Genomic DNA, 461,373 nt, shown 5'->3' with positions numbered 1-461,373 from the left:
TCCGGGCGGACGAACAGGACTCGCCGGCCCGGTCCCGCAGACTGGCCCGGCTCGCGGAGCATCTCACCGGACGCGGCCTCGCCGAGCGCTACATCCTGGGACTGCGCGCCTGGGACGCCATGGTGCGCGGCGAGTCGGCAGCCACGGCACTCCACTACGCGGAGGAGGCCCTCGGTGACGGCCTCAGCTGGACGGACGAGCAGTGGGGGTTCGAGGTCCCGGTCCTCGTCGCCCTCACGTTCATGTACTGCGACCAGCCGGGACGCGCCGAGGAGCTCTTCAACAAGGGCATCGCGGAGTGCGAGACCAAGGGGTGGCGCGGCGCCCACCTCTCCTTCGGATTCACCCTCCTCGGCTACATCCGCTACCGCCGCGGGCGCCTCGACGAGGCCGAGACCCTGGTCCGCGCCGGGCTGCGGATCGCGGACCGCGTCGGGCACATGGTCCCCGCCCAGTACTTCGCGATCGGCATCCTCATCGAGATCCTGATCGCCCGCGGCCGAACCGGTGACGCCCGGGACCTCGCGGCCCGCTACAGCTACGGCGACGTGGTGCCCAGCGCCGTCGTGTACCCCGACTCCCAGACCGTCCACAGCGAGCTGCTGCTCGCCCTCGGCAGGCGACGGGAGGCCGAGCAGCAGCTCGACCTGGTCGGCCTGCGGCTCGAACCGCGCGGCATGCGCAACCCCGCGTGGTGCCCCTGGCGGCTGCACCTGGCACAGGCGACGGACGACCCGCAGCGGGCCGTCGCCCTGGCCGACGAAGGCCTCGAGATGGCCCGCCGGTTCGGCACCCAGTCCGCCGTCGGACAGGCGCTGCGCGCCAAGGCCCTGGTGAGCGACGGCGCGCAGCGGCTTGCCCTGCTGGCCGAGTCCGTGGCCCACCTCGAACGCTCGCCCGCCGGCTACGAGCTCGCATGCGCCCTGGTGGACCACGGCGTCGAGCTGCGCCGCGCCGGGCTCCGTCAAGAGGCCGGGGAGCGGCTGCACCGCGGACTGGAGGGCGCCGTGCAGTGCGGAGCGGACGGCCTGGCGGCACAGGCCCGGGAAGAGCTGGACGCGGCCGGTCTGTGGCCGCTGCAACTGCGCTCCGCGGCCACGGAGTCGCTCACCGCGCAGGAGCAGACGGTGGCCGAATGGGCGGCGGACGGCTGGTCGAGCGAGCGCATAGCGGAGGAGCTGGGAGCGCAGACCCCGGTGGTGACACGTCTGCTGTCGGACATCTACCGCAAGGTCGGCTCCGACCGCGCGGGCCTGGGCCGGCTCATCGGGAGATCGGGCGGGGCGGACGCGGGCGCCGGCGCGGGCCCGGCCGGGTGACGGCTGCGCGGGGGCGGGTGACCGGCCCTTGGTGGAGCACCCTGGCGGCGCGGGTGGTCCTGCGCCGGCGGAGCGCGTGACCGGTCCTTGGTGGCGCGGGGCCGGTCCCTGGCGGCGCGGGTGGTCCTGCGCCGGCGGGACGCGGGGCTGCGGACGAGCGCGGGACGCGGGCCAGGGGCCGCGGACAAGCGCGGGACGCGGGCCAGGGGCCGCGCGTGACTGCGGGCGACGGCGATCGAGGGCCGGGTGGCCGCGGACGAGCGAGGGGCGAGAGGCGCGGGCGTGGCCAGATGCCGCGGACGACCGCCGGGCGACGGCGAGCGTGGGCGAGGCGCCGCGGAACAGCGAAGGGCGCGTGACCGGTCCCTGCCTGACGGTCACGCGCCCTGCGCCTCTTGGGGGAGGTGCCCTCATGTACGCACAGAAGGCACGCGGCGTTCAGCCGGCCCCGCCCGCTCTGCTCAGCGGGTCCAGCGCGTGACCGCCAGGGAGGCGGCCGCCACACCCGCGGCAGCCGTGAAGACGGCCGGCCAGGCGCCCATCTTCTTGGCGAGCGGATGCGATCCGGCGAACGCGGCGACATACGCGGCGCTCAGCCCCACGGCTGCCTTCGTCCCCGCGTCCTGCTGCCACTGACGTGCGGCGACGGCCCCGGCCGCGGCGAGCACGACCCCGCCGAGGGGACGCTTCTTGGTGAAGCGGGCGAGGGAGTACCCGCCCACGAGTCCGCCTGCCGCCACCGCTGCCGCGGGAACCTTGACCATGTGCTGCTGCCCTTCACTGCAGAATGCTGTCGTCACCGCAGTGCCTTCACTGCCGTACTTCGAGAGTAGAACGCCCCCGTCCGGGGCCTGCGACCGGCGGCCCGTAGGCCCGCGGCCGCCACTCGGAGCCGCCGTCCGAGCCGCCCGCAGCGCCGCGCCCGCAGGCGTACCGCCGCCGCCTCTCAAGGGCTCCCGCCCACCGCCCCTCAGCGGAAGAGCTGACCGCGCACGGCCCCGTCCGGGAACTTCTGCGTGTGGATGTTGGAGTAGAAGGCCCGCGGATTGTGCTTGATCTCCTTCAGCAGCCCCTTGTGCTGGTGCGTGAGCCGCCCCGAGACGGCGAAGATCCCCTCGGGGACGGCCGTGTTCAGCAGCCCGAGCACCACGTCGCCGTTCTTGCCGAACCCGCCCTTGTGGACGTGCGCCGCCTGGGGCGCCTGGATGTCGACCCAGGCGAGGGAGAAATCGATGTCCCGGCCGTCGGGGTGGAGGAAGGTCACGGCATACCCGTCGTCGTCACCCACCTTGTGCGCGTCGGTCACCGGGACCTCCTGCTCGCCGTTGGCCAGCGCCCGCAGCTTGCCGCCCTTGATGATGTGCAGCGGGTTGATGTTCTTCTTCAACCGCTTCAGCTGGCCCCGTACGGCTCCGCCCGGGAACTCCTTGCTGTGCAGGTTCACGTAGAACCCGGACGGGTGCTCGCGGATGCTGTCGGCGAGCCCGGCGTCGGTGATCTCCGTGTGCCCGGCCGCCGAGTGCACGGTGTCCGGCATGGCGGTGCCGAACAGCGGGACCTTCACCTCGCCGTTCTGCCCGGCGGCGCCCTTGTGGATGTGCCCCAGGCTCGGCACGAAGCCCTTCCACTGCATGGCGAAGACGACCCGGTCGCCCTTCACCTTGACGAGGGCGACGGCCTCCCCGTCGGGGTCGTTCACCGCCGCCCCCTTCGCGTCGGGCACCTCGTTCGCACCGCTGAGGACGGCGGCGAAGGTGACGGCCTTGCCGCGGCTGGGTTTGCTGAACGTCGCCGCGGATTCTCCCGACGAACTCCCCTTGGCCGCAGCGTGGTTGTCGTGGGCGGATGCCGGTACGGCGCCCGCCGCGGCGGCGAGCACGATTGCGGCCGACACGGAGAGATGGCGGGCATGACGCTTGTGCATGGCGGATGTACCTCTCATGGGGAGCCGACCCGGTCGCGGTCGTTTGCGGTCGGTCGCGGTCAAGTACGGGCTTTTCCGGCGCCCTGTTCAAGGGAAACTTCTGCGAATTTGCTTGAACGGCCGGTCAGTTGGAGCCGTACCTACCGCCGAACGCACCACCGCTCCCACATTCGGAACCGAGGGATTTCACCATGCGCGGCACCCGCACCACAGCCCGGGCCAGGACGCTGCTCGCGGCCCCGCTGATCTCGCTGGCGCTGCTCACCCTGACGGCGTGCGGGAGCTCCGACGGCTCCGGATCCGGCAAGGGTGAGGCCGCTGCGCCGAGCTCGGAACAGCCCGCCGGTCAACAGCAGCCGGACTCGCAGCCGGACTCCGACGGCAAGGCTCCCCCCGAGGATCCTGCGAAGACCGCGGACCCGGGGGACGAGGCGGACTCGGACCCCTCGTCGGCTTCTCCGAACGTCTCGGTCCGCACCGCCGATTCGGACCTGGGCACGATTCTGGTCGACGGCAAGGGGCGCACCCTCTACGGCTTCACCAAGGACAAGCCGGGACAGGCCAACTGCGACGCGAACTGCATCGCGGTCTGGCCGGCCCTCACCTCCGCGAAGGACATCGAGGCGGGCCCGGGCACACAGGCGTCGCTGCTGACGGAGTCGAAGCTGAGCGAGGGCACGGAGCAGGCGGTGTACGGCGACTGGCCGCTCTACTACTACGTGGGCGACACGGTGCCGGGAGACGTCAACGGCCAGGGCCTGGACGGCGAATGGTTCGTCATCGCGGCGGACGGCAAGCTGATCAGGACGGACTCGGAGTCGGTGGTCTGAACGCCGGGGCGCCCACGCCCCGGAGGAAGTCCGCGACCACCGAGGCGAACCCTGCGGGGTCCGACTCGTGGACCGTGTGACCCGTCGGAAGCGTGACCAGCCGCGTGTTGCCACGCCGGTCGGCCATCGCCGCTGCATGCCCGGCATCGAGGACGTCGCTGCGTTCGCCGTGGATCACGAGCGCCGGGCAGCTGCTCGCCGACCAGTCGTCCCAGTGGTCGCCGTTCAGCTGCCGCTGCGAGGTGACCATGTCCTCCGGTTCGAAGGCCAGGCCCCAGCCGTCGGGATGCTCCCGTATCGCATCGGTCAGGTAGCGGGCGGAGTCCCCGAGCCCTGCCACCAGAGCAGCCCGGGTCGGAGCCCGGCGCGGCCAGGACAGACAGAACGACAGATCGTCGTCGCCCTCGGCACCGATGTCCTCGATGACGAGCCCACCGACGAGGTGCGGATGCCGCGCCGCGAGCTGATACGCGTTGACGCCGCCGAGCGAGTGCCCGAGCACCACGACATCGCTGAGTCCGAGGTGGTCGAGCAGGGCCACCGCGTCCTGTACGTAGCCCTCCCGCGAGAAGTCCCCCGGCCGGTCCGACCGGCCGTGCCCACGCTGGTCGAGGGCGATGACCCGCCAGTCGGGCGCGAGCTCCGCCGCCAGGGCCGCGAACGTACGGGCCTCGCCGAAGTGCCCGTGAAGCGCGAGCAAGGGCCGCCCGGGCCCGCCGAAGTCGAGATACGACAGGTTGAGCCCACCCGTTTCGTAGGCTCCTCGCACCGGCTCACCCCCGCCCGCCGCCGGAACCCCGCCGATCCGCGCGGCGACCCGGCTGCGCAGCAGCTCGTACGCCTCGGCCCGCCGCCGCGGCCGGCCCGGTGGTCTGTGGACGACGCGCCCCGCGGTGACGGTCTGTCCCGGCCGGAACTGGTCGCGCGTGAGGTCCACCTCGACGCCGGCCGGCAGCCTGTTCCACCAGTGGTAGCCCTCCTGCCCGCCGTCGCGGTGCACCTCGCCGACCATGAGGTCGCCGCCGAGCAGGTCGTGCACGACCAGGGCGGTGACATCGCACTGGCCCAACGCCGGGTTGTCACCGCTCCACCCGGTGCGCGCCAAGTCGTCCGGCGAACAGGTGTCGGCGGCCCAACTGGCGCGCAGCGCGTTCTCGATGTCGGTGAGCGTGATCATGTCCAGCAGCATGCACCTGGCCACTGACAGTCGGCCCCGGGCCGTCACTCCGCTCCGCGTCCCGGAACACCGCCCGCCCGATACCGAAGGCCCGGGTCGCCGTCACGGCGACCACCAGATGGAGCACGGGTTCACGCAAGACGAGCATCCGACGGCTCACGTGGACGCCCGTCCTGCCGTCGTTGCGCGCGCGGCACGGTCACTCGCAGCCGTCGCCGTCCCGGTCGAGGAGGCGTCCGTGTCATGCCCCCGGTCGGTCGTCGCGCGAGCGCTCGTAGGATCGGACTCCACTGAACACAGGGGGAGTTGTGCGAGCGCGCACGAGTGGAAGTGCCGGACGGCGCGCCCTGGCGGTGGCGGGGGTGGTCCTGGCGGGCTCCGTCCTGCTCGCCGCGATGGTGTGGTTCCTGCCAGGAGTCGTCGTGGACCACGACCTCGCGGGCGCGACCGTCGAGCCGAAGGACCGGCTGACCGCGGTGAACAACGTCCGGACGACGCTGCTGCAGGCCGTGGGCGGCCTCGCCATCCTCGTCGGCGCGTACGTCACATGGCGTCAGATGCAGCTCGGACAGGAGGGTTTGAAAGCGACCCGTGAGGGTCAGATCACCGATCGCTTCGGCCTTGCGGTCGACCAGACGGGCAGCGACAAACTCGACGTACGCATCGGCGGGCTCTACGCCCTGTGGCGGGTCGCCGAGCACTCAGACCGTGATCGCGAGGCGGTCATCGCCATCATGGCGGCGTTCCTGCGGATCCACCTGCCATGGCCGGGCACGCCCCAGGACGCGACCGCACCGCACCCACCCATCAACTCCGTCCCTCCGCTGGAGACCCGGGCCCCCGACGCCCAGGTGGCGCTGACCTGCCTGGGGGTGCTGGGAGAGGGGCGTCGCCCGGAGTGGCTCAACCTCATCGCCACCGACCTGCGGCGGGCCGACTGCGACGGCCTGCACCTGCAAGGGGTCATCCTCGACCGGGCGTGCATGGAGGCGGCGAGCGTGTTTCGCGTCGACCTGACCCGTGCCTCGCTCGCGGGCGCCGTTCTGCGCCATGCCGAGCTGGCGACGTCGATCCTGCGCTCGGCGCACTGCACGAACGCCGATCTGCGCGGCGCCCGCCTGGTCGAAACGGACCTGACGGACGCGGACTTCACGGACGCGGATCTCCGCGAGGCGAACCTGTCCGCCGCCCGCGCCACCGGAACGGTGTTCCGCCGCGCGGACCTGCGCATGGCGGACGTGCGCGGCACCGACCTGAGCACGGCCGACCTGCACGAGGCCCGCCTGGAGGAGGCCCGCGCGGACGCAGCGACGCGCTGGCCCGCGGGCTTCGACGCGGCGGCCGCCGGCGTCCTCGTGACCCCGAACACGGAGGACGGGCCGACCGCGTCGTACGTATCGGGCTTCACACTCCGCACGGATCTGCCGCAGCTGCGCTCGTACCCGTAGGCCGTGTACGCCGATTCCGCCCGGTCCCGAATCGGGGTGCACGAACGGAGTGCGCGCGGTGTGACGACCGGGCCGAGCAGGGCAGAGAACGATCATGTCCACTCGTGCCCACGCTTCCCCCACTCCTGCTCGATGACCCTCTCCATAGGCCCCACCATCGCCGCAGGCCTTGCCGCGACCGGAGCAGTCCTCATCCGGAAGGTCTTGGTGCCGCTCATCGTGCTGCCACTCATCACCGCGCGAGGCCATCGCACACGCTGCTGACGCGGTGACGATGCCCGGCATCGGTCCGCCGGACGGAATCGTGGCGTCGCTGATCACAGATGAAGACGCCGTGAGGCGGGCCCTCCCGGGGGTCCACCTCACGGCGTCTCCGATGCTGTGGCGCTGCGCCCAGGCTCAGCCGACCGGCACGAGCTCGCGGTCCGCCACCCGGAACAGCGCGGCGGCCTCGCCGATGTTCACCTCGTCGATCGCGGCCTCAAACCTCAACTCCAGGTACGGACCAATGTCCTCCAACCCGTTTGGCGAGAAACGAGCGGTAAGGAGCTCGCCAGAGACCGCGCCGCGGGTCGCCATGCGCAGACCGGCCCAGCCGAGGTCGCCGCGTTCCCATGTCTCCACATGGTGAGGTACGGCCTCCGCCCCCTGTATCTCCAGGCTCGATACGTGAAGGTCCGCACCCCGGCAGCTGCACCGGCTGAAGCGGCGGCGCTGGTGGGGCCGACTGTGCCGGTGGGCACGCACCGCAAGCACTATGTTCGGCACCCGCCGGCGCTCAGCGACCTCGCATCGCAGCCGCACCTCCGCCGCGGCAGGCGTCGCCGATGTGTGCATCCATAACTCGTGCCCCGCAGCGCTCGACAAGATCAGCACGGCTCACCAGACTCCTTCGAAGAGTTGACCAGGACGGGGGCCGAGCTGATCGCCCCCATACCAGGAAACCCCACGACAGGCAGCAACTTGGCTGCGCCAAACGTGAGTTGTCCGATTCTGGCCTGCTGAGCACCTCGCGAAGGCTGCGGGCGCCCTGAGGTCTACCGGGTGCTGAAGACCAGGGTCATCGGGGCGTCGACGGTGTCCAGGTTGAACTGTCCACGGCGGTGGAGGAAGAGGCGCCCCTCGGCGTAGTGCAGCGGATCCTCGAGTTCCGCTGTGATCATGTCGCTGTCCGGCAGGTCGAGCGAAAAGCCCACAGGGTCGGGGGTCGTCATCAGCGTGGTGGCACTGCCGTCCTGGGCATCCACGTGCAGCACTCGGCTCCCGTGACGGGAGGGGAACATGTAGAGGATCAGCCCCTTCTCGTCGGCCCGGACGGGCACGACCACGTCCGGATCCTCGACGTCCGGTGTGTACGTCCACTTCTTCTTGCCGGTGACGGGATCGAACGCCTCGATCTCGTTCGGGTCCCCCAGTCCCCGTTGGGTGGCGAGGTAGAGGGTGTCCTCGGTGGCGAAGACTCCGCCACAGCCACGGTCTTGCCCGCAGCCGGTGGCGTAATCGGGGCCGAGCCCGTTCACTTCTCCGATCTTCCATGAGGCCTGGACGCGGCCCTGGTCCGAGACGGAAACGAGCTGGTTGGGGTAGTACTGGCCGTCCGTACCGTCCTGGATGGCGACGATCAGCGGGTCGGCGGAGGCGATCCAGGCATCCGCGGTGAAGGTGCTGTAGCTCCAGGTGGCCTTGCCGGTGGCCGGGTCGCGGTGTCCGACCTTGTGGGTGCCGCCCTTGAAGTCCCCGCCGCACAGGCCATGGGTGGTCAGGACCTTCCCGCCGACGTGCTCCTCGGAGGTGCAGCCCGGTGCGGGCCTGTCCCACACTGTCTTGCCGGTGCCCAGCTCGAAGGCGTACGACCCTCCGGCAGCCGACGCATTGCTGCCGAACTCGGGCCAGCCGACCGCGGCGACCTTCTCACTGACCGCCACGGTCATGCCCAGCCCGAGCGACGACCTGTTCTCCGGCAGCGACTTGCGCCACAGGACCTTGCCCCGGTTGAGGTCGATGACGGCAACCTCGGAGCACCGGCTTTTCTGCTTCTTCGCCTTGGTGTGGGCGACCGCGATGTAGCCGTGGCTGCTCTGGGTGCGGGAGGCCGCGCAGATGTCGCCGCTGAGCGGGATGGACCACTTCTCGGTGCCGCTGTCCGGGTCGTATCCGGTCACGCCGTCGGACACACCGGTCACGAAAGCCGATTTGGTCAGCCAGGTGCCGGGGGCGGACACGGTCCGCTCGTCCCTGCCGGCGACGGGGGCGGCAACCTGCCAGGCCTCCTTGCCCTCCGTGCTGTTCCTGGTCGGCGACGCCGAAGGCTTGCCGTCGGCACGGTCCTGGGCGGGCTTGTCCGGCTGCGAGGCGACCCACACCGCGCCGCCGGCGACCAGTGCCAGAGCACTCACCGCCGCGCCGACCAGCAAGGCCACCCGGCCCCGTCCACGTCGCGGGCCGGTCGGCTGCGGCGGATATGACGGCTGCGGCGGCCCGTATCCGAAGCCTGTGGTTGGCGCGGTGTACGGGGCCGGCTGCTGGGGCGGCCCGAACGCACCGTGCGACGGCGGAGGTTCTTGCGGTATCGGTGGCGGCTGTGACACGACGGGCCACGGCTCCTTATAGGGGGACGGAGGAAAATCAGCAGCATATCCAGCGCTGCGGCGGCCTGGCCGAGCAGGATCGAGTGCACCGCCAGCTCTGATTTGGCCGCTTGTGGGTGAGGCCCTTACCTGTGATGACCGCGTGGGATGAGACGAGCACCAAGTGAACATCAGCTCGGGGAGAGCCTCCCAGAAGGGCGCCGTATACCTGACCAAGGGGAAACCCGGTTTCCCCTTGGTGGCGCGTTCTCCAGGCACGAGGGGAACTTCTGCCGCACCTGTGCCGGATCCATCCTGCGGACGTCCACGACGCGGACCCTGGTCCTCGGCTGGTGGGGGCCGCTTTCACTGGTGATCCTCGACCCGTTCACGCTCGTCTGGAATGCGATTTGCCCCGACCACCCGGGCGCCGTCACGAGCGGGGCCCGCGTCTTCTACGAGAGCCTGGGCTTCGCCCCGGCGGAGGGGACCGACCCGGGGCGGAGAGCGGGTCCCGGCAGGTCTTCCGTATGCCGGTCGTCTGACCGCCGGCCCCGCACAACTGGCACCACTGCCACCACTGTCACGACTGAAAGGATCACGGCATGGCACGAGTGAACGCAGGAAAGCCGACCACCTCACCGGACGGATGCATCGTCGCCGTCACGGCAGCGCGGCCCACAGGTCGCGAGGTGAGCGACCGATGACCGTGCGCCGTGTCGTGCCCAACATCCGGTCGGAAGCGAGCGAGGAGAACGCGGCGTTCTACGGGCTGCTCGGCCTGGAGGAGGTGATGAACCACGGCTGGATCGTGACGCTCGCCTCCCCGGCCACCCCATCGGCCCAGGTCAGCATCATGACCGAGGACAAGACGGCACCGGTCACCCCGGACATGAGCATCGAGGTGGACGATGTGGACGCGGCGTACGAGATCATGCGCGAGCGGGGCGCGGAGATCGTGCACCCGTTGCAGGACGAGGAGTGGGGCGTGCGCCGGTTCTTCGTACGAGACCCCGACGGGCGGGTGGTCAATGTGCTGACCCACATCCGCTGACCCCGAGGACCGGCCCTGCAGGGTCGGCCGCCCAAGTCGCCTGCGTGATACAGCTGACCCTGTGAAGCTGCCGCTCGGCCGCCCCAGCTTGCGGCCCTACGTGCCCTACGAACAGCGCCCCTCGGCGGGCGACCACGGCCTGACTGCCCACTTTCTGGGCACCAGTTCACTGCTGCTGAGCGACGGGGACACCGTCGTACTCAGCGACGGATTCGTCACCCGCCCGGGCTTGCTCCGGGTCGGGCTGGGCCGGATCGCCCCCGACCGTGCCCGGGTCCGGAAGGCGATCGACCGGCTGGGGGCGGACTCGCTCGCGGCGGTGCTGTGCGCGCACTCCCACTACGACCACGCGCTCGACGCCCCGGTGTGGGCGCAGGAGACCGGAGCCGAACTGGTCGGCTCCGAGTCCACCGCCAACATCGGGCGGGGGATGGGTCTTTCCGAGTCGTCGCTGCGCGTGGTGCGGGACGGCGAGACGGTCACGTACGGCCGGTTCGAGGTGACGTTCCTCGACTCCGTCCACAGTCCGGGCGACCACTATCCCGGGACGATCGACGCTCCGCTGGTCCCGCCCGCCAAGGCCGGGGCGTGGAAGACCGGCACGGCGTACTCGATGCTCATCGCCCACCCCCGCGGCACCGTGCTGCTGCACGCGAGCGCCAACTACCGGCCGGGTGCGCTGCGCGGTCACCTCGCCGACGCCGTGTACCTGGGCATCGGCAATCTGGGCAAGCAGCCGCCGGAGTTCCTCGACACGTACTGGGACGAGGTCGTGCGGACAACGGGCGCAGGCCGGGTGATCCTCGTGCACTGGGACGACTTCTTCACCGGCCTGGACCGGCCGCTGCGCCCGATGCCGTACTTCCTCGACGACCTCGACACGACGATGCGCCGCCTGCTGCCGCTGGCACGACAGGAGGGCGTGGAGGTGGTGATGCCGGTGGCGTGGCAGGCGAGCGATCCGTTCGCGGGCCTTGCGTGAGTGTCACCGGTGTTTGGCAGTCTTGGCCCGTGCTGATCAAGGGCTACGAGGAAGAACCGCTGGTCGCCGGTGAGGAGCTGCTCTCCGAACCGGGTCTCTGGGCCACCCACCTGATGGGGCTCTACGAGACGGACGACGAGCACGCCGAACCGACCCCGGAGTGGTTCGGCGCGGACACGGCCGACGCGGACGCGGCGTACGAGAAACTCATGGACGAGGCGCGCTGGCCCGCGTTCCGGATCCCGTTCGCCGACGGCCACACCGTGGTCGTCGTCTACCGCAACGTCCCCGGCGATTGGGGCACCGAGTACGTCGTCACCCACCCCGACTGGGACCGACAGGGCCACCTCGCCACCCTCGACGGCCACCAGGCGGGCCCGGGCCTCGCCTGGCGCGAACTGCTCCACATCGCCCGCACGCCGGATCCGGCGGCCCCCGGGATCCAGGACCCCCATGCCAGACTGCTCCTCCTACTGCCCGCGTTGGGGGACGAGGACCTGCCCGCGGATGCGCAGGACGTGGTCACCGCGGCGCTGTTCCACGTCGGCGCCCCGGCGGCCGACGCACCACGTGCGGCGAGAGCGCTGCTGCACGACCACCCGTTGTGGGACCCGGCCCAGTGGACGCTGCTGCCGCCCGCCTCACCTCTCAGCGGCGCCGAGGAGCCCTTCGCCGGCATCCTGTGCTGCGACGAGCCGATGAGCCCGCGCTGCGGGGTACGTCTCGCACAGGGCATCACCCGCGCCCAGAACGACCGTCTGGCACGGGCGTTGGGGACGTGGGCGGGGTAGGCCACTGCCCCGACTGCTACTCGCGCGAGTCCGCGCTGCGGATCGCGGGCGCGCGCAGACGCCGAATGTCCCGGACGAGCGTGACGGTGGCGCTGAGCAAGATGAGGGCCCCCGAGCCCGACCCACCAGATGGAGTCGCCTGCCTGGTACCAACGGATAGCGCCGATGAGGAGCAAGGCGGAGATGAGGGCGCTGATGCGGTTAGCCACGGGGCTATCCTCGCTGACGTCCTCGTACTCGGCGCAGAACCCTTGATGTCAGGCAGGAGCCAGCGGCCGAGCCCGCTCGTACAGTTCGCGCGCGTATCGATTTCGCAGGTGGGGGCGGATCGCCGACATCATGGAGCGAAACCGGTCGTCGCAGCGGCCTGACTGCACATGCTGGTAGTCGTCCAGCATCCGGTGCCAATCGCTGCAGGCCTCTTCTAGCCGACCGAGTTGCAGTTTCCGCTCTGCGAGCGTCGCCCCGTGGCGGGCACGGGCTCTCCGGTACAAGGGTTCACGTAGCCGGTTCGACTCCTCCAGCGACTCGACTGAGCCAGCGGTGTCGCCCAGTTCATAACGAACCTGCCCTATGTGGTAGTTCAGCGCGGCAGGGTCGTACGAGCCGAAGGCCTTGGCCCGTGACTCGGCACGGTCCATCGCCGCCTCCGCCTCGTGCATCCGCCGGAGAGCAATCTGTCGATCACCCAACTGTGCCGCCGCATGAGCCTGCTGGCCTACCAGGAACGCCATCATCCTCGGCCCGGCTTGAGGGGAAGCCGCGGCAGCGGCATCAGCAAGCTCAAGTGCCTTCACGCCGTGCCCGAGGTCCACTGCTTGCACGCTCATGCCCCGCAAGGTGGTGCAGTAGGTCAGGTGGTCCTCCGCTCCGCCCGCAAGCTCGAGCGCCTTCACGTAGTAGCGCTGAGCGAGCCCGTCAGCACGCTCATCCATGGCCATGTACCCGGTCAAATAGCAATGATCAGCGGCGGCCGAAAGCATCGCCTTGCGGACCGTCTCCGACCCTTCGGCCTTCAGGTACGGACCGATGGTGTTCACCAAGAAGGCTGCCGCCATGGGCCGGGCATGGCGGCCACCGAACATGTCGTCGACCTCGCTGATCCGCTCGGACACGGCTACGACGGCGTCGACTTCGCCCTGCCCGATCTTCATGTGTGGGTTTCGACGGTGGGCATCGAACCGACCCGCCACATCCGGGAAACCGGGAATGAGCGCCGCGACCGAGTAGAGGCCAGCGCTGCCAAGTACGGCTCTGCGGGATGGATCCATGTCCACGCTCCCCAGTTCGACCAGTCCCGTCACGGTATCCGGGACGGCGGTCGAGGGGTCTGCGGCTGCGGCGAAACCGACTTCTCTTGGCGTAACTGGCCTCGACAGGCGGCGGGAGAACGCCTCAAGGATCGCCGGATGTACGCGCGTACGTGGTGTGGTTCCGGATAGCCAGTGACACACAGCCGAGTCGTCATACCGCAGCGATAACCCCATCTCCCCGCCCACCTTGTTGACCGCGCGAGCGACCTCACTGTTGGTCCAACGGGCTTCGGCGATGAGGGCAGCGAGTGACGGGTTTGGTGTCCGGGCGCTCATGCAGTGGCCTCCCTGAAATTCAGGACTTTCAATCCTCCATCCCGACAGAGCCATACCCACGTGGAGTGCCGGTCAGTTCACTAAACGTTAGCGTGCCTGGGGGCTGCGACGGCTCCAGTGAGCGTCTGGGCGCCACTCGGTGCAGTGAGTGTTGACCGCCGGAAGGGTTGAGGTTAGTGAATGCTTGCCGGAGCGAAGTTCTGCGAAAGCCATGGGAGTTGCCGTTCCTGGCAGAGGGACGAGAACTCGCCGCCCTGCGACGTATCCTGCGGCTGCACTTGACTCACTGGGGCCTGCCCAACGTGATCAACGCTGCCCAGGTCTGTACGACGGAACTTGTCGGCAACGTGATCAAGCATGTCGGTGACCAGACGCCCACCACGCTGACCGTTTCGATGAACGATACGTACCTGCGCATTGAGGTGAAGGACCCGGATACGAGCGTGCTGCCCACTCTGATGTCGGCCCAGGCTGACGATGAGGCCGGCCGCGGTGTGGCCTTGGTGGATGCCACGGCTGCCCGCTGGGGCGTCATTCTCCGTGCAGACTCGAAGGTCACATGGTGCGAACTAGCGACAGGACTCACAGCAGCCAACGGGCATGTAGGCAGTCCGGGAGTTACTCGTGCTGAGGCTCTGATTGGCCTCTATGGCGCTGTTCGCCAGCCGCAGGCCACTGAGAGCAGCCGCTTGAGCGTGACGGTTGCGCAGGAGGCGGCGATCGACGTGATCGCCGACCTTCTCCAATGGCTTCGTGCCCATGGGTGCGACCCGGACGAGGCCCTGGACCGTGCCCAGATGCACCTTGAGATGGAGGTGGCGTAGAGAGGATCGGCCTGCGTGCGCGGGTCGGGAGTGGCGACCTGAAGGCTGAGAACTAGTCCAGTGTCGATCAATTTTGGCCAACGGGCATCGCCGTATTGCCAACTTTACTCATCGGCAGCTTTGGGGTATCGAGCGGCAGGGCTAGCTGGCTATGGCTGAGTAGGTCAACACATCCGCCGGGATCTCATGTTGTAGGTCCCACGTGATCCCCATCGGCTTGCTGCCCTTGTGCTCGACGTACTCGGCGGGGCCCAGAAGCATCCACGGCTGAGGCCCACCGATGTCCGTCTTCTTGAATCGGCGGACGAACATGAGGACGTGTGAACCCCGGCTTTTGTGTGTCTGGTAACGGATTCCAGTGGGAGAGCTCTCCGATGTCTGGTTCTGGGACTCCCAGTGAAAACGAAAATTACTCATGGCGTAGTCGCGATACCGGGTCTGCGGCGAGAAGTCCTTCTCATCCTTCTCCAGCGTGATGAGTAGCGCGTCCGTCTGTATGTCGTCGCACCACTTCACGCCCTCCCGGAAGTGGCCAGGCATGAAGCCACCGATCGCGGACTGCCCCAGGGCAGGGAGGATCTCCTCACGGCTATACGAGGCGTGGACGGTGAGCGGCAGGCCGGCCAGTTCATCATGCAGCGGGACTGGGACGTGGTCTGTGCGATCAAGGTTGTAAGCCAGGACCTGTCGCAGCTCGTCCCGGAAGGGCTCGTGTTGGCGAAGCGAGTTGAGCGCTTCCTGGTAGGTAGAGAAACCGCCAAGAGGCCAGAGTGAGAAGTACAGCATGCGTGCGTATGCCTGCTCATGCTCACTGAGTTCTGCGTAGCTAGGGGCGTCGTCTTCCAGAAGCTTCGCGTACGTGGAGACTCGTTCCGGGTCATCAACATGAAGGAATGCTGAAACTCGCTTGAGGAGCGCGTCCTCTCCGTCAGGAACGGGAGAGGTCAGGAGTCGTGCCCTGCGTAGAAGCCCGGTCCAGGAGTTGCCCGTGCCTCGGTAGAGCTCCTTCAATTCGCGCCCGCTCTCGCGGAGGTAGGCGGCGAGGCGGCGCTCGCCGAAGTGGCCAACCTCCCGCGTCAGCTGCGTGACGTTGACGCCGATCTGGCTGCGGATGTTGTCGATGATCAGGTCCTTGGCCTTGGGCTCAAGGATGATCTGGCAACCGGACGGCAGCTGGGGGAAATCATGCTCCATGCTGACAAGCAGGCGGTTGCGGGTCAGATTGGTCAGCGCCCGGAACTGCTCCTCGAAGCGGAACTCCTTACGGTGCTGGCCGATGAAGTCCAGAACCGTAAGGACTGCCTTGCTCTCGCTCCGCCTCAGCCCGCGGCCCAGCTGCTGAAGGAATACGGTGGCACTCGATGTCGGGCGCAAAAGGAGGAGTGTGTCGACGTCCGGGACGTCCAAGCCCTCGTTGAAGAGGTCGACAGAGAAGATCACCTGAAGCTCGCCGGATCTCAGCGAATCCAACGCCCCCTTGCGCTGCTCCCGCGGTGTCTCGCCGGACAGGGCCGTGGCATTGAAGCCCGCCCTTTGGAAGAAGTCGGCCATGAACTTGGCGTGGGCTACAGACACACAGAACCCGAGGGCGCGCATGGTGCCAGGATCGGTGACCTTGTCGAGGACGGCCCGCACTACAAGGCGAGCGCGGGCATCGTTACCGGTGAAGAGGTTGCTGAGCAACGAGGAGTCGTATGCGCCGCGCTTCCATGCGATGGCGCTCATATCGGTATTGTCGGTGACCCCGAAGTAGTGGAAAGGGCTGAGTAGTTCGTTCTCCAGCGCCTCCCACAGACGCATCTCAGCGGCAATGCGCCCATCGAAGAATTCGTCCTGAACGTTGCGGCCATCCATCCGCTCGGGGGTCGCCGTCAAGCCCAGCAGCTCAACAGGCTCGAAGTGATCGATGATCCGACGGTAGGTCGGCGACACCCCATGGTGGAACTCGTCAATGACGACAACATCAAAGTGATTGGGTGCGAAGCGCTCCAGCGAACGGGAGCTGCTGAGCGACTGAACGCTCGCAAAGACATGCGTCCACTCCTCAGGAACGATGCCGCTGTGGAACTCCCTGCCGAAGTTGGCATCGACAAGAACGTCTTGGTACGTGCTGAGCGACTGCCGGAGGATCTCCTGGCGGTGGGCGACGAACAACAAGCGCAGGGCGCGGCCGTGTTGCTGGCGAAGGCGCTTGTAGTCGAGAGCGGCCATGACCGTTTTCCCCGTGCCTGTGGCAGCGACCAGCAGGTTGCGGTGGCGATCGTGCACAGTGCGCTCGACCTCGAGTCGCTCGAGCATGTCGCGCTGGTGCGGATACGGACGCACTTCCAGCCCGGACAGTGAGATGCGGCGTCCTTCGGCGCTACTGGTTCCGCGCCCTGCCAGCTGCAGCGCTTCGTCCAGGCGCTGGAAGTCGCGATCAGGGTCGTAGAGCTCAAAGGCTGACTCGCTCCAGTAGGAGTCAAAGGTCGCCTCAAACTTCCGGAGCACATCGGGGGTCGCGATGGAGGAGAGACGGACGTTCCACTCCAGGCCATCGAGAAGCGCGGCTTTTGAGAGGTTGGAGCTGCCGACATACGCCGTGTCGTAGCCGCTGTTGCGTCGGAAGAGCCACGCCTTGGCGTGAAGGCGCGTGGAGCGCAGCTCGTAGTTGACCTTCACTTCGGCGTTGAACTTTTGGACCAACTTGTCCAAGGCTCGACGCTCCGTGGCACCTATGTAAGTGGTGGTGATGACGCGTATGGGAACCCCGCGAGCGTGAGCTGCTTCGAGGGACTGCTCGATGACACGAAGTCCGTGCCACTTTACGAAGGCACAGAGCAGGTCTACGCGATCTGCGGTGGCTAGCTCAGCGCGCAGCTCAAAGCCGAGGCTTGGGTCTTCGGGGGAGTTGGTGATGAGTGCTGTTTCGGAAAGAGGTGTCGCGGGCCTGATCGCGTAGACGCCCTTCGCCTCCTGCTCAGCGATGGCGAGAAGCTGCCGAGGACCATCAGCGACCAGGTCCACCCACTCGCGAGCCCCCTCGATGGTGTTCATCGACTCAAGGATGTGATTGGCCGCATGTACGCGCTCGGTTGCTGGTAGACGCTCAAGCACCCGCCGCATCGTTTCGGCTACATGCCGGGCGATCACGTGAGACGAAGACTCGGGCCCCACCGTGCCGTCGATAGCGTGCCAGTCGTCGTCGCTGAGGGTCTTCAGCTGACTCTCAAGCCGCAAAGTGATCAGCTGCTCGTATAGACCGGCGATCGGCCGGTTGGCATCAATGGGACCCGGCATCCGCATTCCCTCCCCGTTCGGATCTGTCAGTGATACCAGGCATCACTGACAGTCCGGACGAGGGCCTACCCCCCGTGACAATCCCTGTACGCCCGCCCCGACCCGCACCAGCACCCCGCGCCCTTCGCCGGGGGCCAGGCTGCCGCCTTGCCCCGCGCCGCCAGGGTCGTTGCGTACTGCGGGAGCAGGTCCGTGTTCGACGGGGAGGACTGTTCCGAGGCCGCGAACGCCTCGTAGGACGGGACCGTGCCCGTCACAATGCCCAGGTTCTCCGTGCCCGTTGCCGCGAGGTCGCGCAGGGCCGTCTCGATCGACGTCAGGTGGGACTCGTGGGTCGGGTACTCCGACGCGAGGTCCGGGTACTCCGCGAGCAGTTCGGCGAGTTCCGCCTCCGGCCAGTGCAGCACCGCCACCGGGAACGGGCGGGACAGGGCAGAGCGGTAGGAGCCCAGTTCCGAGCGGAGGCGGGCGATTTCCGCCTTCAGCTCGGCCGGGTTGTCGGAGCCCAGCGCCCACAGGCGCTTCGGGTCGTGGAGCTCGTCCAGGGTGAAGTCCGGGGTGTGGGTCGTGTGGACCCGGTCCGCGAGGGCGTCGTGGTCGTCGTGGGGGAGCGCCAGCAGGCGGCGGACGCGGTGGCGGCCGGCCAGCAGGGACTGGGTCGCGTAGGGGACCTCGTCGTCGTCGGGCAGCAGCAGGGCGAGGGCCTGGGTGAAGCACTCGAGGGAGGCCTCGAGCTCGTCGTGGGACTCCAGCGTCTCGGCGATGATCTCCCACGGCGCCGCTTCCGTCGGCGCCGCGATACGGATGCCGGCGATCAGGGCACGGGCCTCTGCTTCGTGGCCGTACTCCCAGAGGTTGGCCGCCTGGAGGGCCTTGATCAGCTGCGGGTGCTCGGGCTCGGCGAGCAGCAGGCGGTCGTAGAGGCTGGAAGCCCGGCCGCGGTCACCGGCCAGCTCCAGATGGGCGGCAGCCTGGAGCAGCAGCTGTTCGTCGTCCTCCGGATACTGCGCTGCGGTACGCAGCAGGCGCTCGGCTTCGGCGGTGTGGTCAGCAGGCGTGTCGGGGCGCATGCAGCACACCGTACTGCTGTACGGGGTACGAGCGGGGAGACCCCGATCACGGCGAATGGTGCCGAGGGCTGCGCGACGCTGGTGAGTTGACGGCCCCGGCCCTACCCTGCGCCCGTGCGGAACGGGCAGTGGATGCGGCAATGGCACCGGTGGAGGCAGCGGCGTGCGCGGGCGGCCCTCGCCCGCGGGCTGTGGGCTGCGGCCGAGATCACCGTCACCCTTGGGGCCGTCGTCCTCCTCCTCGTGGTCCACCAGCTGTGGTGGACCAACCGGCAGGCCCAGCAGGGCGCCGAGCGCCAGGTGCGGGCCCTGGAGCAGGAATGGGAGCACGAGTGGGAGGGGGAGACGGGGGAGGAGGCCGGGGCAACAGCCCCTGAGACGCCCACCCCGGGCGCGGAGGAAACGGCGCAGGCAGCGGAGGGGAGCGCCGGCCGGAGCAGCCGGCCGGCCGGACCGCCCCGCTGGGACCAGGCGTACGCCGTCCTGCGCATTCCGCGGCTCGGCGTCGTCGCCCCCGTCGCGCAGGGCATCGGCAAGCGGGGCGTGCTGGACAAGGGGTACGTCGGGCACTACCCGCAGACCGCGCAGCCCGGCCGCGCCGGGAACTACGCCGTCGCCGGGCACCGCAACACCCACGGGGAGCCGTTCCGGTACATCAACCGGCTCCGCAGCGGCGACACCGTCGAGGTCGAGACCCGCGAGGGGGTTTTCGTCTATGCCGTGGACAAGACCGTGCCGCGGACGACTCCCCGGGACACCGGCGTGATCAACCCCGTGCCGCGCAGCCTTGTGCGGGCCTCGCTCGGGTACGCCGAACCCGGCTACTACCTGACCATGACGACCTGCACCCCCGAGTACAGCTCGACGTACCGGCTCGTGGTGTGGGCGAAGCTCAGGTCGGTCCAGCCCCGCGCTGGGTGACGACGCTCGTGAGTACGGCCCGGGCCGGCGCGCCGTCGGGGGCGGCCGGCCCGTCCGTCACTTCAGGCCGAGCTCGGCGCAGTCCTCCGCGTACTCGGCGGTGCAGATGTCCTTCACCGTGAAGACACCGTCCTTGACGACCGTGTCCTTGATGTTGTCCTTGGTCACGGGGATGACCGGGACCAGTACGGACGGGATGGCCTTCTGCGTGGGGCTGTCGACATCGGTCTGCGCCACGGTGTTGAGCGACATGCCCCGGGCGAGCAGGACCGCCATCTCGGCGGCGGCCGCGGCCTCCGGACGATTCGGCTTGTAGACGCTCATGTACTGCTCGCCCGCGACGATCCGCTGCACCGCGGCGAGTTCCGCGTCCTGGCCGGTGACCGGCGGGATCGGGAACAGCCCGGCCTCCTTCAGCGCGGAGATGACGCCGCCCGCCATGCCGTCGTTCGCGGAGTAGACGCCGACGACGTTGCCCTTGCCGAGGGAGTCGAGCGCGTTCTCCATGTTGGCCTTGGCGTTCTCCGGCTTCCACTCCTTGGTGTCGTACTCCTCGCCGATGGTCACCTTGGCGCCGAGCGCCGCCTTGGCGCCGCGCTTGAACATGGCCGCGTTCGGGTCGGTGAGCGCGCCGTTCATCATCACGATCTGGCCGGTCTTGGCCTTGCCGCCCAGCGCCTCCAGCAGGGCCTGGCCCTGGACGTGGCCGACCTGCTCGTTGTCGAAGGAGGTGTAACCGTCGATCGGGCCCTCGGCGAGACGGTCGAAGGCGATGACGGGTATGCCCGCCTCCTTTGCCTTGGTGATGCTGCGGGCGATCGCCTTGGAGTCCACTGCGTCCACGATCACCGCGTCGACTTCGCCGATCATGTTCTCCAACTGGCGGGCCTGGAGAGCGGCGTCCTGGTTGGCGTTGGCGTACTCGACCCTGCCCTCGCCGAGTGTCAGCTGTCCGACCTTGTCCTCGATGACTGGTTTGTCGAACTTCTCGTAACGCGCTGCCTCGCGCTCCGGGAGGAGGAGACCGATGACGATGTCGTTGCTCAGCCTCACGCCCGATCCTTCGTCGCTGATGCAGCCGGTGAGCGAAAAGGCGAGTGCGGAGGCGGCAGCGGCACCAGCGGCGCGACGCAGACGAGCGTTCATGTGCGGAAATCAACCTCCGGGGGAGGGCCGCGCATTTACGGCCGGGGTGGCGCAAAGCCAACTCTGTGCCGACATGGGCGTCAAGAGGTGCACGGTTAACGTGATGGCAACGGTGTTGCATGTTGGACAAGTGACGGGAAACCCGACGAGCGGGAACCTCCGTGTACCGTCGCTCGTCTATAGACGCGATTCGCTCCTGCGCGGCAGGAGCGGCGCGAAGGCCACCGCGGGGGACTCGCGGAAGTGCACGAGAGCGGGAGAGGGGGAGGGCGCATGCTGGGTCGCACCACACGGCTGCTCCGCCCCGCCGCGCTGCTGTTCTTCCTCCTCGTCGAGGTCCTCCTCGTCGACGGCGACGGCATCACCGCCGCCGTGGCGCTCGCCGCGACCGCCACTGCCGCCGCCGGTTCCGCCCTCGTCGTCTGCGCCGTCATCAGCGCGCGCTGCGCGCCCGCCGTGCCGCGCACCCGGGTCCGCACCGCCCTGCGCGACAGGGAGCAGCGCACCGCCTTCCTCCCGCAACGCGATCCCGATGCCCGGGGTCGCACGCGTCCCCGAGCCCCCGGCCGCCTCCTTCCGGCGGCCCTGTAGGGACTTCACCCCACTCGGGAGATCTTCCCGGTGGGACCTCCCCGGCAGGGGCTCCCTGCTCGGGGGACATCTCCCCCGCTGGGGACACCCAGCCCTCGGGCCGTCATGCCGCCATGACCTCGTTCCGGCACGACGAGACCCCCGGAGGGCTCACCCATGTCCGTTTTCGCCACCCTGGTCGAGCAGCTCGCCGACCTTCTCCAGCCGTTGTTCGCCGCGTCCGCCACGGCCGCCGCCATCGTCGTCTTCACCGCGCTCGTGCGGCTCGCCGTCCATCCACTGTCCCGGGCCGCCGCCCGCGGCCAGAAGGCCCGCACCCGGCTCGCACCGCAGCTGGCCGAACTCCGCACGAAGCACGGCAAGAACCCCGAGCGGCTGCAGAAGGCCACGATGGAGCTGTACGCGAAGGAGAAGGTGTCGCCGTTCGCCGGCTGCCTGCCGTCGCTGCTCCAGCTGCCCGCGTTCTTCCTGATGTACCACCTGTTCTCCAGCGCGCGGATCGGCGGTGAGCCGAACGGACTGCTGGGGCACACCCTCTTCGACGCCCCGCTCGGCGGGCGGTGGACGGGCGCGCTGGCCGACGGCGGGGTCTTCGGCGGGGCCGGGCTCGTCTATCTGGCGCTCTTCGTGATCGTCGCCGCCGTCGCCACCTTCAACTACCGCCGCACCAAGCGGCAGATGGCGGCCGCGCCCTCCGCGGCGGAGCAGATGCCGGGCATGGGCGCGATGGTGAAGGTCATGCCGCTGATGTCGTTCGCCACCCTGATCACCGTCGCCGTCGTGCCGCTGGCTGCAGCGCTGTACGTGGTCACCACCACGACCTGGTCGGCGGTCGAGCGGGTGTTCCTGTACCGGGACATGCCGGTCGCCGGAGCGCTTGCTACCGCCGCGTAAAGGTCCAGGTTGTGAACAGGGTCTTGCAGAGTGGTCGGATGTCTTGGAGGATCAGCCAACCCTACGATCCTCCGACGGCCGCACCTGTCGGGCCGGGTCCGCACTCGACCAGGGGAGACGAACATGAAGCTGCTGCGTGTCGGTACGGCTGGCGCCGAGCGCCCCGCTCTGCTCGACGAGGACGGCGTGACCCTGCGTGACCTGTCCGGTCTCGTCCAGGACATCGACGGGCCGCTGCTCGAGGACGCCGCCGCCCTCGACCGGATCCGGGCCGCCGCCGACGCCGGTGACCTGCCCGTACTGGACGCGGCCGGCCTCCGGACCGGGCCGCCGCTCGCCCGTGTCGGCAAGGTCGTGTGCATCGGGCTGAACTACCACGACCACGCCGCCGAGACCGGGGCGCAGCCCCCGGCCGAGCCGGTCGTCTTCTTCAAGGCGGCGGACACGGTCGTCGGTCCGAACGACACCGTGCTCGTGCCGCGTGGCAGCCGCAAGACCGACTGGGAGGTCGAACTCGCGGTCGTGATCGGACGTACGGCGCGCTACATCGCCGACGACGAGGACCCGCTGTCGTACGTCGCCGGGTACGCGGTCGCCCACGACGTCTCCGAGCGCGAGTTCCAGATCGAACGCGGCGGTACCTGGGACAAGGGCAAGAACTGCGAGACGTTCAACCCGCTCGGGCCGTGGCTGGTGACCGCCGACGAGGTACCCGACCCGCAGGCCCTGCCGCTCAAGCTGTGGGTCAACGGGGAACTGAAGCAGAACGGCTCCACCGCCGACCAGATCTTCCCGGTGGCCGAGGTCGTCCGGTACGTCAGCCAGTTCATGACCCTGTACCCGGGCGACGTCATCAACACGGGTACGCCGGCGGGCGTGGCGCTGGGGCAGCCGGAGCCGAAGCCGTTCCTGCGCGCCGGTGACGTGGTGGAGCTCGAGGTCGAGGGACTCGGGCGGCAGCGCCAGGAGCTCAAGGACGCGTAGGCGGGGCGGGCCGGGCGGTCTCCGGGGCGGTTCCCTGGCCGCTGCGACCTCTCCGCGCCGGCCGCAGGGGCAAATGTGTACGGGGATTCCGGTCTCGCCGGAATCCCCGTACACGGTCACTTGCTCACACGTTCACGCGCCGCGAGCGTCCCGGCCCGTCAGGACGGCGGGCCCGCCGTGCCGCTCGACCCGTCCGCGTGCGCGGCGAACCGCTCCAGCGCCTCGACCACCATCGCGTGGTCCTCGGCCTGCGGCAGGCCCGACACCGTGACCGAGCCGATGACGCCGACGCCCTCGACCGCGATCGGGAACGAGCCGCCGTGGGCCGCGTACACATCGGGGTCCAGCCGCGAGGACTGCTCGAACGTCGTGCCCTTGGCGCGGTGGCGGGCGCCGACCAGGTACGAACTCTCGCCGTACCGCTCGACGACCCGGCGCTTGCGGTCGATCCACGCGTCGTTGTCCGGGCTGGAACCCGGCAGGGCGCAGTGGAACAGCTGCTGCGCCCCCCGGCGGATGTCGATCGCGACCGGCGCGTCGCGCAGATGGGCCATCTCGACGAGCAGACTGCCCAGCTTCCAGGCGTCTCCGTAGGTGAAGCGGCGCAGCGTCAGCCGCCGCTCCTGCTCGCTGATCTCGTCGACGGTGAGGTGCTCGGTGGCGCTGCTGCTCATGCGGTGATCTCCACGGTGACGCCGTCGCGGGCGGAGCGACGGGCGGCTTCCAGGACGTCGAGGGCGGCGGCCGCCTGGAGAGCGGTCACCGGCGCGGGACCCTTGTCGAGGGCGGCGGCGGCGACCGCCGCGTAGAACGCGGGGTAGTCGCCCGGAAGGGTCTCGACCGGGCTGCCTCCGCCCGTGACCGGGGACTCCCCGTCGCCGAGGCGGCCCCACATCGACTCGGGCTCCACGCCCCAGGGCTCGCCGGCGGCCGGGCGCTTCCCATCACGCAGATCGGCCTCCTGCGGGTCCAGTCCGTACTTCACGTACCCGGCCTTCGAGCCGAGAACCCGGAAACGGGGTCCGAGCTGGGCGGTGGTGGCACTCACGTACAGATGCGAGCGGACTCCGCCGGCGTGCGTGATCGCGATGAAGGTGTCGTCGTCGGTCTCGGCGCCGGGGCGGCGCACGTCGGCCTCCGCGTAGACCCGCACGGCCGGGCCGAACAGGGTCAGCGCCTGGTCGACGACATGGCTGCCCAGGTCGTACAGCAGGCCGCCGATCTCCGCCGGGTCGCCCGACTCGCGCCAGCCGCCCTTGAGCTGCGGCCGCCAGCGCTCGAAGCGGGACTCGAAGCGCTGGACGTCGCCGAGCTCGCCGTCGGCGATCAGCTGCTGGAGGGTGAGGAAGTCGTTGTCCCAGCGGCGGTTCTGGAAGACCGAGAGCAGCAGTCCGCGCTCCTCGGCGAGGGCCGCGAGCTCACGGGCCTCGGCGGCGGTGCCGGCCAGCGGCTTGTCCACGACGACGGCGAGACCGGCCTCGAGGGCGGCGGTCGCGATCGGGACATGCGTCTTGTTCGGCGAGGCGATGACGATCAGGTCGAGCTCGTCCGCCCGCGCCCACAGCTCGTCGGGGGACGCGGCGAAGCGCACCGCGTCGCCATACGCGGCACGGGCCTCCTTCCGCCGCTCCTCGTTCGACGTGACGATCGTGTCGAGGACCAGACCCTCGGTGGTGGCGATCAGCGGGGCGTGGAAAACGGAGCCCGCCAGGCCGTAGCCGACGAGTCCGACGCGGAGGGGAGTGCCGGTACCAGTCATGAGTCCACTTAAGCAACGGTGTTGCCAAAGTGCAAGCGCTGCGGACAATGGGAGGGTGACGACCGTGAACGCGAGCGCGAACAATGGCCTTCCCGCGGCAGGGGCCGGGGTCAACCTCCCTGCCCTGCGCAGCCACAACGCTGCCTTGGTCCTCGACCTGCTGCGCACGGCGGGCGAGGCCGGGATCAGCCGGATCGAGCTCGCGGAGGGCACGGGCCTGACGCCGCAGGCCGTCAGCAAGATTGTCGGTCGTCTGCGGACCGAGGGCCTGGCGGAGGAGGCGGGACGCCGCGCCTCCACGGGCGGCAAGCCGCGTACGGTGCTTCGCCTGGTGCCGTCGGCGGGCCACGCGGTGGGCCTCCACCTGGACCGCGACGAACTGACCGCGGTCCTGCTCGACCTCTCCGGCACCCGGGTCGCGACCCGGACGACTCCGCTCGACCTGGGTGCGGGCGCGGACCCCGTCCTCGCGGAAGCGGCACGGGAGGTGCGGGAGCTGCTGTCGACGGTGCGGGCCGAGACTCCCGCGCCCGGCGCGACGGGTCCGGGCGCGGGCGCCGGAACGCCCCGCGTGCTCGGCGTCGGCGTCGCCATGCCCGGGCCGCTCGACCATCTCACCGGGGTTCCGCAGCGTGTGACCGGGTTCCCCCAATGGGACGGGTATCCGCTGCGCGACGCGCTCGCCGCACGGCTCGGGCTTCCCGTCGTGCTCGACAAGGACACCAACGCCGCCGCCCTCGGACTGGCCCTGCGCGGTCCCGGCGACTCCTTCGCGTACCTCCACCTCGGGACGGGGCTGGGCGCCGGGCTCGTGCTCGGCGGTGCCCTTTACCGCGGCGCCCGCACCGGTGCCGGCGAGTTCGGGCATCAGGTCGTCCAGCTCGACGGCCCCGCCTGCGACTGCGGCAACCACGGCTGCATCGAGGCCCTGTGCCTGGCTGCCGTCGCCCGCGGTGACATCGCCGGCGCGGCCAGGGTGCTCGGCACCGGTGCCGCCAACCTCGTCGAACTGCTCGACATCGACCGCGTCCTGCTCGGCGGCCGTGCGGTCGCCGCCGCCGAGGAGGACTTCGTGCGCGGGGTCGGGGAGGTTCTCGCGGCGCGCAGCCGGGTGCCGGTCGCGCCCGCCGGGGGCGGCGGGTACACGGTCGCCGACGGCGCGGCCCAGCTCGTTCTCGCGCCGGTGTTCGGCCGTGCCCCGGTTGCCTTCGCAGCCAACCGGATCGGATGAAAATACGCTGACAGGAGGGGCGTTGCACCGCTGATCGGCGGTACGGGACCTGCCGCCGCGGGCGGGCCGGGCAACGATGGCAGGGTCCCGGGCCACGGCCCGGGTTTCCCCGGCAGTACGCGAGCAAGCAAAGGTCATTCATGCGACTGCGCAGCGCCCTCGCCCTCACAGCCGGCACCGCGGTGATCACGCCCGCGGTGCTGTTCGGTCCGGCCGCCGTGGCCGAAGCCCACGACGGCGTCCATCGAGGTGTCCGTGCGCCGGACGCGCGTCCCGCCGTTCCCGCGGGGACCGCGGCCGCGACGCCCGCCCCCGGCACCGCCGTCGGGCCGGACGACGACCGCCCCGAGGAACAACCCGCCGACCAGCAGCCCACCTGCGGCAAGGCCGCCGATCCCGACTTCCCCATCCGGACGCGGATCCACGGCGGCCCCGGCACCGTGCACCCGGGCGCAGGTTTCCAGGGCTGGGAGCTGGACCTCACCAACACCACCCGGGAGCTGTGCCACCACATCCACCCGGTGGTGATCCTCACCGGCCGCGATCCGGGGCTCTCGGCCGACCGGGTCGACGTCCAGTTCCACGACGAGGACGCCGGGCGCTGGCGCCCCGTGCCCCTGGAGCGGACCAGCGCGGACGAGATCGTCGGCGTGTTCGACGACGGCTTCCGCGGCTTCGTCGTACCGGCCGGGAAGACGGTCACCGTCAAGGTCCGGCTGTCCCTCGCCACGGGCACCGCGCCGAACGCCGTCACCGTCAACGCCGCCGTCGTCCAGCGCAAGGGCAGTGACGGGGACTGGGTCGGCGCGTCCGGGGACTACCGCTTCGCCGTCACCGAGGCACCCAAGGAATCGCCTTCGGCACGGTCCCCCGAGCAACTCGCCACCACCGGCTCCGGGTCCGTCGCCCGCCTCGTCGCCGCGGCGGCCACGATCGCGCTCGGCACCGGGGTGCTGGTGCTCGTGACCCGGCGCTTCGGGGCGCGCCGGCGCTGAGCGGCCCCGTCGCGCCCACGCCCACCCGTGCTCCGGGCAGCGGGTGTTCACAGTGGCCTGACCCCGGATGTTCACCGGCGGCTGCAAGCATCGCCACAGTGCTGTCGCGGCGCCGCCGGCACGCCCCTTCAGACGAGGTCGACGAGGTCCGCGATCGAGTCGACGACCTCGGTCGGCCGGTACGGGTAGCGCTCGATGTCCTTGGCCGTGGTCAGCCCGGTGAGCACGAGGAACGTCTGCATACCTGCCTCCAGACCCGCGAGCACGTCCGTGTCCATCCGGTCACCGATCATGGCGGAGGTCTCGGAATGCGCTCCGATGCGGTTCAGCCCGGTCCGCATCATCAGCGGGTTCGGCTTGCCCACGAAGTACGGCTCCTTGCCCGTCGCCTTCGTGATCAGCGCGGCGACGGAGCCGGTTGCGGGAAGCGCGCCCTGGGGGGACGGGCCCGTGTTGTCCGGGTTGGTGGCGATGAACCGGGCGCCGTTGTCGATCAGCCGGATCGCTTTCGTCAGCGCCTCGAACGAGTAGGTCCGCGTTTCGCCCAGGATCACGAAGTCGGGTTCGAGGTCGGTCATCACATAGCCCACGTCGTGCAGCGCCGTGGTCAGGCCGGCCTCGCCGATGACATAGGCCGTTCCGCCGGGATGCTGGCTGTCCAGGAAACTGGCCGTCGCCAGGGCCGAGGTCCAGATGTTCTCCACCGGCACCTCGAGACCGATCCGGTTCAGCCGGGCGTGGAGATCGCGCGCCGTGTAGATCGAGTTGTTCGTGAGAACCAGGAACGGCTGGCCCGACTCGCGGAGCTTCTTGATGAACGCATCGGCTCCGGGGATGGGCACGCCCTCGTGCATGAGCACCCCGTCCATGTCCGTCAGCCACGAGGCGATGGGCTTGCGATCTGTCATGGGTGCGGGCTCCTGACGTACGCGGACTCGAGGAGTGACCATGCTATTCATTCGGCGCCACCAGGGCTCAGTCGTCTCGGAGCCCGGACCCGACGACAGCGCGGCGGCACCTGAGCGACCCGCATCCGGGCAGGTCAGCGGCCCGACCGTGCCCCAGCGGATGCGGAATCCGCCCGCGCACGTGAGTCTTGCCGTATCAGGAGGTTCACGATGCGTGCAGGTTCCATTGCTCTCCGTTCCGCAGGGGTGGCTGCCGTACTTGTCCTGGCCCCGGCCACGGCCGCTGTCGCCGACGACTCCGCGAGAGTGTCGCTCGATCCTTCCGTGACCACGGCCGGCGGCGACATCGCCGTCACGGTCACCGGCTGCGAGGCCGGCAGCGCCACCGCGACGTCCGATGCGTTCGTCACCGACGCCGAGCTGGCGGTCGGACGGGACGGCTCCCTGACCGGCGAGGCGCACACGAAGTCCGCGGCGGAGCCGGGCACGTACGACGTCCGCGTCGACTGCGCCGGCCACGACCGCCCCGCCTCCGCCCGTGTCCAGGTCGACGGTCCGCTGCCGGAGCCGTCCGAGCCGTCGGCGCGGACGCACGAGTCACCCGTCGCGCCCGTCCGCGCGGGCGGCGGCGGCACCGTCGCCATCGGTGCGCCCGTCGCCTCCGTCGACAACGAGGAGGCCGGGCCCAGCACCGCGCAGACCGTGGTCGGGCTGGTGCTGGCCGGTGTGGCCGCCGTCGTGGTCGCGGTCCGCAGTACGCGCCGCCGCCGCACGGGCTCCGACTGAGATGTCCGGCATACGCGCCCACCGGATCGGGCGAGCAGGCATCGGCGTCATCTGGGCGTTCCTCGTGCTCGTCCTGTGGCTGTGGGGCGGCAGCGCCCCCGGCGGCACCACGGGCAGCTCGGCGCTCACCACCGGCGACATGGCGGCCGTCGGCCGCCCGCCCGGTGTGCTGCTCCCCGCCGCACACTCACCGCTCGACGTCTCGGAACCGCGGCACATCGAGATGCCCTCTCTCGGGCTGGCCGCCCCCGTCGTGGTCCGCGGCCTCGACGACCGGGGCGCGATCGACCCGCCGCCGTACGCGTCACCGGACACGGTCGGCTGGTACGGGGGCGGTGCACGGCCGGGCGAGCGGGGTGCGGCCCTGTTCGTCGGTCATGTGGACACCGAGAAGCAGCCCGCGGTCTTCTACGGACTGAGTGCGGCCAGACCCGGCGAGAAGATCCGGGTCACAGGAGTGGACGGGGACGTCGCCGAGTTCACCGTCGACGACGTGCGGGTCTTCGGCCGGGAACGGTTCGACCCGCGGGACGTCTACGGTCCGCGCCTGGACGGCCGGGCCGAGCTGCGGTTGATCACCTGCGGCGGCACCTTCGACAGGACGACCGGCACCTACACCGCGAACGTCGTCGTCTCCGCGTATCTGACCGGCGTCCGGTGACCGCGGCGAGGGCCGCGTCACAGGATGCCCACGAAGACCTGACGGGCAGCGTGGGCCCCGCGGCGGGTGTGCCAGGATGGTTCGACCGGTCTTGTCCGGGGGAGTCCGGGGGGCCGGTTTCATGCATGGTGCACCAAGGGGGAGTGGATGTACGGCAGTTCGGTCGGTCGGCGTGTCCGGGCGGGTACGACTGCGATCGCGGCGGGGACGGTGCTGCTGCTCGCGGGCTGTTCCGGCGACGGTGACGCCGGCGCACAGCCGGCCGTGAGCCAGCAGCCCAAGGGCGACGACCCGTACTGGGTCAACCCCGACGGCAAGGCGGCCCGGCAGGTCTCCGCGTACCGCGACGGCGGCGACAGCAAGAACGCGGACCTGATCAGGAGGATCGCCGAGCAGCCGGTCGGCGAGTGGATCGGTCCGGACAACCCGGAGGCCGAGGCCAAGGGCTTCACGGAGGCGGCGGCGAAGGCGGACCGGGACGCCCTGCTGGTGCTCTACAACATCCCCCACCGCGACTGCGACCAGTTCTCCAGGGGCGGCGCGGCCGACGGCAACGCCTACCGCGCGTGGATCGACAACGTGGCCAAGGGCATCGGCGACCGGCGCGCGACGGTGATCCTGGAACCGGACGCGGTGCTGCACCTGGTGGACGGCTGCACGCCGGACGAGTACCACGAGGAGCGCTACGACCTGCTGAAGGGCGCGATCGAGCGGCTGAAGCAGCAGCCGTCGACCAAGGTCTACCTGGACGCGGGCAACGCGGGCTGGTCGCAGCCCGATTCACTGTTCGAGCCGCTGAAGTGGGCGGGCATCGAGAAGGCCGACGGCTTCTCGGTCAACGTCTCCAACTTCCAGACCACCGTGGCGAGCAAGGAGTTCGGACGCAAGCTCTCGGCGAAGGTCGGCGGCAAGCCCTTCGTGATCGACACCAGCCGCAACGGGAACGGCCCGTACACCGGGGGCGACCCGAAGGAGAACTGGTGCAATCCGCCGGGCCGGGCGCTCGGCGAGCCGCCGACGACGAAGACGGGTGACCCGCTGGTCGACGGCTATCTGTGGATCAAGCGCCCGGGCGAGTCGGACGGCGACTGCAAGGGCGGCCCGAAGGCCGGCGACTGGTACCCGCAGTACGCACTCGAACTGGCCCGCAACACCAAGTAGGACATGGCGAAGGGGTGTTCCCGTGACCGGGAACACCCCTTCGCCATGTCCGTGCCGGCGGGCACGACCGAGGGCTACGGCACCTCGACCCACACACCCTCGGACGGCGTGCCGTCCTCGTCCGTCACGAAGAGCATGTACCAGCCCGACGGCACCAGCGCCTGGTTCTTCGGCACCGTGACCTCGATGCCGTCCGCGGTCTTCTTCATGTCCAGCGCGATCGACCGCTGGTCGACGTCCGTCACATGCGTGACCGCGCTCGGCCGCATCAGCTTCGCGGTCTTCACACCCTTGGTGCTCCTGACCTCGAACGTTCCCTTGCCGCCGCGCGCGACCTTCTTCGGTCCGCCCGCGATCTCCGGCTTGGTGTCGCGGTAGAGGTAGGGCGGGGTGTAGATCTCGATGCGCTGCTCGAAGACACCCGGCTTGGTGTTGGCCGCGTCTTCGAACAGCGAGTCCGAGCCGAAGATCATGACGCGCCCGTCGGGCAGGAGCACCGAGCCCGAGTGGTAGTTGCGCCCCACCTGCGGATCGGCGACCCGCTTGTACGTCCCCGACACGGGGTCGTACGTACGGGCCTGGAGCACGTTGCTGCCGCCGCGGCCGCGGTAGTCCTCGGAGCCGCCGGTGACGAGTACGGAGTCGTCGGGCAGGAGCGAGGCGCTCGGGTAGCGGGTGCCCTTGTCGAGCGACGCGCCGTCCTTGAAACGGGGCCGGGACTCGTTGAGGTCGACCAGCCGGGACTTCTTGCTGGACTTCTCGGACTCGCCGACGCCCCCGCCCCCGATGACCATGAACTTCTGGTCCTGCGCGGGCGGCAGCATGACCGTCGCGGAGGTCTCCATCCGGTCCGGGTCCGACAGACCGGGGATCTTGCTGAACTTGTTGGTCTCCAGGTCCCAGACACCGGGGTCGCGGCCGACGTCGGCGGGTCCGTAGCCGGCGTTGGAACCGGAGTAGAAGAGCTTGCCGTTGTCCATCAGGAAGATCGCCGGGTAGGTGGGGAACTTCCTGATGATCCCGGTGTACTCCCAGGACTTGGTCTCGGGGTCGTAGATCTCGTCCTTGCCGGGGACGATCTGTCCGATCTCGTCGAGGCCGGACAGGGACAGGACCTTGCCGTCCTTCAGCGTGGTCAGCGTCGGGTACCAGCGGGCCTCGTTCATCGGGTCGACGGTGATGTACTTCTCCGCGACCGGGTCGAACTCGTAGGCCTCCTTGATGCCCTGGAAGTCCTTCTTGTCGAGGGCGAGCTTCTGGGCGATGCCGTAGACGTTGCGGGCGTCCGCGCCGCCGAGGCCCTGCACCCGGTAGTTGTCCTCGGTGCCCGTCTCGTACTGCTTGCCGGACTCCTCGGCCTCGACGTAGATCCGGCCGAGCCCGGGGTCGTTGCGCAGGAACTTGCCCGTGGCCGGGTCGAAGACCTTCTTGGCCTTCTCCACCAGGACGGGGTCCTTCGAGACGAACGTCTTGCCGTTCTCCTTGCCGGTGAACTTCGTACCGGCGGGCAGGGTCTTGGGCGCGTCCGGGTCCTCGTTGTGGACGATCATCAGGCCACCGGCCTTGGAGACGTCGCCCTGGAGCTTCTCGTAGCGCTTGGTGCCGCCCGCGACGAGCAGCTTTCCGTCGGGCAGCTGGGTGTGCCCGGCGCAGAACATGTCCTTGGGGGTGGGGATCATCTTGAAGGAGTTGTCCTTCGGGTCCCACAGCACGGACTCGAACTTCTTGGCGTCGAAGTTCTTCTGGTTGTTCCCGGAGCCGGCGATCAGCAGCACCTTGCCGGTGTGCAGGAGGGCGGCGTGGATCGAGTTGATCCGGTGGTCGGCCGGGACGTCGAGGAAGTCCCAGTGGCCGTTCGCCGCCTTGTACTCCGGCTTGTTGATCTTGTAGTCGTGGTACTGGTCGGAGCCGAAACGCCACATGGCGGGCCCGTTGAACCCGGCCACCACCGCGATGACCGCCGCGCCGATGGCTATGCGGCGGGCGCGGTTCCTGCGGTGGTTCTGCCGCGCGGGCATCGTGCTCATTTCTTACGTCCCCCAAGGGCGATCTGCATGGTCTGGTCGGTGACTGCGTCCGTGTCTGCCGGTGCGCCCGGCGCGGGGGCCGCGGAGCGGGGCCGCTGCTGCGGCACATGCGGGCCGGTGCCGCCGTCCCCCGGGGGCCGCTCGGCCCCCGCGTGCCGCCTGCGGCGCTTCTTCTTCTCGTCGCGGACCCCGTGCCGCCAGGCGAAGATGGGCGCCGCCGTGATCAGCAGGGCGAGACCGGCCCAGGTGATCATCGCCGGATGGTCGTGCCCGAACCAGAACGAGGAGGCGAGGGAGCCGCCGAAGACGGCGATGAAGAACAGATGGATGCGGAAGGTGCCGAAGAGGGTGTCCGGGCTGGACGAGTCGCCCTTGGGGGTCACCACGAACGAGCTCTTGCGGCGCAGTATGGCGTCCATCAGCGAGCGCGCGTAGATGGGCGCGGAGAGCGCGGACATCACCATGCCGGCCAGACCGCCCGAGCCCTCGGGCTCGTGCGGCGAGACGTTGTGCCGGCGGTTCCAGATGTAGAGGCCGATCTGCAGCGCCGAGGCGTTGCCGTAGAGCATCATCCAGATCGCCGGGTCGATCTGCACACCCGAGGCGCCCATGCCGAGGAACAACGCGCAGCTCAGCGCCGCGAGGATCCAGTTGAGCGCGGACATCGGGTAGAAGATGATCATCATCGTGTAGTTGAAGAGCTTGCCGAACGGCAGCGTGCCGAAGCCCTTCCAGTACTGCTTGAGGATCGTCTCGTACGTGCCCCGGGACCAGCGCAGCTGCTGGGTGAAGAAGTCGGTCCAGGCCGTGGGTCCCTCACCGACGGCGAGCACGTCGGGGGTGTAGACGGAGCGCCACTTGTTGCCGGTGGCCGGGTTCTTGGCGCGGTGCATCTCGAAGCCCGTCGCCATGTCCTCGGTGATCGAGTCGTACAGACCGCCGATCTGCTTGATCGCCCGGATGCGCACGGCGTTGGAGGTGCCGACGAACATCGGTGCGCCGTAGCGGTTGCCCGCGCGCTGGATCAGGGCGTGGAAGAGGAACTGCTGTGACTCGGCGGCCTTGGTGACGAACGTGTCGTAGTTGCCGTAGACCTGGGGGCCGATGACGAAGCCGACATCCGGGTCGCGGAAGTAGCCGAGCATCCGCTCCAGATAGTTGGGCAGCGGGACGTGGTCGGTGTCGACGGAGGCGAAGAAGTCGTAGTCGCCGCCGTGCGCCTCGAGCCAGGCGTTGTAGTTGCCGTGCTTGGTCTTCGCGCGGTGGGCGCCCTTGGCCTGGTTCCACTTCGCGATGCCCTTGCGGGAGAAGTGGTGGACGCCGAGGCGGGCGCAGACCTCCTTGACCGCGGGGTCGTCGCCCTCGTCGAGCAGCCAGACGTGCATCAGCCCCCGGTGGCGGATCCGCACGGCCGCCTCCAGGGTCTTCGTCACCATCTCCAGGGGCTCCTTGCCCGGGACGAAGGAGGTGAGGAAGGCGACGCGGGTGCCGGACTCGGGCACGACGGGGACGGGGTCGCGGGCGACGAGGGTGGCGTGCGCGTTGGAGAGGACGTTCATCGTCCGGAACAGCTCGATCAGGCCGATCGAGACCAGCATGACGATGTCGAGGACGAGGAGGGTGTCGTTCTTCAGGTTCGGGTCGCGCTCGGTCCAGTGCTGGGGCTGCATCAGCCACACGAACAGGCCGAGCGAGAGCAGGGGGGCGGCACCGAGGAGCAGCGCCGCGCGTATGCGGTGCGGCTCCTGCGAGAGCAGTGAGCGGTACTGGACCTTGTAGGGCCGGGTCGGGTCGGGCTGGGTGAGGGGTCCTGCGAGCCGGCTGTAGTGCTCGTAGTCGTACCGCGGCAGGGCCTTCTTGGGGCGCAGCCGCGCGCCGGCCGCGCGCAGATGGGCGGGCACCCTCAGCTGCGTGGTTCGCGACGAGTCGTCGCGTTGCCGGGCGCCGTCTGGCGTCGACGTCATGAGTCATCCCCCCGCGCGCAGCATCACTGCGCGCATGGTCGGTCGTGGTCGTCCGGGCCGCAGGGTCCCCTCGGCCGGCACCCCGGACATATCAGTTGCTGGCCACCGTCCTTGGAGACATGAAACGGTCACCTTTCGGTTGCATGATGCCGGTCGCGTGATGGACCCGTGAATGGGCCCCGGTCGGCGCTCCTGCACCAGGGGCGTCCCCTCCGTATCGCCCCCAAATACGCAAACCAGACGCCCGCTTGGGGCGTCTGCTTCAGGATAGGTTGTCCGAGCCCCGTCATGATCGCAAGGGTGAAACGGGACGTTAACCGGTCATACGAGCGAATTGTGAACCCTTGTGCATGGGTTGTCGGCCGTTGTTGATGTGGCCGAAAACGGTCGCCGGTGCGTAAGTCAGGGAACGACCGAGGCCCCCTCACCGCAGTGAGGGGGCCTCGGTTTCGCGTGCGCCGCCAGGGACTCGAACCCCGGACCCGCTGATTAAGAGTCAGCTGCTCTAACCAACTGAGCTAGCGGCGCCTGCTGACCTGGAGAACTCTACCGGACTCCGGAGGGTGCTCCGATCCGGGACCCGCCACCGGGCCGCCGCGCCCAAGGTTCGCGGGTCATCGTTTTTACCCTTTGATACGTCAAAATGCGTTTTGTCCGGACGGTTGGCACACTGGCGCCCGTGAAACACCGTCAGAAGATCTTGCCCAGTGCACAGCGGAGGGGACGCGCATGACGACCGTGCCGGTCTTCGAGGAGTACGAGCCCGCCCACGACTGCGACTGCGCCGGATGCGTGGCGCACCGCCGCTCGCTCGCCGCCGGGGCCCACCCGGCGGCGCACGGCTGCCGCCGGGCGCTGGTCCTGGCCACCGCCGCCGGTGTCGTGCTGGGCGGCGGGGGAGCGGGGACCGCGTCCGCCGCCGGACCGATCGCCGGACCGATCGCCGGACCGATCGCCGGACCGATCGCCGGACCGGCCGCCGGAGCCGGGGCCGCACGGGCCGCGTCGGTCTCCGACCCCGCGCCCGACACCGAGCAGGGCACCGCCGGACCCCTCCACGGGCCGTCCGGGAAACCGGCGACCGGGGCACCGCTGCGCGCGTCGACCCGCGCCGACATCATCGACCGCGCCAAGAAGTGGGTCACCGCCAAGGTGCCGTACAGCATGTCCAAGTACTGGTCCGACGGCTATCGGCAGGACTGCTCCGGCTATGTGTCGATGGCCTGGAACCTTGCGGGCAACGAGTGGACCGGCAGCCTGGCCAAGTTCGGCGACCGCATCAGCCGCGAGGACCTGCAGGCCGGAGACATCCTTCTCTTCCACAACCCCGCCGACCCCACCAAGGGCTCGCACGTCACGATCTTCGGCGGCTGGACCGACATCACCCACAGCCATTACGTCGCGTACGAGCAGACCAAGCCCCACACCCGCAGGCAGTCCACGCCCATGGCGTACTGGAACAACTCCGCGCACTACGTCGCGTACCGCTACAAGGGTGTCGTCAGTGCCGCGGCCGGCAGCGAGAACACCGCCGCTCCCTTTCCGGGGACCTCCGCCTTCGGTCCGGGCGCGAACAACAGGTCCGTCACCCGGCTCGGCGAGCTGCTGGTCGCACGCGGCGGCAAGCGCTTCTACGTCAAGGGGCCCGGACCGCGCTGGTCCGAGGCCGACCGGCGCGCCACCCGGACGTTCCAGATCGCCCAGGGCTGGCGCGGCGCGGATGCGGACGGGCTGCCCGGCCCCGAGACCTGGCGGCTGCTGGTGACCGCGAAGGGCAAGAACGTCCCGGTCGCGCCGACCGGCGGTTCCACCGCCCAGCCGCCCGCCTTCCCCGGGCACGGGCACTTCCGCCCCGGCAGGTCCGGCGCCCACGTCACCCAGCTCGGCAATCAGCTGGTGAAGCGCGGCTACGGCAAGCACTACACGACGGGCCCCTCACCGCGGTGGGGCGAGGCGGACCGGCGCAACGTCCAGGCGTTCCAGCGGGCGCAGGGCTGGAGCGGCAGCGCGGCCGACGGCTACCCGGGTCCCCGGACCTGGCGGCTGCTCTTCGCGCCGCGCTGACCGACAACACCTGGCAGTCACAAGGCAACCGACCACGAACAGAGCGAAAGCCGAGGCGGCATGAACACCACGATGTCGGACCCGGACGACGGCATGCCGTCCGACGGCCCGCGGCGGAATCCGGTCATCGCGAGCGAGACGACGGCCGAGATCCCGGTACATCTGCTCTTCCGTGACGACAGCGGGCCGCCGATGCTGCCCCCCGGGCTGCGGCCCGCGATCATCTCCCGGCGGCGGGGCACGGGCGAACAGCCGAAGATCGACCCGTCGGCCCCGCCGCCGTGGGCCGCACCCGGCGGCCGGTCCCGGCAGCCGAAGCCCGCCGGGGCGCTCCCCCGGCCCGCCCCGCCCGTCGACCCGGCGCTCGTCGAACGGCCCGGTCCCGTGCTGCCCGGCTGGATCGGGCTCGTCGCCGGCTCCTGCTCGCTCGCCGGGATCGGTGCGTTGCTGTGGGGCACCGGTGCGGTGCCGGACCTGGTCGGGAGGGTGTTCGGCGTGACACCTCCCCCGTTCCGGGGCATCGGCATCGGGCTGTGGTGCCTGCTCGCGTTCGGGGTGCTGCTGGCTCTCTTCGGGCTCGGCGGTCTCGGCCGCGGCCGCGTCGGGCATGCCTGGGTCCTCACCCTCTGCGGCGACTACCGGGGCAGCGTGCGGCGTACGGGGTTGGTGTGGGTGAGCCCGCTGGTGCTGCGCCGCCGTGTGGACGTACGGCTGCGGCACTGGCGCAGCGAGCCGATGGAGGTGTTCGATGCCGACGGCACCGCGCTGCGCGTGGTGGTGCTCGTTGTGTGGCGGGTCAAGGACACGGCGCGTGCCGTGCTCGGCATCGCGGACCACGAGACGTATCTGGCCCGGCAGGTCGAGTCGGCGACGGCGCGGGTGCTCTCGCAGCTGCCGGCCGACGGCCCCTCCGCCTTCGACGCCGAGATCTCCCTCGGCGACGGGGGTCCGACGCTGCGCAACGCGGAGTCCGTCGGTGACACGCTGATGAAGACGCTCGCGGCGGAGTGCGCGCCCGCGGGTATCGAGATCTTCACCGCTCAGCCGACGTCGCTCGACTACGCGCCCGGGGTGGCCGAGGCCATCCAGCGCCGGCGGATCGCGGCGATCGACGCCCGGCACCGCGACAGTGTGCTCACCTGTGTGGTCGACGCTGTGGAAGACGCGGTGGGCCGGCTGACCGAGCGGGGACTCGTCGACCCGGACGACTACGAGCGCAAGGTGCTGGTGAAGGACCTCACCATCGCCTTCTACACGGGCCGAGCCGGGGCCGTGGAGGCTTCGTGAGGGCCAAGAGCCGGTCAACAATTGGTCTGGACATGGTGAACGCCCGTCAATACATTGGAACTTGGTCTAGACCGCAGTAGGCAGTATCGCACGCGTGCAGCACGTCCCGAGAACACCCCCACGTTCTTCCTGGAGCCAGCATGCGAAAGAAGATAGGTGCGGCCGTGGTGGGCCTCGCCGTGACGGGCGCGACATTGCTCGCCACCGGCAGCGCCAGCAGCCACGGCTACACCGAGTCGCCCATCAGCCGCCAGAAGCTCTGCGCCAACAAGACGGTGAGCAACTGCGGCCAGATCCAGTGGGAACCGCAGAGCGTCGAGGGCCCCAAGGGCTTCCCGGCCGCGGGTCCCGCCGACGGCAGGATCTGTTCCGCCGGCCTCGGCCAGTTCGCCGAGCTCGACGATCCCCGCGGCGGAGCCTGGCCGACCACCAAGGTCAGCTCGGGCCAGAACTACACCTTCAGCTGGCGGTTCACCGCCCGCCACCGCACCACCGACTTCAAGTACTTCATCACCAAGAGCGGCTGGAACCCCAACCAGCCCCTGACCCGCGCTGCCCTGGAGTCGCAGCCGTTCCTGACCGTCCCCTACGGCGGCAACCAGCCGCCCGAGACGCTGTCCCACTCCGGCAACCTGCCCCAGAGGTCGGGCCGCCATCTGATCCTGGCGGTGTGGACCGTCCACGACACGGCCAACGCGTTCTACGCCTGCTCCGACGTGCAGTTCTGACAGGCAGTCCGGCCGGGCGTCCGTGACACCGGAGCGTCCGGCCGGCGGAACCAGGTCGCCGCGCACACGCCATCCCCTACCCGACGGCCCCCAACCGCCGCCGGGGCAACGGCGCGTGCCGCGGTCGCCGGAGCCGACCACTCCCGGGCCCCCGCCGGACCGGGCGGTGGTCGGCTCCGTCGGCGCCACCTCCGGGGAGGTCTCCCTTCCGGATCACGCCGCAGCAGACGGACGTGCGGGGCGAGCCACGGTAGGGCCGGCCCTACCCCCCGGCCACCCCCTGGGCCCCTCGCCCGCCCCGGGCACCGCCGCATAGCGTGACGGCATGGACGCCCCGCGAAATCCCTGGCAGGCCCTCACCCGGCGGGACTTCCTGCGGACGCGATGGCCCTGGCGGGCGGTCGCGTATCTGGCGAGCAGCGCCGTCACCGGAGTTGTCGCCCTCGTCGGGCTGCTCGTGCTCGGCGCCTTCTCGCTCGTCCTCGTCGGGCTGCCGCTGCTCGTCCTCGGCGGCATCGCGCTCGCCGCCGCCGAGCGGCGCAGGCTCCGGCTCGTCGAACCCGGGCCGGCGCCCGCACCGCACCGCACCCCCGAAGCCCCCGGCCTCTCGGCATGGCTGCGGGTGCGGTTCGCGGAGCAGTCGACCTGGCGGGAGTTCGCGTACGGGCTGCTGCACGCGCTCGTGCTGTGGCCGCTCGACCTGGCGGCCGTCGCCGTCGCGATCGGGCTGCCCGCCGGGCTGATGGCCGTGCCCGTCCAGCTGGCGCTGGACGGCGAGGAGGCCCGCGTGGTGAAGACGGTCCTGGTCACCACCTGTCCGCAGGCGTTCGCCGCCGCGGCACTCGGCCTGCTCCTCCTGCCCGCGCTGCTGTATCCGCTCACCGCACTGGCCGGGGCGCGCGCCCAGCTCACGCGTCTGCTGCTCGCGCCGCGCGAGCGTGAACTGCGGGACCGGTTGGCCGAGGTGACCCGTTCCCGGGCTCGGCTCGTCACCGCCTTCGAGGCCGAACGGCGGCGCATAGAACGGGATTTGCACGACGGTGCCCAGCAGCGGCTCGTCGCACTCACGATGACCCTCGGGCTGGCCCGGCTGGACGCCCCGGACGGACCGCTCGCCGACCGTCTCGCCGCGGCGCACGACGAGGCGGGCCGGGTCCTGACCGAACTGCGCGAACTGATCCACGGCATCCACCCCCAGGTCCTCGTGGACTACGGCCTGGGCGCGGCGATCGAGGACGCCGCGGACCGCTCGGCCGTGCCCGTGGGCACCGACATCGCACTGCCCCGGCTCGACCGGTCGGTCGAGACCGCTGCGTACTTCGCCGTCTGCGAGGCGCTCGCCAACGTCGCCAAGCACAGCGGTGCGCGACAGGCACGTGTCATCGCCCGGCACACGGGTGCGCGGCTCACTGTCGAGATCGGCGACGACGGACGCGGCGGTGCCGACCCTGCGCACGGCTCCGGGCTGACCGGGCTCGGCGACCGGCTCGCCGTCCTCGATGGCACACTGACGGTCGACAGCCCGACGGGCGGGCCGACCCTGCTGCGAGTGGAGATCCCGTGCCGAGCGCTCTGCGGGTAGTCCTGGCCGAGGACAGTGTGCTGCTGCGCGAGGGGCTGATCGGCCTGATCACCCGTTTCGGCCACGAGGTCGTCGCCGCGGTGGGCGACGCCGCCGCACTGCGCGACGCGGTCACCGATCACGCCCCGGACATCGTCGTCACCGACGTCAGGATGCCGCCGGGCTTCCACGACGAGGGGCTGCGCGCCGCGGTCGAACTGCGCGCCGGGCAGCCCTCGTTGCCGGTGCTGGTGCTCAGCCAGTACGTGCAGCGGGAGTACGCCGCCGAACTTCTCGACAGCGGCGACGGGTCGGGCGTCGGTTATCTGCTCAAGGACCGGGTGGGCCAGGTGGAGGAGTTCGTCTCGGCCCTCACGAGGGTCGCCGCCGGCGGCACGGTCGTCGACCCCGAGGTCGTACGGCAGCTGCTGCGCAGGCGCCGTGATCCGCTCGCCGCGCTCACCCCGCGCGAACGGGAGGTGCTCGCTCTGGTCGCGGAGGGCAGGTCGAACGCCGCGATCGCCCGGGAGCTCGTGGTCACCGAGGCCGCCGTCGGCAAGCACATCGGCAACATCCTCGCCAAGCTGGATCTGCCCCCGCCGAGGACACCCACCGCCGCGTGCTCGCGGTGCTCGCCTTCCTCCGCTGAGCCTGCCCCCGCCGCAACGTCCCCGGTGGCAACGGGCGTCACTGCCGTGTCAGGGTGCCGTCCGGTCGGGCAAAGTTCACTCTCCGATCGGCGCGCGAATGCTGTGCAGGACGCGCGTCGAGCGGGACTCTGGAGCTGCCGTGGCCAGGCCACGTGCGTGCACCAACTCCCGCTCGCCGCCCGGAGGTTCTGCATGCGTCGCCGACTTGCCCTCCCCCTCGCCGCAGCCGCTCTCGCACTGCCCGCCGTGCTCGTCACGGCGGGCACCGCGGCGGCCGCCCCCGCCGACAAGCCCCAGGTCCTCAGCTCCTGGACGCAGACCAGCGCATCCAGCTACAACGCCTGGGCCGCGGCCCGGGCGAACCAGGGCGCCTGGAGCGCCTACGGCTTCGACTGGTCCACGGACTACTGCTCCTCCTCGCCGGACAACCCGTTCGGCTTTCCTTTCAAGATGTCATGCGCGCGTCATGACTTCGGCTATCGGAACTACAAGGCGGCCGGCACGTTCGGTGCGAACAAGGCGCGCCTGGACTCGGCGTTCTACGAGGATCTGAAGCGGGTGTGCGCCGGGTACTCGGGCGCCACGCGCACCTCGTGCAACTCGACGGCCTGGACGTACTACCAGGCGGTCTCCGTCTTCGGGGTGTCCGCCCCGACCGAGGAGCCCGCGGTCTGAGCACGGCAAAGGCCCCTCACCGAGGTGAGGGGCCTTGTGCTGTCTGTGCGCCGCCAGGGACTCGAACCCCGGACCCGCTGATTAAGAGTCAGCTGCTCTAACCAACTGAGCTAGCGGCGCCTGCTGACCCGTAAATAGTACCTGGTCCGAGGGGGTGCTCCGGACCACCCCGGCCGCCGCCCCGGGCGACGCCGGTCGGCATGGCTGGACCATGCCTCCCCCACGCCCTGCGGGCGTGGGGGAGGCACATGCCGATCCGGCCTGATCTGAACGGAAGACCCTAGATCGCCAGCGACAGCACCACCGGTGCGGCCCTGCGGTTCAGCGTGTCCGCCGCCGCGCGCAGCCGGTGCGCGTGCTCGATCGGCAGCGACAGCGCCAGGCAGCCCACGGACGAGCCCGCCGTCAGCGGAACCGCGGCGCAGACCGTGCCCACCGCGTACTCCTGGAGGTCGAGGACGGGGACCGTCGGCGGCTGGGCGTCCAGCTTGGAGAACAGCAGCTGCTCGCTGGTGATCGTCCGCGAGGTGAGCCGGGCGATCTTGTGGCGCGAGAGATGGTCGCGGCGGCCGTTCACGTCGAGCTGGGTGAGCAGGCACTTGCCGACCGCGCTGGCGTGGGCGGCCGAGCGGAAGTCCACCCACTCGTTCACCTTCGGCGTGCGCGGCCCGTCGGCGAACTGGGTGATCTTGACCTCGCCGTCGATGTAGCGACTGATGTAGACGGCCGCGCCCACCGAGTCGCGGAGCTCCGTCAGGGTGTCCTGGAGTTTCGCCTCCAGGGCCTCCTTGCGGGTGGCGCCCGAGCCGAGCAGGACGAGTGAGTCACCGATGACATAAGCACCGTCGGCGACCTGCTCCACGTAACCCTCGCGGCGGAGCATGGCAAGCATGGGAGCGAGATGGCCCGTCGGCAGGCCGGTCTCGCGTGCGATCTGGACGTCGGTGACCCCGCCACCGTGCTTGGAGACCGTCTCCAGGACACGCAAGACGTATCGCACCGAGTGGAACGGCGCGGTCGGCTCGGGCTTCAGCGCCACGGTTTCCCCCTAGCAGGTTGTGACCGCAAGCTTCCGTACCACGATAGCGGCCAAGACCCGTTTCAGGGGCGGCTGTTGGCGGAAATGATGCGGCGCCCCAGCGTCATACGCTGGGGCGCCTGACCTTGGCATATGCCAGGGTCACACCTACTCGATGGAGTGAATGGTCAGAGCACCGCACTGAGAAACTCGCGAGTACGTTCGTGCTCAGGATCCGAGAAGATTTTTTCCGGCGGACCCGATTCGATGACCTTGCCGGAATCGAACATCAGCACATCATCGGAGATGTCCCGCGCGAAGCTCATCTCGTGCGTGACGCACACCATCGTGATGTCCGTGGTGCGCGCGATGTCGCGCAGCAGATCCAGCACGCCGGCCACCAGCTCCGGGTCGAGTGCCGAGGTCACCTCGTCGAGCAGCAGCACCTGCGGCCGCATCGCCAGCGCGCGGGCGATCGCCACCCGCTGCTGCTGGCCGCCGGAGAGCTGCGTCGGCTTCGCGTCCGCCCTGTCGCCGAGGCCCACCATGTCCAGCAGCTCCCTGGCCCGGGCATCCGCCTCGTCCTTGGACAGGCCGAGCACCCGCACCGGCGCCTCGGTGATGTTGCGCAGCACGGTCATGTTGGGGAACAGGTTGAACTGCTGGAAGACCATGCCGATCTTCTTGCGCGCCTCGCGGCGCTCCTTCTCGGCGGCCGGGAACAGCTTGTTCCCGCCAACCGTGATCGTGCCCTCCTCCGGGCTCTCCAGCGTCATCAGCAGCCGCAGGATCGTCGTCTTGCCGGAGCCGGACGGCCCGATGAGGGTCACGTGCTTACCGGAATTCACCGAGAAGCACAGGTCGTCGAGGACCGTGTTGTCGCCGAATCTCTTGGTGACGTTGTCGAACCGGATCAGCTCGTCGGCGGCGTCACGGGGGGTCGGGGTCGTGGTGTCAGCTGACAAGGCGGCGCTCCAGGGCTCGTACGAGAAGAGAAGCCGGATAGGCGATGAGGATGAAGGCGATGCCCACCACGGTCAGCGGCTCGGTGTACTGGAAGGTCTGCGCGCCCTCCAGCCGCGACTGGTTGAGCATCTCCAGCACGCCGATCGCGAGCAGGATCGGGGTGTCCTTCAGCATCGCGATGACGTAGTTGCCGAGTGCGGGCGTGATCCGGCGGATCGCCTGCGGCAGGATGACCGCGGTCCAGGTGCGGTGGACGGGCAGGCTCAGGGCCGTCGCCGCCTCCCACTGGCCGGGCGGCACGGCTTCGATGCCGGCCCGGTAGACCTGCGCGGTGTACGTCGAGTAGTGCAGTCCGATCGCGATCGTGCCGGTGGTCAGGGCGGAGAACTGCACCCCCCACTCCGGCAGCACGAAGTACAGGAAGAACAACTGCACCAGCAGCGGAGTGGTGCGGACGAACTCGGTGAAGAGGTTCACCGGCCACCGGATGAACCGGGTCGGCGCCCGGAAGGCGATCGCCCAGACCAGGCCGAGCGTGAACGAGATCAACGAGCCGAGCACCAGCACCTGCAGCGTGACCAGCACGCCGTCCCAGAAGCGCGGCATGAAGTCCGCGACCGCGGACCAGTCCCATGTCACTTCGACACACCCCCCGTGACCTGACTGCCGGCCACGTTCGCCGCGGCGCGCTTGGCGAACATGCCGCCGAGTACACCGGGCTCGGGCTCGATGCCGATGTTGCGCTTCGTCCTGCGCTCCAGGCCCTTCATCGAGCGCGTCAGGACGAAGGCGAGGACGAAGTAGATCACCAGGCTGATGCCGTAGATCTGCGCGCTCTCCTGGGTCGCCAAGCGCACCAGGTACGCGGCGAAGGAGACGTCACCGACGCCGAGCAGCGACACCAGGGCCGTGCCCTTGAGCAGCTCGATCAGCAGGTTGCAGAACGGCGGCACCATCTCGGGCACCGCCTGCGGCAGCAGGATCAGCCGCATCCGCTGCCAGGGGGTGAGGCTGAGCGCGATACCCGCCTCGCGCTGCGCCGGGGCCACGGCGTTCAGCGCACCGCGCACGATCTCGGCGCCGTACGCGCCGTAGGACAGACCGAGCGCGAGGACCGCGGCCCACATGGGAACCAACTGCCAGCCCAGCAGCGGTGGCACCACGAAGAACAGCCAGAACATCAGCACCAACGCTGAGGTCCCGCGGAAGATCTCGGTGTAGAAGCCCGCCAGGAAGCGGACGAAGCGCGAATGATGGGTGCGGGCAATACCGATGCCGAAGGCGACGACGGCGGCCAGCACCGCGCTGTAGACCAGCAGTTGAATGGTGATCCAGATGCCCGGGAGTACCCAGTTCTGCCAGAGTCCGGCTGTCATTTCTTGCACAGCTCCTTGGCAGTAAGGGTGGTCATCTCGCTCTCCGTGAAGCCGAAGGGCTTCAGGATGCGGAACAACTCGCCGCTCTTCTTCATCTTGTGGATCTCGACGTTGAACGCGTCACGCAGTTCGGTGTCGGTGGGGCGGAAGGCGAAACCGCCGCCGTCGATCTGCTTCTTGCCCTCGACCACCGCCGCGAACGGCTCGGTCGCCTCGGCCTTCGCGCTCTTCCTCACCACCTCGCGGGTGGTCAGCGCCGTGCCCGCGAAGACGTCGACCCGCCCGGACTCGACGGCGTTCAGACCCGCCACCTGGTCCTGGAGAATCACGATCTCCTTCTCGGGGATGCCCGCGGCCACCGCGTAGCCGATCTCGGCGTAGCCCGTGCCCGTCGCCATCTTCGCCTTGGCCCGTACGACGTCCTCGTAGGTGCGCAGGTTCTTCGGATTGCCCTTGCGCACGATGAACGAGTCGAGCATCTGGTACTCGGGGTCCGAGAAGATGACCTGCGCGCACCGCTCCTTGTTGATGTACATCCCGGCCGAGACCACGTCGAACTGCTGCGAGTTCAGCCCGGGGATGAGGGAGGCGAAGTCCGTGGCGACCGGCTGCACCGATGCGACGCCCAGTCGCTGGAATATGACCCGGGCCAGCTCGGGCGCCTCGCCCGTGAACTCGCCCCGGTCGTCGACATAGCCGTACGGCACCTCCCCGGCGATACCGAGGCGCACCGTGCCCTGGGACTTCAGCCGGGCCAGTGCGTCACCGGACGGCACCCTGCTGCAGCCCGCGGCCCCGGCGACGGTGAGCGCGCCGGCGGCCGCGGTACCGAGCAACACAGTGCGTCTGCTCATCGATCCTGGTTGTCTAGTACGAGCCATGGCCGCGCGGCTACCCGGGACTCTCCGGGGTATGCGTAGGCAATGGCCGACCGATACCTGACCGTGTCCCTCGACAAGCGCGGCGCCCGGTGCACCGCCCGGCTGCTGACCGACAAGGCGCCTTTGACCTGCGCGGCAGTGTGGGAAGCACTCCCGCTGTCGGGCGACGTGTACCACGCGAAGTACGCGCGCAACGAGATCTACGCCCTGTTCCCGGCGTTCGCGCCGGAAGAACCGCCGCTGGAGAATCCGACGGTGACCCCCATCCCGGGCGACCTGTGCTACTTCACGTTCACGGACGTGCAGCTGGGCACGGCGTCGTACGGCTACGAACGCCGGGCGCCGATCCGCCCGGTGACCGTGGACCTCGCGCTGTTCTACGAACGGAACAACCTCCTGATCAACGGCGACGCGGGATGGGTGCCGGGGATCGTGTGGGGGACCGTGGTGGAGGGCCTGGACGAGATGGCCGCGGCCTGCCAGGACCTGTGGCGCGCGGGTGCGGTGGGGGAGACGCTGAGCTTCCGGCGGGCGTGACGTCCCCCTCCCCGCCCTCTCCCGAAACCGGGGCAAGCCCCGGACCCGCAACGGGGCTCCGCCCCGGCCCGGCAGCGCTGCGCGCGGTGTCGTCAATCTCCGCCCACGGCCTGACGGCCGTGGGCGGGGGTATCCCCGGACGGATCTTGGGGGTGCACCCACCCCGAACCCGCGCTCGGCCGGGGCCCGCACCGCGCTAGGTGCCGGGCAATCTTCCGTCACGGCCCGGCGGCCGTGGCGGGGGTATCCCCGGATGGATCTGGAGTGCCCCCCAAACCGCGCTGCGCCCGGGCCTGCACCGCGCTCCGCCCCGGCCGGGCTCCGCGCTGCGTGCGGTGTCGTCAATCTCCGCCCACGGCTTGGCGGCCGTGGGCGGGGGTGCCCCTGGACGGATCTGGGGGAGTGCCCCACCCGAAACCGCGTTCGGCCCGCGCTCGGCCCGGGCCCGCGCCGCGCTCCGTCCAGACCCGCAACCAGGCTCCGCCCGGCCCGGTAACCAGGCTCCACCCGGGCCAGAAACAGGGCTCCGCCTTGGCCCGGCGGCGCGCTGGGCGCGGTGTCGTCAATCTCCGCCTACGGCCTTGGCGGCCGTGGGAGCGGGTGCCCCCGGGCGGGCTGATTTCGCTCCGCGAAAACGCAGCCCCGCCGGCGATTGAGGCGCGGGGGCCCGGGGGCGGAGCCCCCGAGACACCGCGCGAAGCGCGGTACGGGGTCCGGGGCTTGCACCGGTTTCGGGAAAGGGGCGGGGAGGGGAACAGCCCGCCGCCGGCGCCCCCGCTAGCCCTCGCGCCCCGTCACGCCCGCCTCGTACAGCGCGTGCGCCGCCCGCAGTACCAGCGCGTCGCCGTGCCGCGGGCCGATCAGCTGCACCCCGATCGGCAGCCCGTCGCCGTCCACCCCGCACGGCACCGTCGCCGCCGGCTGCTGCGTCATGTTGAACGGGTACGTGAACGGGGTCCACCCCGTCCACCGGTGGTGGCCCGAGCCCGCCGGGACCTCCGCGCCCGCCTCGAAGGCGGTGATCGGCATCGTCGGCGTCACCAGCAGGTCGTACGTCGTGTGGAAGCGTGCCATCCGCCTGCCCAGATCCATCCGGACGTCGACCGCCGCCAGGTATTCCATCGCGCTGAAGCGGGCGCCGGCCGCGACGACCTCCCGCAGGCCCGGATCCAGCAGCTCCCGCTGGTGCGGGCTCAGATGCTGCACCAGCCGTGCCGCGCCCGCGAACCACAGCGTGTGGAAGGCGTCGACCGGGTCGGTGAGGTCGGGGTCGGTCTCCTCGATGTAGGCGCCGCTCCCGGCGAGCGCGCCGACCGCACGCCGCACCGCCGCGGCGACCGCGGGGTCGACCGCGACCTGCCCGCCGAGGGAGGGGGAGTACGCGATCCGCAGGCCCTTCACGCCCTCCTCCAGACCGCCCCGCACCTGGCGCGCCGGCCCCAGGTGCGACCAGTCCCGCCAGTCCTCGCCGCTCATCACGTCGAGCATCAGCGCCGCGTCGGCCGCGTCCCTCGTCATCGGCCCCGCGTGCGACAGCGTCCCGAAGGGGCTCGACGGGTACATCGGCACCCGCCCGTACGTCGGCTTCAGCGCGAAGATCCCGCAGAACGACGCGGGGATGCGGACCGATCCGCCGCCGTCGGTACCGATCGACAGCGCCCCGGCGCCCAGCGCCACGGCCGCCGCGCTGCCGCCGCTCGACCCTCCGCTCGTCCGTGACGGGTCGTGGGGATTGCGCGTCACCCCCTGCAGCGGCGAGTCCGTGACGCCCTTCCAGCCGAACTCGGGCGTCGTCGTCCGGCCGAGGAAGACCGCGCCGTGTTCGCGCAGCCGCGCGACCGACGGAGCGTCCTCGGTCCATGCACCCTCCGCACGGACGGTCCGGGAGCCGCGAAGCGTGGGGACGCCGCGCTGCAGCAGGAGGTCCTTGACCGTGACGGGCACCCCGTCGAGGAGCCCCTGCGGCTCCCCGCGGTGCCATCGCCCGGCCGAGGCCTCCGCCTCGGCGAGCGCCGAGGCGGAGTCGATCCGGACGAAGGCGTTGACGAGCGCCTGCGCGCTCTCGGCCCGGTCCAGCGCCTCGCGGGTCGCGTCGACGGGGGAGAAGTCGCCCTGTGCGTAGCCGGCCAGCAATTGACGTGCGGTGAGGTCAGTCAGGCGAGTGGTCATGCATGGGGACGTACCCACGTTTCTTGTCGACAACGTTCGGCAGCGGCTTTCCGGCCGCCCACAGTTCGTACATGCCGACGAACTGTTCGCCCAGTCGGTCCCGCCAGCCGACCGTGTCACCGCTCATGTGCGGCGAGACGATCAGGCCGGGCACGTCCCACAGCTCGCTGTCCGGCGTGAGCGGCTCGTGCTCGAAGACGTCGAGGGCCGCGCCCGCGAGCCACCGGTTGCGCAGTGCGTCGACCAGTTCGGCCTCCACGACCAGTTGTCCCCGGCCGATGTTGATGAACCGTGCCGACGGCTGCATCAGTCCGAAGCGGCGCATGTCGAACATCGCGCGGGTCGCGTCCGTCAGCGGCGCCGCGCACACCACCCAGTCGGCGCGGGCGAGCAGCCGGTCGAGGTCCTCTTCGCCGTGGATGCCGGGCCGGGCACTGCGGCCGACGACCGCCGTCGTGATTCCGAGCGCGTGCAGCGTGCCGGCGACGGCGCGGCCGATGGGCCCGGCGCCGACCACGACCGCGCGGGTGCCGGCCACGGACAGCGCTTCGCGATGCCGCCACTGGTGCTGTCGCTGCAGCTCCAGGGTCGCGGGCAGGTCCTTCGCCATGGCGAGCACGAGACCTGCGACGTATTCGGCGATCGGCTGTTCGAAGATGCCGCGGGCGTTGGTGACGACCGTGTCGGATTCGGCCAGTTCCGGGCAGAGCAGCCGGTCCACCCCGGCGCTCGGGGTGTGCACCCAACGCGGTCTCGGGCCCTCGCCGGGCCAGGCGCGGCGGACCGCGTCGGAGGTGAAGTCCCAGGCCAACAGGACATCTGCGTAAGGCAGTTGTACTCCGAGGGAGTCCTCGTCGGCGTACGTGACGTGGACCCGTCCGGTGAGGCTGCCGAGTCGCGGCGGGGGGTCCGCCGCCAGCACGAGAAGAGTGGGTTCGGACATCAGGCGGGAACCATTTCGAAACGTCTGACATGTATGGATTGACCCACGCTCGCACCCGAACCTACCGTCGTCAACAAGACGCCAAAGGGGGCCAGGGCTATGGAAGTCTCCTTTCTCGGCGGACCACAGCCGCAGCATGGTGTCGGCGTGGTCGCCCCTTTCGATTTCGCTCTGGACCGAGAGCTGTGGCGCTGGGTCCCCGACGATGTCTCGCTGCGGCTCACGCGAACCCCTTTTGTGCCCGTCGGGGTCTCCCTCGACCTCGCGCGGCTGGTGAGTGAGCACGAGACCCTGCGTGACGCGGTGCGCGCCCTCTGCGCATCGGAGCCGGAGGTGGTCGCCTATGCCTGCACGTCGGGCAGTTTTGTGGGCGGCCTCGCCGGGGAACGCGCCATGTGCGAGGTGATGAGCTCGGCCGGCGACGTACCGTCGCTGACCACGTCCGGCGCCCTGCTCGAAGCACTCGACGAGCTGGGCGCCCGTCGTATAGCCCTGCTCACGCCGTACACGGAATCGGTGACCAGGTCGCTGGAGGACTATCTGGGAGAAGCGGGAGTGACGGTGACGGGCCGGGCCTTTCTCGGGCTGACCCGCCACATCTGGAAAGTGCCGTACCGCTCGGTGGTGGACATGGCACGGCAGGTGGCGGTGGGCGCGGCGGACGCGCTCTTCATCAGCTGCACCAATCTGCCCACGTACGACGTGATTCCGCAGCTGGAGGCCGAGCTGAGGATGCCGGTCGTCTCCGCCAACCAGGTCACGATGTGGTCGGCCCTGCGCGCCATCGGCGCCCGGGCGGTCGGTCCCTATCAGGCTCTGCTGATGGACGCGGCGACGACGACGGCCGAGCCCGAAGGACAGGAGGGCGTGACATGACGACGGTGGGACTGCTGTACCCCGGACACTCCGCGGAGGACGACTACCCCCGGATCGAGGCACTGCTGACCGGAGTGAATGTGCCGGTCGTCCACACCGACATCGGCGAGGACGCGCACCGCGTCGAGGCGCTGCTGGAGATGGGCTCCGCGGACCGGCTCGCCGCCGGGGTCGAGGAGCTGAGGCTCTCGGGCGCGGAGTCCGTGGTGTGGGCGTGCACGAGCGGTTCCTTCGTGTACGGGTGGGACGGCGCCCATGAGCAGACCCGTGCCCTGGCGCTGGCGGCAGGGCTTCCGGCGTCGAGCACGTCGTTCGCGTTCGCCCATGCCGTACGGGAAGTGGGTGCGAAACGGGTCGCGGTCGCGGCCACCTACCCCGAGGACGTGATGGAGCTGTTCGCCCGGTTCCTCGGCGCGGCCGGGACCGAGGTGGTGGCCGCACGGGCGAGCGGGATCATCACGGCCGCCGAGGTGGGGACCTGGGGGCGCGAGCAGGTGCTGGCGCTGGTGCGCGACGCGGACGACCCGCGGGCCGACGCGGTGCTGGTGCCGGACACGGCACTGCACACGGTGGCCCATCTGCCCGAGCTGGAGGAGGCGGTGGGCAAGCCGGTGCTCACGGCCAACCAGGTGACGGTGTGGGAGGGACTGCGGCTGGCGGAGCGCAGGGGAGCGTGGTCGGACGAGCTGGGCACGCTGTTCGCCCGCAAGGACTGACCGCGACGGATCCCTGAGGGGTGCGGGGGCGGACGGGGAATAAAACGGAGATGGCCTCCTGTTGTGCGTCGGCGTACGTACGACTCACGCAGGAGGGCCCCACCAGTGAACGCAGTGGACGAGATCCGAGGCACGGCGGCAGGTACCGCCCCCGTCCCCCTGTCCGTGCTCGACCTGGTCACGGTCGGCAGCGGCCGTACGGCCTCGGACGCCCTGCGTACCAGCGTGGCCATCGCCCGTCTCGCCGAGAGTCGCGGCTATCACCGCCACTGGGTCGCCGAGCACCACTCCATGCCCGGTGTCGCCTCGTCCTCCCCGGCCGTGATCCTCGCCCATCTCGCCGCCCACACGGAGCGCATCCGCCTCGGCTCCGGCGGCGTCATGCTGCCCAACCACGCTCCCCTCGTGATCGCCGAGCAGTTCGGCACCCTGGAGGCGCTCGCCCCTGGCCGGATCGACCTCGGCCTCGGCCGCGCACCCGGCACGGACGGCGCCACGGCGGCCGCCCTCCGGCGCGGCGACCAGATGCACGAGGGCGCCGACGACTTCCCGCAGCAACTCGCCGAGCTGACCCGCTTCCTCGACGACGACTTCCCCGACGGGCACCCGTACGCCCGCATCCATGCCGTGCCCGGCCCCGTGCAGGCCACCTCGCCCGGTGGCGTCCAGTCCCCTTCCCGGCCGCCCGTCTGGCTGCTCGGGTCCTCCGGCTTCAGTGCCCGGCTGGCCGGTGTGCTCGGGCTGCCGTTCGCCTTCGCCCACCACTTCTCGGCACAGAACACGGTCCCGGCGCTGGAGCTGTACCGCGAGAGCTTCCGCCCCTCGGCCGTGCTGGACGCGCCGTACGCGGTGATCGGCGTCGCGGCCCTGGCCGCCGACGACGAGCGGGAGGCGCGCCGCCAGGTGCTGACGGGGGCGCTGTCGATGGTCCGGCTGCGCACCGGCCGGCCGGGCCTGATCCCCACGCCGAAGGAGGCGGAGGAGTACGCGTTCACGCCCATGGAGCGTGAGTTCGTAGACGGCTGGCTGAAGAACATCGTGCACGGCACCCCCGACGCTGTCCGTGCGGGACTGGACGACCTGCAGGAGCGGACGGGCGCGGACGAATTGATGATCACGGCCAATGCGCACGGTGGCGATGTCCGGCTGCGCAGCTACGAGTTGATCGCGGATGCGTACGGATTGCCGGACGCGCTGGTTCGCCCTTGAACCTTCTGCCCCTGGCTCATTAAGGAGGGCTTAAACCGCTCGTCACCCATGGTGGCGAGCGGTTTTTCGCAACGGGTGCACGCCTCTGACAAGCGGTTTCGGGCTTGAATTGGTCTAGTCCTCATTTGGTTCGGACCATTGACGCGGCCTTCGCGCGAGGGCTATCACTGCTCCAACTCCCATGCCACGCACCCCCTTCGGAGGCCGCACCGTGCACGTCCGCAGACCCTTGCTCGCCGCGCTCACCAGCGTGGCGCTCGCCGCCGGAGCGGTGGCGGCCGTAGGAGGCCTCGGCTCCGCCCAGGCCGTCGACACCGCGCCCGCCGCCGCGTCCACCGGCGGAGTCAAGATCGCGTACTACGACCAGTGGAGCGTGTACGGAAACGCCTTCTACCCCAAGCACCTGGACACCCGGGGTATCGCGGGCAAGCTCGACGTACTCAACTACTCCTTCGGCAACATCCACCCCACGGAGCTGACCTGCTTCGAGGCGAACAAGGCCGCCGGGGACGACGCCAACCCCAACGCCGGTGACGGCGCGGGCGATTCGTACGCCGACTACCAGCGCTCGTTCGCCGCCGCCGACAGCGTGGACGGGGTCGCGGACACGTGGAACCAGCCGATCGTGGGCGTCTTCAACCAGTTCAAGGAGCTGAAGGCCAAGTACCCCAAGCTGAAGATCAACATTTCGCTGGGCGGCTGGACCTACTCCAAGTACTTCCACGACGCGGCGAAGACGGACGCGAGCCGCAAGAAGTTCGTCGCCTCGTGCGTCAAGCAGTACATCGCCGGTGACCTGCCGGTCGAGGGCGGATACGGCGGCCCCGGCACCGCCGCCGGGATCTTCGACGGCATCGACATCGACTGGGAGTACCCGGGCTCGGAGGGTGGCCACCTCGGCAACCACTACGGCCCCGAGGACAAGCAGAACTTCACCCTCCTGCTCGCCGAGTTCCGCAAGCAGCTCGACGAGTACGGCGCCGCACACGGCGGCAAGAAGTACCTGCTGACCTCCGCGCTGCCGGCCGGCCAGGACAAGATCAAGCACATCGAGACGGACAAGATCGGCGCGTACCTCGACTACGCGAACATCATGACGTACGACATGCACGGCGCCTGGGACGCCGACGGGCCGGCGTACCACCAGTCGCCGCTGTACTCCCCGGCATCCGACCCGACCGACCCGATCGCACCGGGCACGCAGAAGTACTCGATCGACAACGCCATCGACTCCTGGATCGACGGCAACGCGGCCTACGGCATCAGCGGCGGGTTCCCCGCGAACAAGCTCACGCTCGGGTACGAGTTCTACTACCGCGGCTGGAAGGGCGTCCCGGCCGGCGCGAAGAACGGCCTCGGCGGCAGCGCCACCGGAGCGTCGGCCGCCCGGCCGGTCAGCCAGCAGGCGGGCATCGCGCACTACAAGGAGCTCGGCGGCATCGTCGACAACGCGGCGACCACGTTCTGGGACGACGAGGCGAAGGCCGCGTACTTCTACAAGAACGGCGAGTTCTTCACCGGCCTCGACAAGAGGGCGATCCAGGCACGCGCCGACTACGCGCACGACCGCGGCCTCGCCGGCGCGATGATGTACTCGCTGCTGGGGCTGGACGCGAACGCCACGCTGTTCAACGACGTCGTGACGGCGGTCGGTTCGTCCCCTTCCGGCCCGGACCCGACGCCGTCGCCGTCCGACCCGACGGGCCCCACCCCGTCGCCGTCACCGTCCGACCCGACACCGGGCTGCACGGCTCCGGCATGGTCCGCGACCCCGTCGTACACCGGCAACACACAGGTCTCCCACAAGGGCCATGTGTGGCGCGCCAAGTGGTGGACGCAGGGCGAGGAGCCCGGAACGACGGGAGAGTGGGGAGTCTGGGAGGACCTCGGCGCCTGCTGATGGTGTGTGGGCGGCGTGTTCTTCCCCGCTCCGCCCACCCCTGCGCCCGGCGGCCCCCACGGCCGCCGGGCGTAGCGGTGTGGCAGGGGCGGAGCCCGGTTCAGCCCGAGGCCGCCCTCGCCGGCCACGACAGCGGCCCCCGCGTCACCAGCATCTCGGTGATCCGCTCCGGCGCCACCGCTCGCGAGTACAGCCAGCCCTGCCCCGTGTCGCAGCCGATCCGCCGCAGCCGGGACGCCTGGCCCGACGTCTCCACGCACTCCGCAGTGACCGTCAGGCCGAGCCGGTGGGCGAGTTCGACCAGTGCCTCGACGATCGTCTCGTCCGCCGGATTCGCATGCGCCTCGTCCTGGAAGCCGCGGACAAACGTTCCGTCGAGCTTCAGTGCGGATACCGGCAGCCGGCTCAGGTACGCCAGGTTCGAATAGCCCGTTCCGAAATCGTCGATCGCGATCTGCACACCCATGTCGCTGAGCGCCTGCAGTGCCTGCAGCGGCCGGCCGGCCGAGCCCATGACCGCGGACTCGGTCAGCTCCAACTGCAGCAGCTGCGGCGGCAGTCCGGTCTCCGCCAGGATCTCGGCGACATCGGCCACCAGATCCGAGTCCCACACCTGCCGTACGGCTACGTTGACGGACACGAACAGCGGTTCCATGTCCGGGTGGTCCAACTGCCAGCGGCGCGCCTGCCGGCACGCGGTGCGCAGCACCCACCGACCGAGCTGCACGATCGAGCCGTCCTCCTCGGCGATCCCGACGAACCGATTCGGCGTCAGCGTGCCGAACTGCGGATGGTTCCAGCGCACCAGCGCCTCGACCCCGCGGGTCACCCCGTCCGCGAGCCCGACGAGCGGCTGGTACTCCAGCGCGAACTCGCCGCGTTCCACGGCCGGTCGAAGCGTGGAGGAGAGTGCCTGCCGGGTCATCCGGTGGGCGTTGCGCTCGGGGTCGAACAGGGTCCAGCGGGCACGGCCGTCCTCCTTCGCCCAGTACAGCGTGGTGTCCGCGGCCTGCATCAGCGCCGTCGCGCTCGTCCCGGCCGCCGCGCGCTCCACCACGCCGATCGACGCGGACACCGAAAGCCGGTGGCCGGGCAGGTCGAAGGGCTGCTGCAACGCGGCCAGTACGCCCCGGGCGAGATCGGCGAGCTGCTCCGTACCGGTGGAGTCCTCGACCAGGATGGCGAACTCGTCGCCGCCGAGCCGTGCGACCAGGTGCCCGCAGCCGCGCACGCCGCCGCTGTTGTCGGCGCACTCGGTCAGCCGGGTGGCCACGGCGGCGAGCAGCCGGTCGCCGACCCGGTGTCCGAGGGTGTCGTTGACTGCCTTGAACCCGTCGAGGTCCAGGTAGCAGAGCCCGATCCGGCCGGTGGATCCGTCGTCGTACGACGACGATTCCAGCACCGCGGTCAGCCGCTCGAAGAACAGCGTGCGGTTGGGCAGCCGGGTCACCGGGTCGTGGAGCTGCAGATGGCGCAGCCGGGCGTGGAGTTCGCGCCGGTCGCTGATGTCCGCCACCGACAGCAGCACATCGCGCGTGCCGGGCACCGGGGCGACGGTCACCTCCGCCCACAGGGCGCGCCCGTCGGGGTGCTTGAGCCGGCGGGTGCAGCGGAAACGGGAGCGGCGGCCGCGGAGCACCTCGCGGTAGGCGTGCCAGGTGCGGGCATCGGAGGTGAGGTCGATGAGATCGGCGGCGCAGCGGTCGCGCAGCTCCGCGGTACGGGTGCCCAGCAGGACGGCGAGCGCTTCGTTGGCGCCGACGACGAGGCCTTCGTGGTCGATGACGGCCATCGCCAGCTGGGCGGCTTGGAACGCGGCCCGGTAGTCGCGCAGTTCGGTGGGACTCGGGCCCGCGTCGTTACGCTCGGTGACGGACGCACGGAGGGTTCCGGGGACTGCGACGCCCGCGGGCCCTTGTCCTTCGGAGGTTCCGCTCACCGCTCACTCCCGCATGCAGCGTGTCGTACAGGCTCGTACAAATGTGGTCGGGGGATGCCCACCCGAGACAGTCGGCGAAGAAATCCGCAAGAACTCGGGGAAAGTGTGCCGATCATAGAGGCTGGCGCGGCGGCCCTTCCAGCGTCACCGGCCCGGGGCGGGGCGCCCGGGTGCCACGGCCGATCGTTTCTGCGCGGGTGGTGACAGGGGTCTGCTCCCGACTGACCGAATGTGACGTTCCGTGAGCCATCGGAGTGTCGCTGCATCTCGGGTCGGCATCGGGCCGGTGTCGACCCGGTCACCCGAGTGGGGCACCGGAACAGGGCGAACCACCGCAAAACGTCACAGGGTGGGTGAGGCATCCAGCATTCCGGAGCCGGAGGTCCACGTGGAGGGTCAGCAGTCGCCCGAGGGAACACCCGGGAGAGTGGACGGAGTACGTCTGCGCAGCGCGGCAGCGGCGCTCACCTCTCTCATGGCGTTCACGGCAACCTCCCTCGTGGCGGGTCCTGCCGTTGCCGGTTCCTCCGCGGGCCCCTGCGCCCTGCCCCGCACCGATGCCCACCACTCCCTCGGCCTGGACACCTGGAACGCCGCGTACCCACGGCCCGCCACCCGGCTCGACGCGGTCGTGATCTTCCTGTCGTTCCCGGACTCCGTACCGCTGAGCACCCCGCGGGAGCTCGCCGCCGACCACTTCCCCGCCACCAGCGACTTCTTCCGGCGCGCCTCCTACGGCAAGTTCGACCTGCGGGCGCATGCGCAGACCGAATGGCTCCGGATGCCCAAGGCGTCGGTCGTCTACGACATAAGGCGTGACTGGGATCCCGAGCGGCGCACCGCCTACCTGGAGGACGCGATCGACGCAGCGGACGACGACGTCGACTTCTCCCGCTACGACGTCGTCTACCTCGTCGCCGATCCGGACGCCCCCGGCGTCGACTCCGACGCCACCAAGGTCGTCAACTTCGACCGGCCTGTGAGCGCGGACGGCACCGAGATCCGGCGCGTCGTCACCGTCTTCGAACGCCACCCGCCCGACCGCAACGTCCTCGCCCACGAGACCGGCCATGTCTTCGACCTGCCCGACCTCTACCACCGGCCGGAGGACGGCAACGGCGACTGGGACACCTACGTCGGCGACTGGGACGTGATGGGCAGCCAGTTCGGGCTCGCCCCGGACCTGTTCGGCTGGCACAAGTGGAAGCTCGGCTGGCTCGGCAGGGCCGAGGTCCGGTGCGTGAACGGCCCCGAGCCGCCCACGGTGTCGGCGGGACCGCCGGGCAGTCGGGACGTCATCACCCTGGAACCGCTCGGCGCCGCGCCCGTCCGCGGCAGCAGCGTCGGTACGCGGCTCGCGGTCGTGCGGACCGGACCGGACAGCGCCCTCGCGATCGAGGCCCGGGGAGCGGCCGGCAACGACCGGTACACGTGCACCGAGGGTGTCCTGCTCTACCTCGTGGAGAGCGAGGCGGAGTCCGGCGGTGGTCCGATCGAGGTGGTGGACACCCATCCGGAGACCGAGGCGTGCGGTGACCAGTCCGTCTACCCCCCACTGGCGGACGCGCCGCTGCGGGTGGGGGAGACGTACACGATGCCGGGCCCGCCGGGCGCGCGGACCCGGGTCGAGGTGGCGGACCGTACGCCCTCCGGGGCATGGACCGTCAAGATCACGACGGCATGACGAGAAGGCCCCTCGCTCTCGCGAGGGGCCTTCTCCGTCTGTGCGCCGCCAGGGACTCGAACCCCGGACCCGCTGATTAAGAGTCAGCTGCTCTAACCAACTGAGCTAGCGGCGCCTGCTGACGTCGTAGACCTTAGCATCCTGATCGGCGGGAGGAAAAATCGATATTCGGGTGGCGGAGCGTGCCGCGCGGACGCAGGCCCACAGCAGGACCTCGGGGCCGGGAAGCCACGGGTGCCGGGTGTCCGGGGCCACCAGCCAGCGAGGCGCCGAGGGGGTGTCTGCGGGGGTCAGTGGCGGCACGGTGACCGCGTCGCCGGCCCCGTGGCAGATGAGCGGCGGTACCGCGTCGCCCCACTCCTCCCAGTCGAGCAGCGACGGCAGCCGCTGGGCGGTGCCGGGGGCGGCGAACAGCATCATGCGCCCACGGTGCATGGCCACGGGCCCCGAGCCGGGCCCCTCGCCCCACAGCCGGTCGAGCATGCGGCGCCCGAAGATCGTGGGCACGTTCACGACGTCGAAGACGGTGCCGCAGGGCAGCACGGCGGGCGCGGCGGGCCGGTCCTCCCACCGGGCGAGCGCCGACCGTGGGTACGCCTCGGAGGAGACGAGCCACCCGGCGCCGGGCGGGGTGACCTCGGCGACGTGATCGCGGCTCTCCTCGCGCAGGAGGGCGAAGATGTCCGTGGTGTGGTCTCGGTCCCGCAGCCATGCGCTCATGTCCCAAGGTCTACCGGGGGTAACGATCCGGTTTCCCAGAGTTGGCGGAAACGGGGACAAGGGAGTGAGGAGGGGAGTATCTTGCGCCTGGCCACGTTCGGGTGGCATATGTCGGTGGCGTTTGGGTGGGCGCCGGGTTGCCCGTTGGGCGTGGCCCGGGCCGGGTGGTTCGGCGTCCGCGCACCCCCTCCGGAGGCCCCGTCGCCCGCACCCACGCAAGCCGTGAGCGTCAGCGAACCCCGCGCTGGAGGTCGCGACCGAAGTCGATCATTTTCTTCGCGTAGTCCTCGGTCCACCCCGCCCGCTCACCGATGTCCGCCGGCGTCAGCCGGTCGAAGCGGCGCGGGTCCGCGAGCTGCGCCGCGGCCACGGCCTGGAACTCCACCGCGCGGTCCGTCGCTGCGCGGAACGCCAGGGTCAGTTCCGTCGCACGCGCCAGCAGCTCCTGCGGGTCCTCCATGGACTCCAGGTCGAAGAAGTGCTCGGGGTCGGCGGCAGCCTCCGACGGCTCGAAGAGCAGCGGGGCCGGCCGCATCCTGCGCTCGGTCGTCCGCTCGGGTTCTGCCATGTCCGTTCTCCTCCTCGCACCTGGGCCCAGGGCCCCTGACCGCCATCCATTGTCCCGCGTACCGCAAGAGGGCCTCATCGGCATCACGGCCGCCACGTGACGCGGTGCTCCGCCAGATGGGCCAGGACCGCGTGGTTCGCCTCCCAGCCGTCCGGGAACTTGACCGTGACGCCCAGCTGGACCGGCTCCGTGGACGGGTGCTCGTCCAGCAGGTCGCCCACTCCCGCGCGGCACACCACGATGCACGCGTGGCGGTGGCGCGAGGCCAGCACGCACAGGCGGCCCGTCTCCAGATGGAACGCGGTCGCGTCGGGGCGGCCCGACAGCGGGTGCAGCACGACCGTGACGTCGTACTCCCTGCCCTGCAGGCGGTTCGCCGTGTCGACGGTGACCCCCGTGACGCCGAGGTCCGCGAGCGCCGCCCGTACCGCAGCCGCCTGGTCGCGGTGGGCGGTGCCGACCGCGACGCGGTCGGCGGTCAGCGGCGCGGCCTCCGGCGACCGCTCCGAGAGCGTCGCCCCGCCCCGGTCCAGGAGTCGCCGCACCACCAGCGCCACCGCGCCCACAGCCTCGGGGTCCGTACGGGGGGTGTGGCGGGCGGGCAGTTCCAGCAGGCCCCAGCCCGACGCGGCCGCCTCGTCGAGGACCCGGTCCGGGCCCGACCCGTCGGACGGGACGCCGAACGAGAGCCGCCGGTCGCCGGGACCGGTGCCGCTGCGGAAGGGGGTGTACGGGTAGAACGCGTCGGAAACCAGCTGCGCCGCCGACGCCGGCAGCCGCCAGGACACCGGCAGCCGGTGCTGCGGCAGTTGTGGATTGTGCGCGAGGAGCGTGGAGACCGCGCTCGCGGAGGGGTCGTACGACAGCCCTGCCCACTGTTCGGAACCGACGATGGAGAACGGGTCGAGCTGGCCCGGGTCGCCGACGAACAGCGCCCGTTCGAAGAGCCCCGCCACGGCGAGCAGCGCGTCCGAGCGCATCTGGTACGCCTCGTCCACGATCGCGTGCCGCCAGGGCTCGGCGCCCTGGACGTGGGCCCATTTCGCGGCCGTGGAGATGACGACGTCCAGGCCGGCGAGGTCACCGGCCTTTGCCGACTTGCGCACGTTGGCAAGGTCGTCGAGCGCCTTGTCGTACGGGTCGGAGTCGTTGGAGTGGAGCCGGCCGACGGGCAGTTCGGGCTCCTTCTCGGCGAGCCGGAGCACCAGGTCGTCGACCTGTGCGTTGGTCTGTGCGACGACCATCAACGGCCGCCCGGCCGCGGCAAGTTCGAGTGCGGCGCGCACCACGAGCGTCGACTTGCCCGCGCCGGGCGGTGAGTCGACGACGACGCCCCGGGAGTCTCCGTGCAAGGTGTCGTGAAGGATGTCCGCGGTGGCACGGCCCGCCTCCGCGGAGGGATCGAACGTCACAGCAGGTCCTCCGGGGTGACGGTGTCGGGGCTCTCGGCCGTGTCGGAACTGGGGGTCCCCCCGGCGAAGCCAGGGGGAGGGCCGCCGTGCGTCCACGGGGTCTCCTCCGGGTCGGGCAGCTTCGGCCCGCCCCGCTGGTCGTGCTCGAACAGGGTCCAGGCCATCCGGTCGCCCTTGACCGGTACGGACCCCTCCGCCGGCTCCTTCGCGCGGCCCATGCGGTCGGTGAGGCGCAGCACCAGGACGCCGTCGCCTTCGTACCGGACGAACTCGGCCGTCTGCGGCTTGCCTTCGAGCGAGCGGTACACCTTCGCCCTCCCCCAGGCTTCGCCCGGGGGGACCCCCACGCCCAGATGCGGCTTGTCGTCGGTGCGCACGGTGAGCAGCGGTCGGGGGCTCGGGCGCTTCGTCCGGGTCCAGGTCATCTCCACGTCGAGCACCTCCGCGGTGAACGCCTGGCCCGCCAGCCGGAAGCCTGCCAGCACCAGCGGATCGTCCAACGCCTCCTGGGCGTCGAGCTGGGCCTGCGCCGTCTCGCGCGCTGCGAGCTTCTGGGCGGCGGTCACGGCGTCGTCACGCCGTGGCTGCGGTGGCTCTCCGGCACGCACCCGGTCGCGGTGTGCGGTGAACGACCAGCGGTCGCGGGTCCAGCGGCCGGCGACCCGGGAGCCCTCGGGCAGTTCCCGCATCAGCTCGACGGTCCGCCACACCGCCTGCCATGTGGGCCGCAGTTGGCCCACGATCAGCCGCCGGATCTCCCGCTCCGCCCGGTGCAGTTCGCCCAGGCGCTCGTCCGCGCTCTCGCCGTCCTCGGCAGCGGCCAGCAGCTGACGCGCCCGGTCGAAGCGTTCCATCGCGGGCGCGAGCAGCTTGTTGTCGAACGCGGGGTCGGTCGCCGGTCCGGCCGGCGGGCACACCAGCTGCCCGTCCCGGTCCCGCGCGAGCTCCGCCCGCAGGGCGGCCTCGGCGCCCGAGGCTCCCTCGGCCGCGTCGATCCAGGCCAGCAGGGCGCCCAGATGCTGGTCCTCCAGCGACGACTGGCCGGTCGCCCAGTGCCGGTTCAGCAGATCGGTCGCCGACAGCAGCAGCGAGGAGCCGGGGACACGGGAACGCTCCGCGTAGTGCGTGAACCAGCGGCCCAGCAGCGGGACCCGCGGCGGCGCGGGATACGGCGTGTCCGGGTCCTGCTCGGCCGTCCGCCGGAACCTCATGGAGCGGCCCAGGAGTCGCACGTACTCGATGCCCGCCCGGCTCGGCACGATCAACTGCGGGGCGTCCGCGCACAGTTCGACCTCGACCTTGACCTTCTTGCCCGTCTCCGGGTCGGTCTCGGACCGCTCGGCGGGCTCGACGTCGTCCGCGTACCCGTCGAGATGGGGGAGCACCGTCTCGGCGAGGTCGGAGAGGAACAGCGAGCGCAGATCGCGGTCGCGCGGCTGCGCGACGACCAGCAGCCGCGGCTCCTCGGGGTCCGTGCCGACCAGCGCGCCGAGCGGCGCGCCGGCCTCGCCCGCGGTGGTCAGCGGAACGCACACCAGGGGCCGGTCCGACAGATGGCGGTGGCGGACCGTCGCGAGCGGCCGGGCGCGCCCCGACTCGACGGCCTCCAGCCGGGCGAGGGTGGTGATCAGTGACATGCCGCGTCCTCCCGGGTCCCGGCCTCCCGTGCCGCCGGGACGTGCGCCGCGCGAAGCGCCTCGGCCCGGAGCGCCGCGGCGCGGCGCAGGGCGTCCACTGCCGGGTCGTCGGGGTCGCCGGCCTCGCCGCGGGCCGCGGCCAGCACGTCGCCGATCGTCGTCAGACCGCCCAGCTCGCTGCGCACCGACCGGCCCAGCGCCTCCACGGCGCCGGCGAGCCTGGCCCGGTCACGGCAGTGGAACGCCAGCTCGCAGGCCGACAGGCACTCGGGGGCGTAGGCGTGCGGGACCTGCTCGACCGCGTCCGTCAACTGCTCGGCCGAGCACGACCGGACGTCGAAGGTGACACCCTCGGGCAGCGCCGCCGCGATGTCTTCGACACGGGTGAGCCGCGCCAGCTGGCGGCGGGTGACCGACAGCTGCTTGCGCACGTCCACGACGGACGCGGTGGGCAGGTTGGTGAAGTCCTTCGGGCAGACGAGCAGCACGCTGTGTGCCACGGCCGCTCTCTCGGTCCGGGCGGCGACCCGCTCCAGGGCCAGCACGTACACAGCGGCCTGCCGGGCAGCCGCGCCGACCTTTGCGGCATCCGCCGATGCGTCGATCATCGGGAACGACTTGATCTCGACGACCGTCCAGCGCCCGTCGGGATGGACGACCACCGCGTCCGGCTCCAGATACGCGGGGGAGCCCGCGACGTCGAGCGCGAGCATCGGGTGGTCGAGCAGGGTGTACACACCGGCCGCCGCGGCCTCGCGCAGGGCGAGGGCGGTGCGGGCGGCGCGGCCTTCGGGCCCGGTGGCCGCGAGCTCGGGGACCCGGACGTCGCCCGTCTCGTCCAGGCCCAGCAGCCGCATCAGCTCCTTGCCGCCGTCGGCCTTGACCTTCGCCTCGAAGGCGTTGCCCCGCATGAACGCGAACTGCGACTGCCCGAAACCCGACGGGGCGCCGAGAGCCTCGGCCAGCGCGGCCTTGTCCACACCGGCGCCGTCGAGCAGGGCGCGGCGCTTGCAGCCGGGGTTGGCGGCGAGGGCCGCGAGCGCGCGGGCGTCCAGCGGATGGGGCTGCGCGGCGGGGCCGCGCAGCTCAGCGAGCCGCTGCCTGAGGGCTGTCTTCGGCGCCTGCGGAGGAGGTGCGCTGTCCGGGGATTCGCTCACCCGCGAGAGTCTCGCATCCGGCACCGACAACGGGGGGCGGTGCGGGCGCGGTGCGGGCCCGGACCCGGTCGGCGAGCCGCATCGCGTGCGGTGCCAGCAGCAGACCGGCGCCCATCACGGCGGCCCCGGCGACGGCGTCGAGGAAGTAGTGGTTGGCGGTGCCCATCACCACGATCGTGGTGAGCAGCGGGTAGGCGACGCCGAGGGCCTTCAGCAGCGGCGTACGGCCGTACTGCCACAGCATCACCCCGCACCACAGGGCCCAGCCGACATGGAGGCTGGGCATCGCCGCGTACTGGTTCGTCATTCCGCCCAGACCGCGCGGCGCGCTCGCCTCGGCGCCCCACCAGCCGTAATCGCTGTACTGCGCCATGGTGTCGACGAAGCCGTGGCCCGCGTGCAGCAGCCGGGGCGGGCAGGTCGGCATCAGCGTGAAGCCGACCAGGCCGAGCAGCGTGGAGGCCATCAGCCAGGTGCGCGCGGCGCGGTAGTGGGCGGGGCGGCGGCGGAAGAGCCAGACGAGGACGGCCGGTGTGACGAGGTAGTGCAGGGAGGCGTAGACGAAGTCGGCGGGTATGCCGATCGCGGGGGTGTCCGTGAAGAGCCGGTTCAGCGGATGCTCGGCGTTGAGGAACAGGGCCTTCTCGGCGCGCAGGATCGCCAGTCCGTGGTCCACGGCCGTCGTCACCTCGCCACGGGCGAGGAGCCGTCCGCCCGAATACGCCGCGTACACGACGGCGATCAGCATCAGCTCGGTCCACCAGCGCGGCCGATGGTGCTGCGCGAGCTGCGGCATCCGGTCGGTCTCCGTCTTCTGTTCGAGGGATCACCCATACGGGAAAGGGGACGCGGAGATCGTCCCGGAGGTTGCCTGCGGACGTGGTGCGGGATGATGGAACGACACGACATCGTGAACATCAGGGAGAGCTCCCCATGGCACCGCGGATCCTGCTCGCACGGCACGGCCAGACCGAATGGTCACTGAGTGGCCGGCACACCGGCAGGACGGACATCCCGCTGCTGGAGGAGGGCCGGCGCGGCGCGAAGCTGCTGGGAGAGCGGTTGCACCGGGCACCGTGGTCGGGCCTCGAGGGCGTCGAGGTGCGCACCAGCCCGCTCGTGCGCGCGAGCGAGACCTGTGCACTCGCCGGGTTCGGGGACCGGGCGCAGCCGTGGGACGCCCTGATGGAGTACGACTACGGCGCGTACGAGGGCCTGACCCCGCCGGAGATCCATGCCAGGCAGCCGGGCTGGGTGCTGTGGCACGACGGCGTTCCCGAGGGGGAGACGCTCGCCGGCGTGTCCGCCCGCGCGGACGAGGTCGTCGATTGGGCGCGCTCGGCCGACCGTGATGTGCTCGTCTTCGCGCACGGCCACATCCTGCGCGCGATCGGGGCGCGCTGGCTGGGCCAGGACATCTCCTTCGGCGCGCGCATCCGTCTCGACCCGACGAGTCTGTCGGTGCTCTCCTGGGCGTACGGCGAACCGGCGGTGGAGCGGTGGAACGACACGGGGCACCTGGAGGCCTGACTCCGGCCCGGCCCCGCTCCCCGGCTCAGGGCGTGCGGCCCGCGACGCCCGCGTAGCGGGCCAGGAAACCGGCGACTCCGTTCACACTGCGGTGCGGGCGCAGCACCCGCGCCGTGTCCGCCAGCATCGTCTTGATACGGGACGACTGGACGGCCCCCAGCAGATCGAGCACCTGCTCGCCCGCCGCGGCCGCCTCGTCAGGGGCGCCCGCCCGTGCCAGATCGGCGGCGAGCTCCGCGCGGTAGAGCGCCAGATTGCGCGTGAAGCGGTGGTCCTGGAGGGTCGCGGCGCGCCGTGCGTGACGGGCGGCGCGGGCGAACTCGCCCAGCGCCGACCAGCACTGTGCCTCCAGCGCCGCCAGCTCCGGCTCGGCGAAGAACGACATCCACTCCGGATCGTCCGCCGCCGCCCCGCGCGCGAAGTACCCGTGCGCGCGGGCGAGCGACTGCTCGCAGCCCGTACGGTCCCCGAGCCCTGCCCAGCCGCCCGCTTCCCGCAGCGCGAGCAGCGCCAGCAGCCGCGGCGACGCCACCTGGCGGGCGGCGCGCTGGCCCGCCTGCGCGGTGCGGACCGCCTCCCGGTGCCGGCCGGCGTCCCTCGCCAGGAAGGACGTGTTGCAGAACGCGTGCGCCTCCAACGCCGGGTCGCCCGCCACCCGTGCGGTGGCCAGCGCCTCCGCGTAGTGGGAGCGGGCGTCGTCGAAACGGCCCGAGTCATGGGCCAGCCAGCCGACGGAGATGGCCAGTTCGCCCGCGCCCGCGTGCAGCCGGTCCGCTGTCGACCGGCGGGCCGAGGTCCCCGCGTCGAGCAGCGCGTACGCCGCACGCAGCGGATGGGCGGCCCTCTTGTACAGCCCGTCGGCGCCGTGCCGGTCGTCGAGCAGCCGGATCCGTCGTACGGCCTCCTCGACGGCGTTGACCTCGGACTCGCCGACCCGGCGCTGGGCGGGCACGGAACCGAGTCCGAACCCGAGGGAGGCGGCCGCCAGCGTGGTGGGGCCGCTCGTCATGAATGCGCGACGCAGCACGTCGCTCTCCTCGTCGCTGTCGCTGCTGTGCCCGTCGCCCTCGAAGGGGCAGCAGGGTGGGAACGGGGCCGCCGGCCCCTCCGGCACCGGGGGTACCGGTGCGGCGGGGCGGCTTCTGCCGCGCACACTCTCCCGGGCGGTGAAGCCCAGATCGGTCAGCGTGAGACCGGGGAACATGTGCAGGAACACCCGCTCGTACGCGTAGTTGGGGCAGCGGATCTCGCCGGCCTCGACGCGGCCGATGTAGCGGGCGTCGCAGGAGACCTGCTCGCCGATCTCGCGGGCGGCCCTGCGTACGGCCGTCGCGAACTCGCCCGGCGAGCGTGTTCCGCGGAGCCTGCGGAAAGCCAGGTTGGGACGTGGGGTGTGCGCGGGGTGCGCCCGCGGTGTCTGTCCCGGTGTCTGTCTCGATGCCTGTGACGACGACGCCATGGCCGAGCCCTCTCTTGGTGCAGCCGTGTTCCGGCGGGGCAAGAACGTACCTGCTGTGACAGCGGGCACACACAGGGTTTACCTACAAAAGGGACATCTCGTCGGCAATCTGCCATGAACTGCCATCCTTTGCGGCGGCGTGCCGCCGTAGCCCTTGACGAGGACGGGCGTTGAACCGTAGGGAGGCGCGCTACCTGTCTCCCTACGGGACGCGGCGAGGAGGGGATCCCCTTGTTGGAGGTCGGCATGGAGACCGGTGCGACGCCCTCGACCACGGTGGGCCATCGGCCCACCCCGGACAGCAGCAAGCCCCCCGCCCGGCCGTGCGACCTGGTGACGGTTCCCGCGCGCCAGGGTCTGGAGGCCGTCGACATCCTGCGGCGCGCGGCAGCGGCGCCGGTCGTGGGGCCGGTGCTGCACGACGGGACGTGCGACACGCTCGGCTTCCTGGTGCCGCCGGGCACGGCGGACGCGTGGGACGTGCCCGGCAGCGCGTGTACACAGACCTCCGGGAGAGGTCTGCGGATCCCGGCGGAGCTTCCGGTGACGGGCGCGGGCTGGCTGCTGCCGCCGGACGACGGGGAGTCGGTGACGGACCCGGCGGTGCTGAGGGAAGCGCTGGGTGAGGCGGCGCGTCTGATCGAGGCGGCGGACAACTGCCGCTGAGGCTCGCGGCGCGAGGGCGTGTGCGGCCGCAGGGCCGCTGTGCGTCCGTGATGGATGCCCGGCGATAATGGGGGCGTGGGCAGGCGCAGGCGGGAGCGGGGGAACGACGAGGGGCAGCCCCTCGTCGAAAAGGTGGACGGCGGCGTCGCCGAGCTCGTCGGGGACCGGGAGCGGCCCCGTGGCTGGACCCTCCTCATCGACGGTGCGCCGCAGTCGCACGTCGACCTCGACGACCCGGCCCATCTCTCCTTCGAGTACCAGCGCCGCCTCGGGCACATCGTCGATCTCGTCGCCCCGCCCGCCCGGCCGCTCCAGGTCGTGCACCTCGGCGGTGGCGCCTTCACCCTGGCCCGCTATGTCGCCGCGACCCGGCCGCGCTCCACCCAGCAGGTCGTCGAGGTGGACGCGGCGCTCGTCCAACTGGTGCGCACCCGGCTTCCGCTGGACCCCACCGCCCGGATAAGGGTCCGGTCCGTCGACGCCCGCGCGGGACTCGGCAAGGTGCCGGACGGGTGGGCGGACCTCGTCATCGCCGATGTGTTCAGCGGGGCCCGCACCCCCGCACATCTCACCAGCACGGAGTTCCTCACCGAGGTGAAACGGGCGCTGCGGCCCGGTGCGTACTACGCCGCCAACCTGGCCGACGGCCCCCCGCTGGCCCATCTGCGTGCACAGGTGGCGACCGCCGCCGCCGTCTTCCCCGAACTCGCGCTCGCCGCCGACCCGACCGTGCTGCGCGGGCGCCGCTTCGGCAACGCCGTGCTGCTGGCGTCGGACACGGAGCTGCCGGTCGGCGAACTGACCCGGCGCGTCGCGAGCGATCCGTTCGCCGGACGGGTCGAACACGGTCGTGCGCTCGCCGACTTCACCGGCGGCGCCGCACCTGTCACCGACGCGAGCGCCAGGCCCTCGCCCGCACCGCCGCCCGACGCGTTCAAGGACTGAGCCCCGGCTCCGGAAGCCGGCTGCCGTGCCTGTCGGACTTCCCGGGTCAGCGCTCGTCGAACTGGACCATCGGCGGATGGCCGTTCCACGTGCAGAACACCGACGACTCGCGGCCGTCCTGCGTGAACGTCACCCGGATCCACGTCGGTTGCGTCCACACCTGCATCTGCCAGCCCGCCGCCGGGGTCGCCGAGACCAGTTCGGCCGAGCTGCTGCCGATGTCGAACACGACGCGGCCGCCCTTGACCGTGTACCCCTTCACGTCCCCCGACGACGCCGGGGCGGAGGAGGAGGCGGGTGGGGTGGCCGCGGGCGGCTTCGGCTCGGACGGCTTGGACGACGGCGTCCGCGACGGCTCCTCACGGGAGGGCGAGGGCTTCGAACTCGGCGGCCGGTCCGTCGACGACGCCTGTGGCTCCACGACGGGCGAGGTCGTCGTCTGTGCCGTGATCGGCAGGGCCCGCGGACGGTCGTACGCGGTCCCGGCCATGACCGTATGGACGCCCCACCAGGACAGCGTCACCGCCGCGCCGGTGGACAGCGACCACGCCATGGCATGTACGAGTCCTCTGCTCATCGGGGCCATAGTGCACCACGCACCCCACGCCTGTCCCGTGCTCCCCTCCGGCCCTGAAGTCCCGGCCCTTTCGGGACCGGGCTGCTCCGGATGGCGTACGGTGCCGCCCATGGCAAGTGTGCTCGTGGTCGAGGACGACCAGTTCGTGCGCTCCGCTCTCATCAGGCACTTGACCGAGGCCTCCCACACGGTACGGAGCGTCGGCACGGCCCTGGAAGCGCTGCGCGAGGTGGCCCATTTCCGGTTCGATGTGGTCATCCTGGACCTCGGTCTGCCCGATCTGGACGGTGCCGAGGCGCTGAAGATGCTCCGCGGCATCACCGACGTACCGGTGATCATCGCCACCGCCCGCGACGACGAGACCGAGATCGTGCGGCTGCTCAACGACGGCGCGGACGACTACCTCACCAAGCCGTTCTCGGTCGAGCACCTGTCGGCGCGCATGTCAGCCGTGCTGCGCCGGGCACGGGCGAGCGCCGAGGAGGCGCCGCCCAGCCGGGGCATCCAGGTCGGGGGTCTGTCCATCGACCCGCTGCGCAGGCAGGCCGAACTCGACGGACGCTCGCTCGACCTCACCCGCCGTGAGTTCGACCTGCTGGCCTTCCTCGCCGGCCGGCCCGGAGTGGTCGTCGCGCGCAAGGAACTGCTCGCCGAGGTGTGGCAGCAGAGCTACGGCGACGACCAGACCATCGACGTCCACCTGAGCTGGCTGCGCCGCAAGCTCGGCGAGACGGCGGCACGGCCCCGCTATCTGCACACACTGCGGGGAGTCGGAGTGAAGCTGGAGCCACCCCACGGCAGATCGGACGGACTGCAGGCATGAGATGGGCTCTCGTCAAGGTCTCCCTCGCCGTCACGGTGATGGTCGTGCTGGCCTTCGCGCTGCCGCTGGGCCTCGTCATCAAGGAGATGGCCCGTGACCGGGCCTTCTCCAACGCCGAGCGCCAGGCGGCGACCATCGGTCCCACACTGACCGTCACCACCGAACGCCGCCCGCTGGAGCGGGCGGTGCAGACCACGCCCGCCGGTGCGGCCGGGAAGATGGCCGTGCACATCCCGGCGTCCGGCGAACTGGGCAGTGTGCCGCTGGCGATCGGCACGCGGCGCGCGGCCGCCGCGGACCTCGCCACCGTGCAGCGGATCGGCCGGGCGTCGATCACCGAGGTGTCCGGCGGTTCGGCACTGCTGCAGCCCACGGCCATCGGCACCGGTCAGATCGCCGTCGTCGAGATCTTCGTGCCGGACGCCGAGGTCTCCAACGGCGTCGACACCGCATGGCTGGTGCTCGCGGGCGTCGGCATCGCGCTGATCGTCGGTTCCGTCGCGGTCGCCGACCGGCTGGGCGTTCGCATGGTGCAGCCCGCCCAACGGCTCGCGGGCGCCGCCCACGAGCTGGGCGAGGGCAGGCTCGGCGCCCGGGTCCCGGAGGAAGGACCGCCCGAACTGCGCTCCGCCGCCATCGCGTTCAACTCGATGGCCGACCAGGTGGTACAGCTCCTCGCCAATGAGCGTGAGCTCGCCGCCGATCTCTCGCACCGTCTGCGCACCCCGCTGACAGTGCTGCGCCTGAACGCGGCGTCGCTCGGCGAGAGCGCCGCCGCCGACCAGACCAGGGCGGCCGTGGCCCAGCTGGAACGCGAGGTGGACACCATCATCCGTACCGCGCGCGAGGCCAAGCCCCAGACCGCGGCGACCGGGCCCGGCGCGGGCTGTGACGCCTCCGAAGTGGTGCGCGAACGCATGGGGTTCTGGTCCGCGCTCGCGGAGGACGAGGGCCGCAAGGTGCGGCTCGCAGGCGTGGACCGTCCCGTACGGATCCCGGTGGCCCGCCCCGAACTCGCCGCCGCGCTCGATGCCCTGCTCGGCAATGTCTTCCGGCACACCCCGGAGGGCACCGCGTTCTCCGTCGATGTCCACAACAGCGACGAAGCGGTCATCGTGCTGGTCTCGGACGCCGGTCCGGGCATCGCCGACCCGGCCGCCGCACTGGCCCGCGGCAACAGCGGGGCGAGGGACGGCTCGACGGGACTGGGCCTGGACATCGTGCGCCGGGTCGCCGAGTCGACGGGCGGGGACGTACGGATCGGCAGCTCGGTCCTCGGCGGCACCGAGGTCCGCATCTGGATCGGACTGGACCCGCGCGAAGCCGCCCGCGCAGAGCGCCGGAAGGGGCATCGCGGCCGGGTGCAGCGCCGCCGCAGGGCCACTGCCTGAGAGCGCTCCCGGTGACCGCGGCGCCGCTCTGCGTGGCGTCGGGCACGGGCAGAGGTCTCGACCATTAATCCGTTCCGATGCCCTCCTTAAGCGCGCCCTAAGGAACTCAACCCCGGTCCCCGATCGGGTTTTTGTCCGTTTCGAGATCGCTAGCGTGCAGTCGCACCCCCACTTCCGCAACGCAGAGGCAGGCACGCGATGGGCAGCAGTACGCACCGGCGCAGGGCGAGCGTCAGGACCAAGGCGGTCGGCGCAGTCGTCGTCACCGCGGTGATCGGCGGCGCGGCGGTCGTCCTCACCGGCACCGCGCAGGCCGCGGCGGTCGGCGCCGCGTACACCAGGACCAGTGCCTGGGACGGCGGTTACACCGGTCAGTACGTGATCACCAACGAGACCGACAAGGCCCAGTCGGGCTGGACGCTCGAGTTCGACCTGCCCGCCGGCACGACGATCGGTTCGCTCTGGAACGGTGAGCACACGGCCGACGGCCGGCACATCACCGTGAAGCCCGCGAGCTGGAACAAGGCGCTCGCGCCCGGCGCGTCGGTGACCGTCGGCTTCGTCACCTCCGCGACCGGTAAGGCCGCCGACCCGACGTCCTGTCTGATCAACGAGGCCGCGTGCTCCGCCGACGGCGGCGCCACACCGCAGCCGAGCGGTCGTCCCACCGAGCAGCCCACGACCGCCCCGACACCCACCGCCTCGGAGAAGCCGACCGAGCAGCCGTCGGAGCCCGCCCCCACCCCGACCCCGACGGCGACGAAGACCGAGGACCCGAAGCCCGCCGCCGCCGCCCGCTACGCGCCGTACATCGACACCTCGCTCTACCCGGCGTACGACATGGTGGACACCGCGACGAAGACCGGGGTGAAGGAGTTCAACCTCGCCTTCATCACCTCGGGCGGCGCCTGCGCCCCCCTGTGGGGTGGCGTCACGGGCCTCGGCGACGACAAGGTCGCGGCCCAGATCGGGGACCTGCGGGCCAAGGGTGGTGACGTCCGTGTCTCGTTCGGTGGCGCGGCAGGTCACGAGCTGGCCCTGAACTGTTCGTCGGCGGACGAGCTGGCCAAGGCGTACGGCAAGGTCATCGACACCTTCGAGCTCACCAAGGTCGACTTCGACATCGAGGGCGCCGCACTGCCCGACACCGCCGCCAACTCGCGCCGCTCGCAGGCCATCGCACAGCTCCAGAAGTCCCACCCGGACCTGAACGTCTCCTTCACCCTGCCCGTCATGCCCGAGGGGCTCACCCAGCCCGGCGTCGACCTGATAGCCGACGCCAAGAAGAACGGAGTGCGCGTGGACGCCGTCAACATCATGGCGATGGACTACGGCCCGGCGTACAGCGGTGACATGGGCGAGTACGCGATCCAGGCCGCGACCGCCACGCAGGCGCAGATCAAGGGCGTGCTCGGCCTGTCGGACGCGGCGGCCTGGAAGGCCGTGGCCGTCACGCCGATGATCGGCGTCAACGACGTGGTCACCGAGATCTTCAAGGTCGACGACGCCACGCAGCTCGTGAAGTTCGCCGAGTCGAAGAACCTGGGCTGGCTGTCGATGTGGTCCTCGACGCGTGACAAGCAGTGCGCGGGCGGGGAGAAGCCCTCGGCGGACGCGACATGCAGCTCGATCCTGCAGGAGCCGCTGGCCTTCACGAAGGCGTTCGCCGCGTTCAAGTAGTCCGTCCAGGACTTCGCCCCCGCGCCCCGGCCGGCCCCCCACCCGGCCGGGTCGTCGGGGGCTCCGCGGTGTCAGCGGCCGTCCAGCACCCGCAGCGCGCGGTCGAACGCCGAGTCCCGGTCCGCCGCGAACTCCTCGTCCGTGAACACGGGCTCCGCCAGCACCGGTGGAATCCCGGGACCGTCGAACGTACGGCCCGACCGTGTCAGGAACTCCTCGTTCGGCAGCCACACCTGCCAGCCGCCGCGCCCCGGCAGATCCCGTTGCATGACGTCGGAGAACACGCCCTGCGTGTGCTCACCGATCCGGACCGTGCGCCCGGGGCGTTCCATCAGCGCCTGGGTGAACGACTCCCCGGCGCTGATCGTCATCCCGCCCGTCAGCACGGCCACCGGCCCGGTGAAACGGGGACCGTCGTGCGGCCGCACGTACTGCGGCTGGGGACGGGTGAAGCGGCTCGCGTCCGCCGGGTCGTTGCGGGCCCGCTTGGCATAGGCGAAGTGGGGGCGGTCGGTCAGCCGGCCGGCGAGGTCGAGGCCGAGCTGATCGGAGCCGCCGCCGTTGATCCGCAGATCGATGATCAGCCCGCGCAGCCGGGACGTCGTCTCCTCGGTGAGGATCGCGTCCAGTGCGTCGTCCATCGCGGCCCGTTGGGCGGCATAGCTGCCCTTCTCGGCGTAGCCGCCGAAGCCGGTGATACGCAGATATCCCTGCCCGCCCGGGAGTTCGGCGTACGCGATCCGGCCGCGCGCGTACTCCCGCAGCTTCGTGCCGCCCAGATCGCGCCGCTCGATGAACGCCTTGACCTTCGCGTCCAGTTTGTCGTCGGGCATCGTGGTGCCCGGCCGTGCCTGGGTGAAGCGGCCGGTCTCCCCGGCGAGCACCGCCACATGCGCGTCGTGCAGCGGCGCGACCATCTCCCGGAACACCGCGAAGAGTTCGGCGTCCGTCGTGTCCGTGTGCACACGCGGACGGTAGCGGTCGCGTACGGTGTGCCAGTCGACGCCCTTCGCCCCGAAGAACGGGTAGTTTTCCTCGAACGTCTGCCAGAACACGTCGAACGACGCCACCGGACCCGCGGGCGCGGGCTGTCGGCACCGGTCGGGGAGCGCGGCGATGCGGTGCAGTCCGCGGTCGCCCGGTGAGCCGCCGATGTGCAGCCACGCCCGGTCCCGGTGGTGCGCGGGCCGCACGGTGAGCAGTTCGCCGTCCTTGTCCAGGTAGCGCCCCGGGGCGCCGTCCCGCACTGCCGTCGGGCCTTTCACGCAGCTCACGCCCGTGACCTGGTACTGCTGCAGACGTCCGGCGTCCAGCGTCAGAACGGTGCCGTAGCCGTCCGTCCGCCACACCCCGCCGCTCCCCTGCGCCGACGGGCCGGCGGCGGACGCCGTGGCCGACGGCACCGCCGTGCCCGCCGTCATGGCCAGCAGCACGGCCGCTGCGACCGTCCTTGCCCTGCCGCGTCCGCCACTCCGGAACTGCATGATCGTCCCCGTTCCTCGTCCGTTCCCGGGCGTGCCCGGCCGTCCTGGTACGGACATGATCGGTGCGCCGGGGGAGCGGGGGACATCCCGCTGTCAGGTCACTGCGGGGTGGGGGAAACCCCCGTCGGCTCGGGCAGTACACCGGTGCGGGCCAGCCGGCCGTACCAGTGGGCACTGGACTTGGGGACGCGCGCCTGCGTCGCGTAGTCGACGTACACCGCGCCGAAGCGCTTGCTGTAGCCGTAGGACCATTCGAAGTTGTCGAGCAGGGACCAAAGGAAATAGCCGCGCACATCGGCGCCGTCGGAGATCGCCCGGTGCACGGCCGTCACGTGGGTGTGCAGATAGCGGATGCGGTCGGGGTCGTGGACGCTGCCGTCCGCGGCCGGTTCGTCGTGGTAGGCCGCGCCGTTCTCGGTGACCACCAGGGGCAGGCCGGGGGCCTCTCGGCTGTAGCGCATCAGCAGGTCGTACAGCCCGCTCGGATCCACGCTCCAGCCCATCTCGGTCCGTTCGCCGGGCACCCGGTGGAAGGCGACGGCGTCGGCGGCGGGCCATGGGGAGTGCGTGCTCTCGGCGTGGCCGTCGTCCCGTCCTGAGGGGCGGGCCGTGTCGGCGGCGGACACGAGCGCCGGCGAGTAGTAGTTGACCCCCAGCCAGTCGAGTGTGCCGCGGACGGCCTCGGGGTCGCCGTCCTGCACGAAGGCCCAGTCGGTGAGCGCCGACGTGTCCGCGATCAGGTCGCGCGGGTAACTGCCCCGCAGCAGCGGATCGGTGAAGATCCGGTTCGCGAGCGCGTCGATGCGCCGCTGCGCGTCCAGATCCTCCGGGCTCTGTGTACGCGCCCTGACCGCGCTCGGGTTGAGGCTGATCCCGATCCGGGCGCTCGCCGGCAGGGCCTGGCGCATCGCCGCGACGGCGAGACCGTGCCCCAGATTGAGGTGGTGCGCGGCGCGCAGGGCGGCGACCGGATCGGTGCGCCCCGGCGCGTGCACTCCGGAGCCGTACCCCAGAAAGGCGCTGCACCAGGGCTCGTTGAGGGTGGTCCACAGTTCCACCCTGTCGCCGAGCGCGTCGGCGACGATCCGGGCGTACTCGGCGAAGCGATGGGCGGTGTCCCGCTGCGGCCAGCCGCCCGCCGCCTCCAGGTCCTGCGGCAGGTCCCAGTGGTAGAGGGTCAGTACGGGCCGGATGCCGTGCGCCAGGAGATCGTCGACGAGCCCGCGGTAGAAGTCGAGACCGCGCTGGACGGCCGGCCCGCGCCCGGTCGGCTGCACGCGCGGCCACGACACCGAGAAGCGGTACGCGCTCACCCCGAGGTCCGCCATGAGCCGGACGTCCTCGGCCCGTCGGTGGAAGTGGTCGGCGGCCGTGTCACCGGTGTCGCCGCCGAGCACCTTGCCGGGGGTGTGGCTGAAGGTGTCCCAGATGGACGGCGTGCGGCCGCCCTCCCGTGCCGCACCCTCGATCTGGTAGGCGGCGGTGGCGGTGCCCCAAAGGAAGTCGTGCGGAAAGCTGATGGACATGTCGGAACTCCCCTGTGTGCGACGGAATGTAGACGAATGTCAGCCCTTGACCGCGCCCTGCATGATGCCGCCGACGATTTGCTTGCCGAAGACCACGAAGGCGAGCAGGAGCGGCAGGGTGCCCAGCAGCGCGCCGGCCATGATCACCGACTGGTCGGGGATGTAGCCGCGTCCCAGACCGGTCAGCGCGACCTGCACGGTCGGATTGCCGGTCTGGGTGAGGGCGAGGATCGGCCAGAAGAAGTCGTTCCAGGCCATCACGAAGGTCAGCATCCCGAGGACGGCCATCGCGGGTCGGGCGGCCGGGAAGACGATGTGCCACACGACGCGCCAGCTGTTCGCGCCGTCGACGCGTGCGGCCTCGATCAGTTCGCCGGGCAGCGCCTCCATCAGGTACTGGCGCATGAAGAACACGCCGAACGCGCTGACCAGCGTGGGCAGGATGACGGACTGCAGCTGGTCGGTCCAGGACAGTTCGGCGATGAGCATGTACAGCGGAACGACGCTGAGCTGCGGAGGGACCATCATCGTGCCGATCACCAGGACCAGCAGCAGGTTCTTCATACGGAAGCGCAGTTTGGCGAACGCGAACCCGGCGAGCGTGGCGAAGAGCACGGTGCCCGCCGCGATCGATCCGGCGACGATCGTGGTGTTGAGCAGCGCGGCCCCCATGTTGGCGTCGGTCCAGGCGATCTCCAGATTCCTGAGGAGATTGCCGCCGAACCAGAAGGGCGGGGGAGTCTGCGCGAGCCGGGTGCTGGTGCGGGAGGCGGCGACCGCGGTCCACACCAGCGGGAAGAGGGACCCGATCGTGAACACGATCAGGATCGCGTAGGCGATCCTTCCGCCGTGCAGGTGCCCGCCTGCCCGTTTTGCCTTCGGCATCATGTGTCCCCCTGCGCGCTCTTGCTCAGACGACGGGCGATCAGCCAGTTCACCGCGCCGATGATCAGCAGGATCAGGAACATCGCCCAGGCGATCGCGGACGCGCGGCCCAGATGGAGGTTCACCCAGCCCTGCTCGTACAGATACAGACCGAGCGTCTGGTACTGGTGGTCCGCGCCGCCCGTCGCGCCCGCGCCGCCGTTGAACAGCAGCGGTTCACCGAAGAGCTGGGTCGCGCCGATCGTGGAGACCACGCAGGTGAACAGGATGGTGTGGCGCAGCGAGGGGACCGTGACGTGGATGAACTGCTGCCATCGGGAGGCGCCGTCCAGCGCCGCCGACTCGTACAGCTCGTTCGGGACGGCCTGCATGGCGGCGAGGTAGATGAGCGCGTTGTAGCCGGTCCAGCGCCAGATGACGATCGTGGAGACCGCGAGCTGCGAGGTCCACTGCCCGTTCTGCCAGTCGACCGTGTCGATGCCGGCCAGTCCGAGTGCCCAGTTGATCATTCCGTAGTCGCGCCCGAAGAGCAGCACGAAGACGAGCGTCGCGGCAGCGACCGACGTCGCGTACGGGGTGAGGACGGCGACACGGAAGAACATCGAGCCGCGCAGCCGGTAGTTGAGCAGATGCGCGATGCCGAGCGCGACGACCAGCTGCGGCACGGTGGACAGCAGGCCGATGGTCACGGTGTTCTGCAGCGCGTTCCAGAAGAACTCGTCCTCGAGCAGCCGCGCGAAGTTGCGCAGCCCCACCCACTCCATGTCGGTGGGCGCGGTCAGCTCCACCCGGTGCAGCGACGCCCAGCCGGTGTAGAGGAGGGGGAAGAGACCGAAGGCCAGGAAGAAGAGGAAGAACGGTGCGACGAAGGCGTACGGGCTCCACTTCACATCGCGCCTGTAGCGGCGCGAGCGCCGGGCCCGGCGGCGCTCGTCGACGGTGTCGTTCGTACCGGGGGCCGCGCCCTCCGCGGAGTGATCCTCCTCGGCGGGCGCGGCCGGAAGTCCGGATGCCGTGTGCGACACAGGTCACTGATCCAGCGCGTTGTCGATGGCCTTGACCGCCGCGTCCCAGCCCTGCTCCGAGGAGCGGCCCTTCTGGTCGACCTGCAGCATGCCGACGTCCACCAGGTTCTGCGCGATGATCAGGTCCTTCGGGCCGACGATCTGGACCGGCACACCCTCGGCGGCCCGGGAGAATATCTCGCCGATCGGCGCACCGCCGAAGTAGTCGTGCTTCGCGCCGGAGACGGCGGGCAGTGAGTACGCCGCCTTGGCGCTCGGGAAGCTGCCGCGCTCGGTGAACAGCTTCGCCTGCTGTTCGGGGGCGGTCAGCCACGCCACGAGCTCGGCGGCGGCCTTCTTGTTCTTGCCGGCCTCCGGGACGATCAGGAAGGAGCCGCCCCAGTTGCTGGGCTTGGGCGCCGGTGCCACGTCCCACTTGTCCTTGCCGGCCTCGCCGGCCTTGTCCTGGATGTAGCCGAGCATCCATGCCGGGCAGGAGACGGTCGCGAACGTGCCGTTGGCGAAGGCCTGGTCCCATGCGGGGGTGAACTGCTGGAGCTTGCCGGTCAGTCCCTCGGTCGCGAACGCGGCGGCGATGCCCCAGGCGTGCCTGACGCCCGGGCTGGTCTTGTAGACGACCTTGCCGTCCTCGTCGTAGAACCGCTGCTCGTTGCTGCCGGTGATGGCGTTCAGCACGCCCGATGCCGAGTCGACGAACGCCGTGCCCTTGGGGGCCTTGGCCTTGAACTGCTTGCCCTGGTACAGGTACTGGTTCCAGTCCCCGGCCCACAGTTCGCCGACGGCCTCGCGGTCGGTGGGCAGGCCGGCCTTCTTGAACAGGTCCTTCCGGTAGCAGATGCCCTGCGGGCCGATGTCCGTGCCGAGGCCGACGGTTCGCCCGTCCTTGCCGGTGGCCTGCGCCCACTTCCAGTCCAGGAACGCGTCCTTGCTGACCCCCTCGACCTTGCCCAGGTCGACGAGCTTGGCCGACTGTGTCGCGGTGATCTCGGCGATGTTGTTGACCTCGACGGCCTGGATGTCGGCGAGACCGCTGCCGCTGCCGAGGTGGGTGAGCAACTGCGGGTAGTAGTTCTCGTTCCGCTCGATCGAGGTCTGCTCGATCGTTATCTCGGGGTGGAGCTTCATGTACTCGTCGTAGAGCCCGGCCTCCTTCAGGCCGAAGGCGCCGAAGACCCCGACCGTGATCGTCGTCTTCCCCTTGCCACCGCCGCCGTTCGTGGCACTGCCGGCGGGTTCGTCGCTGTCCTCGGCGCAGCCGGCCAGCAGCCCGGCTCCGAGCGCGGCGACGACCGCGAGGATGACTGTCCTGCGCATTGCGGCCTCCAAGTGCCCTGTTGTGCCCTGATGTGCGCCTGCCGCTCCCGAACTGACCTGCGGCGTCGTGGCATTGACAGCGCGGGGCGGCGACGGGGAGCGTGCGGGGGGTGCGGGAAAGTGCGGACGGGAGTGGGAGCGCTCCCATTCGTGTTGTGTCGAGGTTCGCCGCTCCCTGTTGGAGTGTCAAGGCACCCGGCACGTTATGTTCGCGGCCTGGGAACCCTGGGGGAGGACGGAAATGATGTCTCGGACAATCCGTACGGGGAACACGGGGCGCGCCACCGGCAGGCCCACGCTCGAACAGGTGGCGGCCCGCGCCGGCGTGGGGCGGGGCACCGTCTCCCGAGTGATCAACGGCTCGCCGCGGGTGAGCGAGGAGACCCGCGCTCTTGTGGAGGCGGCGGTCGCCGAGCTCGGATACGTACCCAACCGCGCGGCCCGTGCGCTGGCCGCCAACCGCACGGACGCCGTCGCGCTGGTCGTCCCCGAGTCCGAGGACCGCTTCTTCGCCGAGCCGTACTTCTCCGCCATCGTGCGCGGCGCCGGAGCCGAACTGGCGGCCACGGGCAAACAGTTGCTGCTCACCCTGGCGCCGGGTGACCGTGAACGGGACACGCTCGCCCACTATCTGGCCGCCCATCGCGTGGACGGCGTGCTGCTCGTCTCCGTCCATGCCGGTGACCAGTTGCCGGACCTGCTGGCGGACCTGTCGATCCCGGTGGTGATCAGCGGACGCCGCTCGGCCGCGGAGACGCTCGCCGCGGTCGACTCGGACAACGTCGAGGGTGCGCGGCAGGCGGTCGCGCATCTCGCGGGCCGCGGTCGGCGCGCGGTCGCGACGATCACGGGCCCGCCGGACGTGTACGGTGCCCGCTGCCGGCTGGACGGCTACCGCTCGGCGGTCGCCGACGCCGGCCTGGACGCCGACCCGCGGTTGACGGCGACGGCCGACTTCAGCGAGGAGGGCGGCCGCCGCGCGATGGAGGCCCTGCTCGCCGACCGCCCGGACGTCGACGCGGTCTTCGCGGCCTCCGACGTGATGGCGGCGGGGGCGAGGGGCGTGCTGCGGGCGTCGGGCCGCCGGATACCGGACGACGTCGCCCTGATCGGCTTCGACGACTCGGCGGTGGCCCGCCACATGGACCCGGCGCTGACGAGCGTGCGCCAGCCGATCGAGGAGATGGGCCGCACCATGGCCCGCCTGCTGCTGGACGAGATCGTGGCGCCGTCCCCACCCGGCGAGCGACCGCAGATCGTGCTGCCGACACGGCTCGTGGTACGGGACTCGTCGTAGGGCCTTTGTCCGGGCCGCGTCGGGCGGTTCTGCCCGGCGCCTCGTCGCCACCGGCCACCTGGCAGTCTTGAACACCCGTGACGCGAGAGGAATCGCATGACCATCGCTCCCCAGATGTGGGCCCTCCCCGCCCACCAGCTCACGTCGGCGCATGTGGGCAAGCCGTTCACGTACGACGGCGGCTCGGGCAAGATCATGCATGCGCGCATCGCTGCCGTGGAGGTCAGCCACTCCAAGGTGAGGGTCTTTCTCGACGGGCTGGTCCACGGGGGCCGCACGGACGTGGTGCACTTCAACCCGGGTGACCTGCTCTACTTCCCGCCCGAGGGGTGACGGGGCGACGCGGTGCACGAGGGCGAGCGCACGTCGCGGGCCGTTCCACGGCGCTCGCCCTGGGCACAGGACGTGACCGGTCCGGGGGATCTGTGGGTCCGGTCGTGTTCCCGAAGGTCCGGGTATGACGAAGGGCTGACCTGTGAAACAGGTCAGCCCTTGATCATTCAGGGTGAGTAACGGGACTCGAACCCGCGACATCCTGGACCACAACCAGGTGCTCTACCAGCTGAGCTATACCCACCACGACCGGTCTTCTTCCCGACCGGCCGAGAAAAAGTGTACAGGGTCCCGGAGGGTGCTCGCGCCAGGGTTTACCCGAGGGGCGAGGGGCCGCCGTCAGGCTGTTTCGCGGGCTCCGGGCGCAGTACGTGCTTGGCCGCGATCGTCCGTGCCCTGTCCGAGTCGGGCCCGGGCTGCGGGACGAAGACCGCCTCGCGGTAGTACCGCAGCTCCGCGATGGATTCGCGGATGTCGGCGAGCGCCCGGTGGTTGCCGCTCTTCTCCGGACTGTTGAAGTACGCCCTCGGGTACCAGCGGCGGGCCAGTTCCTTGATCGAGGAGACATCGACGATCCGGTAGTGGAGGTGGCCCTCCAGCGTCGGCATGTCGCGGGAGAGGAAGCCACGGTCGGTGCCGACCGAGTTTCCGCACAGCGGGGCCTTGCCGGGCTCCTTGACGTGCTCACGGATGTACGCGATGACCTGCGCCTCCGCGTCGGCGAGCGTGGTGCCGCCGGCGAGCTCGTCGAGCAGGCCCGAACTCGTGTGCATCTGGCGCACGATCTCGGGCATGGTCTCCAGGGCTGCGTCGGGCGGGCGGATCACGATGTCCACACCGTCGCCGAGCACGTTCAGTTCCGAGTCGGTGACCAGCGCGGCCACCTCGATGAGTGCGTCGTCCGTCAGCGAGAGCCCGGTCATCTCGCAGTCGATCCACACCATGCGATCGTTCATGCGTCCTACCTTATGGGGCTCCGCGCCGATCCTGTCCGGCTCGGACGCGGCTGCCCGAACAGCGCCGGCCGCCGGGACGGCCCCGGAACGTGCCGAAGGGGCCGGGACCGGGTGCATTCCACCCGGTCCCGGCCCCTTCCGCTCACGGCCTCAGCTCACGCCCGCTGGCCCGGCAGGCTCGGACGTGCGTGGCCCGCCGCGTACATCTCGGCGCCGGACCTGACGGACTCCGGTGGCGAACCCGGCATGCCCGCGGTGGCGCGGCGCGCCCCCGCTGTGGCCTGGGCCGGCACGACGGCTTCCACCATCGACGCATGGCCCGGGTCGCCCTGCGGCCGGCGGGCGCGGTAGGCCGCCCGGTAGGCGGCCGGGGAGGACCCCAGCTGGCGCCGGAAGTGGCCGCGCAGCGCCACCGGGGAGCGGAAGCCGCAGCGGCCCGCGACCTCGTCGACCGAGTAGTCGGAGGTCTCGAGCAGCCGCTGCGCCTGCAGCACCCGCTGGGTGATCAGCCACTGGAGCGGCGCCGAACCGGTCAGCGAACGGAACCGGCGGTCGAACGTCCGGCGGCTCATGTACGCCCGCGCGGCCAGCGTCTCCACGTCGAACTGCTCGTGGAGGTGCTCCAGCGCCCAGGAAACGACCTCGGCCAGCGGGTCGGAGCCGATTTCCTCTGGTAAAGACCTGTCGAGATAGCGCTCCTGACCGCCGCTGCGACGCGGTGGGACGACCAGTCTGCGGGCGAGCGCTCCGGCTGCCTCCGTGCCGTGGTCGGTGCGCACTATGTGGAGGCAGAGGTCGATTCCGGCCGCTGTGCCCGCCGACGTGAGCACGTCCCCGTCGTCGACGAACAGTTCGCGTGGATCCACATGGACGGACGGATAACGCTTGGCCAGCGTCGGCGCGTACATCCAGTGGGTGGTCGCGGGGCGGCCGTCGAGCAGACCGGCCGCTGCGAGGACGAACGCCCCGGTGCACAGTCCGACGATGCGGGCGCCCTCCTCATGTGCCCGGCGCAGCGCATCGAGCGCTTCGGGCGGTGGCGGGGAGGTGATCGAGCGCCAGGCGGGCACGACGACGGTGCCCGCTCTGCTGATCGCCTCCAGGCCGTACGGCGTGGTCAGTTCCAGACCGCCGGTGGTGCGCAGCGGTCCCTCCTCACCACCGCACACAAGCAGGCGGTAGCGGGGAACTCCGGCGTCCTGACGGTCAATTCCGAACACCGAGAGTGGGATGGAACTTTCGAAAATAGGGCCGCCGCTGAACAGCAGCACCGCGACGACTTCCCGGCGCCGGCGGCCGGAAAGTTTCCGTGCTGCCTCCGGTGCGGCGGAGTCCTGACTCATGACGCTAAGCCCCCCTCGGTGTTCGCGTCTCCCCGTTCTTTTCGGGCCTTTCGCTCCTGCACGTTTCCCCTCGGTTTTGCACGAGTCCCGAGTCTTCGATACTCATGATCGAATCTACTGCGTCCCGTGGCGCCGACGTGACAAGTTCGGCATGCCCCGCTATGTCGACTTGGCAACTTGGCGCGATGCATTCGATCACGAAGCGTTCCACTCGACGGGCCCGCAGGGAAGGCCCCGTGGCGGGCATGGCCCGTCCCCGTAGGGTGCGGGCGCGCCGCTCGGTCCATTCCTGCCTGGTGGCAAGGGGGTTGGCAGGCCATTTCGGCAAGCCGACGCCGGTGGGGTGAAGTTGGCCGAAAACCGATGGGTGCGAGTGTGCGAACTCGTCATTCGCCGGCTGTGCTCCGTCGTCCGCGGTGCGTGCTCCGGCGCATGCTCTCCGGCGCGTGGGAGCGCCGGGCGCCCCCCGCTCCGACCGACCCTGCGCGGGCGCGCGCCGCTGACCGTTCCGACTGGCGCAGCAGCACGCGACAGGCGGTCGTCACGGCGGCGAGCCCGAGGGTCGCGGCGGCGGCCCCGCCGACCGACGTCCCGTACACGACCAGGACCACCGGGACGAGCAGGCAGGTGAACGCCGCCCAGCGCACCACGTCGCTCGCCGAATCCGACGAGAGGTCCGTCCGCACCGGAGCGGGTCCGGGTCCGGCGGGAGCGCCGGGGGGTGCAGGAGGGGCGGCAGGGCGCGTGGCCCGGCGCCGTCCGCGCCGCCGGGCCGGTGTGTGCGCGGGTGCAGGGGCGGACGGACGTGCGGGCACTCGGAACTCCTGGGGCGAGGCGGGGGGACGACTGGCCAACGAGAAGCGCAGTCATTCGGTCACTGCCCGCAGTGGCAGACGGCTGTAGAGGCCAACCGGCATTGCCATCCGGGGGCGGCCTCGGGCATGCTCCCTGGAATGCCGCGCATGCCGCGGCCGGGCCTGGGCAGGAGAGGAGTGGCGCCGTACCCTTGGGGGTATGGGGTTGGGAAGATGATTCCCGGACACCTCACCTGAGCCAAGCCAACCGACGCACCTTCTCAGACTCCCTCCCAAGAGGACGTTCCTCGCCGAGACATCGATGGCCGGTCACGAAATCCCCGAACCCGCGGACCGCAAGCAGGTAGCCGACCCCCTGTCGGACCTGCGGGCGGCCGAAGAAGCGTGCCATTCCTGCGATCCCGCGTTCCGGCACGGAGTCGTCGTCGGATTCGACGGATCGACGTCGAGTGAGCGCGCCCTCGCCTATGCCATCGGAATGGCGCGCAGGCTGGGTGCGGGACTGATCATCGTCCATGTCGCCAACCGGCTGCCCACCACGGTCTGGGCCGGCTGCGAGCCGCCCGTCTTCGTGGACGTCCCCGACCACCGCACCGAGGTGCTCGGGCTGGAGCTCGCCTGCGCCGACTATCTGACCGAGGTCCCCTGGATCCTGGTCGAGCGCGGCGGCGACATCTGTCACGAACTGGAAGAGGTCGGCCGGGAGTACTCGGCGGACGCGATCGTCGTCGGCTCCACGCACGGCCTCGTCGGCCGGATCTTCGGCTCGGTCGCGGGCCGTCTCGCGCGCCGCGCGCAGCGCCCCGTGATCGTCATCCCGTAGAGCCCGCCCCAGGCGTCGCTCCGGCCTCTTTGGACTCTCTGTCTCCGCAGATGAGGCAGCGTCAACTCGCCGTGCACGTACGGAAATCTACCCACCCGTAGCAGGTGGATTGTGCGCTTGTGAAGGGTACATAACGGTCGCTGGGATTGCAGCACGGAGCAGGACAACTGCACAGACAGGAAGGGAGCCCGCCGTGGACAACGGAGTCTCTGCGGGAAGCGCTGGTTCTACGTCGACCCTCGGTCATCTCGCCCTCGGGCTGACGCTGTTGGCGTTCGGCGTCGGCAGCACGGGAGTGATCGACAATGTCGCCGCGGCGGACGCCGCGGCTCTCGCGACCTGGGTGGGCGGGGTCGCGCTCTTCGTCCTCGGACTGCTCGAGTTCCGCGCGGGCAACGGCGGCACGGGCACCGCGTTCGCCGGTCTCGGCGCGTTCTGGTTCACCTGGGGCACGGGTGTCGGCACCGAGGTGTCGGCCGAGGCCTCGGGCCTGTTCCTGCTGCTGTGGGCGCTGCTCGCGCTGACGCTGACGGCCGCCGCCTCCGGCAGCGGCGTGTTGGGCCAGGGCGTGTACGGGCTGCTGTGCCTGTCGCTGCTCCTCGGCGGCATAGCCGCCTTCGCCGGCAACGACGGGCTCGCCAAGGCGGGCGGCTGGGTCGGCGCGGTCGCCGGACTGGTCGCCTGGTACGGCGCGACGGCGGCACTCGCCAAGTGGCCCACGTTCTCCGGGCGCGCTGCCGGCCGGGGGGTGACGGCCACCGGTTGAGGCCCGCGGGCCTGACGGCAGCTCTGGAGGCCGGCGCGAAGGGTTGCGCGCCGGCCGGCAAAAGGAACGCCCCCTGTGTGCTGGTGGCACGCACAGGGGGCGTTCTCGTGTCGCGGCAGCGGCGGGCTGCTACTCCACCGTGACCGACTTGGCGAGGTTGCGCGGCTTGTCGATGTCCCGGCCGAGCGCCAACGCCGTGTGGTAGGCGAGGAGTTGCAGCGGGATGCCCATCAGGATCGGGTCCAGCTCGTCCTCGTTCTTCGGCACCACGATGGTGTGGTCGGCCTTCTCCTGCTCGCGGTGGGCGACGGCGAGTATCCGGCCGGAGCGGGCCTTGATCTCCTCCAGCGCGGCGCGGTTCTTCTCCAGCAGCTCGTCGTCGGGGACGATCGCCACCGTCGGCAGTGCGGGCTCGATCAGCGCGAGCGGGCCGTGCTTCAGCTCGGAGGCCGGGTAGGCCTCGGCGTGGATGTAGGAGATCTCCTTGAGCTTCAGGGAGGCCTCCAGCGCCACCGGGTAGCCGCGCACCCGGCCGATGAACATCATCGACTTGGCGTCCGCGTACTGCTCGGCCAGCTTCTTGATCTCGCCCTCGGACTCGAGGATCTCGCTGATCTGCGCGGGCAGCTTGCGCAGGCCCTCGATGATCCGCTTGCCCTCGGCGACGGACAGGTCGCGGATGCGGCCCAGGTGCAGGGCGATCAGTGCGAAGGCGACGACCGTGTTGGTGAAGCACTTCGTGGAGACGACGCAGACCTCGGGGCCGGCGTGGACGTAGGTGCCGCCGTCCGCCTCGCGGGCGATCGCCGAGCCGACGACGTTGACGACGCCGAGGACACGGCCGCCCTTGCGCTTGAGCTCCTGGACGGCGGCGAGCACGTCGTAGGTCTCACCGGACTGCGAGACGGCGATGTAGAGGGTGTCCGGGTCGACGACCGGGTTGCGGTAGCGGAACTCGGAGGCCGGCTCTGCGTCCGCGGGGATGCGGGCCAGGGACTCGATGAGCCCTGCGCCGATCAGACCCGCGTGGTACGAGGTGCCGCAGCCGAGGATCTTCACGCGGCGGATGCCACGCGCCTCGCGGGCGTCCAGGTTCAGTCCGCCCAGGTGCACGGTGTTGAACCGGTCGTCGATCCGGCCGCGCAGCACACGGTCGACCGCGTCGGGCTGCTCGCTGATCTCCTTGTGCATGTACGTGTCGTGGCCGCCCATGTCGTACGACTCGGCCTCCCACTCCACGGTGGTCGGCGTCGCCGTCGTGGTCGAGCCCTCGGTGGTGTACGTGCGGAAGTCGTCGGCCTTGAGGGTGGCCATCTCGCCGTCGTCGAGGGTGACGACCTGGCGGGTGTGGGTGACCAGCGCGGCGACGTCGGAGGCGACGAACATCTCCTTCTCGCCGATGCCGAGGACGACGGGGGAGCCGTTGCGGGCCACAACGATGCGGTCGGGGAAGTCGGCGTGCATGACGGCGATGCCGTACGTGCCCTCGATCAGCTTGAGCGCCTGGCGGACCTTCTCCTCCAGGCTCTCGGCCTGGGAGCGGGCGACGAGGTGGGTGAGCACCTCGGTGTCGGTCTCGGAGGCGAAGACGACGCCGTCGGCCTCGAGCTTGGCGCGCAGCTCGGAGGCGTTGTCGATGATGCCGTTGTGGACGACGGCGACCTGGTTGTCGGGGGACAGGTGCGGATGGGCGTTCTCGTCGCTCGGGGCGCCGTGGGTGGCCCAGCGGGTGTGGGCGATGCCGGTGGTGCCGGCGAAGCGCTTGGGGACGCGGGCCTCCAGCTCGCGGACACGGCCCTTGGCCTTGACCATCTTCAGGGCGGCCGACTTGGGGCTGTTGATCACCACGCCCGCCGAGTCGTAACCCCGGTACTCCAACCGCTGCAGGCCTTCCAGCAGCAGCGGAGCCACATCACGCTTGCCGATGTATCCGACAATTCCGCACATAAAGTCTCTGCCCCTCCGTAGTTCAGGTGTGTGCTCGGTCCCGACGGCCGGCTGGTCAGCCGTAGACGATCCGGCGCAGCTGGCGGAGCGAGAGCTCCGGCGGTGCAACGGCGCGGTGCGGCAACTCGGCCGCGATCCGCTCGAAGATCGTGGCGTTCACCGCACCGCCGGACTGCAGCTCGCGATGGCGGCGCCGGACGTACTCCTCGGTCGTCTCGTCGAAGTACGCCAGAACGTCCAGCACCACCCGGGCCGCTTCACCGCGCTGGAGCGCGGTGCTGCGCACCAGATGGTCCACGAGGTCGTCGTGTGACGACGGGCGTTGTCCGAGCACCAGTAGATACTGGAGGGCGACCTCCCGGCTTTGCAAGAATCCTGCCCGATTCCGGGCAGGACATCGGTCACACTGGCCGGCGCGCGTCCTCGCCGGGAAACAGGGGAGTGGTCTACACCTTGACCGCGGTTGGGGCGCGCGGTACGCATGGTGACGGCACGGATGCTCAGCGCGCGGACGAGACCCCGGCGAAGGGACCCCCTGTGAGTCAGCCCGCACCGATTCCCCGACTGCTCGGATCGTTGTTGCTCCTGGCGGCGGCCACTTTGTCCGGCGCCTCGGCCTCCGGCCTCGCGGCCGCCCCCGCCGGGGCAGCGCCCGCCCCCGAGCCGGCGGTCCGGCCCCTGGGGCAGATCGTCCCCGTGCCCGCCTCCGTACGGCCCGGCGGCTCGCCCTTCACCCTCACGCCGACGACCTCTATCCGTACCGACGGCTCCCGCGAGGCGCGGGCCGTCGGCGAGCAGCTCGCCCGGGTGCTCCGCCCCTCCACCGGCTACGCACTGCCCGTCACGGCCCGTGGGCCGGCCGGTGCCATCCGGCTGCGGCTGGAGGGCGACGAGCGTGCCCTGGGTGACGAGGGCTACCGGCTGGAGTCCTCCCGCGGCGGGCTGACCATCACCGCGCGGCGGGCCGCCGGTCTCTTCCACGGTGTGCAGACGCTCCGCCAGCTGCTGCCGTCCCGCGTGGAGAAGGACAGCCGCCAGCCCGGCCCCTGGAAGGTCGCGGGCGGCACGATCACGGACACCCCGCGCTACGCGCACCGCGGCACCATGCTCGACGTCTCGCGCCACTTCCTGACCGTCGGCCAGGTCAAGCGCTACATCGACAACATCTCCCTCTACAAGATCAACAAGCTGCATCTGCATCTCTCCGACGACCAGGGCTGGCGCATCGCCATCGACTCCTGGCCGCGGCTCGCGACCTACGGCGGCTCCACGCAGGTCGGCGGCGGACCGGGCGGCCACTACACCAAGGCGCAGTACAAGGACATCCTCCGCTACGCGGCCGACCACCATGTGGAGGTCGTCCCGGAGATCGACATGCCCGGCCACACCAACGCGGCTCTCGCCTCGTACGCCGAGCTGAACTGCGACGGCGTCGCCCCTCCGCTCTACACGGGCACCTCCGTCGGCTTCAGCTCCCTGTGCGTGCCCAAGGAGGTGACGTACGACTTCGTGGACGACGTGATCCGCGAGCTCGCCGCGCTCACCCCCGGCAAGTACCTCCACATCGGCGGCGACGAGGCGCACTCCACCAGCCATGAGGACTATGTGGCGTTCATGGACCGGGTGCAGCCGGTCGTCGCCGAGTACGGCAAGTCCGTGGTCGGCTGGCACCAGCTGACCGGTGCCACCCCGGCCAAGGGCGCGATCGCCCAGTACTGGGGACTCGACAGCACCAGTCAGGCGGAGAAGGAGCAGGTCACGAAGGCCGCGCAGAACGGCACCCGGCTGGTCCTGTCGCCCGCCGACCGGGTCTACCTCGACATGAAGTACAACAAGGACACCGTGCTGGGTCTGGCCTGGGCCGGCTATGTCGAGGTGCAGCGCTCCTACGACTGGGACCCGGGCAGCTATCTGCCGGGCGTGCCCGCGGACGCGATCGCGGGGGTCGAGGCGCCGCTGTGGACGGAGACGATCTCCACGGACGCGCACATCGACCACATGGCGTTCCCGCGGCTGCCCGGCGTCGCCGAGCTCGGCTGGTCCCCGGCGGACACGCACGACTGGAACGACTACAAGGTCCGGCTCGCGGCGCAGGGGCCGCGGATGGAGGCGCTCGGTATCGACTTCTACCGCCCGTCGCAGGTTCCCTGGCCGTCGGCGGAGCAGTGACCTGAAGACGGGCGCCCGGGAGGGACCGTGTCCCGGGCGCCCGCCTGCTCAGTGGGCGAACCGCGCGATCGGGTTCTTCAGGGTGCCGACGAACTGCAGCGCCCCGGACGGGTCCGCCAGGTCCACCATCTGCTCGTTGTTGCGCAGCTGGAGCCGGTTCAGGCACGACAGCGTGAACTCGTCCGCGAACATGTCGTACTGGGCGAACTTGTCCGCCAGTTCCGGCACCGACTCCTGGTAGGCGTGCACGCACTCGGCGACCGTGCGCCAGAAGTCGTCCTCGTCCAGCACGCCCTCGGCGGCGAGGGTCGCGCCCAGGAACCGCAGGAAGCAGTCGAAGACGTCCGTGAAGATGGAAAGGATCTTCGTGTCCTCGGGCACCTCCACCCGGATGCGCTCGACGGTCGGCGGCAGGACCGCGTCGACGTCCATGACCGCGATCTCCTCGGCGATGTCCTTGAAGATCGCCCGCTCGACCGCGCCGTTCTCGCCGAGGACGAGGACGACGTTCTCGCCGTGCGGCATGAAGACCAGGTCGTACGCGTAGAAGCTGTGCAGCACCGGCAGCAGATAGGCGTCGAGGTAGCGGCGCAGCCAGACGGCGGGTGCGAGGCCCGACTCGGCGACGAGCGCGCCCGCGAACGACGCGCCCTCGTGGTCGACGTGCAGCAGCGAGGCCATGGTGGCGAGCCGCTGCCCCTCCTCCAGCGTGGGCACCGGGCTCTCCCGCCACAGGGCGGCGAGCATCTTGCGGTACGGGGAGTACCGGTCGGTCGCGGCCTCGTACTCGAGGTGCCGGTAGCCGACCGCCGCACGTTCGCGGATGATCGAGAAGCGGGCCGCCTTCAGCACGTCGTCGCCGTCGATCAGGTTCGCCAGCCAGTCGTTGATGGCCGGGGTCGCCTCCATGTACGCGGCGGACAGGCCGCGCATGAAGCCCATGTTGAGGACGGACATCGCCGTCTTCACATAGTGCTTGGCCGGGTCGGCGGTGTTGAAGAAGGTCCGGATCGACTGCTGCGCGAGGTAGGTGTCGTCGCCCGTGCCGAGGAACACCAGGCGCTCCTGGGCGATCTCGGCGGCGAAGGTGACCGACAGTTTGTTCCACCACTGCCAGGGGTGGGCGGGCATCAGCAGATAGTCGGCGAGGTCCAGGCCGCGGTCGGCGAGGATCTTGGCGAAGCCGTCGACCGCCGCGTCGCCCAGTTCGGCGCGTATGAACGTCTCGTACTCGATGTCCGCGCCCGCCGTGAACGTGGTGCGGTCGCGGCGGGCGGCCAGCCACACCAGATGGATGCCGGTCGCCGCCTCGGGGGCGTACGCGTGGTACTCGTCGATACCGAAGCCGAGCCGGCCGTTGTTGGCGACGAAGCAGGGGTGGCCCTCGGTCATGCCGGTCTCGATCGCCTGGAAGTCCGCCTTCGCGAGCTCGGCCGCCGGGATCTGCGGTTTGGCCGACTTGTAGGCCGTGCCGGACAGGGTGGAGGAGATCTCCTCCAGATACACCGGCAGGATCGCGTCGCTCAGCCCGAGTGAGCCGCGCATCTCGATGATGAACTGCAGGGCGTCCAGCGGCAGTTGCTCGCCGTCACGATGGCGGGTGAGCGAATCGGCGTACACCTGCCAGTGGTCGAGGGCGAACCGGTCGGCGGTGAAGCGGTACTCGGTCGCGGCGTCGTCGCTCAGGACGAGGTAACGGCCGTCCCCGAGCGCCTCGGGGGTCAGCAGCCGCTCGTGCGTGAACTCGGCGAGCGCCTTGCGCACCAGGAGCCGGTTGGCGAGGGCCCAGCGGTCGGGGGTGAGGTGGGCGACGGGGTTCATGCGGTGCCCTCCGTGGCGGCGAGGAACTGTGCGCGGGTGCAGAAGCTCAGCAGTGCTTCCTTCTCCGGCTTGACGATCTTCTCGACCGGGACGAATCCGACGGCCTCGTTGAGCGCGTGCACGGCCGTGTTGCCGACGTCGGGCTCGACGACGACCCGCTCCGTGGCCGGGTCGGCGAACAGCTCCCGCATCACGGCGGTGATGACGGCGCGGGTGAAGCCGTGCACCGGGGTGTCGGTCGGCGCGACGAGGAAGTGCATGCCGACGTCGCCGGGTTCGGGTTCGTAGAGCCCCACCAGCTCCACGTACCGGGGGTCGTAGCTCTCCATCAGGAACGCGGGCTCGCCGTCGCGGAGTCCGATGAACGCGTGGTGGTGCTCGTGCGCCGCTATGCGCATGTACTCGCGCTCGACGTCCTCGAGTCTGGCGTCCTGCATCATCCAGAAGGCGGCCTTGGGGTGGGTGACCCAGCCGTGCAGCAGCCCGGCGTCCCCGAGGGGGTCGAGCGGCCGGACGGTGAGGGTGCCGACGGAGGTGGTGCTCATACGGAAAACTCCTGGAACGCGATGGACTTCTCTACGGCGTAGTACTCGCTGCCCAGCAGCTCGCCGATGATGTAGGCGTTGCGGTAGGCGCCCATGCCCAGGTCGGGCGAGGTGATCGAGTGCGTGTGGACGCCCGCGTTCTGCAGGAAGATCTCCCGGCCCGCGGTGTCGATCGAGTAGTTGCGGGCGACGTCGAAGCGGCCGTGGCCGTCGAGGCGGATCCGGTCGGCGACCGGCTTGAGGAAGTCCGGGGTGACGTACTTGTAGCCGGTGGCGAGGATCAGACCCTCGGTGTGCAGCTCGTAGTCCTTGCCCTGCTCCTCCTGGCGCAGGCCCAGCGTGTACGTACCGTTCTCGTACGACGCCGTGTGCAGCGCGGAGTTGCTGAGCAGACGGGTGGGGACCGGGCCGGCCAGGTTCTTCTGGTAGAGCAGATCGAAGATCGCGTCGATCAGCTCCGAGTCGATGCCCTTGAACAGGCCCTTCTGCTGGGACTCGAGTCTGTAGCGGGTCGCCTCCGGCAGCGCGTGGAAGTAGTCGATGTACTCCGGGGACGTCATCTCGAGCGTGAGTTTGGTGTACTCCAGCGGGAAGAAGCGCGGGGAGCGGGTGACCCAGTTCAGGCGGTAGCCGTGGACGTCGATCTCGGAGAGCAGGTCGTAGTAGATCTCCGCCGCGCTCTGGCCGCTGCCGACGAGGGTGATCGACTCTTTCTTCTGCAGCGCCTCCTTGTGCTCCATGTACCGCGAGTTGTGCAGCAGGTCGCCGCCGAGGTCCCGGCAGGACTCGGGGAGGTACGGCGGGGTGCCGGTGCCGAGCACGATGCGGCGGGCCGTGAATACGTCGTCGGCGGTGCGCACCACGTACACCTCGCCCTCTTCGTCGTACGACACCGAGGTGACGGTGGTGTTGAAGCGGACGCTGCGCAGCTTGGCGGCGGCCCAGCGGCAGTAGTCGTTGTACTCGGTCCGCAGCGGATAGAAGTTCTCGCGGATGTAGAACGAGTACAGCCGGCCCTTCTCCTTCAGGTAGTTGAGGAAGGAGTACGGCGAGGTGGGGTCGGCCAGGGTGACCAGGTCGGACATGAACGGCGTCTGCAGGTGCGCGCCGTCGAGGAACATGCCCGAGTGCCACTCGAAGTCAGGCTTGGACTCGAGGAACAGCCCGTCGAGCTCGTCGATCGGATCGGTCAGGCAGGCGAGGCCGAGGTTGAACGGACCCAGTCCGATACCGATGAAATCAAGAGGCGTGGACAAGGTTCTCTCCAAGGAACTTCTCGGCGTGGCCGGCGATCAGGTCGAGTACGGCGGCGATGTCGTCCGTCGTCGTCTCGGGGTTGAGCAGGGTGAACTTCAGGTACTGGCGTCCGGCGACCTTCGTGCCCGCGACCACGGCCTCGCCGGAGGCGAACAGTGCCTTGCGGGCGTGCAGGTTGGCCCGGTCGATGAGCGCGGGGCTGGTGACGGACTCCGGGATGTAGCGGTAGACGAGGGTGGAGAGCTGCGGCTGCACGACCACGTCGTAGCGCGGGTCGGCGGCGAGCAGTTCCCAGCCGGCCGAGGCGAGGTCGCACACCTCGTCGAAGAGCTGCCCGATGCCGTCGGCGCCCATCACCCGCAGCGTCATCCACAGCTTGAGCGCGTCGAAGCGGCGGGTGGTCTGCAGGGACTTGTCGACCTGGTTGGGGATCCTCTCCTCGATCGTGCGCCGGGGGTTGAGGTAGTCCGCGTGGTAGGTGGCGTGGCGGAGGGTGGCCGCGTCACGCACCAGCACGGCGGACGAACTCACCGGCTGGAAGAAGGACTTGTGGTAGTCGACCGTGACGGAGTCCGCGTGCTCGATGCCTTCGAGGAGGTGACGGCGGGTGGGGGAGGCGAGCAGCCCGCAGCCGTACGCGGCGTCCACGTGCATCCAGGTGCCGTACTGCTCCGCCAGTTTCGCGATCTCGGGCATCGGGTCGATGGAGCCGAAGTCGGTGGTGCCGGCGGTCGCGACGATCGCCATGGGGACCAGGCCCTCGCTGACGCAGCCCATCAGCTCCGTCTCCAGCGCCACGGTCTGCATGCGCTTGGTGCGGTCGACGGGGATCGAGACGACCGCGTCGGGGCCGAGACCGAGCAGCGTGGCGGACTTCTGGACGCTGAAGTGGCTGCACTCGGAGGTGAAGATGCGCAGCTTCGCCAGGTCGGTCGTCTTGGCCTCCTGGCGGGCGAGCAGCAGCGCCTGGAGGTTGGACTGTGTGCCCCCGGAGGTGAACACGCCGTCGGCGGCCGGGCCGAGGCCGATCCGCTGCGTGGTCCAGTCGATCAGCTTGCGCTCGATGAGCGTGCCGCCCGCGCTCTGGTCCCAGGTGTCCAGCGAGGAGTTGACCGCGGACAGGACCGCTTCGCCGAGTACGGCGGGTATGACGACCGGGCAGTTGAGATGGGCGAGGTAGCGCGGGCTGTGGAAGTAGACCGCGTCGCGCAGGTACACGTCCTCCAACTCGTCGAGGGCGGCCGAGGCATCGCCGAGCGGCCGGTCGAGGTCGACCGCGGAGATCACCGGTGCCAGCTGGTCGGGGGTGATTCCCGTGAACGGCCGCCGGGTGGTGGCGAGTCGGTTCGCCATCCGCTCGACTCCTTCGGTCACGGAGCGCCGGTAGAGCTCGGCCGTCGTGTCGTTCAGCAGATGCGCGCGCATGCAATGTCCTCCCGGGGGCGGGGACTTGGTCGCTTCCTCAGGGGACAGGGAAGAGGCGAGGAACGACGTCTTAGTAAGGTTAGCCTAACCTAACTTTGACCTTGAACCTCGCCCCTCCCGGGGTGCGACGTGTGCTGTTGTTCACACGGGCCGGCGCCCGCCTGCGGGTCAGTCGGACTCGGGCTGCTCGCGCAGACCGTCCTCACTCAGCCCCCGCTTCCAGTAGCCGACGAACGTGACCCTGCGGCGGTCGATCCCGCGGTCGTTCACCAGATGCCGGCGCAGCGCCTTGACGCTGCCCGACTCGCCCGCGATCCATGCGTACGGCGTACCTTCGGGCAACTCGGCGGCGGCCACTGCCTCCAGCGCGGACGGGGCGTTCTCGTCCCGCACCAGCCAGGTGATCTCCGCGTCCGCGTCCGTGCTCAGGGGCAGCCGGTCGCCCGCGTGGGGAACCTCCAGCCACACCTTGGCCCGTGTGCCCTTCGGCAGCCACTCCAGGATCGCCGACGCGGCCGGCAGCGCGGTGTCGTCCGCCCAGATCAGCACCCAGTCGGTGTCCTCGGGCGGCCGGCAGCGCACCCCGGTGTTGTCGGCGACGGCCGGACCGAGCACCGTCACGCGGCGGCCCGGCTCGGCGGCGAGCGCCCAGCGGCACGCAGGTCCGCCGTCCTCGTGCACGGCGAAGTCGATGTCGACCTCGCCGTCCTCCGTGCGCTGCTCCCGCACGGTGTACGAACGCATCACGGCCCGTACGTCGTCGGGCAGCGCACGCCACGCGCCGAGGATCGCGTACATGTCGCCCGCGTCCAGGGGCAGGACGGGAGCGTCCTGGCCCGGGTGCGGAAGGAAGAGCGAGAGCGACTGGTCGCGGCCGCCGGCCGCGAAGCCGTCGAGGCTGCCGTCGACCCCGGTGAAGGTGACCCGCACGAGCGACGGGCCGAGCCGCCTCGTCCGGGCGACCTGGAGGTCGAAGAAACGGAACGGGGCGGGCTCGGCCTGTGTCGTCATCGTCAGGCGGCCTTCTTGGCGTTCTCGATGGCCTTGGCCAGGTCCTCGAGGATCGGCGCGCACTTGTCGTACGAGTAGATCGGCTCGGTGACGCGCGGGAAGACCTGCCCGGCCTTGACGGCGGGGAGCTTCGCCCAGGTCGGCTTGGCCTTCAGGGCGTCGGCCTGCAGGGTGCCGGTGCGGTTGTCCAGGATGATGATGTCGGCGTCGTACTTGCCGGCGTTCTCCCAGCTGAGCTCCTCGAAGAAGCCCTGGGCGTTCGGCTTCGGCTCGACGAACTTCACGCCCAGCTCCTGGAAGTAGAGCGTGTCCGCGGACATCTTCGGGACCGAGACGTAGAAGAGGTCCTGGCTGCCGGAGCCGATGAGCACCTTGATCTCCGGCTTGGACTTGGCGGCCTGGCGCAGCCGCTCGGCGGCCTTCTCGAAGCGGGCCTTGGCGTCCGTGGCCTTCTTGGACTTCAGGTCGCCGCCGAGGGACTCCGCCAGCTCCGCGTGTCGCTGCAGCGCCTTGGCCATCGTGGTCTCGGCCGCCCACAGCAGCACGCTGGGCGCGACCTTCATGATCTTGTCCTTGGACTGCGGCGGGACGTACCACGGGTCGTCCTTGGCCCACATGTTGGTGATGAGCAGCTCGGGGCCGAGCGCCGCGTACTTCTCGATCTTGAACTCGCCGTAGACGTTGCCGATGATCTCGACCTTGTTCACGTCGAGGTCGCCGGCCTGGACGTCGGGCTTCCCGTCCGGGGTCTTGGTCGGACCGAAGACGCCCTTGACCTTGACGCCGTAGTCGTGGAGGGCGGCGGCCGTGCCGGTGAAGGCGACGATGTTCTTCGGCGCGGACTTCAGTTCCACCTTGGTGCCGCGGTCGTCCGTGAAGGACCACGGTCCCGACTTCGCGGTGTCCTTGCCCGAGTCCTTGGCGTCGTCCTTGCCGCAGGCGGCGAGTGCGACGCCGAGCCCGAGGGCGCCGCCGGCGGCGATGAGGCCGCGGCGAGTGAGGTGGGTAGCTCGGGCGTTGGGCATGATGATGTCCGCTTCCGTACGTGCCGATTCGGCCACTGGCCAGGTTCGAAGGTAGGTTAGCCTAACCTCAGAAGTTGTCCAGAGGCGGCCTGCCGCAATGGTGTCCGGCAGGACGTGATCTTGGACACGCGGCGGACGTACGGGTGCGCGCGACCCGCCTCTCGGCAGGTCGCGCGCACCGGGCCCGGTCCGGCGGGAGGGTCAGCCGGTGAGGCCCAACTCCCGGGCGACCAGCATCCTTTGGACCTCGCTCGTGCCTTCGCCGATCTCCAGGATCTTGGAGTCGCGCCACATTCGGGCCACGGGGTACTCGTTCATGAAGCCGTAGCCGCCGTGGATCTGCGTCGCCTCCCGGGCGTTGTCCACGGCCACCGTCGAGGAGTACAGCTTCGCGAGCGCGGCCTCCTTCTTGAACGGCTCGCCCAGCACCAGCCGGGACGCCGCGTCACGCCAGCCGACGCGCGCCATGTGCGCCCGCATCTCCATGTCCGCGATCTTGAACTGGATGGCCTGGTTGTCACCGATCGGCCGCCCGAACGCGTGCCGCTCGTGGGCGTACTTCACGGACTCGTCCACACAGCCCTGGGCAAGTCCGGTCGCCAGCGCCGAGATCGCGATCCGGCCCTCGTCGAGGATCCGCAGGAACTGGGCGTAGCCACGGCCCTCCTCGCCCAGCAGGTTCGCGACCGGTACGCGGACGTCGGCGAAGGACAGCTCGCGGGTGTCCGAGGCGTTCCACCCCACCTTGGAGTACGGGGCGGCCACCGTGAATCCCGGCGTCCCGGACGGGACGATGATCGAGGAGATCTCCGGGCGGCCGTCGGCCTTGCGGCCCGTGACCGCGGTGACCGTGACCAGGCCGGTGATGTCCGTGCCCGAGTTGGTGATGAAGCACTTCGAGCCGTTGATGACCCACTCGTCGCCGTCCCGGACGGCCGTCGTCCTCGTGCCGCCCGCGTCGGAGCCCGCGCCCGGCTCGGTCAGACCGAAGGCGCCCAGCAGTTCGCCCGAGCACAGCCGCGGCAGCCACTCCCGCTTCTGCTCCTCGGTGCCGAAGCGATAGACGGGCATGGCGCCCAGGGAGACGCCCGCCTCCAGAGTGATCGCCACGGACGAGTCGACACGTGCCAGCTCCTCCAGGGCGATGCCGAGGGCGAGATAGTCGCCGCCCATGCCGCCGTACTCCTCGGGGAACGGCAGACCGAACAGGCCCATGCGGCCCATCTCGCGGACGATCTCGTAGGGGAACTCGTGGCGCTCGTAGAAGTCGCCGATCTTCGGCGCGATCACATCATGGGCGAACTGCTCGACCGTACGGCGGAGTTCCTCGTGTTCGGCGGAGAGCCGGTGATCCAGGGACATCGGGACGTCACTCCTTGTGGGAGAGGGCACGGACGGTACGGGACGGGCTGGGACGGCCCAGTTGTTCGGCCATCCACACGCTGGTGGCGGTGAGCCGGCCGAGATCGACCCCGGTTTCCACACCGAGGCCGTCGAGCATCCACACGAGGTCTTCGGTGGCGAGGTTTCCGGTGGCGCTCTTGGCGTACGGGCAGCCGCCGAGGCCGCCCGCGGAGGCGTCCACAGTGGTCACGCCGTGCTGGAGCGCGGCGAGGGTGTTGGCGAGCGCCTGGCCGTAGGTGTCGTGGAAGTGGACCGCGAGCTTTCCGGTGGCCACCCCGGCGTCGTTCAGCGCGGTGAGCAGGGCTCCCACATGTCCGGCCGTGGCCACGCCGATCGTGTCGCCGAGGCTCAGCTCGTCGCAGCCCATGTCGATCAGTCGCCGGCACACGTTCACGACCTGCCCGACAGGGACGGCCCCCTCCCACGGGTCGCCGAAGCACATCGACAGATAGCCGCGCACCCGCAGTCCGTGCTCGACGGCCCGGGTGACGACCGGCTCGAACATGGCGAGCGCCTCGTCCACCGTGCGGTTGAGATTGGCCTTGGCGAACGACTCCGTGGCGCTGGCGAACACGGCGATCTCACGGGCGCCGAGGCCCAGCGCCCGGTCGAGACCGCGGTCGTTGGGCACCAGGACCGGCAGACGCACCCCGGCGAGACTGCTGACCAGGGGGAACAGCCGCTCGGCATCCGCCAGTTGGGGCACCCACTTGGGGTGGACGAAGCTGGTTGCCTCCACGGTGGTGAGCCCTGAGCCGGCCAGCCTGCGGATGAACTCGGCCTTGACGTCCGTCGACACCGCCGACTTCTCGTTCTGCAGGCCGTCGCGGGGGCCCACCTCATGGATGCGCACCCGCGGGGGGAGGCCCGGAGCCCGCACGACCATGGGCAGTCCTTCGGTGCCGGTCATGCCCGGTCCCCCTCGCCCGTCTCGGCCGGCTCGTCAGGGGTGACCACCGCGAGCACCTGATCCATCGCAACGGTCGAGCCCGCGGTCACATCGAGCTCGGTGACGGTCCCGGCGTGCGGGGCGGAGATGACGTGCTCCATCTTCATCGCCTCCACGACCAGCAGGCTCTGCCCGGCCTCCACGGTGTCGCCGACGGCCACCTTGACGACGGTGACGGTGCCCGGCATCGGGGCGGCCAGCGTGTCGGCACCGCTGTGCGCGGCGCCGCTGAGGGCCGCCTCGACCGGGTCGTGGTCCATGACGTGCCAGGAGTCGCCGTCGCGCCCGAGCCAGTCGCCGGCCCGGTGGAAGGTGTGCGTGACGCCGTTCACCTCGACGGCGACCGCGTGCTCCTCGACCCGGGGCGCCGCCTGTGCGGGCACGGTGTGGGTGACCGGTTCCTGTCCCGGAACACGCAACGGGAAGGCGAGCGGGGCCGGCCGGCCTCCCATCCGCCAGCCGCTGGGCACCGAGAACGGGTCGGTCCAGCCCTGGCCCGGGCCGGGCACGAGCGCCTGCGCGCGCACGGCGGCAGCCGCCTCGTACACCTCGTCCGGCACACCCTCCGGGACCAGCGCGTCCGCCTCACGCTCCACCAGGCCCGTGTCCAGCTCGCCCGCCACGACGGCCGGGTGCGCCAGCAACCGGCGCAGGAACCCGGCGTTCGTCGGGACGCCCAGCGTCACCGTGTCCGCGAGCGCGGCGCGCAGCTTGCGCAGAGCAGTGGCGCGGTCGGGCCCGTACGCGATGACCTTCGACAGCATCGGGTCGTACAGGCTGCCGACCTCCGAGCCCTCGGTCAGGCCCGAGTCGGTGCGCACGCCGTCGCCCTGCGGCTCGTGGAGCCGCAGGACCGTGCCGCCCGAGGGCAGGAACCCCCGGGACGGATCCTCGGCGCAGACGCGTGCCTCGACCGCGTGACCCGTGAGCGTGATGTCGTCCTGGGTGAACGGCAGTTGTTCACCGGCCGCCACCCGCAGCTGCCACTCCACCAGGTCGAGACCGGTGATCAGCTCGGTGACCGGGTGCTCGACCTGGAGACGGGTGTTCATTTCCATGAAGTAGTACGCGGACGGGTCGGTGCCCGGGACGATGAACTCGACCGTGCCCGCGCCGCGGTAGCCGCAGGAGCGGGCCGCCTGCACGGCCGCCTCGCCCATCGCGGCGCGCGTCGCCTCGTCGAGCAGGACGCTGGGCGCCTCCTCGATGATCTTCTGATGGCGGCGCTGCAGCGAGCACTCGCGCTCGCCGAGGTGGACCACATTGCCGTGACCGTCCGCCAGTACCTGGATCTCGATATGGCGCGGGCGGTCGATCCAGCGCTCCACCAGCAGGGTGTCGTCGCCGAAGGAGGCACGGGCCTCGCGCCGCGCCGCCGCGATCTCCTCCCGCAGTGCCGACTCGACCCGTGTGAGGCGCATGCCCTTGCCGCCGCCGCCCGCCGAGGGCTTGAGCAGCACCGGCATGCCGATCTCCCGGGCGGCATCGGCCAGTTCGTCGTCGGTCAGCCCGCTGCCCGAGGAGCCGGGAACGACGGGGACGCCGGCCGCCTGCACGGTCTCCTTGGCGCGGATCTTGTCGCCCATGAGGGAGATGGCGGAGGCGGGCGGGCCGATGAAGACCAGACCGGCCTCCGCGCATGCCTGGGCGAAGCCCGCGTTCTCCGCGAGGAAACCGTAGCCCGGGTGGACGGCCTGGGCGCCGGTGCGGGTCGCCGCGTCCAGCAGCCGGTCGATCGAGAGGTAGCTCTCGGCGGCCGGCGCCGGACCGATACGGACGGCCGTGTCCGCCTCGCGCACATGGCGGGCACCGGCGTCGGCGTCGCTGAAGACGGCCACGGAGCGCACGCCGAGGGACCGCAGGGTGCGGATGACCCGTACGGCGATCTCGCCCCTGTTGGCCACCAGAACGGTGTCGAACATCGTCATCGTGGAAGGTCCCTCACATCCGGAAGACGCCGAAGCCGGCGTCCCCCAACGGGGCGTTGGCACACGCGGTCAGGGCGAGACCCAGCACCTGCCGGGTCTCCATCGGGTCGATCACGCCGTCGTCCCACAGCCGGGCCGTCGCGTAGTAGGCGTTGCCCTGCTGTTCGTACTGTGCGCGGATCGGGTCCTTGAAGGCCTCTTCCTCCTGCACGGACCACTGCTCGCCGCGGCCCTCCAGCTGGTCCCGCTTGACCGTGGCCAGAACGGAGGCGGCCTGCTCGCCGCCCATGACCGAGATCTTGGCGTTCGGCCACATCCACAGGAAGCGGGGGCCGTAGGCGCGGCCGCACATCGAGTAGTTGCCCGCGCCGTACGAACCGCCGACGACGACCGTCAGCTTCGGCACGCGCGTGCAGGCGACGGCCGTGACCATCTTGGCGCCGTGCTTGGCGATGCCGCCCGCCTCGTAGTCCCTGCCGACCATGAATCCCGAGATGTTCTGCAGGAACAGCAGGGGGATGCCGCGCTGGTCGCACAGCTCGATGAAGTGGGCGCCCTTCTGGGCGGATTCGGCGAACAGGATGCCGTTGTTCGCGACGATGCCGACCGGGTGCCCGTGGATCCGGGCGAAGCCGGTGATCAGGGTCTGGCCGAACTCCGACTTGAACTCCGCGAACCGGGAGCCGTCCGTGATCCGCGCGATCACCTCACGGACGTCGTACGGGGTGCGGGAGTCCACCGGCACCGCGCCGTACAGCCCGGCCGGGTCGGCCTTGGGCTCCTCGGACGGCTCGACCGACCAGGGGAGCGGGCCTCGCGCGGGGAGCGTCGCGACGATGTTCCGCACGATGCGCAGCGCGTGGGCGTCGTCCTCGGCGAGATGGTCGGTGACGCCCGAGACCCGCGAGTGCACCTCGCCGCCGCCGAGCTCCTCGGCCGTGACCACCTCGCCGGTGGCGGCCTTCACCAGCGGCGGACCGCCGAGGAAGATCGTGCCCTGGTTGCGCACGATCACGGCCTCGTCGCTCATCGCCGGGACGTACGCCCCGCCGGCCGTGCACGAGCCCAGCACCGCGGCGATCTGGGGGATGCCCGCGCCGGACATGCGGGCCTGGTTGTAGAAGATCCGCCCGAAGTGCTCGCGGTCGGGGAAGACCTCGTCCTGCATCGGCAGGAACGCGCCGCCCGAGTCGACGAGATACACGCAGGGCAGGCGGTTCTCCAGCGCCACCTCCTGGGCGCGCAGATGCTTCTTGACCGTCATCGGGTAGTACGTGCCGCCCTTGACGGTGGCGTCGTTGGCGACCACCACGACCTCGCGGCCGCTGACCCGCCCGATGCCGGCGATCACTCCGGCGGCGGGCGCCTGCCCGTCGTACATCCCCTCGGCGGCCAGCGGCGCGAGCTCGAGGAAGGGTGAACCGGGGTCGAGGAGGGTGTCGACCCTGTCCCGCGGCAGCAGCTTCCCGCGCGCGGTATGGCGGGCGCGCGCCTTCTCGCCGCCGCCGAGGCGGGCCGCCGCGAGGCGGGACCGCAGACCGTCGGCGAGCTCTTGATGGGCCGCCTCATTGGCCTGCCAGGCCTCGGACGCCGGATCGGCGGCGCTCGCCAGCACTGGTGCCTGCTGCATTGATCGAGCTCCCTTGCTCGGTTAATGAGCGTTAACGTGTTGCGTCCAGGTTAACGACCGCTAACCGCTCTGTCTAGAATGAATGTTCATGAGCACCAGGACCTCGGCCCCGACGCGCCGCGAGCAGATCCTCAAGGAGGCCGCGCGCCTCTTCGCCGAGCGCGGCTTCCACGGCGTCGGCGTCGACGAAATAGGCGCCGCGGTGGGTATCAGCGGCCCCGGCCTGTACCGGCACTTCGCCGGCAAGGACGCGATGCTCGCGGAGCTGCTGGTGGGCATCAGCGAACGGCTGCTGAGCGGTGGCCGCCGCCGGGTGGAGGAATCGGACGGCGACCCCGAGGAACTGCTCGCCGCGCTCATCGACGGGCACATCGACTTCGCGCTCAACGACCGCTCGCTCATCACCCTGCACGACCGCGAGCTGGACCGCCTGCGGGACAGCGATCGCAAGCTGGTGCGCCAGCTGCAGCGGCAGTACGTGGAGCTGTGGGTGCAGGCCGTCCGCGAGGTGTACCCCGACCTGCCCGAGACCGAAGCCCGTGCGTCGGTCCACGCGGTCTTCGGCCTGCTCAACTCCACCCCGCACCTCGGCCCGTCCCGCGCACCCGCCGGACTGCTCCACCGCCTCGCCCGCGGGGCCTTCGCGGCGGCGGACAGGACCTAGTGGAGTCCTGGCCGTCCAGCGTTCAAGATGGTGGGCACGCTCCGCGCAGGCCACGGCACAATGGGCTCATGCCGATACCCAGCCGCGCCGCTCTCGTCGACCATCTCGTCCGCTCACGTATCGCCGGAGACGTCGCCACACCCCGCGACAACAATCTCTCCCACTACCGCAAGCTCGCCAACGGCGACCGGCACTTCTGGCTGGGTCTCGAACTGGGCGACCGCTGGACGGACGAGCAGGACGTGCTGGCCGTCATGGCCGAGCGGTGCGGAGTCAACGACGACCCCGGGCACCGGGCGGGGCAGGACACCATCGACCCCGAGCTGACCGTCGACGCCCTGGAACGGATGGCCGCGCGGCTGCGCAAGGCCGCCGCCGGGCACGAGCGGGTGCTGTTCGCGACCGGGCACCCCGGCGGGCTGCTGGACGTGCACCGGCAGACCGCCGCCGCACTGCGCGCCGCGGGCTGCGAGATCGTGCGGATCCCCGGCGGGCTGACCGCCGACGAGGGCATGGTCTTCCAGTTCGCCGACGTCGCCGTGCTGGAGCGTGGCGCGACCCTGTGGCACACCCACTCGCCCGCCCCGATGGCCGCGATCCTCGACGGCCTGGAGCGCGACGGCAGGCCGCAGCCCGATCTGGTCGTCGCGGACCACGGCTGGGCGGGATGTGCGGGCCAACGCGGTATCGACGCCGTCGGCTACGCGGACTCCAACGACCCCGCCCTCTTCATCGGCGAGGCGGAAGGCACGCTCCAGGTGACCGTCCCGCTCGACGACCATGTGACCGACCCGCGGTTCTACGACCCGATGACGGCGTACCTGCTGGACGCGGCGGGGCTGACGGTTCCCGAGTGAGCCGTACGGGACGTCGGTCCGGCAGGCCCTCGCAGCCGGGTCCGGACCGGCGTCACTCGCGCCAGCTGCCGCGCACCACGCAATACGTGCCGGCCAGCAGCGCCAGGAAGAGACCGCCGCGCAGCGCGAGCCCCATGGCGTAACGGACGCCCGTGGTGAAGCCCGCCGCCCAGTCGCGGGCGAAGACGAGCAGGACGACGGAGCCGAGAATCAGCACGGCCCCGCCGACGATCCACAGCGTCCGCTCCCCGGCCGACGCCGCCGCCCAGGTACCGGTGCCGGCCGCGCCGTACGACGACTCGTCGTCGTACGGCGGTTCCTCCTCGGCCGTCGGCTTTGCGCTCACTGCGTCCCGTTCCCTTCGACGGTCCGGCGCGCTGCCTGGGCAGGCATGGGTCCCGGGGGTTGGTCCACCCCCGGGGATCCGCACGGGCGCTTGTGGCGTCCGTAGTCGTGTCCGCGAAATCCCGCCCCGTGCGTGTGGGGCGCGCGGGGATGTCTTTCGGACACTCCCTAGGATCTGCAACCAGGCTCTCAGCAGCCGCCGCCGCATCGCTCCGACCACAGGACGACCTTTGCTCTACGACTTGAGGCCGGTGCGCGTGCTCATCGTCGACGACGAGGAACTCGTACGCACCGCACTACGGCAGATCCTCGCCGAGGCCGACGGGGTGACGGTCGCCGGGACCTGCGACGGCCCCGACGCCGTCGACGCGGTACACGAACTCGCACCCGACCTGGTGCTCCTGGACATCGACATGCCCGGTGCACACGGCCTCGACGTGCTGCGCGTGCTGCGGGCCCTGCCCGGCCCGCCTGCGGTCGCGATGCTGACCGCCCTCGACACGGCCGACCACGTCGAGCGCGCGCTGCGCGAGGGCGCGTCCGGCTTTCTGCTCAAGACCACCGAGCCGCGGCTGTTCGTGGACGCCGTGCGGCTGCTCGCCGCGGGCGGAGTGATCTGCACGCCGCCGGGCAGCGCCGCCGCGCTCGCCGGGTACGCGGCGGCCTCCGCCCCGGCAGCGGTCCCTGCCAAGGTGCCCGAGGGGCTCGACCACCTCACGGACCGCGAACGGGACGTCCTCGCCCTGATCGCCGCCGGACTCGCGAACACCGACATCGCCGCGCACCTGGGCATCGGCGTGACGACGGTCAAGACCCATATCGGCGCGCTGAAGCGGAAGCTCGGTGTCGGCAGCCGGGTCGGCCTCGCCACCGTCGTTCACCGGTCGGCCGCGCCATGAGGCCCCCGACAAGGCTCAGGCTGCCCGCCCGGCCCGGGACATGGGCCGTCGAGTGCCTGCTCCTGGTCGTCTGTGTGGCCGAGGCGCTGGCCACCCGGGCCGCGCTCACCGGCTGGGCGTTCCCGGTTGCGCTGGCGGTCGCCGTCCTGCTGCCCCTGCGACGGCGCTTCCCCCGCATCCTCATGCTCCTCGCGTTGCCGACCCTGGCCACCGGTGTGCTGTGGATCCCGGCGATGGCCGCGCTCCACGCCCTGGCCGCGTCCCCGCGGCGCCGTATCGAGGTGGTCGCCTCGGCGCTGGCCGTCGCCGTCGTGTCGTTCGTGCCGTGGCAGTACCTCGACGAGTACCCGTGGTCCGCGCCCGACATCACCCTCGGCATCCTGCTCTCGGGGCTGCTCGCCGTCGCGCCCGCCGCGCTGGGCCTGCTCGGCCGCGCACGCGGCGAACTGGCCGCCCGCCTCGCCGAGTTGGCGCTGTCACGGGAGCGGGAGCGCAGGTACGCGGCCGAGCAGGCGACGCTGCGGGAACGCGAACGCCTCGCCCGCGACGTGCACGACACGGCCGCCCACCACCTGAGCCTGATCAGCCTGCGCTGCTCGGCGCTGGCGACGACGGCCGGCTCCGGGTACTACCAGGAGGAGGCCGCGGCCCTGGGCGAACTGAGCCGCCGCGCCGCGGCCGACCTGCGCAAGGCCATCCGTCACGACGGACCCGGCCTGGAGCAACTTCCGGAACTCTTCGAGGCCGCGGGCGACTTCGTGGACTCGGTGCAGCTGGATCCCGGTGAGTGCCCCCCGGTGGTCCAGCACACCGCGTACCGCATCGTCCAGGAGGCCCTGACGAACATCCGCCGCCACGCCCCCGGGGCCTCGGCGGAGGTCTCGGTCCGCCGCATCGGCGACGGACTGCGCATCACCGTCCACAACACCCCGCCCACCGGACCCCGGCCGCGGCCGGACGGCGGCGGCCAGGGGCTGCCGGGCCTGCGTGCCCGTGCGGCGGCCATGGGCGGCACGCTGACCGCGGCCCCGGCGGCCGACGGTGGCTACGAGGTCCGCGCCTTCCTGCCGTTGCCGCGCCAGGCCGGTCCTGCTGCCGTGGCGGCTACGGGCGCCTGAGGAAGGGGCGCCGCGTTGCCCCTGCCGCGTCCGCGGAAGAGGTGTCAGCCGCGGGGAACGCGGACGACGCCCTCCTGGATGACAGAGATCGCCAGTCGCCCGTCCTGCGTGTAGATGCGGGCCTGGCCCAGACCCCGGCCGCCCGAAGCGGACGGCGACTCCTGGTCGTACAGCAGCCATTCGTCCGCGCGGAACGGCCGGTGGAACCACATCGCGTGGTCCAGCGAGGCGCCCACCACGTCGCCGACCGCCCAGCCGCCGCGCCCGTGGGCCAGCAGGACCGAGTCGAGCAGCGTCATGTCGGAGACGTACGTCGCGAGGCAGACGTGCAGCAGCGGGTCGTCGGCGAGCTTGCCGTTGGCGCGGAACCACACCTGGGAACGGGGCTCGCGCGCCTCGCCGACCGTTCCGTACGGCGGGGCGTCGACGTAGCGCAGGTCCACCGCGGCCCGCGCCTCCAGGAAACGGTCCACGACGCCGGGGTCGATGAAGCGGTCCGCGTAGCGCGGCAGCATCTCGGCCGCCGTCGGCAGACCTTCCGGGTCCGGTGCGGCCGGCATGTCCGCCTGGTGCTCCAGCCCCTCCTCGTACGTCTGGAAGGACGCGGAGAGGTGGAAGATCGGCTGCCCGTGCTGGACCGCGACGACCCGGCGGGTCGTGAACGAGCGGCCGTCGCGGATGCGGTCGACCGTGTAGACGATCGGCGCACCGGGGTCGCCCATGCGCAGGAAGTACGAGTGCAGGGAGTGGGCCGTGCGGTCGTCCGGGACGGTGCGGCCCGCGGCGACGAGCGCCTGGGCCGCGACCTGCCCGCCGAACACACGCGGGACCACAGCGGACCGCGAGCGGCCGCGGAAGATGTTCTGCTCGATCTGCTCCAGGTCGAGCAGATCGAGCAGTTCGTCGAGCGCTTGGGTCACAGGGGGAACCTACAGCCCCATGTCCTTGGCGATGATCATCTTCATGACCTCGCTGGTGCCGCCGTAGATGCGGTTGACGCGGTTGTCCGCGTACAGGCGGGCGATCGGGTACTCGTTCATGAAGCCGTAGCCGCCGTGCAGCTGGAGGCACCGGTCGATGACGCGGTGCGCGACCTCGGTGCAGAACAGCTTCGCGGAAGCGGCCTCGGCGGCCGTCAGCTCGCCCGCGTCCAGGGCCTCCGTGGCGCGGTCGGCGACGGCCTCGGCGGCGTCCACCTCGGCCTGGCAGGCGGCCAGCTCGAACTTGGTGTTCTGGAACGACGCGACCGTCTTGCCGAAGACCGTGCGGTCCTGCACGTACTCCTTGGCGAACCGGACGGCGGCCTTGGCCTGCGCGTACGCGCCGAACGCGATGCCCCAGCGCTCGGAGGGCAGGTTCTGGCCGAGGTAGTAGAAGCCCTTGTTCTCCTCGCCGAGCAGGTCCTCGACGGGGACCTTGACGTCGACGAAGGCCAGCTCGGCGGTGTCGGACGTCTTCAGGCCGAGCTTGTCCAGCTTGCGGCCGACGGAGTAGCCCTCGGACTTGGTGTCGACGGCGAAGAGGGAGATGCCGTGGCGGCGGTCCTCGGCGGTCGGCGCGGCGGTGCGGGCGCACACGATCACGCGGTCGGCGTGCACGCCGCCGGTGATGAAGGTCTTGGCGCCGTTGAGGACGTAGTGGGTGCCGTCCTCGGAGAGCTTGGCGGTGGTCTTCATGCCCGCGAGGTCGGAGCCGGTGCCCGGCTCGGTCATCGCCAGCGCCCACATCTCCTCGCCGGAGACGAACTTCGGCAGGAAGCGCTTCTTCTGCTCGTCGTCGGCGAGCATCTTGATGTACGGCAGGGCGAGCAGCACGTGCACGCCGGAGCCGCCGAAGTTCACACCCGCACGCGCGGTCTCCTCGTAGAGCACGGCCTCGAACTTGTGCGTGTCCAGGCCCGCGCCGCCGAACTCCTCGGGGACGTTGATGCCGAAGATGCCCAGCTCGCCGAGCTTGTAGTAGAAGTCGCGCGGCGCCTGGCCCGCAGCGAACCACTCGTCGTAGACGGGGACGACCTCGGCCTCGATGAAGGCGCGGACGGTCTCGCGGAACGCCTCGTGGTCCTCGTTGAAAACGGTACGGCGCACGGACGCCTCCTCGTGACTGTGTGGGTACGCTGCAATGTCTAAGCGCTTGCTCAGCCCAAGTTACCCGGCGGTTGTGGAAAGTGTCCAGAGTGATGCTGGGCACGTCGGTGCCCAGGCGTGTTTGCGCAGGGGTGCGTATGCCCGGCGCCGGGCCGGCCGCCGCGGCCGTCGTGCGCCGGTCCACGATGTCGCCATGGAGTCGAACAATCGCGTGATCGTCGCCCTGGACGTCGACAGCCGGCGGGCGGCCGAAGAGGTGGTGGACCGGCTCGGCGACGAGTGCCGCTTCTGCAAGGTCGGACTGGAACTGCTCACCTCGGCCGGTCCCGACGTGGTCGGACACCTCGTCGCACGCGGGCACGAGGTGTTCCTCGACCTCAAACTCTTCGAGATCCCGAACTCCGTGGCCGGCGCGGTCCGTGCCGCAGGTGCCCTGGGTGCGTCGATGGTTACCGTGCACAGCATGGGCGGCACCGGCATCATGGCCGCCGCCGTCGACGCGGCACGCGACTTCCCCCGGCTCCGCGTCCTGGCCCTGACCGTCGTCACCAGCATGACCGACGCGGACCTCGCGGCTGTCGAGGTCGACGCCCCGGCGAAGGAGCAGGTCCTGCGCCTGGCCCGGCTCGCGCGGGACGCCGGATGCGACGGAGTGATCGCCTCGCCGCGGGAGGTGGCGCCGCTCCGGGGCCTGCTGGGGCCGGAGCCGTTGATCGTGACGCCGGGAGTCACGCTCCCCGGCGCGTCCGGCGACGAGCCCGCCCGCGCCGGCACCCCGGAAGCGGCTTTCGCGGCCGGTGCGTCACACGTCGTCGTCGGCCGCGGGGTCACGCGGGCTGCGGACCCGGTGGCCGCGCTGCGGCGGATCCGGGCGGATCCGGACGCGGTCAGCCGATGATCGCCGCAGGCGGCGGGCCCGGTGGGTGGTCCTCGCCCTCGTAGGCCGCGAGCGCCGCCTGGCGGTACTCCAGCAGTTCGGCGAGGTCCTCCGGGGTCAGGCGCTCCTGCGCGAGCTTCACCGACGCTCTGCCTTCAACGGCGGCCCACGCGTGCCGTGCGCGCTTGTTGGCCTTGCAGCGGGTGTCGCTGCGCAGGAAGCCCGCCCCGGCCGCGAACCCGGCGGACGCCAGCGCGATCAGCGCTGCCGGGATGCGGGCGTCCGCCGAGGCCAGGCCCGCGGCCCCGGACGTGCCGGCGAGCAGCGCGGCAGGGAAGCCGAGCAGGATGTTCGCCTTGTTCCACAACTCGGCCCGCCGGTGGGCCAGTTCCTTCTGGCGCATCGCCTCTTCCCGCAGCCGCCCGGCTTCGGTACGCAGCCGGCGCGCGGGCCCGTCGGGGTCCAGGAGCATGCTTCCGTCAGCTGGGGTTGCCATGAGGAAATTCCAACACAGCTGAGATGAAAGGGACTTGGGTTTTCACGACAGACTTCGGGCAGGCCGTTCGTCGGCTCCCCACGGAATCGTGGACGTCCTGCGATGTGGGCCTCATCCCTGCCGCAGCGCGAACCACAGCTCCATCCGCACGTCCACGTCGTCCAGGTCCTCGTCCAGCAGCGTCGCGCAGCGGCCGATGCGCTGGCGCACCGTGTTGCGGTGCACCTCCAGGGCCGCTGCCGTGCGGTCCCAGCTGCCGTGGAGGGACAGCCAGGTGCGCAGCGTCTCGACAAGGGCGGGGGCCTCCGCGAGCGGGGCGAGGCGCTGCCGGGCCTCGTCGCCGGAGAGCATGCCGGGTGGGGACTCCCGGTGGCGGACCAGATCCTTGCGGGCCGCGGCCGCGCGGCGTACCGCGCGTGCCGCCTGGGCGTCGGCCGCGGCGAGGTCCGTGGCGGAGGCCGGGGCGCTCACCCCCATCGCCCAGCCGGGCTGCTCGGTCACCTCGCGTTCCGCAGGGAGCAGGATCCGTACCGAGCCGTCCGCGTCCGGGTCGACCAGCGCGCTGCCGAGGGCCGCGCCGAGCGCGCCGGCCGCGAACGCGGTGCCCCGCCCGCCGCGCGCGTGGACCACCGTCCAGGGGCCCGGCCCCAGCAGTGTCGCCGTGTCCGCGGGGCTCGCGCCGAGCAGCAGCCGGACGAGTGCCGTGCTGCGGCTCGTCGCGTCGGCGCCCTGATGGGGGGCCGTGAGAAGCGAGAGCAGGACGACCGCGACCCCGGCGACCGTGTGGTCCCCGGCCTCGCGGGCGGGCGCGACCAGCCCGAGGACGAGGTCCTGGTTGCCGCCGAGGGCGTACGCGGACAGGTGGCTGTCGGCGAGCCGGTCCGTCGCCGATGCCGGTGCCGGCCGCGGCGAGGCGCCCGGGCTGACCACCCGCGCGAGGCGGGTCACCCCTGCCACCGCCTCCGGGGCCGGTTCGCGGCCCGATGCGTGCAGCCGGGTGCCGTCGGGACCCAGCAGGACGGCCCAGCCCTCCAGCCGCGCCGCCAGCTGGTGCAGCACCGCCGGCACCGGGTCCGGGCGGGCCGCCGCCGCGGCCAGCCCCTGCTGCGCCTGTGTCACCCGGCGCAGCTCGCGGTGGCGCGCCTCCGCCAGCAGCCGCCAGACCGCGCGTACGACCGCCGTGAACGTCGTGCGGGGCGGGACCTCCAGCAGCGGCAGCCCGCGCCGGTCGCACGCCTCGACGAGTTCGGCGGGCACCGTGTCGTGCACCGGGGCCACGCCGAAACCGAGCGCCGCAGCGCCCGCAGCGACGATGCGCTCCACGTAGTGGTCGGGATCCTCCAGCAGGACGCCCGCGCTCAGCAGCAGCTCGCCGCCCTGCAGATACGGATACGGGTCCGCCATCTCCGAGGTGTGCACCATGTGGACGACCGTGCCGTCGGCCGCGGGCGGCCCGGCGAGCTGCCGCAGCCCCAGTTCCTCGTCGTCGAGCAGTGAGGCCAGCGCGATCGACGGGGTGGGTGGGACTGCTGAGGGCTCGGGCATGGACAGTCCATCCATCAGAGTCGCGAAGAATAGATAAAACGTACACTTCAACGACTCTTTCCGGCCACCTACCGTCGAATCTCACAAGCGCGCGACCAAGGACCGTTACCGGGGGACGAGACGGAAGGAAAGCCGATGGCTGTCGACTACGCAGTGATCGTCGTCTATCTGGCCGGCATGCTCGGCATGGGCTGGTGGGGCATGCGCCGCGCCAAGTCCAAGAGTGAGTTCCTGGTCGCGGGCCGCCGCCTCGGCCCCTGGATGTACTCCGGGACCATGGCCGCGATCGTCCTCGGCGGCGCGTCCACCATCGGCGGCGTCGGCCTCGGCTACAAGTACGGTCTCTCGGGCGCCTGGATGGTCTTCACCATCGGCCTCGGCCTGCTCGCCCTGAGCGTCTTCTTCTCCGCGCGCATCGCCCGGCTGAAGGTCTACACCGTCTCCGAGATGCTCGACCTGCGCTACGGCGGCAAGGCGGGCGTCATCTCCGGCATCGTGATGTGGGCGTACACGCTCATGCTCGCGGTCACCTCGACCATCGCGTACGCCACGATCTTCGACGTGCTGTTCGACCTCAACCGCACCGCCTCGATCGTCCTCGGCGGCGCGATCGTCGTCGCGTACTCGACCCTCGGCGGCATGTGGTCGATCACCCTCACCGACATGGTGCAGTTCGTCGTCAAGACGATCGGTGTGCTGCTCCTCCTGCTGCCCATCGCGGTGGTCAAGGCGGGCGGCTTCAGTGAGATGAAGGCCGCGCTGCCCACCGAGTACTTCGCCCCGCTCGGCATCGGCGGCGAGACGATCTTCACGTACGTCCTGATCTACACCTTCGGCATGCTGATCGGACAGGACATCTGGCAGCGGGTGTTCACCGCCCGCAGCGACAAGGTCGCACGCTACGGCGGCACCGTCGCCGGTACGTACTGTCTCGCCTACGCCCTCGCCGGCGCCGTCATCGGCACCGCCGCCAAGGTCCTCTACCCGAACCTGGCCAACGCCGACGACGCCTTCGCGACCATCGTCAAGGACGAACTCCCCATGGGCGTGCGGGGTCTGGTGCTCGCCGCCGCGCTCGCCGCCGTCATGTCCACCTCGTCCGGCGCGCTCATCGCCTGCGCCACCGTCGCCAACAACGACATCTGGGCGAAGCTGCGCGGTCTCGCCTCCAAGGGCGGCAACGACCACGACGAGGTGAAGGGCAACCGCGCCTTCATCCTGATCATGGGCATCGCGGTCATCTGCATCGCCATCGCACTCAACAACGTCGTCGAAGCGCTGACCGTGGCCTACAACCTGCTCGTCGGCGGACTGCTCGTGCCGATCCTCGGCGGACTGCTGTGGAAGCGCGGCACGGTCCAGGGTGCACTCGCCTCGGTGATCGTCGGTGGCCTCTCGGTCATCGGGCTCATGGCGACCTACGGCATCCTTGCCAACCAGCCCATCTACTACGGCCTGTTGCTCTCACTCGCCGCCTACGTGATCGTCAGCCTGATCACGCGTCCCACGGACGAGGCGATCCTGGCGCACTGGCGCGAGCGGCTCGCGGGCCGCGGCGGCGACGAGGCGGGGGCGGAGGCGGAGCCCCCGGCGGCCGAGCCCGCCGCCGTGCACAGCTGAAGTCGTGCACAGTTAAAGTCGCACAAACGCACCAAAAGCATTGATGCGCAATGAAGCGCGAGAAGGAAGGCATTCCCCATGAGCAGCAACGAGCAGCCGCGCGGTCCGATCGACTCGTCCCGCATCCCGCGGTACGCCGGACCCGCCACGTTCGCCCGGCTGCCCCGGCTCGACGAGGTCGGCACCGCCGATGTCGCCGTCGTCGGTGTCCCCTTCGACTCCGGGGTCTCCTACCGCCCCGGCGCGCGCTTCGGCGGTAACGCCATCCGTGAGGCGTCGAGGCTCCTGCGCCCCTACAACCCGGCGCAGGACGCCTCGCCCTTCGCGCTCGCCCAGGTCGCCGACGCCGGCGACATCGCGGCCAACCCGTTCAACATCAACGAGGCCGTCGAGACGGTCGAGGCCGCGGCCGACGACCTGCTCGCCACCGGCGCCCGCATGATGACGCTCGGCGGCGACCACACCATCGCGCTGCCGCTGCTGCGTTCGGTCGCCAAGAAGCACGGCCCGGTCGCGCTGCTCCACTTCGACGCCCACCTCGACACCTGGGACACGTACTTCGGCGCCGAGTACACCCACGGCACGCCGTTCCGCCGGGCGGTCGAGGAAGGCATCCTCGACACCGAGGCGCTCTCCCACGTCGGCACCCGCGGTCCGCTGTACGGCAAGCAGGACCTCACCGACGACGAGAAGATGGGCTTCGGCATCGTCACCTCCGCCGACATCTACCGCCGCGGCGCGGACGAGGTCGCCGACCAGCTGCGCCAGCGCATCGGTGACCGTCCGCTGTACATCTCCATCGACATCGACTGCCTCGACCCCGCGCACGCGCCCGGCACCGGTACCCCCGAGGCCGGCGGCATGACCTCCCGCGAACTCCTGGAGATCCTGCGCGGCCTGTCGTCCTGCAACCTGGTCTCCGCCGACGTCGTCGAGGTCGCCCCCGCGTACGACCACGCGGAGATCACGGCCGTCGCCGCCTCCCACACGGCGTACGAGCTGACCACGATCATGTCCCGCCAGATCGCGGCGAACCGGGAGGCCGGTACCAAGTGACGCACGACCACGACCTCGTACTGCGGCCCACGGCCGCCCAGACCGAGGCCGCGCTGAACCCGCCCACCGGGCGCAACGGTGGAGACCTCGTCGTCGAGACCCTCCAGGGGCTCGGTGCCACCACCGTCTTCGGGCTGCCCGGCCAGCACGCGCTCGGCATGTTCGACGCGCTCCGCCGTTCGGCCCTGACGTACGTGGGACTGCGCGTCGAGAACAACGCGGGCTTCGCCGCCGACGCCTACGGCCGCGTCACCGGCGAGGCGGCTCCGCTGCTCCTGTCCACCGGGCCCGGCGCGCTCATGTCGCTCGCCGCGCTCCAGGAGGCGGCCGCGGCCTCGGCCCCCGTGCTCGCCATCGGCAGCCAGATCCCGGCGGCCGGCCTCGGCGGCGGACGTCACGGCTACCTGCACGAACTGCGCGACCAGCAGGCGTCGTTCCGCGACATCGTGAAGTCCGTGCACATCGTGCGCACGGCCTCGCAGATCCCGTCCGCGATCGCCGCGGCGTGGGAGTCCGCGCTGACCGCGCCGCACGGACCGGTCTGGGTCGAGATCCCGCAGGACGTTCTCCTCGCCGAGACGATCCTGCCGGTGGTCACGGCGATGGACGCGACGCCCGAGGAGGTCGTGCCGCGCCCCGAACTGACGGCAGTGGCGGCCCACTTGCTGTCCACCGCGAAGCGCCCGGTGATCATCGCGGGCGGCGGAGTCGTACGCTCCGACGCCTCCGGCAAACTGCTCGCGCTCGCCGAGCGGATCGACGCCCCGGTCGTCACCACGTTCGGCGGCAAGGGTGCCTTCCCCTGGGAGCACCCGCTGTCACTCCAGTCCTGGCTGGAGGACCGCCACACCACCGACTACCTAGAAGCGGCCGACGTCCTGCTCGTCGTCGGCTCCGGCCTCGGCGAACTGTCCTCGAACTACCACACGTTCGCCCCCCGCGGCCGGGTGATCCAGATCGAGGCCGACCTCGGCAAGCTCGAGTCCAACCACGCGGGCCTGGGCATCCACGCGGACGCCCGTCTCGCGCTGTCCGCACTGCTGGAGACGGTCGTTCCGCGGCAGGACCCGTCGGCCGCCGAGTCCGTACGCGAGGTGCTCGCCGCGGTCCGCGACCGGATCGACGCCCAGGAACTCACCCTGGAGCAGCAGCTCCTCGCCTCCGTGCGCGAGGCCCTGCCGGACGACTCGCCCAGCTTCTGGGACATGACCATCCTGGCGTACTGGGCGTGGTCCGCCTTCGACGCCCGCCGGCCGAACACGATGCACTCCGCGCAGGGCGCGGGCGGACTGGGCTACGGCTTCCCCGCTGCGCTCGGCGCGGCGGCCGCGGACCCGTCGCGGCCCGTCCTCGCCGTCTCCGGCGACGGCGGCGCGATGTACTCGATCGCGGAACTGGCGACCGCCAGGCAGTACGACCTGCCGGTCACCTGGCTGATCGTGGACGACGGCGGCTACGGCATCCTGCGCGAGTACATGACGGACGCGTTCGGCGAGGCGACGGCGACGGAACTGGCCCGCCCCGACTTCGTGGCCCTCGCCGAGTCCTTCGGCGTCCCGGCGGTCCGCACGACGGCGGAAACGCTGTCCGAGGACCTGGCCAAGTCCTTTGCCCAGCCGGGACCTTCGGTGGTCGTGCTGCCGGCGGTGCTGAAGATGTTCGCCCCCACGCACCTCTGACCGCACCCGGCTCGGCTGACCGCACCCGGCTCCGCCAGCAGCACCTGGCTCCGCCGACCGCACCTGGCTCCGCCGACCGCACCTGGCTCCGCGCCTCCTGGCCCCGCCACCCGCACTCCCCGGGTCGGTGGGGGCCAGGCTCGTGTCAGGACTCCGCGGCGTCGGTGTCGGCGAAGGAATGGTGCTCGTGCGCGACGACCCAGCGCCCCTGCTCCTTGCGCAGCCCGACGGTGAGCCGAAGGCGGGTCTCCGGGTGGTCCGCGAGTTCCTCGGGCGTGCCGCAGCGCAGCAGGGCATGGGCGAAGGCGACGGAGTCCCCGGCGGTGACGTCGAGCTCCAGGAGCTCGAAGGAGGCACCCTTCGCCTGCCACACGAAGAACGGCGGCCAGGTCTCGCGGTAGGCGTCCATGCCCCGGACTCCGTCGTGCGGGGGTGGCACATCGAACATGACGATGTCGTCGGCGTGATCCTTCAGCACGCCGTTCAGATCGCCGCGGTGGACGGCGGCCGTCCACTCCTCGATCAGGGCCTGGATCTGTTCCTTGTCACCGGTCATGGCTCTGCTCCTGGTTCTCGTGTCGTCACAAAGGAGACTCCACCGACCCGCCGGAATTCATCGCGCCATGCCGTCCGCCCCCGCCAGTACACCCCGCAGCCGGGCCAGACCCTCCCGCCAGGCGGGTCCGTCGGCGGACTCGTCCCACAGCTCCATCAGCTCCGAAGGCTTCGTCAGCGTGCGGTCGAGCGCGCGGACCGCCAGGCCTGGCAGGTCCGCGGGCAGGCCAGGGATGGGCTCGTCGGGGCCGTAGACCGTCGTCACCGGGTCACCCCCGGGGCACTGCGCCGCTATCAGCGCGGCCGCGGCCACCGCCTCGACGGCCACGTCGCTGTCGAGGTGGTCGGTGGTGCCGACCGTGCGCAGGAGGGCCTGCCGAATCAGGCACGCACGCTCACTCTCCGCGGCATCGTCCAGATCACCCGCGAAGTCCGCAGCCGTGTCGTTGTCGAAGTGCCCCGTGTCCCAGGTGCCCATGCCATCCCCCTTGTGCCGCGCTTCGTGCTGTCGGTGCCGGGCGTGCTGTTCGTGCCGGTCCGCCTGACAGCGCTCTGCTGTGTGCGATCCCCTGCATCGTGGCACCGGGCACTGACAACCGGACTGGCGCGCGTGGCGGGGCCGCGCAGGGGGGAGGGGAACGACGTCTCACACGGGAGGCTGCAGGACCGGCGGACGGCCTTGTGTCCACACCACCCGCAGGCCCGTGGCTGCGATGCGCCAGCCGTCGGCGGTCCTGACCAGTTCGGTGCTGGTGCGTGCTGCGGAGACGAACAGCTCTCCGTCCCCGGAGCCGTCCGCGAGGATGTGCGTGCTCAGCTGGGCGCCGCGGGCGGTGGCCCGGTCGCCGTCGACCTCGATGACGGCGTTGGTTCCCATGTGCACGGTCCGGTCGAACGGCGCCATCCCGCGCCGGACGGCCCCGAGCACGGCGTTCTGGCCGCGGACCGTTCCGACGGGCCACTCGACCATGACGTCCTCGGTGTGGAAGGCCCGCGCCCATTCCTCGTCGAAGCCGTCGGGATCGAGCACACCCTCGTCGAGGGAGAGCAGATAGCGGTCCAGCAGGTCGGTGATCTCGGCACGGTCGGCCAGGGCGCGCAGCTCGCGCTGCATCTCTTCGATGTCCATGAGGGAAGCCTCGTAGCTCAAGTGCGCTTGAGGTCAAGTCCCTTCTGCTGAGCACCCCCTGCCGGGCCGGGCGACCCCGCACGTCGCCGCCGGACCGCGCGCTACGCGCGGGCCGTGGGGCGGCGTTCGCCCGGCATGAGCACCCTTGGAAGATGTGCAGAGTCGGTCCAGAGGCAGGACGACTGCAGAACCGGAACCGGGGGCGGAACCAGTGCGTGATCACGTGGAAGTCGGGGCGGGGCTGGTTCTGAGGCCGTGGCGGAGTGACGACGCCCCCGCCGTGCTCGCGGCGTTCGCCGACCCCCTGATGCGAGGGCAGGCCGCCGTCGCCGTCGGCACCGAGGACGCCGCGGCGCGGTGGATCGCGGACCGGGGGGAGCAGCGGGACGCCGGGACCGCCTTCGCCTTCGCGGTGGCGGACGGTTCGGGGGAGGTGCTGGGGAACGTCTCGGTCGGGCCCGTGGACCGGCGGCACTCCGTCGGCTGGGTGTCGTACTGGACGACGGCCGCGGCCCGCGGGCGGGGTGTGGCGAGCGGCGCGTGCCGCGCGCTGGCGCGGTGGTCGTTCGCCGATGCGGGACTGTTCCGGCTGGAGCTGGGGCATCGGCTGAACAATCCCGCGTCGTGCCGGGTGGCCCGTGCCGCCGGGTTCGTCGTCGAGGGGCGGCAGCGGCAGAAGCTCGAGTACGACGGCGTCCGCCACGACGTCGAACTGCACGCCCGGCTCGCCACGGACGCGGAGCCGGCCGACACGGCCTGAGCCCGCTCAGCCCGTGCCGGCCGGCTGCCTCCCGTTCGCGACGAACCCGAGGTCCACCGGCTCCGTGTCCGGGTCGTCGCGGAGCCGGTCCAGCAGGGCCGGCAGCTGCGGTGGCCACAGCGCCTCGGACGGCGCGGCCAGCTCCTCCCGGGTCCACCAGCGCCAGTGCACGATCCTGTCCTCCGCGCGGGCGGCGGACGCCTCGTCCGCGGGATCGCGGCGCGGGCCTCTCGCCACGTAGATGTGCTCGTGCTGGCGCACGGGGACGCCCGCACGGGTGAAGTCGTGCTCCCACGTGCACAGCAGCCGGCCGGGGGCCACGTCCGTCCAGCCCGTCTCCTCGCGGACCTCCCGCAGCGCGCCCTCGCGCGGGCTCTCGCCCGGGTCCAGGCCGCCGCCGGGCATCGCCCAGTGCACGCCGACCTCCTCGTTGTCGTACCGGAAGAGGAATACCGAGCCGTCGGGGTCCAGGACGGCGACGCGTGCCGCTTGGCGGGGGATTCGCATCCCGACACCCAAGCACGGTCCCGGGGCCGGCGACCGTGAATTGTTGCGGAGGGATGAAATCCGCTCTCCGCCGCGTTGGTGCCTTCCGGAAGATCAGGTCCGCAGGGCCGGTTCGGGATCAACGGGGAGGCACCACGTGACGGCGGCACCAGAAGCGCAAGGATGGGCACGGCGGCTCGCCGGCTACGCCTGGCGGTACCGCCTCAACGTCATGCTCGCGCTCGGGTCCTCGCTCGGCGGCATGGCCGTCATGGCGCTCGTGCCGCTCATCATCAAGGTCGTCATCGACGACGTCGTCGGCGCGCAGAGACGGTCGCTCGCCGTATGGACCGGGCTGCTGATCGCCGCCGCCGTCGCCGTCTACGTCCTCACCTACATCCGCCGCTACTACGGCGGACGGCTCGCCCTCGACGTCCAGCACGACCTGCGCACCGGCATGTTCGGGACGATCACCCGGCTCGACGGGCGGCGACAGGACGAGCTGTCCACCGGGCAGGTCGTCGGCCGCGCCACCAGCGACCTGCAGCTCATCCAGGGGCTGCTCTTCATGTTGCCGATGACCATCGGCAACATCCTGCTCTTCCTGATCTCCCTCGTCGTCATGGCCTGGCTGTCGCTGCCGCTGACCCTGGTCGCGCTGGCCGTCGCCCCCGCCCTGTGGGTCATCGCCAAGCGCAGTCGCACCCGGCTGCACCCCGCCACCTGGTACGCGCAGAGTCAGGCCGCGGCTGTCGCCGGCGTGGTCGACGGGGCCGTGACCGGTGTACGCGTGGTCAAGGGCTTCGGGCAGGAGGAGCAGGAGACCGGGAAGCTCCGAGAGGTCAGCCGCAGGCTGTTCGCCGGGCGGCTGCGGACCATCCGGCTGAACGCGAAGTACACACCGGCCCTGCAGGCCGTGCCCGCCTTCGGCCAGGTCGCCATGCTCGCGCTCGGTGGCTGGCTGGCGACCAAGGGCGAGATCACGCTCGGTACCTTCGTCGCCTTCTCCGCCTACCTCGCCCAGCTCGTCGGACCCGTCCGCATGCTCGCCATGGTGCTCACCGTGGGGCAGCAGGCCCGCGCCGGTGCGGAGCGCGTGCTGGAGCTCATCGACACCGAGCCGACCATGAAGGAGGGGACGAAGGAGCTGCCGGCGGACGCCGAGGCGAGCGTCGAGTTCGACGACGTCAGCTTCTCGTACGCGGATGGCAGGCCGGTCCTGGACGGTTTCTCGCTCGAGATCCGGCCCGGCGAGACCGTTGCCGTCGTCGGAGCGTCCGGCAGCGGCAAGTCCACCGTCTCGCTCCTGCTCCCGCGTTTCTACGACGCCACGCACGGCGCCGTCCTCGTCGGTGGCCACGACGTGCGCGAGCTGACCTTCGACTCGCTGCGCGCCGCGATCGGGATGGTGCCCGAGGACAGCTTCCTGTTCTCCGACACCGTCCGCGCCAACATCGCCTACGGGAAGCCCGGCGCCACCCAGGAGGAGATCGAGCGCGCCGCGCGCGCCGCACAGGCGGACCGTTTCATCGCCGACCTGCCCGCCGGCTACGAGACCACGGTCGGCGAGCACGGGCTCACTCTCTCCGGCGGCCAGCGCCAGCGCATCGCACTCGCCCGCGCCATCCTCACCGACCCCCGCCTGCTGCTGCTCGACGACGCCACGTCCGCCGTCGACGCCCGGGTCGAGCACGAGATCCACGAAGCCCTGAAGCAGGTGATGGCCGGGCGCACGACCCTGCTGATCGCCCACCGCCGGTCCACCCTCGGCCTCGCCGACCGCATCGCCGTGCTGGATGCGGGCCGGCTCGCCGACATCGGCACCCACGAGGAGTTGCAGGCCCGTTCCGCGCTGTACCGGCGGCTGCTGACCGATCCGGACGAGCTGGGCGGTGTGTCACCGGGCCACATCCTTCGGCAGTCCGTGCGGGAACCGGACGAGGACCGCACCGTACGGGACGAGCTGGACGCCGAGTTCGACGCCGAACGCGGCATCACCCGCCGTCTGTGGGTCCGCGACGAACGGTCCGAGGAGGCGCGGGCGGCGAAGGAGGACCCGGGTGCCACTCCCGAACTGCGCGCCCAGGTCGAGGCGTTGCCCCCGGCCATCGACACCCCGGACATCGACGAGGCGCGGGCCGTGCGCCGTGAGCCGGCCGACACGCGCGCCGGTGAGGGCGGCCGGCTGCGCGCGATCCTGCGCGGCTTCGGTCCGCCCCTGCTGGTCAGTTTGTTGCTCGTCGCCATCGACGCGGGCATGGGTCTGCTGCTGCCCATTCTGATCCGGCACGGCATCGACGACGGGGTGGAGAAGGTCGCGCTCGGCGCGGTGTGGGCCGCCTCGTTCCTCGCGCTCGGCACGGTCGTCGTGCAGTGGGTGGCGCAGATCGGTGAGACCCGGATGACGGGCCGCACCGGCGAACGGGTCCTGTACTCGCTGCGCCTGAAGATCTTCGCCCAGCTCCAGCGGCTGGGTCTCGACTACTACGAGCGCGAACTGACCGGCCGGATCATGACCCGGATGACGACGGACGTGGACGCCTTGTCGACGTTCCTCCAGACGGGCCTCGTCACCGCGTTCGTCTCGGTCGTCACCTTCTTCGGCATCATGGTCGCCCTCGTGGTGATCGACGTGGAGCTGGCGCTGGTGGTCTTCGCGACCCTCCCGGTCCTGATCGTCGGCACGTACTTCTTCCGCAGGAAGAGCGTGCAGGCGTACGAGCTGGCCCGCGAGCGCATCAGCGTCGTCAACGCCGACCTCCAGGAGTCCGTGTCCGGTCTGCGGATCGTGCAGGCGTTCCGTCGCGAGGGCGACGGCGTGGCCGCCTTCTCGGCCCGCAGCGACAGCTACCGGCAGGCCCGTGTCCGCGGCCAGTGGCTGATCTCGGTCTACTTCCCCTTCGTCCAGCTGCTGTCGTCGGTGGCCGCCGCGGCCGTGCTGATCGTCGGCGCGGGCCGGGTGGACGCGGGCACGCTCACCACGGGCGCGCTGGTCGCCTACCTGCTCTACATCGACCTGTTCTTCGCGCCCGTGCAGCAGCTCTCGCAGGTCTTCGACGGCTACCAGCAGGCCGCGGTCTCGCTGGGCCGCGTGCAGGAGCTGCTGCGCGAGCCGACCTCGACGGCCACGGTCGATCGGCCGCGTGAGGTGCGGGCACTGCGCGGCGACATCGCCTTCGAGAACGTCTCCTTCGCCTACGGCGACGAGGAGGAGGCACTGAGCGGCATCGATCTGCGCATCCCGGCCGGCCAGACGGTCGCGTTCGTCGGAGAGACCGGCGCGGGCAAGTCGACCCTCGTCAAGCTGGTCGCGCGCTTCTACGACCCCACGAGCGGCCGTGTCACGGTCACCCTGGCCGACGACCCCCGGGGCGACGGCTCCGACCGCTCCGACGGCGCCCACCGCTCCGACGGCTCCGGGGGCGCCCACCGCTCCGACGGCTCCGGGGGCGGCGCGGATCTGCGCGATCTCGATCTGACCGCCTACCGGCACCGCCTCGGAGTCGTCCCCCAGGAGGCGTACCTCTTCGCCGGAACGGTCCGCGACGCCATCGCCTACGGGCGTCCCGGTGCGAGCGACGCCGAGGTGGAGGCCGCGGCCCGGGCGGTCGGCGCTCACGACATGATCGCCACGCTCGACGGCGGCTACCTCCACGAGGTCTCCGAACGCGGCCGCAACCTGTCCGCCGGACAGCGCCAGCTCATCGCGCTCGCCCGCGCCGAACTCGTCGACCCCGACGTGCTGCTGCTCGACGAGGCGACAGCCGCACTGGACCTCGCCACCGAGGCGCAGGTCAACCAGGCCACCGACCGGCTGACCGGCCGCCGCACCACGCTCGTGGTCGCCCACCGGCTCACCACCGCGGCCCGCGCCGACCGGGTGGTGGTGATGGACCACGGCAGGGTCGCCGAGGACGGCACACACGACGAACTGCTGGCGCGCGGCGGGCACTACGCCGCGCTGTGGCGGACGTTCATAGGGATAGGGGAGGACGAACCGGCGGCTGTGTGACGGCCGGTGGCGGGCCTACAACCTTTCGGTTCCGAGGGTTGTCTCGTGTAGGGAAAGCGCGTTCATCGGCGTTTTCCCGTCCGTTTTCCCGGTGCACCCTGGGGGCCTTCATGTCTGCTCGTCCTGCCCGTCGGCGTTCCCTCGGTGGCGCGCCCGTTCTCCGCTCCGTCATCGGCGCGGCCGGCGCCGCTGCACTGGTCGCTCTCGGCACCGGGCCCGCCGCCGCAGAGGGCGCCGACGACGGCCTTGCCCTGGAAACGCTCGCGTCCGTCGACGGGTTGAAGCCGGGCAGCAGCTTCGAGGTGCCGGTCACGGTGAAGAACAAGACGAACGAGGCGCTCCCCAAGGTCTGGCTCTCGTACTCCGTCAGCCTGGGGCTTGCCCACACCGAGTTGCCGTCCAACTGCCTTCGCTACGACGTGCCGCCCTACGACGAGATGCAGCCTCGCTCCGTCGCCGTGTGCGAGTACGAGCAGCCCGTCGAGCCCGGCGTGGTGTACGCCCCCGAGAAGCCGCTGACGATCGACGCGAAGGACAGTGCGCTGCAGGACCGGCTCGGCGTGTCGGTCGGGAACTACGACCTCGCACCCAGCGACAGCGGTGCGGTGCCCGTGCGCGGCACGGGCCCGGCGCAGAAGCTGGTCGAGCAGGCCGCGACAGCGCGAGCGGCGGACTTCATGTGGGACTCCGTCACCGTGCCGGTGACCGCGGACAGCACCGCCGACTTCCAGGTGAGCGGCGCGCGGCTGAAGGCCCGCGCCGGCGACACGGTGACCGCCGACCTGTCGTTCACCAACGCGGGACCGGGCTGGGTCGGGCACGAGGCGGGCACGCCCGCGCACCAGATCATCGTCACGCTCCCGGCCGGCACGAAGGCGGTGAAGATCCCCGGGCTGTGCAAGGCCACGGACAAGCCGGGGCGCTACGAGTGCGGCAGTTGGCAGTCGTGGGTGAACGCGAACTACAAGGCCGCCCTCCCGTTCAAGCTGAAGGTCGACAAGGTGGCGCCGGGCGCCAAGGGCACGATCGCGCTCGTCGGTGAGCCGCGTCCCTTCGACAAGAACCCGGAGAACGACAAGGCCGCGATCGTGATCGAGGCGAAGGGCGGCGGTTCGTCCACGGGCGGCTCCGGTGGTTCGGGTTCGGCCACCGGCGGCTCCACCGGCGGTTCGACGACCACCGGCGGTTCGGATTCGTCCGCGTCGGGCGGCTCGTCGACGGGTGGTTCGTCGAGCGGCGGATCGTCCTCGTCCACGGCGGGCGGCACCGGCACCGCGACGACCGGCGGCAACCTGGCGTCCACCGGCTCCGGCTCGGCCCTTCCCCTCGCGGGCGCCGCGGCGGCGGCAGTCGCGGCGGGCGGCGGCATCGTTCTCCTGCGACACCGCCGGCGGCACGGACAGTAGTCGCAACCAATCGCACCCCGTACGCGTCGTACGCATGTACGGAGCAGTGGCAGTGGGGAGCGAACGTGTTCGACAAGGTGGGGTACATGGGCGGTCGACGTCCGGTCCGGGCGCTCGCCCGTGCCCTCGCGGTGCTCGTCGCCGCGGCCTCGTTCACGGTCGCAGGGCCGGGGATCCAGCGCGCGGACGCGGCGGCGCCGTGCGCGGGGCGCCTCGCCAAGTCGGTCTCGTTCTCCACCGGTGAGCTGCGCGTCTACCAGAGCCGCCAGCAGATCTGCGCCGTCACGCTCGCCAGGAATCCCGGCACCCGGCGGTCCATGTCCGTCTCCCTCCAGGCGCGCGGCGGCCGTGCGGACACGGCCACGGGCAGGTTCACGCGCCATGCGGGACCGGTGACCGTGCAGTCGAGGGGGCGCTGCGTCCGGGCCACCGGTTCCGTGTCCGGTACCTCCCGTTCGACCGGCTGGATCCTGTGCTGAGGGAGCCTCCTGAGCCGGAGCGCAGTCAACCGGGGGTGGCGGTCGGAGCGTTGACGCCACTAGGTTCACCCGCGACCACTTGATCTCAAGGGGAGATCTCCAGGGGAGGGTGAATGCGCAAGACGCTCAGATGGCTGCTGTCGCTCGTGGTGCTCATAGGCACCGTGGGCGCCGCCGGCGCCACGGCAGGTGCGGCCACCGCCGCCGAGCCGACGGCCGGCACGGACATCAAGGACCGGATCCTGGCGATTCCGGGCATGAGTCTCATAGAGGAGAAGCCGTACCCGGGTTACCGGTTCTTCGTCCTCAACTACACACAGCCGGTCGACCACCGGCACCCGGGCAAGGGCACGTTCAAGCAGCGGATCACCCTGCTGCACAAGGACACCAACCGCCCCACCGTCTTCTTCACCTCCGGCTACAACGTGTCCACCACGCCCCGCCGCAGTGAGCCGACGACGATCATCGACGGCAACCAGGTCTCCCTGGAGTACCGCTACTTCACGCCGTCGCGGCCCGCCCCGGCCGACTGGTCCAAGCTGGACATCTGGCAGGCCGCCAGCGACCAGCACCGGGTCTTCTCGGCGCTGAAGAAGATCTACGACCGCAAGTGGCTCTCCACCGGCGGCTCCAAGGGCGGCATGACGGCCACGTACTACGAGCGCCACTATCCGCGTGACATGGACGGAGTCGTCGCGTACGTCGCGCCCAACGACGTCGTCAACAACGAGGACAAGGCGTACGACCGCTTCTTCGAGAAGGTCGGCACCAAGGAGTGCCGCGACAAGCTGAACGCGGTCCAGCGCGAGGCCCTGGTGCGCCGTGAGCCGCTGGAGGCGATCTACGAGAAGTACGCGGCGGACGGCGGCTACACGTTCGACACCGTCGGCAGCCTCGACCGCGCCTTCGAGGCGGTCGTCCTGGACTACACGTGGGCGTTCTGGCAGTACAGCCTGCTGGCCGACTGCGCTGCGATCCCGGCCGCGGCGACCGCCTCCGACCAGGAGATCTTCGACAGCATCGACGGGATCTCCGGCTTCTCCGCCTACGCGGACCAGGGGCTGTCGACCTACACGCCGTACTACTACCAGGCAGGCACCGAGCTCGGTTCGCCGGACATCAAGCAGCCGCACCTCGACGGCCTGAGCCGCTACGGCTACCAGCCGCCGCGGAACTTCGTGCCGCGTGACATCCCGATGCGCTTCAAGCCGTGGGTCATGAACGACGTCGACACATGGGTGCGGCACAACGCCACCCGGATGATGTTCGTCTACGGCGAGAACGACCCGTGGGGCGCCGAGCCGTTCCGCGTCGGCAAGGGCGCACGTGACTCCTACGTCTACACCGCGCCGGGTGCCAATCACGGTGCGAACGTCGCCGGGCTGGTCGCGGACCAGAAGGCGAAGGCCACCGCGGCGATCCTGAAGTGGGCGGGCGTCGCCCCGGCCGCCGTGCAGGCCGACCCGGCGAAGGCCAGGCCGCTGGCGAAGGCCGACGCGAAGCTCGACAAGCGGGACACGGAGCGCACACTGCGTCCGTGACACCTGCTCAGCAGTGAGGGCTGTGTCCGCGGTACGGCGGACACAGCCCTTGTGCATTTGCCGGTCGGTGCGGGTCAGTCGTACGACAGCCCGTGCCCGACCGGGAACAGCACCTGCGCCGGGTCGTCCGCACGCTGCACCGGTACCGGCAGCTGGCCCTCGGGATCGGCCCGGCCCGCGATCACCCGGGCCGCGGCGCGCAGTTCGACATCCGTCCACGAGTAGCTCGCGACGGCCGCCCCGACACCGTTCAGCTGCGCGATGTCGTACGGATTGCGGATGGCGAGCGCCACCACCGGCACCCCGGTCGCGACCAGCCGGTCCACGAGCGTGCGCTGCGAACTGGCCGCCGTGACGTTGTACGTGGCGACCACGATCACGTCCTTGCCCTCGGCCGCGGCGACCGCCTCTGCGATCTTCGCGCTGGTGGGCGCCGTACCGGTGGACAGCGCGCCCGCGCGGAAGCCCAACTCGGTGAAGGCGTTCGCCAGCACCGTCGTGGGCGGGCCGGTCGTACCGCTGGGGGAGGCCGGATCGGCGCCCACGACCAGCAGGTTCGGCCGTGCGCGTCTGCTCAGTGGCAGCAGTCCGTCCGGGTTCGTCAGCAGTGTGGTCGTCTCCTCGGCGATCCGGTCGGCGGCGGCCAGATGCTGCCGGACGCCCACCGTCCGGTCCACGCCCCGGTGGGTGACGAACGGGTCGCGGAACAGCCCGAGCTTCTCCTTCAGGAGCAGGATGCGAAGGATCGATTCCTCGATGCGGGCGACACTGAGCTCGCCGCTCCTGACCGCGTCCAGCACGCCGTTCCAGGCAACTGCCAGGTCCGGCGGGTTGAGCAGCTGGTCCACGCCCGCGAGCAGCGCGAGCACCGGCACCCGGTGGTCGCCGTACTTGTCCCGCACGCCCTGCATGTTGAGCGCGTCGGTCACCACCACTCCCTCGTAGCCCAGCTCCTCGCGCAGGATGCCGGTGAGGATGGGGCGGGAGAGTGTCGCCGGGTCGTTGCTCGCGTCCAGCGCAGGGAACTGGATGTGCGCCGTCATGATCGAGTCGATCCCGGCCGCGATCGCCGCCCTGAACGGCGGCGCGTCGATCCGTTCCCACTCCTCGCGGGTGTGGGTGATGACGGGAATGCCGGTGTGACTGTCGACGGTGGTGTCGCCATGGCCCGGGAAGTGCTTGCTCGTCGCGGCGATGCCCGCGCTCTGGTACCCCTTGACCTGCGCCGTGACCATACGGGCGACCGCGGCCGGGTCCGACCCGAAGGACCGTACGCCGATGACGGGGTTGGCCGGGTTCACGTTCACATCGGCAACGGGCGCGTAGTTCTGCACGATGCCCACGGCGGCGAGCTCGGTCCCGGCGATCCGCGCCGCCGTACGGGCGGAGGAGTGCGAACCGCCCGCGCCGAGCGCCATCGCACCGGGAACCAGCGTGGCGGGCTTGCCGACCCGGGCGACTATGCCGTGTTCCTGGTCGGTGGAGATCAGCAGCGGCAACGGCGTGGGCCCGGCGAGACCCGCGCGCTGGATGCCGTTGGACAGGTCGGCGATCTGGTGCGGATCGCGGGTGTTGTGCGCCCAGACGAAGTAGATGATGCCGCCGACGTGGTAGCGCTCGATCAGCTCGGCGGCCGTGCGGACGCCGATCTCCTGGAGGTTGGCGTCGATGTCGGTCTGATCGGGAGCGGTGGCGGAGTGGCCGTAGACCCGCATCACGAAGAGCTGGCCGACCTTCTCCTCCAGACTCATCCGGGCGATGAGCCGTTTCAGACGGTCGCGCTGCGCGGGGTGGGCCGCGGCGGGGGACGCGGTGGCGATGGCTCCGGCGGCGACAGCGGTCGCCGTGAGAAGGGTGCGTCTGGAGAGGATCCGGTCGTGCACTGGTGCTCCTTCCGGCCTTGCTCGACAGGGGAGTTGCACAAGGGAGTTGAAAGAAACTTCCAAGGAGTCACGGATATCCGGAAACTAACTGCCAGGTCAAGGGTGCGGCGGAGAATTGGCAGCGCGCCACGCAAAACTCACCGGTCCGGCGGGCGCCGCGACCGTTACGGGCAGGCCCGCCGGGGGCTCAGGGGCTTTCGTTTGGATCAGGCCGGATCCAAACGAAAGCCCCTAACGCCAACCGGTCACGTCCGTGAGCGTGCCCGCCGCGAGGTCGGGCCGGCCCTGGAAGTCGCCCACCTGCGTCGTGACCACCACGACCGGACGGCCCGCACCGTCCAGGTGCGCCGTGTAGAACCCGAACACCCAGACCGGCTCGGCCACCAGCCCCCGAGGCGGCGTCAACCGCACCCTCTCGGTGCCGTCCGCGTCGTACACCACGGCGTTGTCCGTCGCCGTGAAGGGCGTGTAGTCGAGCGCCTCGACGACCAGCACATGGCCGTCCCAGGCCACGGCGGCGAGCGGAGCCGCGGCGTACTCCTTCTCCACCGTCTGCCCGCCGTGCTGCCAGCGCACGGTCCGCTCGCCGTGGCTCCACCGGACGTCGATCGTTTCGCTCACTGGGGGATCTCCACCGGATCGCCGACCGGGATGAGCCGTTGGCGGTCCGCTCGGTTGATGATTTCGAGCTGTGTGCCGCCGCCCGGCAGTTCACGGCCGAGCACCGGGTCGTGCTGAGGACCGATGATCGACTCCTGGATCCGGATCGGCTCGCCGTCCTCCGGGAACTTGTACCGCTGCAGCAGCGACACGTCGTCCTTCCAGTCGGAGCGGATTGCCAGCTGGTCGCGGACGAACTGCTGGTTCGGCACGTCGTCGAAGGTACCGAAACCGCCCGGGGAGTGCGGCGACTGGCCGCGCGAGATGACCATGTTGAACTCCTCGCCCGGCCGGGCGAGACGGGACAGGATGTCCGGGCCCGGGAGGTTCGGCGGGGTTCCCGAGCCCGGCGGCAGGGCGAGCGGTTCCTTCTTGCCCGCCGTGCAGGGGGCGAGGCCCAGCGGGTCGGTGAACGACAGCGGGTTGGAGACGTAGGCGACCGGGTTCGGCGCCGGCATCAGACCCAGCGGGTCCGGGGTGAGATAACGCGCGCTCTGCGGGTCGTAGTGCCGGTGCACGTTGTAGTGCAGGCCGGTCTCCGGGTCGAAGTACTGGCCGGGGAAGCGCAGCGGTGTGTAGGCCGCGGCGTCCGCGTTCCACGCCGTGGTGCCCCACAGCGTGGCGCGGGTGCGCCAGGCGATCGTGCCCTGCTCGTCGACGAGTTCGGTGGGTGTGCCGACGAGGTCGGTGACGATCGCGAAGAATCGCTCGTCGACCTGTTCCTGCGACGCGTCCGTGATCCGCTCGGACTGGACGAGCGGATGCCCGCCGTCGTGGTCCCAGGTGAGCGTGGCCCGCAGCGGGAACGCGTCCGCGCTCGTGGTCTGTTCGCACAGGGTGGCGCCGTCCCAGGTGAAGTCGGTCCGCTCCACCACCCGGTCCGAACCGTCGGCCGCCAGACGCTCCTTGGCGGTGCGCCGACCGAGTGGGTCGTAGTGGTAACGCCAGCGGGTGCCGTCGGGGGTGGTGACGCCGGTGAGCCGGTCCTCGGCGTCCCACGCGTAGCGCCAGGTGTCGGGCTTGCGGGACAGCCGCGTCTTCTGCCGCAGCACGGTGCGGCCCAGCTCGTCGTACTCGTAGCGGACCTGCCCGGCGCGCCGGAGGCGCGTGCCGGTGTACTCGCGCGCACCCATGGCCTCCTGGCCCGGGTGTGCGGCAGGCCAGGACGCCTCGGTCTGGTTGCCGGCCTCGTCGTAGACGTACCGCTCGCTCCAGCCCTCGGCGCTCACCGCGGTGACCCGGCCGGCCGCGTCCAGTTCGTAACTGCGCGCACCCAGCAGCGGGTCGTCGACGGCGGTGACGCCGCCGTCCGCGCGGTAGGACCAGGAGCGCTGCTGGACGATGCGGTCGCCCGCGGTGAGGTGCTGGCCCTTCATCCGGCCGAGCTCGTCGAACTCGTGGGCCAGGGTCAGCGCGTCACCGAAACGGACGGACGTCTCGCGGCCCGCCGCGTCGTGGTCGAACGAGACGGCGTGCCCGGCCGCGTCGAGCGCCACGGGCCGGCCGGCCCTGTCGTACGTCCACGTGGACGTGGCGCCGCTCGGCGTCGTCCGGCTCGTGCGCCGCCCCGACGCGTCGTACGTGTACGTGAGGGTGCGGCCGTCGACCGTCTCGGCCGTGATCCGCCCCGCCCTGTCGTAGGTGTACGACACCTCGGAATCGGCCGAGACCATCCGGGTGATCCGTCCGGCGCGGTCGTGCGTGTAGAGCGTGACGGCGCCGTCGGCGTCCTTGGAGACGACCCGTCCGAGCGTGTCGTGCGTGTAGCGCACGGTGCGCCCGGTGCCATCGGTGCGCGAGACCAGCCGGCCCGCCGCGTCGTGCTCGTAGCGGACGGTGCGGCCGTCGAAGTCGGTCTCGGTGAGCGGCCGCCCGGCCTCGTCGTACGCGTAGCTCCACGTCAGACCAAGAGGGTTGGTGACCCCGGTGAGCCGCAGGTTCGTGTCGTGCGTGAACTCGTGGCGCACCCCGTCGGGACCGGTGCGGGCCGCCAGCAGGTCGAAGTGCGTGTACTCGAAGCGGGTCACGCCCCCGCTCGCGTCCGTGTGCGAGGTGCAGTTGCCCTCGCCGTCGTACGTCCACGACTCGGCGGAACCGTCCGGCGCGGTCCGCCGGGTGATCCGGCCGTCGGCCGTCCACTCCAGCCGGGTCACGGCCCCCAGGGGGTCGGTGACGGCAACCGGTCGGCCGAACGCGTCGCGCTCGTAGCGGGTGGTCGCCCCCATCGGGTCGATGACCTCGACGGGCAGACCGGCCGGGTCGCAGCGCACAGTCGTCGTCGCGCCGAGCGCGTCGGTGACGGAGGTGAGCCGGCCCGCCTCGTCGTACCCGTAGCGGGTGACGGAGCCGTCCGGGGCGGTGACCGAGACACGGTTGCCCCGCGCGTCGTACTCCTGCCGCCACAGCGCCCCGTCCGCGGTCGTCACCGCCGTCGGCTGCCCCAGCGCGTTGTACGCGGCGGCCTGCCCGAGCCCGTCCGGGCGGGTCACGGTGGCGAGCGCGCCGGTGGCGTCGTAGGCGTAACGCGTGGTGTGGCCCAGCGCGTCGGTAGTGGCGACCAGCCGGTTCCAGCGGTCCCGCTCGGTGCGCACCGTGTGGCCGAGCGGGTCGGTCTCGGCGGTGATCTGCAGCGCCTCGTTGACCGTGTAGCGCGTGGTGCGGCCCAGCGAATCGGTGACGAGGGTCAGACCCTCGCGGTACTCGATCCGCGCCGCGAGATGCCCCTCGGTGCCGCCCTCGGCGAGGCAGCGGTCCTGCTCGTCGTAGGTGTAGTCGTAGCGCCGGCCGTTGGTGTCGGTCCAGGAGGTGATCCGGCCACCGGTGTCGTAGGCGAAGCGGGTCGGCGCCGTCGAGGACGCGGGGGTGACCTCGGTCAGGTCGCCGTCCGTGTAACCGTAACGGGCGATCTCCCCGCCGCCCTTGAGCGCGAGGGCCGTGATCCTGCCCTCGGCGCAGGTCAGCAGGAGCTCGTGGCCGGCGCTGTGTGTGATCGTGGCGGGGGTGCCCTGCTCGTCGTGGCCGAACGTGATCCAGTTGCCGTTGCGGTCGTCGATCTGCCGGAGCGTGCCGTCCTCGTCGAAGTGCCGCACCTGCCCGGTCGCCGGATCGGTGAGCAGATACCCGCCGTCGCTCTCCCGCTCCAGCGGCCAGCCGGGGCCGTGCGCGGGCACGGTGGGCAGACCCGGCGCCGGATGCGGATAGGCGAGCAGCAGCCCGTCCTCACGGACGAACACCACACCCGCGGTGTCCACTTCGAGCCGCTGGTCCGCGGTGGACGACCACGAAGGGCCGAACCAGCGGCCGTAGCGGTAGCCGGACTCCGCGCGCCGGGTGAACGAGAGCGGCAGCACGCCCGGCAGCGTCACATCCGTCTGCGGCAGGTACATCCGGCCCGTCGCCAGGTCGACCGGGTCGGTGTGCCCCGACTCGACACCGTCCGGGACACGGCTGTGTGTGCTCGGGCCGTCGTCGACGGCCTTGCGGACGGCGTTCTCCGCGGCCTCCTCCATGCCCTCCCTGGCGGCGACACGGACACCGCCGCGCAGGGTGCCGAGGCCCTTGGTGCCGATCAGTTCGGGCAGCAGCCGGCCCAGGCCCTCGCTCGGGTCCTTCTTGAAACTGTCGATCAGCGCGCCCGGGATGCGCTCGGGGTGCGCGGCGGTGGAGACCAGACCGGCGAGCGTCATGTTGACGTTCTGCATGTACTCGGCCGGGTGCGTCAGGTTGTAGACGTCCATCGGGTTGAGCCCGCGGGCGAAGTTCACGATGCCCGCGGTGCCCTTGACGACACCGCCGACGACATGGGCCGTCTCGATGTTCAGCGCGCCGTAGCCGTCGAGCACCAGTGCCCCGGCGCGGTCCAGCGGCGGCGGCTCCTGCGGCGCGTGCGCCATGGCGGCGTCGACGGCCGTCTGCGCGGTGGAAGCCGCCTCGTTGCGCTGTCGGCGCGCCTCGTCGAGGATCTCCTGCGCCCGGTCGCGCTGCGCCTTGCCCGGGTCCTTGAACGGCTCGGGTTTCGGACCGGGGTCCTGTCCCGCGTTGACCTTGGCGTTGTAGTCGTCGACCTTGGAGTTGTACGTGTCGACGGCCTTGTCCGAGGCGTCCTTGCCCTTCTTGTACAGGTCGATGGCGTCCTGCGCCTGCCCCTGCGCCCAGGTGACGGTGGTGGCGTACGTCTCCAGGGCCTTGCCCGCGGACTCGCAGGCGTCGGCGGCGTGCAGCCACTTCGCCGGGTGCATCGCGAACTTCTCCCGGAACGCGTTGCCCGCCTCGCCCTTCCAGTGCGAGGCGTCCAGCTTGCGCATGCCCTCACCGACGTTGTCGAACGCGGCCTGGAAGTCCTTGAGATGCTTCGCGCTCTCGCGGATCTTGTCGGGCTTGCCGTGGACCAGTTCGTTGGCCTCCTCGGTCTCGCCGAGCCGCTGCTCGCCGACGCTCGCGCCGAGATCCGAGGCGACCTCGTCGCCCCAGTCCTCGACCGTGTCGGCCAGGCCCTCGGCGCCGACGTACTCCAGCCCGTCGCCGATCCGGTCCGTGGTCCAGTCGACGCCTTCGCCGACCGCCTTCTTCCCGGCCTCCCAGCCGTCCTCGAGCGCGCCGAGACCATCGTTGACGAGATCCCCGAGCCCCATGTCTACCTGCCCTCTTCCGGCGGCGGCCCGAGGGTCTCGCGCATCTGCTCGTTCACGTCGTCGCGCAGTCCGGCCGCGTCGATGACCTGGTTGGGGAGGGACACCTTGGAGGTGGAGACGTCCCAGGCGGTGTTCTTCCAGGCCTGAAGACTGTTCTCGCCCGCCCGCTCGAAGGACTCGGCGCTGTAGTCCGCGTCGCGGATCTGGGTGTACGCGTTGTTCGACAGGACCTCGTCCCAGTCCTTGCCCGCGATCTCCTCCTCGGAGGCGTACGGATTGCCGATCGCCGAATTGGTGAGGATCTTGAAGCTGTCGCCGATGTACTGCTCGGTCTCATGGACGACGCCCGCGGACAGCCCGACGCCCTGCGCGAAGCTGTTGCCCTCCTGCACGAGGGCGCGCACCCCCCACTCCCAGCGCTCGCAATAGGACTTGAGCGTGGCGGTGAGTCCGTCGTGCCCGGTCTCCATGCCGGAGAGCTGAAGGTCGCTGAAGCCGCGGCCCATGCTCGCCTCGCCGACCATGCCGAGCTCCTTGAGCTCGCCGAGTGCACCGTTGATGCCCTTGGTGATCCGGGCGAGGGCCTGCTGGGAAGCAGCGAGATCGGGATCGGTCATGCCACGGCCGCCTCGTCCGGGACGATGCCGGTCACGGGCGGAAACAGCGTGCCGTCCGCACTGCCGGGGTCGAGCGCGACGCCGCAGGGGACGCCCGCGCGCGGGACCGCGACATCGAGGAGACGGGCGCCGAGGACCGTGCGGTAGTCCCAGGCCCGGCCGGTCTCGCCGCGGGCGGTGGCGTAACGGGCGAGCGCGCTCTCGTCCGAGAAGGCGAGGATCCAGCGGATGCCGCCCAACTCCGCGGCCATCACGTCCTGTCGGTCGTCCAGCGGAACGAGGACGGCGGTTCGCCTGAACTCGCCCAGCAAAGCAGCAAACTCACGCTTGGCGCGACGGATGCGGTCCGCTTCCGCGTCTCCGTCGGCCGGACCGGCGACCGACGGTCCATGATCATGAACCCCATGATCCACTTGCTTCGGCGGGTGGAGCCGTCCCGGCTCCTCGTCCCGGCGCACACTGTCCCCGTTGCTGACCATGCGCGGCATCCAAGCACGGCCGACTTTCCGATCGCAATCCGCGTAACCAGGTGTGTGCGTGCTGTTGGCCGGGCCGGACGCGGGGGTTCGCCCGAGACGTCCACTACGTCTCGGGGGTTCGCCCGAGTCGTCCACTACGTTTCCCGGTTCTGACCGGCGCCCTGTCCTCAGATGCGGCCCGGTCTCCCATGACCCCGTTCTGCGCGGACCCGCCCCGCGTGGCTCGCCCGGCGCGGCCTGTTCTCAGGCCTGGCCGGCGACCTGCGGCCACAAGTCCTGGAGCGTGCGAACCGTTTCCGTGATCGCGGGCCGCCGCGCCGCCCCCGTACGCCACAGCGCACTCAGTCTCCGCATCGGCACCGGCCTCAGGCGCACCGCCGCGACCTGCGGCGGCAGCGGGCCGCGGCCCAGCCGGGGGACCAGTGCGACGCCGAGGCCGGCCGCGACGAGCGCGACATGGGTGTGGTTCTCCTCGGCCTGGTGCGCGATCAGCGGCTCGCAGCCCGCCGCCCGCAACGTGCGCATCAGCCAGTCGTGGCAGACCGTGCCGGGCGGCTGGGTGATCCACCGCTCGTCCTTCAGGTCTTCACGTTGCACGGATTCCTCCGCGGCCAGCGGATGGCCGGCCGGAACGAGCACATCGCACAGGTCGTCGCCGATCAGGGCCTGCTCCACGCCGGGCGGGGCAGCCATCGGGGCGATGTCCCAGTCGTGCGCCACCGCCAGGTCGATCACGCCACGGGCGACGAGGTCCACCGACAGATGCGGATCGACCTCGTGCAGCCGGGCGTCGAGGGAGGGGTGGCGGCGGGCGAGGTCGGCGAGCGCGAAGGGCATCAGGCCGCGGGCGGCGCTGGCGAAGCAGCCGATCGCGAGCCGCCCTGAAGGGACGCCGCGCTGCTCCTCCAGACGTACTTCCGCCTCCTCGACAAGGGACAGCAACTGCTGTGCGGTTTGCGCCAGTTGCTGCGCCTCGACGGTGAGCCGGACCCCCCGGCCCTGACGCTCCAGCAGTGTCGTACGGGTCTCCCGCTCCAGCTTGGCGATCTGCTGGGACACGGCGGACGGTGTGTACCCGAGCGCGGCGGCCGCGGCACCGACCGTGCCATGGACGGAGACGGCGTGCAGAGCACGCAGTCGGCCGAGATCGAGCACGACCACATCCTTTCATCAGCAGCGCTACATCCCATCATGAAGGAATCCGCGCTGGTGCTACATGGTCGCGCGGGCCGATGCTCGATGACATGCGTCCCGCTCATGCCATGCCACCGGCACACATCGCCCTCGCCGCCCTGGTCGCCGCCGTATGGGGCGTCAACTTCGTCGTCATCGAGATCGGGCTCGACCACTTCCCGCCGCTGCTCTTCTCCGCCCTGCGCTTCCTCGCCGCGGCCCTGCCCGCGGTGTTCCTCGTCGGCCGCCCGAAGGTCGCCTGGAAGTGGATCATCGGCGTGGGACTGGTGCTGGGCGTCGCCAAGTTCGGCCTGCTGTTCACGGGGATGGACCAGGGCGCACCGGCCGGCCTGTCCTCGCTGATCCTCCAGGTCCAGGCCGTCTTCACGGCCCTGTTCGCCTTCGTGGCCCTCGGCGAACGCCCCGGCCGCGTACGGGCAGCGGGCATGGTCGTCGCCCTGTCCGGCATCGCGGTCGCCGCGATCGACGAGGGCACGTCCGGGCCGCTGCTCGGCTTCCTGCTGTGCATCGCCGCCGCGGCCTGCTGGGGAGTCTCCAACGTCATGACCCGCAAGGCGTCCCCGCCGGACGCCCTGAACTTCATGGTGTGGGTCAGCACCGTCCCGATCGTTCCGCTGGTCGGCCTCTCCCTCCTCACGGAGGGCGCGGACCGCGACCTCGAGGCGCTGCGGTCACTGGACTGGACGGGCGTCGGAGTCATCGTCTACGTCGCCTGGATCACCACGATCTTCGGCTTCGGCGCCTGGGGCTTCCTGATGCGTCACCACCCGGCGTCGTCGGTGGCCCCGTTCTCCTTGCTGGTTCCGGTGTTCGGCATGTCCTCGGCGGCCCTGTTCCTCGATGAGTCGATCAGCCCTCTTCGCTGGTGCGCGGCGGCACTGCTGGTGGGCGGTGTGGCACTGACGTCGCTGGCGGGTGGCGGACGCAGGGGCGGGGAGCCGACGGGGCCTGCCGCGTCGAGCGGGCCGTCTCGGGCGGAGGTGGCCCCGGTGGTGCGGACGTGACGTCCGGTCCCGGCGTCCGTCGCCTTCAGAGCGACTGCAGGTGCTCCCGTCCCGCCGCCAGCAGCCCCGGCAGCTCGGGCACCTGCTCGTACCAGCGCTTCTCGTACTCCCAGCACACCCAGCCGTCCGGGTCCACGAGCGACAGGCACTCCGCGAGCGGCAACAGCCCCGCCCCCAGGGGCAGCGGTGTCAGGTCGTCCCGTGACGCGATGTCCTTGACCTGTACGTAGCCGAGGAACGGGCTCAGCGAGGCGTGCGTGACCCGCGGCGGCTCGCCGCCGAGCCACGGGTGCATCACGTCCCACAGCGCGCCCGCGTGCTTGTGCCCGACGGTGCCGAGGATGCGTGAGACATCGGCGCCCGTGCGGTGCGAGTCGTGCGTCTCCAGCAGGATCCGTACGCCGACGCTCGCCGCGGTCTCCGCGGCCGCGCCCAGCCGGCGGGCCGCTGCGGCGTCCGCATCGGCGGGGTCCTGGTCCCCGCCGCCCGGGAAGACGCGCACGAAGGATGCGCCGAGGTCTCCGGCCAGGCGCACCAACTGGTCGAGTTCCTGGAGGACCGGGCCGTCGTCGCCCGCCGCCGCGATCCGCGCGTACCCGGCGACCGTCAGGAGCTCGACCCCGGCGCGTGAGAATTCCTCTGCCGCTGCGAGCCGTTCGGGTGTGCTCAGTCCGAGGTGCACGGGCTCCTCGGGGTGGGTGCGCAGCTCCACGCCCTGATACCCGGTGGAGGCGGCGAGCGCGGCGACGTCGGCGAGGGGCATGCCCGGTACGCCGAGCGTCGAGAAGGCGAACTTCATGGGGTCGGTCCTTCCTGGAGGGGCAGCCGCCGGTCCTGGCCGACCGGACCCGCTCCGTACGAGCGAGGGGGCGTCTCGGCGACGCGTGAACCCGGCCCGCAGATGGATCCGGCGGGCCCCGCCAGCACGTCGTTCGTCCACAACACCATGTCCTGGTACCCCGCCCGGCGCGCGAAATCCACGGCCGTGCGCCCCAGCCGGTCACCCGGGCCGGGTCCGCGCACTCGTCGTTCACCCGTACTCGGCGGCGCACAGCGCGTCGTGGCGCTGCACGATCCCCAGGTCACCCCGCCCGGGCTCGCGGGGGCAACCCGCCTCGCGGCGCCCGGCCGGGTGCCGGCCGGCACCCGGCGGACGGTGCCCCTCGCCTCGCCTCGGCGAGCTGTCCGCGGTCGGGCTTTGCCCGTCCCGCGGCACCCGACGGATCGCCGAGACCGCCCGTGCACAACGCTGCGGCCTCGCGTCCCCGCGCCGTACCGGAGGAGCCGGGGACCGGGCCCCCTGTGGCATCCGTCCGGCCGCGCGGGCCGGATCCGATCCCGGCCGCGCAGGCCAGGATCGGATCCCTTCAGAGCGCTCTGAAGGAGCGTCTGCCGATGCTGAGGAAAGGTCAGTTGCAGGAGCCGACGGTCCTGAGGGCGTCCACGACCACGGTGCTGCCCTGCTTCATGTAGGAGTAGACGGTGCCGCAGTAGCCCTTGTTCTGGTAGACCGGCCCGGCGTAGGTGGTGTACGTGCCGAAGTCCTGGGTGGCGGGCGTGGCCGTGTAGTTGTCGTTGAGGCGAATGCCCATGTAGCGGGCGGAGCCCGTCTCGTTGTGCAGCACGCCGCAGGTGGGTCGGTCGTAGTAGCTCGAGCCGGTCGTCTTGCCGTTCGTGTAGACGTACACGGTGGCGTAGCGACGGGCGTCGGGCAGACGCTCGGCCTCGATGATCTGGGTGTACCCGGCACCGCAGACGGTGGACGCGGCCGCTGCCGCCTTGGTGTTCGCGGCGACGATCTGCTTCGTCTCCGCCGAGGCGCCGGACGCGACGGTGAACTTGGCCTGCGGCGTATCGGCAACGGCCGTCTGCGGAGCTGCGAGGCCGAGCGTGGTCAGGGCGGTGGCGGCGAGGGCCACCCGAAATGCGGTCTGCATGGCCATGGGAAACACACTCCTGTTGGGATTCAAAGCGAATGAACAATGTGCTGGCGGTCAACGGGTGGAGTGCCGTTACTGATGAGAGAAATCCACCATTGCCCGATTGCGATCGGGGCCTACCGGCGTGAAGCCGCGGCAGTCGTCGGCGGCGACGGCGCCGACGAAGGCCCTCCGTGCAACGGACCGTGCAGAAAGATTCACAGGACCCCCCTCCTTGTTCGTGATCTTAAAGGCGGGTGGCTCGGCTTCCGCAAAGTTTATTGATCCCCGATGGCTCGAAATCGCATGAAGGCTTCGGGCCGTGCCGGTGCGGAGATGCGGCCCCGACCTGCCTTGTTGATCTTTAGGTCCGAGTTGTTCACGCGAAAATCGATGGCCATGGCATATCCGGACTGGCCTGTTCTGCGCCCTGGCTGCGCTCGCGACCACGCGAGCCGGCACGTGGTGCGTCGCCCCTGTCGACGTCCAGTCGTCCGGGGCCGTTCCGCACCCGACAGGCGGCCCCGGGACCCGTGTGCATTCGACCCCGACCTCCGATACGAGGCCGCCCGGGGCCCTTCCGCACCTGACCGCTGACCGCTGACGGCCGCCACCCTGTGCCCGGGACCCGTGTGCACCTGACCCCTGACACCATGTCGCCCGGGGCCGTTCCGCACCCGACCCGCGGCCGCCCGGGGCCCGTGTGCACCCGACCGCCGACCGCCGACCGCCAGCCGCCGACCGCCCCCGCCACCGCTGCCGCCCGGGCCCGTTCCGCACCCGAGCGGCCGCACCCCGCTGCGCGCGTCAGCGCGCCGGCGGCGCCGTCGAGTCCCGCGCCATCAGCTCCGCCCCGATCGAGGCGATACCCCCCGGCGGCGGCGCTTCGTTGCCCATCGCCAGCCGCCCCGCCCGTGCGCCCGCCTCGAACAGTGGCAGCCGTACCGTCGTCAGCGCAGGCATCGCGTCCACCGAGAACGGCAGGTCGTCGAAGCCCGCCACCGAGATGTCGTCCGGGATGCGCAGTCCTTGGTCGCGCAGCGCCGCGCACGCGCCCAGCGCGACCGTGTCGTTGGCCGCCACGATCGCCGTCAGCGACGGGTCCCTGCGCAGCAGTTCGAGCGTGGCGTCGTAGCCCGAACGGCGGTCGTACGGCCCGTGCACGGTGAGCCGGTCCTGCTCGGCGGCGGAGCCGGACAGGCCCGCCGCGGCCAGCGCCGCCCGGTGTCCCTCCAGCCGGTGCCGGGTCGTGGTGCGCTCCAGGGGCCCGGCGACGTACCCGATCCGGCGGTGGCCGAGGGCGATCAGGTGCTCGGTCAGCCGCCGCCCGCCGCCGCGGTTGTCGAAGGCGAGCGAGGCGACGACCGCGTCGCTGCCGGGCAGCGGCGGCCGCCCGCACAGCACGACCCTCGTCCCGGCGTCCGCGAGCTTCGTGAGTTTCGCGCTCATCGCCGCGATGTGGTCGGGGTCCTCGAGCGCTCCGCCGGTCAGGATGACGGCGGCGGCCCGCTGGCGCTGGAGCAGGGTCAGGTAGGTCAGTTCGCGTTCGGGGGAGCCCCCGGTGTTGCAGACGACGGCGAGCTTCTCGCCGCCGGCCCGCCCGGACCCCTCTTGGCCGCTGATCTCGGTCTGGGCTGCCCCGGCCATGATGCCGAAGAAGGGGTCGGCGATGTCGTTGACGAGGATGCCGACCAGGTCGGAGGTCGCGGCGGCGAGCGAGCTCGCCGGGCCGTTGAGTACGTAGTCGAGCTCGTCGACCGCGCGCAGCACGCGGTCGCGCGTCGATGCGGCGACCGGGTAGTTGCCGTTCAACACGCGGGAGACGGTGGCCGGGGACACCCGGGCGCGCGCCGCCACATCCGCCAGGGTGACTGTCATCGCTTTCCTCCGCGGGAGATGGAACCGGCCCCTTGTCCGGGCCGCTGTCGGCAGGCTAGCTTCATACCGCGTAGAAAGCGCTTGCTACGCTCATAACGAGGGAACTCGGGAAAACCGAGTGGAACTTGTTCGAAGTCGTTGAACAACTCGAACATGGAGGCAACTTTCGTGACACGCAGGACAGTGCGGATCGCCATGAACGGCGTCACCGGACGGATGGGCCACCGTCAGCACCTGGTCCGTTCACTCCTCGCGATCCGCGAACAGGGCGGCCTCGACCTCGGCGACGGCGATCTGCTCTGGCCCGAGCCCGTGCTCGTCGGCCGGCGCGAGCACGCGCTGCGGGAGCTCGCCGACCGCCATGGCCTCACCGAGTTCTCGACCGATCTCGACGCCGTCCTCGCCGACGACACCGTCGACATCTACTTCGACGCGCAGGTCACCTCCGCGCGCGTGGAGGCGCTGAAGAAGGCCATCGCCGCGGGCAAGCACATCTACACGGAGAAGCCGACGGCCACCGACCTCGCGGGCGCCCTCGACCTGGCCCGTCTCGCCGCGGCCGCCGGCATCAAGCACGGCGTCGTCCAGGACAAGATCTTCCTGCCGGGCCTGCTCAAGCTGAAGCGTCTGATCGACGGAGGCTTCTTCGGGCAGATCCTGTCCGTGCGCGGCGAGTTCGGCTACTGGGTGTTCGAGGGCGACTGGCAGGACGCGCAGCGGCCGAGCTGGAACTACCGCACCGAGGACGGCGGCGGCATCACGGTCGACATGTTCCCGCACTGGGAGTACGTGCTGCACGAGCTGTTCGGCCGCGTCACCTCGGTGTCCGCGCACATCACGACGCACATCCCACGCCGCTGGGACGAGAACGGAAAGCCGTACGAGGCGACCGCCGACGACGCCGCGTACGGCATCTTCGAGCTGGAGGGCGGCGCGGTCGCCCAGATCAACTCCTCGTGGACGGTGCGCGTCAACCGCGACGAACTCGTCGAGTTCCAGGTCGACGGCACCCACGGCTCGGCGGTCGCGGGCCTGCGCAACTGCCGCGTCCAGCACCGTTCGGCCACCCCGAAGCCGGTGTGGAACCCGGACCTGCCGGTCACCGAGTCCTTCCGCGACCAGTGGCAGGAGATCCCGGACAACCGCGACTTCGACAACGGCTTCAAGGCGCAGTGGGAGCTGTTCCTGCGCCATGTCGCGCAGGACGCGCCGTACCACTGGGACCTGCTGGCGGGCGCGCGCGGAGTGCAGCTCGCCGAGCTGGGGCTGCGCTCGTCGGCGGAGGGCCGGCGGCTGGACGTGCCGGAGCTGACGCTGTGACGATGCGACTCCCGCGCGCGGACGGTTCGACGACGGCGTATGTGCCGAGGACCGAGCCGTTGCGCTTCACACCGGGCGCCCCGTTGGCCTCCCGCACGGTCTTCTCGGCCGCGCACGTGGTGGCCGACCCGTACGCGGACACCACCCCCGAGTCTCCCGCGGCCGTCGACTGGGACGCCACGCTCGCCTTCCGCCGCCATCTGTGGTCGCACGGCCTGGGCGTGGCGGAGGCCATGGACACGGCGCAGCGGGGGATGGGCCTGGACTGGGCGGGCGCGGCGGAACTGATCCGCCGCTCTGCGGCCGAGGCGAAGGCGGTGGGCGGCGCGATCGCGTGCGGGGTGGGGACCGACCAGCTGACGGGCCCCGCCACTGTGGCGTCGGTCCGAGCGGCGTACGAGGAACAGCTCGCGGTCGTCGAGGCGTCGCGCGCGCAGGCGATCCTGATGGCGTCCCGCGCCCTGGCCGCGGCGGCCTCGTCACCGGACGACTACCTGGACGTCTACGGCCATCTCCTGCGCCAGGCCTCGGAACCGGTGATCCTGCACTGGCTGGGCCCGATGTTCGACCCGGCGCTGGAGGGCTACTGGGGCTCCACGGACCTGGACGCCGCGACCTCCATCTTCCTCGACGTCATCGCGGCGCACCCCGACAAGGTCGACGGCATCAAGGTCTCGCTGCTGGACGCGGGGCGGGAGGTGGACCTGCGCCGCCGACTGCCGCAGGGCGTGCGCTGCTACACGGGCGACGATTTCCACTACCCGGAACTGATCGCGGGCGACGAAAGCGGCTTCAGCCATGCGCTGCTCGGCATCTTCGACCCGCTGGGCCCGCTGGCGGCGGAGGCCGTGCGGGTCCTGGACACGGGCGACGTGGGCGGCTTCCGCAAGCTCCTCGACCCGACGGTCGCCCTGTCCCGTCACCTCTTCGAGCCACCGACCCGTTTCTACAAGACGGGTGTGGTGTTCCTGGCATGGCTGGCGGGCCACCAGTCGCACTTCGCGATGGTGGGCGGCCTGCAGTCGGCGCGCTCGCTGCCGCATCTGGCGCGGGCATACGAACTGGCCGACGGCCTGGGCCTGTTCCCGGACCCGGCGATGGCGGAGTCCCGCATGAAGTCCCTGCTCGGCGTCTACGGAGTTCCGCAATGAACGATTCTCTCTCCCGCTTCAGCATCAATCAGATGACGGTCAAGCAGCTGTCCCTGCCGGCGCTGGCCGACGCATGCGCGACCCTCGGCGTCCCGGCGGTGGGCCTGTGGCGCGAACCGGTCGCGGAGTACGGCCTGGAGGCGACGGCGAAGCTGATCCGGGACGCGGGGCTGACGGTCACGTCGCTGTGCCGCGGCGGCTTCCTCACGGCTCTGGACGTGGACGAGCGGGCCCGCGCGCTGGACGACAACCGCGCGGCGATCGACGAGGCGGCGACGCTGGGCACGGACACGCTGGTCCTGGTCTCGGGCGGCCTCCCGGCAGGCAGCCGCGACCTGGCGGCGGCCCGCGAACGCATCGCGGACGCGCTGGCTGTCCTGGCTCCCTACGCGGGGGAGCGCGGCGTCCGCCTGGCGATCGAACCGCTGCACCCGATGTTCGCGTCGGACCGCTGCGTGGTCTCGACGCTGACGCAGGCGGTGGAGCTGGCGGAACGCTTCCCGGCGGAGGAGGTGGGCGTGGTGGTGGACACGTACCACATCTGGTGGGACGACACGGCTCCGTCGGCGGTGGCTCGTGCGGGGGAGCAGGGCCGCATCCACTCGTTCCAACTGGCGGACTGGGTGACGCCGTTGCCGGCGGGAGTGCTGAACGGGCGTGGCCAGTTGGGGGACGGCGCCGTGGACCTGCCCGCGTGGCGGGAGATGGTCGAGGCTACGGGGTGGACGGGCTTCATCGAGGTGGAGCTGTTCAACGACGGGTTGTGGGGGAGGGAGGGGGAGGAGGTGCTGGAGGAGACGGCGGGGCGGTTTGTGACGGAGGTGTTTTGATCATTTTTCTTTTAGGGGCACGCCCTGGATGAAGGCGGTTCGTCAGGCCTTTCCCTGCCGGTTTCTGGCCAATTCACCTGATGTTGGCGTTCGGAAACTCAGCCAAAGCTGCCAAGCATGCCCCCCCTCCCTTGTCTCTCCATCTCCCCCTGGAGGTGAGCTCTAATGGCTGGCGATAGGCGCCTGAGGGTGTCGCTGTCGATCGATTGGGCGCGAATCCAGAATTCGCTCAACGAAATACTGATCTCGTAATCCGCAATTTCCGCGAGCTCTTCATCTGTAGCGGCATGTGCTACTGCCTTGTAGGCGGTTGCGTCAGACCAATTTGGCAGATCTAGGAGGGCGTTCACGCGCCAACCCAGGTCCGACTCTGAGTCGGCCAGAAGGTCGACCAATGTCTGGGCACGGCCATCCCAGGGCAAGTCGCCAGCAGGGGAAAGGGAATTGGTGAAATCGTGAGGGGGTGCATAGTGGTGCTTGATCATGTAGTGCCCGAGCATTGTTGGCGCGGAATAGACGAGACCCTGCTTTCCGTAGAAGTGGATCTCGCCATTTCCTTCAATCTTTGTGCCGTTTGGGCAGAACTCACACTCGTGCGTCCCGAGGGATAGGCTTCGAGTCTTCCTAGTTTCATGCTTGAGGGTTGCCAGGAAGGCCGCTGTGGGTTCAGATTGACGTGTGTCTATTCCATGCCTGAGGCCCAGCCATCCGATATTTCTCATTGGTATCGGGCAGTCGCTGTAGGTGTAGTTGGACAAGTCTCGGTACTCAGCCATTTCCGAACCCTGGTCTCCGACAGGCCACCCAGTGGCATACGCCCATATTTGGTTCGAGTATATCACCGAGGAGTGTTGGTTCGTCCACGATGATTGACCCTTCTCGGTACTTCATTGGGAGTCCATTATGTGGATGCCACCCGAGCGGAGATAGGGTGTAATTAGGCATGGTGTCGCCGGGACCAAAAGTCTCCACAGGGGGCACGCGGTGACCACCTGGCCCTGCGATCCTGAGTCCTACATGTGCATCGAGGCGCTTGCCGTCGTCGACGTACATGTGTAGCCAAGTCCCGTCGGGAACCTGGATGACACCGTCACCTCGGTATCCTCCGTGGCCGTGAATTACGGTTGTGCCATCCTGTCTGATATTGCCGATAGGCTGAGCGACGCCGGCCCGGGGGTCGTCAAGATATGTAGGCTCTCCGGGGCAAGGTGAAAGCCCCAGTGGATCCGACCAGGCATGCGGGTTCTCGACGTATGTCGCAGGGTTGGGTGCTGGTGCAAGCCCCAACGCATCTGGCGACAGGTATCGCCCTGTTTCAGGATCGTAATTTCTGTGCAGGTTGTGATGGAGGCCCGTCTCGTGATCAAAGTATTGTCCAGGGAAGCGAAGGGGCGTATGGGCGGTCGCGTCCACGTTCCACGCCGTGCTGCCCCAGAGAGTGGCCCGTGTGTGCCATGAAATTTCCCCCTGCTCTCCGATGAGCGCAGTCGGCGTGCCGATCAGATCGGTAATTATGCTGAAGAATCTCTCGTCGATCTCCCCTTGGCCTGAGTTCGCAACCGAGATGCGTTCCGTTTGGGCGACTGGGTGTAGACCTGAGTGGTCCCATGTGAGAGTGACAATGTTCGTCTGATTGGCTGCTGTGTCGGTCTGCTCGCAAAGCGTATTGCCGTCCCAGACGAAAGAGATTTGGTCTAGCACAGTCAGGCCGTCGTCGGCGATCCGTCGCTTGGCGATTCGGCGACCGAAAGGATCGTACTGATATTGCCACCGGGTGCCATCGGGCGTGGTGACGGCGGCGATTCGGTCTTCCGTATCCCATTCGTATCGCCAGGTATCCGGCTTACGTGACAAGCGCGTCTTTTGGCGTAGTGTTATGCGGCCGAGTCTGTCGTGTTCGTAGCGGACATTGCCTGCGCGCGTGATCGTGGTGCCGGAGTACACGCGGGAGCCGACTGCTTCCTGGCCCGGATGTGCCGCTGGCCAGGACGCCTCCGTCTGATTGCCCGCTTCGTCGTAGGCATAGCGCTCCGTCCAGCCCGCTGCGTTGATGGCCGTGACGCGGCCGACCGCGTCGAGGTCGAAGGTCTTGGTGCCCGCGAGTTGGTCGTCGATGCCGATCAGGTTGCCGTCGGCGCGGTAGGTGTAGTCGCGGCGTTGGATGCTTCGGCCCGCGCCTGTGACTTGCTGGGTGGTGAGGCGACCCATCGCGTCGTGTTGGGAGGCCAGAGTGACGGTATCCCCGATATGGCGCGTGATCTCCTGGCCGGCTGCGTCCCGTTCGAAGGTGAGCGTGCGGCCCGAGGTGGTGAGCGAGGTGCGGCGGCCTGCTGCGTCGTAGGTCCAGGTGCTGACCGCTCCGGTCGGGGTGGTGCGGCTGGTGCGGCGGCCGAGTTGGTCGTACTCGTACGACATGGTGCGGCCGTTGACGGTCTCGGACTTGAGGCGTCCGTACCGGTCGCGCAGGTATGTAATGGTGGCGTCCGCGTTGACGGCTTCCGCGAGCCGGTCGGAGAAGTCGTATGCGAAGGTCGTGATGGCCCCAGCGGCGTCCTTGCGGAGGAGGCGGTCGAGGTCGTCGCGCTCGTAACGGATCGTCTGACCGAGGGCGTCGGTCCGGGCGGCGAGTCGGCCTACTGCGTCGCGTTCGTAGGTGAGGGTTCGGTTGTCGAAGTCGGTCTCGGATATGAGTCGACCGGCCGGGTCGTACGAGTAGGTCCAGGTCAGGCCCTGGGGGTTGAGGACCTGGGTGAGGCGTAGTTCGTGGTCGTGACTGAACTCGTACCGCACCCCGTCCGGACCGGTCCGTGCGGCCATGAGGTCGAAGTGGGTGTACTCGAAGCGGGTGATCCCACCCATCGCGTCCGTGTGGGTGAGGCAGTTACCCTCACCGTCGTACGTCCATGATTGCTCCGTGCCGTCGGCGCCTGTGCGGCGAGCGAGTTTGCCTTCCGGTGTCCATTCCAGGCGGGTGGTGGCGCACAGCGGATCGGTGACCTCGACGGGGCGGCCGAAGGCGTCCCGGTTGATGCGGGTGGTCGCGCGGAGCGGGTTGGTGACCTCGACGGGCAGGCCGGCCGCGTTGCTGCGGATGCATGTGGTGTTGTCGAGGGCGTCCGTGACGGTGGTGAGGTGACCGGCTTCGCTGTGGACGTAGCGGGTGGTGGTCCCGCCGGGGTCGGTGACGCTGGTGCGGTTGCCGCGCTCGTCGTATTCCTGGCGGATGGTCGTCCGGTCCGGGTTGACCACGCGTGTCGGGAGTCCGAGCGCGTTGTACTCCGCCTTGGCCTCGCGGCCGTCGGGCCGGACGACGGTGGTCAGGTGACCGGCTTCGTCGTACTCGAATTTGACGGTGCGGCCGAGCGGGTCGGTCGTGCTCAGGAGCCGGTTGTAGCGGTCGCGTTCGTACCGGGTGACGGCGCCGAGTGGGTTGATCTCCTTGACGATCTGATGGGTGTCGTTGATGACGTACTGGCGTACGGCTCCGCCGCTGGTCGTCGCGGTTGTGACGCGCATGCCGGTTTCGGGGTCGGTGCCGTCGTAGTCGAGCCGCAGCGAGAAGTGGCCCCCGACGCCGCCCTCGGCGATGCACCGGTCCTGATCGTCGTACGTGTAGTCGTACCGGCTGCCGTTCGTGTCGGTCCACGACGTGATCCGAGCGCGCTCGTCGTAGGCGAACTGAAGGGGCAGGCCAGAGGAGTTGGTGACGGCGGTGAGGTGGCCGTCGGTGTAGCCGTAGCGCAGGATCTCCTGGTCCGTGCCATCGAGAGCCGCGCCCGCGAGGTGCAGTGCGGTGATGCGCCCGTCGCTGGTGGTGAGCTTCAGGTGGTAGCCGCCGTGGTGGACGATCGACGTCGGTGTGCCGGCCTCGTCGTACTCGAACGTGATCCAGTTGCCGTTGCGGTCGTCGATCTGAACGAGCAGCGCCAGATCGTCGTGGCGCGTGACGAAGTGCCACACGCAGCCCGTGTCCGGGTCGGTGATCGTGTAGTCGCCGTCCACGTCCCGGTCGAGCGGCCAGCGCGGGCCGTGGCTGGGCATGACCGGGACGCCGGGTGCCGGGTGGGGGTAGGCGAGCAGCAGGCCGTCCTCGCCCACGAACACGATGCCCTCGGAGTCGATCTCCAGGCGCTGGTCCGCGGTGGAGGCCCAGGACGGGCCGAACCAGCCGCCGGCCCGGTAGTCCGACGCGACACGGCGGCGGAAGATCAGTGGGAGTGTGCCGGGCAGGACGATGTCCGTCTGCGGCAGATACATCGCGCCGGTCGCGAGGTCGATCGGGTCCGTGGGGTCGTCGTCGGCCCTGCGCTCCGTCCGGGACGGATCCGCAGGGTCTTCAACCCCCTTGCGCCCAGGGCCCGGGGGATCCGCATCCACGCCGTGCTTGACGGAGTTGCGGATGACGGTGCGGATGCCGCCTGCGCCTTTGGTGCCGAGGAGTTCGGGGATGAGGCGGCCGATGAATTCGGAGGGGTCGCCCTTGGCGGCGTCCCAGGCGTTCTTCAGGGCGCGGTCGGGGTTGGCGGCGGTGGAGGCGAGGCCGGCGAGCGTCATGTTGACGCCCTTGTAGTACTCGGCGGGGTGGGTCAGGTTGTAGACGTCGAGCGGGTTGACCGAGCGGACGAAGTTGACGATGCCGGCGACGCCCTTGGTGACGCCTCCGGCCAGGTGCAGGACTTCCACGCCCTGCGCCATCTGGAAGTCCTGGAACTCGAGTTTGAGTTTCTCCCGGCCGGTGGGCTCCTTCGGCGCATGCGCCATCGCCGCGGTGACCGCGCTCTTGGCGAGGTCACCGGCGTCGTTACGGGCACGCCGGGCGTCGCTGAGGATCTCCCGCGCACGAGCCCGTTTCGCCTTGCCCGGGTCGGAGAACGTGCCCGGGTCCGGCAGCGGACTGTCGCCGGTGAGGGACTTGTTGTAGGCGTCGACCTTCTTGTTGTACGCGTCGGCCGCCGTCTTCGACTCCTTGTCGCCCTCCTTGTAGAGGGCGATCGCCTCACGGGCCTTGCCCTGCGCGCTGGTGATCGCCTTCGAATAGGTCTCCAGCGCCTTGGCGGCGTCCTCGAACGCGTCCGCGGCGCGCAGCCAGTCCGTGGGGAGAGTCTCGAACTTGTCGCGGAAGGTGGTGGCCGCCTCGCCCTTCCAGTGGCTGGAGTCGAGCTTCTTCATCCCGCCGCCGACGAGATCGAACGCCTTCTGGAAGTCCCGCAGGTTCTTCACCGTCGCCGCGATCTTCGACGGGTTGCCGTGGATCAGCTCGTTCGCCTCTTCGGTCTGCCCGAGCTGCTGCTCACCGATCTCCGCGCCGAGCGACGACGCGGTCTCGTCGCCCCAGTCTGTTACGGCGTCGGCGGCCTTGTCATAGCCGTAGTGCTCCAGGCCTTCGCCGATCTTGTCGGTGGCCTTGTCGATGCCCTCACCGACAATTTCCTTGCCCTTGTCGATCCCCGCATCGACCGTGTCGACGACCTTGTCGGTCGCCTTCCCGGCCAGATCACCGACGATCCCCCAGTCCCCCATCAGCGACTCTCCCCCCACCGCGGCTGCTCGGCCTGATCGATCGTCGCCTGATCCGGATCGAGGGTCTCCTTCAACTCCTCATCCATCGCCTCCCGCAGCTGCGGATCCAGCGCCCCCGACCGCTCCATCGAGTCCAGCAGCGCGTCCTCCACGTCATAGGCGGTGTTCTGCCAGGTCTGCTTCACCTCGCCATGCGCCTGGGAGAACGACTCAGGACTCCAGTCCGCGTTGTCCCACGCATGCTGGTCACGGATCGTGTCCCAGCGCATCTGCTTGACCTCGTCCTCGGACAGATGCGGATTCCCGTTGAGCGAGTTCACCCCGATCTTGATCAAGTCCTTGACGTACCGTTCCTGCTCCGCGATCGCGCCGGCCGACAGGCCCACACCCTGCGCAAACGCGTTCCCGCGCAGCGTCAGCGCCCGCACGCCCCACTCCCACCGCTCGCAGAACGTGCCGAACTCCGATGTGAGTGCGCCGTGCCCCAACTCCAGCCCCGACAACGCCAGATCCGCGAACCCCCGCCCCGTCGACGCCTCCCCGATCATGCCGAGGTCCTTCAGCTCCGCATGCGCCAGATCGATGCCCTTCGCGATCTCCACCAACGCCGACGGCGGTGCCTGCAGCACCGGCTCGCTCCCACTCACTGCATCCCCCCGAGATCAACCGCCACCGCATCCGGCACGATCCCCGCCACCGGCGGGAGCAACACCCCGTCCTCACTGCCCGCATCCAGCGCCACCCCGGCCGGACCCGGCAGCATCGGCACCATCACATCCAAGAGCCGCGCACCCAGAACTCTCTGGTACTCCCACTCCCGGCCCGCATCACCCTGCGCACCAGCAAACCGGGCCAACGCCTCCTCGTCGGAGAACGCACAGATCCACCGCACCCCACCCTGATCCGCCGACCACAAACACCCCGACGCATCCAACGGCACCAGCACAGCCGAACGCCGAAACTCACCCAGCAAACGAGCAAACCGACGCCGCGCCCTGGCCGGCTCGTCGACCGGCGGCGTCGGCGAGGCGGTCGTCGGCGCCGGTGGTCCTTCCGGCGCCGACATCTCGGCCAAGTCAGCGAGCCGCGAGGGTCGTTGCGGTCTCGCTATGTCATCCCCGTTGTCACTCACCCGCCGAATGCTGTCACGGCCGACTTCCCGACAGCAACGAAGAACATCGGACACGATGGCGCAAAGCCCGCCGTTGTGTCCGGTCTCTCAGGCGGACAGGTCGCCGCTCCTGATCGCGGTGACGAACGTCGACCAGCCCTCCGCGGAGAAGACGACCGCAGGCCCCGCCGCGTCCTTGCTGTCCCGGACGGGGACGGCGGCGTGGCCGCGGGCGACTTCCAGGCACTCGCCCTGGTCGCCGCCGCTGTGGCTGGACTTGAACCACCCGGTCACGGTCGACGAGTCGCGGACGGTGGGCTCACTGCGGGGCATGTTCGTATTCCTCTGCTGCCGCCCTCACCAGGGCAAGTGACTCCTGCTGCGACAAGGCGTCGCTCAGCGCAAGAGCGTAGGCCGTCTGGCTGGCGCTCACCAGGGCAGGTTCGTCCATCAGGTGGCCGGTGAAAAGCCCTTCCACGTAGGCGATCGGTGCCGAATCCTCGAAGCTCATGAGGGTGAGCAGACTCTGTTGCAATGCGTGCGCGCCGACGCTGAACGGCAGCACATGAAGCCGCAGTCTCCCCACCGCGGCCATGTCGGCGATCTTGCCCAACTGCTCCGCCATCACCTGTGGACCGCCGACGCTTCGTCGCAGAACTGCCTCGTCCAGCAGCGTCCACATGACGGGTGTCAACGGCTCGTCCAGGATTCGGGCACGTTCCGTTCGAATGACAACGGCTCTGTCAAGTTCCTCAGGCTGGTGGTTCGGCCGATACGCGCGAAACAGCTCGCGCGCGTAGCTGTCCGTCTGGAGCAGTCCGGGAACGAGGGAAAGGGCGAACTGCTGGATCAGCCGCGCCTGCAGCTCCAGTTGGGCCACTGCCGCGAAGTGATCCACGTACTTCGTGTCCAGGTCCTCCAGCCACCGCGCGAAGAACCCGTCCGTCCCCAGCGCCCGGTCGATACGCGCGGCGTCGTCCGGGCCGGGTAGCCGCCGGCCCGCCTCGAAGTGGCTGATCAGCGTCGGTGAGCACACGACCTGTTCGCCCAGTGCCTCCTGGGTGAGCTCGGTCGCTATCCGCCGCAGCCTCCTCCTCCCCGTACTTCTCGCGCGGAGTGCGCGGCGTTCGTGCCCTACGGCTCTGCTCCATACGCGACCAACTCCCCAACCTGACGGGCGTGCTGTCAAGCTCTCGGTACTGGCAGCGTAGCCAGCGACGACCCCACTCTGTGAGCAGCTCGCGACAGAACGCAGTCGCGCTGACCCGGAGAGCAGGTCGCCCCCATGACCCGATTCCTCAAACGTCTCGCCGCACGGCTGTTGCCCAGGACGCTGACGCCGCCCCCGCCGCCGTACTCCCGCCCTCACATCCCCGGCCCCACCACACGACGCACGGGCGGGAGCCCGCTGCGCGGCGAGGACAGTGCGCTGGTGCGTCCCTATCTCATCGAGTACGAACGCCAACAGCGCGCCCGGCGAGGCGCGTTGTGGCTAGCCGGGCACGGCGTGGACGTCGGCCCACACCCGATCCGCGGGGTCGAGGTGACCGGGTGAGCGGGACGTCGCCGTACGAGTGGGCCCGGCTCCTGCCGTGGACCGGGCCGGAGGGGAGGCCCTGTTACGTCCTGGGTGACGGCACCGGCCCGGTGTCGCGCGTCGCGGACGGGGTCGAGAGTGTCCAGCTCGGCATGGCGGGCGAGCTGCTCGACCACGCCGAGGAACTGCTGGCGGACCGATGCGTGACGCACGCAGAGCTGCACTACCTTGCCTGCCGTCTGACCGAGTCGTTGCGGGACGTCAAGCGGGTCGCCGAGAGTCGCTTGCGCGGGAGGGCGCGTTAGAGGGGTGGGGTGTCGGGTTGTCCACAGGCGCCCCCGCCCCTGTCCGACCCCGGCGATAACGTCGTCTCATGTCCACTCCGGCAACCGGCCGCCCGGCGGCCACACCCGGCTTCACCCCCGCCGTCCTCGAAGGCGTTCTCGAGCGGATCACGTACGCCAATGAGGAGAACGGCTACACCGTCGCGCGCGTGGACACCGGCCGCGGCGCGGGTGATCTGCTCACCGTCGTCGGATCGCTGCTCGGCGCGCAGGTCGGTGAGTCGCTGCGGATGGAGGGGCGTTGGGGTTCGCATCCGCAGTACGGCAAGCAGTTCACCGTGGAGAACTACACCACCGTCCTGCCGGCCACGATCCAGGGCATACGGCGCTATCTCGGCTCCGGGCTGATCAAGGGGATCGGGCCGCGTATCGCCGAGCGGATCGTCGACCACTTCGGTACCGACACCCTCGACGTGATCGAGCAGGAGCCGAAGCGTCTCGTCGAGGTGCCCGGGCTCGGGCCCAAGCGGACCAGGCTGATCGGGGCCGCCTGGGAGGAGCAGAAGGCCATCAAGGAAGTGATGGTCTTCCTCCAGGGGGTCGGGGTGTCGACGTCGATCGCCGTGCGCATCTACAAGAAGTACGAGGACGCGTCGATCTCGGTCGTCAAGAACCAGCCGTACCGCCTCGCCGCCGACGTGTGGGGCATCGGGTTCCTGACCGCCGACAGGATCGCCCAGGCCGTGGGCATTCCGCACGACAGCCCCGACCGGGTCAAGGCCGGGCTGCAGTACGCCCTCTCCCAGTCCACCGACCGGGGGCACTGCTTCCTGCCCGAGGAGCAGTTGATCGCGGACTCCGTGAAGCTGCTCCAGGTCGACACGGGCCTTGTCATCGAGTGCCTCGCCGAGCTCGCGGCCGACGAGGAGGGGGTCGTACGGGAGCAGGTGCCCGGCCCGGACGGCGGGGAGCCGGTCACCGCGGTGTATCTGGTGCCGTTCCATCGCGCGGAGCTGTCGCTCGCAGGCCAGCTGCGGCGGCTGCTGCGGGCGGACGAGGACCGGATGCCGGCGTTCCAGGACGTGGCCTGGGACAAGGCGCTGGCGTGGCTCGCGGAGCGTACGGGGGCGAAGCTGGCGCCCGAGCAGGAGGCCGCGGTCAGGCTGGCGCTGACCAGCAAGGTGGCGGTGCTGACCGGCGGGCCCGGCTGCGGCAAGTCGTTCACCGTCCGGTCCATCGTGGAGCTGGCGCGGGCGAAGAAGGCGAAGGTGGTGCTCGCGGCACCCACAGGCCGGGCGGCGAAGCGGCTGGCGGAGCTGACGGGGGCCGAGGCGTCCACAGTGCACCGGCTGCTGGAGCTCAAGCCGGGCGGGGACGCGGCGTACGACCGGGACCGGCCGCTGGACGCGGATCTCGTGGTCGTGGACGAGGCGTCGATGCTCGACCTGCTGCTCGCCAACAAGTTGATCAAGGCGGTGGCGATGGGCGCCCATCTGCTGCTCGTCGGGGACGTGGACCAGCTGCCGAGCGTCGGCGCGGGCGAGGTGCTGAGAGATCTGCTCGCGGACGGCGGGCCGGTGCCGGTCGTCCGGCTGACCCGCATCTTCCGGCAGGCCCAGCAGTCCGGTGTCGTGACGAATGCGCACCGGATCAACTCCGGTGTGCAGCCCATCACTTCGGGGCTGAGCGATTTCTTCCTCTTCGTGGAGGAGGAGACGGAGGACGCGGGCCGGCTCACGGTGGACGTGGCGGCGCGTCGTATCCCGGAGAGGTTCGGGCTCGATCCGCGGCGCGATGTGCAGGTCCTCGCGCCGATGCACCGGGGCCCCGCCGGTGCGGGCACGTTGAACGGGCTGCTCCAGCAGGCGATCACCCCTGCCCGGCCGGATCTGCCGGAGAAGCGGTTCGGCGGCCGGGTGTTCCGTGTCGGCGACAAGGTCACCCAGATTCGTAACAACTATGACAAAGGGCGTAATGGCGTCTTCAACGGCACCGTCGGGGTCGTCACCGCGCTGAACGCGGACGATCAGCGCCTCACCGTGCTCACGGACGAGGACGAGGAAGTCCCGTACGACTTCGACGAGCTGGACGAGCTGGCCCATGCGTACGCGGTCACGATCCACCGCTCCCAGGGCAGTGAGTATCCGGCGGTCGTGATCCCGGTCACCACCGGGGCCTGGATGATGCTCCAGCGCAATCTGCTCTACACGGCCGTCACCCGCGCCAAGAAGCTCGTCGTACTGGTGGGCTCGCGCAAGGCGATAGGCCAGGCGGTGCGCACGGTGTCCGCCGGCAGACGCTTCACCGCTCTCGATCACCGGCTGGTCGGCGGGCCTGCGGCCGGGTGAGCCGTGCGGGGGCGGTTCGGCCGCCCCGCAGGGTGGGAAACACCACCCCGACCCCGCCTTGGCTTTCACAACCAGGGTGGAGGGGGCAAGATGAGCAGGTTGGCGGCACTGAGTGCCGCCGATGGGCCCAATGGTCGACCCCGAGTGCACTCTCCTGAGCCAAATGGGGGATGGTAGAGACAGTCAGGGCACCTCGAAGTTAGAGGCACTACGTCGGTGAGGGATGACGTGAGCGACAACTCTGTAGTACTGCGGTACGCGGACGGTGAATACACCTACCCGGTGGTCGAGAGCACCGTCGGCGACAAGGGCTTCGACATCGGGAAGCTCCGAGCCCAGACCGGTCTGGTGACCCTGGACAGTGGATACGGCAACACCGCCGCCTATAAATCCGCGATCACCTACCTCGACGGCGAGCGGGGCATTCTGCGCTACCGCGGATACCCCATCGAGCAGCTGGCCGAGCGGTCCACCTTCCTCGAGGTGGCGTCCCTGCTGATCAACGGCGAGCTTCCGACCGTGGACGAGCTCTCCACGTTCAAGAACGAGATCACGCAGCACACGCTGCTGCACGAGGACGTCAAGCGTTTCTTCCAGGGTTTCCCCCGTGACGCCCACCCGATGGCCATGCTGTCCTCCGTGGTCAGCGCGCTGTCCACCTTCTACCAGGACAGCCACAACCCGTTCGACGAGAAGCAGCGCCACCTCTCGACGATCCGGCTGCTCGCCAAGCTTCCGACCATCGCGGCCTACGCGTACAAGAAGTCGATCGGCCACCCCTTCGTCTACCCGCGCAACGACCTCGGGTACGTGGAGAACTTCCTGCGCATGACCTTCTCGGTCCCGGCGCAGGAGTACGAGCTCGACCCGGTCGTCGTCTCCGCGCTCGACAAGCTGCTGATCCTGCACGCGGACCACGAGCAGAACTGCTCCACCTCCACCGTGCGCCTGGTCGGTTCCTCGCAGGCGAACATGTTCGCCTCGATCTCCGCCGGCATCAGCGCCCTGTGGGGCCCGCTGCACGGTGGCGCCAACCAGTCGGTGCTGGAGATGCTCGAGGGCATCCAGGCCAACGGCGGCGATGTCGACTCCTTCATCCGCAAGGTGAAGAACAAGGAGGACGGCGTCCGCCTGATGGGCTTCGGCCACCGGGTCTACAAGAGCTTCGACCCCCGGGCGAAGATCATCAAGGCTGCGGCGCACGACGTCCTCTCGGCCCTCGGCAAGTCCGACGAGCTGCTGGACATCGCGCTGAAGCTGGAGGAGCACGCGCTCTCCGACGACTACTTCGTCTCGCGCAACCTCTACCCCAACGTGGACTTCTACACGGGCCTGATCTACCGCGCGATGGGCTTCCCGACCGAGATGTTCACCGTGCTGTTCGCCCTCGGCCGCCTGCCGGGCTGGATCGCCCAGTGGCACGAGATGATCAAGGAGCCCGGGTCCCGTATCGGCCGCCCGCGCCAGATCTACACGGGCGAGGTCCTGCGCGACTTCGTGCCGGTCGAGGCCCGCTAGGCCCGGACAGGGCCTAGTCGCGGACGCGCGCGGAGCAGTAACGCGGAAAGCGCCCCGCTGCCGATCCCCCCACGGGTCGGCGGGCGGGGCGCTTCCCATATCCCCGGAGCGGATTCCCCCCACGGGATCCGGCCGGGCGTCTGCTGGGATGCAGTCGCTCCCTCTGCGGTCTGCCGGGGTACGTACGCACGGGAGGGCCGCTCAAAGCTCCCCGGGCACGTGCCCCGGCCAACGCTTGCCTGGAACGTCCCCCAAGACATTCCATGAACGTCCCCCAAGACGTTCTCGGCATCGCCCACTAAGACTCGCGAGGAGCCTCAATGGTTACCCCTCAATATCTGTGATCTAGGTCTCCTTGTGAAGGTCTTGTGACCTGTTTGTAGTCACGAGAAGGAGCGCAAGCGGAGACTGTTGGACACGACAAATACGGACGAAAAGGCCATGGCGAAGCCCGCGATCATGGGGTTGAGCAGGCCAAATGCCGCCAGAGGCAGTGCCGCCACGTTGTAGCCGAAGGCCCAGTAAAGATTCCCTTTGATCGTGGCCAGAGTCCGACGTGCGAGACGGATCGCGTCCGCCGCCACGCGCAGATCGCCACGTACCAGGGTCAGGTCGCCCGCCTCGATGGCCGCGTCCGTGCCGGTGCCCATCGCCAGGCCCAGGTCCGCCGTGGCGAGCGCGGCGGCGTCGTTCACCCCGTCGCCCACCATCGCGACGGTGCGGCCCTCGGCACGCAGCCTTTCGATGATCTTCACCTTCTCCTCGGGCAGGACCTCGGCGTAGACCTCGTCCACGCCGACCTCGGCCGCCATCGCCTCCGCCACCGCCCTGCCGTCGCCGGTGAGCAGTACCGGGGTCAGCCCGAGGGCCTTGAGGTCGCGCACCGCCTCGGCGCTGGTCTCCTTGACCGCGTCGGCGACCGTCAGCACGCCGAGCGCCTTGCCGTCGCGTGCGGCGTACACGGCCGTACGGCCGGGGGTGGCGGCCGCGGCCGCCACCAGTTCGTCCGGCACCTCCACGCCCGCGCTGCGCAGCAGAGCCGCCCGCCCGACGACCACCTCGTGGCCCTCGACGGTGCCCCGGACGCCGAGGCCGGGCACGTTGGTGAAGTGCCCGGTGGCGGGCAGCGGGCCGGTGCGCGCCTCGGCGCCGGCGGCGACGGCCCGCGCGATGGGGTGCTCCGAGGAGTGCTCAAGGGCGCCGGCGAAACGCAGCAGCTCGGCCTCGTCGGATGTGCCGGCCGGGTGGACGCCCAGCAGGGTCATCCTGCCTGTGGTGACCGTTCCCGTCTTGTCCAGCACGACCGTGTCGACCCTGCGCGTCGACTCCAGGACCTCGGGCCCCTTGATCAGGATGCCGAGCTGAGCACCGCGTCCGGTGCCGACCATGAGCGCGGTCGGCGTCGCGAGGCCGAGCGCGCACGGGCAGGCGATGATCAGGACCGCTACGGCCGCGGTGAACGAAGCCGTCGCATCACCGGTCGTCAGCAGCCAGCCGACGAGCGTCACGAGTGAGATCAGCAGTACGACGGGTACGAAGACGGCCGAAACGCGGTCTGCCAGGCGCTGGACCTCCGCCTTGCCGTTCTGCGCGTTCTCCACGAGCTCGGCCATCCGGGCCAGACGGGTGTCCGCCCCGACGTGGCCGGCTTCGACGACGAGCCGGCCCGCGGTGTTGAGCGTCGCGCCGGTGACCGGTTCGCCCACCGTCACGTCCACCGGCACGGACTCGCCGGTCAGCATCGACATGTCGACGGCCGACGTGCCCTCGACGACCGTGCCGTCGGTGGCGATCTTTTCCCCGGGGCGTACGACGAAACGATCGCCCACGGCGAGATCGTCGACCGGAATGCGTACCTCCCTGCCGCCGCGCAGGACTGCCACGTCCTTGGCGCCCAGTTCCATCAACGCCCGCAGCGCAGCGCCCGCCCGGCGCTTGGAACGTGCCTCCAGCCAGCGTCCGAGCAGGATGAACACGACCACCCCGGCGGCCACTTCGAGATAGATCGTCGCGGTGCCGTCGGTGCGTGCCACGGTGGGCTCGAAGGCGTGCCGCATCCCGGGCATCCCCGCCGTACCGAAGAACAGGGCCCACAGCGACCAGCCGAAGGCGGCCAGCGTCCCCGTCGACACCAGGGTGTCCATCGTGGCGGCGCCGTGCCGCAGATTCGTCCAGGCCGCCCGGTGGAAGGGCAGCCCGCCCCAGACGACGACGGGGGCGGCGAGAGTGAGCGAAAGCCAGTGCCAGTTGTCGAACTGCAGGGGCCGGATCATGGACATGAGGACGACGGGTGCGGCGAGGACGGCGGAGACGACGAGCCGCTGCCGGAGGGTGTCCTGGTCGTGCGACGGCGCGGCGGCCGAGTCATCAGTGTCCGTATCCGTATCCGGCACGGGTGCCGGAGGCGGCGGTTCCTCGGCGGTGTAGCCGGTCTTCACCACGGTGGCGATGAGGTCGGCGACCGGCATGTCCCGCGGGTAGCTGACGCGTGCCTTCTCGGTCGCGTAGTTGACGGTGGCGCTGACGCCCTCCATGCGGTTCAGCTTCTTCTCCACGCGGGCCGCGCAGGAGGCGCAGGTCATGCCGCCGATGGTGAGATCGACCTGGGCTGTTTCCACTGTCGGGACTCCACATGTGCAGGGGCCGGGCCGTACGGGACCAGTATCCGACCGGTCGCGTACGGCCCGGCCCCGGGGGGCGGGAGGACCGGGCGGCGGCCGTCCGGTCCGAGGGAGTCCGGTGGTGGTCAGACCTGGCCGACCAACTCGTAGCCCGCCTCGTCCACGGCGTCGCGCACTGCGGCCTGGTCGAGGGGAGCGTCCGAGACGACGGTCACGCGTCCCGTGGCCGCGACGGCCTGCACCGAGGTGACGCCGGCGATCTCGGAGATCTCACTGCTGACGGCACCCTCGCAGTGGCCGCAGGTCATGCCGGAGACCTCGTAGGCGGTGGTGATGCCGCCGGTCTGTGCGTCCGCCGAGGTGTCGTGGCAGGTGCCGTCGGCCGAGCAGCAGGAGCCGGTGCTCTGCGCGGTCGCGATCTCGATCTTCGTCTCGACGGTCATGGCGTTCTCCTCATCAGCGGAACGGGCGTGCGCGTTGCGGGTGCCGGGTGCGTGCCCGGGGGCGGCCGAGGCGACCCGACTCTGCCGAGTTTATACCCCTAGGGGGTATCAACGCGAGCAGGCGCGGGAAGAGTCGCCGAGCAACGGCTCGAGATAACGGAACATGACCGCTTTCAGTTCATCGATGTACGCCACGCGCTCCGTGCCCTCGTGGGCCAGGATCAGGTCCAGCCCCGCCTTGAAGACGGCGAAGGACATGGTGGCGATGCGCGTGATCTCGTCCTCCGGAGTGCCGGGCAGATAGCCCGCGATGACTTCCTGGATCCGGGTGAGCAGGCCGTCGTGGACGTTCTCGAACTCCTGGGTGACGCGGCCGGGGATGTCGGGGCCGTGCATCAGGACGGCGAACGCCGGGTTCTCGTGGTTGAAGGCGATGAGCGGGTCGAGGACCGCGTCGAGCAGCTGGTCGAGGGGCAGGTCGAGCGTGGCGGCGGCGAGTGCGGTGCCGTGCGACTCGCGCCACTGGTGCATGAGGCGGTCGCCGAGCTCGAAGGCCATGGCCTCCTTGTTCGGGAAGAACTGGTAGAGCGTGCCCGGCGAGACGCCCGCCTCGCGGGCGATGGCGTTGGTGCTCGCGGCGGCGTAGCCCGTTGAGCAGAAGACGCTGGCTGCGGCGTCCAGCAACTGTGCGATGCGGCGCTCGCCCCGGGCCTGGCGGCGCCGCGGCTTGGCGCTGCCTGCGGCGGCTGTGCCGCCTGCCGTGTCCGAGGGAGGCGTTGTCCCGGGGGCCTCGTGCGGGTCGCCCGTCCGGGCGTGCGTGGTGGGTGTGGCGACCGCGTGCCTTCGCGCGGCGCCCCGGTTCGTCGGCTCCGGTTCTGCGGGCTCCGCCTTGGTGGGCTCCGGCACGTCAAATCCCCAGCTTCCTGACCCTGTTGACAAACGCGAGTGGTCGCTCGCATTCTTGAGTAATGCGAGCGATGGCTCGTGTTTGCCAGTCTATGGCAACGGTCGACCCATGCTGCCTGCCTGGAAGCCTGCGCACGGGTCACGGTGAAGGGGACACCGCACCATGTCCGAAGTCAACAGCCCGCCCCACGCGGCGGGTCCGTCCCCGGTGAAGGGTGCGCCGCGCCTCGGGGGGTGGACCCGTTTCGTCATGGCGCGGCCCCGGCTCGCACTGATGGCGGCCCTTCTCCTCACCGCGCTCGCGGTCCTCGCGGGCAGCGGGGTCGCCGACAGGATGGGCAGCGGCGGCTGGGAGGACCCGGGGGCGGAGTCGACGTACGCAACCGAGGCTGTGGAGCGGGCCTTCCCCGCCTCGCAGCCCAATCTGCTCCTGCTGGTGGACAGCGGTGCGAAGAGCGTCGACGACCCGGCGGTGGCCGCCGAGGCGACGCGTCTGGCCCAGCGGCTCGCCGCCGAGGACGGCGTCACCGGCGTCGGCTCGTACTGGGGGACCAAGTCTCCGGCCCTGCGTGCGGATGACGGGCGGCAGGCCCTGATAGCGGCCCGTATCGAAGGCGACGAGAAGACCGCGGCCGAGGTCCTGGAGCGGATCGCGCCCGACTTCCGGGGGCAGCACGGCCCCGTCGAGGTCACGCTGGGCGGCCCGGTGCCGGTTCAGCACGAGATGACGACGATCATCCAGGAGGACCTGCTGCGGGCGGAGCTGATCGCCCTGCCCATCACGCTGGTGCTGCTGGTCATGGTGTTCGGCAGCGCCGTCGCGGCCCTGCTGCCCCTGCTCGTCGGCATCGTCGCCATCCTCGGGACGAACGCGGTGCTGCGCGGTATCACCGAGTTCGCCGATGTCTCGGTCTTCGCACAGAACCTGACCACGGCCCTGGGGCTCGGACTCGCCATCGACTACGCCCTGTTCATCGTGCGCCGCTTCAGGGAGGAGCTGGCGGCAGGAGCCGAGGTGCGCGAAGCGGTGGGCGCCACATTGCGCACGGCCGGCCGCACCGTCCTGTTCTCGGCACTGACGGTGGCCGTGTCGCTCGCGGCGATGCTGGTCTTCCCTCAGTACTTCCTGCGCTCGTTCGCCTACGCCGGCATCGCGGTCGTGCTCCTTGCCGCAGCCGCGGCGCTGATCCTGCTCCCCGCCGCGCTGATGCTGCTGGGCCACCGGGTCAACGCCCTCGATCTGCGCAGGCTGTTCCGGCGCGGGCGGCAACGCGGCGGTGATGCCGGGGAAGGCAGCCCGGAAGGATCGGACGGAGCCGAGTCCGGTGCCGGCTGGGGGCGGTTCGCCGACCTCGTGATGCGTCGCGCCCCCCTCTTCGCCTTCGCCACCGTCGCGGCACTGGTGCTGCTCGGACTGCCCTTCCTGGGCGTGAAGTTCGGTACGCCCGATGACCGTCAGCTGCCGGCAGGCGCCGAATCCCATGTGGTGCAGCAGCAGATACGGGACGGCTTCGCGGGCAGTCCCACCGGAGGGCTGGAGGTGTTCGCCGAGCCCGCCCGTTCCGGAGCACCCGCTCCGACGCCCGCCGAGTACGCGGCGTACCGCGACCGCATCGCCTCCCTGCCCGGGGTGCTCCGGGTCGACGGACCGGCCACCGCCGGCGACCTCGCCTACTTCACCGTGCTGCCGGAGGGGGAGGCGGTGGGGGAGCAGGCGCAGCGACTCGTGCAGGAACTGCGCGATGTGCCCGCCCCGTTCGAGACATCCGTGACGGGCAGGGCCGCGGTGCTGGAGGATTCCAAGGCGGCGATCGCGGACAAGCTGCCGCTCGCCCTGGGCATCATCATCGTGGTGACTTTGCTGCTCGTCTTCCTGCTCACCGGCAGTGTGCTGATCCCCGTCCAGGCGGTCCTGCTCAACGGTCTGAGCCTGACCGCGATGTTCGGAGCCGTCGTCTGGGTCTTCCAGGACGGGAATCTGTCGGGGCTGCTGTCCTTCACCTCGACCGGGGACATCGAGACGACGCTGCCTGTGCTGATGTTCTGCATCGCCTTCGGACTCTCCATGGACTACGGCGTGTTCCTGCTCTCCCGGATCAAGGAGGAGCACGACCGCAGCGGCAACCACGAACAGGCCGTGCGGTTCGGCCTGCAGCGCACGGGCGGGCTGATCACCGCCGCGGCCGTGATCCTGGCCGTGGTGATGGTGGGAATCGGCACCTCACGGGTGACGAACACCAAAATGCTGGGCCTCGGAATCGCCCTGGCGGTTCTGATGGACGCCATGGTGGTGCGCAGCCTGCTGGTCCCTTCGGTGATGAAGCTGATGGGCGCCCCCACATGGTGGGCGCCGGGGCCGCTGCGTCGCTTCCAGGAGCGGTTCGGCCTCAGCGAGGGGGAGCAGATACCGAAGGCCGGGGCCGTCGCCGCGGTGCGTGATGTGCCTGCGGAGGCGGATTCCGGCGGGGCGCCGTCACCGAGCCGGGACACGGCCGGGGTCTGACGGCACGGGAAGGCCCCGCACCCATGGGGTGCGGGGCCGTTGCCTCACTTGGCCGGGTGGTCCCGTGCCCAGGGCCTCGTGTCCCCGACGGAGCTCACTCCCTGCGGCCCCTGTTTCCGGGCCGGTTGGCCACCCACACGCGGATGGTGTCTGCGTACCAGTAAGGCTTCCCGGCTTCCACATGGTCGGGAGGCGGAAGGAGGCCGTGCTTGCGATACGAGCGGACCGTGTCCGGCTGCACCTTGATATGTGCGGCAATGTCCTTGTAGGACCAGAGTCTTCTGTCCGTCATGTGTGGTACCTCCCTGCGCGCGCAGCAGCGGCGGGCGGGATGCCTTCGGGGGAGCTGCCGCGCGGACGCTGGCGATCACTGAGCCTGTGCCCCGTGAACGACGGCGGGCCGGGGCTGGATCAGGGCTGTCGATCTCCTGTGACGGAAGACCCGCGTAATGGAGACATGCGTGATGAGGTGGGGACAACGGTGACAGACGTGATGCAGGTGGTTCAGACGCCGCAAGAGCGCAGGAATCCGCGTGTGCGTTCGGCGATGGGGAACGGCTTGTCGGGTGGGCAGGGGTACATGTCCTGCTCGACGATGGCGAAGAGGTCGATGTCGAGCGCCGAGGCCGCGGCCAGTACCGGCTCCAGCGCGGGGACGCCGGCCGGTGGCTCGCACATCACACCGCGGGCGACCGCCGGACCGAACGGCACCTCGTCCGCGACGACTTCGCCGAGGATCCGGGGGTCGACCTGCTTGAGATGGAGGTAGCCGAGCCGTTCCCCGTAGGTCTCGATGAGCTTGACGCTGTCGCCACCGCAGTACGCGTAATGACCGGTGTCCAGACAGAGGGAGACGAGGCCGGGGTCGGTGGCGTCGAGGAAGCGACTGACGTTCTCCTCGGTGTCGATATGGGTGTCCGCGTGCGGATGGACGACGATCCGGAGTCCGTAGCGCTCGCGGACCTCATGGCCCAGGCGTTCGCTCAGGGTGGTGAGGTCGCGCCACTGTGCGGGCGTGAGGGTGCGGCCCTCCAGCACCCGGCCCGTCTTGTCGTCGCGCCAGAAGGACGGGATGACCACGAGATGCTCCGCGCCCATGGCCCGGGTCAGCGCGGCGATGTCCGACACATGGGCCCAGGTCTCGTCCCAGACGCCGGGGCCGTGGTGCAGTCCGGTGAAGACGGTGCCGGCCGAGACCTTCAGTCCGCGGCTCGCGGTCTCCTCGGTGAGGCGGGCGGGGTCGTTCGGGAGATAGCCGTAAGGGCCGAGCTCGATCCACTCGTATCCGGCCTGCGCCACCTCGTCGAGGAAGCGCTGCCAGGGGACCTGCTCGGGATCGTCGGGGAACCACACCCCCCAGGAATCGGGGGCCGAGCCGACCCGGATGCGGTTCAGGGCGGGGGCGGATGAGGTCATGCCGGTCAGCTTTCCGGCCGCCGGAGAAAGGTGTCAAGGGTTCGTCCGAATGTCCGGACAAAATGTTGACAGGGTTCATCGGGGAGGGCTAGACCTGGGGGCACTTCCTGACCGAAGGGAAACGCATGCCTCAGGCGTACGACCCTCAGCCACCTCAGCCGTACGACGTGATCACGATGGGCCGGATCGGGGTGGACCTCTATCCGCTGCGCACCGGGGTCCCGTTGGCGCAGGTCGACACGTTCGGGAAGTTCCTGGGCGGTTCGCCGGCGAACGTCGCGGTCGCGGCGGCCAGGCTGGGCAGACGGACGGCCGTCATCACCCGCACCGGGCAGGACCCCTTCGGCGAATATCTGCACGGCGCCCTGCGGGACTTCGGCGTGGACGACCGCTGGGTGACATCCGTCGCCGCGTACCCGACACCGGTCACCTTCTGCGAGATCTTCCCGCCGGACGACTTCCCCCTCTACTTCTACCGGCAGCCCAAGGCGCCCGATCTCGAGATCAGGGAAGACGAGTTGGAGCCGGAGCCGATCAGGGCGGCGGGGGTCTTCTGGACGACCGGCACGGGCCTGTGTGCCGAACCGAGCCGTACGGCGACGCTCGCCGCGCTCGACCACCGGGCGAAGGCGGGGATCACCGTCTTCGACATGGACTGGCGACCCATGTTCTGGGCGGACCCGGATACCGCGCGATCGCACTACGCGCGGGCGCTCGCCGGGGCGACCGTCGCCGTCGGCAATCTGGAGGAGTGCGGGATCGCGACGGGTGAGCGCGAACCGGCCGCGGCCGCCGAGGCGCTGCTGGCCGCGGGGGTCGAGCTGGCCGTCGTCAAGCAGGGCCCCAAGGGCGTGCTCGCGGTGCACCGCGACGGCACCCGGGCCGAGGTCCCGCCCGTGCCGGTGGACGTGGTCAACGGCCTCGGCGCCGGGGACGCGTTCGGCGGGGCACTGTGCCACGGGCTGCTCGCGGGCTGGGAGTTGGAGCGCGTGATGCGCTTCGCGAACGCTGCGGGAGCGGTGGTCGCGGCGCGCCTCGCCTGCTCGACGGCCATGCCTTACGAGGCGGAGGTGACCCAGGTCCTCGCGGGCGGCCCGGTCCCCCCGGACCCGAGCCGTACGGCCGCCGATGACTCCGGTGCGGCCGGGGGCCGGGCCGATGCCTCCGGCCCCGTGGCCGACGACGGCCCGTACCAGGAGGCAGGTCGGGGCGGCGCGCCCGGCAGTGGGCAGCGCAACGGTCCCGCTCCCCGGGCGGAGGCCGCCGGCCCGCGGCCCGGCACCCCACCCGAGAGCCACCTGCGCCCCGGCCCCGCGCCTTCCGGCCCGTCCGCCGGCCGGGCCGGGACCGAGTCGCGCGCGCCGCGCGGGGGCGCGTCATGACTCGCGTCGACATCGGGGAGCTCGTCGGTATCCGCACCCGGCACCCCGAAGCCGTCGCCGAAGCCGCCGGGCGGCGGCGCAGGCGGTCGCGGCTCCTCGACGACAGCGGTCACGGGCGGCTGATGATCGTCGCCGCCGACCACCCCGCCCGCGGAGCGTTCGCCGTCGGCGACCGCCCGCTCGCCATGGCCAACCGGCTCGATCTGCTGGAGCGGCTGTGTCTCGCGCTGTCCCGTCCCGGCGTCGACGGCGTCCTCGCCACCGCCGACATCCTCGACGACCTGCTGCTCCTCGGTGCCCTCGACGGCAAGGTCGTGATGGGCTCCATGAACCGCGGCGGTCTCGCAGGTGCGGCGTTCGAGCTGGACGACCGCTTCACCGGGTACCGCGCGGACGACCTCGTGCGGCGAGGCTTCGACGCGGGCAAGCTGCTGCTCCGCATCGACTACGACGACCCGGCCTCCCTGGACACCCTCACCTCCGCCTCCCTCGCCATCTCAGAGATGGCCGAGCGTCAGCTTCCCGTCTTCGTGGAGCCGTTCATCTGTCACCGGATCGACGGCCGGCTGCGCAACGATCTCGGGGCCGAGGCCGTGGCCCGTTCCCTCGCCATCGCGTCCGGTCTGGCCGGCACGTCCGCCTACACCTGGCTGAAGGTTCCGGTGACCGACGATCCCGACGACATGCGGGCCGTGATGGAGACCTCAACCCTTCCCGCGGTGCTGCTCGGCGGGGACATAGGGAAGGACCAGGACGGCACGTACGAGAAATGGCGCGGCGCGCTGCAACTGCCCACGGTGCAGGGACTCGTGGTGGGACGCTCGCTGCTCTATCCGGCCCGCGGCGACGTGGCGGGCGCGGTCGATACGGCCGTCGGCCTGCTGTAGGGGGTACGAAGCAGACATGAGCGACGACAGCAAACTGCACGGACTCCACCTCCCGGCGGGCAGCGCGGCGAGCGGTGAGTACGCCCTGAGCATCAGCCCCGAGCGGGCGGGCTGGGGGTATGCGAGCCTGCGCGTGCTGGAGCTGGAGGCGGGTGGATCGCATCTGCTGACGACCGGCGACAGCGAGTGGATCGTGCTGCCGCTCAGCGGCGGTTGCACCGTGCACACGCAAGGCGAGATGTTTGAACTGCAGGGGCGGGACGGCGTGTTCGGCGGAGTGAGCGACTTCGCCTATGTGCCGAGGGACGCCCATGCCCAGATCGCCTCCGGCGTGGGAGGCCGCTTCGCCCTGGCAGGAGCGAGGTGCGAGCGCCGACTCCCCGCTCGCTACGGCCCCGCGCCGGAGGTACCCGTCGAAGCCCGCGGCAGCGGCAACCAGGCCCGCGAAGTGCACAACTTCGGGGCCGCCGGGGTCTTCGAGTGCGACCGGCTGATCGCCGTGGAGGTCATCACCCCCGGCGGGAACTGGTCCTCCTACCCGCCGCACAAGCACGACGAGCACCGCCCCGGCGAGGAGAGCGAGCTGGAGGAGATCTACTACTTCGAGATCGACCGCGGCGGCGTCGGCTACCAGCGGGTGTCCCCGTCGCGCCCCGGCGGTGCCGATGTGCTGGCCGAGGTCCGCGGCGGCGACGCCGTGCTCGTCCCCGACGGCTGGCACGGCCCGTCCATCGCGGAGCCGGGCCACACCATGTACTACCTCAATGTGATGGCGGGACCGGGCGCCGAGCGCGAGTGGCTGATCCGCTTCCACCCCGACCACACGGAGGGCTACCGATGACCCGGCTGACCACGGCCCAGGCCCTGGTGCGTTTCCTCGCCCAGCAGTACACCGAGCGCGACGGCCGACGGCAGCGGCTGATCGCCGCGACCTGGGGCATCTTCGGGCACGGCAACGTCGCCGGCATCGGTCAGGCGCTGCTGGAATCCGCGCAGGACATGCCGTACGTCCAGGGCCGCAACGAGCAGGCCATGGTGCACGCGGCCGTCGGCTTCGCCCGCCAGTCCCGCCGCCTGTCGGCGCACGCCGTCACTACCTCCATCGGCCCGGGCGCCACCAACCTGGTCACCGGCGCCGCGCTCGCCACGATCAACCACCTGCCGGTGCTGCTGCTCCCCGGCGACACGTTCGCCACCCGCCCCGCCGACCCCGTCCTCCAACAGCTCGAAGTGCCCTACGCCGGGGACGTGTCGGTGAACGACTGTCTGCGGCCCGTCTCGCGCTACTTCGACCGGATCGGCCGTCCCGAGGCGCTGATCCCGGCCGCACTCCAGGCCATGCGCGTCCTCACCGACCCCGCACAGACCGGCGCCGTCACCCTTGCCCTGCCGCAGGACGTGCAGGCGGAGGCGTACGACTGGCCGGAGGAGTTCTTCGCCGAGCGCATCTGGCGGATCAGTGCCCCGCAGCCGGATCCCGACGAGTGGGCCGAGGCGGTACGCGCTGTGGAGGCCGCCCGGCGGCCGCTGGTCGTCGCGGGCGGCGGGGTCCACCACAGCGCGGCCGAGACCACGCTCGGGATTTTCGCCGAGTCGACCGGCATCCCCGTCGCCTCCACCCAGGCGGGCAAGGGCTCGCTGCGCTACGACCACCCGGCCGACGTCGGCGGCCTCGGCCACACCGGCACCGCCACCGCCAACGACCTCGCCCGTACCGCCGACCTGATCATCGGCGTCGGCACCCGCTACACCGACTTCACCACCGCTTCCGGCACCCTCTTCCAGAACCCGGACGTACGGTTCCTCAACATCAACATCACCGGCTTCGACGCCCACAAGATGTCCGGCCGGACGCTGGTCGCCGACGCACGGGCAACACTCCGTGCGCTCGTCGCCCAGCTGCACGACCACCGGGTCGACGCCGCGTACGAGGCGGAGTACGGACAGGCGAAGGCGGACTGGGAGAAGCGGGTGACCGCGGCCTTCACCGCCCCCGACCCCGACGCGCCGCCCACCCAGTCCCAGGTCCTCGGCGTCCTCGACGAGCTGGTCACCGACGACGACATCCTGATCAACGCCGCCGGATCCCTCCCCGGCGACCTGCACAAACTGTGGCGCGCCCGGTCCGCCGACCAGTACCACGTCGAGTACGGCTACTCCTGCATGGGCTACGAGATCCCTGCCGCGATCGGCGTCGCGATGGCCGCACCCGGCCGCCCCGTGTGGGCCCTCGTCGGCGACGGCACCTATCTGATGAACCCCACCGAGATCGTCACCGCCGTGCAGGAGGGCGTCCCGATCAAGATGGTCATCCTGCAGAACCACGGGTACGCGTCCATCGGCGGCCTGTCCGAGGCGGTCGGCGCCGAGCGCTTCGGCACCGCCTACCGGCACCGGACCGGCCCCGACCGGGCCTACACCGGCGCACCGCTGCCCATCGATCTCGCGGCCAACGCCGCCTCGCTCGGTATCCGCGTGATCCGTGCCCGCAGCGTGCGTGACCTGCACGAAGCCCTGTCCGATGCGCGTGCGGCGGACGGTCCCACATGTGTCTACGTCGAGACCGGAACGCCCGACACTGTGTCGGGCCCGCCCACAGCGCAGGCGTGGTGGGATGTTCCTGTGGCCGAGACCGCCACCCGACCATCGGCGGTCAAGGCCCGGGAGGAGTACGACCGGAACGTCGCATCCCGCCGCCGCCATCTGTGAAGGAGCAATTCGCCATGACGAAGACCGTCAACCACTGGATCGGTGGCAGGACCGTCGAAGGCGCGTCCGGCAACTGGGGACCGGTCACCGACCCGGCGACCGGTGAGGTCACCACCCAGGTCGCCCTGGCCTCCGTGGCCGAGGTCGACGCGGCCGTCTCCGCGGCGAAGGATGCGTACGCCGCCTGGGGCACCTCGTCCCTCGCGCAGCGCACCGCGATCCTGTTCCGTTACCGCGCCCTGCTCGACGCCCGCCGCGACGACATCGCCGCCCTGATCACCGCCGAGCACGGCAAGGTGCACTCCGACGCGCTGGGCGAGGTCGCCCGCGGCCTGGAGATCGTGGAGCTGGCCTGCGGTATCACCACCCAGCTCAAGGGCGAGCTGTCCACCCAGGTCTCCAGCCGGGTCGACGTCTCCTCCATCCGGCAGCCGCTCGGCGTGGTCGCCGGCATCACCCCGTTCAACTTCCCGGCGATGGTCCCGATGTGGATGTTCCCGCTGGCCGTCGCCTGCGGAAACACCTTCATCCTCAAGCCGAGCGAGAAGGACCCCTCCGCGGCGAACCTGCTCGCCGAACTGGCCACCGAGGCGGGCCTGCCCGACGGCGTGCTGAACGTGGTCCACGGTGACAAGGTCGCGGTCGACGCGCTCCTCGAGCACCCGGACGTCGCCGCCGTCTCCTTCGTCGGCTCGACCCCGATCGCCCGCTACATCCACACCACCGCCTCCGCCAACGGCAAGCGCGTCCAGGCGCTCGGCGGTGCGAAGAACCACATGCTGGTCCTGCCCGACGCGGACCTCGACGCGGCTGCCGACGCTGCGGTGTCGGCGGCGTACGGCTCGGCCGGCGAGCGCTGCATGGCGATCTCCGCGGTCGTCGCGGTCGGCGCGATCGGCGACGAGCTGGTGGACAAGATCCGTGAGCGCGCCGAGAAGATCAAGATCGGCCCCGGCAACGACCCGACGTCGGAGATGGGCCCCCTGATCACCGCCGCCCACCGCGACAAGGTGGCCTCGTACGTGACGGGCGCCGGCGCCCAGGGCGCCGACGTCGTCCTCGACGGCACCGGCTACACCGTCGGCGGCCACGAGAACGGCCACTGGATCGGCCTCTCCCTCCTGGACAACGTGTCCACGGAGTCCGACGCGTACCGCGACGAGATCTTCGGCCCGGTGCTGTGCGTGCTGCGCGCGGAGACGTACGAGGAGGGCGTGGCGCTGATCAACGGCTCGCCGTTCGGCAACGGCACCGCGATCTTCACCCGCGACGGCGGCGCGGCGCGCCGCTTCCAGCTGGAGGTCGAAGCGGGAATGGTCGGCGTGAACGTGCCGATCCCGGTCCCCGTCGGCTACCACTCCTTCGGCGGCTGGAAGGACTCGCTCTTCGGCGACCACCACATCTACGGCAACGACGGCGTGCACTTCTACACCCGCGGCAAGGTCGTCACGACCCGCTGGCCCGACCCCTCCGAGGGCCACCTCGGTGTGGACCTGGGTTTCCCGCGCAACCACTGAGACGCGTGTGAGGCGGCCCGTGCGGATCCCGTACGGGCCGCTTTTCAGTACCGGGCGTCCAACGCGAGGACGACGGCCCGCAGTTCGCGCGCGGCACGGCGGGGAAGGGCGAGCATGGCGCCCTCGAGCATCTCGCGGGCGCGCAGAGGATCACCGCAGCAGAGCCACTCGGTGCAGCCGTCCTCGCCTTCGCGCCACAGCCGTCGGTTCGGCCGGCCGACAAAGCCCCGCCACAGCGCGAGCGACTCGCTCACGGCGTCCGCCCACAGGTAGCCACGGGTCTCCTCGATGCGCACGATCTCGTACAGGGTGCGCCGCGAGACCCCGTCAATGGCCTGCATCCGATTCTTCCGGCACCGCTCCCGCACCCGCTGCTCGGCGCGGACGTGCCCGGGCCGCCTACGCGGCACGGCCTCCGGAGATGTTCCTCGTCATGGGCGCGAGCCTAGGACGTAATCCGGTGGCCCGACAACGGGGTTTGTGCGCACGCTGTGCGCCATGACCGACGAACCCCGGTACCGCATCCGTGCCGTTCACTCCGACGACACCGTCACCGTCTACCAGGCCTACCACCCGGCGATCGGCGGCCCTGCCGCGCGCAGTGGGCGGTTTCCCGCTGCCTGGAAGCGGGACCGGATGACGTGGATCAAGCCGTCGTTCCTGTGGATGATGTACCGCTGCGGCTGGGGCACGAAGGCCGATCAGGAGACGGTCCTGGCGATCGAGATCCGGCGTGACGGGTTCGAGTGGGCGCTGCGGAACGCGTGCCTGTCCCACTACAAGCCGGACGTGCACGAGAGCCAGGAGGCGTGGAAGAGGGAGCTGCGTCAGGCACCCGCGCGGGTGCAGTGGGATCCGGAACGGGATCTCGGGCTCCAGCCCCTGCCGTACCGCTCGCTCCAGCTGGGCCTCGCGGGCGAGTCGGCCGGACGGTACGCCGACGAGTGGACGGTCTCCATCACGGACGTGACGCCGCTCGCGCACGAGATCCACGGGCTCGTCCGCGCGGGCGACCGGGCAGGTGCGGCACGCCTGATGCCCGAGGAGCGGCCGTACCCGGCGGGTCCGGAGCTCCTCGGGCATCTTGTGCCGTAGCCGCTAGAACAGCGAGTGCAGCAGCTTGTTCGGCGAACCCGTCAGCGGGCTCTGGACCTTGCCCGACGTCGCGTTGTTCACCAGCGCGTCCCGGACCTGGGCCGGGGTCGCCGTCGGATGGGTCGAGAGGTAGAGCGCCGCCACGCCCGCGGTGTGCGGGGTCGCCATGGAGGTGCCCGAGATGGTGTTCGTGGCCGTGTCGTTGTCCTTCCAGGCCGACGTGATGTCCACGCCCGGGGCGAACAGGTCAAGGCACGTGCCGTAGTTGGAGAACGAGGCACGGCGGTCCGCGCTGTCCGTCGCGCCGACCGTGATCGCCTCGGGGACGCGGGCGGGCGAGTAGTTGCACGCGTTCGCGGGGATGCCGAGGATCGGGAGACCGTTGCCCGCAGCGATGGAGTAGCTCACGCCCGAGGCGATCGACCTCTTCACCGCGTTGTCGAGCGCGGCGCTCGCGCTGCCGCCGAGGCTCATGTTGGCGACGGCCGGCTTCTGGGCGTTGGCCGTCACCCAGTCGACGCCCGCGATGACGCCGGCGTTCGTGCCGGAGCCCTCGCAGTCGAGGACGCGGACGCCGATCAGCTTGACGCCCTTGGCGACGCCGTAGTTCTTGCCGCCGACCGTGCCCGCCACGTGCGTGCCGTGGCCCTGGCAGTCCTGTCCGTTCTGGCCGTCGCCCACCGTGTCCTTGCCGATGACGGCGCGGCCACCGAACTCGCTGTGCGAGGTGCGGATCCCGGTGTCGATGATGTACGCATTCACATTGGATGCGGACGTGTTGTGCGTGTATGTCTTCGACAGCGGCAGGTTCCGCTGGTCGATGCGGTCGATGCCCCAGGTGGCGTTGGGCTGAGTGTCATTGAGCCGCACGATGGAGTTCTGCTCGACGTACGCCACGCGCGGGTCGGCCGCCAGGGCCTTGGCCTTCGCCCCCGACATGGCGGCGGAGAAGCCCGTCAGGACATTGCGGTAGGTGTGCTTGGGGGTGACGCCGAAGTCGGCGGCGCTGGTGCTGCCGTCCTTCAGGACGACGATCCAGCTGTTCTGTACGGCAGTTGCAGTGGGGGCGAGACGAAGATCGCCGATGTCCGCGCTTTGCGCGGTGGGGGAGAGGGCGACCTGGAGACCGGTCGCAACGGCGAGCGCGGATATCAGCGCCCCGACGCGACGGGCTGAGACTCTCATCTCGTGCACCTGACCTTTCGTTGTGCCGGGTTACGGACAAGTACGGGCGTGCATGGTGCCAGGACGTGCGCATGTGCGAACCAGAGTGCCGGGGTGTGACGTGCGACACAAGACCGCGACCTGTCGGTAATTGACCCTGAAACAAAGGGATATGGGCGACCGTCATGAGGTGCGGATCTTGTGTACACGCGTCACCGGCCCGAAATGCGTCCGCGACCGTGTACCGCGTCTGGTGTACGGGGAGCGGCGGCGTACTACCCGAGGAGGCTCATGAGTTCCCCCTGGCGGCAGCCGAGAGCGCACAGGGTGTCCGCTTAGGGTTTCCAGCATGCAGATCCGACTTCCCCGGCCCGCGGCCCGGGGCCGATGGCTCGCCGGCGTGGCGGCCTTCGCCGTGCTCGCGGGCGCCGGCACCTGGACCGCCGTCGCCGACGACGGCCCCCCGGCCGTGCAACGCGAGGACCGGGTGCAGGACATGCCCGGAGCGAAGATCGACACCTCCTTCTTCACCGCGGGAGGCACCGAGCGGCGGCCCGCCGTGCTCATCGGGCACGGATTCGGCGGCTCCAAGGCCGATGTGCGCGCCCAGGCCGAGAAGCTGGCCCGCGACGGTTACGCCGTCCTGACCTGGTCCGCCCGCGGCTTCGGCGCGTCGACCGGTCGCATCGGGCTCAACGATCCGCGGTACGAGGTCAAGGACGTCTCGCGCCTCATCGACTGGCTGGCGAAGCGGCCCGAGGTGCAGCTCGACGCGGACGGCGATCCGCGCGTGGGCCTCACCGGCAGTTCCTACGGCGGCGCGGTCTCCCTCCTCGGCGCCGGGTACGACAAGCGTGTCGACGCCGTCGCGCCCCAGATCACGTACTGGAACCTTGCCGACGCGCTCTTCCCCGACGGCGTCTACAAGAAGCTCTGGGCCGGGATCTTCTTCTCGACGGGGTCGCTGGGGGAGAGGAGCGCCGGCGAGCCGGGTGCGGTGACGACGCCGGAGAGGCCGCCGGCCGGCGGCGTCGCCGCGGACCGCACCGCCGACACGCCTCGCAACCCCTCCGGCTGCGGCAGTTTCGCGCCGCAGCTGTGCGTCATGTACGAGCGGGTCGCCGTCGCCGGGAAGCCCGACGCTCAGGCGCGGGAACTCCTGGAGGAGCGCAGCCCCTCCGCCGTCGGCGACAGGATCGACGTGCCCGCGCTCATCGTGCAGGGGCAGTCGGACTCCCTGTTCCCGCTCTCGCACGCCGACGCCATCGCAAAGGCGGTCGCCGGCAACGGCTCACCCGTTGCCGTCGACTGGATCGCCGGCGGGCACGACGGCGGAGACCGCGAGACGGACCGCATCGAGGGCCGTATCGGCGACTGGTTCGACCGCTACCTGAAGCAGGACAAGGGCACGGACACCGGGCCCGCGTTCCGCGTCAGCCGGGCCGGAGGCGTCGACTCCACCGACGGCCAGGCACTGCTGCGCGGCGCGACCTCGGACCGCTATCCCGGTCTCGCGAGCGGCGCCCGGCAGTTCGCGCTCACCGGCCGCGAGCAGAGTTTCGCCAACCCGGCAGGCGCCAACCCGGCCGCCGTCTCCTCCGTTCCCGGGCTGAGCGGCGGCGCCGGCGCGCTGGCCTCGTTCGGTGTGGGCCTGTCCCTCGACTTCCCGGGTCAGTTCGCGAGCTTCAGCTCCGCGCCGCTGCCCACCTCCGCCCGCATCACGGGCTCCCCCACCGTCACCGTGAAGGTCGCGTCGGACAACGGCGAAGCGGTCCTGTTCGGCAAGGTGTACGACGTCGGGCCCGACGGCCGGCAGCAGGTGCTGCCCGCCCAGCTCGTCGCCCCCGTCCGTGTCGAGGACGCCAAGGAGGGCAAGGAGGTCACACTGCGACTCCCCGCCGTGGACCACGAGGTCGACGCCGGGCACCGGCTGCGCCTCGTCCTGTCCGCGACCGACCTCGGCTACGCGTCCCCGGCCGAACCCGCCACGTACACCGTGTCCCTGGCCGGCCCCGGACAGCTGACCGTGCCCACCGCACCCGCGGTGAGGACACAGGCGGCCGCGCTCGCCTGGTGGGTGTGGGCGCTGCCCGCCGCCGGCGCGCTCGTCGCGGCCGTCCTGCTGATCACCGCCCGGCGCCGGGCGGTCGCTCCGGCGCCCGACCCCGAGCGCGCCGACGTGCCGCTGGAGATCACCGGACTGACGAAGAAGTACGCCAGGTCGGCCGACCGGTACGCCGTACGCGACCTGTCCTTCCGCGTCGAGAAGGGCCAGGTCCTCGGACTCCTCGGACCCAACGGCGCCGGAAAGACGACCACCCTGCGCATGCTGATGGGCCTCATCCGGCCCGACGAGGGCGAGATCCGGGTCTTCGGTCACGCCATCAGGCCCGGGGCGCCCGTGCTGTCGAGGGTCGGCGCGTTCGTCGAGGGAGCGGGCTTCCTCCCGCACCTTTCGGGTCGCGAGAACCTGGAGCTGTACTGGCAGGCCACCGGCCGCCCCGCCGACGACGCGCACATCGAAGAGGCGTTGGAGATCGCCGGCCTCGGCGACGCCCTCGCCCGCGCGGTGCGCACCTACTCGCAGGGCATGCGGCAGCGCCTGGCCATCGCGCAGGCCATGCTCGGCATGCCGGACCTGCTGATCCTCGACGAACCGACCAACGGCCTCGACCCGCCGCAGATCCGCGAGATGCGGGACGTGATGATCCGGTACGCGGCCGAAGGCCGGACCGTCATCGTCTCCAGTCACCTCCTTTCGGAGGTCGAGCAGACCTGCACCCACCTCGTGGTCATGGACCGCGGGCGGCTGGTGCAGGCCGGGCCGGTCGCCGAGATCACCGGCGAGAGCGACACCCTCCTCGTCACCACCGCGGGCGACCTGCCCGAGCCCGTCGTCGAGAAGATCGCCACCCTGCCGGGTATCGGTTCCGCCGTCCGCACGGACGAAGGGCTGCTCGTACGTCTGGACGGCCTGAGCGCCACCGGGATGATCGTCGAACTGGTCCGCCTGGACGTGCCATTGACGGGCGTCGGCCCGCACCGACGCCTGGAGGACGCGTTCCTCACCCTGATCGGAGGCTCCGCATGAGCGCGCCCGTGGTCGATTCCCCGGCCGTGCCCGTCGGGCCGGCGCCCGGCTATCGTGCCGGACACACCCTCCCCCTGCGCGTGGAGGCGATCCGGCAGCTCAAACGCCGCCGGACCCTGGTGATGGCCGGAATCCTGGCCGCCCTGCCGCTCATCCTCATCGCGGCGTTCGCGATCGGAGGCACGCCGGACGGCAGGGACAACGGCCGGGTGACCCTGATGGACACCGCGACCGCCTCGGGTGCCAATTTCGCGGCCACCTGCCTGTTCGTCTCGGCCGGCTTCCTGCTGGTGGTGCCGGTGGCGCTGTTCCACGGCGACACCGTCGCCTCGGAGGCGAGCTGGTCGTCGCTGCGCTATCTGCTGGCCGCACCCGTCCCGCGGACGCGGCTGCTGTGGTCCAAGCTGGCGGTGGCGCTCGGTTTCAGCGCGGCAGCCATGCTGCTGCTGCCGATCGTGGCGCTTGTCACGGGCACGGTCGCGTACGGCTGGGGGCCGCTCGAGCTGCCCACGGGCGGTTCGCTGGGGGCCGCGGATTCGCTGGGCCGGCTCGGGCTCGTCGTCGCGTTCGTCTTCGTGTCCCAACTCGTCACGGCAGGGCTGGCGTTCTGGCTCTCCACCAAGACGGACGCGCCTCTCGGTGCGGTCGGCGGTGCGGTCGGCCTGACGATCATCGGCAATGTGCTGGACGCGGTCACGGCTCTCGGCGACTGGCGCGAAGTGCTTCCCGCGCACTGGCAGTTCGCCTGGATCGACGCGCTGCAGCCGCAACTGGAATGGACCGGCATGGTGAAGGGGGCGTCGGTCTCGGTGACGTACGCGCTGGTGCTGTTCGCCCTCGCCTTCCGGAACTTCTCCCGCAAGGACATCGTGTCGTAGCCGTATGAAACGGGACGGACCGGGCCGGCCGTTGCCGCATCGAGACGCTTCCGCAACGCCTTCGTCTGCTCCTTCGGCCCCCCTCGCACGTCACATTCACAAGTGCCGACGATGCAAGGGGGGACGGATGAAACTCCGTACAGGAATGCGCCGTACAGTGACGCGCCGCAAAGGAACGCGCACAAGGGCGGGCAGGGGTGCGGCCGCCGCGCTGCTGGCCGGCGGGATGCTCCTGACGGCCGCCTGCGCCGGTTCGGAGAACATGTCCACCGATCACGCCGAAGGCAGCAAGCAGGACGCCCTGCCCGCGCCGATGGTCCCCGACGGAGGCAAGGGCGCCCCCGAGTCCGGGGACGAGAGCGGCAAGGCCCGCGAGTCGGCGCCGCCCGCCGACTATCTGTCCACGTTCGCGCTCGACGTGGACACCGCCTCGTACGGATACGCGCGGCGCACCATCAAGGACGGGCGGCTGCCCGACGCGAGCGAGGTACGGCCCGAGGAGTTCATCAACAGCTTCCGGCAGGACTACGAGCGCCCCGACGGCAACGGCTTCTCGGTCACCGTGGACGGCGCACGGCCGCAGAGCTCCGTGGAGGATCCCGGCGCCGAGGGCGAGATCCACGGCGAGAGCGCGGTGAAGGCGGACGACGCAGGCGACGACTGGTCGCTCGTACGCGTAGGGCTGTCCACCGGCACCGCGAAGCGGGCGAGCGCACGGCCGCCCGCCGCGCTCACGTTCGTCATCGACATCTCCGGTTCGATGTCCGAGCCCGGCAGGCTCGATCTCGTCAAGGAGTCCCTCGGCACTCTGATCGACGAACTGCGCGACGACGACTCCATCGCCGTGGTCACCTTCAGCGACGAGGCCGAGACCCGGCTGCCGATGACCCGCCTCGCGGGTAACCGCGGGCGGGCCCATGACGTCGTCGACGAACTGGAGCCCACCGACTCGACCAACGTGGAGGCCGGCGTCACCACCGGCTACGACGTCGCCGTCGAAGGCCGCCGCAAGGGCTCCACCAACCGTGTCGTCCTGCTCTCCGACGCGCTCGCCAACACCGGCGAGACCGAGGCGGACGCCATCCTCGACCGGATCGACGACGCGCGCCGCGAGCACGGCATCACGCTCTTCGGCGTCGGCGTCGGCAGCGACTACGGCGACGCACTGATGGAGCGCCTCGCCGACAAGGGCGACGGACACACCACTTACGTCTCCGACAGCGAGGGCGCCCGGAAGGTCTTCGTCGAGCAGCTGCCCGCCAACATCGAGCTGCGCGCCCGCGACGCCAAGGCGCAGGTCGCCTTCGACCCGCAGACGGTCAAGCAGTTCCGGCTCATCGGCTACGAGAACCGGGCGGTCGCGGACGACGACTTCCGCAACGACCGCGTGGACGGCGGCGAGGTCGGCCCCGGCCACACCGTGACCGCGCTGTACGCCGTGCGGCTGCGGGAGGGCGCGAGCGGTCATGTCGCGACCGCGACCGTGCGCTGGCTCGACCCCGCGACGCGGGCGCCGCACGAGCAGACCGGCTCGGTCGAGACCGACGCCATCGACGGCGCTCTATGGGGCGGCGGGTCCAAGCGCCTCCAGGTCACGGCGGTCGCCGCGTACTTCGCCGACGAACTGCGCGGCGGTTCGCTGCCGGGCTCGCCGGGACTGGGCGAACTGCAGGCCCGGGCACGGGCGCTGGCCGACTCGACGGAGGACGGCGCGGTGCGGGAGCTCGCGGAGACGATCGAGCGGGCGAAACGCCTGAAGGGCTGACGCCGTACGCGCACCACCGGGGCGCGTACGGGGGCAGGGCCGCCTGCCCGTCCTCGCGGCGTGTCCCGGGCGACCGCCCCGGGATCGTGTTCCGGTTGTCCCGTTGCACCGGACAACCGGAACACGATCCGCCCGCGCGCCATGCCCGAACTCTGGTGCGCCGCGCCGCAGGGCCGCGCCATGATGTGCCCATGGCCACCCTGCTGCTCGCTCTCTCTGTCGTGTCCACCGGTCTGTACGCGGGCTTCATGCTCATCTTCCTGACGGGCATCATGCCCGGGCTCGCACGGCTGACCGACGAACAGTTCGTGCCCGCGATGCGCCGGCTCAACGAGACCGTCCCGCGTGGCATCTTCCTCGTGGTCTTCCTCGCGATCATCGCGTTCCCGATCGCCGCGCTCGCCGTTCCTGTCGACGGCCGCACCGGCAGCGACCGGTGGCTGATCGTCGCGGGCCTCGTGTGTGCGGCCCTCAATCACCTCGTCACCGTCGCCGGCAACATCCCCCTCAACAACGCGCTGGCGGCGTCCGAGCAGGCCGACCCGCCCGTGCCCGACAGCGAGGTCCGCGCGGCGTTCGAGAGCAGGTGGAACCGGCTCCACCTGGTCCGTACGCTGCTGATCCTTGCCGCTTTCGTGCTGCTGGTCTGCGCCGCACTGCCGTAGGCGTGCTTCGGCCGTGCCCGGCCGAGCCTCAGAAACTGCCCGGCGGCGCATCCGGGCGCACGACGACGCCGCGATGCTCCTGACCAGGTACCGGCGGCCGGGAGCGCGACCCGGCGCGGTAGAAAGATGACATGAACCAACCAGTCCACCCCGCACAGGACGGCGACGCGGTCCGCGACATGGACGACGTCGACGCCGTGACCCGCGCGGTGCTGACGGCGTCCAGGCTGCTCGTGGCCGTCACCGCCCGCTCGCTCGCGGCCGTGGAGGACCGGGTGACACTGCCCCAGTTCCGCCTGCTGATGGTGCTGCACATCGAGGGGCCCGGGAAGCTGGTCTCGCTGGCCGAGCGGCTCGGGGTGAACCCGTCGACCGCCCTGCGCATGATGGACCGGCTGATCGCCGCGGGTCTGGCCGACCGGCAGGTCAATCCCGACAACCGTCGCGAGACGGTGTTGCGGCTGACGGCCGAGGGCCGGCGCGTCGTGGAGGACGTCACCGGCAGGCGCCGCAAGGAGATCGCCGCGATCGTGGCGCGGCTCGACCCCGGGCAGAGGGCTGCGCTCATCGGCGCGCTGGGCGCCTTCACCGAGGCCGGCGCGGAGCCCGCCGTCGACGAACCCGACGGAGGGCTCTACCCGCTCGGATGGTCGGACATCGTGCAGGGCGGCTCCCGCTGAGCGCACTGCGCAGCGGCAGTGCCCGACGGGCGAGGCCGGCACATTGCGCCGGCGAACCCCGAGCGGTGTGCCCCGGGACGCTTGGCGGGGAGGACCCGGTCGACGCCGTCGGCCTGCCCGATTGAGCTGCGTCACCGTGCCAGTGCCGCTCCCGGGCAGAGGGCAGCGTGTGCCGGGTCCTCCACCGCGAGAAGCATTGCACAGTGCAAGGGATTTGGCTCCCCCTGGTGGGGACCAACTTTTTGAATCCCCTTTACCCGCGGCTACTTGGGCGCGACGGCCGCCTCGACCTCCTGGAAGGTCGCGGCATCCACGAGCCCGGTGTCCTCCAGGACCTCCATGTGGTCGAGCACCGTCTGGTTCGCCTGGCGTGCGTGACGCCGGATCAGGTCGTTCTGGGTGGCGCCGCGGACCTCGGCGATCGTGGCGAAGATCTTGCCGTGCGAGGCACGCAGCAGATTGGCGAACACCCGGTCGAACTCGGCGCCCTGGGCGTTCTCCAGCTGCCTCACGAACCCCTGCTGCTCGGCGGTCGCCTCGTTGGGCAGCGCGACACCGAGGATCTTGGCGTCCTCGCGGACCAGCTGGTCGAGCTTGCTGTGGCCGTCGAGCAGATGCAGCCCGGCCCGCTTCACGGCCTCGCTGGAGCCGTTGGTCTGGGCGAGCCGGCCAGCGGGAATCTCCCAGAGCCCGGCCTGGCGCACCTTCACCAGAAACGTCTTGTCGACCTCGGTCACGGGCTGCGGCGCCTGAGCGGCCTGACCGGCCGCCCCGGAGTCCGCGGCCCCGGCCGCGGCATGGCCACCGTGCAACGACGTCCCGGCGGAGGAGGCGGACGAGCCCGCCTCCGCCTCGCCGCTGCCGCTCTGTACGGCTATGAACACGAGGGCGATGGCGGCCACGGCGGCAGTGATGACTGCGGCCACCCGCATCGACCCATAGGACCGCGCTGCGCGTCGATTCGGACGCATGATGCCTCCCGGTTGGGCATGGAGAAGGGTTCCTTTCGGGCACTGGGCATCGGGAGCGGGTCTGTTGCGGCTGGCACGGCACGCAGGGGTGAATACGGCGAGGAGGGCCGGGGCGTTCAACGGATGCCCGCCCTCCGCGCCACGGACGCCGCGAATTCACCTCCGAGGTGCCCGGGGTTCGCCCCGTGTCCGGGTGCGGGTCGCCCCGCCCGGCGGTAATGGCCGACGGCCCGTGCAGGACACAACCACCGGGTTCCGCGCATCCGCGTGCCGAGCTGACACCACACCCGGAGGACACGTGCCCCCTGCCACCGAGGCCGTGCCCGCCGAGGAGCAGCGCCGGCGCGGCACGACGGCCGGCCCCGGGACGGCGGACGGCGGCCCCGTGCCCGCCGAACGCACGCCCGGCGCGCTGCGCCGGCTCCTGCCGGGAGCCCGGCGCAGCAGAGGACTGCGGGCCGCCGCCGGCGCCGCCGTCCTGACCTGCCTCGTGTTCTGCTTCTCCGCGTACGCCGCCGGCAGCCATCCGTTCGGGCCCACGACCCGCAACACCGTGGATGTCGGCACCCAGTACCTGCCCTTCCATGCGTACTGGCGCAAGCTGCTGCTCGGCGAGACCGACGGCGACATGTTCCTGAACTGGACCTCGGGGTTCGGATCCAACTTCCTCGGCGACTTCGGCACCTACCTGAGCAGCCCGTTCGCCCTGCTGGTCGTGCTGTTCCCGGCTGACCGGATCGAACTGGCCCTCTTCGCCGTCACCGCCGCCAAGATCACCGCCGCCGGCGCAGCGATGGCGCTCCTCCTGCTGAAGCTGCGCCGCGGCCCCTGGCCCGTGGCCGCCGTACTCGGGGCCGCGTACGCGCTCTCCGGATGGACCTTCAACTACGGTGCCTCCGTGCCGATGTGGCTCGACGGGCTGCTGGCCTTCCCGCTGCTGTGCCTCGTCGGGGAGTGGGCACGCACCGGGCGCCGCCCCGTGCTCGGCCCGCTCGTGGTCGCACTGGCCTGGTTCGCGAACTTCTACACCGCCTACATGGCCACCCTCGGGGCTGCCGTCGTGCTCGTCGTGCGCCTCCTGGCGGCCGACGACACGGGCCGCGAGCGGCTGGCCGGACTGCTGCGCGGCGCCCGGGGCGTGGCCGTCGGCATCGGCCTCGCCGCTCCCGTCGTCGCGGTCGTCCACGCCGCCACCCGCGTCGCGGACCCGACCCCCGAGATCACCTTCGCCGCCGTCCCCTGGACCGAGGTGTTCGCCAGGCTGCTCCCGGCCACGTCGAGCGTGGCGACGCCCGCGCTCTACATCGGCACCCCGGCGCTCGTGCTGGCCCTGACCCTGCCGTTCAACCGGGCTCTCGCCCCCAGGGTCCGTATCGCGTGGACCGCAGCGGTGTGCCTGGTGGCGCTGTCCCTGCAGTGGGAGCCCACCCATCTGCTCTGGCATGCGGGCGCGTCCCCCAACGGCATCCCCTACCGCCAGACCTTCGTGCTCTGCGGGCTGCTGCTGATCGCCGCCTGGCTGTCCACGGCCCAGGGGCTGCCGCGGCTGCCCGCGCTGCTGGGCGCCGCCACGCTGCTGACGACGGCGGCCCTCGCGGCCCGCGGAAGCGCGGTCGTCGACCGGTGGACGTACCCGGCCCTCGCCGCAGCCGCGGCGCTCGCCGTGGCGGCCGGCGCCGCCGTGCTGCTGGTCAAGAGGTACGCCGTCGGTACGCGGATCCTGCCGCTCGTGGCCGTCGGACTCCTGCTCCTCGCCCAGGCCGGCGAGACCGCTCTGACGGGGATGCGTATCGAGCAACAGCAGTTGGAGCAGGTCTCCTGGTCCCCGCGGCTCGGCCCCTGGCATGCGGACGTGGCACGGGCGACCGGCGAGAAGGACGCCTGGCCGCGGCACCGGACGGAACCCGGCGAGGTCCCGGGCGGCAACGACGGCATGATCGTCGGCGGTCAGGGCGCCGAGTACTACAGCAGCCTCACCTCGCAGGTGTACTCCAGCACGCTGTCCTCCCTGGGCTTCGGCTACTACGCCAAGGGCCGCCGCCCGGTCGGCATGGACAACCCGGTGACCGACGCCCTCTTCTCCATCGGCACCCGGACGCACTCCTCGCCGGCGGCGCCGCCGCGCACCGACGAGCTCCCCGAGGCCGGCGTCACCACCACGGACATGCCCGTCCCGCCGCTGGTCACCGTCCGCCCGGACGTGTCCCCCACCGGCAGGCCGGCCCGTTTCGGCGAATCCGCCTTCGCCAACCAGGAGTTGCTGCTCGGTGCCACGGTGTACGACATCCCGGCCGACCTCTCCCGTAAGGACGGTGCCAAGGGCGGCACCACGCTGACCGCCGCCTGCCCCGCCGGCTCGCACGTCTTCCTCTGGGCACCCCGCTTCTCCGGCACCGCGGCACTCGGCGGGCGGCAGCCCGTCGCCTTCTTCGCCAAGCCGCCTGCCGTGCAGGGCGCCATGCAATCGCTCGGCACCGTCCCCGCGTCCGGAACCGTCCGGATCGAGCTCACGTCACAGGCCGCTGTCGCCCTGCCCCGCCGACCGCTCGGCTGCCTCGTCCGGGACCGGCTCGACGCGGCGGTGCGGCAGCTGACGGAGACCGCCGCCGTCGAGGTGCGCGTCTCGGGCCACGGCATTTCCGCCGAACTCCCGGCCGGCAGCACCGGAACCGCCGTGATCGCCGTACCCCGGATCTCCGGATGGACCTGCGCCGCCGGCGACGCGGCTCCCGCTCCGGCCGGCCGGTACCTGGGCCTGCTCGCGGTCCCCCTGGACGGCAGAGCGACATCGGCCGACTGCACGTACCGGCCTCCCGGACTGAGGCTGGGCACGGCCGTCGGCGCGGCGGCCCTCGCCGCCCTCGTGGCCATCGGCATTCTGCACCGGCGTGCACGCCGGAAACCGGCGGCGACCGTGAACCCATGAGCCTTCACAGGTTCCTCAGCGGGCCGACAACAGTTCACCCGGAGTACGCATATGACTCGTCTGGCGTGGTGTCAGGGTGAATATTCTGCCGAGAAGTCAGGCGTTCGAGTGTTTGGATTACGTGTGCCGAAATTGTCCGTCATAGTTCCGCTCCACAATGTCGGGGCCTACGCCCCGGACACCATGCGCAGTCTCGAGGCCAACGCCGACCCGGACTTCGAGTTCCTGCTGGTCGACGACTGCTCGACGGACGCCACCCCGCACGTGCTCGAACACTGGGAGAAGCGGATCCCCCACGCCAGGGTGATCCGCCACGATACGAACCGCGGCGTGGCCCAGGCGCGCAACACCGGACTCGACGCGGCGACCGGGGACTACGTCACGTTCCTCGACGGCGACGACTGGTACGCCCCCGGACACCTGCACGCCATGGTCGCCGGCATCGAGGCGCTGGGCTGCGACTTCGCCCGTACGGACCACGTGCAGTCCAACGGCCGGTCACGCCATGTCCGTTACGCGCCGGCGAAGCTGCGCGACACGGTGATGGATCCACGTGACGGGATCGCCCCCGCGAACATGGTGACGATGGTGGACTACCCGTTCGTCCCGTTCGGGATCTACAGCGGCCGTCTCTTCGAGAACGGCGCATCGCGGTTCGAGACGAAACTGCGCACCGCGGAGGACCGGTTGTGGGTCTGGCGGCTGCATCTGAAGGCGACGTCGTACGCGGCTCTGTCCCTGCACGGTGTCTTCTACCGGCGAGGTGTCACCACGTCCCTCACCCAGATCACGGACAACCGGCAACTGGACTTCATCCCGTCGTACGACCTCCTGCTCGAGGACGTGGCAGCGGACCGCGAGGCCGACCGTTTCCTGCCCAAAGCGGTGCGGACCTACTGCGCGATGATCGCCTTCCACATGGCCAAGGCGGACCAGTACCAACCGGCCGTCGCCAAGCGTCTGAGGCACGACGTGACCGACGCGTTGCGGCGCATGCCCCAGCAGGTGCTGGACGAGACCCTGGCAACGATGGACACCACCCGCAGAACGATGCTCCAGCGTCTGCGTGACACGAGACGGGCCGCCTGACCATGGACATGCAGCGCATTCAGATCTTCCAGGTGTCGACGCTCTACGGAGCGGCCACCCTGGCTGCGGCGATCGACGCCGGACAGTTCGGCCCACGCGAGGAATTCCGCCGAATACTGCTCGTCTCGAACAACGCGGAAGTCGCGGAGACGGCCCTGCGGCTCGACGAGATGACCGGCTACGGCCGCATCGCCGCGCGGTTCGACGACGTCGTCGACTGGAACCAGGCCATCCGTCCCCACCACCCCGGCGGGTGGGGGCCGCGACCGGAGGAAGTCCCGCTGTGGCAGCGGGTGTTCCGTAGGGCCTGGTCACTGGGCAGCGGCCCCGTCGAGGTGATCGTCGAGTCCATCCAGGTCAACCCCGGCCGGGCGCTCGCCGCCATCTTCGCCGAGAGCCCCGTCCATGTGTACGCCGACGGCCTCATGAGTTACGGACCGACCCGCGACGAGCTTCCCCAGTTGACCGCGTGCCGCATCCAGCGGCTCCTCCACCTCGACCTGGTGCCGGGACTGCGTCCCTTGCTCCTGACCGAGTACGGGGTCGAGCCCGAGCTCGTACCGGACGACGCGTTCCGCAAGGTGCTGGCGGAGATCGCCGAGTCGGCGGCCGAGGACCGGCAGGTGAGGGAGGCGGTCGCAGCGGCCCCCACCGCCCTGATGCTGGGCCAGTACCTCGCTGCGCTCGGCATCCTCACGGCCGAGGAGGAAGAGAACCTGCACATCCGCATGCTGCGTGGCGCGGCCGCGTCCGGCCACCGCTCCGTCGTCTTCAAGCCGCACCCGACGGCACCTGCCCGCTACTCGCTGGCCCTGCACGAGGAGGCAGCGCAGGCGGGGGTGCAACTGACCGTCCTGGACAGCCCGCTGCTCGCCGAGACGTTCTACGAGTGCTGCCGCCCGCAGCTCGTCGTCGGCTGCTTCTCCACGGCGATGTTCACGGCCTCCGTGTACTACGACATCCCGATCGCACGGGTGGGCACGGGCATGGTCCTCGAGCGGCTCACCCCGTACGAGAACAGCAACCGGATGCCGCTGACGATCGTGGACCACTTGGTGCCGGACCTGACCGCGGGCGCCACGCCGGCCGTCCCCGGCGCCGCACCGGCGACGCTGGCGCCGCTGGTCCGCGCGGTGGGCCACTGCATGCAGCCGAAGATCCACCCCGGCCTGCGGCCCGGGACCGCCCGGCTGCTGACCGACCGCGCCGACGACACGGAGACGACCCGCTACTTCCCCACGGCCCGCCTGACGGAACTCGACCTGCCGGGCGGCACATCCGTGGGCCCGGCGGCACGGCTGCGGCGGGGCCTGGGGCGGGGGAGGAAGTAGCTCCTCGGACACGCCTGGTCCGCGGTGGTGCCCCAGTAGCCGATCCGCGCGGGCCGACCGTCTGAGGGCGGCTGACCTTCGACCCGCGGTGCGGCCTCCAATGTGGGCCGGCGGAGTGGGAGGGGCGACACGAGGAGGCACCGTTCTGTCATATAAGCCCCCATACCGAGCATGATGCACCCACGCACCCGCACGCCCATTGGGGACACCATGCGCAACCGCACTGGCGCTGCTTCCTCGGCGCTCACCTTCAGCCTCCTGCTCACAGGCTGCGGCGTCGGCAGCGGCACCGACAGCAGGACCGGCCCCGTCGAGACGGTCACCACCCCGGCCACACAATCCGCGCCGGTGAACAAGGCCGAGGCCATCGCACAGTGCACTGCAGCCGTCGCCGAAGCGGCTCCGGGTTGGGAGAACTCGAGCATGAGGGTGGAGGGCTGGGAAAAGAACCCCAAAACCCCCGAGGTGTGCAAGTCCCTGGGCACCGCCGAGTACATGGCGGCATTCGCCGAGGGCCTCAACCAGGCTGAGGACCAGCGCAGCCAGTAGAGGCGTCCAGGCAGTGCAAAGCTCCAGCCGCGTCCAGCGGGTGGGGCTCCGTGGTCTCCAGCTACGGAGGCGCACAAGTACCTTCCCGGCCGGAGCTGGTTCGCGCCGCTCAGGAGCTACCACGAGTTCGTTGATGTGCTCCTCGTTGCAGGCCCACATGATCTGGCCGACGCAACGGGTCTGCAGCCATGGGGCCGCCGGAAGGACGGATTCTCACTACCGCCGCTACATCTTCTGCCGGAGCAAGCACACCGCCGAAATTCGCTTGCACACCATCGTCACTCGGGCCAACGTCGCCTGACACCTGACGAAGGCAGAGAAGATGACGACCCGGATTCACCACGTCGACCACGAACTCATCCAGGCCGCGGCGCAGGTCGCTCACACTCGCTGCCGGGGCGACAACCACACCATGGCGGCCGCGGCCCGCGCTCGGGACGGCCGGGTGGTCACGGCGGTGAACGCCTATCACTTCACCGGAGGGCCCTGCGCCGAGTTGGTCCTCATCGGCGCGGCAGCCGCCCAGGGCATCTACGACCTGGACACGATCGTTGCCGTGGGCGACCGCGACCGCGGGGTTGTCCCCCCGTGCGGCAGGTGCCGTCAGGTCCTTCTCGACTACTTCCCCACCCTCAAGGTCATCGTCGGTGAAGACGACCGCGAGCGAACTGTCCTTATCGCCGACTTGCTCCCCGAAAGCTACATCTGGGCCGACCACCAGCTCGACGCTGAGTAGACCGCGCCACTCGGCACGAGCCGGCACCGGCCGACACCAGGGCGAAGCCTGGATCACCATCGCTCAACGCTGGGGCCGTCCGCTGTCGTTGATGTCATTCAGGGGGCTGCTGTTCCACACCGCACAGCCTGAGGTGGGGAAGCAGTGGACGGGCACGGGGCAGGTCCATGAGGAACGAGGGCTCAAAGGCAGGGCCAAGCACGACACCCGCGTCGTGCCGTGTCGGCCGTCGCTCACTCGCATTCTTCGCGATCACATCCAGGCAGAGGGGCTGAAGCCTGGGGATCTGCTCTTTCCCGGCGAAAAGGGAGAGATTCTCTCCGGCTCGGTCTTCCGCCGCGCCTGACGGACCGCTCGAAAGGAAGTCCTACTGCCCGAGGAATTCGCTTCGCCCCTCGGTAAGCGCGTTTACGATCTGCGCCACACGTCCCTGACGGCGCGGCTGAACGTGGGTATGGCGCCGGCGCAGGTCGCCGAGTGGGTGGGCAACAGCGTGGCGGTCTTGCTCGCCACGTGCGCCCGCTGCATTTCGGTTCGGCTCAAGGATCACCAGCGGCGGATCGAGGCCGGGGGAGCCCTCCCCGACCCTGTCGCAGGATCGCTGAGCCGTCCGCGAAGCTTCGACGCGTATTCGACAGAACCACCCGCGGAAACCCGGTCCCAGCCGGACAGCGCCGGACCCGCCCCTCGCGATCACCGAGAGCGGTCCGGCGCTTACGCATCCGCTACCGCCCACTCGCTACGCTGCCCCTGACCAGCGAAAAGGCCCTCCGGGGTGGAGGGCCTCAACGTGGTGCGCGCTGTGCGCCCCCGGCAGGACTCGAACCTGCGGCCAAGCGCTTAGAAGGCGCCTGCTCTATCCACTGAGCTACGGGGGCCGGAATCGGCCTTGCTGCCGGGCCCACCTCGGTGGTGCGCGGCCTGCCGGGGACAAGGATAGGGCTCCGATCACCTTGGCCCGGTTGCTTCACCTGCGTGGCACGATGTGGAGGTTCGGTGAAGCGGAACGATAATCGCAGGCAGGTGCCATTCGTGCATCGCTTTTGACGCCTGGCGTCGCGGGTGTTGTGTACTCGTTATGCCTGCGCCCCTCTCGTCCCAAGTGCCCCTTCTGTCCGATCGGCGCGCAGAGATCCTCATACGCTTCAAAAAGCCTCCAAAATTGGGCATTCTTCGCATGTGGTGACCTTGGATGCACGGCCTCAGCTGATCGACGCACTTTCCGCCCTGCGCGACCGTGTCGCCGCCGTGCGTCTGCCGCTTCCCCTTCTCGGCGCGCCGCGCGCCCGGCAGACGCGCAGCGAGCTGCTCGCGCAGCTCGACGACTACCTCGTGCCCCGTCTCAAGGACCCCGACGCCCCGATGCTCGCCGTTGTCGGCGGATCCACCGGCGCCGGCAAGTCCACTCTCGTCAACTCCCTTGTGGGCAGGCGGGTCAGCGAAGCGGGTGTGCTGCGGCCCACCACGCGGACGCCCGTGCTGGTGTGCCATCCCGACGATCACCATTGGTTCGCCGGGATGCGGGTGCTGCCCGAACTGACCCGCGTGTGGATGCCTCCGCAGGACGACGAGGCCGAGGACGCCCGGCCTCGTCGCAGGCCGGGGCAGGTGGCCGATCAGAAATCCCTGCGGATCGAGACCGCCTCCACACTGCCCCGTGGCCTCGCACTCCTCGACGCGCCCGACGTCGACTCCCTGGTGGTGGAGAACCGGTTGCTGGCCGCCGAGTTGATCTGCGCCGCCGACGTCTGGGTGATGGTGACGACCGCCTCGCGCTACGCCGACGCCGTTCCGTGGCATCTACTGCGCGCGGCGAAGGAGTACGACGCCACGATCATCAGCGTGCTGGACCGTGTGCCGCACCAGGTCGTCGATGAGGTGTCGCGGCAGTACGCCGCGCTCCTCACCAAGGCCGGGCTCGGCCACGTGCCCCTGTTCACCGTCCCCGAACTGCCCGAGTCGGCCGGCGGCGGCAACGGTCTGCTGCCCACCACCGCCGTCGCGCCCCTGCTGTCCTGGCTCGCGCACCGGGTGCAGGACCCCGCGGCGCGCCAGCAGGCGCTGGGGCGTACCGCGGACGGGGTCCTCGACTCCCTCGCCGTACGGATGCCGGAGCTGGCGAGCGCCGTCGCCGCGCAGTACGCGGCGGCGGTGCGGCTCACGGGCGCGGTCGAGGAGGCGTACGAGGCGCAGCGGGAACGGGTGCGGGGGCAGTTGCGGGCCGGCGCCGTACTCGCCGGTGACGCACGTACCCGCTGGCGCGGGTATCCCCGCGACAGCTCGGCGTGCGAGCTGCTGGACGCGCTCGTCGCCAGCCTCTCCGCGTTGCTGCAGTGTGCCGTGGCCGCTGCCGACGAGCGGGTGCAGGACGCCTGGCGGCGCGAGCCTGCGGGCGCCGAAGCATCCCTGCACAGGCGGGCCGATCTGGAGTCCGGGGAACGGGTCGGGATGGCCGTGCGCCGCTGGCGGCGAGTCCTCGAGGAGCTCGCCGAGGAGGAGGTGCGGGACATGGAACGCAACGCCGCACCCGACCCCGAGACCGTCGCCGCCCTCCTGGCCACCTCGCTGCTCGGCGGCCGGCGCGCCCGCGGTGCGGGGGAGCGGCTCGCCGAACGCATCGGTGCGCAGGGTGCTTTGCGGCTCCGCGACAAGGGCGGCGAACTCGTGACGACCTACATCGACGACGTACTGCACAGCGAACGGGACCGGCGGCTCGCGCCCCTCGACGCGCTCGAAGTGACCTCCGAGCCGCAGGCCGAGCTGATCGCCGCGCTGTCCCTACTGCAGAAGGAGAGGTGAGCGCGGGTGACCGCCATCACCGATGACGAGAACGAGGCCGGCGGCCGCTGGGACGACGGCCTGATCGCGCGCCGCGCCGAGCCGCCCGCGACCGCCGAGGAGGGGGACGGAAACGGCGACCCGCAGGGGAACAGGGACGAGGACGACGACGGGGGGCGGCCGGGCGACGAGCAACTGCTCACCGGCGGAGCGTACGAAGGGCCGCTGCGCGAGCGGCTGAACGCGCTGCGCGAACTGCTCGGGCTCTCCCAGACCCGGCTGGACGGGCGGACCCTCGCGGAGGCCGGACGGGTACTCGACGAGGCGGCCGCCCGTCAGCGGCTGTCCTCGCGGCACACCGTCGTCGCCATCGCGGGAGCGACCGGAAGCGGCAAGTCGACCCTGTTCAACGCGCTCGCCGGAGTGCGCATCGCGGAGACCGGGGTGCGCAGGCCCACCACCTCGGCTCCCATCGCCTGCACCTGGTCGGACGGCGCGGCGGGGCTGTTGGACCGGCTCGCGATTCCCGGGCGGCTGCGTCGTCGGCCGCTCGCCGGCGGTGACGGGGACGAGCAGTTGCAGGGACTGGTGCTGATCGACCTGCCCGACCACGATTCGGCGGTCGTGCGCCACCGGGAGCAGGTCGACCGGGTGCTCGCGCTGGTCGACGCGGTGATCTGGGTCGTCGACCCGGAGAAGTACGCCGACGCCCCGCTGCACGAGCGCTATCTCCGGCCGCTCGCAGGGCACGCGGAGATCACGTTCGTGGTGCTCAACCAGATCGACCGGCTGCCCGGGGAGGCCGCCGACCAGGTGCTCGACGATCTGCGCCGCCTCCTCGACGAGGACGGCATGGCGGTCGGCGAACACGGTGAACCGGGCGCCACCGTGCTGTCGCTCTCGGCGCTCACCGGTGAGGGCGTCGGTGAACTGCGGGAAATGATCGGCACGTTCGTGCAGGAGCGCAGCGCGGCCGCGCGCAGGCTGTCCGCGGACGTCGACGCGGCCGCATGGAAGCTGCGCCCCGTGTACGTCGCCGAGGGCCGGATCGGTCTCGGTGAGCGGTCCCGCGAGGACTTCTCGGCGCGACTGGCGGACGCGATCGGCGCGACCGCCGCCGGGGAGGCGGCGGAACGGGCGTGGCGCAGGAACGCCGGGCGGGCGTGCGGCACTCCCTGGCTGCGGCTGTGGCGCTGGTACGAGCGCAAACGCATGCCAGGGGCCGCTCTGCTCCCGCCTGCCGCGCCGGTGGAGGACGAGCCGACAGCGCGCCAGCGGGTCGAGCAGGCGGTCCGCGCGGTCGCCGACGAGGCGGCGCACGGGCTGCCCGTGCCGTGGGCACAGGCAGTGCGGGAGGCAGCGGTACGCGGCGCGCAGGGACTGCCCAAGGCGTTGGACGAGTTGGCGGCACGCGAGGCGGAGGCGACCAACGGACGGCCGCAGCGCCCCGCCTGGTGGCCGGCCGCGGTCCTGGCACAGGCGGCGATGACGCTGCTTCAGATCTACGGGGGCCTGTGGCTGGTGGGCCAGATCATCGGCGTGCTGGAGCCGGGGCTCGTTCCGCCGGTGCTCGTGATGCTCGCCGGGATCGTGGGCGGACCGCTGGTGGAGTGGGCGTGCGCGGCGGCGGCGAATGGGCCGGCGCGGCGGTACGGGGAGGAGGCGAGCCGTCGGCTGCATGAGGCGGCCGCCGGGTGCGGGCGGGCGAAGGTGCTCGATCCGATCGCTGCGGAGCTCATGCGTTATCAGGAGGTGCGGGAGCAGTTCTCGACGGTGTCGGCAACGACGCGCCCCGGTATTGGGCCCGCCGGGCGGGGAAGGGTGCGTACCCGGATCGGGTGATCCGGTTGTTCACAGGCGCGCGGTTGTCCACAGGCTCCAGCGGCTTCTTTTCGTCCGGTCCAGCATGGAGTCCGGTTCATCGAACCGGGGACAGGCGGACCGGACGGGGAGGCGAGCGTCATGAACGACACGATGGTGACTGTGGTGGGAAATGTCGCCACGAATGTGGAGTACCGGGAAACGGCCACGGGAGGGATGGCGCGATTCCGTTTCGCGGTGCCCTCGCGGCGCTGGGACCGTCGAAGCGGTAACTGGTCGGACGGGCCGACGAGTTTCTACACGGTTTTCGCGTGGCGGTCGCTCGCGGCGAATCTGACGGGCTCCGTCTCTGTCGGCGAACCACTGGTCGTGCACGGCAGGCTGAGGGTGCGCGAGGAGGACGGCGACGGCAGGCGCCGGACATTCGTGGACATCGACGCGCTGGCGGTGGGCCACGATCTGACGCGTGGGACGGCGGCGTTCAGACGGGTGGCGAAGGGTGTGCCGAGTGTTCTCGCCCCTCGTCCGGCGGGCGGGACGGGCGCGGCGGGAGGGCCGGGGAAGCAGGCGGTGAGGGAGCGTCGTGACGAGCCGGTTCCCGTCGGGTGACGGGCAGTTGTGGAGATTTGTCGATGCCGCTGCACGGAAACGGAGTGGAACGGAAGCGTCCGGTCGGCAGGGATAACGATTACGAGTCGGAATGGTTGTCTGACGGTATGACGGGGCATCGCGCAGCGCCCCGTCCATAGGATTCCCGAGTACTCACGGGGCACTTGAGTCTGCTGGCGAGACACTTCCCCCACGCGTCACGTGCGCACGCATCAGCGCGCACTGAGCGACAGCGTCTCGCCCGGAGGGGAATTCTGCTGTGTTTGCTGTCTTCTCAGCGTCGGCCGCACGCAGGCGTCGCGCCGTCCGCCGTCCTGTCGCGGCGGCTCTGGTCGCGGGTCTGATCGCGACGGGCTCCCTGGCCGCAGCGGGGACGGCCGCCGCCGACGACGGGCTCCAGCACCAGGGCGGCGCGGTCGCCACCCTGGACGGGCTCAAGACCTATGACCAGGCCGTGCTGCACAGCAACGGCGAGGACGCGAAGATCCCGGCCGGACTCTTCGAGATGACCGTCGACGGCGGCGGCCGGCTCAAGACGTACTGCATCGACATCCACAATCCGACCCAGGACCAGGCCAAGTACCTGGAGACCCCCTGGAACCAGACGTCCCTGGGCGGGAACGTCAACGCGGGGAAGATTCGCTGGATCCTGGAGCACTCCTACCCCCAGATCGACGATCTCGCCGCACTCGCCGAGGACGCAGGCAGCGGGCCGCTGAGCGAGCAGACCGCCGCGGCCGGTACCCAGGTCGCCATCTGGCGCTTCTCGGACGGCGCGGAGGTGGAGGCGGTCGACCCGCAGGCGGAGAAGCTGGCGGACTGGCTGGAGGGCGCCGCGGAGAACGCGGCCGAGCCCAGGGCCTCGCTCGGCCTGGAGCCGAACGCCGTCTCCGGCAAGGCGGGCAGCAGGCTCGGACCGGTGACTGTGCGTACCGACGCCGGGCAGGTCTCCGTCACACCCCCGGCCGACGCGGCCGCCAGTGGCATCGAGATCACGGGCAAGGACGGCAAGCCGGTCACCTCCGCGGTCAACGGCACCGAGCTGTTCTTCGACGTGCCCGAGGACGCCGCGGACGGCACGGCGGCGCTGACCGTGCAGGCGACCACGTCGGTGCCGGTGGGCAGGGCGTTCGCCGGGGTCACCAAGAGCCAGACGCAGATCCTGGCCGGGTCGAGCGAGTCGACTGTCTCGGCGACCGCCTCGGCGACCTGGGCGACGACGGGCGCCATCCCCGCGCTGACGGCGCAGAAGAACTGTGCCGCGGGCGGCGTGGACGTCACGGCGGGCAACACGGGCGACGCCCCGTTCACCTTCGAGCTCGCCGGCTTCGAGCACACCGTCGCGGCGGGCGCGTCGCGCACAGTGACCGTGCCGGTCGCCGAGGACCAGGCGTACGACTTCACGATCACCGGTCCCGGCGGCTTCTCGAAGACGTTCAAGGGCGTGCTGGACTGCATGACCACGGGCACAGCGGCACCGGACATCGAGACCCAGGGCTCCCGGGCGGTCCCGGCATCGACCGGTGGCGGCTCCGGAGGGCTGGAGGGCGACCTCGCCGAGACGGGCGGCTCCAGCGCGACGCCCATGATCGCGGGGATCGCCGTCGTGCTGCTGGTGGTGGGCGGCGGAGCGGTGTTCTTCCTGCGCAGGAAGAAGCCGACGTCCCCGGAGGAGTGAAAAGAGGGTCGCGGGGTGTGACCCTGCGCAGTGGAACGGGCCCGGCACCCTCCAGGGGTGCCGGGCCCGGCCGTGTGCCGGGGCGCCCGCACTCCCACCGTGGTTTCCGCCCAAGGGGCCGCGTACGGCAAGATGGGTGTATCTGCCCACCCACTGCTTGCCGGACGGTTTCTCTTGGCTGAGTTCATCTACACCATGCGCAAGACGCGCAAGGCGCACGGCGACAAGGTCATCCTTGACGACGTCACCTTGAACTTCCTGCCTGGCGCGAAGATCGGTGTGGTCGGCCCGAACGGCGCCGGTAAGTCCACCGTTCTCAAGATCATGGCGGGACTCGAGCAGCCCTCCAACGGTGACGCCTTCATCACGCCCGGCTTCAGCGTCGGCATCCTCATGCAGGAGCCGAAGCTCGACGAGTCGAAGACGGTCCTCGAGAACGTCCAGGACGGCGCCGCCGAGATCATGGGCAAGCTGAAGCGCTTCAACGAGGTCGCCGAGCTCATGGCGACCGACTACACCGACGCGCTGATGGAGGAGATGGGCAAGCTCCAGGAAGACCTGGACCACGCCAATGCCTGGGATCTCGACGCCCAACTGGAGCAGGCCATGGACGCCCTGGGCTGCCCGCCCGGCGACTGGCCCGTCACCAACCTCTCCGGTGGCGAGAAGCGCCGTGTCGCGCTCTGCAAGCTGCTGATCGAGGCGCCCGACCTGCTGCTGCTCGACGAGCCCACCAACCACCTCGACGCCGAGTCGGTGAACTGGCTGGAGCAGCACCTTTCGAAGTACTCGGGTGCCGTTGTCGCCGTCACCCACGACCGGTACTTCCTCAACAACGTCGCCGAGTGGATTCTCGAGCTGGACCGCGGCCGCGCGCACCCGTACGAGGGCAACTACTCCACCTACCTGGAGAAGAAGGCCGCACGCCTCAAGGTCGAGGGCCGCAAGGACGAGAAGCGCCAGAAGCGGCTCAAGGAAGAGCTGGAGTGGGTCCGGTCCAACGCCAAGGGGCGTCAGACCAAGTCCAAGGCCCGTCTTGCTCGTTACGAGGAGATGGCTGCCGAGGCGGACAAGATGCGGAAGCTGGACTTCGAGGAGATCCAGATCCCGCCGGGTCCCCGCCTGGGCTCCATCGTCGTCGAGGTCAACAACCTCTCCAAGGCCTTCGGCGAGAAGGTCCTCATCGACGACCTGAGTTTCACCCTGCCGCGCAACGGCATCGTCGGCATCATCGGCCCGAACGGCGCCGGCAAGACCACCCTGTTCAAGATGATCCAGGGCCTGGAGACGCCGGACTCCGGCGACATCAAGGTCGGCGAGACCGTCAAGATCTCCTACGTCGACCAGAGCCGCGCCAACATCGACGCCAAGAAGACGCTCTGGGCGGTCGTGTCGGACGAGCTGGACTACATCAACGTCGGCCAGGTCGAGATGCCGTCCCGCGCCTACGTCAGCGCCTTCGGCTTCAAGGGCCCGGACCAGCAGAAGCCGGCCGGAGTCCTCTCCGGTGGTGAGCGCAACCGCCTCAACCTGGCGCTCACCCTCAAGGAGGGCGGCAACCTGCTGCTCCTCGACGAGCCGACCAACGACCTCGACGTCGAGACCCTCTCCTCCCTGGAGAACGCGCTGCTGGAGTTCCCGGGCGCCGCGGTGGTCATCTCCCACGACCGTTGGTTCCTCGACCGAGTGGCGACGCACATCCTCGCCTACGAGGGCGAGTCCAGGTGGTACTGGTTCGAGGGCAACTTCGAGTCGTACGAGAAGAACAAGATCGACCGTCTCGGCGCGGACGCCACCCGTCCGCACCGTGCCACCTACAAGAAGCTCACCAGGGGCTGAGGAGGCACATGGCCCGCCACATCTACCGCTGTCCCCTGCGCTGGTCGGACATGGACGCCTTCGGGCACGTCAACAACGTCGTCTTCCTGCGGTATCTGGAAGAGGCGCGGATCGACTTCATGTTCCGGCTGGCGCCGGGGGACGGTTCGCCGTCCTTCTCCGGCGGATCGGTCGTCGCACGGCACGAGATCGACTACGTGCGACCGCTGGTCCACCGCCATGAACCGGTTGTCATCGAGTCATGGGTGACGAAGATCAGTGCCGCGTCGCTGACCATCGCCTACGAGGTGAAGGAGGCGGACGATCCCGCCTCGGTGTATGTGCGGGCCTCGACGATCGTCGTGCCGTTCAACCTCGAGGAGCAGCGGCCGCGGCGCATCAGCGCCGAGGAGAAGTCGTTCCTGCAGAAGTACCTCGACGACCCCGCCGAGGACGCACTCGCCGCATGACCGCTCCGATGCCCGTACCCGTGCAGAGCCTGCATCTCGCCGACGCGAGGGAGGCGGACGATCTCGCCGCCTTCCTCGCCCGGCTGATCCACTACGACCGCGCCGCAGCGGTCCGGCTGCAGGCCGGCAGTGGTGCGCTGGCGGTCTTCGGACGCCCGCCGTCCTTCGAGGTGCTGGCGATCCGTACGGCACGGCTCGCGGACCCCGTCGAGCTGGACGTCACCGTCTCGGCGGGCGAGCTGCTGGAGTCGCTGGGCGGCGCCGAGTTCACCGTGCCCGGTGCCGTGACCGGGCCGCCGTGGGCCGGGGTCCTCCCGCCTCGCGGCGGCTGGCGGGAGCTGACCGGTCTGCCGGACGTGGGCGCGATGCGCGGCGCGGTGGCGGCCGCGGTCGCCGAGTTCCGTGCCCGGGACGAGGCGCTGCCCCCGGACGGGCGTACGCGCGCCGAACGGGACCGTATCGGCCGGGAGATCTGGTCGCGCACGGTCGGCGGCACGGGTCTGCCGCTGCGGGCCGTGCACGCGGCTCAGTCGCTCGGCTTCCTGCGGCCCGAGGTGCCGGTCGCGCTGCTCTCGGCGGGGACGTGGCTGCGGCTGCGGACGCCGTTCGGGTCGATCGCGGTGCGGACGGGCGGGCTCGGTGGCCTGCCGGTCGCGCCGACACGGGGGCACGGGGCGGGCTGAGCCCGCCGCACGGGCCCACGGGCGGGCCGAGCACGCGCCCGGTCCTTGTGGCTGTCCGGCCACACGCCGAGGCCGGGCTCAGGGGCTGTCCGGCCACACGCCGATGTGATCCGGTTCCAGTTCCAGTACGACACGGTCCCGCATGCCCAGCGCCTCCGTGTACTCGGCGGGCAGTTGCAGCCGCCCCGCGCGGTCCAGCATCGCGTACTCGCGTGCCACCACCGACTCCTGGCCGGTCGCCGCGTCCACCTCGGTGCGGCGCAGGATCTCCGTCGACGTGCGGCCGTCGCGGATGGCCACCGTACGCCGGACCTCGCTCGCCACCGCCTGGTCGTGGGTGACGATGACGACGGTCGTGCCGAGCTCCTCGTTCGCCGTACGGAACGCGGCGAAGATCTGCTCGCCCGTGTGCGAATCCAGTTCACCCGTCGGCTCGTCGGCGAGCAGCACCGACGGCTCGTTGGCCAGCGCCACCGCGATCGCCACCCGCTGCTGCTGTCCGCCGGACATCTGGTGCGGGCGGCGGTCGCGGCAGTCGGCGACCTGCAGCATCGACAGCAGTGACTCCGCGCGCTCGGCCTTCCGCTTCGCACGACCGCGCAACTGCATGGGCAGGGCCACGTTCTGTGCGGCCGTCAGGTAGGGGAGCAGGTTGCGTGCGGTCTGCTGCCAGACGAAGCCGACGACCTCGCGCCGGTAGCGCAGCCGTTCCTTGGCGCCCATGCCGAGCAGATCGCACCCGGCGACCTGCGCCGCGCCGGCGGTGGGCTTGTCCAGGCCGGCGAGGATGTTCATCAGGGTCGACTTCCCGCTGCCGGACGCGCCGACGAGCGCCATCAACTCGCCCTCGCCGACGAGCAGATCGAGTCCCTGGAGGGCCTGCACCTCGACCCCGTCCGTGGTGAAGACGCGCACCAGACGGTCGCAGCTGATCAGCGCGTCGTGGCCGTACCGGGGGCGGTCGCGCCGGGCAGTCGCCCGGCGCTCCAGCTCTCCGAGGGAGGTGTCGGCGGTATGCGCGGTGGAGGTGTCGGTCATCGCGTGTCTCCTGCCCTCAGTTCGGTCGTCGCCCTGCGTCGGGTGGCCGCGTAGGCCTGCGCCGCGGCCACGCCGGCGGCGAGTACCACCACGCCGATTCCGGGCAGCAGCAGCGACCAGGGGTCGGTGGCCAGTTGTACGGTCCCGAGCGAGGGGTTCTGTCCCTGCCCGGCCAGCGCCAGTCTGCGCAGATCGATGCCCGGCGCGAGCAGCGCGGTCGCCGCCCAGCCCACCAGCGCCCCGCCGACGGCGGCGAGCAGTGCCGGCGGCAGCGACTCCACGACGAGGAGCCGACGGCCCTGTCGCCGGGTCAGGCCCATGGTGCGCAGCCTGGCCAGGAGCGCGGTGCGTTCCGGTACGGCCTGGAGCAGCGACAGCAGTACCGCGAGGACGGCGTAGCCGACGCCCGTCGCGACGGCCACGGTGTAGAGGCGTTCGGCTCCCTGCTGCACCGGTGATTCGGTGAACGCGGCCCGTTCCGCGGCCCGCGTGGTCACCGCCAGACTGTCGGCCGCCGGTCCGGCCGCGGCACGCAGCGCCCCAGCGGTGACATCCGCTCCGGTCACCAGCAGCGTGGTGCTCGTGCGGTCGCCGGGCAGCCCTGCCGCGTCGACGACGACGAACTCGCCGTTCGGCAGACCGGGGGTGGTGTCACGTACCGCCGCCACGCGCACCGTCAACCGCTGGAGTGCCGGGCCGACCTCGGTGGCCTGGCCGCCCAGCCGTGCCGCGACCCCGGGCGAGACCAACGCCGGCCGGGGCTCCGCCGCGGACGGCGCATGCAACTCGTCGGGGGAGAAAGCTCCCAGCCCCGTGCGGCCGGCGAGCCGGGCGTACGAGCCGGGGTCGACGGCGAGCAGGGTGACGTTCTCGCCGCCGTCGCGCAGCTCCAGGTCGTACTCGCGATGGAAGGCGGTCACGTCACGCACCCCGGCCGTCCCGCGCACCCTCTCGACGAGCCCTCCGGGCAGCGCCTCGGCGGCCTCGACACGGGCGTCCGCGCCGACCAGCGCGAGCGACGCCCGGTCGCGCGCGTCGGAGATCCCGGCCAGCACCGAGCCGCCGAACGCCGCCGTCGTCAAGGCGACGAGCAGCGCCAGCAACGGCAGCGCCGCGGTCACCGGGGACCGGCCCGCGCGGGCCGTCGCCAAAAAACCGATCACGCCGCGCCGCCGCGCCACGGGCAGCGCTACGACTCGCAGGGGCAGCGGATACACCCGTACGAGCAGTAGTCCGGCGATCACGGCGACCAGGACGGGTGCCGCGCTGACGAACTGGTCGACCTCGCTGCCGGTGCCCCGGCGGCGCAGCGACGCCACCGCGGCGACCGCCAGCACGAGCAGCGTCAGTTCGGCCATGGTGCGGCGCCGCGACGGCCTGGCCCGCACGACGTCCTCCCGCTCGGCGTGGATCCGCGAGCGCCGGTGCAGGTGTGCGGCACGCAACGGCAGGGCCGCACACGCCACCAGGGCCACCGCGGCCGACGTCCACACGGCGGGGAGCAGGCTGCCCTCGGGCAGCACGACGACGGCGAGCAGGCAGCCTGCGGCGGCGCCGGGCAGCACCGGGACGGCGACCTCCCCGAGGAGCCGCACGGCGGTACCGCGCACGGACGCGCCGCGCGAGCGCATCAGGGACAGCTCGGAGCCACGGCGGGCTGCGGCCAGGCCCGCCGCCATCAGCAGCACGACCACTGCGACGCTGCCGGCACCGAACGCGCCGACCGCGACCACCGGATCGATCGCGGCCACGACGCTGTCGAACTCCAGGAGGACATCGTCCAGTCCCGAGTCGACCGTCAGGTCGGCGGAGACTCTGTCGCGCAACTGCGTCTGGAGAGGGCCGTGTTCCAGTGAGGCGATTCCCGCGCGGATCCCGGGGAGGTCGCCGACAGCGCGCCCCGCCGTGTCGGGCGCGATGCGCCAGTAGGTCTCGAGTTCGGCCGTGACGGAGAGCAGCGCCGGCGCCGCCTCCGGTGCCAGGAGCAGCGCACCGTGCCAGTAGGGGCGTGGGACCGGTGGCTGGGTGTAGAGCCGGGTGGGCCCGGCCAGGACCGGCTCGACGGCCCAGTAGCTCAGTGCGGGCTCGGACGGCTCGACGATGCCGGTGATCCTGATCGCGAGCATGTCCTGCTCCGCCGTCGCCCTGGGCACATGGACGACCGAACCGGGCTCGATCCGGAGGGACTTCGCGGTGGCCGTGGTGACCGCTGCCTCCACGGTGTCCGTGGTCGCGGTGACGGAGTCCTTGGCGGCGGTCGGCAGCCGGCCCGCCCGCAGTGTCGCGTGCTCGCCCACCCCCGCCTGGGTGCTCAGCGTGAACACGGGCCCGCCGCCGTCGAGCTGGGGGAGCCAGCTGTCCGTCGCCTGCTGCGGTTTGGTGGTCCGTACGCCGTACGTGGACTGCGCCGCATCGGCATCGAGCGGCGCGGGCAGCGTGCCGAGGATCTGCCGGTACTGCGCGGACAGTTTCTCGGGGCGCATCAGCGGAGCGGGGCTCACCAAGTCGTCCGTCCAGGGCATCAGGGCGGGGTTGGTCAGCTCGATCACACTGCGGTCCGGGGCCGTGACGGCGAGCTCGTGCCGCAGTCCCTCGCCCTTGTACGTCTCCACCCCGCGGGGGAACGCGGCGGCGAGGAAGGAAGTGATCAGGACCAGGACGAACAGAGCGACGGCGCTGCCGGGCGCGACGCGCAGCCGGGTGCGCACCCAGGGGGCGACGGCCTTCATCTCACTCGCCTCCTTGGACACGCAGGGCGGCGGCCATGTCGCCGCGGCGCAGCGCCAGTGCCGCCACCATCACGACGGGTGCGGCGGCCACCAGCGCCACCAGTAGGGCGACCCGGCCGACGGGCAGTTCCACCAGCACACCGGGGACCGGCTGGGTGGCCTGCGCAGTCAGGACGACGAGGGGAACGACAGCGCGGGTCAGGACCGCACCCAGGGCCAGGCCGACCAGCACGGCCAGACCGATGAGCAGCGAATGCTCGATCGCCAGGAGCCGGGCGAGCTGCCGTCTGGGGGCGCCGAGCGCCCGCAGCAGCGCAAACTCGGAGGAACGTTCCCGCAGCGCCCCCACCACGCTCACCGCGAAGCCGACCGCGGCGAGCGCCGCCGCGGCGGCGGTCACGGCGGGCAGCGCCGACTGCGGACCGGCCCCGAGCGGATCGTCGCACAGTTCCTCCGCGATCTCGTCCCGCACCTGGACCTGCGACGGATCGATCTCGGGCCGGGCCCGTACCGCTTCGGCGACCTGCGCCGCCTTGCCCGGCTCGGGGAACAACCACCACTCGGAGGGCGGGAAGGCGGCGGGACGGTCGGCGACCGCCCGGTTGACGGCCCGGAAGTCGAGCAGCAGCGCACCGCCGTCGCTCTTGGCAACCGTGCCGAAAGCACCGGAGCCGGTCGTGGGGACAGCGGTCAGGGTGCCGACGACCTTCACCTTGAGATCTCCGCCCTGGGCCGGGATCGCGATGACCGATCCCTTCCGCGCGCCGCTGGACTCCAGGAAGCGCGCGGTCGCCAGGGCGGCGGGCATCTCCGGCTCCGGCGGATGGGCCGAGACCCGGACGGTGACCGTGCGCTTGCTGCCCCAGTCCTCGGACTCGGCCTCCGTCGTGCCCGCGTGGTAGGTGACATCGAGCGGGGTGCGCGCCGAGGAACGGATCGCGGTCACCTTGGGCCTTCTCAGTGTGTCCGTGTTCACGACCGCATTGCCGTGCCAGACCGTGCCCTTCGCGGCCTCGACCGGGTGGACCGAACCGTCGGCGGCGACCGCGCGGATCGCCTCGACCGTGAGCCGCTTCGGCATGATCCGGTGAGGGAAGGACGCCTCGTCGAGGTCGATGGCGGTGAGCACCAGCGGGCCTGCGGGCTTGCCGGCGGGGGCGCCTGCGGCGGAGGCGATGTCCGCGGTCAGCGTCCGGCGTCTGCCGTCCGGTGCGAGAGCGTCCAACTGGAGCCGGTACGGCACTCCGTAGCGGTCCACGACCGTGACGGTGATCAGGCCCTCCGCGCTGCCCGTCCGGTTCTCTGCCGCTGTCGTCAGCTTCATGTCGAGGTCGAGGCGCACGGCTCCGTCGGGCAGCGGCATTCCGGCGGGCGGGACCTCGGCGGGGCGCAGCCGGGCGATCCCGTCCGCGTCGTCCCGCAGCGTCAGTTCGTCTGCCGCGAGCGTGGAGTCCAGGGCCAGCACGGTCGCCTCCCGTCCGCCCGACATGCTCAGCTGCGTACGGGCGGCAGGGGCCGCGGCGCGCAGGCCGGCGATGTCGTCGTACATACCGCCCTGCCCGAGGGTGTCGGTCCCCTCGCTGAGTACGCGCACCGGAGCACCGGCGCGGAAGCCGGCCTGGTCGATCTGCGAACGGTCCCAGGAAGCGGCCTGTCCGATCGCCAGCATGCCCATGGCGACGGCGAGCACGAGCAGCAGCACGGGGCCCGCGCCGCGCAGCGGCCGACGGGCGAGCTGCCAGCCGGCGAGCGCACCCGACAGGCCGCGCCCCCTGGCCGCCCTGCGTTCGGCGAGTCTCGCGGCTGGCGGCAGCAGCCGCAGGGCGAGGGCGGTGCCGGCGAGCAGCGCCAGCGCGGGCGCCACGGCCAGCAGCGGATCGATGCCCAACTGGCCTTCGCGGTCACCGCTGATGGCCCCGCTGCCCGCGGTGCGCCGGTCCAGCTGCCAGTAGGCGACGGCGGCGACCACCAGCAGTGCCACGTCGGCACCTGCCCGCAGCGGGGCGGCGAGTGCCTGGGCCCGGCGGCCGCGCGAGCGCCCTGCGGTGAGCGCGGGCAGCACCATGGCGACCGTGCAGGCCGACGCGACGGCGGCGCCGATCAGCCACACCGAGGCGGTCGGTCCGGTGTCGACATGCAGCCCGATCCGGCCCGGCAGGCCCTGTCCTGCCAGCAGCGCGGTCAACGGGCCGGCGAGCAGCGGCGCACACACCGCCGCGGGCACGGTGAGGAGCAGCGCCTCCAGGGTGCCGAGCGCGACGATCCGCCGGCGGGAAGCGCCGCGGGCGAGCAGGACGTGGGTCTCCCCCTCGCGTTCCCCGCTGAGCAGCCGCGCCACCAGCAACAGCGCGTACCCGGCGAGCAGCACGAGCTGCAACGAGACGATCAGCAGCGTGGAACGCGACACCAGCAGCGTCCGCTCCGACCGGTCCAGCACCTCGGGCAGCGCGGTACGGCTCTCGACACCGTCGAGGGCGGGCTGCGCGGCGAGGTACTTCTGGCTGCTCCGTGCCGCCGAGCGGAGCGCGTCGACCCGGTCGGCGGTGAGGGTACGGAAGTCGGCGGTGGCCAGCCACGACAGCGGGCCGCTGCTGACCCGGCCCGCGGCGAAGACAGCGGGGTCGGTGAGCAGGGGACCGTACGTGGTGAACGCGGACCTGAGCACACCGCGCCCGCCGGCCTCGTCGAGCTGCCAGTACGGGTCCCCGGTGTCGGCAGGCCGGTAGACGCCCGTGACCCGGATCCGTGCGTCGGGCCCGCCGAGGCGGTCGTCGAGTCTCAGCACCCGGGGACCGGGCGTCAGCCTCAGCTGCCGCGCCGCCACCTCGGGTACGGCGACCTCGATCACGTCGCCCGTCCTGGCGTCCGTCCCCGCGCCCGTCTGCTTCGCCGGCCAGGAGCCGGCGGACAGCCGCACCCGGGACCGGTCGACGGCGGCGAACGCGGTGAGATCCGGGTCGCCCTTGCGGGCGGCGGCCGGCTGCAGCGCCCGCGGCAGCGAGTACGGTCCGGACCTGTCGAACCGGGCCAGCGCGACCGGCAGCCCGGCGAACGCCTGTTGCGCCCCGCGCTTCGCATCCCGCAGCACCGCCTCGCGGTCCTCGCCGGGGCTCCGCGTGGTGATGGTCAGCGAGGCGTTCGCGGCCTCCCGGGTGGCAAGCGCATGCCGGAGCCCTGCGTCACCGACGGAGGATGCGAACGCGGCGAGGGTGGTGAGGACTGCGGTCGTCAGCAGTACGGCGAGCAGGGCGGCCGCCAGTAGCAGTCTGTGCCCGCGCGCACGCAGAAGGACAAACCCCGTCACCCGTTCCCCCAGCCCCCGTCGAGCCCCCGAAAGCCCTTTCGTGCGGATGCTTTCAGACAGGTGTGGGGTAAGGAACCGTTGTCACACCGGACTTGACGGGATCGTGACCGGAATCCGGCGCGGTCTCACCGGATTCCGCGACGAAGGCCGGGGTCAGTCGGCGGTGTTGACCATGGAGGCCGCGGCGTAGCTGAGGTAGCTCCAGAGCTGCTCCTTGTGCTCCGGGGACAGCCCCAGCTCATCGACGGCGACCCGCATGTGTTTCAGCCAGGCGTCGTGCGCGGCCCGGTCCACGGTGAAGGGCGCGTGCCGCATCCGCAGTCGCGGGTGGCCGCGATTGTCGCTGTAGGTGCGGGGCCCGCCCCAGTACTGCATCAGGAAGAGCACGAGCCGCTCCTCGGCCGGGCCCAGGTCCTCCTCGGGGTACATGGGCCTCAGCAGCGGGTCCTCGGCTACTCCCTGGTAGAAGCGGTGGACGAGGCGCCGGAAGGTGTCCTCGCCGCCGACCTGCTCGTAGAAGGTCTGCTCCTGAAGCGTCCCGCGCGGAATCTCATTCACCCTGCCATGGTCTCAGACGCCCCGGCCGAGGACCCGGGCCCCAGGACCTGCCCGCACAACCCCTGTCCGACAGTCCCGGTCCCACAGTCCTGTCCGTACGGTCCGGTCGCGCACAGTCCCTGTCCGTGACGGCTTTCGTCCCGTGACGGATCGTGCCGGTGCTCGCATCGGCGTCATCACCGCAGGAAGGTGGAGGCATGGGTGACCACGCCGACCGGTTCGCCGTGCCTGCAGCCGAGGTGCGGGCCACGCTGGTGCGCGAGATCGTGGCCGGAGGCGGGCTCACCGACCCGGCCTGGCGGGCCGCGTTCGAGCAGGTGCCGCGGCATCTGTTCGTGCCGTACTACTTCGTCGGCCGGGCAGGCACCTATGAACGGCTGTGGTGCGAGGACCCCGACGCAGACCGGCGCGCCCGCTGGCTGCACGGCGCCTATACGGACGGTCCACTCGCCACCCGTGTCCGCGACGGCGAACTGGTCTCCTCCGCCAGCCAGCCCTCCCTCATGGCCGTGATGCTCGACGCCCTCGAACTGACCGACGGCGACACGGCGCTCGAGATCGGTGCGGGCACCGGCTACAACGCGGCACTGCTGGCGCACCGGCTCGGCGACGACGCGGTCACGACCGTGGATCTGGACCCCGAGATCACCGAGTCCGCTCGCCGCCACCTGGAGACGGCCGGCTACCGGCCCGCTGTTCTCACGGGCGACGGCGCGCGCGGGTGTCCCGAGCGGGCGCCCTTCGACTGCATCATCGCCACGTGCACGCTGCCGTCGCTGCCGTCCGCATGGCTGCCCCAGTGCAACGCGGGTGCCCGGATCGTCGCTCCCCTGTCGACCGGGCTGATCGCTCTGCGAGTGGGCGACGGCGTGCGCGGGCCGAGTGCCGAGGGGCACTTCCTGCGCACGTCGGCGTTCTTCGTACCGCTGCGCGGCGGGTCCGCCGCGCCGGCGACCCGGGCCGGTGGCCTGCCGCGGCGAGCAATCGAGAACGACCTGTTCCGCTTCCTGCTGACCCTGACCGCGGGCAGCCTGGACCCCCGCGAGGCGTTGTCCCTGTGGGAACGCGAACGCCGCCCCGAACGCAACCGCTTCGGGATCACGGTCAGCGGCGGCCGCCAGTGGGCCTGGCTGGACGACCCCGAGGGTCCCTACATCTGGCCACTGGGCAGCGGCACGGGCTGATCCCTCGGCCCCAGGAGGGAGCCGGGAGGCGTCAGCCGCGGCGGACCGTGATCGTCGTCCAGGCCCCGACGTGCACCCGGTCGCCGTCGTTCAACGGGATCGGGACGTAGGGCTGGATCGGGTCCTCGGCGCCGTTGACCGTCGTGCCGTTGGTGGAGTTCTGGTCGACCACCGCCCACGAGCCGTCCGGCTGCTGCACCAGCACGGCGTGCTGGTGCGAGACGCCCGGGTCCTCCGGCGGGACGGACAGGTCGATGTCGGGCGACTCGCCCGTCGAGTGCCTGCGCCGGCCGATGGAGACCTGGTTGCCGGTCAGCGGCAGGTGCTGCTCGGGGGAGTAGGCGGGCAGGTTGAGCCCGGTGGCCTCCGGGCCGCTGCGCTGCATCATCGCCAGGAAGTACTCGCGGTCCGGCCCGATCACGGCAGTCCACGTCGACCGGCCGGCGAACTGCGGCGGCGGCCCGCCGTGCGGTCCACCCTGCGGCCCGCCGTGCTGCTGGCCGTGCTGCGGCGGCGGAGGCTGCTGCTGGAACGGCGCCGGACTCTGAGGACCTTGCGGTCCCTGAGGCGCCGCCGGTGGCGGCGGGGACTGCGTGCGCGAGGGCGGCGACAGCATCCAGTCGTCGCCACCGCCGGTGTGCTGCGGCTGGGGCGCAGGCGGCGCCGACTGCTGGTACGAGGGCGGCGGCGGAGGACCCGGCTGCTGGAAAGCGGGCGGCGGAGGCGGCGGACCGCCCTGCTGGTAAGCCTGCGGAGGCGGACCGCCCTGCTGGTAGGCCTGCGGCGGCGGACCGCCTTGCTGGTACGCCTGCGGCGGTTCCTGCCCGAGCGGCTCGGCGGGCCGGTTCATCTGCGACGGCCGCGAACTCTGGTACTCGAAGGGGTCACGATGCTGCGGGGGCGGCGGGCCCTGCTGCGCGGGGGGCGCGGGCTGTCCCGGCTGGGACTGGAACCCCGGCGGGAGGTTCAGTCCGGGCTGGGGCGGCGGCGCCAGCGGCGTGTAGGAGGTCGCCGTGTGCGTGAGGAAGTTGTACCGGCACTCTTCGCAGAAAGGCGCCATGGCCTCACGCGGCGTGCGGCACTGCGGGCAGAGCTCGGCCTGGGCGGTCGCGTTCGGATCGCCCCCCGGGCCGGGGTAGCCGTACGACGGCGGCGGGGGAGGCGGTGGCGGCACGGCCCCCGAGGGAGCGCCAGGGCCGGCCATGCGGTGGCCACAGACCTCGCACCAGTCGTCGGAACCCGACTGGTGTCCGTTCGGGCAGGTCGGCATGTCGGCGCGTCCCCCTCTCCTTCTCCGGCCCGCGGGCCGATTCATCTCTGCTTGTGCGACTGCCCGCGCGGCCTACTTCTTCACGCGAACGGTCTTCGTGGAGCGCGTCTCGAGAGTCATCTCGTCCGCCTCCGCGACCTTTGCCTTCAGTCGCACAGTACCTGTCGCCACATCGACGACGTCCACCACCTTCGAAAGCAGTTTCGCAGTGTCCTCGTTCCCGGAATGCGCCGCGAGCTGCACCGCACGGCCGAGTTTCGCCGTTGCGCCGTCGAAGTCGCCCGACTTGCGTGCTTCCAGCCCCTGCTGGATGACCTGCGCCAGTTCCGCCTGTCCCGTGTAGTGCGCGACCTGCGGGTTGATCGAGGTCGATGCCGCCATGTCGTCCGTCCACACCGCCCGCACCAGCCCCTGGGCCAGGGCTTCGGGTGCTCCTCCGTCAGCGGCCGGAACGATCAGGGAAACGCGTGCCGCCAGCATCTCCCGGCCGATCCCGGCCTCAGGAACCTTCACGCACACGTGGTAGTCGCGGGACTCGTCGCCCCACGAGCCGGTCGGATAGTCACCGGCCCGCGGACCGGCCTCGGTGCGCCGCCCGGTCAGCTCCTCCACGGTCGGCGCGACCTGCTTGACGAAGGCGATCTCCACACCGACGGGCGTCCAGAGCCGCAGTGCCACGTCCGCGACCTCCTTGCCCATCGCGTTCTCCATCATCTGTGTGAAGTCCGCGGCCAAGCCGCTGGGGTCGGCGACGATGTCGGCCGTGCCGAGCAGCGCCGAGGCGATGCCGGTGACCTCCTTGACCTCCCAGTCGGTACCGACACCGCGGGCGTCGCAGGTGAAGCGTCCCGCGCAGGCGTCGAGGGCGGCCCGCAGATCCTCCGGGGTCTCGTGCTCGTTGCGCCCGTCGGTGAGCAGGATGCCGTGCCGGATCGACAGGTCGGCGGAGGCGAGCAGCCGGTCCGCCAGCCTCAGCCAGGTGCCGATGGCGGTGCCGCCGCCCGCGCTGAGGCGCCGCAGCGCGTCCTTGGCCTGCGCGCGGGTGGCAGGGTCCGCGACGGCGAGCCCCCCGCCGCCCGGGTAGACCTCGGTCGCGTTGTGCGTGCCCGCGACCACGGCGAAGGCGACCCCGTCGCGCAGGGTGTCGACAGCGGCGGCCGTGGCGTCCCGCGCGTTGCGCATCTTCGTCGACGGATAGTCCATCGAGCCGGAGCAGTCGACCATGATCACGACACCGGCGGAGGGCGCCGCCGGCCCCGGTACTTCCGAGGCCGCGGACGTCGCCCCGAGCAGCGGCACACCGCGTGTGGTGCCACCGCCGGTGGACGTCACCGTGACGATCGCGTTGACCTCCCGGCCGCCCTCCGGAAGGTATTCGTTCTGGTACACGTCGACCGAGAACTGCGGCACCTGGGACTTGGAGAAAACGGCCATCTGATCGGCTCCTTGGGCTCCACCCGGGCAGAGTGACGGGTCAGGGAGAGTCGGGACGGGAAGAGGCGGACGGGGCGGGCGGAACGGGACGAGCGGGCCGGTTTCAAGCCTTTTCGTAGGCCGATCCTGTCCCTTCGGCCGGTACGGCGAACGGCAGCACCGCCACTGTTACGTTGTCGTGGCCCCCGCCGTCGAGCGCGTGGCCGACCAGCATCTGTGCGCTGTGCAGCGGTCGTTCGGCGGCGTCCGACGGCACGGCTCGCGCCATCTCGTCCGCGCCCTCGGCGTAGTTCCACAGGCCGTCCGTGCAGACGACGACCACGCCGGAGCGGTCCGGCTTGAACGACGCGGTGTGCGGCTCCAGTTCGTACGCGTCGGCTCCCAGCCAGCCCGTGATCGCGTGCGCCCGTTCGTCCGCGTACGCCTCGGCCTCGCTCATGAGACCGGCCGCGACCATCTGCGCCGCCCAGGAGTCGTCCTCGGTGAGCCGGGCGGGCGGGCCGCCTCGGTCGTCGGGCACCCAGTAGGCGCGGCTGTCGCCGACCCAGCCGACCACCAGCAGCCCGCCGGCAGAGACGGCGCCCACGATCGTGCACGCCGGTGCGTTCTGGTGGCGGCCCTGGTCGTGTTCCCCGGCCCCCTCCCCGCCCGCTCCCTGGGCGAGGGAGTTGACCGCGGCGGCGGCGGCGACGATCGCCTCGTGCATGGCCTGCTGGGGGTGCGTGCCGCGCGGAAGCGAGGCGAGCAGCTGTTCGTTGGCGGCGCGCGCGGCCGCCTCCGACGCCTCGTCCGGCCGGGTCGCCGACGAGACACCGTCGCAGACGACGGCGACGACGGCGGGCGAACCGTCGGGCAGAGCGGTGGACGAGACGGCGAACGAGTCCTCGTTGCGGTGGTGGCGCAGGCCTCGGTCGCTGACGGCGGCGACCGACCCGAGCTCCTGCTCCATGTGATCGCGCTCGCGGGGCTGGGCGTGGCCGCAGTTCTCGCAGTAGCCGTCCGGGTCGACATGGCCGGCCCGGCACGCGACGCAGAGCTTGCCGCCGGTCGCGGCGCCGCCGGTCCCCGGGGCGGCGGGAGCGGCCGGGGGCTCGGCCGCGCGGGGATCCACGGCGACCGCGCTGCCCGGCGCCGGCGCGGCGAGTTCGAAGTCCCCCGAGGGCGGGGTGTCGTACCGGACCCCGGGGCCGGTCAGTTCACCGCCGTCCGAGTCGGTGCCCGGCAGGTCGCCGGGCTGCTGTGTGGGCGGGGACATGCCCGAGGTGTCGGTGCCGGTGGCCGCGGGCCAGTCCACCGGTGTGCCGATGGCCATGGTGGGGCGGTCCTGGGAGGTGGCGGGCACGGCCGACAGGTCGTACCCGCACGCCCCGCAGAAACGGTCGCCGGATTCGACCGGCTCCTCGCAGTCGGGGCAGGCCGGCCCGTCGGCCGCCTCATGCATCTGCGCCATCAATCACACCCACGTCCGGGGGCGGTAGCGGTTGGCCCGCTCCACCAGCTCTATCCGCTCCTCGCCGCGCTGGGCGAGCCGGGCGAGGACCCGGAAGGAGCGTTCCAGTCCGAAGCGCAGTCCGCGCTCGTCCAGTTCGCTGCCGAGCAGCACGGTCGGTGCGCCGGTGCTCGGCGTGGGGGGTGCAGCGGTCGGAACGGACGGCTGGGCTCCGGGACTACCGGAGAGTACCCAGTCGAGCGCCTTGCCGAGCACCTCGGCGGCCAGCTTCTCGCGGCGCACCGCGTCGATACCGAACGCCGCCAGTGCGTCCACCTGCGCGGCGGCCGCCGACAGGTCGTCCAGGAGTGGTTCGTGCGCGGCGCGCCGTCGCAGTCTCGCCCGTACGGCAGCCACCCGCGCCGCCGTGTAGTGGATGGACGCCTCCGGCACGGACTCCAGGGTCCGTACGGCTCCCGTGCGGTCGCCGGCGGCGATCTGCACCCGCGCCAGCCCGAACGCGGCGCTGACGAAGCTCGGATCGGTCGTCCACACGAGGCGGTAGTAGTCCGCGGCGTTGTCCAGCTGGCCGAGGACCTCGGCGCACACCCCGAGCGCCAGCTTGGGCGCGCTCTCGCCCGGGAACGCGTCGTAGATCGCGTCGAACGACAGCGCAGCCTCCTCGTGGTCACCGGTCACCAGCGAGGTGATGCCCCGGTACCAGACCACCCGCCAGTCGTCCGGCTGTGTGCTCTCCAGGGTGGCCAACGTGCCCGTCGCGGACGGCAGGTCGCCCATCTCCAGCCTGGCGCGCAGCTCGCGCAGCAGGGTCTCGGGTGAACTCGCCGCCACCGAGCTCAGCGCCGCGATCAGTTCGGTGGCGGCCGAGGCCATCAGGCCCGCCAGGAATCCGGCGTTGGGGTCGCTCGGGTTGACGTGCGGGACCGGCAGGGCCATCGCGGTGCCCCGGGTGTCGACGACGGCGAGATGCGGGGCGAGCGCGGGAGCCGGGGAGGCGGGGGCGAGGCCGTCCGGGGTGCGCTGCGCGGGGACGGCGGCGTGCCCCGCCGGTGCCGTCGCACCGTGGTGGCCGGGGAAGGAGCCCGGCACGGGAGGCAGCGGCGGCACGCCGGGCAGTCCCGGGGCGGACCCCGGCGCACGGCCGTTCGCAGCAGACTTCTTCGCCCGTCTGCCGTTTGCGCCGGCCCGTGCGCCGAGCTGCGAGACGTCCCCGGCCGGCTCCGCGAACAACTCGGTGTCCGGCACGCGCACTTCGGGTCCGAACAGCGTCGACAGGGAAGGACGCGGCGTGCCCGTCTGCATGGCGACGACCTCGCGCAGGACACCGGTCAGCTGCTCCGCCATCTCCTGCGCGGAGGCGAACCTGCGCGCGGGGTCCGGATCCGTCGCCCGTACCAGCAGTCGGTAGAAGGATTCGTACGTGCGGAAGACCTGGATGTTCTCCGGGTCGGGCAGGGAGTCCACGAACACGTTCGTGTAGCCCTGGAAGTCGAAGGTGAGCACGGCCAGCGTGCGCGCGACCGTGTACAGGTCGGAGGCGACCGATGGGCCGACCTCGGCGACCTCGGGGGCCTGGTAGCCGACCGTCCCGTAGATCGCGGACTCGTCGTCGTCCATCCTGCGGACGGCACCCATGTCGATCAGCTTGAGCTGGTCCTGCTGCTGGATGGCGTTGTCGACCTTGAAGTCGCAGTAGAGCAGATTCCTGCTGTGCAGATGGCCGAGCGCTTCCAGCGCCTCGATGCCGTACGCGCAGGCCTGCTCGACCGGCAGCGGATCGCGCCTGCCGTTCTCGCCCCGGCGCTCGTTGGCGATCTCCTTCAGCGACTTGCCGCCGACGTACTCCATGACGATGTAGCCGTCGAGGGAGCCGGTGCGCTGGTCGAGATGCTCGACGAAGTTGTAGATGCGCACGATGTTCGCGTGCTCGATCTCGGCGAGGAAGCGCCGCTCCGAGATCGCCGCTGCCATCGCGTCCTGGTCGCCGGTGTCCAGCAGACCCTTGAGCACCACCCACCGGTCGGACACCGCGCGGTCCACCGCCAGATACACCCAGCCCAGACCGCCGTGCGCCAGACAGCCCACGACCTCGTACTGGCCGTGGACGATGTCGCCGGCCTTGAGCTTGGGCACGAAGGAGTACGGGTGGCCGCACTTGGTGCAGAAACCTTCGGTACGGCCCGGGCGGTCGCCGCGTGCGCGTCCCACCGGCGCGCCGCAGTCGGAACGGGAGCAGAACCGCTTGCGCTCCGGTACCTCGGGGTTCTCCATCACCGCGGTGTGCGGATCCGGGCGCGGCACCTGCGGCACCGTGACCAGGCCCGCGCCGAGGCGGTTCCGCCCGGACGCGGAGGTGGACGCGCCGGAGCTGCGGACCGAGACGGACCGCGTCGACGTGCTGCCTCCGGTCAGGGACCGCGACAGCCGCCCCGACACCGAGCGGCGCGAGGACGACGAACGCGCCGAGGCCCGTGAGGAGCGTGAACCGCTGCGCGCCGACGAGGAGTCCCGCCCGCCGCCGGTGATGCCGGTGGGCTGAGAGGCGACCATTCCGGTCGGGGACACCACGGGCGCCAGACCGCAGGTGTCGCAGTACAGCTCGCCCTCGCCCATGTCCTCGTAGGAGCCCTCGCAGTCGGGGCGCTGGCAGTTCTTCTTCTCGCTCATGAATCCCCCCTGCGGTCTTCGGGCGCCGGAGCCCGCCCGCCCTGTCGCGGTACGAGCACTTCGGCGGCGGCGTGCTGATAGCGCAGGACCGCCTGTTCGGCGGCGCGCAGATCGCAGGGCGCGCTCCACAGCATCCGCCGCGCCGCGTCGTACCGCTCGATCAGCAGAGGATCCTCCGCCATGCCGTGCCGGGCGACCTTCGCCTTGTAGGCGTCGAGCCTGCCGCGCAGCTCGGCGCGCACTGCCAGCGGTGCCGTGACGGCGGTCAACGACTCCCGGGCCCGTAGCAGTTCGTCCTCGGCCTCGCGTTCCAGCGACTCCAGCAGCGGCGAGAGCCGGTGCCACTGGGAGTGCCTGCGGTACTCGGCGGCCGTGGACAGCCGCTCCTGCAGCACCGTCGGCGGCCCGCTGACCGCCGGGACCTCCGACGCGGCGATCTTCGCCAGCACCTCACCGCGCGCGGAACGGGCCTCGCTCAGCGTCCGGTCGGCCCGCGACAGCACGTCGCGCAGCCTCATCAGCCGTTCCTCCGAGTCCTGCCGGACCTGGAGCACGGCCTCGATCTCACGGCGCACGTCCTCCAGTGCGCGCGCCGCACGGTCGTACCTGGCGGTGTCCGGACGGCCGCCGCCGGGCGCCGAACTGCCCTGTGCGGAACGCCAGAAGGCCAGCGGATCGGACACCACCTGGGCCCGCAGTGCCGTCAGTTCATGGGTGATGGACTCCAGGTCGTCGCCTGACGGATGCTCCCCGGGCCGCACGCCGACGGAGTGCGCCAGCGAACGCGTGCGCTGCAGTTCGGCGGAGAGCAGATCTATCCGGGCGGGCAGCGCCGACCACACCGCGTCCGCCGTGACCACCACGTCGAGCGAGCTCGCGTACAACTCGTTCATCCTGGTGACCAGCTCTTCGAGGGAGAACTCCTCGGAGAGCCTGGCGGGTCCCGTGACCGAAGGCCCGGTGTGCGACGCCGCCGCACCGGCCACCGTCACGCTCCGCCCGCGCAACCGCTCGGTCAGCTCGGCCAGATCCTCGCGGCTGGACCAGCGCCGGCGTGCCCGCAGCTCACGGATGTCCGACAGCGCCGCGGTGTAGGCGTCGAAGTAGTTCCACAGCAGGGTGATCGACTGCTCGGCGCCGGCCCAGCGGTCCTTGGTGACACCGGTCAGCTCGGCGCCTTCGAGGAGGCGGCGGCCCGCATGGTCCTGGAGCGCGAGGAGGGAGGTCTCGACCGCCTCGTGCTCCGCGCCGAGCCGTGCCAGCGCACGGTCCACCTCGTCCCGGTCCATCACCGGCCCGTGCGGTCTCCCCGCCGAGCCGGGGAAGGGTCCCGCGACGCCCATCGATCACCTCTCCGTTCCTGTCCGAACCGCTGCTCGTACTGCTCGCTGCCCTGCTGTCACGCCGTCCAGCCGTGTCCGGCGTTCAGGCCGGCCCCGCCCGCCCCGCTAGCCGGCCCGGTACCTCGGCTGCGGCGGCCCTGTTATCCCCGGCAGATCGGCGGCGAGCCACTTGTCGTACGCCTGCATCCAGGGACCCTTGCGGTAGTCCACCAGCACCTGGTTCACCCGCCGCACCACATCGTCCTTGCCGAGCTTGGTGGCGACGCCGTAGAACTCGGTGGTGAAGGGCTTGTCGCCCTTGAGTTCGACCGCCGGGTCCTGCGCGGCCTGGCCCGCCGCCAGGGCATTGTCCGTCACGATGGCGTCGACCAGGCCCTGCTGCAGCCGGACCAGGCAGTCCAGTTGGTTCGGCACGGTGTACAGGTCCTCGTCGGCCGGCTGCCCGTCGTGTGCGTCCTCGAACGTGGCACCGAAGCTGTTCTGCTCCAGAGCCTCGTACGCGGTCGACCCCTCGGCCGAGCAGATCCGCTTGCCCGCCAGGGACTTGTCGTATCCGGTGATCGACGAACTCTTCGGCGCGAGCACCTGCTGGCCGGCCTGGAAGTACGCCGTGGAGAACGCGACCTGCTCGGCCCTGGTGCAGTTGATCGTCATCGTGCGCACGACGATGTCCACCGCGCCGCTGTTCAGCGCCGCGATGCGCTGGTTGGTCGGTATCGCGCGGAAGATGATGTCGTCCTTGCTGCCGAGGATGTCCTCGGCGATGGCCCGGGCGAGGTCGATGTCGAAGCCCTCGAGCCCGCCGACGGCCGGATTGCGGTATCCCCAGCGGTAGCTGTTCTGGTCGACGCCGACGATCAGCTTGCCGCGTGCCTTGATGGCGTCGATGTTCGGGCCGTCCTCGGACGAGGGCCGCAGCGACGCCTCGGGGTCCGTGCAGTCGTCCGCCTCGGCGGGCACCGCCAGGCCCTGCCCGGCGGGGTCCGGGCTAAGGGTGTCCGCACCGCCGTGGGCCAGCGGCAGCAGTGTGACGGCGGCGGTCAGCACACAGGCCGCGGCCATGCCGGCGACGCCGCCCCAGCCGCGCAGGCCGGCCGGTGGGCGCCGGCGGCGCGGGTGGTGCGAGTCCGTTCTCGTGTCCGTCATCGTTCCCCCTCTCACCGGTATTCCGAAAGCCTGCGGTTGATGCCGAGGATCGCGCCCACGGCTCCGAGCAAGGCCAGCGCCGACGCGCCGACCGGCAGCCCGGCGAGCGCCGTGCGCCCGTCCTCGGCCGCCTCGGTGAACTCCTTCTGCTCGTGCGCCAGCGCCGTCTCCAGCGCCTTGTCGACCTGGTCGAACGACTCGCCCGTGGAGCCCTCGTCACCGATGACCTTGCGCAGTGCGCCGTCGTAGTCGCCCGCCTTGTCGGTGCTCGCCACGTCCTTGTGCCGGGTCTGCCACTCGGTCACGCTCTTGAGCGCCGCCTCGACGGGGTCGCGTCCCTCGCCGTCGTCGGCGAGATCCTCCGCCCGGCCGAGCTGCTCGCCGAGCAGCGCCATGCCCGAGGTGTACTCCGTCTCGTACTTGTCGTTCTTGCCGTCGTCGGTGAGGACCGCGCCGCGGGCCACCAGGGTGAGGTTCTCGTTGGCGCGGGCCTTCAGGGAGTTGATCCGGGCGTCGTTGAGGACCTTGAGGGACTGCTGGCCGTGCACCTCTGCGTCGTTCAGCTGGGCGCGTGCCACCGTGTGCCCGACCGCCAGCCACAGCAGCACCACCGTGGCCGCGGCCGTCGCCGCGAGCAGTCCGTGGTTGAGCACCCTGTTGGTACGGCGGTAGTTGCGCCGCTGCGCCCATACGAGGACGCCGAGGGCGGCCACCCCTGCCAGGAGCGAGAGCACCGGCCAGAAGCGGGCGTCGTCGTCGTCCTGCTCCAGCCGCGCCGTCTCCGCGTCGTACAGCTTCTGCGCCGCGGGCAGCAGTTGCTTCGTCATCAGTTCGTTGGCGAACCGCAGGTACGCGCCGCCCAGCGGCCGACCGAGACGGTTGTTGGCCCGGGCGGTCTCGATCAGACCCGTGTAACGGGGGAGCTGGACGTTCAGCTCGGCAATCTGGCGGCCCGACTCGCTGGAACTGTCAGTGTTGGTCGCCGCCTTGACGAGCAGCCGGGACGCGAGCGCGATGTCCTTCTCGTACCGCTCGTGGACGGCTCGGGGCTCCTCGGCGCCGGCCAGGAATCCGCTGGACGCGGCGGTGTCCGCATCGGCCAGCGAGCGGTAGATCGATGCCGCGTCGGCACTGAGCGGCTGACTGCGGCTCACCACGTCGTCGGCGGAAGCGGCCCGGTCGGAGATCTCGAAGGCCGTCACCGCGCCGAACACCACCACCAGCGTCGCGAGGACGGCCCCGATGATCTGCAGGCGACCCGGCTCCGTCGTCGCGGCGGCACGCAGCCGCCGCCTGCCCTCGGCCCACGCGCCGCCGCCGGCCGGACCGGCCGGAGGCTGAACAGGCGCGGGCGCCGGAGCCGACTGAGGCGCGGTGCCCACATTCGGCGGGTGTGTCACAAGACCTCCCCCTCGGTCGCTGACGGCCCGCCCCCCGGCGGGTCCTGGGACTACTCCCGGCCAGCAGTATGGCCGCAGGGGACTGCTTCACACCAGAATTGACTGGATCTTGTTCCACTCATGGCAACTCATGGCAACCCGAGGCATTGCGCGTCGTGCCAGGCCCGTCCCCCCACTTCGTCCCCGAAGTGAATACGCTCCCCGGACCTGATCGGTTCCCATCCGGCGCCCACCGAACGAGTGAACCTGCGGGTCCCCGGCCTCACGCCCGTGTCCGAAAACGCCCGCGCCGCCCGCCCCTTGACGGGGACGGGCGGCGCAGGCGTCCGCGTACGTGAGGTGTGGCACAGACGGTGTCCGCGGCGCCGAAGGTGCCTCAGGTGCCGTAGTGGCCCCGCAGCCTCTTCCGGGCCTCGGCAGGCGCCCCCACATGGTCGAGCCCCAGCAGCGCCGCGCCCAGCACCGGCGGAGCCGTCACCACGCGGACCACGGCCTTGGGCGCCTTCACGGCCAGCAGTTCGGCGATGTCCGCGTCCAGTTCGGGGTGACGGGCCGCCAGCACGCTGCCGCCGAGCACCAACGGAACTTCCTCGTCGAGGAGTTCCAGCCGCCCGAGCGCCACGGTCGACATCGCGACCACCTCCTGGGCCAGTCGGCGCACCAGCGCCCGGGCCACCCGGTCGCCGTCCGCGCTGGTGGCGAAGAGCACCGGCGTCAGCTCGTGCTTGCGTACGCCGGGGACCCGGCCCAGATGCAGCGCCTCGATCAGCGCGTACATCGAGTCGAGGCCGAAGTGTGCGGGCAGCGCCAACGCCAGCGCGGTCGGCTCGCCGCGGCCGTCCTCGGCGCGCGCGGCGTGCCACAGCGCCTCGTCGGCCAGCCCGGCCCCGCCGCCCCAGTCCCCGGAGATCTTCCCGATCGCGGGGAACCGTGCGGTGCGGCCGTCCGGCAGCATCCCCACGCAGTTGATGCCCGCGCCGCACACCACGGCCACGCCGCGCGGCTCGTCGACACCGGCACGCAGGATGGCGAACGTGTCGTTCCGCACCTCCGTCGTGCGGCCCCACCCTCGCGCGTGCAGCGCCGCGGTCAACTCCGCCTCCTCCACCGGGAGGTCGGCGTTGGCGAGACACGCCGAGATGTGCTCGGCGCCGTGGATAGCCGTTTTGTTCGCCCGCGCTCCGGCCAGTGCCCCGGCGATCGTCGACGCGAGCCCGTCGACGGCGGCCTCGACGCCGACCCTCGGCGGCTGGAAGCCCGGCCCCCGGCCGGAGGCCAGGACGGTGCCGTCGGCGTCGACGAACGCGACGTCGGTCTTGCTGTTCCCCGCGTCGATCGCGAGGACCGCGCCGGAGCGTCCGGGCACGCTTTCCCCGGACATGTCGGTCACGCCCACGCGAGGTGCTCCTGGTTGTGCGCGATCAGCTGGTCGGTGAGCGTCTCGGCGTACTCGTACTGTCCGATCAGCGGGTGCGAGAGCAGCGCCTTGAAGACCCGGTCGCGTCCGCCGCGCAGCGCGGCCTCCAGCGCCAGGTCCTCGTACGCCGTCACATCGGCGATCAACCCCGCGTACAGCGGATCGAGTTCCGGCACGGCCAGCGGCGTGGCACCGCTGCCGTCGATGCGGGCCTGCACCTCGATGACCGCGTCGTCCGGCAGGAACGCGAGTGTGCCCCGGTTGAGGGTGTTCACGACCTGCACCGGGCTTCCCGCCCCGCTCAGCAGCGAGGCCGCGAGATCCACCGCGGCCTCCGAGTAGAAGGCGCCGCCGCGCTTCGACAGCAGTTCCGGCTTCTCGTCGAGGGCCGGATCGCCGTACATCCGCAGCAGTTCCTTCTCCATCGCCGCGACCTCGGCGGCGCGTGACGGCTTGGTGCGCAGCTCGCGCACGACCTCGTCGTGCGCGTAGAAGTAGCGCAGGTAGTACGACGGCACGACGCCGAGCCGGTCGAGCAGGGTGCGCGGCAGACGCAGGTCGTCGGCGATGGCGTCGCCGTGTTCGGCCAGCAGCTTGGGCAGCATGTCGGCGCCGTCGGGCCCGCCGAGGCGCACCCCGGTCTCCCAGGTGAGGTGGTTGAGCCCCACATGGTTCAGATGCACGTCGGCCGGCGCGACATCGAGGAACTTCGCGAACTTGCGCTGGAAGCCGATCGCCACGTTGCACAGCCCCACGGCCTTGTGACCGGCCTGCAGCAGCGCTCGGGTCACGATGCCCACCGGGTTGGTGAAGTCGATGATCCAGGCGTCGGGGTTGGTGCGCCGGACGCGTTCGGCGATGTCGAGCACCACGGGGACGGTGCGCAGAGCCTTGGCGAGGCCGCCCGCGCCGGTCGTCTCCTGTCCGATGCAGCCGCACTCCAGCGGCCAGGTCTCGTCCTGGTTGCGCGCGGCCTGACCGCCGACGCGCAGTTGCAGCAGCACCGCGTCCGCGCCGGCGACGCCCGCGTCGATGTCGGAGGTCGTGACGATCCTCCCGTCGTGGCCCTGTCTGGCGAAGATGCGCCGGGCCAGTCCGCCGACGAGTTCGAGCCGGTCGGCGGCGGGGTCGATCAGGACCAGTTCGGAGACGGGCAGGGTGTGGCGCATCCGCGCGAACCCGTCGATCAGTTCGGGGGTGTAGGTGGATCCGCCCCCGACCACAGCGAGTTTCATGAGCAGTCAGCCCTTCACTCCGGTCAGTGTGACGCCCTCGATGAAGGCCTTTTGTGCGAAGAAGAAGACCACGATCACCGGCGCCATGATCAACACCGTGGCCGCCATGGTCAGGTTCCAGTCCGTCTGATGGGCGCCCTTGAAGGACTCCAGGCCGTAACTCAGCGTCCACATGGCCGGGTTCTCGGAGGCGTAGATCTGGGGGCCGAAGTAGTCGTTCCAGCAGTAGAAGAAGTGGAACAGCGCGGCCGCGGCGATCGCGGGCCGTGCCATGGGCAGCACGACGCGGACCATCGCCCGGAACTCCCCGCAGCCGTCGATCCTCGCCGCCTCGGTGTACTCGCGCGGGATCGTCAGGAGGAACTGACGCAGCAGGAAGATCGTGAACGCGTTGCCGAAGGCGAACGGGATGATCAGCGGCCACAGTGTGCCCGCGAGGTCCAGCTGCTTCGCCCAGAACAGATACATCGGCACGATGATCACCTGGGGCGGCAGCATCATCGCCGCGATGACCAGCATCATCATCACGTTGCGCCCGCGGAAGCGGAACTTGGCGAGCGCGTACGCCACCGGGAGGCTGGTCGCCACGGCGAGGACCGTGCCGAGCCCGGCGTACAGCAGGGTGTTGCGCCACCAGGTCAGAAAACCGGGTGTGTTCCACACGGTGGCGAAGTTGCCCCACTCCCAGGTGTGCGGCCACAGGTCACGCGTCAGCGTCTGGTCGTCGCTCATCAGGGCGGTCAGGAACACGAAGACGAACGGCAGCACGAAGAAGAGCGCGGCGGCGATGCCGAGCGAGTGGATCGCGACCCACTCCAGGGCTGCCCTGCGCCGGGCCGTACGCCGGGCCGTGGCGCTCGCCGTGCGGGCGGTGGACGGTGCGGTGGTGGGCTCCACGGGGGAGACGGTGGTCTGGGTCATCGGTCAGTCCTCCGGCGACATGAAGCCGCTGCGCCGGCGCATCAGGAACGCCGTGAACACCATGGCCAGCACGAACAGCACCAGCGCGACGACACACGCCGCTCCGGTGTCGAAACGCTGGAATCCCAGGTTGTAGACGACGTGCGGCACGGTGAGTGTGGACTTGTCGGGATAGCCGGGCTCGAAGTGCTGCCCGGAGCCGCCGATCACACCGCTGGCGACCTTCGCGGCGACCAGGGGCTCGGTGTAGTACTGCATCGTCGCGATCACACCGGTGATGACGGCGAACAGCACGATCGGCGAGATGTTGGGCAGCGTCACGAACCGGAAGCGCTGCAGGGCGTTCGCCCCGTCGAGTTCGGCTGCCTCGTACTGCTCCTTGGGCACGTCCAGCAGCGACGCCATGAAGATCACCATCAGATCCCCGATGCCCCACAGCGCGAGCAGGGTGAGCGAAGGCTTCGACCAGGCGGGGCTGTTGAACCAGTCCGGCTGGCCGAGTCCGAGCTTGCCCAGGATCGTGTTGGTCGGCCCCGTGCCCGGGTTGAGCAGGAAGACGAAGGACATCGTCGCCGCGACAGGCGGTGCGAGATACGGGAGATAGAACAGCGTGCGGAAGACGCCCGCGCCCGTCTTGATCTTGGTGATCAGCAGCCCGATGCCGAGTCCGAAGGCGACGCGCAGCGTCACCATGACCAGGACCAGCCAGAGCATGTTCCGCAGGGACGGCCAGAAGAACGGGTTGTCCTGGAAGACGTACGCCCAGTTCTTCAGGCCCACGAACGTCGGCGCGGTGAACCCGTCGTACTCCATGAACGAGAAGTAGACGGTCGCGATCAGCGGATACGCGAAGAAGACGCTGAACCCGACGAGCCAGGGGGAGAGGAAGCCGAGGGTGCGCAGCCACGACCGGCGGCGCTTCGCCCGCAGCCCCTGCGCGAGGTGGGCGGTGGTCATCAGCCGGCCTGCTCGTTGTCCTTGTCGACCTGCGCGTCGTTCTTCTTCAGCAGCGCGTCCAGGTCTTTCTCCGCGCCCTTCTCGTACGCGACGCCCTGGTCCTGAAGGGTGAGCAGGAAGGCGCCGCCGTTGACGGACGAGGGGGCGTGCGAGCTCTTGGGGTGCTGCGCGATGTCGACGAACGTGCGGTACAGCGGGTCGCTGCTCAGCTTCGGCGACTTCAGCGCGACGACGGTCGAGGGCACGTTGTGGATGGCGTTGGCGAAGGAGACGACCGCGTCCGTGTCGGTGGAGAGGTACTTCACCAGTTCCCAGGCGGCGTTCTTCTTGGCGCTGTTGCTGGCGATACCGAGGATCGTTCCGGACAGATAGCCCTTGCCGTAGTCGGCCGCCTGGTCGTCCGGGACCGGCATCGGAGCGGCGCCGATCTCGAAGGGCAGCTTGGCGTCGGACGCCATCTTGCCGCGCCACTCGCCGTCCAGCTGCATGGCCACCTGGCCGGTGTGGAACGGGTGCTTCGCGCCCCACTCGTCGCCGAGCGACGTGCGGAACCTGTTGAGCTTCTGGTAGCCGCCCAGGTCGTCCACCAGCTTCTTCTGCCACTGGAACATCGCCTTGACGGCCGGGTCCTTCGCGGTGTTCGACTTGCCGTTCTTGTCGATGTACTCGATGCCGAACTGACCGCCGTAGTGCTCGACGGTCGTCTCGTAGCCGAGGTACAGCGGCATGAAGCCGACTCGCTCGAAGCCGTCGCCCTTGGTCTTGGTGAGCTTCTTCACCGCGGCGTCGAACTCGGACAGCGTCTTGGGCGGGGCCGTGATGCCGGCCTCCTCGAAGGCGTCCTTGTTGTAGTAGAGGCCGTACGCGTCGCCGAGCAGCGGCACGGCGCAGCGGGTGCCGTCGTGCTGGGTGTACTTGGCCATCTGCGGCAGGAACGTCTTCTCCGGGTCGATCTTCGACTTGTCCAGGAACGGCTTCAGGTCGGTGAGCGCCTTGGAGGAGCAGAACCGGCCCACGTTGTCGGTGGTGAACGACGACACCACGTCCGGGGAGTTGGAACCGCCCACCCGCAGGCCCTGGTTGAGCTTGTCGTCGGTGATGCCCTTGACGATCTTGACGGTGATGTTGGGGTGCTTGTCCTGGAAGGCCTTGATGTTGGCCTCGATCGCCTCGACCTCGCTCGGCGTGGACCAGCCGTGCCAGAACGTCAGTGTGGTCCTGGCGTTCGGATCGTCCGAGGCGCCGTTCTCGGCCGACCCGGTACAGGCCGATGCGAGGAGGGATATCGCGGCCGTCGCCGCGAGCGCGACGGCCGTGGTCCGGCGGTTTCTGGGCATGGCGATGTCTCCCTGTGACGAGGCGGGGTCGGGGGAAGGGGAGAAGCGGCGGTACGGGTGTGCGGGCGTGCCGTGATGAGGTCGGGCAGGAGTGCGGTCAGTGGGACGAGGTGTCGAACACCTCGTCGCGGGTGGTGGCCAGCGCGCTCTCCAGCGCGCCGCGCAGCACCGGATGGTGTCGTACGGAGCCGAGCACCAGTCGCGGCCGGGATGCCGCGAGTTCGGTGAGCTCGGCCTGGACGCGGTCGCGCAGCGGCTCCCCGCCGGCGGCGATCACCTCGCCGGAGAGCACGACGAGCTCCGGGTCGAGCACGGCGACCATGGACGCCAGACCGGTCGCGAGCCCGGTCGCGTAGGCGTCGAGCAGCTGTCGGTACGGGCCCGAGTCCGCCTCGGCGGCGCGGGCGACGAGAGCGGTGGCGACCTCGGAGTGCGGGCCGCTGCCGATGCCGTCGATGCCGAGCTCGCGGGCGAGCCGGGGCAGCGCCTGCGCACCGGCCAGTTCCTGGAAGCCGCCGCTGTTCGCCTTGGTCACCTGGCGGACGAGCGGGGTGCCGGGCACCGGCAGGAAGCCGACCTCGCCCGCGCCGCCGGTGAAGCCGCGGTGCAGCCGGCCGCCGATGACGAGGGCGGCGCCGAGGCCCTCCTCGTTCCACAGCAGCATGAAGTTCTCGTGGCCGTGTGCGGCGCCGAGGCGCTGCTCGGCGACCGCGACGAGGTTGACGTCGTTCTCGTACTCGACGGGCATCGGGAGGGCCGCGGCCAGTTCGTCCAGCAGGGTCGGGGAGTGCCAGCCGGGCAGGTGGGAGGCGTAGCGCAGGCGTCCGGTGGAGGGGTCGAACGCGCCGGGGGTGCCGACGACGAGGCGGTGCACCTCGCCGCGGGTGATGCCGGCGGCCTTCACCGCGCCGTCGAGCGCGTCGGTGACCTGCCGTACGACGCTGTCGGCGCGCCGCCCCGGGGTGGGGAGCTCGAACTCGCCGACGGTGTCGCCGGTGATGTCGGCGACAGCGGCGCGAATGCGCTGCGGGGTGACATCGAGCCCGGCTGCGTAGGCGGCGCGCGCGTTGACCGCGTACAGCTGGGCGCTGGGGCCCGGCCGTCCCTCGGTGGTGCCGGTGGCGACGACGAGCCCGGCGGCCTCCAGGCGGGCGAGCAACTGGGAGGCGGTCGGCTTGGACAGACCGGTGAGCTTGCCGATCCGGGTGCGGGAGAGAGGGCCGTGCTCCAGCAGCAGATCGAGTGCGGCACGGTCATTCATGGCGCGCAGGACGCGCGGGGTACCGGGTGTGGTTCCGGCCACGACGGTGCACCTGCCTTTCGGCTGCCCATTTCCCCCGGCAGCCGGGCCGGCGGTCCTGCCGTCCCGGAGCTGCACTGTTAGGAAAGTTTCCTATTCGATAGGAGGAAACGTAAGGCGCACGTCAGGGCGTCGTCAATGGCAAACGCCCCCTGGGCAACCAAAGCGTTACCTCAGGGGGCGCTGCGCGCAGGCGTTTGTCCGAACGATTACTTCGTAAGGGGGGTGGGTGCGGGGATCGGGGACGCCGCGACCGACTGCGGTGAGGTGGCCGACGCGTACGCGGAAGGAGCCGCCATGCCCGCGGTCGGGTCGGCCGACGCGGCCTCCTCCGGCTGCGGCAGACCGCCGACGATCCGGATGCCCGCCACGTCGAACGCCCGCTTGATCCGCCAGCGCAGTTCCCGCTCCACGCCGAGCGCCTTGCCGGGCATCGTCTTCGCCGCGACGCGGAAGGTCATCGAGTCCAGCAGCACCTCGGTCAGGCCCAGGACCTCGATCGGACCCCACAGCTGCTCGTTCCAGGGCTCCGACTTCGCCAGGTCGTCCGCGACCTCGCCGATCACGGTCTTGACGCGGTCCAGGTCCTCGGAGGAACGGACGGTGACGTCGACGGTGGACGTCGCCCAGCCCTGGCTGAGGTTGCCGATCCGCTTGATCTCGCCGTTGCGCACGTACCAGATCTCGCCGTTGTCGCCGCGCAGCTTCGTCACCCGCAGGCCGACCTCGATGACCTCGCCGGAGGCCACGCCCGCGTCGACCGAGTCCCCGACGCCGTACTGGTCCTCCATGATCATGAAGACGCCGGAGAGGAAGTCGGTGACCAGATTGCGCGCACCGAAACCGATCGCCACACCGGCCACACCCGCGGAGGCGAGCAGCGGCGCCAGATCGATCTTGAAGGCGCCGAGGATCATCAGGCCCGCGGTGCCGAGGATCACGAAGGACGCGATCGAGCGGAGCACCGAGCCGATGGCCTCCGAGCGCTGCCTGCGCCGCTCGGCGTTGACCAGCAGTCCGCCGAGCGCCGTGCCCTCCACCGCCTGGGCGGAGCGGTTCATGCGCTCTATCAGCTTGGACAGGGCCCGGCGCACCAGCATTCGCAGCACCAGAGCCACGACCAGGATCAGCGCGATGCGCAGCCCGGTGTTCAACCAGGTCGACCAGTTCTCCTCGACCCAGCCCGCGGCATCGCCCGCATGCTTGGCGGCTTCGTCGAGCGTGACTGGTGCGGGCGACGGATCGGCGTCCGCGCGTGCGGCGGACCAGAACGCGGTCACGGGGGAGAACCTCCAGGCGTGCGGTGGGAGACCAACCACACTAACGGGGTCACGGGAGTGCAACGGCGTCTCGGCGTCCCGGAGAGACAAGGCTCACGACGAGGGAGGAAAAGGGAGGAAGGCCCTGTGGTGCAAAACACCTTCAGCCCGTTACGCGCACGTGGTGGCGCTCGGACCGGCCATGAGGCGAAACTGAAGGCAGATCGTCCCGGCGCGAGCCACGCGCCGCCGGCGTACAAGGAGGCATCCACCGTGCCGCACGTCCTGGTCCTGAACGCGTCGTACGAGCCGCTCGGCGTCGTACCGCTCCGCCGCGCGCTCGTCCTCGTACTGGAGAACAAGGCTCTCTGCCTCGAGGAATCCGGCGCCTTCATGCACAGTGCGACCCGTGTCGTCGCCGCGCCCAGTGTGGTCCGGCTCAAACGGTTCGTTCGGGTCCCCTACCGGGGGCCCGTTCCACTCACCCGCAAAGCGCTCTTCGCCCGCGACGGCGGGCGCTGTATGTACTGCGGTGGCGTCGCAACCAGCGTCGACCATGTCGTTCCGCGCAGTCGCGGGGGACAGCACGCCTGGGACAACGTGGTGGCGGCCTGCCGCCGCTGCAACCACGTCAAGGCCGACCGGCATCTGCGCGAGCTCGGATGGCGCCTGCACCAGCAGCCCGCCCCGCCGAGCGGACTCGCCTGGCGCATCATCGGGACCGGGCATAGGGACCCGCGCTGGCTGCCATACCTGCAGCCGTACGGCGCGGACGACGCGATGGCCCGGATCGACGGCATCTCTGCCTGAGGACGGCGCCATTTTTTGTACCCGGTTCTCCCCGCTCCCGCGGGGAGACCACGGTGCCGGGCGCGACGCGCCCCCGGCGCGTCACTTCACGACCGCGTACGCCTCCACCCCGAACAGGGAGTAGCCGAACTCGGTCGCACGCTCGTCACCCTGGATGCGGACGAACCTGGTGTCCTTCGCGTCCATGCGGACCGATTCCCGGCCGCCCCCGCCGTCCGTGACCGTTGCCGCCGTGCGCCAGATCCTGCCGTCCGCCGAGACCTGTATGCGGTACTTCGTCGCATAGGCATCCTGCCAGTGCAGCACGACCTGTCCGACCCGCTCCGGCCGCTCCAGCTCCACCTGCCACCAGGCGCTCGGCCCCGGTTCCGACGACCAGCGGCTCTCCGCGTCGCCGTCGATGGCCGCGGGCGCCGGGAAGTCGGCGGTCTCGTCGCCGGACGAGGACGCCTTCGCGCCCTCGGTGCGGGCGAGGTCGGGGCCGCCGGTCCGCGGGAAGGCGCGCACCGTGAGCGTGCTCTCCTGCCCGGCGAAGGAGAACGGCACCCGGTACTCGCCCGCCGGGGTGTCCTCCGGAACGGTGACCTCCACGGGCACGGTCGTCCGCAGCCCGCGCGGCACCGTCGTCTCCTTCGGCACCTTCACCTCGATGCCCGCCGGGGCCTTCGCCCTGAGCGCGCCGCGGACCTCGCCGGGACGCTGCGCGGTCAGCCGGACCCCGGTCCGCTGCGGCGCACCGCCGATCTCGGCGCTGGTCTGGGCGCGTACGAGATCCAGCCCGGCCGCCGGTTCGTCCGCGAACCAGGGCACCACCGACCGCACCGGTACGGACTCGTCCCCGTCCGGCGCCACCCGCAGCGCGTCCACCGTCAGGCCCTTGGCGTCCGTCTGGGTCCAGCCGCCGGCAGCCAGCGGGGCGAGCGCACGCCATCCCTCGCCCGGCACATGCACCTGCAGATGACCCCGTGAGACGCCCGTCGGCTCGGCCATCGTGGTCACCGCGGTCACCGGACGCGGCCGGTCCAGCCACACGGTGTCCTTGCCGTCCTCGGCGCGCTCGGCGCCCGTCCACGCGCGCGACTCCTTCACCGCACGGTCCAGGAACGGGTCGAGAACGCCCTTGCCCACCGTGACCCGGCTCGTCCGCAGGTTCCCCCGCAGCTCTTCCAGGTCGAGTGACGCCTCCCACGCCGGCTGGCCCTCGCCCCGCGCCTGCCCCTGAAGCATGTCGACCGCCAGCTCGCCGGCCCGGCCGTATCGGGCCAACTGGTCGAGCCAGGGTCGTACTTCCCCGGCCAGCCGCCCGTCCGCCGCCTGCTTCAGCCGCTCGGGGGACTGGCGCATCACCGTGAACGCCGACCGCAGGGCCTTCGCCGCGCGCTCGCGCGCGGCGGCGTCGGCCGTGGTGCGCGCGCGCCAGAACTCGTCCATCAGCGGCCGCAGATACGCCGATTCGGCGTCGGGGCCGAGGATCGACGACGCGTCGTTGCCCGCCAGCGCTGTGAGCGCCTCCCGTGCCTTCGCGTCGCCGCCGGCGAGATCGTCGAGTGCGGCCTGCCAGGACTGCTCGGGGCGGTAGCCCCTGGGGTTCCAGGCGTAGTCGGCGGCCGTGAACAGCGGGATGCGGGAGGCCGACGCCTGCTCCATCGCATTGGCCAGCAGCGCCGCCGAGCCCGTCGCGACCGCGGGCTCGCGGCCGGTGTAGGGACCGAGGAAGATCCGGTCCTGGGCGTAGTCGTTGACCGGGTAGTTGTCCATGGTGACGAGCGGATGGCCGAACGCGTCGCGCGCGTCCGCCAGTTCCCGCCCGGTGATTGTGCGGGGTACGACGCCGACACCCGTCCACGCCACCTTCACCGAGGCGTCCAGCTCCCGGGCGAGCGCCCGGCGGTAGTCGGTGGCGCCCTCCTGGTAGAACTCGGTCGGCATCACCGACAGCGCCTCGGCGCCCGGATGACGGTCGGCCAGATGCCGGGCGACCGCGTCCGCGACGCGCGCCTGTGCCTTCGCGGCGGCCTCGGGGCCCGAGCCGAAGGTGTCCGCGTCCTTGTCGCAGTGCCACTCGCTGTAGCTCACGTCCTGGAACTGCAGCTGGAAGGCGCGCACCCCCAGCGCCCACATGGCGTCGATCTTGCGGGTGAGCGCCCGTACGTCGCCTTCGTCGGCCAGGCACATGGACTGCGCGGGCGCCACGGCCCAGGCGAGCGTCACATGGTTGCGCCGTGCCCGCTCGGCCAGTTCACGGAACTCCGCCCGCTGCGCCGCCGGGTACGGCTCGCGCCACAGGGCCTGGCGGTACGGGTCGTCGCCGGGGGCGTACAGATAGCGGTTCTGCTTGGTGCGCCCCATGAAGTCCAGCTGCGCGAGCCGCTGGCCATGGGCCCACGGGCGTCCGTAGAAGCCTTCCGTCGTGCCGCGCACGGCCGTTCCCGGCCAGTCGCGTACGACAACTCCCGGAACACTGCCGTCGGAGACCAGCTGGCGCAGCGTCTGCACACCGTGGAAGAGGCCGTCGTCGCCCACACCGTCCAGCGCCACCGTGTCGCGGTCCTCGACCCTACCGACGGCGAGGCGGTAGCCGCCGGACGGCAGATCGGCGCGATCGGACGCGCGCAGGGCGCGCAGGGCGTCGTGAGCCCCCGTGCCGCCCAGGCGGAGCACGGGTCCGCGGCCGGGCAGTTCGGTGTGCACCGTCTGCACCCCGGCCTCGCGCAGCAGCTCCTTCGCCAGCTCGACCGCATAGGGGTCGGCGGCGTGGTCCGCGACGACGGTCGCCTCGTCGCCGAGTGCGATCGCGCTCTTGGTGGAGCGCAGTGACTGGGGGCGCGGCCAGACGGACGGCGCGTCGGCGGCACCTTCCGGGTCCTGCGCGGAGCCTGCGGGGGAACCGGGGTCGGTGGGGGCCGCGGCGGCTCCCTGGGCGCCGCCGAGCAGACCACCGATGACGGCGACCGCGACGGCCGCCGCTGTACGCCTTCTGCCCGCGAGCCGCACGCCCGGTCTCCCCTCGGTCTCCCCTGCCGTTCCGGTTGGTTTCGAGCCCACCACCCCCACCGCGAGGGTGTCAATGCGCGTGGCCGTTGTGTGGCTTTTGCCTGGTGTGGTGGATGATCGGAGGCGGTTCGCAGGACCTGCGGTCGACTGCCGGACGGGGAACGCCGTGTGACCCGGAACACGTTGACCGATCGTGTACGTCTGCGGTCGTGCCCGCTGGGTAGGGCTGCTGTTGCCCGTTCACGACCGTTCACGCACGCCCGCTTGGAGTGATTCTCGTGGCCGCATCCGCCCACCTGCTGCTTTCCGCTCTGTCCAAACAGGTCCCGGCGCAGTCCGCGCAGCCCCCGACCGGCTGCCCGCTCGCCCATGACGTGCCGCTCACCAGCGAGCCGCCGCTCGCCCACGACGTCCCCCTCACGAGCGAGCCTCCCCTCGCTCACGCCGCCCCCCTGACCAGCGAGCCCCCGCTCGCCGACATCGCGCCCCTGACCAGCGAGCCCACCGCCTACGGAACGGCGGGCGGCGCGGAGTCCCCAGGGGTCTGAAGGAGTCCGCATGGGCCTTGCCAGGCTCGCCGCGCTGCACGGAGTCGCCACCACCTTCGCGCCCTCCGAAGGCGTGACGCTGGCCGTTCCCGACGCCACGGTCGTCGCCGTGCTCGCCGCGCTCGGTGTCGACGCCTCCACGCCGAAGGCGGTGCGTGCCGCCCTGGACCATGCGGACCGCGCCGCCGAGGCGCGGCTGCTGCCTGCGACCGCCGTCATCTGGCAGGAGGAGGGAGCCACCGCGGGCGTCCCGCCCGTGCTGGACGCACTGCCTGCCGGCACACGGCTGCGCGTCGCCACGGAGCAGGGTCCCGAGGCCGCCTGGACAGTGCCTCCCGTCGCCGACGAACGCCGCCGCACCGCGCCGCGGAAGCCCGCGACCGGGACCCGGCCCGGTACCGAGGACCGGGCGGGCGGCTGGGACCGGCTGCCGCTCGGCGTGCACCGTCTGCAGGCCGATGCCGCCGACGGCCGGACCGCCGCCACCACCCTGGTCGTCGCCCCCGGTCGGGCGCCGGCTCCCGAAGGCCGCTCCCACGGCTTCCTGGTCCAGCTGTACTCCCTGCTGTCGGCCCGCTCCTGGGGCATGGGCGACCTCGTTGACCTCGCCGAGCTCGCCACCTGGTCGGGAGAGGCCCTCGGGGCGTCCTTCGTCCAGGTGAATCCGTTGCACGCCGCTGTGCCCGGCGCCCCCACCGACCCCTCCCCCTACCGCCCCTCGTCGCGGCGCTTCCCCGACCCCGTACATCTGCGCGTCGAGGACGTTCCCGAGTACGTCTACGCCGACGCGGCCCAGCGCGCCCGCCTGGAGGAGCTGCGCGAGAAGGCGGCGCAGCTGCGTGAATCGGTGCTCGGCAAGGGCGCGTTGATCGACCGGGACGCCGTGTGGGACCTCAAGCGCGAGGCCCTGGAGATCCTGCACACGGTTCCGCTCGGCCCCGGCCGCCGCGCCGCCTACTGCGCGTTCCTCGCCGAGCAGGGGCAGGCGCTGGAGGACCACGCCACCTGGTGCGCCCTCGCCGAGGTGTACGGCTCCGAGTGGCACGGCTGGCCGGCCGGGCTGCGCGATCCCCGCTCGCCGGAGACCGCGCGGGCGCGCGGCGAGCTGACGGACCGCGTCGACTTCCACAGCCGGCTGGTCTGGCTGACCGACGCCCAGCTGGCCGCCGCGGGCCGGGCGGCGCGCGAGGCGGGCATGGGTGTCGGCATCGTCCACGATCTCGCGGTCGGTGTGCACCCCGGCGGCTCCGACGCCTGGGCCCAGCAGGACGTCTTCGCCGCCGGGATGTCGGTCGGTGCCCCGCCCGACGCGTTCAACGCCCGCGGCCAGGACTGGGGCCTGCCGCCCTGGCGGCCCGACGCCCTCGCCGCCTCCGGCTTCGCCGCCTACCGGGGCGTGCTGCGCGGCATCCTGCGCAACGCGGGCGCGCTGCGCATCGATCATGTGATGGGACTGTTCCGGCTGTGGTGGGTGCCGCAGGGCGCGCCGCCCACCGAGGGCACCTATGTCCGCCACGACGCCGAGGCGATGCTCGCCGTCCTCGTCCTGGAGGCTCACCGCGCGGACGCCGTCGTCGTAGGAGAGGACCTCGGCACGGTCGAGCCGGGGGTCCGCGAAGCTCTCGCGGCACGCCGGGTGCTCGGCACGTCCGTGCTCTGGTTCGAGCGTGACTGGGCAGGCTCGGGCGCCCCGCTGCCTCCGGAGCGCTGGCGCAAGGGCTGCGTCGCGACCGCCACCACGCATGATCTGCCGTCCACGGCGGCCCGGTTGACCGGCGACCATGTGGAGCTGCGCCACCGGCTCGGCCTGCTCACCCGCGCCCTGGACGAGGAGCGCACGCAGGACTCGGCCGATGTGCAGGAATGGCTCGGAGTGCTGGAAGGGCTGGGGCTGCTCCCCGAGAGCGCGGGCGACGAGGAGGGCCGGGTCCGGGCGGTCTACCGCTTTCTGCTGAGCACGCCCGCCCGCATGGTCGGCATCTGGCTGCCGGACGCGGTGGGCGACCGCCGCCCGCAGAATCTGCCGGGCACCTGGGACGAGTACCCGAACTGGCGCCTGCCGGTCGCGGACGCCGAGGGGCGCCCCATGGCACTGGAGGAGCTGGCCGCCGCACCCAGGCTGCACCGGTTGCTGGAGATCTTCGGGTCCCGTACGGCACCCCCGGACGCGCGGGCCTGAGGGCCATTCGCTACGTTGGCACCGTGGACAAGAAGAACGCCTTGCGCGCCGGCGCCGTCGCGGCCGGTACGACGCTGATGATGCTGCTGATGTCGTCCCCCGCGCTTGCGCTCACCCCGGACGACGGCGACGACCCGGGTCCCGGCCTGAGCGTGGTCGAGACGCTGAGCCTGTACGTCCTGGCTCCGATCGGCCTGTTCGTGCTGATCGCGGGTCTGGTGATGGTGCTCGACAAGTCCAGGAAGCAGAGCTGAACCCGCTCTGAATCCCTGCCTTCGAGGCGCCCCGGGTGCGGATGCACCCGGGGCGCCTTTGTCGTGCCCCGAAGTGCCCCAAAGCCGGTGTCGTGCCCCGAGGCGGCTGATCTTTCAGTTTTGCTTCAAAGAATCATCGTAAGTATTCGATGGACCTAAGAGGTCTTCCGGAGTGACGGTGGATGCACCGCAATCACCTCGCAGGAAGGCTCAGGATGACCGTGACAGCCCCGGACCGTGTCCGCAGCGGCATGACGACCGCAGTGCAGTGGGGGAGGCGGGGTGCGGGGCCGGGGCTGCTGATGGCCGCCGTCGCCACCGTCGTCTGGTCCGGCAGCTTCGTCACCTCGCGCGCTCTGCACGACTCGGTGCCGCCGGTGCAGGCGGCCTTCTGGCGCTGGGCCGTGGCGATCGTGGCCGTCGCGCCGTTCGCGGCCCGGACCGCATGGCGGCAGCGCGCTCTGATCCGGCGTCACATCCGCTTCCTGCTCCTCGCGTCCCTGCTCGGCGTCACCGTCTACAACACCCTCGTCAACCAGGCCGGACTCACCACCTCCGCCGGCAAGATGGGCATGATCATGGCTGCCTCGCCCGTGCTGATGGCCGCCTTCGAACGGCTCGGCGGCGCGCGTCTCGGCGCCCGTCGCACCACGGGCATGCTGGTCGCGTGCGCGGGCGTGCTGCTGCTGGTCGGTGACGGGTCGCTTTCGGTGGACTTCGCCGCGGGGGACCTCTGGATGTTCGGCGCGACGCTCAGCTTCGCCTCGTACAGCGTCCTGCTGCGGCGGCGGCCGGCCGGGATCGACGGGCCGGCCCTGCTGTTCGTGACGTTCGTGCTGGGGGCGTTGATGCTCGCGCCCGTCTTCGCCGTCAGCGTGGCCCTCCAGGGGGGTTTCGAGCCCTCGGCGGGGACGGTCGGTCCGCTGGTGTACGTCGGTGTCTTCTCGTCCGCGGTCGCGTTCTTCGCGTGGAACCGGGCCATCGCCCTCATCGGCGCCGCCCGCGCGGGAACGGTGTACTACCTGCAGCCCGTGTGCGTGGCCCTGCTCTCGTACGCCGTGCTCGGGGAGTCCCTGGGGACGGCGCAGATCCTGAGCATGGTGCTCATCCTCGGGGGCGTGATGCTGGCGTCGGCGACGCGGCGGACGGGATGACCCCGGGAGGAGGAGCAGCTGCGGGACGAGATCGACGAACTGCACGTGAAGACCTATCCCGTACTGCTCGGCTCGGCGATCCCGATGATGTCCGCGGGATTCGCGGTCACCGAGTTCGAGGCGGCCTCAAGCCGGGCCTTCGACAACGGTCTGATCCAACGGTCTGATCTTCACCCGCTGCACCAGGAAGCAGTAGTCCCGCCCGGCACCGATAGCGTGCGGGCATGACCGAATGGGACATCAGGAAGCTGCGGATCCTGCGTACGCTCAGCGAGCGCGGGACCGTGACGGCGGCGGCCGAGGCGCTGCTGATGACCCCCTCGGCCGTGTCCCAGCAACTGGCCAACCTCTCCCGGCAGCTCGGTGTTCCCCTGCTGGAGGCGCACGGCCGCAGGGTCCGGCTCACCGACGCGGCGCAGCTGGTGCTGCGTCATGCGGAGGTGGTCTTCGCCCAACTGGAGCGGGCGGACGCCGAACTGGCCGGGTACCTGCGCGGCGAGAGCGGGACCGTGCGGATCGGCGCCTTCTCGACAGCCGTGCCCGCGCTGGTCGTTCCGGCGGTACGAAGACTGCGCTCGGCACACCCCGGCCTGGAGGTGCGGGTCAGGGAGGCGGAGGCGGCCGAGGCGTACGAGCTGCTGTCCGCGGGCCAGGTCGACCTCGCGCTGTCGCTGGCCGCACAGGCGCCGACGGCGCGCGACCCGAGGTTCGCGCTCGTTCCGCTGCTCGCCGACCCGCTGGACGCGGCGCTTCCGGCGGACCATCCGCTCGCAGCGGCGGAAGGGCTGCGGCTGGCCGATCTGTCCGGCGAGCCCTGGATCTTCGGCGGCAGCGGCCCGTGGTCCGAGATCACGCTCACGGCGTGCGAGGCCGCCGGATTCGTGCCCGAACAGGCCCACTCGGCGGCGGGCTGGACGGCGATCCTCGCGATGGTGGAGGCGGGGATGGGTGTCGCGCTCGTCCCGCGGATGGCGTCGGCCGAGCGGCGCAGCGGCGTGGTGATGCGCGTCCTCGCCGACGATCAGCCGCGCCGCCATGTGCTCGCGGCGGTACGCCGTGGCTCGGAGGCGTCGCCGGGCATCTCGCGCGTGCTGTCCGCCCTGGCGTGCGGCGTCGAGGGCGGGCCGGCCCCCGGCGGGGCGTGACGTGCGATCACCGTCGCCGGCGTCCGGTCGGATGCCCGACCGCCGGTACCGGGAGCAGGGCTACGCGGCGCGCTGAACCGTCCGCCGCCGGCCGGAGCGTGCGGCCGCCCCGGGCACGAGGTCCCACCACCAGGCGACGGCGGGGATGTCCAGCGGCTCATGGCGGTCGTCGGTAGGGGTGTCGCTGAAGACGGGCGGAAGATTCGCCGGATCGTCGGGCGTCGTGTAGCGCACGGAGCTGATGCCCCAGTCCTGTGCGCCGCGGATGAAGCTGGACAGGCTCGCCACATACTGACGCAGCTGGGGGCTGCCCTCCTCGGACAGCTTCGCGGCCAGGCGCATGTACAGGCACATCACCCGGTCCCGTTGGGCTATCGCGGTCTCCAGGGCCTGCTCCGCGCTCATGCCCTCCTGCTCCAGTACGCGCAGGGCGTTGAGGTAGTAGCCGGGGGCCTTGCGTTCCTTGTGGTGGGAGAAGATGTCGTTGTCCCAGGTGATGACGAACGACGCCATCTCGGCCGCGGCGCGCACCGCCGTGCGGTCCCGCTCGTGCGGCTGCAGTTCGTAGCCGTACCCCATCTCCAGCATGGGCAGCACGACCGAGGTGGCGCCGTCGTACAGCCGCATCAGGGTGTAGTCGTTGAGGTCGGGAACGGTGCCCGCGCGGCGGTGGGCCGCCTCCCACACGACGGAGAAGAAGTACTCGCGCAGGGCGTCCACCCAGCGGGCCGTCTGCCCCGCCGTGCCGTACCGGTCGACGCGCAGACGCAGATCCCGCAGACCGGCGGCCAGCGGATCGTCCAGCATCATCGGCGCCTCCGGGTTCTGCGCCACCCGGATCAGCCGGTGCAGCAGACCGGCCAGGTCGCCGGGCCGGTGGCCCAGTTCGCCCTCCTCGCAGTGGCCGTCGTCGACGCCGAAGAGCCAGAGCACGAAGTCCGCGAGGAGGGAGACGACCTCCGCGCGGCCCTCGGGCAGGATCCGCGCCGAGAAGGTGCCGATGTCCTGCACCACGAGCTTGGCGCGCAGCGACTCGGAGCCGATGCGAAACGTTTCGGCCCAGGCCGCGGTCTGCACGTCTATGTCTGCGTGACGCGGATGGATCGCGGGGGGTATGGGCGAGAAGATCGGCGGAACGGTCAGCTCCGGCTCCACAACGGCCTGCCTCTCGATGCGGGTGCGGCGCGTCAACATCGTTGTCACACGCGCAACTTGCACCTCAGAGTGATCAACTACGGCGCATCGTACTCAGCCAAGTTGGCCTATCCAATAGGACGATCCCCCGGCAAACCGCCATCCATGGGACGAGCTGGTGGCCGGAACGGAGGCATGGCGTCCGCAGTGCCCGCCCTGCGGCCGGCGGGCACCGCGTCCGGCAGCCGTCAGGAGGCCTCCTGGGTCGTCGCCAGATTCTGCAGGTAGCGCATCAGCGACATCAGGACATCCCTGCTGGAGGTGCGGGACCTGGCGTCGCACAGCACGATCGGCACCGAATCCGGCAGATCCAGCGCGCCGCGCAGCTCGTCCACCGGGTAACCGGGAGCGTCCGGGAAGGAGTTGACGGCCACCACGAACGGCACGCCGCGCTCCTCGAGCCGCCCGATGACGTCGAAACTGACCTCCAGGCGACGGGTGTCGACCAGTACCACCGCGCCCAGCGCACCCTCGAACAGGCCGCGCCACAGGAACCAGAACCGCTCCTGGCCCGGGGTGCCGAACAGGTACAGCACCAGTTCCTCGTTGATGCTGATGCGGCCGAAGTCCATCGCGACCGTCGTCGAGGTCTTCCGCTCCACGCCGTGGGTGTCGTCCACACCGACCCCGGCCTGGGTCATCGTCTCCTCGGTCGTCAGCGGCCTGATCTCGCTCACCGAGCCGACCAGGGTCGTCTTGCCGACGCCGAAGCCGCCCACGATGACCACCTTGACGGCGGCCGTAGCGGTCGTGGGCAGCACATCCTCGCTCCGCGGCCCGAGGGCCTGCTCAGAGCTTTTGAAGTCCATCGATCACTGCCTCAATCAAAGCGCGGTCGGGAAGATGGGCGGCCCGGACGGGGGCGCGTGCCACCACCCTGTCCTCGGCCAGCAGATCGCTGAGCAGCACGGTGACCACACTCACCGGCAGGCTCAGATAGGCGGAGATCTCGGCGACCGAGAGCGGAGCCTGGCAGATCCGGATGATCGCCGCGTGTTCCGGCTGCATTCCGGGCTTGGGGCCCGACCTGGCCACGATCAGAGTGACCAGGTCCAGGGCGGTGGGTGCGGAGGAGCCGCTGCGGCCGCCGGTGATGACGTAGAGCCGCTCGGGACTGTTCTCCTCCCAGTCCTCGCCCGCGTCGCTCACGCGGTCTGCCCTTCGTGCCGCGGCGGCGTGCTCAGGTGCTCTCCGATCCGCAGCACGAGGTCCCGCATCCGATGGCCCATGAGCCCGGCATCGACGCCCTCGTCGGCGAGCACGGCGAGGTAGGCACCCGCACCCGCGGCCATCAGATAGAAGAAGCCGCCGTTCATCTCGATGACGACGAGCCGCATCTGGCCGTCGCCGTGCGGGAGTTCGGAGGCCACCGCGGCCGCGAGGCTCTGCAGTCCGGCACAGGCGGCGGCCAGCCGGTCGGCTGTGTCGGTGTCCGCGCCGTACTGCGCCATCCGCAGTCCGTCGGCGGACAGGACGACGACGTTTCTGGTCTGCGGTACGCCCTCTGCCAGGTCCTTGAGCATCCAGTCCATGTTGGTCTGGTGGGACTGCCGCTGAATCATGGCTGCTCGTTTCCGTTGCTCGTCTGGGGGGTGTCGCCGGACAGGCCGCTCTGGAACGCGGCCAGCCACATTCCGGGCTGCACCGCCGGTGCGGAATCCGGCCCGGCTTCCTCCGCGGTCGCGGGAGCGGTGACCGCGGGGACGCCGGCGGGTGCGGTCGCGCGGTTCTTGCGGCGCCGCTGCGGCAGTCCGTTCACGGTCCGTTCGGTCACGACGGGGGGCTCGTCGGGGGTGGCCGCGGGAAGGGGCGCGGTGGGGCCCGTGACCGGCCGCGGCAGCCGCTCATGGGTGTCGGAGCCGGCCGGGCGGGGGCCCGACGTGGCGCCGATGCCGTGCGCCAGACCGGTGGCCGATGCGGACGTGGTGATCAACTCCTGCGGTACGACGAGGACGGCGCGCACACCGCCGTACGCGGACGAACGCAGCGAGACCTGGAAGCCGTACGCCTGCGCCAGCCGTCCCACCACGGCGAGGCCCAGGCGGGGGGTCTCACCCAGGTCGTTGACATCGATGCCCTGCTGCGCCTGGCGGAGCATCCGCTCGGCCCGCTGCCGGGCCTCCTCGCTCATGCTGACGCCGCCGTCCTCGATCTCGATGGCGATGCCCGACTGCACGTCCACCGCGGTCAGATGGACCCTGGTCTGCGGCGGCGAGTAGCGGGTGGCGTTGTCCAGCAGCTCGGACAGTGCGTGGATCAGCGGCTCGACGGCGGTGCCGACGACGGCGACCTCGGACACCGTGTGGAGTTCGACGCGCTGGTAGTCGATGATCCGGGACATGGCTCCGCGCATCACGCTGTAGAGCGGGACGGCCTTGCTCCACTGGCGGCCGGGCCGCGCACCGCCGAGGACGGCGATGGAGTCGGCGAGCCGGCCGATCAGCGCGGTGCCGTGGTCGATGCGCAGCAGATCGCCGAAGACCTCGGGGGTCCGGCCGTGCCGGTCCTCCATCTCCCGCAGTTCCTGGGCCTGTTGGTGGACGATCGCCTGCACGCGGCGGGCGATGTTCACGAAGGCGCGCTGCGCGGACTCGCGCAGATCCTCCTCGGCACTGACCGCGTCGACCACCGAGCGGAGCACCGCCCTGTGCTCGGCCGACGCGTCGAGCGAGCCGAGCACGTCCTCCGGGAAGGCGCCCTTGCGCAGCTCCTCCACCACCCGGGGCAGCAGTTCGCCGGCGAGGCGGCTGGTCTCGGCCGTCTGCCGGGCGAGTGCCGTCTCCTGCGCCGCGGTCCGGTCGCGGAGCTCGGCGAGCAGTTTGCCCCGGCGCATGACCTCGGCACAGGCGACGGCGACCGCGACGACGGCCACGCCGCAGACGATCAGCACCGGGGTGCGAGCCGACGCGGAGACCAGGAACACGGCCACGAGCGCGGCAGCGACGGTCACGGCGAGGGGGAGCTGCCAGACGAGACCGGCCCTCGGTCGCGGACTTCCGGTCGACGTTCCCTGTCGAACCATCAGCATCCTCAGTAATCGAACGGGAAAGATCATATGAAGAGACGGGCGGGAGCATATCCCGCTCGGAGCAAGGGTGTTGACGCAGGGGCGGGGTACTGGCGAGTTGTCGACGGCCGAAAACACAAGGAGGCGCGCCGGGTCGTGGTGACCCGGCGCGCCTGTTTTTCCGGAAGTTCCGGTTCCTCCTGCGGCTACTGCGCCGCGGCGTCCGCCGCCTGTGCCTTCAGGGCCCGCTCGATGCCCGACCGCGACTCGGAGATCAGCCTCCGCAGTGCCGCGTTCGGCTCCGCCGACGCCAGCCAGGCGTCCGTCGCGTCCAGCGTCGCCTGCGAGACCTGCAGCGCGGGGTAGAGACCGACGGCGACCTGCTGTGCCATCTCGTGGCTGCGGGACTCCCACACGCCCTTGACGGCCGTGAAGAACTTCTCCGTGTACGGGGCGAGCAGTTCGCGCTGATCCGTCTGGACGAACCCGACGATCACCGCCTCCTGCACGGCGTTCGGGAGCTTGTCGGACTCGACGACGGAGGCCCAGGCCTCCGTCTTGGCGTCCGGCGTCGGCCTGGCGGCGCGCGCCGTGGCCGCGTGGCGCTCGCCGGCAGCGGTGCGGTCGCGCTCGTACTCACCGGCGATCTCGTCCTCGTCGTACACCCCGACCGCCGCAAGACGCTCGACGAACGCCCAGCGCAGCTCCGTGTCGACGGCCAGGCCCTCGATCGTCTCGGTGCCCTCCAGCAGACCCGCCAGCAGGTCCAGCTGCTGCGGAGTGCGCGCGGTCGCGGCGAACGCCCGCGCCCACGCCAGCTGGTGGTCGCTGCCCGGCTCGGCCGCCCGCAGGTGCGCCAGCGTCGCGTCCGTCCACTGCGTCAGCCCCGCCTCGCGCCACTGCGGCGCCGCGTACTGGTCGATGGCCAGCTTGACCTGGCGGTGCAGCGACTGGACGACGCCGATGTCGGACTCCTTGCCGATCCCGGACAGGACCAGCGAGAGGTAGTCGCGGGTGGCGAGCTCCCCGTCGCGGGTCATGTCCCAGGCGGAGGCCCAGCACAGGGCACGCGGCAGGGACTCGGTGAAGTCGCCCAGGTACTGGGTGACGTTCTTCAGCGACTCCTCGTCGAGGCGGACCTTCGCGTACGACAGGTCGTCGTCGTTGAGCAGCACGACCGCGGGCCGCTGCTTGCCCACCAGGCCCGGCACCTCGGTGAGTTCGCCGTCGACGTCCAGCTCGACGCGCTCGGTGCGCACCAGCTTGCCGGCCCCGTCCAGGTCGTAGAGGCCGATCGCGATCCGGTGCGGACGCAGCACGGGCTCGCCCTTCGCGCCCGCGGGCAGCGCCGGGGCCTCCTGCTTCACCGCGAACGAGGTGATCGCACCGCTGCCGTCCGTGGTGATCTCCGGGCGCAGGACGTTGATGCCGGCCGTCTCCAGCCACGCCTTCGACCACGTCTTCAGATCCCGGCCGCTGGTCTCCTCCAGCGCGCCCAGCAGGTCCGACAGCCGGGTGTTCCCGAAGGCGTGCGCCTTGAAGTACGCCTGCACGCCCCGGAAGAACTCGTCCATGCCGACATAGGCGACGAGCTGCTTGAGAACCGACGCACCCTTGGCATAGGTGATGCCGTCGAAATTAACGAGAACGTCATCGAGGTCGCGGATTTCGGCCATGATCGGGTGGGTCGACGGCAGCTGGTCCTGCCGGTAGGCCCAAGTCTTCATGGAGTTCGCGAACGTGGTCCACGAATGCGGCCACTTCGAACCCGGCGCGTACGCCTGGCACGCGATGGACGTGTAGGTGGCGAACGACTCGTTCAGCCACAGGTCGTTCCACCACTCCATGGTCACGAGGTCGCCGAACCACATGTGCGCGAGCTCGTGGAGGATCGTCTCCGCCCGCACCTCGTACGCCGCGTCCGTCACCTTCGAGCGGAAGACGTACTGGTCGCGGATGGTCACCGCGCCCGCGTTCTCCATCGCGCCCGCGTTGAACTCCGGCACGAACAGCTGGTCGTACTTCGCGAACGGGTACGCGTAGTCGAACTTCTCCTGGAACCAGTCGAAGCCCTGCCGCGTGACCTCGAAGATCGCGTCCGAGTCCAGGTGCTCGGCGAGCGACGGCCGGCAGTAGATGCCCAGGGGGACGGACTGGCCGTCCTTCTCGTAGCTGCTGTGCACCGCGTGGTACGGACCGACGATCAGCGCGGTGATGTACGTGGAGATCCGCGGTGTCGGCTCGAAGCGCCAGACGTGGTCCTTCGGCTCCGGCGTCGGGGAGTTCGAGATCACCGTCCAGCCCTCCGGGGCCTTCACGGTGAAGGTGAACGTGGCCTTGAGGTCCGGCTGCTCGAAGCTCGCGAAGACGCGGCGCGCGTCCGGCACCTCGAACTGGGTGTAGAGGTACGCCTGCTGGTCGACCGGGTCGACGAAGCGGTGCAGACCCTCGCCGGTGTTGGTGTACGAGCAGTCGGCGACGACCTTCAGCTCGTTGTCGCCCGCGTGCAGATGCTTCAGCGTGATCCGCGAGTCCCGGAAGACCGCGGCGACGTCCAGCGCGTGTCCGTTGAGCACGACCTCGTGGACGGCGGGTGCGACCAGATCGATGAAGGTCTCGGCGCCCTCCTCGGCGGACGCGAAGCGCACAGTGGTCTCGGACCGGTAGGTCCCGCCTTCCTGGGCCCCGGAGAGATCCAGGTCGATCTCGTACGAGTCAACGGTGAGCAGGCGCGCTCGCTGCTGCGCCTCTTCACGGGTCAGGTTTGTGCCAGGCACCCGGTCATCTCCTCGGTATGTGATGTTTGCGGCCATCCTTCCACGCGGGATGGTGCGGCCGCCCGGGAGAATCGTGCCTGCGGCGCCGCCGCACGGCGGCAGTGACCCGGGGTGAGCGCACATGACGGACGACATACTGATCGCGGGGGCGGGCATCGGGGGGCTGACCTGCGCACTGAGCCTGCACGAGGCCGGGCTGCGGCCCCGGGTCGTGGAGGCGGCCAGGCAGTTGAGGCCCATCGGCGTGGGCATCAATCTGCTGCCGCACGCGGTGGCCGAGCTGACGGCCCTCGGGCTCGGCGACGCGCTCGCCGAAGCCGCCGTCCCGACAGCGGAGATGGCCCACTTCGACCGGCACGGCAACCGCATCTGGGCCGAGCCGCGCGGTCTCGCCGCCGGCCACGACTGGCCCCAGTACTCCCTGCACCGCGGCGAACTCCAGCAGATCCTCCACGACGCGGTGCGGGACCGGCTGGGCGCGGACGCGGTGCGCACGGGCACGGCGCTGGAGTCCTTCGCCGCCGACGACGACGGCCTGCACGTCACCCTGTGCTCAGCGACCACCGGCGGGCGCACGGAGGAGCGGGCGGGCGCGCTGATCGGCGCCGACGGCCTGCACTCCGCCGTGCGCATGCTGCTCCACCCCGATGAGCAGCGCCTTCCGCTGTGGAACGGCATCCGGATGTGGCGCGGCACCGTGACCGGCAAGCCGTTCCTGGACGGCCGGACGATGGTCATCGCGGGCAGTAACGCCATCGCGAAGCTGGTCGTCTATCCCATCTCGCGCCGCGCCGAGCAGCGCGGGGAGGCGTTGCTCAACTGGGTCGCCGAGGTGCGCGCCGGCTCCCCCGGGCCGGTCGACGGAGCGGCCTGGACCCGCACCGGCCGCCTCGCCGACGTCCTCGCGCACTTCGCCGACTGGCGGCTGGAGGGCCTCGGCCTCGACGTGCCCGCGCTGCTGTCGGCGACCGACGAGCCTGGAGTACCCGATGGCCGACCGGGACCCGCTCGCCACATGGGGCCGCGGCCGGGTCACCCTGCTCGGCGACGCGGCGCACCCCATGTATCCCATCGGCTCCAACGGCGGCTCGCAGGCGATCCTCGACGCCCGTGCGCTCGCCCGGGCGCTGAGCACCGCTGACTCCGTGCCCTCGGCGCTGCGCGCGTACGAACACCAACGCAGGGACACCGTGAACGCGCTGGTGGTGGCCATGCGCGACATGCCCGCCGACCGCCTGCTGCAGGCGGTTGCCGAGCGCGCCCCGGACGGCTTCGAGCGGGTCGAGGACGTGCTCACGGCGGACGAGCTGGCCTCGATCGACGCGGCCTACCGACGGACGTCCGGCCCGCGCTGACCGCCCCGTCCGAATCCCGCCGGAACCGTGCCCGCCCCGGCGGCAGGCTGGTGCCATGACCACCACCACACGGCACACCGCCCGCCCGGTCGAAGCCGCCGCCCTCGCCGAACTCCGCGTCACCGACGACGCGGGACGGCCCTGCTCCCCGTTCACGGACGAGGAGGGCGGCGCGCCGCTGCGCTGCTGCCTGCGCCCTTCCGAGAGGGGCGAGCGCATCGCCCTCGTCGCGTACGCCCCGCTGCGCCGCTGGGCCGCCGCGACCTGGGCGCGGCCCGGCGCCTACGACGAGCAGGGGCCGGTCTTCATCCACGCCGACCCCTGCGAGGGCCCGGCCGAGCCGGCCGGGTACCCGTTCGCCCGCCCGGGCGCGCTGCGGGTCCTGCGGCGCTATGACGCGGAGGGCCGCATCGCCGGCGGCCGGCTGCTGGAGATCCCCCAGGCGGCGACGGCCGCCTTCGACAGTGCGCTGGAAGAGGCGTTCGCCGACCCTGCGGTCGTGCTGGTGCATGTGCGGGCCGTGGAGTACGGCTGCTTCCACTTCGAGGTGCGCAGGCCCTGACGGGGACGGGGCCGGACACGACGAGGGGGCGGGCACCGTGCGGCGCCCGCCCCCTCGTCGCGTGCCCTAGGCGTCAGCCGCTGTCGCGGCCCTGCAGCTCGTCCGCCACCAGCTCCGCGATCTGCACCGCGTTCAGCGCCGCACCCTTGCGGAGGTTGTCGTTGGACAGGAACAGCGCCAGTCCGTTGTCCACGGTCTCGTCCACGCGGATACGGCCCACGAACGAGACGTCCTTGCCGGCCGCCTGCAGCGGGGTCGGGATCTCGGAGAGCTCCACACCCGGCGCGGCCTTCAGCAGCTCGTAGGCGCGCTCCACGCCGAGCGGACGCGCGAAGCGCACGTTGACCTGGAGCGAGTGGCCGGAGAAGACCGGCACACGCACACAGGTGCCGGAGACCTTGAGCTCCGGGATCTCCAGGATCTTGCGGGACTCGTTGCGGAGCTTCTGCTCCTCGTCGGTCTCGAAGGAGCCGTCATCGACGATCGCACCGGCCAGCGGGAGCACGTTGAAGGCGATCGGACGCTTGTAGACACCCGGCTCGGGGAACTCCACGGCCTCGCCGTCGTGCGTCAGCTCGGTCGCGCGACCCGCGACCTCCTTGACCTGGCCGTCGAGCTCGGCGACGCCCGCGAGACCCGAACCGGACACGGCCTGGTAGGTCGTCGCGATCAGGGCGGTGAGGCCGGCAGCCTCGTGCAGCGGCTTGAGGACCGGCATGGCGGCCATCGTGGTGCAGTTCGGGTTGGCGATGATCCCCTTGGGGCGGTCCTTGATCGCGTGCGGGTTCACCTCGGAGACGACCAGCGGCACCTCGGGGTCACGACGCCAGGCGGAGGAGTTGTCGATCACCACGGCGCCCTGGGAGGCGACCTTCTCGGCCAGCGCCTTGGAGGTCGCACCACCGGCCGAGAAGAGCACGATGTCCAGACCGGTGTAGTCGGACGTGGACGCGTCCTCGACGGTGATCTCGCGGCCCTCCCACGTGACGGTGGAGCCCGCGGACCGTGCGGACGCGAAGAGCCTGAGCTCGTCGACCGGGAACTTCCGCTCGGCAAGGATCTTGCGCATGACCGTGCCGACCTGCCCGGTGGCTCCGACGATTCCGACCTTCACGGGGACTCCTCCGTACGTTTGCTGCACGTTCTCACGGCATGGGTGCCGCTCCATGATGCGTATGTCCAGGTCCGCCTTGTCCAATCGGTTGTCCGAAGGGCGGGACGTGTGAGACACAGCATGCCGACGGGGCGGGCACCCACGAAGAGTGCCCGCCCCGCCGTCGTACCACCCGCGGTGTTACTCCGTGACCTTCTCGATCACGACGCTGCCCGCGCCCGCGGCCGTGCCGCGGCCGCTCAGCAGACGGACCTCACCGAAGAACTGGCGTCCCTCGGGGGCCGCACCCGCGACCACGACCTCGGCGGCGACCTGGGCCGACGCGCCGTTGGCCAGCTTGACGGTCTTCGTGTCGTCGACCTTCAGCGTGCCGAGCGACGGGGAGAAGAACACGTCCCGGTAGTCGAAGGCGGTGGTCCCGGCCGGAACCGAGTAGCCGTCGATCACGATGGTGTACGTGCCGGCGGCCGGCTTGTCGAGGCTCACCGCCTCCTCCGAGTCGCCGTCCGCAGCCTGGCCGACGAGCGTCGAGCCGAGGTAGACGGACAGGTCCAGGTCGGCGTTGGTGTCGGCGGGCGAACCGATCGCGATGTCGAGACGCTCGACGCCCTCGCCGATGGTGACCGTGGACTCCTGGCTCTCACCGTGGGCGATCGTCGGCCGGCCGACCTTCGCCGAGCCGAGAGAACCGCCTGCCAGCTTGCCGTCGATGGCCGCCGCGCGGTTGGTGACGTTCCAGTCGACGGCCGTCGGCGTGCCGATCTTCGCCTCGGGCAGCGTCTTGACCGCCGGGTCGAAGTCCGCACCCAGCAGCGTCACGTCCAGCGTGTACGGGTTGTCGAGCAGCGGCGACGTACGGCGCGACTCGACCTCGATCTCCCAGACACCCGGCGCCGGGGCGTCGTACGAGCGAACGTCCGGACGGCAGGTGTTGGCCGGGTTCGTGTAGTTCGCGTAGCAGAAGATCGTCGAACTGTCGTCGACCGGCAGACCGTAGGGGTGGATGCCGATGAAGCGGGTCTGGCTGTCCTTGGCCAGGCCGCCGAGCGCGACCTCGAGGGTCTTGGCGCCCTCGGGGACGGTGACGAAGTACGACCGGTGGCTGTTGCGCTGCACCGAGCCGGACGTCGAGTAGCTGTACGCCGGCTTGTCCAGCGCCTGCGAGACGACCACCGTGGCGAGGATCTGCTTGTCCACGCCGGTCGTGCCGCGGTCGTCGGCCTCCAGGATGGCGCTGTGCACACCGGCCGCCTTGGGCTTGGCCTGCACGGTGACGGTGACCGGCTGGTTCAGCGGCAGCTTCACCGTGGAGCCGCTCAGCAGCCGGAAGGTGCCGTCGTTGTTCTTCCAGCGCAGCTTGTGCGCGACGGCCTTCTTCGGGCCGGTCGTGCGGGTGATGGTGACGTCGTAGGTCCGGCTCTTGCCGGCCTGCAGCCCGCCCTCGCGGTCGTACAGACCCGCGCCGAAGCCCGGGGTCTTCAGCGCGAAGTCGATCGCGGTGTCGACCGGCGCCTTGACCGCGTACTCGTGGGCGTGCGCGCCGTCCTTGATCGCGTCCCAGGCGTCCACGACGTTGATGAGACCGGCGCCCTGCTCGTGCGCCTTGACACCGTCGATGTGGTGGGCGGTGCTGGTGAGCGCGGTGCGCAGGTCGGCCGGGGACAGCTCGATGTCACGCTGCTTCGCGGCGGACAGCAGCAGCGCGCTCGCGCCCGCGGCCTGCGGCGAGGACATCGACGTGCCCTGCAGCATCGAGTAGCCGGGCGGCAGTGCGTAGCCCGCCTCGGCGACCGGGCCGCCGGCGGACCACGTCTGCGTGGTGTTGATGGACGCACCGGGGGCGGTGAGGGTCGGCGTGAAGCCGCCGTCCTCACGCGGGCCGCGGGACGAGAACGGCAGCATGGCGTACGGCTTCTCGACGCCGGAGCCGTAGTTGGCGGCCCAGGTGTCCTTGGAGATCGCCGCGCCGACCGAGATCACCTTGTCGGCGACGGCCGGGTCGCCGAGGGTGTTGGTGCCCGGACCCTCGTTCCCCGCCGAGATCACCAGCTGGACGCCGTAGGTGTCGATGAGCCGGTTGTAGAGCTCGGCACGCGCGTTGTTGCCGTCGTTCAGCGGGGGCAGACCGCCGATGGACATGTTGACGATGTCCACGCCGCGGTTGATGACCAGATCGGCCATGCCCTCGGTGAGCGCGATGTTGGTGCAGCCGCCGCTCCACGTGCAGGCGCGCGAGGAGACCAGCTTGGCGCCGGGGGCGGCGCCGTTCATCTTGCCGCCGAAGAGGCTGTTGGCGGCGGTGATGCCGGCGACGTGGGTGCCGTGCGAGCCCTCGATGACGCCGATGCTGACGTAGTCGGCGGTGGCGCCGGAGTCGTTGAAGACGACGTCCTTGCGCACCTCGATGACGAACGGGATGCGTTCGACGACCGGGGTGTTCGGGTTGTCCTTGCCGAAGTAGCCGATCTGGAAGCCGTTCTTGTACGGCTTCATCACGGTGTCGTTGGTGAAGTCGGCGTCGTTGTTCAGGTCCACGCGGGCGGTGCGGGTGCCCTCGTCGTACAGCACACCCCAGGTGTCGGTGGTGTCGCCGTCCCGGTTGAGGTCACCGGCCATGTCGCCGCCGCGGGTGGCGGACTCCTTGAACTGGCGGTACTTGAACGCCCCGGACGGCGCCGACCATGTGCGGCCGTCCGCGGTGAACGTCGGGCCGCTGACGGAGGCGTCCATCCGCAGCCAGGTGCCGTCGCCGTCGGCCACCGGGTCGGTCGCGGTGACCCAGTCGACGATCTTGCGCTCGCCGGTGGTGGTCTTCTGCAGCGCGGGGTGCGCCACGTCCACGCCGGAGTCGAGGATGCCGATGGTCACGCCGCGGCCGTCGGCCTTGGGGTGCTGCTTGACGAAGTCCACCGCACCGGTCTCGAACGACGGGTTGTACGGGTTCTTCGCCGGAGTGTCCTTGCCGGGCGCCGGGTACGCCTTGACCTGCGAGGCCGCGGTTCCGGCGGCCTTGGTGGCGTCGCCGGCGGGCGTCGGGTCGTCCAGCTCGATCTCGTGCTTGAGGTCGATGCCGTGCACGCTGGACAGCTTGGCGGCCGCCTTCAGCGCGGCCTCCGCCTGTGCGGTGGGCAGCGTCGCGCGGACGTAGCCGAGCTTGTCGAACGTCCTGCCGACCGTGGCGCCCTTGACCGCGTCAAGCTGGTCCGCGACCTGCTCGGTCGCGCCGGGCGCGGTCGCGACCATTACGGTCACGTTCTTCTGGCCCTTGGCCTCGGCCTCGGCGAGCAGGTCGGCGTCTGCCGAACCGAGCTTGTCGGAGGCCTTGGTGGCCTTGACGCCGTTGGTGCCCGCCGGGTCCTCGGCGGGCGCCGAGGCGATGGCCGGGGCGACGCCTGCGGCGACGAGTGCGGCCACCATCGAGGCGGCGGCCGCGACGCGCGCCACGCGTCTGTGACCAGGTATGGAGCGCCCTGTTGTGGAGCTCTGGGATTCGGGGGTCATCAGCATCCCTGTTGGTGAAAGAGACGGTCCGGAATTCGGTGCCGGATGACCGCTCAGCCTTGCGTAAGTGACAGGGGTTTGTGGAGAGTTGACCGGGACATGTAGCCGCCATGGCGGAGATCCGCCACTGCGTGGAATGTGCCAGTCCGGACAAAGTTGGCGTTATCGCCCGGAATTCACGACTCCCGGCTGTTGGCACGGTGTCGCGAGGCCCGCCCGCGCGCGCCGTGCCGCCGGTAGCCTCACCGGATGAACAGGGAGTTGAGGGTTGCGGCGTACGCCGTGTGCATAAGGGATGAACAGATCCTGCTCGCCCGCTGGGTGGCCCGCGACGGCGCCAAGAGGTGGACGCTGCCGGGCGGCGGCATGGACCATGGCGAGGACCCCCTCGACACCGTCGTCCGCGAGGTCGCGGAGGAGACCGGGTACACCGCCGAGATGACCGCCCTTCTCGGCATCGACTCGATGCGGCGCACCTACCCACGCCGGCTCGGCGCGTTCGCGGACTTCCAGGGACTGCGGATCGTCTACGAGGGCCGGGTCACCGGCGGTGAACTCCGCAACGAGACCGGTGGATCCACCGACCTGGCCGGATGGCACCCCCTGGACACGGTGCCGGGCCTCGACCGGGTGGGCCTCGTCGACATCGGGCTCGAACTCTGGCGCACCCGGCCCCCCGTCGGCCACGTCCCTCAGCGTGGCAGCACCACGACATAGGCCGCGGCGCCCGTCGGTCACGTCCCTCAGCGCGGCAGCACCACGACATAAGCCGCGGGCTCCCGGTCGGCCGCGGCCATCAGCGCCGTACGCACCACGACCGCCTGCTGTTCGGGCGCCTCGCGCAGCTTGGCCGGCGTGAGGTGCACGACGGTGATGCCCAAGCGCTCCAGCACGTCGCGCCGAGTGGCGTACTCCGACCACAGGGGGTCCTCGTCCTCCCGCGGCGTCCGCGGTGTGCGCGGGGCCCGTGTGTCCAGTTCCACGGCGACAGCCTGGTCGGGCCAGAACGCGTCGACCCCGCCGAGATGAGGGCCGCCGGGGAGCCGCAGGTCCACGTTCCACAGGGGCTCCGGCAGCCCGCCGTTGCGCACCATGCCGTAGAGCCGGCCCTCCGCCAGCGCCCGCCCCTCGGCGAGCAGCGAGTCGACGGCGTCCACGACATGGGGGCGGTCGAGCAGTCGGGCCTCGGTCAACTCCCGCACGACGGCCGCCGGTTCGCAGTGCCCGCCGCGGACCGCCTCGGTGAGCAGCAGCCGCACCGTCTGAGGGTCGGCGAGCTGTGCGACGGCATCGGCGAGCGAGCGGGCCGCGGGTGCGACGGGCACGCCGTCCACCTCCTCCGCCATCGGCAGCATCTGCCCGCGTACCAGTCGGGCGTACCCGGTGGACCTCAGCCGCCGCGTCCGGGGCACGAGCACATCGATCATGTCGAGCGACAACAGCGGGGGAGCGGCCGAGAACCCGTGCAGCGCGAGCGCCGCGAGCCCGGTGACCATCGCCTCGCCGTACGGTGCCGCCGAGTCCTGCCGCTGGGTGGGCAGGACGGGCCGCCCGGCGTAGAGGAGCGCGGCCCGCAGCCGCTCCTCACCGGTCGGCGGTCCGGGCCGCAGGAGGTACACCCCGGGCAGCAGCAACTGCCAGGGACCACCGGCCCGGCACTGCTCGGCGACCCGGGAGGGAGTCACGCCATGAGCCCTCAACTGGGCGCCGGTGACGATGTGCCGGTGCGCGTTGTCGGGGGTGCGGAGGGAGAGGGGAGCGTCGCACTGTTCCATGCGGAGGGCATGCCCCGTGGGTGGGAGGGGGCTAACCGCTGTTACGAGTCCGTCGACAATTCCGGACAAGGCCGCACTAAAGTACGCGCGTTCGAGTGCCGATCAGGGTCGCTGGGCCGTCCGGCTGACGCGGCGCCTGCCGCGGCCCGCTCTCCCCCCACGCCCGCAGGGTGTGGGGGGAGGCGGAGCCCGGTCCTACGCTCCGTCCCGTTCCTGCGCGCGCCGCGCCCGCGCCAGGTCGTCGCGGGACTCGAGCACCAGACGCCGCAGCGCCGGTGCCGCCTGCTCGTGCGCCGCGAGCCACGTGTCCGTGGCCGCCAGCGTGGCCTGCGGATCCTGCAGGGACGGGTAGAGGCCGCTGACCACGTCCATGCCGATCTGGATCGACCGCTGTGCCCACACCCGTTCGATCGCCTCGAAGTACTTCGGTGCGTACGGCTCCGTCAGCTCGCGCTGCGAGGGCTGGGCGAAGCCCGCGATCGTCGCCTCCACGAGTGCGTTGGACAGGGTGTCGGACTCCACCACCGCGGCCCATGCCTGGTCCTTGACCGCAGCCGAGGGGCGCGACGCCAGGCAGCGGACCTCGTGGCGCTTGCCCGAGGCCGTGTCGTCGCGTGCCAGCTCCGCCGCGATCACCGACTCGTCGGCCATGCCGTGCGCGGCCAGCGGTCCCAGGAACGCCCAGCGCAGCTCCTGGTCCACATCGAGGCCGTCGATCTTCGCCGTGCCCTCCAGCAGTCCGGACAGCAGCTGGAAGTCCATCCCGTCGGCGGCGACCGACGCGAAGAACCGCGCCCACGTCAGCTGGTGCTGGCTGCCCGGCTCGGCGCGCCGCAGCTCGCTCAGCGCGCCCGCGGAGAGCAGACGTCCGCCTTCCTCGCGCCATGCGGGCGCGGCGTAGTGCACCAGCGCCGACCGTGCCCAGGTGTGCAGCATCTGCAGCACACCGATGTCCGACTCGCGCCCGGCGAAGCGCAGCACCAGGTCCACGAAGTCCCGCGCCGGCATCAGCGCGTCGCGCGTCAGGTTCCACAGGGACGACCAGCACAGCGCACGCGCCAGGGGGTCGTCGATGTCGCCGAGGTGCGCCCGCAGGGTCTCCAGCGAGCCCTCGTCGAAGCGGATCTTGCAGTACGTGAGGTCCTCGTCGTTGACGAGGACGAGGTCCGGCCGCTCCGCGCCCGCCAGTTCGGACACGACGGTCCGGGCGCCGTGGACGTCCGCACCCGCGCCGGCGTACCGCGCGAGCTTCGCGCCCTCGACCCGGTAGAGGCCGACGGCCACCCGGTGCGGCCGGAGCGTGTCGCCGTCCTGGGCAACGGCGAGCTCTGTGATCCTGCCGTCGGCGTCGTAGGTGACCTCGGGTGTCAGCGAGTTGACTCCGGACGTCTCCAGCCAGGAACGCGACCACTCCTTCATGTCGCGGCCCGAGGTCTCCTCGAGCACGGACAGGAGATCGCCGAGCCGGGTGTTCCCGTACGCGTGGCGCTTGAAGTAGCGGCGGGCGCCCTCCAGGAACGCCTCCCGCCCCACGTACGCCACCAGCTGCTTGAGCACCGACGCGCCCTTGGCGTACGTGATGCCGTCGAAGTTGAGCTTGGCGTCCTCCAGGTCACGGATGTCGGCCGTGATCGGGTGCGTGGACGGCAGCTGGTCGGCGCGGTACGCCCAGGACTTGCGGTTGTTGGCGAAGGTGACCCAGCCGTTGGTGAAGCGGGTCGCCTCCACCATCGAGAACGAGCCCATGAAGTCGGCGAAGGACTCCTTCAGCCACAGGTCGTCCCACCACTGCATGGTGACCAGGTCGCCGAACCACATGTGCGCCATCTCGTGCAGGATGACGTTGGCCCGGCGCTCGTACGACGCCTGTGTCACCTTGCCCCGGAAGACGAACTCCTCACGGAAGGTCACACAGCCCGGGTTCTCCATCGCGCCGATGTTGTACTCGGGCACGAACGCCTGGTCGTACTTCCCGAACGGGTACGGGTAGTCGAAGTGCTCGTGGAAGAAGTCCAGGCCCTGCTTGGTGACCGTGAAGATGTCGTCCGCGTCGAAATGCCTGGCCAGCCCCTTGCGGCACATCGCGCCCAACGGGATCTGCAGCACCGTCCCGTCCGCGAGCTCCCGCTCGTACAGGGCGGTCTCGTAGTGGTACGGCCCGGCGACGACCGCCGTGATGTACGTGGAGATCGGCTTGGTCTCCGCGAAACGCCAGACCCCCTCGTCGGCGCGCGCTCCCTCGCTGTTGCTCCAGACCGTCCAGCCCTCGGGCGCCGTCACCTCGAAACGGAACGGTGCCTTCAGATCCGGCTGTTCGAAGTTGGCGAAGACGCGGCGGGCGTCGGCCGGCTCGTACTGGGTGTAGAGGTAGACCTCGCCGTCCTCCGGGTCGACGAAGCGGTGCAGTCCCTCGCCGGTGCGGCTGTAGGCGCACTGGGCCTCCACGACGAGCACGTTCTCCGCGGCCACCCGGTCCAGTGCGATCCGCGAGCCGTCGAAGACCGCCGACGGATCCAGGCTCTCGCCGTTGAGGGTGACGGACGTCACAGCAGGGGCGACCAGGTCCACGAAGGTCGCCGCGCCGGGCTCGGCGGCCCGGAAGCGGATCGTGGTCACCGACCGGAACGTGCGCGGCCCGGCGCCCTCCTCGGCCTCCCCGACCGCGGAACGCACGTCGAGGGTCACCTGGTACCCGTCGACGCTCAGCAGCCCGGCCCGGGCACGGGCCTCGTCACGGGACAGATTCTCACCGGGCACAAGCACTCCTTCGTGTCTCGTTCGAACACAGGCGATCCTCCCACGGGGGCTCCGGGAATCGATCGGGCGGCCGGTGGTGTTGCCCGTGGGAGACACGGCACGATGCCGCCTTGATGAGGAGTGACATGTCGGAGAACGGCAGGACCGGCAGGACGCCGGTCGACTTCTGGTTCGACCCTCTGTGCCCCTGGGCCTGGATGACCTCCCGTTGGATGCTGGAGGTCGAGAAGGTCCGCGATGTCGAGGTGCGCTGGCATGTGATGAGCCTTGCCGTGCTGAACGAGGACAAGCTGGACGAGCTCCCGGAGGAGTACCGGGACATGCTGGAGACCAAGGCGTGGGGCCCGGTCCGGGTCGTCATCGCCGCCCAGCAGGAGCACGGCGACGAGGTGCTCGGCAAGCTGTACACCGCTCTGGGCACCCGCTTCCACAACGAGGGCCGCGGACCCGTCCGCGAGGCGGTCGTCGAGGCGCTGGAGGAGGTCGGTCTGCCCGTCTCCCTCGCCGACCACGCGGACAAGGACACCTACGACGCCGAGTTGCGCGCCTCCCACAAGGAGGGCATCGACAAGGTCGGCCAGGACGTCGGCACCCCGGTCATCGCCGTACCGGGCTCGGACGGCGAGCAGATCGCCTTCTTCGGGCCGGTCGTCACCCCGGCGCCGAAGGGTGAGGAGGCGGCCCGGCTGTGGGACGGGACGCTGATGGTCGCGTCGATACCGGGCTTCTACGAGATCAAGCGCACGCGTACCCAGGGACCGGTCTTCGACTGAGTCCCCGGTGCACAGACGGCCCCCGCGAGTCCTGTCCTCGCGGGGGCCGTCCTTCATCCGCCTGCCCGGTGAAGGTTGAGAAGACGATCACGAGCAGGACGCTTCACGGTCGCCTCAGGGGGCGATCAGCGGCGTGCGGCCCTTCGCCTCGGCGTAGCGCTTCGCCACGTCCTGCCAGTTCACGACCTGCCACATGGCCTCGATGAAGTCGACCTTCTGGTTCTTGTACTGCAGGTAGAAGGCGTGCTCCCAGGCGTCGAAGACGAGGATCGGCACGGTGCCCTGACCGACGTTGCCCTGGTGGTCGTAGACCTGCTCGACGATCAGCCGGCCGCTGACCGGCTCGTAGGCCAGCACGCCCCAGCCCGAGCCCTGTGTGGTCGCCGAAGCCTTCGTCAACTGGGCCTTGAACTTGGCGAACGAGCCGAACGACTCGGCGATCGCGTCCGCGAGCTCGCCCACGCCGTCCTTCTCCAGCGGCTCGCCGCCGCCGTCGCCCGTCATGTTGTGCCAGTAGATGCTGTGCAGGATGTGGCCCGAGAGATGGAACGCGAGGTTCTTCTCCAGGCCGTTGATCGAGCCCCAGGCCTCCTTGTCGCGCGCCTCCTCGAGCTGTTCGAGGGTGTCGTTCGCGCCCTTCACGTACGCCGCGTGGTGCTTGTCGTGGTGGAGCTCGATGATCTGCGGGTTGATGACCGGCTCGAGCGCCGCGTAGTCGTACGGAAGTTCAGGAAGCGTGTAGATGGCCATGGTCCGGTGGTCCCTCCGACTGCCAACTGCTTGTTGCACATCTTATGCAACTGCACGCTAGCAGCAGGAGGGCGCGCTCGGTGATCAGGCATTGGTCCTAGGACCTCATGGACCACTGCTCCCTGGCGATCACCGCGAGGTCCGGGAAGTCCGTGACGACGGCGTCGACGCCGAGCCCGAAGTGCAGGGCGTACTCGGCGAACGCGTCACCGAAGGCGTTCGGGTCGGTGCCGCGGCGCAGGGGCGCCGGGAGAAACTGGTTCTCCGCCCGGAACGTGTACGCGCCGACCTTCAGTCCGGCCGCGTGCGCGTCCGCGAGCAGCGTGGACGGGGCGACGACGGACGACTTGTCCGGCCCGATCCAGTCCGCGTACCGGGCGATCTCGCGCAGCCCCTCGGGCGTCATCATCTGCGCGTACGTCAGGGAGTGGCCGAACGGGCCGCCCGACGTGCCGAGCGCCTGCCACAGCGGTATCCGCAGCCCGGCCTCGGCGACGCGCAACAGGCTGGAGGGCTCGAAGGACTGGATGACGCACTCGCGCGCGTCGAGCCGGCTGCGCCGGACGATCCGCACCAGCTGCTCCTCCAGCGGAAGGCCGATGGAGCGGAAGTACGTGGGGTGCTTGGTCTCGGGGAATACCGCGATCCGCCGGCCGTACTGCTTCGACAGCGCCCGGGCCAGGTCGACGACCTCCTGGAACGTCATGATCCGCTCACGGCCGTCGAACACGGTGTTGCGGTTGCGCACGAGTGGCAGCCGTTCCACCGCCCGCAGCGTCCTCAGCTCGGCGAGTGTGAAGTCCTCGGTGAACCAGCCGGTCACCTGCCGGCCGTCGACCGTCTTCGTCGTGCGGCGGTCCGCGAACTCGGGGTGCCGGGACACATCAGTCGTCCCCGAGATCTCGTTCTCGTGCCGCACCACGAGCACATGGTCCCTGGTCGGCACGAGATCGGGCTCGATCCAGTCCGCTCCGCCCTGCACGGCGGCCGTGTACGAGGCGGCGGTGTGCTCGGGCCGCCAGCCGGCCGATCCGCGGTGGCCGATGACCAGCGGCCCCTCGGGCCGCGGGTGCGGGGCCGCGGTGGCGGCAGTGTCGGGCAGGGCGGAGACGGCGGCGGCCGCCCCGGCGGCGAGCAGTACCGAACGGCGTCCTGGCAGTGCGGGCATACGGGTCTCCCTGTCAGAGGTCTCTCGGATACGGCGTGGGGGGCTGCGCGCACACGCTGGTCACACGAGATGGCGTCCGCACGGACACGCGGTTGCTTCCTGATGGCCGCTCAGTTCCGGCGCGTACGGCTGCGCGCCGTGGCCAGCCGGTCCAGATGCTCCTCGTACGCCTTGGCGTAGTAGGCCGCCCGCCCCGCGTCGGGCGTCACCACCGAGGCCGGCGCCGTCCAGGCGGCCGTGTCGAGCTTGACGCCGTGCCGTGCCGCCGACGCGAGCACCGCGCCCCTGGCGCCCACCTCGCCCTCCACGATGCGCAGTTCGCGGCCGAGGACATCGGCGAACAGCCGCATCCACGCGGGCGAGCGGGTGCCGCCGCCGCAGATCGCGAGGCTGCCCGTCAGCCCGGCGGCCTCCAGGCAGTGGCGGGCGGCGAAGCCGATGCCCTCGCAGGTGCCGCGGACCAGGTCCGCCTTGGTGGACTCCAGGCTGACGCCGGTCAGTTCGGCGCGCAGCCGGGGATCGACGAAGGGGGCGCGTTCGCCGGACGGTGCGAAGTACGGCAGCACCCGCACGCCGTGCGCACCCGGCGGAGTCTCCGCCAGCAGGGCGTCGACCTCGGTGTGCCGTACGCCGGTCGTGGCGAGCACCCAGTCGAGCGCGGCCGTGCCGACCATGGCCGGCATGGCGCGCAGGAAGTGACCGGGGCGGTCGGTCGAGATGTACAGGCCCGCCGGTTCACCGGTGAGATCCAGGTCCCGAGTGGCGACGAGAGAGGCGAGACAGGTGCCGACGATGAGCAGTCCGTCGCCGGGAGCCGTCACTCCCGCGCCCAGCGCGCAGGCGGCCAGATCGTAGGGCCCGTTGGCGATCGGGGCGCCCGAGGCGAGTGTGCCGGTGGCGATCGGATCGGCGACCGGGGCGAGCAGTTCGCTCCGGTGGCCGAGGCCGAGGGTGTCGACGACGTCCGCGGACCAGGTGCGGGTCCGCGGGTCGAGGAAGGGCATCGACGCGTCCGACACGTCCGTCGTCCGCACCCCGGTCAGCCGCTGGAAAACCATGTCCTTGCAGTACAGGGCGGTGGCAGCCGCGTCCAGCGACTGCGGTTCGTGCTGCTCCAGCCAGGCCAGCACCGGTCCGGGGCAGCCGGGGAACATGGCGCTCCCGGTGCGCCGGAACACCGATTCGAAGACGCCCGACGCCAGCCATTCGCCGACCAGTTCATGGGCCCGCCCGTCCATCCACGAGATCGCCGGGCGCACCGGGCGGCCGTCGCCGTCGACGAGCCAGACGCCGTCGCCCTGGCCGGTGAGCCCGACCAGCTCGACGGCCGCACCACCGGCGGTCAGTGCCGCGAGGACGTCGACGACCGCTGCGTACACCTCGTCCATGTCCTGCTCGACATGGCCGCCGCGGATGTCGAGCGCGACCGGGCGGGACTCCACGGCCAGCGTCGCCCCGGTCTCGTCGAAGGCCGCGGCCTTCACCACGGACGTGCCGACATCGATGCCGATGAACATCGCCATTGCAGCAGCTCTCCTCAGCTCGGACTCGGCCGGACCCGGGGGACCCGGGCCGTCTCTCAGGTCAGGCAGTGCGCGAGGGGTTCGCCTCGGACATGGCGTCCCACCTCCGCAGCCGCGATCGCCGCCGCCTTGTGTGCCACTGCCCGGCTCGCGCCGCCCAGATGCGGGGTGAGCACCAGATTCGGTGTGGTCAACAGCCGTGAACCGGGGGCCGGCGGCTCCTGTTCGTAGGTGTCCAGGGCCGCTGCCGCCAGATGGCCCCGGTCCAGGGCGTCGCACAGCGCGTCGGTGCTCAGCAGACCGCCGCGCGCCGCGTTCACCAGCACCGATCCCTCGGGCATCAGCGCCAGCTCGCGGGCGCCGATCAGCCCGCGGGTCTCGGGGGTGAGCCGGGCGTGCAGGGTCACGATGCGGGAGCGGGAAAGCAGCGCGTCCAGCGAGGGGGCGCGCATGCCGTGCACATCGCCCCGGACGTAGGGGTCGTACACCTCGACCTCGGCGCCGAAGGCGGACAGCACCCGGGCGACCCGGCTGCCGACCGCGCCGTACCCGATCAGCCCGACCGGGGTGTCCTCCAACTCCGGTCCGCACCGCTCGTACGTGTAGTACGAGGCGTCCCAGTGCCCCTCCAGGGCAAGGGAGTTGTGCGCCTCCGGGATGCGGCGCAGCGCGGCGAGCATCAGCCCCACCGTGAACTCGGCCGTCGCCGCCGCATTGCGGCCGGGCGCGAAGCAGACCCGCACCCCGCGGGCCTTCGCCGCGGCCGCGTTCACATTGACCGGGCCGCCGCGGCAGACGGCGATCAGCCGCAGCGCGGGTGCCGCGGCCAGCACCCGCTCCGTGAACGGCGCCATCTGCGTCACACACACCTCGACCCCGTCGAGCGCCTCGATGAGCGCGTCCTCGGCGTCGCTCGCCTCGTCGACCTCGCCCACCTTGCCGAACGGCTCCAGCGGCCAGGGCAGGGTCAGTTCGGCCAGCTCGAAGGGGTGTCCGGCGAGGTCGCGTCGCAGGGCGTCGGCGATGAGGGTGCTGCGGACGAAGTGGTCACCTGCGGCGAGGACTTTCATGTGAGGGCGTCTCCCGTCTCGGCGTCGAAGACATGCGTGAGCTCCGGGTCGGCGGCGACATGGACGGCCGTGCCGCGTTCGGGGCGAACCTCGGGCGGGGTCTGCACGACCAGCGGACGGTCCACGCCCTCCAGGGCGAGTGTGGCGATGCCCGACTCCAGCAGGGGTTCGTGGGCGCTGACCGTGGCCCGGACACCGACGCCCGTCAGCCGCAGATCCTCCGGGCGCACCCCGAGCACCACGCGCCTGCCGGCCGGCAGGCGCCGCGGCAGCGGCACCCGCACGGTGGGGGACAGCCGCAGCAGTCCGCCGTCCTCGACCGTGCCTGGAAGCAGATTCATCGCGGGCTCCCCCACGAAGTCGGCGACGAAGAGGTTCGCGGGGGCGTCGTAGATCTCGTGCGGGGTGCCCAGCTGCTGGATCACCCCGTCGTTCATCACTGCGATACGGTCGGCCAACGACAGTGCCTCCTCCTGATCATGTGTGACCAGGATCGTCGTGTGTCCGAGATCGCGCTGGATCCGCTTGAGCTCACGGCGCGTCGTGTCGCGCTGCCCGGCGTCCAGATGGGAGAGCGGTTCGTCGAGCAGCAGGACGTCCGGCTCGCGGATCAGGGCCCGTGCGAGGGCCACCCGCTGCTTCTGGCCGCTGGACAGCCCGGCAGGGCGGGCGTCCAGCAGCGGCGAGATCCCGATCCGCTCGGCCATGGCGGCGATCCGCCCCGCGATCTCGGCGCGGGAGGACCGGCCCCGGGCCGCGAGCCCGAAGCCCAGGTTCTCCGCGACCGTCAGCGGCGGATAGAGCGCGTAGTTCTCGAACGCGACGCCGATGTTGCGGCGCCGCGCCGGGAGCTGCACCACCGAGGCCCCGTCGATGCGGATGTCGCCGTCCGTGACCTCTTCCAGACCCGCGATCATCCGCAGGGTCGTGGACTTGCCGCAGCCGGACGGACCGAGCAGCCCCAGCAGCTCCCCGGACTCCAGCCGCAGATCGATGCCGCGCACCGCGTCGACCGGGGGCCGCCCCCGGGTGACGTACGTCTTGCGCAGCCCGTGCAGCGCCAGTTCAGTCATCAGGGCTCACCGCCGGCCTCGCGACCTGGTAGGGGACCTTGTGCTCGTCGAGTTCGCGCAGGGCCTCGGCCGGGGCGCCGTCGTCGACGAGCACCAGGTCGAAACGGGACAGCGGAGCGAGCCGGTGCAGGGCGACGCGGCCCAGCTTGGAGTGGTCGAGCAGCAGGACGTTCTTCGCGGCCGAGTCGAGCATCGCCCGCTTCACGGACACGATGTGCTGTTCCTGGTGGTAGGCGAAGCCTCCGGACACCGCCGAGGTGGAGGTGAAGCAGATGTCGACCTGGAGGGACTGGACCGCCTCCACGCAGGAGACGCCGAGGAACGAGGAGTGCAGCGGGTCGTAGTCGCCGCCGAGTGCCATCAGATGGATGCCGCGCTCGGTGGACAGCAGGGTCAGCGCCTCGAGGAAGTTGGTGACCACCGTCAGCGGGGTGATCGCGGAGAGGCGCCGGGCGATCTCCAGGGTGGAGGTGGAGTCGTCCAGCATGACGGCCATGCCCGGCTCGATCAGCGTCAGCGCCCGCTCGGCGACGGCGGCCTTCTCGCGCTGCATGGTCTTCAGCCGGTACGCCACGTTCGACTCGAAGACACCGGAGGGCTGGGCGGTCACTCCGCCGCGGAACTTGCGCACGATGCCCTGGCGTTCCAGCTCGTCCAGATCGCGGTGGATCGTCATGAGGCTGACGTCGAACCGTTCGGCGAGCTCGGCGGCCGTGCCCTCGCCCCGGGCGAGGACGTACTCGGCTATCGCGGCCTGGCGGGGGGCGGGGCCGCGCTGCGCAGATGTGCTCATGAGGTGATTCCTTCGATCCTTCGTCCTGGTCCCTGCGGCCCGTCGGCCTCGAACAGCAGCAGGTTCTCAGGCCGGGCGGCCGGCCGGACAGGATCGTCGGGTCGCAGGCCGGCGGCGTCCGCGTGGGGGACGACGAGCGAGAGGTGCCGGGCGCCTGCGCGGACGGTCAGTTCGACGGAACGGCCGAGCGCCTCCGTGACGTACACGGTGCCGGGCAGGACGCACCCGGTGCCGCCGAGCGTCAGGTCACGCGGGCGCACGCCGAGCTGTACCGGGGTACCGGGAGCGGCCGCCACCCGCGGCGCCCCTTCGACGACGCCCTCCAGCGGGCGGAAGCGCCCGTCGTCGCCGACCGTCCCGGGCAGCAGATTGATCCGCGGCCGCCCGAACGACCGTGCCACGAACGTGTCGTGGGGCCGGTGCCAGATCTCCTCGCGGGTGCCCGTCTGCACGATCCGCCCGTCCCTGATCACCCCGATCCGGTCGCCGAGCGCCAGCGCCTCCACGGAGTCATGGGTGACGTACAGGGTCGTGGTGCGCTGCACGGTGCCGATCGCCTTCAGCTCGGCGCGCATCGCCTGTCGCAGCTTGGCGTCGAGATGGGACAGCGGTTCGTCGAGCAGGAACGCGCGGGCCGGCCGCACCAGCACCCGTCCCAGGGCGACGCGCTGCCGCTGCCCGTTGGACAGCCGGCCCACCGGCCGGTCGAGCAGGGCTTCTATGCCGAGGAGGGACGCGATCTCACCGATCCGCTCGCGCGCCAGGTGTGCGGGGAGGCGGTGGCGCGGCGAGCGGAGCGGGGAGGCGAGATTGTCATATGCCGTGCGGTGGGGATAGAGGGCGTACGACTCGAAACACATCGCCACACCCCGGTCGTACGGCTCGACGCCCGTCATGTCGCGTCCGTCCAGCTCGACCGTGCCCGCCGAGGGCTGCTCCAGGCCCGCGATCGTCTTGAGCGTGGTGGTCTTGCCGGCGCCGGAGGGCCCGAGGAGGCAGAAGAACTCGCCCTTGGCCACTTCCAGTTCCAGGCCGTCGAGTGCGGTGGTCCTTCCGTACGTCTTGGTCACGCCGCGCAGCGCGATCGCCGCCGTCATGACTTCACCGCCCCGAAGGACAGCCCGCGCACCAGGTAGCGCTGGATGGTGAGCGCCAGCAGCAGCGGCGGGACGACCGAGACGAGGGCGGCGGCGGCCGTCAGGTTGTACTTGGGCCGGTCGCCGCCGAGGAAGGACAGGGCGCCCACGGTCACAGTCTGTGCCTCGGAGGAGGTGAGGATGAGGGGGAAGACGAAGTTGTTCCAGGCGAAGATGAACGCGAGCAGCGACACGGCGGCGATGCCCGGCTTCACCAGCGGCAGCGCCACCTTGAAGAACGCCTGCTTGCGTGTGTAGCCGTCGAGCAGCGCCGCCTGCTCCAGCTCGGGGGAGAGGTCGGAGAAGTACGACCGCATGATCCACACGATCAGCGGCAGCGTGACGAGCTGGAGCACCCACACCATGCCGACGTAGGTGTCGAACAGTCCGAGCTGCTGGTACAGCACGAACAGTGGGATGATCACGGTCAGTTCGGGTGCGAAGCGGAACGACAGCAGCGTGAACATCAGGTTCTCCGAGCCGCGGAAGCGCCAGCGGGCGGCGGCGTACGCGGCGGGCAGCCCGATCGCCAGCGACAGCAGCACCGCGCCCAGCGACACCACCAGGCTGTTGACGAAGAACCGGACGAACGGCACGCCCTGGTCCTCGCCGGCGCCGAGCACCGTGCGGTAGGAGTCGAGCGTCGGGGTGAAGGAGAAGTAGGTGCTGAACAGCTCCTCGGTCGGCTTCAGCGAAAGAATGAGCATCCAGACGACGGGGAAGAGCGCGAAGACGAAGTAGAGGATGAGCGCGCCGTCCGCGGCGACCGCGAGCAGCCTGCGCTTGAGGGCGGTGCGGTCCGTACTCATTCGGGCACCTCCGCCGCGCGGTTGTTGATCCGGCCCAGATAGCGCACCAGCACCATCGCCGCGAGATAGACCACGGCCCACAGCACGATCGTGTAGCTGATGCCGAAGGAGTAGCGCTGGAAGCGGATCGCCTCCAGATAGGCGCGGATCTGGATCACCACGGTCGAGTCGCCGGGCCCGCCCTCGGTGAGCGCGTAGATGATGTCGAACACCTTCAGCGAGTCCATGAACCGGAAGATCACCGCCACCAGGACGTACGGCCACAGCATCGGCAGCGTCAGCTTGCGGAAGGTGAACCACCAGCCCGCGCCGTCGACGGCCGCCGCCTCGAACGGCGAGGTGGGCAGCGAACGCAGCCCGGCCAGCGCCAGGATCGCCACGAACGGCGTGTACACCCAGGTGTCCACGGCGATCGAGGTGAGCAGCGCGCCGGTCGGTGTGTCCGTCCACTGCACCCCGCCGAGCCCGAAGGGGCGCAGCAGGTGGTTGATGACACCGACGGACGGCTGGAGCATCAGCTTCCACATGATCGCGGCGATCACGGGCGCGATCATCAGCGGCAGGATCAGGATCTTCTCCAGCACGCGGCCGATCCGTGTGGAGCGGTGCAGGAGCAGGGCCACGCCGACGCCGAGCACGGTCTCGACCGCGGCGGCGCCCACCGCGTACAGCACCGTGACCCGGGCCGAGTCCCAGAACGCGCTCTGCGTGAAGATGCGCCGGTAGTTCTCCACGCCCACGACATCGGGCACGGGCTTGCTCGCCGCGAAGTCGAACGCCGTGTAGTAGAGCCCGAGACCGAAGGGGTAGAGAATCCCGCCGGTCAGCAGGAGGGCGGGCACGATCAGCAGATACGGACGCAGCGAGCGGCGCCAGCCGGGCACACGTGGCGCCGCCCGCTCCACCTCCTCGCGTGAGGCCGCCCCGTGGCCGGTCTCCATCAGCGAGGACACTCTCAGCCCACCTTGGACGCCAGGTCGCCCGCGAGGCCGTTCAGCACGGACGAGGCGTTCTTGCCGCCGTAGATCTCCTGGAGGGCCGCCGCCCAGCTCGTCGTCGCGTCGAAGAACTGCTCCTGCGGAGTGAACTGGATCTTCGTCTGGTCGACGACCGTCTCGAAGGTCTCGATGAAGCCGGGGATCGCCTTCATCTTGTCCTTGTACGCGGTGTCCTGGCTGACCGACTGCCGCACCGGGTCGATGTGGTTGTACTGCACCGCGCCCTTGAGCAGATGCTCCTTGCCGGTCGCCCACTGCAGGAACAGCCAGGCCGGCAGCTTCTTCTTCGACCTGGCGTTCATACCGAGCGACCAGATCCACATGTTCGTGGCCAGCGAGCCGCCCGGACCCTTGGGACCGGGGTGGAAGGCGATCTTCCCGGAGGCGGGGGACGCGCCCTTCACGGCCTGGAAGTAGGCGGCGGTGTCGGCGTCGAAGAGCATCCCGGCCTTCTTCGCCCCGAGGTCGCTGGAGCACTGGTACCAGGTGTACGAGGTCCAGGACGGCGGACCGCCCTTCTTCACCATGTCGGCCCAGTCGCGCGTGAAGGCGATCGCCTCGGGCGAGTTCATCGCGGGCTTCACCTTGCCGCCCTCGACGGTGAAGTCCTTGAGCCCGTTGCGCGCGTACATCGTCATGAAGCCCGGATGGATCGTGGCCCAGCTGCGCGAGCCGCGCACCGCGACCCCGTACATCCCGTCGTAGCCCGCGCCCGGCGCCCGGCGCTTGATGGCCCCGGCCACCTCGCGCAGCTCGTCGAACGTCTCGGCGGGCTTCAGCCCGAGCTTCGCGAACACCTCGGTGTTGTAGGCGACGACATTGGTCTCCCATCCCCACGGCAGCGCGTACTGGCCGCCCTGGCCGAGCGGTGCCCCGGCCTTCAGGGACCATTGGTCGGCCTGGAGCAGGTTGGGGAAGAAGTCCGCCTGGTCCCATTCGGCGCCGGTGGCCGCGGAGTTGCGCATCCACGGCCCGAGATCCTCCAGCCAGCCGGGCGGACCGTACTGCCACACCATGTAGGCGCCGAGCATGAACACGTCGTACGAGGCCCGGCCGCTGGACAGGTCGACGGTGAGCTTGTCGAAGTAGTTGTCCTCGGGGAACACGTCGTACTCGACCTTGATGCCGGTCTTCTCGGTGAACGACTTCAGGTCCGCGATCAGCGCGTCCGTGTACGGATGCTTGTTGAGCAGCGCCTTGACCGTCTTCCCCTCGGCCCGCTTCCAGTCGAACGAGCCGGTGACCTCGTCCGCGGCGGAGCCGTCGCCCTGCTTGCCCTCGTCGCCGAAGCCGGCACCGCACGCGGTGAGCAGGGGAGCGGCGGAAGCCGCCGCAGTGAGGGCGAGGAACCGCCGCCGGTCGTGTCCGCGCATGTCCATCCCGACCTCCGCTGTGTCTTCCCGGGGGCGACCCCGGGCCCCCGGGCAGGGGGACCTCTCACACGTTCAGCCGACTGGTTAACAGAGCTTGTAACACGGCCACTTGGCCGTCAATCCCTCGCGCAACGCCAATTCTCGGTGCACAGTGAGAAGTTCACAGAAGGAGCCGGTATGTGGATGGGCATCGATCTCGGCACACAGGGCGTCCGCGCGGTGCTCGCCACCGACGACGGAGAGGTCCTCGGCAGCGGCTCCGCACCGCTGACCGGCAGACGCGAGGGCGGGCACCACGAACAGTCGCCCGAGGACTGGTGGACCGCCGTGTGCACCGCCACCCGTGAGGCGCTGCGCGACCGTCCGGGACCGCGCGCCCTGGCGGTCTGCTCCACCTCGGGAACCGTCCTGCTCGCCGACCCGGCCGGCAGGCCGCTCACCCCGGCCCTGATGTACGACGACGGCCGGGCGCCGGGACGCGGACCCGGTCGCGCACTGTGGCTGCTGCGCGCATACGACACCGGGCGCGGCGCCCGCGTCCTGCACCAGGCCGATCTGATCGTCTCCCGGCTGGCCGGACACCTGCTTCCCACGGACTCCAGCCATGCGCTCAAGACCGGCTACGACCCGGAGAAGGGCACGTTCGACGGACAGGAACTGCCGGACGGCGCGCTGCCCGACGTGGTGCTCCCCGGCACCGGACTCGGCCAGGTGTGCCGGCAGGCCACTCAGGAGACGGGCATCCCCGAAGGCACGCTGATCGTGGCGGGCATGACCGATGGCTGTGCGGCGCAGATCGCCTCGGGTTCGCTCACCGTCGGCTCCTGGAACTCGGTCCTCGGCACGACGCTCGTCCTCAAGGGCGTCTCCGCCGACCCGCTCCACGACCCGGCCGGGGTCGTCTACAACCACCTCTCGGCCGACGGCAACTGGCTGCCGGGCGGCGCCTCCGGCGTCGGCGGCGGAGCCCTGCGCAACGCCTTCCCGGACGAGGACCCCGCCCGTCTCGACCGCCTCGCCGAACCCCATGACCCGGCCGGCGCGATCGCCTACCCGCTTGCCTCCCGCGGCGAGCGCTTCCCCTTCGTCGCCCCCGACGCCACCGCCTTCCTGCTCGGCACCCCCGCATCCGACGCCGACCACTGGGCCGCACTCCTCCAGGGCGTGGGCCTCACCGAACGGCTCTGCATCGACTACCTCGACCACCTCGGCGCCGACCTGGAGGGGCCGCTCACCTTCACCGGCGGCGCTGTGCGCAGCGACCGCTGGACCCGGCTGCGGGCGGACATCCTGGGCCGCGAGATCCGGATCCCCCGCGCCGCCGAACCCGCGCTCGGCATGGCCGTGCTCGCCGCCTACGGCGCGGGCGGCGCGACCACGCTGAGCGGGGCGGCCGGCCGGATGGTGCGTCTGCGCGAGGTGGTACGCCCGCGCCGCAGCGAACGCTTCACCGAGCCGTACCTGACGATGGTGGGCGAACTGGAGCGCCGCGGCTGGCTGCCCGAGCCGGTCGCCGCGCACGCCCGTGCCCGCACGGCGAGGACCGTATGACCCCGGAGAGGACCCCATGACCGCCACCCTGCTGCTCGCCCGCCACGGACAGACCGTCTGGCACGCGGAGAACCGCTACGCGGGCATCAGCGACGTCGCCCTCACCGACGAGGGCCGCCGTCAGGCCGAGGCCCTGGGCGCGTGGGCGAAGGCCCACCCCGTCGACGCGGTCCGGACCTCCACCGTGTCCCGGGCGATCGAGACCGCCGCACCGGCCTGCCGGGCCCTGGGCCTCGTACCGCACCGCGAACACGACCTGCGCGAATGCGACTTCGGGGTGGTCGAAGGCCGCACCCTGGCCGAGTTCGCCGCCGAGAACCCGAAGGCGGCGGCCGCCTTCCGCGCCGACCCGGCCGCGCACCCGTTCCCGGACGCGGAGGATCCCCGGGCCGCTGCGGCCCGGGGGTCCGGTGCGCTGCGCCGTATCGCCGGCGCGCACGAGGGGCAGCGGGTGCTGGTGGTCGCCCACAACACCCTGCTGCGGCTGGTGCTCTGCGAGTTGCTCGGCATCCCGCTCGCCGACTACCGCAGGGTCTTCCCGCAGTTGAGGAACGCTGCGGTCACCGAGGTCCGGCTCGCGGCCGACGGCGGCAGGGCCGCGCTGCTCGGCCTCAATCTGCCGTGCTGACCTCGGTGGCGTCCGCCGCGGCGCGTGACTCGCGCACCCGCTGCAGTGTGTAGCCCCAAGCGGCGAGGACGAGGGTCAGGACACCGGTGCCGAGCAGCTGCAGTCGGGTCTCCTCCTCACGCAGCATCAGTACGAAGACGGCGGCCATCCCGACGAGCGCGACGACGGTCAGCCCCGGGTACAGCCACATCTTCACCACCAGCTTCTCGGGCGCCTCGCGCTCGGTGCGGCGGCGCAGGATCAGCTGCGAGACGGCGATGAAGATCCAGACGACGAGGATGATCGCGCCGATGGTGTTCAGCAGCCACATGAAGACGTCGTCCGGCCTCCAGTAGCTCAGCAGCACGCACAGGAAGCCGAAGACGGACGAGACCAGCACCGCGACGCGCGGCACGCCGCCGAAGGTCCGGCCGAGCGCCTTCGGTCCTTCGCCGCGCGCCACCAGCGAGCAGGCCATGCGGGAGGCGCCGTAGATGTTGGCGTTCATCGCGGACAGCAGGGCGACCAGCACGACGACGTTCATGATCTGACCGGCGCCGTCGATGCCCAGGTGGTCCAGCGTCGCGACGTACGGGCCCTTTTCGACGACGTTCTTGTCGTTCCACGGCACCAGGGTCACGATGACCGCCATCGAACCGATGTAGAAGACGGCGATCCGCCACATCGCGGTGCGCACGGCCTTGGCGACACCCTGCACCGGGTGCTCGGACTCGGCCGCGGCGATCGTGACCGTCTCCAGACCGCCGTAGGCGAAGACGGAGGCGAGGAGACCGACGACCAGGCCCTCGGAGCCGTTCGGCATGAAGCCGCCGTCGCCCGTGAGATTGGCCGTACCGGGCGCCTCGGCACCCGGCAGGACGCCGGTGATCGCCAGCACGCCGATGCCCAGGAACAGGACGATCGCGGCCACCTTCAGCGCGGCGAACCAGAACTCGAACTCGCCGAAGTTCTTCACCGCGGCCAGGTTCGTGCCGCAGAACACCAGCATGAACAGCGCGACCCAGGCCCACTCCGGGGTTCCCGGCAGCCAGCCCGTCATGATCGCGGCAGCGCCGATCGCCTCCAGGCCGACAGCCACGCAGAGCAGGAACCAGAAGGCCCAGCCCGCGGTGAAGCCCGCCCAGGGGCCGATGGCCCGCTCGGCGTGCACGGAGAAGGAACCGGAGGCGGGGTTGGCGGCCGACATCTCGCCCAGCATGCGCATCACCAGCATGACCAGCAGGCCGGAGAGCGCGTAGGCGACGACGATCGAGGGTCCCGCCGCGGCGATTCCGGCACCGGAGCCGACGAAGAGCCCGGCGCCGATGACACCGCCCAGGGCGATCATCGACAGATGGCGTTGTTTGAGTCCGTGCGAGAGCGGGACGTCGGCCTGCTGGTCGACGGGCGCGGGCGCGGAGGTCCGAGACATGGGCGTGCCCTGTTCATGAGCCGAGACGGGGGAGCGGACCAGTCTGGTCACGAGTACCGCTTACGCGGAACACATGTCCGCTATACGGGCACGACGTTCACACAAGGTCAACACTCCGACACGGCAGGCGGATTCACCGTCGGCGGGCACGCGCCTCGCGGACGGCTGAAACGAGCAGCACCGCTGCGGTCGCCCCGCCCGACCACAGCACCTGAGGGCGGGCGGTCTCGTCGTTCAGCATCAGCACCAGGACCGCCGCCATCGCGGCCAGTGCGGCCCAGGTGAGCCACGGGAACGCCCACATCTTCAGGGTCAGGGTCTCAGGTGCCTCCTGCTCGATGCGCCGGCGCAGCCGCAGCTGGGAGACGGCGATCAGCGCCCAGACGAACAGCAGCACCGCGCCGACCGCGTTCAGCATGTAGAGGAAGACGGTGTCCGGCCACTTCAGATTGAGCAGCACGGACACGAAGCCGAACGCCACCGAGGCGAGTACGGCGCGTCGCGGCACCCCGCCGCCCGAGCCCTTCCCCGAGACCTTCAGCAGGCCCCTCGGGGCCTCTCCGCGCTCGGCGAGCGAGAAGACCATGCGGGAGGCGCCGTACAGATTGGCGTTCAGGGCGGACAGCAGCGCGACGAAGACGACGATCTCCATGATCTGCCCGGCGCTCGGCACCCCGATCGAGTCCAGCACGGTGACGTACGGGCTCAGCCCGGGTTGCTGCGCCGTCCACGGCAGTACGGTCACGATCACCAGCATCGAGCCGACGTAGAAGAAGAGGATGCGCACCACGGCGCTGCGGACGGCTCGGCCCACCGCGCGGGCCGGATCGTCGGTCTCCGCGGCGGCGATGGTGACGACCTCCAGGCCGCCGAAGGCGAAGACCACGGCCAGGACCCCGGAGATCACCCCGGACCAGCCGTGCGGCAGGAAGCCGCCTTCGCCGGTGAGATGAGAGAGGCCGACCGGCTCGGTGTCCGGCAGCACACCGAAGATCGCGAGCGTGCCCAGCAGCAGGAACAGCAGGAGCGCGCCGACCTTGAGCGCGGCGAACCAGAACTCGAACTCGCCGAAGTTCTTCACCGCGGCGAGATTGGTGACGGTGAAGACCACCATGAAGACGAGTACCCAGGCCCATTGCGGGACGGCCGGCGCCCAGCCGTGCGCGATCGACGCGGCAGCCGTGGCCTCGGCGGCCAGCACCACCACGAGCAGGAACCAGTAGAGCCAGCCGACGCTGAACCCGGCCCAGCGGCCCAGTGCCCGTTCCGCGTGCACGGAGAACGAGCCGGACGCCGGCATGGCCGCCGACATCTCGCCGAGCATCCGCATCACGAGCATCGCGAGGGTGCCCGCGATCACGTACGAGAGCACGATGCCCGGACCGGCGACGGCGATACCCGCACCCGACCCGACGAACAGGCCGGCACCGATCACCCCGCCCAGTCCCAGCATCGTCAGATGACGCTGCTTGAGCCCGTGTTCGAGGGGCTCGCTCCGTGCGGTCAGGAGTGTGGGCGACGCGTCGTGCATGGCGTGGAGAACTCTCGGCTCGCTCGGGGGGAGTTATTGGGTCCCTACAGTCTCCCTGAGCACGCCCCACCTACGCAAAACGCTTCCTGAGCCCCGGACCTCAGTGACGAGCATCACGTCATCGCCCGCATGGCTTCGATGCTTTGTCTGAACCCCACCAAGCCGCCAACCGCCGCTTTGTGGGCGGCTGCTGGTGTTCGAGCGATCACCCGTGGGCTACGGTCACCGTGTTCCGAACTGCCCTCACCCCGCGGAGACCCCGATGAGCACTGCTGCCGCCCCCGTCCGATCCGGAGCCGTCCTGGCGGACCTGCTGCCCGCGTCCCGCGTCCGCGACATCGCGCTGGTCGTCGGCGGCGCCGCCCTCACCGGTGTCGCGGCCCAGCTCTCCGTCCCGGTCCCCGGCTCGCCGGTCCCGGTCTCCGGCCAGACCTTCGCGGCGCTCCTCGTGGGCACGGCGCTCGGCGCCCGCCGCGGCTTCCTCTCCCTGGCGCTGTACGCGGTGGTCGGCATGGCCGGAATGCCGTGGTTCGCCGAGGGTGCGTCCGGCTACGCGATGCCGTCCTTCGGCTACATCCTCGGCATGCTGCTCGCCGCCACGGTGGTGGGCGAGCTGGCCCGCCGCGGCGCCGACCGCACGGTGCTGCGCACCGCGGGCTCGATGGTCGCCGGGTCGGCCATCATCTACGCGGTCGGCGTCCCCTACCTGGCGGTGGCCACCGGCATGTCGCTGTCGGAGGCGGTTGCCGCGGGCCTGGTGCCCTTCCTCATCGGCGACGCGCTGAAGGCCGCCCTGGCGATGGGCGCGCTGCCGACGGCCTGGAAGCTGGCCGGCCGACGCGGCTGAACCCCGGAAACGAAACGCCGCAGCCCCGGTCCGCACGAGCGGACCGGGGCTGCGGCGTTTGCGTCAGGTGTCAGTCGGAAGAGACCGAGGCCAGGGCCTTGCGGCCGCGGTTGCGCGCCACACCGATGGACACGACGATCGCCGCCACCAGCACCGACAGCAGCACAACCTCGCGGTTGGCGTCGTCGAAGAGCATGTAGACCAGCACGAAGGAGATCATCGCGGCGGTCGCCCAGGTGAGGTACGGGAACAGCCACATCTTCACGGTCAGCTTCTCCGGCGCCTCGCGCAGGAGGATGCCGCGCATCCGCAGCTGGGTGAAGCAGATCACCAGCCACACGAACAGCGCCACCGCACCGGAGGAGTTGAGCAGGAAGAGGAAGACCGTGTCCTTCCACATGTAGTTGAAGAAGACGGCGACGAAGCCGAAGACGACCGAGCCGAGGATCGCGGCGGTCGGCACGCCCTTGGCGTTGACCTTGGCGAACGCCTTCGGCGCGTCGCCGCGCTCGCCCAGCGAGAAGGCCATGCGGGAGGCGGTGTAGAGGCCGGAGTTGAGGCAGGACAGCACGGCCGTCAGCACGATGACGTTCATGATCTGTCCGGCGGCCGGGATGCCGATCGAGTCCAGGGCGGCGACGTACGAGCCCTTGTCGGTGATCGACTTGTCGTTCCACGGGAGCAGCGTCAGCACGACGAAGATCGAGCCGAGGTAGAAGACGGCGATCCGCCAGATCACGCTGTTGGTGGCCTTGGTGACCGCGCGCCGCGGGTCCTCGGACTCGCCGGCGGCGAGGGTGACGATCTCGCTGCCCATGAAGGAGAAGACCACCAGCAGCACGCCGGTGAGGATGGCGCCCGCGCCGTTGGGCAGGAATCCGCCCGCGTCGGTCAGATGCGCGAAGCCCGCGCCCGGGTTGTCGGAGCCCGGCAGCATGCCGAAGACGGCCAGCATGCCGATGACGACGAAGGCGCCGATGGCGACGACCTTGATGCCGGCGAACCAGAACTCGAACTCGCCGTAGGAGGCGACCGAGACCAGGTTGGTGGCGGTCAGCACGACCATCACGATCAGTGCCCAGCCCCACTGGGGGACCGCCGGCATCCAGCCTTCGAGGATCACCGCGCCGGCCGTGGCCTCCACGGCGAGCACGACCACCCAGAAGAACCAGTACAGCCAGCCGATCGAGAAGCCCGCCCAGCGGCCGAGCGCGCGGTCGGCGTACGCCGAGAAGGAGCCCGAGTTCGGGCTGGCGGCGGCCATCTCGCCCAGCATCCGCATGACGAAGACGACCAGCAGGCCGACGAGCGCGTACGACACGAGGATGGCGGGCCCCGCGGCCGCGATGCCGGAGCTGGAGCCCACGAACAGGCCGGCTCCGATGACACCGCCGATGGCGATCATGGAAAGGTGGCGGTTCTTGAGACCGGCCTTGAGACCGTCGGAGGACGGCGGCTGTCCGGGGTTCTCGGACTGGCCGCCTTCCTTTGTGAGGGTCGTCTGCGACGTCATGGACGGATCCTTATGTCTTGGTGCCGCTCGGGTTACGAACCTGGGAATTGAAACCCAGTACCCCTCGGTACGGAAGAGCAGATTCCGATTCGTTGCACTCATCACTCCGTGCACCACATCTCCGGCGCGGCCCGAGCCTGGCCCCGCGCCGGACTGCGCCTGCCCCGCATGCCACACTCGAACCATGCGCGTGTACCTCGGCTCCGACCATGCCGGCTTCGAACTCAAGAACCACCTCGTCGAGTGGCTCACGGCCCACGGCCACGAGCCCGTGGACTGCGGCCCCCACATCTACGACGCCCAGGACGACTACCCGCCGTTCTGCCTGCGTGCCGCCGAGAGGACGGCCGCGGACAAGGACAGCCTCGGCATCGTGATCGGCGGCTCCGGCAACGGCGAGCAGATCGCCGCGAACAAGGTCAAGGGCGTCCGTGCCGCCCTCGCCTGGAGCGAGCAGACCGCCGCGCTCGGGCGTGAGCACAACAACGCGAACGTCGTCGCCATCGGTGGCCGGATGCACACCCTGGAGGAGTCGACGAAGTTCGTCGAGATCTTCCTCTCCACCCCGTACTCGGGTGAGGAGCGTCACACCCGCCGCATCGAGATGCTCTCGGCGTACGAGACCACCGGCGAGCTCCCCCCGATCCCGGCGCACCACCCGCAGGAGCCGACCGCCTGATGCCCGAAGGGCACACCATCCACCGACTGGCCGCCGACCACTTCGAGAGGTTCGGCGGCCGGTCCGTGCGCGCCACCAGTCCCCAGGGCAAATTCTCCGACTCGGCCGCCCTCGTCGACGGCCAGGTCCTCGAGATGACCGAGGCGCACGGCAAGCACCTCTTCCTGGGCTTCGGGCCGCTCGGCTGGATCCATGTCCACCTGGGCCTGTTCGGCAAGGTGAACTTCGGCGACGCCCCCGCGCCGCCGCCCACCGAAACGGTCCGGCTGCGCCTCGCGAACCCCACGGCGTACGTCGACCTGCGCGGTCCCACCGCGTGCGCTCTGCTCACCGACGGCGAGAAGCAGGCGATACACGACCGCCTCGGCCCCGACCCGCTGCGGCGGGACGATGCCCCCGACCGCGCCTGGACGCGGATCTCCCGTTCGCGCACCACCATCGCGGCGCTGCTGATGGACCAGAAGATCATCGCGGGCGTCGGAAACGTCTACCGCGCGGAGGTCCTGTTCCGCCACGGCATCGACCCGTACCGCGCAGGGAAGGACCTCACCCGGCGCGAATGGGACGCGATCTGGAGAGACCTCGTCGGCCTCATGCGAGAAGGCGTGCGCAACAACCGCATCGACACCGTCCGCCCCGAGCACACCCCCGAGGCGATGGGCCGCCCGCCGCGCGTCGACGACCACGGCGGCGAGGTCTACGTCTACCGTCGGGCGCAGCTGCCCTGCCATGTCTGCGGGGGCGAGATCCGCACCGCCGGTCTCGCCGCCCGCAATCTGTTCTGGTGTCCCTCCTGCCAGCAGGCGTAGCGCCGGTAGCGGCCCAGGGCCTGGCCGGCGGATCAGGGCCAAACACGCCTAGAACCCGTGCGGCAGCCACGGCGCGACATCGGAGCCGAAGGCGACGGCCGCCTCCGCCACCGCGCCCTCCCTGAGCTCCCGCACCAGCCCGGCGCCCGCCAGCGACGACAGCGACACCCCGCCCAGATAGGCGGCGCCCAACTCCCGTACGGACAGGGCCAGATCGGCCGTGTCGTCCGTCCGCTCGCACGACGCGCCCTTCGCGTCCCCGGTCAGCCGCCAACGCCCCGTGTTCCAGGGGCAGAAGCTGTCCTCGACATCGAACACGAGGTCCACCGGAGTCGCGTATCCACGTGCCGCCAGCGCCGCACCCACGTCGACCAGCCGGACGTGCAGCGAGTCCCGTATCCGCACGTTGCACCGCCGGATGTCCGTGACGAGATGCAGCAGCGGGTCGTCGACCGGCCTGTTGCGGGCATGCACGCTCGACGTCAGGTCGATCTCGCACAGGAACCGCCACAGTGCCGCGTACGCCGCGGGATCCAGTGCGTCGATGTGCCGCACAGAGATCGAGCCGTGCGGGCCGGCCGCCGACCACTGCGGCTTGTTGTGGAAGCGGACGTAGCCCACCACCTCGCCGTCCCGTTCGGCGAGCACGCACTGCATCGGGGATCCGCCGTCGCGCTCGCTCTCCGGGTCGAGCAGCGGCAGCCGCTCCCAGCCCGGCGTTCGGGCGAGCATTCCGGGCCGGGTGCCGATCGTGCGCCGGTACACCTCCTCGCAGGCGGCCGCGCTCTCGGCGACCGGCACGAAGCGCAGCCGAACGTCGTCCGCACCCGGGGGCACGGCGACGCGCACCCGGGAGGAGTCGATCTCCACGGACATCTGCCGGGTCGCCGCCCCGTAGCCGAACCGGCCGTAGATGACCGGCTCCGAAGCCGTCAGCACCGCGAGCGGTTCGCCCCAGCTCCGTACGTCGTCGAGCTGACGGCGCATCATCGAGGTGAGGATCCCGCGCCGCCGGTGCGTCGCCGCAACGCTCACCATCGTCACGCCCGCAGCCGGCACCTGTGCACCGCCCGGCACCTGCACGCGAAAGGTGAACGCCCCCGCCGTACCGACACACTCGTCGCCGTCCCAGGCGCCGATGGAACGGTCGCGCTCGGTCAGCGCGTCCCAGAGCTCGCGCTCCTCCGGGGACTCACCGACGCCTCCGAAGGCGAGCTCCAGCCGTCCGAACCAGCGGTCCCACTCGGAGTGCTGCAGCACCCGCAGTTGTGTCGTCATATGCCATCCCTAGCAGCCGGTACCGGCTTGTGGCGACCCGATTTCGAACGCAATGTCGCGGGGTCCCCCTGCACGCGGGGCGGACGGGTGGATAGGGTCCACGACAATGGCCCGCGGCTCTGCAGCAGATTCGTTCACGGCCCGGAAGCGGAAAGCCGTGCACCGGGTCCGCACAGCGCTGCGCCGGTCGGCCGTCGACTACTTCCGCGGCAACGGTTCCGACCGGCTCGCGCTGGCCGGTCTGCTGCTGACGATCCCGGCCATCGCCTGGGGCACGGTCGCGTCCCCCGTGTGGTGCTCCCCGGCCGCGCTGGTGCTGCCGATCGTGGCCGGCGGTCTGCTGCTGCGTCCGGCCAGCCTGCTCGGGCTGTACGCCGCCGCGGCCGGCGCGCTGATCGTGGAGTCCATAGCACTGGGCCCGTACGCCGAAGGCCCGGCCAGGATCACCCCGGGCACGGTGCTGGTCGTCGCGGCGTGCGGTTTCTTCGGGCTGTTGATCGCCCAGTTCCGGGCCAGGGTCGGCGTGCCGTGGCGGCGCGGCGGCACCATGCTCTTCGACCTGCGCGAGCGCATCCGGGTACAGAGCGCGCTGCCGCGGCTGCCGGTCGGCTGGCACCGGGAGATGGCACTGCGTCCGGCCGGCGGCCAGTCGTTCTCGGGCGACTTCGTCGTCGCGGCCCGCACGAACGGCGGCCGCACCCTGGAGGTCGTGCTCACCGACGTCTCCGGCAAGGGCATGGACGCCGCCTCCCGGGCCCTGCTGCTGTCGGGCGCGTTCGGCGGCCTGCTGGGCTCGCTCCCGCCGCACGCCTTCCTGCCCGCGGCCAACGGCTATCTGCTGCGGCAGGACTGGGACGAGGGGTTCGCCACCTCGATCCATCTCGTCCTCGACCTGGACTCCGGCGACTACGAACTGCTGTCGGCAGGCCATCTGCCCGCGCTCCAGCTCCACGCGGGCAGCGGCCTGTGGGAGGAGAAGGCGGCGGAAGGCCCGCTTCTCGGGGTGTACGACGGGGCGCAGTTCGACCCGGTGAAGGGCTCCCTGCGCCCCGGCGATGTGCTGATGCTGTTCACCGACGGCCTGGTGGAGGCGTCGGGCCGGGACATCAGCGAGGGCATCGACCGCCTCACCGGTGAGGCCGACCGCTATGTGGCCTCCGGCTTCGAGGGCGCCGCGTGGCATCTGATCGAGGCGGTCGCCAAGGACGTCAACGACGACCGGGCGTTGCTGCTGTTGTGTCGTCAGTCGTGAGCGCCACGGCGCCCGGCGCCACACCGCCGCCCCCGCCCGCACGTCCGCCCGGAAGGATGCGGGCCGGCCAGTGGGAACGGCCCGCGGCCAGCGGCGCGAGAACGGCGAGGATCAGCACGTAGCTCGCGATGAACGGCGACAGCCGCTCGTCGAGTGCGGCACCGGCCGCCATCGTGGCGAGGATCAGCGCGAATTCGCCCCTGGCGAGCAGGGTGGTGGAGATGTTCGCCGTCTGCCGGGCATCGAACCGGTAGATCCGCGCCGCGGCGATTCCGGCCAGGACGTTCATCAGGATGGTCAGCGCGACGGCGGCGAGCACCGGCCAGACGACCGTCGGCAGATCGCCCGGGTCGATGGAGAGCCCGAACGCGAAGAAGAAGATCGCGCCGAACGCGTCCCGCAGCGGATGGACGAGCTTGCGGATCCGCTCGCCCGAGGCCGTACTGCCGAGCATCAGACCGACCATGAACGCGCCGATGGCGTCGGCGACCCCGAACCATTCCGAGACTCCGGCCACGAAGACGGCCGCGCCGAGGAAGGAGATGACGAGCAGCTCGTCGTCGCGGGTGTTGATCAGGCGGCCCACGAACCTGGTGCCGAACCGGGCGGCGAGCGCCAGGAGGATCAGGAAGGCGAAGGCCTTGCCGCCGTCCAGGACGGCGGCGACGAGAGAGTCGGCGCCGGACAGGATGGGCTGCAGCGCGGCGAGGTAGAGCGCGAGGAAGATGTCCTCGACGACGATGATCCCGAGAATCGGCCGGGTCTCGCCGTTGCCCAGCCGACCGAGGTCGACCAGCACTTTGGTGACGATGGCGGACGAGGAGATGCCGAGCACTCCGGCGAGCACCAGAGCCTCTGACGTGCCCCAGCCGAGGGCGAAGCCGAACGCGAGTCCGGCACCGACGTTCAGCACGAGATACGTGCCGCCGGCGAGAGCCATCTTGCGGCCGCCGGCCTTGAGGTCGTCGAGATGGAACTCCAACCCCAGATAGAACAGCAGCAGAACGAGGCCGAGTGCGGAGAGCATCTCCAGGTCGTGCGGGTCGGAGACGAGGACGATGCCGGGGGTGTGCGGGCCGAGGAGGACCCCGGCAAGGATGAACAACGGGATGGTCGGCAGTCCGATTCGGGCGCCGAGACGGGCGATCACGGCGGCGGCGAGAAATGCGCCGCCCATGGCGATGAGTGTGTCTGCATGTCCGATGAGCTCGTCCTCTCATAGCGATTCGTAGCGATGTAAGTCAAGGAATGGTCAAGAGAGCGTCAGTAGTTAGTTTGCCAAACGACTTTTGGGCAGTCCTGGGCGGTCCGGGAAGGTCGTGATTTCCGTCCGACACGCACCGCCGCGGGTCGTACAGTCGACCCATGTCGCAGCAGAGCCTGACCCTGGCCGAGATCGAGGCCATCGCCCGCGAGGCCCACGCGGGTCAGACCGACAAGGCGGGGCGCCCGTACGCCGAGCACATCGCCGCCGTGGCGGAGGGCGTGCGTCTACGGGGCGGGAGCGACGAACAGATCGCCGCGGGCTGGCTCCACGACACCGTCGAGGACGACGTGCTGAGCCGCGAGTGGCTGGACGGCGCGGCGCTGCCGCAGGCCGTGAAGGACATGGTCCTCGCGCTCAGCAAGGGTGAGGGCGAGGACCTGTCGTCGTACACCCGGCGGATCCTGGCCACGCCCGGCGCGCTGCTGGTGAAGGAGGCAGATCTGGCGCACAACGCCAACCCGGCCCGCCTCGCCGTGCTCGACGAGGCGACGCGGGCCAGGCTGACGGAGAAGTACGCGACGACGCGTCGGCTCCTGGGCCTCGAGGAGAGCTGACGCGGGAGCGCTCAGCGGCGCGGACCGAGCTCCGAGGGGTCCCGTCGGAAGGTCCACGCCATGTCCGGCTCGGTGAGCGGCTTCATCACCCGGCGCACCGGCGGGGTGCACAGCACGGTCACCGCGGCGGCGGCGAACAGGGTGAGCAGGACGAGCCCGACCGGGCTGCCCAGCCAGTCGTTCTCCTCGAAGACCCCGGAGTAGGCGCTTGCCTTGATGACGAGGCCGTGCAGCACGTAGCCGCAGATGGTGCCCGCGCCCAGCGCGGTCATCCAGCTCTGGCGGCCGGGCACCCAGGCGAGGAACGCGACGGTCAGCAGCGCGGCGCAGCCGTAGAAGGCGACGACGACCACGGCGCCCGACCACCACGGCATGCCGAGTTCCTGCACGCTGCTGGCCCGGTAGAACCAGCCGAGGTCCATCCGCGGCGCGATCCAGTAGGTGAACAGTGCCGTACCCGCCAGCAGGGGCAGCGTCAGCAGCCGCACCTCACGCCGCCGCACCAGCTGGAAGTGCTCGGGCTTGAGGCTCAGGCCCAGTACGAAGAACGGCAGGAACTGCAGCACCCTGGCGAGGTTGAGGTCCGCCCCGATGTTCGGGGTGAGCGCCGCCAGGACACCGATGCCCAGCGCGATCGGTACGGGCCACCGGACGATGCGCCACAGGGGGGTGGTCAGGCGCCAGATGAACAGCGCGGCCAGGAACCACGTCAGGTAATAGGGGTCGAGCAGGCTGATCGGCTGGTGGGGATCGTTGGCGTACCGCTCGAAGAGTGAGTAGATCACCTCGAAGACGACGTACGGCAGGGCGATCCCGGTCAGCAACCGGCGCAGCTGGTGGGGCTTGCCCTGGTAGCTGCGCGAGAAGTAGCCGGAGACCAGAATGAACGCCGGCATGTGGAACGTGTAGATGATCATGTACAGCGCACGGGCGGCCCGGGATCCCTCCATCACCGGCTCCCAGGCGTGCGCCACCGCGACCAGCACGATCGCCAGGTACTTCGCGTTGTCGAAGTAGGGGTCCCGGCCCGCGGCCTTCGCGGGTTGCGAGGCCGTTCGCGTGGCGGACTTCCGGTCACCCGGGCCAGGGGCGAGCGCGGTCGCCGCCTGCGTCGTCGGGGCGGCTCCCGTATCCCGTGCCTCGGGGAGCGGAGCCCTCTCGTATCCGTGCGCAGCGTGGAACATTCAAGGCACCTTAGCCGCGCACATTCGATTTCGTAAAACACCCAGGTGATGCGGTCCATTCGAATCTGATACCGCCAACAACCGCACCATATGCCCCAATTAATCCCCCTTAAACGGGGCATACCGGAACGCGGGCCGAGCGGCGTGAATTACCTCACGAACGTCCCTCGAATTTCGTGTGACCAAGATGTGGGGACATGGAAACGATCAAGTCGAATTCCGGCCTGTATTTCACTCCATCGGCCGCCGGGCCCTCCGCCCGGCGCGGTGCCGGGCCCGCCGCGGGCGTGCGGGTGTTGGCGTGATCTTGTCCTGGACGATTCGTCACCCGGCCGCAGGGGCAGGGAGGTTGGTGGCACGATGGTGCGGGCGGGGGTGTGCTGGGTCGTACGCTCCCGGGCCGGCAAGGCGGACCGACCGAGGGTGTGATCAGTTGTGGCCATTTCACTGTCTGTGGTGCTGCTGTTGGCGATCGTCCTCGTGGTGCTGATCCGCGGCGGCTCCATCAAGGCGGGGCCCGCGATAGTCGCGGTGCTCTTCGGGTTCTTCCTCGCGTCGACGGGGATGGCCCCGGCGATCAACAGATTCATGAACTCCCTGGCGGAGACGATCAACCAGATAAATTTCTGAAGCAGAACGACTTCGGGCCTTGCCCGGTGATCTCTCACCGGGCAAGGCCCGAAGTCGTACACAGAGCGGGCGACGGGAATCGAACCCGCGTAGCTAGTTTGGAAGACTAGTGCTCTACCATTGAGCTACGCCCGCATGCACCGCGCCGCAGGTCACGAAGGCCGCGGCACGAAGAGCATCGTAGCGGGTCCGCGCCGCCCGGCGCACACCCCATTCCCGTGCCCCCGAAAACCGGCCGGTCCATGGCCTGCGGGCATGTACCCTACGGTTCGCACCGACGGGGTGTGGCGCAGCTTGGTAGCGCGTCCGCTTTGGGAGCGGAAGGTCGTCGGTTCGAATCCGGCCACCCCGACCAGCAAGATCGCGTTGTGAGGCGCCTCCTGCTTGCCGTTACTATGCAAGCTGCGTGCCCGTGTGTCTGATGTACCGGGCCCGATCCGCTGAATCGCCTATCCGGCGCCAGCAGAACCCCAAGATGTCAGCCACCAAGGAGACCGAACCGTGAAGAGCGCCGTGGAGACCCTGAACCCGACCCGGGTTCGGCTCACTGTCGAGGTGCCCTTCGAGGAGCTCAAGGACAGCCTCGACGCGGCGTACAAAAAGATCAACCAGCAGGTCACGGTCAAGGGCTTCCGTAAGGGCAAGATCCCGGCCCGAGTGATCGACCAGCGGTTCGGCCGTGGTGCGGTGCTGGAGGAGGCTGTCAACGACGCCCTCCCGAAGTTCTACACCGAGGCGGTCAACGAGGCCGAGCTCAACCCGCTCGGCCAGCCCGAGGTCGACATCACGGAGCTGAAGGACGGCGAGACGCTGAACTTCACCGCCGAGGTCGACATCCGCCCGACGATCGAGATCCCGGACTACTCCGGCATCGAGGTCACCGTCGACGCGGTCGAGGTCACCGACGAGGACGTCGAGAAGTCCGTGGAGCAGCTGCGCGAGCGCTTCGCCTCCACCAACCCCGTCGAGCGCCCCGCGGCCGAGGGTGACGTCGTCACCATCGACCTCGAGGCCAAGGTCGACGGCGAGGTCCTGCCCGACGGTGTCGCCAACGGCGTTTCGTACACCATCGGTTCGGGCGAGCTGCTCGACGGCATCGACGAGGCCGTCACCGGCCTGGAGGCCGACGGCGAGGTCACCTTCACCTCGCAGCTGAAGGGCGGCTCCGCCGAGGGCAAGGACGCCGAGGTCACCGTCAAGGTCACCGCCGTCGCCGCCCGCGAGCTCCCCGAGCTGGACGACGACTTCGCCCAGCTGGCGAGCGAGTTCGACACGCTCGACGAGCTGAAGGCGGACAGCCGCAAGCGCCTCGAGAACATGAAGCAGTACGACCAGGCCACCCAGGCCCAGGAGCGCGTCCTCGACGAGCTGCTGAAGCTGGCGGAGGTCCCGATCCCCGAGAAGCTCCTCGAGGACGAGGTCAACACCCGCAAGCACAACCTTGAGCACCACCAGCTCGGCCAGATGGGCCTCGACCTCGCCAAGTACCTGGAGATCCAGGGCAAGACCGAGGAAGAGTTCGATGCCGAGACCAAGGAGCAGGCGGTCAAGGGCATCAAGACCCAGTTCATCCTCGACGAGCTGGTCAACAAGGAGAAGCTGAACGTCAACCAGGAGGAGCTCACCGAGCACCTCATGCGTCGTGCGGCCTCCTCCGGCATGAGCCCCGACCAGTTCGCCCAGGCCGTCGTCGAGGGCAACCAGGTGCCGATGCTCGTCGGCGAGGTCGCCCGCGGCAAGGCACTCGCCGTGGTCGTCGAGTCCGCCAAGGTCACCGACACCAACGGTGAGGTCGTCGACCTCGAGGACGACGAGGACGAGGCCGAGGCCGCCGCCGAGACGGTCGAGGCCGCCGTCGACGGTGACGAGGCCGCGGAGAAGAACGAGGCCTGAGCCTCGCGCACACTCCTGACGGGCTCCGGACGCCGCTGTGCGCCCGGGGCCCGTCGGCGTAGACGGGCAGGGACGGCGGCGCACGCCGCGGCGCGGACGCCGTACCACAGCCCCTCGCGACCTTGCGCTCCGAGCGAACAGTTCGGGAACCGGGATGGCTATGTCCGACCTGCGCGTTAGGGTCCATGAATACGAGGGCAGGGGAGTCCCCGCCTTCAGTACCAAGACGCTGAGACGGTCGAAGCCGTCAGAGACGAGCAGGTGGATACGTGACGAATCTGATGCCTTATGCCGCCGGCGAGCCGTCCCTCGGTGGTGGCCTCGGCGACCAGGTCTACAGCCGGCTGCTCGGCGAGCGCATCATCTTCCTCGGCCAGCAGGTCGACGATGACATCGCCAACAAGATCACCGCGCAGCTGCTGCTCCTTGCCGCCGACCCGGACAAGGACATCTACCTCTACATCAACAGCCCCGGCGGCTCGGTGACGGCCGGCATGGCTGTCTACGACACCATGCAGTACATCCCGAACGACGTGGTGACCATCGGTATGGGCATGGCGGCGTCCATGGGCCAGTTCCTGCTGACCGGCGGCGCGGTCGGCAAGCGCTTCGCGCTGCCGAACACCGACATCCTCATGCACCAGGGTTCGGCCGGCCTCGGCGGTACCGCCTCGGACATCAAGATCCAGGCCGAGTACCTGCTCCGCACGAAGCGGCGCATGGCGGAGATCACCGCCCAGCACTCCGGTCAGACCGTCGAGACGATCATCCGTGACGGCGACCGCGACCGCTGGTTCACCGCGGAGGAGGCCAAGGACTACGGCCTCATCGACGAGATCATCTCCGCCGCATCGGGCGTCCCGGGCGGCGGCGGCACCGGAGCCTGAGCCGTACCGCCCCCACCCGAGCCCGCAGAACGCCACCAGGATGGTGAACACCCATATGAGCAACTTCTCCGCGAGCGGCCTCTACACCGGCCCGCAGGTGGACAACCGTTACGTCGTCCCGCGCTTCGTCGAGCGGACCTCCCAGGGCGTCCGTGAGTACGACCCGTACGCGAAGCTCTTCGAGGAGCGCGTGATCTTCCTCGGCGTGCAGATCGACGACGCCTCCGCCAACGACGTCATGGCACAGCTGCTGTGCCTGGAGTCGATGGACCCGGACCGCGACATCTCGATCTACATCAACAGCCCCGGTGGCTCCTTCACCGCGCTGACCGCCATCTACGACACGATGCAGTTCGTGAAGCCGGACATCCAGACGGTCTGCATGGGCCAGGCGGCGTCCGCCGCGGCCGTGCTGCTCGCCGCCGGTACGCCCGGCAAGCGGATGGCCCTGCCGCACGCCCGGGTGCTGATCCACCAGCCGTCCTCGCAGACCGGCCGTGAGCAGCTCTCGGACCTGGAGATCGCGGCCAACGAGATCCTGCGCATGCGCGTGCAGCTGGAGGAGATGCTGGCCAAGCACTCCACCACGCCGATCGAGAAGGTCCGCGACGACATCGAGCGCGACAAGATCCTGACCGCCGAGGATGCGCTCGCGTACGGCCTCGTCGACCAGATCGTCTCGACCCGTAAGAGCACGGCCGCAGCGGCCGCCTGACGGATCCGGCACCCTTGGCGCGGTACACGACAATGTGAACCGCGCCAAGGGGGGCCCGAACGGGGGGCCAGGCAAGGTACCGTCGGATATGAGGCACCAGGAGCCGGCTGAACCAAGCCGCTCCCAGGCGAAGGGGAAGCACCTCGTGGCACGCATCGGTGATGGCGGCGACCTGCTCAAGTGCTCGTTCTGCGGAAAGAGCCAGAAGCAGGTGAAGAAGCTCATCGCAGGTCCCGGGGTGTACATCTGCGACGAGTGCATCGACCTCTGCAACGAGATCATCGAAGAGGAACTGGCCGAGACCTCCGAGGTCCGCTGGGAGGAACTCCCCAAGCCTCGCGAGATCTACGAGTTCCTGGAGAGCTACGTCGTCGGCCAGGAGCCGGCGAAGAAGGCGCTCTCCGTCGCGGTGTACAACCACTACAAGCGTGTCCAGGCCGGAGAGAACGGCGGCGCGCAGGGCCGGGACGACGCGATCGAGCTCGCCAAGTCCAACATCCTGCTGCTGGGCCCCACGGGCTCCGGCAAGACGCTCCTCGCGCAGACGCTCGCCCGCATGCTGAACGTCCCGTTCGCCATCGCCGACGCGACCGCGCTGACGGAGGCCGGCTATGTCGGCGAGGACGTCGAGAACATCCTCCTGAAGCTCATCCAGGCGGCCGACTACGACGTCAAGAAGGCCGAGACCGGGATCATCTACATCGACGAGATCGACAAGGTCGCCCGTAAGAGCGAAAACCCGTCGATCACCCGCGATGTCTCCGGCGAGGGCGTGCAGCAGGCGCTGTTGAAGATCCTCGAAGGCACGACGGCCTCGGTCCCCCCGCAGGGCGGACGCAAGCACCCGCACCAGGAGTTCATCCAGATCGACACGACGAACGTGCTGTTCATCGTGGGCGGCGCGTTCGCCGGTCTGGAGAAGATCATCGAGTCCCGCGCGGGGGCGAAGGGCATCGGCTTCGGCGCGACGATCCGCTCCAAGCGCGAGATCGAGGCGAGCGACCAGTTCCAGGAGGTCATGCCGGAGGACCTGGTGAAGTTCGGGATGATCCCGGAGTTCATCGGCCGCCTCCCCGTGCTGACCTCGGTGCACAACCTGGACCGTGAGGCGCTGCTCCAGATCCTGGTCGAGCCGCGCAACGCCCTGGTGAAGCAGTACCAGCGGCTGTTCGAACTGGACGGCGTGGAGCTGGACTTCGACCGCCCGGCGCTGGAGGCGATCGCCGACCAGGCGATCCTGCGCGGCACGGGCGCGCGGGGCCTGCGCGCGATCATGGAAGAGGTCCTGATGTCGGTGATGTACGAGGTCCCGTCCCGCAAGGACGTGGCCCGCGTGGTCATCACGGAGGACGTCGTCCACAACAACGTGAACCCGACGCTGGTCCCGCGGATCGTCAAGGACGAGGGCAACGGCCGGCACGAGAAGAGCGCGTAGGCGCGCGCGGCGCGCCTGAACGGTGAAGGGGCGCTCGCCAGTTCTTCAACTGGCGGGCGCCCCTTCGGCGTACCGGTGAGCTGCTACTTCGTGACGCGGACCTCGTTGCGGAGGTCGGCGGCGATGTCCGCGGTGGCGTCGATGGAGAGCCCCTGGGACTTGTCGGTCGCCGCGACAAGGGCCATGGTGCTGTAGTCCGCCCAGATGCAGATGGCCTGGGTCTGCTGCTGCTTGGTCTGTGCGTTCTTGCCCTCGACGTTCTGGCACTTCATGATCGCGCCGTCGAGCCCGTCGGGCTCCACGGACTCGGGCGAACCGACGAACTTGGCATCGTCGTCGGAGCTGTCCTTCTCGGACTCGAGCTTGAGCCCGGCGAACAGGTTGTCCAGGGCCTTCTCCGGGTCGTCGATGGTGCCGTAGGCACCGTTGAAGGAGAGGCCCTTGGCGGCGCCCGCCTGCTTCGCCGCGTTGGGGTCGCTGAAGTCCAGGTCCTTCATGTTGAAGGTCGAGTACAGGCCCGTGACGCTCTTGCCGTCCTTGACTCCCGCCGCGGCGAAGTCCTTGGCCGAGTCCGCGTCGTCCGCGCCCTCCTTGGAGAAGCGCTTGTACTCCTTGAGCACGGTCTCCGGCGCGGTCAGCGTGTGCGGGCCGTCGTCCGCGAGTCCGCTGCCGCCGCCGAAGACGAAGTACGCGCCCACGCCGAGCGCCACCACCGCCGCGACCGCGCCGATGATCAGGCCCGTCTTCTTGCCGCTGCCACCGCTCGCCGGGGGCGGCGGCGGGTACGCGCCGTACTGGGGCTGCTGGGGCTGGCCGTAAGGGGCCTGCTGCTGCTGCGGGTAGCCGTAAGGCTGCTGCGGCGGAACGCCCTGCGGAGCCTGCTGCGGGTACCCGTAACCGGGCTGCGGGGCCTGCTGCGGCTGGCCGTAGGGGCCCGGCTGGCCCTGCGGCTGACCGTAAGGTCCCGGCTGGCCGTACGGTCCGGGCTGCTGCGGCTGCTGCCCGCCGTACGGGCCCGGCTGGTTGTAGCTCATTACTGGGTTCCCCTCCAGATACTTATGTGTTCCGAACATCCTGGCCCAAGAGCCCACCCGTTGGGGCGGCGGGGTGCACACCGTTACCGAAGAATCGCGTTTCAGTACGGGCCCGTGACACCCCTAAACTGGCCCCGTGACCGAGAACACTCAGCAGCAGACAGCGCCCACCCCCGAACTGCCGACCCAGTACGCGCCGGCCGAGGTAGAGGGGGCGTTGTACGAGCGCTGGGTGGAGCGCGGGTACTTCGAGGCCGACGCGAAGAGCGAGAAGCCGCCGTTCACCGTCGTCATCCCGCCGCCGAACGTCACGGGCAGCCTTCACCTCGGGCACGCCTTCGAGCACACGCTGATCGACGCCCTCACCCGCCGCAAGCGGATGCAGGGTTACGAGACGCTGTGGCAGCCGGGCATGGACCACGCGGGCATCGCCACGCAGAACGTCGTCGAGCGCGAGCTGGGCAAGGAGGGCAAGTCCCGCCACGACCTGGGGCGCGAGGCGTTCATCGAGCGTGTCTGGCAGTGGAAGGGCGAGTCCGGCGGCCAGATCTCCGGGCAGATGCGCCGTCTCGGCGACGGTGTCGCCTGGTCCCGTGAGCGGTTCACCATGGACGAGGGCCTGTCCCAGGCCGTCCAGACCATCTTCAAGAAGCTGTACGACGACGAGCTGATCTACCGCGCCGAACGCATCATCAACTGGTGCCCGCGCTGTCTGACGGCCATTTCCGACATCGAGGTCGAGTACCAGGACGACGACGGCGAGCTCGTCTCCATGACCTACGGAGAGGGCGACGAGACCATCGTCGTCGCGACGACGCGCGCCGAGACGATGCTCGGCGACACCGCTGTCGCTGTCCACCCCGACGACGAGCGCTACAAGCACCTTGTCGGCAAGCGCATCAAGCTGCCGCTGACGGACCGTACGATCCCGGTCGTCGCGGACACGCATGTCGATCCGGAGTTCGGTACCGGTGCCGTCAAGGTGACGCCTGCCCACGACCCGAACGACTTCGAGATCGGCCAGCGGCACAATCTGCCGGCCCTCGCCGTCATGGACGAGCGCGCCGTCATCACGGTCCCCGGCCCCTTCGAGGGTCTCGACCGGCTCGAGGCGCGTTCGGCGATCGTCGGTGCCCTGCGCGCCGAGGGCCGGATCGTCGCCGAGAAGCGCCCCTACGTCCACTCCGTCGGCCACTGCTCCCGCTGCAAGACCACCATCGAGCCGCGGCTGTCCATGCAGTGGTGGGTCAAGGTCGGTCCGCTGGCGAAGGCGGCCGGTGACGCGGTCCGCGACGGCAGGGTCAAGATCCACCCGCAGGAGATGGAGAAGCGGTACTTCGACTGGGTCGACAACCTCCACGACTGGTGCATCTCGCGCCAGCTGTGGTGGGGCCACCGCATCCCCGTCTGGTACGGGCCGAACGGTGAGATCGTCTGCGTCGGAGCGGACGAGGAGCCCCCGAGCGGCGAGGGCTGGCACCAGGAGACGGATGTCCTCGACACCTGGTTCTCGTCGGGCCTGTGGCCGTTCTCCACGCTCGGCTGGCCCGAACAGACCGAGAGCCTCGCGAAGTTCTACCCGAACTCCGTCCTGGTCACCGGCTACGACATCCTGTTCTTCTGGGTCGCCCGGATGATGATGTTCGGCCTGTACGCGATGGACGGCACCCCGCCGTTCCACACCATCGCGCTGCACGGCATGGTCCGCGACCAGTTCGGCAAGAAGATGTCCAAGTCCTTCGGCAACGCGGTCAACCCGCTGGACTGGATGGACAAGTACGGCTCCGACGCGCTGCGTTTCACGCTCGCCCGCGGCGCCAACCCCGGTGTCGACGTGCCGATCGGCGAGGAGTGGGTCCAGGGCTCGCGCAACTTCGCCAACAAGATCTGGAACGCCACCCGCTTCGCGCTGATGAACGGCGCCACGGTCGAGGGCGAACTGCCCGCGCCCGAGGAGATGTCCTCCACGGACCGCTGGATCCTGTCGCGGCTCAACTCGGTCGTCGCCGAGGTGGACGCGTTCTACGAGGACTACCAGTTCGCCAAGCTGTCGGAGACGCTCTTCCACTTCGCCTGGGACGAGGTCTTCGACTGGTACGTCGAGCTGTCCAAGACGACGTTCTTCGCGGGCGGCGAGGCGGCCCGGGTCTCGGCCCGCGTCCTCGGCGAGGTCCTGGACGTCACGCTGCGGCTGCTGCACCCGATCGTGCCCTTCGTCACCGAGACGCTGTGGACCACGCTCACCGGCAAGGAGTCGCTCGTCATCGCCGACTGGCCGAAGGACAGCGGCTTCCGCGACACCGCCGCCGAGCAGGAGATCGGGCTCGTCCAGCGCGTCGTCACCGAGGTCCGCCGCTTCCGCAGCGACCAGGGGCTGCAGCCCGGTCAGAAGGTCCCGGCCCGGCTCACCCTGGACGGCACCGCGCTCAACCCGCACGAGGCCGCGATCCGGCAGCTGCTGCGTCTCCAGCCGGAGGGCGAGGGCTTCCACGCCACCGCCTCCCTGCCGGTCGCGGGAGCCACGGTCGCGCTCGACCTGTCGGGCACGATCGACGTCGAGGCCGAGCGCAAGCGTCTGACGAAGGACCTCGGCGCGGCGGAGAAGGAGAAGGCCCAGGCCACCGCCAAGCTCGGCAACGAGGCGTTCCTCGCCAAGGCCCCGGACAACGTGGTCGACAAGATCCGTACGCGTCTCGCCAAGGCGGACGAGGACATCGCGCGGATCACCCAGCAGCTGGCCGCCCTCCCGCAGGGCTGACGGCAGCACATCCGCGACGGGTGAGGCCCCGGGGACGCCCCCCGGGGCCTCACCCGTTCCTGTCGGCGGTCCTCCGTAGACTGGACCCGTGAGTGAGCAGCAGCCCGATGCCTTCGACGAGATCGTCGACACCGAGACAGACCGCGACCCCGATCTGGCGGTGATCGAGGCCGGCAGCCGCACCCTGCGCACGCAGGCCGGGTCCCTGCCGAGCGACCATGTGCCCGCCCGGCCGGCGGATCCGGAGGTGGACAGAGCGCTGCGCGCGGTCGAGGCCGATCTGGCGACCCGCTGGGGCGAGACCAAGCTGGAGCCGTCGGTCTCCCGGATCTCCGCCCTGATGGACGTGCTGGGCGAGCCCCAGCGGGCGTACCCCTCGATCCACATCACGGGGACCAACGGCAAGACGTCCACGGCCCGGATGATCGAGTCCCTGCTCGCGGCGTTCGATCTGCGCACCGGGCGGTACACCTCGCCGCATGTGCAGTCGATCACCGAGCGGATCAGCCTGGACGGCGCGCCCATCGAGGCCGAGCGTTTCATCGAGACGTACAACGACATCAAGCCGTACGTGGAGATGGTCGACGCGAGCCAGGAGTACCGGCTGTCCTTCTTCGAGGTGTTGACCGGAATGGCGTACGCGGCGTTCGCCGACGCCCCGGTGGACGTCGCGGTCGTCGAGGTCGGCATGGGCGGCAGCTGGGACGCGACCAACGTGATCGACGGCTCGGTCGCCGTCGTGACCCCGATCGATCTGGACCACACCGACCGGCTGGGCAACACGCCCGCCGAGATCGCCGTCGAGAAGGCCGGGATCATCAAGCAGGGCGCGACGGTCATCCTGGCGCAGCAGCCGGTGGACGCCGCGCAGGTGATGCTGAAGAAGGCCGTGGAGACGGACGCCACGGTGGCCCGTGAGGGCATGGAGTTCGGTGTGGTCTCCCGCGAGGTCGCGGTCGGCGGCCAGCTGCTGACGCTGCGCGGACTCGGCGGCGAGTACGAGCAGATCTTCCTCCCGCTCTACGGCGCGCACCAGGCGCACAACGCCGCGGTCGCGCTGGCGGCGGTCGAGGCGTTCTTCGGCGTGGGCGCCGGGCAGGCGCGGACGCTGGACATCGACACGATCCGCAAGGCGTTCGCGGCGGTGGCCTCGCCCGGCCGCCTGGAGGTCGTGCGCAGCAGCCCGACTGTCGTGCTGGACGCGGCGCACAATCCGGCGGGCGCCCGGGCGACGGCCGCCGGTGTCACGGAGTCGTTCGGCTTCTCCCGTCTCATCGGCGTGGTCGGCGCGAGCGGTGACAAGGATGTGCGGGGCTTCCTGGAGGCCTTCGAGCCGATCTTCGCGGAGATCGTCGTGACGCAGAACTCCAGCCATCGGGCGATGGACGCGGACGCGCTCGCGGCGGTCGCCGTCGAAGTCTTCGGCGACGAGCGGGTGGTCGTGGAGCCCCGTCTCGACGATGCGCTGGAGGCGGCGATCACCCTGGCGGAGGAGGAATCGGAGTTCTCGGGCGCGGGTGTGCTGGTGACCGGTTCCGTGATCACGGTCGGCGAGGCCCGGCTGCTCCTGGGGAGGGGCTGACATCTGATGCGTACGCTCTGTGCATCCACCCTGATCGGCGAATTCTTCGTGATCGGCTTCGCCGGGCTCGTCGCCATGAAGGCCGACGACGCCTCGATGGCGGTCGTGTGGACGGTCTGCGGTGCGGCCATGCTGCTCTCGCTGCTGCTGTGCGGCATGCTCGGCCGGCCCGGCGGGGTGCAGCTCGGCTGGGTTCTGCAGATCGCGCTGGTCGCCAGCGGGTTCGTCGTCCCGGCGATGTTCTTCCTCGGCGTGCTGTTCGCCGGCCTGTGGTGGGCCTCGGTGTTCTACGGCAGGAAGATCGACGAGGCAAAGGCGAAATGGGCCGCCCAGGCGGAGTCCGGGTCCGAGGCCCCGTCGCAGTAGGCGCCCGTGGCCGGGCCGGGTGGGGCCCTGGGCGTCACACCGGGTAATCTCGCCCCAACCGCACACATCCTGGCCGCCAAGGAGCCACACACCATGACTCAGCGCACCCTCGTCCTTCTCAAGCCGGACGCTGTCCGTCGCGGACTCGTGGGCGAGGTGGTCGGCCGCATCGAGCGCAAGGCAGGCTGGCAGATCGTGGCTCTCGAGCTGCGCCGGCTGGACCGCGCCACGCTGGAGCAGCACTACGCCGAGCACGTCGGCCGGCCGTTCTACGAGCCGCTCGTGGAGTTCATGCTCTCCGGCCCGGTCGTGGCTCTGGTCGTCGAGGGTGAGCGTGTCATCGAGGGTGTACGCCAGCTGGCGGGCCCGACAGACCCGATCGCGGCGGCTCCCGGGTCCATTCGTGGTGACTTCGGGACCATTGTCCGCGAGAATCTGATTCACGCCTCGGACTCCGAGGAGTCCGCCGCCCGTGAGCTGAAGTTGTTCTTCCCGGAGGTCTGAGGCCTCCGGCCGCCGATCTCCTGACAAGGCGTCAGCCATACAGCGCTCATGACCTGGGGCGACCGAAGGAATTTCGGTCGCCCTTTGGCATAGGCAGGGGTATTGCGGGAACGCATCGCTCCGATACATCGTCACCAAATACAGAGGTGGCCCAGCGCGCCGTGTCCGTGCAGGCGGCACTACGATGTAAGCCTCCACGCCACAGCACCCACCTCGCCATCCTGAAAAGCCATCAACGCTCGATTTGGGAAGGCCAGACGCATCCTCATGGGGAACAACATGTCGTTCATCGGCCGTGACATGGCTGTCGACCTCGGGACCGCCAACACGCTGGTGTACGTCAGAGGCCGGGGGATCGTTCTCAACGAGCCGTCCGTCGTCGCGATCAACACCAACACGGGCGGCATTCTCGCGGTCGGCGCCGAGGCGAAGAAGATGATCGGCCGGACACCGGGCAACATCGTTGCCGTCCGGCCGCTGAAGGACGGCGTCATCGCCGACTTCGAGATCACCGAGCGGATGCTCCGCTACTTCATTCTGAAGATCCACAAGCGGCGGTACCTCGCCCGCCCCCGTGTCGTCGTCTGTGTGCCCTCCGGCATCACGGGTGTCGAGCGCCGTGCCGTCATCGAGGCGTCGACGCAGGCGGGCGCCCGCCAGGTGCACATCATCGAAGAGCCCATGGCCGCGGCCATCGGCTCGGGACTCCCCGTCCACGAGGCCACCGGCAACATGGTCGTCGACATCGGCGGCGGTACCACCGAAGTAGCCGTGATCTCCCTTGGAGGAATCGTCACGGCACAGTCCATCCGGGTCGCCGGTGACGAGCTGGACAACGCGATCATCCAGCACATCAAGAAGGAGTACTCGCTCCTGCTCGGTGAGCGGACCGCCGAGAACATCAAGATCACCATCGGTTCGGCGTACGAGATGGACAAGGACGAGCACACCGAGATCCGTGGCCGTGACCTCGTCTCCGGTCTGCCCAAGACCGTGGTCATCTCCGCCGCCGAGGTGCGCAAGGCCATCGAGGAACCGGTCAACGCGATCGTCGACGCCGTGAAGACGACGCTCGACAAGTGCCCGCCGGAGCTGTCCGGTGACGTCATGGACCGCGGCATCGTCCTCACCGGCGGTGGCGCACTGCTGCGCGGCCTCGACGAGCGGCTGCGCCACGAGACGGGCATGCCGATCCACATCGCCGAGGACCCGCTGGACTCGGTGGCGCTCGGATCCGGCAAGTGCGTCGAGGAGTTCGAGGCGCTCCAGCAGGTACTGGACGCCCAGCCGCGTCGTTAGCCGGGTGGCGGCCCGGTGCGAACCGGGCCGCCCATCCGCCGTAAGGGGGTCGGCGTGAACCTCCCAGGGGGGTTTTCCGTTCCCGCCACGGCGGAGGGACCGTTGCTCCACCGACAACACCATTCCAACGAGGAAGGCACGGCCGCCGCACGTGAGGGACACACGAGAGAGCCGGCTGCTCCTGGTGCTGCTGATCGCCATCGCGTTCGCCTTGATCACGGTGGACATCCGCGGCGGCGAGGAGTCACCGGTCGACGGAGCCCGTCAGGCCGCGGCCTCGGCCTTCGGCCCCGTCGAGAACGGCGTCGCGGCAGCCGTCGACCCGATCGGCAACGCGATCGGCGCCGTACGCGACTCCGGTGAGCGGCACGACCGCATCAGCGAACTGGAGCGGGAGAACGCGGAGCTCAAACAGCGCCTCGGCAGCGACGACCGCAACCGCAGCCGGCTGCGCGAACTGGACGGTCTGATCCGTACGGCGGCGGCCGGCCAGTACGGGATCAAGGGCGCCGAGGTCATCGCCATAGGGGCGGCCCAGGGCTTCTCCTGGACGGTGACCATCGACATCGGCTCGAACGACGGCATCCGGCGCGACATGACCGTGATCAACGGCGACGGGCTCGTCGGCCGCGTCACCACCGTCGGCCCCGGAACCTCGACGGTCCTGCTCGCCAACGACCCCGACTTCACCGTCGGTACCCGGATGGAGAAGAGCAACGAACTGGGCTTCGCGACCGGCCAGGGCGACCGGCCGCTCCTCGTCCAGCTGCTCAACGGAAAGGCCAAGGTCAAGAAGGGCGACCGGTTGGTCACCTTCGGCTCGCAGGCCAACAGGCCCTTCGTGCCCGGCGTCCCGGTCGGCGAGGTCGTCCGGGTCGACCCCGCGGGCGGCGACCTCACCCGCAACGTCTCCGTCCGCCCGTTCGTCGGCTTCAGCAAGCTCGACATCGTCGGCGTCGTCGTCCAGGCACCCCGCGACAACCCGCGTGACACGGTGCTGCCGCCCAAGCCCGAGAAGCCGCGGCCGACGCCCACGGTGACCGTGACCGTCACCCCCGGTGTCCCCGGCAGCGACGAGGAGCAGGGCCAGGCGCAGGGACAGGCCGACGGCCAGGACCAGGACAACGGGCAGGCGCAGGACACCGGGCAGGATCCACCACCGGACGACGCGGACCCCGACGGCCAGAGCGACGAGCACTAGGAGCTGATCCGTTCATGCGATTCAACCGGATGCTGCTCTCCACGACCCTGGTCGTGGTCGCCCTCGTCGTCCAGGTCACCGTTCTCGCCCGGCTCCAGCTGCCCGGGGCCGTTCCGGACCTCATGCTGCTCACCGTCCTCGGCCTCGCCATGGTGTACGGCCATGTGGCCGGCGCCTTCATCGGGTTCGGCGCCGGTCTGCTCGCCGACCTCGCACCCCCCGCCGACCACGCCGCCGGCCGGTACGCCCTTGTCCTGTGCGTCATCGGCTATCTCGCCGGCCTGGTCCGTCCCGACAACGGGCAGCAGTTGCGCTCGGCCACCGGCCCCATGGTCGTGGTCGTCGCCGCCGCGATCGGCTCCACCCTGCTCTACGCGGGTGTCGGCGCCCTCGTCGGCGACACCGCCGCCCGCCATGTCGGCCTCGGCAGCCTGCTGTTCACCGCAGCCGTCTACGACCTGGTGCTGGCACCCTTCACCGTCCCGCTGATCATGTGGCTGGCCAGACGCAGCGACAACGATCCGCTCGCCGAGAACCAGAGCGGCACCGGCAGCGATGTCGCCTCCGGCTGGTTGTCCGCGGGCACCGGTCTGCGGATCGGCGCCCAGCGCAGCGGGCTGCGGATCAAGGCGGCCAGGTCGCGGGCGGCGAGGGCCGGCCGCATCAAGGGAGTCAAGCGACTGTGACCGAGGGGGCAGCAGCGTGAGCAACATTCCGGAGACCGGGCGGACCCCCAGGGTCCAGATCCGACTCGTCATCATCCAGGTACTCGTCTTTTCCCTTCTGCTCACCCTCGGCGGCCGCCTCTGGTATCTCCAGATCCGCAACGGCGACGAGTACGCCGACGAGGCGAGCGGCAACCATGTGCAGCGGGTCGTCTCACCCGCCGTACGCGGCTCGATCCTCGACGCCCGCGGCGTTCCGCTCGCCGACAACGAGACCCGCCTCGTGGTCTCCGCGTCCCGCACCGAGCTGATGAAGATGAAGGACGACGGGAAGGCCGTCCTCACCCGGCTCGCCGGTGTCCTCGGCATGAAGCCGAAGGAGGTCATGGACAAGGTCAGGCTCTGCGACTCCGAGACCCCGCAGCCCTGCTGGAACGGCTCCCCGTACCAGCCGATCCCGGTCACCGACGAGGCAACCACGCAGCAGGCACTGCAGATCCGGGAGAGTTCCGAGGCCTTCCCCGGCATCACCGCGGAGCCCACCGCCGTCCGCCGCTACACCGCCCCCGTCAAGGCCCGGACCTCGCAGGTACTCGGGTATCTGTCGCCCGTCACCGACGAGGAGATCCAGGAGGCCAAGGACACCGATTCGCCGTATCTGCGCTCGGACCAGGTCGGCCGCTCGGGCCTGGAGCGCACCTACGACAAGCAGTTGCGCGGCAAGGCAGGCGTCACGTCGTACGAGGTCGACAAGCTCGGCCGCGTCATGGGCCAGACCGAGTCGGACCCGGGCGTGCCCGGCTCCAACGTCGTCACCAGCATCGACGCCCGGGTCCAGTCCGTCGCCGAGCGCGAGCTCCACCAGGCGATGAAACTCGTCCGGCAGACGACCGACAAGGTCACCGGCCGCAGGTACGAGGCCGACGCGGGCGCCGTCGTCGTCATGGAGTCCAGGACCGGCCGCGTCGTCGCGATGGCCTCCCAGCCCGACTACGACCCCAACGCCTGGGTGGGCGGCATCTCCGGCAAGGACTACGCCAAGCTCACCGGCAAGGGCTCCAACTACCCGCTGCTCAACCGGGCCATCCAGGGCCAGGCCGCCCCCGGCTCCATCTTCAAGGTGGTGTCGGCGAGCGCGGCCGTGCGCGGCGGGCACCCCTTCGACGGCCGCTACAACTGCAGCAGTTCCTACAGCCTCGGCAGCCGGAGCTTCGCGAACTTCGAGTCCCAGGGGCACGGCCCCATCTCCCTCGGCGACGCCCTCAAGTTCTCGTGCAACACCGTCTTCTACGCCCTCGGCCACCAGGAGTGGCAGCGCGACGGCGGCCTCAAGCCGAACAAGAACGCCCACGACTGGTTCTACCGGACCGCCCATGACTTCGGACTCGGCTCCGAGACCGGCATCGATCTGCCGAACGAGGTGACCGGCCGCATCCCCGACCGCGAGTGGAAGAAGAAGTTCTGGGAGGCCAACAAGGACTCCTGGTGCAAGCAGGGCAAGAAGGGCGGCAGCTACGTCGAGCAGATCGCCTACGAGAGCTGCCTCGAAGGCAATCAGCTGAAGGCCTACGACAGCATCAACTTCGCCATCGGCCAGGGCGACGTACTCGTCACCCCCATCCAGATGGCCACCGCCTACGCCGCCATCAGCAACGGCGGCACCCTCTACAACCCCACCATCGGCAAGGCCGTGATCAGCCCCGACGGCAAGAGGATCGAGGAGATCAAGCCCAAGCCCCACGGCAAGCTGCCGGTCGGCGCCGAAACCATCAGTGACCTCGACAAGGGCCTGCGCTCCGTGGTCGAGCCCGGCGGCACCGCCGCCTGGCGGTTCGGCGGCTGGCCGCAGGACAAGATCCCGATGCGGGCCAAGACCGGCACCGCCCAGGTCTACGGCAAGCAGACCACCTCGTGGTTCGCGACCTACACCGACGACTACACGATCGTCATGACGATCTCCCAGGGTGGTACGGGCTCCGGCGCGTCAGGTCCCGCAGTGCGCAACATCTACGACGCGATGTACGGCCTGGACAAGGAGGGCAACCAGGACCTGAAGCGGGCCCTGCTGCCCAAGCCGCAGAAGAGCCTGCCCAAGATCTCCCCGGACGGCTCGATCGACGCCCCGGAGATCAGGCCCTACGTCCCTCCGAAGCCGAAGAACGAACAAGTGCTCGCGGCCGCGCTTGCACGGAGGGACTGAGACATGACAGGCGCAGGCGGCTTCTCCGTCTCCGGATACGGCCCCGAGCGCGGTGGTCTGTGGTCGCAACTCAGTGCCCGCGACTCGATCGTGCGCAGGCTCGACTGGCCGCTGCTTCTCTCGGCGCTCGCGTTGTCGTTCATCGGCACGCTGCTGGTGTGGTCGGCGACCCGCGGGCGCACCGAACTCAACAACGGCGACCCGCACCACTTCCTGCTGCGGCACAGCATCAACATCGGGATCGGTTTCGCCCTGATGGCCGGGACGATCTGGCTCGGCCACCGCACCCTGCGCGGCGCGGTGCCGATCCTGTACGGGCTCTCCGTGGTGCTCGTCCTGCTGGTGCTCACCCCGCTCGGCGCGACCATCAACGGCGCGCACGCCTGGCTCGTCATCGGCGGACTGTCCCTCCAGCCCTCCGAGTTCGTGAAGGTCACGATCATCCTCGGGATGGCGATGCTGCTGGCGGCACGCGTCGACGCGGGCGACCTGGTCCATCCCGACCACCGCACGGTCGCCAAGTCCCTCGGCCTCGCCGTACTGCCCATGGCGATCGTCATGCTGATGCCGGACCTCGGCTCGGTGATGGTCATGGCCGTGATCGTGCTCGGTGTCCTGCTCGCCTCGGGCGCCTCCAACCGGTGGATCCTCGGGCTCATCGGCGCGGGCGCCGCGGGTGCCGTGCTGGTGACCGCGCTCGGGCTGCTCGACGAGTACCAGATCAACCGCTTCGCCGCGTTCGCCAACCCCGAGCTCGACCCGGCCGGCGTCGGCTACAACACCAATCAGGCGCGCATCGCGATCGGTTCCGGCGGCCTGTACGGCGCGGGCCTGTTCAACGGGCACCAGACCTCGGGCCAGTTCGTGCCCGAGCAGCAGACCGACTTCATCTTCACCGTCGCCGGAGAGGAACTGGGCTTCCTCGGCGCGGGCCTGATCCTCGCGCTGCTCGGCGTCGTGCTGTGGCGCGCCTGCCGCATCGCGCGCGAGACGACCGAGCTGTACGGCACGATCGTCGCGGCCGGGATCATCGCCTGGTTCGCCTTCCAGGCCTTCGAGAACATCGGTATGGCGATGGGCATCATGCCGGTGGCCGGCCTGCCACTGCCGTTCGTGTCGTACGGAGGCACATCGATGTTCGCCGTCTGGATAGCGGTGGGCCTCCTCCAGTCGATCCGTGTGCAGAAGCCGATAGGGGCTTAGGTCCTGTCCGGGCGATCTTCTCGGGCCCGCGACGCCGGCTACGGCATTCCCCCAGCCTTCGGCCGGTGGGGGTCCCCCCGGCGGAGCCAGGGGGAGTACCCCCACGCTGTGTTGTCAAAGTCGCCCAAGTACATCCAGTACGAGGACGATCTCCCCCGGCCTGGCGGCCGGGTGGTGCCCCCACCGCCTTGCGATGCGTCCCCTCGGCCCTGGCGGGCCGGGGGAGGGCCCATGCATCTGACGCCGCGGGCTGATCCTCGAAGATCGCCCGGACAGGACCTAGCCGCGTCGGTCGCGCGGGCCGGGCGGGGCAGGGGCGGCGAAACGCCCCTGTCCCGCCCCGGCGCACTGCCGCGGAGCCCTGTCGGCGACTAAGTTCGGGTCATGGCGGACACGAAGCGCGAGATCGAGCGGAAGTACGAAGCCACCCCCGACGTCCGGCTGCCGGATCTGACACGGGTGTCCGGGGTCGTCGACGTCGAGGACCGGGGCGTCGCGGCACTCGACGCCGTCTACTACGACACCGACGATCTACGGCTCGCCGCCGCCTCCGTCACCCTGCGCCGCAGGACCGGCGGGGCGGACGCAGGCTGGCATCTCAAGCTTCCCGTCGCCCCTGGAGTCCGCGACGAGATCAGTTCCCCGCTGTCCGACCGCGTGCCCGGCGAGCTGGCGGCGCTCGTGCGTGTCCACACCCGGGACGCCGCGCTCGTGCCCCTGGTGCGCCTGCGTTCCTCCCGCGAGGTGCACCATCTGCTCGGCGCCGACGGCGCCCTGCTCGCCGAGGTGAGCCGTGACGAGGTGCGCGCGCAGCGGCTGCGGGACGACGAACGCACCGCCCGCTGGGACGAGATCGAGGTCGAGCTCGCGGACGGCGGTGACCCCGCCTTCCTCGACGCAGTGGACAAGAAGCTCCGCAAGGCCGGGATCCGCGAGTCCGCCGCGCCCTCGAAGCTCGCCCGCGCCCTCGGCGAAACAGGAGCCGCACCTCAGCCGCGCCCCGAAGAGCGGGCGCCCCGCACCGCGGGCGACCACATCCTCGCCTACCTCCGCGAACAGGCCGACGCGCTCGCGGCGCACGACCCCGGCGTCCGCAGGGACGTGCCCGACGCCGTGCACCAGATGCGCGTCGCCACCCGCCGGCTGCGCAGCGCACTGCGCACGTACCGGAAGATCGTCGACCGCGACGTCACGCAGCCCTTCATCGACGAGCTCAAATGGCTCGCCGGCGAACTGGGCGCCGCCCGCGACCAGGAGGTCCTCGCCGAGGGGATCCACTCCCGCATCGAGAAGATCCCCGGCACGCTGCTCCTCGGCCCGGTCGCCGCACGGCTGCGGACATGGTCCGTCGCCGGTGCCGCGGACGCGCGCGGCACCGCGATCGCCGCGCTCGACGGCGACCGCTATCTGAGCCTCCTCGCCTCCCTCGACGCCCTCCTCGCGGACCCCCCGCTGCTGAAGGCCGCCGGCAAGGCGGCCGACGCGGCGCTGCCGGACGCTGTGCTCAAGGACTACCGGCGGCTGTCGGACCGGATCGACCACGCACTGTCCCTGCCGGCCGGTGAGGAACGCGATCACGCCTTGCACGACGCGCGCAAGGCGGCCAAGCGGGTCCGTTACGCGGCCGAGGCGGCGACACCGGCGCTCGGCCGGCCCGCACGGCGCTTCGCGAAGCGGATGAAGACCGTGCAGCAGGTCCTCGGTGACCACCAGGACAGCGTCGTCGCCCGCGACGCGTTGCGGGCCCTCGCCGTGGATGCTCACGCGGCGGGCGAGAGCGCCTTCACGTGGGGGCTGCTGTACGGCCAGGAGGAGGCGCGGGGCGCCGAGTGCGAGGCGGAACTGCCGAAGGTGTGGGCCGGGGCGTCGGCCCCGGAACTGCGGGCGGCGCTGAGCGGGTGAGCATCGGGGTACGCTTGATGGTCACCCCCTGCCCGCTCACGAGAGACACCACGATGCCTGTCGAGTCGGTCTTCCCACGCCTGGAAGCGCTTCTCCCGCACGTTCAGAAGCCCATCCAGTACGTCGGCGGAGAGCTCAACTCCACCGTCAAGGACTGGGACGCCTGCGACGTCCGCTGGGCGCTCATGTACCCGGATGCATACGAGGTCGGACTGCCCAACCAGGGCGTCATGATCCTTTACGAGGTACTGAACGAGCGCGAGGGCGTCCTCGCCGAGCGCACGTACAGCGTGTGGCCGGACCTCGAGGAGCTGATGCGCGAGCACCAGGTCCCGCAGTTCACCGTGGACAGCCACCGCCCGGTCAAGGCGTTCGACGTCTTCGGGCTCAGCTTCTCCACCGAGCTGGGCTACACCAACATGCTCACGGCCCTGGATCTCGCGGACATTCCGCTGGAGGCCAAGGACCGCACCCTCGACGACCCGATCGTGCTCGCCGGCGGTCACGCCGCGTTCAATCCCGAGCCGATCGCGGACTTCATCGACTGCGCGGTCATCGGCGACGGCGAGCAGGCCGTGCTCGACATGACCACGATCATCCGTGCGTGGAAGGCCGAGGGGCGCCCCGGCGGACGCGACGAGGTGCTGTTCCGTCTGGCGCGGACCGGCAACGTGTACGTGCCGCGCTTCTACGACGTCGAGTACCTGCCCGACGGACGCATCGGCCGCGTCGTGCCCAACAGGTCCGGTGTCCCGTGGCGGGTGTCCAAGCACACCGTCATGGACCTCGACGAGTGGCCCTACCCCAAGCAGCCGCTGGTCCCGCTCGCCGAGACCGTCCACGAGCGGATGTCCGTCGAGATCTTCCGCGGCTGCACCCGCGGCTGCCGCTTCTGCCAGGCCGGCATGATCACGCGCCCCGTGCGGGAGCGAAGCATCACCGGCATCGGCGACATGGTCGACAAGGGTCTCAAGGCGACCGGCTTCGAGGAGGTCGGCCTCCTCTCCCTCTCCTCCGCGGACCACAGCGAGATCGGCGACATCGCCAAGGGCCTCGCCGACCGCTACGAGGAGGAGAAGATCGGTCTGTCCCTCCCCTCGACCCGCGTCGACGCGTTCAACGTCGACCTGGCCAACGAGCTGACGAGGAACGGCCGCCGCTCCGGTCTGACCTTCGCCCCCGAGGGCGGCTCCGAGCGCATGCGCAAGGTCATCAACAAGATGGTCTCGGAAGAGGACCTGATCCGGACCGTCTCCACGGCGTACGGCAACGGCTGGCGCCAGGTGAAGCTGTACTTCATGTGCGGCCTGCCGACCGAGACCGACGAGGACGTGCTCCAGATCGGCGACATGGCGGTCAAGGTCATCGCCGAGGGCCGCAAGGTCTCCGGCCAGAACGACATCCGCTGCACCGTGTCCATCGGTGGCTTCGTGCCCAAGCCGCACACGCCGTTCCAGTGGGCGCCGCAGCTGGGCGCCGAGGAGACGGACGCCCGGCTCGAGAAGCTGCGCGACAAGATCCGCGGCGACAAGAAGTACGGCCGCTCGATCGGCTTCCGCTACCACGACGGCAAGCCCGGCATCGTCGAGGGCCTGCTCTCGCGCGGTGACCGCCGCGTCGGCGCCGTCATCCGCGCCGTCTACGAGGACGGCGGCCGCTTCGACGGCTGGCGCGAGCACTTCTCGTACGACCGCTGGATGGCATGCGCCGACAAGACGCTGCCGGACTTCGGCGTCGACGTCGACTGGTACACGACGCGTGAGCGTACGTACGAGGAGGTCCTGCCCTGGGACCACCTGGACTCAGGTCTCGACAAGGACTGGCTCTGGGAGGACTGGCAGGACGCGCTCGACGAGACCGAGGTCGAGGACTGCCGCTGGACTCCGTGCTTCGACTGCGGGGTCTGCCCGCAGATGGACACCCACATCCAGATCGGCCCTACGGGCAAGAAACTGCTGCCGCTGACGGTCGTCAAGTAGCGCACCCGCCGGGAGAGGCTCGGGGGAGGGCCCGGCCACGGGAAATCCGTGGCCGGGCCTTCGTCCGTCCCGGCACACTGGCGCGATGCCGCAGCTCATCGCCCCCGATGCCCGTGTCCACGCCTCTTTCCTCGCCGGAATGGCGGAGTTCGCGCGCGGAGGCTCCTACGAGCACGCGGTGTTCGATCACGAGCTCGCCGAGTTCGGCGAACTGTGGCACCGGCCCGAGGTGTTCGCCGCCTACGTGGCGCGCCTGAGGACGGAGACGCTGGAGGACGGCCCCCTGCCCGAGGGCTGGGTCCCGCACACGGTGCTCTGGTACGTCGACGGCGACACCTGGCTCGGGCGGCTCGCGATCAGACACCGCCTCACCCCGTTCCTGCTCGAACTCGGCGGGCACATCGGCTACGCGGTACGCCCCGGGGCCCGCCTGCACGGCCACGCCACCGCCATGCTCCGGGACGCCCTGCCCCGCGTCCGTGAACTCGGCATCGCCTCCGCCCTCGTGACGTGCGACAGCGACAACACCGGTTCGCGCAGGGTGATCGAGGCGAACGGCGGTGTCCTGGAGGACGTGCGGGCGGGAAAGCGCAGGTACTGGATCCGAACGGGCCTGTAGTGCGTCATGTCTGACATGGACTTGGACAAGCGCGAGCACACACCGGACCCGCCCCTGCCGTACGAGGGCGGCGAGGGGTGCCTGACCACCGTCGTCAGGATCCCGGTGCGGATCGTTGTGCTGGTGCTCGTCGTCCCCGTGCGCATGGTGTGGGACCTTCTCGTCGTCTGCGGCCGGTTCGTCCGGCGGACGCTGCTGGCGCCGATGGGCCGGGCGCTGGCCTGGGTGTTCGAGAAGGTGCTCACGCCGGTCGCACTCGGCCTCACCTGGCTCGCCGTGATCGTCGGCAAGACGCTGTTCTACTGGCCGTGGGTGGGGCTGTGGCGCTACGCGGTGGTGCCGCTGGTGCACTACGGGCTGGTCGTGCCGGCGCTGTGGGCCTACCGGTGGCTGCTCACTCCGCTCGGCCACGGCCTCACCTGGCTCGTGCAGAACGTCGTCGTCGCGCCGCTCCTGTGGACCTACCGCACGCTCCTCGCCCCGCTCGGCCGCGGCATTGCGACTGTGCTCTCGTGGCTGGGCCGTGGCATTGCGACCTTGCTGACATGGCTGGGCCGTGGTGTCGCGACCGTGCTGACCTGGCTCGCCAAGGCGCTGTTCTACTGGCCGTGGGTGGCGCTGTGGCGCTACGTGGTGGTGCCGCTGGTGCACTACGGGCTGGTCGTGCCGGCGCTGTGGATCCACCGGTGGCTGCTCGGCCCGCTCGGCCGCGGTATCGCCGTCGTCTGCCGTGGACTGTGGGCAGCGGTCGTCCAGCTGGTCACGATCCTGCTCGTCGCCCCTGTCAGCTGGTTGTGGCGGCGTGTCCTCGTGCCGGTCGCCCGGGAGATCGTGGCCGCCTTCCAGGTCGCCTGGCGTATCGCGGGCTACCTCTCGCGCGCCGTCGGCCGCGGGCTGAAGTGGCTCGCGTGGAATCTGGCCGGGCGTCCCGCCCGGTGGTTCTACCGCAGTGTCTGCACCCCGGTCGGGCATTTCGTGCGCGACGCCGTCTGGCGCCCGGCCAGGAAGGTGGCCGTGGAGGCGGGACGCGCGGCGCGTGCCGCACTCGCATCCGCACGCGACACGGTCCGCCGGGCACGGCGCGATGCCTGGCGCGCCCTGGCCGCCAGGTCGCACCAGCCCGAGCCTGTGACCGGCATGCCCCGACAGGCGCGTAACCTGGGAGGAGCGCAACAACCACAGACCGTTCCCGGCGCGGCGGCCGAGACCGAGATCTCCCTGCGCAAGCGGGGGTGAGCCGGCCGGCCCCGAGGGAACCCCCGCACGTCCGAGAGCGGCGCCACCCGCGCCCGCTCCGCACCGAGGAGAAGAACCACTGGGCAAGCGACAGCCCGAAGGCCCGCCGCCCGCACCTGCGGTGCAGCGCATCCGACTGCGCTACACCAAGCGCGGCCGCCTCCGGTTCACCAGCCACCGCGACTTCCAGCGCGCCTTCGAGCGGGCGCTGCGGCGCGCCGAGGTGCCCATGGCGTACTCGGCGGGCTTCACCCCGCACCCGAAGGTGTCGTACGCCAATGCCGCGCCCACCGGCACGGGCAGCGAGGCCGAGTATCTGGAGATCGCCCTCACCGAGCACCGCGACCCCGACAAGCTGCGCGAGCTGCTCGACGAGTCGCTGCCGGGCGGGCTCGACATCACCGACGCCGTCGAGGCCCACACCTCGGGTCTCGCCGACCGGCTCACCGCATCCGTGTGGGAGCTGCTGCTGGACGGTGTCGAACCCGACGCCGCCGAGACGGCCGTAGCCGCGTTCCTCGCGGCCGAGACCGTCGAGGTCCAGCGAAGGACGAAGAACGGGATGCGGACCTTCGACGCACGGGGTGCCGTTGCCGGCCTCGAGGCGGGTCGTCCACAGCCTGATAGGCCGGGGGACGGGCCCTGTGCGATACTGCGGCTGGTTGTTCGGCACGTGACACCTGCCGTTCGACCCGACGACGTCCTGTCCGGTCTCCGAGCTGTGGCCGACCTGGCGCCGCCGGTCCCCGCAGCGGTGACCAGGCTGGCGCAGGGGCTCTTCGACGAGGAGTCCGGCACGGTGACCGACCCGCTCGCGCCCGACCGCGAGGCAGCCCCGGCCGCTACACCCACGGCCGCCGGGACCGCTTCTGCGACGGCGCCGGAAGGTCCCGCCGCGTAAGGACGGTCGTCGTAGCGCGGCTCTTGCACTCGGGAGCCACCTGGGTCGGGCCGCGCATTGACACAGGAGACTTTCGCCAGGCCGTGCGTACATCGCGTACGGAACCGGCGAGCCAGACATCAGCTCCCGTGCGGCGCCCGCGCCCCGGACGGCGGCACCGCGCACATCACGCGGGCCGCGGCCGTACCGGAACCAGACGCGGCGCCCGGGAGCGCGACGGGAGAACCGCCCGCATGCTCGAGCAGAACGAACCCGGCACCGCCGGGAACAACGACAACGAAGACAACGGATCGCCCAGCGACCTGCTGCCGCGCCGCAGGCGCCGCGCCGCGTCGCGTCCGGCGGGCCCCCCGGTGGCCGCAGGAGCTGCCGAAACGGAGCAGGTCACGCAGGCGGCTGTCGAGCCGACTGCTGTGGAGAGCGCCGAGGGCGAGGCTCCGGCGCCGCGTGGGCGTCGTCGTGCGACGCGTAAGGCGACGGCTCCGGCCGGTGCGCCGGAGGCTGCCGAGCCGACTGCTGTGGAGAGCGCCGAGGGCGAGGCTCCGGCCCCCCGTGCGCGTCGTCGTGCGACGCGTAAGGCGACGGCTCCGGCCGGTGCGCCGGAGGCTGCCGAGGCGGCTGCTGTGGAGAGCGCCGAGCCCGTCGAGGACGAGGCTCCCGCCCCCCGTGGGCGTCGTCGTGCGACGCGTAAGGCGACGGCTCCGGCCGGTGCGCCGGAGGCTGCTGTGGAGAGCGCCGAGCCCGTCGAGGACGAGGCTCCCGCCCCCCGCACGCGTCGTCGTGCGACGCGTAAGGCGACCGCTCCGGCCGGTGCGCCGCAGGCCGCCGAGCCCGCTGTGACCGACGAGACGGACGAGACCGAGGAAGGCGCCGAGGCTCCCGAGCCCGTCGTCGCCGAGACCCCCGCGCCGCGCCGTGCGCGCCGCCGTGCCTCCGCGCCGGCCGGAGCGCCGAAGGCAGTGGAGACAGCTGCCGGGACCGAGACCGTTTCCGAGGAGCAGCCGGAGGCCGCAGAGGCGTCCGAGTCCGAGGCCCCGGCGCCGCGGTCGCGCCGCCGCGCCACCCGCAAGGTCGCCGTCCCCGCCGTGTCCGACGAGGACGGCATCGAGGCGGGCGAGAGCCTGCCCGAGGGCATCGCCGAGCAGATCGCCGCCGACGAGGCCAAGGTCGCCGCTGCCGAGAAGGCCGCGACCCGCGGCCGTACGCGCCGCCGTGCCGCCTCGCCCCAGTTCACCGCGCAGCAGCCCTCCGCCGCCCAGGCGGAGGAGGACGAGGCACCCGGGCGGGGACGCCGTGGCGGTCGGCCCGCCGTCCCCACCTTCCAGGCCCCGGTCTTCACCGAGCCCATGTTCCAGACCCCGGAGACGGCTGCCGCCGCCGCGGCAGCGGCCGTGACCCCGGAGCCCGAGCCGGAGGAGGACGAGGAGATCGTCGAGGCCGCCGCGCCCGCGGCTCCCGAGCCCTCCGGCCGCCGTCGCCGCCGCCGTCGCGGTGAGGCCGCCGAGCCCGTGGAGACCCCCGCCGCCGAGGCCCCGGCCGAGGAGGAGGCGGAGGAGCCCGAGCAGGCAGAGGCCGCGGGTGAGGAGTCCGACGAGTACGAGGACCGGCCCTCGCGCCGTCGCCGCCGCGGTGGCCGTCGCCGTCGCCGCGGTGAGGCCACCGACGCGGACGAGTCGGAGGAGTCCTCGGAGGAGGCGGAAGCCGCCGACGAGGACGAAGAGGACGAGGACGAGTCCGCGACCCCGTCGGCCGCCGGCACCAGCAGCAGCCGCCGTCGCCGCCGCCGTCGTCGCCGCACCGGTGACGGGGGGACGGAAGCCGAGCAGGGCGCCGACGACCCGGAGCGCACGGTCGTCAAGGTCCGTGAGCCGCGCAAGAAGGAAGAGCCGAGCGACGAGGTCCAGTCCATCAAGGGCTCGACCCGTCTGGAGGCGAAGAAGCAGCGCCGCCGCGAGGGCCGCGAGCAGGGCCGCCGCCGGGTGCCGATCATCACCGAGGCGGAGTTCCTCGCGCGCCGTGAGGCCGTCGAGCGCGTCATGGTCGTCCGCCAGAGCGGCGAGCGCACCCAGATCGGTGTCCTCGAGGACAACGTGCTCGTCGAGCACTATGTCAACAAGGAGCAGGCCACCAGCTACGTCGGCAACGTCTACCTGGGCAAGGTGCAGAACGTTCTGCCGTCCATGGAGGCCGCCTTCGTCGACATCGGCAAGGGCCGCAACGCCGTTCTGTACGCGGGCGAGGTGAACTTCGAGGCGCTGGGCATGGCCAACGGCCCGCGCCGTATCGAGGCCGCCCTGAAGTCCGGCCAGTCGGTACTGGTCCAGGTGACGAAGGACCCGATCGGTCACAAGGGCGCCCGGCTCACGAGCCAGGTGTCGCTGCCCGGCCGCTACCTGGTCTACGTGCCCGAGGGCTCGATGACCGGCATCAGCCGCAAGCTGCCCGACACCGAGCGCGCGCGTCTGAAGACCATCCTCAAGAAGATCGTTCCCGAGGACGCGGGTGTCATCGTGCGCACCGCTGCCGAGGGCGCGAGCGAGGACGAGCTGCGCCGTGACGTCGAGCGTCTGCAGGCGCAGTGGGAGGAGATCCAGAAGAAGGCGAAGAGCGGCAACGCCCCGACGCTGCTCTACGGCGAGCCGGACATGACCGTCCGGGTCGTGCGGGACATCTTCAACGAGGACTTCACCAAGGTCATCGTCAGCGGTGACGAGGCGTGGGAGACCATCCACGGCTATGTCTCGCACGTGGCACCCGACCTTGCCGACCGTCTGCAGAGGTGGACGAGCGAGGTCGACGTCTTCGCGGTCAACCGGATCGACGAGCAGCTGATGAAGGCGCTGGACCGCAAGGTCTGGCTGCCGAGCGGCGGTTCGCTGGTGATCGACAAGACCGAGGCCATGGTCGTGGTCGACGTCAACACCGGCAAGTTCACCGGCCAGGGCGGCAACCTGGAGGAGACCGTCACCAGGAACAACCTGGAGGCGGCCGAGGAGATCGTGCGTCAGCTGCGGCTGCGCGACCTGGGCGGCATCGTCGTCGTCGACTTCATCGACATGGTGCTGGAGTCCAACCGCGATCTGGTGATGCGGCGACTTCTGGAGTGCCTGGGCCGCGACCGGACCAAGCACCAGGTGGCCGAGGTCACCTCGCTCGGCCTGGTGCAGATGACCCGCAAGCGGGTCGGCCAGGGGCTGCTGGAGTCCTTCTCCGAGACCTGTGTCCACTGCAACGGCCGCGGTGTGATCGTGCACATGGAGCAGCCGTCCACCGCCGGTGGCGGTGGCGGCGGCAAGCGCTCCAAGAAGCGCGGCCGCGGTGGCGCCCACGAGCACGTCGAGGCACACCCGGAGACGGGCACCGAGGCCGAGAGCGAGGCCGAGGAGACGGAGTCCGAGGCGGAGGTTGCCGCCGAGGTGGCCGCTCCGGTGGCTCTCGAGGCGCCCGAGTTCGTCCCGGACGAGGAGCTGTACAGCAGTGCGGCCGAGGCCGAGGCCGCCGCGACGCGCGGCCGTGGCCGTCGCCGGGCGACCCGCAAGGTGTCGGCACCCGCCGGTTCGCCGAAGGCGGCCGAGGCCGCCGTGGTGATGGCCGAGCCGGTCGCGGCGCCCGAGCCGCAGGCCGCTCCCGAGGTGCCCGCCGAGCCCGCCCAGGCCCAGGAGGCGGCCCCCACGGGCCGCACCCGTCGCCGGGCGACGCGCAAGGTGTCGGCTCCGGCCGGTTCCCCGGCCCCGGCCGAGGTGGCTGTGGAGACCGTGGTGAAGGCCGAGCCCGCCGCCGAGCCGCAGCCGGAGCCCGAGGTTCCGGCCGTGGTCGCGGAGGAGGCCCCGGTTGCCGCCCCGCCGCGCGCCCGTCGCCGGGCGACCCGCAAGGTCACTGCACCTGCCGGTTCGCCGTCGGGCGCCGATGACGCCGGTGTCGTCGTGGTCTCCGCCGGGTCCGAGGCGGAGCAGCCGAAGGCCGGGTCGGAGGACGCCGAGGCTGATGCTCCGGCGGCCAAGAAGGCGGCTCGCAAGACTGCCAAGAAGGCCACGGCGAAGAAGGCCGCGACCAAGAAGACCGCGGCGAAGAAGACGACCGCCAAGAAGACGACCGCGAAGAAGGTCTCGAAGAAGACCACCGCGGCCGCCGAGCAGGCGTCGCTTCCCGGAGTCTCGGCCAGCACCGAGGCGTAGCGGCAACGCGCAGACGGCGGTGGGCCCCACTCCTTCCCAGGAGTGGGGCCCACCGCCGTCTGCTGTGCGGGGTGCGGGGCTCAGCGGCCGCGCACCCGCCTGAGCACCCCGCCGACCAGGCGCTTCGCCATGCCCGGGGCGGGTTTCGGCGGCTTGGGGACGGCGACCCGCAGCGACAGGTCGCCCTGCGGGTTCGTCCAGTACGGGGTGATGCGGCGATCGGGCGCCGCGGGGTGTGCGACGGCCGCAGGCTGTTCGGTCACCGCCTCGCCGCGCACCGACCCGAGCCGGGCCGACTTGGTCCAGCCCAGCGCTGTGAGACGTACGGACAGGTCCCAGACGCCGTCGCCGAGCGGCGCGCCGCCGACCGCGGTGGCCGGGTCGAGTGCGGCGGATCCGGTGACGGCCAGGCCGCCGTCGCCGTCGCGGCGTACGGCGGTCTCGGTACGCAGCCGGTACTCGGCGCCGTTGGAACGTTCCCGCAGTATCAGGACGGCGGTCGCCTTGTCGGGTACCGCGGCACCGGTGAGCGGCTCGGCCGCGAAGCGCGCCGGCAGGTCTCCGGTGAGCCCGACCGGGGCGAGGGTGTGACGCTCCCCGTCGGACGTGCTGACGCCCACCGGTCCCTCGGCGTCACGCAGTTCGGCGGTGAAGACGATGCGCAGCGTGCCGTCGTCCTGCCAGTCCGCGCCGTCCAGCCGGGGGCGGCAGAGCACCGAGTGCTCCCAGGCGGCGAGCGCCCGCAGGTCCTCGGGCCGGTTGTCGACGATCAGCCCGACCGCGAGTCGGCGCGAGACGGGCAGCCCGGCCACGGCGCTGTCGGAGATTCCCGCGGTGAGGACCGAACGGACGCCCTGGAACAGCTCGTTGCGTGTGGTGTCGTCCAGGTCCAGCAGCCGCTTGCCGCTGAGCCGGTCGAGCATCTCCACGCGGAGCCACCGACGTTGCAGCCGGTCCCGCCCCGGGCCCGGCTCGGTGAGCGCGTCCACGGTCTTCAACAGCCCGCGCAGCACAGCGAAATACTCGTCCCACGGCGTCGCCGGGGCAGGCTTGGCGGGGCCGTAGTGGTAGCAGACGTAGCTGCCGAGGACGGCCGTGCGGGCAGACCGGAGCAGGGCGGTGACGGTGAACTCCTGCTCGGCGAGCGGCTGTCCGCCGCCGGGGAAGCGTATTCCGTGCGCGGTGAGCAGGTCGCGGTGGAACAGCTTGTTGGCCGAGAGGCTGTCGGCAAGCGGGTCCTTGTCGAGCCGTGCGTTCGGCCGGTCCCGTACGAACAGCTCGCGCGGCACCGCTCTGCCCTTGCCGGCCAGTTTGCCCGCGACGATCTCGGCGTCGTGCTCGATGCCGTACGCGTACATGCGCGCGAGCGCCTCGGGCGCGAGCCGGTCGCCGGGCTCCATGAACAGCACGTACTCGCCGGTGGCGGACTCGATGCCGGTGTTGCGGGCGTCGCCCGCGGGCACCGCGGACGCGTCGACGGTGAGCACCTCGACGGCGTCGGCGGGCAGCGACTGCCCGGACAACGAGGCGAGGGTCTCCTCGACGGCCTCGGGTGTGGCCCCGGCGGTGGGGACGACGACGCTGACCTTCGGCGCGAGCTGCTCGGGCCCGGCGGTGCCGGCGGTGACGGTCAGGCTCAGTCCGTCCCCGGTCATGACGGGCCGCACCAGCCGCCCATCGGCCGTGCGGGCGTCCGCCAGGGCAGCGTCCATGGGCGCCGTGGACTCGCCGAGACGGGTGTACCGGTCGAAGCCCGCACCGCTGAGCCGGATCTGGACGTCCCAGGTGCCCTCGTCGAGCGGGCTGCCGCCGGCGGCGCTGCGGGGGTCGAGCACGGCGGTGCCGTGCAGGACCGGGCGCACGGGCACGATTCCCTCGGCGCCGGGCTCCCCGTCCTCCTCCAGGACGAGCCGCGGCTGCTGCGGGAGGACCCACAGGTGCGCGTTCTCCGCGTGCCGTACCTGGACCTCGGCCTTGAAGGACTTCAGCTCGTCCGTCACGTCCACCAGGTCGTCGAGGACGCCTTCGGTGAGGGAGGGCGCGTAGTAGTAGCGGTCGCCACGCCGCGCCAGGACCAGGCCCGCACCGCCCGGCTCCTCCTCGAAGCGGGCCGTGAAGGAGATGCGGAAGCGTTCGCGGCTGTGGGTGACGGACGTGAGCGTGGAGCGGGCGCGCAGGTCGTGCTGACGGCGGGTGAATTCGGCCAGGGCCTCCCTGCGGTTCTCCCGCAGCAGCGTCGAGCGGACGCGCTGGCCGGCGTTCATGCCGTCGTGGACGCCGTCGGTGACGAACTCCTCGGCCAGTTCGCGCACGACGTCGAACGGGTCGCCGGTGAACGGCGGGTCGAACTGCACACCCCTGGGTGCGACGCCCAGCCTGCTGAGCATCTCGACGCGGTAGAACCGGCGGAGCAGCCGGTCGCGCTGGGGCCCTGCCTCGGTGCCGTCGACGACGGTCCGCAAGACCTGCCGCAGGTTGCCGTAGAAGGTGCGGGGGTCCCACGCGGCGGTGCCGGTGTTCCCCTCGTCGTCCTGCGCCCAGTAGTAGTACGAGACGTGGTCGCCGGGGACCGAGACCACGGACGCCTTGAGGTAGGCACGGACCATGAAGAGCTGGTCCTCGAGGATCCAGGGGCCCTCGGGGTGCACGATGCCGTTCTCGCGCAGGAAGGCGCTCCGGAACATCTTGTGCGGGGTGAGGCTGTCTATCAGCGGCGCGTTCCAGACGGTGCACGACTCGCGGCGCCGGTTCATGAGCCCGTAGGCCACTCCGCGCTTGGTGAAGTTGCTCGCGGTCTTGCCGATGACGATGTCCGAGCCGTTGCGCCGGGCCGTCTCGTAGAGCCGTTCCAGCGCGTCGGGCGGCATGCGGTCGTCGTGGTCGAGGAAGTGCACGTACTCGCCGCGTGCCTGCTCGACGCCGACGTTGCGGGGCCGGCCGGGCCAGCCGGAGTTCGGAATACGGATCACGCGGAAGTGCTCGTGCTCGGCGGCCAGGGCCTCCAGGCGCTCCGGTGTGCCGTCCTTCGACCCGTCGTCGACGAAGAGGACCTCGAACTCGCTCGCCGGGATGGACTGCCCCAGCATCGACGCGATCAGCGGTTCGATCAGGGTGCCCGAGTTGTATGTCGGGACCACCGCCGTGACCTTGATCTTCATCCACCCCACACTTTCCGCCCCAGCCCCACTGTTTTTCACGGACTGTACACAGGAAGGTTTCATCTTCACCTACTGACGCACAGGATGTGAGTGTCGTGGTGGCGGCGGTGGGGCGGTGGTGGCGTCCGGGCTGGTTTGACCCTCCGAGCGGCGGCCCGTAACCTTGACCCTCGGCGTGTTTCCTTACACGTCCACTCCTGAGCACCTCCCTCCCGGTCCGCCGGGAGAGGCCGCTCGTCCACTTCGGATCATCTCGGGCCTCTGGCCCGTGTGAGCGGCTGGCATCAGGGGATTCGTTCCGAGCGAGAGAGAGATCCGCGTGTACGCCATCGTGCGCAGCGGTGGTCGCCAGCACAAGGTTGCTGTCGGCGACATCGTTGAGGTTGACAAGATTTCCACTGCCAAGGTTGGCGACACGGTCGAGCTCTCGACCCTGCTCGTTGTCGACGGCGACGCCGTGACCAGCGACCCGTGGGTGCTGGCCGGTATCAAGGTCACGGCCGAGGTCGTGGACCACCACAAGGGCGCGAAGATCGACATCCTTCGCTACAAGAACAAGACCGGCTACCGCCGCCGCCAGGGTCACCGTCAGCAGTACACGGCGATCAAGGTCACCGGCATCCCCGCGGCTGCGAAGTAAGGGACTGAGGAGAGATGGCACACAAGAAGGGCGCATCGTCCACTCGGAACGGTCGCGACTCCAACGCTCAGCGGCTCGGCGTGAAGCGCTTCGGCGGTCAGGTCGTCAACGCCGGTGAGATCCTGGTCCGCCAGCGCGGCACCCACTTCCACCCGGGCTCCGGCGTCGGCCGCGGCAAGGACGACACCCTGTTCGCGCTGGACGCGGGTGCGGTGGAGTTCGGCACGCACCGTGGCCGCAAGGTCGTGAACATCGTTCCGGTCGCCTGATCGGTTCTTCGCGAGGGGCGGACCTCACTTCCCGTTCGGGGAAGAGGGTCCGCCTTTCGTCTGTTGAGAGACAGACATTTACGTACGTACGTCACCGACGTCATTAACTGGAGGCACTTCCATGACCACCTTCGTGGACCGCGTCGAGCTGCATGTCGCCGCGGGTAACGGAGGCCACGGCTGCGCCTCCGTTCACCGGGAGAAGTTCAAGCCGCTCGGCGGGCCGGACGGCGGCAACGGCGGTCGCGGCGGCGACGTCATCCTGGTCGTCGACCAGTCGGTGACCACGCTGCTGGACTACCACCACAGCCCGCACCGCAAGGCGACCAACGGCAAGCCCGGCGAGGGCGGCAACCGCTCCGGCAAGGACGGCCAGGACCTGGTTCTGCCCGTGCCGGACGGCACCGTCGTCCTCGACAGCAACGGCGACGTCCTCGCCGACCTGGTCGGCCAGGGCACCACGTACGTCGCCGCCGAGGGCGGCCGTGGCGGCCTGGGCAACGCGGCGCTGGCCTCCGCCCGGCGCAAGGCCCCCGGTTTCGCCCTGCTCGGCGTGCCCGGGCAGTCCGGCGACGTGATCCTCGAGCTCAAGACCGTCGCGGACGTCGCGCTCGTGGGCTACCCGAGCGCCGGCAAGTCCTCGCTGATCTCGGTGCTCAGCGCAGCCAAGCCGAAGATCGCGGACTACCCCTTCACCACGCTCGTCCCGAACCTGGGCGTCGTCACCGCCGGCTCGACCGTCTACACCATCGCGGACGTCCCCGGCCTGATCCCCGGCGCCAGCCAGGGACGTGGCCTGGGCCTGGAGTTCCTGCGCCATGTCGAGCGCTGCTCGGTGCTGGTGCACGTCCTGGACACCGCGACGCTGGAGTCCGACCGTGACCCCGTCTCCGACCTCGACGTCATCGAGGAGGAGCTGCGTCAGTACGGCGGTCTGGAGAACAGGCCGCGCATCGTCGTCCTCAACAAGGTGGACATCCCCGACGGCCAGGACCTCGCGGACATGATCCGCCCGGACCTCGAGGCCCGTGGCTATCGCGTGTTCGAGGTCTCCGCGGTGGCGCACAAGGGCCTCAAGGAGCTGTCGTTCGCCCTGGCCGAGATCGTCGCCGAGGCGCGTGCCGCCAAGCCGGTGGAGGAGGCGACCCGCATCGTCATCCGCCCGAAGGCGGTCGACGACGCGGGCTTCACGGTCACCCCGGAGGAGGACGGCCTCTTCCGCGTGCGCGGCGAGAAGCCGGAGCGCTGGGTGCGCCAGACCGACTTCAACAACGACGAGGCCGTCGGCTACCTCGCAGACCGCCTGGCCCGCCTCGGCGTCGAGGACCAGCTGATGAAGGCCGGCGCCCGTGCGGGCGACGGTGTCGCGATCGGTCCCGAGGACGACGCGGTCGTCTTCGACTGGGAGCCGACCGTGATGGCGGGTGCGGAGATGCTCGGCCGTCGCGGTGAGGACCACCGCTTCGACGCGCCGCGTCCGGCGGCTCAGCGCCGCCGCGACCGCGAGGCGGAGCGCGACGAGGCACTCAAGGAGTACGAGGGCTTCGACCCCTTCTAGTACCGGGGCCGCAGGACACAGGGCGGCCGTACGGACTCGTGGAAGCGAGTCCGTACGGCCGCCCTTCTCGTGTTTGCGGGGTGTAGCCCAGGCCACACGTGGTGGCCACATTCGGATACAACCCTTCACGCCTTTCGCTCGTCTGTAGTAGGTGAAGGCGGGGAAGCTCACCTTGTCGCGCCGGATGTCGTGATGAGGCGGACAACATCAGACATGCCGTAAAATTTCGGCTGGGGGTGCTCTCGCCAGGTGAAGAGTCGAAGAGCCTGCGAGCCGCACGGGGGCTGCGCGTTCGTCCCCGAGCAGAACTGAAACGGAGCGCTGATGAAGATCTCATTCCTCATCCACACCATTTACGGCATCGGCGGCACGATCCGCACGACGCTGAATCTGGCTGAGGAACTGGCCAACAGGCACGAGGTCGAGATCGTCTCGGTGTTCCAGCACCGCGACACCCCCGCGTTCACGATCGACCCCCGCATCACCGTCGTTCCGCTGGTCGACACCCGGCCGAACAACCCCACGAACGACAAGCAGAATCCTCTCTTCTCCCAGCCCGCCCAGGCGTTCCCGCGTGCCGAGGCCCGCTACAAGGAGTACAACCGCCTCATCGACGAGCGGGTGCGCACCCACTACGCAGGCTCCGACGCGGACATCGTCATCGGCACCCGCCCCGGACTCGTCGCCTACGTCGCGCAGTTCGCTCCCGCCGGTGCGGTCCGCATCGGCCAGGAGCACATGACGCACAATCACCACAAGGCGGCCCTGCGCGAGGAGATGCACGAGCATCTCGACGCCATCGACGCCTTCGTGACGGTCTCCGAGGGCGACGCCGCGGTGTGGCGGGAGAAGATGCCGCTGCCCACCACGCGGGTGCTCTCGATACCGAACAGCGTCCCCGAGCCGCCCATCGCCCCGTCGGACGGCACCAGCAAGACGGTGGTCGCGGCCGGCCGGCTCGCCTCCGAGAAGCAGTACCACGTACTCCTCGACGCCTTCGCCAAGGTTGTTGCCGTCCGTCCCGACTGGGTGCTGCGGATCTACGGCAACGGCGACCAGCAGGCCAGGCTGCGCAAGCGGATCGACGAGCTGGAGCTGTACAACAGCATCCATCTGATGGGCCCTCACTCGCCCATCGAGCCCGAATGGGCCAAGGGTGCCATCGCCGCCTCGACCTCGCGCCACGAGTCCTTCGGCATGACCATCGTCGAGGCGATGCGCTGCGGCGTGCCCATGATCAGCACGGACTGCAACTACGGTCCGCGCGAGATCATCGAGGACGGGGTGGACGGCATGCTCGTCCCGGTCGGTGACGTCAAGGCGTTCGCCGAAGCCCTGTTGAGGCTCATCGACGACGAGGACCTGCGCCGCTCCATGGCCGCGGCCGCGCTGCACAACGCGCGCCGTTTCGACCCCGGTGTGGTCACCAAGCAGTACGAGGCCCTCTTCGGCGAGCTGGCCGCGGCCGTGTCGCAGCGAGGGGCCGCCGCCGCGGTCGTCCCGGTCGCCGATGTCGTGGTCGTCGGCGACGGCGCCGTGACCGTCACGCTCGCCACCCCGCTGCCCAAGGGCGCGGACAAGGGCGCACGTCTGGTGTGCACGCGTACGGGAGCGCCGACGGACGTCCGGGCGTACGACTTCAACGCGGGCGGATCGGCGAGGATTCCGGCCGGAGAAACGTTCACTGAGGGCCAGTGGAACGTCTTCGTGGAGCTGTCCACCACCGGGGCGCGGGGGCGGGTGGCCGCGCGCGTCATCGACCAGCGCGGCGCCATGCACACCGAGGAGCGGCTCGTGCCCGGCGAGGGCGTGCGCAATCTCGTGCCGTACCAGGACAAGGCCAAGGGTGACGCCCTGATGCTGCGCGCCTGGTCGCGGCCGGTGCACGCGGAGGCGGGCAGCGTCCGTGTCGACGGACGGCGGATCACCCTCTCGGGCACTCTTTTCGGTGCCACGGTGACGGGCATTCCGAACCTGCTGCTGCGCCGTCGCGGCAAGCCTGCGGACGAGCTGTCGTTCACCGGGCGGGCACAGGGCACGGACGGCTTCTCCTTCACCTTCACACCGGAGCCCGCCGCCGCCCGGCAGATCACCGGACACGATGTGTGGGATCTGTTCGTGCGGTACGCGCCGACGACCGAGCCCGTCAAGGTCGGAAAGGTGCTGGACGACGTGGTGTCGAAGAAGGACGTCTACACCTATCCCCGGGTCGTCCTGCCCAAGCGCCGCACGGGAAGCCTGGCACGTGCCGTGGCCAGGAAGGCGCTCCGCAGGCGCGGGCTCCAGGTGCGGTCCCGCGTCTACTACACGGTTTCGAACGACCTCGCGCTGAATGTGGTGGACCTGTAAGGAGAGGAACGACACGCCCTTGTCCCGCTCATGGGTGGTTCATGCCACTCAGGTGTGTGGTGTCGGTCACCCCGTCGGCATGATCGTATGCAGGCAATCCCCCTGATCACCGGGTGAACAACAGGTTTCTCCGTCCTGTGAGCGCGGCATCACCCGCCTTGCGAGACGGTAACGGAGAGTGCAACCATCAGTTTTGTTCCCCAGCCCTCGCAAGGTAGGTCGTCTGTGTCTGTGCAGCACATAGTCCAACCCCGAACCACAGCTGTCGTGCTCGCCGGTGGTACCGGCCAGCGCGTGGGTCTGTCCATCCCCAAGCAGCTGCTGAAGATCGCAGGCAAGGCTGTCATCGAGCACACGCTGGCGATCTTCGAGCAGGCGGACTGCATCGACGACGTGATCGTTCTGATGGCGCCGGGCTATGTGCCGGACGTCGAGAAGATCATCGCCAAGGCCGGACTGACCAAGGTCGTCAAGGTCATCGAGGGCGGCTCGACGCGCAACGAGACCACCGAGCGCGCCATCGCGGCCCTCGGTGAGGGCCTGGCCGAGGGGGAGGACCGCAACGTCCTGTTCCACGACGCCGTCCGCCCGCTGCTCTCCGAGCGCGTCATCAAGGACTGCGTCGACGCCCTGGACCGCTACCAGGCGGTGGACGTCGCCATCCCGTCCGCGGACACGATCATCGTGACCCGCACCCACGGCGAGGACGGCGAATTCATCACCGACGTGCCGGACCGCTCCCGGCTGCGCCGCGGTCAGACCCCGCAGGCCTTCAAGCTCTCCACCATCCGCAGGGCGTACGAAGTCGCGTCGGGCGACCCGAATTTCCAGGCGACCGACGACTGTTCGGTCGTGCTGAAGTACCTGCCGGACGTGCCGATCTACGTCGTCGCGGGTGACGAGTACAACATGAAGGTCACCCAGCCGGTCGACGTCTTCATCGCCGACAAGCTCTTCCAGCTCGCGTCCACCGCGGCCCCCAGCCCGGCGGACGACGCGGCCTACCGCGAGCTGCTCGCGGGCAAGACCCTGGTCGTCTTCGGCGGCTCGTACGGCATCGGCGCCGACATCGCCTCGCTCGCCGAGTCCTACGGCGCCAAGGTCTACGCGCTGGGCCGCTCCACCACGGGCACCCACGTGGAGAACCCGGAGCACGTCGACGACGCGCTGTCCACGGCGTACGGCGAGACCGGCCGCATCGACTACGTGATCAACACCGCAGGTGTGCTCCGTATCGGCAAGCTCGCCGAGACGGACAACACCACCATCCAGGAAGCGCTGAACGTCAACTACCTGGCGCCGGTGCAGATCGCGCGTGCCTCGCACAAGTACCTCGCCGAGACCAAGGGCCAGCTGCTGCTCTACACCTCCAGCAGCTACACCCGCGGCCGCGCCGAGTACAGCCTCTACTCCTCCACCAAGGCCGCCATGGTGAATCTCACCCAGGCCCTGGCGGACGAGTGGGCCGGCGACGGCATCCGCGTGAACTGCGTGAACCCGGAGCGCACCGCGACCCCGATGCGCACCAAGGCGTTCGGCACGGAGCCGGCCGGCTCGCTGCTGTCGTCCGAGGCCGTGGCCCGTACCTCGCTCGACGTACTGCTGTCGGCCCTGACCGGGCATGTCATCGACGTGCGTCAGCAGGACCCGACGCGCGGCGCCTCGGAAGCCTCGGGCTTCGAGCAGGCGCTGGCTTCGGTCCTGGACCGTCAGGAAGATGTGTAATACTTCTTGAATTCAAAATTCGGGCCTCTGTAGTCGCCGTTACACAGCGCACTGCGGGGGCCCGAATCCGTGAAGGCTCACCTTCACATGTCCTTTGCAAGGCACGAATCGGTAACCCTGGAGCAGGTTCTTCGTGATTTCGAAAGCCATTCGTATGGCTCGCGTGGGCAGCGGATCCGAGCTGGCCGCCGCAGTTCTGCTGATGCTCGGATTCCCGTGCATCATGCTGGCGGCGATAATTCCCAGCCTCTGGTTCTTCGCGGTGGCCGTCACCGCGACCTACCTCGCGGATCAATATCTGCACCAGCGGTCCAGCTATCTGGTCAACCGGCTGGCCAAGGTCCGCGCGGGCCTGTCCATCCGGTTCCTCGTGCGCCAGCTGTTGCTGGTGCTGCTGCTGGCCCGTATGGGGTACGCGGAGGAGATCGTCTTCTATGTGACGGTCGCCTGCCTCCTCGGCTTCTACGGGCTCCAGGCGCCGCACGGCGCGATGGTCACGCTGATCCGGCTGCGCCGCAAGCTGCCGGTCGTCACGCGCAACATCGACCTGCGCGGCGTGCGCATCCCGGACGCCCCGAGGCGCGGCCTGATAAACCGTTCCGCCGAGAAGATGCTCCACCTCGACGTCTTCGCGTTCGTCGGCGTGCTGATCGCCATCGAGACCGACGTCAACCTGTTCGCCTACGTCGGGCTCGGCCTCACCCTGCTCGGCGCCGTCGGCTATCTCGCCGTTCTGCTCCCGAAGCTGCGCGGCGCCCGGCTCCCGGCGCCGCCCCAGAAGGTGCTCGACGGTGTCGACGCCTGGCTGCGCGACTACCGGCCCACGGTGCTGCTGTACTTCTCCGGCTCCAAGGAGTCGGCGTACCAGGTCAACATGTGGCTGGACACGATGGCGCAGCTCGGCGGCCGGCCGCTGGTCCTGCTGCGCGAGCGCAACATCGTGCCGCAGCTCGCCAGTACCTCCCTCCCGGTGCTGTGCGTGCCGGGCGGTGTGCACCTGATGAACCTGGACCTGTCCTCCGTGCGTGTGGCGCTGTACGCCGCCAACGTCGGCAAGAACATCCACCTGCTGCGCGTGCCCACCATGAAGCACGTCTTCATCGGTCACGGCGACAGCGACAAGCTGGCCAGCGTCAACCCGTTCAGCAAGGCGTACGACGAGGTGTGGACCGCGGGCCGCGCCGGCCGCGACAGGTACGCACTGGCCGACGTCGGCGTCCTCAGCGACGACATCGTGGAGGTGGGCCGCCCGCAGCTCGCCCCGATCAGGACCGGCGCCGGCCGGCCCGGCAACCCGATCCCCACCGTGCTCTACGCCCCCACCTGGGAAGGCTGGGACGACAACCCCGGCAACACCTCCCTGCTGCTGGCCGGCGAGAACATCGTCAGGCGGCTGCTCGACTCCGAGAAGCCGGTCCGGCTGATCTACAAGCCGCACCCCTTCACCGGCACCCGCAGCCCCAGGGCCAAGGCCGTCCACACGCGGATCACCGAGATGGTCGAACAGGCCGCCGCGGCCCGTGCGAACGACCCGAAGTGGGCGAAGGAGGCCGCTTCGGCGGCCGCCGATCAGGCCGCCGCCCGCGCCGAGCTGGTCCGCGTCGAGGCGCGCCTCGCCGAACTGGCGGGCTCCTCCCGCATCGGCCGGGACGAGGCCGAGGAGTCGCGCGACTCGCTGGCCGACCCGGCCGCCCAGGCCGAGGGCGCCGCACTCAAGGACGAGTGGAACGCCGCGTACTGGCGCTCCTTCGGCTGGTGGGAGCACAAGGTCATCGCCGGTCCCGAGCCGCGGCTGTACGACTGCTTCAACGAGTCCGACGGCATGGTCTCGGACATCTCCAGCGTCGTCTCCGACTTCATCGCGAGCGGCAAGCCGTACGCGGTCACCGACTCGGCAGGGCTCGGCGAAGCCGAGTTCAAGCGCCAGAACACAGCGGTGCGTGCCGCGGTGATCCTCTCCAACAGCGCGATCGAGCTCGATGAGCTGCTGGCGGCGGTCGAGGACGGGGACGCCGACCCGCTCGCCGAGGACCGCCGCGAGCTGAAGCAGTATCTGCTCGGCCCGGACGAGCCGACCTCCATGGAGCAGTTCGAGGCGGCGGTGCAGGCGCTGGCCGCCAAGGCCGAGGCGCGCAACGCCGGTGTCCTGCAGAGGCTGGCCGAGACGGAGATGCACACGGAGGCCGAGCTCGCGGCGGAAACGGCGGCGGAGGCCGTGGCCGGGGCTGAGGTCGAAGGCGAGGCCGAGGTGCCCGCGCCGGGCCTCGACGACACGCCGGTCGGCTGACCGGAGCAGAAGCGGAACCGGAACGGCCCGGTGGCCCCTGGAAGGGGGCCACCGGGCCGTTCGTGTGTATCGGAGCAGGCCGGGGCTGAACCATTTGGTTGGAAGGCCACGAAATGCAACCTTTTGGCTCTTATGGTCGTCTTGTCTTTCTATGAATGACAAACTCGTGCCCGACGTCACGGTTGTCGTCGGCGCCTATGAAGCCATGCCCTACCTGGTCCGCTGCCTGGAGTCGGTGGAGTCGCAGACTCTCGGCGCCGACCGCATCGAGATCGTCGCGGTCGACGACGGCTCGACCGACGGCACGGGGGAGTATCTGGAGGAGTTCGCGGCCCGCTCCAAGGTCCGCACCACGGTGATCCACCAGCCCAACTCGGGCGGACCCAGCGGCCCGCGCAACGTCGGTCTCGCACTCGCCCGCGGCCGTTACGTCTTCTTCCTCGACGCCGACGACTTCTTCGGCGACGAGGCGCTGGGGCGGATGGTCGCCATGGCCGACCGGGCCGGGACGGATGTGGTGCTCGGCAGGATGGCCCCGCGCGGGCGGGGAGTGCCGCGGTCGATGTTCACGAGAACCCTGGAGCACGCGGATGTCCGCACCTCCCGGGTCATCTACGCGCTCAGTGCCCAGAAGCTGTTCCGGCGTGAGCTGCTGCGCCGGCTCGGTCTCACGTTCGACGAGACGCTCGCGACCGGCGAGGACGCGCTGTTCACGATGGAGGCCTATCTCAGCGGCAGCGGAGTCTCGGTCGTCGCCGACTACGACTGCTACTACCTGGTCGGCCGTGAGGACGGCAAACACGCGACGCGGCGCGGAAGTTACCCGCCGCGCTTCGAGGCGCTGACCGCCCTGGCCCGGCTCATAGCCCGGCTCGAACCGCCCGGCCCCGGGCGGGACCTGCTGATGGTCAGACCCTTCACGGTGGGGCTGCTCCAGCAGTTCGGTCCCGGTCTGCTGCGCCGGCCGGAGGCCGAGCAGCGCGACAGGCTGCGGCTCGCGGCCGCCATGACGGTTCCGTACTGGACCAGGGGAGTGGCCGCCCACATCAAGGTGGGGGAGAGGCTGGTGCTGGAGTGCGTGGCCCGCGGACGTCTCGATCTGCTGAAGGGGGTGCTGGAGTTCACCGCCGCCGGGTCCGTGCCCGAGGTGGTCACCGAGGGCCCTGCCGGGCGCACGTATCTCGCCTATCCGCACTTCCGCGACAGCCGGGCCGGGCTGCCCGACCGGGTGTACGAGGTCACCGTCCCCGACTGGTCGGGCAGTCGGCGGATACGGCCGCCGGGGCCGCGTCCCGCCACGATCCGGCGGCTGGCGCGCGGCGCGCGCAGGCGCGTGCGCGGGGGCGTGCGGCGACTGGTGCGCGGCGTCCGGGCCGGAGCCGGGCCTCTGGGCAGGGGAACGCTGGGTAAAGTCGATCCTGCTGAGCAGTATCCGCTCGGGAAACATCACTCGACTCGAGGACATTCATCGTGAAGGCACTCGTTCTCTCCGGAGGGGCGGGCACCCGCCTGCGTCCCATCACGCACACCTCGGCCAAGCAGCTGGTTCCCGTTGCCAACAAACCCGTGCTCTTCTACGGCCTGGAGGCGATCGCCGAAGCCGGTATCACCGAGGTCGGTGTGATCGTCGGGGACACCGCGGAGGAGATCCGAGAAGCCGTCGGGGACGGTTCCCGGTTCGGGGTGAAGGTCACCTACATCCCGCAGGACAAGCCGCTCGGACTCGCGCACGCGGTGGTTATCGCCCGGGAATTCCTGGGCGAGGACGATTTCGTGATGTATCTGGGCGACAACTTCATTGTCGGCGGTATCAGCGGACTCGTCGACGAATTCCGGAACGAGCGCCCGGACGCCCAGATCCTGTTGACGAAAGTACCCGACCCGACGTCTTTCGGTGTCGCCGAACTCGATGACGCGGGACGCGTTGTGGGCCTGGAGGAGAAGCCGAAGGAGCCCAAGAGCGATCTCGCGCTCGTCGGCGTTTATCTCTTCACCCCGTCCGTCCACGAGGCCGTGCGTTCCATCGAACCGTCCTGGCGCGGCGAGCTGGAGATCACGCACGCTCTCCAGTGGCTGATCGACCAGCGGCGCGACGTCCGCTCGACGACCATCGCGGGCTATTGGAAGGACACCGGCAACGTCACCGACATGCTGGAGGTCAACCGCCTGGTGCTGGAGTCCGTGGAGCCCAGCAACGAAGGCACGGTCGACGACGCCAGCGAGATCATCGGCAGGGTGCGCATCGAGGCGGGCGCGCAGATCACCAACAGCCGGATCGTCGGCCCGGCGATCATCGGCGGGGACACGGTGATCAGCGACGCGTACGTCGGCCCGTTCACCTCCGTCTCGGAGCGGTGCCGGATCGAGGACAGCGAGATCGAGTACTCCATCGTCCTGCGCAGCGCCTCCATCACCGGGGTGCGACGGATCGAGGCGTCGCTGATCGGCCGCGACGTCGAGGTCACGCCCGCCCCCCGCAATCCCTCCTCCCACCGACTCGTCCTCGGCGACCACAGCAAGGTGCAGATCTCCTCATGACCACCAAGATCCTGGTGACCGGCGGCGCCGGCTTCATCGGCTCCCACTACGTCCGCACGGTGCTGGGCCCGAGCGGCCCCGGTGACGTGTCCGTCACCGTGCTCGACAAGCTGACCTACGCGGGCAACCCCGCCAACCTCGACGAGGTGCGCGACCGTCCCGGATTCGACTTCGTCCAGGGCGACATCTGCGATCCCGACCTCGTCGGCAAGCTGATGGCCGAGCACGACCAGGTGGTGCACTTCGCCGCCGAGTCGCACGTGGACCGCTCCATCGACGGCGGCGCCGAGTTCGTCCGTACGAACGTGCTGGGCACACACACCCTGATCGACGCCGCCCACCGCGCGGGCATCAAGACCTTCGTGCACATCTCCACCGACGAGGTCTACGGGTCCATCGACGAGGGCTCCTGGCCCGAGACGCATCCGCTGGAGCCCAACTCGCCCTACTCCTCGGCCAAGGCGTCCAGCGACCTGATCGCGCTGTCGTACCACCGCACGCACGGCCTGGACGTCCGCGTGACCCGCTGCTCCAACAACTACGGGCACCATCACTTCCCCGAGAAGGTCATCCCGCTGTTCATCACCAACCTGCTGGACGGCCGGAAGGTCCCGCTCTACGGCGACGGCGGCAACGTCCGCGACTGGCTGCACATCGACGACCACGTCCAGGGCATCGAACTGGTCCGCACGAAGGGCCGCGCGGGCGAGGTCTACAACATCGGCGGCGGCACCGAGCTGTCGAACAAGGAGCTCACCGGCCTGCTGCTCGAAGCCTGTGGCGCCGACTGGGACACCAGCGTCGAGTACGTCACCGACCGCAAGGGCCACGACCGCCGCTACTCGGTCGACTGCACCAAGATCCGTGAGGAACTCGGCTACACGCCGCGCAAGGACTTCGCGACCGGCCTTTCCGAGACCGTGCAGTGGTACCGCGACAACCGCGCCTGGTGGGAGCCCCTCAAGGAGCGTGCCGCACTGTGAGCACCTGGCTGGTCACCGGCGCCGGCGGGATGCTGGCCCGGGACGTCCGCGACCGGCTCACGGCCGACGGGGTGCAGGTCGTCGCTCCGCGCCGCGCCGAGCTCGACATCACCGCACCCGACGCGGTGCGCTCGGTCCTGGCCGAGCACCGGCCCGCCGTGGTGGTCAACTGTGCCGCGTGGACCGACGTCGACGGCGCCGAGGAGCAGGAGGAGGCCGCGCTCGCGGTCAACGGCACCGGCCCGCGCGTGCTGGCCGAGGCGTGCAAGGAGAGCGGCGCCGTGCTGCTGCATGTCTCCACCGACTACGTCTTCGCCGGCGACGCGCACGCGCCCTACGCCGAGAACGCCCCCACCGCCCCGCGCACCGCCTACGGGCGCACCAAGCTGGCGGGGGAGCGTGCGGTGCTGGAGCTGCTGCCCGAGACCGGCCACGTGGTGCGCACGGCGTGGCTGTACGGCGCGGGCGGGCCGAACTTCGTGCGCACCATGATCCGGCTGGAGGCCTCCCGGGACACGCTGGACGTCGTGGACGACCAGCGCGGCCAGCCCACCTGGAGCGCGGACCTCGCCGACCTGCTGGTGCGGCTGGGGCACGGCGCGCTGGCCGGGGCAGTGGCCGCGGGAGTCCACCACGGCACCAGCGCCGGCGAGACCACGTGGTACGGATTTACCCGCGAGATCTTCCGCCTGCTGGGCGCCGACCCCGACCGCGTACGCCCGACGACCAGCGCAGCCTTCGTCCGGCCCGCGCCCCGGCCGGCGTACAGCGTGCTGGGGCACGCGGGATGGCGCGGTACCGGGGTCGAACCCCTGCGCGACTGGCGTGAGGCGCTCGCAGAAGCGTTCCCGGCGCTGCTCGAAGCAGAGCGCGGAATGGGTGCTACCGGCCAGTAGTAGTTTACGTGCAGGCGCCGTACACGCTAACTTCGCTGGGAATCAATCAATTTGATTCCCAGCGAAGGGCTCCACCAGTGGACCGCCACGGCTTCCTGCGCCAACTGCACCGCACCTACAAACCCCGGAACTATCTCGAAATCGGGGTCAATGACGGACGCAGCCTGGCGCTCTCCCGGGTTCCCTCCGTCGCGATCGACCCGGCATTCCGGGTCGTGACCAGCATCAGCTGCGATGTGCACCTGGTCAGGGCCACGAGCGACGACTTCTTCGGCCGCAAGGACCCCTTGGTCCATCTGCGCAACGGCCGCAATCCATTTCGCGCACTCGCCCGCAAGGATCCGCTGAACGTACTCGGCGGCGAGCCCCGGCTCGAACTGTCGTTCATCGACGGAATGCATCTCTTCGAGTACGCGCTGCGCGACTTCATGAACGTCGAACGGCATTCACGCTGGTCCAGCGTGATCGTGCTCGACGACATGCTCCCGAGGAGCGTGGACGAGGCCGCGCGCGACCGCCACACGAAGTTCTGGGCGGGCGATGTCTACAAGGTCGTCCAGGTGCTCCGCAAGTACCGCCCCGATCTGGTCGTCGTCGAGGTCGACACCGCGCCGACCGGCGTCGTCGCCGTCTTCGGCGCCAATCCGGAGAGCACCGTCCTCAAGGACAACTACGACAAGATCCTCGAGGAGTACGTCGTACCCGACCCGCAGGACGTGCCCGACGAGGTCCTGGTCCGCAAGAACGCCGTACAGCCCGAAGCCCTGCTCGGCGCGGACTTCTGGCCCGGCCTGATCCGGTCGCGTACGCTGCGCCGCTCGCGCGGCTCGTTCGCGCCGGTTCGCCGAAGCATCGAGAAGATCACCGGCTGAGAGCCGCCGCCCGATCACACAGACGCCCCCGGGACGGACATCCCGGGGGCGAATTGCTGTGCTCAGTCCCGCGCGCGCAGCTGCGCGTAGAAGGCCTCGCACTCCTCGTATCGGGGGAGCAGCCCCTGCTCCTCGGCCTCGGCCAGCGTCGGTGCGGCCGCGTCCTTGTCGGACAGCAGCGGTGTGATGCCCTCCGGCCACTCGATGCCGATGCCGGGGTCGAGCGGGTTGAGGCCGTGCTCACGCTCGGGGGCGTACCCCTCCGAACAGAGATAGACCACGGTGGCATCGTCGGTGAGTGCCATGAAGGCGTGGCCGAGGCCCTCGGACAGGTAGACGGAGTGGTGGTCGCTGTCGTCGAGCCGGACAGCCTCCCACTTGCCGTACGTGGGCGAGCCGACGCGGATGTCGACGATGACGTCGAGGACCGCGCCGCGCACGCACTTCACGTACTTGGCCTGGCTCGGCGGCACATCGGCGAAGTGGATGCCGCGCAGTGTGCCGCGGCTGGAGACCGAGCAGTTCGCCTGCTCCAGGCGGAGGCGTCCGCCGGTGGCCCCGGCGAAGTCGGGGGCCTTGAACCACTCGTGGAAACTGCCCCGGCTGTCGGGGAAGACCTTCGGTTCGTGCACCCAGGCCCCGCTGATGGAGAGCTGCCGCATCTGTTCACATCCCGGCTGTCGTGATCGCGTTCCCGGCCATTCTCGTACGCCCCGGCCCCGCTCCTGTCCCTGTCCCTGTCAGCCGAACACCTTGGCCGCCAGCCGACGGACCTTCCTGCGGCCCGCCGGAGGCAGCCGGCGCACGATCGGTCCGGCCACGGCACGCACGGCGCGCCGGGCCGCGGCCCGCCTGCGGTGCGCGGCCAGCTCCCGCAAAAGCCCGGGGTCGGGCACCGGGAGGCTGTCGTCGAGCCGCAGCCGTCCGGTGTCGTCCACACTCACCCTGCACAGCGGCAGCAGCGGACCCTTCGCGCCGTCCAGCCGCACCGAGAGCTGCCAGCTGCCGGCGGGAGCGCCGGGGACGCGCCGCGGCACCGACAGATGCGCCCGGGCCAGCTCGGGCCGCAGCACACCGGGGAAGGAGTGCACGGGCTCCGGATCGGTGTCCGGCGCCCAGTCCCCGGGCGCGGCCGTGGGCTGGGTCAGCACGAGCTCCGGGAAGCCGTCGCCGTTGCCCGTCCCCACGCCGGTGGAGCCTGTCGTGAACAGGTCGAGCCGCAGAGCGCCCCGCTCCCCGGGCATGCGCAGTACCGCACGGCCCGCGAGACGGGGCACGAGCTTCTTGGCGCGCCGGGCGACGTCGAGGGTGAGATTGCTGTGCGGGTCCGTGAAGTAAGGGATCACCGGGCGGGGAGGCGAGGCCAGCAGCGCGGGCAGACAGCGGCCGTCCACGCGGGGGTCGCGGTCGGCGCCCAGGCGGGCCTTGCGGACCAGGCCCACGCCGCGCACGGTCACCCACGCGTCCCAGAAGCCGCGTCCAAGGCTGCCCCGGCCCTTGCGCGCGCCCTCGGGCGCCAGATGTCCCGTGCCCCGCAGCACCACCTCGCAGGTCCCGTCGCCGAGATCCTCGACGCTTTCCGTGAACGTGGCGGAACAGGGCCACTCCACCGCCGTCTCACGGTTGCGCAGCGACAGCTCGGCCTTGTGCCCGCGGATGTCGTCGGTGACGTCCACGAGCTCACCGCCGGGCAGGAACGGCTCCGTGACGGCGGGATCCAGATACAGCCGGTTGTCGTGTCGCACCAGCGTCAGGGGCTTTTGGTGCTCACCGTGCACCAGACGAGCGGTGAGCCCGACCGTGATCCGCCCGTCCGGCTGCCAGGCGAAGTCCTCCAGCCGTACCGCGCCCTTCACGGAAGCCGCGAACCGCGCCAGCCGCACCAGCCCCTCGGCGTCGTCCTTGCGCAGCAGGGTGGAGCGCTGCCGCAGCAGCGGGCCGAGCCCGTCGTGCACCGCGTCGTTCATGAAGTCCAGGGCGAGCGGGCGCACCGCATCGATCATCTCGCGCAGGAAGTCCTCGTCGTAGGCGAGGACGGCAGGCTCGCTGAGCCTGCCGAGCATCTCCACCCGGTAGAAGCGGCGCAGCACCCGCTCCCGCAGCGGGCCGGGCTCCGTGCCCGCGACGACGACGTCGAGGACCTCACGGAGGTTGGCGTAGTAGCCGGCGGGCAAGAGCTTGGCCGACCCGGCGTTCTTTCCGTCGTCGCGTTTCGAGTAGTGGTAGCAGGTGTACGTGCCGAGGATCGAGACGACCTGGGCCGGGAGGTACGCCTTCATCATGTACAGCTGGTCCTCGAGGCGGCGCTTGCCCTCGGGGTAGGCGATGCCGTGCTCGCGCAGGAACTGCGTACGGAACATCTTGTGCGGGGTGAGGCTGTCGAACAGCGGGGCGTTGCTCAGCGTGCACTTCTCGCGGTTCTGCTTGAAGACACCGTGCGGGACCCCCCGGAAGTTGCTGGCGACCTTGCCCATCACGATGTCGGAGCCGTTGCGGTGGCCCATGTCGTACAGCCTGCGCAACGCGTCCGTGCCGAGGTGGTCGTCCTGATCGAGGAACTGGACGTACTCGCCCCTCGCCTCGGCCACCCCGATGTTGCGGGGCTTGCCGGGCCAGCCGGAATTGGGGATGTGGATCACTCGGAAGTGGGAGTACTGGGCGGCCAGTTCGTCCAGTCGCCCGGGAGTGTCGTCGGTGGACCCGTCATCGACGAACAGGACTTCGAATTCTTCCGCGGGCAGTGTCTGCCCGACCAACGATTCGATACAGGGATCGAGGTACTTGCCGGGGTTGTACACCGGGATGACGACACTCACTTTGACCGACACTGCTGTGCCCCGTCTCTTGTGGGAACCCGAGTCGAAGGTGGAGGCCGGAGGCAGGGCGATGCGGGCGCGCGCCACCGCCCACCTGCACCTTAGCGGTTGTCCGGATCTCGTATTCGTAAGCTCCGCAATTCCTGTTAGGGGTAAGCGGTTTCGGCGCGCCCCGTTGTGTCGCGGCGTCGCGACACGGCTGGAACCGGACGGTGCCCAGGGCCCGGTCCGGGGCTGTCCAGCGGGCGGAATGCCCGCGCACCCGGCACCGGCCCTGACATAGATTCGGCCTGTGACAGTGGCAAGACAGCAGGTGACCCAGGCCCGCAGGATCGTCGTGAAGGTCGGCTCGTCCTCGTTGACGACCGCCGCCGGAGGGCTCGACGCCGACCGTGTGGACGCTCTCGTCGACGTACTCGCCAAGATCCGCAGCGGAGGCGAGAAGGAGATAGTCCTCGTCTCCTCGGGAGCCATCGCCGCCGGGCTCGCGCCGCTCGGCCTGACGCGCCGCCCCAAGGACCTGGCCCGCCAGCAGGCGGCCGCCAGTGTCGGCCAGGGGCTGCTCGTGGCGCGCTACACCGCCTCCTTCGCCCGGTACGGCGTCCGCGTCGGCCAGGTCCTGCTGACCAGCGACGACACCAGTCGGCGCGCCCACTACCGCAACGCCTACCGCACCCTGGACCAGCTGCTCGACATGGGTGCCGTCCCGGTCGTCAACGAGAACGACACCGTTGCCACGGACGAGATCCGCTTCGGTGACAACGACCGGCTCGCCGCCCTCGTCGCCCATCTCGTACGCGCCGATCTGCTGGTCCTGCTCTCGGACGTCGACGGCCTGTACGACGGGGACCCGGCGAGGCCGGGTACCTCGCGCATCGACGAGGTCCACGGCCCTGACGACATCGCCCATGTGCAGATCGGCAGCGCCGGCAAGGCGGGCGTGGGCACCGGCGGGATGGTCACCAAGGTCGAGGCGGCGCGGATCTCCGCGGCCGCCGGTGTGCCCGTCGTCCTGACCTCCGCCGTACGCGCGGCCGACGCGCTCTCGGGCCGCGCGACCGGCACGTACTTCCACGCCACCGGACGGCGTTCCGCCGACCGGCTGCTGTGGCTCGCCCACGCCTCCACCCCGCAGGGCTCGCTGACTCTCGACGACGGTGCCGTGCGGGCCGTGGTCAAGGGGAAGAAGTCCCTCCTGCCGGCCGGCATCGCCGCCGTCGACGGTGAGTTCAGCGCCGGGGACCCCGTCGAACTGCGTGACTCCGCAGGCCGCGCCGTAGCCCGCGGACTCGTCAACTTCGACGCCAAGGAGATCCCCCAGCTGCTCGGCCGCTCCACGCGCGACCTCGCCCGGGAACTGGGTCCGGAGTACGAGCGGGAAGTCGTACACAGGGACGATCTCGTCGTCCTTCAGCCCTGACCGGCCCGCCGAAAGGCGGAAAGTCCTGCCATCCGCCGGAGACGTTTACCAAAACCGCCCCACGCCCCGCCGTGGGCTGGTCAACTTTGTTGCGGGGGTTGGCGGGGTTCGGCAACGACGCAGCAACAGGAGGCCGCCGGTGAGACGAGCGCGCCCTGGGGACATGCCCCGAGGCAATGGGAGGCCGTCCCCTGCCCGCCGTGCAGCGGGTGAGGAGCGGGCCCTGACCAGTGTCGGCGGCGCAGCCGACTATCAGGACGGCTTCGGCGACGGCGCCGGCACGACAGCTGCCGACCGGACCGGGGCCGGGTCCGCCGCGGAGACGGAGAGTCGCACGGAAGATCAGGCGCTGTCCAAGCTGTGGCACATCACGCTCAGCGTCTCCGGCGTGGAGGCCCCGCTCCAGGAGGTCCGCCGAGGCCTCGAGCAGCTCGCCCACGACCATCCGTTCCTGCTGACCAGCCGCTACGCCAACGACCATGCGGAGATCCGCTACTGGGAAGAGGCCCGCGATCTGCACGACGCGGCCGCCGTCGCGCTGCGGCTGTGGGGGGAGCACCGTTCCACGGCCAAGCTGCCGCCCTGGGAGATCGTCGGCCTGGAGGTCATCGACCGCCAGACCTACCACCAGCGGATCGCTGAGGGCTACGGCCCGCCGCCGGCGTCCCCGGTGGGTGTGCATCCCTTCTGAGGCTTCTGTCTCGCACAGCGGGATACGTTCCGGTGGGTACCCGCAGCGCACTACCCTGCGGGTATGACGTCGCTCTCTTCGGTCTCGCCCTACGACAACATGTCCCCGGTCGCCAAGGTCGCCTACCGGGCCCGGGCCGCAGCCGCCGACCTCGCGCCGCTGCCACGCTCGGCGAAGGACGACGCGCTGCTGGCGATGGCCGACGCCCTCGAGGTCCGGACAAGCGAGATCGTCGAGGCCAACGCCGAGGACGTCGCGCGGGCCCGCGAGGCGGGGACGAGCGAGTCGATCATCGACCGGCTCACGCTCACCCCGGAGCGGGTGCGTGCCATCGCCGCGGACGTACGGCACGTGGCCGCGCTGCCCGACCCGGTCGGCGAGGTGATGCGCGGATCGACGCTGCCGAACGGCATCGACCTGCGCCAGGTGCGCGTCCCGCTCGGCGTCGTCGGCATCATCTACGAGGCCCGGCCGAACGTGACCGTCGACGCCGCGGCCCTGTGCCTCAAGTCCGGCAACGCGGTGCTGCTGCGCGGCTCGTCCTCCGCGTACTCCTCCAACACCGCCCTGGTGAAGGTCCTGCGCGACGCCGTCGGCGGCTCCGGTCTGCCGGCCGACGCCGTCCAGCTCGTGCCCGGCGAGAGCCGTGACTCCGTACGGGAGCTGATGCGCGCCCGCGGCATGGTCGACGTGCTCATCCCGCGCGGCGGTGCCTCACTGATCCGCACGGTCGTCGAGGAGTCCACGGTGCCGGTCATCGAGACCGGTACCGGCAACTGCCATGTGTACGTCGACGCCGAGACCGACATCGACATGGCGATCGCGATCCTCATCAACTCCAAGGCGCAGCGCCCCAGCGTCTGCAACGCCGCGGAGACCCTCCTCGTCCACAAGGACATCGCCCCCGCCTTCCTGCCGCGTGCCCTGGGCGCGCTCGCCGACGCGGGTGTGACCGTCCATGGCGACGAGCGCGTCGTCGAGTACGCCGAGGCCACCAAGGCGACGATCGTCCCCGCCACCACGGAGGACTGGGAGACGGAGTACCTCTCCTACGACATCGCCGTCGCGGTCGTCGAGTCGCTGGAGGCGGCGGTCGCCCACATCCGGCTGTGGTCCTCCGGCCACACCGAGGCGATCGTGACGACCTCGCAGGCCACGGCCCGCCGATTCACCCAGTTGGTGGATTCCACGACCGTCGCCGTGAATGCGTCCACACGTTTCACCGACGGTGGCCAGTTCGGATTCGGCGCCGAGATCGGCATCTCCACGCAGAAGCTGCACGCCCGCGGCCCGATGGGGCTGCCCGAGTTGACCTCGACGAAGTACATCGTGACCGGGGACGGTCACATCCGGTAACCGTCAGCCACCCCCGAGGGGCGTCACCCGGGCGGGGAGAGTTCACGCTCTCCCTGCCCAAACCCATCGGCCCGGTCTACTCTGAGACCGTGCCGGACGACGTGGGGGGCAGGCCGTTCCCGGACGGCTGGGAGCCCGACGACGACCGCGGGGGCGCGGACGAGGACTTCGCCACCGTGGTCTTCGACGAGGACTTCGTACGGGCCGCCAAGATCCATGAACCGACCGCCGTCGAGCGGTTGCTGGCCGCCGCGGAAGCACGCGCCGAGGCCGAGGCAGCCCGCTCCGGCACCCGCTCCGCACCCACCGACGACGACCTCTACGGCGATCTCCACGGCTTCGGCGGCCACGAGCGCGAGCACGCCCGCGGCGGGGACGACGACTTCGACACCGACGACCTCGCGAGCCCGTACGGACGCCATGGCGGTGCACTGCGCCCGTATCGCGGCAGTGCGCGCTGGCACCGGCCGGTGGCCTGGATCCTGGCACTCGTGATGGGCATCGGGATGGTTGCCCTCGCCTTCACCGCCGTCTATCGCGGCGCTTCCGGCAACCGCCAGGACCAGGTGCCGCAGCCCGCCCGGACGGGCGTGGACGCTCCGCCCACCGGGGCCACGGTGAGTGGCAGCGGCGGCGTGCCCACGGCCGCCGACGCGAGCCCGGCGCCACCGGTGCCCGCCGCGCCGCGCACTCCCTGAAACACCCGTGCAGCCATGTGGCCGCATGCGTGAGAACTCGTCAGAACTTGTCGCGCACCAGCGCGTTTACCGTGCCCCTGTCAGACCTACCCTGAAAGTATGACTCGGCGCGGAGACCCGCCCGAGGGCTCACCCGAGGGGCTCCCGGGCGGTGAGGACGAGTACCGATCCGTCGTCTTCGACGAATCGTTCGTGCGGGCTGCCCAGATGCAGGAATTCTCGGCCGTCGAGCGCATGGGGGAGCACGCCCCCGCTGTGCGCAGCGTCCCCGGGGCGGGCCACAGACGCGCATCGCGGCAGATCCTGATGATCGTCCTCCTCGTCGCCGTCGCCTTCGGCACCGCCGTGTATCTCGGCATCCGCCAGCCCTATCAGTCCACTCCGGTCAGGCAGGCCGAGCAGCTGCGGATCACCCTGATCCCCCTCGCCCCACGAGGCCCCGTCCCCGGCGGCACACCCGCGGAGCTCTTCTCGCACAGCCCTGCCGCCCAGTACCGGAGCGGCGCATCGGGGGTCACCCTCCCGGCCGTACGGCGCACCGACCACTTCTCCGAGAGCCAGGTCATGACCGCTCTGGCGACCGCGAAGGACTACCTGGTGCAGTCGTCCCTCGATCCCGATGTGCTCACGGGCGGAGCGGTGCGTTCCGTGCGGGCGCTGGTCCACCCCGACCAGTTGGCCCAGTTCGACCGGAGCGTGGCTGCCCCGCAGGCCGACGGCCGGCACGCCACCACCGGCTGGCTGGTGCGTCTCGACCCGGCGAAGGTGGCGCTGGCCGATGCCACCGTGCGGGTGCAGGGCAGCCTACGAGTCGCAGAGGCGGGGTCGAACGCGCTGGAGGTCACGGCCGACCACACCTTCGTCTACGCCGTACGGCCCGCGGCGCTGACGGGGCCGGTGAGCGACCGGGCGTCGCTCTTCACCGTCCGCCGCGAGCTGCACTTCCGCCTCGACCCGGACGATCTGCGCCACCACCGCCTGGAGGTGCTGGGCAGCTCTGTCCAGGCGGGCCCGCAGGACTGCGCCCTGGATGCCTCGGGAGTGCTGCGTCCGCTGCTCGCGGGGCAGCGTGCGGGATCGGACGGTCCGGCGGGCACCGATCCGTACGCCCCGGGCCCGGCGACGGCGGCCCTGTGCGGGACGCTCGCCGCCGACGCCCAGCCATCACCCTGACGGGCGCGGGCTGTCCCTCGGGCGGCGCAGCCGCTCGAACTCCCGGCTCAGCTGTCCCGTGTGCCGCCCTCGCTCCCGCTGCTGGTCCCGTTGCTCCCGGTCGCGCCGCCACTCGCGCCGGTGAACTTGTCACGCAGCTTGCCGCCCAGGTCGCCCGCGCCACCGGCTATGTCGCCGACCAGCTTCATCAGCGGATCCTTGCTCGTGCGCACCGACTCGGCGTAGTGCGAGGCGGACTCGCGGAACGAGTCGGTGACCGAGGTGTCCTTGTCCTCCGTCCGGCGCGGGTAGTGACCGTCCATGATCCGCTGGTAGTCGCGGCTCTCGGCCCACTTCTTCAGCTCCGCTGCCCGGACCGTGGTGAACGGGTGCGAGCGGGGCAGCACGTTGAGGATCTTCAGCACCGAGTCGCGGAGGTCGCCGCCGGCCTCGTACTCCTCGGCCTGTGCCAGGAACGCGTCCACGTTCATCTCGTGCAGGTGGTTACCGCCGGCGATCTTCATCAGCCCTCGCATCGAGGCCTGCAGGTCCTGGCCGACCAGCAGCCCGGCGCGGTCCGCCGAGAGCTCCGACTTGCGGAACCATTCCCGCAGCGCGGTGACGATCGCCATGATCGCCATATTGCCCAGCGGGATCCAGGCGACCTTCACGGCGAGGGTGGTGAGGAAGAGCAGAATCGTGCGGTAGACGGAGTGGCCCGAGAGTGCATGGCCCACCTCGTGGCCGACGACCGCCCGCATCTCCTCCTCGTCGAGCAGCTCCACCAGGCCGGTGGTGACCACGATGATCGGCTCGTCCAGGCCGATGCACATCGCGTTGGGACGCGGGTCCTGCGTCACGTACATCGCGGGGACCTTCTCCAGGTCCAGGATGTAACAGGCGTCCCGCAGCATGGTGTGCAGATGCGCGAACTGCGCCTCGCTCACCCGCACCGAGTCGGAGAGGAAGAGCAGGCGCAGGCTGCGCTCGGGCAGCAGACCGCTCAGTGCCTTGAACACCGTGTCGAAACCGCTGAGCTTGCGCAGCGCCACCAGCGCCGAGCGGTCGGCCGGATGCTCATAGGCCCGCGACGAGATCTCCGGGAAGCGCCGGCGCCTCCTGCTCGGTGCGTGCTCCTGGCTTTCGGTCATCGTGCCCCCTGTTTGTCGCGTACCGTTCTCGTCCCCCTGACGACCCCCAGCGTAGGTGCTGGGGCTCCGACGCCGCGGGGGCTGTGGATAACCACAACGACCGAGTCGGCGTGAGCGTGCCCGAGCGGCCCGCATACGATGTGCGCGAAGTCTCTCCAGTCCGACTCCCGATCGATAGGTCCTGCTGAAGATGAGCCTCACCAGCGCCGCCGCCAACCTGGCCACTCTCGCCGAGGGCGCCGAGCACGGCGGCAACCACGCAAGCCTCAGCCCCTACATCACCGGCGGCGGCGCCCTGCTCGTGCTGCTCCTGCTGCTGTGGATCACCACACGCTTCAACCGCGACCGCTGAACCCACGCCGGTTGCCCGGGCCAGTAGGCTCTGCACGCATGGGAGAGCAGAACGTGGCTACCGGTTCCGGTGCCGGCAAGCGCCGAATCGGCGTGATGGGCGGGACGTTCGACCCGATCCACCATGGACACCTGGTGGCCGCCAGCGAGGTGGCCGCCCTCTTCCACCTCGACGAGGTGGTGTTCGTGCCGACCGGGCAGCCGTGGCAGAAGAGCCACAAGAACGTGTCCCCGGCCGAGGACCGCTACCTCATGACCGTCATCGCCACGGCGTCCAACCCGCAGTTCTCGGTGAGCCGCATCGACATCGACCGCGGGGGACCGACGTACACGATCGACACGTTGAGGGACCTGCGATCCCTCAACGACGACGCGGATCTCTTCTTCATCACGGGAGCCGACGCGCTCTCGCAGATCCTGGGCTGGCGGAATGCGGCAGAGCTGTTCTCGCTCGCGCATTTCATCGGGGTGACCCGTCCGGGCCATGATCTGACCGACGACGGACTGCCGGAGGGCGGGGTCTCGCTCGTGGAGGTGCCCGCCCTGGCGATCTCGTCGACCGACTGCCGGGAGCGGGTCGCCCAGGGCGACCCGGTCTGGTATCTGGTGCCGGACGGTGTGGTGCGCTACATCGACAAGCGTCAGTTGTACCGCGGCGAGTGAGCCACGGAGAGGGGCACCGGTGAACGACCAGCACAATCCTTACGACCCGTACCATCAGGAGCCGCAGATCATCGGCTACGACGAGTACGGACAGCCGGTCTATCAGCAGCCCCAGCAGTACGACCCTTACGCACAGCAGCAGCCCCGGCACCCTCAGCAGCCGCCCGCGCAGCAGCCCCGCGGTCAGCAGGACTACGGCTACGACCCCTACGGCAGTCAGGGCACGGACCCGTACGGCTCCGGGAGCACGGATCCGTACGGCCGCAGCGGCGACTACGGAACCCAGCAGTACCCCGCCCACCCCGGCACCGAGGGCTACGGGTACGAGGGATACAGCTACGACACGGGTACGCAGCCCGCGGCCGTCGACACCACCCAGCAGTGGAACATCCCGCACCAGCAGCCCGCCCCCGCCCCACCGCAGGAACGTCCGGCACCCGAGCCGGCCGCGGTGCCCGGGCAGCGCCGTGCCGCGGGCGGCGATGAGCGCGACTACCGCACCGAGCAGTTCTCCTTCATCGAGGAGCCGGACGAGGACTCCGAGGACGTCATCGACTGGCTCAAGTTCACCGAGAGCCGCTCGGAGCGCCGCGAGGAGGCCAAACGCCGTGGCCGCAACCGCGTGACCGCCCTCGTCGTCACCCTGGCGCTCGTCCTCGTGGGCGGCGTCGGCTACCTCTGGTACGCGGGCAAGCTGCCCGGCCTCTCGGACTCCAAGAGCGCCGGAAGCAGCGCGGCCGGCCCGCAGAAGCGCGACGTCATCGTGGTGCACCTGCACAACACGAAGAGCGAGCGGACCTCCACCGCGCTCCTCGTCGACAACGTCACCACCCAGCAGGGCACGACCGTCCTGCTCCCCAACACCCTCTCCGTGGCCAACGACGACGGCACGGCCACCACCCTCGGCAAGTCCGTCGAGGACGACGGATCCACCGGCACCCGTGAATCGATCGGCACCCTGCTGGGTGCCAAGATCTCCGGCACCTGGCGGCTGGACACCCCGTACCTGGAGAACCTTGTCGAACTCGTCGGCACCATCGACCTCACGACCGACACCGCGGTGCCCGGCGCCAAGAAGGGCGACGCCCCGCTGGTGAAGAAGGGCGAGAACCAGACCCTCAACGGGCGCGCCGCCGTCGCCTACGCCACCCACGTTGCCCCGGGCGAGGCCGACGAGAAGCAGCTGCAGCGCTTCGGCCAGGTCATGGGAGCCGTGCTGAAGAAGCTCCCCGACGACGCCAAGTCCGCCACCGTGATCGTCGAGACACTCGCGCAGATCCTGGACCCCTCGCTCAACGAGAAGGACCTCGGCACCTCCTTGGCGAAACTCGCCGAGCACGCGAAGGGCGGCGACTACAAGACGGCAATGCTTCCCGTGCAGCAGGGCGGCACGCTCACCGAGCAGGCGGCGAACAGCGTGGTCAAGGACGTCCTCGGCGGCTCTGTCAGCGCTCCGGAGCAGGGCGCGGCGGTCCGCGTCGGGATCAAGAACGCGACCGGAAACGACAAGGCGACGGAGAAGGCCCGCATCTCGCTCGTCAACGGCGGCTACACCGTCATCGACGGTGGCAAGGCCGGCACCGTGGCTTCCTCGCAGATCACCTACGGGGACGAGGCGCAGAAACCCAAGGCCGCGGAGGTCGCCAAGACCCTTGGGCTGCCGGCGGACGCGGTCAAGAAGGGCAGGGCCGCCGCGAACGCGGACGTGTCCGTGGTCCTCGGTTCCGACTTCGGGTCCGGCGCCGGGGACTGAGGCGGCCGCCGGCGGGCGGTTACCGAGGGCTGACGCGTCCCGAACAATCGAGGCGAGGCGTGTCGGCGGTCCGTGAGACCCTTGATGGGTTACCGACCGCCGACGAAAGCCTGCTTGTGACCGCCACTGACCGTTCCATCGAGCTCGTCAACGCCGCCGCCCAGGCGGCCGCCGACCGGCTCGCGCACGACATCATCGCCTACGACGTCAGCGATGTGCTCTCCATCACCGACGCCTTCCTGCTCGCCTCCGCGCCCAACGACCGCCAGGTCAAGTCGATCGTCGACGAGATCGAGGAGCGGCTGAACAAGCAGCTCGGCGCCAAGCCGGTGCGCCGTGAGGGTGACCGCGACGCCCGCTGGATCCTGCTCGACTACGTCGACATCGTCGTGCACGTCCAGCACAGCGAGGAGCGCGTCTTCTACGCCCTGGAGCGCCTGTGGAAGGACTGCCCCGAGCTGCCGCTTCCCGAGGACGCCCTCAAGACCCGTGGCAAGGCCGAGGAGCACGCCCAGCTCGCCGGCAGGGACGCGGAAGGTGAGCTGAGCTGAACGGGACGAACAGCGTGCCCGCGGCCGGTGACAGGCGCGGGAGCAAGAAGCGGGGCCGCCGTGTGGTCCTGTGGCGGCACGGCCAGACCGCCTGGAATCTGGAGCGTCGCTTCCAGGGATCCACGGACATCGAGCTGACCGAGGAAGGCGTCGCCCAGGCGCGCCGTGCGGCTCGGCTACTCGCTTCGCTGAAGCCGGACGCGATCGTCGCCTCCGACCTCAAGCGGGCGGCGGCGACCGCCGGCGAGCTGGCCGCGATCACCGGCGCGGACGTCTCCTACGACGCGGCGCTGCGCGAGACGTACGCGGGCGTCTGGCAGGGCCTGACCCATGAGGAGATCGTCCGGTTGTACGGCGACCAGTACGCCGCGTGGAAGCGCGGCGAGCCGGTGCGCCGGGGCGGCGGCGAACTGGAGACGGAGGTCGCCGACCGTGCCGCCCCCGTGGTGCTCCACCACGCCGACAAGCTGCCCGACGACGGCACGCTCGTCGTCGTGAGCCACGGCGGCACCATCCGCACCACGATCGGCCGGCTGCTGGGCCTGGAGGCCCACCACTGGGAGGGCCTCGGCGGCCTCTCGAACTGCTGCTGGTCGGTGCTGGGCGAGGGCGCGCGGGGTTGGCGCCTGCTGGAGCACAACGCCGGGACGCTCCCCGAGCCCGTGCTCGGCGACGACACCTGAGCGCGGCCGGCGCCCCGACGGACACAGCGGGGGCGGCCGCCCGGACCCGGATTTCACTTTCCGGCTGGTCGCAGGCTAAAGTTCTTCTTGTTCGCAGCGCGGAGCGCGAAGAACACGCGGGGCTATAGCTCAGTTGGTAGAGCGCCTGCATGGCATGCAGGAGGTCAGGAGTTCAATTCTCCTTAGCTCCACAATCAGGATCCCGTCCCCGTCAGGGGGCGGGATTCTTCGTTTCTCCCTCTGCACAGAGCGTCTCCATCGCGGTGCGGCTCTCTTCGTCGTTCGGGGTGTAGGCGACGATCCGGCACTCCGGCATCCCGTTGATGGACAGCGACACCGACGTCATCCGTATCTCGCCCACCGCGTCGCGCCGGAAGGTCTTCACCCGCGTCCCCGGCGGGACCACGTCGCCGCTGCGCCACAAACGGGCGAAGTCCTCACTGGCGTCCGTCAGGCGCCGGACGAACGACTCCCAGGCGGGCTCGCCCACATGCCGACCGTAAGCACCGCGCATCTGCGCCACCATCAACGGCAGCTCCTGCTCCATGTTGACGACCGGACAGCACTGCGCGGGGACGGTGAACAGCGTCCACAGCACATTGCGTTCGCCGCGGTCGTTGCGTCCCGTCAGCTGAAAGAGCACCTCGTAGGGGGTGTTGGTGGCCAGCACGTCGTAGCGGCTGTTGTAGACGACCGCCGGAGTCGGGGCGAGGGCGTCGATGATGCCCTGGATCTCGGGGCTGACCACCTCGATGTCCTCGGCCTCACCGTCCGGGGCGTACGGCACCTGCGCCAGGTGGTAGAGATGCTCGCGCTCGGGCCGGTCGAGACGCAGCGTGCGTGCCACGGCATTCAGGACCTGCGCCGAGGCGTTGATCGGGCGGCCCTGCTCCAGCCAGGTGTACCAGGTGACGCCGACGCCGGAGAGCTGGGCGACCTCCTCCCGGCGCAGCCCCGGTGTCCGGCGGCGGAACCCCGGCGGCATGCCGAAGTCCTCCGGTGTCACCCGGGCGCGGCGGCTGCGCAGGAAAGCCGCCAGCTCCGGTCTGCGGCGCTGCTGTACCGGTGCTGCCACCGTTGCCACACCCCCATGGTCGAGTTCCCCCACCGCCGTTGCCAGGTGCTGTCAGTACCAGCATCGGCGGGCTCTCGTTACCGGTATCGGGTTGCCGCCATGTTGCTGGCATGACGACGACCTCAACACGTCCCGTACTCAGTAAAGACGGCAGCTCGGACAATCGGCCCGGGCTGCTGCTCGCAGTGGTGCTCGCCGCGCAGTTCATGGCGCTGCTCGATGTCTTCATCGTCAACGTCGCCGCGCCCACCGTCCGTTCCGAACTGGGCGCTTCCGGTGCCGGACTGCAGCTCGTCATCGCGGGGTACACCATCGCGTACGCGGTCCTGTTGATCACCGGCGCGCGGCTGGGCGACCTGCTCGGGCACCGCCGGATGTACCTGGGCGGGCTCGCCGTGTTCACCGCTGCTTCGCTCGCCTGCGGACTGGCCGCCGGCACCGGCCAGTTGATCGCGTTCCGGCTGGTGCAGGGCGGCGGAGCGGCGCTGATGATCCCGCAGGTGCTCAGCCTGATCCAACGGAACTTCACCGGCGAGGCGCGGGCCAGGGCACTGGGTGCGTACTCGGCGGTGCTCGCGACCGGCGCCGCGGCGGGCCAGGTGCTCGGCGGGGTGCTGGTCGGTGCCGATCTGTTCGATGCGAGCTGGCGGCCCGTCTTCCTGGTCAACGTGCCGATCGGCCTGGTGCTCCTCGGCCTCGGCGTCCGCGTCCTGCCACGGGACCGCCGCAGCGAGCCGGAGCGTGCCCGTCCGCTGGATCTGCCCGGTCTCGGCCTCCTCACCGCGGCCGTATCGCTGCTCGCCGTCCCCCGGGGCGCAGGCGTCCGCCGACGCGCTGTGGGCGTGCGCCCTCGCCCTGGCGGCGGCGTGTGCTCTCGGTGCCGTGGCCGGTCTCGTTCGCAAACGTCGCTGACCTCGTTGCGTGGCCATGGCAGAATCGGACGGCCGGAGGGGACACCGGCCGTACGGGAGGGAGCGCACGATGTCCGCCAGCGGCGAGGAGGCAGAGGATGCTGCCCTTGAGCTGCTCGCCACGGCGGAGGCACGTGCTCGCCTCAACTGTCCTTCCTGCGGATCTGCCCACGTCGCCCAGGTCCTCGGCGACAACGGAGGAGTTTCCTACGTGTGCACGGCCTGCGGCCACAGCTGGAGCTGAATGATGGGTGCCCACAGGCGGAAATGCGACTGGTGCGGCAGCGGTACGCCCATCGTCCGGGACATGGATCCGGTCAATCCCGAGTACCAGTACTGGTGCGAGGAGTGTGCGCGGGCGCTGATCATAAAGGGCGACCCCATCGAAACCTACCGGGAACTCGAAGGGGAGCCGATCTACGGCCGACTGCTCGACGAGCACTGCACCCTCAAGCGGTTCTATTCGTTCGCAACGGCCTGAGCGCACAGGGTGAGCACGGCCCCGGTGGGGGCGGCTCGGCAGCCTTCCTAATGCCGCGGAGGAAACGGGCATTTCGTGCCTCGGTGGGGTGCGGAACAAACGATTTGGAGATGCGCCGACGAGGGCGTTAATGTTCTCTACGTCGCCGCGAGGGAAGCCCGAAGCGGGGACAGGCAAGGGGCTATAGCTCAGTTGGTAGAGCGCCTGCATGGCATGCAGGAGGTCAGGAGTTCAATTCTCCTTAGCTCCACAGAACACGAGAGGCGGGCCACCCGATCGGGTGGCCCGCCTCCTTTCATGCGGTACCGGGGGCCGGCCGGATCAACTCCGGCCGCTGCCCAGGGCCTTGCGGTTGCTGCTGGGCAGTGCGGGACGTGAGGGCTCCCGGGCGGGCGCCGGGGCGTCCACCTGCTCCAGACGCATCGCCAGCGCGGGGCAGCGCCGTACCGCCCGCTGCGCGCGCCCGCGCATGTGCATGGGGACGACCGCGTCGGCCACGGACGGGTAGCCGTCGGGGTTGAGCCGGATCAGCTCCGGGACGATGTCGGCGCACAGCCCGTGCCCCTGGCAGAGCGTCCAGTCGATGTAGACCTTCTCGCCGCTCGGGATCGACTCCTCCGCCTCCTCGTAGCCCGGCAGCGGCAGCGGCAGAACGCCCGTCGTCGGGCGTCCGCAGCCACCGTCCAGGACATGGGCGGCGAGATCGTCCGTGAATGCGGACAGCGTCGAGGCGAAGAAACGTGCGGAACCGTCGGGGTGCTTGCACGCGCCGCGGCCCTTCACCGCCTGCGTCACCTCCCGCAGCGCCTCCAGCGCCGCCGGTCCGCCACCGTTGATCACATCGGCGAGACCACCGGCCGCGGCGGGCAGGCCCAGCTTGCACGGTCCGCACTGGCCGGCGGTCTCCGCCGCGAGCCAGTTGGCCACTCTCAGTGACTCGCCCAGCGGGCAGGTCTCCGGCCCGATCGGCAGGATCGCTCCCGCGCCCAGGGCGCCCCCCACGGACGCCAGGGACGCTTTGGAGACGACGGACTCGTGCACGGCCACCGAGTCGATCCAGTTGCCGTGGTAGCCGCCCGTCAGCACGCCCTGCGGCAGCGGCGGCGCGCCTGCCAGCTGCAGGACGTAGCGGAGCGGCACACCCGTGGGCACCTCGACCACCATCGGGCGCGCGACCGCTCCGGAGATCGTCAGCATCACGGTGCCGGGTTCCGAGTCGAGGCCGGTGTGGCCGTAACGCCGGGAGCCTATGCGTGCGGCGACGGCCAGCTGCGCGAACGTCTCCGCGTTCGACAGCAGCGTCGGCGCACCGCCCACACCCGAGTCCGCGGCGCGCACCCGGCGGCCGGGCGGCAGCGCGGGGCCGCCGTTGACGGCGCGGATCACGGATGACGCCTCACCGGACACCATGCGCTCCGGCGTGCGGACGACTCTGGCGCGCAGCTGCTGGCCACGCCGGTCGCTCAGTCCGCGCTCGGCGAGCGCGGCACGCATGGAGATCTCCGTGGAGTTGCGGGTGACCGCGACGACCAGGGTGCGCGCGCCGAGCGCCTCGGCGGCCAGCAGGGCGCCGTCGAGAATCAGGTGCGGTGCACGGTTGAGCAGGACCGTGTCCTTGCGGCAGGCGGGCTCTCCCTCGCTTCCGTTGACCACGACGACCGGACGCACACCCCGCCGGATGGCCGATTTGGCCACGGCGCGCAGCTTCTTGCCGAACGGGAATCCCGCTCCGCCGCGGCCGGTCAGGGATATCTCCTCGGCGAGCTGCGCGAGCCGCTCACCGCTCACCGGCTCGAGGGGGCCGTGGACCTTCAGATGCATCTGCAGGTCGAGCCGTTCGACGAGGTCGAAGCCCTGCGTCAGCTGCGGAAGGCCGACGACGCGGACCTCGGGGACGTCGGGGAGGGGGGCGTTCACGGTCGTTCTCCTGCAGGTGCGTTCCAGGGCTCTCCGGCGGGGGGCTGGTAGAGGGGGCCTGGCATCTGAGCGGTCCCGTCGTACGTGGCGGCGCCACTGTCGTACGGGGGGTTGTCGTACGGGGTACCGGTGTACGGGGAGGCGGCCTCGGCCGCGCCGGTGGCGTCGTACGGGGCGGAGCCGTAGCCCGCGGTGGCGTCGTAGGGCGCGTCGTACGCGGCTGCGCCCGTGGAGTCGTAGGACGGCGTCGTGGAGCCGTACGGCAACGGGCTGTCGTAGGACGGGGGTGTGTCGTAGGACGCCGGAGCGTCGTAGGACGGCGGGGTGTCGTACGAGGGCGCCGCCTCGAACAGGGGAGGAGGCGGCGTGTCGTAGACCGGGGTCGACGGCTCGGGCCGCACGGCCTGGGCCGGCGGGGGCGGGGAGGGGGTGGGCCAGGCGCCCGGACGGGGACCCGTCTCGGACACCACGGGTATCTCCTCCGTCATCGGCACCCGCTCGGCGAGGGGGGCGGACGGCTCGTTGGCCAGCGACACGGCCCGGTAGGCCGCGGCCATGCCGGGGCCACGGCCAGTCCCCGCACCGCCGGCGGCCGGCATCGCCTCGGTGTCCGGCGGCGGCGGAGCCTCGTACAGCTGGGGAGCGGGCGCGGCGAGCCGGGGCGGCTGTGCGCGGGCCTGTCCGAGCGGCGACGGGAAGTCCTGCTCGTACGGGCGCTGCGACGGAATGCCGTTCACCCGGTCCATACGGTCCATGCGGTCCATGCCAGCGGGTACGGCCGAGCGGCCCGTCCCGTTCAGCCCGCTCGTGCCGGGCAGCGGGGAAGTGGCCAGATCGCGCTGTGCCTGGTCGTCGCCGGACAGCGGTCCGCCGTCCCCTCCGCCCGTCAGCGACATGATCTTGGCAGCGACCCGCCGCTGCAGTGGACGCGGCAGCAGACGCACCGAGACGGCCGCGGCGACACCTGCCAGCGCCAGGCAGTACATGGCGACGACCCAGGTCGCCGCGGGGCGCCCGGCGTAGAGCCCGTGGACCAGCGCGAAGCACCAGGCCGGGTACGCGAGCATGTGCAGCGGCCGCCAGCGGCCCGCGACGCGGATGTTGCCCGCGAGGGCGCTGCGCAGCGCGCCGGTCGTGGCGGCGACGACCATCAGGAAGCCGGCCAGCGATCCGAAACCGATCAGGGCCGACGTGCCGGTCACGCCGAGACCGAACGGAATCAGCGCACCGATCAGTGCCACATGGCCGAGCGAGACCTTCACGGTGGCGTGCAGCAGCAGGAAGCCGAGCGAGGCGACCGCGGTGGTGCGGTGGATGCCCTGGGCGAGCAGGCGGTGGCGCGGTGCCAGAAGCACCCGGTCGGTGGCTATCAGGCCCCACGCGACGGACGCCGTCAGCGACACCAGGGAGAGCACTCCGGTGGTGAAGTCGAGCGCGGCGCGAAAACTGTCGCTGCCTCCGATGGCGAGCAGCGGGATGAGAATCAACACGGCCGCGTAGAGGCCGCCTTGCACGGGGCGGCTGAGTCCGGGGCCGGGGCCCGGCGACAAACGCTGTTTGAGACGAGGGTTCATGGGGCGACTCCGAATGGTGCGGGAAAGCTGTCCCGTTGACGCACTCTAGGTGGCCCCATACCGCGCAGAGCGAGTTTTCGCTGTTATTAGAGGTGAAGTACAGCCAACTGACTCTGGGGTTGCCCTGGATAGAGTCGATACGCCGAGTAACCCGGACATCATGATCGCCGAGCGACGGTCGTGGGCGCCGCGGAAGGCGCATGCGGCCACTTCCCGCACTGCGGTACCCTGACGCCATGCGTGCCGTACGCCTTCTGCTTAGCGAGCCGCGCTGATCAGTCCCGACGGTGGAAAGAACCCGTCGGAATCGGCGCGGCGTCCCCTCCTGTGCGAGGGGATTTTTCATTTCGGCACCGGATGAATCAGCGGCAGCTGGCAGAGACGATCGATGGAGCTTTGAAGGATCATGAGCGAGACGAACTCTGCTGCCGAGGCAGCAGCCCCGCATCGATACACGGCTGCCATGGCGGCCGACATCGAGGCACGCTGGCAGGACTTCTGGGACGCCGACGGGACGTACGAGGCGCCCAACCCGAGCGGTGACCTGGCCGGCGATCCCGCAGTGGTCGCCCGCCCGAAGAAGTTCATCATGGACATGTTCCCGTACCCCTCCGGTGCGGGCCTGCACGTCGGCCACCCGCTGGGGTACATCGCCACCGACGTCTTCGCCCGTCACCAGCGCATGACCGGGCACAACGTCCTGCACACGCTGGGCTTCGACGCGTTCGGCCTGCCCGCCGAGCAGCACGCCGTCGCCACCGGCACGCACCCGCGGGTGTCGACCGAGGCGGCCATGCAGAACATGAAGGGCCAGCTTCGCCGCCTGGGTCTGGGCCACGACAAGCGCCGGTCGGTCGCGACGATCGACCCGGACTACTACAAGTGGACCCAGTGGATCTTCCTGCAGATCTTCAACTCCTGGTTCGACCAGGACGCGAAGAGGGCCCGTCCGATCGACGAGCTGGTGGCGCAGTTCGAAAGCGGCTCGCGCGAGGTGCCCGGGGGCCGGGCATGGAGCGCGCTGAGCGCCCGTGAACGCGCCGACGTCCTGGGCGAGTACCGGCTGGCCTACGCCTCCGACGCCCCCGTCAACTGGTGTCCGGGACTGGGCACCGTGCTGGCCAACGAAGAGGTCACGGCCGACGGCCGCTCCGAGCGCGGCAACTTCCCGGTGTTCAAGGCCAAGCTGCGCCAGTGGAACATGCGCATCACCGCCTACGCCGACCGGCTGCTGGACGACCTGGACGCGCTGGACTGGCCCGAGGCCATCAAGCTGCAGCAGCGCAACTGGATCGGCCGCTCCGAGGGAGCGCGTGTCGACTTCTCCGTCGACGGCTCCTCCGAGGCGAAGGTCACCGTCTTCACCACCCGCCCCGACACCCTGTTCGGCGCGACCTACATGGTGCTGGCGCCCGAGCACGGCCTGATCGACTCGATCCTGCCCGCCGCGTGGCCCGAGGGCGTCAAGGACGCCTGGACAGGCGGTGCCGCGACCCCGGCCGACGCCGTCTCGGCCTACCGCAAGCAGGCCCAGACCAAGAGCGACGTCGAGCGTCAGACCGAGCACAAGGACAAGACCGGTGTCTTCACCGGTGCCTATGCCCTGAACCCGGTCACCGGCGCCCGTATCCCCGTCTTCGTCGCCGACTACGTGCTGATGGGCTACGGGACTGGCGCGATCATGGCCGTCCCCGGACAGGACGAGCGCGACTGGGAGTTCGCCGAGGCGTTCGGGCTGCCGATCATCCGCACGGTCCAGCCGCCCGAGGGCTGGGAGGGCGAGGCGTTCACCGGCCAGGGCCCGGCGGTCAACTCGTCGAACGACGAGATCTCGCTGGACGGTCTGGGCGTCACCGAGGCCAAGGCGAGGATCACCGAGTGGCTGGTCGCCAAGGGCATCGGCCAGGCAACGATCAACTTCCGGCTGCGTGACTGGCTGTTCAGCCGCCAGCGCTACTGGGGCGAGCCCTTCCCGATCGTCTACGACGAGGACGGAATCGCGCACGCGCTGCCCGAGTCGATGCTGCCGCTGGAGCTGCCGGAGGTCGACGACTACTCGCCGCGCACCTTCGAGCCGAACGACGCGGACACCCAGCCCGAGACGCCGCTGTCCCGCAACGAGGACTGGGTCAACGTCACCCTGGACCTGGGCGACGGGCCGAGGAAGTACCGGCGCGAGACCAACACCATGCCGAACTGGGCCGGTTCGTGCTGGTACGAGCTGCGCTACCTGGACCCGCACAACGGCGCCAAGCTGGTCGACCCGGCGATCGAGCAGTACTGGATGGGCCCCCGCGAGGGACAGCCACACGGCGGCGTCGACCTGTACGTGGGCGGTGCCGAGCACGCCGTGCTGCACCTGCTGTACGCGCGGTTCTGGTCCAAGGTGCTGTTCGACCTGGGCCACGTCTCGTCCGCCGAGCCGTTCCACAAGCTGTACAACCAGGGCATGATCCAGGCCTACGTCTACCGGGACAGCCGCGGCTTCCCGGTGACCGCCACCCAGGTCGAGGAGCGGGACGGAAAGTTCTTCTTCGAGGGCGAGCCGGTCAAGCGCGAGCTGGGCAAGATGGGCAAGTCCCTGAAGAACGCGGTCACGCCCGACGAGATCTGCGCCGAGTACGGAGCGGACACGCTGCGTCTGTACGAGATGGCGATGGGCCCCCTGGACGTGTCGCGTCCGTGGGACACCCGCGCGGTCGTCGGCCAGTACCGGCTGCTGCAGCGGCTGTGGCGCAACATTGTCGACGAGTCGACCGGTGAGGTCACCGTCGTGGACGGCGAGGGCGACGAGGACACGCTGCGCGCGCTGCACAAGGCGATCGACGGCGCAGGACAGGACCTGGCGGCGATGCGGTTCAACACGGCGATCGCCAAGATCACCGAGCTGAACAACCATCTGACCAAGACCGGTACACCGCTGTCGCGCTCGGTCGCGGAGCGGCTGGTGCTGCTGGTGGCCCCGCTGGCGCCGCACATCGCCGAGGAGCTGTGGCGCAAGCTGGGCCACGGCGAGTCCGTCGTCCACGCGGACTTCCCGGTGGCCGACCCGGCATATGTCGTGGACGAGTCCGTGACCTGCGTCGTGCAGATCAAGGGCAAGGTCAGGGCGCGGCTGGAGGTCTCCCCGTCGATCACGGACGCGGACCTGGAAGCGCTGGCGCTGGGCGACGACGCGGTCGTCGCGGCGCTGGGCGGCGCCGGTATCCGCAAGGTGATCGTGCGGGCACCGAAGCTGGTCAACATCGTTCCGGCTTGACGTCCGAACAGCGATCCGGCGTGATGTCCGAACGTCGTTCCGGCATGGCGCCGACGGGCTGACGGGGACGGCACAGGGCCATCCCCTACGGGCAGGTTGGGGGTTCCGATGGAACCTCCGGCCTGCCCTTTCCGTTTACGGTGGGAGGAACACAACCCGATGCCGGAGGGGCGCTCATGGACGCAGGAGCCGTGGTCATGATCCTGGCGCTGCTTTTCTTCGCTTTCGTGGCCTTGGGGGTGTATGTCGGCGTGAAGGCCATCGGTGCGGCCAAGCGCGGGGTGGAGCGCACCGTCACCCAGGCCCGGCGCACGGTCGAGGAGACCACGCTGCGGGCCAGGAGCTATGGACAGGTCGGTGTCACGGGCGAGCTTGCCCAGCTGCGGCTGTCCCTGCGCACTTCTATGCGGGCCACGCAGGAAGCGCTGAACGCCGGCGTGACGGAGGACGCGTCGCTGTCGGAGTCGCTGGCCCTGTTCCGGCGGCTCAGCGCGCATGGGCAAGAGCTCGACGGCGAGCTCAAGCGGCTGGAGCGCGAGCCGGACAGGTCGACGCTCGCCGCGTTGCTGCCCGGGCTCCGCGAGCGGACGGAGCGGATCACGCACTCCGCCGAGTCGCTGCGCTGGGCGGCCCGGGACCGTGCACAGAAGTTCGCCGCCGACGATCTCGACGAGCTGAGCTCGCAGATCGACATGGAGGCGGGGGCGCTGCGCCACTGGTCCGCGGAGACGGGCGTGGCAGGGACACAGGGCACGCCGGACACGCCGGCCCCGGGCGGCGACCGTGCCTCGCGGCCCGCTGCCGACGCGACGGCGTCCTGGCCGGAGGCCGGGCACGGGGACGGTGCCGGAGATCCGGCTGCTGCCGAGCAGACCTGGCCCGGCTCCGATGCCGACTCGGCGCGGGCGGACGACGGGCGTCCGCAGGCGATCACGGCGCGCGATCCACGAGTGCAGACCACCTATCCCTGGCAGAAGTCCGCACACCCGGAGACCTCCAACTGATCCGGGACGGAGCGCGCCGCCCGGACCGCCGGAACAGCCGGCGGGGTGGCCTTCGCAGACCCCCTTCGCCGCGGCTCGCTCACGTGCAGGACAGGGCCGGGCTGCCGTCCGGCAGCGACTGCGGGTAACCTCCCGCTCATGTCCCGCCATGTCGCGATCGTCACCGATTCCACGGCCTACCTGCCGCCACCGACGATGGAGCGGCACAGCATCACCGCAGTGCCGCTGACCGTCGTCCTGGGCGATCAGGCGCTGGAGGAGGGCACCGAGATCTCGGCTCGCTCGCTTGCGCTGGCCCTGCAGAAGCGCAAGTCGGTGACCACGTCCCGGCCGAGTCCCGAAACGTTTGCGCGGGCCTATCGCGCGTGCGCCGAGGCGGGCGCGGGCGGGATCGTCTCCCTCCATCTGTCGGCGGAGTTCTCCGGGACGTACGACGCGGCCGTTCTCGCCGCGAAGGACGCGCCCGTGCCCGTCCGGGTCGTCGACACCGGCATGGTGGCGATGGCGCTCGGCTTCTGCGCGCTGGCGGCCGCGGAGACGGCCGAGTCCGGCGGCTCGCTGGACGAGGCAGTGGCCGCGGCCGAGAAGCGGGCCGAGGGGACCTCCGCCTTTTTCTACGTGGACACGCTCGACTATCTCCGCCGCGGCGGGCGGATCGGGGCTGCGCAGGCGCTGCTCGGGTCGGCGCTCGCGGTGAAGCCGCTTCTCCAGTTGAACGGAGGGCGGATCGAACCTCTGGAGCGTGTACGCACCGCGTCGCGGGCGATCGCCCGGCTGGAGGAGATCGTCGTCGAGCGGGCGGGCACGGCACCGGTGGACATCGCGGTGCATCACCTCGCTGCACCTGAACGGGCGGCAGCGCTCGCCGACCGGCTCCGCGACCGGGTGCTCGGGCTCACGGACCTGCATGTGAGCGAGGTCGGCGCGGTCATCGGGGCCCACACGGGCCCGGGGCTGCTGGGGGTTGTGATTTCCCCGCGCTGAACGGAGCCCGGCCGGCGTCCGCTGATGGGGCGTGCTGCCCGGGAAGGCCGCGGCGTCACCCGTGAGGGTGGCCGAGTTCTCCACAACGGGCCCGTTGTCCACGGGAATTGAGGCGCTTCGGCGCGTTCGGGCGGATGTGCCTACCGTCCTGAGGCATGACTCTTCGATCACGTACGGCAACCAGCGGACCGGGCCGTGCCCCGGCTTCGGACGGCCGCATCCACCACAGTCGGGTACGCCCCGTGGGCGGTGTCCCGGACAGCTCTCGCGCGCGAGGCCACGCCGCAGGCCCGCTGCCCGCCTCGGGGCCGGCAGCCGGGAGCCACGGGCCGGTGCCCAGGCGTCTGCGCGGCGGCAGGGCGCCCACCGCCTCGCCAGCGGCACTGCGGCGGCGAGCCGATGCGCTGTTCGCGCGCGAGCACCCGGCACCCGGGCGAGGGGGAGCACCGGCGCCCGCGCAGGCACCGCCGCCCGCGCCCGCAGCGGCACGGGACGGGTCCGTGGGGCTCGGGCCACCCGGGACCGTGGCGCGAGCCGCGGCACGTGTACGGCCCGGTGCTTCCGTCCGGCCAGGGGCTCCCGCGCCCCCGGCCGGAGCGGCCGGTCGTGAAGCCGCCCGCGACCGGGCCGACGAGCGGCAGCGGAACGTGCCGCGCCGGGACGGCCCGCCCAGGGACGGGGCATGGTCAAGCGCCGGGCACACGAGGTGGCTTGCCGTACGGGAGCGGCTGCCCCTGTGGCTCCAGCTCCGGTGCGGGCTCGAACCGAGGACGCTCGCCGCGCTCGCCGTCGTGCTGGTGGCTGCCGCGGTCTTCGCCGCTCAGCACTTCTGGACCGGACGGCCGCAGCCCGTACGACCTCCCGACGTCGTCCGGCAGGATGCCGGGCCGGCCGCGGCCGGCCCGGCGATGGCTCCGGCTCCGTCGGCCCGGGCCCCGGGTACGTCTGGGGCGGATGCGGGGCCCGGAGGTGTCGGGGGGCAGGCCGCCGCACGGATCGTCGTCGACGTGAGCGGCAAGGTGCTCCGGCCCGGCGTGCTCCGGCTGCCCGCCGGATCTCGTGTCGCCGATGCGCTGGAGGCGGCCGGGGGCGTCAGGCCGGGGACCGACCTGACGGGGCTCAACCGGGCCCGGTTGCTCATGGACGGCGAGCAGGTGGTGGTCGGTGTCCCGGTCCCCGCCGGCGCCGCGGGAATCGGCCCCGGCCCCGGCGTGGCCGGCACCGCAGGGGCGAACACCGGGCCGATCAGCCTCAATTCGGCCACGGCCGAGCAGTTGGAGACCTTGCCGGGCGTCGGCCCGGTCCTGGCCCAGCACATCATCGACCACCGTACGAGGAACGGAGGCTACCGCTCGGTCGACGAGCTTCGGGAGGTCAACGGGATCGGCGACCGGAGATTCGCGGATCTGCAGAACCTGGTGCGGCCATGAACCGTCCGGCGGTGCACGCGGACTCCGGCACTCCGCTGGGTTCGGCCGACCCGCGCCAGGACGGCCCCGTCGATCTGCGCATGGTCCCTCCCGCGCTGGCGGCCTGGGCGGCGGCAGCGCTCGCCCTGGGTGCGCCGGGCCGATGGACCGCCACGGGTGTGGTCGTCTGCCTCCTGACAGCAGCGTTGCTGCTGCTGTCGGTTGCCGCCCGTCGAGGACGGCGGCTCAACGCCACCGCTGCAGTCTCCGTCCTGCTGTGCGCCGCCGCCGGGGCGGCAGTCGCCGGTCTGCACAGTGCGGATCTCCGTCGAGGCCCACTGCCCGGGCTCGCCCGCCACCGCGCCCATGTCACGGTCGAGTTGACGGTCACCTCGGACCCGCGACCGATCCGGCCCAAGGTGGTCGGCGACCGGATGTCGCCCGGAGCGAATGTGCTGAACGCCGAGGCGACGCGGGTGACCGGGCCCGGTGGCGAGATGACCGGCACCCGTACGCCGATTCTGGTCATCGTGCCCACGGGCAGGACGGGGCCGGAATGGCTGCGCCTGCTGCCCTCCACACGGCTGCGCGTCTCGGGGCGGCTCGCGCCCCCGCTGCGGAAGGACGACCCCTTCGCCGCGGTGCTGCGTGCGGAAGGAGCCGGTCCGCCCCGGATCACCGGCCCTCCCACCGCCGTGCAGCGCACAGCCGGTGAGCTGCGCGGCGGGCTGCGCAAGGCGACCGACGGGCTCGCGCCCGACGCGCGGGCGCTCCTCCCGGGCCTCGTCATGGGCGACACGTCACGCGTTCCCGCGGACCTCCAGGACGCCTTCGAGGCGACCGACCTGACTCATCTGCTCGCCGTTTCCGGGAGCAACCTCACCATCGTCCTCGTCCTGCTCATCGGGCCGCCGAGCCGTGCCCTTCGTGCCGAACGGGGCGGGCTCGCACCGAGACTGGGCATCACCCTGCGCGGCACCGCGCTCCTCGGCGGGACGCTCACCCTCGCCTTCGTCGTGGTGTGCCGGCCGGAGCCGAGCGTGCTCCGGGCGGCGGCGTGCGGACTCGTCATGCTGCTCGCCATCGGCACGGGCCGCCGCAGGTCCCTGATCCCCGCGCTGGCAGCCGCCGTGCTGCTGCTGGTCCTGTACGACCCATGGCTGGCCCGCAGTTACGGCTTCCTGCTCTCCGTTCTCGCGACCGGATCCCTTCTCACGATCGCCCCCGTCTGGAGCGCCGCGCTCCAGCGCCGGCGAGTCCCGCCCCGGCTCGCCGAGGCGCTCGCTGCTGCCGCGGCGGCACAGGCCGTGTGCGCGCCGGTGGTGGCGGTGTTCGCCGCCAGGGTCAGTCTCGTGGCGATTCCCTGCAATCTCGTTGCCGAGCCGGCCGTCGCGCCTGCCACGGTCCTCGGCTTCGCCGCGCTGGCCACGGCACCGGTCTCGATACCGGCCGCCGAGCTGATCGCGGACGTCGCAGGCTGGCCGGCCGCCTGGATCGCGTCCGTCGCACGGACGGGCGCGGCACTGCCGGGGGCCGATGCGGCGTGGCCCGGCGGCCTGCACGGCGCTCTGCTGCTCGCAGTGGTCACGGTCGTGGTCCTGCTGATCGTCCGGCGGCTGCCCCGGCACCCGTTGGCGGGAGCCTTCTGTGCCCTGATGCTTCTGCTCGTCGTACTGCGTCCGGCCCCCCTCACCAGGGTCATCAGCGGCTGGCCGCCGACGAACTGGACGTATGCGATGTGCGACGTCGGCCAGGGGGACGCCACGGTGCTCGCGGCGGGGAGCGGCTCGGCCGTGGTCGTCGACGCCGGCCCCGACCCCGAACTGGCCGACGGATGCCTCCGCGAGCTGGGCGTGTCACGGATCCCGCTGCTCCTGGTCACCCACTTCCACGCCGACCATGTCGCCGGTCTGCCCGGAGTGCTTCGCGGAAGGAGTGTCGGGGCGATCCAGACGACGACGCTTCAGGAGCCTGTCGGTCAGGCGGAGTTCGTCCGGCGGGTCGCGGCACGGGCGGGCGTGCCGGTGATGGGTACGGCACCGGGGGAGAGACGTCGTACGGGGAGCCTCGACTGGGAGGTGCTGTGGCCCGACCCCGGGCGGGGGATGACACCGGAGGAGCCGAACGACGCAAGCGTCACGCTGCTCGTCCGGGCAGCCGGCGGTCTGTCTCTCCTGCTCCTGGGCGACCTCGAACCACCCGCCCAGCAGGCCTTGATACGCGTGCGTCCGACGCTGCCACGGATCGATGTGCTCAAGGTCGCCCACCATGGTTCGGCGTACCAGCACCCAGGGCTGCCGGCCGGAGTCCGGCCGCGTCTCGCGCTGATCTCATGCGGTCGCAACAATCCGTACGGCCATCCCTCGCCGCACACCGTCGGGATACTGCAGGCCCTGGGAGCGACGGTGCTGCGTACGGACCGGGACGGGGCGATCGCCGTGACGGGCGCGGGGGAACGGCTGCGGGTCATGACCCGGTCGGGTCCGGGCACGATCCGACCCGACCGGTGAGGTGTCGCCGCGTCGGGCGTCCAGGGCCTCGGGGTCAGTCGAGCCAGTGACCGTCCTGCATGATCAGCCGTTCCTTGAGTTCGTTCACCTCGCGCCAGGCCTTCACCACCAGGGGGGTGATCCGCAGATACACCCAGGACTGCCTGCTCCGGGGATCCCATGCCATCTTCGCGGCGAACGCGTCCGCCGATGCCTTGTCCAGGGCCGAGCTCTCCACGACCTCGGCCTCGCCCTCGATGTGAATCACGTCGCGGGTCTGGCCGAGTGTGACCACGACACGGCCGCGCGGAGTCACGTTCCTGGCCGCGGGGTTGGCGCGGCGGGTGCACATCAGCAGGGTGCCTTCGTGCCACGTGAACGACAGCGGCATCAGGAATGCCCGGCCCTCCGACGCGGTGGCCACCCAGGCGTCGATGTCCTCGGTGAGCCGTACGAGCGTGTCCTGCCTGCGCTGTTCCCGGCTGCGCGGCGGCGGTTCCTGGATCGTCATGAGGCCGACGCTATGGGTGCGACCGGCACTGCCGCGTCGGCCGAACGACCGGAGAGCCCTACGCCTGACGGCCTAGGTCCGGCGACGGGCCGGATGGGACGAGGATTGGTGGCATGGCGCACCGTGGCCCACGAGACTGCTGTCATGGGAACACCGACCCGGGAGCCGGATGTGCTGCACGCATTGTCGCCAGGGACCGTCGACGCCTATCTCGCCAGGATCGGCGCAGCCCGGCCCGGACGGGCCGACGCGGCGGCTCTGCGTGAGCTCCAGCTGCGGCATCTGCATGCTGTGCCCTTCGAGAATCTGTCGATCCACCGGGGCGAGGAGGTGATCCTGGATACCGAGGCGCTGGTCGCCAAGGTCGTCGAGGAGCGCAGGGGAGGGTTCTGCTACGAACTCAACGGCGCCTTCGCCGCGTTGCTGCGCGCCCTCGGCTTCACCGTGACGCTGTACGAGGCGCGTGTCTTCGGCCAGGAGGGCCGGCTGGGGATCCCGTACGACCACCTCACGCTGCGCGTGGACACGGCGGACGGCACCGGTCCCTGGCTGGCGGACGTCGGCTTCGGGGACCACAGCCACCATCCGCTGGCGCTGGAGGACCGGGAGGACCAGCAGGACCCGGCGGGGGTGTTCCGGATCGTGGCGGCGGCGGAGTACGGGGACCTCGATGTGCACAGGGACGGTCGGCCGGTGTTCCGCGTCGACACCCGGCCGCGCCTGCTCGCAGACTTCGAGGCCGGTTCCTGGTACCACCGGACCTCGCCCGCCTCGCACTTCACCACTTCGCTGGTCTGCTCCCGGCTCACGGACGACGGCCGGATCACCCTGACGGGCAACAAGCTGGTGACGACCGTGGACGGCGAGCGCACGGAGCGGACCCTGGCGGACGACCTCGCGGTGCTCGACGCGTACCGGGACCATTTCGGGGTGGTGCTGGACGCGGTCCCGGAGGTGCGCCGGCCGCCGGAGAAAGGGAGGACGGCCTCCTGAGCGGACGGCCACCCTGGCGGACGTCTCTGAGACGGCCTCGTGGGCGGACGGCCCCAGAGCCGACGGGTCCGGACCGAGCGGACATCCTCCTTCCGGGCGGCTCATGAGCGGGCGGCACAATGTGGCGGTGAGCGATGTGAGACACGTGCTGGTGCTGCCCGACCGCGATGCCGCCGAGGAGGTGGCCGAGACCCTCGGCGACCACTTTGCGGTGGCCGAGGAACCCCTGCTGGTGAGAGACGCCCTCGCCGGTGAGGACGACGCGGAGGACGCCCAGTGGCTTGTGGTCGTCGAGGACCCGGACAGCAGGCTGGACGGGGGCGCGCTGGACGAGTTCGTCGCCGGCTGGGACGGGTGGCGGGAGGCGCACTGACTGAGGCGCTCTGACGGTTCGGCCGGGGCTGTCAGTGGCCCGTGGGATGCTTGACCGCGATGGCCACCAGGAAGAATTCGACCGACGATCCGCTCGCCCCCGTCACCCTCGCCGTGGGCCAGGAGGATCTGCTTCTGGACCGCGCCGTGCAGCAGGTGGTGGCGGCAGCCCGGGCGGCCGACGCCGACACCGATGTACGGGACCTCACCGCCGACCAGTTGCAGCCCGGCACGCTCGCCGAGCTGACGAGCCCGTCGCTGTTCGCGGAGCGCAAGGTCGTGGTCGTGCGCAATGCGCAGGATCTCTCCGCCGAGACGATCAAGGACGTCAAGGCGTACGTGAACGCGCCGGTGGAGGAGATCACGCTCGTCCTGCTGCATCCCGGCGGCGCCAAGGGCAAGGGCCTGCTGGACGCCGCCCGCAAGGCCGGTGCCCGTGAGGTGGCGTGCCCCAAGACCACGAAGCCCGCGGAGCGGCTGACGTTCGTGCGGCAGGAGTTCCGGGCGCTCGGCAGGTCCGCGACGCCGGAGGCGTGCCAGGCCCTGGTCGATTCCATCGGCAGCGATCTGCGCGAGCTGGCGAGCGCGGCGTCCCAGCTGACGGCGGATGTCGAGGGGACCATCGACGAGGCGATCGTCGGGCGGTACTACACGGGGCGCGCCGAGGCGTCGAGTTTCAACGTCGCGGACCGGGCCGTCGAGGGCCGGGCCGCCGAGGCGCTGGAGGCTCTGCGCTGGTCGCTGTCGACCGGCGTAGCCCCCGTACTGATCACGAGCGCTCTGGCGCAGGGCGTCCGGGCGATCGGCAAGCTGTCCTCGGCGCGGGGCGGTCGGCCCGCGGATCTCGCGCGCGAGCTGGGCATGCCCCCGTGGAAGATCGACCGGGTCCGCCAGCAGATGCGCGGCTGGACCCCGGACGGTGTCGCCGTGGCGCTGCGGGCGATCGCGGAAGCCGACGCGGGCGTGAAGGGCGGCGGCGACGACCCGGAGTACGCCTTGGAGAAGGCAGTCGTGACGATCGCACGCGCGGCCCGCCTACGACGGTAGAACCTCGCACACCGTGGGCGCGGGCGTTGCACACAGGCAACGTCTCACCCCGCCGCCCACCCGGGAGGAGCCCGGTCCCGGGACTTCAGCGGGCATCACATCACGCCGAAGGCCCCGGTTCCTCGTCCTGGGGAAGGACGAGGAACCGGGGCCTTCGGTTCAATCTCGGTGCGCCGCACCCGCGTGGCGAACGCAGGCCGCGTGCGGCGCGAGAGGTGCCGGCAGGGAGCGGATGAGAGGGCCCGCTTCATCCCTGACGGCGGTCAGTCACATGCTCAGCCCTGCAGGGAGCCAACCTTGGCAGCCAGCGCCGACTTCTTGTTGGCGGCGGCGTTCTTGTGGATGACACCCTTGGAGACGGCCTTGTCGAGCGCACGGGACGCGTCGCGGACGGCCACAGTGGCCTTCTCGGCGTCACCGGCGATGACAGCCTCACGGGCCTTGCGGATCGCGGTCTTGAGCGAAGACTTGACGGCCTTGTTGCGCAGGCGCGCCTTCTCGTTCGTCTTGTTCCGCTTGATCTGGGACTTGATGTTCGCCACGAAAGAGCCTTCTCAGGTTCGATGATCTTTGAGTGCGCGTCTCTCCCCCGTAGCCCTTCGGTCACGGGAGGCGCCCCCGAAGAGGGCACGAGACACAGCTGCCCAGGCTACCAGCCGCCCCGCGGACGGCCCAAACCGGGCGCAGTCCCGTACGCGTGGGACGATGGAGCCTACGTATCGATCCGACATCGACCCGAGACGGGCCTCCACCGACCCGGCGTCTGCAAAGAATCAGGACCCTGCGTGCCCGCGACTCCTATCCACGTGCCCGAGCCGAGCCGTACCGACCCGGCGCTGATCCGCAATTTCTGCATCATCGCGCACATCGACCACGGCAAGTCGACCCTTGCCGACCGGATGCTTCAGCTGACCGGTGTGGTCGAGCAGCGGCAGATGCGTGCTCAGTATCTCGACCGTATGGACATCGAGCGCGAGCGCGGCATCACGATCAAGTCCCAGGCGGTCCGTCTGCCGTGGGCGCCCACCGAGGGGGAGGGTGAGGGCAGGACCCACATCCTCAACATGATCGACACCCCTGGGCACGTCGACTTCACCTATGAGGTGTCGCGGTCGCTGGCTGCCTGCGAGGGCACGATCCTCCTGGTCGACGCCGCTCAGGGAATCGAGGCGCAGACCCTCGCCAACCTCTATCTGGCGATGGAGAACGACCTCACGATCGTTCCCGTCCTCAACAAGATCGACCTGCCGGCGGCGCAGCCCGAGAAGTTCTCGGAGGAGCTCGCCGGGCTCATCGGCTGCGACCCCGAGGACGTCCTCAAGGTCTCCGCGAAGACCGGGGTCGGCGTGGAGGCGCTGCTCGACCGGGTGGTCCGTGATGTCCCCGCCCCGGTCGGCGTCGCCGATGCCCCCGCACGCGCGATGATCTTCGACTCGGTCTACGACTCGTACCGCGGCGTCGTCACCTACGTCCGAGTCGTCGACGGGCAGCTGAACAAGCGCGAGCGCATCAGGATGATGTCCACCGGCGCCACCCACGAGCTCCTCGAGATCGGTGTGTCGTCCCCCGAGATGACGCCGTCCGACGGCCTCGGCGTCGGCGAGGTCGGCTACCTCATCACCGGTGTGAAGGACGTCCGCCAGTCCAAGGTCGGTGACACCATCACCAGCCTGAGCAAGGGCGCCACCGAGGCGCTCGGCGGTTACAAGGACCCGAAGCCGATGGTGTTCTCGGGTCTGTATCCGCTGGACGGTTCGGACTACCCCGAGCTGCGTGATGCCCTCGACAAGCTGCAGCTCAACGATGCCGCCCTGGTCTACGAGCCGGAGACGTCCGCGGCCCTCGGCTTCGGCTTCCGCGTCGGCTTCCTCGGCCTGCTGCACCTCGACGTGATCCGGGAGCGGCTGGAGCGCGAGTTCGGCCTCGACCTGATCGCCACCGCCCCCAACGTGGTCTACCGCGTGACCATGGAGGACGGCACCGAGCACACGGTCACGAACCCGAGCGAGTTCCCCGAGGGGAAGATCGACGAGGTCCACGAGCCGATGGTCCGGGCCACGGTCCTCGCGCCCAGCGAGTTCATCGGTTCGATCATGGAGCTCTGCCAGACCCGCCGCGGCAGTCTGCTCGGCATGGACTACCTCTCCGAGGACCGGGTCGAGATCCGCTACACCCTGCCGCTCGCCGAGATCGTCTTCGACTTCTTCGACCAGCTGAAGTCCAAGACGCGCGGCTATGCCTCCCTCGACTACGAGCCCACCGGCGAGCAGGCCGCCAGCCTCGTCAAGGTCGACATCCTGCTGCACGGCGACAAGGTCGACGCGTTCTCCGCTATCACCCACAAGGACGCTGCCTACGCCTACGGTGTGCGGCTCGTCGCGAAGCTGCGCGAGCTCATCCCGAGGCAGGCGTTCGAGGTGCCGATCCAGGCGGCGATCGGCTCGCGGGTCATCGCCCGCGAGACCATCCGCGCCATCCGCAAGGACGTTCTCGCCAAGTGCTACGGCGGTGACATCTCCCGTAAGCGGAAGCTGCTGGAGAAGCAGAAGGAGGGCAAGAAGCGGATGAAGATGGTCGGTTCCGTGGAGGTTCCGCAGGAGGCCTTCATCGCGGTGCTGTCCAGCGACGAGGGCGGCAAGAGCAAGAAGTAGACGTAGGCCGGCCGGGGCACCGCCCCGGCCGGTGGTGTGTGCACGGCCGGAAGCCGTCGCATCCCGCCCGCAGGTACGCCGAAAAGCGCCCGTCCCGTCGAGGATGGGCGCTTTTCAGCCATCCGTGCATATGTCAATCGTTACATGTACTAGGCATCGATCGACTGCTCCAAAGAGCCGACCTGCGGTCCGTTCGTTATGAAGCGGCAGCCCGCAGGCTCTTACGCGCCGCCGGAACGCCCTCTACCCTGATCACGGCTCGATGGTTACTCGCCAGTTAAACAACCAGCCAGTTGTGCAGTGCTGCCGCAGGCCCGGAGGACGTCGTGAGCGAAACCCACACCCAGATCGAGAACCGCCCGCCCTCGGTGGCGACGCTCTTCGCCGAGCGCGTGGCGGCCACGCCCGACGGCGAGGCCTACCGCTATCCGGTGCCCCCCGCCTCGGGCACGGGGCCCGACGAGTGGAAGTCCCTCAGCTGGGCCCAGGCCGCCGAGCGGGTGTACGCCATCGCCGCCGGACTGATCGATCTCGGGGTCCAGGCCGAGGAGCGGGTCGCGCTCGCCTCCGCCACCCGCGTCGAGTGGATCCTCGCCGACCTGGGCGTCATGTGCGCGGGCGGGGCGACCACCACGGTCTACCCCTCGACGAACGCCGAGGAGTCGGCGTTCATCCTCTCGGACTCCGACAGCCGGGTGCTGATCGCCGAGGACGCCTCCCAGCTGGCCAAGGCGCGTGAGCGCCGTGCCGAGCTGCCCGCCCTGAGGCACGTGGTGGTCATCGACGGCGCGGGCATCGAGGAGGACGTGGCCGACCCGGAGGGCTTCGTCCTCACCCTCGCCGACCTCGAGGCCCGCGGCGCGGCGTACCTGGAGAAGCACCCGGAGGCGGTCAAGGAGCGGACCTCGGCGATCACCGCCGACCAGCTGGCCACCCTGATCTACACCTCGGGCACCACGGGCCGCCCCAAGGGCGTACGGCTGCCGCACGACAACTGGTCGTACATGGCCAAGGCCATGACCGCGACCGGCCTGATCGGACCGGACGACGTCCAGTACCTGTGGCTGCCGCTCGCGCACGTCTTCGGCAAGGTGCTGACCTCCGGACAGATCGAGGTCGGTCACGTCACGGCCGTCGACGGCCGCGTCGACAAGATCATCGAGAACCTGCCGGTGGTCCAGCCCACCTACATGGCGGCCGTGCCCCGCATCTTCGAGAAGGTCTACAACGGAGTCGCGGCCAAGGCTCGTGCCGGTGGCGGCGCCAAGTACAAGATCTTCCAGTGGGCGGCCGGGGTCGCCCGCGAGTACGCCAAGGTCTCGCAGGACAACTTCCGCCGCACGGGCTCGGCTTCGGTGCCCTTCGGCCTGGGCGCCAAGCACAAGGTCGCCGACACGCTCGTCTACTCCAAGCTCCGTGAGGCCTTCGGCGGCCGGCTGCGCGCCGCCGTCTCCGGCTCGGCCGCGCTTGCCCCCGACATCGGCTACTTCTTCGCCGGCGCCGGTATCCACATCCTGGAGGGCTACGGCCTCACCGAGTCCAGCGCCGCCTCCTTCGTCAACCCGGGTGAGGCGTACCGCACCGGCACGGTCGGCAAGCCGCTCCCCGGCTGCGAGGTACGCATCGCGGACGACGGCGAGATCCTGCTGCGCGGCCCCGGCATCATGGACGGCTACCACAACCAGCCGGAGAAGACGGCCGAAGTCCTCGAGTCGGACGGCTGGTTCCACACCGGAGACATCGGCGAGCTGTCCGCGGACGGCTACCTGCGCATCACCGACCGCAAGAAGGACCTGATCAAGACCTCCGGCGGCAAGTACATCGCGCCGGCCGAGGTCGAGGGCCAGTTCAAGGCCGTGTGCCCGTTCGTCTCCAACATCCTCGTGCACGGCGCGGACCGTAACTTCTGCACCGCGCTCATCGCCCTGGACGAGCCGACGATCCTCGGCTGGGCGGGGGAGAACGGTCTGGCCGGCAAGTCCTACGCCGAGGTCGTCGCCTCCCCGCAGGCCGAACAGCTCATCGAGGGCTATGTGAAGCGCCTCAACGAGGGGCTGCAGCGCTGGCAGACCATCAAGAAGTTCCGTCTGCTGCCGCGTGACCTGGACATCGAGCACGGCGAGCTGACGCCCAGCCTCAAGCTGAAGCGGCCGGTCGTCGAGCGGGAGTACAAGCACCTGATCGACGACATGTACGCGGGCTCGCGGGAGGCGTGAGCCGCCGGCGGGACGTGATCGCGGCACGGAACCGCGACACAGGTCGTACGGAGTGATCTGCGTAACACACCGTACGACCAGGCACAACGGAAAAGGACCCACCCAGTTCGGTGACTCCCTGCTTATGGCCCGGCTCGGTCTGTCACGCTGTCGGTGTCATAGCGGCGCACGCCAGCACCGATCAGGAGCCGCACGTGGGGTCCATTCCGTTGCAGCGAGACACCGGAAGCCGGGCAGCCCCCGCATCCGCGGGGGTCGCCGGGGTACGCGTCAGCCTGCCCGGGAGCCTGTTGGCGCCGGGCGCCGCACGCAGACTCGTCCGTGCGGCCGTCGCCGACTGGACCGCGCTCGGACTGCTCGACGCCTGCGCCCGCTGCCAGGGCCTGGACGGCGGCTGCCCGCCCGGCTCCCTGTGCTCCGAACGGCTGGCCGACGACGCGGCGCTCGTCGCGGGGGAACTGGTCACCAACGCCGTCGTGCACGCGGGCACGGCGGCCGAAGTGCTGTGCCGCTACGACGATCCCGGCGGCGACGAACCACCGGGGCTCTTCGTCGAGGTCTCCGACCACCACCCCGACCGGCCGGTCCACAGCCATCCGCACGGCTCCGAGCAGTCGGGCACCCGCGACTACGGCCGCGGGCTTCATCTCGTGGGCGCCCTCGCCGAGCGCTGGGGCATCACCTACAGCGCCGCGCTCAAGACCGTGTGGGCCCGGCTGCCGCTCGACGGCCGCGGTATCCGGCCGCGCCAGGGCACGGAACCCGTGCGCGTGCTCGACACCGCGCCGACCGGGTTCCCCGGCCCCCTCGGTGTCACGGCCCCCGACCTGCCGCCGGCGGGACGCGACGACCGGGACTGGCTCGCCCGCGGCGGTGCCGCCTCGTTCCTCGCCGAGGCCTCCGATCTGCTCGCCGGGCATTTGGACGAGGACATGGTCGCGGCTCTCGCCGGACAGCTGCTCGTGCCGAGGCTCGCCGACTGGTGCGCCGTCTGGCTCGACGCCGAGAACGACCGGCACGGGCGCCGCGAGGGCGGCCGGGATGCCGCCGCACCACGCCTCGCCGGGATCTGGCACCGCGACGAGACCGCCGTGGAGGAGCTGCGGGACGCACTCGGCGAGGAGCCGCCCAAACCGCCGGACCCCGGGTACGGCGGGCCGGTGCCGGTCCCGTGGCCCGTCCGGGGCCGCCGCATCGGCCGTGGCGCCGCCCCGGGCAGCGGTGCCGGGCCGCGGAGCGACGGGGCTCTCGGCGACGCCGGCGACGCCGATGTGCTGGAAGGTCCTCACGGCCCCACTGCGGGCCTGCCCACCCGGGCGGCGGACGGACCGGAGTACGGCGCGGCGCCCGGGGCGGCCCTCGCCTACCGGCTGGCCGTGGGCGGGCGCGGCCTCGGTGTGCTCGTCGTCGGCCAGCAGGGCGCGGTCAGGCTGCCCGACGAAGTGACCGCCCTCATCGAGGACTTCGCGCGGCGCGTGGCCCTGGCCATCAGCGCGGCACGCGAATACACCCGGCAGGCCACGATCAGCCGGGTGCTGCAGCGCGGACTGCTGCCGAGCAAGGTCGGCCAGATCCCCGGTGTCGACACCTGCCTCGTCTACGAGCCCAGTGGCGACGGCGTCGCGGGCGGCGACTTCTACGACGTCTTCCCGGCCGGGTCCCGCGGCCGGTGGTGCTTCGTCCTCGGCGACGTCCAGGGCAGCGGCCCCGAGGCCGCCGTCGTCACGGGGCTCGCCCGCCCCTGGCTGCGCCTCCTCGCCCGCGAGGGCTACCAGGTCGGCCAGGTCCTCGACCGGCTCAACGGTTTGCTCCTCGACGACGCCATGGAGGCCGCCGAGGCCGCCGCCCTGCTCGTCACCGGCGGGCACGGCCCCGGCCTGCCGGAGGGCCAGCACTCCCGCTTCCTGTCGCTGCTCTACGGGGAGGTGGTGCCGTCCCCCGAGGGCGACGGCGGTGCCCGGTGCACCCTGGCGAGCGCCGGTCACCCGCTGCCACTGCTGCTGCGCCCCGACGGCACGGTGACGGCCGTGGCCGAGCCGCAGGTGCTGCTCGGCGTCGTGGACGACGTCGCGTACGAGTGCAGCACCTTCGACCTGGCGCCGGGCGACACACTGCTGTGCGTGACCGACGGGGTGACCGAGCGTCGCTCCGGTCCGCGGATGTTCGACGACGAGGACGGTCTCGCGGCAGTCCTCGCCGGCTGCGCGGGTCTGTCCGCCAAGGGGGTCGCCGAGCGGATCAGGGCGGCGGTGCACGAGTTCGCGCAGACCCCGCCCGGCGATGATCTCGCGCTGCTGGTGCTCCAGGCGGGGCAGCCCGGCGGGTGACGCCGCGCGGGTCGGGGACCGCCGACGGGTGACGGACAATGGGGGGCATGCCTTCCGTACTGCCCGACGGCGAACCCGTGCCCGAGGACGGCTCGCTGCCCGCGTCCGCCCTCGACGGCGCCGGTGACCGGCCGCTCGCGTTCTATCTGCACGTGCCCTACTGCGCGACCCGCTGCGGCTACTGCGACTTCAACACCTACACCGCGACCGAGCTGCGCGGTTCGGGCGGAGTGCTTGCCTCCCGTGACAACTACGCGCAGACGCTCGTCGACGAGATCCGCCTCGCCCGCAAGGTGCTGGGGGACGGCCCGCGGCAGGTACGAACCGTCTTCGTCGGCGGCGGTACGCCGACGCTGCTGGCCGCCGGGGATCTCGTGCGGATGCTGGACGCGGTGCGTGAGGAGTTCGGTCTCGCAGACGGTGCCGAGGTGACGACGGAGGCGAACCCCGAGTCGGTCGACCCGGCGTATCTGGCGGAGCTGCGGGCGGGCGGCTTCAACCGGGTCTCCTTCGGAATGCAGAGTGCCCGGCAGCACGTGCTGAAGGTGCTCGACCGCACGCACACCCCCGGCCGGCCGGAGGCGTGCGTCGCCGAGGCGCGTGCGGCGGGCTTCGACCACGTCAACCTCGACCTGATCTACGGCACCCCGGGTGAGAGCGACGACGACTGGCGGGCCTCGCTGGAGGCCGCGGTCGGGGCGGGGCCGGACCATGTGTCGGCGTACGCGCTGATCGTGGAGGAGGGCACGCAGCTGGCGCGGCGCATCCGCCGCGGCGAGGTCCCGATGACGGACGACGACGTGCACGCCGACCGCTATCTGATCGCCGACGAAGTGCTCGGCGCGGCAGGTTTCGACTGGTACGAGGTCTCCAACTGGGCCACCGCCGAGTCCGGCCGCTGCCTGCACAACGAGCTGTACTGGCGCGGCGCGGACTGGTGGGGCGCGGGCCCCGGCGCGCACAGCCACGTGGGCGGGGTGCGCTGGTGGAACGTGAAGCACCCCGGTGCGTATGCGGCGGCGCTCGCGGAGGGGCGTTCGCCGGGGGCGGGCCGTGAGCTGCTGTCGGCGGAGGACCGGCGCGTGGAGCGCATCCTCCTGGAGCTGCGGCTGCGGGAGGGCGTGCCGCTGACACTGCTGCGCGAGGCCGGGCTCGCGGCGGCGGGGCGGGCGCTCGCGGACGGGCTGCTGGAAGAGGGCCCGTACGAGGCCGGACACGCGGTCCTGACGCTGCGGGGGCGGCTGCTGGCGGACGCGGTCGTGCGGGACCTGGTGGACTGAGCGCGCGCTCCCCTCGCCTCCCCTTGGCCGGGGAGGGGAGCGGCCCCCGTTCAGACTCCCGGCGCCGTCACGAAGTCGATCAGTTCCTCCACCCGCCCCAGCAGCGACGGCTCCAGGTCCTTGTAGGACCGCACGTGCGACAGGATGTGCTGCCACGCCGCGCCCGTGTTGTCCGGCCAGCCCAGGGCCCGGCAGACGCCTTGCTTCCAGTCCTGGCCGCGCGGGACCGTCGGCCATGCGGGGATGCCGACCGACGACGGTTTCACCGCCTCCCACACGTCGATGTAGGGGTGACCCACCACCAGCACGTGCGGGTCCGTCACCGAGGACGCGATGCGGGACTCCTTCGAGCCGGGGACGAGATGGTCGACCAGGACACCGAGGCGCGCGTCCTGCGCGGGGGCGAAGTCCGCGACGACAGCGGGAAGATCGTCGATGCCCTCCAGGTACTCCACGACCACGCCCTCGATGCGCAGATCGTCGCCCCAGACCCGTTCGACCAGTTCCGCGTCGTGGCGGCCCTCCACGTAGATGCGGCCCGCGCGGGCGACGCGGGCGCGGGCGCCGGGGACCGCCAGTGAACCGGAGGCCGTACGGGAGGAGCGGGCCGGGCCGGACGGCGGGCGGACCAGGGTGACGACCTTGCCCTCCAGCAGGAACCCGCGCGGCTCCAGCGGGAACACCCGGTGCTTGCCGAACCGGTCCTCCAGCGTGACCGCCCCCGCCTCGCAGCGGATGACCGCCCCGCAGAAGCCGGTTGCGACCTCCTCCACCACCAGATCGGGCTCCGCCGGGATCTCCGGGACGGGGGCCGAGCGCTTCCAAGGAGGCGTCAAGTCAGGGCTGTAGCTGCGCATATCGGATGACCATACGGCGGGGTGTTCTACGACACGCCGAAGCGCGCCGCGAGTTCGTCCCGCTGTGCCCGCACGAACGCCGCGTCCACGACCGCCCCGTGCCCCGGCACGTACAGCGCGTCCTCGCCGCCGAGTGCCAGCAGCCGGTCGAGCGCCGCCGGCCAGCGCGGCCCCATCGCGTCCGGGCCCGCCTGTGGTTCGCCGGACTCCTCGACCAGATCGCCGCAGAACACGACCTCCCGCCCGCCCGGCACCAGCAGCGCCAGGTCGTGGCCCGTGTGGCCGGGCCCCACATTGGCCAGCAGCACCTGCCGGCCGCCGAGGTCGAGCGTCCACTCACCGCTCACCGGGTGGTGGGGCGGTACGAGCAGATCGGTGGCCTCCGCGGCGTCGATGGCCGCGACCCCGTGCCGGACGGCGTCGGAGCGGATCGCGTCCCGTTCGCGCCGCAGCAGCGTGTCCATGCCGACGGCTCCGTAGACCTCGACCCCCGAGAAGGCCGCCGTGCCCAGCACATGGTCGAAGTGGGGGTGGCTCAGTGCGATGTGTGTCACGTGGCGCCCGCCCAGCAGCGCCTGCGCCTGGGCGCGGACCTCGGCGCCCTCGCGGATCGTGGAGCCCGTGTCGTACAGCATGACGCGGTCGTCGCCCACCACCAGACCGACGGTCGCGTCCCAGGTGGGCATTCTGCGCCGGCCGACTCCGGCGGCGAGCTGTTCCCACCCGAAGTCTTCCCAACGGACGTCCATGCGACGACGCTATCCGCATCGACCAGCGCAAGTCTCGCGATAGCGTGGTCGGCCGCCCTTGCTAGGGGCCCACCCGGCAGCCGTACACTGGCCGGGGGAATGCTGGCACTCGGCCGTATCGAGTGCCAGGGGACACACACCGAGGACCGGCAGCTGGAGGTGCGCGCGATGCTCAGTGAACGCAGACTCGAGGTCCTGCGCGCCATCGTCCAGGACTACGTCGGCACCGAGGAGCCCGTCGGCTCCAAGGCGCTCACCGAGCGGCACCGGCTCGGCGTCTCCCCGGCGACCGTACGCAACGACATGGCCGTGCTGGAGGAAGAGGGCTTCATCGCCCAGCCCCACACGAGCGCGGGCCGCATCCCCACGGACAAGGGGTACCGGCTCTTCGTCGACAAGCTCGCCGGAGTCAAGCCGCTGTCGTCGCCCGAGCGCCGGGCCATCCAGAACTTCCTCGACGGGGCCGTCGACCTCGACGACGTCGTCGCCCGCACGGTTCGGCTGCTGGCGCAGCTGACCCGGCAGGTCGCCGTCGTGCAGTACCCCTCGCTGACCCGCTCGACGGTTCGGCACGTGGAACTGCTCTCGCTCGCGCCCGCCCGGCTGATGCTCGTGCTGATCACGGACACCGGACGGGTGGAGCAGCGGCTGGTGGACTGTCCGGCGCCGTTCGGCGAGACCTCGCTGGCCGATCTGCGGGCCCGGCTCAACAGCCGTGTCGTCGGCCGCCGTTTCGCGGACGTGCCGCAACTGGTGCAGGATCTGCCGGAGTCGTTCGAGACCGAGGACCGCGGCACGGTCTCCACGGTGCTCGCGACCCTGCTGGAGACCCTGGTCGAGGAGACCGAGGAACGGCTGATGATCGGCGGCACCGCCAATCTCACCCGCTTCGGACACGACTTCCCCCTGACGATCAGGCCGGTGCTGGAGGCGCTCGAGGAGCAGGTCGTGCTCCTCAAGCTGCTCGGCGAGGCCAAGGAATCGGGCATGACCGTGAGGATCGGGCATGAGAATGCCCACGAGGGACTGAACTCCACGTCCGTCGTCTCGGTCGGCTACGGTTCGGGCGGCGAAGCAGTCGCCAAACTCGGCGTGGTCGGACCGACCCGCATGGACTACCCCGGAACGATGGGAGCGGTACGCGCAGTGGCACGTTACGTCGGACAGATCCTGGCGGAGTCGTAAGTGGCCACGGACTACTACGCCGTACTTGGCGTACGCCGCGACGCATCGCAGGACGAGATCAAGAAGGCGTTCCGGCGCCTCGCGCGTGAGCTCCACCCGGACGTGAATCCGGACCCGAAGACGCAGGAGCGCTTCAAGGAGATCAACGCCGCGTACGAGGTCCTGTCGGACCCGCAGAAGAAGCAGGTCTACGACCTCGGCGGAGACCCGCTCTCGCAGGCCGGCGGCGGCGCCAGCGGCTTCGGGGCGGGCGGCTTCGGCAACTTCTCCGACATCATGGACGCGTTCTTCGGTACGGCGTCGCAGCGTGGCCCGCGCTCGCGGACCCGCCGCGGCCAGGACGCGATGATCCGGCTGGAGATCGAGCTCAACGAGGCGGCCTTCGGCACGACGAAGGACATCCAGGTCGACACCGCCGTGGTGTGCACGACCTGCTCCGGCGAGGGCGCGGCGCCCGGTACGTCCGCGCAGACCTGTGACATGTGCCGCGGCCGCGGTGAGGTCTCGCAGGTGACACGGTCGTTCCTCGGCCAGGTCATGACCTCGCGCCCCTGCCCGCAGTGCCAGGGCTTCGGCACGGTCGTGCCGACCCCGTGTCCGGAGTGCGCCGGCGACGGCCGCATCCGCTCGCGCCGCACGCTGACGGTGAAGATCCCCGCGGGTGTCGACAACGGCACGCGCATCCAGCTCGCCGGCGAGGGCGAGGTCGGCCCGGGCGGCGGCCCGGCGGGCGACCTGTACGTGGAGATCCACGAGATCGCGCACCCCGTCTTCCAGCGGCGCGGCGACGATCTGCACTGCACGGTGACGATCCCCATGACGGCGGCGGCTCTGGGCACGAAGTGTCCGCTGGAGACGCTCGACGGCGTGGAGGAGATCGACATCCGGCCCGGCACGCAGTCGGGCCAGTCGATCCCGTTGCACGGACGTGGCATCACGCATCTGCGTGGCGGCGGTCGGGGCGACCTGATCGTGCACGTCGAGGTGACGACGCCGACGAAGCTCGACCCGGAGCAGGAGCGGCTGCTGCGGGACCTGGCGAAGCTGCGGGGCGAGGAGCGGCCGACGGGGCAGTTCCAGCCCGGGCAGCAGGGGTTGTTCTCGCGGCTCAAGGACGCGTTCAACGGGCGGTAGCCCGAGCGTTTCCCCTACCCGCCCTCCTCCTACGGGCGCCAGGCAGCAGAAGGGAGGGCGGGGTGGGGAACAGGCCGCCGCAGGCGACGCCGCCCGCCCCCGGAACGGGGATTCGGTGCGGCGTCGGGGACGTGGCACGATGCCTGCATGTCCTCCGCACTGGCCGATCTCTGCCGTCATCCGATCGTGCAGGCCCCCATGGCGGGCGGTGCCTCCTGCCCGCAGCTCGCCGCCGCCGTCTCCGACGCGGGCGGTCTGGGATTCCTCGCCGCCGGGTACAAAACGGCGGACGGCATGTACCAGGAGATCAAACAGATCCGGGCCCTGACGTCGCGGCCCTTCGGCGTCAATCTGTTCATGCCGCAACCCGGCACCGCCGACCCCGCTGCCGTCGGGGTGTACCGGGAGCAGCTCGCCGGTGAGTCCACCTGGTACGAGACACCGCTCGGCGACCCGGACGCCGGACGGGACGACGGCTACGAGGCCAAGCTCGCGGTGCTGCTCGACGAGCCCGTTCCCGTCGTCTCCTTCACCTTCGGCTGCCCCTCGCGCAACGCGCTCGAGTCGTTCACCAAGGCCGGCACCTTCACCGTCGTGACCGTCACCACGCCCGAGGAGGCGCAGGCCGCGCAGTGGGCGGGCGCCGACGCCGTGTGCGTGCAGGGGATCGAGGCCGGCGGTCATCAGGGCACACACCGCGACGACCCGGCAGCCGACGGCTGCGGCATCGGGCTGCTCACCCTCATCGAACTCGTCCGGGAGACCGTGCAGCTTCCGGTGATCGCGGCGGGCGGCCTGATGCGGGGCACGCAGATCGCGGGCGCGCTCGCCGCGGGCGCGAGCGCCGTGCAGCTCGGGACCGCGTTCCTGGTGTGCCCCGAGTCGGGGGCGAACACCCTGCACAAACTCGCCATGACCGACCCCCTGTTCGTCCGGACGGAGTTGACGCGTGCGTTCTCCGGGCGGCCCGCCCGCGGGCTGGTGAACCGTTTCATGCGCGAGCACGGCCCGTACGCACCGGTCGCCTATCCCGAGGTGCACCATCTGACGAGCGGGCTGCGCAAGGCCGCCGCCAAGGCCGGGGACCCGCAGGGCATGGCGCTGTGGGCGGGACAGGGCCACCGGCTCGCGCGCGAGCTGCCCGCCGGCCGGCTCGTGGAGGTCCTCGCCGCCGAACTGGACTCCGCGCGCGCCGCGCTGGCGCTGGGTGGTGCGTGATGACTGCTCCCGTGTTCGTCGTCGTCTCGCTGGAGGGCGTCGCGCCCGGCGCGGTCGTCCCCCTCGACGGCCCCGAGGGACGGCACGCCGTCTCGGTGAAACGGCTGCTGCCCGGAGAGGAGATCGTGCTGACCGACGGCACCGGCCGGGGGGCCGCGGGCACCGTGCTGGGGACCGAGGGCAAGGACCGGCTGACCGTCGAGGTGCGCGCCTGCCCCGACGAGCCCGAACCGGCCCCGAGGATCACCGTCGTGCAGGCCCTGCCGAAGGGTGACCGCGGCGAACTCGCCGTGGAGACGATGACGGAGACCGGTGTGGACGCGGTCGTACCGTGGGCCGCGGCGCGCTGCATTACGCAGTGGAAGGGCGAGCGGGGAGCCAAGTCGCTGGCCAAGTGGCGTTCGACCGCACGGGAGGCGGGCAAGCAGTCGCGGCGGCTGCGTTTCCCGGACGTCGCGGACGCGGCAACGACCAAGCAGGTGGCAGCCCTTCTGGCGGACGCGGACTTCGCCGCGGTCCTGCACGAGGAGGGCGCGGAGCCGCTGGCCACCGCCGAACTGCCCGCCGAGGGCTCGATCGTGCTCGTCGTCGGCCCCGAAGGGGGAGTGTCCCCCGAGGAGTTGGCGCTCTTCGCTCAGGCCGGTGCCAGGCCGTACCGGCTGGGCCGCAGCGTGCTGCGCACGTCCACGGCGGGCACGGCGGCGACGGCCCTTCTCCTGGGCCGCACCGGCCGCTGGTCCTGACGGCCGTCGTCGGACCGGCGGCAGTCGTCGACGGGGCAACCTGGCCGCAACTGCTCTTCTCCCGCAGGGGGGTGCGTGACACCCTGCCCCTTATGAGGGCGTTGAGAACCCTGGTCGCAGCCGGCGTCTGCGGGGCCGCCGTCGCGGGTGCCGCCGGGTGTGAACCGACGGTCGGCGGGCTCGACTCCGCCGCCGTGGCCGTCACCACCGACCGGACCGCGACCAGCACGCTGGAACGGCTGACCTTCGACGTGGCATGGCTGAGCTGCACGGCGCGGGCGGAGGCGGGCAGCGGCACCGCGACGGCTGCCCCCGCCGACGCGACGGCGACGGCCGCCCCCGCCAACGCGATCGTCGACTGCCAGGGGGAGACCGGATCCGGTCAGGACATCACCGTCAAGGGCAAGGTGACCGAGGAACGTGCCGGGAAGTGCGTACGCGGTGATCTGACCGCCCGGATCGAGAAGAAGATCGTCTTCCGGGCGACCATGCTCGGCGACTGCTCCGCCGCCCCCGGCACCAGCGCACCCGCCCCGGGCACGACCCCGCCGGGGCAGCGCCCCGCCCCCACGGTGACGGTGACCGAGACCGTCACGGTGACCGCTGTTCCGGCCAAGTGATCCAAAGCCCTCCGCACCGGGCCCCCACCTGCCTAGGGTGACCCTGTGACGCACCCTGCCTACCTCCGGTTTCCGCATCTGCACGGCGAGACGATCGCCTTCACCGCCGAGGACGACGTCTGGGTGGCGCCGCTCGACGGCGGCCGCGCCTGGCGCGTCAGCGCCGACAACCTGCCGGTGAACCATCCGAGAATCTCGCCCGACGGCGCGCATGTCGCCTGGAGTTCGTACCGCGACGGCGCCCCAGAGGTCCATGTCGCGCCCCTCGACGGCGGTCCGGCGGACCGTCTCACGCACTGGGGCAGCAACAGGACGTCCGTCCGCGGCTGGACGCCCGACGGCCAGGTCCTCGCGCTCACCACCCATGGCCAGGCGTCGCTGCGCCGCACCTGGGCGCGGGCCGTGCCGCTCGACGGCGGCCCCGCGGCCACCCTGCCGTACGGGCCCGTCGGCGGTGTCGCCTTCGGGCCGCAGACGCTGCTGCTGTCCGCGACGATGGGCCGCGAGGCCGCCGCATGGAAGCGCTACCGGGGCGGCACCGCGGGCAAGTTGTGGATCGACGCCGCGGGCGAAGGGGAGTTCGTACGCGTCCACGAGGACATCGACGGCAACATCGAGTATCCGCTGTGGGTCGGTGGCCGGATCGCGTTCCTCTCCGACCACGAGGGCGTCGGCGCGCTCTACTCCTCACTGCCCGACGGCTCCGACCTGCGCCGGCACACTCCCGTCGACGGCTTCTACGCACGCCACGCCGCCACCGACGGAACGCGCGTCGTCTACACGAGCGTCGGCGAACTGTGGATCCTCGACGACCTGGACGGCGCCGAGCCCCGCCGGCTCGACATCCGTCTCGGCGGCCAGCGCACCGATCTGCGGCCCTGGACCGTCACCCCCGACCGTCACGTGGGCGCCGCCGCGCCCGACCACACGGGCCGCGGCAGCGCCGTCGAGGTCCGCGGCGGGATCCACTGGGTCACCCATCGCGAGGGCCCCGCGCGCACGCTCGCCGCGGAACCGGGCGTACGGGCCCGGCTGCCGCGCACGTTCCGCGTCGACGGCGAGGAACACGTCGTCTGGGTCACCGACGCCGAGGGCGACGACGCGCTGGAGTTCGCGCCCGCGACCGGCCCGGCCGCGGGCGCCACCCCGCGCCGGCTCGCCGCGGGCCGGATCGGCCGCGTACTGAGCCTCGCCGTCGCCCCCGACGGCAGCCGGGCCGCCGTGGCCTCGCACGACGGACGGATCCTGCTCGTCGAACGCGAATCGGGCGAGGTGCGCGAGGTCGACCGCAGCGAGCACGGCGACGCCGACGGTCTCGTTTTCTCGCCCGACTCGGGCTGGCTCGCCTGGTCGCACCCCGGTCCCAGCCCGTTGCGGCAGATCAAGCTCGCCAACACCGGTGATCTGACGGTCTCCGAGGCGACACCGCTGCGGTTCGCGGACTTCCAGCCCGCGTTCACCCTCGACGGCAAGCACCTCGCCTTCCTGTCGGAGCGTGCCTTCGACCCGGTCTACGACACCCATGTCTTCGACCTCGCCTTCGTCGGCGGCTGCCGTCCGCATCTGATCACGCTGGCGGCAACCACCCCGTCGCCGTTCGGTCCGCAGCGGCACGGCCGGGCCTTCGAGCCGGACAAGGACGGCCCGTCCGACGCATCGGAGGACGGTGCCGCTCCGGTCACCCGGATCGACCTCGACGGACTCGCGGACCGCATCATCCCGTTTCCCGTCGAGGCCGCCCGCTACTCGACGCTGCGGGCCGCCAAGGACGGACTGCTGTGGTTGCGGCACCCGCTGAGCGGTGTGCTCGGTGCGACCCGCGCCACGCCGGACGACCCCGGCCCCAAGACGGAGCTGGAACGCTTCGACCTGAGCCAGCAGCACGTCGAGGAACTGGCCGACGACGTCTCGTTCTTCCGCGTCAGCGGCGACGGCAGGCGGGTGCTGCTGCACACCGACGGCAAGCTCAAGGTCGTGCCCAGCGACCGCCGCGCCTCCCGTGACGAGGACAGCGACACGAACATCACCGTCGATCTGGGCCGGGTCCGCAGAAGCATCGATCCGGCAGCCGAGTGGCGGCAGATGTACGACGAGAACGGCCGGCTGATGCGCGACCACTTCTGGCGCGCCGACCTCGGCGGTGTCGACTGGGACGGGGTGCTCGAACGGTACCGGCCGGTCCTGGCACGGGTCGCCACCCACGACGACCTGGTGGACCTGTTGTGGGAGGTGCAGGGCGAACTGGGTACCTCGCACGCCTATGTGATCCCGTCCGGCGGCTACGGGTCGAGCTCCACCCGGCAGGGGCTGCTCGGCGCGGACATCTCCCGTGCGGACGACGGTTCGTGGCGCATCGACCGCATCCTGCCGTCCGAGACGTCCGACCCCCACGCCCACTCGCCTCTCGCGGCGCCCGGTGTCGCGCTGCGTGCGGGCGACGCGATCACCGCCGTGGACGGACGGCCCGTCGACCCGGTCACGGGCCCCGGCCCCCTGCTCGTGGGCGCGGCGGGCAAGCCGGTCGAACTGACCGTGTCCCCGGCGGGTGGCGGTGACCCGCGCCATGCCGTCGTCGTCCCGCTCGACGACGAGGAGCCGCTGCGCTACCACGCGTGGGTCGCCGACCGGCGGGCGTATGTGCACGAGAAGTCGCAAGGCCGCCTCGGCTATCTCCACGTCCCCGACATGCAGGCGCCGGGCTGGGCCCAGATCCACCGCGACCTGCGTGTGGAGGTGGCGCGCGAGGGGCTGATCGTGGACGTGCGGGAGAACCGCGGCGGCCACACGTCGCAGCTCGTCGTCGAGAAGCTTGCCCGCAGGATCGTCGGCTGGGACCTGCCGCGTGGAAAGCAGCCGTCCAGCTACCCGTTCGACGCGCCGCGGGGTCCTGTCGTCGCCGTGGCGAACGAGTTCTCCGGCTCCGACGGCGACATCGTGAACGCGGCGATCAAGGCGCTCGGCATCGGTCCGGTGGTGGGCACCCGTACGTGGGGCGGGGTCGTCGGGATCGACAGCCGTTACTCCCTGGTCGACGGCACCCTCGTCACCCAGCCCAAGTACGCGATCTGGCTGGAGGGTTACGGCTGGGACGTGGAGAACCGCGGCGTCGACCCGGACGTGGAGGTCGTCCCGACCCCGCAGGACCATGCGGCGGGGCTGGATCCGCAGCTGGACGAGGCGGTCCGGATGGCGCTTGCGGTGCTGTCCGAGAACCCGGCGAAGTCGCCGCCGGGGATTCCCGAGTTGGGGTGACGGTGGTGCGCGGTGCGGTGGATCGGGCTGTGGTGATCCACCGCACACCGCCCTGCCTGGACTCCTGTTGGGGGTCCCGCGTAGACATGGATCATGCCGGAAGAGTCTCCCGCCCGTGAATCCCCGCTGATACAGAGCCTGCGCACGGCCGTTGCCGCTGCCCCCGCGGACGTTCCTCTGCGGCTGCACCTCGCCGAGCTGCTGCTCGCCGCGGGTCTGCACGACGCCGCCGTGACGGAGGCTGCGGTGGCGTTGCAGCATGCTCCGGGGGACGGGGCGGCGCGGGAGTTGATGATGCGCGCGATGGGGAGCCTGGCGGCGCCTGTGCCCTCGGCGTCCCCGGCCCAGGATGCTGGCGCGTCTCCTTCCACCGAGCCGGCCGCGCCCGTGGAGTCGGCGGCTCCTGCCGAGCCGACGGTCCCTGCCGAGCCGGCCGCGCCCGCGGAGCCGGCGGCCCCTGCCGAGCCGGCCGCGCCCGTGGAATCGGCCGCCCCCGACGCATCGCCCCGCCCCGTCGGCGGATTCGACTGGCGGGCCGCCGAGCAGGAGGTCGACGGCATCGTCGAACCCCGCTTCGTCGAGCCGCCGCTCGCCGCCGACGGCAGCGGCGACCCCGGGGACGCCGATGCCTGGGACGTGACCGGTCCCGGCACCGTTCGGCTCGCGGACGTGGGCGGGATGCAGGAGGTCAAGGACCGCCTCGAAGCCGCGTTCCTCGCGCCGATGCGCAACCCCGAACTCCGCAAGTTGTACGGCAAGAGCCTGCGCGGCGGGCTCCTCCTCTACGGTCCGCCCGGCTGCGGCAAGACCTTCATCGCGCGTGCCGTCGCCGGTGAACTCGGCGCGAGCTTCCTGTCCGTGTCCGTCAACGACGTCCTCGACATGTGGACGGGCAACTCCGAACGCAACATGCACGAGGTCTTCGAGACCGCCCGCCGTCAGGCACCCTGTGTCGTCTTCCTCGACGAGCTCGACGCACTCGGCGCCAAGCGCAGCCGGACGCACCACAGCGGTATGCGCAACACCGTCAACCAGCTCCTCACCGAGCTCGACGGCATCGACTCCGCCGCCAACGAAGGCGTGTTCGTCCTCGCCGCGACCAACGTCCCCTGGGACGTGGACATCGCGCTCCGGCGCCCGGGACGGCTCGACCGCACGCTGCTCGTCCTGCCGCCCGATGCCACCGCCCGCGACGCGATCCTCCGCTACCACCTGCGCGAACGGCCCATCGAGGCAGTCGACCTGGGGCGTCTCGTCAAGGCGACGGACGGTCTCTCGGGCGCGGACCTGGCCCATGTGTGCGAGTCGGCGGCCGAGAGCGCGCTGCTCGAGTCGGCCCGCACCGGCCGGATCCGCATGATCGGCACGAAGGACCTGCTCCACGCGGCGAAGTCCGTGGTCCCGTCGACCGAACCGTGGTTCGCGGCGGCGCGGAACGTGGCGATGTTCGCGAACGAGGGCGGGATGTACGACGACCTGGTGACGTACCTGAAGAAGAGGCGGAAGCTGTGAGCGTGGCTCCGGTGGTGGCGCGCGCCGGCGCGTTGCAGGCGGCAGAGCGGTTCGAGGAGTCCAAGCCCTTGCTGGCCGGCCACCTCGCCGAGAATCCCGACGACGAATGGGCCTGGCAGATGCTCGCCGTCGCCCATGAGCAGCTCGGCGAGTACGAGCCGTCGGAACAGGCCGCCACCGAGATGCTGCGGCTCTCACCGGGACACGTCGGCGCGCTCATTCTGCTGTCCCGGGTGCTGCTCCGGCTGGGCCGGCAGTCCGACGCGCGGGCGGCTGCCGAGGAGGCCGTCCGCAGGGCGCCCGACAAGTGGTCCTCGCATTTCGCGCTGTCCGGCGTCCTCGTCGCCCATCCGTCCGCCCCGCCCGCCGATCACGAGCTGGCGTACGAGGCGGCCCACGAGGCCGTGCGCCTCGCCCCGCAGGAGCCGGACGTCCACCAGGCCCTGTGCTTCGCGGCCGTACGCACGCAGCGTCAGGACGTCGCGAAGCAGGCCCTGGTCGAATGGCTGCGCCTCGACCCGTCCAACCCGACGGCACAGGCCATGTACACCGACGCGACGGCCAACGCCCCGGACGTCACGGCTGCCCGGGCCGCGGAGGTGTACTCCGCAGGGCTGGCGGGCGCGCCCCATTCCCCGATGCTGCGCAGCGGCCTGGATCAGGCCACGTACCGCCTGCTGCGGGGCACCCGCTGGCTCGCGCTCGTCTGTCTGGCCGCTGCGGGAGCGATGATCGACCTCTTCGCCACGGCCAAGGATCCGACCCTGCGGGAGCTGCCCGTACCGCTCGGCAACCGTCTCTGGGTGCTGGCGGTCATGGTCGCGATCTGGGGCTTCGGAGCGCTGTTGCGCTACTACCGGATGCGTACCGGAGTGCAGCTCAACATCCGCTCCCTCGTGCGCCGCGGCCGCTGGGCACGGATCGTGCTGGGGCAGGCGGCTTGGACCACGCTCTGCGCACTGATGATCTCCCAGATCCCGTGGACGGGACGGAGCACGCCCGAGTTCCTCTTCTGGGCCGGTCTGGTGGTGCCGCTGTCGACCATGGCGTACGACCGCAGGAAGACCCGGTGACCGGTACGCGTGGCGTGGCCGCCGTACACCCACCGGCGCCCGCCGCCCGCCGACGCCGTAAACCCGCCGACGCCGTACACCCACCGGCGCGCTCCCACCGGCCGCGCGCCCGACGGCCGGTGCCGCGCCGCCGGATAGCATGCTGACCAACTGATCGACACCCCTGAGGGAGGCCGCCCCATGGCAGGCGAACCGCAAGCAGACTGCCTGTTCTGCAAGATCGTCGCGGGTGAAGTGCCCGCCACGGTCGTGCGGGAGACCGAGACCACCGTCGCCTTCCGGGACATCAATCCCCAGGCGCCCACCCACGTGCTGGTCATCCCCCGGGCGCACTACCGGGACGCCGCCACTCTTGCCGCCGCCGAGCCGCAGCTCGCCGCCGATGTGCTGCGTGAGGCCGGTGTGGTCGCCGTCGACGAGAAGCTGGAGAGCCACCGGATCGTCTTCAACACCGGTTCCGGCGCGGGGCAGACCGTCTTCCACGCGCACGCGCATGTGCTCGGCGGCCGTGGGCTCAACTGGCCTCCCGGGTAGTACCGGTGTCCGCACGTGAACTGGTGGTGCTCGGCACCGCCAGCCAGGTCCCGACCCGGCACCGCAACCACAACGGCTATCTGCTGCGCTGGGACGGGGAGGGCATCCTCTTCGATCCCGGCGAGGGCACCCAGCGGCAGATGCTGCGCGCCGGTGTCTCCGCGCACGACATCAACCGCATCTGTGTCACGCACTTCCACGGCGACCACTCGCTCGGTCTGGCCGGGGTGATCCAGCGGATCAACCTCGACCAGGTCCCGCACCCGGTCTCCGCGCACTATCCCGCCAGCGGGCAGCGGTTCTTCGACCGGCTGCGGTACGCCACGGCCTACCGCGAGACGGTGCTGCTGACGCAGGCGCCCGTCGCCGACGACGGCGTCCTCGCGCGCACCGACGCGTACACCCTGTACGCGCACAGGCTCTCGCACCCCGTCGAGTCCTTCGGCTACCGGCTCGTCGAGCCGGACGGCCGCCGGATACTGCCCGGGAAACTGGCCGCGCACGGCATCCAGGGGCCGGATGTGGGCCGGCTCCAGCGCGAGGGCGTGCTCGGCGGTGTCACGCTCGACGACGTCAGCGAGGTGCGCCGCGGCCAGCGGTTCGCCTTCGTCATGGACACCCGGTTGTGCGACGGCGTCCAGGCGCTCGCAGAAGGCTGCGACATGCTCGTCATCGAGTCCACGTTCCTCGACGGGGACATCCGGCTGGCCTCGGACCACGGGCATCTGACGGCGGGGCAGGCGGGCCGGGTGGCGCACGAAGCCGGTGTGCGCCATCTCGTGCTCACGCACTTCTCGCAGCGCTACACCGGCGCCGCCGACGAGTTCGAGCGGCAGGCGCGGGCCGCCGGGTTCGCGGGCGAGGTGACGGTCGCCCAGGACCTGTGGCGTATCCCGGTGCCCAAGCGGTCCTGAGGAGCGGGGCGGCCCGCCCCGCTCCACAGGTGGCAGCTCAGCGCGCAGCCGGGCCGGTCCAGTCCGCCGGGACGTGCGCGATCCGCACCCGCTGCGGATGGTCGCCGACCGTCACGGTCGCGACCTTCCGGCCGGTCGCGAAGTCGATCGCGGTCACGGAGTCGGAGCCGCTCTCGGAGATGACGCACGACTTGCCGTCGCCGCTGACCGTCGCCCAGTACGGTTTGGACGCGGTCACCAGCGGGCTCTCCTGCAGGGTCGCCCGGTCGACGATAGTGGCGTAGTCGTCCATGGTCCCGGCGATGCAGATCTTGTCGCCCTTCGGGCTCATCGACATGCCGTGGTGGCGCGAGTCGTTGACCCAGGTGGTGCGGTCCTCGCTGGTCGCCGGGTTCTTGGGCAGGGTCTTGACCCGGGTGATCCTGTCGGCGGCGATGTCGTACTCCAGGAAGCCGTTGAAGAACGACACCTGGAAGTAGAGCCTCGACTCGTCGGGGGTGAACGCGACGGGCCGCACCGAGTCGGAGAGGTCCTTGCGGCCGAACGCGTCGAGACGCTCGCGCATGTCGATGACCCTGACCTGCTCGAAGGTGTTCGCATCCACGACCGTGATCCTGCGGTCGCCCTTCGTGAAGTCCCAGAAGGGGTCGTCGAGCGCGGTGTTGACCTCGCCGATCGACATGTTCCACAGATATTTTCCGCCACCGGTGAAGACGTTCTCGTGCGGTTTGTCGCCGGTCGCGAACGAGCCGAGCTGCTTCCCGGTCGTGATGTCGAGGACGTGCACGGTGTTGGACGTCGAGGCGGAGACGGCGACCCGGCTGCCGTCGGGGGAGACGGCCATGTGGTCGGAGCGGAAACCGGAGACCGGGAAGCGCCAGTTGATCCCTCCGTCGGCGAGGTCGATGGAGACGACGTCGGCGAAGCTCGGCCGGGAGACGACCATCGCCGAGCCGTCCGGGGTGGCGTACATGTCGTCGACGAACTGGTCGTGGCCCTCGCCCGGTCCCTGCCGGATGCCGAGGAAGAACGCGAGCTTGACCGGGTTGAGGTAGATCTCCTTCAGCCGCTGGTCCTTGTCCGGGATGACGTTGATGCGGCCGACCTTCGCGAAGTCGCCCTCCGCCTCGATGACATCGGCGGTGCCGTCCCAGTTGTTGCCGACGAACATCACCTCGCGCAGCGGCGGCGCCGGCGACTGCGCATGGGCCGGGAGCGCGCCGCCGGCCGCGAGGAGTACCAGGGCGGCGGCGGCCGAGGCGACTGCGCGCCTCGTGCCGGGCCTCCTGGTGCCGGCCCGCCGGGTGCTGGACAGAGACATCGTCGTTCCTTCCACAAGGGCGGCCGGTCCGACACCGGGCGCAGTCTGAATACGTGCGCGTTCAGATTGAGCTACTGGAAAGTAACGAGCGGTGGGAGACTCCACAAGACTGTGGACACGACAAAATGAGTCCCGACGCGACGAGGGAGGGCCAGTGGCGGGCAGGATCAGACAGCCGACCGGCCGCTACGGCGGCCGGTCCGCCGAAGAGCGTCAGGCCGAACGCCGGCAGCGGTTCCTCGACGCGGGACTCCGGCTGTTCGGTGAGGGACCCGGCTACCGGGCGACGACGGTTGCGGCGCTCAGCGAGGCCGCGGGGCTGTCCACCCGGCAGTTCTACGAGGAGTTCCGCACGCTGGAAGACGTGCTGGCCGCGCTTCATCTCCAGGTCAACGACTGGGCGGAGGCGGCGGCGACGGCCGCGCTCGCCGAGGCGTCCGATCTGCCGCTGGCCCGGCGGGCGGCCGTGGTGTTCCGGGCGTACGCGGCGAACGTGACAGTCGACCCGCGGCGGATCCGTATCGCGTTCATCGAGATCATCGGCGTCAGCCCGCAGATGGAGCGTCAGAGGCTGACCCGCCGGTCCCGCTGGGTGGACTTCATCTGCGCCGAGGCGGATCAGGCGGCGCGGCGCGGCGAGGCGGAGGCGCGCGACTACCGGGTCGCGGCGGCGGCGTTCATCGGCAGCGTCAACGGCCTTCTGCACGACTGGACGGTCGGCTGGGTGGACGCGACGCTCGACGAACTGGTCGACGAGCTGGTGCGGATGCTGCTCGGCATCCTGCGTCCGGTGCCACTGGACTGACCCGCTCGGTTTCAGCCCGCTGGACCATGTGGGGCCGGTTCCTGTGTCATTGACTGGCGTGGTTCGCGTATCTAATCTCGGTTCTCATACATGTACGCACTCTGTATGGGGAGACAGCATGGGCCAGGATCTGACCGTCGCCGAGGTGCGGCTCACGCCGATCCTGGTGGCCGACCCGCCGCTGCTCAACACCCAGGGTGTGCACCAGCCGTACACCCCCCGCCTGATCGTCGAGATCGTCACCGCCGACGGCGTCACCGGTGTCGGCGAGACCTACGGCGACACCAAGTACCTCGCCCTCGCCGACCCGTTGGCCCGTGCACTGCCCGGACGCCCGGTCTCCGACGTCAACGCGCTGCACACGCTCGCCGCACGCGTCTGCGGCGATTCTCCTGACGCGACCGGCGCGGACGCCGTCGACGTCGGCGGGCTGCGCGGCGTCCAGACCGCGGACAAGCTCCGGCTCTCCGTCGTCTCCGCCTTCGAGGTCGCCTGCCTCGACGCCCTCGGCAAGGCGCTCGGACTGCCCGTCCACGCCCTGCTCGGCGGAAAGGTCCGGGACTCCGTGGAATACAGCGCCTACCTCTTCTACCGCTGGGCCCGACACCCGGGCGGGGCAGGGGAGTCGGACGACTGGGGCGCCGCCGTCGATCCGGCCGGCGTCGTCGCACAGGCCCGCCGCTTCGCCCGCGACCACGGGTTCACGTCCTTCAAGCTCAAGGGAGGCGTCTTCCCGCCCGAGCAGGAGGTCGCCGCCGTCCGTGCCCTGGCCGAGGCCTTCCCCGGGCAGCCGCTGCGACTCGACCCCAACGGCGCCTGGTCCGTCGAGACCTCGCTGAAGGTCGCCGAGGAGCTCGACGACGTCCTGCAGTACCTGGAGGACCCGGCCTCCACGACAGCACGCATGGCCGAGGTCGCGGCAGCCACGGACATCCCGCTCGCGACCAACATGTGCGTCACCACCTTCGCCGAGATCCCCGAGGCGTTCTCGACCGGAGCGGTGCAGGTCGTCCTCTCCGACCACCACTACTGGGGCGGGCTGTTCGCCACCCGTGAACTGGCCGCGGTCTGCCGGACGTTCGGCGTGGCCCTGTCGATGCACTCCAACACCCACCTGGGCATCAGCCTCGCCGCGATGAACCATGTCGCCGCCGTCGTCCCCCATCTCGACTTCGCCTGCGACAGCCACTACCCCTGGCAGAGTGAGGACGTCATCACCGAGCGCCTCCGCTTCGAGGGCGGCCGCCTCGCCGTGAGCGACCTGCCCGGTCTCGGCGTCGCACTCGACCGCGACCGCCTCGCCCGCCTGCACCGCCGATGGCTGGAGGACGACGGAACGATGCGCGACCGCGACGACGCGGCGGCGATGCGCGTCGCCGAACCGGGGTGGGTGGCCCCCGCAGTTCCCCGCTGGTAGCGGGCGCGCGCTCCCGGACCCGGCCACGCGGACGTTCGTCGCGCCGCGGCCGGGTCCCGGATCCGTACGGACGGGATCGGGCAGACTGGCCTGATACCTGCACCACGTACGGGAGCGCGCACGGTGACCATTCGAGACGGAGAGCAACCGCGCCTGGGGACCGGCCTGGACCCGTTGGCCGCCCTGCGGACCGCCGCGGATCCGCCCTGCGACGTCTATCTCACCGGCAGTGTCTTCCTCGACATCATCTTCACCGGCCTCGACTCCGCGCCCGTGCGCGGCACCGAGTCGTGGGCCCGCGGCATGGGCTCCAGCCCCGGCGGCGTCGCCAACATGGCCACCGCCCTCGCCCGGCTCGGCCTGCGTACCTCCCTCGCCGCCGCCTTCGGTGACGACCACTACGGCGAGTACTGCTGGGACGCCCTCGAACAGGGCGAGGGCATCGACCTCGGCCTCTCCCGCACCGTCCCCGGCTGGCACTCACCCGTCACCGTCTCCATGGCGTACGAGGGCGAGCGCACCATGGTGTCCCACGGCCACGAGGCCCCGCCGCCCGAGCCCGCCCCCGACTGCCCGCCGCCCGCCCGCGCCGCGATCGCCTCGCTCACCCCGGACCGTGCCGAATGGATCGCCCAGGCCGACCGCACGGGGACCCGCGTCTTCGCGGACGTCGGCTGGGACGACTCCGGCCGCTGGGACCCCGCCGATCTCGCCGACCTGGAGCACTGCGAGGCGTTCCTGCCCAACGCGGAGGAGGCGATGCGCTACACCCGTACCGACTGCCCGCGCGCCGCGGCCCACGCCCTGACCGACCGTGTCCCGCTCGCCGTGGTCACCCTCGGTGCCGAGGGCGCCTACGCCGTCGACGGCAGGACCGGCGAGAGCGCCCAGGTCCCGGCCATCGCCGTCGAGGCGCTGGACCCGACGGGCGCGGGCGACGTGTTCGTGGCCGGATACGTCACCGGCACCCTCGCGGGCTGGCCGCTCGCCGACCGGCTCGCCTTCGCCGGACTGACCGCAGCGCTGTCGGTGCAGGAATTCGGCGGGTCGCTCTCCGCACCCGGCTGGTGGGAGGTCGCCGCGTGGTGGCAGTCGGTCCAGGGCCTCCAGGACCCGGCGGCACTGCGGCGCTACGCCTTCCTCCAGGACCTGCTGCCCACTCCGGTCCGTCCCTGGCCGCTGCGCCGGGCCGTCCCGACGATCGGCTTCGGCCGCACCGGCTGACACGAGTGGGCGGCCCCTCCCCGGCCCGTTGCCCCTGGAAAAGCCCTCGGTCCTGTCAGCGGCAGGTCGTACCCTGGATGGTCCAGAGGTTGTCGAGCAGCGAGAACCCTGCAACGGGAGGTATGTGCAGGCCACAGAGCCGGCCCATGACTCAGACACCCACAGCCCAGACCCCAGCGCCGGGGCAGGCGCGAGCCCACTTCACCGTCCCCGCCAAGCATCCGATGGTGACGGTCCTCGGCTCGGGTGACGCCCTGCTGCGCGTGATCGAGAAGGCCTTCCCGGCGGCCGACATCCATGTCCGGGGCAATCAGGTCAGCGCTGTCGGCGACGCGGCGGAAGTCGCCCTCATCCAGCGCCTGTTCGACGAGATGATGCTCGTGCTCCGCACCGGGCAGCCGATGACGGAGGACGCAGTGGAACGCTCGATCGCCATGCTCAAGGCGGCCGAGGACGGCAGCGGCGAGCCCGGTGCCGAGTCCCCGGCCGAGGTGCTCACGCAGAACATCCTCTCCAGCCGCGGCCGGACCATCCGCCCCAAGACGCTGAACCAGAAGCGCTATGTCGACGCCATCGACAAGCACACCGTCGTCTTCGGCATCGGTCCCGCCGGTACGGGCAAGACGTATCTCGCCATGGCCAAGGCCGTGCAGGCGCTGCAGTCCAAGCAGGTCAACCGCATCATCCTGACCCGGCCTGCGGTCGAGGCGGGGGAGCGGCTCGGCTTCCTGCCCGGCACGCTCTACGAGAAGATCGACCCGTATCTGCGCCCGCTGTACGACGCGCTGCACGACATGCTCGACCCCGACTCCATCCCCCGCCTGATGGCCGCGGGCACGATCGAAGTCGCGCCGCTCGCCTACATGCGCGGCCGCACGCTGAACGACGCGTTCATCATCCTCGACGAGGCGCAGAACACCAGCGCCGAACAGATGAAGATGTTCCTCACCCGTCTCGGCTTCGACTCGAAGATCGTCATCACCGGTGACGTCACCCAGGTCGACCTGCCCAGCGGCACGAAGAGCGGTCTGCGTCAGGTCCAGGCGATCCTGGACGGCGTCGAGGACGTGCACTTCTCGCGGCTCACGAGCCAGGATGTCGTACGGCACAAGCTCGTCGGCCGTATCGTCGACGCCTACGAGAAGTACGACAACGGGAAGTAGTCACAGCGCACCATGTCGATCGACGTCAACAACGAGTCCGGAACCGAGGTCGACGAGCAGGCGATCCTCGATGTCGCCCGCTACGCGCTCGCGCGGATGCGTATCCACCCGCTCTCCGAGCTCTCGGTGATCGTCGTGGACGCCGAAGCCATGGAGCAGCTCCACATCCAGTGGATGGATCTGCCCGGTCCGACCGATGTCATGTCCTTCCCGATGGACGAGCTGCGCCCGCCGGTCAAGGACGACGAGGAGCCCCCGCAGGGGCTCCTCGGTGACATCGTGCTCTGCCCCGAGGTGGCCAAGAGGCAGGGCGAGGAAGCGCCGACGCAGCACTCCATGGACGAGGAGCTCCAGCTCCTCACGGTCCATGGAGTGCTGCATCTGCTCGGGTACGACCACGAGGAGCCGGACGAGAAGGCGGAGATGTTCGGGCTGCAGGCCGCGATCGTCGACGGCTGGCGGGCGGAGAAGGGCCTCACGGGCCCGTCCCCGGCGCCGACCGTCTCATGACCGGCCAACTGATCGCAGGTGCCGTCGCGCTGGTCGTCGTCGCCTGGCTCGCCGCCTGCGCGGAGGCCGGTCTGGCCCGGGTCTCCAGCTTCCGTGCCGCCGAGGCCGTCCGGTCCGGGCGGCGTGGGGCCGACAAGCTGGAGCAGGTCGCCGCCGACCCCACCCGCTATCTCAATGTCGCTCTTCTGGTGCGTGTCGCCTGCGAGATGGCGGCCGGGGTGCTCGTCACCTACGCGTGCCTGGAGGAGTTCGAGGAGACGTGGGCGGCGCTTCTCGTCGCGATCGCCGTCATGGTGCTCGTCAGCTATGTCGCCGTCGGTGTCTCACCGCGCACCATCGGCCGCCAGCACCCGCTGAACACCGCCACGGCGGCGGCGTACGTCCTGCTGCCGCTGGCCAGGATCATGGGCCCGATCCCGCAGCTGCTGATCCTCATCGGCAATGCCCTCACCCCCGGAAAGGGCTTCCGCAAGGGGCCGTTCGCCTCCGAGGCCGAACTGCGCGCGATGGTCGACCTCGCCGAGCAGGAGTCGCTGATCGAGGACGACGAGCGCAGGATGGTGCACTCCGTCTTCGAGCTCGGCGACACCCTCGTCCGCGAGGTGATGGTCCCGCGCACCGACCTGGTGTGCATCGAGCGTTTCAAGACCGTGCGGCAGGCGCTGACGCTCGCGCTGCGCTCCGGTTTCTCGCGCATCCCCGTCACGGGGGAGAACGAGGACGACATCGTCGGAGTCGTCTACCTCAAGGATCTGGTCCGCAAGACGCACATCAACCGCGACGCGGAGGCCGATCTGGTGTCGACCGCGATGCGGCCCGCGGTCTTCGTCCCCGACACGAAGAACGCGGGTGATCTGCTGCGCGAGATGCAGCAGAAGCGCAACCACGTCGCCGTCGTCATCGACGAGTACGGCGGCACGGCGGGCATCGTCACGATCGAGGACATCCTCGAGGAGATCGTCGGTGAGATCACCGACGAGTACGACCGCGAGCTGCCGCCCGTCGTGGAGCTGGGTGACGGCTGTTTCCGGGTCACCGCCCGTCTCGACATCGGCGACCTCGGCGAGCTGTACGGCCTGGGGGCCGACGAACTGGACGACGAGGACGTGGAGACGGTCGGCGGACTCCTCGCCAAGGCGCTCGGCCGGGTGCCGATCTCCGGCGCCGGCGCGGTGGTCGATCTGCCCGACGGCCGGTCGCTGCGGCTGACGGCGGAGTCCCCCGCGGGCCGGCGGAACAAGATCGTCACGGTGCTCGCGGAGCCGGTGGAGAAGCCTGCGGACGACGAGCCGGCGCGATGAGGGCGGAGCGATGAAGGCGCAGCGGCTGAGGGCGTTCTGCCTGGAATTCAACGCGGCGGCCGAGGAGTTCCCGTTCGGCCCGGAGACGTCGGTGTTCAAGGTGCTGGGCAAGATGTTCGCCCTCAGCGCGCTGGATGCGAGCCCGCTGACGGTGAACCTGAAGTGCGAGCCGGAGAACGCGGTACGCCTGCGCACGGAGCACCCGGACGCGATCGTGCCCGGCTGGCACATGAACAAGCGGCACTGGAACACGGTGGCGGTGGACCGGCTCCCGGACCGGATGGTACGGGAGCTGATCGAGGACTCCTACGACCTGGTGGTGGCGGGGCTGCCGCGTGCGGAGCGTCTGCGGCTGGACCGGGCATAGGTCCTGCCGCGGCGGGCAGGGCCCGGCCCGCAGGCATTGTCCGGAGCTGTCCGATCTATGCTCGGCACATGACGCAGAGCACCGACCTCGGCCCCGAGGACCGCAAGATCATCACGCTGGCCCGCAGCGCCCGGGCCCGCAACGGTGTGCCCGAGGGCGCAGCCGTGCGTGACGAGACCGGGCGTACGTACGTCGCCGGGACCGTCGCACTGGACTCGCTGAAGCTCACCGCGCTGCAGACCGCGGTCGCGATGGCCGTCGCGAGCGGCGCGCAGTCCCTGGAGGCCGCGGCCGTGGTCTCCGAGGCGGATGCCGCGGCCGACGCGGACCGCGCGGCCGTTCGGGACCTGGGCGGTCCCGCGACCCCGGTGCTGCTGGCCGGCCCCGACGGAGAGCTCAAGTCCTCGGTCACGGCGGGCTGACCGCCCTCACGTATCGGACGGCGCCACCTTTCCGGTGGCGCCGTTTTCGTGTTCCGGTCCTCGGAAATGTCCGCCCTGTCACGGATCTTGACAGAATCTGATGGGTCATCAGTCGGTGCATTTCGATTCCATTGACTTCTCGCCGCCCCCGCCCGTCAATGGCCCCCTGCCGCCGCGGAAGAGCCGCCGCGTCCGCACCCGTTCTGTCAGAAGGGGGCAGTCATGCCGTCAGCCGCACGAAGACCCCGCAGGTCCGCCGCCCCACGGCGTCCGTGGACCGCCACGCTGGGGGTCCTCGCACTGGTCGCGGGAGCGGCCTCGCTCGCCGCACCTGCGCATGCACTGGCCGCGGCCGCCGCACCGGTGGACTTCGCCACGCACTGCGTACCGCCGCCGATCGCGGGCATCCCGCCGATCGATGGCACCACCACAGCGGAGATAACGGTCGACAACACCGCACCCAAGGTCGGCGACACCGTCACCGTCACCTACACCGTCGTCAAGCCGGCCGCCGGGAACCCGGTCGACCTGGCCCTGCCCGCCGACATCATGACGCCCACCGGCAAGGTCACCCTCGGCGGTGCCCAGCCCGGCAGCGTCACGGTCACCGGCCCGAAGAAGAATCCGCCGGTGCCCGGCAAGGCGCCCTTCCCGTCGTTCTCGATGACCGGCACGTTCACGGTCACCGCGCCCGGCGCGATCACGCTCTCGCCCGGCGACTACAACATCCACACCAGCTACATCATGGAGCTGGACACCCCCTGCACGGTCAAGAATCCGCCCGCACCCGTCTCCGAGACGGTCACCGCGACCGAGCAGCCCGGCGCGAACGAACGCACCCTGACCCTGGCCACTGCCTCCGGCAGCCCCGGCGACCAGGTCACCGTCACCGGTGCCGCGTTCACACCCGGCACCGCCGTCACCCTCGCGGGCCGCGCCGGTGCGGCCGAGACGGCCGACAAACAGACCGTCACCTCCGACGCGAACGGCGCCTTCACCGCCCAACTGACCGTCAACGACAAGGCGACCTCCGGGATCGTCGCGTACGAGGGCGACAGCTGGAACGAGCAGACCGGCGCGGGGCCGGCGGCGTATACCGTCATCGACGACACCCCGCTCCCGGCGGGCAGCCAGAAGCTCAACGCCTCCGTGGCCGCGGGCACCCTGTCCATGTCCCAGGCGGGGGACACCGTCGAGATGTCCGCTGTCGACTTCGGCGCGGGCGGCGCCTCGACGGGCGCCCTGAGGACAGTGACCGTCAAGGACTTCCGCGGCGGGCCCGCGGGCTGGTCCCTGACCGGCAAGGTCACCGACTTCACCGGACCCGGCGGGGCGAGGATCGACGCGGCGAAGCTCGGCTGGGCCCCGGCCTGCGCCACGGAGCCGGGCAGCCCCAGCACCTGCGCGGGAGGTTCGGCCGGTCCCGTCGGCACCGCGGGCGCGACCCTCGCCTCCACGCCCGACGGAGCGCTCACCGGCGGTGAGTTCACCGTGGACGCCCAGGTCACCCTGGACGTACCGGCGTTCACCCCGCCCGGCGCCTATGCGGGTGTCCTCACCCTGACGCTCTCGTGACCAAGGGCGAGTGAGCCGACGAGGCGCGCCCCAGCGTCTCGGAGGCGAAGCGAGCCACAGACAGAGCCGGCCCGGGCGCGCACCCGCCCGGGCCGCTTCCTGACCGGGGAGCGCCCATGCGCAAGCTGTACGCCGTCGTTCTCGGCCTGCTCACCGTCCTGACCGGGGCTCCCGTCGCGCATGCCGCCGACAACGGATCCTGGTCCGTCTATCCGGCCGCCTCCGAACTGGGCCGGCGCCCGTACTTCTACCTCTCCGCCGATCCCGGCACGACCCTCACCGACCGGGTCACCGTCACCAACAAGACCGCCGCACCCCTCACCTTCGTGCTCTATGCCGCCGACGCCCACAACACCCCGCGCGACGGCGGCTTTGCCGTGCGCACCGCCCAGGAGAAGCAGCGCGGCGTCGGTGCCTGGGCCCGGCCCGGGCGTGACCGGGTCACCGTCCCGGCCCACGCCTCGGTCACCGTGCCGTACACCCTCACCGTTCCCCAGAACGCGGAGCCGGGCGACCATCCCGGCGCACTGGTCGCCCTCGACGAGCGGATCGCGTCCTCGGCGGGCGCGGTCGACGTCGGGGTACGGCAGGCGGTCGCGGCCCGGGTCTATCTGCGGGTGAACGGGCCCGCCGTGCCTGCCATCGCGGTCGAGGACGTGCGCATCTCCCGGCAGCGGCCGCTGGTGCCGGGCACCGGCGAGAGCACCGCGGTGATCTCGTACACCCTCCACAACCGCGGAAACGTCACCCTCGACCCGAAGGTCGCGCTGCGGGCCGAGGGACTGTTCGGGCGTGATCTGCTCGCCCGTGACCTGACCGGTGTCCCCTCCGAGCTGCTGCCCCGCCAGAAGATCCGTCTCGCCGAGCGCTGGAGCGGAGCACCACAGCTGGAGTGGGGCGAGGTGACGCTGACGGCCAGCGCGCGGGACGTGCGCGCGTCCGCAGGGGCGTCGTTCCTCGCCGTGCCGTGGCTCCTCGCCGCGGCCCTCCTGGGCCTGTCGGCCGGGGCCGGGGCATGGGCATGGGCGAAGCGGCGGCGGCAGCGCGTACCCGAGGGCCTCCGGCATCAGGGACAATGGGCGCCATGAGCGTTCCTACCCAGTCTTCCGAAGCCCCCCACCGGGCCGGCTTCGCCTGCTTCGTCGGCCGTCCGAACGCGGGCAAGTCCACCCTCACGAACGCTCTGGTCGGTCAGAAGGTGGCCATCACCTCGAACCGGCCGCAGACCACCCGGCACACCGTGCGCGGCATCGTGCACCGCCCCGAGGCGCAGCTGATCCTGGTTGACACCCCGGGTCTCCACAAGCCGCGCACCCTGCTCGGCGAGCGGCTCAACGACGTGGTCCGCACGACATGGGCCGAGGTCGACGTGATCGGGTTCTGCCTGCCCGCCAACGAGAAGCTGGGCCCCGGCGACCGGTTCATCGCCAAGGAGCTCGCCGGGATCAGGAAGACGCCGAAGGTCGCGATCATCACCAAGACCGACCTCGTCGACTCGAAGACCCTCGCCGAGCAGCTGATCGCCATCGACCAGCTCGGCAAGGAGCTGGGCCTCGAATGGGCGGAGATCGTTCCGGTCTCCGCGGTCGGCGACAAGCAGGTGCAGCTGGTCGCCGATCTGCTGATCCCGCTGCTGCCCGAGAGCCCGCCGCTCTACCCGGAGGGCGACCTCACGGACGAGCCGGAGCAGGTGATGGTCGCGGAGCTGATCCGTGAGGCCGCGCTGGAAGGCGTACGGGACGAGCTGCCGCACTCGATCGCGGTGGTCGTCGAGGAGATGCTGCCGCGCGAGGACCGCCCGGCGGACCGGCCGCTGCTGGACATCCACGCCAACGTCTACATCGAGCGCCCCAGCCAGAAGGGCATCATCATCGGCCCGAAGGGCAAGCGCCTGAAGGAGGTCGGCATCAAGTCCCGTAAGCACATCGAGGCGCTGCTGGGCACGCCCGTCTTCCTGGACCTGCACGTCAAGGTTGCCAAGGACTGGCAGCGCGACCCGAAGCAGCTGCGCAAGCTCGGCTTCTGAGCGGGCCGCCGCAACGGCGTCACGTTGCTGCCGTGCCCACCGGAGACCGCGTACGCCTGGCGGCTGCCCGACGAGGCCGCCCGGGTCCTCGCCGAGCAGGGTCCGGCCGCGCTGAAGGCGCGCGCCGTCCGGTCGAGGAGGCCGTGGCGGCGGGCGACGAGCCGGAGCGCGCCGCCCGCTCGGTGGCCGCCGGCCCGGGCACGACCGGCGTCACGAACCTTCCTTGAGCACCAGCGAGATCAAGTCCCGTTGTGCCTCGGAGAGTCGGGGGTCGGAGCAGTACACCGTCCGGCCGTCGACCGTGATCTGGTAGCTGAACCCGTCGGGCACGCCGACCGGGGGAGTGTCGTGGCCCTCGGCCACCGCCCGCTCGGCCAGACCCTGCACGTGACCCGCGTCGTCCCGCCCGGCGGTGTCGACCTCGGAGACCTTCTCGATCCCGGCGAATCCGCCCGTACGCCTTACCTGGATACGCATGGCACCCGTTCTAGTACGGATCGTGTCCGGGCGACAGCGGAGCGGGCCGCCGACGCCCGCCCCGCACCGGCCCCGCGGCTTACCCCGCTGTCTCGACCCCGACCTGCGACCAGGCCTTCAGCACGGCATCGTGCTCCTCGCCCTCGCCGAACCGGTCCGCCGCGGCCGCCACCGTCAACCGGGCGAAGCTCGCGAAGTCCGCGTCCACCGGCAGCTCGCCGCCGGTCAGCACGTCGAACCAGATCTGCCCGGCCCTCTCCCAGGCCGGCCCGCCCAGCCGGGTCGCCAGCAGATGAAACGCGTGGTTGGGGATGCCGGAATTGATGTGCACCCCGCCGTTGTCGCGGCCGGTGCGGACGAAGTCGGCCATCGTCGCCGGCTGCGGGTCCTTGCCGAGCACGTCGTCGTCGTACGCCGTGCCCGGCGCCTTCATCGACCGGAGCGCGACCCCGCTGACGCGGGGCGCGAGCAGGCCCGCACCGATCAGCCAGTCCGCCTCGTCTGCGTTCTGCCCGAGGCTGCGCTGCTTGACCAGCGAGCCGAACACGTCCGAGACGGACTCGTTCAGCGCGCCGGGCTGGCCGAAGTAGCTGAGGTTCGCCGTGTACTGGGTGAGGCCGTGCGCCAGCTCGTGCGCGATGACGTCGACGGCCACCGTGAAGTCGAGGAAGATCTCGCCGTCCCCGTCGCCGAACACCATCTGCTCGCCGTTCCAGAACGCGTTGCCGTACTTCTCGTCGTAGTGGACCGTCGCGTCCAGTGGGAGGCCCTCGCCGTCGATCGAGTTGCGGCCGTACGCGGCGAGCAGCAGCTCGAAAGTGGCGCCCAGGCCTGCGTACGCGCGGTTGACGGCGGCGTCCGCCACCGGCCGGTCTCCCTCGCCGCGCACCTCGGTGCCCGGCAGGGCGGTGCCGTGCCGGGCGTCGTAGAGCGTGCGGCGGGGGCCGTCGGCGGGAGCTGCGGCGCGCCTCGGCGCGGTGCCGAGCACGGTCGTCAGCCGACGGCCGGTGCGCTGTGCGGCGTCCGCCTGCAGGGTGCGGCGGGCGGGGCCGGACAGCGCGGGCTCGTCCGAGCGGGCGAGCCTGTCGAGGATGTGGGGTGGCACGATGCCGCAGAAGACGGGGGTGCGAATGTCCATGTCCGGCAATGTGGCACTACGTGACGGAGCTGTCACGGAATGGGGGAGCGGTTAGCGAAATAGAGTGATAGGCCACATTTGACCGTTACTGATCGGTCGTCCCGCATACTGAAACAGGACCCACGCTCCCGCCGAGGCTCGGTTAGGCTTCTTCGCATCATGCGTTTCGGGCTGCTTCTCCTTAGCTGCCGCGGCGAGGGCCTGTAGTCGTAGGCCGACCCCCTCCCCGCGGAGTCTGGTGCTGCATCGACACAGTCGGCCCCCCTTCCTGCAGGATCAGAGGAGCCCTACGCAATGTCTCAGTCGCAGTGGATCGGCCGTCCCACCCCGATCACCAACACGACGCACATGCAGAAGCCGTCCGGGATGCCGATCCACAAGTACGGCCGTTACGAGGCCGTCGGCATCCCCGACCGCACCTGGCCCGAGCAGCGCATCACCAAGGCCCCCCGCTGGCTGTCCACCGATCTGCGCGACGGCAACCAGGCACTGATCGACCCCATGAGCCCCGCCCGCAAGCGCGAGATGTTCGACCTGCTGGTACGCATGGGCTACAAGGAGATCGAGGTCGGCTTCCCCTCCTCCGGCGAGACCGACTTCGCGTTCGTACGCTCCATCATCGAAGAGGGCGCGATCCCCGACGACGTCACCATCTCCGTGCTGACGCAGGCCCGTGAGGACCTGATCGAGCGCACCGTCGAGTCGATCGTCGGCGCCAACCGCGCCACCGTGCACCTGTACAACGCGACCGCGCCCACCTTCCGCCGCGTCGTCTTCCGCGGGTCCAAGGACGACATCAAGCAGATCGCCGTCGACGGCACCCGGCTGGTCATGGAGTACGCGGACAAGCTGCTGGGCCCCGAGACGACCTTCGGCTACCAGTACAGCCCCGAGATCTTCACGGACACCGAGCTGGACTTCGCCCTGGAGGTCTGCGAGGCCGTGTGCGACGTCTGGCAGCCGGAAGAGGGCCGCGAGATCATCCTCAACCTGCCCGCCACCGTGGAGCGTTCGACCCCGTCCACGCACGCCGACCGCTTCGAGTGGATGTCGCGGAACCTGACCCGGCGCGCGTACGTCTGCCTGTCCGTGCACCCGCACAACGACCGCGGCACCGCCGTCGCCGCCGCCGAGCTGGCGATCATGGCAGGAGCCGACCGCATCGAGGGCTGTCTGTTCGGCCAGGGCGAGCGCACCGGCAACGTCGACCTGGTCACCCTGGGCATGAACCTGTTCTCGCAGGGCGTCGACCCGCAGATCGACTTCTCGCAGATCGACGAGATCCGTCGCACCAGCGAGTACTGCAACCAGATGGAGGTCCACCCGCGCCACCCCTACGCGGGCGATCTGGTCTACACCGCCTTCTCCGGCTCCCACCAGGACGCCATCAAGAAGGGCTTCGACGCCATGGAGGCCGACGCGGCCGCCGCCGGCAAGACCGTCGACGACATCGAGTGGGCCGTCCCGTACCTGCCGATCGACCCCAAGGACGTCGGCCGCTCCTACGAGGCCGTCATCCGCGTCAACTCGCAGTCCGGCAAGGGCGGCATCGCCTACGTCCTGAAGAACGACCACAAGCTGGACCTGCCGCGCCGGATGCAGATCGAGTTCTCCCGGATCATCCAGGCCAAGACCGACACCGAGGGCGGCGAGGTCACCCCGGCCGCGATCTGGTCCGTATTCCAGGACGAGTACCTGCCGAACCCGGACAATCCGTGGGGGCGCATCCAGATCCGCTCCGGCCAGACCACCACCGACAAGGACGGCGTCGACACGCTGACCGTCGAGGCGGTCGTCGACGGCGACGAGACCGTGCTGACGGGCTCCGGAAACGGCCCGATCTCCGCGTTCTTCGAGGCGCTGAACGCCGTGGGCGTCGACGTCCGCCTGCTGGACTACCAGGAGCACACGATGAGCGAGGGCGCGTCCGCGCAGGCCGCCTCGTACATCGAGTGCGCCATCGACGGAAAGGTCCTGTGGGGCATCGGCATCGACGCCAACACCACGCGGGCCTCCCTGAAGGCCGTCGTCTCGGCCGTCAACCGCGCGGCGCGTTAGTACGCCGCCCACCCTCTCCCCTTCGCCGGGCGTGCTCGCGGACGAGCACGCCCGGCGTTTTGCGCGGTTGTGCGCCGGCTTGTGCACCGCGCGGATCCGGCCATGTGCGCACGTACTCCCGTAGGGGTGCTGACGTGGCATCAATCGTGTGGCTAACATCACGTCCACGCGGCAATGTTGCCGCTGCATTACGGAGGTGCGACGTGCTGCCAACCCGGGGAATTCGCGGCCGGAAACTGAGGGTATGCGGCATTCACACGTCCTGGAGCACCATCGGCGACGGTGAGTTCTTCTGCCCCGAGTGCGGAGGCGACCGCAACTACCGCCGCCGGACCGGCCGCCGCCGCTTCACCGTCCTCGGGATGCCGCTGCTCGGCCGCGGTCTCACCGGCCCCGTCGTCGAATGCGCGGCCTGCCACACCCACTTCGGCCCGGACGCCCTCGACCACCCCACCACCGGCCGCTTCTCGGCGATGCTCAGGGACGCCGTGCACACCGTCGCCCTCGCCGTCCTCGCCTCCGGCGGCACCGCGTCCCGCGCCGTACGCGAGACCGCCGTCCACATCGTGCGCGCCGCCGGACTCGACGACTGCACCGAGGACCAGCTCACCTCCCTCATCGAGGCGCTCGCCGCCGACACCGGCCGCTTCGTCACGGACACCACGCCCTACGGTGCGGCCCTCGCCATCGAACTGCACGAGGCGCTGGAACCGCTCGCGCCCCATCTCGCCCCCGCCGGACGGGAGTCGATCCTGCTGCAGGGCGCCCGTATCGCACTCGCCGACGGTCCCTACACCCCGGCCGAGCGCGAGGTGCTGACGACGGTGGGCGCGGCGCTGCAGCTGGACGAGGACGACACGGCACGGCTCATGGAAACGGCGCGGACGCCGTTCTGAGTACCGCCGGGCCTACTCCCAGGGGAGTACGCCACCTCCAGGGCCACCCTGCGCAGTAGGCCCCATCTCGCACCCGCGCGCGACGAATCCGCCTCCCCGCGACGGAAGTCTGGTGACGCACACCGCCACCGGACGCCCGTGACGAAGGGGAGACACCCATGGGGCCCGTACCGACCGCAACCGCACCACCGCCGGCGAAGCCGACAGCGCGGCGACGAGCCCTGCCCTGGGCGATCGTCGTCCTGTGGTTCGCCGTCATCGCGCTCACCGTCCCCTTCGCCGGCAAACTCGGCGACGCCCAGCGGGACAACGTCGTCGACTACCTCCCCGCGAGCGCCGACTCCACCCAGGTCGCGAAGATCCAGCAGGCCCTGCCCGGCGGTGAATCCACCGACCTGGTCGTCGTCTACCACCGCGACGGCGGACTGACGGACGCCGACCGCGCGCAGGCGCAGCGGCAGCTCGACGACATCGCCGGCGCCCACCGGCTCGCGAGCGGCCCGCCGAAGGGCGTGCCGTCGAAGGACGGCGCCACCCTGATGTATCCGGTGTCGACCACCGAACCGGGCAGCGACAACGACGCGCGCACCGCACTCGTCGACGACGTGCGCGATCGTCTGGACCGGGGAGGGACCGAAGGGCTCGACGTCGAACTCGGCGGGCCCGGTGCCGTGCAGACCGACATGGAGAAGGTCTTCGAGACCATCGACGGCACACTGATGATCGCGACCGTCCTCGTCGTCGCCGTGCTGCTGATCATCACCTACCGCAGTCCGTTCCTGTGGCTCGTCCCGCTGATCGTCGTCGGCGCCGCGGCCGTCGCCTCCAGGGCCTTGATCTACGGCCTCATCCAGGGCTTCGACCTCACCGTCACGAGCCAGAGCGCCGCCATCATGACCGTCCTCGTCTTCGGGGCGGGCACCGACTACGCGCTGCTGCTCGTCGCCCGCTACCGCGAGGAACTGCGCCGTATCGAGCGGCCGTACGACGCGATGCTCGCCGCCCTGCGCGGCTGCGGTCCCGCCGTCGTCGCCTCCTCCGGCACCGTCGCCGCCGGACTGCTGTGCCTGCTCGCCGCCGACCTCAACAGCGCCAGCGGCCTCGGCCCGGTCGGTGCCGTCGGCGTCGTCTGCGCGCTGGCCGCCATGCTCACCCTGCTCCCCGCCGTCCTTGTGCTCCTCGGGCGACGAGTGTTCTGGCCGCTGGTCCCGGCGTACGGTTCTGAACAGCGGCAGCGCCGCTCGCTGTTCGCCGCGATGGGCAGCTCCGCGGGGCGCCGCCCGGGCGGTGTGCTCGTCTCCGGCGTGCTGCTGCTCGGGGCTCTGGCGCTCGGCGTGTTCGCCATGCCCGGCAACCTCGCCCAGGAGGACAGCTTCACCGAGCGGCCCGAGTCCGTCTCGGCGATGAAGACGCTGAACGAGGCATATCCCGGACTCGGCAGCCAGCCCATCGGCATCGTCGTACCCACCAGGAGCGCGGACCGTGCGCTCGCCGAGGCCCGCGGGACCGACGGGGTGGCCGACGCCAGGACCGGCCGCAGCGCCGACGGCTGGACCGAGATCACCGTTCTGGCGGAGGACGCGCCTCAGACACCCGGAGAGACCGCGACCATCCAGGCGCTGCGGGCGAACCTCGACGAAGCCCACGTGGGCGGACCGAGCGCCCAGCAGCTGGACCTCGCGGACACCAACGCCCGCGACCAGAAGGTCGTCATCCCGCTCGTGCTCGGCGCGGTGCTGCTCATCCTGATCGCCCTGCTGCGCAGTCTCGTCGCGCCCCTGATGCTGATCGCCGCGGTCGTGGCCGTGTGGGGCGCGGTGATGGGGCTGGGCGGTCTGGTCTTCGAACCGCTCTTCGGCTTCCAGGGCATGGACCCCAGCCTGCCGCTGCTGTCGTTCGTCTTCCTCGTCGCCCTCGGGGTCGACTACGGCATCTTCCTGATGCACCGGATGCGCGAGGAAGCCCTGTCGGGCGCGGACCCCCACACCGCGGCGCTCACGGCGCTGCGCACGACGGGCGGGGTGATCGCCTCCGCGGGGATCGTGCTCGCGGCGACCTTCGTCGTCCTGATGAACCTGCCGCTGGTGCCGCTTGTCGAGATGGGTTTCCTCGTCGCGGTCGGCGTCCTGCTGGACACGTTCCTGGTGCGGACGTACCTGGTGACATCCGCGAGCCTGCTGCTGGGGCGGCGGGTGTGGTGGCCGGGGCCGCTGAGCCGCAAGAGTGCGGCACCGCCGGCGCCTCTCCCGCAGCCCGAACCGGCGGCCCACCACCAGGCCCCGTCCCAGGGCGTGTTTCGAAAGTCCCGCCTGGCCCGCGTTCGAAACACACCCTAGGAGTTGTCGCCCCACCCGCGCCCCTCAGGAGGCGTACTCGAACGCTGGACGGGCTGAAGTGCCGCACCACGCACCCGGTCTCGCCGGCGTTCGAGGCGTGGGGGTCCGTCGGGCGGAGCTCCCGGTTGGGGAAGGGGAGGGGTGGGGAAGAAGCCGCTACTACCCCAGGATGGACCCGTGCCGCAGCCCCAGACCAGCCCGCCCCCGCCCCGCCGCGGCGAACGCATACTCACCGCCGTGAGCCGCGACCCCCTCACCGCCCCCCACCGCAGGCGCAACGACGCGCTGCTCGCCGTCGCGCTCGGCGTGCTCGCCGTCGGGCTCGCCCTGTTCGTCGACGACGGACGCCGGCTCGACGCCCTCGGCTGGGTGCTCCTCTCCGGCACGGTCGTGCCCCTGGCCTGGCGCCGTTCGCGGCCCGGGCTCGTCCTCGTCGTCGTTGTGCTCTGCGCGGTGCCGTACCACGCGCTCGACAACAGCCATGCGGCTCCCGTCCCCGCCTCGCTGCTCGCCCTCTACACCTACGCCGTCACCGCCCGGCCGATGCACACGGCCCTTGCCGGCGGCGCCGTCATCAGCGTCTCCCTGACGGTGATGTTCACCGTCGGCACGCACGAGGGCCTGGAGGCGCTGCGTACCTCGGGCTGGATCCTCGCCGCCCTCGTCTGCGGCGTCGACGTCCGCGTCTACCGCCTCTACATCGCCTCTGTAGTGGGCCGGGCCGAGCGGGCCGAGCGCACCCGCGAGGAGGAGGCGGCCCGCAGGGTCGCCGAGGAGCGGCTGCGGATCGCCCGTGACCTGCACGATCTGCTCGCCCACTCGATCACGCTGATCGGGGTGCAGACCTCGGTCGCCTCCCATGTCCTGACCGTCGACCCCGACCGGCTTGACCGGGCCGCCATCGCGAAGGCACTCGACGACATCGCCGGAACCTGCCGCACCGCGCGCGGAGAACTGCGCACCACGCTGGAGGTGCTGCGCGCCGACGCCCCCGAGATCGGCGGTCCGCTGCCCGATCTGGCCGCGCTGCCCGCTCTCGTGCGTTCGGCGGGCGCGCGGCTGTCGCTGGACACCGGCGAGGGTCCGTTGCCGCCCGCCGTCGAGGCCGCCGCGTACCGCATCGTGCAGGAGTCGCTGACCAACGCCGTACGCCACGGCGGCCCCGGTGCCCGCGTCGACGTCGATGTGGCGCTGGAGGGCGGCGCACTGCGGGTCACCGTCACCGATGACGGCACGGCATGCCCCGGCCAGGGCTCCGGCTTCGGCATCATCGGGATGCGCGAGCGCGCCCGTAGCGTCGGCGGCACGCTGTCGGCCGGCCCGCGCGGGGACGCGCCGGGCTTCGAAGTCGCCGCCACCCTGCCCCTGCAGCCCACGGAGGCCGCCGCATGATCCGCGTACTGCTCGCAGATGACCAGACCCTCGTCCGGGCCGCGTTCGCGATGCTCGTCGAGTCGGCCCGCGACATGGAGGTCGTCGGTCAGGCTGGCACGGGTGCACAGGCCGTCGAACTGGCCCGCTCGGAACGTGCGGACCTGGTCGTCATGGACATCCGGATGCCGGAACTCGACGGCATCGAGGCCACCCGTCTGATCGCCGCGGACGACGACCTCGCAGGCGTGAAGGTCCTCGTCCTCACCACGTACGACACCGACGAGCACATCGTCGAGGCGCTGCGGGCCGGTGCGTCCGGGTTCCTGGTGAAGGACACCAAACCCGCCGAACTGCTGGCCGCGATCCGCACGGTCGCGGCGGGCGAGTCCCTGCTCTCCCCGGGCCCCACCTCGCGCCTCATCGCCCGCGTCCTGTCCGCGCCCCGGCTGCCGCAGGCGGGCGGCCCGGACGGGCTCACCGACCGCGAGCGCCAGGTGCTGACCCTGGTCGCCCGCGGTCTGAACAACACCGAGATCGCGGAGTCGCTGGGCCTGAGCCCGCTGACCGCCAAGACCCATGTCAGCCGCATCATGGGCAAGCTCGGCGCCCGTGACCGGGCCCAACTGGTGATCGTGGCCTACGAGTCGGGGCTGGTGGCACCCGGCACCGCGTGAGGATGCCACGGCCGCCGCCCCAACGACCGGGCGCGGGCGTGACCGAGGTCCTTGTGCAGGCGGTGCAGAACGGTGAGTGCGTCTTCACGTCCACGGTGACCATGCGTCCGTCCTGACGGCCCCCCGCGCGGGCGTCCCCCTTCCGCCAGGCACCCCCGGCGCCACGGGCCGTCAACTCGCTTGCGGACGGTCGTCGAAGCGGCCTAGCGTCACCGGGCGATCCACGCTCTCCCGCTTCCTCCGCCCTGACCCATGGAGCTGCCTTGACCCTCCGCGTGACCCCACTGACCGACCCAGGGAGCGGCCCGTCCGGCCGGCGTCTCGTCTGGCTGGCCTCCGGTGCCGACGGTGCTCCCGTCGGATCGGCGTTCCTGCGGCTGTCCGGCAGGCCGGGACAGGAGCACGTGGCCGAACTGGAGCTCCACGTGCATCCGGCCGAGCGCGGCAGGGGTGTCGGGACGCGTCTGCTGGACGAGGCCGTGGACGCCGCCCGCGAGGACGGCCGCCGCTCGATCGTCACCGAGACCGCGTCCGGCTCGCCCGGTGAAGCGTTCCTGTCGCGCCGGGGTTTCCGCGAGGTCCTGGGCCTGACCTTCGCCCGGCTTCCGCTCGCGGGGAAGGACACCGCGGCTCTGGAGGCGATCCTTGCGCACATGCCGCCGGGCTACCGGCTGGTGTCGTGGGAGGGCACGGTTCCCGATGCCTTCGCCGAGACGTTCGCGCGTTCACGCCGCGCCATGGACGACATGCCCATGGGGGAGACGGACTTCGTGGCGGAGGTCTGGGACGTGGACCGCGTCCGGGAGGTGGCCGAAGTCATCGCGCGGCGCGGGGAGCTGCTGCACACCGTCGCCGCCGTCGACGAGTCCGACGGCTCGATCGCCGGTTTCACCGAACTGGTCGTCCCCGGCGACGGCAAGGGCGACGGACAGCACTACGGCACCGGTGTGCTGCCCGAGCACCGAGGGCACGGCCTCGGACGCTGGATGAAGGCCGAGTCGGTGCGGCATGCCCGCGAGCGCCACCCCGGCCTCGGCGGTCTGCTCACGGACACCGCCGACAGCAATCGGCACATGCTGGCGATCAACGACGCGCTGGGATACGTGCCGACGCACCGGCGGATCGTGGCCCAGCGGGATCTCGCGGAATAGCGGCGCGAGGGGAGGCCGCGGGCGGACAAGGTATGGCCGAAAACCATGCCTTGTCGGCCCAGGGTCATGGCCCAACAATGCGCATGACAAGTTCGAAGTCATCACTTCGGCCACTCACGTCGCATTGAGGGGACCCCCACATGAACAAGCCTCTCGCCGGCACGCTGCTCGCACTCGCACTCCTCGGAGTGGGCGCCGCGCCCGCAGTCGCCGCCGAACCCGCGCCCGAGCGGGAACCCGCCGCGAGCGTCAAGGCGGTGGACTTCGCCGGCACCGTCGCGCTCAGCAACTGCTCCGGCTCCGTGGTCCGTACGGCCGCCTCCCAGCCCGGCGACCCCGCGCTGGTGCTGTCCAACGGCCACTGCCTGGAGACCGGATTCCCCGACCCCGGCGAGGTCCTGGTCGACCAGGCGTCCTCGCGCACCTTCAGCCTGCTCAACTCCGCCGGCACCCGCGTCGCCACCCTGCGCGCAAGCAAGATCGCGTACGGGACGATGACCGACACCGACGTCTCGCTGTACCAACTCACCAGCACCTACGGCCAGATCGAGTCCAGCTACGGCATCAAGGCGCTGGAACTGAACGCCGCCCGTCCCGCGCAGGGCGCGGCGATCAAGGTCGTCTCCGGCTACTGGAAGCGCATCTACAGCTGCGACATCGACGGCTTCGCGTACCGCCTCAAGGAGGGCTCCTGGACCTGGAAGGACTCGGTCCGTTACACCTCCAGCTGCAACACGATCGGCGGCACGTCCGGTTCCCCGGTCGTCGACAACGCCACCGGCAAGGTCGTCGCGGTCAACAACACGGGCAACGAGAGCGGCGGCCGCTGCACGGACAACAACCCGTGCGAGGTCGACGAGAACGGCAACGTCACGGTGCGCGAGGGCATCAACTACGGCCAGCAGACGTACACCCTGGCGGCCTGCATCGGCCCCGGCAGCCGGATCGACTTCAACCGCGCGGGGTGCACGGTGCCGAAGCCGTAGGTGCGTGACGGCCGGGTCCGGGGGTGTCCTTGGGTCTGGCCGGGTCGTCCGCTCGGCGCGCGCGGCCCCCACGCCACGCTCGCGGGTCGGGCGGACCCCGGTAGTCCAGGACGCCACGTTCGCGGACCGGGCGGACCCCGGTAGTCCAGGACGCCACGCTCGCGGACCGGCAGACGCGAAGGGCCCGGCGGCATTCGCCGCCGGGCCCCTCTGGCGATCGGGCTACGCCCCGCTCGCCTTCAGCATGTCCTCGCGCTCCACGAGCTTCACGCGCTCACGGCCCTGCGGTTCGCCGAGCGCCTTCTCGGCCGCGTCCAGCTTGTACCAGCCGTCCCACGTGGTGAAGCGGATGTTCCGGTCCGCGAGGAACGAGTCCACCGCCTCCGGCTCGGGCGAGGCCGGCGTCTGCAGGCGGCCGTTCGCGTAGTCGGCCAGCAGGTTGGAGACCGTCTCGTTCGCGTCGCCCTTGGTGTGGCCGATCAGACCGACCGGGCCGCGCCGGATCCAGCCCGTCACGTACGTGGAGGCCATGTGCTCGCCGGTCTCCTCGATCACCCGGCCGCCCTCGTCCGGGACCGTTCCCGACTCGACGTCCCACGGCAGCTTGGGCAGCTCGTCGGAGAGGTAGCCCACGGCCCGGTAGACGGCGGTGACGTCCCAGTCGTGGAACTCGCCCGTGCCCTTCACGTTGCCCGTGCCGTCGAGCGCGGTGCGCTCGGTGCGCAGGCCCACGACCTTGCCGTCCTCGCCGAGGATCTCGGTCGGCGACTCGAAGAAGTGCAGGAACAGCTTGTGCGGGCGCTCGCCGACGTCCCGGATCGCCCAGTTCTCCAGGGTCTTCGCGACCATGTCCGCCTGCTTGTTGCCGCGGCGGGTCTCGATCGATCCCTCGTCGTAGTCGATGTCCTCGGGGTCGACGATGACCTCGATATTGGGGGAGTGGTCGAGCTCCCGAAGCTCCATCGGGCTGAACTTCGCCTGCGCGGGACCGCGCCGCCCGAAGACGTGGACCTCGAGGGCCTTGTTCGCCTCGAGTCCCTCATGGACGTTCGGCGGGATCTCGGTCGGTAGCAGCTCGTCGGCCGTCTTGGCGAGGATGCGCGCCACGTCGAGTGCGACGTTGCCGACACCGAGCACGGCGACCTTCTCGGCCTCCAGGGGCCAGGTGCGCGGCACGTCCGGGTGCCCGTCGTACCAGGACACGAAGTCGGCCGCACCGTAGGAGCCGTCGAGCTCGACCCCGGGTATGTCGAGCGCCCGGTCGGCAGTCGCGCCGGTCGAGAAGATCACCGCGTCGTAGAAGGCGCGCAGATCGTCGAGGCTGAGGTCGTTGCCGTAGTCGACGTTGCCGAAGAGGCGGATCTGCGGCTTGTCGAGCACCTGGTGCAGGGCTGTGATGATGCCCTTGATCCGCGGGTGGTCGGGGGCGACGCCGTAACGGATCAGTCCGAAGGGCGCGGGCATGCGCTCGAAGAGGTCGATGGAGACGCCGGGGTCGGTGGCGGCCACCTCGGACTTCAGCAGCGCATCGGCGGCGTAGATTCCGGCGGGGCCGGCTCCGACGATGGCTACCCGCAGGGGGCGGGGCATGTTCAGGTTCCCTTCGAGCGGCGACAACTGGCTCGTCGGTAACCCTAAACAAAGGCAAGCCTAAGTCAGTACCCGGTCCCACTCTATGAGCTCATAAGGCCGGCTTATGGGCACTCAAAGGTCTGCTTGATGAACGCGTCCCACGCGGTGGTGGAGGGGAGCAGGACGGGGCCGGTGGGGTTCTTGCTGTCCCGCACGGGGACGACGCCGGGGACGTCGTCGAGGATCTCGACGCAGTTGCCGCCCTCGCCGTTGCTGTAGCTGCTCTTGCGCCAGGGGGCGCCTGCGAGGTCGAACGTCACCTCGACGCACTCGCCGCCGTTGGCGTCGCTGTAGCTGCTCTTGCGCCAGCGGGCCCCGCTCAGGTCGTACTCCTGCATCGTCTGTAGTCCTCCGCCGCCGACTCGATCAAGGCCAGGGACGCCTCCGGCGGCATCGCGGCGGCCCTGAGCAGATCGTAAGCCGCCTGGGTGCGCTTGACCACGGCCGGATCGTCCAGCAGATTCCCCGAATACACGGCTTCTGTATAGGCAGTTGGCGGCGCGTCCTTGAACTCCATCAGCCGCACCATCTTGCCCATGAGCGGGTAGGCCCCCGCCGCGTACGGCAGCACCTGGACCAGGACCTTGCGCTCGCGTGCGAGCGTCACGATGTGCTCCAGCTGGTCGGCCATGACGGCCGGACCACCGACGGGGATGCGCAGCACCGACTCGTGCAGGATCGCCCAGTACGCGGGGCGGTCGTCGTGCTCCAGGATCCGTGCGCGGTCCAGCCGTGCGCGGATCTTCTCCTCGATGGTGTCGTCCCGCGTCAGTGGGTTGTCCGCGAGCATCATGGAGCGCATGTACGTGGCCGTCTGCAGCAGGCCGGGCACGAGGGTGGGTGCGAAATCGCTCAGCTTCGTCGCCAGCGACTCCAGCTCGGCCGCCGCGGCGAAATACTCCGCGTACCGGCGGTCATTGATCAGCTTCCGGCACATCCGCTCGAAAATACCGTCGGTTTGCAGTATCTCGTCGATCCGCTGCGCCACGTCCAACTGCGGTTTCCGAATAGCCTGTTCGAATTGGCCGATGTAACCGCCCGAAACGAACACCCGACCGCCCAGCTCCTCCTGCGTGAGCTTCGCGACCTCGCGCCGGCGCTTCAGCTCGGCGCCGAAGAATTCCCAGGCCGCCTGACGTGGAGCTTTGGCCATGGATCAACCCCCTTGCTCAGCTGCCCAGTTGTAGTGGGCACACCCTTGTTCAGCGTACTCAGGCGACGTCACGCTCGTCTCAGGAAACGTGAACTCGGGGCGGATAGGGAAACAATGCCGAGCAATGAAAAAAACCGGCACGCGAGCATGTGCATGCAAGAGGCGGAGGAAGCCGTGAACAATTTGCGAGCAGCCCTGAAACGGTCGGGCATCACACTTCCGTCCCTGCGTATCGAACCCACCTCCTACGCCCGGGACACGCCGTGCCCGCTCGTCGAATTGGGGCGCTGCTCGGTGGACACTGTCCGCCTGATCGCGGCAGCTCTGCCCAGGGAAGGGGGCCGTACGCCATGACCCTGCCCATCGGTACGTACGTCGTCGACACCCGCACCGGTCGTGTGGGGCGGTTCATGGGGCCGGCGGGTCCGTTCCTGTGTCTGAGACCCGTCGGGGGCGGCCGGGAGTGGGAGTGCGCCCCGGAGGAGGTCCGCCCCGCGACCGCGGCGGAGCGGATCAGTGCGACGACGGCGTACGTGAACGCCCGCAGCCGGGGCGAGCTGCCCTGACGGTCAGCCGCTGCGGCCGGTCGTGCGCTCAGGCTGCCCGGGTCAGTAGTAGCCGGTCTCGCCGTCGAGCAGCTCGCGGATCGCGTCGAGGTGGCCCGCGTGGCGGGCCGTCTCCTCGATCATGTGGATGATCATCCAGCGCAGCGACGCGGCGGCGGAGCGGAAGTCGGGGTGGGTGCCGACGACGTCGAGGGAGTGCGTCGCGATGATCTCGTCCGATATCGCGCACTGCTTCTCGTACTCGTCGAGGAGCTGCGCCAGGGGGATGCCCTCGACCCGCATGTCGGCGTCCTCGGGCTCTTCCAGGAACTGCGGGCCGTCGGCCGGGCGGCCGAGGAACAGCACCTCGAACCAGGTCTGCTCGGCCCACCGCAGATGGGAGATGATGCCCGCCACGGTCATCAGCGGCGAGGAGGGCAGCACGGCGCGGTGGGCGTCCTCCTCGGACAGGCCCTCGCACTTGTAGTGGATGATCGCGCGCTGCATTTCGTACCAGCCGGTGAGCAGGGTCCGCTCGTCCGCGGTGAAAGGGGGCCGGGTGCGTGAAGGCGTCATGGGCGCGGACGGTAGCGCAGTGGGCACAGCGGGGGCGCGCCAATTTTCGTGCGTGCCGGGGGCGGCCGTGTACGCGGGTCGCGGTCGCGTACCGATCCGCACAGGCGCGCCGATCAGACCCCGGCGGCCTTCCTCCGGTGTGTGAGCACCACATGGGCCACGACTCCGAACAGCAGCCCCCAGAAGGCCGATCCGATGCCGAACAGCGTGAGCCCGGACGCCGTGGCGAGGAAGGTGATCAGCGCCGCCTCGCGGTCCTTCTCCTCCTTCACCGCGCCCGTCAGACCGCCGGCCAGCGCCCCGAGCAGGGCCACACCCGCCACCGCTGCCACCAGCTCCTCGGGCAGCCCCGCGAAGAGGGCGACCAGCGTGGAGCCGAAGGCGCCGATCAGCAGGTAGAACGCCCCGCAGGAGACGCCCGCGACGTATCGGCGGCGCGGGTCGCGGTGGGCTTCCGGGCCGGTGCAGATCGCGGCGGTGATCGCGGCCAGGTTGACGGCGTGCGAGCCGAACGGCGCCAGCGCCGTGGACACGAGCCCCGTGGAGCCGATCAGGAGACGGTCCTCGGGTTCGTACCCGGAGGCGGTGAGCACCGCCATGCCGGGGGCGTTCTGTGATGCCAGCGTCGCCAGGGTCAGCGGCACCGCGATGCCGACAAGGGAGGCGACGGAGAATTCCGGCGCGGTGAACACCGGGCCGGCGAGCTCGATCCGGTCCACAGGGATGTCGAGGCGGGAGGTCGCCGCGGCGGCGGCGACGCCCGCGGCGAGGGCGACCAACACGGCGTACCGGGGAAGCAGCCGCTTCGCGACCAGATACGCGGCCAGGACCGCACCGGCGATCCACGGCGCCGTCTTCAACGACGTGAACACCCCGGTGCCGAACGAGAACAGGATGCCCGCGAGCATCGCCGAGACCACGGCGCCGGGTATCTGCTTCATCAACCACCCGAAGACACCGGTCAGACCGACCAGCGTGATCGCCAGGCCGGTGACGACGAACGCGCCGACGGCCTCCGCGTACGAGTACGCGCCCAGGCTGGTGACCAGCAGCGCGGCGCCCGGGGTCGACCAGGCGGTGATCACCGGCATCCTGGTGCGCAGACTCAGTGCGATGCAGGTGAGGCCGCTGCCGATGGAGACGGCCCACACCCAGGAGCTGGTCTGCGCGGTGTCGAGCTTTCCGGCCGATGCCGCCGCCAGCACGATGACGAGCGGGCCCGAGTACGAGACGACGACGGCCACGAACCCGGCGAGGACCGCCGACAGGGAGGCGTCGCGCAGCAGGCCGCGCGGACCGGCGGCCGAGTCGCCGCCTTCCGGGGGTTTCTCCGGCGCACCGGTCCCGGGGGTACGGGTGTCTGAACTCAACTGTCTTCCTTCGCGGCCCTGTCCAGGGCCTGTTCGAGGTCAGCGACGAGCTCCGCCGGTTTTCCAGACCATTGGACAGCCGGAGAATGTCTGTCGGCGAACCGAATCTTCAGGATTGCGGCCTGCCAGTTTTCAGGTGAACGGAACTCTCCGGAACTATTTGGTCCAGCCAGATGAACAGGTTGTCCAGCATCGGATCGCAGACTTCTTCCGCTGTCGCCAGAATTCAAACCGTTGAATACGGGGCAGTGCGCAGCACAAAGTGCCGCTGTCGCGGTTTTTCCCTTGGCTTTGATCGGCCGGTGTGCAGGTCGAGCGCACGCTACGCAGGAGGACTTTCCCCGTCCCCCGTTCGCCGTGAACCCCCGTTCTTGTGGCCCTCAGATCCTGCCATGAACGGGAGCGGAACGTAAAGGTCATTCCGGAACGCGAGAAGGTTGAACTCTGAAATTCGGTCCACCCGGGCGAGCCGCCAATTCCGCTGTTACGGCCGGGTCCCGCGGCAGGAGCTCGACCGGTCGCGTTATGCCCGGGTCATGGTGACCCGCCAGTTCGGCGGGTGCGGAACGTGACCGGCAGGGCTTCCAAGGTCGCGGAGTTCTGTACGCCCCGTGATCCGAGTGCCCAGCCTTGGACTGGCAACGCCCAGCGCGATGGCCACCTGGCGCACTCTCGCCGTCGGAGCCCTCCGCACGGCCGGAGTGAAGAACAGCGCGGCCGGCCACCGCCGCAATGCCCGCGACACTCGCCGCCCCTCACGCTCCTCGGCCTTGAATGATCACGAACCGGACACTGTGCGACTGTGCCGAAGTCCTGCTGATCTCACCCATAAGCAACCCGGAGGAATGCGACGAATTCGACCGCTAGATGACAGAGTTTCTTCAAATTGGCTCGAATTCCTTGACGCTCAAGGTTCGTGAAATTACGGTGCGTATCGCAGTGGGTCCCATTCATTCGACGGGGCATGGTCGAAAGTGCCGGATGGTATTCGCATCACAAGGTGCACTCGTCATGCCCTCTGATTCGCTCATCGACGAAGGGAAGATAATGCGCAATGTGATCAAGAAAGCATGGGCGGTCGCCCTGGCAATGACGGCACTCACGGCAATTGCCGTTGCCGGGGCTGGTCCGGCGGCTGCGGCAGACATGGGCGCCGCCTCAACTCAGGACGAGTGTAGTTGGGCCCCCTGGGACTGGGACGACTGCATCATAGAATTTCCGTGACGAATTTGCTGGACGTCGGAGATGACCTGTGGAGGTCTCGGCGAATGTGCGCTGCCGCTCTCCGGGGTGCAGGGCTTCGGCGTAGTCGCACAACGTCCGGTTCGTGATCATTCAAGGCCGAGGAGCGTGAGGGGCAGCCCTTGGCGTCCCCGGCGAAGTGATGTCGCGGAGGCAGGCACGGTCTTCCACCCGGAGCGCGGGGCGTAAGAACTCCATGATCTTGGAAGTCGTGCCTGTCACGTCCCGGTGCACTGTCGAACTGGCAGATCATCATGAACCGGGCATCACCCGCACGCGGACGGCGGCCGGACCGACTACCCACGCCGGGGGCCATGCCAAGCCTCTGCGGGGCGGGACAGGCCCGAGGGGTCCGGCGCCGTCCCCCGTACGGGAGAATGGGCCCATGAGCCTGTTCCGTGATGACGGCGTCGTCCTGCGCACCCAGAAGCTGGGTGAGGCGGACCGCATCATCACCCTGCTCACACGCGGTCATGGCCGGGTGCGTGCCGTCGCGCGCGGAGTGCGTCGCACCAAGTCCAAGTTCGGCGCCAGGCTGGAGCCGTTCTCCCACGTCGATGTGCAGTTCTTCGCCCGCGGCAGCGAGCTGGTGGGCCGGGGGCTGCCGTTGTGCACCCAGTCCGAGACGATCGCCCCCTACGGCGGCGGCATCGTCACCGACTACGCCCGCTACACCGCCGGCACCGCGATGCTGGAGACCGCCGAGCGGTTCACGGACCACGAGGGCGAGCCGGCGGTCCAGCAGTACCTCCTCCTGGTCGGCGCCCTGCGCACCCTCGCCCGCGGCGAGCACGCGCCGAATCTCGTTCTCGACGCCTTCCTGCTGCGCTCCCTCGCCGTCAACGGCTACGCGCCCAGCTTCGACGACTGCGCGCGCTGCGGACTGCCCGGCCCCAACCGCTTCTTCTCCGTCGCCGCGGGCGGTGCCATATGCGGCGACTGCCGGGTGCCCGGCAGCGTCGTACCCTCTGCGGAGGCCATCGCTCTGCTCAGCGCGCTGCTCACCGGCGACTGGCCCACGGCGGACGCGTGCGAGGCTCGCCACGTCAGGGAGGGCAGCGGGCTGGTGTCCGCCTATCTGCACTGGCATCTGGAGCGCGGCCTGCGTTCCTTGCGATACGTAGAGAAATAGGAGATGTGAGCCGCATGGCACGACGCGGAATCCTGGGCCGGTCCCGCCGCGAGTACAAGGTCCCCGAGCCGCACCCCTCCGGCGCGCGCCCGCCCAAGATCCCGGGCGAGCTCGTGCCGAACCACGTGGCGTGTGTCATGGACGGCAACGGCCGCTGGGCGAAGGAGCGCGGTCTGCCCCGCACCGAGGGCCACAAGGTCGGCGAGGCCGTCGTCCTCGACGTGCTCAAGGGCTGCCTGGAGATGGGCGTCAAGAACCTCTCCCTCTACGCCTTCTCCACCGAGAACTGGAAGCGCTCGCCGGACGAGGTCCGCTTCCTGATGAACTTCAACCGCGACGTCATCCGCCGCCGCCGCGACGAGATGAACGAGCTCGGCATCCGTATCCGCTGGGTCGGCCGGATGCCCAAGATGTGGAAGTCCGTCGTCCAGGAACTCCAGGTCGCCCAGGAACAGACCGTCGACAACGACGCGATGACGCTGTACTTCTGCGTCAACTACGGCGGCCGGGCGGAGGTCGCGGACGCCGCGAAGAAGATCGCGGAGGACGTGGCGGCGGGCAGGCTCGACCCGTCGAAGGTGAATGAGAAGACGTTCCAGAAGTACCTGTACTACCCGGACATGCCGGATGTCGACCTGTTCCTGCGCCCCAGCGGTGAGATGCGCACGTCCAACTACCTGATCTGGCAGAGCAGTTACGCGGAGATGGTGTTCCAGGACGTGCTGTGGCCGGACTTCGACCGCCGCGACCTGTGGCGCGCCTGCCTCGAATACGCCCGGCGTGACCGCCGCTTCGGCGGCGCGATCCCCAACGAGGATCAGCTGGACGCCGGGACGGCCGGCTGAGCTCCGCCTCCCGGGAGCCGTTAGGGTCCCGCCCATGGATCATCAGGGACGGGACACCGATCGGGTCATGGATGCGGTCGAGCTGGTCTACCGGCCGACACGCGCCGACATTCTGACGGCCGTGCGGATACGGGAGGGGTACCGGCGGCTGACGTGGCTGCGCCGCGTGTTCGCCGGCGTCCTCGTCTGCCTCGGCCTCCTGCCGCTGGCAGCCCCCGCCTCGCAGGGGCCGGCCGTCGTGCCGGTGCTGGCCGGCCTCCTGGTGTGGTCGATCCCGCACCTGTACACCTTCCAGGCACTGCGCATCGTCCAATGGCAGGGCGAATACCGCTCCACGGTGACCGAGGACGCCGTCACGGCGGAGAACGACCACTGCTCGCTCACCCAGCGCTGGACACTCTTCCGCGGCTACCGGGAGACCGACGAACGTTTCGTCCTGCTCAGCCGCGACCGCGGCGTCATGTGGGTGGAGGTCCTGCCCAAACGGGGTCTGCGGGACCCACGGGACGCCGACCGGCTGCGGGCGACGCTCGACCGGCACCTGAAGAGGCTCTGAGGCCCCACGGGCAACCCGCGCCCCCGGCACGGGGATTGACCGTGCCGGTCGATACGATCACGGCTCATCACCGGACCGGGAGGAGCCGTGGCAGAGGTGCACCAGCAGGACGACGAGGCGGTGGAACTCGTCTACGAGACCACCACCGCCGACATGACGGCGGCGCTGAACGCCCGTATGCGCGCCACCCCCGGCGGCCGTCGCCTGAGTCGTCTGATGCTCGGTGCCGGAGTGTTCGGCATCCTCTGCCTCGTCATGATCGTCGCCCTGGGGGAGCGGGACGTCACGGCCCTGGCACCGGCTGCCGTGCTCATCGTCATCGGCTTCGGCGGCACGCGCGGCCTGCACCTGCTGCAGGGACGGCAGCTCCAGCAGATGGCTGCCCGCCAGGGTGAGTTCCGGGCCGTCGCCGGCGCCGACGGCGTCCGGCTCACCACCCGCGACAGCGACGCCACCAGCAAGTGGGCGCTCTTCCCGCGCTACGCGGAGACCGACGGCCTGTTCGTGCTGCTCACCGGCGACAAGCACGGCGTCGGCGTCATGATCCTGCCCAAGCGCGGCGCCCCGGGGCCGGAGGGCGTCGAGCGGCTGCGCATCCTCCTCGACCGGAACACCCGGCGCGCATGACAGCGGTGCCCGGTCGCACGACGCGACCGGGCACCGGCACTGCCGAACAATCCGCGGCTACGAATCCGCCGCCGCCGCGCAATCCGCGCACGTACCGAAGATCTCCACCGTGTGCGCCACATTCACGAATCCGTGCTGCGTCGCGATCATCTCGGCCCACTGCTCCACGGCAGGGCCCTCGACCTCCACCGCCTTGCCGCACATCCGGCAGACCAGGTGGTGGTGATGGTCGTCCGTCGAGCAGCGGCGGTACACCGACTCGCCGTCGCTGGTGCGCAGCACATCCACCTCGCCCGCGTCGGCGAGCGACTGCAGGGTGCGGTACACCGTCGTCAGACCCACGGAGTCGCCGCGGTGCCGGAGCATGTCGTGCAGCTCCTGGGCGCTGCGGAACTCGTCCACCTCGTCGAGCGCCGCCGCCACCGCGGCACGCTGCCGGGTCGACCGGCCTCGCACCGGGGCGGTGTTCCCGCCGGTTGGCGCCGTGGTCACAGGTGCCTCCTTGCTTTGCCCGCACACATGTCGGGCCATTCTGCCAGGCCCGCGCACGGGCCCGGTCCGTGCTCAGACCTTGACGTCGTCTCCCGGCCGTCGCGTACCCGGCGTGTCCACCGTGCACTCGGAGCCGTCCGCAGCAGCCGGCTCTGCCCGCAGGCGGGCCAGCGGCACCGCCAGCGCGGTCAGCACGAGGAAGACCGCGATGGCCAGCAGAACAATGGTCGCTCCCGGCGGCACGTCCCGGTAGTACGAGGTGGAGGTTCCCGCCAGCGCGACCGCCACCCCGATGGCCACCGCCAGCGTGAACGTGGTGCGGAACGACCGTGTGACCTGCTGCGCCGCCGCCACCGGCACGACCATCAGGGCGCTCACCAGCAGCAGGCCCACGACCCGCATCGCGACGCTGACGGTGACCGCGGCGGTCACCGCGACCAGCAGATTCAGCGCCCGCACCGGCAGACCGGTGACCCGCGCGAACTCCTCGTCCTGGCTGATCGCGAACAGCTGCCTGCGCAGCCCCAGCGACACCACCACCACGAATGCGGCCAGCAGCGCGATCGCCGTCAGATCCTCCTCGGACACCGTGGACAGCGATCCGAACAGGAATGAGCTGAGACTCGCCGTCGACCCCGTGTCCGAGATGTTGATCAGCATCACGCCGCCGGCCATACCGCCGTAGAACAGCATCGCCAGCGCGATGTCACCGCGGGTACGGCCGTAGGCGCGGATCAGCTCCATCAGCACCGCGCCGATGACCGAGACGAGGGTCGCCATCCACACCGGGTTCGTGGACAGCAGAAAGCCGAGGCCGACACCGGTCATCGCGACATGGCCGATTCCGTCGCCCAACAGCGCCTGCCGGCGCTGGACGAGGTGGATGCCGACCGCGGGGGCGGTGATGCCGACCAGCAGCGCCGCGAGCAGTGCCCGCTGCATGAAGGCGGATTCCAGAATTTCCATGATCAGGTCAGCAGTCCCGTGCGGAGCGGCTCGTCCGCCGCATGCGGATGTACGTGGTCGTGGCCGGGCAGGGCGTGCTGGCCGACGGCCTCCGGCGGTGGCCCGTCATGGACCACGCAGCCGTCCCGGAGCACCACGGCCCGGTCGATCAGTGGTTCCAGCGGGCCCAGCTCGTGCAGCACCAGCAGCACCGAGGTGCCGCCCGCGACCTGCTCGCGCAGCGTCGACGCAAGGATCTCCTGGCTCTCCAGGTCCACGCCCGCCATCGGCTCGTCCATGATCAGCAGGTCCGGCTCGGAGGCCAGTGCCCGCGCGATCAGCACCCGCTGGTGCTGGCCGCCCGACAGGGCGGTCACCGAGTCCTTCGCCCGGTCGGCGAGACCCACCAGGGCGATCGCCCGCTCCACGGCCGCCTTGTCCGCGCGGGAGGTGAGACGGAAACGGCTGCGCGACAGACGCCCCGCGGACACCACCTCGCGCACGGTCGCCGGCACTCCGCTGGCGGCCGTGGTCCGCTGGGGCACGTAGCCGACCCGCGCCCACTGCCGGAAACGGTGCAGCGGCGTGCCGAACAGCTCGATCGTGCCGTCGGTCAGCGGCACCTGGCCGATCACGGAGCGCACCGCCGTCGACTTGCCCGAGCCGTTGGCGCCGAGCAGGGCGACGACCTCACCGCGTCCCACGGCGAGATCGACACCGCGCAGAACGGGCCGGGAGCCGAGCGTGGCCCGGGCCCCGCGGACGGATATGACCGGATCCGTGACGGACGCCATGACGGGTGCCTCCGTTGCGTGCGTGGTGGCTGTCGGGTCGTGCGGGGTCACTTCGCGCCGAGCGCCTTCTTGAGCGCGGCGAGGTCGGCCCGCATGACCTCGATGTAGTCGTCGCCCTTGGAGCTGTCGGTGATTCCCTCCAGCGGATCGAGGACGTCGGTCCTGAGGCCGGTGTCCTCGGCGAGGGTCTTCGCCGTCCTGTCGCTCGCGAGCGTCTCGAAGAAGACGGTGGAGACCTTCTCCTTCTTCGCGATGGTCTGCAGTTCCTTGATCCGCGCCGGGCTGGGCTCGGACTCGGGGTCGAGACCGGCGATGCCCTCCTGGTCCAGGCCGTAGCGCTCGGCGAGGTAGCCGAAGGCGGAGTGCGTGGTGATGAAGGTCTTCGTGGCCGAGTTCTTCAGGCCCTGCTCGAAGTCGGTGTGCAGCGCGGTCAGCTTGGCGACCAGTGCGTCGGTGTTCTTGCCGTAGTCGGCGGCGTGCTCGGGGTCGGCCTTCTCCAGCGCGGCGCCGACGCCCTTGGCGACCTCGGCGTACTTCACCGGGTCGAGCCAGATGTGCGGGTCGCCGCCGGCCTCGCTGCCGTGGTCGTGCCCCTCTTCGTGGCCGGACTCTTCGTGGCCGGCGCCGTGGTCGTGGCTGTGGCCCTCGGCGCCGTGCTTCTCCAGCGTCGTCAGGGTCGCGGCGTCGACCTTGTGCTCGGCACCGGACTCGGCGATGGCGTCGTCGACGGCGGGCTGGACGCCCTTGAGGTAGAGGATGAAGCCGGAGTCGTTCAGCTCGGCGGTCTGGCGCGGCTTGAGCTCCAGGTCGTGGGGCTCGATGCCCGGCTTGGTGAGCGTGGTGACGGAGACGTTCGCGCCACCTATCTGCTCGGCGAGATACTGCATGGGGTAGAACGACGCCACGACCTTCAGCCTGCCGTCGCCGCTGCGCTCGGCAGCGTCGGAGGTGGAGCACGCGGAGACGGCCATGAGGCCGAGCGTGACCGCTCCGGCGACGGTGGCGGTGGGTATGAGGCGTCGTACGTTCATGACAGTCATTTTCAACAAAGACGGAAACGATTGTCAATAAACCCAGTGGCCCGCCCCTTACGCCAACCGATTTGATCCCGGGGGTGCGGCCGCCGGTAACCTGAAGCATTCTCCGTTCGTCGTCGTCGTAATGAAGAGAGCACCGTGGCCGCCGACAAGATCGACACCATCGTCAACCTGAGCAAGCGCCGTGGCTTTGTCTACCCGTGCAGCGAGATCTACGGTGGCCAGAAGGCCGCCTGGGACTACGGGCCGCTGGGTGTCGAGCTCAAGGAGAACCTCAAGCGCCAGTGGTGGCGCTACATGGTCACCTCGCGTGAGGACGTCGTCGGTATCGACTCGTCGGTGATCCTGGCCACCGAGGTCTGGGAGGCCTCCGGCCACGTCGCCACCTTCACCGACCCGCTCACCGAGTGCACCTCCTGTCACAAGCGCTTCCGCGCCGACCACCTGGAGGAGGCGTACGAGGAGAAGCACGGCAGGGCCCCCGCGAACGGCCTCGCCGACCTGAACTGCCCCAACTGCGGCAACAAGGGCACGTTCACCGAGCCCAAGAACTTCTCCGGCCTGCTCTCCACCCACCTCGGCCCGACGCAGGACTCCGGCTCGATCGCTTACCTGCGCCCGGAGACCGCCCAGGGCATCTTCACCAACTTTGCCCAGGTCCAGCAGACTTCGCGCAAGAAGCCGCCGTTCGGCATCGCGCAGATGGGCAAGTCCTTCCGCAACGAGATCACGCCCGGCAACTTCATCTTCCGCACCCGCGAGTTCGAGCAGATGGAGATGGAGTTCTTCGTCAAGCCGGGCGAGGACGAGAAGTGGCAGGAGTACTGGATGGAGCAGCGCTGGAACTGGTACACCGGCCTGGGCCTGCGTGAGGAGAACATGCGCTGGTTCGAGCACCCGCAGGAGAAGCTCTCCCACTACTCCAAGCGCACGGCCGACATCGAGTACCGCTTCCAGTTCGGCGGCAGCGAGTGGGGCGAGCTGGAGGGTGTCGCCAACCGCACCGACTTCGACCTGAGCGCGCACTCCAAGGCGTCCGGCACCGACCTGTCGTACTTCGACCAGGAGGCCGGCGAGCGCTACACGCCGTACGTCATCGAGCCCGCGGCCGGTGTCGGCCGCTCGATGCTCGCCTTCCTCCTCGACGCGTACAACGAGGACGAGGCCCCCAACGCCAAGGGCGTCATGGAGAAGCGCGCGGTCATGCGCCTCGACCCGCGCCTCGCGCCCGTCAAGGTCGCCGTCCTGCCGCTGAGCCGCAACCCCCAGCTCTCCCCGAAGGCCAAGGGGCTCGCCGCCGACCTCCGGCAGAACTGGAACATCGAGTTCGACGACGCCGGCGCCATCGGCCGCCGCTACCGCCGCCAGGACGAGATCGGCACCCCGTACTGCGTCACCGTCGACTTCGACACCCTCGACGACAACGCGGTGACCGTGCGCGAGCGCGACACCATGAAGCAGGAGCGTGTCTCCCTGGACCAGATCCAGGGCTACCTCGGCAGCCGTCTGCTCGGCTGCTGACCTCTGCCACCGAGTACGTAACAAGCCCCCGGTACCTCCCGCGGAACCGGGGGCTTGCTGCACACTGGGCCCCACGCGTACCCGCAGCGCCAGGAGGCACGGATGCCGTCCATGACCACCAGCAAGGTCAGCAGATGGGACCAGCACGGACGCGCACACGTCGTGCAGGTCAAAAAGGCGGGCGTGCAGCGGCAGTTGACGTGCGACACCTGCGGCTGGCGCAAGAACGCCCAGTTCCTGCCCTGGCTCAAGGCGGAGGAGCACCTCGCCGAGGCGCACCAGGCGACGGTGGACCCGGCGGCCGGGGAGTCCTGAACCGGGTTTCGCGGCCGGGCCGCAGAGCTACGGCGGACGCGGGGCGGCCTCGTCGGCGTGCCATCCGGGTGGCGGGCGGAAAACCAGGTGCCTTCACCACCCGCGGCGCGATACCGTCCCTGGCATGTCTTCGTTCTTCCAGATCTACGAGTGAGAGGGCGGCGGTCCCACCGCCCCCGTCCGACGTTTCCGACAGTCATTTCTCACCCCGATGGGAGAACCCCATGGCCAAAGGCCGGAACAACCTCCTCGGCGTAGGCGGACAGCGCAAGAAGCTGTCCCGCGCCGACCAGCAGGCGGGCGGCCACGCGCGCACCGCCGACCGCAAGACTGCCGCCGAGCAGAAGCAGGAGCTGCTGCGCAAGATGCGTGAGCGCGCCCAGGGCGCGGCGGAGCAGCCGAAGGCCGAGGACGACAAGGCCTGACCGCACGACACAGGGGCCCGGACCGCAGCACGCGGTCCGGGCCCCTGCCTGTGCGGTCCCGACGGCCTCAGGGGGCGGTGAAGCGGGTCGCGACCGGAACCAGGTCTCCGTTCTTGGCGATGCCGACCGCCCACAGGTCCCCGCTGCCCGGGACGGTGGTCACACCGCGGACGACGAGGGACGGATCGGCGGCCCGCACCCATTGGCGGCCCTTGTCGTCCCACCGGAGCGCCAGCGACACGGCGCCCTTGCCGCCCACCGCCCACAGGGTGCCGTCCCCGGCGCGGGCGACCGACCGCAGGCGGCCGTCGGCGACGTCGGGGGTGGCGACGGCGGTCCACCGGGTGCCGTCCCAGTGCGCGGCGAACGGACGGTCGGCCGCGCCGGAGTTCGCACCCCCCACCGCCCACACGTCGTCGGCGGCGAGCGCGGTGACGCCGGTGTACCAGCGGTGCTCGCCGTCCCTGCCGGCGGGTGCCTCGACGCGGGTCCAGGCGGTGCCGTCGAAGTGCAGCAGCAGCGCGCTCTGTTCGGTGCCGCCGGTGGCGAAGGCGGTGCCCACGGCCCAGATGTCGTCGGGGGCGAGCACGGAGATGCCGGTCAGTTCGCCCTTGCCGACGTCGGGGAGGCTCTGGTGGCGCCAGGCGGTGCCGTCCCAGGACTGCACGGCGGGCACGCCGTTCTTCACGGACTGCGGCACGGCGCGTCCCACGGCCCAGGCGGTGCCGTCGGAGGCCACGGCCACCGCGTCGGGGGTCACCAGGCCGCCGGGATCGCGGGCGAAGGCGTGCGCGGTCCAGGCCGTACCGTCCCAGTGCGCGGACGAGGTGCCGACGGTCCAGATGTCGGTGGCCGACCTCACGGCGAGGGCCTGCGGGAAGGTGCCGGCCGGAAGCGTGGACTCCTGGCGCCAGGCAGTGCCGTCCCAGCGCAGGGCCACGGCGTCGGCCTGGCCGTTGGTGTTGTCCTTGAGCCGGTAGCCGACCGCCCATGCCTGCGTTCCGCCGAGCGCGGCGACGGCCGTGATGTCGCCCTTGGCCACGGGTGTGGGCGTGGTCTGCCACTGTCCGGCCCGTGCCGCGGCCGCGGCCGGTGCGACGGTGCCGTCCGCGGTGTCGGACGGCGTGGTGGCCCAGCCCGAACCGGCGACCACCAGACCCCCGGTGGCGATGGCGCCCGCGGCCAGCGCGGCGATCAGGGGCTGCCGCCGCATGCGGGGCGGCCGGGACGACGGGGTCGTGTTCATCGCGGTGTCCTGGCTGTCGGCGGGGTTCGGACCGAGGTCTTGATGACGAAGTCGAACGCGCCGGTGTACCGGCCGTCCTGGGGCGCCGCGAGCGTGATCGTGCACGCGCGGTTCAGGATCCCGTCCTGGGCGTTGAGCGCGGCGAAGTCCCTGCCGTACGCCTCGGTGTCGTCGGGGAAGTAGAGCTGGGTGATCAGCACGGGCCCGCCGGGCGCCTGGACCTGAGCGTGGATGTGCGGGGTGCGGCGCCCCCAACGTCCCCAGTAGTCACGGGGGATGACGGTGCCCAGCCGGAACGCCCCCCGTTTGTCGGTGTACTGGTGGCCGCGCAAGGAGAACCCGGTGGTGTCGTAGTCGCCGTTCTGGTCGCACTGCCAGAACTCGAGGAGCGCGCCCGCCACCGGGACGCAGGCGGTGTCGTAGACGACGCCGGTGAGGTCGAGCCGCACGCCCTGGACGGCCGGGGTGAGGAAGGTGGTGCGCTCGGGCGACTCGGGCTTGAAGAGGGGACCCTCCATCGCCGCGGGCGTCTCGTGCCCGTCGCAGGCGGGGGTCACGGCCAGAGGGCGGCCCTCCGCCCGCGCCTGCTGCACCTGCGTCATGCCGGCGGCCGCCGGCACTGTCCGTGGCGCCGCCGCTGCGGCGGCACCGGATGCCGCCAGGGCCGCGGCGGTCACTCCCACCGAACTCGTCCTGATGAACGCCCTCCTGGAGCTGGAGTGTCCCTCGGTGCCGGTGGGGCCGTCGCCCGCGTCGGTCTCGTGCCGCATCGCGTCTCCTTGCCGGAATGGTCCGCAGGGCATTCCGTGGGGGAAGGCTCCGCTTCTGGTCGCGGCTCCTCGGAATGCCCTGTTCCGATCAGCCTGGACGCAGGCGGCGGTGCGCGGATCGGTCGTACGACCGCCGGCTCGGCAGCGTTACGAAACGCCGCCCGGTGTCCCGTCCGGCTCCTGTCCCCTGCCGTCCGGGTGCCGCGCCTGTGCCACCCACAGCGCGATCCGGGTGCGCGAGCGCAGGCCCAGCTTGTCGCGCACATGGTCGAGGTGCGTGGAGACGGTGCGTGCCGACAGGTCGAGCCGCTCGGCGATCTCACGGTTCGTCAGCCCCTCGGCGACGAGGGCGGCGACGGCCGCCTCCCGGCCGGTCAGTGGCGGGGCGCCGTGGACGACGGGGGCGGCGGCGGTGCCGTCGAGCGCGTGCCCGAGGAGGGTGCGCCACTGCAGGCGCCGGCCCGCAGCCAGCGCGGCCTTGCGCGCCGCCCGCGGCAGTGCGGCTCCCGCACGCTCCGTCGCCGCCGCGACCTGCTGCTGCCAAGCAGCCTCCGGTTCGGTGTCGAGTCGTCTGCGGGCCTCGGCGGCGGCCGCGAACAGCCTCAGCGCGCGCCGCACATCGCCCTGTTCGGCGGCGACGACCGCGATCCCTTCCAGCGGATACAGCGCATGGAAGCTCCTGCCGGGGACGGCACGCAGCGCCTCCGCGAACAGGGCGCGGGCAGCGTCGAGGTCCCCGAGTGCGAGCCGCGTCGCGCCGGCCGTGTGCAGTGCGGCGGACGCCCTGCACCAGGCGGGCTGCCGTCGCAGCAGCGGCAGACAGGACTCCATGAGTGCGTCGGCCTCCGAGGCCCGGCCGGTGTGCAGCAGCGCCCAGGCCAGGTGGTGGCGGCACCAGGCGGTGTCGTCCGGGCGGCCGACGGCGGTGACGATCGTCAGGCATTCGGTGAAGTCGGCCACGGCCCGGTCGAACGCGCCACGGGCCAGGTGGGCCGCGGCGCGGGCGTCGAGGGCGTTGGCGAGCCCGGCCGGATCGTCGCGCTGCCGCTCGGCGGCCACGGCCCGTTCGGCGAAGGCCAGCGCCGCGCGGGGATCGGCCTGCTGGCAGGCGGCACGCGTCGCCAGGGCGAGGGCCGCTCCGCCCGGCAGGGTGTGCTCACCGCCGCCCTCGTCGACGAGCCCGGCGAGCAGCGCACGGGCAGCGGCAGGCTGCTCCTGCTGGAAACGCACCCGCGCCAGGGCGAGGGCGAGCCGCGGCGGCGGGGCGCCGTCCCGGGCGGTGGTGTGGGCGACGGTCGCGGCCAGGTTCTCGTGCTCGACGGTGGTGGGGCGGCCGGTCTGGTCGGCGAAGACCTGGTCGGCGGCGGGCTGCAGCAGTGCCGTGAGCCAGGCGACCGCGCGCTGCCAGGTGGCCTCGAATTCGCCTGCCTCGGCGAGCCGCTCTGCCGCGTAGGCGCGGATGGCGCGCAGCTGCCGGAATCTCGCTCCTCCCGAGGCACCGATGCCTCCTTCGTCGCCGTCGGGCACGCGCACGATCAGCGATTTGGCCTCCAGCGCGCACAACAGCGGCAGGACGTGGTGGGGCGGGACGGTGTCGCCGCCGCAGACCGCTGCCGCCCCGGCGGTGTCGAAGCCACCCGAGAGCACGGCGAGTCGGCGGAAGAGCGTCTGCTCCCGCGGGTCGAGTAATTGATGGCTCCAGTCGATGGCGGCCGCGAGTTCGCGATGGCGCCCGGGACCGGTTCTGCTGCCGTCCGTGAGCAGGCCGAGCTGGTCGTCGAGGCCGGTCAGGATGGAGCCGAGCGGCAGCGAACCGGTCCGGCGGGCGGCGAGCTCGATGGCCAGCGGCATGCCGTCGAGGCGGTGACAGATCTCGGCGACTGCCCGGGCGTTGTGGTCGTCGAGTGCGAAGCCGGGCGAACAGTGGGCGGCACGGTCCGCGAACAGCCGGACGGCGTCCGATCCTGCGACGACGGCCGCGGTGCCGGCACCGGCGGGCGGCAGGGACAGCTCGCCGAGACGGACGACGGTTTCGCCGGGGACTCGCAGCGCCTCCCGCCCGGTGGCGAGGATGCGCAGCCGGGGGCACCGGCCGAGCAGTTCGGCGGCCAGCCGGGCGCACGCATCGGCCAGATGCTCGCAGTTGTCCAGGATCAGCAGGCAGGCGGTGTCGCCGAGGGCGTGGACGAGGACGTCGGTGCCGGTGCGGCCGCCTCGCTCGCCCGCGTCGAGAGCGGCGGCCACGGCCTGCGGCAGCCGGGCCGCGTCATGGAGCGAGTCCAGGGCGACGAACCGGATGGGCGCCGCCCCGCGCAGGGTGCCCGCCGCCTCGACGGCGAGACGGGTCTTGCCCACGCCGCCGGGCCCGATGAGGCTGACCAGCCGCGCGGTGGACAGCAGGCCGCGCAGCCGGACGAGTTCGCGCTGCCTGCCGACGAACGCGTCGAGCGCGCGCGGCAGCGACGAGCCGGCCGGCGCAGCACGGTCGGACTCCGGAGCCTCGTGGGACGGCGGCGTGGACGACGCCCGGCTGGCCGGGGCAGGGGCGCTCCCACCTTCGGCGGTGCCGGCCGGCCGCGCGGCGTCCGGCAGGGACGCGCCGCGTGACGGAGGTCCGGCCGCCGCGGGGGCCGTGTGTCCCCGTCCCGAGCGCTGACGGAAAGCGCGCTGGCGACAGGCGTTGGAACAGTAGCGGGCGGGCCTTCCGCCGCGGGCGTCCGCCGTCGACGGGCCGGCCAGTCGGCTCCCGCACATTTCGCACGTACGACTCGGGCTCACCCCGGCATCCTCGCGGAGCACACCACAGGGCACCACCGCGTCGGGACAAGGGTGATCGACGCCCCACTGCTGTGCGTTCCCTGTGGACGGCGGCGTCCTCCACGGCGCGCGGGCCACCAGCCCTCCCCGATGGCGGCAGCGGCGTCGGGACACAGGTCGTCGGAGAGGTAAATACCGAACATAACCCCACGCAAGGGATAGGTTTCCATCTCGTCGGATGGGTGATGCGGTCCCGCTCGCCCTTGAGCGAGTGGGACGAGCCGGATGGCAGAGAGCACACCGAAGACGGACCGCGCCGAAGACCCCGCCCCCGCCGTCAAGCTGACCCTGATGACGCTCACCGCGATGGTGGTTGGCTCGATGGTCGGCGCCGGCGTCTTCTCGCTGCCGCGACGGTTCGCCCAGGAGACCGGGGTCGCCGGAGCGCTCATCGCCTGGGCGATCGCGGGCACCGGCATGCTGATGCTGGCGTTCGTCTTCCAGTCGCTGGCCGTGCGCAGGCCGGACCTCGACGCCGGTGTGTACGCCTACGCCAAGGCCGGGTTCGGCGAATACCTCGGATTCTTCTCGGCGTTCGGCTACTGGGCGAGCGCCTGCGTCGGCAACGTCACCTACTGGGTCCTGATCATGTCGACGGTCGGTGCCGTCTGGCCGGCCCTCGGCGACGGCGACACCGTGCTCGCGGCGGTGCTCTCGTCCTTCGGGCTGTGGGCGTTCTTCCTGCTGATCCGGCGCGGGGTGAAGGAAGCCGCGGCGATCAACCGCATCGTCACCGTCGCCAAGGTCGTGCCGATCATCGTCTTCGTCATCCTTGCGCTGTTCTGGTTCGACGGGCCGGTGTTCGCCGACAACTGGGGCGGGGCCGACTACGCGGGCTCCCTGTTCAACCAGGTCCGCGGCACCATGCTGGCCACCGTCTTCGTCTTCCTCGGCGTCGAGGGCGCCAGCGTCTACTCCCGGCACGCCAAACGCCGCGAGGACGTCGGCCGCGCCACCGTCCTCGGCTTTCTCAGCGTCTTCGCGGTCTTCGCCTCGGTCACCATCGTCTCGTACGGGATCATGCCGATGAGCGAGATCGCCGAGCTGCGCCAGCCGTCCATGGCCGGTGTCCTGGAGTACGCGGTCGGCACCTGGGGCCAGGTGTTCATCAGCGTCGGACTGATCGTCTCGGTGCTCGGCGCGTACCTCGCGTGGACGCTGATGGCCGCCGAAGTGCTGTTCGTGGCGGCCAAGGACGATGACATGCCGCGCTTCCTCGGCCGTGCGAGCGCCGCCGACGTCCCGGTGCCGGCGCTGGTGATGACGACCCTGCTCAGCCAGGTCGTGCTGGTCGTCACCCTCTTCTCCGACGACGCGTTCAACTTCGCCCTGGACCTGACGAGCGCGCTGACCCTCATCCCGTTCCTGCTCGCGGCCGCGTTCGCCGTCAAGGTGGGGCTGCGGCAGGACCCCGCGACCGAAGGCGGCCGCAGTTCGCGGCGGGAGCTGACGATCGCCGTCGTCGCCACCCTCTACACCGCGTTCCTGCTCTACGCCGCCGGGCTCAAGTTCGTCCTCGTCTCGTTCATCGTCTACGCCCCGGCCACGTTCCTGTTCGTCAAGGCCCGCCGGGAGCAGGGCAAGAAGCTGTTCTCCCCGGGCGAACTCGTCATCTGCGCCGTCTCCGTCGCCGGTGCCGCCGTCGGTGTGATCGCACTGGCGGCCGGCTGGATCAGCCTCTGAACGCCCCCGGATCCACGATTTCCAGAAAGGTTCCCCACCATGACGAGCGACAAGAGCGGGGCCGCGGCGCGGCGGCTCGGTGTCCATTCGGAGGTCGGCAGGCTTCACAAGGTCCTGGTGTGCGCGCCCGGTCTCGCGCACCGCCGGCTGACCCCGACCAACGCCGACGACCTGCTCTTCGACGATGTGATGTGGGTGGACAACGCGCAGCGTGACCACGCCGACTTCGTCAACAAGCTCCGCGAGCGCGGCGTCGAGGTCGTCGAACTCCACGACCTGCTGGCCGGGACCATGGCGATCCCCGAGGCCAGGTCCTGGCTCCTGGACCGCAAGATCGTTCCGAACGAGGTCGGTGTGGGTCTCGTTGACTCCACCCGTGCCTTCCTGGAGACGCTGGAGCCGCGCCGGCTGGCCGAGGTGCTGATCGGCGGACTGGCCACCGCCGACCTGCCCGACGAGTACCGGCCGGACTATGTCGCGCTCGCCCGTGAGTCGACCGGCGTCCGCGAGTACCTGATGCCGCCGCTGCCGAACACCCTCTACACCCGGGACACCACCTGCTGGTTGTACGGGGGAGTGACGCTCAACCCGCTGTACTGGCCCGCCCGGCACGACGAGACGCTGCTGATGAAGGCCGTCTACCGCTTCCATCCGGACTTCGCGGACGCCTCCGTGTGGTGGGGCGATCCCGAGCTCGACTGGGGCCAGGCCACGTTCGAGGGCGGCGACATCATGCCCGTCGGCAACGGCGTCGTCCTGATGGGCATGAGCGAACGCACCTCACGTCAGGCCATCACCCAGGTCGCCGCCTCCCTGTTCGCGAACGGCGCCGCCGAGCGTGTCGTCGTCGCCGGCATGCCCAAGCTGCGCTCCGCGATGCACCTGGACACCGTCTTCACGTTCGCCGACCGGGACATCGTCACCCTCTATCCGAGGATCATGGACGCGGTGCACACGTTCTCGCTCCGCCCCTCCGACAAGGCACCGGGCATCCACCTCACCGACGAGGGGAGTGCCGCGTTCACCGACGTCGTCGCCGAGGCGCTGGGGCTGCCGAAGCTGCGGGTGATCGAGACCGGCGGCGACGTCTACGCCTCCGAACGCCAGCAGTGGGACAGCGGCAACAACGCCGTCGCGCTGGAGCCGGGCGTGGTCTTCACCTACGACCGCAACACCCAGACCAACACGCTGCTGCGCAGGGCGGGGGTCGAGGTGATCACCATCGTGGGCGCGGAACTGGGCCGCGGCCGCGGCGGCGGCCACTGCATGACCTGCCCGCTCGTACGGGAGCCCGTCGACTTCTGAGGCCGGCCGGGGCCACGGTCACCGGGACGCGCGGACCGACTCCTCGCAGGGGTCGGCCAGCCGCTGTGCCGTGCGGCTCGCGGACTCCCGTGCCCACCTGCCGCTGGTGAGCCAGCCGACGACCACCACGCACAGCCCGCAGCCGGCGATCACCCACCAGGCGGGGCGGCTCGCGGCGACGAAGCCGTCGGTGTGGGAGGACGCGGAGACACCGGCGGCGAGTACGGCGCCGATGACGGCGACACCGAGTGTCTGGCCGATCTGGCGGCTGGTGGAGGCGACGGCGGAGGCGACTCCGGCCTGGGCGCGGGGCATCCCGGAGACGGCGGTATTCGTGATGGGCGCGTTCACCATGCCGAAGCCCAGGCCGAACAGGACGTAACCGGTGAACAGCAGCGTCTGCGAGGTCTCCGCCTCGAAAGCCGCGAACAGCACTCCGCACAGCCCCATCCCGGCGCCCCCGACCAGCAGCGGGAGCCGCGGCCCCCGGCTCGCCACGAGCCGGCCCGACAGCGGCGCGCAGACAAAGGTGAGGCCGGCCATCGGCAGCATGTAGAGCCCGGCGTGCAGGGCGGAGAAGCCCCTCACGTCCTGCAGGTACAGGGTGTTGAGGAACAGGAAGCCGCCGAGCGAGGCGAACGCGCACACCGCGATGACGGTCGCCCCGCTGAACGGGGCGCTGCGGAAGAACCGCAGATCGATCAGGGGGTCGCGGCGCCTCGGCTCGTACAGCAGCAGCGCCACGAGCGCGGCAGCGGCGAGCGCACCGAAGAGGGGGTCCACCTCGATGATCGCGTACGTGAGCGAGCCGAGGAGCACCATCACCAGGAGCTGGCCGACGGGGTCGGGGCGGCGGGGCCTGGGCGCACGCGACTCCGGGACGTAGCGCCAGGTGAGCAGGAGAGCGGCGATTCCGACGGGGAGGTTGACCCAGAAGATGGACCGCCAGCCGACGGAGTCGACGAGCACACCGCCGACGACGGGCCCTGCGGCCATCGAGATGCCGACGACGCCGCCCCACACCCCGATCGCGCGGGCGCGCTCCCGTGGGTCGGTGAAGGTGTTGGTGATGATCGACATCGCGACCGGGTTGAGCATGGAGCCCCCGGCGGCCTGCACCATCCGGAAGGCGATGAGGGAATCGAGGCTCGGGGCGAGCGAGCAGAGCAGCGAACCGACGGTGAACAGGACGAGCCCGGCCTGGAAGACCTTGCGGCGTCCGATCCGGTCGGCGGTGGAGCCGGCGAGCATCAGCAGGGACGCGAGGACGAGCGTGTAGGCGTCGATCACCCACTGCATCCCGGCGACGGAGGCGTCGAACTCGTTCCGCAGCGAGGGCAGGGCGACATTGAGGACGGTGTTGTCGAGGCTGACGATCAGCAGGCTCATGCAGCAGATCGCCAGGATCACCATCCGGCGCCGGCGGCCGATCTCGGGCATGCGGGAACAGTACGCCCGACGAGCGATTCCGGCAGTGCGCGACAATGGGCGAATGACCACGCTCGCCCCCGCCTCCACGACCATGCTCCGGATCGGCCCGCACACCGTGCAGCCGCCGGTGGTTCTCGCGCCCATGGCCGGCATCACGAACGCGCCCTTCCGCACGCTGTGCAGGGACTTCAGTGGCGGCAAGGGCCTGTTCGTCAGCGAGATGATCACCACGCGGGCGCTGGTCGAGCGCAACGACAAGACGATGCAGCTCATCCACTTCGACGAGACGGAGACCCCGCGCTCGATCCAGCTGTACGGAGTGGACCCGGTCACGGTCGGCAAGGCCGTGCGCATGATCGTGGACGAGGGTCTGGCCGACCACATCGACCTGAACTTCGGCTGCCCGGTCCCCAAGGTCACCCGCAAGGGCGGCGGCTCCGCGCTCCCCTACAAGCGGCCGCTGCTGCGCGCGATCCTGAACGAGGCCGTGTCCAACGCGGGCGCTCTGCCGGTCACGATGAAGATGCGCAAGGGCATCGACGACGACCACATCACCTATCTCGACGCGGGACGCATCGCGGTCGAGGAGGGTGTCACGGCGATCGCGCTGCACGGGCGTACGGCAGCGCAGCACTACGGCGGCACGGCGGACTGGGACGCGATCGCGCGCTTGAAGGAACACGTTCCCGAGATCCCGGTGCTGGGCAACGGCGACATCTGGTCGGCGGACGACGCTCTGCGGATGGTGCGCGAGACCGGTTGCGACGGCGTGGTCGTGGGCCGCGGCTGCCTCGGGCGCCCCTGGCTGTTCGGGGACCTGGTGGCGGCCTTCGAGGGCCGCGAGGACCGCGCTCGCCCGACGCTGCGGCAGGTGGCGGACGTGATGCTGCGGCACGCGACGCTGCTCGGGGAGTGGATCGGCGACGAGTCGCGCGGGGTGGTCGACTTCCGTAAGCACGTGGCCTGGTACCTCAAGGGCTTCGCGGTCGGCTCCGAGATGCGCAAGAAGCTCGCGATCACCTCCTCGCTGGACGAACTGGGCGCTCAGTTGAGCGAGCTGGATCTGGATCAGCCGTGGCCGGTGGGCGCGGACGGCCCGCGCGGCCGGACCTCGGGAAACAACCGTGTGGTGCTTCCGGACGGCTGGCTGAAGGATCCGTACGACTGCGCGGGTGTCGGCGAGGACGCTGAACTGGACACTTCGGGCGGCTGACCGGTGTCACGGCGGGTCCGGATGTTGGAATTTCGTCACCTCGGGCGGCGTGATTCTCGCCACCCCTGATAGGGGGTGCGCTCAGATGAGCGATATGCGGACGGCTGCACCTCTCAAAGGGTGGCACTGAGTGCCATCCCTTTGGTCTTCGGATTCCGAGGCTTGTCGTGACACTATGCTGATCAAATCGCCTCGATCGATTGCTGTCCGTGGTGATTGCTTCAGGACTTGAACACGAGACTCCAAACCTGCGACGCCCCGCAACACTTTCGATCTGCTGGCGGACGAGTGGTTAAGGCCGTATGACGCGCAAGTGGACGTACCGAGGTGCCTTCGATCTGGGTATGTTCCTCGCCGTCAGGGCAGCCACCGAGTCCTCGAGGAGTCGAGACCCGTGTCGGAAAACAAAGATCAGAAGTTCGTCTACGACTTCACCGAGGGCAACAAGGACCTGAAGGACCTGCTCGGCGGTAAGGGTGCGAACCTCGCCGAGATGACCAACCTCGGCCTTCCCGTCCCTCCCGGCTTCACGATCACCACCGAGGCGTGCAAGGTCTACCTCGACAGCGGTGAGGAGCCGGCGGCGCTCCGCGACGAGGTGAGTGCGCACCTCGACGCCCTGGAGCAGTCCATGGGCAAGAAGCTCGGCCAGGCCGACGACCCGCTGCTCGTATCCGTACGCTCGGGCGCCAAGTTCTCGATGCCCGGAATGATGGACACCGTCCTCAACATCGGGCTCTCCGACGAGTCCGTGACCGGGCTCGCCTCGCAGGCCGGCGACGAGCGCTTCGCGTGGGACTCCTACCGCCGCCTCATCCAGATGTTCGGCAAGACCGTGCTGGGTGTCGACGGCGAGCTCTTCGAGGAGGCCCTCGACGAGGCCAAGGCGGCCAAGAAGGTCACCGTCGACACCGACCTCGACGCGGCCGACCTGAAGAAGCTGGTCAAGCACTTCAAGAAGATCGTCAAGACCGAGGCCGGACGCGACTTCCCGCAGGACCCGCGCGAGCAGATGGACCTCGCCATCCACGCGGTCTTCGACTCGTGGAACACCGACCGGGCCAAGCTCTACCGCCGCCAGGAGCGCATCCCCGGCGACCTGGGCACCGCCGTGAACGTCTGCTCCATGGTCTTCGGCAACCTCGGCCCGGACTCCGGCACCGGCGTCGCCTTCACCCGTGACCCCGCCTCCGGCCACCAGGGCGTCTACGGCGACTACCTGCAGAACGCGCAGGGCGAGGACGTCGTCGCGGGTATCCGCAACACCGTGCCGCTCGCCGAGCTCGAGTCGATCGACAAGAAGTCGTACGACCAGCTGATGCAGATCATGGAAACCCTCGAGACGCACTACAAGGACCTGTGCGACATCGAGTTCACCATCGAGCGCGGCCAGCTGTGGATGCTGCAGACCCGGGTCGGCAAGCGCACCGCCGGTGCCGCCTTCCGTATCGCCACCCAGCTCGTGGACCAGGGCCTGATCGACGAGGCCGAGGCGCTGCAGCGCGTCAACGGCGCCCAGCTCGCCCAGCTGATGTTCCCGCGCTTCGACGACACCGCGAAGACCGAGCTGCTCGGCCGCGGCATCGCCGCCTCCCCGGGCGCGGCGGTCGGCAAGGCCGTCTTCGACTCCTACACCGCGGTCAAGTGGTCCCGGTCCGGGGAGAAGGTCATCCTCATCCGCCGTGAGACCAACCCGGACGACCTGGACGGCATGATCGCGGCGGAGGGCATCCTCACCTCCCGCGGCGGCAAGACCTCGCACGCGGCCGTCGTCGCGCGCGGCATGGGCAAGACCTGTGTCTGCGGCGCCGAGGACCTCGAGGTCGACACCAAGCGCCGCCGGATGACGGTGGGCGGGACGGTCATCGAGGAGGGCGACGTCGTCTCCATCGACGGCTCCACCGGCAAGGTCTACCTCGGCGAGGTGCCGGTCGTGCCCTCCCCGGTCGTCGAGTACTTCGAGGGCCGGATGCACGCGGGCGCCGACGACGCCGACGAACTCGTCGCCGCCGTGCACCGGATCATGGCCTACGCCGACCGGGTCCGCCGGCTGCGCGTACGGGCCAACGCCGACAACGCCGAGGACGCGCTGCGTGCCCGCCGCTTCGGCGCCCAGGGCATCGGCCTGTGCCGCACCGAGCACATGTTCCTCGGTGAGCGCCGCGAGATGGTCGAGCGGCTGATCCTCGCCGACACGGACGACGAGCGCGAGCAGGCGCTCGGCGCCCTGCTGCCGCTGCAGAAGAAGGACTTCGTCGAGCTCTTCGAGGCGATGGACGGTCTGCCGGTGACGGTCCGTCTGCTCGACCCGCCGCTGCACGAGTTCCTGCCCGACATCACCGAGCTGTCGGTGCGCGTCGCCCTCGCCGAGTCCCGCAAGGACGCCAACGAGAACGACCTGCGCCTGCTCCAGGCCGTGCACAAGCTGCACGAGCAGAACCCGATGCTGGGCCTGCGCGGTGTCCGTCTCGGCCTGGTCATCCCCGGTCTGTTCGCCATGCAGGTGCGGGCGATCGCCGAGGCCGCGGCCGCGCGGAAGAACGCCAAGGGCGACCCGCGCGCGGAGATCATGATTCCGCTGGTGGGCACCGTCCAGGAGCTGGAGATCGTGCGCGAGGAGGCCGACCAGGTCATCGCCGAGGTGGAGGCCGCCACGGGCACCGACCTGCGGCTGACCATCGGCACCATGATCGAGCTGCCGCGCGCCGCGCTGACCGCCGGTCAGATCGCCGAGGCGGCGCAGTTCTTCTCCTTCGGCACGAACGACCTCACCCAGACCGTGTGGGGCTTCTCCCGCGACGACGTGGAGGCCAGCTTCTTCACCGCGTACCTGGAGAAGGGCATCTTCGGGGTCTCGCCGTTCGAGACCATCGACAAGGACGGCGTCGGCTCGCTCGTACGCAGTGCTGTGGAGGCCGGCCGGGCCACCCGCCCCGACCTCAAGCTGGGTGTCTGCGGCGAGCACGGCGGCGACCCCGAGTCGGTGCACTTCTTCCACGAGGTGGGCCTGGACTACGTGTCCTGCTCGCCGTTCCGCATCCCGGTGGCGCGCCTCGAGGCGGGCCGTGCCGCTGCCGGCTCGGCCGGGAGCGACTCCCGGTAAGGCTCGTAGGTCCGGAGCCGTCACCGGGCTCCGGGGGTGCACCCCGGAGCCCGGTACCGCGACCCTCACCGGCAACCCGGTGGCGGTTCCGGAACATCACAGCGGAAGGGGCGGGCGCCTGTGCGGGGCGCCCGCCCCTTCCCTATGTCAGCGTGCCCGCAATGACGTGATACGTGCCTGCTGATTAGTCGTTCAGTTGAATTGCGTACGTTTAACGGGAATCGAATTTCCGCCGTTCGTTGCGCAAAGAAGAGGCGGAGCGCGGCCGACGGATCCCCACCCGTCGACCGCGCCCCATTACCCGTGCCGGACACGGAGCCGCAACCTCCGCCACCGCCGCCGGACGCAGGGGCCCCCCACGGTCCTTGCTGCGTCACATCGGTGAAGTAGGTTTCATGCCCGACGTCGTACAGCCTTTCGGTTGCCAGGGTGGTCCCGCGAGGCGTTTCAACTGTGGCTGAAACACCGTGGTAACAACGTGTGATTGCATGCATACTCAGTGATGGGGGCGATTGCGGATGCAACATGTGGGGGTTCGGTGCTTCGAATTCATTTCAGTGCGGACGACCTGGCCGGAGTACGGATGGCGGCCAGGCCGGACGCGTTGTGGGAATCGATTCTCAGTTTTCATCGATTGCGCGACCGCAGAGGCGCACTCGTCTTCGGCGAATGGCGCTCCGAGGCGCGGGCCCGGTTGAAAGGTGAAACACGCCTCCTTGCCCAACTGGTGCCGCCCCGCGGTTATTTCCCCGACTTTCTGACGCCCGCGGAGGGCCGTGACGGCCTCGACGCGGGGCTGGAGGCGCTCCGGGCCACTGCGCCCGCCCGGCTGCAGAACGAGCTCGCCCTGGCGGCCGGACACCGCCCGCCCCGCTGCGCCCTGCCCGCCCGGCTGCTCGCCCTCGCCGAAGGCAGGCAGGAGGCCGTCTCCCGCCTCGTGGACGCCCTGCGCGCCTACTACCGGGCCGCCGTGGAGCCGTACTGGCCGCACCTGCAGGCGCGGGTGGAGGCCGACCGGGCCGTGCGCGGCCGCGCTCTCCTCAACGGCGGTGCCGGCGAACTGCTCGACTCGCTGCCGCCGGTGCTGCGCTGGCGCGCCCCCGTGCTGGAGGCCGACTACCCGGTCGACCGGGAACTGCACCTCGACGGGCGGGGACTGCTGCTCCAGCCGTCGTTCTTCTGTCGCGGCACCCCCGTGGTCCTGCGTGACCCGTCGCTGCCGCCGGTACTCGTCTACCCCGTCTCGCACGGCGGCGAGCCGGCCTTCGGGGACGCCGCGGGCCCTTCCCTCGGCAAGCTGGTCGGCCATACGCGCTCCGCGGTGCTGCAGGCCATCCGCAACGGCTGCACGACCAGTGAACTGGCCCGCAGGGCAGGGGTGTCCCTGGCCTCCGCGAGCCAGCACGCGGGGGTGCTGCGCGACGCCGGACTTGTGGTGACCCTGCGGCACGGCAACGCGGTGCTGCACACCCTGACTCCGTTGGGCGCCGCCCTGCTGCGCGGCGGCGCCACGGAGGAGGCCGAGCGTTACGCGCGGAACGGCCCGGTCACCTCGTAGGTGATACCACCGGACGAACTGCCGCTGGTGCCGCGCTGGCTGGAGAAGTACAGCCGGCTGCCGTCGGGGGAGAAGGCGGGCCCGGTGATCTCCGAGGAGGACTGACCGCTGATCCGCAGGAACGGCGCGACGACGTCGTTCGGGGTGATCACACAGATCTCCATGTCGCCGCCGTCCTCGGCGACGAACAGATCGCCGGACGTGGCGCCGGTGACGTTGTCGACGCCGGTCAGCGGCGCGCCGCCGCCGACCACCAGCGAGTCGTCGTAGGCCAGTTCATAGGTGTTCGACGCCAGGTTCAGCTGCCACAGGCGGTTGTCGCCCTTGGTGGTGAACCAGACGGTGTCGTTCGCGTAGTGGCAGCCCTCGCCGCCGTTGAACTTCTTCGCGCCCGACACCTGGCTGCGGGTGGCCGTGGGGGAGCCGTCCGGGTCGGGCACGTTCGCCCAGCTGAACGAGCCGGACGTGGCCGTGCCCGCCACCAGCACCTGCAGGGTGCCGGCGGACAGGTTGCCCCAGGTGGTGGGGACGAAGCGGTACAGGCAGCCGCTGGTCTCGTCCTCGGTCAGATAGATCACCTTGCGGACCGGGTCGGCGGCAGCGGCCTCGTGCTTGAAGCGGCCCATCGCCGGGCGCTGCGCGGCGGCGTTCACGCCGTACGGATCGGCCTCGTAGACGTAACCGAGGCTGACCTCCTCGCAGGACAGCCAGGTGTTCCACGGGGTCCTGCCGCCCGCGCAGTTCTGGCGGGTGTTCGACAGGATGCGGTAGGCGCCGGTGATCGTGCCGGTCGCGCCGAACTTCACGGCGCTCGCGCCGCCGGAGGGGTTGATCTCCGAGTTGGAGACGTAGATCCACCCGCTGCCGTCGGGGTAGCAGGCGCCGCCGTCAGGGGCGCTGTGCCAGGTGTACGAGGTGGAGCCGACCGTCTGGCCGGACCGGGCGATCACTCGGCTGGTGAACCCGGCGGGGAGCCGGATCCCGTTCGCGTCGGCGGCACCGAGCGCGCCGTAGGGGCCCGCGCCGGGCTGCGCGGGAGCCGCGGAGGCGGCGCCCTGCCACAGGGTGAAGCCGAAGGCCGCGGCCGATGTGCCGACGACCGCTCCGCGCAGGAAACTGCGACGTTCCACTTGTCACTCCAGGGGTGGTGACGACCGCCCCGCCGTGCCGGTCGGCCCAGCGGGGTCGCGCGTTCGCAGAACCTAGGTGCGCCGAGTTGCGGCCTCCTCAACGGAGGGTGACCGTGAGGCGGTGGGCCGTGTGAAGAAAATTCGCGTCCGGACACCGATGAGTATCGCCCGGACCGTCCGTCTGACCCTTTGAACGCGCCGCACAGCGGAGCGCATGACGAGAGAGAGCCCATCATGACCCAGATGATCTTCGTGAACCTGCCCGTCAAGGACCTGGAGGCGAGCAAGTCCTTCTGGACGAAGCTGGGTTACTCGTTCAACCCCCAGTTCAGCGACGAGAACGCCGCCTGTCTCGTCATCAGCGACACCATCTACGCCATGCTGCTGACCGAGCCCTACTTCAAGCAGTTCACCAAGAAGGACATCGTGGATGCCGCCACCTCCACCGAGGCCATCCTGTGCCTGAGTGCCGAGAGCCGCGAGAAGGTCGACGAGCTCGTCGACGGCGCGCTGGCCGCCGGCGGTTCGCCGTCCAACGAACCCCAGGACCACGGCTTCATGTACGGCCGCTCCTTCCAGGACCCCGACAACCACCTGTGGGAGGTCATGTGGATGGACGTCGAGGCCATGCAGCAGGCGGGCTGAACGACAACACGTCTGCCGGGCCGCTCGAAGCGGCCCGGCAGACGGTGGTGGTGCCGCCCACGCGTCGCGAAGGGTCAGGGCAGTGACAGACGACGCGTGAGCGGAGTCGGGAACCCGGCGAACCGGCTCAGTACAGCCGCACCTCGTACGCCCGCACCGCCATCTCCTCGTCGTCGAGGCAGCGTCCGCTCTCCAGGTCGAAACGCTGCTTGAGCAGCGGCGACGCGACGAACGGACGGCCCGCGGCCGAGCCGATCAGCCCGCGCGCCAGGACCTGCGCGCCGCTGAACGGGTCGCGGTTGTCGATCGCGTACGGAGTACCGTCACGGTCCAGGAACAGCGCGACCTGGCGGCCGTCCGGCAGCAGGGCGGTGACCCCGCGGCCGCGCGTGAGGCGGGGCAGCGGGCAGACCGCCAGCCACTCCTCGCCCAGCCGGAGCTGGAGCATCGTGTCCGTGTTCTGCAGCGTCTTCTCAGGGGCGACAGTCATCGGGCGGCAGTACCTTCCAGGGCTTCGTCCAGCGGACGGATGGACAGCAGCGGCAGATCGGGCTTGACCTGGTCGCGCTCGGGCACGAACCTCACCGTGGGGTCCGGCACATCGGGTGCGTTGACGAACGACACGAACCGCAGCAGCCGCTCGGGGTCGTTGAGCGTCTCGGCCCACTCGTCGCGGTAGCCGGCGACGTGGTCGGCCATCAGGGACTCCAGCTCGGCGCAGATGCCCAGCGTGTCGTCCACCACCACGTCACGCACGTGGTCGAGGCCGCCCTCGATCCGCTCCAGCCAGGTCGAGGTCCGCTCGAGCCGGTCGGCGGTGCGGATGTAGAACATGAGGAACCGGTCGATCAGGCGGATCAGCTCACCGTCGGACAGGTCCTGCGCGAGCAGATCGGCGTGGCGGGGAGTCGCACCGCCGTTGCCCCCGACGTACAGGTTCCAGCCGTTGGCCGTGGCGATCACGCCGAAGTCCTTGGACTGGGCCTCCGCGCACTCGCGCTGGCAGCCCGAGACCGCCGACTTCAGCTTGTGCGGCGAGCGCAGACCCCGGTAGCGCAGCTCCAGATCGATCGCCATGCGAACCGAGTCCTGCACTCCGTAGCGGCACCAGGTCTGCCCCACACAGGACTTCACGGTCCGCAGCGCCTTGCCGTACGCGTGCCCCGACTCGAAGCCCGCGTCCACCAGCCGGCCCCAGATCTGCGGCAACTGGTCGACCCGCGCGCCGAACAGATCGATCCGCTGACCTCCGGTGATCTTCGTGTACAGACCGAAATCGCGTGCCACCTCGCCGATGACGATCAGCTTCTCGGGAGTGATCTCACCGCCCGGGATGCGCGGCACGATCGAGTACGAGCCGTTCTTCTGCATGTTGGCGAGGAAGTGGTCGTTGGTGTCCTGGAGCGCCGCCTGCTCGCCCTCCAGGACGTAGCCGCTCGCACCGATCGTCGGTGCCAGCGAGGCGATGATCGAACCGACGGCCGGCTTGCAGATCTCGCAGCCGTCACCGCCGCGTGCCGCCTCCCGGCCCTGCGCGTCCAGGAGCCTCTGGTACGAGGTGATGCGCAGCGCGCGCACGATTTCGTACAGCTCCTGGCGGGTCTGTCCGAAGCAGCCGCACAGTCCCTTGTCGACCTCGACACCCGATGCCTCCAGCTCGGCGTTGACCAGCTGGCCCAGCACCTTGACGCAACTGCCGCATCCCGTACCGGCCTTGGTGCACTTCTTCACCTCCGGCACCGTGGTGCAGGAGTGCTCGGTGACCGCCCCGCGGATGGTGCCCTTGGTGACGTTGTGGCAGGAGCAGATCACGGCCTCGTCGGGCAGCGCGGAGGGCCCGAGCGCGACCGGCGCACCGGCGCCCGCGGGCAGCACCAGCTGCTCGGGCGACATCGGCGGCACGGAGCCGGTGAAGGCGCGCAGCGTGCCGTACGCCTCGGCGTCGCCGACGAGGATGCCGCCGAGCAGCGTGCCGTCGCTGCCGATGACCAGCTTCTTGTAGAGACCGGCGCGCGAGTCGGAGTAGACGACGTCGAGGCAGCCGTCGGCCGTGCCGTGCGCGTCGCCGAACGAGGCGACGTCCACGCCGAGGAGCTTCAGCTTGGTGGACAGGTCCGCGCCCGTGAACGACTTGACCTCGCCCTCCAGCGCGGCAGCCACCGTCTCGGCCATCTCGTAACCGGGGGCGACCAGTCCGTACACCCGCCCGTCCGAAGCGAGCGCGCACTCGCCGATCGCGTACACGGCCGGGGCCGAGGTACGGCACTGCTCGTCGACGATGATGCCGCCGCGCTCACCGACCGCCAGACCGGCGTCCCGGGCGAGCTGGTCCCGGGGCCGTACGCCGGCGGAGAAGACGACCAGGTCGGTGGGGAGCACCGAACCGTCCGACAGGGCCATACCGTTGACCGCGCCGCTCTCGTCGGCGGTGACCTCCTGGGTGCCGACGCCGGTGTGGACGCTCAGCCCCATGTTCTCGATGGTGCGCAGCAGCGCCGCGCCGCCGCCCTCGTCGACCTGCACCGGCATCAGCCGCGGTGCGAACTCGACGATGTGCGTCTCGAGCCCGAGCCCCTTCAGGGCACCGGCCGCCTCCAGACCGAGCAGTCCGCCGCCGACGACCGCGCCGGTACGGGCCGTCTTCGCGTACTCCTCGATCGCGAGCAGGTCCTCGATCGTGCGGTAGACGAAACAGCCCTCGGCGTCCTTGCCCGGCACCGGCGGCACGAAGGGGTACGAGCCGGTCGCCAGCACCAGCGAGTCGTAGGTGAAGCTCAGCCCGGCGCGCGAGGTGACCGTGCGAGCCGTGGTGTCGACCGACTCCGCCGGGTCGTCCAGGTGCAGTTCGATGCCGTGCTTCTCCAGGAAGCCGTCCTCGACCATCGACAGGTCGTCGGGCGTGTTCCCGGAGAAGTACGAGGTGAGGCGGACCCGGTCGTAGGCCGGCCGGGGCTCCTCGCACAGCACGATGATCCGCGCCCGCTCGGTGACACCACGGTCGGCGAGGGCCTCGAGGAATCGCTGGCCGACCATGCCGTGGCCGACGACCACGATCGTGGGAGTGATCGCGGGGGTGGACATCGCGGACATCGCAGCCATGTCAGAGGCCTCCATCATTGGTGAGCAGGTGGAGCAGGGGCACGGAGTCGGGAAGGGCCTCGTCGCCCTCCCAGGCCCGGGCGAGCGCGCCTACCGCGGCGAGATCCCCGAGCAGCACCCCGCCGACGAGCCGGTCCCCGCGGACGACGACCTTGCGGTACGCGCCCCGGGTGGCGTCGGCGAGCTGGACGACGTCGTCCCCCGGGCGGGGGGTCGGGTCGCCGAACGCGGCCAGATCGAGCGGACTCGTGGCCGAGGAGAGTGTGAGCCGGGTCAGCGCCCGGGTGCCGGTGTAGCGGGCGCCGTCGGAGTTCAGCACGGACGCGAGGACGTCCGCCTGTTCCAGCGCCGGGCCCGCGAGACCGTGGACCACGCCGTGGTGCTCGGCGCAGTCGCCGATGGCGTGGATGTACGGGTCCGAGGTGCGCAGTTCGTCGTCGACGACGATGCCCTTGCGCACATCGAGGCCCGCGTCGACCGCCAGACCGACGCGGGGCCGCACCCCGCAGGCCAGGACGACGATCTCGGCGTCCAGTGCGAAGCCGTCGGCCAGGACCACGGCGGCGACCGCACCCTCGGGTGTGGTCCGCAGCCCGCGGACGCGGCACTCGGTGTGCACTTCGACACCGAGGAGCTCCAGGTGGGCGCGGAGCAACGCGGACGCGGAAACGTCCAGCTGGCGCTCCATCAGGTGCTCGCCCTGCTGGGCCAGCACCACCTTCGCGCCGCGAGTGGCCAGCGCACGGGCCGCGGACACCCCGAGCAGACCGCCGCCGACGACGACCGCCCGCGTCCCGGGCCGGACGGCGTCCGACAGGGCGGCGCAGTCGTCGAGGGTGCGGAAGGGGTGCACGCCTTCCGGGAGCCCCGGGCCGATTCCGCGGAGAGGCGGCAGGACCGGGTTGGAGCCGGTCGCCAGCACGAGGCGGTCGTAGCCGACCGTCGTACCGTCCGCGCAGCGCACCTGCCGCTGCTCGCGGTCGATGGCGGTCACCCGCACACCGCGCCGCACCGGCACCTCGGGCAGCGCGATGACCTCGGGGCCGTACCGGCCCGCGAGCACCTCCGCGAGCAGCACCCGGTTGTAGGGCGCGTGCGTCTCCTCGCCGAGGACCGTGACGCGGGCACCCGCGCCGAGCTGACGCGCGAGCCGCGCGCCTGCCGTCCCGCCGCCGATCACCACGATCTCCGAAGTCATGCATGCAGCGTGCGTCGTCGGTGTTACCCGGCAGGTTCCCTTCTGTTTCCCGCGAGGAACCTTGCCCTCAGCGAGGGGCGGGCGGTGCTGTGAGGGCGCGGGCGGTGCGGTGAGGGGCGTGGGCCGGTCGCACGGCGTCGCCCGGTCGCGGCAAGGGAGGGCTCCGCCCGGTCACGGGGAGGGAGAACCGCGCCCGGTCACGGGAGGGCAGAACCTCAGGTCACGCTCAAACCTGCCGCGATCGTTGGACGGCACACCTATCCCCTCCGTAAGGTCGCGCCGTGCCCGACATATCCCTGACCACCCTCCTCTTCCTCTGCCTCGCCGCCGCAGCAGCCGGCTGGATCGACGCCGTGGTCGGCGGCGGGGGACTGCTCCTGCTGCCCGCGCTGCTGCTCGGGCTGCCGAGCACACCGGCCGCGACCGTCCTGGGCACCAACAAGGCCGTCGCCATCGTCGGCACCTCGGGCGCCGCGGTGACCTATGTGCGCAAGGCGCCGGTAGCGGTGGGGACCGCGTTGCGGATCGGACTCACCGCGCTCGCGGGCTCCATGGCGGGGGCCTTCTTCGCGGCGGGCATCAGCAGTGACGTACTGCGTCCGGTGATCATGGTCGTGCTGGTCGGGGTCGCGGCCTTCGTGATGCTGCGGCCTTCGTTCGGCACGGCACCCGCCGAGGACCGGCGTCGCGTGACGCGGGCCCGCGCGGTCGCGGCGGTCGTCCTCGTCGGCGGCGGCATCGGCTTCTACGACGGTCTGTTCGGGCCGGGCACCGGCACGTTCCTGGTGCTGGCGCTGACCGCCGTTCTGCATCTGGATCTGGTGGCCGCCTCGGCGACCGCCAAGATCGTCAATGTCTGCACCAACGCCGGCGCGCTGGCGATGTTCGCGTACCAGGGCACCGTGATGTGGCAACTGGCTGCCCTGTTGGCGGTATTCAATCTGGCGGGCGCCATGATCGGCGCACGCATGGCCCTGCGCAAGGGCAGCGAGTTCGTCCGCGGGGTGCTGCTCGTCGTCGTCTTCTCGCTGGTCGCGAAGCTGGGCTTCGACCAATGGGCCGCGTAGGGCAGGCGGTGCTCAGCCGCGGTCCGCGGTGCGCGCGTAGAGGGCGTTGGCCCGCTCGGTGACCTGGAGCAGGACGCGGCCGGCGACGGCGAGGTCCTCCTCGGGGATGTCCCCGTAGACGAGGGGCGCGGTCTCGGCGGCGAACGCCGCGAGCCGGGACTGCAGGGCCCGGCCCTGCTCGGTGAGCCCGATCCGTGCCCCCTCGCCCTTGTCGAATCCCTTGCCGTCGAGGCCGTCGTGACCGTCGATGCCGTGGCCGGACACGACGGCCTCGACGAGCCCCGTCCCGGTGAGCTCGGTGAGCGCCGCCAGCGCCTCGGCCGGGGCGATCCTCAGGGTGGACGTCATCTGCTCCACGATCGCGTCGCGCTCGGCGGTGCCGCCCTGGGCGGCCAGCGCGTTCAGTGCGATGGAGTGGAAGAACGTGTTGCCGGTGCGGACGAGCTCGCGCTCCAGCAGGGCGCGGGCCGCGTGGTGGGCCTGGCCCAGGATCCGGCTGTTCAGCAACGGTGCGGTGGCGGGCACGGTGGACATGACACTCCTGGAAACTCGGTATCGGGTCGGGCGGACAGAAATACGGTACATGGCTACTATGTCCATGGCTAGCTTTTTGCCGCGGCGCTCGCGGGCTCCCGGACGCCGATCAGATGTCCGTACGCCACGACGTTGCCCTGGTAGCCCGTCTTCTCGGAGAAGCCGCCTCCGCAGGTGATCACCCGCAGTTCCGCCCGGTCGCTCGGGCCGTAGACCTTCTTGTCGGGGAAGGCGTCCGCCTCGTAGACCTCGATCGCGTCGATGGTGAACACGGCGGTCCGGCCGTCATCGCGGGAGATCTCGATGCGGTTGCCCTTCTTCAGTGCGCCGAGGCTGTAGAAGACGGACGGCCCCCGTGCGTTGTCCACATGGCCGGCCACTATCGCGGTGCCCCTGGCGCCGGGGGTGGTGCCGTCCTCGAACCAGCCGGCCAGATTGCGGTCGGCGGCCGGCGGCACCTCCAGGCTGCCGTCCCGCGCCAGCCCCAGCGCGGTCACCGGGGCGTCCACGTCGATCTCGGGGATGCGCAGCCGCAGTGGCGCGGAGGGGGGCAGCGGATCGGCGGCCGCGTCGGTGTACTGGTTCGGGCCCGCCGCGAACGCCTCGGCGGCCGACGGCATGGGCGGGGTCACGTCCCGTACGCCGTTCTGCACCAGCCACAGGCCCGCGCACGCGGCCGCGGCTATGCCCCAGCCCTTGACCTTGGCGGTCATCAGTCCTCCGGGTGGTGTCGAGCCGGAACGGCTCGCACCCCGCCCCCGTCGGCTCGGGGCCGGGACGGGAGCGGGGGCTCGGGCGGTGCGGAACCGGTCGGAACCGGCCCGTCAGCTGCCCTGCGCGCCGCTCGCCCGGCGGCGCAGGAGCAGGGTCCCGCCTACGGCGGCCGCGGCAAGTACTGCCACGCCCGCCGCGATCTGGGTGGTGTCCGGGCCGACGCTGCCGCCGATGCCCGTCTTCACGTGGCCGCTCGGGCTCTGCTCGCCGCGGACGGTCACATCCCCGGTGGCCTCCTCGCCGTTCTTGCATTCGACGCCGATGCCGTACGTCCCGGAATCTGCGTCGTCCGGCACGGTGAACTGCCCGACCGCGACCTCCTTGTGCGTGCCGGGCGACAGTTTGAATTCGCCCGCGCCGAGGGAGCCGGCGTCACCGACGCCGTGGCCGTTGTCGCCGCAGGCCTCGGTGCTCACGGTCACCGTGTCGCCCGGGGCGGCGGTCGACGGGTAGATCTCCAGCGTTCCGGAGTCCCCGGCGAACGTTGCTGGGGCGCCGATGCCCATCGAGGCTATGACCAGCGCGGTGCCGGTCAACAGGCGGGCGGTGGTGCGCATGGGTCCTCCGGGAGGCGTGCCGTGGTCCGTCCCTTCCGAGGTAAGAGCCCCGCCGCACGCCCTGCCTGCTGATGGTCAATCAGATAGGCGGGCCTCATTCGGCGTGTCGCGCTGGACAGGGTGCGTCGCCGCAGGTCACGCGCGGTGTCGCGGCTGGGGCCAGGATGGGGATACGCCGCGTGGTGAACGGGTGACGGACGGTGTGTGTACGCCGTTCGGATGCGTGTCGCGACCGGCTTCCGGCTCCCGGAGGGCGTATGGCCGTCACGCCCGTCGTGCCTCGCTGCACACTGTCCGGAGATCGGTACTTGACCTCAACCAAACTTGAGGTACGAGGCTCTTTCGTATGGATCTCCACACGCCTGCCGTTCAGGCCCCCTTGAAGCTTGCCGTCATCCTCGGAAGCAACCGCGAAGGCCGTTTCGGCCCCGTCGTCGCCGACTGGTTCCTCTCCCGTGCCGCCCTGCGCGAGGACTTCACCGTCGACCTCGTCGATCTCGCCGAGACAGAGCTGCCCACCGCCCTGTCCTACAAGCCCTCGGCCGCCGTCCGGGCCGAACTGGCCAGGGTCACTCCCAAGCTGGCCGACGCCGACGCCTTCGTCGTCCTCACCCCCGAGTACAACCACTCCTTCCCCGCAGCCCTCAAGTCCCTGATCGACTGGCACTTCGGCGAATGGCGGGCCAAGCCCGTCGCCTTCGTCTCCTACGGCGGCATCTCCGGCGGCCTGCGCGCCGTCGAGCAACTGCGCCAGGTCTTCGCCGAGATGCACGCCGTCACCGTCCGCGACACCGTCTCCTTCCACAACGCCGGCACCCACTTCGACGACGAGGGCAACCACCTCGACCCCGCCGCGCCCGACGCCGCCGCCAAGACGATGCTCGACCAGCTGGCCTGGTGGGGCACCGCACTGCGCGACGCCAAGTCCGTGCGCCCCTACGCGAGCTGAGGACGCCGCCGTGCTGCTGAAACTCGTCGTCGCCCGACTGGGCCCCTACCGGCGGACGATCGCGCTCGTCGTCGTCCTCCAGCTGATCCAGTCGCTCGCCACCCTCTCCCTGCCCACCCTCAATGCCGACATCATCAACAACGGTGTACTGCGCGGCGACACCGGCCACGTCCTGTCCACCGGCGCACTGATGATCGTCGTCACCGTCCTCCAGGTCTCCGCCGCGGCCGCCGCCGTGTACTGCGGGGCACGGATCGCCATGGGCATCGGCCGCGATCTGCGCTCCGCCGTCTTCCGCCACGTCCAGGACCTGTCCGTACGCGACATCGGCCGCTTCGGCGCCTCGTCCCTGATCACCCGCACCACCAACGACGTCCAGCAGGTGCAGACGCTCACGCTGCTCATGCTGACCATGCTCGTCGCGGCACCCCTGATGTGCCTGGGCGGCGTCGCGATGGCCCTGTCCCAGGACCTGCCGCTCTCCCTGCTGCTGATCGTGTTCGTCCCCGTCCTCGCCCTGTCCGTCGGCGTGATCGTCCGCCGGCTGCCGCCGGTGTTCCGCGGCATGCAGACCCGGATCGATCTGGTCGGCCGGGTGATGCGGGAGCAGATCACCGGCATCCGCGTCATCCGCGCCTTCGTCCGCGACCGGCACGAACAACGGCGGTTCGCGGACGCCAACGACGGGCTGCTCGCGGCGGGACTGCGGGCAGGACGGCTGCAGGCCATGATGTTCCCGACCGTTCTGCTCGTCTGGGAGTTGGCCACCGTCGCCGTCATCTGGATCGGCGGCCACCGGCTCGACTCCGGGTCCCTGCAGGCCGGTTCGCTCGTCGCGTTCCTCGGCTATCTGACTCAGATCCTGATGGCCGTCATGATGGTCCTGTTCCTGATGATGCACCTGCCGCGCGCCGAGGTCAGCGCCGAACGCATCGGCGAAGTCCTCGACACCGAACCGGACATCGTCCCGCGCTCCGCCCCCGTGCACGCGCTGCGCGAACCCGGCCTGCTGGAGCTGCGCGACGTCGACTTCAGCTATCCGGGCGCGGAGGAACCGGTCCTCAGGTCCGTGACGTTCACCGCACGCCCCGGCCGTACCACCGCCGTCATCGGGTCCACCGGCAGCGGCAAGACAACCCTGCTGAGCCTCGTGGCCCGGCTGTTCGACGCCACCGGCGGCGAGATCCGGGTCGGGGGAGCGGACGTCCGGGACATCGACCCGGCACTGCTCGCCCGCACCGTCGGCATCGTGTCCCAGAAGCCGTACCTGTTCTCCGGGACCGTCGCCTCCAATCTGCGCTACGGCAATCCCGACGCGACCGACGCCGAACTCCGGCACGCGCTCACCGTCGCCCAGGCCGCCGACTTCGTGACGAAGCTGGACGGCGGCCTCGACGCCCCGGTCGCCCAGGGCGGGGTCAACCTCTCCGGCGGACAGCGCCAGCGACTGGCCATCGCACGGGTGCTCGTCGCCCGGCCCGCGGTCCACCTCTACGACGACTCGTTCTCCGCGCTCGACTTCGCCACCGACGCCGCACTGCGGGCAGCACTGGCCGCCGAGACCGCCGAGGCGACCGTCGTCATCGTCGCCCAGCGGGTGTCCACCATCCGCGGCGCCGACCGGATCGTGGTCCTCGACGAGGGCCGGGTCGTCGGCTCCGGCACCCACCACGAACTCATGCGGGACAGCCCCACCTACCGGGAGATCGTCCTCTCCCAGCTCACCGAGGAGGAAGCCGCATGAGCGCCGCTCCACAGAGCCCCGGCGGAAGCAGCGCACCCCCGCGCCGGGGGCCGAGCCCCCAGCAGCGCGGGCCCGCGGGCATCGGCTCGCCCTCCCTGGAACGCTCACTGCACTTCCGCGCCTCCGGCCTGCGGCTGCTGCGGATGACCGCACCCGAACGCCCCCTGCTCCTCGGCGTGCTCGTCGCCGGCACCGCCGCCGTCGCGCTCGCCGTCCTCGGCCCGAAGCTGCTCGGTCACGCCACCGACCTCGTCGTCGACGGCGTGACCGCCCCCGGCGGCGTCGACTTCCGGGCGGTGGCCGAGGTACTGGCCACCGTCCTCGGCCTGATCGCCGTCTCCAGCGGACTCACCCTGATCCAGATGCGGCTGGCCATGACCGTGGTGCAGCGGGTCGGCCACCGGCTGCGCGAACAGGCGCAGACGAAGCTGTCACGGCTGCCGCTGTCCTACTTCGACAAACAGCCTCGTGGCGAGGTCCTCTCCCGCACCACCAACGACATCGACAACATCACCCAGACCATGCAGCAGGCGTCCAGCCAGATGGTGCGGGCCGTGCTCACCATCGTCGGCGTGCTGGTCATGATGTTCTGGATCTCGCCGCTGCTCGCCCTCGTCGCCGTGGCGACCGTGCCGCTGTCGGTGTACGTGGCGGCGCTCATCGGCAGGCGGGCCCAGCCGCAGTTCGTCGAGCAGTGGTCCGTCACCGGCAGGCTCAACGCCCATGTCGAGGAGATGTACACCGGCCACGCCGAGGTCCGCGCCTTCGGCCGCCGTGAGCAGGCCGTCGCCACCTTCGACGAACTGGGCGGCAGGCTGTACGCGTCGAGTCTGCGCGCGCAGGTCGTGTCCGGCTTCATCCAGCCCGCGCTCGGCTTCGTCGGCAACCTCAACTATGTGCTGATCGCGGTGGTCGGCGGGCTCCGCGTCGCCTCCGGCGCGCTGTCCGTCGGCGACGTCCAGGCCTTCGTGCAGTACTCCTACGAGTTCAACGGCCCCATCAACCAGGTGGCAGCCATGGCCAATCTGCTCCAGTCCGGAGTCGCCTCCGCCGAGCGGGTCTTCGACCTGCTGGACGCCGAGGAGCAGTCCCCGGACCCGGCCGCCGCGCCGGGACCCGGCCCGCACCACGCCAGGGCCCGGGTCGTCTTCGAGAACGTGTCCTTCCGCTACGAGCCAGCCACACCGCTCGTCGAGGACCTGTCGCTGACCGTCGAACCGGGACAGACCGTCGCCATCGTCGGCCCCACAGGTGCGGGCAAGACGACACTCGTCAACCTGCTGATGCGGTTCTACGAGGTGACCGGCGGCCGGATCACCATCGGTGGGGCCGACGTGGGCAGGATGCCCCGCGAGCAGCTGCGCTCGGGCATCGGCATGGTCCTCCAGGACACCTGGCTGTTCGGCGGCACGATCGCCGACAACATCGCCTACGGGGTGCCCGGCGAGGTCTCCCGCGAGCAGGTCGTCGCCGCGGCGATGGCCACCCACGCCGACCGCTTCATCCGCACGCTGCCCGACGGCTACGACACCGTCGTCGACGAGGAGGGCGCGGGCCTGAGCGCGGGCGAGAAGCAACTGCTCACGATCGCCCGGGCGTTCCTCACCGATCCCTCCATCCTGGTGCTCGACGAGGCGACCAGCTCCGTCGACACCCGTACCGAGGTGCTCGTCCAGCGCGCCATGTCATCGCTGCGCGAGGGCCGGACCAGTTTCGTCATCGCCCACCGGCTCTCCACGATCCGGGACGCGGACGTGATCCTGGTGATGGAGGACGGCCGGATCGTCGAACAGGGCACCCACGACGAACTGACCGCGCGCGGCGGGGCGTACGCGCGGCTGTACGCGGCGCAGTTCGCCGCCGCGCAGGCCGCCTGACGCGGAATGTGTACGCGGAGTCCGGTCGCGGGCTCCGCGTACACATGCGGCAGGACGCCCCCGGACGGCGATACTTTGCGGACATTCCCAGGACCGCAAAGGAGCCCGTGCCGTGGAGCCCATGCCCGCCGCGCCGCCGCTGCTCGCCGTACTGACCACCACCGACAGCGCGGACAAGGCGCACGAACTCGCCCAGGGCGCGGTCGAGGCCCGGCTCGCCGCCTGCGCGCAGATCTCGGCCCCGGTGACCTCGGTCTACCGCTGGCAGAACGCGATCGAGAGCGCGGAGGAGTGGCAGGTCCTCTTCAAGACCACCCCCGCCTGCTACGACGCTCTCGAAGCCCATCTGACCGCCGCGCACGACTACGAGACACCGGAGATCATCGCGCTGCCGGTCGCGCGCGCCGGTGCGGCCTACGCGGCCTGGGTCCGGGCGGAGACCACGGCCCCGTGACCGACGCGCTCCCCTTCTTCGTCTACGGCACCCTGCGCCCGGGCGAACGCAACCACGACCTGTTCCTCGCCGGACGCACCGCCGCCGAGGAACCGGCGACCCTGCACGGCGCGCTGCTCTACGAAGGCCCCGGCTACCCGTACGCCGTGGACGACCCGGGCACCGGCGGCACGGTCGCGGGCGAGGCGGTCACGGCCGCACCGCAGGAGTACGCCCGGCTCCTGAAGACCCTCGACCGGCTGGAGGAGTACGTCGCGCCCGGCCACCCCCGGAATCTGTACGAGCGGGTGGTGCGCGAGGTGGTCCGCGCCGACGGCACCGCGATACGGGCCTGGGTCTACGTCGCCGCGGACGGTGTCGCCCGCGGGCTGCGGAAGCACGGGACACCGGTCGCGGGCGGCGACTGGTCCGGGCGGGCGGGCGCATGACCCCGTGGCGCCCCGCCCGCCCGGACCCGTCTGTCAGGCGGGGGCGGGCGCCGGCTCCACCCGTACCGCGCACACCTTGAACTCCGGCATCCGCGACGTCGGGTCGAGCGCCGGGTTCGTCACCGTGTTCACCCGGCCCTCGCCCGGCCAGTGGAACGGCATGAACACCGTGTCCGGCCTGATCCCGTTGGTGATGCGGGCAGGGCCGACGGCCCGCCCCCGCCGCGACACGACCGCGACCGGGGCGCCGTCCAGCACACCGAGCCGTTCCGCCAGCTGCGGGTGCAGCTCCACGAATGGTCCGGGCGCGGCGGCGTTCAGCTCGTCCACCCGACGGGTCTGTGCGCCCGACTGGTACTGGGCCACCACCCGGCCGGTCGTCAGCAGCACCGGGTACTCGGCGTCGGGCTCCTCCGCGGCGGGCCGGTGCCCGACCGCGACGAACCGTGCACGCCCGTCCGCCGTGGAGAACCGGTCGAGGAACAGCCGCGGAGTGCCGGGGTGGGCCTCCTCGTCCGGCTGCTCGGGGCACGGCCAGAACACGCCGTTCTCCGCCGCGATCCTGCGGTACGTGATCCCCGAGTAGTCGGCCGGCCCGCCCGCCGACGCCCGGCGTAGCTCCTCGAAGACCTCCTCCGGGTCGGACGGGAATCCCTTCTCGTGGCCGAGCAGTTCCGCCAGCGCGCCCAGCACCTCGAGATCGCTGCGGACCCCGGGCGGCGCGTCGACCGCCCGCCGGCGCAGCAGCACCCTGCCCTCCAGGTTCGTCGTGGTGCCGGTCTCCTCCGCCCACTGCGTCACCGGCAGCACCACGTCGGCGAGCGCCGCGGTCTCCGACAGCACGACGTCCGCGACGGCGAGGAAGTCGAGCGACTTCAACCGCCCCTCGATGTGCGCGGCGCGCGGCGCCGACACCACCGGGTTGGAGCCCATCAGCAGCAGCGACTTCACGTCACCGCCGAGAGCGTCCAGAAGTTCGTAGGCGCTGCGCCCGGGCCCCGGCAGCGACTCGGGGGCCACGCCCCACACCTCGGCGACGTGCGCCCGCGCCGCCGGGTCGTCCAGCTTGCGGTAGCCGGGCAGCTGGTCGGCCTTCTGCCCGTGCTCACGGCCGCCCTGCCCGTTGCCCTGCCCGGTGAGACATCCGTAGCCGGACAGCGGACGGCCGGCGCGGCCCGTGGCCAGGCACAGATTGATCCAGGCGCTGACCGTGTCCGTGCCCTTCGAATGCTGCTCGGGCCCGCGCGCGGTGAGCACCATGCCCGACGGCGCGTCGCAGAACATCCGTACGGTCTCCCGCAGTTGGGGCACTCCGACGCCCGTGATGCGCTCGACCAGCTCCGGCCAGTGCGCCATCGCAGCGGCCCGGGCGTCCGCCCATCCGCTCGTGCGGTCCGCGATGAACTCCTCGTCCGTGCGGCCCTCCGCCACGATCACATGCAGCAGTCCGAGCGCCAGCGCGAGATCCGTGCCGGGGCGCGGCGCGAGATGCAGATCCGCCTGCTCGGCGGTCTTCGTGCGCCGCGGGTCGATGACGATCAGCTTGCCGCCGTTGTCCTTCAGCTCGGTCAGATAGCGCAGCGCGGGCGGCATCGTCTCGGCCAGGTTGGAGCCGACGAGGATCACACAGCCGGTCCTCGGGATGTCCTCCATGGGGAACGGCAGCCCGCGGTCCACACCGAAAGCCTTGTTGTGCGCGGCGGCGGCCGACGACATGCAGAAGCGGCCGTTGTAGTCGATCTGGGAGGTGCCGAGCACGATCCGGGCGAACTTGCCCAGCGTGTACGCCTTCTCGTTGGTCAGCCCGCCGCCGCCGAAGACGCCCACCGCGTCGGCGCCGTGCTCCTGCCGTGTGCGCCGCAGGCCGTCGGCGATCGTATGCAGGGCCTCCTCCCAGGTGGCCGGCTCGAGCCGGCCTGTGGCATGGGATCGGATGAGCGGCTCGGTCAGGCGCACCCGGGAGGAGAGCAGAGAGGGGGCGGTGCGGCCCTTGCCGCACAGAGCACCGCGGTTCACGGGGAAATCGGCGCGCTCCACCACCTCGACGACCCGCTCGCCGGCAGGCCCGGCGGCAGGGCCGGCGCGCAGGTTCATGCCGCACTGCAGGGCGCAGTAGGGGCAGTGGGTCGGGATGGTCTCGTCGCGCATGATGCCCAGCGTGGAACATCCGTGTTACGTGGGCGGACGCGGCACATTACGGGCGCGGTACACCGCCCTCCGTCTCCGGTCCGTGGCCCCGTGAGGCCGCGGACCGGACGCGGACCTGCTGTTCAGCCCCTGCGGCCCAGCATCGCCAGCAGCCGGGACTGGGCGCTGTCGCCCGGCGGCGGCTCGACCGGCGGGGCGAACAGCCCCGACTTCGCCAGCTCGTCCGCGTACGGGGTGACCTCCTCCAGCGCGAAGGCGACAAGTGCGTCCGGCAACCGCTCCGAAGCGCCGATCGCCCGGGACAGGTCCCACGCGTGGACCACCGCGTCCGCGGTCATCTGCGCGCAGTAGGCGACGGCCGGGGTCTGGCCGTACGACAGGCGCACGGTCTGCTCCAGCGCTCCTTCGGCGGCGAACGCCTTGCGTGCGGCGCGTGCGGCCGCGTCCCATGCCGCCCGCGGGCGCTCGCCCAGCACGTCGCCGTCGTACGCGTCGCCCACGTCGTCGATGCCCGCACCGTCGGTCACCAGGTCCGGCACCCACAGCTGCTCCGCCGTGAGGTGATTGACGAGATCGCGTACGGACCACTCCGTGCACGGCGTCGGATCGTCCCACTGGTCGGGCCCCACCGCGTGCACACGGTCGGTGAAGAGGGCGAGGGCTTCGGAGTGCCGGGAGAGCAGCGCGGCCACGTCGTTGTTCATGCGGGTCACTGTCGCGCGCCGGGGACCCGGAAGCGAGCGTGCCGGGGCTGCCGCGTCGCGCGTGTCAGCGGTCGGCCTCCTCCAGCGCGTCGCGGACGCCCGGCTCCTGCGCGCCCAGGAACCGCGGATCGGGCCGGAACAGGGCGTCCAACGACCCCTTGCCCGCCGCGAACATCTCCCGCACGCCCCCGTAGTACCAGGTCGCGTCGTGCGGCTCGGCGACACCGACGCCGTACGACTCGACCCCGGCGGACCGGCACAGCGCCACCGCCCGCCGGATGTGGAACCCCTGGGTCACGAGCACCGCACGCTCCACCCCGAAGATCTTCTTTGCGCGGACGCAGGAGTCCCAGGTGTCGAAGCCCGCGTAGTCGCTGACGATCCGCCCCTCGGGGACCCCGCGCTCGGTGAGATAGGTGCGCATCGCGTCCGGCTCGTCGTACTCGACACGACTGTTGTCCCCCGTGACGAGGACGACCCTGACCTTGCCGGTCCGGTAGAGCTCGGCCGCCGCGTCGAGACGATGGGCGAGGTAGGGGGTGGGGCGGCCGTTCCACAGCCCGGCGCCGAAGACGACGGCGACGTCCTGCGCGGGCACGTCGGCGACCGCCCGCACCCGGCTGTCGGCGACGGCGTGCATCCAGGTCGCGGGCGCGAGCGCGAGGACGCACCCGAGCATGACGGCCTGGACGATGCGCCGCTGGGCGCGGCGGGTGAACGTGGGTGTTCTCACGCGGAGTCAGACGACGTCCCTGCGGAAAAGGTTCGCCGTGTGATCGCGATGTTGGCAGGATCACCGCCCGTGACAGACGACAGGGCGCGGCTCGCGGCCCGCAACAACGCGGAATGGTGCGAGGCGATGTGCCGCGCACACGGCATCCCGGGCGTGTTCGCCCCGCACGCGTGGACGAACGGCCGACGCACACCACCGCTGTATCCGGACGGCGTGACCCTCACCGAGGACGTGACCCTGCAGGACGTCATCGGCGGCATCGACACCGCCGGACCGGGCGCCTCGGTCAAGGACAGCTTCGCGTCGCTCGATCTGACGCCGGCGGGATGCGAGGTGCTGTTCGAGGCGCAGTGGCTGTACCGCCCCGCCGGACTGCCCGCACCCGCGGCCCCGGACACCTGGGCGCCGGTGCGGACGGCCGCCGGGCTTGCCGCATGGGCGGCGGCATGGGACGGCGGTCAGGGCCTGGCGGACCTGTTCCGCCCGGAGCTCCTGTCGGACCCGGCGACGACGGTCCTGGCGGTGCACGACGAGGCGGGCGGCGTGCTCGCGGGTGCCGTGCTGAGCCGGACGCCGGGGGCGGCCGGCATCTCGAACCTGTTCACCGTGGACGGCGACCCGGACGCGGCCTGGGCGGGCTGCCTGGCGACGGTGGCGTCGAAGCTGCCCGGCACACCGGTCGTCGGCTACGAGTCGGGCGACGACCTGGCCGCCGCACTCCGCCACGGCTGCGAACCGGTCGGCCCGCTGCGGGTCTGGCTGGCGTCCGGCCCGGCGGGGGAGCGCCCCTAGGCCTGTCCGGGCGATCTTCTCGGGCCCGCGACGACAGCTACGGCGCCCCCCAGCTTCGGCCGGTGGGGGTCCCCCCGGCGGAGCCAGGGGGAGTACCCCCACGCTGTGTTGTCAAAGTCGCCCAAGTACACCCAGTACGAGGACGATCTCCCCCAGCCTTCGGCCGGGGGTACCCCCACCGCCTTGCGATGCGTCCCCTCGGCCCTGGCGGGCCGGGGGAGGCCCCGTGCATCTGACGCCGCGGGCTGATCCTCAAAGATCGCCCGGACAGGACCTAGTCCTGTCCTGCCCTGCTGCCCCTGTCGCGCCGTGGCGAGCATGCGCCATGGCGGGAATCCGCCCCTCCGTTGTCTGGTGCGGCATCAACTCCTGGTCATCAATGGTGCGTTGGTGCACAGGCACCGACCTTCGGAGGGAGTTGGCGTAACGGATGAGAGCGAGACCGAGACCGAGAGCGAGATCGAGGACCGCCGCCGTGGTGGCGGCCACCGCGGCGGCGGTGCTGGCCACCGGCCTGCCCGCGGGAGCCGAGGCGGCCGACTCCGCCGGCTCCGGCCCGGGGCAGCGCGCGGCGCTGCCGTCGGCCGTGCCCGGGCAGGGGACGGTCACCCTCGTCACCGGTGACCGGGTGAGCTTCACCGGCAGCGGGGACGACGTGCAGGTCAGCGGCGTCACCCCGGCCGCCGGCCGCGAACCGACGGCCTTCTCGCGGGCCAGGGTCGGCGATCACGAGTACGTCATCCCGGCCGATGCCACGGGGCCGCTGGCCGAAGGCCGGCTCGACCGGCAGCTGTTCGACGTCACCGCACTCGTCGCACAGGGCCACGACGACGCCTCGCGCGACGACATCCCGCTGATCGCCACCGAGCAGGCGAGCCCTCTGCTGCGCGGCTCCGTCGAGGAGGACGCCTTCGCCGGGCTCGGTCTGACGGCCCGTACCGTGCGGAAGTCCGACGCCGCCGACGCCTGGCGGGGCTTCGTCGCGCCGGGAGCGGCCGGCCGCACCGCCGCGCTGGGCAAGCTGTGGCTGGACGCCAAGGTCGACGCCGCCCTGGACAGGAGCGTGGCGATGACCGGCGCGCCCGAGGCCTGGCGCAAGGGGCTCGACGGCAAGGGCGTGAAGGTCGCGGTGCTCGACACCGGCTACGACCCGGCGCACCCCGACCTCCGGGGCAAGGTCTATGCGGAGAAGAACTTCACCTGGGACGAGGACACCCGGGACGGCAACGGCCACGGCACCCATGTGGCGTCGACGGTCGCCGGCGACGGCGCCGCATCCGGCGGCCGCTACAAGGGCGTGGCACCGGGCGCCGATCTGATCGTCGGCAAGGTGCTCGACGGCGGCGGCTCGGGCTACGTCAGCTGGATCCTCGAAGGCATGGAATGGGCCGCCGCCCAGAAGGCCGACATCGTCTCGATGAGCCTCGGCTCCGATGCGCCGAGCGACGGCACCGACCCGCTCTCCCAGGCGGTCGAGACGCTGTCCGCCGACGGCGGTCCGCTGTTCGTCGTCGCCGCGGGCAACTCCGGGGCCCCGCGCACCATCGGCTCCCCGGCCGCCGCGCCCAGCGCGCTGACCGTCGGCTCGATCACCAAGCAGGGCGCCATGTCGCCGTTCTCCTCACGGGGACCCGCCGTCGCCGACGGCGGGGTCAAGCCGGAGATCACCGCCCCCGGCAGCGCGATCACCGCCGCCCGCGCCGCGGGCACACTGCCGGACGCCGCCGTCGGCGAGCACTACGCGACGTTGAACGGCACCTCCATGGCCACCCCGCACGTCTCCGGCGCGGCCGCCATCGTGAAGCAGCAGCACCCCGACTGGGACGCCGCCCGCATCAAGGCGGCGCTCGTCGGCAGCGCGGACCCCGTCGACGGCGCGGGCGTGTACGACCAGGGCGCCGGCAGCACGGACGTCCCCGGCGCGCTCGACTCCCGCGTCACCGCCTCCCCGCCCGCGGTCTCGGCGAAGCTGCTGTGGCCGTACACCGAGGACGTCCGCCGCACGGTCACGTACCGCAATGACGGGGCGAAGCCGGTCAGGCTCTCGCTCTCGCTGGACGGCGCACCGGCGCTGTCGTTGGCGCAGCGACAGCTGACCGTTCCCGCGGGCGGCAGCGCCACGGCCACGGTGCGCATCGACAAGGACCGCCTCCGCTCCGGCAGCCACAGCGCCTGGATCACCGCTCGCGGCAGCGGCGCCGGCACGGTGCGCACGCCCGTCGGCGTCGACGCCGAGGCGGAGAGTGCCACGCTCACCGTCGACCCGGCTGCCGTGCGTCCGGGCGTCGACGAGGCGTACACCAACCTCGTCGTCCAGAACGAGAGGACCGGCGAGGCACAGCTCGTCGGCGTCACCACGGCCGCCGAGGAGATCCGTCTGCCGGTCGGCGACTACCGGGTGTTCGGCGGGGTCTGGGAGTACGTCCGGCAGGGCCGTACGAGCGTCCCCAGGGCGTCGGTCTCGTCGGCCGAGCGGTTCACACTCCGGAGCGACCGCACCATCAAGCCCGATCTGTCCACCGCCCGGCCGGTCACCATGGGCATCGACGACCCGGACATGAGGTTCAACGAGTTCGGCTCGTCCGTCGGTCTGGCCTCCTCCACCGGCGAGGGCGTCCCCGTCGGACTGCTGGCGCCGCTCTACAACGGCCCGTACAAGGCGTACGCGGCGGGCAGCGGCCGCATACCGGGGCTGACGTTCTTCACCGCGGGCTCCTGGGAGCAGCCCCACGTCCGGTCCACCGTCACGGGTGCCGACCCGGTCGACATCCCGGTGCGGCTGATCAGCTGGAAGCGTCACGCGTGGGACGTCACGGCGAAGGTCACCGACGCCGGGACCGGCGCGGATCTCGCCGGCCTGGAGATCAAGGACCGGATCGTGCTGTACGAGCCGGGCTGGGGCGTCCCGCGGGCCGAGGCCACGAGCCGTTACGAGGCGATCAGGGCGCAGGGGCCGGCGGCGGTCCTGCTGGGCGAGGGCTCGGTGGACTACGACATCACCGACCCGCCGCTCGGCATCTTCGAGCCGGGCCCCGAACTGCTCCGGGAACGGCTCGCCCAGGGCGACGTCACCCTGCGGATCAAGGGCGCACTCAACGGTGAACGCACCTACTTCACCTTCCACGCCCACGACGACGGCGTACCGGCCGGTGCCCACTGGCAGGACCGGCGCAAGGAACTGGCCCCCGTCGAGCAGACGTTCCGCACCACCGGCTTCCCCAACGACCCCAAGGCCGTCTACGGCTGGGTGACCCACCACGGCATCCGACTCGCCCAGCAGTCGACGCTCTTCCGAGCCCCGCACCGCACGACGGCCTACTACACGCCCGACGTGCCGTGGACGACGGCCACCTTCGAGTACGACATCGACGGCGAGAGCCTGCTCGGCACCCAGTTCACCAACCCGACCGTCCACCGCACGGGCCGGACCGCCAGGGACAACTGGCTCACCGCGCCCTTCAACCCCTCGTTGTCGGTGACCGGCTTCGACGGCCGGGCGCAGGCCACCCGCGACGGCGACAAGCTGCGGCTCGCGCTGCCGATGTTCTCCGACGCGGCGGGCCACCTGTCGGAGTCCGCGCGGGGCCTGGACACGGGAGAGACCGTGCTGCGCGACTCCTCGGGCCGGACCGTCGGCCGCAACGACCGGCCGGGGCAGGGCGTCTTCGACGTCCCGGCACAGGGCCAGTGGTACGAACTGAGCTCCACGGCGCAGCGCCAGGTGTACGACTGGCCGCTGGGTACCCGCGTCTCGGACGTCTGGCGCTTCCGTTCCGGGCACACCCGTGACGAGAGCCCGCTGCCGCTGCTCGACACTCGGTACGACCTGGCGGGGCTCGACGGGGACAACTCCGTGCCCGAGGGCCGGGAGTTCACCTTCGGCCTCGGCTTCGGGTACCAGGAGGGTGCGCGCGGCGGCGACGTGGACGCGGTGTCCGTGCAGTTCTCCACCGACGACGGTGCCACCTGGCAGCAGGCGCAGGTCCGCGAGCGGTCGGGCGCCCGGCAGGTCACCGTACCGGCGATGAGCACGGGCTGGGTCTCGCTCAGGGTGAGCGCCGAGGACCGTGGCGGCGCGTCGGTCACCGAGACCGTCACGCGCGCCTACCGGGTCGGCTGCCCCGAGGACTGGTGCGCGTACGCCCCCGAGTGGCCGCACTGGCCGGCCCACTAGGGGCCTTCGTCCGGATCAGGCCGGATCAGTGAGCCCGGCAAGATCCGAACGAGAGGCCCTGGGGCCGACAACGGAACGCCCCGGCAGGTGCCCCGGAACGGGTGCCCGCCGGGGCGTTCCGCGTACCTCCCGAGGCAGCCGCGCGCTGACAGCACGGCCGCATGCCCTGTGAGCGGCAGGAAAGCACCCGTCACCCTCACGCAACAAGCCGGCAACCTGCGCCCGTCACGATCGGTTCATGACGGAGCCGGAACACCTTCGTGAGTCCCTGCCCCTCCACACCGCGATGCCGCACGAGAGCTCCGCGCAGTTCGACACCACCGCGCAGCTGCTCACCCGCATCACCGCTCAGCTCGGCAGTCAGCTGAGTCACGTCCGACTGAACGGAACCCGCAGCGCATGCCCCCGACCCGCCATCGGCCCACCCTCGTCGCCGTCGCCCACGGCAGCCGCGACCCGCGCGCCCTGCGCACCGTCGCCGCTCTCCTCGAACGCGTCCGGGAGCTCCGCCCCGGCCTCGATGTCCGGCTCGGCCACATAGAGCTGAACGAACCGCTCCTCGACGACACCCTCGCCGGCCTGCGCGGCGCGCCCGCCGTGCTCGTGCCGCTGCTGCTGAGCCGCGGGTACCACGTCAAGCACGACCTCCCGCGCGCCGCCGCCGCGGCACCCGGCACGGACCTGCGCATCGCCCGGCCGCTCGGACCGCATCCGCTGCTCGTGGAGGCCCTGTGCTCCCGGCTGACGGAGGCGGGCTGGCAACCCGGCGACGCCACCGGCCGCAACGCCGGCGTGGTGCTCGCGTCCGCCGGGTCCCGCGACCCGGAGTCGGCGAAGGACACCCGCCGCATGGCCGACATGCTCGGCGAGCGGCTCGGCGGCGTGCCCGTCGTCGCCGCGTATGCCTCCGCGCTCGCGCCCACCGTTCCCGCCGCCGTTCGCGCCCTCACCGCCCGCGGCCGGCACCGGATCGCGATCGCCTCCTACTTCGCCGCGCCCGGCCTGTTCGCCACGCGCAGCGCCGCCGCCGCGCCCTGGATCGCCGCCGATCCCCTCGGCACCCACCCGGCGCTCGCCCGGCTGCTGCTCCACCGCTACGACGAGGCTCTGCACCACACCCTCCCCGTCCGGCACGAGGAGCACCTCACCGCCGCCTGAGACGCCGGCCGTGCCTCGCACCGAGGCCTCACCGGATCTCGCACCGGACCTCGCACGGGGCCGCGTTCCGGCCGCCGCCCCGGGACCTCGCCTGCACGTCCTGGTCCCGGCTGTCATCGCGGCCGGTTACCTTCGGTGCATGGATGGCACTGGCACCACCGGCACCGACGGCACCACCCGGCCGCCCGACCCGCACGCACCCCCGCCCGCTCCCGGCGCCCGCTCCGGCGACCCGGCCGCCCTCGACGCGCACGCCCCCGACGGCTACGACTCCGCCGACGTCGAGCGCTGGGCACCCGAGCCCGACAAGCGGCCGGGGCGCACCGCCTTCCAGCGCGACCGCGCCCGTGTCCTGCACTCCTCGGCGCTGCGCCGGCTCGCCGGCAAGACGCAGGTGGTCACCCCCGGCACGCGCAGCCATGCCTGGGACGCCAGCCCCCGCACCCGTCTCACCCACTCGCTGGAGTGCGCGCAGATCGGGCGGGAGCTGGGCGCGGCGCTCGGCTGCGACCCCGACCTGGTCGAGGCGGCCTGCCTCGCCCACGACATGGGCCATCCGCCGTTCGGCCACAACGGCGAGCAGGCGCTCAACGAATTCGCCCAGGACTGCGGCGGCTTCGAGGGCAATGCACAGTCGCTGCGCCTGCTCACCCGCATCGAGCCGAAGCGCTTCGTCCATATCCCCGGCAGCAGCGAGCCCGTCAGCGTCGGACTCAACCTCACCCGGGCCGCGCTGGACGCCGCCACCAAGTACCCCTGGCCCCGCGGCGGTCACCCCTCCGACCCCGCCTCCGTGAAGTTCGGGGTGTACGAGGACGACCTGCCGGTCTTCGCCTGGGTGCGCCGCGGGGCGCCCGAGCACCGCAAGTGCTTCGAGGCACAGGTCATGGACTGGTCCGACGACGTGGCGTACTCGGTGCACGACGTCGAGGACGGACTGCACGCCGGGCACATCGACCCGAACTGTCTCCTGTCCCCGGTGGAGCGCGACGCCATCTGGGCCGTCGCCATCGGACGGTACGTACCGAAGGACACCGACGCGGCCGAGCTGTCCGAGGCCCTCGACCGGCTCCTCGACCAGCCGTGGTGGCCGCACCACTACGACGGCTCGGCCGTCGCCCAGGCCCGGCTCAAGGACGCCACCAGCCAGCTCATCGGCCGGTTCGCGCTCGCCGCGGAGGGCGCCACCCGCCAGGCGTTCGGCAGCGGCAGGCTCACCCGGTACGACGCCGAACTGGTCGTGCCCCGCGGCACGCGCAACGAGTGCGCCGTGCTCAAGGCCGTCGCCGACCGCTATGTGATGCAGCGCGCCGAGCAGGAGGCCCTCCGTGCCGACCAGCGCGTCGTCCTCGCCGAACTGGCCGAGGCGCTCACCGCACGCGCCCCGGACGTGCTCGAACCGCAGTTCAGGGCGATGTTCGACGCGGCCCCCGACGACCGGGCGCGCAAGCGCGTGATCGTCGACCAGATCGCGTCCCTCACCGACGCGTCCGCCCGCACGCTGCACGCCCGGCTGCCCCGGCGCCGCTGACCGCCGCCCACGGAGTCACCGGGTACGGTGATCGTTTGTCGTTTCGTCCGGTTTGGGACGTTCGGGGAGTACCCCCTCTTCCGCCATCACGCTCCGTGCGGGACGCTCGCTGAAGGCCGAGCAGCACAGAGGCAAACAGCGCAGAGACTCAAGAGAGACTCAAGGAGGCATCACGTGGTCGACGCACATCGGACATTCGTCATCGTCGGCGGGGGACTGGCCGGGGCCAAGGCCGCCGAAACGCTGCGAGCCGAAGGGTTCACCGGACGGGTGATCCTCATCGGCGACGAGCGCGACCACCCCTACGAACGTCCTCCGCTGTCCAAGGGCTTCCTCACCGGCAAGGACGAGCGAGACAGCGTCTTCGTCCACGAACCCGCCTGGTACGCCCGCTCCGACATCGAACTGCACCTCGGCCAGACGGTGGTCTCCATCGACCGCGCGGCCAAGTCCGTCCGCCTCGGCGACGGCACCGTCGTCCACTACGACAAGCTGCTCCTTGCCACCGGCGCCGAACCGCGCCGCCTCGACATCCCCGGCACCGACCTCGCCGGCGTCCACCACCTGCGCCGCCTCGCCCACGCGGACCGGCTGCGCCGGGTGCTCGCCACCCTCGGCCGCGACAACGGCCATCTGGTCATCGCGGGCGCGGGATGGATCGGCCTGGAGGTCGCCGCGGCCGCCCGCGGCTACGGCGCCGAGGTCACCGTCGTCGAACCGGAGGCCACCCCCCTCCATCAGGTCATCGGCCCCGAACTGGGCCAGGTCTTCGCCGAACTGCACCGCGAGCACGGCGTCCGCTTCCACTTCGGCGCCCGGCTCACCGAGATCACCGGCCAGGACGGCCTGGTGCTCGCCGTCCGCACCGACGACGGCGAGGAACACCCGGCCCACGAAGTGCTCGCCGCGATCGGCGCGGCCCCGCGCACCGCCCTCGCCGAGGGCGCCGGGCTGGAACTCGCGGAGCGCGCCCAGGGCGGCGGCATCGCCGTCGACGCGAGCCTGCGCACCTCCGACCCCGACATCTACGCGGCGGGGGACGCGGCCGCCGTCCAGCACCCGCTGCTCGGCACACGCCTGCGCGTCGAGCACTGGGCGAACGCGCTGAACGGCGGACCGGCGGCCGCCCGCGCCATGCTCGGCCAGGACGTCTCCTACGACCGAGTGCCGTACTTCTTCTCCGACCAGTACGACCTGGGCATGGAGTACTCCGGCTGGGCCCCGCCCGGCTCCTACGACCAGGTGGTGCTGCGCGGGGACGTGGGAAAGCGGGAGTTCATCGCCTTCTGGCTCAGCGGCGGCCGCGTGCTGGCGGGCATGAACGTCAATGTGTGGGACGTCACCGACCCCATCCAGCAGCTGATCCGCTCCAAGGCCCGGGTGGACCCGCAGGCGCTCGGCGACCCGAGCGTGGCGCTCACCGAGCTGAACGGCTGACGAATGTGTCCGACTGCCACCGTAGACTTCACGCGTGGCAGGCAGGATCAACGATGACGACGTGAAGGCCGTGCGGGACGCGGTCCCGATCGACGCCGTCGTGTCCGAGTACCTCCAGCTGCGCAATGCGGGCGGCGGCAACCTCAAGGGTCTGTGCCCGTTCCACGACGAGAAGTCCCCCTCCTTCCAGGTCAGCCCGAGCAAGGGCCTGTTCCACTGCTTCGGCTGCCAGGAGGGCGGCGACACGATCGCCTTCGTGATGAAGATCGACCATCTTTCCTTCTCGGAGACGGTCGAGCGCCTCGCCGCCCAGGCGGGCATCACCCTGCGCTACGAGGAGGGCGGGTACAACCCGACCCATCAGCGCGGCGAGCGGATCCGCCTGGTCGAGGCACACAAGATCGCCGCGCAGTTCTACGTGGAGCAGCTGGACGGCCCGGAGGCGGAGATCGGCAGGAAGTTCCTCGCCGAGCGGGGTTTCGACCAGTCGGCCGCCCAGCACTTCGGCGTCGGATACAGCCCCGCCGGCTGGGACAACCTCACCCGCTTCCTGCGCGGCAAGGGCTTCAGCGACAAGGAGCTGACCCTCTCCGGCCTCTCCCAGGAGGGCCGCCGCGGCCCCATCGACCGCTTCCGCGGCCGGCTGATGTGGCCGATCCGCGACATCACCGGCGAGGTCGTCGGCTTCGGCGCCCGCAAGCTCCGCGACGACGACAACGGCCCGAAGTACCTGAACACCCCCGAGACCGCGATCTACAAGAAGTCGCATGTGCTGTACGGCATCGACCTCGCCAAGAAGGAGATCGCCCGCACCAGCAGGGCAGTCGTCGTCGAGGGCTATACCGACGTCATGGCCTGCCACCTCGCGGGTGTCACCACCGCCATCGCGACCTGCGGCACCGCGTTCGGCGGCGACCACATCAAGATCCTCCGCCGTCTGCTGATGGACAACGCCACCGCCGAGGTGATCTTCACCTTCGACGGCGACGCGGCCGGGCAGAAGGCCGCGCTGCGGGCATTCGAGGACGACCAGAAGTTCGCCGCCGAGACGTCGATCGCGATCACCCCCGGCGGCATGGACCCCTGCGAACTGCGCCTCGCCGAGGGCGACGGCTCGGTGCAGAAACTCGTCGAGACCCGCACCCCGCTCTTCGAGTTCGCGATCCGCCACATGGTCGCCCGCCACAATCTGGAGACCCCCGCGGGCCGCGCCGCCGCCCTCGACGAAGCCGCCCCGATCGTCGCCGGCATCAAGAACGGCGCCATCCAGCACGAATCGGCCGTCCAGCTCGCCGGCATCCTCGGCATCCTCGACACCCAGTTCGTGGTCAAGCGGGTGGCGCAGCTGGCCCGTTGGGCACGCGAAAGGGGCGGCCGGGGGCCCGCGCCGGCGCAGCGGCCCTCTGCGTACGAGACACCGAGCGCCCCGCGGACCCCCGCCGGCCCTGCGCTCAATCTCCGCAGCCCCGCCCACCGCACCGAGCGCGAACTGCTCAAGCTCGCGCTCCAGCACCCCGCCCTGGTCTCCCCGGCGTTCGACGCCTACGGGGCGGACGAGTTCACCGCCCCGCCGTACGCCGCGGTCCGCCAGACCATCATGGAGGCGGGCGGCGCGGAGCAGGGCGCCGAGGACACCCCCGGCTATGTCACCCGCGTCCGCGACACCGCACCGAACGACACGGTGCGCGCCCTGGTCACGGAACTGGCCGTCGAAGCGGTCCACGCCCGCACGGTCGACGAGGTCTACGCGGGCATGCAACTGGTCCAGGTCCGCCTCCGTGCGGTCGACCGCCGCATCCGCGACGTCCAGGGCACCCTGGCACGCCTGGGCGCCCACGCGGACCCGGAACAGCACGCGTCGGTCGCGGGCGAACTGTGGGTGCTCCAGCAGTACGCCCAGTCCTTGCGCAACCAGGGAGCGGCGGCGCTGTAGCGCGCCGCTCGGCCCGGCGCGGCGGCGTCCTCCTCCCTGTCCATGACCTCAACACCGTGCCTCGGGGCGGGTGTCGGCATCCATCGGCGTCAAGCTCCCGTCCCGTAGGCCGTACAGGAGCGGGTGCCCCTCCGTCACGAGCACCGGTGCACCGCTTGAATACACCTGATCCCGCTGCGAACCGATCCGCCGAAGGGCCAGGAAGTCCCGCTGCGGGGAGCCCGGTTGAGCGGAGCGGGGGAACCGGTGGGGTCCGACGGCGCGTCACATGAAAGGGTGATCGTCGGATTTTGTGCTTGCAGGTGGGAACGGGGGCGGTTGCGTCGTGGGGTACACGATTCCTGAGGGCGTCGACACGATGCTCGATGTGGTCGGTGTGGGCTGGCCGAATGTGGACGAGGACGCGTACCGCGACATGGCGGACTCGTTGCGGGAGTTCGCGGACGATGCGGACGAGGACGCGGGGGCCGCGTACGGGCACATTCAGAAGCTGCTGTCCACGGGGCGGAGCGAGTCGCTGACCGCGCTGGACAAGCACTGGTCGAAGGTGCAGGGCAAGCACAAGGACCTGGCGAAGGCGGCGCGTTTGGTGGCCGGTGCGCTGGACCGGGTGGCGGACATCATCGTCGCGCGGAAGATCGCGGCGGTGGCGGAACTGGCGGACCTGTGCGCCACGGTGGGCATCACGCTGGC

At 70.8% G+C, this 461,373-nt stretch carries 377 protein-coding genes, 9 tRNA genes and 3 pseudogenes (1 of these 389 only partly in view); 218 read left to right on the top strand and 171 right to left on the bottom strand.

All coding sequences use genetic code 11. The features are described 5' to 3' along the window. Positions 1 to 1,319: the end of an ATP-binding protein gene (locus AC067Z_RS07040; RefSeq protein WP_478788421.1), read on the top strand. Its footprint begins 1,705 nt before the window's first position; the window shows 1,319 of its 3,024 coding nt (coding positions 1,706-3,024); its start codon lies beyond the left edge, outside the window; it ends in the stop codon at positions 1,317 to 1,319. A gap of 461 nt (positions 1,320 to 1,780) precedes the next feature. Here AC067Z_RS07040 and AC067Z_RS07035 read toward each other — a convergent pair whose 3' ends face one another. Further along, on the bottom strand, positions 1,781 to 2,083 hold the full coding sequence (locus AC067Z_RS07035) for a hypothetical protein (RefSeq protein WP_478788489.1): 303 nt from the start codon (positions 2,081 to 2,083) through the stop codon (positions 1,781 to 1,783). 206 nt (positions 2,084 to 2,289) lie between these two features. Beyond that, positions 2,290 to 3,243, bottom strand: a complete 954-nt coding sequence (locus AC067Z_RS07030) for a CHRD domain-containing protein (RefSeq protein ID WP_478788420.1) — start codon at positions 3,241 to 3,243, stop codon at positions 2,290 to 2,292. Positions 3,244 to 3,434: 191 nt separating this feature from the next. Here AC067Z_RS07030 and AC067Z_RS07025 point away from each other — a divergent pair, with 191 nt between their 5' ends. Next, positions 3,435 to 4,073, top strand: a complete 639-nt coding sequence (locus tag AC067Z_RS07025; RefSeq protein ID WP_478788419.1) for a COG4315 family predicted lipoprotein — start codon at positions 3,435 to 3,437, stop codon at positions 4,071 to 4,073. Here AC067Z_RS07025 and AC067Z_RS07020 read toward each other — a convergent pair. Then, entirely contained in the window at positions 4,045 to 5,250 is a 1,206-nt protein-coding gene (locus AC067Z_RS07020; protein WP_478788418.1) for an alpha/beta fold hydrolase, read from the bottom strand. The two genes, AC067Z_RS07025 and AC067Z_RS07020, sit on opposite strands and share 29 nt — an antisense overlap. A 308-nt stretch (positions 5,251 to 5,558) precedes the next feature. Here AC067Z_RS07020 and AC067Z_RS07015 point away from each other — a divergent pair, with 308 nt between their 5' ends. Continuing rightward, positions 5,559 to 6,698, top strand: coding sequence for a pentapeptide repeat-containing protein (locus AC067Z_RS07015; protein ID WP_478788417.1), 1,140 nt, complete (start codon positions 5,559 to 5,561; stop codon positions 6,696 to 6,698). A 399-nt stretch (positions 6,699 to 7,097) separates the two neighbouring features. Here AC067Z_RS07015 and AC067Z_RS07010 read toward each other — a convergent pair whose 3' ends face one another. Together AC067Z_RS07010 and AC067Z_RS07005 are read right to left on the bottom strand one after the other, a co-directional pair. Further along, the gene (locus tag AC067Z_RS07010) at positions 7,098 to 7,574 is read right to left on the bottom strand and encodes a hypothetical protein (protein ID WP_478788416.1); all 477 of its coding nucleotides are present in this window, start codon (positions 7,572 to 7,574) and stop codon (positions 7,098 to 7,100) included. 161 nt (positions 7,575 to 7,735) lie between these two features. Then, the gene (locus AC067Z_RS07005; protein WP_478788415.1) at positions 7,736 to 9,118 is read right to left on the bottom strand and encodes a PQQ-binding-like beta-propeller repeat protein; all 1,383 of its coding nucleotides are present in this window, start codon (positions 9,116 to 9,118) and stop codon (positions 7,736 to 7,738) included. A gap of 850 nt (positions 9,119 to 9,968) precedes the next feature. On the opposite strand from AC067Z_RS07005, the gene AC067Z_RS07000 reads away from it, so the two are divergent. The 3 genes from AC067Z_RS07000 (at position 9,969) to AC067Z_RS06990 (ending at position 12,092) form a co-directional block, all read left to right on the top strand. Further along, a complete protein-coding gene (locus AC067Z_RS07000) occupies positions 9,969 to 10,319 on the top strand; it encodes a VOC family protein (RefSeq protein ID WP_478788414.1) in 351 nt (116 codons plus the stop codon). 61 nt (positions 10,320 to 10,380) lie between these two features. Beyond that, positions 10,381 to 11,301 carry an MBL fold metallo-hydrolase gene (locus tag AC067Z_RS06995; protein WP_478788413.1) on the top strand — a complete coding sequence of 307 codons (921 nt, stop codon included), beginning with the start codon at positions 10,381 to 10,383 and terminating at the stop codon, positions 11,299 to 11,301. A gap of 29 nt (positions 11,302 to 11,330) precedes the next feature. Then, a complete protein-coding gene (locus tag AC067Z_RS06990; protein ID WP_478788412.1) occupies positions 11,331 to 12,092 on the top strand; it encodes a hypothetical protein in 762 nt (253 codons plus the stop codon). 257 nt (positions 12,093 to 12,349) lie between these two features. Here AC067Z_RS06990 and AC067Z_RS06985 read toward each other — a convergent pair whose 3' ends face one another. Then, the gene (locus AC067Z_RS06985; protein WP_478788411.1) at positions 12,350 to 13,681 is read right to left on the bottom strand and encodes a tetratricopeptide repeat protein; all 1,332 of its coding nucleotides are present in this window, start codon (positions 13,679 to 13,681) and stop codon (positions 12,350 to 12,352) included. Positions 13,682 to 13,899: 218 nt separating this feature from the next. On the opposite strand from AC067Z_RS06985, the gene AC067Z_RS06980 reads away from it, so the two are divergent. Continuing rightward, entirely contained in the window at positions 13,900 to 14,505 is a 606-nt protein-coding gene (locus AC067Z_RS06980; protein WP_478788410.1) for an ATP-binding protein, read from the top strand. Between the two features lie 141 nt (positions 14,506 to 14,646). On the opposite strand, the gene AC067Z_RS06975 is transcribed toward AC067Z_RS06980, so the two are convergent. Together AC067Z_RS06975 and AC067Z_RS06970 are read right to left on the bottom strand one after the other, a co-directional pair. Continuing rightward, entirely contained in the window at positions 14,647 to 17,784 is a 3,138-nt protein-coding gene (locus AC067Z_RS06975; RefSeq protein ID WP_478788409.1) for a DEAD/DEAH box helicase, read from the bottom strand. A 65-nt stretch (positions 17,785 to 17,849) separates the two neighbouring features. Then, positions 17,850 to 18,854, bottom strand: coding sequence for an SEC-C metal-binding domain-containing protein (locus AC067Z_RS06970; protein ID WP_478788408.1), 1,005 nt, complete (start codon positions 18,852 to 18,854; stop codon positions 17,850 to 17,852). A 132-nt stretch (positions 18,855 to 18,986) separates the two neighbouring features. Here AC067Z_RS06970 and AC067Z_RS06965 point away from each other — a divergent pair, with 132 nt between their 5' ends. Next, entirely contained in the window at positions 18,987 to 19,775 is a 789-nt protein-coding gene (locus tag AC067Z_RS06965) for a class E sortase (protein ID WP_478788488.1), read from the top strand. A 57-nt stretch (positions 19,776 to 19,832) separates the two neighbouring features. On the opposite strand, the gene AC067Z_RS06960 is transcribed toward AC067Z_RS06965, so the two are convergent. Further along, positions 19,833 to 20,921, bottom strand: a complete 1,089-nt coding sequence (locus AC067Z_RS06960) for a sugar ABC transporter substrate-binding protein (RefSeq protein ID WP_478788407.1) — start codon at positions 20,919 to 20,921, stop codon at positions 19,833 to 19,835. Between the two features lie 273 nt (positions 20,922 to 21,194). On the opposite strand from AC067Z_RS06960, the gene AC067Z_RS06955 reads away from it, so the two are divergent. The 3 genes from AC067Z_RS06955 (at position 21,195) to AC067Z_RS06945 (ending at position 23,390) form a co-directional block, all read left to right on the top strand. Continuing rightward, entirely contained in the window at positions 21,195 to 21,512 is a 318-nt protein-coding gene (locus AC067Z_RS06955; protein WP_478788406.1) for a DUF6412 domain-containing protein, read from the top strand. Positions 21,513 to 21,668: 156 nt separating this feature from the next. Further along, the gene (locus AC067Z_RS06950) at positions 21,669 to 22,406 is read left to right on the top strand and encodes a YidC/Oxa1 family membrane protein insertase (RefSeq protein WP_478788405.1); all 738 of its coding nucleotides are present in this window, start codon (positions 21,669 to 21,671) and stop codon (positions 22,404 to 22,406) included. 123 nt (positions 22,407 to 22,529) lie between these two features. Beyond that, positions 22,530 to 23,390 carry a fumarylacetoacetate hydrolase family protein gene (locus tag AC067Z_RS06945; protein ID WP_478788404.1) on the top strand — a complete coding sequence of 287 codons (861 nt, stop codon included), beginning with the start codon at positions 22,530 to 22,532 and terminating at the stop codon, positions 23,388 to 23,390. 158 nt (positions 23,391 to 23,548) lie between these two features. On the opposite strand, the gene AC067Z_RS06940 is transcribed toward AC067Z_RS06945, so the two are convergent. Further along, positions 23,549 to 24,064, bottom strand: a complete 516-nt coding sequence (locus AC067Z_RS06940; RefSeq protein ID WP_478788403.1) for a heme-degrading domain-containing protein — start codon at positions 24,062 to 24,064, stop codon at positions 23,549 to 23,551. Beyond that, positions 24,061 to 25,149 (bottom strand): Gfo/Idh/MocA family protein, encoded by a 1,089-nt coding sequence (locus AC067Z_RS06935; RefSeq protein WP_478788402.1) that lies wholly within the window; start codon positions 25,147 to 25,149, stop codon positions 24,061 to 24,063. Before AC067Z_RS06935 ends, AC067Z_RS06940 begins: the two co-directional genes overlap by 4 nt. Before the next feature lie 55 nt (positions 25,150 to 25,204). Here AC067Z_RS06935 and AC067Z_RS06930 point away from each other — a divergent pair, with 55 nt between their 5' ends. Then, a complete protein-coding gene (locus tag AC067Z_RS06930) occupies positions 25,205 to 26,380 on the top strand; it encodes an ROK family transcriptional regulator (RefSeq protein ID WP_478788401.1) in 1,176 nt (391 codons plus the stop codon). A gap of 140 nt (positions 26,381 to 26,520) precedes the next feature. Continuing rightward, positions 26,521 to 27,375: a hypothetical protein gene (locus AC067Z_RS06925; RefSeq protein WP_478788400.1), complete on the top strand. Its 855-nt coding sequence runs from the start codon at positions 26,521 to 26,523 to the stop codon at positions 27,373 to 27,375. 128 nt (positions 27,376 to 27,503) lie between these two features. Here AC067Z_RS06925 and AC067Z_RS06920 read toward each other — a convergent pair whose 3' ends face one another. Then, on the bottom strand, positions 27,504 to 28,283 hold the full coding sequence (locus tag AC067Z_RS06920) for an HAD-IIA family hydrolase (RefSeq protein ID WP_478788399.1): 780 nt from the start codon (positions 28,281 to 28,283) through the stop codon (positions 27,504 to 27,506). 210 nt (positions 28,284 to 28,493) lie between these two features. On the opposite strand from AC067Z_RS06920, the gene AC067Z_RS06915 reads away from it, so the two are divergent. The 3 genes from AC067Z_RS06915 (at position 28,494) to AC067Z_RS06905 (ending at position 30,891) form a co-directional block, all read left to right on the top strand. Further along, positions 28,494 to 29,069: a hypothetical protein gene (locus tag AC067Z_RS06915; RefSeq protein WP_478788398.1), complete on the top strand. Its 576-nt coding sequence runs from the start codon at positions 28,494 to 28,496 to the stop codon at positions 29,067 to 29,069. Between the two features lies 1 nt (position 29,070). Then, positions 29,071 to 29,730: a class F sortase gene (locus AC067Z_RS06910; protein WP_478788397.1), complete on the top strand. Its 660-nt coding sequence runs from the start codon at positions 29,071 to 29,073 to the stop codon at positions 29,728 to 29,730. Between the two features lie 147 nt (positions 29,731 to 29,877). Further along, positions 29,878 to 30,891, top strand: coding sequence for a glycoside hydrolase family 6 protein (locus AC067Z_RS06905; protein WP_478788396.1), 1,014 nt, complete (start codon positions 29,878 to 29,880; stop codon positions 30,889 to 30,891). A gap of 74 nt (positions 30,892 to 30,965) precedes the next feature. Here AC067Z_RS06905 and glxA read toward each other — a convergent pair whose 3' ends face one another. The 3 genes from glxA to AC067Z_RS06890 form a co-directional block, all read right to left on the bottom strand. Then, complete coding sequence (gene glxA, locus AC067Z_RS06900) at positions 30,966 to 32,918, bottom strand: radical copper oxidase GlxA (RefSeq protein WP_478788395.1); 1,953 nt, start codon at positions 32,916 to 32,918, stop codon at positions 30,966 to 30,968. Next, positions 32,915 to 34,882, bottom strand: a complete 1,968-nt coding sequence (locus AC067Z_RS06895; protein WP_478788394.1) for a glycosyltransferase family 2 protein — start codon at positions 34,880 to 34,882, stop codon at positions 32,915 to 32,917. Before AC067Z_RS06895 ends, glxA begins: the two co-directional genes overlap by 4 nt. 454 nt (positions 34,883 to 35,336) lie before the next feature. Then, a tRNA-Lys gene (locus tag AC067Z_RS06890) sits at positions 35,337 to 35,410 on the bottom strand. A gap of 201 nt (positions 35,411 to 35,611) precedes the next feature. Here AC067Z_RS06890 and AC067Z_RS06885 point away from each other — a divergent pair. From AC067Z_RS06885 to AC067Z_RS06860, 6 genes and pseudogenes are all read left to right on the top strand, one after another. After that, positions 35,612 to 36,946 (top strand): peptidoglycan-binding protein, encoded by a 1,335-nt coding sequence (locus AC067Z_RS06885; protein WP_478788393.1) that lies wholly within the window; start codon positions 35,612 to 35,614, stop codon positions 36,944 to 36,946. A gap of 60 nt (positions 36,947 to 37,006) precedes the next feature. Then, entirely contained in the window at positions 37,007 to 38,233 is a 1,227-nt protein-coding gene (locus AC067Z_RS06880) for an SPFH domain-containing protein (RefSeq protein ID WP_478788392.1), read from the top strand. A gap of 140 nt (positions 38,234 to 38,373) precedes the next feature. Beyond that, positions 38,374 to 38,961, top strand: coding sequence for a lytic polysaccharide monooxygenase auxiliary activity family 9 protein (locus AC067Z_RS06875; protein ID WP_478788391.1), 588 nt, complete (start codon positions 38,374 to 38,376; stop codon positions 38,959 to 38,961). A gap of 325 nt (positions 38,962 to 39,286) precedes the next feature. Then, entirely contained in the window at positions 39,287 to 40,543 is a 1,257-nt protein-coding gene (locus tag AC067Z_RS06870) for a sensor histidine kinase (protein ID WP_478788390.1), read from the top strand. Beyond that, positions 40,522 to 41,171: pseudogene (locus tag AC067Z_RS06865) on the top strand (response regulator). Before AC067Z_RS06870 ends, AC067Z_RS06865 begins: the two are co-directional and overlap by 22 nt. 193 nt (positions 41,172 to 41,364) lie before the next feature. Beyond that, a complete protein-coding gene (locus tag AC067Z_RS06860; RefSeq protein WP_478788389.1) occupies positions 41,365 to 41,847 on the top strand; it encodes a phospholipase in 483 nt (160 codons plus the stop codon). Between the two features lie 46 nt (positions 41,848 to 41,893). Here AC067Z_RS06860 and AC067Z_RS06855 read toward each other — a convergent pair. The 6 genes from AC067Z_RS06855 to ehuB all read right to left on the bottom strand — a co-directional run bounded on the left by AC067Z_RS06855 (position 41,894) and on the right by ehuB (position 46,061). Beyond that, positions 41,894 to 41,967: transfer RNA gene (locus tag AC067Z_RS06855), tRNA-Lys, on the bottom strand. A 160-nt stretch (positions 41,968 to 42,127) separates the two neighbouring features. Next, a complete protein-coding gene (locus AC067Z_RS06850) occupies positions 42,128 to 42,886 on the bottom strand; it encodes an IclR family transcriptional regulator (protein ID WP_478788388.1) in 759 nt (252 codons plus the stop codon). Between the two features lie 167 nt (positions 42,887 to 43,053). Continuing rightward, the gene (gene ehuA, locus AC067Z_RS06845) at positions 43,054 to 43,830 is read right to left on the bottom strand and encodes an ectoine/hydroxyectoine ABC transporter ATP-binding protein EhuA (RefSeq protein ID WP_478788387.1); all 777 of its coding nucleotides are present in this window, start codon (positions 43,828 to 43,830) and stop codon (positions 43,054 to 43,056) included. Further along, on the bottom strand, positions 43,820 to 44,470 hold the full coding sequence (gene ehuD / locus AC067Z_RS06840; RefSeq protein ID WP_478788386.1) for an ectoine/hydroxyectoine ABC transporter permease subunit EhuD: 651 nt from the start codon (positions 44,468 to 44,470) through the stop codon (positions 43,820 to 43,822). The genes ehuA and ehuD overlap by 11 nt, the downstream gene beginning before the upstream one ends. Next, complete coding sequence (gene ehuC, locus AC067Z_RS06835; protein ID WP_478788385.1) at positions 44,467 to 45,207, bottom strand: ectoine/hydroxyectoine ABC transporter permease subunit EhuC; 741 nt, start codon at positions 45,205 to 45,207, stop codon at positions 44,467 to 44,469. Before ehuC ends, ehuD begins: the two co-directional genes overlap by 4 nt. Then, positions 45,204 to 46,061 carry an ectoine/hydroxyectoine ABC transporter substrate-binding protein EhuB gene (gene ehuB, locus AC067Z_RS06830; protein ID WP_478788384.1) on the bottom strand — a complete coding sequence of 286 codons (858 nt, stop codon included), beginning with the start codon at positions 46,059 to 46,061 and terminating at the stop codon, positions 45,204 to 45,206. The genes ehuC and ehuB overlap by 4 nt, the downstream gene beginning before the upstream one ends. 69 nt (positions 46,062 to 46,130) lie before the next feature. Here ehuB and AC067Z_RS06825 point away from each other — a divergent pair, with 69 nt between their 5' ends. Beyond that, positions 46,131 to 46,625, top strand: coding sequence for a DUF3830 family protein (locus AC067Z_RS06825; RefSeq protein ID WP_478788383.1), 495 nt, complete (start codon positions 46,131 to 46,133; stop codon positions 46,623 to 46,625). A gap of 777 nt (positions 46,626 to 47,402) precedes the next feature. Here the strand turns inward: AC067Z_RS06825 and AC067Z_RS06820 are convergent. Together AC067Z_RS06820 and AC067Z_RS06815 are read right to left on the bottom strand one after the other, a co-directional pair. Further along, positions 47,403 to 48,794, bottom strand: a complete 1,392-nt coding sequence (locus AC067Z_RS06820; protein WP_478788382.1) for an amidase — start codon at positions 48,792 to 48,794, stop codon at positions 47,403 to 47,405. Further along, positions 48,775 to 49,737, bottom strand: a complete 963-nt coding sequence (locus tag AC067Z_RS06815) for a D-2-hydroxyacid dehydrogenase (protein WP_478788381.1) — start codon at positions 49,735 to 49,737, stop codon at positions 48,775 to 48,777. Before AC067Z_RS06815 ends, AC067Z_RS06820 begins: the two co-directional genes overlap by 20 nt. Positions 49,738 to 49,836: 99 nt before the next feature. Between AC067Z_RS06815 and AC067Z_RS06810 the strand changes: the two genes are divergently transcribed. From AC067Z_RS06810 to AC067Z_RS06795, 4 genes are all read left to right on the top strand, one after another. Then, positions 49,837 to 50,613 (top strand): maleate cis-trans isomerase family protein, encoded by a 777-nt coding sequence (locus AC067Z_RS06810; RefSeq protein ID WP_478788380.1) that lies wholly within the window; start codon positions 49,837 to 49,839, stop codon positions 50,611 to 50,613. Further along, positions 50,610 to 51,329: a maleate cis-trans isomerase family protein gene (locus AC067Z_RS06805; RefSeq protein WP_478788379.1), complete on the top strand. Its 720-nt coding sequence runs from the start codon at positions 50,610 to 50,612 to the stop codon at positions 51,327 to 51,329. The genes AC067Z_RS06810 and AC067Z_RS06805 overlap by 4 nt, the downstream gene beginning before the upstream one ends. A gap of 105 nt (positions 51,330 to 51,434) precedes the next feature. After that, positions 51,435 to 52,538, top strand: coding sequence for an LLM class flavin-dependent oxidoreductase (locus tag AC067Z_RS06800; RefSeq protein WP_478788378.1), 1,104 nt, complete (start codon positions 51,435 to 51,437; stop codon positions 52,536 to 52,538). A gap of 181 nt (positions 52,539 to 52,719) precedes the next feature. Beyond that, positions 52,720 to 54,438 carry a glycosyl hydrolase family 18 protein gene (locus tag AC067Z_RS06795; protein WP_478788377.1) on the top strand — a complete coding sequence of 573 codons (1,719 nt, stop codon included), beginning with the start codon at positions 52,720 to 52,722 and terminating at the stop codon, positions 54,436 to 54,438. 100 nt (positions 54,439 to 54,538) lie between these two features. On the opposite strand, the gene AC067Z_RS06790 is transcribed toward AC067Z_RS06795, so the two are convergent. Then, on the bottom strand, positions 54,539 to 56,377 hold the full coding sequence (locus tag AC067Z_RS06790; RefSeq protein ID WP_478788376.1) for a putative bifunctional diguanylate cyclase/phosphodiesterase: 1,839 nt from the start codon (positions 56,375 to 56,377) through the stop codon (positions 54,539 to 54,541). A gap of 388 nt (positions 56,378 to 56,765) precedes the next feature. Here AC067Z_RS06790 and AC067Z_RS06785 point away from each other — a divergent pair, with 388 nt between their 5' ends. Then, positions 56,766 to 58,061, top strand: coding sequence for a M6 family metalloprotease domain-containing protein (locus AC067Z_RS06785; RefSeq protein ID WP_478788487.1), 1,296 nt, complete (start codon positions 56,766 to 56,768; stop codon positions 58,059 to 58,061). 41 nt (positions 58,062 to 58,102) lie between these two features. Here AC067Z_RS06785 and AC067Z_RS06780 read toward each other — a convergent pair. From AC067Z_RS06780 to AC067Z_RS06750, 7 genes are all read right to left on the bottom strand, one after another. Next, positions 58,103 to 58,176: transfer RNA gene (locus tag AC067Z_RS06780), tRNA-Lys, on the bottom strand. Beyond that, positions 58,167 to 58,781, bottom strand: coding sequence for a bifunctional DNA primase/polymerase (locus AC067Z_RS06775; protein WP_478788375.1), 615 nt, complete (start codon positions 58,779 to 58,781; stop codon positions 58,167 to 58,169). Before AC067Z_RS06775 ends, AC067Z_RS06780 begins: the two co-directional genes overlap by 10 nt. 229 nt (positions 58,782 to 59,010) lie before the next feature. Continuing rightward, positions 59,011 to 59,349 (bottom strand): hypothetical protein, encoded by a 339-nt coding sequence (locus tag AC067Z_RS06770; RefSeq protein WP_478788374.1) that lies wholly within the window; start codon positions 59,347 to 59,349, stop codon positions 59,011 to 59,013. A gap of 83 nt (positions 59,350 to 59,432) precedes the next feature. Continuing rightward, positions 59,433 to 60,761, bottom strand: coding sequence for an AAA family ATPase (locus AC067Z_RS06765; protein ID WP_478788373.1), 1,329 nt, complete (start codon positions 60,759 to 60,761; stop codon positions 59,433 to 59,435). Next, positions 60,758 to 62,398 carry a hypothetical protein gene (locus AC067Z_RS06760; protein WP_478788372.1) on the bottom strand — a complete coding sequence of 547 codons (1,641 nt, stop codon included), beginning with the start codon at positions 62,396 to 62,398 and terminating at the stop codon, positions 60,758 to 60,760. The genes AC067Z_RS06765 and AC067Z_RS06760 overlap by 4 nt, the downstream gene beginning before the upstream one ends. Continuing rightward, positions 62,389 to 63,555 carry a hypothetical protein gene (locus AC067Z_RS06755; RefSeq protein ID WP_478788371.1) on the bottom strand — a complete coding sequence of 389 codons (1,167 nt, stop codon included), beginning with the start codon at positions 63,553 to 63,555 and terminating at the stop codon, positions 62,389 to 62,391. Before AC067Z_RS06755 ends, AC067Z_RS06760 begins: the two co-directional genes overlap by 10 nt. Further along, complete coding sequence (locus AC067Z_RS06750; RefSeq protein WP_478788370.1) at positions 63,485 to 64,351, bottom strand: phosphatase PAP2 family protein; 867 nt, start codon at positions 64,349 to 64,351, stop codon at positions 63,485 to 63,487. The genes AC067Z_RS06755 and AC067Z_RS06750 overlap by 71 nt, the downstream gene beginning before the upstream one ends. 137 nt (positions 64,352 to 64,488) lie before the next feature. On the opposite strand from AC067Z_RS06750, the gene AC067Z_RS06745 reads away from it, so the two are divergent. Next, the gene (locus AC067Z_RS06745; RefSeq protein ID WP_478788369.1) at positions 64,489 to 65,085 is read left to right on the top strand and encodes a histidine phosphatase family protein; all 597 of its coding nucleotides are present in this window, start codon (positions 64,489 to 64,491) and stop codon (positions 65,083 to 65,085) included. 25 nt (positions 65,086 to 65,110) lie between these two features. Here the strand turns inward: AC067Z_RS06745 and AC067Z_RS06740 are convergent, their stop codons facing one another. Further along, positions 65,111 to 66,544, bottom strand: a complete 1,434-nt coding sequence (locus tag AC067Z_RS06740) for a tetratricopeptide repeat protein (RefSeq protein WP_478788368.1) — start codon at positions 66,542 to 66,544, stop codon at positions 65,111 to 65,113. A gap of 246 nt (positions 66,545 to 66,790) precedes the next feature. On the opposite strand from AC067Z_RS06740, the gene AC067Z_RS06735 reads away from it, so the two are divergent. Together AC067Z_RS06735 and AC067Z_RS06730 are read left to right on the top strand one after the other, a co-directional pair. Next, positions 66,791 to 67,210 carry a hypothetical protein gene (locus AC067Z_RS06735; protein WP_478788367.1) on the top strand — a complete coding sequence of 140 codons (420 nt, stop codon included), beginning with the start codon at positions 66,791 to 66,793 and terminating at the stop codon, positions 67,208 to 67,210. Positions 67,211 to 67,264: 54 nt separating this feature from the next. After that, entirely contained in the window at positions 67,265 to 68,155 is an 891-nt protein-coding gene (locus AC067Z_RS06730; RefSeq protein WP_478788366.1) for a spermidine synthase, read from the top strand. A gap of 46 nt (positions 68,156 to 68,201) precedes the next feature. On the opposite strand, the gene AC067Z_RS06725 is transcribed toward AC067Z_RS06730, so the two are convergent. Then, on the bottom strand, positions 68,202 to 68,741 hold the full coding sequence (locus AC067Z_RS06725; protein WP_478788365.1) for a hypothetical protein: 540 nt from the start codon (positions 68,739 to 68,741) through the stop codon (positions 68,202 to 68,204). 100 nt (positions 68,742 to 68,841) lie between these two features. On the opposite strand from AC067Z_RS06725, the gene AC067Z_RS06720 reads away from it, so the two are divergent. The 3 genes from AC067Z_RS06720 (at position 68,842) to AC067Z_RS06710 (ending at position 72,626) form a co-directional block, all read left to right on the top strand. Continuing rightward, the gene (locus AC067Z_RS06720; protein ID WP_478788364.1) at positions 68,842 to 69,555 is read left to right on the top strand and encodes a response regulator transcription factor; all 714 of its coding nucleotides are present in this window, start codon (positions 68,842 to 68,844) and stop codon (positions 69,553 to 69,555) included. Further along, the gene (locus AC067Z_RS06715) at positions 69,552 to 70,946 is read left to right on the top strand and encodes a sensor histidine kinase (RefSeq protein WP_478788363.1); all 1,395 of its coding nucleotides are present in this window, start codon (positions 69,552 to 69,554) and stop codon (positions 70,944 to 70,946) included. Before AC067Z_RS06720 ends, AC067Z_RS06715 begins: the two co-directional genes overlap by 4 nt. Before the next feature lie 198 nt (positions 70,947 to 71,144). Then, a complete protein-coding gene (locus AC067Z_RS06710) occupies positions 71,145 to 72,626 on the top strand; it encodes a cellulose binding domain-containing protein (protein WP_478788362.1) in 1,482 nt (493 codons plus the stop codon). A gap of 71 nt (positions 72,627 to 72,697) precedes the next feature. Here the strand turns inward: AC067Z_RS06710 and AC067Z_RS06705 are convergent, their stop codons facing one another. From AC067Z_RS06705 to AC067Z_RS06685, 5 genes are all read right to left on the bottom strand, one after another. Then, positions 72,698 to 74,110, bottom strand: a complete 1,413-nt coding sequence (locus tag AC067Z_RS06705; RefSeq protein WP_478788361.1) for a S41 family peptidase — start codon at positions 74,108 to 74,110, stop codon at positions 72,698 to 72,700. A 98-nt stretch (positions 74,111 to 74,208) separates the two neighbouring features. After that, complete coding sequence (locus tag AC067Z_RS06700; RefSeq protein ID WP_478788360.1) at positions 74,209 to 75,636, bottom strand: GH1 family beta-glucosidase; 1,428 nt, start codon at positions 75,634 to 75,636, stop codon at positions 74,209 to 74,211. Between the two features lie 39 nt (positions 75,637 to 75,675). Next, a complete protein-coding gene (locus tag AC067Z_RS06695) occupies positions 75,676 to 76,524 on the bottom strand; it encodes a carbohydrate ABC transporter permease (RefSeq protein ID WP_478788359.1) in 849 nt (282 codons plus the stop codon). After that, positions 76,521 to 77,546 (bottom strand): carbohydrate ABC transporter permease, encoded by a 1,026-nt coding sequence (locus tag AC067Z_RS06690; RefSeq protein ID WP_478788358.1) that lies wholly within the window; start codon positions 77,544 to 77,546, stop codon positions 76,521 to 76,523. The genes AC067Z_RS06695 and AC067Z_RS06690 overlap by 4 nt, the downstream gene beginning before the upstream one ends. Positions 77,547 to 77,549: 3 nt before the next feature. Further along, positions 77,550 to 78,860, bottom strand: a complete 1,311-nt coding sequence (locus AC067Z_RS06685) for an ABC transporter substrate-binding protein (RefSeq protein WP_478788357.1) — start codon at positions 78,858 to 78,860, stop codon at positions 77,550 to 77,552. Between the two features lie 244 nt (positions 78,861 to 79,104). On the opposite strand from AC067Z_RS06685, the gene AC067Z_RS06680 reads away from it, so the two are divergent. Both AC067Z_RS06680 and AC067Z_RS06675 read left to right on the top strand, forming a co-directional pair. Further along, positions 79,105 to 80,157 carry a LacI family DNA-binding transcriptional regulator gene (locus tag AC067Z_RS06680; protein WP_478788486.1) on the top strand — a complete coding sequence of 351 codons (1,053 nt, stop codon included), beginning with the start codon at positions 79,105 to 79,107 and terminating at the stop codon, positions 80,155 to 80,157. A gap of 96 nt (positions 80,158 to 80,253) precedes the next feature. After that, positions 80,254 to 80,490: a hypothetical protein gene (locus tag AC067Z_RS06675; RefSeq protein WP_478788356.1), complete on the top strand. Its 237-nt coding sequence runs from the start codon at positions 80,254 to 80,256 to the stop codon at positions 80,488 to 80,490. Positions 80,491 to 80,661: 171 nt separating this feature from the next. Here the strand turns inward: AC067Z_RS06675 and AC067Z_RS06670 are convergent. The 4 genes from AC067Z_RS06670 to AC067Z_RS06655 form a co-directional block, all read right to left on the bottom strand. After that, positions 80,662 to 80,734 (bottom strand) — tRNA-His (locus AC067Z_RS06670). A 70-nt stretch (positions 80,735 to 80,804) separates the two neighbouring features. Next, positions 80,805 to 81,446, bottom strand: a complete 642-nt coding sequence (orn, locus tag AC067Z_RS06665; protein ID WP_478788355.1) for an oligoribonuclease — start codon at positions 81,444 to 81,446, stop codon at positions 80,805 to 80,807. A gap of 155 nt (positions 81,447 to 81,601) precedes the next feature. After that, a complete protein-coding gene (locus AC067Z_RS06660) occupies positions 81,602 to 82,789 on the bottom strand; it encodes a helix-turn-helix domain-containing protein (protein WP_478788354.1) in 1,188 nt (395 codons plus the stop codon). Positions 82,790 to 83,175: 386 nt separating this feature from the next. After that, on the bottom strand, positions 83,176 to 83,475 hold the full coding sequence (locus AC067Z_RS06655; protein WP_478788353.1) for a hypothetical protein: 300 nt from the start codon (positions 83,473 to 83,475) through the stop codon (positions 83,176 to 83,178). A 430-nt stretch (positions 83,476 to 83,905) separates the two neighbouring features. Here AC067Z_RS06655 and AC067Z_RS06650 point away from each other — a divergent pair, with 430 nt between their 5' ends. Both AC067Z_RS06650 and AC067Z_RS06645 read left to right on the top strand, forming a co-directional pair. Beyond that, a complete protein-coding gene (locus AC067Z_RS06650) occupies positions 83,906 to 84,427 on the top strand; it encodes a universal stress protein (RefSeq protein ID WP_478788352.1) in 522 nt (173 codons plus the stop codon). 193 nt (positions 84,428 to 84,620) lie between these two features. After that, positions 84,621 to 85,193 (top strand): GPR1/FUN34/YaaH family transporter, encoded by a 573-nt coding sequence (locus AC067Z_RS06645; RefSeq protein WP_478788351.1) that lies wholly within the window; start codon positions 84,621 to 84,623, stop codon positions 85,191 to 85,193. Between the two features lie 129 nt (positions 85,194 to 85,322). Here AC067Z_RS06645 and glmS read toward each other — a convergent pair whose 3' ends face one another. Both glmS and AC067Z_RS06635 read right to left on the bottom strand, forming a co-directional pair. Beyond that, positions 85,323 to 87,140: a glutamine--fructose-6-phosphate transaminase (isomerizing) gene (glmS, locus tag AC067Z_RS06640; protein ID WP_478788350.1), complete on the bottom strand. Its 1,818-nt coding sequence runs from the start codon at positions 87,138 to 87,140 to the stop codon at positions 85,323 to 85,325. A gap of 55 nt (positions 87,141 to 87,195) precedes the next feature. Continuing rightward, positions 87,196 to 87,474 (bottom strand): hypothetical protein, encoded by a 279-nt coding sequence (locus AC067Z_RS06635; protein WP_478788349.1) that lies wholly within the window; start codon positions 87,472 to 87,474, stop codon positions 87,196 to 87,198. A 203-nt stretch (positions 87,475 to 87,677) separates the two neighbouring features. On the opposite strand from AC067Z_RS06635, the gene AC067Z_RS06630 reads away from it, so the two are divergent. Next, positions 87,678 to 89,309 (top strand): beta-N-acetylhexosaminidase, encoded by a 1,632-nt coding sequence (locus AC067Z_RS06630; RefSeq protein ID WP_478788348.1) that lies wholly within the window; start codon positions 87,678 to 87,680, stop codon positions 89,307 to 89,309. A gap of 48 nt (positions 89,310 to 89,357) precedes the next feature. On the opposite strand, the gene AC067Z_RS06625 is transcribed toward AC067Z_RS06630, so the two are convergent. From AC067Z_RS06625 to AC067Z_RS06580, 10 genes are all read right to left on the bottom strand, one after another. Next, positions 89,358 to 91,130 carry an IucA/IucC family protein gene (locus AC067Z_RS06625; RefSeq protein WP_478788347.1) on the bottom strand — a complete coding sequence of 591 codons (1,773 nt, stop codon included), beginning with the start codon at positions 91,128 to 91,130 and terminating at the stop codon, positions 89,358 to 89,360. Continuing rightward, positions 91,127 to 91,675 carry a GNAT family N-acetyltransferase gene (locus AC067Z_RS06620; RefSeq protein ID WP_478788346.1) on the bottom strand — a complete coding sequence of 183 codons (549 nt, stop codon included), beginning with the start codon at positions 91,673 to 91,675 and terminating at the stop codon, positions 91,127 to 91,129. Before AC067Z_RS06620 ends, AC067Z_RS06625 begins: the two co-directional genes overlap by 4 nt. Beyond that, positions 91,672 to 92,931: a lysine N(6)-hydroxylase/L-ornithine N(5)-oxygenase family protein gene (locus AC067Z_RS06615; RefSeq protein ID WP_478788345.1), complete on the bottom strand. Its 1,260-nt coding sequence runs from the start codon at positions 92,929 to 92,931 to the stop codon at positions 91,672 to 91,674. Before AC067Z_RS06615 ends, AC067Z_RS06620 begins: the two co-directional genes overlap by 4 nt. Beyond that, positions 92,915 to 94,357, bottom strand: coding sequence for a pyridoxal phosphate-dependent decarboxylase family protein (locus tag AC067Z_RS06610; protein ID WP_478788344.1), 1,443 nt, complete (start codon positions 94,355 to 94,357; stop codon positions 92,915 to 92,917). Before AC067Z_RS06610 ends, AC067Z_RS06615 begins: the two co-directional genes overlap by 17 nt. A 168-nt stretch (positions 94,358 to 94,525) precedes the next feature. Continuing rightward, positions 94,526 to 95,368, bottom strand: coding sequence for a siderophore-interacting protein (locus tag AC067Z_RS06605; RefSeq protein ID WP_478788343.1), 843 nt, complete (start codon positions 95,366 to 95,368; stop codon positions 94,526 to 94,528). A 2-nt stretch (positions 95,369 to 95,370) separates the two neighbouring features. After that, a complete protein-coding gene (locus AC067Z_RS06600) occupies positions 95,371 to 96,393 on the bottom strand; it encodes an ABC transporter substrate-binding protein (protein WP_478788342.1) in 1,023 nt (340 codons plus the stop codon). 201 nt (positions 96,394 to 96,594) lie between these two features. After that, positions 96,595 to 97,755 (bottom strand): acyl-CoA dehydrogenase family protein, encoded by a 1,161-nt coding sequence (locus AC067Z_RS06595; protein ID WP_478788341.1) that lies wholly within the window; start codon positions 97,753 to 97,755, stop codon positions 96,595 to 96,597. Between the two features lie 7 nt (positions 97,756 to 97,762). Beyond that, positions 97,763 to 98,707 carry a hydroxymethylglutaryl-CoA lyase gene (locus AC067Z_RS06590; RefSeq protein ID WP_478788340.1) on the bottom strand — a complete coding sequence of 315 codons (945 nt, stop codon included), beginning with the start codon at positions 98,705 to 98,707 and terminating at the stop codon, positions 97,763 to 97,765. Continuing rightward, positions 98,704 to 100,674 (bottom strand): acetyl/propionyl/methylcrotonyl-CoA carboxylase subunit alpha, encoded by a 1,971-nt coding sequence (locus tag AC067Z_RS06585; RefSeq protein ID WP_478788339.1) that lies wholly within the window; start codon positions 100,672 to 100,674, stop codon positions 98,704 to 98,706. Before AC067Z_RS06585 ends, AC067Z_RS06590 begins: the two co-directional genes overlap by 4 nt. A 13-nt stretch (positions 100,675 to 100,687) precedes the next feature. Continuing rightward, positions 100,688 to 102,304 (bottom strand): carboxyl transferase domain-containing protein, encoded by a 1,617-nt coding sequence (locus AC067Z_RS06580; RefSeq protein ID WP_478788338.1) that lies wholly within the window; start codon positions 102,302 to 102,304, stop codon positions 100,688 to 100,690. Between the two features lie 88 nt (positions 102,305 to 102,392). On the opposite strand from AC067Z_RS06580, the gene AC067Z_RS06575 reads away from it, so the two are divergent. Then, positions 102,393 to 102,968, top strand: coding sequence for an SACE_7040 family transcriptional regulator (locus AC067Z_RS06575; protein WP_478788337.1), 576 nt, complete (start codon positions 102,393 to 102,395; stop codon positions 102,966 to 102,968). Positions 102,969 to 103,036: 68 nt separating this feature from the next. Next, positions 103,037 to 103,825 (top strand): phosphatase, encoded by a 789-nt coding sequence (locus AC067Z_RS06570; RefSeq protein ID WP_478788336.1) that lies wholly within the window; start codon positions 103,037 to 103,039, stop codon positions 103,823 to 103,825. A 52-nt stretch (positions 103,826 to 103,877) separates the two neighbouring features. Here the strand turns inward: AC067Z_RS06570 and AC067Z_RS06565 are convergent, their stop codons facing one another. Then, positions 103,878 to 104,171, bottom strand: coding sequence for a hypothetical protein (locus tag AC067Z_RS06565; protein WP_478788335.1), 294 nt, complete (start codon positions 104,169 to 104,171; stop codon positions 103,878 to 103,880). Positions 104,172 to 104,400: 229 nt separating this feature from the next. On the opposite strand from AC067Z_RS06565, the gene AC067Z_RS06560 reads away from it, so the two are divergent. Then, positions 104,401 to 105,069: a response regulator gene (locus AC067Z_RS06560; RefSeq protein ID WP_478788334.1), complete on the top strand. Its 669-nt coding sequence runs from the start codon at positions 104,401 to 104,403 to the stop codon at positions 105,067 to 105,069. Beyond that, positions 105,066 to 106,187, top strand: coding sequence for a sensor histidine kinase (locus AC067Z_RS06555; protein WP_478788333.1), 1,122 nt, complete (start codon positions 105,066 to 105,068; stop codon positions 106,185 to 106,187). The genes AC067Z_RS06560 and AC067Z_RS06555 overlap by 4 nt, the downstream gene beginning before the upstream one ends. 44 nt (positions 106,188 to 106,231) lie before the next feature. On the opposite strand, the gene tesB is transcribed toward AC067Z_RS06555, so the two are convergent. Both tesB and AC067Z_RS06545 read right to left on the bottom strand, forming a co-directional pair. Beyond that, on the bottom strand, positions 106,232 to 107,107 hold the full coding sequence (tesB, locus tag AC067Z_RS06550; RefSeq protein WP_478788332.1) for an acyl-CoA thioesterase II: 876 nt from the start codon (positions 107,105 to 107,107) through the stop codon (positions 106,232 to 106,234). 9 nt (positions 107,108 to 107,116) lie between these two features. Beyond that, complete coding sequence (locus tag AC067Z_RS06545) at positions 107,117 to 108,274, bottom strand: acyl-CoA dehydrogenase family protein (protein ID WP_478788331.1); 1,158 nt, start codon at positions 108,272 to 108,274, stop codon at positions 107,117 to 107,119. Positions 108,275 to 108,467: 193 nt separating this feature from the next. On the opposite strand from AC067Z_RS06545, the gene pyrF reads away from it, so the two are divergent. After that, positions 108,468 to 109,172 carry an orotidine-5'-phosphate decarboxylase gene (pyrF, locus tag AC067Z_RS06540; protein WP_478788330.1) on the top strand — a complete coding sequence of 235 codons (705 nt, stop codon included), beginning with the start codon at positions 108,468 to 108,470 and terminating at the stop codon, positions 109,170 to 109,172. Here pyrF and AC067Z_RS06535 read toward each other — a convergent pair. Beyond that, complete coding sequence (locus AC067Z_RS06535; protein WP_478788329.1) at positions 109,162 to 109,647, bottom strand: hypothetical protein; 486 nt, start codon at positions 109,645 to 109,647, stop codon at positions 109,162 to 109,164. The genes pyrF and AC067Z_RS06535 overlap by 11 nt on opposite strands. Positions 109,648 to 109,758: 111 nt before the next feature. Further along, entirely contained in the window at positions 109,759 to 111,192 is a 1,434-nt protein-coding gene (locus tag AC067Z_RS06530; RefSeq protein ID WP_478788328.1) for a PucR family transcriptional regulator, read from the bottom strand. A gap of 135 nt (positions 111,193 to 111,327) precedes the next feature. Between AC067Z_RS06530 and AC067Z_RS06525 the strand changes: the two genes are divergently transcribed. The 3 genes from AC067Z_RS06525 (at position 111,328) to AC067Z_RS06515 (ending at position 115,547) form a co-directional block, all read left to right on the top strand. Beyond that, the gene (locus AC067Z_RS06525) at positions 111,328 to 112,812 is read left to right on the top strand and encodes a sodium:solute symporter family protein (RefSeq protein WP_478788327.1); all 1,485 of its coding nucleotides are present in this window, start codon (positions 111,328 to 111,330) and stop codon (positions 112,810 to 112,812) included. Between the two features lie 78 nt (positions 112,813 to 112,890). Further along, a complete protein-coding gene (gene speB / locus AC067Z_RS06520) occupies positions 112,891 to 113,868 on the top strand; it encodes an agmatinase (RefSeq protein WP_478788326.1) in 978 nt (325 codons plus the stop codon). Continuing rightward, the gene (locus AC067Z_RS06515) at positions 113,865 to 115,547 is read left to right on the top strand and encodes a thiamine pyrophosphate-binding protein (RefSeq protein ID WP_478788325.1); all 1,683 of its coding nucleotides are present in this window, start codon (positions 113,865 to 113,867) and stop codon (positions 115,545 to 115,547) included. Before speB ends, AC067Z_RS06515 begins: the two co-directional genes overlap by 4 nt. Positions 115,548 to 115,692: 145 nt before the next feature. On the opposite strand, the gene AC067Z_RS06510 is transcribed toward AC067Z_RS06515, so the two are convergent. From AC067Z_RS06510 to AC067Z_RS06500, 3 genes are all read right to left on the bottom strand, one after another. Continuing rightward, a complete protein-coding gene (locus AC067Z_RS06510) occupies positions 115,693 to 116,103 on the bottom strand; it encodes a YybH family protein (RefSeq protein ID WP_478788324.1) in 411 nt (136 codons plus the stop codon). A gap of 57 nt (positions 116,104 to 116,160) precedes the next feature. Then, positions 116,161 to 116,580 carry a DUF4259 domain-containing protein gene (locus tag AC067Z_RS06505; protein ID WP_478788323.1) on the bottom strand — a complete coding sequence of 140 codons (420 nt, stop codon included), beginning with the start codon at positions 116,578 to 116,580 and terminating at the stop codon, positions 116,161 to 116,163. A 168-nt stretch (positions 116,581 to 116,748) separates the two neighbouring features. Continuing rightward, on the bottom strand, positions 116,749 to 117,231 hold the full coding sequence (locus AC067Z_RS06500) for a nuclear transport factor 2 family protein (RefSeq protein ID WP_478788322.1): 483 nt from the start codon (positions 117,229 to 117,231) through the stop codon (positions 116,749 to 116,751). 211 nt (positions 117,232 to 117,442) lie between these two features. Here AC067Z_RS06500 and AC067Z_RS06495 point away from each other — a divergent pair, with 211 nt between their 5' ends. Beyond that, a complete protein-coding gene (locus tag AC067Z_RS06495) occupies positions 117,443 to 117,991 on the top strand; it encodes a GNAT family N-acetyltransferase (protein ID WP_478788321.1) in 549 nt (182 codons plus the stop codon). A gap of 6 nt (positions 117,992 to 117,997) precedes the next feature. On the opposite strand, the gene AC067Z_RS06490 is transcribed toward AC067Z_RS06495, so the two are convergent. Continuing rightward, positions 117,998 to 118,498: an NUDIX hydrolase gene (locus AC067Z_RS06490; protein ID WP_478788320.1), complete on the bottom strand. Its 501-nt coding sequence runs from the start codon at positions 118,496 to 118,498 to the stop codon at positions 117,998 to 118,000. A 211-nt stretch (positions 118,499 to 118,709) separates the two neighbouring features. On the opposite strand from AC067Z_RS06490, the gene AC067Z_RS06485 reads away from it, so the two are divergent. The 4 genes from AC067Z_RS06485 (at position 118,710) to AC067Z_RS06470 (ending at position 125,915) form a co-directional block, all read left to right on the top strand. Next, positions 118,710 to 122,489 carry an ABC transporter ATP-binding protein gene (locus AC067Z_RS06485; protein ID WP_478788485.1) on the top strand — a complete coding sequence of 1,260 codons (3,780 nt, stop codon included), beginning with the start codon at positions 118,710 to 118,712 and terminating at the stop codon, positions 122,487 to 122,489. A 110-nt stretch (positions 122,490 to 122,599) separates the two neighbouring features. Then, a complete protein-coding gene (locus AC067Z_RS06480) occupies positions 122,600 to 123,895 on the top strand; it encodes a COG1361 family protein (RefSeq protein ID WP_478788319.1) in 1,296 nt (431 codons plus the stop codon). An 86-nt stretch (positions 123,896 to 123,981) separates the two neighbouring features. Beyond that, positions 123,982 to 124,374: a hypothetical protein gene (locus AC067Z_RS06475; RefSeq protein WP_478788318.1), complete on the top strand. Its 393-nt coding sequence runs from the start codon at positions 123,982 to 123,984 to the stop codon at positions 124,372 to 124,374. Positions 124,375 to 124,487: 113 nt separating this feature from the next. Next, positions 124,488 to 125,915 carry a S28 family serine protease gene (locus tag AC067Z_RS06470; protein ID WP_478788317.1) on the top strand — a complete coding sequence of 476 codons (1,428 nt, stop codon included), beginning with the start codon at positions 124,488 to 124,490 and terminating at the stop codon, positions 125,913 to 125,915. Positions 125,916 to 125,989: 74 nt separating this feature from the next. On the opposite strand, the gene AC067Z_RS06465 is transcribed toward AC067Z_RS06470, so the two are convergent. The 6 genes from AC067Z_RS06465 to AC067Z_RS06440 form a co-directional block, all read right to left on the bottom strand. Further along, entirely contained in the window at positions 125,990 to 127,798 is a 1,809-nt protein-coding gene (locus AC067Z_RS06465; protein ID WP_478788316.1) for a glycoside hydrolase family 3 protein, read from the bottom strand. 231 nt (positions 127,799 to 128,029) lie between these two features. After that, positions 128,030 to 128,419: a hypothetical protein gene (locus AC067Z_RS06460; RefSeq protein ID WP_478788315.1), complete on the bottom strand. Its 390-nt coding sequence runs from the start codon at positions 128,417 to 128,419 to the stop codon at positions 128,030 to 128,032. Beyond that, a complete protein-coding gene (locus AC067Z_RS06455) occupies positions 128,416 to 133,089 on the bottom strand; it encodes a putative T7SS-secreted protein (protein WP_478788314.1) in 4,674 nt (1,557 codons plus the stop codon). The genes AC067Z_RS06460 and AC067Z_RS06455 overlap by 4 nt, the downstream gene beginning before the upstream one ends. Positions 133,090 to 133,091: 2 nt before the next feature. Continuing rightward, positions 133,092 to 133,706 (bottom strand): hypothetical protein, encoded by a 615-nt coding sequence (locus tag AC067Z_RS06450; RefSeq protein ID WP_478788313.1) that lies wholly within the window; start codon positions 133,704 to 133,706, stop codon positions 133,092 to 133,094. Next, a complete protein-coding gene (locus AC067Z_RS06445; RefSeq protein WP_478788312.1) occupies positions 133,703 to 134,185 on the bottom strand; it encodes an SseB family protein in 483 nt (160 codons plus the stop codon). Before AC067Z_RS06445 ends, AC067Z_RS06450 begins: the two co-directional genes overlap by 4 nt. 243 nt (positions 134,186 to 134,428) lie before the next feature. After that, positions 134,429 to 135,340, bottom strand: a complete 912-nt coding sequence (locus AC067Z_RS06440) for a LysR family transcriptional regulator (RefSeq protein ID WP_478788311.1) — start codon at positions 135,338 to 135,340, stop codon at positions 134,429 to 134,431. Between the two features lie 107 nt (positions 135,341 to 135,447). Here AC067Z_RS06440 and AC067Z_RS06435 point away from each other — a divergent pair, with 107 nt between their 5' ends. Then, a complete protein-coding gene (locus AC067Z_RS06435; protein ID WP_478788484.1) occupies positions 135,448 to 136,383 on the top strand; it encodes an EamA family transporter in 936 nt (311 codons plus the stop codon). A 25-nt stretch (positions 136,384 to 136,408) separates the two neighbouring features. On the opposite strand, the gene AC067Z_RS06430 is transcribed toward AC067Z_RS06435, so the two are convergent. The 3 genes from AC067Z_RS06430 to AC067Z_RS06420 form a co-directional block, all read right to left on the bottom strand. Next, positions 136,409 to 137,182 carry a sugar phosphate isomerase/epimerase family protein gene (locus AC067Z_RS06430; protein ID WP_478788310.1) on the bottom strand — a complete coding sequence of 258 codons (774 nt, stop codon included), beginning with the start codon at positions 137,180 to 137,182 and terminating at the stop codon, positions 136,409 to 136,411. Positions 137,183 to 137,792: 610 nt separating this feature from the next. Further along, positions 137,793 to 138,326, bottom strand: a complete 534-nt coding sequence (locus tag AC067Z_RS06425) for a hypothetical protein (RefSeq protein ID WP_478788309.1) — start codon at positions 138,324 to 138,326, stop codon at positions 137,793 to 137,795. Between the two features lie 783 nt (positions 138,327 to 139,109). Further along, positions 139,110 to 140,180, bottom strand: a complete 1,071-nt coding sequence (locus tag AC067Z_RS06420; RefSeq protein ID WP_478788308.1) for a LacI family DNA-binding transcriptional regulator — start codon at positions 140,178 to 140,180, stop codon at positions 139,110 to 139,112. 168 nt (positions 140,181 to 140,348) lie between these two features. Between AC067Z_RS06420 and AC067Z_RS06415 the strand changes: the two genes are divergently transcribed. Genes AC067Z_RS06415 through AC067Z_RS06405 form a run of 3 tightly spaced genes read left to right on the top strand, consistent with a single transcriptional unit; the run spans position 140,349 to position 143,481 of the window. Next, positions 140,349 to 141,500: a Gfo/Idh/MocA family protein gene (locus AC067Z_RS06415; RefSeq protein ID WP_478788307.1), complete on the top strand. Its 1,152-nt coding sequence runs from the start codon at positions 140,349 to 140,351 to the stop codon at positions 141,498 to 141,500. Continuing rightward, complete coding sequence (locus AC067Z_RS06410) at positions 141,497 to 142,651, top strand: dihydrodipicolinate synthase family protein (protein ID WP_478788306.1); 1,155 nt, start codon at positions 141,497 to 141,499, stop codon at positions 142,649 to 142,651. The genes AC067Z_RS06415 and AC067Z_RS06410 overlap by 4 nt, the downstream gene beginning before the upstream one ends. Further along, positions 142,648 to 143,481, top strand: coding sequence for a sugar phosphate isomerase/epimerase family protein (locus AC067Z_RS06405; RefSeq protein WP_478788305.1), 834 nt, complete (start codon positions 142,648 to 142,650; stop codon positions 143,479 to 143,481). Before AC067Z_RS06410 ends, AC067Z_RS06405 begins: the two co-directional genes overlap by 4 nt. Before the next feature lie 98 nt (positions 143,482 to 143,579). On the opposite strand, the gene AC067Z_RS06400 is transcribed toward AC067Z_RS06405, so the two are convergent. The 6 genes and pseudogenes from AC067Z_RS06400 to AC067Z_RS06375 form a co-directional block, all read right to left on the bottom strand. Then, positions 143,580 to 144,257, bottom strand: a complete 678-nt coding sequence (locus AC067Z_RS06400; protein ID WP_478788304.1) for a DUF7919 family protein — start codon at positions 144,255 to 144,257, stop codon at positions 143,580 to 143,582. Continuing rightward, on the bottom strand, positions 144,250 to 149,001 hold the full coding sequence (locus tag AC067Z_RS06395) for a putative T7SS-secreted protein (protein WP_478788303.1): 4,752 nt from the start codon (positions 148,999 to 149,001) through the stop codon (positions 144,250 to 144,252). The genes AC067Z_RS06400 and AC067Z_RS06395 overlap by 8 nt, the downstream gene beginning before the upstream one ends. Further along, positions 149,001 to 149,648, bottom strand: a complete 648-nt coding sequence (locus AC067Z_RS06390) for a hypothetical protein (protein WP_478788302.1) — start codon at positions 149,646 to 149,648, stop codon at positions 149,001 to 149,003. The genes AC067Z_RS06395 and AC067Z_RS06390 overlap by 1 nt, the downstream gene beginning before the upstream one ends. Next, on the bottom strand, positions 149,645 to 150,133 hold the full coding sequence (locus tag AC067Z_RS06385; protein WP_478788301.1) for an SseB family protein: 489 nt from the start codon (positions 150,131 to 150,133) through the stop codon (positions 149,645 to 149,647). Before AC067Z_RS06385 ends, AC067Z_RS06390 begins: the two co-directional genes overlap by 4 nt. Before the next feature lie 87 nt (positions 150,134 to 150,220). After that, positions 150,221 to 150,445 (bottom strand): DUF397 domain-containing protein, encoded by a 225-nt coding sequence (locus AC067Z_RS06380; RefSeq protein ID WP_478788300.1) that lies wholly within the window; start codon positions 150,443 to 150,445, stop codon positions 150,221 to 150,223. Beyond that, positions 150,432 to 151,263 (bottom strand): annotated as a pseudogene (locus AC067Z_RS06375) (helix-turn-helix domain-containing protein). The gene AC067Z_RS06380 and the pseudogene AC067Z_RS06375 overlap by 14 nt, the downstream one beginning before the upstream one ends. 134 nt (positions 151,264 to 151,397) lie before the next feature. Here AC067Z_RS06375 and AC067Z_RS06370 point away from each other — a divergent pair. The 4 genes from AC067Z_RS06370 to AC067Z_RS06355 all read left to right on the top strand — a co-directional run bounded on the left by AC067Z_RS06370 (position 151,398) and on the right by AC067Z_RS06355 (position 155,799). Further along, a complete protein-coding gene (locus AC067Z_RS06370; RefSeq protein WP_478788299.1) occupies positions 151,398 to 151,667 on the top strand; it encodes a hypothetical protein in 270 nt (89 codons plus the stop codon). After that, positions 151,664 to 151,954 (top strand): hypothetical protein, encoded by a 291-nt coding sequence (locus tag AC067Z_RS06365; RefSeq protein ID WP_478788298.1) that lies wholly within the window; start codon positions 151,664 to 151,666, stop codon positions 151,952 to 151,954. The genes AC067Z_RS06370 and AC067Z_RS06365 overlap by 4 nt, the downstream gene beginning before the upstream one ends. A gap of 68 nt (positions 151,955 to 152,022) precedes the next feature. Then, a complete protein-coding gene (gene recD2, locus AC067Z_RS06360; RefSeq protein ID WP_478788297.1) occupies positions 152,023 to 154,281 on the top strand; it encodes an SF1B family DNA helicase RecD2 in 2,259 nt (752 codons plus the stop codon). Between the two features lie 228 nt (positions 154,282 to 154,509). Next, complete coding sequence (locus tag AC067Z_RS06355; RefSeq protein ID WP_478788296.1) at positions 154,510 to 155,799, top strand: citrate synthase; 1,290 nt, start codon at positions 154,510 to 154,512, stop codon at positions 155,797 to 155,799. 383 nt (positions 155,800 to 156,182) lie between these two features. Here the strand turns inward: AC067Z_RS06355 and AC067Z_RS06350 are convergent, their stop codons facing one another. The 3 genes from AC067Z_RS06350 to AC067Z_RS06340 all read right to left on the bottom strand — a co-directional run bounded on the left by AC067Z_RS06350 (position 156,183) and on the right by AC067Z_RS06340 (position 159,769). Then, positions 156,183 to 158,381, bottom strand: a complete 2,199-nt coding sequence (locus tag AC067Z_RS06350) for a heavy metal translocating P-type ATPase (protein WP_478788483.1) — start codon at positions 158,379 to 158,381, stop codon at positions 156,183 to 156,185. Between the two features lie 164 nt (positions 158,382 to 158,545). Beyond that, positions 158,546 to 158,863, bottom strand: coding sequence for a heavy-metal-associated domain-containing protein (locus AC067Z_RS06345; RefSeq protein ID WP_478788295.1), 318 nt, complete (start codon positions 158,861 to 158,863; stop codon positions 158,546 to 158,548). 108 nt (positions 158,864 to 158,971) lie between these two features. Then, entirely contained in the window at positions 158,972 to 159,769 is a 798-nt protein-coding gene (locus tag AC067Z_RS06340; protein ID WP_478788294.1) for a TetR/AcrR family transcriptional regulator, read from the bottom strand. A gap of 163 nt (positions 159,770 to 159,932) precedes the next feature. Here AC067Z_RS06340 and AC067Z_RS06335 point away from each other — a divergent pair, with 163 nt between their 5' ends. After that, positions 159,933 to 162,272 carry an MMPL family transporter gene (locus AC067Z_RS06335; RefSeq protein ID WP_478788293.1) on the top strand — a complete coding sequence of 780 codons (2,340 nt, stop codon included), beginning with the start codon at positions 159,933 to 159,935 and terminating at the stop codon, positions 162,270 to 162,272. A gap of 94 nt (positions 162,273 to 162,366) precedes the next feature. Here AC067Z_RS06335 and AC067Z_RS06330 read toward each other — a convergent pair whose 3' ends face one another. After that, the gene (locus AC067Z_RS06330; protein WP_478788292.1) at positions 162,367 to 162,564 is read right to left on the bottom strand and encodes a helix-turn-helix transcriptional regulator; all 198 of its coding nucleotides are present in this window, start codon (positions 162,562 to 162,564) and stop codon (positions 162,367 to 162,369) included. Positions 162,565 to 162,776: 212 nt separating this feature from the next. Beyond that, positions 162,777 to 163,688: a sugar phosphate isomerase/epimerase family protein gene (locus AC067Z_RS06325; protein WP_478788291.1), complete on the bottom strand. Its 912-nt coding sequence runs from the start codon at positions 163,686 to 163,688 to the stop codon at positions 162,777 to 162,779. Positions 163,689 to 163,813: 125 nt separating this feature from the next. Between AC067Z_RS06325 and iolC the strand changes: the two genes are divergently transcribed. From iolC to AC067Z_RS06300, 5 genes are read left to right on the top strand one after another with little or no spacing between them, the layout of a single operon-like run. Further along, a complete protein-coding gene (gene iolC, locus AC067Z_RS06320; protein WP_478788290.1) occupies positions 163,814 to 165,070 on the top strand; it encodes a 5-dehydro-2-deoxygluconokinase in 1,257 nt (418 codons plus the stop codon). After that, complete coding sequence (locus AC067Z_RS06315) at positions 165,067 to 165,957, top strand: Cgl0159 family (beta/alpha)8-fold protein (RefSeq protein ID WP_478788289.1); 891 nt, start codon at positions 165,067 to 165,069, stop codon at positions 165,955 to 165,957. The genes iolC and AC067Z_RS06315 overlap by 4 nt, the downstream gene beginning before the upstream one ends. Before the next feature lie 16 nt (positions 165,958 to 165,973). Beyond that, entirely contained in the window at positions 165,974 to 166,798 is an 825-nt protein-coding gene (iolB, locus tag AC067Z_RS06310; protein ID WP_478788288.1) for a 5-deoxy-glucuronate isomerase, read from the top strand. Further along, positions 166,795 to 168,666: a 3D-(3,5/4)-trihydroxycyclohexane-1,2-dione acylhydrolase (decyclizing) gene (gene iolD / locus AC067Z_RS06305; RefSeq protein ID WP_478788287.1), complete on the top strand. Its 1,872-nt coding sequence runs from the start codon at positions 166,795 to 166,797 to the stop codon at positions 168,664 to 168,666. Before iolB ends, iolD begins: the two co-directional genes overlap by 4 nt. 14 nt (positions 168,667 to 168,680) lie before the next feature. Next, on the top strand, positions 168,681 to 170,183 hold the full coding sequence (locus AC067Z_RS06300; RefSeq protein ID WP_478788286.1) for a CoA-acylating methylmalonate-semialdehyde dehydrogenase: 1,503 nt from the start codon (positions 168,681 to 168,683) through the stop codon (positions 170,181 to 170,183). Between the two features lie 44 nt (positions 170,184 to 170,227). Here AC067Z_RS06300 and AC067Z_RS06295 read toward each other — a convergent pair whose 3' ends face one another. Beyond that, complete coding sequence (locus tag AC067Z_RS06295) at positions 170,228 to 170,524, bottom strand: hypothetical protein (protein ID WP_478788285.1); 297 nt, start codon at positions 170,522 to 170,524, stop codon at positions 170,228 to 170,230. A gap of 157 nt (positions 170,525 to 170,681) precedes the next feature. Here AC067Z_RS06295 and AC067Z_RS06290 point away from each other — a divergent pair, with 157 nt between their 5' ends. Beyond that, positions 170,682 to 171,278 (top strand): DUF4291 domain-containing protein, encoded by a 597-nt coding sequence (locus AC067Z_RS06290; RefSeq protein WP_478788284.1) that lies wholly within the window; start codon positions 170,682 to 170,684, stop codon positions 171,276 to 171,278. Between the two features lie 3 nt (positions 171,279 to 171,281). Here the strand turns inward: AC067Z_RS06290 and AC067Z_RS06285 are convergent, their stop codons facing one another. Continuing rightward, positions 171,282 to 172,463 (bottom strand): S8 family peptidase, encoded by a 1,182-nt coding sequence (locus tag AC067Z_RS06285; RefSeq protein ID WP_478788283.1) that lies wholly within the window; start codon positions 172,461 to 172,463, stop codon positions 171,282 to 171,284. A 328-nt stretch (positions 172,464 to 172,791) separates the two neighbouring features. On the opposite strand from AC067Z_RS06285, the gene AC067Z_RS06280 reads away from it, so the two are divergent. The 5 genes from AC067Z_RS06280 (at position 172,792) to AC067Z_RS06260 (ending at position 179,521) form a co-directional block, all read left to right on the top strand. Beyond that, a complete protein-coding gene (locus AC067Z_RS06280) occupies positions 172,792 to 175,533 on the top strand; it encodes an alpha/beta fold hydrolase (protein WP_478788282.1) in 2,742 nt (913 codons plus the stop codon). Next, positions 175,530 to 176,411 (top strand): ABC transporter permease, encoded by an 882-nt coding sequence (locus AC067Z_RS06275; protein WP_478788281.1) that lies wholly within the window; start codon positions 175,530 to 175,532, stop codon positions 176,409 to 176,411. Before AC067Z_RS06280 ends, AC067Z_RS06275 begins: the two co-directional genes overlap by 4 nt. Before the next feature lie 127 nt (positions 176,412 to 176,538). After that, positions 176,539 to 178,176, top strand: a complete 1,638-nt coding sequence (locus AC067Z_RS06270) for a vWA domain-containing protein (protein ID WP_478788280.1) — start codon at positions 176,539 to 176,541, stop codon at positions 178,174 to 178,176. Between the two features lie 191 nt (positions 178,177 to 178,367). Next, on the top strand, positions 178,368 to 178,841 hold the full coding sequence (locus tag AC067Z_RS06265) for an anthrone oxygenase family protein (protein ID WP_478788279.1): 474 nt from the start codon (positions 178,368 to 178,370) through the stop codon (positions 178,839 to 178,841). A 179-nt stretch (positions 178,842 to 179,020) separates the two neighbouring features. Continuing rightward, on the top strand, positions 179,021 to 179,521 hold the full coding sequence (locus AC067Z_RS06260) for a MarR family winged helix-turn-helix transcriptional regulator (RefSeq protein WP_478788482.1): 501 nt from the start codon (positions 179,021 to 179,023) through the stop codon (positions 179,519 to 179,521). Positions 179,522 to 179,784: 263 nt separating this feature from the next. Here the strand turns inward: AC067Z_RS06260 and AC067Z_RS06255 are convergent, their stop codons facing one another. Continuing rightward, positions 179,785 to 180,453: a DUF4142 domain-containing protein gene (locus tag AC067Z_RS06255; RefSeq protein ID WP_478788278.1), complete on the bottom strand. Its 669-nt coding sequence runs from the start codon at positions 180,451 to 180,453 to the stop codon at positions 179,785 to 179,787. A 337-nt stretch (positions 180,454 to 180,790) separates the two neighbouring features. Between AC067Z_RS06255 and AC067Z_RS06250 the strand changes: the two genes are divergently transcribed. The 5 genes from AC067Z_RS06250 (at position 180,791) to AC067Z_RS06230 (ending at position 187,123) form a co-directional block, all read left to right on the top strand. Beyond that, complete coding sequence (locus tag AC067Z_RS06250) at positions 180,791 to 183,418, top strand: YfhO family protein (protein ID WP_478788277.1); 2,628 nt, start codon at positions 180,791 to 180,793, stop codon at positions 183,416 to 183,418. Positions 183,419 to 183,541: 123 nt separating this feature from the next. Next, positions 183,542 to 184,507 carry a glycosyltransferase family 2 protein gene (locus AC067Z_RS06245; RefSeq protein WP_478788276.1) on the top strand — a complete coding sequence of 322 codons (966 nt, stop codon included), beginning with the start codon at positions 183,542 to 183,544 and terminating at the stop codon, positions 184,505 to 184,507. 8 nt (positions 184,508 to 184,515) lie between these two features. Next, positions 184,516 to 185,838 carry a polysialyltransferase family glycosyltransferase gene (locus AC067Z_RS06240; RefSeq protein WP_478788275.1) on the top strand — a complete coding sequence of 441 codons (1,323 nt, stop codon included), beginning with the start codon at positions 184,516 to 184,518 and terminating at the stop codon, positions 185,836 to 185,838. A 210-nt stretch (positions 185,839 to 186,048) separates the two neighbouring features. After that, a complete protein-coding gene (locus AC067Z_RS06235) occupies positions 186,049 to 186,387 on the top strand; it encodes a hypothetical protein (protein ID WP_478788274.1) in 339 nt (112 codons plus the stop codon). Between the two features lie 322 nt (positions 186,388 to 186,709). Beyond that, positions 186,710 to 187,123 (top strand): cytidine deaminase family protein, encoded by a 414-nt coding sequence (locus tag AC067Z_RS06230; protein ID WP_478788273.1) that lies wholly within the window; start codon positions 186,710 to 186,712, stop codon positions 187,121 to 187,123. Positions 187,124 to 187,928: 805 nt separating this feature from the next. On the opposite strand, the gene AC067Z_RS06225 is transcribed toward AC067Z_RS06230, so the two are convergent. After that, a tRNA-Arg gene (locus AC067Z_RS06225) sits at positions 187,929 to 188,001 on the bottom strand. A gap of 301 nt (positions 188,002 to 188,302) precedes the next feature. Between AC067Z_RS06225 and AC067Z_RS06220 the strand changes: the two genes are divergently transcribed. The 7 genes from AC067Z_RS06220 (at position 188,303) to AC067Z_RS06190 (ending at position 196,980) form a co-directional block, all read left to right on the top strand. Continuing rightward, positions 188,303 to 189,922, top strand: coding sequence for a dynamin family protein (locus tag AC067Z_RS06220; RefSeq protein ID WP_478788272.1), 1,620 nt, complete (start codon positions 188,303 to 188,305; stop codon positions 189,920 to 189,922). A 6-nt stretch (positions 189,923 to 189,928) separates the two neighbouring features. Next, positions 189,929 to 191,743 (top strand): YfjP family GTPase, encoded by a 1,815-nt coding sequence (locus tag AC067Z_RS06215; protein WP_478788271.1) that lies wholly within the window; start codon positions 189,929 to 189,931, stop codon positions 191,741 to 191,743. 120 nt (positions 191,744 to 191,863) lie between these two features. Next, positions 191,864 to 192,331, top strand: a complete 468-nt coding sequence (locus tag AC067Z_RS06210) for a single-stranded DNA-binding protein (protein ID WP_478788270.1) — start codon at positions 191,864 to 191,866, stop codon at positions 192,329 to 192,331. Between the two features lie 259 nt (positions 192,332 to 192,590). Next, positions 192,591 to 194,009 (top strand): LAETG motif-containing sortase-dependent surface protein, encoded by a 1,419-nt coding sequence (locus AC067Z_RS06205; RefSeq protein ID WP_478788269.1) that lies wholly within the window; start codon positions 192,591 to 192,593, stop codon positions 194,007 to 194,009. Between the two features lie 174 nt (positions 194,010 to 194,183). Next, positions 194,184 to 195,848 (top strand): energy-dependent translational throttle protein EttA, encoded by a 1,665-nt coding sequence (gene ettA / locus AC067Z_RS06200; protein ID WP_478788268.1) that lies wholly within the window; start codon positions 194,184 to 194,186, stop codon positions 195,846 to 195,848. Positions 195,849 to 195,856: 8 nt separating this feature from the next. Next, a complete protein-coding gene (locus AC067Z_RS06195; RefSeq protein ID WP_478788267.1) occupies positions 195,857 to 196,297 on the top strand; it encodes an acyl-CoA thioesterase in 441 nt (146 codons plus the stop codon). A gap of 8 nt (positions 196,298 to 196,305) precedes the next feature. Beyond that, positions 196,306 to 196,980: a DUF8010 domain-containing protein gene (locus tag AC067Z_RS06190; protein ID WP_478788481.1), complete on the top strand. Its 675-nt coding sequence runs from the start codon at positions 196,306 to 196,308 to the stop codon at positions 196,978 to 196,980. A 78-nt stretch (positions 196,981 to 197,058) separates the two neighbouring features. Here AC067Z_RS06190 and AC067Z_RS06185 read toward each other — a convergent pair whose 3' ends face one another. The 4 genes from AC067Z_RS06185 to AC067Z_RS06170 all read right to left on the bottom strand — a co-directional run bounded on the left by AC067Z_RS06185 (position 197,059) and on the right by AC067Z_RS06170 (position 204,609). After that, complete coding sequence (locus AC067Z_RS06185) at positions 197,059 to 198,018, bottom strand: ABC transporter ATP-binding protein (protein WP_478788266.1); 960 nt, start codon at positions 198,016 to 198,018, stop codon at positions 197,059 to 197,061. Next, a complete protein-coding gene (locus AC067Z_RS06180; protein WP_478788265.1) occupies positions 198,015 to 200,747 on the bottom strand; it encodes an FtsX-like permease family protein in 2,733 nt (910 codons plus the stop codon). The genes AC067Z_RS06185 and AC067Z_RS06180 overlap by 4 nt, the downstream gene beginning before the upstream one ends. 1 nt (position 200,748) lies before the next feature. Continuing rightward, positions 200,749 to 204,051 carry an FtsX-like permease family protein gene (locus AC067Z_RS06175; protein ID WP_478788264.1) on the bottom strand — a complete coding sequence of 1,101 codons (3,303 nt, stop codon included), beginning with the start codon at positions 204,049 to 204,051 and terminating at the stop codon, positions 200,749 to 200,751. Positions 204,052 to 204,204: 153 nt separating this feature from the next. Beyond that, positions 204,205 to 204,609, bottom strand: a complete 405-nt coding sequence (locus AC067Z_RS06170) for a globin (protein ID WP_478788263.1) — start codon at positions 204,607 to 204,609, stop codon at positions 204,205 to 204,207. Positions 204,610 to 204,806: 197 nt separating this feature from the next. Here AC067Z_RS06170 and AC067Z_RS06165 point away from each other — a divergent pair, with 197 nt between their 5' ends. Further along, positions 204,807 to 205,793, top strand: a complete 987-nt coding sequence (locus tag AC067Z_RS06165; protein WP_478788262.1) for a methyltransferase domain-containing protein — start codon at positions 204,807 to 204,809, stop codon at positions 205,791 to 205,793. 31 nt (positions 205,794 to 205,824) lie between these two features. Here AC067Z_RS06165 and AC067Z_RS06160 read toward each other — a convergent pair whose 3' ends face one another. From AC067Z_RS06160 to AC067Z_RS06095, 14 genes are all read right to left on the bottom strand, one after another. After that, entirely contained in the window at positions 205,825 to 207,063 is a 1,239-nt protein-coding gene (locus tag AC067Z_RS06160; RefSeq protein WP_478788261.1) for an FHA domain-containing protein, read from the bottom strand. A gap of 72 nt (positions 207,064 to 207,135) precedes the next feature. Beyond that, on the bottom strand, positions 207,136 to 208,497 hold the full coding sequence (locus AC067Z_RS06155) for a vWA domain-containing protein (RefSeq protein WP_478788260.1): 1,362 nt from the start codon (positions 208,495 to 208,497) through the stop codon (positions 207,136 to 207,138). Positions 208,498 to 208,600: 103 nt separating this feature from the next. Further along, entirely contained in the window at positions 208,601 to 209,947 is a 1,347-nt protein-coding gene (locus tag AC067Z_RS06150) for a PP2C family protein-serine/threonine phosphatase (RefSeq protein ID WP_478788259.1), read from the bottom strand. A 3-nt stretch (positions 209,948 to 209,950) separates the two neighbouring features. After that, positions 209,951 to 212,614, bottom strand: a complete 2,664-nt coding sequence (locus tag AC067Z_RS06145; protein ID WP_478788258.1) for a serine/threonine-protein kinase — start codon at positions 212,612 to 212,614, stop codon at positions 209,951 to 209,953. Next, complete coding sequence (locus tag AC067Z_RS06140) at positions 212,611 to 213,957, bottom strand: coiled-coil domain-containing protein (RefSeq protein WP_478788257.1); 1,347 nt, start codon at positions 213,955 to 213,957, stop codon at positions 212,611 to 212,613. The genes AC067Z_RS06145 and AC067Z_RS06140 overlap by 4 nt, the downstream gene beginning before the upstream one ends. A 105-nt stretch (positions 213,958 to 214,062) precedes the next feature. Continuing rightward, positions 214,063 to 215,103, bottom strand: coding sequence for a glutamate ABC transporter substrate-binding protein (locus AC067Z_RS06135; protein ID WP_478788256.1), 1,041 nt, complete (start codon positions 215,101 to 215,103; stop codon positions 214,063 to 214,065). Positions 215,104 to 215,114: 11 nt separating this feature from the next. Then, a complete protein-coding gene (locus AC067Z_RS06130) occupies positions 215,115 to 216,503 on the bottom strand; it encodes a hypothetical protein (RefSeq protein WP_478788255.1) in 1,389 nt (462 codons plus the stop codon). A gap of 376 nt (positions 216,504 to 216,879) precedes the next feature. Further along, on the bottom strand, positions 216,880 to 217,884 hold the full coding sequence (locus AC067Z_RS06125) for an N-acetylglucosamine kinase (protein ID WP_478788480.1): 1,005 nt from the start codon (positions 217,882 to 217,884) through the stop codon (positions 216,880 to 216,882). A gap of 5 nt (positions 217,885 to 217,889) precedes the next feature. After that, entirely contained in the window at positions 217,890 to 219,155 is a 1,266-nt protein-coding gene (locus AC067Z_RS06120) for a 6-phospho-beta-glucosidase (RefSeq protein WP_478788254.1), read from the bottom strand. A gap of 6 nt (positions 219,156 to 219,161) precedes the next feature. Beyond that, positions 219,162 to 220,076, bottom strand: a complete 915-nt coding sequence (locus tag AC067Z_RS06115; protein WP_478788253.1) for a carbohydrate ABC transporter permease — start codon at positions 220,074 to 220,076, stop codon at positions 219,162 to 219,164. Positions 220,077 to 220,079: 3 nt separating this feature from the next. Continuing rightward, positions 220,080 to 221,033: a carbohydrate ABC transporter permease gene (locus AC067Z_RS06110; protein WP_478788252.1), complete on the bottom strand. Its 954-nt coding sequence runs from the start codon at positions 221,031 to 221,033 to the stop codon at positions 220,080 to 220,082. Beyond that, positions 221,033 to 222,370 (bottom strand): ABC transporter substrate-binding protein, encoded by a 1,338-nt coding sequence (locus AC067Z_RS06105; RefSeq protein ID WP_478788251.1) that lies wholly within the window; start codon positions 222,368 to 222,370, stop codon positions 221,033 to 221,035. Before AC067Z_RS06105 ends, AC067Z_RS06110 begins: the two co-directional genes overlap by 1 nt. Positions 222,371 to 222,467: 97 nt before the next feature. Continuing rightward, positions 222,468 to 223,673 carry an ROK family transcriptional regulator gene (locus tag AC067Z_RS06100; protein ID WP_478788250.1) on the bottom strand — a complete coding sequence of 402 codons (1,206 nt, stop codon included), beginning with the start codon at positions 223,671 to 223,673 and terminating at the stop codon, positions 222,468 to 222,470. Between the two features lie 206 nt (positions 223,674 to 223,879). Beyond that, on the bottom strand, positions 223,880 to 224,950 hold the full coding sequence (locus AC067Z_RS06095) for a mechanosensitive ion channel family protein (RefSeq protein ID WP_478788249.1): 1,071 nt from the start codon (positions 224,948 to 224,950) through the stop codon (positions 223,880 to 223,882). A 252-nt stretch (positions 224,951 to 225,202) separates the two neighbouring features. Here AC067Z_RS06095 and AC067Z_RS06090 point away from each other — a divergent pair, with 252 nt between their 5' ends. After that, positions 225,203 to 225,739: an HNH endonuclease gene (locus AC067Z_RS06090; protein ID WP_478788248.1), complete on the top strand. Its 537-nt coding sequence runs from the start codon at positions 225,203 to 225,205 to the stop codon at positions 225,737 to 225,739. 81 nt (positions 225,740 to 225,820) lie between these two features. On the opposite strand, the gene AC067Z_RS06085 is transcribed toward AC067Z_RS06090, so the two are convergent. Beyond that, on the bottom strand, positions 225,821 to 228,733 hold the full coding sequence (locus tag AC067Z_RS06085; RefSeq protein WP_478788247.1) for a beta-N-acetylglucosaminidase domain-containing protein: 2,913 nt from the start codon (positions 228,731 to 228,733) through the stop codon (positions 225,821 to 225,823). Positions 228,734 to 229,011: 278 nt separating this feature from the next. Between AC067Z_RS06085 and AC067Z_RS06080 the strand changes: the two genes are divergently transcribed. From AC067Z_RS06080 to AC067Z_RS06055, 6 genes are all read left to right on the top strand, one after another. After that, complete coding sequence (locus AC067Z_RS06080; RefSeq protein WP_478788246.1) at positions 229,012 to 229,281, top strand: hypothetical protein; 270 nt, start codon at positions 229,012 to 229,014, stop codon at positions 229,279 to 229,281. A 10-nt stretch (positions 229,282 to 229,291) separates the two neighbouring features. After that, a complete protein-coding gene (gene malQ / locus AC067Z_RS06075; RefSeq protein WP_478788245.1) occupies positions 229,292 to 231,460 on the top strand; it encodes a 4-alpha-glucanotransferase in 2,169 nt (722 codons plus the stop codon). Between the two features lie 23 nt (positions 231,461 to 231,483). Next, entirely contained in the window at positions 231,484 to 231,714 is a 231-nt protein-coding gene (locus tag AC067Z_RS06070; protein WP_478788244.1) for a hypothetical protein, read from the top strand. A gap of 215 nt (positions 231,715 to 231,929) precedes the next feature. Further along, the gene (locus AC067Z_RS06065) at positions 231,930 to 232,868 is read left to right on the top strand and encodes a DMT family transporter (RefSeq protein ID WP_478788243.1); all 939 of its coding nucleotides are present in this window, start codon (positions 231,930 to 231,932) and stop codon (positions 232,866 to 232,868) included. Between the two features lie 45 nt (positions 232,869 to 232,913). After that, positions 232,914 to 233,096, top strand: coding sequence for a hypothetical protein (locus AC067Z_RS06060; protein WP_478788242.1), 183 nt, complete (start codon positions 232,914 to 232,916; stop codon positions 233,094 to 233,096). Next, positions 233,093 to 234,013 (top strand): LysR family transcriptional regulator, encoded by a 921-nt coding sequence (locus tag AC067Z_RS06055; protein ID WP_478788241.1) that lies wholly within the window; start codon positions 233,093 to 233,095, stop codon positions 234,011 to 234,013. The genes AC067Z_RS06060 and AC067Z_RS06055 overlap by 4 nt, the downstream gene beginning before the upstream one ends. A gap of 60 nt (positions 234,014 to 234,073) precedes the next feature. Here the strand turns inward: AC067Z_RS06055 and AC067Z_RS06050 are convergent, their stop codons facing one another. The 6 genes from AC067Z_RS06050 to pepN (AC067Z_RS06025) all read right to left on the bottom strand — a co-directional run bounded on the left by AC067Z_RS06050 (position 234,074) and on the right by pepN (AC067Z_RS06025) (position 240,991). Beyond that, the gene (locus AC067Z_RS06050; protein ID WP_478788479.1) at positions 234,074 to 235,168 is read right to left on the bottom strand and encodes a selina-4(15),7(11)-diene synthase; all 1,095 of its coding nucleotides are present in this window, start codon (positions 235,166 to 235,168) and stop codon (positions 234,074 to 234,076) included. 227 nt (positions 235,169 to 235,395) lie between these two features. Further along, on the bottom strand, positions 235,396 to 236,016 hold the full coding sequence (locus AC067Z_RS06045) for a GTP-binding protein (protein ID WP_478788240.1): 621 nt from the start codon (positions 236,014 to 236,016) through the stop codon (positions 235,396 to 235,398). Beyond that, positions 235,997 to 236,356, bottom strand: coding sequence for a DUF742 domain-containing protein (locus AC067Z_RS06040; RefSeq protein WP_478788239.1), 360 nt, complete (start codon positions 236,354 to 236,356; stop codon positions 235,997 to 235,999). The genes AC067Z_RS06045 and AC067Z_RS06040 overlap by 20 nt, the downstream gene beginning before the upstream one ends. Next, on the bottom strand, positions 236,353 to 236,769 hold the full coding sequence (locus AC067Z_RS06035; protein WP_478788238.1) for a roadblock/LC7 domain-containing protein: 417 nt from the start codon (positions 236,767 to 236,769) through the stop codon (positions 236,353 to 236,355). Before AC067Z_RS06035 ends, AC067Z_RS06040 begins: the two co-directional genes overlap by 4 nt. Continuing rightward, the gene (locus AC067Z_RS06030; protein ID WP_478788237.1) at positions 236,766 to 238,229 is read right to left on the bottom strand and encodes a sensor histidine kinase; all 1,464 of its coding nucleotides are present in this window, start codon (positions 238,227 to 238,229) and stop codon (positions 236,766 to 236,768) included. The genes AC067Z_RS06035 and AC067Z_RS06030 overlap by 4 nt, the downstream gene beginning before the upstream one ends. A 191-nt stretch (positions 238,230 to 238,420) precedes the next feature. Then, a complete protein-coding gene (gene pepN, locus AC067Z_RS06025; protein WP_478788236.1) occupies positions 238,421 to 240,991 on the bottom strand; it encodes an aminopeptidase N in 2,571 nt (856 codons plus the stop codon). Between the two features lie 121 nt (positions 240,992 to 241,112). On the opposite strand from pepN (AC067Z_RS06025), the gene AC067Z_RS06020 reads away from it, so the two are divergent. Genes AC067Z_RS06020 through AC067Z_RS06010 form a run of 3 tightly spaced genes read left to right on the top strand, consistent with a single transcriptional unit; the run spans position 241,113 to position 242,908 of the window. Continuing rightward, a complete protein-coding gene (locus AC067Z_RS06020) occupies positions 241,113 to 242,132 on the top strand; it encodes an FAD-dependent monooxygenase (protein ID WP_478788235.1) in 1,020 nt (339 codons plus the stop codon). Beyond that, the gene (locus AC067Z_RS06015) at positions 242,053 to 242,346 is read left to right on the top strand and encodes a hypothetical protein (RefSeq protein ID WP_478788234.1); all 294 of its coding nucleotides are present in this window, start codon (positions 242,053 to 242,055) and stop codon (positions 242,344 to 242,346) included. Before AC067Z_RS06020 ends, AC067Z_RS06015 begins: the two co-directional genes overlap by 80 nt. Before the next feature lie 55 nt (positions 242,347 to 242,401). Continuing rightward, a complete protein-coding gene (locus AC067Z_RS06010; protein WP_478788233.1) occupies positions 242,402 to 242,908 on the top strand; it encodes a DUF1203 domain-containing protein in 507 nt (168 codons plus the stop codon). Positions 242,909 to 242,981: 73 nt separating this feature from the next. On the opposite strand, the gene AC067Z_RS06005 is transcribed toward AC067Z_RS06010, so the two are convergent. Both AC067Z_RS06005 and AC067Z_RS06000 read right to left on the bottom strand, forming a co-directional pair. Then, positions 242,982 to 244,022 (bottom strand): aspartate-semialdehyde dehydrogenase, encoded by a 1,041-nt coding sequence (locus AC067Z_RS06005; protein WP_478788232.1) that lies wholly within the window; start codon positions 244,020 to 244,022, stop codon positions 242,982 to 242,984. A gap of 180 nt (positions 244,023 to 244,202) precedes the next feature. After that, a complete protein-coding gene (locus AC067Z_RS06000) occupies positions 244,203 to 247,529 on the bottom strand; it encodes a S8 family serine peptidase (RefSeq protein WP_478788231.1) in 3,327 nt (1,108 codons plus the stop codon). 243 nt (positions 247,530 to 247,772) lie between these two features. Between AC067Z_RS06000 and AC067Z_RS05995 the strand changes: the two genes are divergently transcribed. After that, positions 247,773 to 248,240, top strand: a complete 468-nt coding sequence (locus AC067Z_RS05995; protein WP_478788230.1) for an NUDIX hydrolase — start codon at positions 247,773 to 247,775, stop codon at positions 248,238 to 248,240. A 26-nt stretch (positions 248,241 to 248,266) separates the two neighbouring features. On the opposite strand, the gene AC067Z_RS05990 is transcribed toward AC067Z_RS05995, so the two are convergent. Both AC067Z_RS05990 and pepN (AC067Z_RS05985) read right to left on the bottom strand, forming a co-directional pair. Further along, positions 248,267 to 249,298, bottom strand: coding sequence for a hypothetical protein (locus tag AC067Z_RS05990; protein WP_478788229.1), 1,032 nt, complete (start codon positions 249,296 to 249,298; stop codon positions 248,267 to 248,269). Between the two features lie 195 nt (positions 249,299 to 249,493). Continuing rightward, entirely contained in the window at positions 249,494 to 252,055 is a 2,562-nt protein-coding gene (gene pepN / locus AC067Z_RS05985) for an aminopeptidase N (protein ID WP_478788228.1), read from the bottom strand. A gap of 125 nt (positions 252,056 to 252,180) precedes the next feature. On the opposite strand from pepN (AC067Z_RS05985), the gene AC067Z_RS05980 reads away from it, so the two are divergent. Continuing rightward, the gene (locus AC067Z_RS05980; RefSeq protein ID WP_478788227.1) at positions 252,181 to 252,828 is read left to right on the top strand and encodes a mycothiol-dependent nitroreductase Rv2466c family protein; all 648 of its coding nucleotides are present in this window, start codon (positions 252,181 to 252,183) and stop codon (positions 252,826 to 252,828) included. A gap of 114 nt (positions 252,829 to 252,942) precedes the next feature. On the opposite strand, the gene AC067Z_RS05975 is transcribed toward AC067Z_RS05980, so the two are convergent. From AC067Z_RS05975 to AC067Z_RS05930, 10 genes are all read right to left on the bottom strand, one after another. Next, positions 252,943 to 253,578 (bottom strand): superoxide dismutase, encoded by a 636-nt coding sequence (locus AC067Z_RS05975; protein ID WP_478788226.1) that lies wholly within the window; start codon positions 253,576 to 253,578, stop codon positions 252,943 to 252,945. Positions 253,579 to 253,675: 97 nt separating this feature from the next. Further along, positions 253,676 to 254,746 carry a glycerophosphodiester phosphodiesterase family protein gene (locus tag AC067Z_RS05970; RefSeq protein WP_478788225.1) on the bottom strand — a complete coding sequence of 357 codons (1,071 nt, stop codon included), beginning with the start codon at positions 254,744 to 254,746 and terminating at the stop codon, positions 253,676 to 253,678. Between the two features lie 110 nt (positions 254,747 to 254,856). After that, positions 254,857 to 256,263: an FGGY family carbohydrate kinase gene (locus AC067Z_RS05965; protein ID WP_478788478.1), complete on the bottom strand. Its 1,407-nt coding sequence runs from the start codon at positions 256,261 to 256,263 to the stop codon at positions 254,857 to 254,859. Positions 256,264 to 256,325: 62 nt separating this feature from the next. Further along, complete coding sequence (locus AC067Z_RS05960; RefSeq protein ID WP_478788224.1) at positions 256,326 to 257,339, bottom strand: 2-hydroxyacid dehydrogenase; 1,014 nt, start codon at positions 257,337 to 257,339, stop codon at positions 256,326 to 256,328. Further along, positions 257,336 to 258,412 carry an ABC transporter ATP-binding protein gene (locus tag AC067Z_RS05955; protein WP_478788223.1) on the bottom strand — a complete coding sequence of 359 codons (1,077 nt, stop codon included), beginning with the start codon at positions 258,410 to 258,412 and terminating at the stop codon, positions 257,336 to 257,338. Before AC067Z_RS05955 ends, AC067Z_RS05960 begins: the two co-directional genes overlap by 4 nt. Then, the gene (locus AC067Z_RS05950; RefSeq protein ID WP_478788222.1) at positions 258,405 to 259,205 is read right to left on the bottom strand and encodes a DeoR/GlpR family DNA-binding transcription regulator; all 801 of its coding nucleotides are present in this window, start codon (positions 259,203 to 259,205) and stop codon (positions 258,405 to 258,407) included. The genes AC067Z_RS05955 and AC067Z_RS05950 overlap by 8 nt, the downstream gene beginning before the upstream one ends. After that, entirely contained in the window at positions 259,202 to 260,302 is a 1,101-nt protein-coding gene (locus AC067Z_RS05945) for an ABC transporter ATP-binding protein (RefSeq protein ID WP_478788221.1), read from the bottom strand. The genes AC067Z_RS05950 and AC067Z_RS05945 overlap by 4 nt, the downstream gene beginning before the upstream one ends. Next, positions 260,299 to 261,150, bottom strand: coding sequence for a carbohydrate ABC transporter permease (locus tag AC067Z_RS05940; RefSeq protein WP_478788220.1), 852 nt, complete (start codon positions 261,148 to 261,150; stop codon positions 260,299 to 260,301). Before AC067Z_RS05940 ends, AC067Z_RS05945 begins: the two co-directional genes overlap by 4 nt. Beyond that, on the bottom strand, positions 261,147 to 262,103 hold the full coding sequence (locus tag AC067Z_RS05935) for a carbohydrate ABC transporter permease (protein WP_478788219.1): 957 nt from the start codon (positions 262,101 to 262,103) through the stop codon (positions 261,147 to 261,149). Before AC067Z_RS05935 ends, AC067Z_RS05940 begins: the two co-directional genes overlap by 4 nt. A gap of 2 nt (positions 262,104 to 262,105) precedes the next feature. Next, complete coding sequence (locus AC067Z_RS05930) at positions 262,106 to 263,527, bottom strand: ABC transporter substrate-binding protein (RefSeq protein WP_478788218.1); 1,422 nt, start codon at positions 263,525 to 263,527, stop codon at positions 262,106 to 262,108. Positions 263,528 to 263,698: 171 nt separating this feature from the next. Between AC067Z_RS05930 and AC067Z_RS05925 the strand changes: the two genes are divergently transcribed. After that, positions 263,699 to 265,072, top strand: coding sequence for an FGGY-family carbohydrate kinase (locus AC067Z_RS05925; protein WP_478788217.1), 1,374 nt, complete (start codon positions 263,699 to 263,701; stop codon positions 265,070 to 265,072). Positions 265,073 to 265,088: 16 nt separating this feature from the next. Then, entirely contained in the window at positions 265,089 to 265,700 is a 612-nt protein-coding gene (locus tag AC067Z_RS05920; protein ID WP_478788216.1) for a histidine phosphatase family protein, read from the top strand. Here the strand turns inward: AC067Z_RS05920 and AC067Z_RS05915 are convergent. Together AC067Z_RS05915 and AC067Z_RS05910 are read right to left on the bottom strand one after the other, a co-directional pair. After that, entirely contained in the window at positions 265,684 to 267,111 is a 1,428-nt protein-coding gene (locus AC067Z_RS05915; protein ID WP_478788215.1) for an amino acid permease, read from the bottom strand. The genes AC067Z_RS05920 and AC067Z_RS05915 overlap by 17 nt on opposite strands. Before the next feature lie 133 nt (positions 267,112 to 267,244). After that, positions 267,245 to 268,642, bottom strand: coding sequence for an amino acid permease (locus AC067Z_RS05910; RefSeq protein WP_478788214.1), 1,398 nt, complete (start codon positions 268,640 to 268,642; stop codon positions 267,245 to 267,247). A gap of 262 nt (positions 268,643 to 268,904) precedes the next feature. Here AC067Z_RS05910 and AC067Z_RS05905 point away from each other — a divergent pair, with 262 nt between their 5' ends. Continuing rightward, the gene (locus tag AC067Z_RS05905; protein ID WP_478788213.1) at positions 268,905 to 269,489 is read left to right on the top strand and encodes a biotin transporter BioY; all 585 of its coding nucleotides are present in this window, start codon (positions 268,905 to 268,907) and stop codon (positions 269,487 to 269,489) included. Positions 269,490 to 269,559: 70 nt separating this feature from the next. On the opposite strand, the gene AC067Z_RS05900 is transcribed toward AC067Z_RS05905, so the two are convergent. After that, complete coding sequence (locus tag AC067Z_RS05900; protein WP_478788212.1) at positions 269,560 to 271,002, bottom strand: amino acid permease; 1,443 nt, start codon at positions 271,000 to 271,002, stop codon at positions 269,560 to 269,562. 184 nt (positions 271,003 to 271,186) lie between these two features. Here AC067Z_RS05900 and AC067Z_RS05895 point away from each other — a divergent pair, with 184 nt between their 5' ends. After that, positions 271,187 to 271,681 (top strand): ribose-5-phosphate isomerase, encoded by a 495-nt coding sequence (locus AC067Z_RS05895; RefSeq protein WP_478788211.1) that lies wholly within the window; start codon positions 271,187 to 271,189, stop codon positions 271,679 to 271,681. Next, complete coding sequence (locus tag AC067Z_RS05890) at positions 271,681 to 272,490, top strand: Fpg/Nei family DNA glycosylase (RefSeq protein WP_478788210.1); 810 nt, start codon at positions 271,681 to 271,683, stop codon at positions 272,488 to 272,490. The genes AC067Z_RS05895 and AC067Z_RS05890 overlap by 1 nt, the downstream gene beginning before the upstream one ends. 48 nt (positions 272,491 to 272,538) lie before the next feature. Here AC067Z_RS05890 and AC067Z_RS05885 read toward each other — a convergent pair whose 3' ends face one another. Further along, the gene (locus AC067Z_RS05885) at positions 272,539 to 273,768 is read right to left on the bottom strand and encodes a GNAT family N-acetyltransferase (protein ID WP_478788209.1); all 1,230 of its coding nucleotides are present in this window, start codon (positions 273,766 to 273,768) and stop codon (positions 272,539 to 272,541) included. A 106-nt stretch (positions 273,769 to 273,874) separates the two neighbouring features. On the opposite strand from AC067Z_RS05885, the gene AC067Z_RS05880 reads away from it, so the two are divergent. After that, positions 273,875 to 275,020 (top strand): PP2C family protein-serine/threonine phosphatase, encoded by a 1,146-nt coding sequence (locus AC067Z_RS05880; RefSeq protein WP_478788208.1) that lies wholly within the window; start codon positions 273,875 to 273,877, stop codon positions 275,018 to 275,020. Here AC067Z_RS05880 and AC067Z_RS05875 read toward each other — a convergent pair. Next, positions 274,977 to 276,197, bottom strand: a complete 1,221-nt coding sequence (locus tag AC067Z_RS05875) for a cation:proton antiporter (RefSeq protein WP_478788207.1) — start codon at positions 276,195 to 276,197, stop codon at positions 274,977 to 274,979. The genes AC067Z_RS05880 and AC067Z_RS05875 overlap by 44 nt on opposite strands. A gap of 188 nt (positions 276,198 to 276,385) precedes the next feature. On the opposite strand from AC067Z_RS05875, the gene AC067Z_RS05870 reads away from it, so the two are divergent. After that, entirely contained in the window at positions 276,386 to 276,841 is a 456-nt protein-coding gene (locus AC067Z_RS05870; protein WP_478788206.1) for an HD domain-containing protein, read from the top strand. An 11-nt stretch (positions 276,842 to 276,852) separates the two neighbouring features. Here AC067Z_RS05870 and AC067Z_RS05865 read toward each other — a convergent pair whose 3' ends face one another. Next, positions 276,853 to 278,025, bottom strand: coding sequence for an acyltransferase family protein (locus AC067Z_RS05865; protein ID WP_478788205.1), 1,173 nt, complete (start codon positions 278,023 to 278,025; stop codon positions 276,853 to 276,855). Positions 278,026 to 278,460: 435 nt separating this feature from the next. Between AC067Z_RS05865 and AC067Z_RS05860 the strand changes: the two genes are divergently transcribed. After that, the gene (locus tag AC067Z_RS05860) at positions 278,461 to 278,655 is read left to right on the top strand and encodes a hypothetical protein (protein WP_478788204.1); all 195 of its coding nucleotides are present in this window, start codon (positions 278,461 to 278,463) and stop codon (positions 278,653 to 278,655) included. A gap of 64 nt (positions 278,656 to 278,719) precedes the next feature. Here the strand turns inward: AC067Z_RS05860 and AC067Z_RS05855 are convergent. Further along, positions 278,720 to 278,790, bottom strand: a tRNA-Gly gene (locus AC067Z_RS05855). Between the two features lie 143 nt (positions 278,791 to 278,933). Between AC067Z_RS05855 and AC067Z_RS05850 the strand changes: the two genes are divergently transcribed. From AC067Z_RS05850 to clpX, 5 genes are all read left to right on the top strand, one after another. After that, positions 278,934 to 279,010 (top strand) — tRNA-Pro (locus AC067Z_RS05850). A gap of 146 nt (positions 279,011 to 279,156) precedes the next feature. After that, entirely contained in the window at positions 279,157 to 280,548 is a 1,392-nt protein-coding gene (gene tig / locus AC067Z_RS05845; protein WP_478788203.1) for a trigger factor, read from the top strand. 281 nt (positions 280,549 to 280,829) lie between these two features. Then, positions 280,830 to 281,435 carry an ATP-dependent Clp protease proteolytic subunit gene (locus tag AC067Z_RS05840; RefSeq protein WP_478788477.1) on the top strand — a complete coding sequence of 202 codons (606 nt, stop codon included), beginning with the start codon at positions 280,830 to 280,832 and terminating at the stop codon, positions 281,433 to 281,435. A 40-nt stretch (positions 281,436 to 281,475) separates the two neighbouring features. After that, positions 281,476 to 282,150: an ATP-dependent Clp protease proteolytic subunit gene (locus AC067Z_RS05835; RefSeq protein ID WP_315986072.1), complete on the top strand. Its 675-nt coding sequence runs from the start codon at positions 281,476 to 281,478 to the stop codon at positions 282,148 to 282,150. Between the two features lie 145 nt (positions 282,151 to 282,295). Beyond that, positions 282,296 to 283,585: an ATP-dependent Clp protease ATP-binding subunit ClpX gene (gene clpX, locus AC067Z_RS05830; RefSeq protein ID WP_478788202.1), complete on the top strand. Its 1,290-nt coding sequence runs from the start codon at positions 282,296 to 282,298 to the stop codon at positions 283,583 to 283,585. An 83-nt stretch (positions 283,586 to 283,668) separates the two neighbouring features. On the opposite strand, the gene AC067Z_RS05825 is transcribed toward clpX, so the two are convergent. Beyond that, positions 283,669 to 284,619, bottom strand: a complete 951-nt coding sequence (locus AC067Z_RS05825) for a hypothetical protein (protein WP_478788201.1) — start codon at positions 284,617 to 284,619, stop codon at positions 283,669 to 283,671. 136 nt (positions 284,620 to 284,755) lie between these two features. On the opposite strand from AC067Z_RS05825, the gene AC067Z_RS05820 reads away from it, so the two are divergent. From AC067Z_RS05820 to AC067Z_RS05750, 15 genes are all read left to right on the top strand, one after another. Beyond that, the gene (locus AC067Z_RS05820; RefSeq protein WP_478788200.1) at positions 284,756 to 287,377 is read left to right on the top strand and encodes a valine--tRNA ligase; all 2,622 of its coding nucleotides are present in this window, start codon (positions 284,756 to 284,758) and stop codon (positions 287,375 to 287,377) included. Positions 287,378 to 287,465: 88 nt separating this feature from the next. After that, a complete protein-coding gene (gene folC, locus AC067Z_RS05815) occupies positions 287,466 to 288,959 on the top strand; it encodes a bifunctional tetrahydrofolate synthase/dihydrofolate synthase (protein WP_478788199.1) in 1,494 nt (497 codons plus the stop codon). A 6-nt stretch (positions 288,960 to 288,965) separates the two neighbouring features. Further along, positions 288,966 to 289,325 (top strand): DUF4233 domain-containing protein, encoded by a 360-nt coding sequence (locus tag AC067Z_RS05810; protein ID WP_478788198.1) that lies wholly within the window; start codon positions 288,966 to 288,968, stop codon positions 289,323 to 289,325. Positions 289,326 to 289,418: 93 nt separating this feature from the next. After that, complete coding sequence (ndk, locus tag AC067Z_RS05805) at positions 289,419 to 289,829, top strand: nucleoside-diphosphate kinase (protein WP_478788197.1); 411 nt, start codon at positions 289,419 to 289,421, stop codon at positions 289,827 to 289,829. Positions 289,830 to 290,108: 279 nt separating this feature from the next. After that, positions 290,109 to 291,128 carry a rod shape-determining protein gene (locus AC067Z_RS05800; RefSeq protein WP_478788476.1) on the top strand — a complete coding sequence of 340 codons (1,020 nt, stop codon included), beginning with the start codon at positions 290,109 to 290,111 and terminating at the stop codon, positions 291,126 to 291,128. A gap of 151 nt (positions 291,129 to 291,279) precedes the next feature. Then, positions 291,280 to 292,329, top strand: a complete 1,050-nt coding sequence (gene mreC / locus AC067Z_RS05795; protein WP_478788196.1) for a rod shape-determining protein MreC — start codon at positions 291,280 to 291,282, stop codon at positions 292,327 to 292,329. A 14-nt stretch (positions 292,330 to 292,343) separates the two neighbouring features. Continuing rightward, complete coding sequence (gene mreD, locus AC067Z_RS05790; protein ID WP_478788195.1) at positions 292,344 to 293,015, top strand: rod shape-determining protein MreD; 672 nt, start codon at positions 292,344 to 292,346, stop codon at positions 293,013 to 293,015. 16 nt (positions 293,016 to 293,031) lie between these two features. Then, positions 293,032 to 295,194, top strand: coding sequence for a penicillin-binding protein 2 (gene mrdA / locus AC067Z_RS05785; protein WP_478788194.1), 2,163 nt, complete (start codon positions 293,032 to 293,034; stop codon positions 295,192 to 295,194). A 3-nt stretch (positions 295,195 to 295,197) separates the two neighbouring features. Continuing rightward, positions 295,198 to 296,397, top strand: coding sequence for a rod shape-determining protein RodA (rodA, locus tag AC067Z_RS05780; protein ID WP_478788193.1), 1,200 nt, complete (start codon positions 295,198 to 295,200; stop codon positions 296,395 to 296,397). 384 nt (positions 296,398 to 296,781) lie between these two features. Then, a complete protein-coding gene (locus AC067Z_RS05775) occupies positions 296,782 to 298,299 on the top strand; it encodes a CYTH and CHAD domain-containing protein (protein ID WP_478788192.1) in 1,518 nt (505 codons plus the stop codon). 53 nt (positions 298,300 to 298,352) lie between these two features. Then, positions 298,353 to 300,278 (top strand): TIGR03960 family B12-binding radical SAM protein, encoded by a 1,926-nt coding sequence (locus AC067Z_RS05770; protein WP_478788191.1) that lies wholly within the window; start codon positions 298,353 to 298,355, stop codon positions 300,276 to 300,278. An 85-nt stretch (positions 300,279 to 300,363) separates the two neighbouring features. Further along, positions 300,364 to 300,897 carry a GNAT family N-acetyltransferase gene (locus AC067Z_RS05765; RefSeq protein WP_478788190.1) on the top strand — a complete coding sequence of 178 codons (534 nt, stop codon included), beginning with the start codon at positions 300,364 to 300,366 and terminating at the stop codon, positions 300,895 to 300,897. Positions 300,898 to 300,912: 15 nt separating this feature from the next. After that, the gene (locus AC067Z_RS05760; RefSeq protein ID WP_478788189.1) at positions 300,913 to 302,133 is read left to right on the top strand and encodes a hypothetical protein; all 1,221 of its coding nucleotides are present in this window, start codon (positions 300,913 to 300,915) and stop codon (positions 302,131 to 302,133) included. Between the two features lie 121 nt (positions 302,134 to 302,254). Next, positions 302,255 to 303,034 (top strand): TIGR03936 family radical SAM-associated protein, encoded by a 780-nt coding sequence (locus AC067Z_RS05755; protein WP_478788188.1) that lies wholly within the window; start codon positions 302,255 to 302,257, stop codon positions 303,032 to 303,034. A 233-nt stretch (positions 303,035 to 303,267) separates the two neighbouring features. Continuing rightward, on the top strand, positions 303,268 to 307,209 hold the full coding sequence (locus AC067Z_RS05750) for an Rne/Rng family ribonuclease (protein WP_478788187.1): 3,942 nt from the start codon (positions 303,268 to 303,270) through the stop codon (positions 307,207 to 307,209). Positions 307,210 to 307,289: 80 nt separating this feature from the next. On the opposite strand, the gene AC067Z_RS05745 is transcribed toward AC067Z_RS05750, so the two are convergent. Then, positions 307,290 to 310,367 (bottom strand): glycosyltransferase family 2 protein, encoded by a 3,078-nt coding sequence (locus AC067Z_RS05745; RefSeq protein WP_478788186.1) that lies wholly within the window; start codon positions 310,365 to 310,367, stop codon positions 307,290 to 307,292. A 319-nt stretch (positions 310,368 to 310,686) separates the two neighbouring features. Between AC067Z_RS05745 and rplU the strand changes: the two genes are divergently transcribed. The 11 genes from rplU to AC067Z_RS05690 all read left to right on the top strand — a co-directional run bounded on the left by rplU (position 310,687) and on the right by AC067Z_RS05690 (position 324,484). Beyond that, positions 310,687 to 311,007: a 50S ribosomal protein L21 gene (rplU, locus tag AC067Z_RS05740; protein ID WP_015033583.1), complete on the top strand. Its 321-nt coding sequence runs from the start codon at positions 310,687 to 310,689 to the stop codon at positions 311,005 to 311,007. Between the two features lie 14 nt (positions 311,008 to 311,021). Continuing rightward, positions 311,022 to 311,276 carry a 50S ribosomal protein L27 gene (rpmA, locus tag AC067Z_RS05735; protein WP_010986870.1) on the top strand — a complete coding sequence of 85 codons (255 nt, stop codon included), beginning with the start codon at positions 311,022 to 311,024 and terminating at the stop codon, positions 311,274 to 311,276. Between the two features lie 121 nt (positions 311,277 to 311,397). Beyond that, positions 311,398 to 312,834 (top strand): GTPase ObgE, encoded by a 1,437-nt coding sequence (gene obgE, locus AC067Z_RS05730; protein WP_478788185.1) that lies wholly within the window; start codon positions 311,398 to 311,400, stop codon positions 312,832 to 312,834. A 324-nt stretch (positions 312,835 to 313,158) separates the two neighbouring features. Then, the gene (locus AC067Z_RS05725; protein WP_478788184.1) at positions 313,159 to 315,183 is read left to right on the top strand and encodes a glycosyltransferase family 4 protein; all 2,025 of its coding nucleotides are present in this window, start codon (positions 313,159 to 313,161) and stop codon (positions 315,181 to 315,183) included. A 225-nt stretch (positions 315,184 to 315,408) separates the two neighbouring features. Then, on the top strand, positions 315,409 to 316,908 hold the full coding sequence (locus AC067Z_RS05720; protein ID WP_478788183.1) for a D-ribitol-5-phosphate cytidylyltransferase: 1,500 nt from the start codon (positions 315,409 to 315,411) through the stop codon (positions 316,906 to 316,908). A gap of 154 nt (positions 316,909 to 317,062) precedes the next feature. After that, positions 317,063 to 319,195 (top strand): hypothetical protein, encoded by a 2,133-nt coding sequence (locus AC067Z_RS05715; RefSeq protein ID WP_478788182.1) that lies wholly within the window; start codon positions 317,063 to 317,065, stop codon positions 319,193 to 319,195. Positions 319,196 to 319,346: 151 nt separating this feature from the next. Continuing rightward, positions 319,347 to 320,669 (top strand): glycosyltransferase family 2 protein, encoded by a 1,323-nt coding sequence (locus AC067Z_RS05710; protein ID WP_478788181.1) that lies wholly within the window; start codon positions 319,347 to 319,349, stop codon positions 320,667 to 320,669. Further along, positions 320,666 to 321,733, top strand: a complete 1,068-nt coding sequence (locus AC067Z_RS05705; protein WP_478788180.1) for a glucose-1-phosphate thymidylyltransferase — start codon at positions 320,666 to 320,668, stop codon at positions 321,731 to 321,733. Before AC067Z_RS05710 ends, AC067Z_RS05705 begins: the two co-directional genes overlap by 4 nt. Next, a complete protein-coding gene (gene rfbB / locus AC067Z_RS05700; protein ID WP_478788179.1) occupies positions 321,730 to 322,716 on the top strand; it encodes a dTDP-glucose 4,6-dehydratase in 987 nt (328 codons plus the stop codon). Before AC067Z_RS05705 ends, rfbB begins: the two co-directional genes overlap by 4 nt. 29 nt (positions 322,717 to 322,745) lie before the next feature. After that, positions 322,746 to 323,612: a dTDP-4-dehydrorhamnose reductase gene (gene rfbD, locus AC067Z_RS05695; RefSeq protein WP_478788475.1), complete on the top strand. Its 867-nt coding sequence runs from the start codon at positions 322,746 to 322,748 to the stop codon at positions 323,610 to 323,612. Positions 323,613 to 323,689: 77 nt separating this feature from the next. After that, entirely contained in the window at positions 323,690 to 324,484 is a 795-nt protein-coding gene (locus AC067Z_RS05690) for an O-methyltransferase (RefSeq protein ID WP_478788178.1), read from the top strand. Between the two features lie 62 nt (positions 324,485 to 324,546). On the opposite strand, the gene rfbC is transcribed toward AC067Z_RS05690, so the two are convergent. Together rfbC and AC067Z_RS05680 are read right to left on the bottom strand one after the other, a co-directional pair. After that, entirely contained in the window at positions 324,547 to 325,146 is a 600-nt protein-coding gene (gene rfbC / locus AC067Z_RS05685; protein WP_478788177.1) for a dTDP-4-dehydrorhamnose 3,5-epimerase, read from the bottom strand. Positions 325,147 to 325,224: 78 nt separating this feature from the next. Then, positions 325,225 to 327,300, bottom strand: coding sequence for a glycosyltransferase family 2 protein (locus AC067Z_RS05680; protein WP_478788176.1), 2,076 nt, complete (start codon positions 327,298 to 327,300; stop codon positions 325,225 to 325,227). 292 nt (positions 327,301 to 327,592) lie between these two features. On the opposite strand from AC067Z_RS05680, the gene proB reads away from it, so the two are divergent. The 5 genes from proB to AC067Z_RS05655 all read left to right on the top strand — a co-directional run bounded on the left by proB (position 327,593) and on the right by AC067Z_RS05655 (position 332,638). Next, positions 327,593 to 328,720, top strand: coding sequence for a glutamate 5-kinase (proB, locus tag AC067Z_RS05675; RefSeq protein ID WP_478788175.1), 1,128 nt, complete (start codon positions 327,593 to 327,595; stop codon positions 328,718 to 328,720). Between the two features lie 163 nt (positions 328,721 to 328,883). Further along, entirely contained in the window at positions 328,884 to 329,411 is a 528-nt protein-coding gene (locus tag AC067Z_RS05670; RefSeq protein ID WP_478788174.1) for a hypothetical protein, read from the top strand. Positions 329,412 to 329,474: 63 nt separating this feature from the next. Next, a complete protein-coding gene (locus AC067Z_RS05665; RefSeq protein ID WP_478788173.1) occupies positions 329,475 to 330,767 on the top strand; it encodes a glutamate-5-semialdehyde dehydrogenase in 1,293 nt (430 codons plus the stop codon). 89 nt (positions 330,768 to 330,856) lie between these two features. Continuing rightward, the gene (locus tag AC067Z_RS05660; protein WP_478788172.1) at positions 330,857 to 331,465 is read left to right on the top strand and encodes an SCO2584 family spore wall biosynthesis protein; all 609 of its coding nucleotides are present in this window, start codon (positions 330,857 to 330,859) and stop codon (positions 331,463 to 331,465) included. 99 nt (positions 331,466 to 331,564) lie between these two features. Continuing rightward, positions 331,565 to 332,638 (top strand): SCO2583 family membrane protein, encoded by a 1,074-nt coding sequence (locus AC067Z_RS05655; protein WP_478788171.1) that lies wholly within the window; start codon positions 331,565 to 331,567, stop codon positions 332,636 to 332,638. Positions 332,639 to 332,685: 47 nt separating this feature from the next. Here AC067Z_RS05655 and AC067Z_RS05650 read toward each other — a convergent pair whose 3' ends face one another. Further along, a complete protein-coding gene (locus AC067Z_RS05650; protein ID WP_478788170.1) occupies positions 332,686 to 333,768 on the bottom strand; it encodes a M48 family metallopeptidase in 1,083 nt (360 codons plus the stop codon). 190 nt (positions 333,769 to 333,958) lie between these two features. Between AC067Z_RS05650 and AC067Z_RS05645 the strand changes: the two genes are divergently transcribed. The 6 genes from AC067Z_RS05645 (at position 333,959) to AC067Z_RS05620 (ending at position 337,960) form a co-directional block, all read left to right on the top strand. Further along, complete coding sequence (locus AC067Z_RS05645) at positions 333,959 to 334,120, top strand: hypothetical protein (RefSeq protein ID WP_478788169.1); 162 nt, start codon at positions 333,959 to 333,961, stop codon at positions 334,118 to 334,120. 38 nt (positions 334,121 to 334,158) lie between these two features. Continuing rightward, positions 334,159 to 334,782 (top strand): nicotinate-nucleotide adenylyltransferase, encoded by a 624-nt coding sequence (gene nadD, locus AC067Z_RS05640; RefSeq protein ID WP_478788168.1) that lies wholly within the window; start codon positions 334,159 to 334,161, stop codon positions 334,780 to 334,782. Positions 334,783 to 334,801: 19 nt separating this feature from the next. Further along, complete coding sequence (locus tag AC067Z_RS05635) at positions 334,802 to 336,535, top strand: LCP family protein (RefSeq protein WP_478788167.1); 1,734 nt, start codon at positions 334,802 to 334,804, stop codon at positions 336,533 to 336,535. Between the two features lie 116 nt (positions 336,536 to 336,651). Then, on the top strand, positions 336,652 to 337,086 hold the full coding sequence (gene rsfS / locus AC067Z_RS05630; protein ID WP_478788166.1) for a ribosome silencing factor: 435 nt from the start codon (positions 336,652 to 336,654) through the stop codon (positions 337,084 to 337,086). Positions 337,087 to 337,100: 14 nt separating this feature from the next. Then, positions 337,101 to 337,769, top strand: coding sequence for a histidine phosphatase family protein (locus tag AC067Z_RS05625; protein ID WP_478788165.1), 669 nt, complete (start codon positions 337,101 to 337,103; stop codon positions 337,767 to 337,769). A 118-nt stretch (positions 337,770 to 337,887) separates the two neighbouring features. Then, positions 337,888 to 337,960, top strand: a tRNA-Ala gene (locus tag AC067Z_RS05620). A gap of 20 nt (positions 337,961 to 337,980) precedes the next feature. Here the strand turns inward: AC067Z_RS05620 and AC067Z_RS05615 are convergent. Beyond that, positions 337,981 to 338,853 (bottom strand): helix-turn-helix transcriptional regulator, encoded by an 873-nt coding sequence (locus tag AC067Z_RS05615; protein ID WP_478788164.1) that lies wholly within the window; start codon positions 338,851 to 338,853, stop codon positions 337,981 to 337,983. Between the two features lie 101 nt (positions 338,854 to 338,954). On the opposite strand from AC067Z_RS05615, the pseudogene AC067Z_RS05610 reads away from it, so the two are divergent. The 3 genes and pseudogenes from AC067Z_RS05610 to AC067Z_RS05600 all read left to right on the top strand — a co-directional run. Next, positions 338,955 to 339,653 (top strand): annotated as a pseudogene (locus AC067Z_RS05610) (MFS transporter); the annotation flags it as partial. A gap of 349 nt (positions 339,654 to 340,002) precedes the next feature. After that, positions 340,003 to 340,236, top strand: a complete 234-nt coding sequence (locus tag AC067Z_RS05605; protein WP_026277450.1) for a hypothetical protein — start codon at positions 340,003 to 340,005, stop codon at positions 340,234 to 340,236. Between the two features lie 177 nt (positions 340,237 to 340,413). Beyond that, positions 340,414 to 340,486: transfer RNA gene (locus AC067Z_RS05600), tRNA-Ala, on the top strand. Positions 340,487 to 340,557: 71 nt separating this feature from the next. Here AC067Z_RS05600 and AC067Z_RS05595 read toward each other — a convergent pair. Continuing rightward, positions 340,558 to 342,153 carry a ferredoxin gene (locus AC067Z_RS05595; protein WP_478788163.1) on the bottom strand — a complete coding sequence of 532 codons (1,596 nt, stop codon included), beginning with the start codon at positions 342,151 to 342,153 and terminating at the stop codon, positions 340,558 to 340,560. Next, the gene (locus AC067Z_RS05590; RefSeq protein WP_478788162.1) at positions 342,150 to 343,727 is read right to left on the bottom strand and encodes a ferric reductase-like transmembrane domain-containing protein; all 1,578 of its coding nucleotides are present in this window, start codon (positions 343,725 to 343,727) and stop codon (positions 342,150 to 342,152) included. The genes AC067Z_RS05595 and AC067Z_RS05590 overlap by 4 nt, the downstream gene beginning before the upstream one ends. A 406-nt stretch (positions 343,728 to 344,133) precedes the next feature. On the opposite strand from AC067Z_RS05590, the gene leuS reads away from it, so the two are divergent. From leuS to AC067Z_RS05565, 5 genes are all read left to right on the top strand, one after another. Then, entirely contained in the window at positions 344,134 to 346,986 is a 2,853-nt protein-coding gene (gene leuS / locus AC067Z_RS05585) for a leucine--tRNA ligase (RefSeq protein ID WP_478788161.1), read from the top strand. 176 nt (positions 346,987 to 347,162) lie between these two features. Beyond that, positions 347,163 to 347,990 (top strand): hypothetical protein, encoded by an 828-nt coding sequence (locus AC067Z_RS05580; protein ID WP_478788160.1) that lies wholly within the window; start codon positions 347,163 to 347,165, stop codon positions 347,988 to 347,990. A 138-nt stretch (positions 347,991 to 348,128) separates the two neighbouring features. Further along, complete coding sequence (locus tag AC067Z_RS05575; protein WP_478788159.1) at positions 348,129 to 348,974, top strand: DegV family protein; 846 nt, start codon at positions 348,129 to 348,131, stop codon at positions 348,972 to 348,974. A 647-nt stretch (positions 348,975 to 349,621) separates the two neighbouring features. Continuing rightward, positions 349,622 to 350,404: a ComEA family DNA-binding protein gene (locus AC067Z_RS05570; RefSeq protein WP_478788158.1), complete on the top strand. Its 783-nt coding sequence runs from the start codon at positions 349,622 to 349,624 to the stop codon at positions 350,402 to 350,404. Continuing rightward, positions 350,401 to 352,893 carry a ComEC/Rec2 family competence protein gene (locus AC067Z_RS05565; protein WP_478788157.1) on the top strand — a complete coding sequence of 831 codons (2,493 nt, stop codon included), beginning with the start codon at positions 350,401 to 350,403 and terminating at the stop codon, positions 352,891 to 352,893. Before AC067Z_RS05570 ends, AC067Z_RS05565 begins: the two co-directional genes overlap by 4 nt. Before the next feature lie 34 nt (positions 352,894 to 352,927). Here the strand turns inward: AC067Z_RS05565 and AC067Z_RS05560 are convergent, their stop codons facing one another. Continuing rightward, on the bottom strand, positions 352,928 to 353,383 hold the full coding sequence (locus AC067Z_RS05560) for a pyridoxamine 5'-phosphate oxidase family protein (protein WP_478788156.1): 456 nt from the start codon (positions 353,381 to 353,383) through the stop codon (positions 352,928 to 352,930). A gap of 144 nt (positions 353,384 to 353,527) precedes the next feature. On the opposite strand from AC067Z_RS05560, the gene AC067Z_RS05555 reads away from it, so the two are divergent. From AC067Z_RS05555 to holA, 3 genes are all read left to right on the top strand, one after another. Then, complete coding sequence (locus AC067Z_RS05555; RefSeq protein ID WP_478788155.1) at positions 353,528 to 354,376, top strand: arylamine N-acetyltransferase family protein; 849 nt, start codon at positions 353,528 to 353,530, stop codon at positions 354,374 to 354,376. Positions 354,377 to 354,503: 127 nt separating this feature from the next. Next, on the top strand, positions 354,504 to 354,749 hold the full coding sequence (locus AC067Z_RS05550; protein WP_478788154.1) for a hypothetical protein: 246 nt from the start codon (positions 354,504 to 354,506) through the stop codon (positions 354,747 to 354,749). A gap of 59 nt (positions 354,750 to 354,808) precedes the next feature. Continuing rightward, positions 354,809 to 355,795 (top strand): DNA polymerase III subunit delta, encoded by a 987-nt coding sequence (gene holA, locus AC067Z_RS05545; protein ID WP_478788153.1) that lies wholly within the window; start codon positions 354,809 to 354,811, stop codon positions 355,793 to 355,795. A gap of 275 nt (positions 355,796 to 356,070) precedes the next feature. On the opposite strand, the gene rpsT is transcribed toward holA, so the two are convergent. Further along, on the bottom strand, positions 356,071 to 356,337 hold the full coding sequence (gene rpsT / locus AC067Z_RS05540) for a 30S ribosomal protein S20 (RefSeq protein ID WP_478788152.1): 267 nt from the start codon (positions 356,335 to 356,337) through the stop codon (positions 356,071 to 356,073). Positions 356,338 to 356,580: 243 nt separating this feature from the next. Between rpsT and lepA the strand changes: the two genes are divergently transcribed. The 4 genes from lepA (at position 356,581) to hemW (ending at position 364,269) form a co-directional block, all read left to right on the top strand. Next, positions 356,581 to 358,446, top strand: coding sequence for a translation elongation factor 4 (lepA, locus tag AC067Z_RS05535; RefSeq protein WP_478788151.1), 1,866 nt, complete (start codon positions 356,581 to 356,583; stop codon positions 358,444 to 358,446). Between the two features lie 326 nt (positions 358,447 to 358,772). Beyond that, positions 358,773 to 360,662, top strand: a complete 1,890-nt coding sequence (locus tag AC067Z_RS05530; protein WP_478788150.1) for an AMP-dependent synthetase/ligase — start codon at positions 358,773 to 358,775, stop codon at positions 360,660 to 360,662. A 194-nt stretch (positions 360,663 to 360,856) separates the two neighbouring features. Continuing rightward, complete coding sequence (locus AC067Z_RS05525) at positions 360,857 to 362,989, top strand: SpoIIE family protein phosphatase (protein ID WP_478788149.1); 2,133 nt, start codon at positions 360,857 to 360,859, stop codon at positions 362,987 to 362,989. 47 nt (positions 362,990 to 363,036) lie between these two features. Next, positions 363,037 to 364,269 (top strand): radical SAM family heme chaperone HemW, encoded by a 1,233-nt coding sequence (gene hemW, locus AC067Z_RS05520; protein WP_478788148.1) that lies wholly within the window; start codon positions 363,037 to 363,039, stop codon positions 364,267 to 364,269. A 50-nt stretch (positions 364,270 to 364,319) separates the two neighbouring features. Here the strand turns inward: hemW and AC067Z_RS05515 are convergent, their stop codons facing one another. Further along, on the bottom strand, positions 364,320 to 365,126 hold the full coding sequence (locus AC067Z_RS05515) for a DUF3097 domain-containing protein (protein ID WP_478788147.1): 807 nt from the start codon (positions 365,124 to 365,126) through the stop codon (positions 364,320 to 364,322). Positions 365,127 to 365,152: 26 nt separating this feature from the next. Next, the gene (locus tag AC067Z_RS05510) at positions 365,153 to 365,875 is read right to left on the bottom strand and encodes an MBL fold metallo-hydrolase (RefSeq protein ID WP_478788146.1); all 723 of its coding nucleotides are present in this window, start codon (positions 365,873 to 365,875) and stop codon (positions 365,153 to 365,155) included. A gap of 168 nt (positions 365,876 to 366,043) precedes the next feature. On the opposite strand from AC067Z_RS05510, the gene hrcA reads away from it, so the two are divergent. The 10 genes from hrcA to AC067Z_RS05460 all read left to right on the top strand — a co-directional run bounded on the left by hrcA (position 366,044) and on the right by AC067Z_RS05460 (position 378,060). Next, entirely contained in the window at positions 366,044 to 367,060 is a 1,017-nt protein-coding gene (gene hrcA, locus AC067Z_RS05505; RefSeq protein WP_478788474.1) for a heat-inducible transcriptional repressor HrcA, read from the top strand. Further along, on the top strand, positions 367,061 to 368,194 hold the full coding sequence (gene dnaJ / locus AC067Z_RS05500; RefSeq protein ID WP_478788145.1) for a molecular chaperone DnaJ: 1,134 nt from the start codon (positions 367,061 to 367,063) through the stop codon (positions 368,192 to 368,194). A gap of 147 nt (positions 368,195 to 368,341) precedes the next feature. Then, a complete protein-coding gene (locus AC067Z_RS05495) occupies positions 368,342 to 369,412 on the top strand; it encodes a nitronate monooxygenase (RefSeq protein ID WP_478788144.1) in 1,071 nt (356 codons plus the stop codon). Continuing rightward, complete coding sequence (locus AC067Z_RS05490) at positions 369,412 to 370,155, top strand: 16S rRNA (uracil(1498)-N(3))-methyltransferase (RefSeq protein ID WP_478788143.1); 744 nt, start codon at positions 369,412 to 369,414, stop codon at positions 370,153 to 370,155. Before AC067Z_RS05495 ends, AC067Z_RS05490 begins: the two co-directional genes overlap by 1 nt. 92 nt (positions 370,156 to 370,247) lie before the next feature. Next, positions 370,248 to 370,775: a hypothetical protein gene (locus tag AC067Z_RS05485; RefSeq protein WP_478788142.1), complete on the top strand. Its 528-nt coding sequence runs from the start codon at positions 370,248 to 370,250 to the stop codon at positions 370,773 to 370,775. Positions 370,776 to 370,820: 45 nt separating this feature from the next. Next, complete coding sequence (locus tag AC067Z_RS05480) at positions 370,821 to 374,027, top strand: S41 family peptidase (RefSeq protein ID WP_478788141.1); 3,207 nt, start codon at positions 370,821 to 370,823, stop codon at positions 374,025 to 374,027. A 93-nt stretch (positions 374,028 to 374,120) separates the two neighbouring features. Continuing rightward, positions 374,121 to 375,539, top strand: a complete 1,419-nt coding sequence (locus tag AC067Z_RS05475) for an ATP-binding protein (RefSeq protein WP_478788140.1) — start codon at positions 374,121 to 374,123, stop codon at positions 375,537 to 375,539. After that, the gene (locus AC067Z_RS05470) at positions 375,536 to 376,612 is read left to right on the top strand and encodes a hypothetical protein (RefSeq protein WP_478788139.1); all 1,077 of its coding nucleotides are present in this window, start codon (positions 375,536 to 375,538) and stop codon (positions 376,610 to 376,612) included. Before AC067Z_RS05475 ends, AC067Z_RS05470 begins: the two co-directional genes overlap by 4 nt. Before the next feature lie 180 nt (positions 376,613 to 376,792). Then, positions 376,793 to 377,146 carry a histidine triad nucleotide-binding protein gene (locus AC067Z_RS05465; RefSeq protein WP_478788138.1) on the top strand — a complete coding sequence of 118 codons (354 nt, stop codon included), beginning with the start codon at positions 376,793 to 376,795 and terminating at the stop codon, positions 377,144 to 377,146. Positions 377,147 to 377,151: 5 nt separating this feature from the next. Continuing rightward, entirely contained in the window at positions 377,152 to 378,060 is a 909-nt protein-coding gene (locus AC067Z_RS05460; RefSeq protein ID WP_478788137.1) for a ribonuclease Z, read from the top strand. A gap of 37 nt (positions 378,061 to 378,097) precedes the next feature. Here AC067Z_RS05460 and AC067Z_RS05455 read toward each other — a convergent pair whose 3' ends face one another. Beyond that, positions 378,098 to 379,381 (bottom strand): YncE family protein, encoded by a 1,284-nt coding sequence (locus AC067Z_RS05455; protein ID WP_478788136.1) that lies wholly within the window; start codon positions 379,379 to 379,381, stop codon positions 378,098 to 378,100. Between the two features lie 154 nt (positions 379,382 to 379,535). On the opposite strand from AC067Z_RS05455, the gene AC067Z_RS05450 reads away from it, so the two are divergent. From AC067Z_RS05450 to era, 11 genes are all read left to right on the top strand, one after another. Continuing rightward, entirely contained in the window at positions 379,536 to 380,186 is a 651-nt protein-coding gene (locus tag AC067Z_RS05450) for a TetR/AcrR family transcriptional regulator (protein WP_478788135.1), read from the top strand. A 118-nt stretch (positions 380,187 to 380,304) separates the two neighbouring features. Continuing rightward, positions 380,305 to 381,603 (top strand): glucarate dehydratase family protein, encoded by a 1,299-nt coding sequence (locus AC067Z_RS05445; protein ID WP_478788134.1) that lies wholly within the window; start codon positions 380,305 to 380,307, stop codon positions 381,601 to 381,603. Positions 381,604 to 381,726: 123 nt separating this feature from the next. Beyond that, positions 381,727 to 382,827, top strand: coding sequence for a carbohydrate kinase family protein (locus AC067Z_RS05440; protein WP_478788133.1), 1,101 nt, complete (start codon positions 381,727 to 381,729; stop codon positions 382,825 to 382,827). 146 nt (positions 382,828 to 382,973) lie between these two features. Next, entirely contained in the window at positions 382,974 to 383,990 is a 1,017-nt protein-coding gene (locus AC067Z_RS05435) for a PhoH family protein (protein WP_478788132.1), read from the top strand. A 12-nt stretch (positions 383,991 to 384,002) separates the two neighbouring features. Beyond that, positions 384,003 to 384,500 (top strand): rRNA maturation RNase YbeY, encoded by a 498-nt coding sequence (gene ybeY, locus AC067Z_RS05430; RefSeq protein WP_478788131.1) that lies wholly within the window; start codon positions 384,003 to 384,005, stop codon positions 384,498 to 384,500. Further along, positions 384,497 to 385,801 carry a hemolysin family protein gene (locus AC067Z_RS05425; RefSeq protein ID WP_478788130.1) on the top strand — a complete coding sequence of 435 codons (1,305 nt, stop codon included), beginning with the start codon at positions 384,497 to 384,499 and terminating at the stop codon, positions 385,799 to 385,801. The genes ybeY and AC067Z_RS05425 overlap by 4 nt, the downstream gene beginning before the upstream one ends. 10 nt (positions 385,802 to 385,811) lie before the next feature. After that, a complete protein-coding gene (locus AC067Z_RS05420; protein ID WP_478788129.1) occupies positions 385,812 to 386,168 on the top strand; it encodes an MmcQ/YjbR family DNA-binding protein in 357 nt (118 codons plus the stop codon). Between the two features lie 68 nt (positions 386,169 to 386,236). Further along, complete coding sequence (locus tag AC067Z_RS05415) at positions 386,237 to 386,590, top strand: cytidine deaminase (protein WP_478788128.1); 354 nt, start codon at positions 386,237 to 386,239, stop codon at positions 386,588 to 386,590. A gap of 222 nt (positions 386,591 to 386,812) precedes the next feature. Beyond that, complete coding sequence (locus tag AC067Z_RS05410) at positions 386,813 to 388,165, top strand: WxL domain-containing protein (protein ID WP_478788127.1); 1,353 nt, start codon at positions 386,813 to 386,815, stop codon at positions 388,163 to 388,165. A 116-nt stretch (positions 388,166 to 388,281) separates the two neighbouring features. After that, positions 388,282 to 389,253 (top strand): DUF916 domain-containing protein, encoded by a 972-nt coding sequence (locus AC067Z_RS05405; protein WP_478788126.1) that lies wholly within the window; start codon positions 388,282 to 388,284, stop codon positions 389,251 to 389,253. Then, complete coding sequence (era, locus tag AC067Z_RS05400; protein ID WP_478788125.1) at positions 389,241 to 390,191, top strand: GTPase Era; 951 nt, start codon at positions 389,241 to 389,243, stop codon at positions 390,189 to 390,191. The genes AC067Z_RS05405 and era overlap by 13 nt, the downstream gene beginning before the upstream one ends. Positions 390,192 to 390,401: 210 nt before the next feature. Here the strand turns inward: era and AC067Z_RS05395 are convergent, their stop codons facing one another. Continuing rightward, positions 390,402 to 390,668: a protealysin inhibitor emfourin gene (locus AC067Z_RS05395; RefSeq protein ID WP_478788124.1), complete on the bottom strand. Its 267-nt coding sequence runs from the start codon at positions 390,666 to 390,668 to the stop codon at positions 390,402 to 390,404. Positions 390,669 to 390,747: 79 nt separating this feature from the next. Continuing rightward, positions 390,748 to 391,806, bottom strand: coding sequence for a M4 family metallopeptidase (locus AC067Z_RS05390; protein ID WP_478788123.1), 1,059 nt, complete (start codon positions 391,804 to 391,806; stop codon positions 390,748 to 390,750). Between the two features lie 294 nt (positions 391,807 to 392,100). On the opposite strand from AC067Z_RS05390, the gene leuA reads away from it, so the two are divergent. From leuA to AC067Z_RS05355, 7 genes are all read left to right on the top strand, one after another. After that, on the top strand, positions 392,101 to 393,864 hold the full coding sequence (leuA, locus tag AC067Z_RS05385; protein ID WP_478788122.1) for a 2-isopropylmalate synthase: 1,764 nt from the start codon (positions 392,101 to 392,103) through the stop codon (positions 393,862 to 393,864). A gap of 203 nt (positions 393,865 to 394,067) precedes the next feature. Further along, positions 394,068 to 394,760, top strand: coding sequence for a tellurite resistance TerB family protein (locus tag AC067Z_RS05380; RefSeq protein WP_478788121.1), 693 nt, complete (start codon positions 394,068 to 394,070; stop codon positions 394,758 to 394,760). Positions 394,761 to 394,918: 158 nt separating this feature from the next. Next, on the top strand, positions 394,919 to 397,096 hold the full coding sequence (locus AC067Z_RS05375; protein WP_478788120.1) for an MMPL family transporter: 2,178 nt from the start codon (positions 394,919 to 394,921) through the stop codon (positions 397,094 to 397,096). 237 nt (positions 397,097 to 397,333) lie between these two features. Continuing rightward, the gene (locus AC067Z_RS05370; RefSeq protein ID WP_478788119.1) at positions 397,334 to 398,488 is read left to right on the top strand and encodes a sensor histidine kinase; all 1,155 of its coding nucleotides are present in this window, start codon (positions 397,334 to 397,336) and stop codon (positions 398,486 to 398,488) included. After that, a complete protein-coding gene (locus tag AC067Z_RS05365; protein WP_478788118.1) occupies positions 398,485 to 399,144 on the top strand; it encodes a response regulator in 660 nt (219 codons plus the stop codon). The genes AC067Z_RS05370 and AC067Z_RS05365 overlap by 4 nt, the downstream gene beginning before the upstream one ends. A 263-nt stretch (positions 399,145 to 399,407) precedes the next feature. After that, on the top strand, positions 399,408 to 400,295 hold the full coding sequence (locus tag AC067Z_RS05360) for an N-acetyltransferase family protein (RefSeq protein ID WP_478788117.1): 888 nt from the start codon (positions 399,408 to 399,410) through the stop codon (positions 400,293 to 400,295). A 140-nt stretch (positions 400,296 to 400,435) separates the two neighbouring features. Beyond that, on the top strand, positions 400,436 to 401,281 hold the full coding sequence (locus AC067Z_RS05355; RefSeq protein WP_478788116.1) for a trypsin-like peptidase domain-containing protein: 846 nt from the start codon (positions 400,436 to 400,438) through the stop codon (positions 401,279 to 401,281). A gap of 222 nt (positions 401,282 to 401,503) precedes the next feature. Here the strand turns inward: AC067Z_RS05355 and AC067Z_RS05350 are convergent, their stop codons facing one another. The 3 genes from AC067Z_RS05350 to AC067Z_RS05340 all read right to left on the bottom strand — a co-directional run bounded on the left by AC067Z_RS05350 (position 401,504) and on the right by AC067Z_RS05340 (position 404,066). Continuing rightward, positions 401,504 to 402,871, bottom strand: coding sequence for an FAD-dependent oxidoreductase (locus tag AC067Z_RS05350; protein ID WP_478788115.1), 1,368 nt, complete (start codon positions 402,869 to 402,871; stop codon positions 401,504 to 401,506). Positions 402,872 to 402,975: 104 nt separating this feature from the next. After that, a complete protein-coding gene (locus AC067Z_RS05345; protein ID WP_478788114.1) occupies positions 402,976 to 403,251 on the bottom strand; it encodes a DUF397 domain-containing protein in 276 nt (91 codons plus the stop codon). Further along, the gene (locus tag AC067Z_RS05340; RefSeq protein WP_478788113.1) at positions 403,233 to 404,066 is read right to left on the bottom strand and encodes a helix-turn-helix domain-containing protein; all 834 of its coding nucleotides are present in this window, start codon (positions 404,064 to 404,066) and stop codon (positions 403,233 to 403,235) included. The genes AC067Z_RS05345 and AC067Z_RS05340 overlap by 19 nt, the downstream gene beginning before the upstream one ends. Positions 404,067 to 404,416: 350 nt before the next feature. Between AC067Z_RS05340 and AC067Z_RS05335 the strand changes: the two genes are divergently transcribed. Next, positions 404,417 to 404,632, top strand: a complete 216-nt coding sequence (locus AC067Z_RS05335) for a hypothetical protein (protein ID WP_478788112.1) — start codon at positions 404,417 to 404,419, stop codon at positions 404,630 to 404,632. 42 nt (positions 404,633 to 404,674) lie between these two features. Here AC067Z_RS05335 and AC067Z_RS05330 read toward each other — a convergent pair whose 3' ends face one another. Continuing rightward, positions 404,675 to 405,187, bottom strand: a complete 513-nt coding sequence (locus AC067Z_RS05330) for a DinB family protein (protein ID WP_478788111.1) — start codon at positions 405,185 to 405,187, stop codon at positions 404,675 to 404,677. A 113-nt stretch (positions 405,188 to 405,300) separates the two neighbouring features. Continuing rightward, on the bottom strand, positions 405,301 to 406,557 hold the full coding sequence (locus AC067Z_RS05325; RefSeq protein ID WP_478788110.1) for a benzoate/H(+) symporter BenE family transporter: 1,257 nt from the start codon (positions 406,555 to 406,557) through the stop codon (positions 405,301 to 405,303). An 867-nt stretch (positions 406,558 to 407,424) separates the two neighbouring features. Between AC067Z_RS05325 and AC067Z_RS05320 the strand changes: the two genes are divergently transcribed. The 5 genes from AC067Z_RS05320 to AC067Z_RS05300 all read left to right on the top strand — a co-directional run bounded on the left by AC067Z_RS05320 (position 407,425) and on the right by AC067Z_RS05300 (position 410,959). Continuing rightward, positions 407,425 to 407,781 carry a hypothetical protein gene (locus AC067Z_RS05320; protein ID WP_478788109.1) on the top strand — a complete coding sequence of 119 codons (357 nt, stop codon included), beginning with the start codon at positions 407,425 to 407,427 and terminating at the stop codon, positions 407,779 to 407,781. A gap of 403 nt (positions 407,782 to 408,184) precedes the next feature. Further along, positions 408,185 to 408,931 carry a DNA repair protein RecO gene (gene recO, locus AC067Z_RS05315; protein ID WP_147986374.1) on the top strand — a complete coding sequence of 249 codons (747 nt, stop codon included), beginning with the start codon at positions 408,185 to 408,187 and terminating at the stop codon, positions 408,929 to 408,931. A gap of 14 nt (positions 408,932 to 408,945) precedes the next feature. Further along, positions 408,946 to 409,776: an isoprenyl transferase gene (locus tag AC067Z_RS05310; RefSeq protein ID WP_478788108.1), complete on the top strand. Its 831-nt coding sequence runs from the start codon at positions 408,946 to 408,948 to the stop codon at positions 409,774 to 409,776. 34 nt (positions 409,777 to 409,810) lie between these two features. Continuing rightward, a complete protein-coding gene (locus tag AC067Z_RS05305; protein WP_478788107.1) occupies positions 409,811 to 410,332 on the top strand; it encodes a YcxB family protein in 522 nt (173 codons plus the stop codon). 87 nt (positions 410,333 to 410,419) lie between these two features. Next, complete coding sequence (locus AC067Z_RS05300; RefSeq protein ID WP_478788106.1) at positions 410,420 to 410,959, top strand: YcxB family protein; 540 nt, start codon at positions 410,420 to 410,422, stop codon at positions 410,957 to 410,959. A 57-nt stretch (positions 410,960 to 411,016) separates the two neighbouring features. Here AC067Z_RS05300 and AC067Z_RS05295 read toward each other — a convergent pair whose 3' ends face one another. From AC067Z_RS05295 to AC067Z_RS05280, 4 genes are all read right to left on the bottom strand, one after another. Beyond that, complete coding sequence (locus AC067Z_RS05295; protein WP_478788105.1) at positions 411,017 to 411,451, bottom strand: Fur family transcriptional regulator; 435 nt, start codon at positions 411,449 to 411,451, stop codon at positions 411,017 to 411,019. A 72-nt stretch (positions 411,452 to 411,523) separates the two neighbouring features. After that, positions 411,524 to 412,417, bottom strand: a complete 894-nt coding sequence (locus tag AC067Z_RS05290; RefSeq protein WP_478788104.1) for a metal ABC transporter permease — start codon at positions 412,415 to 412,417, stop codon at positions 411,524 to 411,526. A 2-nt stretch (positions 412,418 to 412,419) separates the two neighbouring features. Then, positions 412,420 to 413,190 carry a metal ABC transporter ATP-binding protein gene (locus AC067Z_RS05285; protein ID WP_478788103.1) on the bottom strand — a complete coding sequence of 257 codons (771 nt, stop codon included), beginning with the start codon at positions 413,188 to 413,190 and terminating at the stop codon, positions 412,420 to 412,422. Between the two features lie 47 nt (positions 413,191 to 413,237). Further along, the gene (locus AC067Z_RS05280; protein WP_478788102.1) at positions 413,238 to 414,221 is read right to left on the bottom strand and encodes a metal ABC transporter substrate-binding protein; all 984 of its coding nucleotides are present in this window, start codon (positions 414,219 to 414,221) and stop codon (positions 413,238 to 413,240) included. Positions 414,222 to 414,365: 144 nt separating this feature from the next. Here AC067Z_RS05280 and AC067Z_RS05275 point away from each other — a divergent pair, with 144 nt between their 5' ends. The 3 genes from AC067Z_RS05275 (at position 414,366) to AC067Z_RS05265 (ending at position 416,488) form a co-directional block, all read left to right on the top strand. After that, positions 414,366 to 415,748 (top strand): glycine--tRNA ligase, encoded by a 1,383-nt coding sequence (locus AC067Z_RS05275; RefSeq protein WP_478788101.1) that lies wholly within the window; start codon positions 414,366 to 414,368, stop codon positions 415,746 to 415,748. Positions 415,749 to 415,850: 102 nt separating this feature from the next. After that, a complete protein-coding gene (locus AC067Z_RS05270) occupies positions 415,851 to 416,063 on the top strand; it encodes a hypothetical protein (protein WP_478788100.1) in 213 nt (70 codons plus the stop codon). A gap of 224 nt (positions 416,064 to 416,287) precedes the next feature. Beyond that, entirely contained in the window at positions 416,288 to 416,488 is a 201-nt protein-coding gene (locus tag AC067Z_RS05265; RefSeq protein ID WP_478788099.1) for a DUF6243 family protein, read from the top strand. 67 nt (positions 416,489 to 416,555) lie between these two features. On the opposite strand, the gene AC067Z_RS05260 is transcribed toward AC067Z_RS05265, so the two are convergent. From AC067Z_RS05260 to AC067Z_RS05250, 3 genes are all read right to left on the bottom strand, one after another. Continuing rightward, positions 416,556 to 417,734 carry a hypothetical protein gene (locus AC067Z_RS05260; RefSeq protein WP_478788098.1) on the bottom strand — a complete coding sequence of 393 codons (1,179 nt, stop codon included), beginning with the start codon at positions 417,732 to 417,734 and terminating at the stop codon, positions 416,556 to 416,558. Then, positions 417,731 to 418,504: a dioxygenase family protein gene (locus AC067Z_RS05255; RefSeq protein ID WP_478788097.1), complete on the bottom strand. Its 774-nt coding sequence runs from the start codon at positions 418,502 to 418,504 to the stop codon at positions 417,731 to 417,733. Before AC067Z_RS05255 ends, AC067Z_RS05260 begins: the two co-directional genes overlap by 4 nt. 147 nt (positions 418,505 to 418,651) lie before the next feature. Next, positions 418,652 to 421,282 (bottom strand): ATP-binding protein, encoded by a 2,631-nt coding sequence (locus AC067Z_RS05250; protein WP_478788096.1) that lies wholly within the window; start codon positions 421,280 to 421,282, stop codon positions 418,652 to 418,654. A 264-nt stretch (positions 421,283 to 421,546) separates the two neighbouring features. Here AC067Z_RS05250 and AC067Z_RS05245 point away from each other — a divergent pair, with 264 nt between their 5' ends. Together AC067Z_RS05245 and AC067Z_RS05240 are read left to right on the top strand one after the other, a co-directional pair. After that, complete coding sequence (locus tag AC067Z_RS05245; protein ID WP_478788095.1) at positions 421,547 to 423,004, top strand: basic amino acid/polyamine antiporter; 1,458 nt, start codon at positions 421,547 to 421,549, stop codon at positions 423,002 to 423,004. A 39-nt stretch (positions 423,005 to 423,043) separates the two neighbouring features. Next, positions 423,044 to 424,309: an arginine deiminase gene (locus AC067Z_RS05240; RefSeq protein ID WP_478788094.1), complete on the top strand. Its 1,266-nt coding sequence runs from the start codon at positions 423,044 to 423,046 to the stop codon at positions 424,307 to 424,309. 18 nt (positions 424,310 to 424,327) lie between these two features. Here AC067Z_RS05240 and AC067Z_RS05235 read toward each other — a convergent pair whose 3' ends face one another. Continuing rightward, a complete protein-coding gene (locus AC067Z_RS05235; protein WP_478788093.1) occupies positions 424,328 to 425,749 on the bottom strand; it encodes an MFS transporter in 1,422 nt (473 codons plus the stop codon). A gap of 52 nt (positions 425,750 to 425,801) precedes the next feature. Here AC067Z_RS05235 and dusB point away from each other — a divergent pair, with 52 nt between their 5' ends. The 3 genes from dusB to AC067Z_RS05220 all read left to right on the top strand — a co-directional run bounded on the left by dusB (position 425,802) and on the right by AC067Z_RS05220 (position 431,614). Beyond that, on the top strand, positions 425,802 to 426,953 hold the full coding sequence (gene dusB / locus AC067Z_RS05230; RefSeq protein WP_478788092.1) for a tRNA dihydrouridine synthase DusB: 1,152 nt from the start codon (positions 425,802 to 425,804) through the stop codon (positions 426,951 to 426,953). Between the two features lie 394 nt (positions 426,954 to 427,347). Next, positions 427,348 to 430,056 carry a pyruvate, phosphate dikinase gene (gene ppdK / locus AC067Z_RS05225; RefSeq protein ID WP_478788091.1) on the top strand — a complete coding sequence of 903 codons (2,709 nt, stop codon included), beginning with the start codon at positions 427,348 to 427,350 and terminating at the stop codon, positions 430,054 to 430,056. A 538-nt stretch (positions 430,057 to 430,594) separates the two neighbouring features. Continuing rightward, positions 430,595 to 431,614, top strand: coding sequence for an ArsR/SmtB family transcription factor (locus AC067Z_RS05220; RefSeq protein WP_478788090.1), 1,020 nt, complete (start codon positions 430,595 to 430,597; stop codon positions 431,612 to 431,614). Here the strand turns inward: AC067Z_RS05220 and AC067Z_RS05215 are convergent. After that, entirely contained in the window at positions 431,584 to 432,744 is a 1,161-nt protein-coding gene (locus AC067Z_RS05215; protein WP_478788089.1) for an alkaline phosphatase PhoX, read from the bottom strand. The genes AC067Z_RS05220 and AC067Z_RS05215 overlap by 31 nt on opposite strands. 234 nt (positions 432,745 to 432,978) lie before the next feature. On the opposite strand from AC067Z_RS05215, the gene AC067Z_RS05210 reads away from it, so the two are divergent. Continuing rightward, positions 432,979 to 433,389: a VOC family protein gene (locus AC067Z_RS05210; RefSeq protein ID WP_478788088.1), complete on the top strand. Its 411-nt coding sequence runs from the start codon at positions 432,979 to 432,981 to the stop codon at positions 433,387 to 433,389. Positions 433,390 to 433,516: 127 nt separating this feature from the next. Here AC067Z_RS05210 and nirD read toward each other — a convergent pair whose 3' ends face one another. Genes nirD through AC067Z_RS05195 form a run of 3 tightly spaced genes read right to left on the bottom strand, consistent with a single transcriptional unit; the run spans position 433,517 to position 437,686 of the window. Beyond that, positions 433,517 to 433,879: a nitrite reductase small subunit NirD gene (gene nirD / locus AC067Z_RS05205; protein WP_478788087.1), complete on the bottom strand. Its 363-nt coding sequence runs from the start codon at positions 433,877 to 433,879 to the stop codon at positions 433,517 to 433,519. Next, a complete protein-coding gene (nirB, locus tag AC067Z_RS05200) occupies positions 433,876 to 436,488 on the bottom strand; it encodes a nitrite reductase large subunit NirB (RefSeq protein ID WP_478788086.1) in 2,613 nt (870 codons plus the stop codon). The genes nirD and nirB overlap by 4 nt, the downstream gene beginning before the upstream one ends. A 1-nt stretch (position 436,489) precedes the next feature. Then, entirely contained in the window at positions 436,490 to 437,686 is a 1,197-nt protein-coding gene (locus AC067Z_RS05195; RefSeq protein WP_478788085.1) for an NAD(P)/FAD-dependent oxidoreductase, read from the bottom strand. A 281-nt stretch (positions 437,687 to 437,967) separates the two neighbouring features. On the opposite strand from AC067Z_RS05195, the gene AC067Z_RS05190 reads away from it, so the two are divergent. Beyond that, positions 437,968 to 438,753, top strand: a complete 786-nt coding sequence (locus tag AC067Z_RS05190; protein WP_478788084.1) for a sulfite exporter TauE/SafE family protein — start codon at positions 437,968 to 437,970, stop codon at positions 438,751 to 438,753. Positions 438,754 to 438,765: 12 nt separating this feature from the next. On the opposite strand, the gene AC067Z_RS05185 is transcribed toward AC067Z_RS05190, so the two are convergent. The 3 genes from AC067Z_RS05185 to AC067Z_RS05175 all read right to left on the bottom strand — a co-directional run bounded on the left by AC067Z_RS05185 (position 438,766) and on the right by AC067Z_RS05175 (position 440,618). Further along, a complete protein-coding gene (locus tag AC067Z_RS05185) occupies positions 438,766 to 439,287 on the bottom strand; it encodes a hypothetical protein (RefSeq protein WP_478788083.1) in 522 nt (173 codons plus the stop codon). A gap of 68 nt (positions 439,288 to 439,355) precedes the next feature. Next, entirely contained in the window at positions 439,356 to 440,000 is a 645-nt protein-coding gene (locus tag AC067Z_RS05180) for a class F sortase (RefSeq protein ID WP_478788082.1), read from the bottom strand. Positions 440,001 to 440,111: 111 nt separating this feature from the next. Continuing rightward, the gene (locus tag AC067Z_RS05175; RefSeq protein WP_478788081.1) at positions 440,112 to 440,618 is read right to left on the bottom strand and encodes a hypothetical protein; all 507 of its coding nucleotides are present in this window, start codon (positions 440,616 to 440,618) and stop codon (positions 440,112 to 440,114) included. Positions 440,619 to 440,964: 346 nt separating this feature from the next. Here AC067Z_RS05175 and AC067Z_RS05170 point away from each other — a divergent pair, with 346 nt between their 5' ends. The 5 genes from AC067Z_RS05170 to AC067Z_RS05150 all read left to right on the top strand — a co-directional run bounded on the left by AC067Z_RS05170 (position 440,965) and on the right by AC067Z_RS05150 (position 446,070). After that, positions 440,965 to 441,567, top strand: coding sequence for an NADPH-dependent FMN reductase (locus AC067Z_RS05170; protein WP_478788080.1), 603 nt, complete (start codon positions 440,965 to 440,967; stop codon positions 441,565 to 441,567). Between the two features lie 10 nt (positions 441,568 to 441,577). After that, positions 441,578 to 443,311, top strand: coding sequence for an ABC transporter ATP-binding protein (locus AC067Z_RS05165; protein ID WP_478788079.1), 1,734 nt, complete (start codon positions 441,578 to 441,580; stop codon positions 443,309 to 443,311). Next, positions 443,308 to 445,188: an ABC transporter ATP-binding protein gene (locus AC067Z_RS05160; RefSeq protein WP_478788078.1), complete on the top strand. Its 1,881-nt coding sequence runs from the start codon at positions 443,308 to 443,310 to the stop codon at positions 445,186 to 445,188. Before AC067Z_RS05165 ends, AC067Z_RS05160 begins: the two co-directional genes overlap by 4 nt. Before the next feature lie 121 nt (positions 445,189 to 445,309). Then, entirely contained in the window at positions 445,310 to 445,642 is a 333-nt protein-coding gene (gene cutA, locus AC067Z_RS05155) for a divalent-cation tolerance protein CutA (protein WP_478788473.1), read from the top strand. Continuing rightward, positions 445,639 to 446,070 (top strand): gamma-glutamylcyclotransferase family protein, encoded by a 432-nt coding sequence (locus AC067Z_RS05150; RefSeq protein WP_478788077.1) that lies wholly within the window; start codon positions 445,639 to 445,641, stop codon positions 446,068 to 446,070. Before cutA ends, AC067Z_RS05150 begins: the two co-directional genes overlap by 4 nt. A 33-nt stretch (positions 446,071 to 446,103) precedes the next feature. Here AC067Z_RS05150 and AC067Z_RS05145 read toward each other — a convergent pair whose 3' ends face one another. From AC067Z_RS05145 to AC067Z_RS05135, 3 genes are all read right to left on the bottom strand, one after another. After that, entirely contained in the window at positions 446,104 to 448,218 is a 2,115-nt protein-coding gene (locus AC067Z_RS05145; protein WP_478788076.1) for a molybdopterin oxidoreductase family protein, read from the bottom strand. 122 nt (positions 448,219 to 448,340) lie between these two features. Next, complete coding sequence (locus AC067Z_RS05140; protein ID WP_478788075.1) at positions 448,341 to 448,922, bottom strand: TIGR03086 family metal-binding protein; 582 nt, start codon at positions 448,920 to 448,922, stop codon at positions 448,341 to 448,343. Positions 448,923 to 448,986: 64 nt separating this feature from the next. Next, the gene (locus tag AC067Z_RS05135; RefSeq protein ID WP_478788472.1) at positions 448,987 to 449,601 is read right to left on the bottom strand and encodes a SanA/YdcF family protein; all 615 of its coding nucleotides are present in this window, start codon (positions 449,599 to 449,601) and stop codon (positions 448,987 to 448,989) included. 180 nt (positions 449,602 to 449,781) lie between these two features. Between AC067Z_RS05135 and AC067Z_RS05130 the strand changes: the two genes are divergently transcribed. The 7 genes from AC067Z_RS05130 to AC067Z_RS05100 all read left to right on the top strand — a co-directional run. Then, positions 449,782 to 450,447 (top strand): hypothetical protein, encoded by a 666-nt coding sequence (locus AC067Z_RS05130; protein ID WP_478788471.1) that lies wholly within the window; start codon positions 449,782 to 449,784, stop codon positions 450,445 to 450,447. A gap of 475 nt (positions 450,448 to 450,922) precedes the next feature. Next, positions 450,923 to 454,621 (top strand): S8 family serine peptidase, encoded by a 3,699-nt coding sequence (locus AC067Z_RS05125; RefSeq protein ID WP_478788074.1) that lies wholly within the window; start codon positions 450,923 to 450,925, stop codon positions 454,619 to 454,621. Between the two features lie 399 nt (positions 454,622 to 455,020). Then, on the top strand, positions 455,021 to 455,779 hold the full coding sequence (locus AC067Z_RS05120) for a sirohydrochlorin chelatase (protein ID WP_478788073.1): 759 nt from the start codon (positions 455,021 to 455,023) through the stop codon (positions 455,777 to 455,779). 139 nt (positions 455,780 to 455,918) lie between these two features. Continuing rightward, on the top strand, positions 455,919 to 457,310 hold the full coding sequence (locus AC067Z_RS05115; protein WP_478788072.1) for a deoxyguanosinetriphosphate triphosphohydrolase: 1,392 nt from the start codon (positions 455,919 to 455,921) through the stop codon (positions 457,308 to 457,310). A gap of 174 nt (positions 457,311 to 457,484) precedes the next feature. Next, complete coding sequence (locus tag AC067Z_RS05110; RefSeq protein ID WP_478788071.1) at positions 457,485 to 458,747, top strand: NAD(P)/FAD-dependent oxidoreductase; 1,263 nt, start codon at positions 457,485 to 457,487, stop codon at positions 458,745 to 458,747. A gap of 34 nt (positions 458,748 to 458,781) precedes the next feature. After that, positions 458,782 to 460,680 carry a DNA primase gene (gene dnaG, locus AC067Z_RS05105; protein WP_478788070.1) on the top strand — a complete coding sequence of 633 codons (1,899 nt, stop codon included), beginning with the start codon at positions 458,782 to 458,784 and terminating at the stop codon, positions 460,678 to 460,680. A gap of 325 nt (positions 460,681 to 461,005) precedes the next feature. After that, positions 461,006 to 461,373, top strand: a 368-nt coding sequence (locus AC067Z_RS05100) for a WXG100-like domain-containing protein (protein WP_478788069.1), incomplete at its 3' end; no start/stop codon positions are given.

This window comes from Streptomyces sp. NPDC043812, assembly GCF_056436245.1.
Note: the sequence above shows the minus strand (reverse complement) of the source record. Positions and strands in the feature narration are given on the sequence as shown.

Excerpts from the sequence above, each read along its gene's own strand:
- AC067Z_RS05920 (WP_478788216.1), top strand. The coding sequence starts at position 265,089 with ATGACCGCCACCCTGCTGCTCGCCCGCCACGGACAGACCGTCTGGCAC.
- AC067Z_RS06950 (WP_478788405.1), top strand. The coding sequence starts at position 21,669 with ATGTCCGTTTTCGCCACCCTGGTCGAGCAGCTCGCCGACCTTCTCCAG.
- AC067Z_RS06300 (WP_478788286.1), top strand. The coding sequence starts at position 168,681 with ATGACGAAGACCGTCAACCACTGGATCGGTGGCAGGACCGTCGAAGGC.
- AC067Z_RS06825 (WP_478788383.1), top strand. The coding sequence starts at position 46,131 with ATGGCCGACCGATACCTGACCGTGTCCCTCGACAAGCGCGGCGCCCGG.
- AC067Z_RS06820 (WP_478788382.1), bottom strand. The coding sequence starts at position 48,794 with ATGACCACTCGCCTGACTGACCTCACCGCACGTCAATTGCTGGCCGGC.
- AC067Z_RS05270 (WP_478788100.1), top strand. The coding sequence starts at position 415,851 with ATGCCGTCCATGACCACCAGCAAGGTCAGCAGATGGGACCAGCACGGA.
- AC067Z_RS05560 (WP_478788156.1), bottom strand. The coding sequence starts at position 353,383 with ATGACGATCCAGGAACCGCCGCCGCGCAGCCGGGAACAGCGCAGGCAG.
- AC067Z_RS06490 (WP_478788320.1), bottom strand. The coding sequence starts at position 118,498 with ATGCGAATCCCCCGCCAAGCGGCACGCGTCGCCGTCCTGGACCCCGAC.
- AC067Z_RS06430 (WP_478788310.1), bottom strand. The coding sequence starts at position 137,182 with ATGAAGTTCGCCTTCTCGACGCTCGGCGTACCGGGCATGCCCCTCGCC.
- AC067Z_RS05365 (WP_478788118.1), top strand. The coding sequence starts at position 398,485 with ATGATCCGCGTACTGCTCGCAGATGACCAGACCCTCGTCCGGGCCGCG.
- AC067Z_RS06875 (WP_478788391.1), top strand. The coding sequence starts at position 38,374 with ATGCGAAAGAAGATAGGTGCGGCCGTGGTGGGCCTCGCCGTGACGGGC.
- AC067Z_RS06275 (WP_478788281.1), top strand. The coding sequence starts at position 175,530 with ATGAGCGCGCCCGTGGTCGATTCCCCGGCCGTGCCCGTCGGGCCGGCG.
- AC067Z_RS06470 (WP_478788317.1), top strand. The coding sequence starts at position 124,488 with ATGCGCAAGACGCTCAGATGGCTGCTGTCGCTCGTGGTGCTCATAGGC.
- AC067Z_RS06730 (WP_478788366.1), top strand. The coding sequence starts at position 67,265 with ATGCCCGGCGATAATGGGGGCGTGGGCAGGCGCAGGCGGGAGCGGGGG.
- AC067Z_RS06000 (WP_478788231.1), bottom strand. The coding sequence starts at position 247,529 with ATGCTGATGACCCCCGAATCCCAGAGCTCCACAACAGGGCGCTCCATA.
- iolD (WP_478788287.1), top strand. The coding sequence starts at position 166,795 with ATGACCCGGCTGACCACGGCCCAGGCCCTGGTGCGTTTCCTCGCCCAG.
- AC067Z_RS05900 (WP_478788212.1), bottom strand. The coding sequence starts at position 271,002 with ATGACGTCGCAGACGACCCTCACAAAGGAAGGCGGCCAGTCCGAGAAC.
- orn (WP_478788355.1), bottom strand. The coding sequence starts at position 81,446 with ATGAACGATCGCATGGTGTGGATCGACTGCGAGATGACCGGGCTCTCG.
- AC067Z_RS05245 (WP_478788095.1), top strand. The coding sequence starts at position 421,547 with ATGGCAGAGAGCACACCGAAGACGGACCGCGCCGAAGACCCCGCCCCC.
- AC067Z_RS05490 (WP_478788143.1), top strand. The coding sequence starts at position 369,412 with ATGACTGCTCCCGTGTTCGTCGTCGTCTCGCTGGAGGGCGTCGCGCCC.
- AC067Z_RS05725 (WP_478788184.1), top strand. The coding sequence starts at position 313,159 with ATGAAGATCTCATTCCTCATCCACACCATTTACGGCATCGGCGGCACG.
- ehuC (WP_478788385.1), bottom strand. The coding sequence starts at position 45,207 with ATGACAGCCGGACTCTGGCAGAACTGGGTACTCCCGGGCATCTGGATC.
- AC067Z_RS06030 (WP_478788237.1), bottom strand. The coding sequence starts at position 238,229 with ATGGTTCGACAGGGAACGTCGACCGGAAGTCCGCGACCGAGGGCCGGT.
- AC067Z_RS05390 (WP_478788123.1), bottom strand. The coding sequence starts at position 391,806 with ATGGACATTCGCACCCCCGTCTTCTGCGGCATCGTGCCACCCCACATC.
- AC067Z_RS06235 (WP_478788274.1), top strand. The coding sequence starts at position 186,049 with ATGCGCAACCGCACTGGCGCTGCTTCCTCGGCGCTCACCTTCAGCCTC.
- AC067Z_RS05810 (WP_478788198.1), top strand. The coding sequence starts at position 288,966 with ATGCGTACGCTCTGTGCATCCACCCTGATCGGCGAATTCTTCGTGATC.
- AC067Z_RS05335 (WP_478788112.1), top strand. The coding sequence starts at position 404,417 with ATGACCCTGCCCATCGGTACGTACGTCGTCGACACCCGCACCGGTCGT.
- AC067Z_RS06210 (WP_478788270.1), top strand. The coding sequence starts at position 191,864 with ATGAACGACACGATGGTGACTGTGGTGGGAAATGTCGCCACGAATGTG.
- AC067Z_RS05905 (WP_478788213.1), top strand. The coding sequence starts at position 268,905 with ATGAGCACTGCTGCCGCCCCCGTCCGATCCGGAGCCGTCCTGGCGGAC.
- AC067Z_RS05350 (WP_478788115.1), bottom strand. The coding sequence starts at position 402,871 with ATGCCCCGCCCCCTGCGGGTAGCCATCGTCGGAGCCGGCCCCGCCGGA.
- AC067Z_RS06920 (WP_478788399.1), bottom strand. The coding sequence starts at position 28,283 with ATGACAGATCGCAAGCCCATCGCCTCGTGGCTGACGGACATGGACGGG.
- AC067Z_RS06815 (WP_478788381.1), bottom strand. The coding sequence starts at position 49,737 with ATGTCCGAACCCACTCTTCTCGTGCTGGCGGCGGACCCCCCGCCGCGA.
- AC067Z_RS06585 (WP_478788339.1), bottom strand. The coding sequence starts at position 100,674 with ATGACGATGTTCGACACCGTTCTGGTGGCCAACAGGGGCGAGATCGCC.
- AC067Z_RS06315 (WP_478788289.1), top strand. The coding sequence starts at position 165,067 with ATGACTCGCGTCGACATCGGGGAGCTCGTCGGTATCCGCACCCGGCAC.
- AC067Z_RS06155 (WP_478788260.1), bottom strand. The coding sequence starts at position 208,497 with ATGGCCGTTTTCTCCAAGTCCCAGGTGCCGCAGTTCTCGGTCGACGTG.
- AC067Z_RS05715 (WP_478788182.1), top strand. The coding sequence starts at position 317,063 with ATGGCTCGCGTGGGCAGCGGATCCGAGCTGGCCGCCGCAGTTCTGCTG.
- AC067Z_RS07030 (WP_478788420.1), bottom strand. The coding sequence starts at position 3,243 with ATGCACAAGCGTCATGCCCGCCATCTCTCCGTGTCGGCCGCAATCGTG.
- AC067Z_RS06650 (WP_478788352.1), top strand. The coding sequence starts at position 83,906 with ATGGCCGGTCACGAAATCCCCGAACCCGCGGACCGCAAGCAGGTAGCC.
- AC067Z_RS06620 (WP_478788346.1), bottom strand. The coding sequence starts at position 91,675 with ATGAGCACCACCTCCGTCGGCACCCTCACCGTCCGGCCGCTCGACCCC.
- AC067Z_RS05665 (WP_478788173.1), top strand. The coding sequence starts at position 329,475 with ATGACGTCGCTCTCTTCGGTCTCGCCCTACGACAACATGTCCCCGGTC.
- AC067Z_RS06810 (WP_478788380.1), top strand. The coding sequence starts at position 49,837 with ATGGAAGTCTCCTTTCTCGGCGGACCACAGCCGCAGCATGGTGTCGGC.
- AC067Z_RS06745 (WP_478788369.1), top strand. The coding sequence starts at position 64,489 with ATGGCACCGCGGATCCTGCTCGCACGGCACGGCCAGACCGAATGGTCA.
- AC067Z_RS06445 (WP_478788312.1), bottom strand. The coding sequence starts at position 134,185 with ATGGTCAGCAACGGGGACAGTGTGCGCCGGGACGAGGAGCCGGGACGG.
- AC067Z_RS05515 (WP_478788147.1), bottom strand. The coding sequence starts at position 365,126 with ATGCGCAGCTACAGCCCTGACTTGACGCCTCCTTGGAAGCGCTCGGCC.
- AC067Z_RS06370 (WP_478788299.1), top strand. The coding sequence starts at position 151,398 with ATGACCCGATTCCTCAAACGTCTCGCCGCACGGCTGTTGCCCAGGACG.
- AC067Z_RS05475 (WP_478788140.1), top strand. The coding sequence starts at position 374,121 with ATGCCGGAAGAGTCTCCCGCCCGTGAATCCCCGCTGATACAGAGCCTG.
- AC067Z_RS06295 (WP_478788285.1), bottom strand. The coding sequence starts at position 170,524 with ATGCAGGCCATTGACGGGGTCTCGCGGCGCACCCTGTACGAGATCGTG.
- AC067Z_RS05140 (WP_478788075.1), bottom strand. The coding sequence starts at position 448,922 with ATGAACAACGACGTGGCCGCGCTGCTCTCCCGGCACTCCGAAGCCCTC.
- AC067Z_RS05445 (WP_478788134.1), top strand. The coding sequence starts at position 380,305 with ATGGGCCAGGATCTGACCGTCGCCGAGGTGCGGCTCACGCCGATCCTG.
- pyrF (WP_478788330.1), top strand. The coding sequence starts at position 108,468 with ATGGAGTCGAACAATCGCGTGATCGTCGCCCTGGACGTCGACAGCCGG.
- AC067Z_RS05280 (WP_478788102.1), bottom strand. The coding sequence starts at position 414,221 with ATGAACGTACGACGCCTCATACCCACCGCCACCGTCGCCGGAGCGGTC.
- AC067Z_RS05885 (WP_478788209.1), bottom strand. The coding sequence starts at position 273,768 with ATGACGACACAACTGCGGGTGCTGCAGCACTCCGAGTGGGACCGCTGG.
- AC067Z_RS05650 (WP_478788170.1), bottom strand. The coding sequence starts at position 333,768 with ATGACCGAAAGCCAGGAGCACGCACCGAGCAGGAGGCGCCGGCGCTTC.
- AC067Z_RS06065 (WP_478788243.1), top strand. The coding sequence starts at position 231,930 with ATGACCGTGACAGCCCCGGACCGTGTCCGCAGCGGCATGACGACCGCA.
- AC067Z_RS06135 (WP_478788256.1), bottom strand. The coding sequence starts at position 215,103 with ATGACGGACACGAGAACGGACTCGCACCACCCGCGCCGCCGGCGCCCA.
- AC067Z_RS05890 (WP_478788210.1), top strand. The coding sequence starts at position 271,681 with ATGCCCGAAGGGCACACCATCCACCGACTGGCCGCCGACCACTTCGAG.
- AC067Z_RS06330 (WP_478788292.1), bottom strand. The coding sequence starts at position 162,564 with ATGACGGACAGAAGACTCTGGTCCTACAAGGACATTGCCGCACATATC.
- AC067Z_RS05965 (WP_478788478.1), bottom strand. The coding sequence starts at position 256,263 with ATGTTCATCGGCATCGATGTCGGCACGTCCGTGGTGAAGGCCGCGGCC.
- AC067Z_RS06595 (WP_478788341.1), bottom strand. The coding sequence starts at position 97,755 with ATGTCCCTGGATCACCGGCTCTCCGCCGAACACGAGGAACTCCGCCGT.
- AC067Z_RS06265 (WP_478788279.1), top strand. The coding sequence starts at position 178,368 with ATGGCCACCCTGCTGCTCGCTCTCTCTGTCGTGTCCACCGGTCTGTAC.
- AC067Z_RS05290 (WP_478788104.1), bottom strand. The coding sequence starts at position 412,417 with ATGGAAATTCTGGAATCCGCCTTCATGCAGCGGGCACTGCTCGCGGCG.
- AC067Z_RS06715 (WP_478788363.1), top strand. The coding sequence starts at position 69,552 with ATGAGATGGGCTCTCGTCAAGGTCTCCCTCGCCGTCACGGTGATGGTC.
- AC067Z_RS06700 (WP_478788360.1), bottom strand. The coding sequence starts at position 75,636 with ATGTCCATCAGCTTTCCGCACGACTTCCTTTGGGGCACCGCCACCGCC.
- AC067Z_RS05320 (WP_478788109.1), top strand. The coding sequence starts at position 407,425 with ATGACAGAGTTTCTTCAAATTGGCTCGAATTCCTTGACGCTCAAGGTT.
- AC067Z_RS05210 (WP_478788088.1), top strand. The coding sequence starts at position 432,979 with ATGACCCAGATGATCTTCGTGAACCTGCCCGTCAAGGACCTGGAGGCG.
- AC067Z_RS06480 (WP_478788319.1), top strand. The coding sequence starts at position 122,600 with ATGTCTGCTCGTCCTGCCCGTCGGCGTTCCCTCGGTGGCGCGCCCGTT.
- AC067Z_RS06335 (WP_478788293.1), top strand. The coding sequence starts at position 159,933 with ATGTCCGAAGTCAACAGCCCGCCCCACGCGGCGGGTCCGTCCCCGGTG.
- AC067Z_RS05180 (WP_478788082.1), bottom strand. The coding sequence starts at position 440,000 with ATGACCGCCAAGGTCAAGGGCTGGGGCATAGCCGCGGCCGCGTGCGCG.
- hemW (WP_478788148.1), top strand. The coding sequence starts at position 363,037 with ATGCCTTCCGTACTGCCCGACGGCGAACCCGTGCCCGAGGACGGCTCG.
- AC067Z_RS05990 (WP_478788229.1), bottom strand. The coding sequence starts at position 249,298 with ATGGAACAGTGCGACGCTCCCCTCTCCCTCCGCACCCCCGACAACGCG.
- AC067Z_RS06120 (WP_478788254.1), bottom strand. The coding sequence starts at position 219,155 with ATGAAACTCGCTGTGGTCGGGGGCGGATCCACCTACACCCCCGAACTG.
- AC067Z_RS05130 (WP_478788471.1), top strand. The coding sequence starts at position 449,782 with ATGTGCCGCGCACACGGCATCCCGGGCGTGTTCGCCCCGCACGCGTGG.
- AC067Z_RS06735 (WP_478788367.1), top strand. The coding sequence starts at position 66,791 with ATGGAGACCGGTGCGACGCCCTCGACCACGGTGGGCCATCGGCCCACC.
- AC067Z_RS05870 (WP_478788206.1), top strand. The coding sequence starts at position 276,386 with ATGTCGCAGCAGAGCCTGACCCTGGCCGAGATCGAGGCCATCGCCCGC.
- rfbD (WP_478788475.1), top strand. The coding sequence starts at position 322,746 with ATGCTGGCCCGGGACGTCCGCGACCGGCTCACGGCCGACGGGGTGCAG.
- AC067Z_RS06240 (WP_478788275.1), top strand. The coding sequence starts at position 184,516 with ATGCAGCGCATTCAGATCTTCCAGGTGTCGACGCTCTACGGAGCGGCC.
- AC067Z_RS06725 (WP_478788365.1), bottom strand. The coding sequence starts at position 68,741 with ATGGCCCCGATGAGCAGAGGACTCGTACATGCCATGGCGTGGTCGCTG.
- AC067Z_RS05265 (WP_478788099.1), top strand. The coding sequence starts at position 416,288 with ATGGCCAAAGGCCGGAACAACCTCCTCGGCGTAGGCGGACAGCGCAAG.
- AC067Z_RS06395 (WP_478788303.1), bottom strand. The coding sequence starts at position 149,001 with ATGGGGGACTGGGGGATCGTCGGTGATCTGGCCGGGAAGGCGACCGAC.
- AC067Z_RS06975 (WP_478788409.1), bottom strand. The coding sequence starts at position 17,784 with ATGCCGGGTCCCATTGATGCCAACCGGCCGATCGCCGGTCTATACGAG.
- AC067Z_RS06740 (WP_478788368.1), bottom strand. The coding sequence starts at position 66,544 with ATGGCGTCGTCGTCACAGGCATCGAGACAGACACCGGGACAGACACCG.
- AC067Z_RS05170 (WP_478788080.1), top strand. The coding sequence starts at position 440,965 with ATGGATCTCCACACGCCTGCCGTTCAGGCCCCCTTGAAGCTTGCCGTC.
- malQ (WP_478788245.1), top strand. The coding sequence starts at position 229,292 with ATGGGCCTTGCCAGGCTCGCCGCGCTGCACGGAGTCGCCACCACCTTC.
- AC067Z_RS05120 (WP_478788073.1), top strand. The coding sequence starts at position 455,021 with ATGCCCCCGACCCGCCATCGGCCCACCCTCGTCGCCGTCGCCCACGGC.
- AC067Z_RS06935 (WP_478788402.1), bottom strand. The coding sequence starts at position 25,149 with ATGACTGGTACCGGCACTCCCCTCCGCGTCGGACTCGTCGGCTACGGC.
- AC067Z_RS06455 (WP_478788314.1), bottom strand. The coding sequence starts at position 133,089 with ATGGGGCTCGGGGATCTCGTCAACGATGGTCTCGGCGCGCTCGAGGAC.
- rfbB (WP_478788179.1), top strand. The coding sequence starts at position 321,730 with ATGACCACCAAGATCCTGGTGACCGGCGGCGCCGGCTTCATCGGCTCC.
- AC067Z_RS06610 (WP_478788344.1), bottom strand. The coding sequence starts at position 94,357 with ATGCGCGCGCATCTGCTGAACGACACGACGGCCGAGCTCTACCGGCGC.
- AC067Z_RS05240 (WP_478788094.1), top strand. The coding sequence starts at position 423,044 with ATGACGAGCGACAAGAGCGGGGCCGCGGCGCGGCGGCTCGGTGTCCAT.
- AC067Z_RS06915 (WP_478788398.1), top strand. The coding sequence starts at position 28,494 with ATGCGTGCAGGTTCCATTGCTCTCCGTTCCGCAGGGGTGGCTGCCGTA.
- AC067Z_RS06380 (WP_478788300.1), bottom strand. The coding sequence starts at position 150,445 with ATGCCCCGCAGTGAGCCCACCGTCCGCGACTCGTCGACCGTGACCGGG.
- AC067Z_RS07025 (WP_478788419.1), top strand. The coding sequence starts at position 3,435 with ATGCGCGGCACCCGCACCACAGCCCGGGCCAGGACGCTGCTCGCGGCC.
- AC067Z_RS06570 (WP_478788336.1), top strand. The coding sequence starts at position 103,037 with ATGCCGATACCCAGCCGCGCCGCTCTCGTCGACCATCTCGTCCGCTCA.
- AC067Z_RS06680 (WP_478788486.1), top strand. The coding sequence starts at position 79,105 with ATGTCTCGGACAATCCGTACGGGGAACACGGGGCGCGCCACCGGCAGG.
- AC067Z_RS06505 (WP_478788323.1), bottom strand. The coding sequence starts at position 116,580 with ATGGGCACCTGGGACACGGGGCACTTCGACAACGACACGGCTGCGGAC.
- recD2 (WP_478788297.1), top strand. The coding sequence starts at position 152,023 with ATGTCCACTCCGGCAACCGGCCGCCCGGCGGCCACACCCGGCTTCACC.
- obgE (WP_478788185.1), top strand. The coding sequence starts at position 311,398 with ATGACCACCTTCGTGGACCGCGTCGAGCTGCATGTCGCCGCGGGTAAC.
- AC067Z_RS05340 (WP_478788113.1), bottom strand. The coding sequence starts at position 404,066 with ATGGCCAAAGCTCCACGTCAGGCGGCCTGGGAATTCTTCGGCGCCGAG.
- AC067Z_RS06910 (WP_478788397.1), top strand. The coding sequence starts at position 29,071 with ATGTCCGGCATACGCGCCCACCGGATCGGGCGAGCAGGCATCGGCGTC.
- AC067Z_RS05875 (WP_478788207.1), bottom strand. The coding sequence starts at position 276,197 with ATGGGCGGCGCATTTCTCGCCGCCGCCGTGATCGCCCGTCTCGGCGCC.
- AC067Z_RS05980 (WP_478788227.1), top strand. The coding sequence starts at position 252,181 with ATGTCGGAGAACGGCAGGACCGGCAGGACGCCGGTCGACTTCTGGTTC.
- AC067Z_RS06150 (WP_478788259.1), bottom strand. The coding sequence starts at position 209,947 with ATGGCGCAGATGCATGAGGCGGCCGACGGGCCGGCCTGCCCCGACTGC.
- ybeY (WP_478788131.1), top strand. The coding sequence starts at position 384,003 with ATGTCGATCGACGTCAACAACGAGTCCGGAACCGAGGTCGACGAGCAG.
- AC067Z_RS05455 (WP_478788136.1), bottom strand. The coding sequence starts at position 379,381 with ATGTCTCTGTCCAGCACCCGGCGGGCCGGCACCAGGAGGCCCGGCACG.
- rpmA (WP_010986870.1), top strand. The coding sequence starts at position 311,022 with ATGGCACACAAGAAGGGCGCATCGTCCACTCGGAACGGTCGCGACTCC.
- AC067Z_RS05410 (WP_478788127.1), top strand. The coding sequence starts at position 386,813 with ATGCCGTCAGCCGCACGAAGACCCCGCAGGTCCGCCGCCCCACGGCGT.
- AC067Z_RS05345 (WP_478788114.1), bottom strand. The coding sequence starts at position 403,251 with ATGCAGGAGTACGACCTGAGCGGGGCCCGCTGGCGCAAGAGCAGCTAC.
- AC067Z_RS05235 (WP_478788093.1), bottom strand. The coding sequence starts at position 425,749 with ATGCCCGAGATCGGCCGCCGGCGCCGGATGGTGATCCTGGCGATCTGC.
- ndk (WP_478788197.1), top strand. The coding sequence starts at position 289,419 with ATGACTCAGCGCACCCTCGTCCTTCTCAAGCCGGACGCTGTCCGTCGC.
- AC067Z_RS07035 (WP_478788489.1), bottom strand. The coding sequence starts at position 2,083 with ATGGTCAAGGTTCCCGCGGCAGCGGTGGCGGCAGGCGGACTCGTGGGC.
- AC067Z_RS06525 (WP_478788327.1), top strand. The coding sequence starts at position 111,328 with ATGGCTGTCGACTACGCAGTGATCGTCGTCTATCTGGCCGGCATGCTC.
- AC067Z_RS06625 (WP_478788347.1), bottom strand. The coding sequence starts at position 91,130 with ATGAACCCCGTCGCCCACCTCACCCCCGACCGCTGGGCCCTCGCCAAC.
- AC067Z_RS05260 (WP_478788098.1), bottom strand. The coding sequence starts at position 417,734 with ATGAACACGACCCCGTCGTCCCGGCCGCCCCGCATGCGGCGGCAGCCC.
- AC067Z_RS06405 (WP_478788305.1), top strand. The coding sequence starts at position 142,648 with ATGAACGATTCTCTCTCCCGCTTCAGCATCAATCAGATGACGGTCAAG.
- AC067Z_RS06805 (WP_478788379.1), top strand. The coding sequence starts at position 50,610 with ATGACGACGGTGGGACTGCTGTACCCCGGACACTCCGCGGAGGACGAC.
- AC067Z_RS05310 (WP_478788108.1), top strand. The coding sequence starts at position 408,946 with ATGGCACGACGCGGAATCCTGGGCCGGTCCCGCCGCGAGTACAAGGTC.
- AC067Z_RS05645 (WP_478788169.1), top strand. The coding sequence starts at position 333,959 with ATGAGCCTCACCAGCGCCGCCGCCAACCTGGCCACTCTCGCCGAGGGC.
- AC067Z_RS05895 (WP_478788211.1), top strand. The coding sequence starts at position 271,187 with ATGCGCGTGTACCTCGGCTCCGACCATGCCGGCTTCGAACTCAAGAAC.
- AC067Z_RS06110 (WP_478788252.1), bottom strand. The coding sequence starts at position 221,033 with ATGACCACCGCCCACCTCGCGCAGGGGCTGCGGGCGAAGCGCCGCCGG.
- AC067Z_RS06255 (WP_478788278.1), bottom strand. The coding sequence starts at position 180,453 with ATGCGGGTGGCCGCAGTCATCACTGCCGCCGTGGCCGCCATCGCCCTC.
- dusB (WP_478788092.1), top strand. The coding sequence starts at position 425,802 with ATGACCACGCTCGCCCCCGCCTCCACGACCATGCTCCGGATCGGCCCG.
- rodA (WP_478788193.1), top strand. The coding sequence starts at position 295,198 with ATGACAGGCGCAGGCGGCTTCTCCGTCTCCGGATACGGCCCCGAGCGC.
- AC067Z_RS06885 (WP_478788393.1), top strand. The coding sequence starts at position 35,612 with ATGACGACCGTGCCGGTCTTCGAGGAGTACGAGCCCGCCCACGACTGC.
- AC067Z_RS06270 (WP_478788280.1), top strand. The coding sequence starts at position 176,539 with ATGAAACTCCGTACAGGAATGCGCCGTACAGTGACGCGCCGCAAAGGA.
- AC067Z_RS06895 (WP_478788394.1), bottom strand. The coding sequence starts at position 34,882 with ATGACGTCGACGCCAGACGGCGCCCGGCAACGCGACGACTCGTCGCGA.
- AC067Z_RS06115 (WP_478788253.1), bottom strand. The coding sequence starts at position 220,076 with ATGACCCAGACCACCGTCTCCCCCGTGGAGCCCACCACCGCACCGTCC.
- AC067Z_RS05975 (WP_478788226.1), bottom strand. The coding sequence starts at position 253,578 with ATGGCCATCTACACGCTTCCTGAACTTCCGTACGACTACGCGGCGCTC.
- AC067Z_RS06055 (WP_478788241.1), top strand. The coding sequence starts at position 233,093 with ATGACCGAATGGGACATCAGGAAGCTGCGGATCCTGCGTACGCTCAGC.
- AC067Z_RS06695 (WP_478788359.1), bottom strand. The coding sequence starts at position 76,524 with ATGATGCCGAAGGCAAAACGGGCAGGCGGGCACCTGCACGGCGGAAGG.
- AC067Z_RS05485 (WP_478788142.1), top strand. The coding sequence starts at position 370,248 with ATGAGGGCGTTGAGAACCCTGGTCGCAGCCGGCGTCTGCGGGGCCGCC.
- AC067Z_RS05950 (WP_478788222.1), bottom strand. The coding sequence starts at position 259,205 with ATGAGCACATCTGCGCAGCGCGGCCCCGCCCCCCGCCAGGCCGCGATA.
- AC067Z_RS06230 (WP_478788273.1), top strand. The coding sequence starts at position 186,710 with ATGACGACCCGGATTCACCACGTCGACCACGAACTCATCCAGGCCGCG.
- AC067Z_RS05185 (WP_478788083.1), bottom strand. The coding sequence starts at position 439,287 with ATGTCCACCGTGCCCGCCACCGCACCGTTGCTGAACAGCCGGATCCTG.
- AC067Z_RS05555 (WP_478788155.1), top strand. The coding sequence starts at position 353,528 with ATGGGAACACCGACCCGGGAGCCGGATGTGCTGCACGCATTGTCGCCA.
- iolB (WP_478788288.1), top strand. The coding sequence starts at position 165,974 with ATGAGCGACGACAGCAAACTGCACGGACTCCACCTCCCGGCGGGCAGC.
- AC067Z_RS06140 (WP_478788257.1), bottom strand. The coding sequence starts at position 213,957 with ATGGGCGTCGCGGGACCCTTCCCCGGCTCGGCGGGGAGACCGCACGGG.
- leuS (WP_478788161.1), top strand. The coding sequence starts at position 344,134 with ATGAGCGAGACGAACTCTGCTGCCGAGGCAGCAGCCCCGCATCGATAC.
- AC067Z_RS06685 (WP_478788357.1), bottom strand. The coding sequence starts at position 78,860 with ATGCGCAGGACAGTCATCCTCGCGGTCGTCGCCGCGCTCGGAGCCGGG.
- AC067Z_RS06555 (WP_478788333.1), top strand. The coding sequence starts at position 105,066 with ATGAGGCCCCCGACAAGGCTCAGGCTGCCCGCCCGGCCCGGGACATGG.
- AC067Z_RS05115 (WP_478788072.1), top strand. The coding sequence starts at position 455,919 with ATGGATGGCACTGGCACCACCGGCACCGACGGCACCACCCGGCCGCCC.
- AC067Z_RS06530 (WP_478788328.1), bottom strand. The coding sequence starts at position 111,192 with ATGCCCGAGCCCTCAGCAGTCCCACCCACCCCGTCGATCGCGCTGGCC.
- AC067Z_RS06905 (WP_478788396.1), top strand. The coding sequence starts at position 29,878 with ATGTACGGCAGTTCGGTCGGTCGGCGTGTCCGGGCGGGTACGACTGCG.
- nirB (WP_478788086.1), bottom strand. The coding sequence starts at position 436,488 with ATGGCTGCGATGTCCGCGATGTCCACCCCCGCGATCACTCCCACGATC.
- AC067Z_RS05255 (WP_478788097.1), bottom strand. The coding sequence starts at position 418,504 with ATGCGGCACGAGACCGACGCGGGCGACGGCCCCACCGGCACCGAGGGA.
- mreD (WP_478788195.1), top strand. The coding sequence starts at position 292,344 with ATGCGATTCAACCGGATGCTGCTCTCCACGACCCTGGTCGTGGTCGCC.
- AC067Z_RS06010 (WP_478788233.1), top strand. The coding sequence starts at position 242,402 with ATGACCACCACCACACGGCACACCGCCCGCCCGGTCGAAGCCGCCGCC.
- AC067Z_RS06750 (WP_478788370.1), bottom strand. The coding sequence starts at position 64,351 with ATGCCGCAGCTCGCGCAGCACCATCGGCCGCGCTGGTGGACCGAGCTG.
- AC067Z_RS05145 (WP_478788076.1), bottom strand. The coding sequence starts at position 448,218 with ATGCGCGACGAGACCATCCCGACCCACTGCCCCTACTGCGCCCTGCAG.
- AC067Z_RS05940 (WP_478788220.1), bottom strand. The coding sequence starts at position 261,150 with ATGAGTACGGACCGCACCGCCCTCAAGCGCAGGCTGCTCGCGGTCGCC.
- AC067Z_RS05775 (WP_478788192.1), top strand. The coding sequence starts at position 296,782 with ATGGCGGACACGAAGCGCGAGATCGAGCGGAAGTACGAAGCCACCCCC.
- AC067Z_RS06035 (WP_478788238.1), bottom strand. The coding sequence starts at position 236,769 with ATGATTCAGCGGCAGTCCCACCAGACCAACATGGACTGGATGCTCAAG.
- AC067Z_RS06400 (WP_478788304.1), bottom strand. The coding sequence starts at position 144,257 with ATGGCTGAGTACCGAGACTTGTCCAACTACACCTACAGCGACTGCCCG.
- AC067Z_RS05465 (WP_478788138.1), top strand. The coding sequence starts at position 376,793 with ATGGCAGGCGAACCGCAAGCAGACTGCCTGTTCTGCAAGATCGTCGCG.
- AC067Z_RS05915 (WP_478788215.1), bottom strand. The coding sequence starts at position 267,111 with ATGTCTCGGACCTCCGCGCCCGCGCCCGTCGACCAGCAGGCCGACGTC.
- ehuB (WP_478788384.1), bottom strand. The coding sequence starts at position 46,061 with ATGAGCAGACGCACTGTGTTGCTCGGTACCGCGGCCGCCGGCGCGCTC.
- AC067Z_RS06955 (WP_478788406.1), top strand. The coding sequence starts at position 21,195 with ATGCTGGGTCGCACCACACGGCTGCTCCGCCCCGCCGCGCTGCTGTTC.
- AC067Z_RS06260 (WP_478788482.1), top strand. The coding sequence starts at position 179,021 with ATGGACGACGTCGACGCCGTGACCCGCGCGGTGCTGACGGCGTCCAGG.
- AC067Z_RS06105 (WP_478788251.1), bottom strand. The coding sequence starts at position 222,370 with ATGCCCAGAAACCGCCGGACCACGGCCGTCGCGCTCGCGGCGACGGCC.
- AC067Z_RS05425 (WP_478788130.1), top strand. The coding sequence starts at position 384,497 with ATGACCGGCCAACTGATCGCAGGTGCCGTCGCGCTGGTCGTCGTCGCC.
- AC067Z_RS06880 (WP_478788392.1), top strand. The coding sequence starts at position 37,007 with ATGAACACCACGATGTCGGACCCGGACGACGGCATGCCGTCCGACGGC.
- AC067Z_RS06290 (WP_478788284.1), top strand. The coding sequence starts at position 170,682 with ATGACCGACGAACCCCGGTACCGCATCCGTGCCGTTCACTCCGACGAC.
- AC067Z_RS05175 (WP_478788081.1), bottom strand. The coding sequence starts at position 440,618 with ATGCGCACCACCGCCCGCCTGTTGACCGGCACCGCGCTGGTCATAGCC.
- AC067Z_RS05910 (WP_478788214.1), bottom strand. The coding sequence starts at position 268,642 with ATGCACGACGCGTCGCCCACACTCCTGACCGCACGGAGCGAGCCCCTC.
- AC067Z_RS06760 (WP_478788372.1), bottom strand. The coding sequence starts at position 62,398 with ATGTCACTGATCACCACCCTCGCCCGGCTGGAGGCCGTCGAGTCGGGG.
- AC067Z_RS05970 (WP_478788225.1), bottom strand. The coding sequence starts at position 254,746 with ATGCCCGCACTGCCAGGACGCCGTTCGGTACTGCTCGCCGCCGGGGCG.
- AC067Z_RS06145 (WP_478788258.1), bottom strand. The coding sequence starts at position 212,614 with ATGAGCGAGAAGAAGAACTGCCAGCGCCCCGACTGCGAGGGCTCCTAC.
- glxA (WP_478788395.1), bottom strand. The coding sequence starts at position 32,918 with ATGAGCACGATGCCCGCGCGGCAGAACCACCGCAGGAACCGCGCCCGC.
- AC067Z_RS06015 (WP_478788234.1), top strand. The coding sequence starts at position 242,053 with ATGTATCCCATCGGCTCCAACGGCGGCTCGCAGGCGATCCTCGACGCC.
- AC067Z_RS06720 (WP_478788364.1), top strand. The coding sequence starts at position 68,842 with ATGGCAAGTGTGCTCGTGGTCGAGGACGACCAGTTCGTGCGCTCCGCT.
- AC067Z_RS06580 (WP_478788338.1), bottom strand. The coding sequence starts at position 102,304 with ATGCAGCAGGCACCAGTGCTGGCGAGCGCCGCCGATCCGGCGTCCGAG.
- AC067Z_RS06925 (WP_478788400.1), top strand. The coding sequence starts at position 26,521 with ATGCGACTGCGCAGCGCCCTCGCCCTCACAGCCGGCACCGCGGTGATC.
- nadD (WP_478788168.1), top strand. The coding sequence starts at position 334,159 with ATGGGAGAGCAGAACGTGGCTACCGGTTCCGGTGCCGGCAAGCGCCGA.
- AC067Z_RS05565 (WP_478788157.1), top strand. The coding sequence starts at position 350,401 with ATGAACCGTCCGGCGGTGCACGCGGACTCCGGCACTCCGCTGGGTTCG.
- AC067Z_RS06435 (WP_478788484.1), top strand. The coding sequence starts at position 135,448 with ATGCCACCGGCACACATCGCCCTCGCCGCCCTGGTCGCCGCCGTATGG.
- AC067Z_RS05925 (WP_478788217.1), top strand. The coding sequence starts at position 263,699 with ATGTGGATGGGCATCGATCTCGGCACACAGGGCGTCCGCGCGGTGCTC.
- AC067Z_RS05330 (WP_478788111.1), bottom strand. The coding sequence starts at position 405,187 with ATGACGCCTTCACGCACCCGGCCCCCTTTCACCGCGGACGAGCGGACC.
- AC067Z_RS05825 (WP_478788201.1), bottom strand. The coding sequence starts at position 284,619 with ATGAGCTACAACCAGCCGGGCCCGTACGGCGGGCAGCAGCCGCAGCAG.
- AC067Z_RS05375 (WP_478788120.1), top strand. The coding sequence starts at position 394,919 with ATGGGGCCCGTACCGACCGCAACCGCACCACCGCCGGCGAAGCCGACA.
- AC067Z_RS06510 (WP_478788324.1), bottom strand. The coding sequence starts at position 116,103 with ATGACCGGTGACAAGGAACAGATCCAGGCCCTGATCGAGGAGTGGACG.
- AC067Z_RS05955 (WP_478788223.1), bottom strand. The coding sequence starts at position 258,412 with ATGACTGAACTGGCGCTGCACGGGCTGCGCAAGACGTACGTCACCCGG.
- AC067Z_RS05285 (WP_478788103.1), bottom strand. The coding sequence starts at position 413,190 with ATGGCGTCCGTCACGGATCCGGTCATATCCGTCCGCGGGGCCCGGGCC.
- holA (WP_478788153.1), top strand. The coding sequence starts at position 354,809 with ATGGCCACCAGGAAGAATTCGACCGACGATCCGCTCGCCCCCGTCACC.
- hrcA (WP_478788474.1), top strand. The coding sequence starts at position 366,044 with ATGCTCAGTGAACGCAGACTCGAGGTCCTGCGCGCCATCGTCCAGGAC.
- AC067Z_RS06485 (WP_478788485.1), top strand. The coding sequence starts at position 118,710 with ATGCTCGCGCTCGGGTCCTCGCTCGGCGGCATGGCCGTCATGGCGCTC.
- AC067Z_RS05405 (WP_478788126.1), top strand. The coding sequence starts at position 388,282 with ATGCGCAAGCTGTACGCCGTCGTTCTCGGCCTGCTCACCGTCCTGACC.
- AC067Z_RS05945 (WP_478788221.1), bottom strand. The coding sequence starts at position 260,302 with ATGACGGCGGCGATCGCGCTGCGCGGCGTGACCAAGACGTACGGAAGG.
- AC067Z_RS06965 (WP_478788488.1), top strand. The coding sequence starts at position 18,987 with ATGCGGCAATGGCACCGGTGGAGGCAGCGGCGTGCGCGGGCGGCCCTC.
- AC067Z_RS06195 (WP_478788267.1), top strand. The coding sequence starts at position 195,857 with ATGGCCCGCCACATCTACCGCTGTCCCCTGCGCTGGTCGGACATGGAC.
- AC067Z_RS05765 (WP_478788190.1), top strand. The coding sequence starts at position 300,364 with ATGCCGCAGCTCATCGCCCCCGATGCCCGTGTCCACGCCTCTTTCCTC.
- AC067Z_RS05415 (WP_478788128.1), top strand. The coding sequence starts at position 386,237 with ATGACGCAGAGCACCGACCTCGGCCCCGAGGACCGCAAGATCATCACG.
- speB (WP_478788326.1), top strand. The coding sequence starts at position 112,891 with ATGAGCAGCAACGAGCAGCCGCGCGGTCCGATCGACTCGTCCCGCATC.
- AC067Z_RS05880 (WP_478788208.1), top strand. The coding sequence starts at position 273,875 with ATGGCCCGCGGCTCTGCAGCAGATTCGTTCACGGCCCGGAAGCGGAAA.
- AC067Z_RS05960 (WP_478788224.1), bottom strand. The coding sequence starts at position 257,339 with ATGAAAGTCCTCGCCGCAGGTGACCACTTCGTCCGCAGCACCCTCATC.
- recO (WP_147986374.1), top strand. The coding sequence starts at position 408,185 with ATGAGCCTGTTCCGTGATGACGGCGTCGTCCTGCGCACCCAGAAGCTG.
- AC067Z_RS06325 (WP_478788291.1), bottom strand. The coding sequence starts at position 163,688 with ATGACCTCATCCGCCCCCGCCCTGAACCGCATCCGGGTCGGCTCGGCC.
- AC067Z_RS06425 (WP_478788309.1), bottom strand. The coding sequence starts at position 138,326 with ATGGCCATGCAGACCGCATTTCGGGTGGCCCTCGCCGCCACCGCCCTG.
- AC067Z_RS06420 (WP_478788308.1), bottom strand. The coding sequence starts at position 140,180 with ATGACAGTCACCCTGGCGGATGTGGCGGCGCGCGCCCGGGTGTCCCCG.
- AC067Z_RS05995 (WP_478788230.1), top strand. The coding sequence starts at position 247,773 with ATGAACAGGGAGTTGAGGGTTGCGGCGTACGCCGTGTGCATAAGGGAT.
- AC067Z_RS06605 (WP_478788343.1), bottom strand. The coding sequence starts at position 95,368 with ATGACGACACAGGCCGAGCCCGCCCCGTTCCGTTTCTTCGACCTCCAG.
- AC067Z_RS06795 (WP_478788377.1), top strand. The coding sequence starts at position 52,720 with ATGCCACGCACCCCCTTCGGAGGCCGCACCGTGCACGTCCGCAGACCC.
- AC067Z_RS06710 (WP_478788362.1), top strand. The coding sequence starts at position 71,145 with ATGGGCAGCAGTACGCACCGGCGCAGGGCGAGCGTCAGGACCAAGGCG.
- AC067Z_RS06970 (WP_478788408.1), bottom strand. The coding sequence starts at position 18,854 with ATGCGCCCCGACACGCCTGCTGACCACACCGCCGAAGCCGAGCGCCTG.
- glmS (WP_478788350.1), bottom strand. The coding sequence starts at position 87,140 with ATGTGCGGAATTGTCGGATACATCGGCAAGCGTGATGTGGCTCCGCTG.
- AC067Z_RS06535 (WP_478788329.1), bottom strand. The coding sequence starts at position 109,647 with ATGGCAACCCCAGCTGACGGAAGCATGCTCCTGGACCCCGACGGGCCC.
- AC067Z_RS06125 (WP_478788480.1), bottom strand. The coding sequence starts at position 217,884 with ATGTCCGGGGAAAGCGTGCCCGGACGCTCCGGCGCGGTCCTCGCGATC.
- AC067Z_RS06575 (WP_478788337.1), top strand. The coding sequence starts at position 102,393 with ATGAGCACCAGGACCTCGGCCCCGACGCGCCGCGAGCAGATCCTCAAG.
- AC067Z_RS06860 (WP_478788389.1), top strand. The coding sequence starts at position 41,365 with ATGCGTCGCCGACTTGCCCTCCCCCTCGCCGCAGCCGCTCTCGCACTG.
- AC067Z_RS06705 (WP_478788361.1), bottom strand. The coding sequence starts at position 74,110 with ATGCAGTTCCGGAGTGGCGGACGCGGCAGGGCAAGGACGGTCGCAGCG.
- AC067Z_RS05770 (WP_478788191.1), top strand. The coding sequence starts at position 298,353 with ATGCCTGTCGAGTCGGTCTTCCCACGCCTGGAAGCGCTTCTCCCGCAC.
- AC067Z_RS05160 (WP_478788078.1), top strand. The coding sequence starts at position 443,308 with ATGAGCGCCGCTCCACAGAGCCCCGGCGGAAGCAGCGCACCCCCGCGC.
- AC067Z_RS05495 (WP_478788144.1), top strand. The coding sequence starts at position 368,342 with ATGTCCTCCGCACTGGCCGATCTCTGCCGTCATCCGATCGTGCAGGCC.
- AC067Z_RS05750 (WP_478788187.1), top strand. The coding sequence starts at position 303,268 with ATGCTCGAGCAGAACGAACCCGGCACCGCCGGGAACAACGACAACGAA.
- AC067Z_RS06020 (WP_478788235.1), top strand. The coding sequence starts at position 241,113 with ATGACGGACGACATACTGATCGCGGGGGCGGGCATCGGGGGGCTGACC.
- AC067Z_RS05655 (WP_478788171.1), top strand. The coding sequence starts at position 331,565 with ATGACTCGGCGCGGAGACCCGCCCGAGGGCTCACCCGAGGGGCTCCCG.
- AC067Z_RS06350 (WP_478788483.1), bottom strand. The coding sequence starts at position 158,381 with ATGACCTGCGCCTCCTGCGCGGCCCGCGTGGAGAAGAAGCTGAACCGC.
- AC067Z_RS05835 (WP_315986072.1), top strand. The coding sequence starts at position 281,476 with ATGGTGAACACCCATATGAGCAACTTCTCCGCGAGCGGCCTCTACACC.
- AC067Z_RS06280 (WP_478788282.1), top strand. The coding sequence starts at position 172,792 with ATGCAGATCCGACTTCCCCGGCCCGCGGCCCGGGGCCGATGGCTCGCC.
- AC067Z_RS05195 (WP_478788085.1), bottom strand. The coding sequence starts at position 437,686 with ATGACTTCGGAGATCGTGGTGATCGGCGGCGGGACGGCAGGCGCGCGG.
- AC067Z_RS05435 (WP_478788132.1), top strand. The coding sequence starts at position 382,974 with ATGACTCAGACACCCACAGCCCAGACCCCAGCGCCGGGGCAGGCGCGA.
- cutA (WP_478788473.1), top strand. The coding sequence starts at position 445,310 with ATGCCCGCCGCGCCGCCGCTGCTCGCCGTACTGACCACCACCGACAGC.
- AC067Z_RS05575 (WP_478788159.1), top strand. The coding sequence starts at position 348,129 with ATGTCCCGCCATGTCGCGATCGTCACCGATTCCACGGCCTACCTGCCG.
- AC067Z_RS05605 (WP_026277450.1), top strand. The coding sequence starts at position 340,003 with ATGGGTGCCCACAGGCGGAAATGCGACTGGTGCGGCAGCGGTACGCCC.
- AC067Z_RS05135 (WP_478788472.1), bottom strand. The coding sequence starts at position 449,601 with ATGCTCGGGTGCGTCCTCGCGCTCGCGCCCGCGACCTGGATGCACGCC.
- AC067Z_RS05590 (WP_478788162.1), bottom strand. The coding sequence starts at position 343,727 with ATGAACCCTCGTCTCAAACAGCGTTTGTCGCCGGGCCCCGGCCCCGGA.
- AC067Z_RS05800 (WP_478788476.1), top strand. The coding sequence starts at position 290,109 with ATGTCGTTCATCGGCCGTGACATGGCTGTCGACCTCGGGACCGCCAAC.
- AC067Z_RS06770 (WP_478788374.1), bottom strand. The coding sequence starts at position 59,349 with ATGGCAGAACCCGAGCGGACGACCGAGCGCAGGATGCGGCCGGCCCCG.
- AC067Z_RS06500 (WP_478788322.1), bottom strand. The coding sequence starts at position 117,231 with ATGGACATCGAAGAGATGCAGCGCGAGCTGCGCGCCCTGGCCGACCGT.
- AC067Z_RS06185 (WP_478788266.1), bottom strand. The coding sequence starts at position 198,018 with ATGACCGACACCTCCACCGCGCATACCGCCGACACCTCCCTCGGAGAG.
- AC067Z_RS07000 (WP_478788414.1), top strand. The coding sequence starts at position 9,969 with ATGACCGTGCGCCGTGTCGTGCCCAACATCCGGTCGGAAGCGAGCGAG.
- rfbC (WP_478788177.1), bottom strand. The coding sequence starts at position 325,146 with ATGCGGCAGCTCTCCATCAGCGGGGCCTGGGTGCACGAACCGAAGGTC.
- AC067Z_RS05580 (WP_478788160.1), top strand. The coding sequence starts at position 347,163 with ATGGACGCAGGAGCCGTGGTCATGATCCTGGCGCTGCTTTTCTTCGCT.
- AC067Z_RS06345 (WP_478788295.1), bottom strand. The coding sequence starts at position 158,863 with ATGACCGTCGAGACGAAGATCGAGATCGCGACCGCGCAGAGCACCGGC.
- AC067Z_RS05420 (WP_478788129.1), top strand. The coding sequence starts at position 385,812 with ATGAAGGCGCAGCGGCTGAGGGCGTTCTGCCTGGAATTCAACGCGGCG.
- AC067Z_RS05510 (WP_478788146.1), bottom strand. The coding sequence starts at position 365,875 with ATGGACGTCCGTTGGGAAGACTTCGGGTGGGAACAGCTCGCCGCCGGA.
- AC067Z_RS05305 (WP_478788107.1), top strand. The coding sequence starts at position 409,811 with ATGGATCATCAGGGACGGGACACCGATCGGGTCATGGATGCGGTCGAG.
- AC067Z_RS05670 (WP_478788174.1), top strand. The coding sequence starts at position 328,884 with ATGCCCCGAGGCAATGGGAGGCCGTCCCCTGCCCGCCGTGCAGCGGGT.
- AC067Z_RS06180 (WP_478788265.1), bottom strand. The coding sequence starts at position 200,747 with ATGAAGGCCGTCGCCCCCTGGGTGCGCACCCGGCTGCGCGTCGCGCCC.
- AC067Z_RS05760 (WP_478788189.1), top strand. The coding sequence starts at position 300,913 with ATGGACTTGGACAAGCGCGAGCACACACCGGACCCGCCCCTGCCGTAC.
- AC067Z_RS06590 (WP_478788340.1), bottom strand. The coding sequence starts at position 98,707 with ATGACCGGCACCGAAGGACTGCCCATGGTCGTGCGGGCTCCGGGCCTC.
- AC067Z_RS05930 (WP_478788218.1), bottom strand. The coding sequence starts at position 263,527 with ATGGACATGCGCGGACACGACCGGCGGCGGTTCCTCGCCCTCACTGCG.
- AC067Z_RS05710 (WP_478788181.1), top strand. The coding sequence starts at position 319,347 with ATGAATGACAAACTCGTGCCCGACGTCACGGTTGTCGTCGGCGCCTAT.
- AC067Z_RS05865 (WP_478788205.1), bottom strand. The coding sequence starts at position 278,025 with ATGTTCCACGCTGCGCACGGATACGAGAGGGCTCCGCTCCCCGAGGCA.
- AC067Z_RS06940 (WP_478788403.1), bottom strand. The coding sequence starts at position 24,064 with ATGAGCAGCAGCGCCACCGAGCACCTCACCGTCGACGAGATCAGCGAG.
- era (WP_478788125.1), top strand. The coding sequence starts at position 389,241 with ATGGGCGCCATGAGCGTTCCTACCCAGTCTTCCGAAGCCCCCCACCGG.
- AC067Z_RS05745 (WP_478788186.1), bottom strand. The coding sequence starts at position 310,367 with ATGAAGATCAAGGTCACGGCGGTGGTCCCGACATACAACTCGGGCACC.
- AC067Z_RS05355 (WP_478788116.1), top strand. The coding sequence starts at position 400,436 with ATGAACAAGCCTCTCGCCGGCACGCTGCTCGCACTCGCACTCCTCGGA.
- AC067Z_RS06870 (WP_478788390.1), top strand. The coding sequence starts at position 39,287 with ATGGACGCCCCGCGAAATCCCTGGCAGGCCCTCACCCGGCGGGACTTC.
- AC067Z_RS06165 (WP_478788262.1), top strand. The coding sequence starts at position 204,807 with ATGGGTGACCACGCCGACCGGTTCGCCGTGCCTGCAGCCGAGGTGCGG.
- AC067Z_RS07020 (WP_478788418.1), bottom strand. The coding sequence starts at position 5,250 with ATGATCACGCTCACCGACATCGAGAACGCGCTGCGCGCCAGTTGGGCC.
- AC067Z_RS06960 (WP_478788407.1), bottom strand. The coding sequence starts at position 20,921 with ATGAACGCTCGTCTGCGTCGCGCCGCTGGTGCCGCTGCCGCCTCCGCA.
- AC067Z_RS06450 (WP_478788313.1), bottom strand. The coding sequence starts at position 133,706 with ATGACCGATCCCGATCTCGCTGCTTCCCAGCAGGCCCTCGCCCGGATC.
- AC067Z_RS06160 (WP_478788261.1), bottom strand. The coding sequence starts at position 207,063 with ATGCCGACCTGCCCGAACGGACACCAGTCGGGTTCCGACGACTGGTGC.
- AC067Z_RS06285 (WP_478788283.1), bottom strand. The coding sequence starts at position 172,463 with ATGAGAGTCTCAGCCCGTCGCGTCGGGGCGCTGATATCCGCGCTCGCC.
- AC067Z_RS05840 (WP_478788477.1), top strand. The coding sequence starts at position 280,830 with ATGCCTTATGCCGCCGGCGAGCCGTCCCTCGGTGGTGGCCTCGGCGAC.
- AC067Z_RS05395 (WP_478788124.1), bottom strand. The coding sequence starts at position 390,668 with ATGCGTATCCAGGTAAGGCGTACGGGCGGATTCGCCGGGATCGAGAAG.
- iolC (WP_478788290.1), top strand. The coding sequence starts at position 163,814 with ATGCCTCAGGCGTACGACCCTCAGCCACCTCAGCCGTACGACGTGATC.
- AC067Z_RS06775 (WP_478788375.1), bottom strand. The coding sequence starts at position 58,781 with ATGAGCGCATGGCTGCGGGACCGAGACCACACCACGGACATCTTCGCC.
- AC067Z_RS06475 (WP_478788318.1), top strand. The coding sequence starts at position 123,982 with ATGGGCGGTCGACGTCCGGTCCGGGCGCTCGCCCGTGCCCTCGCGGTG.
- AC067Z_RS06045 (WP_478788240.1), bottom strand. The coding sequence starts at position 236,016 with ATGGACTTCAAAAGCTCTGAGCAGGCCCTCGGGCCGCGGAGCGAGGAT.
- AC067Z_RS06675 (WP_478788356.1), top strand. The coding sequence starts at position 80,254 with ATGACCATCGCTCCCCAGATGTGGGCCCTCCCCGCCCACCAGCTCACG.
- AC067Z_RS06945 (WP_478788404.1), top strand. The coding sequence starts at position 22,530 with ATGAAGCTGCTGCGTGTCGGTACGGCTGGCGCCGAGCGCCCCGCTCTG.
- nirD (WP_478788087.1), bottom strand. The coding sequence starts at position 433,879 with ATGACTGTCGCCCCTGAGAAGACGCTGCAGAACACGGACACGATGCTC.
- AC067Z_RS06985 (WP_478788411.1), bottom strand. The coding sequence starts at position 13,681 with ATGAGCGCCCGGACACCAAACCCGTCACTCGCTGCCCTCATCGCCGAA.
- AC067Z_RS06190 (WP_478788481.1), top strand. The coding sequence starts at position 196,306 with ATGCCCGTACCCGTGCAGAGCCTGCATCTCGCCGACGCGAGGGAGGCG.
- AC067Z_RS06660 (WP_478788354.1), bottom strand. The coding sequence starts at position 82,789 with ATGAGTCAGGACTCCGCCGCACCGGAGGCAGCACGGAAACTTTCCGGC.
- leuA (WP_478788122.1), top strand. The coding sequence starts at position 392,101 with ATGTCTCAGTCGCAGTGGATCGGCCGTCCCACCCCGATCACCAACACG.
- AC067Z_RS06600 (WP_478788342.1), bottom strand. The coding sequence starts at position 96,393 with ATGCCCAACGCCCGAGCTACCCACCTCACTCGCCGCGGCCTCATCGCC.